The organism is Cellulophaga sp. L1A9 (genome assembly GCF_009797025.1).
Taxonomy (GTDB): Bacteria; Bacteroidota; Bacteroidia; order Flavobacteriales; family Flavobacteriaceae; genus Cellulophaga.
This window is the reverse complement of record NZ_CP047027.1, coordinates 2,133,844-2,595,216: the sequence shown is the minus strand read 5'-3', so window position 1 is coordinate 2,595,216 and position 461,373 is coordinate 2,133,844. Positions and strand designations below refer to the sequence as shown.

Here is a 461,373-nt window from a genome sequence, read left to right as displayed (position 1 = left end):
CCATGGTACTCGGTTTTAATTCGCAGGCTTTTTGCATGGCTAATGCTCGTTGTGAAACTAGCTTGAGTCCGTCTTCAAAATTTAAGGTACCGTTTGCCACTAAAGCAGAAAACTCACCTAATGAATGGCCCGCTACCATATCTGGTTTAAATGTATCTCCCATTACTTTACTCAATATCACAGAGTGAAGAAAAATAGCTGGCTGAGTTACTTTAGTTTCCTTTAAAGCTTCAGGCGTACCTTCAAACATAATATCTGTAATACTAAAGCCTAATATTTCATTTGCTTGTTCAAAAAGTTGCTGAGCAATAGGATATTTTTCATAAAGGTCTAACCCCATTCCTACAAATTGTGCTCCCTGTCCTGGAAAAATATATGCATTCATCGTTTCAATTCTTTTAATTATGCGGTAAAAATAGTGATAATATTTATTTTGAATCTAAAGTCGCTATTCCTTAAACCAACCAGAGTACATCACATAACTTTCCGCAATCCTATCTATTTCCCCTGAACTTAATTCAGGACTAATATCTTTTATTTTTTTAGCAGGCATTCCAGCGAATATTGTACCACTAGGCACATGAGTTCCTTTTGTTAGTACTGCTCCTGCTGCAATTATACTATTACTTTCTACAATACAATCATCCATAACAATACTCCCCATTCCAATAAGAACATTATCATGTATGGTACATCCATGAACAATAGCATTATGACCTATAGATACATTATTACCAATTGTAGTTGGCGACTTCTTATAAGTTGCATGTATCACCGCACCATCTTGAATATTAACCTTATTCCCCATTTTAATATAATGCACATCGCCTCTAAGGACAGCGCTATACCAAACACTGCATTGATTGCCCATGGATACTTCTCCCACAATCACCGCATTTTCAGCGATAAAGCAATCCTCACCTATCACTGGTGTATTTCCGTTTATTGTTTTTATAATCATACTATTATTTTTATTCATTTAAAATACCAATGCCTATTCAAAATAAGCTAATAAATCTTTCTTTTTAGATGCAGAAACCAAAAGTTCTTTTCCGTTAGAAAGCAGCACGCTACCGCCTTTTCCTTTTACGTATTTTACAACTTCATTTACATTAACCACGTAAGATTTGTGAATTCTAGCAAAAGAAAATTCAGATAAGGCCTCTTCAAAATACTTTAGAGTTTTGCTCACCACTATCCTCTTGTCTTTTACATATATTTCGGTATAATTATCATCTGCCTTACAATACATGATATCTGCAACATTTAAAATTTGAAAACCATCTTGTTGCGGTATCGTTATTTTGCCTTCTACCGTGTTTAACTTAGGCTTTAAAATTTTATCTTCTAAGGCATTTTCTTTTAGACGAATTTCCTTAACATAATCAACTGCTTTAATCAATTCATCTATACTTATAGGTTTCATTAAATAATATGCCGCATGATTATTTAATGCCTCAATAGCATAATTATTATACGCCGTTACAAATACAGTTTCAAAAGTTCTATCTGGTATTTGCTCTAGTAAATCAAAAGCATTACCAAAAGGCATCTCTACATCTAGAAAAACAAGATCTAATTCGTTTTTATGAATTAAATCCAAGCCTTCTTTTATAGTAGATGCTTCGCCAACAAGAGTTACTTCAGGACAATATTTAGCTAAATAATTACGCAGAATCTCTCTACTATTGGCTTCATCTTCTACTAGAATTGCTTTCAATTTCATTTTAATTATTTTTTTATAGATTGATTTTCCCTATTGATCTTTCTTTAGTAAAAAAATCACTTTTGTTCCTGTCCCATCTTCGTTATAATCAGAAATAAAAACGTCGACCTTATCCTTATACATGTCATTAAGGATATCTATTCTCTTTTTAATATTGCCCATACCTTTGGACTTTTGTTTTTTCTGATTGTTTGTTTTTAGTTCCGTAGATTTTTTACGCCCAATTCCATTATCTGAAATAGTTATTTCGATGCTACTTTTGGTTTTATTTTTAACATCAATCATTAAAAAGCCTTTTTCATCCTTATACCGAAGTCCATGCCAAATGGCATTTTCAATGTAAGGTTGCAACAGCATAGGAGGAATTTGATACGAAGCTACATCTATATCCTTATCAATTTTTATTTCATAATCAAATTTATCCGCAAACCGAGAATGCTCCAATTTTGTGTAAAGCTCTAGTAATTCAATTTCTTTAGTTAACGGAATAAAATCTTCTTCTGAGTTTTCTAAAACGGCACGCATTAAAGTAGAAAAATCACTCAAATACCTATTGGCACTTCTTTCATCGCTTTTAGCGATATAATTATTTACAGAATTCAGCGCATTAAAAATAAAATGCGGATTCATTTGTGATCGCAAAGATTTTAACGCTAATAAATTGTTCGCTAATTTTTGCTGTTTGTTACTGCGATAGAAAAAATAGGTTGTTAAGCCCAATAAAAGCATTCCAAAAACTAGTGAATAGATTAACCATTTTTGGCGTTCTACTAATTGTTCACTGGTTAATACCAAATCATACTTACTCTGGTACAACTCTCTTTCTTTCTCTAATCCTGAAATTCTATTTTGTTTCGTTGCTATCTCTCTATTCAAACGTGTTGCTCTAGAAATCTCTTGTTCCTTCCGCACATACAACGTATCTACAATACTTACATATTCTTGGTAGGTTTCTAATGCTTTATTAAAATCTCCTTGATACTTATATACTTCAGAAAGCTTTCGTGTGGCATCTTTTTGTACTACTAAATCATCATCTACACTAGCTTCATCTATACTTTCTTGCAAATAGGGTATTGCTTGATCGTACTTGCGCTGCGACAATAAAGCATTTCCAATTTTATATTTGATACGTTGTGATGAAATAGAATCAGACCCTGTGTTTACACCAGAGGTCTTCGCTACTTTTTGCTGAGGTGAATTCAAGCCTTTTAAATCTTCTAAACTCTTTTTACGAAGACTAACTTCTTTATCATATTCATTTCTTTTATTGTAAAAATCGGCCACTTTTTCTTTCTCCTGAACAGCCCTTTGTGGTGCTTCATTCTCAGAAAGTTCTAGCGAATTATCATAATAAACCTCAGCTTCCTCTAGTTGATTATCATCCGCATAGGCATCGGCAATTTTAGAATTTAAATCCGTTATCTTAGGGGTTATAGATTTATTTTTAGCCAAGTTCAGACCTAATGAATAGTTCTCAATAGCTTTATCCGTAGCGCCCAATCCTTTATTAGCATCGCCTAGTCCTTCATACACTTGTGCTTTTTGAAAGCTTGAAAGTGACGTTTTTTTTCCTAGCGTTAAAAATAATGATTGTGCATTTCTATACTCCTTATTCGCTAAATAACTCTGAGCCAATAGCAGCTCTGTCTTAATCGCATCCGCTGCCAAAAGTGCTTCTTTAAAGCTATTTACCGCTAAATCATACTGTTTATGATACTGGTAGATTTCGCCTAGCGTAGTGTATGATTTTGAAAGTAAATTTTTATTTCCATCCTTCCCGATTTGAACAATTGCTTTTGTAACGAAATCAATACTTTTTTCAATATCTGTTTTTTTATAATAGTTTGCTGAATCTAATAATTGCTGAATAGACGTAGAGCTTCTGCTTTTTGATGACATCGAAGAAGTTTTACTCTCCGGAACATAATCTCTTACCCGAACATCTACATCTTCGGAGGTTTTTACGGTATGAATGACGGTTTCAAAGGAAGAACTTTCAAACATTAATTGATCTCCTATGATTGCTTTAATTTTAAATTCTCCCAAACCGTTAGTCACCGTGTAACCCCCACTACTTGTAGTAACCGAGACACCAGAAATGGGTTCTCTATTTTCTTCACCCTGTACAGAACCCTTTATTTCAAAACTAGACCTTTGACTTTGCGCTTGTGATAAAGCCACAAAACAAAATAAGAAAAACGTAAAAAATAGGTGCTTACTTTTATTCATTATCCATTAAATAGAGGATAAACTTAGTTGTTTTTCATGGTATTAAAAAATGCTATAATTGTTGATTCCTATAAACTTAGCACTGATAAGTAGGCTTTACAAATTTAGAAAACAACTTCACTCACTGAAATGAGTACTTCCCTCATTCCTTATTTTATCTAAATAAGTTTGCTTTTAGTTTTACAATCGGAATAAAACAATTTAAACTTAGAAAAAAATGAAAAACATGAAAAGAATTATCGGCATAGGTTTTTTAGCGTTTAGCGTTACAACAATGAATGCTTGTGAAATGATTAAAAAGAAAGACGTTATAGCCCCAATCATGGCGCAAGCACATACGAACGAACATAAACACATAAACAATACGGTTAAAATTGCCTTACTACTAGATACTAGCAATAGTATGGACGGACTCATTGACCAAGCTAAAGCACAATTATGGGACATCGTAAACAAATTTGCTTATGTAAAGGCTCGCTGTGGCAACGACGATAATCATGATTACATAAGACCAAACTTAGAGATTGCTTTATACCAATACGGAAATGATCATTTATCGTCTCATGAAGGTTACATACAACAAGTACTAGGCTTTAGTGGAGATTTAGATGAAATTTCTGAAAAACTATTTTCACTGCGCACTAACGGTGGCGAAGAATATTGTGGCCAAGTGATACAAACCTCCTTAAATCAATTAGATTGGGGTAAAAATGCAGATAACTTAAAAATGATATTTATCGCAGGAAACGAACCTTTTACACAAGGAAAACTAAACTATAAAGACGCTGTAACAAATGCAAAAGAAAAAGATGTGGTGATCAACACTATTTTTTGTGGCGGATACCAACAAGGTGTTTCTAGCCAATGGAAAAACGGCGCACTTTTAACTGGCGGAGATTATATGGCAATTGATCACAACAAACATATAGTGCATATAGACACACCATACGATGCAGGTATTGTAAAACTAAATGCAAAACTAAACACAACCTATATTGCTTACGGTAGTTTAGGACAAGCTAATCTGCAAAAACAATATACACAAGATTCAAATGCCATGGAAGTAGAAGAAGCCGTGGCTGTAAAAAGAGCGGTTAGTAAGAGTTCTAGATTATATAACAATGCTACTTGGGATTTGGTTGATGCCGCAGATGAGGAAACCTTTGATACCTCAACATTAGAGAAAGAACAATTACCTGTGGAATTAAAAAATAAGTCTGACAAAGAAATTAAAAATTACATCAGTAATAAAAAAGAAGAACGTACTGCCATCCAATCTGAAATTAGAGAATTAAATAAAAAACGTGAGCAGTTCATAGCAGAAAACCAAACAGATCAAAATCAAGGCGAACTTGAAAATGCGATGTTATCTGCTATAAAGAAGCAAGCAGAAATGAAGAATTACAAGTGGGATGAATAAATTAATGATATAATGAAAAGCAAAAAACCTGTAGCATGAGCTACAGGTTTTTCTATATATTTTCTTAGGTATTCTATTAGTAATTAGCTGCTGGGCATTTACAGTCGTATCTTTTTTCTGTTTGCAAGAAATCATACCCTAAGGTAATTTGATGAAAACCTCCATTATCAAAACGAATATCTCCCATCTGATAAGAATAATTATAGGACACCATAAAATTCTTGTAATTAACACCTACTATTGGCGTAATTAACTGTAAACGTTGTTCGCCAAAATCATCTGTGGTAGCATACTGTGCCCCATCAAAACTTCTTCGGTATGAAATACCACCCCATACTTTACCAAAATCTACATCTTTATATACCTTAGCATTAAAGTCCATCGATTTTTCTTGGGTAAAATCTGTCATCTGAAACATTACAGAAGGCTCTATTTGCCAGTCACTACGACCAAAAACATATCCTACAGACAATAAATACCTTCGTAAATTATCTACTTCTGGCACTTGAGGATTATCCGTTCTATCTTTATAATATAAATTACGCTTGCTGCTCATCAAATTTAAGATGGATGCGTGCGCATAAAATTCTAAATAATTGTAAGACATTCCTAAGTCTGCATTAAAATAAGTAGCACTTATTTTAGAACCTACAATTGCAGGATCTGGTGTTACTGACCTAAACTCCGACTCATCTAAGCTACTTTGCAACATAGTACCACTTAATCCGAAAGACAATTGGTTTAAACTACGAGCATCACCACCGAACCTTAAATGATGTGCATAGGTAAATTTTACACCTGTTTGCGAGTGATACCCATTGGCGTCATTAAAAATTATAGCGCCAACACCACTCTTTTCACTTACTCTAACATGTGCATTTAACGTTTGTAAATTAGGAGCATCATCTACGCTAAACCATTGTTTTCTCGCAGTAAGCCTTACTTTACCACCTTCTCCTATACCTGCCATAGAAGGATGCACTAAATAATAATTATCTGATAAGTAATCAAAATAAACAGGGATCCCTTCTTGAGCTCTAGAAGGAGCAACAAAAACTAACAGGAGGAGTACTATAAAATAAATCCTTTTCATTTTTATGTTTAAAAGTGTGGTGTGTTCTAATTTTTCTAAATATAAAGTATAACGATAGAAATACAACATTATTATATATAGCTATAGTGGCAATTACTTTGTATTTTTGCTCGTAAAATTAAATCAAGATGAAAGAGTTCACGATAACTATTGTAGAAACTAATAATCCCGCCATACTTAAGTTCGATACGAACCACTTTATTACCAAAAGTAACAACTACGAATATAAAGATATTGACGAAGCTAAAAACTCACCTTTAGCACAACAATTATTTTATTTACCCTTTGTAAAAACTGTTTATATTTCTGCAAACTTTATTGCCTTAGAGCGTTTTAGTATTGTAGAATGGGACGATGTAAAAGACGAAGTTGCTCAGCAATTAGTTGAATATTTGAATAGTGGAGAACCTATTATTCATGAAGATAAGGATCCTAAAAAAGTACCCGCTACAGTCTATGCGGAAAGTACTCCAAATCCTGCGGTAATGAAATTTGTTTCTAACAAAACAATTGTACCTACAGCATTTGAATTTAAAAACATTGATGAAGCTAAAGATTCAGAATTAGCGAAGCAATTATTTCATTTACCATTTGTAAAAGAGGTTTTCTTTGATGAAAACTATGCATCTGTTACAAAATACGAAGTAGCTGATTGGAATGAAGTCACTTTTGACATAAGAGAATTAATTAGAAACTTCATAGGAGATGGCTTAGAGGTTGTTTCTGCCGAAAGTGTGGTAAAGAAAAAAGCGGAAGCTCCAAAAACACAACTTCAAGATGAAAACTTAGACGATACTTCAAAAAAAATAATTGATATTTTAGAGGAGTATGTAAAACCTGCTGTGGCTAGTGACGGTGGTAATATTATGTTTAAATCATACGATAAAGACACTAAAACAGTAAACGTAATTTTGCAAGGCGCTTGTAGCGGATGTCCTTCATCTACATTTACTTTAAAGAATGGGATTGAAAACATGCTTAAAGATATGATGGCAGATCATGTAGAGAATGTTGTAGCTATCAATGGCTAAGAATTGCAATCACTGCATTTTTTTCCTACATATATTCGCTAATTACTTTGAAATTTCTTACTTTTAAGGAAACACAAAATTAAAATCATTATGGCAATTTTAAAAGTAATTGAAGTATTAGCAAATTCAGAAAAAAGCTGGGAAGATGCAACTAAAAAAGCAGTAGCTCAAGCATCAAAAAGTGTGAAAAATATTCGTTCTGTATACGTTAACGAGCAAAGTGCTTCTGTAGAAGACGGCGAAGTAAAAGATTTTAGAGTGAATGTAAAAATCACCTTTGAAATAAAATAGTACCTATTTTAAATAATAGTATTAAAAGCGCATTTTATGCGCTTTTTTTATGCTTTGAAATTACATGAACCGTATAAATGACGCTAATAAGACAACTTTTGCCGTAATACAACGATATGATAGGATTTTAAACTTCTATTAAGTTACTTTGCCAAGACAAATAAATTACAATATATTAAAACAGTACTATGGAAAAACTTACAGATTATCAAGAACATATAGATAATGCCATTAATTGGATCTGGGCTGCACTCCCTAATTTAATTCTTGCTATAGTGATCTTTATAATTGGTTTATGGCTGATTAAAGTAGTCAATAAAATGGTCCGTAAATTTTTCATAAAACAAGATTATGATCCCTCTTTAGAAAGCTTCTTACAAAGCCTTATAAGCATTGGATTAAAAATAACCTTATTTGTTCTTGTTATTACGCAATTAGGCGTGCAATCTTCTTCTTTAGTGGCTATAATTGGTGCTGCGGGACTTGCTATTGGTTTAGCACTGCAAGGTTCTCTAGCAAATTTTGCCGGCGGAGTATTAATTCTAATATTTAAGCCTTTTAAAGTTGGCGATTTTATTGCTGCTCAAGGCGTAGATGGTACCGTAAAAGAAATATCGATATTCACTACCAAATTAAGCACCTTCGGAAATCAAATTGTAATTGTTCCTAATGGGCAATTATCCAACAACAACATTACTAATTATAATGCTCAAGAAACCCGTAGAGATAAAATTTCTATTGGTATAGGATATGGTTCAGATTTGAAAAAAGCAAAAGAAATTCTTTTAAAAATTTGTGCGGATTACGAAACTATTTTTGAGGATCCTGCTCCTGCAGTTTATGTGGATGAACTGGCAGAAAGCTCTGTAAATCTTACCTTGCGTTTCTGGGCTAAGAATTCAGATTTCTGGGAAGCACACTTCTACGTAATGGAAGAAACAAAACTTAGGTTTGATGCAGAAGGTATTGAAATTCCATTCCCACAAGTGGTTCAGTATAACAAATAAATTTAAGCTTTCTTCTTTAGTAGAATAAAGTCTTTTAAATAATAAGGTTCAAAGTAAGCAACATTCTCAACGTTGTTTTCTTTGAACTTTTTATAGGAGAGCATTGCCATTTCTTTTGCTGAAGGCACTACTGTAGTATCAAAACTAAAATTAGGGTGAATTAAAGTCTCTTTACACTTCTGAGCTCCATTCCCTAAAATTAGCACCTTACCTTTTACTGCATAATCCTGAAATGAATTTTCATCAATAATTTCAGCTTTGGTTTCTCTAATCTCCTCTAAATTTTGATTAAAAACACTAGAGTACACTTCCATACGGCGCGCATCTAAAACAGGAATCACAAAACTTACCTCATTGGTATTGGCTTGACAAGCCATGCTTTCTAACGTAGGAATCGCGATCAAAGGAAGATCTAGTGCAAAACACAAGCCTTTTGCCGCAGAAACACCTATACGCAAGCCAGTATACGACCCAGGTCCTTTACTTACCGCTATACCTTCTAAATCCTTTAAATTCAATGACGCCATTTCTAAAGCCTCTTCTATGAATACATGCAATTGTTCTGCATGAGAATAATCTGCGCTGTCAAACTCCTTGATTGCTAAAAGCGTTCCATTATCCGCAATGCTTACGGAACAATTTGTAGTTGCTGTTTCTAAATTTAAAAGTATTGCCATAATACTTGCAAAGATACATGCAACTACGAAATTTAAAACAAAAAAAGATCCATAATGAATTATGAATCTTCTACTCTATTGTTTTGTCTCTCTTTTAATCTAACGTAATAGGTATTCCAAAATAAAATTCTAAAATTTTAAGCCTTAAAATATAATCATACTTGGTACGTACTAACTGGGCCTCTGCATCATCTACTCTAGATTGTGCTTGGCTATAATCAAAAGCATTCATCAACCCTACATCAAAACGCTCTTTAGAATACTCAAACGCTAAGCGATTAGCCTCCACTGTTTTTTCCGCTGCTTCATAGGCCTTAGAAAAACTCGTTACATCAACATAAGCCTGATTAACGGTAGTCTCCAACGCTAATTTATCTTGTTCTAATTGATTTTTTGCGCGGTCTACACCTATTTTTGATCGTTTAATATTGTTTTTTACAGTAAAGCCATTAAATATAGGAATGCTTAATTGCGCTCCATAAGCCAAACCGTCAAAAATCCAAAGTTGATCCTTAAAAGATGGGTTATAAAGATTATTGGTTCCATCTAAAAGTTGTGTAGCATCAGAATATCTAGAGCCATAATTAAAAAAACCGCTTAGTGTGGGAAGTAATGCTCCTTTACTAATTTTAAGATCTTTTTCGGCTAATTCAATATCCATTTCTGAAAATTTAATATCATTCCTAAACGTTAACGCTTTCTCGTAAATTACTCTAGGTGTGTTTGTTAAAACTTCTGACGGTGGAATCTCAAAAGTTTCATCCGCAATATCAAAGTTTTCGTAATCGGTAATTTGTAATAATTGTGCTAAATTAATTCTGGAAATTAAAATTAGATTTTCAGCGTTTACGATTTGTTGTTCTTGCGTAGCTGCAGTTGCTTCAATTTGCAGTAAATCTCCACGTGCCACCACACCAGCATCTACTAATTCTTTTGTACGCAATAAGTCTTGTTGCGTAACTGAATATTGCGCTTTAAAGACAATTAAAGACTCTTTGTTAGACAATACCTGCAGATAAGCATTTACTACACTTAAACGAATATCGTCCTTTAAATCATCTAAACGATATTGAAAGGAAATAGCATTTAATTTTGCACGATTATAACGATGTACATTCCTTAAACCATTAAACAATGTTATGTTAGACGACAAACTTCCGCTAACATTAAACGTAGTGGTATTCGTTGGTAAATTATTCGTTGGATTAATAGAGAAACCTGTATTACTAGACAAGGTACTCGATGCATTTAAATCTGGCAAGAAATCACCTAAGGCATCAGACTTTTCTAGTTGCACATTTTCTAAATCTAATTCAAACTGCTCTATGGTCAAGTTATTCTCTACGGCATATTCTACACATTCTTGAAGTGTCCACTTCTTAGATTGTCCTGTCGCGATTCCTACTGTGCACAAGAACACTATTAATATACTATTAAATTTCATGCGATTTATTTTTTGATTGTTACGTGATTGATGATGGCTTATTCTTTTGTCTCCTCTTCTTCAACATTCTTTTTTATAGGCTCCGTTTTATTCCAAATTTTAACTTGATCCTCTTCCGTAATTCCAGAAAGTATTTCTACATTAACACCATCTGATATTCCTATTTCAATATCTTTTCTTTCAAACTTTTGATCTCCAACTGAAACCTCTACGTAAGGTTTATCTGTATCCTTATCAAACTGCAATAATGCTTCAGGAATAACCAACACATCCTTCTTACTTTCCAAAACTAAGGATGCATTTGCACTATACCCCGCTCTAATTAAGATATCATCTTCAACAGCTACATCTCCTTCTATTTTAAACTGAACAGCCCCAGATTCCTCCACTCCCTTTGGTGCAATAAAGCGAAGTTTTGCATTAAACGTTTTACCCTCTAAAGCTCCCAAGCTTATTTCTAATGGAGAACCCACTTTTAATTTTGCTACTTCCCCTTCATCAACCTTACCTTCAAAAATCATTTTACTCAAATCTGCAATAGTTGCAATGGTAGTACCATCATTAAAATTGTTACTTTGTATGACTTGATCTCCCTCTTTTACTGGTATTTCTAAAATTGTACCTGAAACCGTAGCCCTGATATTTGTATTTGCCGTAGAAGAGCCACCCGCAGAGCCTTTTCTAATAATTTGATAATCTGCCTGCGCATTACCCAACTCCTGCTGTGCTTGATTGTATTGTAATTGCAACGTGTTAAAATCTTGACTAGAAATAACGCCTTTATCAAAAAGCACTTTATTACGATCAAACTCAATTTTAGTATTATTTAAGGCTAATTGTGCATTTTTAACTCTTCCCCCTGCTTGATTCATGGATTGCTCATTAGGAACAACTTTTATTTTTGCAATAAGATCACCAGCTTTTACTTTAGCTCCTTCTTTTAAATAAACCTCTTCTATAATTCCAGAAATCTGAGGCTTTATTTCAATTTCATCTTCAGGAATTACTTTACCAGTAGCCACCGTTTTTTTCTCTACATTAGAAATAAATGGTTTTTGGGTATCATAGGTAATCGATGATTTTTTATTGGTTCGAATAAAAAACATTGCAGCCCACAAAGCAGCTAACACTAATAGACCTATTACTACGTATTTTATTACTTTTTTCATTTGATGATATATTTACTTTTTATGTTGGTTTTACTTTATTCTTCTCTTAATGCATCAATTGGTTTAATACTCACTGCTCTTTGCGCTGGTATTAACCCTATTAAAGTTCCTAAAATTATCATTATTGCCAAGGCCCCTAAAACATAAGGTATGGGCAGTGTAGGGTTGGTATACGGTAAATCTGTTCCCTTTGTAAAAATATCGACTATCTTTAAAACACCCGCTCCCAATATTATTCCTAAAACACCTGCTACAACTGTTAAAAAAACAGACTCTAATATTATCTGATTTCTTACTTCAGCTGGTGTAGCTCCTAGAGCTCGTCTCACTCCTAACTCTTTGGTTCGCTCTTTAACAGAGATCAGTAATATGTTACCAATACTAATAACACCTGCTAAGATTGTCGCTATTCCCACAATCAGAGACAAGAAAGTCAAACCCTTTGCAAAACCTGTAATTCTATTAAATATCTCACCTAAGTTAAATGCTCCAAAAGCTCTATCATCCTTAGGGTTTACTTTATGAATACTTTTCAAGACACTTTTTACATCTTCCTCTGCCTTAACCACATCTGCGTCATCATACGCAGCAATAGTTAACCAGCTAACATCTTCGCCTGTATTGTATAATTTCCTAAATGTAGTATAAGGAATATAAATATCTGTATCACTCTCAAATCCGCCGCCAGGAACAAACTTATGTACCCCAATTATTTGAAAATAAATATTATCTACTCGTATATAAGAACCTATCGGATTTTCTTCTTCTTCAAACAATTCTTGTTGGGTTCTTTCACCGATTACTGCTACTTTTCGAGCTTGATCTATATCTCTATCATTTATAAATCTACCACCATCATAAATCTTTTTAGTAGCAATTTTAGTATAAACAGGATAATCGCCATACACTGGAGAAGAGCTAGATTTCATTCCACGAACTACAATTGCTGGTTCGCCATCAAAAACGCCTTTAGCATTACGGGGTGCTATATATTCTATTTCCGGAAGCCTATTTTTTAAGGTTGCAACATCAGACAGCTTTAACTGCAACTGTCGATCTGTTTTGTACCCTTCATAAGGCATACTTGTACTTTGTGCCCAAACAAACATACTGTTCATCGCAACACTCTCAAAGGCTCTTTCAAAACCATTATCTAATCCTTTTGCCGCACCAGCCAAAGCGATGTATATAAATATCCCCCAAAGCACACCAACTATGGTAATGGCTGTTCTAGTTTTATTTTTCCCAATAGAACCAAAAATCTCTTGCCAAGTATTACTATCAAAAATAAATTTCATATTACTCGTCTCTTAATGCTACAATTGGTTTAATTCTTGCTGCTTTTCTTGCGGGCACATATCCTGCTATGGCACCACATACAATTAATATAATCGTCGCAAAAATGGCAACGCCCATATCTATGTAAGGATCCGTTATAAAATATGCATCTAATGATTTCCCTAAGGAAGTGAGCACTCCTATTCCTATCATCATTCCGATAAAACCAGAGATCGTTGTAATAAATACTGATTCTAAAAGAATGGTTCCTATGACAGATTTTGGTGTGGCCCCCAGTGCTTTACGGATACCTAGCTCTTTAGTTCTTTCCTTTACCACAAAAACCATAATATTACTTATCCCTATTATACCTGCAATTATAGTCCCAAAAGCAACCAAGGAAACAATCCATTGTAAGACCACTGCTAGCTGTTGATTTTGCTTTAGTTGATCTGCCACATTACGAACAAATATTCCATTTTGGTCTTTAGGACTTATAAACTTTTTACTTCTTAAATATTTTTCCAAACTTACTTGAAAAGCCATAGCTCCAGCATACCCTATCTGTGGTTTAAACCCAATAACAATCTGATCTATTTTATCTGTATTCTTTTCAATAAGTTGCCTTGTTGTATAAGGTATATATATTTTTCTTTCTTCATTATCGCCGCCATCATCCTGAAATACACCAACAACTTTAAAAGAACTACCTGTAATATCAATAAACTCTCCTATCGGATTTTTACTTTTAAATAAATCTTTAGCTACAAGACGCCCTATAATAGCAATTTTTGCTTTTTTCTCAATATCATTTTCGTTGATATAACGACCAAACATTATAATTGTTTTTTCGTTTAATTGATGTGATGGCCCTACCGCTTGAGTTGTGTAATTATTAGATTCATTATTGTATTTAACCAAACCTCCTCGCGATATTCTTGGGGTTATATACTCCAAAAACATTGGAAAATCTTTTTTGATATCTTTTAAGTCGCTATTATCAAATTCTATACTTCTATTTGCTTTGTATCCTTGATATGGAACCGTAGTTCTCCCAGGAAATACAAAAAAAACATTGGTAGCATCATCACCGAAAAATTTGTTAAAGGTATTTGTAAGTCCATTCCCAAACCCGAACAGAACTACAAAAATAAATATACCGATAGCCACAGTAAACCCAGACAAAAAAGTTCGGAGTTTATTTTTCTGAATGGTTTCAAATATTTCTTGCCAGTTATCTCTATTAAACATATTGCGATGCTCTTACTTGCTCTATCTTTTTATCTTCTACTATAACCCCATCTTTTAAATGTACGATACGCTTACACATATCTGCAATATCTGGCTCATGAGTAACAATTAAAATAGTATTCCCAGCATCGTTTATTTTTTGAATCAAATCCATCACCTCATACGAGGTTTTACTATCTAGCGCTCCCGTAGGCTCATCTGCTAATAATACTTTTGGTTCTGCTGCCATGGCTCTAGCAATTGCGACACGCTGTTTTTGACCACCAGAAAGTTCACTTGGTAAATGTGTTGCCCATTCTTTAAGACCTACACGCTCTAAATACTTTAAAGCTTTTTCGTGACGCTCTTTTCTACCTACTTTTTGATAGTATAAAGGTAACGCAACATTCTCTGCTGCTGTTTTGTAATTGATAAGGTTAAAAGATTGAAAGATAAATCCTAAAAACTTATTGCGGTATTGCGCCGCTTTTGTTTCATTTAGATTTTTGATAGGAACACCATCTAAGGTATACGAACCTTCATCTAACTCATCCAACATACCTAAAATATTTAATAAGGTAGATTTACCAGAACCTGAAGAACCCATAATAGCAACTAGCTCTCCTTCTTCTACAGAAAAATTTATTCCCTTTAATACATGCAAGGAATTGCTTCCCATTTTATATGATTTGTGAAGATTTTTAATTTCAATCATAGTTGTTTTGTTAGTTGTTTGGGTTTTTACTCCGCTAGTTAGACTTGGTACACTAAATATTGTTACACTTGGAACTCTAAAAATTATGTTAAAATAATTTTTAGGCTTTTTAAATGCTTAGTTCGTTACTAAACATTTAAAATTAGTTGTCTTCTTCCTCTATTTCTATCTGATTCCACACCTTTATTTCATCAGATAAACTAAGACCAGATTTAACCTCTACATTGATCCCATCACTTATACCTAGTTCAATATCTTTACGACTAAACACCTGATCCCCAGAACTAATTTCTACAAAAGGTTTTTTTGTCTTATCATCATACTGCACTAAAGCTTCTTTAATAGAAATTACGCTATCTACTTTTGCTAAAATAATAGACGCATTTGCACTTAATCCTGCTCGTATAAAAACAGAATCTTGTTTTTTTAAAGTTCCTTTAATTTCAAATTGTATAGCTCCATTTTCTGCTTTTCCTTTTGGCGCTATGTAATCTAATACTGCAGGGAAAATTTTATTCTCAATAGCACCTACTGTTATTTCTAAAGGTAAATTCTCTTTTACTTTACCGACTTCTGATTCATCTATTTTTCCTTCAAAAATCATTTTATCTACATCTGCAATGGCTGCAATGGTAGTTCCTTCATTAAAATTATTACTTTCAATCACTTGGTTACCTACTTCCACAGGAACCTCTAATACCATACCGCTTACTGTGGCCCTAATCAGCGTATTGGCAGAATTACCAAAACCTTTGGTAGTACCCGTTTTAGCAATATCGTATCTTTTATTAGCAGCGCCATAAGATTGCCTCGCTTGATCAAAAGATACCTGGGCCCGTTCTAAATCTACTTTAGAAATCACCCCTTTTTCAAATAATGTTTTTTGGCGTTCTAAATTTCTTTTTTGATCATCTAATCCTATTCTAGCCCCGTCTATAGAATTTCTTGCATCGTTTAATGCATTTAAATTAGGAACTATTTTAATTTTAGCTAACAAGTCTCCAGATTTTACATAATCTCCTCCTTCTACATAGATCTCTTCAATAACACCAGAAATATTAGGTTTTATCAGCACTTCTTCTAAAGGCAGAATACTCCCTGTAGCCACCGTTTTTTTAATGATAGTTTGTGTCGTTGGAGTTTCCGTTTCATAAGTCACAGGATTTTCGGCATTTTTTTGATACAAATAATACATTGCGCCCCCGAAGCAAACAACTATTAAAACTAAAATAATAATGGTTACTCGTTTTTTCATGTGTTCGTTTTTTGATTGATGATTTATTATTTTATTCCGCTCTAAGAGCATCTATAGGTTTTACTTTTATTGCACTTTGCGCAGGAATAAAACCTGCTAATAAGCCAGATATAATTAATATCAGTAATGCGATAAGCACAACACCGATACTAACACTAGGGTTTACAAACATATCTACAGGCCCAACCGCATCTAGTAATAGATTTATTCCAAAAATAAACAAGGCTCCAAAAATGATACCTGCCATTCCGGATATAATGGTTAAAAAGATTGATTCCATAAGAATCTGTATTTTTATAGACCTAGGATCCTCACCAAGTGCACGACGAATCCCTATTTCTTTGGTACGCTCTTTTACTACAATTAACATGATGTTACTTACGCCAATGATTCCAGAAATTAACACCAAAATCCCTACAAAATAGGCTATCAAGCGCATTGCAATAAATAAGCTTTCTACTCGATTGTATTGCTCATACAAATCAAAATTACCAATGGCTCTATTGTCCTCTGGATGAATCTTCCTATTTTTTTTCATTAAAGTAATGATACTTTCCTTTAAGCTTGTAATTGAAGCGCCATCTTTAGCTGTGATTGCCATCCAACCTACATCATTACCTTTATTGAATGCTTGTGAGAATGACGAGAAGGGTACATAAATTTCCTTTTGTCCTTCTTCTCCATCTCCATCATTACTTTTTTTCTTATACGTGCCTACCACCATAAAATTGACCCCTTGAATTTTTATAAAGGAACCTAATACTGCTTCTTCTTTTTCAAATAAAGTAGATTTCACACCTTGCCCTATAATCGCAATTTTACGTTTTTCAACAATATCAGAATGATTTATAAAACGACCAGAAGTAATGGTCATAGGATCTTGTTTGATAATTTCCGGATAATCACCATATACATTAAATGCACCCAGTTTTATTCCTCGAATAACATTATTCCCGCCTTGGAAGCCATCTAATCTATTTCGAGGTGAAACAAAACGAAGCTCTTTAATGTTTTCTTTCAAGGAAGAGACATCTTCAATTTTAAATTCAAAGCGTCTTCCTTTTGGCAAACCTTCATATTCTTTTGAAGTGGCTTGAGACCACATGAACATGGTATTGGTAGCGATGTCCCCAAAGTCACTCTTAATTCCATTTTCTAAGCCTTTCCCTGCTGCCAAAAGAATAATTAGGATAAGTATACCCCAAAACACTCCAAATGCAGTAAGAATGGTTCTGAACATATTACTTGTCAGCACCTCTATAATTTCTCTCCAACGATCTCTATTAAACATTTAGTTTTTATTTATTCGTCTCTTAGTGCATCAATAGTATGTATACTTGCTGCGCGCCATGCCGGAAAAAAACCTGCTATAGCACCAGCTACAACAAGTAGCAAAACAGTAGCCATAGCCACATTAAAATCTACCGAAGGATTTACGATATAGTCTACTTCTATATTGGGGCCAATGAGTTCCAGAAGTCCCATACTAAAAATAAGACCTGTAAAACCAGATATTGCCGTTACAAAAACAGACTCATGTAAAATCATTCCAATAATAGACCAAGGTTTAGCCCCCAAAGCTTTACGAATTCCTATTTCCTTGGTACGCTCCTTAACCACGATAAGCATAATATTACTTACCCCTACCACCCCAGCAATTATGGTACAAAGGCCAACAAACCAAAAGAAAAGTTTAATGTTACCCGTTAAGGAATAATATCTTTTTGCATTCTCCATTTGGTTATTAATACCAATACCTCCTTCATCATCAGGAGCAATAGAATGCGCTTGCCTTAGATAAGTGTCAATTTTAGTTTTTAATGTGATTGATTGCTGTACCGCTTCCTCAAAGTTAGCTGCTGGTGGTGACGAGAAAACAAGGTTATCTAATTTATCTGCACCATTAAATACTTTTTGTGATGTTGTGATAGGAATAAAAATACGATTCTCCTCACGCTCCCCTGCTTTATCCTTATATACTCCTATAATCTTGAAGGGGATATTCGAAATTTTTATATATTCTCCTACTGGGTTGTCAATAGTAGTAAAAGATTCTCTCTTAATTTTAGCGCTTATCACAGCAACTTTGGTAACTTGAGAAATGTCTTGCCAGTTTAGAAAACGGCCTTGTAACATATTCTGATTCTCTAAGAATTGAGCATCACTTGTAGTACCCATCACCCGATAAATTAATGCATCATTCTTATAGGTAGTCGTAATATCTCTTGGCATATAGAACATGGATTTGTTTTCTAAATTCAGATCCATTTTATCTACTAGTGTCGCGTAATCTTCATTTCTAAATTGAATTTCTCGACCAGGGTTAAGTCCCTTATATGCATTTTGTGTTGATTCTGTCCAAATCCAAATACTCGATGCCGCATCACTTTCAAACTCTTTAGCGATACCATTTTGCATGCCTTGTCCAAAACCCAATAAAATAACAAGAATAAAAATACCGGAGGCAACAGAGAGACCCGTAAGAAATGTTCGTAATTTGTTTTTACGAATGGTGTCAAAAATCTCCTGCCATCTTTCTAAATCAAACATTTAGTAGCTTTTGGTTGGTTTGAGCTTTGATAAAAAATACAAGCTCAATACAATAGACTACTACAGACTGACTTTTGTTACACGAAAAATCTTAAAGTAATGTTAAATTTATGATTTGGGACTCTTCATCTTTCTGTAAACAAAATAAAACACCCCAGCGACTAAAACATAAGGAATAGCCATAAGGTATACAATACCATCATTAATTCCTTTCGCTGTAGACTTTCCTTCCTCACTTTCTAATACCGCACGACACATTGCACATTGGGCATCTGCCAAATTAGGAAGTAGTAAAATGAAAACTAATAGTAATAGAAGTTTTTTATAATCCATAATTGTTCGTAGTTAGTATGCGTAATACGGTGCGATCATTAAGTACACTACAACCCCTGTAATTGCAACATACAACCATATTGGAAATGTTATTTTAGCAATCTTCCTATGAGCTTCAAACTTTTGCAAATAAGCTCTGGAATAGGTGATTAGCACTAAAGGTATTATGGCAACGGATAATATAATATGGGTAATGAGTATAAAGAAATACACATATTTTATAGCACCTTCTCCTCCAAATGTGGTAGAATCGGAAGTCATATGATACGCTACATACATTACTAAAAAAGCTAATGACAAGCCTATACAAGTTACCATGATCTTCTGGTGCAGCTTTTTATTGCCGTTTTTAATAGCGATCACTGCCACAATTAATAAAATAGCTGTTACACCATTCACTGAAGCATAAATTGGAGGCAAGAAGCTCAAAGGCTCTACGTTGGGCAGCTTTACACGAAACAACACAATGACCACTAAAGGAATCACTATTGAGATAACTGTAATAAATATATTAAACTTACGCTCTTTTTGATCCACCTCACCCATTATTTCTCTGCTAGTAATTTCTTAATATCTTCTTTGAGTACTCCAATTTGTTCCTTTTCACCATGATCATTGACACCTTCTTCCTCAGAAATTGCACCTCGGTAATAGATAATTGGATTTCCATAATCATCAACTCTTGATCTCATAAAACCCTTTTTATCTACCAAAGCAAACATACCTGCATGTTCAAAACCACCAGGTGCATTAGGAACCTCACTTGCAAAAATATTAAAGCCTGAATTTGCTAGGTCAAAAATACCTTGCGCATCTCCAGTCATCAAGTTCCAGTTTAAATTACGCACGCCATACTTTTCTGCATATTCCTTCAATACCGTAGGGGTATCGTAGGTAGGGTTAATGGTAAAAGAAGCCACACCAAAATCTTCAAAATCTGTAAACTCATTTTGAATTTGAACCAAATTTTGATTCATAATTGGACAAATGGAAGGGCAAGTAGTAAAGAAAAACTCTACTAAATACACTTTACCTTTATAATCATTATTTGTAATTAACAGACTGTCTTGGTTTATAAACGCAAATTCTGGAACTTTCCTTTTTTCCCCGTTTACAACAATATACGCCAGATCACCATTATTTGTTTTAACACTCATACGATCACTTTCCACAACAGTACCATTGCTTATTCTATCTATTATTCTAGGAATAAATATTATGCCAAAAATTAATATAATAAGTGAAACCCAAACGTACGTATATTTATTTTTCTCCATTAGATTTCTCTGTTTGCACTATTCTTTTTTAAAGCCATTCTATATTCTGCCAATAGAATGCGAACATCATCTATCATTTTATTGGTTAATTCTGCCACCGATGTCGCATCAAAGCCGTAAATAGTTTCATGTTCCTCATCCTGATTACGACCACGAAGGGAAGCATCTTTATCTATAATAAAAACATAGGGTGTACTATAATTAGCGTCTAATTGCAGATCGGTTTTTAAGCTACTAAATAATGTTTTGATTTGATTTGGATCTGCAAAGACAAATTTCCATTTATCTACATCAACTAATTCCGATAATTCTTTTTTAAGTATTTCCACATTTGCCTCAGTACCCTTTGGCATAATCATTACAAATTGAAAATCATTGAACTTATGAAAGTCCTTATAAATTTTCTGATTCAGATTTAAAGCGTTCCCCTTTTTAAAATCTACATCACTCCCTAAAAAACCTAGAATTGAAATTTTATTTTTAAAAGTAATATTCGGATCAACAAGGCTTACATCGGAAACCTTTTCTGTTAACACAGGAAGCTTTCCAAAGTTGTGTACACCTGATGCAAAAAATAAATAGGCAACTATAGGTAATACAAATAGAACGATAAGAACAAATGCTTTTTTCATAGCTAAGAAGTATTGTGCAAAAATAAAAAAGACGGTTGTAAAACCGTCTTTTTTGTTTGTTAAATATTATTTAGAATTAGAAATTCCACTTTACGAATCCCTCTTTATATACTTCATGAATATAACTACCCTCAAACAATAAAATGAACATTAAATAACTCACCAAAAATATTGGTGTCCAAACTATTGTTCTTCTCAATGCTGGTTTCTCATCACGAAGGTGCATAAAATCCCAAGCAATATAATATGCTTTAACTAATGTTAGAATGATAAAAATCCAGTTCAATAAGTGCATCCCTAAAACCGAGGTTTCCACTAAAGCAGATGGCCTAATTATCCCTAAAACAACTTCAATGGATGTAATTAAAGATAAAAATATAAGTACTCCCCAGATTTTACTAATATTAGATTTGAACTTAACTAACCCTCTGAATATTTCTAATTTATGTTCCTGTGCCATTTTGTATTTTTTTATTCTTTTTAATCCTTTAGGTGATGAAAAATTAATTTAAAATTAAACCAAGTAGAAAAATGTGAATACGAATACCCAAACTAAATCTACAAAGTGCCAGTATAAACCAACTTTTTCTACCATCTCATAGCTACGTCTTTTTTCGTACGTACCCAATACCACGTTAAAGAAGATAATAATATTTATTACTATTCCTGAGAAAACGTGAAAACCGTGAAATCCAGTAATAAAGAAGAAGAAATCTGCAAACAATCTGCTTCCGTATTCGTTATGAATTAAGTTAGCTCCCTCAACAACTTGAGAAGCACTTAATAATTTCTTTAGAGAATCTTCTCTAGACAATACTGTTTTATGCCCGTCCTCATTTTTCAATTCTGTACGAACTAATAAATTAGGATGTTCTTTAAAACCTTCTACAACTTCATTTACGCTATATGTTGGCAAAGTACCTTCGCTCATAAACCATATACCGCTTCTATTTTCATGTTTCGTACGTTCGCCTGCTATTTCTTTAGAGAAATCTGCAATACCAACACGTTCACCAGACTTAGCATCTACAAATTGTAAAATTCTACCTCCTTTTGTTTCAATTGCTCCATGATCTCCTTTAATAAAGGTAGCCCATTCCCAACCTTGTGACCCTACGAAGATAATACCTCCGATAATGGTTAAAAACATATACCAAGTAACTTTGGTTTTTTGCATTTTATGACCTGCATCAACAGCTAATACCATCGTCACTGATGACATAATCAAAATAAAAGTCATGAACGCAACATAAATCATTGGAAAGTTGCCATGAAAAAACGGAACGTGTGTAAAAACTTCATCGGCAATTGGCCAAGTTTCTATAAATTTAAATCTTGAGAAGCCATATGCTATAAGAAAGGCTGAAAAGGTCAAAGCATCTGACATGATAAAAAACCACATCATCATTTTCCCATAACTCGCACCTAGTGGTTTATTACCACCACCCCATACATTTTGTTCCTCACCCGTTGTTACCGTAGTATCCATAAATATATTATCGCGTTAATAAAATTTTCACAAATTTACATTTTTTTTAACCAAACAAAATTTTTGGTTTTAAAAAAATCAAAAAATCGACATTTCTTTTCAATCTTTTGGCTAATTGCCAAATATTAAACCTTTTATACGTGTATTTATTACTTATAAAAGTAAAAAAACAGCATTAAATACACCCAAAGTAAATCTATAAAGTGCCAAAACGTTGCACCTAACTCTATCCCTAAGAGATTTTCAGGTGAATATTTCCCCCTAAGTTGATTTACAATCACCACTATTAATGTAATTAACCCTGCAACAACATGAAAAATATGCACCATAGCGATCAGGTAAATATACGAAGTTGTTACACTACTAGATTCTCCTGTAAAATAAAATCCTTGCGCTACAATTTCTGAAAAACCTCTAAACTGCAAGACAATAAAAGTAATTCCTAATACAAAAGTTGCCATTAAGAAACCTGTACACAAAGAAGATTTATTTCCTCGCATTGCTTTCTTCGCTAGAATGAAAGTTAAACTACTTAGCACTAATACACAGGTGCTAAAAATAAAAATAGTTGGCAGTTGAAAATCTGTTAGCCAATCTTCTCTAGTGCTGCTTACAATATAAGCACTTGTCCAACCTGCAAAGGTCATTAGTAAACTAACAATACCAAACCAGAGCATCATTTTTTTTGCTCGTCCAGTCTTCTCTGCTATTGTTCCTTCTGTTAAATCCATTTAATTGTTATAAAAATTTATCTACTACATATACCACCTGCATCAATGTAATATAACTGACACTGGCCAACATTAATTTTTTTGCAGAAGGATTATCAAGCTTTTTATATAATCCAAAAGCATATACTAACATTACCAATCCTAAAATAAAAATTATAATTGCTGCCGGAATTGAAAGCTTTAACGCTCCTGTTATTCCAAAAACTGGAATCACAGAAACCACAATCATCCAAATAGTATACATAATTATTTGTAAAACGGTACTTCTATCTTTTTTTCCGGTAGGTAACATTTTAAACCCTCCACGTTTGTAATCTTCATCAAGCATCCACCCTAAGGCCCAAAAATGCGGAAATTGCCAAAAGAACTGAATCATAAACAAAGTTCCTGGTTCTACGCCAAATTCATCGGTTGCTGCAACCCAACCTAACATGAAAGGAATTGCCCCTGGAATTGCACCCACAAAAACAGCTAATGGTGTTTTTGTCTTCAATGGAGTATAGGCACTAGTGTATAAGAAAATTGAAATAGCCCCGAACATTGCTGTTTTAGGATTTAAAACATATAATGTTGCAATACCTATAACGGTTAGTACAATAGCGATCACCAAAGCGGTACGAACAGAGAGTCTTCCTGCGGCAATAGGCCTATCTTTAGTCCTATTCATCAGCGCATCAAGATCTTTCTCAATAATCTGATTAAATGTGTTTGAAGCTCCAACCATACAGTACCCACCAAAAGCAAGTAATAAAATTGGATACAATTGAATTTCTGGAGCACCTAAAAAATAACCCGCAATAGCAGAAAAAACAACGCTTATAGAAAGCCTTGCTTTAGTAATTTCTTTAAAATCAGCAAAAATATGGGTCTGAGACCCTTCTTTTACCGAGCTTACTGCCGTTTTCATTCGGAATTTTTATTGGAGTGCAAAGATAAGTCCAGAATGCTATTTGTGCAACGAAAATGATATGTTTATGTAATATTTATAAATGATAGACGACTAATTCACAAATATTTAAATTAAAAATAACTACACATGCAAAGTCTTAAATTTTTCGCACTCCAAATACTTTTATTTTCTTCGATTTTAACTGTTAAAGCTCAAGAAGCAAAAGTTCAAATAATACCCGAAAAATTAACCGAAAACATATACATGCTCACAGGACAAGGTGGCAATATTGGGATCTTTATTGGTCCTGACAACATAATTATGATCGACGATCAATTTAACCACTTGAGCAGCCAAATAAAAGAGACTATAGCAACATTAAGCAAGAAGCCAATTGCCACCTTGTTTAATACGCATATGCATGGCGATCATACCGGTGGGAATGCAAATTTTAATACACAAGAAATTACACTCATTGCTCAGGACAAGGCTAGAGAAAGAGTGAGCGAGAACAATCTGAAAAAATTAAAAGCACAAGAAATAGACAGCATTTATTACAATAAGATGTTACCCGAAATTACCTTTTCTGAAGACCTAACACTTTACAAAGGAAATGAAACCATAATGGCTTTTCATGTACACCATGCCCATACCGATGGAGATGCAATGGTTTATTTTGTAAACAACAATGTACTTCACATGGGAGATACTTATTTTTCAACAGGCTATCCGTTTATAGATTTAAAAAGCGGCGGTAGTGTTAGTGGTTATATAGATGCTCAAAAAAGAGCTTTACTTTTAATTGATGACCAAACTAAAATAATCCCAGGACACGGAAAATCATCGAACAAAAACGAGCTCGAAACCTACGTGATAATGCTGGAGGACATCAAAGAAAACGTCCTTAAAGCCATTGCAAATGGCGCTACACTTGAAGAAGTTGAAACAAATACTGAAATATCTAAGAAATATGACGCTAGCTATGGTGGCGGATTTATAAACCCAGAACGATTAAGAGCTACATTCTACAGTAGTTTAAAATAAAAAAAATGTTTGCGGTGTTGATATGCACCGCAAACATCTTTTACAAGTCATTTAATACCGACTATTGCAACTTAAAGTTGATAGGAATACTAAATGAAACTTTCACTGGCTCCAGACGTTGCATTCCAGGTTTCATTTGCGGCAGCTTACTAATAATACGAGCCGCTTCTTCCTCTAAAATCTTAGCAGGGCCTTTCAATTTTAAATCTTCAATGTTACCATCTTTACCAATTGTGAACATTACATACACCTTTCCTTGAGTATGTGTCTCTACAGCGGCCTCAGGATACCTGAAATTTTTTAAAATATGCTGCTGCATGCTTTTCTCAAAACAAGTTTGTCTTTCAGATTTAGCAACCGATTCACATCCTGGAAATACAGGAACATCCTCTAAAGCTACAAATGCAAAAACCTCATCAATAATAGGTTTTACAACTATAATATCACTTGGCTTAAGATTAGAGGTATTTTCCCTTACAGGCTCACTTTTAAACTCCTTGGTATCTGGAACCTTAAAATCATCAGGAACGACCTGCAAATCCTGAGGCTCTACTACCATAACTACTGGTTCTGACTGTGCTTCTGATTTTTCTACCTCAAAATTTTTCAACTCCGGATACATTTCAAACGTCTCCACAATACCAGAGGATTGCACCAATTCCTTCTGTTGAAACTTATCAAATGCCATTTCTAATCCAAAATAAACGAGAAACATTGCAGCTATTAATCCAACTTGGAAATAGATAAAACTGTTTTTTCGTAGATTTGCATCTTGTTTACTCCCTTTGGAGTTTGCAGATTTGTACGCTTTACTGCTGTTCTCATTCCCGTGAGAACCTGCAGTCCTTGTGTTACTTTTTTTCATAATAGTAAATATTTATGTTGTTACTATTTTGTTAAAACACAAGAAACGTACCAAAAAAAAATCCAGAACCTAGGTTCTGGATTTTTAATTATAAATAATATTTTTTTATTGTAATTTGAATGTAATTGGAATACTAAAAGGTACCCTTACAGCTCTACCTCTTTGCTTACCTGGAGTCATTTTTGGTAACTTTCCGATAATTCTTGCTGCTTCAGCCTCTAAGTTTTTATCTGGACCACGCATTCTAACACTACCAATACTACCATCTTTTTGAATAACGAACATTACATTCACTTTTCCTTGAACTCCCATTTCTTGAGAAATTTCTGGATATCTAAAGTTTTTATTGATATGCTTAAACATCATCTTTTGAAAACACTCTCTTAAAGCATTTGCTCCTTTACTTTTTTCACTTTCACATCCTGGGAAAATTGGAACATCTTCAATAACAGAGAAAGGAATATCTAAATCTTCTTCTACTTCCGCAACTTCAATTTCCGCAACCTCTGCAACTTCAGTATCTTCATTTGCTTCAGTAGCCTTAATCACCGTTTCTGGAACATCAGCTTCATCTTCTACCACTTCAATAATTTCTGGTGCAGCTGGTGGTGGTGGTGGTGGTGGAGTTTTTATTTGCTCAATCATAGGAACCTCCTCATCTAACATATCATCAATATTCTGAGAAAGGTCATAATCTGTAACGTCATCGTATTTCTTGTACTCCAAAGCTTGCCATGTAATAAGCATAACTAAAGCAAGTCCTGCTACGAAATACAGACCACTATTTCTACCAACATCCGCCTTTGGATTCTTTTTTAATTCCATAATTCAAAAATTTATCGTGAGCTAATTTAATTATTTATTTATAAAAACGGTAATATTTCTTTCATTTTTGAGCAACTCTTTTAGAATAATAGGTTTTAACAGCTATAAACCCACAAATTGCGCCAAAAGAATTGGCTAAAAAATCTAAAAAATCTGCATTTCGAGTTGTTGTGACAACATATTGAAGTATCTCAATAATCATACCATACCCAATAGCAAGAAAACAAAAACGTAATGCTACTTTTTTAAAATCAATTTTTACGTCTTTATATTCTAAATAAGATAAGCTCCCGAATATTGTAAAAACAAAATAAAAGGTAAAATGGACGAGCTTATCTAGATGTGGAATATCTAGCCCCTCCGTTGATACTTCTTTAAATGAAAATAAGCTGAGAAATGTTACACACATTACCCAGCCTATAAAAATTATTGTAAACTTATATTCTTTAAGCACCTATTAATTCCTTATAGTCCGCATCACTTAATAATGCTGCTACCTCAGAGGCGTCACTTATTTTAATTTTAATCATCCAACCTTTTCCATAAGGATCACTATTTACATCTTCTGGAGCATCTTCTAGCGCTTCATTGAACTCAATAATCTCACCAGTTAATGGCAAAAATAAATCAGACACCGTCTTAACAGCTTCTACTGTACCAAAAACTTCATCTTTATCAAGGGTCTCATCTAAAGTCTCTACCTCAACATACACAATATCACCCAACTCTCCTTGAGCAAAATCGGTAATACCAACTGTTGCAACATCACCTTCTATTTTAACCCACTCGTGATCTTTTGTGTACTTTAATTCTGACGGTATATTCATAACATTTATTTATAAAATTCTATAAAACAAATGTAAAATATTAATATAAGGTATTCAAGAAAAAGATGCTGTGTTTAATTCCCAAAATTATATCGAATAGTAAATCCTGTATTAATTGTCGTTTGTGGAAAAGCAGTAGACACTGCAAATTTTGTAAAGGAATGATCATAGAAAAATAAAGCATTCAAATTTTTACTCAAAGCATAGTCTATACCCAATTTGATTGAAAATAAATTTTGCCCAGATGTAATTTGATTATTATCCAAATCTAGATTTCGTATATAGGTAATATTATCCCGCATGGTTGCGTCTAGCTTAATATTTAAATCGCCTTTCAATCTTGTCTTTTGCCCACCAATATTGGTCACCATTTGCACATCTTTAAAACGATACCCTAAACCTACGGTATAATCTTTACCATTAATTTCGGTAAGCAAGCTATTATCAAAACTTAGGGATAGTACGCGGCTTGTTCTAATTTCCGCAAGTACGCTCATAGAGTTCTTCATCTCAAAATCTACCTTAACTAGCGGATTAAACTCATCCGTTAAAACAACATTACTAATAATGTTATCTGGTAAAATATCTAAGGTTTCCGAATTAATTGCCGGTAAGCCTTCATTTTGTAATTGCACCTTCTCTAAATTGGTTTGGAAGGAGTTGATACTATACGATGCTCTATACCCATGACTTACAGAAAAACGCTTAAATTTTTTCTTAAACCATTTACTGTTCATCAACCCAGTATATTTCAAGTTCCAATTTGGAATTGGAATATCCCTAAAAGCATCTAAATTTACCCTATCTACTCCCTGACCTGTATACGCAGCAAAGAATGCAGGAAGTAACACTTCTTGATTAGATTTTCCATATTGCTCAGGAAAATCATCTTCATCTAAAGGACCTGGTGTTTGCCCTCTATCCTCAATAAGTCTATTTGCAATAGTAATTCTGTTTTGCTTGAAAGTTTCAAAAGCATCGGAAGTAAACTCATCACTTTTACCAAAAACAGTTCCAATCATTACAGTAGAAACACTAAAGTTACCATAATCATTACCTAATAAGTTCTGATAAGCGTATTGACCATCTCCAAGATCACTTACGGTAAAGTTTTCTTCATACCTATTCTGATATTGTCTGTCTGCAGAAAGATCAATCGTTAAATCTTTCATTGGTTGCGCTGTTGCCGTAATATTTAATCTCTTATTTACATTCTGAACATATTGATCATTAAAATCATCAAACGTCGTCAACCACCCATTTCTAGCAGCTTCATAACGAATATCTGCCTGTTGGCTACCAAACACATATCCCAAAGAAGGTCTCGTTGTTCCAATAAAGCCAATTGATTGTGTATATCCTGGTAAAACAGTCCCGCTATTCTGAGTATAGTTAACATTTAAACGCTTCACCATAGTTACGATATCTACAAACGTATTAAACAACGGACTCGTTTTATTAGAATCTTCTTCTTTACCTGTTTTTACATTTCTACCGCTAGCAGCTTTAGCTCTAGCACTACCTGTAACCTTTTTAAGTCCTATTAAATCATACAGCTTTTGCATGTTCATATTCGCAGATAATGCATGCGTTCCTGAGTTTTGTACCGTATTGATATTCTCTCCCGCAACCTCATTTAAGGCATCGCCTCCTCGCTGCCAATCAAAATTACTAGTATAGGTATACTGAGATGAAATAAAATCTAATGCAGGAATTAATTTGAATGGCAATTCATAGTTCAAGGTCATCTGCTGTGCATGCCTATTAGGCTCACCAATGTCCCAAAAACCATCCCACAGTTCTAAATCTTGATTTATTTGTGATGCAGAATTCTCATCTTGATTAAAGTAATTCCGAACAATATTATTGTTTGATGCCTGTAAGTTTACCCGCAACGACTTAGTCAGGGAATAATTTAAAGCATATTGCCAATTGAATAAATAATTACGTTGTTGCAATAATGGCAATTCCAAAGCTTCTACTCCTGGTTCTAAAACATCTCTAAAACGTTGCTGATTGAATGCTCTATTAATGTTAGAATTTATAGAAACTGAGGTTGGCAATAAATTTAAGTTTAATTCTTTCAACCATTTCCAATATGCACCTGTAAAAATAGAATCTTTATTAGCAAGAGGCGCAACAGTTAATGGCTTAAAATTGTGATTGTATACAAAACCAGTGTTTACCGTTTGCTCCCTTAGGCTTGCGATTTCAAAATCTCTATGATCTGTTTCATTGTACGAGTAATTAAAGGTGAAATTTTCAATATCATAAAAATTCTCTTCTGACTCATCGCTTCTATTTTTACGAACACCTATAAAGTTGATACTTGTTCTCTTAGTATATTCTTCTGCCTGTTCTAAAATAGCATCTTTCTCTTCTGTTGACGTCGCTGCACTAATACGATCATCTAATTTCAAATCATCATACACAGGGTCATATTCTGGAGTAATAATCTCTTCAGAAATTCCGTAATTGAAAGGCAATTGCACCCCCCATTTAGTAGGAAGCAATTGTCCTAAATTAACATTCGTAACTATGTCATACGAAGTAATATCTTCCAAAGATCTTTCTGTCGTAGTTTGATCAACTGATCCAAAACCAGAAGTACTCTTACTTCCCGTTGCAGAAACATTTGCGAAATCTGCCATATTTAAATCTACCGCACCTACTGCAGCCCAACCACCTTCACTGTTTATCCCAGCCAAACGCAATTCATTAAACCAAACCTCCCCACGTGCTGGTTGGCTGTCTTGATTCTTCACCCCAACCATCATACTTCTAAGGCTTCCTAAAGAAGGATTTCCTTTAATACCAATACGCGTCACTCCTGGTGTTCTTGCTGCAAATTCCTCAACACGAAAAACAGTACCATCAATAACTTCGTAATAATTGACATCCGCTAAGGTCTGATTCGCTATTCCGAATGATTTTACTTTCCCTAAATCACTTAATGTTATACTTAGTTCATTGTTTTCTGGCCAAATATCATCTGCCGAAGTAGCATTATGTGGTGTAAACTCTAATGGGATTTCTATCTGATAAAAATTCTGCGTAAAATCTGTTCCAAATCTTAAGAAACCTACTAAAGGAGTTTCCCCGTCTAAATAATCAGCTTCAAATAATTCTTCGGCATGCATGAACATTTTTAATTTCTCATACTGACGGATATCTATGTTGATATTTTTATACACCCCTCTGGAATCCTCGGCCTCCAAATTTTCTATATAAAAAGAAAGCGATTGTTCATTCTGATTGATAATAGTATTGTTATTATTCAATTGCTCACGAATTACGCCTGGAGGTAATACATAAGGAATAGGTGCTCTATTTTCGTTTTCTTGAATGTTTACCGTATTAACATCTACAATTGTATTATCATCAGTTGGTTCATCATCTACATCTGGCTGTAAAGATTTTGTATATGAACGCCAATCTCCACGTACCAAATCTAAAGTTGCAAAACGCAATGATACATCACTAGAGAACCCCGTTAAATACATTCTCATAAAACTCATTGATCTAAAATCAGATATCCCACCAATAGCATCTGTAAAATCTGCCAATGGAATTTTGTACTGAATCCAACGGCTATTGACCACGGTACCATCCGGTATTTCAGTACCCGAAAGTTCGTTCACACGAATATCAGTCACATATTGATCATTTACTGTTGTGTTTGGTTTTATTTGAATACGATATTCATAGTAGCTATTAATCGTGTTCATTGTTAAATCACGATCTATATCTTCTACATCCGGTAAGGTTGTAGATCCACGGTTTGTATCTGTTACTTGTACTGGCGAATTCCCTTCTGGGTTGTTATAATCAAAATAACGTTCTAATACATTACCATCTCTATTTAGGTAATATTGATAGTTATCTAAAGCAGGATCATTTCCTGAATTATTACTAAATATTGACGCTTCTGCTGTATCTGATAATCCATCAAAACCCACATCCTGTAGCCCCCTATTGGTCTCACTTACATCAAAAGCATATACTAAGGATTGTGTTGATGGCACTTGTCCCCAAGAAGTTTCTGATACAAGGTCATTACTATCTACTCCTGGCAAACCATTTTCATACTGTTTTTTACCATCCTTTAGTACATCTTCTGAGATATTACCAAGGTTAATCACCAACTCACCTGAGCTAGTCGCATCACCATCTACATAGGGATCTAATACCCAAAATTGTACATATTCTACATTTGACTGCTCAAAATTAGTACTACTTAACGCTCGCATAATACCACCCCACTTTTCTGTAGGCTGCTCCGTTGTAAAATTAGGATTGTTGTTATAGGGTCCTTTTGCATTTGGGTAGTAGGCTAAATCTAATGTTGTTTGCACACTCGTTTGCCCAATTGCCTGATCCGTTTCCGGAAAAACTTCATCTATAAAAACCCTACGTGTTGAATTCTTAGACACATCACTATCTGAAACCCCTGAAGGCCTTTGGCTAGTGTAAAATATTGGATCAATAGAATACCAAGCCACTTTTGCCCTACCGTACCCATTCTCTAAATTTAAAGGATCACTAGGCGAACTTCCTGACAATTGACCACCATCTGCAAACTCTAAAGGAGCACTTGCAAGTGACCAACCCAAAGAAGATCTAATATCTATGGAAGATTGTGCACCTTCAAAATCATCAATATACGTTGTAGACTCGCCATCAAAATCATCATTCTTAGGCGTACTAGGATTTAACATGGCCACCTCTGCACGTACGGATAAATTAGATGGAACATCGGTATCAATATTTGGCAATTTATTCACCAAACGTGTTAGAAATGGAACTTCTGTTGAGAAATTAGTATTTAAACCAAAAATGGTATTATTCACCGATTCTGATCCGTAATTTGCCTTCTGCGTTTGCGGACGCTCATTAAGATTTATTAATGTACCACCAATTAAGAAATTCTTATTTACTTGATGTTCTATATTTAAACCCGTATACCTTCTTGATTGTTGCCCGAATACCGCCGTGTTTTCTACAGATATATTTATAGGTGTATTAGAAGCTTGTAAAGACGGATCAATAATTTGTACCGTCCCCGCTTGGTAATTAACTGTGTAATCTACGCCTTCCTGAAGTTGACGCCCACCTGCAGTTACCGTAACAGACCCTTGAGGCACATTAAAGGCACCAATAGAAATACCATTACTACTTGTAGATTTATATTCTCCTTTTAATAAAAATTTATTTTTATCAGAATCTTCTAAGGCCGCTGCTTTTGTAGATGCATACATATTTCTGTATACATATTTTTTTTGGTTATCGTTATACCCTTGATCATTGTCTACATCATATGCACCACCCCCAAGTGTTTCAAATAAATACTCCCCAAAAGGTTCTACTTTAGTAAATATAATACTACCGTTTCTAGAGTTTATCGTTATTCCTTCATAGAAATCGAAAAAACCATCTCCTCCAGACTGTACATCATTATAGACATTTAATCGGTCAAAATTAAATACATCTAATAAAATACGCTCTTCCAGATTAGTAGGCCAACCAATATCATTTACTTTAGTAATATAATTTCGTGAGGTTGGATCTGTATAAAGGATATTCATTTTAAAATCATCCTGACTTAAACTATATGCTCCTGTAGCATATATATTCTTCATCATTAAATCCCAAATAGGATCACTAACTGTAGTTATATTACTTTTTAAAAGTTTCAGCACTAAAGTATTGTTATTAACCTCAGTAGTAGTCCCTGTCGTTGTTGTCGTTGTTGCATCACTACTCGTAGCAAATTCCCCTACTTGATAAACTTGACCTTTATAGGTATACTGAAAAGCGACAGCTAAAACCTCATCATTACTCAGTTGTTGGTTTAAAGAAATATATCCTAATTGCTGATCAAATTGATAATCTGTGCTTTCGGTTAATTTTCTTGCATTTTCCAATATAGCATAATCAAACCCTTGATTAATTTGATAGGCTCCAGAAATATTAAAACCAGCTTCTACAGTTGCAATATCTCTAACAGAAGCTGTTAAAGCACCGCCATCTCCAATAAGTGCTGGGTCAAAATCATTGGCCCCGTTTCTAGGTAAACTACCTGCACTTGAAGTATTGAAAAAGCCCGACGGAGCCCCGTTCATACTGCCTATTCTTGTTTTTTCAGATTCTGCCTCCCCTAAATCCTGAATAGCAACTACGTTTCTAACATTAAGAGTTTGCTGGCTTCTATTAGTCACCCAAACTTCTAATCTTGTAATTTGTACAGATGTATTTTTGTAAGGATAATTCTCTAAAGACGTATCATAAGTATCTCTAAAATATTGTGAGAGGAAAAAATGCTTGTCCTCTTCATAATCTAATGCGGTAATTGAAAAATCATTAATAGCCCCACCACCTTGAGCAACAACAGTATTATTTTGAGATTGTTGGTCGGAGAAGACCGCAGTTACTGTTGTTTTCCCAAATTGTAATTGTGTTTTAACCCCGAACAAACTTTGAGCACCTTGAATCAAAGAGCTATTAAGCGGCATACTCACATTACCTATTTCTATTTTCTGAATAATATCGTCCTCCGTTGGCGTATAGTCTAATTTTACAATGTTCTGAAAATCAAACGTAGCTTCGGTGTCGTAATTGGCATTTACGGTTAGTCTTTCTCCAATTTTACCTAGCATACTTAAACTGATACGCTGATCAAAATCAAAAGACAAATTTGTTCTGTTTCTAGGAGAAAGAGATGGGTTGTCATTTTTTTGCCAAATAACACCTAAATCCATGGCTACAGAACCTTGAGGTATTACCTCAATAGTATTCCCACCAAAAACCGACTGAAAAAAACTATTGTTGACATAAAAGTTAGGTAAAAGATTTTTCCTAGCTTCTTCACTACCTTCTTTTTTACCTACATAGGCATCCATCTTATCTTTGAAATAAGATTTCATGGTCTCTTTTCTAACCAGTTCTTGAAATTGCTCTGGTGTTAGGATGATTGGATAACTAATATCAAAATCGCCAACAGTTTCAGAATAAATGTAGCGATCTAAATCAGGATCATACGAATATTTTGAAATAATACTTTTGGGGTTCTCCATTTTAATACGCCCAAGTGAATACCCTGTTTTTACAGAATCTACTTCTTGTTCGTTAGTATCTTGCGCATTGGTTTGCTGCGATACTCCGAAGAAAATAATGAATACGATTAGTAGCTTAAATCTCAAAGATTTAAGAGTTGGTTTTGCCCTATTTTTCAAACTCTTTACAAATTTTTAAGCGAAAGCTTTATAATGTCTTCCACGCTTAGTGAAGCATCTTGAGCTAAAACTTTGTCTACAATCTTTTCTGACTGTTTACGTATAAAGCCAAGAACTTCTAAAGCAGATAACGCTTCATCTTTATTTGTATTGTTTGAAACTGACGAAACTTCATCAATATCGTAGATTTTTAATATTTTATCCTTTAAATCAAGAATAACTCGTTGTGCCGTTTTAGCTCCAATACCTTTTATCGATTGAATAGCGGAAACATTACCCGTCGCAATTGCATCTCTAGTTTGCATAGGAGACATAGAAGACAACATGGTACGTGCTATGCTTGCTCCAATTCCTGAAACCGACACTAATAAACGGAAAATTTCACGTTCAGATTTTTCTGAAAATCCGAATAAGGTATGACTGTCTTCTTTTACCTGAAGATGGGTAAATAACTGAATGTTTTCAGCGTCCGTAATTTTTGAAAAGGTATGCAGTGAAATATTTACAAAATAGCCTACACCAGCACATTCTATCACCACATGAGTAGGATTTTTTTCAACTAATTTTCCTTTCAAATGATGTATCATAATGGCTTTATTTAATGGTAATAGGTTTGTGTTATTCAGATATTAAAAAACTAAAGTCAAAGTATTACGCTTTGACTTTAGTTTGATTTTTATGGTATACTATTTAGATTTTTTACGTTTCTCACGTTGTTGCGCATCTATAACTGCAATAGCCGCCATATTTACAATTTCATCAACACTAGCACCCAATTGAAGAATATGAACAGATTTTTTAAGTCCCAACATGATTGGTCCTATACTGTCTGCTTTATTTAATTCTTTCAATAACTTATAGGTGATGTTTGCCGATTCTAGATTTGGAAAGATAAGGGTATTCACCTTTTTCCCTGCTAATTTAGAAAACGGGAATTTCCCTTGATTTAATTCCTTATTTAAGGCAAAATCCATTTGAATCTCACCATCAACAATTAATTCTGGATTAGATTCATGTAATATTCTTGCAGCCTCTCTAACCTTGGTTGCATGTGGGTGATTTGAAGAACCAAAATTAGCATAAGACAATAATGCCATTACGGGTTCAAAACCAAAAGTAGTTGCTACATTGGCCGTCATTTTTGCAATTTCAGCAATCTCCGCTGCAGAAGGGTCTATATTTATAGACGTATCTGCTAAGAACAACGGACCACGGTCTGTAATCATAATGTTGACCGTTGCTACTTTTTTCACATTAGCCGCACGGCCAATTACTTCAAAGATTGGTTTTACTACTGTTGGATATGCTCTTGAATAACCAGAAATCATTCCATCTGCATCACCTTCTAAAACCATCATTGCGCCAAAATAATTACGCTCCCGCATTTTAGATTTAGCGCCATAAAGAGTTACCCCACTTCTTCTTCTCGTCTCAAAGTAACGTTCTGCATAGTGTTCTCTTTTTTCATTAGATTCTTTATCCTTAGGATCTAAAATAAGAACATCTGCATCAAACTCTATTTCTTTTTTAAGCTCTAGGATAACCTCTTTATTTCCCAATAAAATTGGTGTTGCAATCCCTTCCTCTAAAGCAATTTGGGCTGCTTTTAATACATCTAAATGCTCCGCCTCTGCAAACACAATTTTCTTACTGTTGATTTTTGCTCTATTGTGCAATAATCGAACAACTTTATTATCGTTTCCTAAACGCTGTAATAACTCTTCTTTATATTTATCCCAATCTTCAATAGGGTTTTTAGCTACACCACTATCCATTGCCGCTTTAGCAACTGCAGGAGGAATCTCTCCAATTAAACGTGGATCTACAGGTTTCGGAATAATATACTCTCTACCAAAAGTAAGTTTCGTTTCCCCGTAAGCAATATTTACTTGCTCTGGTACAGGTTCTTTAGCTAGATCTGCTATTGCTTTAACCGCTGCCATTTTCATAGCTTCGTTAATTTTAGTAGCTCTAACGTCTAATGCACCTCTAAAGATAAATGGAAAACCTAACACATTATTCACCTGATTAGGATGGTCTGAACGGCCCGTAGCCATGATGATATCTTTTCTTGTTTTGATCGCTAAATTATACTCAATTTCTGGATCAGGATTTGCCATTGCAAATACAATAGGATCACTAGCCATAGATAGTAACATTTCAGGAGTTACCACATTAGCAATAGACAAACCAACAAAAACATTGGCATCTTTCATTGCATCAACTAGCGTATCTATTTTTCTATCGGTAGCAAATTCCAATTTTTCAATAGATAAGTTTTCACGATCTTTTCGGATCACCCCTTTACTATCTATCATGACGATATTCTCATCTTTAGCACCAAAGGCTTTATAAAGTCTTGTACATGAAACTGCTGCTGCACCTGCTCCACTTATCACTATACGAACTTCATCAATCTTTTTTCCTGTGATCTCTAATGCATTTAATAATGCAGCTGCAGAAATAATTGCTGTTCCATGCTGATCATCATGCATTACAGGAATATCTAATTCCTCTTTTAACCTACGTTCTATTTCAAAAGCTTCAGGCGCTTTAATATCTTCTAAATTAATCCCTCCAAAAGTTGGAGCTATCATTTTTACTGTTTGAATAAATTTTTCAACATCTTCAGTATCTACCTCGATATCCATTCCATCTATATCTGCAAAGATTTTAAAAAGTAATCCTTTGCCTTCCATTACAGGTTTAGAAGCTTCTGGCCCAATATTACCTAAACCTAATACCGCTGTACCATTAGAAATTATCGCTACTAGATTACCTTTTGAGGTGTACTTATAAACGTTTTCTTTATCTTTTGCAATCTCTAAACATGGTTCTGCAACTCCGGGAGAATATGCTAAAGCCAAGTCGCGCTGGGTAGCATAAGGTTTTGTCGGGACAATTTTTATTTTTCCGGGTTGAGGTTTCGCATGATATACTAATGCTTCTCTACGTTTAGATTCTGTGCTCATATTCTAATTAATTGAAAAACAAATTTACACGTATTCTTTTTAAGTGCCCACGTATTTAGAATAAAAAAAAGGCATTAACATCTATTAATACCTTTATAAAATATCCTATGTTTCTTATTCACGATTAAGAATCTATTTCAGTTTTTGGAACTTTCAATCGCAATGCAAAAATTGCAGCTAAAATAAAGAACACACCACCAAAAAGTATTGCATTTACTGCACTACTGCCTAAAAAGTTCTTAAATATTGGTCCAAAAGTTACAGTTTGAATTCCCATCGGAATAACAATCATCATATTTAAAATACCCATATATACCCCTCTGCGATCTTGTGGTACAATTTTAGAAACCATTGTATACGGTATGCCCATCATTGCTGCCCAACCAATACCAAATAAAACCATCGGTAATAAAACTAAAAGAGGATCAGATATATAAGGGATTGCAAATAAAGCCAAGCCAGTACCAAATAAACTCAAAGCATAAATTTTCTTCCCTCCAAATTTTAAGGTTAAAGGCACTAAAACTAATGCTACCACAGCAGTTACGATATTATAAGTCAGACTCATTTTCGCGGACTGTGATGTTGCTGTAGAGATGTCAAAACCCATTGTTGTTTTAAACAAAGGGGTTATAAATTGCCAGTATATAAATAAGGCATACCACTGAAATAGGTAAACAACAGAAAGCATCCACATAAAACGTGGCATTTCTTTAATTGCTTTACTTATTTCTATAAATGGCATTTTTACACGCGCTACAAAAGACAATCCTCTATGCGCATTTATTTCTTTCATTTCATCTTCAGATGGTGGAATTTCTGGAGTTTTCAATACAGACCATAAAATGGTTGTTATCGACAAAAATGCCCCAATAAAGAAGGAATAATACAACCACTTTGGTATAGTTCCTTCCACTTCAATAGCTCCACCAAACCATTGTTGAAATAGCACAATAGATAAGGTCGCTAATAAAATACCTCCACCCACAAACAAACTTTGCATTTGGTACCCTAAGCTCAATTGCTTTTCAGGTAATTTATCGCCAACGAAAGCGCGGTAAGGTTCCATAGCCATATTATTACCTACATCTAAGAGCCATAATAACCCAACAGCAAACCACAATGTTGGACTAAAAGGAAAGGCAAATAAACAAAGACTTCCTAAAATTGCCCCAATTAAAAAGAAAGGTTTCCGTCTCCCCCATTTTGGAGACCACGTTTTATCTGAAATTGCCCCAATTATAGGCTGTACAATTAATCCTGTTACAGGACCCGCGATATTTAAGATAGGAAGCAAATCTTCTGGAGCTCCTAAATATAAAAATATAGGATTTATAGCCGTCTGTTGTAACCCGAAACTGTATTGAATTCCTAGGAAACCAACATTCATATTAAAGATTTGCCAAAAAGTTAAGTTTGGTTTTTTTATTTTCATAACGTGTAGTTAGGCCACTATTGAAATTATGTTATTCTGAAAATACTTCTAGAATTTTACATATTTCCTATTATTCGCCATTGAAGATAACACTTTATTAAAATACCGGAAGTTTTAATGCTGAAAAATACAAGAATAAAAAAACGAAATCGTTATAGTTTTTCCAAAATTATTTTAGGAAATCAATATTTCGGGTTAATCCAGCGTATTTCGTTCTTTTCACGGCTGATTTTTGAAAGACTTTTTTAAAAACATCATCTGTAATTTCCTCCCAATCTTTTTTAGTTAAGGACAGTAAATCAGGATGCGGATTAAACAAAGGTTCACTATGTGGTTTTGAAAACCGATTCCAGGGACACACATCTTGACAGACATCACAACCAAACGCCCAATCATCAAACTTACCTTGAAACTCTTGCGGAATCTCATTTTTCAATTCAATGGTAAAATAAGAAATACATTTGCTTCCATCAACGACATAAGGCTGAACTATTGCTTGTGTTGGGCATGCATCTATACACGCTGTACACGTACCACAATGATCTGTCACGGGATGATCGTAAGTCAAATCTAAATCTACAATTAATTCTGCAATAAAATAAAAAGAACCTGTCTTTTGGGTCAGTAAATTACTATGCTTTCCAATCCAACCTAAACCACTTTTTGCCGCCCAAGCCTTATCAAGAACCGGAGCAGAGTCTACAAAAGCCCTACCACCTACTTCTCCTATCTCTTCAGAAATAAATTCTTGTAGCTGTTTAAGTTTTCCTTTAATCACATGGTGATAATCATGACCATACGCGTATTTAGAAATTTTATACGTATCATCAATTTGCTGTTCTTCTGGATAATAGTTTAAAGTTAATGAAATAACAGATTTAGCATCTTCAACTAACAAACGCGGGTCTAGTCGTTTGTCAAAATGATTCTCCATATACTGCATTTCTCCATTCCTATTATTTTTTAACCATTTTTCTAATCGAGGTGCTTCCTCTTCTAAAAAATCAGCTTTAGAAATACCACAAGATAGAAACCCAAGTCGTATGGCTTCGGCTTTTATCAAATCACTATGCTTTTCCCTTGTATTCATTTAATATCTAATAGTATATGCCTTTCTAATTCAGCTCTGAAAAAAAACCCTTAAGTTTGATTTTGCGATTTATTTCTAAAAAATAGAGATTTACTGTAACAAATAAACTTTTTACACACTAACTAAGCGTACCAAATTAAACAACTAAGATGATACATATTGAAAATCTAACCAAATCTTTTGTCGTTACTACGAAAAAAGGATTTAAAAAAGAGTCCACCACAGTGAATGCTGTGAATTCTATTTCTTTTGATTGTAAGCCAGGAAGAATATTCTCACTGCTTGGCGCAAATGGCGCAGGAAAGACAACCACACTTCGTATGATTGCTGGAATTATCAATCCTACGTCAGGAACTGCCATTGTAGATGGTATTGATATTTCAAAAGGAAATGATGAAGTAAAAAAAAGAATAGGGTTTTTAACAGGCTCTACAGGTTTATACGAACGTTTAAATCCTGATGAGACTATTGAATTCTTCGGGAAACTATATAAAATTCCAAATGCACAACTTTCAGAACGCAAAGAATACCTATTTGAAAAACTCGGAATTAACGAATTTAGAAAAAAAAGAATAGGACAAATGAGTACAGGTATGAAACAAAAAGTTTCTATTGCACGTACGCTAATTCATGATCCCGAAGTTTTAATCTTTGATGAACCTACTTCTGGTCTTGATGTTATTACTGCAGAAAGTATTATTGATTTAATTCGCGAATCCAAAGAAAATAACAAAACGGTTATATTTTCCTCACATATTATGAGCGAAGTAGACTTACTCTGTGACGATCTGGCTATTATTAATAAAGGATCTATCATCTACAATGATACTTTTGAGAATTTCAAAGGTGAAATGAAAGCTGCCAATTTAACTCAAGAATTTATTAATCGCGTAAAAGAAGCTTAAGATGAACGACTTATTTATAATTATAAAAAAAGAACTAACAGAGCTTCTTAGAGATAAGAAAACAATTATTAATTCTATTGTTTTACCCACACTATTAGTTCCTATTTTAATTTTCGGCGCGATGAAAGTGACGGAAATGATTGAGAAACAACAACAAGAAAAAACAGTTGAAATAGGTCTCGTTAATGCCCCGGCTGAATTTTCTGCTCTTATTGCCGCAGATACTTTAAACAAAGTAACCACTTATAATAAGGTTGAAGATTTTAAAGCGTTAATAGCCGATGAAAGTATACAAACCGCTATTGTTTTTCCTGCGGATTGGAGTACACAAATGGATCAATTAAACACAGGCGAAGTGCAAATCTTCAGAAATGGATCTAAAGAGAATGTAAACAATAGGATCACCAAATTAATTGAAACTTTCAATGCTAAATTAAAAGAAGAACGGATTGCTATTCTACACATTCCAACACAGAAAATGACCCCTTTTACAGAAAATTATATTGAGGTCGGCGAACAAAAAGAAGTTATTGGAAAAAGAATAGGTGGCTTTATCCCTTACCTTTTTATCCTAACTATGTGGGGTGGTTGTTTGCTTGCGGCTGTAGATTTAGTAACGGGAGAAAAAGAACGAAAAACTATTGAAACAACCTTATCCTTACCTATTTCAAAATTTAAGGTATTACTAGGAAAAGCTATTGTAGCCTCTCTACTTGGCTTTATCCCTGCGCTATTAAACTTAATAGGACTTATCGTTGGACTGAAACTTTTTGATGGAATTCCGGATTCGTTTAAATCGGTAATTAGTGAAATGCTTAATTTTCAATCGATAACCTTAATCTTATTATTATTGATCCCGTTTTCTTTATTCTTATCTGGTTTCATCATTGCTTTGGTTGCTGGTGCTACCTCATTTAAGGAGGCACAAAGTAAAGCGTCGCCAATCATCATACTTATCATTATTCCTTTGGTAATGGCCATGATGCCTGGCATAGAATTAAACTGGACCACTGTATTGATTCCTGTTTTAAATATTGGCTTAGGGGTTAAAGAAATTATGGCAGGAACCATTGATATGATGCAATATTTCGTAATATTAATATCACTTATTGCTTTTGCAATCGGAGCTGTTTACTTCAGCTATAAAAAATTCTCTGATGAGAATGCAATTCTAAAATAACTTAGAATTTAGATGAGATTAAAAGCCACAGGAATCTGTGGCTTTTTTAGTTTCTAGCTGTAAAACTAATTAAGACGTTTTCTGGCTTTAAAGAAATTAACGGATTAATAGTAACCGCTGTTAAAGCAGTAGTCATTTTATATTTTTGCAGCAGTTCTGTAACCGCAATGATCATTTCATACATTGCAAAATTATTCCCTACGCACATTCTAGGACCTGCCCCGAAAGGATAATAATACTCTTGATATTCTTTCTTCTTTGAGGCTTCAAAACGGTCTGGGTTAAATTCGTTCGGTGCTTCCCAAAAATCCTCATTTCTATGTATCTCGTAGATACTCATTAAAATCAAAGAATCTTTAGGAATACTCAACCCCTCAAATTCATCATCGGCTATTGCTACACGATCTATAATATACGCTGGCGGATACAAACGCATTGCCTCTTCTATACATTGCTGAATATATTTCAGTTCTAAAACCTGCGTTAATACATCATCGCTTTCTAAAGAAATATTCTTAATCTCTTGGTAGGCTTTTTCTTGAATTTCTGGATGTTTTGCAAGTGAAAATATTAAAAAACTCAATGCATTTGCTGTTGTTTCATGACCTGCCGTAAATAAAATAAGCACTTCATCTATCAATTGCGCTTTAGCCATTGCCGTACCATCCTCGTATCTGGCCTGCAATAACATGTCTAATAAATCGTCTTTTTCTACTGCCGAGTTTCTACGCTCTTCAATCAGTTCATGCAAAATAGCTTGCCCGTCTTTGGCTAAATTTAAGTGCTTTTTTATTTTCCCACTTAAATGAAACCACCAATTTAAATACGGCTGTCGCATCTCCTTGATCAGCATTCTCTGATTGGTTTCCGTGATGTATTGCAGCTGAGACATTTCTTCTTGAATATCATCACTACTAAACAGTGATTTAGCAACTACTTGAAAGGCCAAATTACTCATGATAGGGTATACATCTATAGGCTCAGCTATTGGTAAATCTTTTATTTCCAATAAGATGGCTTCACGGATAGTTCCCATTAAATTGCGCAACTTCTTTTTATGAAATGCAGGTTGCACCATTCTCCTATGTGTACGCCAATGCTCTCCGTTTGAAGTTAAGATTCCATGCCCAATATACTTGGCTAAATCTTTAGTTTGTAATGATGACTTATGGTATTTACGATGTTGCTTTTGAAGAATATGCTTTATTAATTTTGGGTTACGTGTAAATGCAAGCTCACCACTAAATCCAACTGGCACACGAAATGTATTTCCAAGCTTTTCAAAATTTTTACGATGGAATGGCAAAGGATTCTCTAGAATTTTTTTACTATTCCTGAGTACTTCAAACCATGAGATTATTGGTGTATTTTGCATTAAAATAATCCTCCTTGAACACTTCCTTTTATACGTCCTAAATGTTTATACGCTAATTCTGTTACTTCCCGACCTCTTGGGGTACGCATAATAAAACCTTCTTGAATTAAAAAAGGTTCATAAACTTCCTCTATAGTTTCTGCACTTTCAGAAACTGCGGTTGCCAAAGTAGAAATTCCTACGGGGCCACCTTTGAATTTATCAATCAAGGTTAAGAGAATCTTATTATCCATTTCATCTAAACCATGAGCATCTACATTCAAGGCTTTTAAAGCAAAACGAGAGATTTCTATATCAATTTTACCATTTCCTTTAATCTGAGCAAAATCCCGAACTCTTCGCAACAAAGCATTACAAATACGAGGTGTTCCTCTACTTCGCCCAGCAATTTCTGCTGCAGCCTCACTAGTAATAGGCATCTTTAAAATTTCGGAACTTCTGGTCACAATGGTAGCTAGGAGTTCTGAAGAATAATACTGTAATCTACTCTGAATTCCGAAACGCGCACGCATTGGAGCCGTTAGCAAACCAGAACGTGTTGTTGCACCAATTAAGGTAAACGGGTTTAAATTTATCTGTACAGAACGCGCATTCGGTCCTGTTTCAATCATAATATCAATCTTATAATCTTCCATTGCAGAATACAAATATTCTTCTACAATAGGGCTTAAACGGTGTATTTCATCAATAAAAAGCACATCACGTTCATCTAGGTTCGTCAATAACCCGGCTAAATCACCTGGTTTATCTAAAACAGGACCAGAGGTAATTTTTATTCCTACACCAAGTTCATTAGCAAGTATATGTGCTAAAGTAGTTTTCCCTAGTCCTGGAGGGCCATGAAAAAGCGTATGATCCAAAGCTTCACCACGTAAGTTAGCTGCTTCTACAAAAATCTTTAGGTTCTCCAAAATTTGATCTTGACCCGTAAAGTCAGAAAAACTTATGGGCCTCAGCGCTTTGTCTATATCTACTTCTTCAGGAGTAAAGTTTTCATTTGTAGGGTCTAAATGCTCATTCATAGACCACAAAGATAGCGCAAAATTAAGACACTTCTAAAGCTACTATTTCTTATTATTTATGAATAGAAAATCGTATTTTCATCGTATGAAAAAGAACAATTATACCTTAGGTGTTTTACAATATATTCCCTTCTTCTATGTAATCTGGTCTGATAATCTACTTTCTGCATCAGAAATTAATATCGTTAAAGCAGCATTTGAGAAGGATGAAGCTTTAACATCTGCTGATAAAAAAACCTTAGCAGGTTGGTTAAATAAAAATAATAAACCCTCAACCGAGCAGATTAAATCGTGGAAACATACGATTGACAGTGCCGATATAAAATTGATTGAGCAAGATGCATTCCCTCTGGCTAGCTTATCTAAAAGACTGGCTGATTATTATTTTTCAGAGACTCCAGAGAACAAACAGTTGCAACATATTGAATTAAACTTAGGCATTCAACCAAATCATTACCATCATTTATTTAACATTGAAGTCCTGCATGAAGCAACATCTACTTATTACCAAGCCAAAGAACTTGATGCGATACTTAAAGGTGAATTTGCAACTAGTATTACTAAATTTCATGAGGCCTTAAAAAACCCTATTTTTAATTGGGAGGTTCTCCGAAAGAAAGAAGATTTCAGAACGAAAGTCTTAAACCAAGTAAAGCACCTAGCTGCAGAAAACTATGGCGCAATGGCTTACCCTGCAGCATATGGAGGAATTGAAGATATGCCCGGCTATGCTTTTATCTTTGAAAATATCATGTATGTTGATGGGAGTTTAGCGATCAAGTTTGGCGTACAATTTGGACTCTTTGGAGGTAGTATTCAGAAATTAGGCACTAAATACCATCATGACCTCTATTTAGAAAAAACAGGAAAAGCAGAATTACTCGGGTGTTTTGCAATGACTGAAACTGGTCACGGATCCAATGTACGTGGTATAAAAACCACAGCAACATATGAAAAAGAAACAGATAGCATCATACTTCATACTCCTGGAGAAAATGACAATAAAGAATATATAGGCAACGCGCTTGATTCTACTATGGCTTCCGTTTTTGCACAACTTATTGTGAATGGTAAAAATGAAGGCGTGCATGCTATTTTAGTTCCCATCCGAAACGAAAATCATGAATTGCTTCCTGGGGTAAAAATTGAAGATAACGGATATAAGCTTGGGTTAAATGGTGTTGACAATGGTAAAATATGGTTCAACCAAGTACTTGTTCCTAGAAAAAATTTATTAAATAAATATGGTGACATTAAAGAGGATGGTACCTATCATTCAGAAATAGAAAACCCTAACAAACGCTTTTTTACCATGCTTGGCACTTTGGTGGGAGGAAGAATTTGTGTTGCAAGAGCAGGCTTGGGTGGTGCCAAAAAAGCATTAACCATTGCCGTTAAACATGCTTTAAAGCGAAGACAGTTTAATGACAATAAAAAAATACAAGAAGATTTATTGATGGACTACCCAAGTCATCAATTGCGATTAACACCACCCATTGCAAAAGCCTATGTATATGATGTAACGCTACAACATATTATGAAACTGTATAGTGACGATACTAAAACTGATAAACGTGAAATTGAAACACAAGTTGCTGGTCTAAAATCTATCATCACTTGGTTTGCAAATGACACCATTCAAGAATGTAGAGAAGCTTGTGGCGGCAAAGGATACCTCATTGAAAATCGCATTGCCGATTTAAAGGGTGATGTAGATATTTTTACCACATTTGAGGGTGATAACAATGTATTACTGCAATTAGCCGCTAAAGGCGTCCTGTCAGATTTTAAGGCTGAATTTAATAGTGCTGGTTTTGCATCAGTATTAAAGCTATTAACATCCCAATTAAACGACAAATTAACAACGATTAATCCTATCTATAGCGGGAAGACCGATCCTGAACATTTGTACAATCCAAAATTTCACAAACATGCGTTTGAATACCGTACAAGAAGATTAACCTACACACTCGCCATGCGTATTCGTGAATATATTAAAAACGGAATCCCTTCCTACCAAGCATTTTTAAAAGTACAAACACATTTATTGGCTTTAGGTAAGGCATATAGTTGCCAACTATCCTATGAGATATATTCTAATTTCACAGAAACAATAGAGGATGAGAAAAACAAGATACTTTTTCAAAAACTAGGAACATTGCATGCCTTACATGAAATTAGAACAGACGCCAGCTGGTATTTAGAACAAGGGTATATTGGAGGCAGCAAATCAAAAGCCATAAGACAACGTGTAGAACGCATCTGTACGGAGTTGCGGCCTCATGTAAACGTTCTCGTAGACGGATTTGGAATTCCAGACCATCTAATTACTGCACCTATCGCAAAATAAGCTATCGTTTATTGAGTTGAGAGGTGTTTAAAAAATCAGTTATAGTGATTGCTGCAGGCCCGTAAAGATAAGTTTTACCAGAATCCTTAGAACTTAAGGTAAAGTTGTTAAACACGTTGATATAAGCACTAGAAGATGCTTCTAGTGCCAAACTAACGTCACCCGCATCTAACTCATTAGCTTTTAAACTAGCATTCTCAAAAAGATGAATGCTCATACTTTCAGTATTCCCATTAATTTTCAACTGAGCATTTTTATACATATCTAGATTTTGAGCTTTTGTTGTCGCAAATATTTCAGCATCAACTCTGTCTTTAAAAGACATATTTAAAGTGTCTGCCACAACATTTAATTCGGCAAAACTATTATCTAACATCAATACATCCACAATTTGGGCATCTACATTTAATTGAAGCTTAGAAGATCCATAGGTATTTATAGACAAGGCATCTGTAGTAATAAGATCTTTCATCTCTATCTTTCCATCCACCATTGTAAGCGCATTTAGTGTGTTATAAAACACCGTAATCTCCATCTTCTTTTTAGCAGCTATATTATAGAAAGAACTTATTTTTAAGGTTTCATCTTCAACCCTGAATTTTAATATATCTACCAAATTATCATCTATAATTAAGTTATAGCCACAATCTGATGCTTTTCTTAGAACAATATCTAGGTCATCATTTAATTCTATAGCAGTAAAAGGCTCTAATTCTTGGGTAGTTTCTATCACTACTCTACTCCCTCGTATTTTTGGTTTACGCTGACCGAAAGAAAAGTTAATAAAAAACAGGCAAATGGTAAGTGTTACTAATCTAAATTTCATCTTTGGTTTATGTTTAATAATGCGTTTAAATCAACTATAAAGAAATTCAAAGTGCTTGAACCACTTCGTTACGTCTAATATATAGCAAAAATGAAACCATTTTATAGTTGAGTTAAAATTATAAAAAAAGCCCTTTGTAATTGAACAAAGGGCTTTAAATATTTTATAATGTTTTCTAATGACTCATTTCCTCTTCATCATCCTGTAAAGGAACTGTTTGAGGCACAAAATCTTGACCTGGAATTACATATTCCCCATCTTCTCTTGTTTTGCTATAATCATAAGGCCAACGGTGTACTTCAGGAATTTCACCTGGCCAGTTACCATGTATGTGTTCAATTGGTGTTGTCCATTCTAATGTGTTTGATTTCCAAGGATTTTGAGGTCCTTTTTTACCATAGAATATACTGCTGATGAAATTATAAACAAATACTAATTGTGTAAATGCCGCAACAATAGCAAACATGGTTATTAATATTTGAACATCTGTTAAATCATCAAACATTGGAAATGCTGTATTTTGATAATATCTCCTAGGAACCCCAGCCATACCCACAAAGTGCATTGGGAAGAAAACGCCATACGCACAAACTGCAGTAATCCAGAAGTGAATATATCCTAAATTTTTATTCATCATTCTACCATGGAACATTTTCGGGAACCAATGATAAACACCTGCAAAGAAACCGTACAATGCAGAAATACCCATTACCAAGTGAAAGTGAGCAATAACGAAATACGTATCATGTACGTTAATATCTAAAGTACTATCTCCTAAAATTATCCCAGTTAAACCACCACTAATAAATGTAGAGACCAAACCTATTGAAAACAACATGGCGGGGTTCAATTGCAAATTACCTTTCCACAAGGTCGTAATGTAATTAAATGACTTTACTGCAGATGGAATAGCAATTAATAAGGTTGTAAATGTAAATACCGACCCTAAGAATGGATTCATCCCAGAAATAAACATATGGTGACCCCATACAATTGTCGATAAAAATGCGATTGCAATAATAGAAGCAATCATCGCTCGGTAACCAAAAATTGGTTTACGTGCATTGGTAGACATAACTTCTGAAGTAATCCCTAATGCAGGCAATAATACAATATAAACCTCTGGGTGTCCTAAGAACCAGAATAAGTGCTCATATAATACTGGTGATCCTCCTTGATAATGTAAAACTTCTCCTTGAATAAATATATCTGATAAGAAAAATGAAGTGCCAAAACTTCTATCCATTATTAATAATAATGCAGCAGATAATAGTACTGGAAAAGAGATTACTCCAATCACAGCTGTTACAAAGAAAGCCCAAATTGATAATGGAAGTCTAGTCATAGACATTCCTTTAGTTCTTAAGTTAATTACCGTTACGATATAATTTAATGAACCCATTAAACTTGATGCAATGAAAATAGCCATTGAAACCAACCATAACGTCATACCCATTCCTGAACCTGGTTGCGCCATAGGCAATGCACTTAATGGAGGATAAACCGTCCAACCAGCTGCAGCAGGTCCTGCTTCAAGAAATAAAGATCCGATCATTATTATAGCTGATAAAAAGAACAGCCAATAGGAAACCATATTTAAGAAACCAGAAGCCATATCACGTGCTCCAATTTGCAAAGGAATAAGTAAGTTACTAAACGTACCACTAAGACCAGCCGTAAGTACAAAGAATACCATGATGGTACCATGTATAGTTACCAATGCTAAGTAAATATCAGCATCCATAATTCCGTCTGGAGCCCATTTGCCCAAAACTGCTTCAAAAACAGGAAAAGATTCTCCTGGCCAAGCCAATTGCATTCTAAATAAAATAGACATTGCAATACCAATTGCACCCATGATCAAACCAGTAATCAAATACTGTTTTGCAATCATTTTATGGTCTTGACTAAAGATATATTTTGTTACAAATGTCTCTTTATGATGATGATGTCCATGATCGTCATGTGCGTGATCATCCTCGTGTGCATGTACTGTTGCTGACATAATCGAATTCTTATTTTTTTTATATTAATTTTCTTAACTAGCCTAATTTATTTAGCCGAAGCCACCATAGTTTTACCAAACGTCTGTTGTTCAGCTAACCATTTATTGTAATCCTCTTCAGATTCCACTATAATTTTCATTTGCATGTTATAGTGAGATTTTCCACAAATCTTATTACATAACAAAATATAGTCAAACTCCCAAGGATCAGAGTTGTCTTCACCTTTCGCAGCTCTTTCTGCTCTGATAGCATTTGTTCTTTTCACCTTATCAATAATGTCTGGCTTAGAACGCATTTCTTCAGTAGTAAATATTGGAGTATAAGAAAACTCAGTAATCATACCAGGAACACAATTCATTTGAGCTCTAAAGTGAGGCATATAAGCAGAGTGTAACACATCCTGTGAACGCATCTTAAAGTTTACTTTTCTACCAATTGGAAGGTGTAATTCTTTAACAATGATATCATCAGTAGCATTAGGGTCTGCTTCATCCAATCCTAATACATTAGCACGATCAATATCAATCATACGAACATTAGCTTCACCCAAAACATTATCACTACCTGCATATCTAGCCGTCCAGTTAAATTGTTGTGCATATAATTCTACAACAACTGGATCATCATCATCATTTACATCCATGATGGTTGTCCAAGTATATAATCCCCATAGAATTAAACCCGCCAATACAATTACAGGAATAATGGTCCAAATAAATTCCAAACGATCATTATCTGCATAAAATAAAGCTTTGTTCTCTTTTTTACCTCGGTATTTAAAACCGAAGTAATGCAATAAAGCTTGCGTTAGCGTTTGTACAATGAAAATGATAACCATTGACCAAAGCATTAAGCTATCATATTCTACACCATGTTCTGAAGCCGCTTCCGGCAATAAAACTTTTGTATACTTCCAGAAACTGAAAATAGTAATTCCGTAAATAAATATAAGGAAACCGAATAATAGATATCCATTATACTCATTGTCTTTATCGTTAGCAATTTGTGAAGTTTCTGCCTTAATTTGAGAAAGTTCAAAAATTTTGGTCATTTGCCATATCGCAATTGCCACGAATACTAAAACAGCTATAATTAAAAATGCAGTCATTGTATGATTTAATGTTATTTTTTATACTAGTAATGAAAATGCTTACTCTCTTCAATAAATGGATTACGTGTGGGTTGTAAAGGCACTTTTGACAGTGCTCTGAATACCCAAAAGGTAAATAATCCAGCAAAAAACAATACTGCTCCAATTTCTGGAATACCAATATACCATTGATCACCCACTGTAGAAGGCATTATTGCATTGAATATATCTAAATAATGACCGGCTAAAATTACGATACCCGCCATCACTACAAACCAATTTACTCGTTTAAAATCACTATTCATTAATATCAACAGTGGAAACAAGAAATTCATAGCTACCATACCAAAGAAAGGCAATTTAAAGTCTGCAATCCTAGTAATATAATAAGTAACTTCCTCTGGAATATTTGAATACCAGATTAACATAAATTGTGAGAACCATAGGTACGTCCAGAAAATACTAATCCCAAACATGAATTTTGCTAAATCATGAATATGACTATTGTTCACTTCTTGTAAATATCCTTTTGATTTTAGGTAAATAGTAACCAATGCGATTACTGTAATACCAGATACAAACATACTTGCAAAGATATACCATCCAAACAAAGTAGAGAACCAGTGTGGATCTACACTCATAATCCAATCCCAAGACATCATAGACTCAGTAACAAGATAAAATACTAAGAACGCTGCAGATAATCTAAAGTTCTTTACAAAATTCGTATTATCAGTAGCTTCATCCTGGGCTAAGGAAAGTTTACGTGAATATTCACGATAGAAAATCCAACCTCCTAAAAATATTGCTGCTCTAATTAGGAAAAAAGGACCATTTAAGAATCCAGCTTTACCTTGTAATAATTCATCATGAGCAACAACTTCAGCATCCATCCATACGAATAAATGATTCATATGAGCTACAGACAACGCCAAGATTACAAATACAATAATACCTCCCGGTACCAAGTACGAAGTAATCCCTTCCATTACTCTAAAAAGTATTGGAGACCAACCTGCTTGTGCCGCTCTTTGTATGGCATAAAAGGCTAAAACACCTAGTGAAATCATAAAGAAAAAGAAAGCAGCTACATAAAGTGCAGCCCAAGGTCTATTTTGTAATTGATGTAACAAATGCTCATCATGTGAAGCATCATGAGTTTCACCGTGCGCTTCAGTAGTAGCACCATGCTCATTTACATCTTCATGATGTTCCGCTGCCACTTCATGTCCACCACCGTGACCATCATCATGACTCGCTACCATAGCCTTAGCTTCTTCAACTGTTCCTGGACTTGAAACAAAACCAATTCCTATGCCTATAGCACCAAGAACCATTAATACAATTGAAGCAATTTTTAATCTATTTGAAATAGTGTACATATCTAAAATCTATGTATTATTTTGTTAAATCTTCTTTTAATTTCATCACGTATTCAGCTACCAACCAACGCTCATTTTCGTTGAGTTGATTTGCGTATGAACCCATTGAGTTTAATCCGTAATAAATAGTATGGTACGTACTACCCACCGTAATATTTCTACCAACATCTGAATAACTAGGTACCCCTAATATCTTTTCACGATCTACTAAAGTACCTTTACCATCTCCTTTAGAGCCATGGCAAATAGCACAATAAATACCAAACAACTCAGAACCAGCTGCAATATTATCATCACGCTTTAAAGAATCTAGAGGGCTTGCTTGAAGTCTCGCTAATTCTTTTCCATCAAGACCGTTTGCATACATATAAGGCATCTTTCCACGTGGAATAGTATGGTCAACAGGTTGTCCTGCCTCAGAACTATTTGGTAAGAACTCTACTTTTTGGTAGGTTTCATACCCAATAGACTTGTACATGTTAGGCATGTATTGATAATTTCTACTGTCCTTGTTGGAACAAGAAGCAAAAGAAACCAAAACCAAACCGATTGCTATAATTTTTATAAAACTCTTCATAACTCTTAGACTACTTTTCTAAAATATTAATTTCAACTGCTCCTGATTCAGCTAACAATTGTCTTAATTCGTCTTCATTATCATGGATTTCTATTTCCATTAAAAAATGATCGTCTGTTGTTCTTTTATCAGGGTTCTCAGCTTCTTTAAATGGCCACAACCTACTTCTCATATAAAAAGTAATCACCATTAAATGGGCTGCAAAAAATACTGTAAGCTCAAACATAATCGGAACAAAAGCCGGCATGTTTTCTAAATAACTAAAACTTGGCTTACCACCAATATCCTGTGGCCAGTCTTCAATCATGATATAATTCATCATCACAGTTGCTACTGCAAGACCAATACAACCATAAATAAAAGCTGTAATAGCTATTCTAGTTGGTGCAAGACCCATTGCTTTGTCTAGTCCATGAACAGGAAAAGGACAATAAATCTCTTCAATATGATGCTTAGCTTCTTTTACTTTCTTTACAGCGTGCATTAGCACGTCATCATCTGTATAAAGCGCATGTATAACTTTAGATGCCATATCTACTTATTGTTATTTAAAATCTTAGCTTGACCTGCCCAATCATCTCTTTGCGCTCTTCCAGGGAAAGAACCTGTGATTGAATCTAACAAGTCATATTCTTTTTCGGTCATTCTACTCACTTGAGAAAACTTAAATATACCAATCTGGTTTAATGTTTTCTCCATTTGAGGACCAATGCCTTTTACTTCTTTCAAATCATCCGGAGTTTCCTTTGTAGCATCAAAGACACCTAAAGAACTCAACAATGAGGAAACCTGTTCTTTTTCAGCGTCAATTGGTAAAGACTTATCTTCAACAATCGACTTCTTTATTTGAATGGTCTGCTTAATTTCATAAAGCGGTTTACCTGCATCTCGAAGTAATTTATACTTCTCACCTGAAGCCTTCATAATAGACTTAACTTCTGCTTGCGCGATTACTGGGAATGTTCTTGCATATAATAAGAATAATACAAAGAAGAAACCAATGGTACCAATAAAGATACCTATATCTACAAACGTAGGAGAGAACATGGTCCAAGAAGATGGTAAGTAATCACGGTGTAACGATGTTACAATAATAACAAAACGTTCAAACCACATTCCTATGTTTACCACTATCGAGATAAAGAAAGAGAACAAAATACTAGTACGTAATTTTTTAGACCACATAAATTGTGGTGAAAACACATTACATGTCATCATTGACCAATACGCCCAAGCGTAAGGACCAGTTGCTCTATTCAAGAAAGCATATTGCTCATATTCTACCCCAGAATACCAAGCCATAAATAACTCCGTAATATATGCACACCCAACAATAGAACCCGTTAACATAATAACAATGTTCATTAATTCAATATGTTGTAATGTAATATAATCTTCCATATTACACACTTTTCTCATAATAATAAGAAGTGTATTCACCATTGCGAATCCTGAGAAAATTGCCCCAGCTACGAAATAAGGTGGGAAAATTGTCGTATGCCATCCTGGAATCACAGAAGTAGCAAAATCAAAAGATACAATCGTGTGTACAGAAAGTACCAATGGTGTTGCTAAACCAGCTAATACCAATGAAACTTCTTCAAAACGTTGCCAATCTTTAGCACGACCCGTCCAACCAAAACTTAATAAGCTATAAATCTTAATTTGAAAAGGCTTAACAGCTCTATCTCTAATCATTGCAAAATCTGGCAATAAACCTGTCCACCAAAACACTAAGGAAACAGATAGATATGTTGAAATAGCAAATACATCCCAAAGCAAAGGTGAGTTAAAGTTTACCCACAAGGATCCGAATTGATTAGGTATTGGTAACACCCAATACGCCAACCATGGACGACCCATGTGAATAATTGGAAACAATCCTGCTTGAACTACCGAAAAGATAGTCATTGCTTCAGCAGATCGGTTAATTGCCATCCTCCATTTTTGACGGAATAGTAAAAGTACTGCAGAAATTAATGTTCCTGCATGACCGATACCAACCCACCAAACGAAGTTGGTAATATCCCAAGCCCATCCGACTGTTTTGTTTAATCCCCATGTACCGATACCAGTAGATACGGTGTAAAGAATACAACCAATACCCCAAAGGAAGGCTACTAATGCAATAGAAAATACAATCCACCACTGTTTGTTGGCTCTACCTTCGACAGGAGCTGAAATGTCCACTGAAATGTCATGGTAGCTTTTATCTCCAAGTACAAGTGGTTTTCTAATAGGTGCTTCGTAATGCGACGCCATATTTTATATTATAGTTACGTTGTTGATCTTAAATTAACTTTTTATACTTCTTCAGTATTCCTAACCTTAACGTGATAGAAAACATTAGGCTTAGTTCCAACATGCTCTAACAAGTGATACATACGATTGCTTTCTTTCAACTCAGCAATCTTACTTTCCTTATCATTAACATCTCCAAAAACCATTGCACCACTGCTACATGCAGAAGAACAAGCTGTTTGAAACTCTCCATCCTTAACCACTCTACCATCTCTTTTGGCATCAAGAATAGTTTTCTGTGTTTTTTGCATACACATAGAACATTTCTCCATAACACCTCTAGAACGTACAGTAACATCAGGATTAATAACCATTTTACCTAAATCGTTATTCATATGATAATCAAACTCGTCGTTATTATTATATAAGAACCAGTTAAATCTACGTACTTTATAAGGACAGTTGTTAGCACAATATCTTGTACCTACACAACGGTTGTAAGCCATATGATTCTGACCTTGACGGCCATGTGATGTTGCGGCAACAGGACAAACAGTCTCACAAGGAGCATGATTACAGTGTTGACACATTACAGGCTGGAAAGCAACTTGAGGATTAGAAGAAGGATCTTCTAACTCTCCAAAGCCTCCTAAAGAACCTTTTTCACCCGTTAAACCATCAAATTCATCTTTCTTAACATTATCACCTTCAAAAGTATCTTCCGAAGAGTAATACCTATCAATACGCAACCAGTGCATATCTCTAGACAAACGAACTTCATTTTTACCTACTACAGGCACGTTATTTTCAGCATGACATGCAATTACACATGAACCACAACCTGTACAAGCATTTAAATCAATAGATAAGTTAAAGTGATGCCCGATTGAACGATCAAAACTGTCCCATAAATCTACAGATGTAGCAGCAACTTCTTGGTGATCTAAAGAAACAACTGGTTGAATATTCCAATCAGCAGCATCTTTAGTATTAAATATCTCTAAAGTAGTTTCTTTAATAATATCTCCTCTACCCATCAGCGTTTTATGCAACTGCACACAAGCAAACTCGTGATTTCCAGCTGATTTTTCAATACTAACAGATTGGGTATTGGTAAAATTCTGATACAACGCATAGGCATTAACACCCGTTTGCATCTCTTCTTTTAAACCTTCTTTCTTCCCGTATCCAAAAGACAAACCAATAGAACCAAGTGCTTGACCCGGTTGAATGATTACTGGCACATTATCAACAGAAACACCATCAACAGTAATCTTAGCATAACTACCATCTAAACCACCGTTTGCAACATTTTCATTTACAAACCCTAGTTTTTCAGCATCAGCTTTAGAAACGGTTACATAGTTATCCCAAGACACACGTGTAATTGGATCCGGAAATTCTTGCAACCATGGATTGTTCGCCATCTGACCATCACCCATACCCGTTTTAGAATACAAAGTCATCTCCATACCAGAACCATCCGCAGAAGCTAAACTTCTTAACGCAGATGCCAAAGGAACAGCCTCTACTTGAGGAGCTTCATCAACAGGCGCTTCAGTCTCAATAACTGGAGCAATAACACCTTCCACAAATTCTTCAATAGGAGAAGAATTAGCTACATAAAATCCATCATGCAATGCTTGATTCCAATCACCAGAACCTAAAAGCGAAGAAGTCCATGTATTTTTAATATAGTCATAATACGTTTCATCACTTCCCATCCACGTCAACAACGAAGACTGAAATTGACGCGTATCAAATAATTCTTTTATTGCAGGCTGTACTAAACCATAATGTCCTTTTTTCATTTGAACATCACCCCAAGACTCTAAATAATGAGGCGCTGCAGCAACATAATTTACATTTGCTGTAGTTTCATTATTTGTAATAGCGAAACTCAATGACAAATCTACATTCTTAAGTCCTTCTGAAAAGTCAGCTGAATTTGGCAATGAATACACAGGATTCACACCATCCATGATAAGAGCACCTACTCTACCTGCTTTCATTTCCGAAATCAAAGCATTTACAGCCGTAACGTTACCTTGACGAATGTACCTAGGAGCAGTTGCATCAAACGCAACACTACCTAACAGTTCATTTATAGCCAAAACTACTGCCTGAGCATTCTCATCATCTAAACCAGTTACAACAACTGCTTTAGATCTTGATTTATTTATTTGAGCTACCGCTAAATCCAAAGCTTTTTCAACACTAGCACTAACTTCTCCACCAACTGATGAATTATTAAGCTTAGCATATAATTTAGCCAAAGCAATTTTTTGCTGACTAGGCTTTAACGCTATTCTATTATCTGCATTTGCACCCGCAAGAGACATATTTGACTCAAACTGAATGTGCTTAGACATTTTTCCTTTTTGAGGAACTCTTCCTTTTGAATAGCCACTATCGTAGCCACCACCCTGCCAATCTCCTAAGATATCCGCACCGAAAGAAACAATTACCTCTGCTTTAGAAAAATCATAATCAGCTAAGGCTCTTTCACCATACTTTGCATGAAAAGCATTTAAAGCTGCCTCTTGAGAAATTGCATCATAAGTAACATGATTTACATTTCCATAAGCCTCTTTAAATTCCCCAACTAGTTTTGAAGTAGATGGACTCGCATATGTTTGAGTCAATAAAGCAATTTGCTTTCCTGAATTCTTTAAAGCATTAAGTTTACTTTTCACAGCAGCATCCAAATCTCCCCAACTAATAGCTTCACCATTAGCAACAGGACCTTGCAAGCGCGTGCTGTCATACAAATTTAACACAGAAGCATTAACTCGTGCGTTAGCACTTCCGTTAACCGCCGCATCTGCATTATTATGTATTGAAATAGGACGACCCTCTCTAGTTCTTACTAAAACACTAGCAAAATCAAAACCATTGGCAATAGTCGTCGCATAATGATTAGCTACACCAGGAATAATACTTTCCGGTTGCACTATATAAGGAATAGACTTAACAACTGGTCCTTCACAAGCTGCTAAAGTAGCAGCAGCGGTACTAAAACCAACATATTTCAAGAAATCCCTTCTATTTGTTGACGAAGAAGCTAAATTATCTTTATCTCCCAAAAACTCATCAACAGGAATATCCTGAACAAACTCATTATGTCTTAGCGTCTCAACAATGGAATCGTTAGGATTTAACTCCGCTTCGCTTTTCCAATATTTTTTGTTTGATGCCATACGTATATCTCTGAAATTATCTCTTGTTTGTTAACCCTATTAATAGTGACATTTACCACATTCCAAACCACCCATTTGAGCAGCCGTAAGTGACTCTACACCATATTTTTTCGAAAGTTCAGCATGAATTTTATCATAATACTCATTCCCTTCTACTTTCACATTCGTTTCTCTGTGACAATTAATACACCAACCCATTGTTAATGGAGCATACTGTTGCATAATTTCCATTTCTTCTACCGGCCCGTGACATGTTTGACACTCAATACCCGCAACAGAAACATGCTGAGAGTGATTAAAGTAAGCAAAATCAGGCAGATTATGAATTCTTACCCACTCTACTGGTTTACTCTCACCTGTATAGCTTTGATTTTCTTCATCCCAACCTACAGCTTTATATAATTTTTTAATTTCACCCGTATAGAACTCATTGGTATACCCATTAGCAAGATCTTCTTGAGAAGGCCCTTCAGCATTTCCTGTATACTCTGAAATTGATTTATGACAATTCATACATACATTCAAGGAAGGTATCCCAGAATGCTTAGAAACTCTAGCAGATGAATGACAATATTTACATTCTATTTTATTATCACCAGCATGTACCTTATGAGAATAATGGATAGGCTGAACCGGAGCATATCCTTGATCAACACCTACCTGCATCAAATAACCATACACAAAGTAAGCACCACCAAGTAACAACACCAACACAGAAACAAGTACTAAAAATTGATTTTTAGCAAAAGCCTTCCAAATAGGTGTTCCTTTTTTCGCATTATCCTTTTCAAGAATCACCCCATTAGCTTCCGCTATTCTTCTCAATGTCTTATTCACCAAGAACAACATCATCACCAACAAGCCAAAAACTAGAACAAGCGCACCAAGTACAATCTCATTAGATAACCCACCAGACTGAGAAGCACCACCAGAAGTAGCTGTAGCAGCTGGTTGAACAACAGGTGCAGGAGGCGGAGCAGCAGTATACGCTAAAATATTATCGATATCAGCATTAGACAATGTAGGGAAAGCTGTCATAGCAGCCTTGTTATACTCATTGTAAAGCTTATTCGCATAAGCATCGCCAGAAGCAATAACACCAGAGCTATTTTTTATCCAAGCATAAATCCAATCTTTACCCAAACCTTCTTCAGACAAACGCTCTTCAACATTTGCCAACGCTGGTCCTGTCATCTTCTTATTCAAGGCATGACATGCAGCACAGTTTTGATTAAATAAAGATTTACCCTTTGCAGCATCACCAGCAGACACAGTTTCTTCCTGCGAAAAAAGACTTGTAGAAAACAAAAGTCCAATTAACAAACTGACACCTAAAACTTTAGAAAATTGATTGCGGTACGTAACCTTTTTCATATTAAAATTATTTCTTTCAAGATTTTGGCATGATTATTACAACAACCATTTACTGTAACAAATATACACCTCAAAACCGATTGCAAAAATACGACATAGACTTTATTTGCGAAATGTTAAGTTATTTATAATTTACAATTTATACTTATTCTAAATAAAAACACAATGCACAGCTTCGTAATTAAAAAATTACTTTTGCAAGACAACAATAAATATTCAAACAAACAAGAATGAAAAACATATATTACAGCGCACTATTCCTCTTATGCGCATCCTACACACAAGCACAAGACGGAAGCATTACCATACAGCAAGATGGAAACATTGAAAAACTATTAGACATCTATAAGACCACCGAAGAAGATTCTGATGATTTCCAAATTCAAATCTACAATGGTTCATTATCGGGAGCCAACAGCAAGAAGTCTAACTTAGATTCTGATTTTCCTAGTTGGAAAACAAAAATTGATCACGTAGATACCGATTATAGAGTTCGCATAAAAAATATTAAAACTGCTTTAGAAGCAGAACGAAAATATCTTGAAGTAAGAAAAAAATATCCTGCTGCAATTATCATTACTCCAAAATAAGCAAAACACTCCAAAGTATATCAAACAAAAAAAAGACCCAATTGGGTCTTTTTTTTGTTTAATGTTTATGTACTATTATTTCAACTTTTTCTTCACTGCTACTTCTTGGAAACCTTCTACAATATCCAACTCTCTAATATCATTGTAGTTCTTAATTTGAATACCACAATCATACCCTTTAGCAACTTCCTTAACATCATCCTTAAATCGTTTCAGAGAAGTCAACTCACCTGTGAAGACAACTACACCATCACGAATTAAACGTATTCCTGAACTTCTAAGAATCTTACCACTAGTTACCATACAACCTGCAATAGTACCTACTTTAGAAATTTTGAATGTTTCTCTAATTTCTGCAGTACCGGTAATCTCTTCCTTCATTACTGGAGAAAGCATACCTTCCATTGCATCTTTCAAGTCATTAATAGCATCGTAAATAATAGAGTACATTCTGATATCTATTTCTTCATTGTCAGCTATTGTTCTTGCATTACCCATCGGCCTAACATTAAATCCGATAATAACCGCATCAGAAGCCGAAGCCAATAACACATCAGACTCTGTAATAGGACCTACAGCTTTATGTATAATATTTACTTGAATTTCTGCCGTAGATAATTTCTGGAACGAATCTGTTAATGCCTCTACAGAACCATCAACATCACCTTTAAGAATTATATTCAATTCCTTAAAGTCTCCTAAAGCAATACGTCTACCAATTTCATCCAATGTAATATGACGTTGCGTTCTAACAGATTGCTCACGTAATAATTGACCACGCTTGGCAGCAATTTGCTTCGCTTCACGCTCATCTTCTAATACATTAAACTTATCACCCGCTTGAGGCGCACCATCTAAACCTAATATGGAGATTGGTGTTGATGGAGCAGCGATTTTAATACTATTCCCACGTTCATCATGCATGGCTTTAATCTTACCACTACATGTACCCGCAAGAACATAATCACCGATTTTTAAAGATCCAGCCTGAACCAAGACAGTAGAAACATATCCTCTACCTTTATCCAAGAATGCTTCAACCACTGTTCCAGTAGCTAATTTATTCGGATTTGCTTTAAGCTCTAACAATTCAGCCTCCAACAATACTTTTTCTAATAATTCTTTAACACCTTGACCCGTTTTAGCCGAGATATCATGAGACTGAATTTTACCACCCCAATCCTCTACCAAGAGATTCATTTGAGCAAGACCGTCTTTTATTTTCTCAACATTAGCCGTAGGCTTATCCACTTTATTTATCGCAAATACAATTGGAACTCCCGCTGCTTGAGCATGGCTAATTGCTTCTTTTGTCTGAGGCATAATATCATCATCTGCCGCCACAACAATAATAGCAATATCTGTAACCTGAGCACCACGCGCACGCATCGCCGTAAAGGCTTCGTGACCTGGTGTATCTAAGAAAGCCATCTTTTGACCACTTTCTAAAGTTACTCCATAAGCCCCTATATGCTGAGTAATACCACCACTTTCACCTGCAATAACATTTTCCTTACGGATATAATCCAGTAAAGATGTTTTACCATGATCTACGTGACCCATTACCGTAACTATAGGTGCTCTTTCCTGTAAATCTTCAGGAGCATCTATTTTCTCTTCTATAGCTTCTTCAATTTCAGCTGAAACAAACTCAACTTCATATCCAAACTCATCAGCAACAATAGACAAAGTCTCAGCATCTAAACGCTGATTCATGGTAACCATTATCCCCAATGACATACATGCAGAAATAATTTGAGTAGTAGAAACATCCATCATCGTTGCAACTTCATTCGCCGTAACAAACTCAGTAACCTTTAAGATTTTACTTTCTGCTTCTTTCTTCTCAAGATCTTTCTCTGTCTGCTGACGGTGTTGATCTCTTTTATCTCTTCTATATTTTGCTCCTTTTCCTTTTTTAGATTTCCCTTGAAGTTTTTCTAAGGTTTCTCTAACTTGCTTTTGAACATCCTCTTCAGTAGGCTCAACTTTAACTACAGGTGCAAAACGCTGTACAGGACCTCTTCTATTCCCTGGACCACTACCTGGAGGTCTACTAGGGCGACTTCCTGTATTACCTGATCCAGTTCCTGAACCAGTAGTATTATTACTTACAATTCTTCTACGACGCTTCTTTTTATCAGCAGCATCGTTTCCTTTTGGAGCTTCTTTTTTCTTCTTAGGTTTTTCAAACTTAGAAAGATCAATTTTAGCACCTGTTATCTTAGGACCAGTAAGTTTTTTGTATTGTGTAGTAAGTGTCTCAGATTCCGCAGGCTTTTCTACCTCTTTCTCTTTAGGAGCAGCTACAACCTCTTTAGGTTTAACTTCCTCTTTCTTAACTTCAGTTTTAGCAACTGGAGTAGGTGTTGGCTTTGGAGCCGGAGGAACAACCTTAACAGGTGGTTTCACTTGCTGCTTAGGTTTATGTTTCGGCGCTAGATCAATTTTATCTACCACTTTAAACTTAGGCCTATCAGACGCAGAAGCTTTAACCACTTCCGGTTCTTTCTTAACCTCAACTTCAGGAGCTTTCTCTACCGGTTTTTCAACAGGCTTCTCAACCTCTTTCGGTTTTTCTTCTTCCTTCTTTTTGTTTTCTAAATCTATTTTCCCAACAGTTTTAGGACCAGACAATTCAGCCTTACCCCTGATTACCTGTTCAGAAGCGGCTCTTTTCTCTCTTTCAACTCTTCTTTCCTCTTGCTCTTGTTCAAGCTGATGACGAATTGCTTCTTTTTCTTTCCGCTTTTCTTCCCCAACTTCCTTAGATGCAACTTTTTTGCTCATGTCCGTCTGGAACTCATCCAAAAGAACTTGATACACCTCATTAGAAATTTTAGTGGTAGGCCTTGCGTCCACATCGTGACCTTTGGAACCCAAAAAATCTACCGCCCTGTCGAGTGAAATGTTTAGTTCCCTTAGGACTTTATTAAGTCTTATTGTTGCATTATCTGCCATAAATACTTGTTACTATACTTATAAATTTCTTGCTAATATATAGCTTAATCTGCTAATTCCTCTTTTAAGATACGCACAACTTCTACAATTGTCTCTTCTTCTAAATCGGTACGCTTCACCAAGTCATCAACATCTTGCTCTAAAACGCTACGAGCAGTGTCCATTCCTATCTTCTTAAATTCTTCTATAATCCATCCCTCAATTTCGTCAGAGAATTCTGTTAACTCAACATCTTCCTCAACTCCTTCACGGAATACATCAATCTCATAACCAGTCAATTGACCCGCTAATCTAATATTATGACCTCCACGCCCAATTGCCTTAGAAACCTCTTCAGGTCTTAAATAAACTTGAGCTGTCATTTTCTCGTCATCTAACTTTACAGAAGAAACACGAGCAGGACTTAACGCTCTTGTAACTAAAAGTTGTGGATTGCTAGTCCAGTTGATAACATCAATATTTTCATTTCCTAATTCTCTAACGATACCATGTATACGAGAACCTTTCATACCCACACAAGCACCTACTGGATCAATACGATCGTCATAAGAATCTACAGCAACTTTTGCTTTTTCACCCGGGATACGCACTACTTTTTTAACCGTAATTAAACCATCAAAAACTTCTGGAATTTCCTGAAAGAATAATGCTTCCAAGAAAGCAGGTGCTGTTCTTGACATTACAATTACAGGTTTATTCCCTTTTAACTCAACACTCTCTATGATACCACGAACATTATCGCCTTTTCTAAAGAAATCTGAAGGTATTTGTTTATCCTTTGGAAGAATAATCTCATTTCCTTCATCATCTAACAAAATAACAACCTTGTGTCTAATATGATGCACTTCAGCCGTATATAGATCTCCTTCTAATTCCTTGAAATGCTTATATATCGTTGTATTATCGTGTTCGTGTATTTTAGAAATTAAATTCTGACGAAGCGCCAAAATAGCTCTTCTCCCTAATTGAATTAATTTAACTTCTTCTGAAACATCTTCACCAACTTCAAAATCTGGTTCAATCTTACGAGCTTCTGTTAAAGATATCTCTTCATTAGGCTCTTCCACTTCACCATCTTCAACAACGATTCGATTTCTCCAAATCTCCAAATCCCCTTTATCAGGATTGATAATGATATCAAAGTTATCATCAGAACCAAACTTCTTTTTCAGAGCGTTTCTAAAAACATCCTCCAAAATCGCCATTAGCGTTACTCTATCAATGAATTTATCGTCTTTAAATTCTGAAAAAGATTCGATCAGCGCTATATTTTCCATGTTGACCTACAATTAAAATTTTATAATAACTTTTGCTTCTTGAATATCAGAAAAAAGAAATTCTTGTTTTTTCTGAACTGTAACTTTACCTTTCCCTATCGGTTTTGGCTCTCTAGCTTTCCATTCTAAAGTAATTCCTTGATCGTCTGCTGCCGTTAAAATTCCTTCAAATTTACCATCTAAAGTTTTTACTTCCAACTCTCTACCGATATTCTTTTTATATTGCCTAGGCATAATCATCGGTGTAGTTGCTCCTACAGATGCAACTTCCAAAGAAAAATCTTCTTCTTCTCTATCTAAATTCTGCTCTATCACTCTACTTATCGCAATACAATCCGTTAAATTAACTCCGGTATCACCATCTAGAGTAATATTTATTTTGTTTGCAGGTCCAATCGTAAAATCTATCAAAAAAATTGATTTATTTTCCTCTAAAGCACCTTCTAACAATCCTAAAACTTTCTCTTTAAACATAAACTTAAGCAATAAAAGAGGGGACAAATTGTCCCCTCGTATATACTATTGATTCTTACAGCGTTGCAAATATATAACTTTTTTAAACATTAAGCACATATACTTACGATATAAGATTTAACAATTAGACCTTTTTTAAACAAAAATTCCCTGCTCTTTTAAAAAGCAGGGAATTTGTTAAATTTCTGTTGGTCCACAAGGACTCGAACCTTGAATGTCGGTACCAAAAACCGGAGTGTTGCCAATTACACCATGGACCATTACCTTTAAAAGCGGTGCAAAATTACAACAAAGTTTTACATTCGCAAACATTTTTTAAAAAATATTTAAAAATAATTTTCCTGAAGGTGTTAAACCTTTATAAAAAAATGAATTACATATCTATATTAATTACTAAATTCGCCATAATTGGTAAAATAATATATACATGTTTTCTAAAAATTTTGAGAAATGGGACTCCATTTTAGGATGGGCTGTTTTTTCTATTGCATTAATAACCTACTGGATCACTGTAGAACCTACAGGGAGCTTCTGGGATGCAGGAGAATACATCACCACATCAGCAAAACTACAAGTTGGCCACCCTCCGGGAGCACCGCTACTACAAATGATAGGAGCGTTTTTCTCAATATTTGCCTTTAATGATGTTGAAAAAATAGCATTGATGGTAAATTATGTCTCTGGAGTTTCTAGTGCATTTACCATCCTTTTCATGTTTTGGACCATCACCAACCTCACAAGAAAAATTATTTCTAAAGATGAAATAATCACAAATAGTAAAGCAATTGCAATTTTAGGAAGTGGACTTGTAGGTTCTTTAGCATTTACTTTTTCGGATAGTTTTTGGTTTAACGCAGTAGAAACTGAAGTTTATGCCATGGCTAGTTTTATCATGGCCCTATTGTTATGGTTAGGATTGAAGTGGGTAGATAATTTAGACCACCCAAGAGGTGATAAATGGCTGGTTGTAATCGCATATGTTGTAGGGTTAACTTTTGGAATACAGTTTATGGGATTTTTAGCTATCCCATCAATAGGCTTACTTTATTATTTTAAAACGTACAAAACAACCACTATAAAAAACTTTTTATTAGCAAATATTATTGTCATTGCCATACTAATGCTTGTTTATAAATTCTCTCTTACCTATATTTTAGTTGCTTTCGGGTGGAGCGAAGTATTTTTTATTAATACCATCGGACTCCCTTTTAATTCTGGTTCGATCATCATGGGAATCGTTTTTATTTCCGTTTTCTATTTTGCATTAAACTATACACGCAAAAACAATTTCAAAACAGCAAACACTATTGTTTTATGTTTGATGTTTTTATTTTTAGGATTTTCCTCATGGATTATGCTCCCAATACGTGCAAATGCTAAAGTAGTTATTAACGAAAATGATCCTTCTGATGCACGTTCACTTTTAGCCTATTACAACAGAGAGCAATATCCTGGAGTGGATAGTCCTTTTTACGGAGCCTATTACTCCAATGCCTTTGCTGGCGCTGGCGAAGACAAAGATGACAAACCAAAATACGAAAAAGACGAAAAAATAGGCAAATATATTATTGTAAATAAATATAAAAATGCTACTCAAGGACCTAATAAAAAACACGTCGGATTACTACCAAGAATGTGGAGCGAACAGCATGTTGATAATTACATGCGCTATTTTGGCCCTTTAGAATTTACCACAAAAACAAACAGCCCAGAACTAGCTCAAGCCGTAAAACAATTGCGCGAAGGCTATTCTAAAGGTGAAATAGACGAAACACAATACGCTCAGTTTTTAAATAGATTTAGCGAATACATAGACGTACAACCCCCTTCTATTTGGAAAAACATAGAATACATGGTTGAGTTCCAATTTGGCTATATGTACTGGCGTTATTTTATGTGGAATTTTACCGGAAAACAAAATGATAAACAAGGTAGATATGACGATAATGGAAATTGGATTAGCGGAATAAACTTTTTAGACTCTTTACGCCCATCTATTGGAACTCAAGACAACTTACCTAGCGATGTGTTAAACAACAAAGGAAGAAATGTCTATTTTTTCCTACCCCTCATCTTAGGTATTATTGGGATATTATTTCAAATAGGGAAAAATCCAAAACAATTTTGGGTACTGCTTGTTTTCTTCCTCTTTACAGGATTAGCCATACAGTTTTACACCAATCCATATATTTTCCAACCCCGTGAAAGAGATTATTCCCTCGTGGGTTCTTTCTACATATTTGCACTCTGGATAGGGATTGGCGTATACGGAATATTTGACGCCTTTAAAAAACTGATTACTCCAAAAATCTTAGCACCGGCAGTAACTGTGATTTGCTTATTAGCAGCACCCTTCTTAATGGCCTACCAAAACTGGGATGACCATGATAGATCAAACAGGTTTACTGCTAAAACAACGGCAAAAGCATATTTACAATCTACACAAGAAGATGTTGGAGCCATCCTATTTTCCATTGGAGACAATGACACGTTCCCGCTTTGGTATGCACAAGAAATTGAAGGCTACCGTACCGATGTACGCGTAATAAACACAAGTTTATTTGCTACAGATTGGTATATTGATCAAATGAAACGCAAAGCTTACGAGAGCGAAGCTATACCATCACAATTAACCCACAAACAATACCGTGTTGGTTCAAGAGATGCTGTTTACTACCAAAATGTAGATCAGTTATACAATAAGAAGATCTCGGAATCTAGATGGGACATCAAAGCCTTTATGGAGTGGATTGCTAGTGACGAACCTAGAACAAAACTTAGAAGCGTCATAGAAGCAAATCCTGAACAGGATATAAGTATTTACCCGGAAAACACACTTGATCTTGTATTCTACCCTACTAACCACATTAGAATTCCAGTAAACAAAAAGAACGTTTTAGAAAGCGGCCTAGTAAAAGAAAAAGATTCTGCTTTGATTGTTGATTATATTGACATAGAACTTCCTCAGAGCGCACTGCCTAAGAATCGCTTATTAATGCTAGACATCATTGCAAATAATGATTGGAAAAGACCAATTTATTTCTCCGGTGGTAGTTTTGATGATGGCGAATATATTTGGATGAAAGACTATTTACAGTTAGATGGTTTGGCCTACAAGCTTGTTCCTATAAAAACGGATTACGACAAAAGATCGTATGAAATGGGCAGAATAGATAGCGACCTTATGTATGATATTGTTAAAAAATGGGAATGGGGTAATTCTGGCAGTCCCGATATCTACCATGATACACAAACCCGTATTCAAGGATTATCATTCCGAGGAAATATTGCACGTTTGGTGGAAACTTTATTAAACGAAGATAAAATAGAAAGAGCTAAAGAAATGATTGACATCGCTGTAAAAAACATGCCTGTTGATTCTTATGAATACTATGCTTTTGTAGAACCTTTTGTAGACGGATATTACAAAGTAGGTGAAACTCAAAAAGCAAGAAAATTGTATACGCAACTGAAAACAAAATATCAAGAACACTTAAATTATTATGCTGCACTACCATTAAATGAGCAATACGAAAAGTTAAACGATATTCTCACCAACATGGAGGCCTATAACCGTAATGTAGATATTTTAATACGAAACGGGGACCGCGAACTGGCAGAAAAAGAAACCATTGTATTCAATGAATATGTTGATAAATTCAGCCGATTTGTAAATGGTAGTGAAGATCCAATTCTTAGGGAAGAAGCGCCATCTACAAACAATCCTGATCTAATAGATAGTAGCCAAATAGATACTACCTATAGGCCCGAAGCTGAAGATATACCGAGTACTAAGGAATAGACATAAAAAAAACCGAGATTTACATCTCGGTTTTTTTATGCGTTATTTTTACTTTTAAATGTATTCGTTTAAAATACCAATCAATGTATTTGCATCCTGTTCGCCACTTTGGCGCCAGACCATTTCGGCATTTTTATAAATCATCAATGTAGGCAAACCTTTTACCCTTAAAGCCTGAGAAAGTTCTTTATTCTTATCTACATCAATTTTAATAACCTTTCCTTTATCACCTAAAGCTGCCGCTACATCTCGCAGCACAGGATGCATTGAAGTAGATTGTTCATTCCACTCCGCATAAAAATCTAACAACACAGGAGTGTTAGAATCTATTAATTCACCAAATTTAGACATGCTTAAATATTAGGATTCGTAAATCAAATGTAAGAAAAAATGTTAAAAAATGGATTTCTTATCATTTTTTGTGTTTTCCTTAGGAGTATTATATTTAAACCTAAGATTTCTTTTTAAGTGTAATCACCGTAATTTCGGGCCATATACCTACCCTACCCGGATACCCTAAAACTCCAAACCCACGGTTAACATTTATAAACTGACCTAGCTCTTTATAAATTCCTGCCCAATATTTATAGCGCCATTTTACTGGACTCCATTTTATCCACCCAGGAATCTCTATCCCAAATTGCATTCCATGCGTATGCCCACTTAAGGTCAAATGGTAATGATAATCATCGTGAATCACAACATCCTCCCAATGACTAGGATCATGACTCAACAATATTTTAAAATCGTTTTCATTAATTTTTTCTGATGCCTTTTTAAGATCACCCGCTTTTTTAAATCCTCCTCTACCCCAATTCTCGACACCAACTAAAGCTATTTTATCCCCATTTCGTTGCAAATACCTGCTTTCATTTAAAAGAAGATCAAACCCGATTTCTTTTTGAAGTTTTTTTAAATCTTCTAAGTTCTCCTCTTTCTCTTCTTCCGTATCCCAATCTACATAATCGCCATAATCATGATTACCCAAAATAGAAAACTTACCATCTGCTGCCTCTAATCTGGAAAACAACACCTTCCAAGGCCCCATTTCCTCCGCTTTATTATTAACCAAATCCCCTGTAAAAAATAAGACGTCACTTTTCTGCTTATTCACAAGATCAATTGCATAAGAAATCTTCTCTTCATTATCAAAACTACCACTGTGCACATCAGAAATTTGCGTTATCGTATACCCATCAAAACCGCTTGGAAGGTCATCAAACTCTAAAGTATACTTCAGAACTTTAAAATTATACTTCCCCCTATACATTCCATACAATAATGACCCAAAAGGGAGCGCAGCGATACCTAAAGCTATTAAACTTAAAAAACGTCTGCGTTCTGGAAAAGAAAACTCACGATCAACACCAAATAATTTTTGGTATGATCCTGATAAAAATCGAAATATATCTTCAGAAAAAAGAAAAAGCACGGTAATTAATTGAAATGACATCAAAGCCAGCAAAAAACCAAAAGCATAACTTTTGGGTCTACTTAATACCCTACCATCTGACGCCCCAAAGGTAAATTGATAAATAAAATTACCAACAATAAGCAACATAAGGGCGATAAAAGTATAATAGAGCCAAGGGTGTCTTGATGCAGTCTTTATGGATTGTAAAGAATAAAAACCTAAAACGATGTAAATGACAACAAAAACAATCCAACGTAACATAATGTATTTTTTACAAAGGTATTTTTATTTCTATGATGCAGTAACCCATTTAAACATTATTTAACCTTGTTCACTATTTCTGAAATTATAGCCGCACTAGAAGTAACATGTTTACGCTCATCTAAATACGGAAGATAACTCATGGGTACATTTTCTTTAACTAAATCAACATCTTGCATTATTGCTGCTGACAAATGAACACTATCAAAACCCGCGGACTTAAAAGTCAATACGTTCTCTAGATTTATCCCACCCCCCGGCATTATCTCACAATTACGCGACATCGATTTTAAAGTAGCAAGCAACTCGATACCTTGTAATGCTGATTTTTGCTGACCAGAACTAAGTATATGCTGTACCCCCAAATCTTCCAATTGCCTGAAAGCCAATAAAGGATCGGCCACCCAATCAAATGCGCGATGAAAAGTAAAGCTTAAACCTGAAGTAGCCTTCACAAGCAATTTTAAGCGCTTTAAATCTAAAGTAAAATCTGGGTGCAAAATACCTGAAACAACCCCATCAAAACCCAGAGTCTTACAAAGCTCAATATCTCGTAACATCACTTGAAAATCTGAATTAGAAAAACAAAAATCACCGCTTCGAGGCCTAACAAGCACGTGGATAGGAATGGAGATATGCTCTAGCACTGTCTTTAGCATTCCATAAGATGGCGTCAACCCTCCTACCCCAAGCTCCGAACAAAACTCAATCCTATCTGCCCCTGATTTTTCCGCATTTACAGCTGATTCTACAGAATTAGCACAAATTTCTATTAGCATATACTTATATTTAAAACTCTAAAGTAATCAACATACCAGTATCATGCAAAGAAGAAAATTTATCAAAAATGCTACAATTACTGCTACAGCAATTATTTCTACACCCTTAGCAGCCTCTTACTCCAATGAAGAAGCCATAACCACTTCAAAAGGAATTAAACCCATTGTTATAGCCACATGGAACGTAGAAAAAGCAACCGCCAAGGCATGGGAGGTTCTTAAAAATGGAGGCAATTCTTTAGATGCCGTTGAACAAGGAGTAATGATAGAGGAAGCAGACGAAAACAACCAATCTGTAGGCAAAGGAGGAAGACCAGATCGTGATGGCAAGGTTACGCTAGATGCCTGCATTATGGATCACCAAGGAAATTGCGGAGCAGTACTCTGCATTCAAAATATTGTACACCCTGTTTCCATCGCACGAAAAGTGATGGAAGAAACACCACATGTCATGCTAGCCGGAAAAGGTGCCGAGCAATTTGCTTATGAAAAGGGGTTTAAAAAGGAAAATTTACTTACTGAGAAATCGAAACAAGAATGGATGGAATGGAAAAAAACCTCACAGTATAAACCCATCGTAAATATAGAAAACCACGATACTATTGGCATGCTTGCCATTGATAGCATCGGAAATATTTCAGGAGCCTGCACAACTAGCGGCATGGCATACAAAATTTCTGGTCGCGTGGGCGATTCCCCCATCATTGGCGCAGGATTATTTATAGACAATGAAATAGGTGGAGCAACTGCAACTGGCGTTGGCGAAGAAGTAGTGAAAACTGTAGGTAGTTTTTTAATTGTTGAATTAATGCGGCAAGGCAAATCTCCCCAAGAAGCCTGTGAAGAAGGTGTAAATAGAATCATTGCCAAAAACAAAGGCAATTTAAATTTTCAAATTGGGTTTATCGCCATAAATAAAAAAGGAGAAACTGGAGCTTATTGCATACAACCAGGATTCACCTATCGTACCTACTCAAATAAAGGCCATCTTAACAACATTCCAGATTCATATATTAAAGCATAATTACAAAGATAGAATTAGATAATCTTCGTAGTTTTGAAATTCTTGAATTCAAAAATAAAATGGCAGAACAAAAAAGACTCTTTCTACTCGATGCATATGCATTAATATTTCGTGGTTATTACGCTTTAATAAAAAACCCAAGAATAAATTCCAAAGGCATGGATACCTCTGCTATTATGGGGTTTATGAATTCATTGCTTGATGTTATCAGACGTGAAAAACCCGATCATTTAGCAGTATGCTTTGATAAAGGCGGAAGCGCAGAACGCACCGAGTTATTCCCTGAATACAAAGCCAATCGCGATGTTACACCTGACGCTATTCGTATTGCCATACCTTATATACAAGATATTTTAAAAGCGATGCACATCCCTGTGGTTGTTTTAGAAGGTTGGGAAGCAGATGATATTATTGGGACCCTAGCAAAACAAGCAGAAAAAGAAGATTATAAGGTATTTATGGTAACGCCCGATAAGGATTTTGGTCAATTGGTATCTGAGAACATTTTTATGTATCGCCCAGCTAGAATGGGAAATGGCATAGAAATTTGGGGCATTCCGGAAATACAAAAACGCTTTGGCGTAGAACGCCCTGAGCAAGTTATAGATTACTTAGGGATGATGGGTGATGCCAGTGACAATATTCCTGGTCTACCAGGCGTCGGTGATAAAACAGCAAAGAAATTTATCGAACAATTTGGTTCCATGGAAAATCTTTTAGCAAATACCGATCAGCTAAAAGGGAAAATGAAAGAAAAAGTAAGCGAAAATGCAGCACTAGGTCTTTTATCTAAAAAATTAGCTACGATATGCATTGATTGCGATGTAACTTTTAATGCAAACGACTACGAACTAAGTATGCCTGATGCAGAAAAAGTGCAGGTATTATTTGAAGAATTAGAATTTAGAAGGTTAAAAGATCAATTTTTAAAGTTATTTACCACCGCAGAAGAAACCCCAGCTACTGAGTCAAACGCCGACCCCAAAACCAAAACTCCAGCAAAAGAAGCAGGTGTTGGTCAGTTCTCATTATTTGGAGGTGACCCAAGTACCGCGTCCGAAACTGTAGCTGATTATTCTAGCCGAAAAACAATAAAAGACATTCCACACAGCTACCAGAGTGTTGCTCCTGGAATGGCAATGAAACTTTTTCTTCAAAATGTATTAAAACAAACTTCTGTTTGCTTTGACACCGAAACCACTGGATTAAATTCGCTTACCGCTGAACTTGTGGGTATTGCTTTTTCCTGGGAAGCCTCCAAAGGGTTTTATATTCCTTTTCCTGCCGATAGAGACGAAGCACAGGAAATTATTGAACAATTACGTCCATTTTTTGAAGATGAGGCTATTGAAAAAATAGGTCAGAATTTAAAATATGACATCAAAGTACTAGATAAATACAAGGTTAAAGTTAAAGGGAAATGTTTTGACACCATGTTAGCACATTACTTAATTAACCCTGATATGCGCCATAATATGGATGTATTAGCAGAGACCTATTTAAATTATACCCCGGTATCAATTACAGAATTGATTGGAAAAAAAGGAAAGAATCAATTAAATATGCGCGATGTTCCCTTAAAGGACCAAACGGAATATGCTGCAGAAGACGCTGATATTACCTACCAATTGGCTCAAAAATTTAAACCTGAATTAGAGGAAGCAAAAACACAAGGATTATTCAATGATATTGAGATTCCGCTTTTACACGTCCTAGCTGATATGGAACTAGAAGGTATTAATCTAGATACCAAATTTCTAAATTCTCTTGCTGAAGACCTAAATAATGACATCCAAAGTTTAGAAAAAGAGATTTACAAAGAAGCTGGCGAAGAATTTAATATTGCATCTCCTAAACAGCTAGGAGACATCCTTTTTGACAAATTAAACCTGGTTAAAAAGCCTAAAAAGACAAAAACAGGTCAATATTCTACAGCAGAAGATGTACTGTCTTATTTAGCCAAAGACCACAAAATAATTGAAAATGTATTATCTTATAGAGGTTTAGCAAAACTAAAAAGCACCTATGTAGATGCGCTACCCTCACAAGTAGATGAAAGCACAGGTAGAGTTCATACGGATTATATGCAAACTGTAGCCGCAACAGGTCGCTTAAGCAGTAATAACCCTAACCTTCAAAACATCCCTATTAGAACAGAAAGAGGAAGACAGGTACGTAAAGCTTTTGTTCCTAGAAATGAAGAATATATTTTGGTCGCAGCGGATTATTCTCAGATAGAACTCAGAATTATTGCCGCATTGAGCGAGGAAACCACGATGATTGAAGCTTTTAAAAACGGAGAAGATATTCACGCATCAACCGCATCCAAAGTATTTAATGTACCTTTAGAAGAAGTTACTAGAGAACAACGTAGCAATGCAAAAACGGTGAATTTTGGAATTATTTATGGTGTTTCGGCATTTGGATTGAGCAATCAAACCGATTTATCTCGAGCAGAAGCCAAAGAACTAATAGACACCTATTACAAAACCTACCCAAAACTTAAAAGTTATATGGGAGGACTAGTAGATTTTGCAAGAGATAATGGGTATGTACAAACCGTATTAGGCAGACGTAGATACTTAAAAGACATTAATGGAAGTAATGCTATCGTAAGAGGGGCTGCAGAACGTAATGCTGTTAATGCACCTATACAAGGTAGTGCAGCAGATATCATTAAAATTGCCATGATTAACATCCATAATAAGTTAGAAGAAGGCAAATACAAAACTAAAATGTTACTTCAAGTACACGATGAATTAGTTTTTGACGTTTATAAACCAGAACTTGAAGAAATGAAAACACTTATTAAATCAGAAATGGAAAACGCTTACAAACTAGAAGTCCCTTTAGATGTAGAAGTAGGAGTGGGAGAAAACTGGTTAGAAGCACATTAATAATAGAAGAGAATATCTATCTAATTTAAACAGAAAACATTACAAAAATAAGAGTGAAAAACAAGGCGGTTGAAAAAATAAATAAAATATTTAGAAACAACCATTTGTTATTCAAGTTAATAATTGTACATTTGCACCCCATTAAACGGGATTTAAGTGTTTAATAAATAAAAAATTACTGTGGACACATTAAGTTACAAAACAATTTCCGCGAACAAAGCAACTGTTGATAAGCAATGGGTGTTAGTTGATGCAGAAGGAGAAACATTAGGTCGTTTTGCTTCAAAAGTTGCAAAATTACTAAGAGGAAAATACAAGCCAAGCTTTACACCACACGTAGATTGTGGAGACAACGTTGTTGTTATAAATGCTGAAAAGATTAATTTGACAGGTAACAAGTGGGAGAGTAAAACCTACGTACGCCATACTGGTTACCCAGGTGGTCAAAGATTTCAGACAGCAAAAGAGGCAATGGCTAAAAACCCAGTGAGCATTGTAGAGCGTTCTGTAAAAGGAATGTTGCCTAAAAATAAATTAGGTGCTGCAATCTTCCGTAACCTTAAGGTTTACGAAGGTGCTCAACACGGTCAAGAAGCTCAGAAACCAACCGTAATTAATTTAAACGACCTTACATAATGGACGTAATTCACAAAATAGGAAGAAGAAAGACTGCAGTTGCACGTATTTATCTTTCAGAGGGTAGCGGTAAAATTACTGTTAACAAAAAAGATTTAGAAGTATATTTCCCAACAGCTACTTTACAATACAAAGTAAAACAAGCTTTCTCATTAACAAATGTAGAAGATGTTTACGATGTAACTGTAAATGTATTTGGAGGTGGTATCACTGGTCAAGCTGAAGCAATTCGTTTAGCATTATCAAGAGCAATGTGCGAAATTGATCCTGAAAACAGATTGATTCTTAAACCAGAAGGTTTATTGACTAGAGATCCTAGAATGGTTGAACGTAAGAAATTCGGTCAGAAGAAAGCTCGTAAAAAATTCCAATTCTCGAAACGTTAATCGTAAAGAGAAATATCTTAAACTGTTTATTCAGTTTATACAAAAGTTCATTGAAAACCCTGAAAAATATTTTTTCAGGGTTAAATTTTAAAATCAAGTTGTTGTTGTCCAAGAGTATAACAGCTTTTGGAAACTAGTTTAGCATCTAAATATTGGAGGCCACAAAATAGCGTGCCACTTCATTATTGCTAATTCAACAGAACGTAAACTAAGTACAAAAAAATGGCAAAAAAAATCGTAGTAAAAGACTTACTAGAAGCAGGTGTACACTTTGGTCACCTGACAAGAAAATGGAACCCAAACATGGCTCCATACATTTACATGGAGCGTAATGGCATCCACGTAATTAATCTTTACAAAACTGCTGCAAAATTAGAAGAAGCTAATGAAGCTCTTAAAAAAATAGCAGCATCAGGTAGAAAAATACTTTTCGTAGCTACCAAAAAACAAGCAAAAGACATCGTTTCTGAAAAAGTTTCTAATGTAAATATGCCTTACATCACTGAAAGATGGCCAGGTGGTATGTTAACTAACTTTGTTACTATTCGTAAAGCTGTTAAAAAAATGGCTTCTATTGATAGAATGAAAAAAGATGGTACTTTCTTAACTTTATCTAAGAAAGAACGTTTACAAGTTGATCGTTTACGTGCAAAATTAGAAAAGAATTTAGGTTCTATCTCTGAAATGACTCGTTTACCAGGTGCATTATTTATTGTAGATACAATGCGTGAGCACATTGCTGTAAAAGAGGCTATCAAATTAAACATTCCAATTTTCGCTATGGCAGATACAAATTCTGACCCAAGATTATTGGATTACATTATCCCTTCTAATGATGATGCTTCTAAATCTATTGAAGCAATTTTAACTCACGTTACTGAAGCAATTGCTGAAGGTTTATCTGAACGTAAGTCAGAAAAACAATCAGGAAAAGAAGGTGATGATTCTGCTAAACCTGCTCCAAAAGCAAAGAAAGCTGTTGAAACAAAGACCGAAGAAAAAGTTGAAGAGAAAACTGAGGCTAAAGTTGAAGATAAAACAGAAAGCGTTGATGATTTAACTAAAGTTGAAGGTATCGGCCCAAAAATATCTGAAATCTTTCAAGCATCAGGAATCAATACATTCAGTGACTTAGCTGGAAAAACTGAAGAAGAATTAAATGTAGTTTTAACTGCTGCTGGTTCTAAATTCGCTTCTAAAAATCCTGCTTCATGGCCTAAGCAAGCTAAAATGGCTGCCGATGGTAAATGGGATGAGCTAAAAGAATGGCAAGATAATGTAAAAGGTGGTATTGAGTAATCAACCCTCTTAACATTAACTTAGTATAAATAAAATTTTTAATTAACACTATCGGCTAGAACTAATCTTTTTAAAGTTTTAGTTTTAGCCTAGTTTTTAAAATCACATATAAGATGGCTAAAATTACCGCCGCGGAAGTAAATAAGTTAAGAAAAGCTACTGGAGCTGGAATGATGGACTGCAAAAACGCTTTAGTTGAAGCCGAAGGAGACTTCGACAAAGCTATTGACGTACTTCGTAAGAAAGGTCAAAAAGTTGCAGCAAAAAGAGCTGACAGAGAAAATACAGAAGGTGCTGCAATCGCAAAACTTAATGCTGATAGTACTGTTGGTGTTGCCATAGTTTTGGGCTGTGAAACTGATTTCGTTGGAAAAAACGAAAACTTTATAGCACTAGCTAATGAACTTGCAGACAAAGCTATAAATTTTGATACTAAAGAGGAATTTTTAGCATCTGATTTTGGTGGAATGACTGTAGCTGAGAAGCTAGTTGAACAAACTGGTGTCATTGGTGAAAAATTAGATATTACTGCTTTTGAAAAATTAGAAGCTCCTTACATTGGTAGCTATGTTCATATTAACAAAATTGCTGCCTTAGTAGGTTTAACTTCTAAAAACGAAGAAGTAGGTAAAGATGTTGCTATGCAAATTGCATCTATGGGTGCAACTACGTTATCTTATAAAGATTTTGATCCTTCTTTTGTTGCTGCTGAAACAGAAGCTAGAATTGCAGTTATAGAAAAAGACAACGAAGAATTAGGAAGATTAGGTAAAACGCTTAAAAACGTACCTCAATTCATTTCTATGAGCCAATTATCTCCTGAAGTTTTAGCAAATGCTGAAGAAGCTGCTAAAGCAGAATTAAAAGCAGAAGGTAAACCAGAAAAAATCTGGGACAAAATACTTCCAGGTAAAATGGAACGTTTTATCTCTGACAACACAACGCTTGATCAAGAGCAGTGTCTTTTAGATCAAAACTTCATTAAAGATGAGAAAACAAATGTTGGTACATATGTATCATCTGCACAAGATGGCTTAGCTGTAACTTCATTTAAGCGTGTTACTTTAGGGTAATTACAAAACACATATAGTAAAAAAGGGTCACAAAGCAATTTGTGACCCTTTTTTTTATGTCATACTCAAGACAAGACTCAACCTTTTTATCAAAGGTACTCTTGCTTAAACCAATGATTAGCAATACGATTGCCATAGGCGAGTAAAAGGAAATTTAAAAAAATATACAAACAAAAAAGGAACGCAATTGCGTTCCTTTTTTATTTAAGATAAGATGCTACTTTACTAGCCCTTCATCCACAATTGTCTCAATTTCAATTCAGCATCAGAAACATTCTCTTTTGATACAATTTTTTCTACCTTAACTACAGGAATTCCAGCAGTACCCGATAAAGTAATTTCTTCACCAGCACGATCTACAACGATAGTAACCAATTTATCTGCTGGCCAACCAAAACTCTGTCCTATAATTGGTCTTAAACTTTCTAAAGTAATTTCCGTACCGTCAATAGATTTGAAAACATCACCACCTTGTAAGCCTATCGCTTCAAAAAAGCTATTTAAAGTAATACCTTCTCTAACAAACACCGCATTATTATTTTCTGGATCTACATCAATAAAAGGAACATCACCTTTTAAGAAATAACCGCTTGGCTCCTCAACACTTCCTTTTTCTAAACCAACTTTAGCTAAATAAACACTATAATCAATTGGTGTTGCACCAACCACATGAGCAGCGAAAAACTCCGAAATTTCAGGATAGGTCATGGCCACAATCTCATCAATTAAAGCATCATCTTTAAACGGAATTGCATCTCCATACTTTTTAGATAATTCTTTCAACAACCAAAGAACACTCTTTTCCCCATCACTTAAATCACGCAAAGTAATATCAAGAGCCATATTAATTAAAGTACCCTTTTCATAAACATTACCATAGTTCTCCTTGTAAGGTTCGTCTAAGATATTTTCACTCATCACCGTAAATGACATTTCATCATCATAGCTCTTAGCATTATTTATCTTATCTACAATACGCTCATAAAACTCATCATCGGTAATTAAGCCTTGTTGAATTTGAAATAAATTAGCAAAATATTCCGTGGTTCCTTCATACATCCAAAGGTGTTTAGACATTTTAGGATTGTTAAAATCAAAATATTGAATTTCCTCAGAGTGCACACTCAAAGGAGTTACAATATGGAAAAATTCATGGGAAACCACATCTACCATTGCTTGCTCTAATCTAGCTTGATCCATTTGTTCTGGCAAAACAACAACTGTAGACGTATGATGTTCTAAAGCGCCAAAACCATTTGCATCATTTTCCAACTCCGACAAATACAATAAGATATTATATTCTTTAGTACTATTCACAGCTCCTAAGAATGTTTTTTGGGCAGACATCATTTTAAACATTCTTTCTTTAAGATCCGAGGCACTATACAATCCATTAGGAGAATACACACTTAAATTAACGGTAATACCATTTACTTCAAATGTTGCAACATCGGACTTCGCATAAAGAATTGGGTTATCTGTAACTTCAAAATAACGACTAGCATAAAAAACATCTAAACCATCAACTTTTTGCGCATTGTTCTCTTTCAGTGATGTTGTTGCTAATAAATTAGCAGGATGCGTAATAGCCAACTCATAAGGAATCTCCTTTAAATCATTAAAATACCCAACAAAACCATGAAGATTAAGCATAAAGTTTTGATCTTTCAGAATGTTTGTTCCTGAAGGAGAAAAAACCGCATCATCAACCTCTGCCTCAGTATCATACGTATCATTCACGTAGTAAGAAACTCTATCCAAACTAACTCCATTAGCAATCACCCAAGTATTATCGTCTCTTTTAGAAAACGATAATTCGTTTCCTTTATAATCAAAAGCTTTAAAACCTTCAATATATTTCCCATAGTCATCAGTACTATACGTTCCTGGAACGGTTTTAGGAATAAAAAATAAAACTTCATCAGCAGTAAATGCTCCGGGATCGATAGCCACTAAAACTTTATCCTCAACCACATTCACTAAATCTATCTTCACCTTTACAACACTATTATCTGCAGCTACTAAACTTTTAGAAGAGCCACAAGCCTGTATTAATAAGGTCAACGCTATTAAAAATCCTACTTTTTTCATTTTATTTATATTCATTTTCACCATAACCTTCAGGTTATTATTTGTTATTTTAACAAGATTATTAAAATAAAATAACAGTACAGAATGTTTTTGGAAATAATTAGGATGGTAATTAATTATTATTGGACTATTCTCGTAAAATATTTTGATTATTTTTGCACTAGTTTAACAAAATCCGAACCATGCAGTATAAAAGAATTCTTTTAAAATTAAGCGGCGAAGCCTTAATGGGTGAACGACAATACGGAATTGATCCAAAAAGATTAGCAGAATATGCTGAAGAAATAAAGGAAGTAATTGACAAAGGTATTGAAGTCGCTATCGTTATTGGTGGTGGAAATATATTTAGAGGTTTAGCTGGCGCAAGTAATGGCATGGATCGCGTACAAGGAGACCATATGGGAATGCTTGCTACAGTAATAAACGGCTTAGCCTTACAGAGCGCTTTAGAAGAGTGCGGGGTTCAAACTAGATTACAATCGGCCATTCAAATAAATGAAGTAGCAGAACCTTTTATCAGAAGAAGAGCTATGCGTCATTTAGAGAAAGGAAGAGTTGTAATATTTGGAGGAGGTACAGGAAACCCTTATTTCACTACAGATTCTGCAGCTGTATTAAGAGCTATAGAGATTGAAGCAGATGTAATTCTGAAAGGAACAAGAGTAGATGGCATTTACACCTCTGATCCAGAAAAAGACAAGAACGCTACCAAGTTTGATACTATTACCTTTAAGGATGTATTGACAAAAGGTTTAAAAGTAATGGATACAACAGCATTTACATTAAGCCAAGAAAATGAATTACCGATAGTTGTTTTTGATATGAATAAAAAAGGTAATTTACTGAAACTTGTTTCAGGAGAAAATATTGGAACTGTTGTTGATAATTAAAAAATCGGCATATTTAGATACAGCAGCTATTAAAAATTAAATAAAATGAACGAAGAAATTACTTTTATACTTGACAGCACTAAAGAAAGCATGAATGGTTCTATTGACCATTTAGTAAAAGCATTTGCTAAAATTAGAGCAGGAAAAGCCAGTCCAATTATGCTCTCTAGCGTAATGGTAGATTATTATGGGTCTCAAACCCCACTAGCTCAAGTTGCAAACGTTACCACTCCAGATGCACGTACAATTACAGTACAGCCATGGGAAAAAAATATGCTTCAGCCCATTGAAAAAGCTATTATGATTGCCAATCTTGGATTTAATCCCATGAATAATGGAGATTTTATCATCATTAGCGTACCGCCATTAACAGAGGAACGTAGAAGAGATTTAGCGAAACAAGCAAAAGGAGAAGCAGAAGATGCTAAAGTAGGTATCCGTAATGCAAGACAAGAAGCGAATAAGGATATTAGAGCCTTAGATGATGCCTCTGAAGATTTGAAGAAAAATGCCGAAGGAGATATTCAAGAGCTTACCAACAAGTTTTCAAGAAAAATAGAAGAAGTTTTAGCCGTCAAAGAAGCTGAAATTATGAAAGTTTAATTTTAATTTTTTTTAAAATTGATAGGAGGGCAACAAAATAGTTGCCCTTTTTTTTATAGTAATTCATAAATTTTCTAAAAATCGCAATAAAAGTAACTATTACCTTAATAGATTACTGTGATTACCCGTAATCATTTTCTACCTTTGTGCCAATTTTTAAAAAATAACATGGTTGCGAAATTAACTACAGGTTTCTGGGCAAAAACCGCTAATATTATTCTTAGAAATAGAATATTTATTTTAATTCTAATTACTGCTCTTACTGTGTTTCTGGCACTACAGTGGGATAAAATGCGATTTTCTAGCTCGCAAGCAAATTTACTACCAGACCATCATCCAGTAAATGTACAGTACCAATCCTTTTTAAAAACCTTTGGTGAAGAAGGAAACGTTATGGTTTTGGCCGTAAAAGACTCCACTCTTTTTACACCCGCAAAATTTAATAGATGGAACAAGTTTAGCAAACAATTAGCCGCATTCCCTGAGGTAGATTTTGTTTTATCAACAGACAACCTTCAAGAACTCGTAAAAGACACTACAAAACAGCAATTTGTATTACAACCTTTTATTAAAAAAACACCTACAACAAAGGCTGAAATAGACACGCTAACCTCACATTTATTTAATAACCTCCCCTTCTATCAAGATTTAATTTACAATAAGGAAACTAAAACAATAAGAACCATAGTTTATTTAGATAAAGACATTGTAAATACCTCTGCTCGAAAAGATTTTATCTTAGAAGATCTAAATCAATTGGTGAAAAATTTTGAAGATGATACTAATTTAGATGTACACGTCTCCGGAATGCCCTATATACGCACCATGAATTCCCAGAGTATTATAAATGAAATTGGGAAATTTATTCTTGCGGCCTTAGGTGTAACCTCCCTAATTTTCTTTTTCTTTTTTAGGAGTTTTAGAGCAACACTGATATCAATGTGCGTGGTAATTATTGGCGTAATGTGGTCTTTTGGCGTCTTGGGTTTACTACAGTATGAAATTACCGTTCTTACCGCATTAATACCTCCATTAATTATAGTCATCGGAATTCCTAACTGTATTTTCTTAATTAATAAATACCAACAAGAAGTCAAAAAACATGGCAATCAAGCCCTTTCGCTACAACGTGTAATTTCTAAAATAGGAAATGCCACCTTGATGACAAACATTACAACGGCCTCTGGATTTGCCACTTTCATTGTTACCGATAGTCAACTCCTAAAAGAATTTGGTATTGTTGCCTCCATTAATATTATAGGTATTTTCATACTCTCTCTTTTGATTATTCCAATTGTATACAGTTTTATGTCTTTGCCCAATACAAAGCATTTAAAGCATTTGAACAAACGTTGGATAGATACGTTTGTTAGTTGGATGGAAAACATTGTTCGCGAGAAAAGAATTTCTGTTTATATTGTATCTATTTGTCTTTTGGTTATCAGTATCATTGGTATTTATCAAATTGATATTTCAGGAAGTCCAATAGAAGACATGCCTAAAAAAGCCGAATTTTTTAAAGATATTCGCTTTTTTGAAGAAGAATTTGATGGCATTATGCCTGTTGAAATTGTTGTAGATACAAAACGAAAAAAGGGGGTTCTAAAACCATCTACCCTAAAAAAAATGGATCAATTGAGTGATGTTATTCATGAGATTCCAGAATTATCTAGACCAGTTTCCGCAGTTGATTTAGTGAAATATTCAAAACAAGCTTTTTATAGCGGTATACCAAAATACTATCAACTCCCCACTTCACAGGAGAATACTTTTATAATGGATATTGCCCGAAAATCCTCGACGGACGGGAATCTATTAAAAAGTTTTGTGGACAGTACAGGGCAAATTGCACGTATTACCACCTACATGAAGGATGTGAAAACCATAAGGATGGAGGCTATTGAAGGTAAACTAAAGGAAAATATTGATAGAATATTCCCTTCAGATCGTTACACGGTTTATATGACAGGTAGCGCTTTAATATTCTTAAAAGGAACAAAATACCTTGTAAATAATCTTGTCATGTCATTAGCTCTGGCGATTGGATTAATAGCATTATTCATGGCGTATTTGTTTAGGTCATTTAAGATGATCATCATATCGTTGATACCAAACCTACTCCCGTTGGTTATTACAGCCGGATTAATGGGCTTTGTAGGCGTACCCATTAAACCGTCTACAATATTAGTTTTCAGTATTGCCTTTGGTATTTCTGTGGATGACACCATACACTTTCTCGCGAAGTACCGGCAAGAGTTAACTGCCAACAATTGGCGTATCAAAAAATCGGTTTACGCTGCCCTGAAAGAAACAGGTGTGAGTATGTTTTATACTTCAATAGTCTTATTTTTTGGGTTTTCTGTATTTACCATTTCAAGTTTTGGGGGTACTGTTGCTTTAGGAGCGTTGGTTTCTGCCACACTATTATTTGCAATGTTAGCCAACTTAATATTATTACCCTCATTATTATTATCATTGGAACGTAATATTGCGAATAAAACCGTATTGAAAAAACCACAGATAGACATCTTACCAAAAGACGAAGACACTTTTAAAGATTAAGAATAAAATAAGAGTTTTATCGTTTTAACTTATAAAACCTTTTTTAGCAAAAAGGCTATATTTGTTATTTAAAATAAAATATTAAACCTGGTAGCCTTAGGATACAGCCAAATAAACAGCTTAGCCCCTACCATAGCAGATACAAATAGCAACAAAATTATCAAATGAAATCATACAGCATTAAAGAATTACTTTCTTCAAACCTTTCACTACAAGAAGTTACTGTCAAAGGATGGGTAAAAACGTTTAGAAGCAACCGATTTATTGCCTTAAACGATGGCTCTACTATTAACAATATTCAATGTGTTGTTGATTTTGAAAATTTTGATGAAGCGCTATTAAAAAAAGTATCGACTGGAGCTGCACTAGAAATTTCTGGTACTCTTGTGGAAAGTCAAGGAAGAGGGCAAACTGTAGAAATTCAGGTTAAAAAATTAGAGGTTTTAGGAGTTTCTGACCCAGATACCTACCCTATTCAACCAAAAAAACACTCTCTAGAATTTCTAAGAGAAAAGGCACACTTACGAGTGCGCACCAATACATTCGCTGCCGTAATGCGCGTACGTTCTTCATTATCATTTGCAGTACATAACTATTTTCAGAAAAATGGTTTCTATAACGTACATACTCCAATTATTACAGGATCTGATGCCGAAGGTGCCGGAGAAATGTTTAGAGTATCTACCCTAGATCAGAAAAAACCACCTTTAAATGAGGCTGGAGAAATAGATTTTAAGCAAGATTTTTTTGGCAAAGAAACCAACTTAACTGTTTCTGGCCAATTAGAAGCTGAAACCTATGCTATGGCCCTTGGAAAAGTATATACTTTTGGTCCTACTTTTAGAGCCGAAAATTCAAATACTTCCAGACATTTGGCTGAATTTTGGATGATTGAACCAGAAGTTGCCTTTAATGATTTAGATGCAAATATGGATCTTGCAGAAGATTTTATTAAGGACGTCATCAACTATATTCTGGAACATTGTTCAGAAGATTTGAAGTTTTTAGAACAGCGTTTAATAGACGAAGAAAAAACAAAACCTCAAGCGGAACGTAGTGATATGCCACTTATTGAGAAGTTAAAATTTGTAGCTGAAAACAACTTTAAACGAGTAAGTTATACGGAGGCTATAGATATATTAAAAAGCAGCACCCCAAATAAGAAAAAGAAATTTAAATATATTATTGAAGAATGGGGAGCAGATTTACAAAGTGAACACGAACGCTTTCTAGTAGAGAAACATTTCAAGTGTCCTGTAATTTTGTTTGACTACCCAGCTAAAATAAAAGCATTTTACATGCGTTTAAATGATGACGGCAAAACAGTAAGAGCTATGGATATATTATTTCCTGGTATTGGAGAGATTGTCGGAGGTTCTCAACGTGAAGAACGTTTAGATGTCTTATTAGAAAAAATAAAAGAATTAGGCATTGACGAAGAAGAGTTATGGTGGTATTTAGACCTTAGAAAGTTTGGTACAGCTGTACATAGTGGTTTTGGATTAGGTTTTGAAAGACTAGTTCTTTTTGCAACTGGAATGGGGAATATTAGAGATGTAATCCCTTTCCCAAGAACACCACAAAATGCAGAGTTTTAACGAAATAAATATATTATTAAAAGCTATATAGCACATCATTTTACATGCTGAAACAACATTTATCTTTTAAATTATCGCAGAAGCTTTCTCCTCAGCAAATTCAGTTGATGAAACTGATTCAATTGCCTACGCAGGCATTTGAACAACGTTTGAAACAAGAATTAGAGGAAAATCCGGCCTTAGAAACCGGAAAGGAAGAATTGGACGATTTTGAAGACGAATACGATGATGAGTTTAATGACGAAACAGACAGTGAAAGCATCAATGCTGAAGATATAAATATTGATGAATATTTAAGCGATGATGAAGTTCCTGAATACAGAACGCAGGCCAACAATTACAGTGCTGATGATGAAGAACGCACGATACCTTATGCAGCGGGAACATCGTTTAATCAATATTTAATAAATCAATTAAACACCATATATCTTAGTGATGATGAATGGGCAATTGCAGAATTCTTAGTAGGAAGCGTTGATGAAAGTGGCTATATACGTAGACCTATAAACGATATTTTAGACGACTTAGCTTTTACACAAAATGTGTATACTGAAGCTGCAACCATTAAAAAGGTGCTAAAAACTGTTCAAGAATTAGATCCACCTGGTGTTGGCGCCACTTCTTTAGAGGAGTGTTTAATCATACAATTAAAACGAAAAGAATTAACACCGAGTATTGAACTTGCCATTGCAATTTTAGAGAAATCTTTTGATCAGTTTACAAAAAAACATTATCAAAAGTTAATTCAAAAACACAATATAACCGAAGAAGAGCTTAGGCAAGCTATTTCCGAAATAGAAAAATTAAACCCCAAACCAGGAGGTTCTTATTCCGGAAACACCCGAATGATTGAACATATTGTTCCTGATTTTTCTATAAAAATTGTAGACGGAGAGTTAGAACTAACATTAAATGGCAGAAACGCTCCAGAGCTCCATGTATCTAGAGGCTATAACAACATGCTTGAGGGGTATAAAAATGCCAAAGAGAAGTCTAAATCCCAAAAAGACACCGTTCTATTCATAAAACAAAAATTAGATGCTGCTAAGTGGTTTATTGATGCTATCAAGCAGCGGCAACAAACTTTATTCATAACCATGAATACAATTATGCATTATCAAGAAGAATATTTTCTGACTGGTGATGAACGCAACTTACGTCCTATGATTCTTAAAGATATAGCAGACACCATTCAGATGGATGTTTCTACTGTGTCAAGGGTTGCTAATAGTAAATACGTAGATACGCCTTATGGCACAAGACTGATAAAAGAATACTTCTCTGAATCTATGAAAAATGATCAAGGAGAAGATGTTTCTACGAAAGAAATAAAAAAAATACTCGAAAATGTTATCGGGGAAGAGGAAAAAAGAAAACCACTTACAGATGACAAGTTAGCTGATATTCTAAAGGAGAAAGGCTATCCAATTGCAAGAAGAACCGTAGCAAAATACAGAGAACAATTAAGCATCCCAGTAGCGCGAATGCGAAAAGAAATTTAATTCTAAAGTAAAGTTTTCCGCCACAATCAATGCGCTAAAAGGTTTTTCAATTTCTCATAACTTAACCCAACAAATGAAAGCTTTTTTAAAGATCTTTTCTTACTTATTTCACCCTGTATTTATTCCTCTTTACGGAAGTCTAATTTACTTTCAGGTTACAAGAAAATACACCTCTTTAGAAATGCAGGTAGGAAATCTTCTTCCTATTTTCATATTAACGGTAGTTATACCTATTATAAGTTTTCTAATTTTACGCAATATTGGCATAATCAAGTCAATAGCAATGTCTACCATAAAGGAACGTAAGTACTCCCTCTATATTAGTATTATTTTACTTTTTATGATTATCTATAAAGTAATCCCAAACAATTACACTATAGAGCTCTATTATTACTTTATAGGGCTTATTATAGCGCTATTTACCACTTTAGCACTTCTGATAGCTAAATTTAGTAATAGCATCCATATGGTAGGCATAGGAAGTTTGCTAATGTATCTGATAAATTTAAGTGTTCATTTCGAAATAAACTTAACACTATCTATAAGCATCCTTGTACTCCTAGGCGGAATATTGGCATCCTCAAGATTATATTTTAGAGCACATTCCAGATTAGAAGTTTTTGGAGGTCTACTACTCGGAATAACTACCCAATTTATAACCTTAAGCTATTGGCTATAATATATAAAATATAAGCCCTACTCTAAACGGTGTTATTGCAATTTCTTCTCCTGTATCTAAATAAGTATCTTCCTTTAGAAGGTCAGATAAAGAATAATATAAGTGTAAATTAAATGTATTGTAGCCTAAATTTAAGGTTAAGCCATATTGTAAGCGTTCTAAATCTGAATTTGAAAATCCATTTCTATCGGTGTCGGTAACTAATTTTGAACGAGCACTAAAGTTGTAAGCAAATTTCACTCCTGAATACACACGGAAAAACTTATATTTTGTTGCGCTAGAATTACGCCAACGAAACTCAAAAGGCACTTCTAGACTATGCATTTCAAACTTACTACGTTTATACAATGATGCATCACTTTCTGCATAATAGGTGATGAGATCATTTTCATTCGTCACAATTAAATTTGAATAATAAGAGTTCACGGCATACCCAAAACCAAGCCCCAAAGCTATTGTACGGCTTTCGTTTAACGGCAAATCTTTTATAAAGCCAATTTGTAAGCCATAGGAGAAATTACGCTTAAAAACGTCCTCAGGCTTCTTTAGCATAAAATTATAATTCACTCCTAAATAAAATTGATCTTCAAGATAGTTGGTATCTACAGAAGTAACAAGAGGCGCTTCTTGAGCGGAAGCTAGTAGTGGCACTAAAAATAAGCCTAATAAAAATTCTTTTACCATAAACTAAAGGTAGAAAAAGCATAAGTATAAAAAAAGCGCTTCAAATAAATTTGAAGCGCTTATATACTAATTTTGAAAGAAACTAATCTTACTATCTTAGGTTATCAAATGCAATACCCTCGTAGGTAGTGTAGTTAACCTTTAAAGCATTTACTTTACGTAATTCTTCTTTAATATCAGAAACAATACCCATGTTTGCTTTTCTATCAACTTTTAATGATGTAGTTAATACATTTTGCAAATCTTCAGATTTCTTTGCTCTTTCCTGAAGTATGTAAGGACCTACTTCAGACGGATTAGAAAACTTATCATTTAGTTGAATTTTCGCCTCAGTACCAAAAACTTTTTGGTATTCTTGAGTTGGTGATCCAACATAAATAGTAATTACACGGTCTTTCTTCTCTAACTTCTTGATTTCACTCGCTTTAGGAAGTTCATTCTGAACATTCACTGAAGTGTCTTTCATTACCGTAACGGTCATAAAGAAAAATAGAAGCATAAAAACAATATCTGGTAATGATGCAGTTGAAACTGCAGGGATATCACCGTCTTTTTTCTTGCTAAATTTTGACATATCTTTTTAACTTTTACGATTAATTACCACTTGAAGTTTGAGCTTCAGAGAATTTTTGAGGAAATAAATCCTGTATTTTTCTCACTCTCTCCTTTAAAACCTCTTTGGCTTCAGGAGTAGTTTCTGGATTTAAATACTCAGCTTCCATATCGGTGAATTTACGCTTATAAAGCCTTTGAGCTTCTCTATTACGCAATTCATTATATGCAGCTACAATTTCATTCTGAACCGTTATATAAACGCCATATTGTGTTTCTCTATCATTTTTTAATGAAATAATAGCTTTTGTAGGGTTATCAGAAGATGTTTCATCTCTCTTTCCTTTACAATAGTTACAATATTCTTCAGAACCATTTTTCAATCCTCCATTATCAAGAAAAGCAATTGCTTGTTCTTTTAACTTTTTAATATCAGATAACTCATCTTCAACTAAAAGCTGTCCATTTTTATTGATGTTAACAGTAAAAATATTCTTTTGCTTAATAATGACATCTTCCTGTTCGGTATCATCCAGGGGTGGCAACATACGATCTAAACCTGCATCTGTTTCAATAGTAGTAGTTACTAAGAAAAAAATTAACAGTAAGAAGGCGATATCTGCCATAGAACCGGCGTTAACCTCTGGTGGTGCTCCTCTTCTTGCCATAGTTTTTAATTTATTTATTAAACATTTTTTTCACACCTGGCAAAATCATTGAACCAACAGCAATTATCGTTAATATGAAAAACATATTTAAGAATGTACCAATAGTTTTAATAGTACTTACATCTGTAAGAATACCAGTCTTCTGCTCCATATCCTCTATATTAACATCTGTTCCGCTTGCGAAAACATATGACAATATTGCCACAACGATAAGGCCACCTACACCAATTGCAGTTCTTTTAAGGCCTTCTGGTGAAGAAAAAACATTTTTAAACCCGAAGAACAAACTTGCTAATACTGCTATTGCAAGTAAGATAAATGTAATAATGAACATAAAATTCATTGATCCATTACCTACTGTAACTTCAGATTCCTTTACAAGCATTACCCATAAGACAAGTCCTATGACGCTGAGTGCGATTAATATAATTTTAATTATCTTATTCATTTTACTTAAGTATTAAGTGCGACTTATTTTTTGTGATCTACCAACATATCAATCAAAGAGATTGATGAATCTTCCATATCATTTACAATACTATCGATCTTAGCGATAATGTAATTATAAAAAATTTGAAGAATAATAGCCACAATAAGACCAAATACCGTTGTTAATAACGCTACTTGAATATCACCTGCAATAAGAGAAGCACTTAAGTTACCTACCGCTGCAATTTTCTCGAAGGCAGCAATCATACCAATTACGGTACCCATGAAACCAAGCATAGGAGCAATCGCGATAAATAAAGATAACCAAGAAACATTCTTCTCAAGTTGTCCCATTTGAACACCACCGTAAGCTACAACTGCTTTTTCAGCAGATTCGATGCTTTCGCCAGCTCTAGATAAACCTTGGTAATAGATAGACGCAACAGGTCCTTTTGTATTTCGACAAACTTCTTTAGCAGCCTCAATACCACCAGAAGCTAGTGCATCTTCAACTCTTTGTTTTAATTTTGTAGTGTTTGTTGTTGCCAAGTTTAAGTAAATAATTCTTTCAATAGCAACTGCTAAACCAAGTATCAAACATAATAGTACGATACCCATGAAGTCAGCTCCACCTTCAATAAATTTTTCTTTTAATACTTGAACAAAACCTCTTTCTTTTGCTACTGCTTCTGTTGCATCTTGAATCATTGTTGCTGCAGTCGCGATAGTTGCGGAAAGGTTTGAAGTAATTGCATTTGCATTTACTTGTGCGTTAACAGTATTTGTGTTACAAACAAATAACCCAGCTACTGCCAGGATAGAGAATAATCTTTTCATTTCTTTCAAACTTAAATTAGATTAGTTAATGGGTTAAAGATAAAAAATTTTTACAATTAAAAAATTAAAAATTAAATGCAGAGAGGAAGGGATTCGAACCCTCGATACCCTTTTGAGGTATACACACTTTCCAGGCGTGCGCCTTCGACCACTCGGCCACCTCTCTATTATTCAATTTTTCAAGACGTCGAATTAACAAAAAAAAAAGTATTAAATAAAATTTCCAACGTTAATTTTAAACCATCTCTCCACGCAAAGAGGTCTCAAAAACGGTTTTAAAGAGCTTATTAGAGATTCCGTTTCCCAACAAATACATTAGCTTAGTAACGGCAGCTTCCGTTGTAATATCCTTACCATTAATAACTTGCAACTTCTGCAAATGCTCACTTGTTTCATATTGCCCCATAATTACACTACCCCCAGAACACTGTGTAACATTAATTATATGAATGCCTTTTTTTATTGCTTTTTTTAAATTTTCCACCAACCAAGAATCTGTAGGAGCATTTCCAGAACCGTAAGTCTCAATAATCACAGCTTTTAAATTTGGTGTTTCTAATACAGCCCGCAATAAATGTTCATTAAATCCTGGAAATAATTTTAAAATAGCCACATTATTATCTAATTTTTTATGGACAATTAACTTTTTTTTCTTCTTTGGCCTCAATAAATATTCATTATACACCTTTAAATGTACGCCAGATTCTGCTAACGGAGGGTAATTTAAGGATCCAAATGCCTGAAAATGTTCCGCACTAAACTTAGTTGTTCTATTTCCTCGGTATAATTTATACTCAAAATACAACCCTACTTCTTGAATTACAGGAACCCCTTTTGCTTGCAAAGCTGCAATTTGAACGGAAGTAATTAAATTTTCCTTGGCATCTGTTCTTAAATCTCCTATTGGTAGTTGAGAGCCTGTAAAAATTACCGGTTTTGTTAAATTCTCTAACATATAACTTAGGGCAGAAGCAGAATAACTCATCGTATCGCTCCCATGAAGCACCACAAACCCATCATATAAATCATAATTATTTTCAATAGTTTCTGACATATACACCCAATGACTAGGATGGATATTTGAGGAATCTATCGGCGTTTCAAAAGAATGGCTAGTAATCTCACAATCTAATTGTGCTAATTCCGGTATGTTCTTTTGTAATTTACCAAAGTCAAAAGCCCTTAATGCTCCTGTCTTATAATCTTTAATCATTCCTATAGTTCCTCCTGTATAAATCAAAAGAATTTTAGTTTTTTTCGTCATAAATAGATTGTCTTAAACTCCAAAAACTTCTTTAGAATTATTTGTTGTAATTTCTGCAATATCAGCAATGGATCGATCATAGATACGCGCCAATTTATCCGCTACATTAATAAGGTAAGCACTTTCATTTCTTTTCCCTCTATATGGTGTTGGCGCCAAATAAGGCGCATCGGTCTCTAAAACAATATGCTTAAGGTCTATTTCATTTAGAAATTGATCAATCTTACCATTTTTAAAAGTAGCCACTCCTCCAATACCCAATTTCATATTATAACTAATTGCTTTCAATGCTTGCTCTTTTGAACCCGTAAAACAATGAAAAATTCCAAATAAGCTATCTCCCTTCTCTTTTTCCAAGATTTCAAATACTTCATCAAATGCATCCCTACAATGAATCACTATAGGTAGTTTTTCTCTTTTTGCGATCTGTATTTGCATTCTAAATGCCTCCTGTTGTTGTTTAACATATGATTTATCCCAATATAAATCCATACCTATTTCTCCAATAGCATAATACTTGTGCTTTGTAAGCATTTCTTCGATATGCGCTATCTCTTCTAAGTAATTTTCTTTCACATGTGTAGGATGCAACCCTGTCATTAAAAACATATGCTCTGGAAAGTCCTTTTCTAAATTTATCATTGATTCGGTATATGTAGAATCAATTGCAGGTATAAAAAATCTTTGAACACCAGCATGAATAGCATTTTCTACTACTTGCTTTCTATCATCATCAAAGGCCTCGCTATATAAATGCGTATGTGTATCTGTAAATATCATGGTACAAAAATAGCCTTATCTTTATCAAAAAAATACGTGAAGAGCCTCAAAACATTTTTAAAAGAAAAAAAATACCTTAAAATACCCCTTTACCTAACTTCTACCAATCACTTTGAAATCAAAGCAAAAATCAACAATGCAGAAGGACGTTTCATACTTGATACAGGCGCCTCCAATACTTGCGTAGGTTTTGATAAAATTGAAGTATTCAATTTAACATCAAAAGAATCAACCATAAAGGCAGCAGGAGCTGGCGCAACCAACATGAAAACCTTACTTTCTACAAAAAATACAATTGAATTAGGCTCATGGAAATTCAAAAAACTCAAAATTGTACTCTTTGATTTAGTTCATGTAAATGAAGCATTAACCAATCATAATGCGCAACCTGTTGATGGAATCATTGGTGCCGATATATTAAAAAAAGGAAAAGCTATTATAGATTATGACAAAAAAGTACTTTACCTAAAGCAAAAATGAAGAATACCTAAATATTAAGCAGATTACCTAAAAACAACTTTATTAATAAAAAATCTTATCTACTTTTACCTCAAATATTTAACCCTACCATTACTATGCCTACATTATTCCCTGTAAAGAAAATAGGTTTTCTTTTAGCATTTAGCCTGCTCGCAAGTTGTGCATCCGAAAATGATTACACTGAAATTATCATAGGAACAGAAGACCAAGAATTAAAAACAACACTAGTTAGTCTTTCTGGAGATCTATCCTATTACATACTACCCAATAGTACTGATTACGCTAAAATTCCTGCCGACCCGAAAAACCCAATCACTGAAGAGAAAGTTTTGTTAGGTCAATTATTATTTCACGAAACAGGTATTGGCCTGGAAGGCAACTCAGAAACAAATAAGGAAACCTATTCTTGCGCAAGCTGTCATCATAGCGCTGCAGGTTTCCAAAGTGGATTACAACAAGGTATAGGAGATGGAGGAATGGGCTACGGTATTGCCGGTGAAGCTAGAATCATAGATCCTTTATATACTGAAGCTATGATTGACGTTCAACCCATAAAATCTCCTACCGTATTAAACTCGGCCTACCAAAAATTAATGTTATGGAATGGTCAGTTTGGCGCTACTAGTCGAAATATTGGCACTGAAGTCAATTGGACCGAAGGAACACCTAAAGCCGTAAACCACCTTGGATTTGAAGGTGTAGAAACACAAGCTATTGCCGGGTTATCTGTACACCGTATGGCTTTAGATAAAACTTTTTGCGACACTAATGACTACAGTAATCTTTTTGACCAGGCTTTCCCAAATGTAGCTAATACCGAAAGATACTCCCTTATATACGCAGGTTTAGCCATCGCTGCCTACGAAAGAACACTATTATCAACCGATACAAATTTTCAAAATTGGTTAAAAGGAGATTTTGACGCCATGACTTCCGATGAGAAAAAAGGAGCTTTACTATTTTTCGGAAAGGCAAAATGCTACCAATGCCACAACGGCCCCGCATTAAATTCTGAAGAATTTTACGCCTTGGGCATGAATGATTTAGAAGGACCAAATGTTCATGGCATTATAGATGACGTCACTAAAAAAGGTCGTGGAGGATTTACAAATAAACCTTCTGATAATTATAAATTTAAAGTACCACAACTTTACAACTTAACCGATGTTCAATTTTATGGACACGGAGGAAGCTTTACATCTGTTAAAGAAATCATTGCATATAAAAATATTGCTACTAAAGAAAACAATGAAGTTTCATCATCTGATTTATCAGGGAAATTTGCTCCTTTACATTTATCCGATGAAGAAGTAGACCTTATTGCTACTTTTATAGAAACAAGCTTATCTGACAAGAATCTGAACAGATACGTACCTACTTCATTACCTACAGGACTATGCTTCCCTAATGCTGATCCTACTTCTAGAGAAGATATGAACTGTGATTAAGAAATTAAAAGCAACAAAAAAGCCTGAAGATTATTACAATCTTCAGGCTTTTTTAGTAAACTTAAATAGTATTGAATTACAATTCTAACGCTTTGTTTAGATTGCCATCCATTAATAATTCTACTGGATTTTCTAAAGCTTCTTTAATAGCTACTAAGAAACCTACAGATTCTTTACCATCAATTATTCTGTGATCGTATGATAATGCAACATACATTATCGGTGCAGCTACTATTTCTCCATTACGAACGATAGGACGCTCAACAATGTTATGCATTCCTAAAATAGCACTTTGAGGAGGATTAATAATTGGTGTAGATAACATAGAACCAAATACACCACCATTTGTAATGGTAAAGGTACCACCCGTCATCTCATCCACAGTAATTTCACCTTCTCTAGCACGTATAGCTAATCTCTTCACTTCAGATTCTACCCCTCTAAAAGTTAAGTTTTCTGCATTTCTAATTACAGGAACCATTAATCCTTTTGGACCAGAAACCGCAATACTAATATCGAAGAAATCATAAGTAATCATCTCTTTTCCATCAATCATAGAATTCACAGATGGATAAAGTTCCAAAGCTCTAACTACGGCTAAAGTGAAAAATGACATAAAGCCCAAGCCAACACCATGCTTGTTTTTAAAATTATCTTTATGTTGTTTTCTTAATTCAAATATAGGAGACATGTCAATTTCATTGAAGGTAGTCAACATTGCCGTTTCGTTCTTCACAGCAACTAAACGCTCTGCCACTTTTCTACGTAACATGGACAATTTAGATCTACTTTCTCCTCTTTTACCACCAGTAGGAGTTCCCATTGAAGGCACTCCTTGAACTGCATCTTCTTTAGTAATTCTACCATCTTTACCAGTACCTTTTATAGCACTAGCCTCCATACCTTTTTCTGCTAATATTTTCTTAGCGGCAGGAGATGCTACTCCTGATGCATAAGTTTGTTTTGCTTGTACAGGTTGTGGTGCTTTTTTCTCTTCTTTTGGAGTTTCTTTTACATCCTCCTTCGGAGCAGCTGCTTTTGATTCGCCTGCAGGTTTCTCTGCACTTGTATCAATTAAACAAACGACTTCTCCAACTGCAACAGCATCACCCTCTTCTGCTTTTAAGGTGATAATACCACTTTCTTCAGCAGGCAATTCTAAGGTTGCTTTATCTGAGTCTACTTCTGCAATAGCTTGATCTTTCACTACATAATCTCCGTCTTGAACTAACCAAGCAGCAATTTCAACTTCCGTTATAGATTCCCCTGGTGAAGGAACTTTCATTTCTAAAATCATTATTGTATAATTTTAATTTTTAACCTGTATCTTTTTTATTGTTCTTAACAAGATTACTTACGAATCATGTTATCTTTTGTTTTATCAAAAACATAATCAATAACTTCTTGATGACGACGTTTAGAACGTACTGCACTACCCGCTGCTGGGGATGCATAAAAACGTCTTGAAGCTACTCTTAACTTATTTGCTTCACTAAAATGCATCATAATATAACTCCAAGCACCCATGTTTCTAGGCTCTTCTTGTGCCCAAACAACATCATCTGCTTTAGCATATTTCCGCATTATTGCTTTCATTTTACTCGTTGGCAATGGAAATAATTGCTCTACACGAACTAAAGCTACATCTTCTCTAGCATTTTCTTCACGAGCTGCTAACAAATCATAATAAAATTTACCCGTACAAAATACTAGTGTTTTTATTTTTTTAACATCAGCAGTACCATCATCAATTACTTCTTGAAAACTACCTGTAGCAAACTCTTCTACTGAAGAAACTGCTTTTGGATGACGCAACAAACTTTTTGGTGTAAACACCACTAAAGGTTTTCTAAAATTCGCCTTCATTTGTCTACGCAACAAATGAAACATATTTGCTGGCGTTGTTACATCTGCCATAAACATATTATCACTTGCACAAAGCTGCAAGAAGCGCTCCATACGGGCAGAAGAATGCTCTGCACCTTGACCCTCATAACCATGAGGCAATAACATTACCAATCCATTTTGCAATTTCCATTTATCTTCTGCTGCAGAAATGTATTGATCGATCATGATTTGAGCACCATTACTAAAATCGCCAAATTGCGCTTCCCAAATAGTAAGCGTATTAGGACTTGCCATGGCATACCCATAATCAAAACCTACTACTCCATACTCAGAAAGGTGTGAATTAAAAATATGAAAATCGCCCTTTTTCCCTTCAACTAAATTTAAAGGAACAACTTCTTCTTCACTATCTTCAACTTTAACAACAGCATGACGGTGAGAAAAAGTACCTCTTTCTACATCTTGACCAGACATTCTAACTCCGAATCCTTCTTGTAATAAAGATCCGTAAGCTAAAAGCTCTCCCATAGCCCAATCTAGCTTATCATTTTCAAAGAACATTTTTCTTCGATCTTCAATAAGCTTATCTACTTTACGTAAAAACTTTTTACCTTTTGGAAGGCTAGTAAGTGAATTAGCTATTATAGTAAGTTTTTCTTTTGGATAAGAAGTATCAATTGGCTTCGCCATTTCATCTTCTTGAACGCGAACGAAACCTTTCCATTCATCTGCCATAAATGGGGTGATGATTGTTTTAGCTTCCTTACGAGAATCTTCTAATTCCGTTTCTAAAGAATCTTTATATTCTTGTTCTAATTTACCAATATAATTCTCATCAATAATACCTTCTGCAATAAGTTTTGCTGCATATATGTCTCTAGGACCTTCATGCTTCGCAATCGCCTTATATAATTTAGGTTGCGTAAAACGAGGCTCATCACCTTCGTTATGCCCATATTTACGATAGCCTAATAAATCAAGAAATACATCTCGTTTATAACGCATTCTATACTCTAATGCGAACAAAGAGGCATGAACCACAGCCTCAGCATCATCAGCATTGACATGCAAAACTGGGCTTAAAGTTACCTTACCAACATCAGTACAATAGGTAGAACTACGAGCATCTAAGTAATTTGTTGTAAACCCTATTTGGTTATTCACTACCATATGGATTGTACCACCGGTTTTATAGCCATCTAAATTAGCCATTTGAATAACTTCATAGACAATACCCTGGCCTGCAATAGCAGCATCACCATGCACAACAATTGGCAACACTTTAGAGAAGTCATCTTTGTAGTGTGCATCCTGTTTTGCTCTTGTAATCCCTTCAACAACTGCTCCAACAGTTTCTAAGTGAGAAGGATTAGGAGCAATGTTCATTTTTATTTTGTTACCATTATCAGACATCCTTTCAGAAGTCCAACCCAAGTGATATTTAACATCACCATCAAAAATTACTTGTTCGTAATCTTTACCATCAAATTCGCTAAAGATATCTTTCGCCGCTTTACCAAAAATATTGGTAAGTACATTAAGTCTACCTCTATGAGCCATACCCATAACAAATTGCTCTACACCCATTTCGGCTGCTTGCTCTACTATAGCGTCTAGTGCTGGTATCAAAGATTCATTACCTTCTAATGAAAAACGTTTTTGACCTACATATTTTGTATGCAAAAAGCTTTCAAAAGAAACGGCTTGATTTAATTTTTTAAGAATTTTTTTCTTTCGTTCCTCATCGAAATTAGGATGATTATCATTGACATTTAGCCAATCCTGAATCCATTTAATTCGCTCAGGACTTCGGATATACATGTACTCAACACCAATAGCGTCGCAATAGATGTTTGTCAGATGAGAAATAATTTCAGTTAAGGTGTTTGGGCCTATTCCTAAAATCTCTCCTGCAGTAAAAACAGTGTTTAGGTCTCCTGATGATAATCCAAAATTTTCGATAGCTAGAGTAGGCTCGTATTTTCTTCGCTCACGAACAGGATTTGTTTTTGTAAACAAATGTCCGCGGGACCTATACCCATCTATTAATCGAATAACCTGGAATTCTTTTTGCAACGATTGTGGCATTTCAGAACTACCAGATGGAGCAGCAACATTGTTTTGTGCTGGTAAGTCAAGTTCATCTAAAAGACTCTCTTGGCCAAAATCAAAACCCTGAAAAAATGCACGCCAACTAGGCTCAACACTATCAGGATTAATTAAATACTTGTCATATAACTCTGCAAAAAACGAAGTATGCGCAGCGTTTAAAAAGGAATATTTATCCATAAATAATTTTCTCTTCCCTGTGAATAAAATTTAGTCAAAAATACAACATTTCAAAAATCTAGTCCTATATTAGGTGGTAATATTAAAGAAAAATAACAATTATGAATTTTTTGACTGATTTGTGCTTAAAAAAATGGCAATTAATTTTATTTTTTGCGTTTTCATCAACGCTAACGTTTTCGCAACAGACAAATTCTGGAGAATTTTGGGATAATGTTCGGTTTGGAGGCGGAATTGGATTAGGGTTTGGTAATAATTATTTTAACGGTTCTATTGCTCCAAGTGCAATTTACCAAGTCTCTGAACAATTTGCCGCTGGTGTACAGTTAAATTTTAGTTATGCAAAATTTGATGATGATACTCTTACTGCGTATGGCGGAAGTTTAATTTCATTATACACTATAATTCCTGCCATTCAATTATCAGGCGAATTAGAACAGTTGAGAATAAATAGAACCACTTCTTTTATAGATGGAGATTTTAAAGATAATTATTGGAGCCCTGCGTTATATTTAGGAGCTGGGTATGTAAATCGGAATTTTACAGTAGGATTAAAATACAATGTACTTCATGATGATAAAAGTATTTATTCTGATGCGTTAATTCCTTTCGTAAGAATATATTTTTAAGCATATTTCTGCCTAAACCATACTTTTTGAAATTCTCTTTGCAGTATTAAAAAAGCAACTTGGTTTGATATGTCTACCACATCTGTTTCCTGAATACTTTTTACTTTCTTCTCCGGAACGTCTATAATGTATAATAAATTAAGATATTCTGCAAAGCGTTCCATCATTAATCTATAGATTTTTTGATGTAAAATGGTTTTTAAATTCTTAGGATTCACATTAAAAGGCAAGTCAATATCAATATTTGCCAAACCAAAATCTTTACCCAATTGGGCAACAAGATTTTGATAAAGACCACTATCGACTGATTCAGTTAAAAGCGCGTTGCTATCTGTAAAATTAAGCATCATACCTTATCTACGAAACAGAAGTGGTTTTTGGTTCTAGCAGACTAGGGTTTTAACTCATTTTTATAAACTTGACCATCTTTCATAACAAAGGTCATTTTTTCTAATTGTGATACATCCTGAAGTGGATCACCTAAAACCGCAACAATATCTGCAAAATAACCCGCTTTAATCAATCCTACCTCATCTTCTACCCCTAATAACTTTGCATTCGTAACCGTTGCAGATTGCATTGCTTCAATGGCCGGCATCCCTGCCTCAACCATGTACCCAAACTCTTTAGCATTTAAACCGTGAGGAAAAACACCTGCATCTGTTCCGAAAGCAATTTTAACACCTTTTTTATACGCTTTCGCAAAAGTCCCTTGTATTAACGGTCCAATTTCTCTTGCTTTTACCGCGACTACTTCTGGGAAATAGCCTTCTATCTCAGCTTTCTCTGCCACTTGTTTCCCTGCCGTAATTGTAGGCACCAAATACGCATCATATTGCTTCATTAATTCCATTGTTGCATCACTCATATAACTGCCATGCTCTATCGTCTTAATGCCGCCTTTTATCGCTCTTTGCATACCTTCATCACCATGTGCATGTGCCGCAGTTAGCATTCCGTAATCATCGGCAGTTTCCGTAATTGCTTTTATTTCATCAATTGTAAATTGTGGATTTTTACCATTTTTAGCCACGCTTAAAACACCACCTGTTGCTGTAATTTTAATAACATCAGCCCCATCTTTATAGCGTTGTCTAACCGCTTTTCTACCTTCATCAGGAGAATTTACCACCCCTTCTTTTGGACCTGGATCTCCTGTAAATTCATGACTTCTTCCATTTGTAGGATCTGCATGCCCTCCCGTAGTTGCAATAGATTTACCAGCCGTAAATACTCTTGGACCATCTACAACACCTTTATTTATTGCATTCCTAATTGCTATATTTACTCCAGAACCCCCTAGATCCCGGACTGTAGTAAAACCAGCCATTAATGTTTTCCTAGCAAAAACAGTAGATTTAAAAGCGATATCTGCTTCATTATCTGTAAAGCGTTCTACATAGGTCTTAGGATTAGACTCATTTTCAATATGAACATGCAAATCTATAAAACCCGGCATCACAGTACTTGTTCTTAAATCGATCACCACATCTGCACCATCCCCTGAGACAAATCCCTTTTTTATCTCCTTTATTTTAGCTCCGGAAACAACTATTGTTTTTTCTGACCATACTTTGCCAGACTCCATGTCTATAATTTTACCACATTGCAGATAAGTATCTTGTGCATTTAAAAATGACGTCAAAGCTAAAAAGAGAATAAGTGTAGTGATTTTTTTCATTGCAGGAGTTTTTATAAACAAATAGAGCAGAAATATACATATATTTCTGCTCTATTGTTAAAATTTATAATTTATTATCAGCCTAAGCCCTAACCTTTTGCTCCCAATCCCAAGCAGATTTCATAGCCTCATCTAATGTAGATTCTGCTTTCCAACCTAATTCATTGTTTGCTTTTTCAGTATTGGCATACGCTTCTGTAATATCACCAACTCTACGTGGCACAATTTTATAATTTAATTTCTTCCCTGAAACCTTCTCAAAACTTTTAATCACCTCAAGAACAGTACTCCCTGTTCCAGTTCCTAAATTAAAGACTTCATAGTTTTCTTTGTTTTTAGCTTCAAAAAGCCGTTGTAAAGCTACCACATGCGCTTTTGCCAAATCTACTACATGAATATAATCACGTACACAAGTACCATCTGAAGTAGGATAATCATCACCAAAAACAGATAACTGCTCACGCAATCCTATTCCTGTTTGTGTAATAAAAGGAACCAAATTCTGAGGCACTCCTATTGGCAATTCTCCAATTTCTGTACTCGGGTGTGCACCCATTGGATTAAAATAGCGCAACGCAATTGCGTTTAACGAAGGAACCACTTTACAGGTATCTGAGATAATCTCTTCCCCCATTTGCTTTGTATTCCCATAAGGAGATTCTGCCGTTTTCACAGGAGCATCTTCTGTAATAGGCATCTTATCTGCTTGCCCATAAACCGTACAAGAAGAACTAAAGATAAAGCTAGCTTTATCCTTTTTTGCTAATTCTTTTAGAAGATAAACCAATGTTCCTATATTGTTCTCATAGTACAACAAAGGCTTTTCTACACTTTCTCCTACAGCTTTAGAGGCTGCAAAATGAATTACCCCTTGAACATCTGCATGCCTTTTGAAAAAATCTTCAACTTTTGATTTTTCCTTCAAATCAATTTTTTCAAATAAGGGCTTTTTGCCAGTTATAGCAACAATACCATCCAGTACTTTTTCTGTTGAATTAGATAAATCATCAATGATGACCACTTCAAATCCTTTGTTTTGTAATTCTACAACGGTATGAGAGCCAATAAAACCCAATCCTCCGGTAACAAGTACTTTCATTTATATCTTATTTAATGATTATAATTTTATGAAATCAAATTTACTACCAATCTTTATTTATGCATTAACAAAATCGATAACGGTCTTTGTTATAAAGTTAATCTGTTCCTCATCAAGCTCTGTATGCATCGGTAATGAGATAACTTCTTTCACCAATTGATTGGTTACAGGAAAATCAGCATCATTATAACGATCATCTACATATGCTTTTTGCTTGTGTAATGGAATTGGATAATAAACACCACAAGGAATTCCTTTTTCTGCTAAGTGTTTTACCAAATCATCCCGTTTGCCATTGGTGATTTTTAAAGTGTATTGGTGAAAAACATGACAGTCACAAGTATCACAAATCCCATCACAACCATTTACGGTAACTGGGGTAACGATCGCCGATTCATTTTTAAATGCAGCAGAATACTTACGTGCAGTATCTCTTCTTTTAGCATTATATTGATCCAGCAATGGAAGTTTAGCACGCAACACTGCCGCTTGCAAACTATCTAATCTAGAATTTACTCCAACCACATCATGATGGTATCGCTCATACATGCCGTGATTTACAATACCTCTTAAGGTATGTGCTAACGCATCGTCATTTGTAAAAATAGCCCCACCATCTCCGTAAGCTCCTAAATTCTTAGAAGGGAAAAAAGATGTTGCCGCGACATGACCAATACCGCCTGCTTTTTGTTTTGTTCCATTTTTTGAAGTGTATGTTGCACCTATAGCTTGAGCATTATCTTCGATTACATAAAGGTTGTGCTTTTCTGCAATTTCTAAAATTACATCCATATTTGCACACTGCCCAAAAAGATGAACTGGCACAATAGCTTTAGTTTTTGGTGTTATAGCACGTTCTATTGCCGCAGGATCTATATTAAAAGTATCTGGTAAGACATCTACTAAAACAGGCGTTAATTGCAATAAAGCAATTACCTCAACGGTAGCTGCAAAAGTAAAATCGGCCGTAATCACCTCATCTCCTGGCTGCAACCCAAGACCCATCATCGCTATTTGCAAAGCATCTGTTCCGTTTGCACAAGGAATAACATGTTTAACCCCTAAATAATCTTCTAATTCTTTCTGAAAACTATGAACTTCAGGTCCGTTTATAAAAGCTGAAGTTTCTAAAATTGTTGTAAATGAAGCATTTACTTGTTCTTTGATGGCTTCGTATTGACCATTTAGATCAACCATTTGAATTTTTCGCATCTTATATCATTAGAACTGTAAAATTACAAAAAGTCACTAAAGCACCCAATGTATTTATATAAAGAAGCGTAATTTAGCCAAAAACAATTCTAAAGTGCATTTTATTTATAATTGCTCCGTTTATATTGCCGGCTTTTTTCTTAAGATTTTAGCTTTGTTTAGTCCAAAATTAAAGCTATTTGTAACTGGAAGAAAACATGTTTTTAACACGCTAAATGCTGGCGTATCTAAAGAAGCTCCCGTAATTTGGATTCACACAGCATCTCTAGGTGAATTTGAACAAGGACTCCCTGTAATTGAAGCATTAAAAGAACAGTATATCAACTACCAAATACTAGTAACTTTTTTTTCTCCCTCTGGCTATGAAGTAAAAAAAAATGCTACCGCAGCTGATTTAATAACCTACCTACCTATAGATACAAAGCATAATGCAGCGGAATTCATAAAAATAGTACATCCGGCGCTTGTCATATTTGTGAAGTATGAGATTTGGCCCAACTACCTAAAGGAATTAGAAAAAGGAAAAATTCCAACGCTATTAATCTCTGCTATCTTCAGTAAACGACAAATTTTCTTTAAGGGTTATGGTAGTTTTATGCGAAAAAGTTTATCTGCTTTCTCCCATTTTTTTGTTCAAGACCAAAATTCAAAAGACTTATTAAGGTCTCTTGACCTAGAAAACTCAACTATTAGTGGTGATACCCGATTTGATCGTGTATTAAAAATTCTAGAACAAGATAATACACTAGACTTCATGGAAAAATTTAAGCAAGACCAACACTGTTTTGTTGCTGGTAGCTCTTGGCCAGAAGACGAAGCTATTATTGTTGACTACATTAATACCACAAACGCTAGTTTAAAATTTGTTTTCGCTCCACACACCATCAAAAAAGAAGCGATTCAAAAACTAGCATCCTCAATACAAAAGAGAACTATTTTATATTCTGAATTGGCTCACAAAAACCCTTCTGATTATGAAGTTTTGATTATTGATACCATAGGGATACTTACCAAAGTATATCGTTATGCTGATGTTGCTTATGTGGGTGGTGGTTTTGCAACGGGCTTACACAATACTTTAGAGCCTGCTGTTTTCGGAATTCCAGTATTGATTGGCCCAAAATATGCTGGATTTAAGGAAGCTGAAGATTTAGTTACCCTAAAAGGTGTCATTTCTATTTCTGACCAAAAAAGCTTCACCCTTGCGCTTGATCAATTGATTTCTTCTCCAAAGTATTATGAAGAGACGGGAAAAATTAATACCCGATACATTACAGAAAGGAAGGGTGCAACAGGTCTAATTATGGATTATATCAAAACGTTGCTCTAACTAATCTTTTGAAAAGAGACTGCATACCGTTCATCGATTATCACCAGTAAATAATTGAAAATTAGATATTTATTTGCTACATTTAAACAAAACAAGATCATTATGGAAGATGTTACGATTAGTACGAGAGTACTCAACGGATTCCTAACTCTTATGGTTGGTGTTTTAGTATTAATTCTTATAGGTGTGGTTGTTTGTTTAATTTTAACAGCACTGGGAATCCTATAAAAAGTACTACTACAAATATGAATTATATACCTACTTAAAACTATTTAAAAATTAATCAAAAGCTCTTTTTCGGGGCTTTTTTTTATTTTGAAAAAAATGTGTTTATCTTTAGATTACATAATCAAACAATAACACCTCAATAAAACTAACTTCATGCTGAAAAAAATATTAATTGGCCTTGGGCTAATCTTTGTAGTACTTCAATTTTTTCGTCCAGAAAAAAACACTTCTAATGATATGACTCATGATATTTCTACAGCCTATGAAATTCCAGAAGATGTAAATCATCTATTAAAAGTATCTTGTAATGATTGCCACTCTAACAATACAGAATACCCATGGTATGCAAATGTTCAGCCGGTAGCATGGTGGTTAAATGATCATGTAGCAGATGGAAAAAGACACTTAAACTTCTCAACATTTACAACACTGCCAATAGCGGTTCAAAACCATAAATTAGAGGAAACCATAGAGATGGTAGAAGAAAAAGAAATGCCACTAGCCTCTTATACTAATTTCGGCTTACATTCTGAAGCCGATTTAAGTGATGCGCAACGTGAAAAAATAATTCATTGGGCAAAAGCACAAATGGATGTTTTAAAAAATAATTATCCTGCAGATAGTTTAATTATGAAGCGTAGAAAGAAATAAGAGAAGTCAAAAAATAAAAGAAGCCAACTTGATTAAGTTGGCTTTTTTATACATTATCTTTTGTCTTTCTTTGAACTGCAAAAAAATAGCTTGGCCACCCAAGATTAATCTTGTTTCCCCCAAGGTTTTAAAATCGATATTTATAAAAGAACAGAACAAAAACAAAAAAAGCCTCTCGATTTCTCGAAAGGCTTTTTACGTTGTACAGGCGGAGAGACTCGAACTCTCACACCTCGCGGCACTAGATCCTAAGTCTAGCGTGTCTACCAATTCCACCACGCCTGCATTTTTTATTCCAGTAGGTTTATATCTCGATATTTTGAGACGACGCTACCTTCAAAAAACTTCCTTTTTGCTCTAAAAATATTTCCATTTCTTTCGCTAAAGGAGTGCAAATATAAAGTAAAAATTCAATTTAGAAATACTTACTTGAAAAAACTTCTTTTTTGTAGCTTTATACTCGAATAAAAATAACAAATGGAAGCAATAAAAAATTACATTTCTGAACACAAAGAGCGTTTTATTTCTGAACTTATAGACCTATTGAAAATCCCGTCAGTAAGCGCAGACACTGCGTTTACACAAGATGTGCTAGATACTGCTGATGCCGTAAAGAAAGCTTTAACAGCTGCTGGATGTGATGCTGTAGAAATTTGTGAAACAGATGGCTATCCGATCGTTTATGCTGAAAAAATTATAAATCCAGCCCTTCCAACCGTACTTGTTTACGGTCATTATGACGTTCAACCGGCAGATCCAATCAATTTATGGACCTCTCCACCCTTTGAACCTGTCATCAAAAAAACAGACAAACATCCTGAAGGAGCAATTTTTGCTCGTGGCGCTTGTGATGATAAAGGGCAAATGTATATGCATGTAAAAGCAATGGAATATATGGTGAAAACAAACCAACTTCCTTGTAATGTAAAATTCATGATTGAAGGAGAAGAAGAAGTTGGTAGTAGCAACTTGGCCATTTTTGTAGCTAACAATAAAGAAAAACTTGCTAATGATATTATTCTAATATCAGATACTGGAATGATTGCTAATGATGTACCTTCTATTACTACGGGTTTACGTGGCCTAAGCTATGTTGAAGTGGAGGTTACCGGCCCCAATCGCGATTTACATTCTGGTTTATACGGTGGTGCTGTTGCAAACCCTATCAATATTTTAACTAAAATGATTGCTAGTTTACATGATGAAAACAATCATATTACTATACCGGGCTTTTATGATAAGGTAGAAGAGCTTTCTAAAGAAGAGCGCGCCGAAATGGCGAAAGCTCCTTTTAGTCTTGAGAATTATAAAAAAGCATTGGATATTGATGCTGTTTATGGTGAAAGTGGCTATACGACCAATGAACGTAATTCTATTAGACCTACTTTAGATGTAAACGGAATTTGGGGTGGTTATACTGGCGAAGGTGCAAAAACGGTTATTGCAAGTAAGGCTTTTGCAAAAATATCTATGCGTTTGGTACCCAACCAAGATTGGAAAGAAATTACAGACTTGTTTAAAACCCATTTTGAAAACATCGCACCTAAAGGTGTAAAAGTTGTTGTAAAACCACATCACGGTGGTCAGGGATATGTAACACCTATTAACACTGTTGGCTATCAAGCAGCTTCTAAAGCGTATGAAACTACCTTTGGTAAAAAACCAATCCCCCAACGCAGTGGTGGTAGTATTCCTATTGTAGCGCTTTTTGAAAAAGAACTAAACAGTAAAACTATTCTTATGGGCTTTGGCTTAGATAGTGATGCCATTCATTCTCCTAACGAGCATTTCGGAGTTTGGAATTATCTAAAAGGTATAGAAACTATTCCTTATTTTTATAAGTATTATACCGAATTATTTAAAAAATAGAACACAGAACAAGTAAGTAATACCGTAAAACACGATACAATGGATTCAAATATAAATTTAGCAGTGCTAATTGATGGCGATAACATTCCTTCTGCTCAAGTAAAAGAAATGATGGAAGAAATTGCAAAGTATGGCAATCCAACCATTAAAAGAATTTATGGCGATTGGACCAAACCCAATTTAACAAAATGGAAGAATCTATTGTTAGAAAATGCCATTACTCCTATTCAGCAATATGGGTATACTACAGGTAAAAATGCAACAGATTCCGCCATGATTATTGATGCTATGGATATTTTATATTCAGAGAAGGTAAATGGTTTTTGCCTTGTTTCTAGTGATAGTGATTTTACCAGACTTGCGACACGTTTACGGGAGGCTGGAATGAAAGTCATCGGGATTGGAGAAAAGAAAACACCAAATCCGTTTATTGTCGCTTGCGATAAATTCATATATATTGAAATTCTAAAATCGAAAATCGAAAGTCCAGAAAGCGATACCGAGAAAGACGATGCCAAAGACACGGTAGATAAAATCACTCGAAAAGACATACAACTTATAAAAACAACCATCTCTGATGTTTCAGATGATGATGGTTGGGCTTTTCTAGGCGATGTCGGGAGTTTGCTTCAAAAGAAACAACCTAATTTCGATTCCAGGAATTATGGCTTTGACAAGCTTACCCCATTAATTAAGTCTATTGATATTTTTGAATTAGAACAACGTGAAAATTCAAAAAGTCGAAATAAATTAATTTTCGTACGGATCAAGCAAAAGCACAATCCTAAGAAAAAATAGTTGAAAATAAAAAGTCCGTTCTCTTATGAAAACGGACTTTTTTTTATGGCGTTACCTAAAGGTCGGGCTATATGTTTCAAGTCCTCGCCGAAAAAACGGCTGTGGGCTTTTCACTGCTATCCCTAACGCAAATTCAGCAATCTAAAACTTTCCTAATTCAAGTGATAACCCGATAAATAATTTCGTTTTTTTAAATGAAAATAAATATATCTTTATACAACGCTACACTCTAATCTAGTAGCACTTAACGTATGAAAAATAATTTTTATTCCTTATTTTAAAAATGAAGAAAACCTTATTCATTATCTTAGGCATGCTACTAAGTACGCAACTAGGATATTCTCAAGAAACTGCTAAAGTTTACTTTATGAGAACTACCGGATTTCAAGGTTCCGCACAAGGCTTTACAGCTTTTATTGATGGCGAATTAACCTGTAAGCTTAACAACAAACGTTATTCCGTTCATGAAGTCGCGCCAGGAACGCATCTTTTTTCAGTACAATTCGCAGGGAAAAAATCAAAAGAAAAAGCAGCAAAAGAACAAATAACTATTTCCGTAGAAGCAGGAAAAACGTATTATATTCAAATGCTCTTCCAGACAGGAATACTTGCAAATAACTTGTATTGTCAAGAAGTAACAGAAAACTCAGCAAATACAATTTTACCAAATTTACAAGAAGACACAAAATGCTTATAGTCTAAGAATTATTTACTGAAACAAAAAAAAAGAGATTACACCATTCAAATAGATGTAATCTCTTTCTTTTATCTTAAAACAGGACCTTATAGTTTTTTCACATACTTAGTAACAATTACAGTCATCGTAGGACCTACTTTGCCTTCTATAAATTCTGCATTCTCACGATCTAAAGAAATTCTACGAACTGCTGTTCCTTGTTTTGCCACCTGACTAGAACCTTTAATTTTCAAATCCTTAATCAAAACAACACTATCCCCATTTTCTAAAATCACCCCATTCACATCTCTATGGATAATTTTATCCGCTTCCGCCAATCCTTCGCCGGTAGCTTTGGCAAACTTTAGTGTTTCATCTTCTAAATAAATCATTTCAAGTAAATCTTTAGGCCAGCCCTCTCCTTTTAAACGAGATAGCATTCTCCATGCTACTACCTTAACTGTGTCATACTCACTCCACATGCTATCGTTTAAGCATCTCCAATGATTAGGATCTGTATTCTCTGGATTTTCTATCTGATCTACACAAACACCACAGGCTAAAAGACTACTATCTACACCGCTTATAGAAACTGGTGGAACTTCATATACCTGCAAATCATCTGTTGATGTACATAATTCACATTTGTTTCCGCTTCTTTCTATCAATTCTTCTAGTATGCTCATGTTTTTAATTTTTATCCCTGCAAACTTAAAAAAATTGATGAGAGTAGGCATACTTTATAACAGTCTAATACTACAAATACCCTTTTATTTTACTCACATGAAATAGATTACAGCATATTTTCGATGAAATACCCATTATTTTATACTATAAATCAAAATTTTACGATTACATAGGTATAGATCTATAACAATTTTATAAATAACAAACCAATGAAATTAACCACATTACTTACTGTCGGACTTCTATTTTTAGGAATAAATGCAGCTATTGCTAGAGCAAGAATTCCTATTCCTTATGGAGAAGCCCAAAAAATTATAAAAATTACCGACTTACCTGATACCGAAGAATTTCAGTTAGAAGACGGTAGATATTTTGATATCGGAAAAATGTATACTATTAGCCACATTGTTTGGTTACCCTACAGTAATACAGATGCCGTTATTACAGGGTATGTAGATGATGAAACTTATGTGGAGTTATCTCCTGAAGAAATAAAAGAAATTGCAGCATTTGCAAAAATTGAAATTCCAGAAACTGTGTCGGCATCATTTTTTGACCGTCTAGGAGGGAAAATAATTTTAGGCTTAGTTGGTCTTGTTATCCTTTATGGGATATATGCTTCCTACTTTGGAAAAGATAAAGATGAAGAAGAAGCTACTGAAGAAAAATTAGAGGAATAATAACTAGTATCACTTTTTTAAAATCCATTCTTAAACGAATGGATTTTTTTTTACTTATTATTTAAACCTCTACACTTGTAGAATTAAAATATTTATTCTATGTTTGTAGAACACAGTTAAAGAATCAAGGATGCAACTTTCAAAATCAGAAGAAGAATTAATGAATATACTATGGAAGCAGAAAACAGCTCTCATGAAAGATTTGTTAGCATCTTATGACGATCCCAAACCTGCTACCACCACTATAGCAACACTGCTAAAAAGAATGACAGATAAAGGGTTTATAGCCTATAAAACATTAGGTAGGTCAAGAGAGTACTATCCGCTGGTAAAAAAGAAAGATTATTTTTCTAAGCATGTAAACGGACTCATAAAGAACTTTTTTAACGACAGTGCTAGTCAGTTTGCCTCTTTTTTTACACAAGAAACAGCACTTACCAAAGAGGAATTGGAAGACCTAAAAGCTTTAATTGATAGTGAACTGAAAAAGAAATAAGTATGGGACTATATCTTGTAAAAGTAACAGCATGCCTAGCCATCTTTATTGTTTTCTACAAACTCGTATTAGAAAATGAAAGCATGCACACTTTCAAACGGTTTTATTTAATCAGTTCGCTGATTGCTGCTTCAATAATACCTGCTATATTATTTACGGAATACATATATATAACTCCAGAACCTATACTGAATACATATGTATCAGAAATCAATTCAGACGAAATACCTGTGTTTTCTCAAAAAATAGATTATTTAACACCTACTCTTTGGACAATTTACGGACTTGGCGTCTTAATTTTTGGTTGTAAATTTTGTAGCAACCTATTTAAAATAGGTACCCGCATAAGAAGAAACCCTAAAATTAAATACCAACAAAGTATTCATGTATTGTTAGAAGAAAGACTATCGCCACACACGTTCTTTAATTTTATTTTTTTGAACAAACAAAAATTTGAAGCACAGGAAATCCCAGCAGAAGTGTTGTTGCATGAACAAATACATGCCGCTCAAAAACACAGTATAGATGTGCTTTTTATAGAAATAACACAAGTAGTATTATGGTTTAATCCTTTGATCTATTTGTTTAAAAGAGCTATCAAATTGAATCACGAATTTTTAGCAGACCAAGCAGTACTACAAAAAGGTGCTGAATTATCAAATTACCAAAAAATATTATTGGCATTCTCATCAAATGCTACCGAAACCCAATTGGCAAATGCCATCAATTATTCATCAATCAAAAAACGATTTACCATCATGAAAAAAACAACATCAAAAAAAGCCATTTGGCTCCGCAGTTTATTAGTATTACCTCTTTTAACCCTTGTTCTCTATGGTTTTAGTGAAACTCAAATTAAACAAATCAATATAACTAAGGATTCAGTAGAAATTAAAAGTCAAGAAAAAAATGAATCACACAAAAGACATCTAATCGTTCCAACAGCACCTACCGAAAAGAATCTAAATGATTGGAAAAATGGAAATAAGTTTTCTATTTGGATTAATGGAGCATCTGTAAACAACTCTCAATTAGAAAAATATAAAGCTTCTGATTTTTACCATTATATTTCACGTTTCATATATGATAATGCACGAAGCAAACATTACCCTCAACCCTATCATGTCCATGTGTATACTAAAAGCGCTTTTAATGAACAGTTTACTACAAATGACAGAGAAATAAATATTCTAATTAATAAAGACGGTCAATTTTTGATTCAAAATGAACTAGTTTCTGCACCTGATTTAAAACGACACCTATACATGTTAAATACAGACCTTTCAAAAGAAGAGAAATCTAACCAAGTTAGCGCATTAATACATATTAGCCCCAATGCACCAAGACAAGCGGTTAATAACGTAGCTACAATTTTAGAAGAATACGGTTGTGCTACAATTGATATTGTTGAAAAAAAAGAACAGCAAGACGGTGCAACGAAAACGCAACTAACAGCATACAATAAATTAGCCAGGAAGTACAATGGTATGGATGCATCTACCATGCGAATAAAAAAAGGAGAAGTAGACCGTATGGAATATCTCTATAGCATCATGACCGACAAACAAAAAAAGAGCGCAGAGGCTTTTCCTGAATTACCACCGATGCCCGAACCACCGATGCCCGAACCACCAATGTCCGAGCCACAGATGCCCGAACCACCAATGTCCGAGCCACAGATGCCAGAACCACCAATGTCCGAGCCACAGATGCCGCCATCAACACTAAAGGTTGGTAAAGGCGAAGTCAGTACTATTCCGCTACCGCCAGCACCACCTAAAACACCAAATGATGTAGTATCAGAACATGAAAGGTTAAAGAAGGAAGAAAAAAAGTTAAACCAAAAAGAAAAGATTTTGGCTGAACAAGAGAAAATCCTGGTACAGCAAGAGAAAGCATTACAAAAACAGGAAGAAAAACTCCTAAAAAGCGAACTAGCTGTGGTAAACGAACCTGCTCCGCCAGCACCACCAAAGAGTCCGTTAGACCACGTTATTGAAATGGCTAAAAAAGATGCCAACTTCTACTATGAAGGAAAAGCAATAACTTCAGACGAAGCTATTGATTTAATCAAAAACAATAATAATTTAAACATAGATACTAGAAATACGGGAAGTAAATACCCTAGCGTGAAAATTTCAAAAGAGCCCATTGTCATTAAAAACTAAAAATATTGATTCCAAAAAAGCCTCCTAAATGGAGGTTTTTTTATACTTAAAATATTCCTGATGAAACGCCTGCAGTACGATAGCGCTAGTTTAACATAATTTTTCAAATAGAATTTGTACTTTAGTTACTCATCAATCAAAAATAAAATCAATTATGTTACAACGTTTTTTTATTCTGTGCTCAGGAGCAGATTCTGAAATACTCGCTGAATGTTCTCAAGGGGAACGCAATAAATATGCAGGAATAGGTGCTACGGTATTCTTTACTGCTGTAATGGCATTTATTGCTAGTAGTTATGCTTTATATACTGTATTTGACAATGTCTATACTGCTGCTTTCTTCGGACTCGTGTGGGGATTACTAATCTTTAACTTAGATCGCTTTATAGTTTCTACTATTAAAAAAAGGGATACGTTTAGTAGTGAGCTCTTGCAAGCAACACCAAGAATTATTTTGGCCGTCATTATTGCCGTTGTAATCTCTAAGCCGCTAGAAATGAAAATTTTTGAAAAGGAAATTAATCAGGTTTTATTAGCTCAAAAGAATGAACTTACCTTAGCCAACAAAGATCAAATAGCACTACAATATAACCCTGCAATTGAGGGGTTAAATAAAGATATTGACGCTTTAAAAACCGAAATTATTGATCAGGAAGCAGAAACCAATGCGCTATACGACACTTACATATCTGAAGCAGAAGGCACTGCAGGAACAAAGCTTTTAGGGAAAGGACCCGTATATAAAGAAAAAAGAGACAAACATGATGCAGCACTAAAAGAGCTCTCCGATTTAAAAGAAACAAATGCCAATAAAATAACCGCAATAGCATCAAAGATTACAGCACTTGAAACAGCATACACTACTACGGTAAAAGATTCTCAACCTATTATTGATGGTTTTGATGGGCTTATGGCTAGAATCACCGCATTAAATAAATTGCCATGGTTGCCCTCATTCTTTATTTTCTTACTTTTTCTTGCCATAGAAACTTCGCCTATCATTGCGAAACTTCTATCGCCAAAAGGTACTTATGATTATAAACTTGAAGAGGAAGAAAGTGTTGTTAAATCTTGGGTGACTCAAAAAGTGAAGCAGCGCGATTTACTTGTGGCTACAGATGAAGCATTAAATAATAAAATTTATGCGGACCTTGCTGAGGAGCAAGCCATCTACGATTATAAAAAACAAAAAGTAGAAGAATTGCTAAAGCTACAGGCAGATTCATTTCATAAACTGCAAATGAAAAATCTTTAGAAGCGAGACGCTTTGTGTAATAAACACATCAGTATTAGTTTCCTAAGATTCGGTTCCAAAGTTCTCGCATTAACTTCTTAGCATCCCCCACATCTTTGGGGGTTTCTTTTATTTCCAAATCCCCGTCTTTATTCGTGAGTTGATATTTGAACGCAAAATTCTGCTCTTTAGGATCCATACTCATCAAACCAAACCTAAGGTCATTGAAAAATAATTGTCCGTTATCTTTTGTTATGATATACCACCCTTCTGCGATACGCTCTAAACGATTTACTTTATCATTATTCTTTAAATCTCCTAAAAGCTCATGGTGTTTTGGGTAGGACTCAAAAGAAATAGGTTTCGTATCAAAAAACGAATAATTGGCAATTAAATAAGCATCTTTAATATCAACATTTGCGGTCCAAAGAATGGTATTAAACGGACTCGGTCGTGTATCTATCTCTGTATATGAAATACCTTGCGCTGTTAAAGCGGTTGTGAATTTCTGATAGGTCACTGCTTTTAATACCAGCGATAACAACAAATAGGCAGAACTAATGATTAATCCCCAGTTGTTGTATTTTCTGCGTTTTACAGAAGTTCTTTTTTGAAACATAGCCAATACCAAGAACACTAAAAAAGGTAGTGTATACAAAGGATCAATAACAAAAATATTTTGAAACGCTAAACGGGTTTTAAACGGCCAAAAGAGTTGTGTGCCCCATGTTGTAAAAGAATCTAGTATTGGATGCGTAAAAAGTCCCCAGAACATTAACCAAGACCATTCTTTCCAGCTTGCTTCTTTCTTGGGTAGTAGTTTAAAAACTATCCAACCAAAAATAGGTGCAAATAGGATTGAAAAAAAGATAGAATGGCTAAAGCCACGATGCCATTCTATAGCAGAAATCGTATCTGTAAAAAAACGTGTAAAAACATCTAGGTCTGGAATTGTACCTGCAATAGCTCCAAAAAGCATAGCTTTATTGCCTACTTTCTTTCCTAAAACAGCCTCTCCTACAGCAGCACCTAATACTATTTGCGTTAATGAATCCATATAAACTTACGATGACTAATTTAATCTACAATCTGCATTTTCTTCAATAGGAAAGAGGCGTTCATATTCTGGCAAATTCCATCTTTAAATTTATAATCAAAGTGCAATTCATCAGCTATGATTTCCGCATCAAAATAATGATTCTTCACTTGTGGTAAATCATTAGCAGCCTCACATAAACTTAAATCATGCGTAGCAATAATACCCGTAGCTTTCCCTCCAATAAGTTTTTCTACAAATTTTCGAGACCCTATAGCCTTATCGGTACTATTGGTTCCTTTTAAAATTTCATCTAGTACAATAAAATAGCGATCTGTTTTTATCTCATCTACGATAAACCTAAGCCTCTTTAATTCTGAAAAGAAATACGATTCATCATCTGTTAAAGAATCTGTAGTACGCATGCTCGTAATTAACTTAATAGGAGAATAGGTAACCGATTTTGCGCATAAAGGCAAACCAACGTTGGCCATGACAATTTGCAACGATACTGTTCGTAGAAAAGTACTCTTACCCGCCATGTTGGCTCCTGTAATAATAAAAAACTGTTCGCTGTCTATCTGAATATCATTTAAAACACTTTTTTCTGGATTTAAAAGTGGATGTCCAGCCCCTTCAGATTTTAATACTTCACGAGAAACAACTAGTTTTGGAAAGACATATTCAGGATGGTTGTATGCAAAATTGGCTAGACTATTATAGGCATCAAAAAAGGCAATGGTATCAAACCAACCTTCTATCTTTTCACCATGTTTAGAAATCCAATCCTCAATTTTATAAGATTGATACACATCCCAAAGCATAAAACCATTGGCAAAAATACCGAATAACATATTATTGCGTTGATCTAAAGCATCCAAAATTTTAGAAAACTCTTTCAGTATATCTGATGTTTTTTCAGATTCGTTTAAAATGGCAGCACGTTTTTCTTTTAAAAGTTTCGTCTTAAACTCTACCTTCTCTATTTCTAGAATTAATTTTTGATATTGATGAAATGTGGTTTGAATTTTACCAGTATCATTTGATAGTTTATTGACATGCTTTATATAAAAACTAGTAATGATAAGGCCCACTACAAAAACAACCAATAAAGCAAGAATCGACAAAGGAATTATAAAATAACCAAGAATTGTTAAAATAGAAATTCCCCAAAAAATTGGAGGTAAGATTTTTATAGACTTAGGCAGAAAACGTTTGTATTCTTTAATCCAATCAATAATTGCTTGGTAAGGGGTTTCTGTTTTTACCAATGATGCTACTGCCGTGAACTCCTGGCGCCAATCTGGTAATTGAGAAAGCTCTTTGATTGCTTCCTGCTTTTCCTCGATCCCCGTAATTTCATTTGCTACAAATAAAGAAGCTAAGCGCTCACTACCTTGAGGTAATGCTGTTCTATTTAAATATTGGTAAAAAGAACCTTTACCAAACAAATCAATATCCTGACTAAAATAATGCAACGGATCTTTAAACTCACTCCCATCTGGCTGTTCATGAAAATCCCGATCTAGTATTTTGATTTCTGTCTCGTTGATATGTAAAAGTGCTAAAATTTTATCACGTTTATATTGTAAATTAGTATGCCTAGAAACGAGTATAAGAAATAACACTATTGAAACCAAAACAACCCCTATTACTACTTGTGGATTGTCATAAAAAAGAACTATACCCACAATCATTAGAAGAAACACCACTAACCTCACCATACTTGATCGCAATAATTGTGCTTTGATACCCGACAGTTGTTTGTTTAACCCTGTAATCTTATCAGAATAAAATGACTTTAAAACCTGCATTGAAAAATTATAAAATGAAGCACAAAGATAGGCTATATTAAAAAATAAAAAAGACCAGCTTTCGCTGGTCTAATCACCTATAGTGCTCGGGGGGAACTAGCTACAAGTAAGATTTGGAATTTCTTATATATTTTTAGTGTTTTGCTTCATTACTGGTGTAAAGGTATTGAAGCACTACCTCTAAAATTTTAGAAAACCGACCATTATCTTATGAAGTGTAGACGAACAGCTAATATCTGTAGACAAACGCTTTCTCAGAAAGTATTTTATTAAAGAGAATTTAACGTTTCTTTCGTTTTTTTGGTAAGTTTAGAAACAACTAAATCATAAGAATGATCTATAAGTTCTTTCAATAATTCTGGTGGAATATGTTCTAAATACAATGTATTCCAATGTACTTTACTCATATGATATCCAGGAATGATCACCCCATCATGCTCCTCTCGAAGTGTAAGGGATCTATCTGGGTTACATTTTAAATTTACTTGGGTGGGTTGACGTTTTAATGATGTCAAGGCAAACATCTTACCCATGACTTTGAAAACTAAAGTATCTTCATCAAAAGGAAATTCTTCTGTAACCCCTTTTTTAGCAATACAATATTCCCTAAATACCTCAATATTCATTTGTATAGCGCTTTGATTATGATTAATTATGTCGTCAAATAAAATACAACTGTTTATCAGCTAGTTGGAAATTTCTATTCCACAACTATCAAATAACCATCAAATAAGAATTATGCCCAAAAAGGTATGTATTTTTTATACTTCCTTGAGTTACTTTCGGGATCATCTTCTTTTATAACGTTTGCTTTTAAGGCTTCTTTAATTATTCTTGATGCAATTGCTGCGTTCTTGCTTTCTATCATAAACCTATCTCTTAAAGACTGATTAGTCATTTTATCATTAGATACATATTTTAAACAACAGTGTTGATAACAAGCTCTTATTTTGTCTTTTTTATCCATTTGATTTAAAGTCTTGTATGAGTACATTATAACTTTAGTATGTTTTTCTTGAATTAAAATATCCGGTGCTGGTAATTGATACATTTCATTATAAAAAATTACTTTATCAATTCCGCTTCCTTTTTCTTCACAAATACCTAACCTCCTCATTAAATCTGCAAGCACGTCATTTCTAGACTGATATTCGTCAATAAAGCGTTCAGGTGTGATAAGAGGTATTCCTGGATTAGTAATTTCAATTCTATCAGAAAATATTTCAACCATTGGAAAGCCTTTTTCTTCGAAATCTTGATGAATTATAGCATTTGCCAATAATTCACGGACTGCAATTTCTGGGTACATTCTTTTATCATCTCTAAATGCTTTTCCTATTTCTTCATTAGCTGGTAATTGACTATTTACCCAGTCTATTAATCCTTGGTATCCCGAAACATAGCCTTTCCCTCCTATTTGCTCTCTAATAGTTTGAATTTTATTATTATGTTTATAAACAATAACTCTAATTGCTTTTCTTTTTAAATCGGGAAAATCTTCTAGATTTTTAGCAAATAGTATTGCACCTAAATTTGTAATGGAAAAATTAGGCGTTTTTTGAATAATTAAATTTTCTGAAATAAACTTATCAATAACACCTTGTCTATTTGAAGGATAAGGTAGTTTTAATAAATCAAAATAAGCTTGAGTATCTAAAAGAGAAACAACAGAATCAGCATCAATATTAACTTTAGCTAATTGAAGTTCAAATTTGATATTATCTTTTCGATTCCAAATTTTGGCTTCTTTTTCAGGAAACTCTTTGAGTAATCTTGTGTAACTACCTATTCTAATATATGCTTGATTTATAAATTTGACAGGCCTATTTGCTGCTGCAGGAATTACATACATGCTGATATTTATACCTTTTGAATATTCAAATTCATAAGTTTTAAAATCAATTTTAGGGTCTAGTCTTTGAATTAACCAGTTCTCTAATTCTTCTTTTCCTTTAGTAGCAGATTTAACTTTAAAAGAAGTCCCTTTAATATTATGTGTCCTGTCCTCGACTCCAAAAATAAGAAATCCACATTGCTTTTTACTTAGGCAAGCTCCATTCGCTAAAGCTGATATTCTTTCGCCTATTTCTTCGGTGGAATGAAAGTTCAGTTTAAATTCAAGCCATTCAGTTTCTTGAGAATAACTTACTAGTTCTTTAACAAGCGATTTTAGTTCAATTTCTGTCATTTATCAAATAAGAATCAAATAAAAACAATCTGATTATCAGTTATTTACAATCCCAACTAATAAATATACAATGAATCTATCAAATAAGATTATAAGGTTTAATTTAAATTACTGGCAACATTTATAATATATCCCTAAAAGCCTAGTCTCACTAGATACCTATTTCTATAAACTTGCATCTTTAGAATCATAGACAATCACTTTATCCCACAATTTACTAGACTCTTCTATAAATAATAAATGAGGTGCTTCTTTTTGATATGCCGCTTGTGCTTCTGCCGATTCAAATGTCACCACTAAAGAATACGTAAAAGAACCATCGACAACCTCTCTACTTGCTCTTGGTGGCTTCCCTATGAATTTTGTTTTAGCATATGCTGAATGGTCTAGAAACTTACGTAATGACGTTTCAAAAGCCTTACAGTCTTCTTTACTATCTGGATGATGTAACCAGAAGAAAACGGTATGTGCATAGTTGGGATCGAATGTATTCATTGATTTTTCTGTTTGTCCGTATGTATTAAATGAAAATACTAAAAATAAGCTAATCGCAAAGAGGTTTCTTAATTTCATGATTCTAAAAATCTAGTTAATTTACTTTTTCGTTCGGATAATTGTTCCTTGGCATCAATCTTTAAAGAAGTATAATCTAATTTCCACCCAATAGTTTCCACAATGGTTTCAATTAACAAAATGGCCTCTAAAGCTTCACTTCGTGCCGTATCCATTAATCCGCTTTCAGGAATTTTATCGCGAATGTGTTGCTTTGCCTCTTGGTTTAAAACGGTTAAATCATCTGGAGTAAACGCGTTGAACATACCGTTTTTAATATCGTAAAAATCTAATTCTGGTTCTATAGAAAGTATTTCAGGTTCTGGAAAACTCTTAAGCAGTATTATTTTACGTTCATTATCCGCATTCAAAATCAACTTCTTTAAATCATACCCAATTTGGGCTTTCGCGTTAATTACAATTAATGCTTTTTTCTTACTAGAAACTAAGCTTAAAAAACGTTCTTTTGTATTCTCATACCTGTAAATTTCCGCAAAATCTCCTTCTACCGTAACCAGCTTGCAAACACTTTTAATTTTTTCTAATAACACGTGTGACTGAACTTCGGTAAGCTCTTTACTTTTCTTTTTTCGGAATAAACTAAACAACCAATAGGTTACAATAGCACCCAAAATAAGCCCTAATATAGTATCAAAAATATTATCCATCTGTTTTTCCTATTTCACCCAAATGAGTGTATTTAAATCCTTTTTCATATTTTAAACCATAACCAAAAACACGATCCATAGCTGCGTGAGAAAACAATATCACACCCACTAATTGCCACAAAGATATGGCAAGATAGATACCTAATAAATATATTGCAATGGCTATTCCTTTATGATGAGAAATATTATAAGATAGTGCTCCTATTTTAGCACCAAACAAATAGCCTAGCATACCAATATCCGGAATTAAAATTAATATTAAAAACCACCACCATTCATAATTAAGCAAGCCAAAGAGATAAATGCCCAAAACGAACATTGCTAATTCTTCAACTTTTATGGTGTTCTTCATTACTGAATTATTTTAAACAACACTGGTCTACTTGGGCTCGCATCATTCTCAAAAGGCGCTACTTGTAAATTCAGAAAATACAATCCATCTTTTATGGTATTAGCAACAAAAACAAATTCTGTTATCGTTGCATGCTTGCGCACAAGACCACTCGTATTCCAAAAAGCATTGTGCCCTAATAGCGCTCCGCCGTCTTTTTCTTTATCAATAGATGGCAAATCTACTAACAAATGATCAATCCCTAATTCTACAAGATAATTAACTGCTTCTTCTAGCAAATAAGGTGGATTAGAATTAGAATATTGGCGACTCATTTTTTCTTTCAAATTAGGCAATGTTCTAATGACTAAAGCATCTCCCACAAAGTTCTTTAAGGCATATTGCAATTGCTTTTTAGAGATTACAAAATCTCCATCTTTTTTTTCTGGTGCTATGGTTATGACTGAGGCTAAAAAAAAATACTCCTTTAAATTTTTATTTACGGAATGAAACTCCGCTGTAATATGCCCAACACATTCTGTATGTGTTCCATGGGCATGCGGATTAAACCAAATATCATTAAAATTGGTCGATGCACCTTCTGTTACTTTCCCCACAAACTCGCCCTCCGTATGTGGTGTTATTTTTGGTGGCTGAGTATACCATGCATTTACATTGGTAATTTCTCCCCGAAGTGGAATTGAGATATCTAAAGGTTTAGAAAAATCTATGGAATAAGATTCTTTTTTATGTGTAATTATAGCTTTCAAAAATGGTCGTGTTTACTCTGACAAGTTAATCATAAAAAGGTCAGAGGCAATTCCATCCGCTAAAAATTTTCCCTTTTTTGTTGTTAGTATCGTATCATTTTCAAGAACCAATAGGTCTTGTTTTATGTGCTTTTCTGCTTGTTGCAAAAGATATTTGTGAAAATTCGCACCAAAATCTGAATGTATTTTAGTTAATGAAACGCCCCAGATCGTACGCAAACCTGTCATAATATATTCATTATAACGGTCAGATTTAGAAAGCACCTCAACCTCCATAGGAAGTTCATCGATTGCCAACGACTTTATATATTTTACATTATTATTGATATTCCATCCTCTACGGATTCCGTCATAAGAATGTGCCGATGGACCAACACCGATATATTTTTTACCCAACCAATAGGCCGAATTATTCTCTGAATAAAAACCAGGTTTTCCAAAATTTGATGTTTCATAGGCATCAAGGCCATTGGCTTCCATTTCTCGCAAAAGAATATTAAAATGGGCTGAAGCAACTTCATCATCAACAGGTTTAATCACTCCCTTTTTTATAAAATTAGCTAATGCTGTTTTTGGTTCTACGGTAAGTGCGTAACTAGATATATGCGGCACACCAAATGCCAAGGCTAGTGCTATATTCTTTTCCCATCGTTGGTTGCTCATACCAGGTAATCCATAAATTAAATCTATAGAAATATTAGAGAAATACTGCGTCGCAATTTCTAATGATTTTTTTGCTTCTTCAGCATTATGTGCACGGTTCATCATTTTTAAATCTTCTTCAAAAAACGATTGAATTCCTATACTTAAACGATTAATCGGACTTTTAGAAAGTGCTATAATTTTATCTTCTGTAAGATCATCTGGGTTAGCCTCTAAAGTTACCTCAGGATGGTCTACTACATCATAATGCGTATAAACTGTCGCAATAATTCCCTGAATTTCTTCTGTGGTTAATACAGATGGCGTTCCTCCGCCAAAATAAATAGTAGCTACTACGTCATTTTTAAACTCGCCTTTTCGGAGTACTAGTTCTCGCTTTATCGCAGTTAACATAGCATCCTTTTTTCCCATACTGGTCGAAAAATGAAAATCGCAGTAATGGCAGGCTTGTTTGCAAAAGGGAATGTGAATATAGATTCCGGACATTTGTTAGTCTTCAGTAATTAGTAGTAGTTAACGTTTAATTCTTTTGGGCTTCAAAATTGAGAACAAGCTTCTTTAAAAAGAAGATTATGACTATTTACTTTTTTACTCTTTTTTCATTTTGCTTTACAAAAGCATCCCAACCCGTGTAACTTTTACCCACTTCTATTCTGCCTTCATTATAGAAATGGCAAACTGCAGCAGCCAAACCATCAGTACTATCTAAGTTTTTAGGAAGTGTTTTAAGCCCTAATACACTCTGTAACATTTTGGCAACTTGCTCTTTACTGGCATTACCGTTACCTGTGATTGCCATTTTAATTTTCTTAGGAAGGTATTCTGTAATAGGGACCTCACGAGATAATCCTGCTGCCATAGCCACACCTTGAGCACGACCTAGCTTTAACATAGACTGTACATTTTTACCAAAGAAAGGGGCTTCTATAGCTATTTCATCTGGATGGTAGGTATCAATCAGCTCAATGGTACGCTCAAAAATAAGCTTAAGTTTTACGTAGGGATCAGTGTATTTTTGCAATAACAACTCGTTCATTTGCAAAAATTCCATCTTTTTATTCACCACTTTTATGAGTCCAAAACCCATTATAGTAGTACCGGGATCTATCCCTAAAATAATTTTTTCGTTAGCCAAGAGTTAATTTATTTGGTATTAAGTACAATCGGGATTCTAAATTTTGCACGTATTGGAATTCCTCTTTTTAAAGCAGGTGACGCTTGTGGCAAGGTAAGTAAGCACCGTGTGATGACTGCATCAAACTCTGGTATTTGCTCTTCAACGATGGCATTATGTTCAATATCTAAAACAGAAACAGTCCCCATTTTATCCATTAAAAAATCGACATACAGCGTATCTAAAACTTCTTCTTTGAGTACAAACTCAAAACCTTCTAAAGAAGTAGAAAAATGCCTTAGTAATGTTTCTTTAAAACATTCTATATTTTCTTCTTTAGAATCCGTCTCATCGCAATTTTCAAAAAGTGGAAATTGATCCACTTCATTGAAGTTAATTTCTTGCAACTCGCGTGTCACCAATTGCTGTGTTTTCTCTTCTTTTGATGTGAAGAGATCACAAGAAACAACTAGAAAAAATATACATAAAATTAATACTATACGCATGTGCGCTATAAAGTTTGTGGAAAATTACGATATTTTGAGTTATTTAATTGACTGTAAAGCGGATTTCCTTTTTTGGAGCTCATCATTGTTTGTTTTTTTGAGCAACAAAAAAGCCAAAGAAAATACTTTGGCCTTGATGTTGTCTTCTAACTTAAGTGCTAATTTTACTGCAACTTAAAGGAAATAGGAATAGAAAATGGTACACGAACTACTTTCCCGCCTTGCTTACCAGGTGTCATTTTTGGCAATAAAGAAATGATACGTTCGGCCTCGTCTTCTAAGATTTTATCTGGACCACGCATTCTTAAACCCGCAATATTTCCAGTTTCATCAATTATAAACATAAGGTTTACTTTACCTTGAATATCTTGTTCCTGAGCTTCTTCTGGGTATCTAAAATTCTTATTTATATGTTGAAACATTTTTTCTTTAAAACAAGCTCTTTGGTTTTCAGCATCTTCACAACCAGGAAAAATTGGGACCTCATCTACAACCATAAATGGCACATCTGTAGCGTTATCATAATCAATCTCTTCTTTAGAAATCGCAGAATCTCCTTTGATAACATTTACAGACTCAATACCTTCCGTATTTGTCTTTATCATAATTTCTTTCCCTTTTGTATCTTTTACAATAAAAGTTGCTACCTGTTTGCTGTTTTCTGCTTTATTTAAAAACTCAGTTCGTTCTTTTTCTTCCTCTTCAGATAAATTATCCAAGTCCCCTACTTCCAAGAGAAACTCATCAACAGAAGACATCTTTAAAGAAGAGCTTTCTACCTCATCTGTCTTTACCTCACTTTCGCAGGAGGTATAAAAAAGCATTCCTAAAATTAAAGGGACTAGTACTACATACTTTAACTGAAATACGCGCTTTGATTTTGATTTTTGTAACATAACGATTCGTTTTTTGATTAATGATGATTTAAAAAATGGATTGATAAATGAAATATTTTCTGTTTGAAAAACTTGAGACAACAACAGTTGGTATTGTTCTTTTTTGTGGGTTTTAGAGACCTGAGCATCCGCTATAAACTCATGTAATTCTGATATTCTATTTTGGTATACATATACTAAAGGGTTAAACCAATTGATAATGCGAAGCAGTTCAAAAAAGACCAAGTCATAAGAATGCCCTTGACGAATATGAACCAATTCATGCGCTACAATGCTCTCATAGTCCTTATCCAATACTTTATCTCCTAGAAAAACAGATTTAAAAAAAGAAAATGCAATTTCACTGTTTCTGATGACGATTTGTGTAAAATCATTTAAATATTGAATGGTGCCCTTATCCTTTAATTGTTTTAACTGATATAATTTAAATACAAAGATGAATGCTGCGAGGACCATCCCCGCGATTAATACTATTGTAAACCAACTTACTAAATCATTAGTTCCCGAAACCCCAGAGACCTCAAGATCATTTCTATTCCATAAAAACTCTGGATAGCTAAAAGTAGTTTCTGATACTTTCGTCTTTAAGGCTTCAATTTTTACCCAAGGCAAAACTAGCGACAAAACATATGTGCCAATAAGGTACACTCTGTTCCATTGAAAAAAGGTTTCCTTTTTTAGAAAAAGATCATAAACGATTAAAAACAAAAGCTGAAAAGCGATGCTTTCTAAAATATATTGTATCATTTTTCCTCCTTTTTAATTTCTTTTAATATCGATTCTAGTTCGGATAAATTCATATCATTCTTTTTCATGAAAAACGACACCATACTCTTAAAAGACCCTTGAAAATAACCATCTACTAGCTTGTTGATAGATTGATTGCTGTAGTCTGCTTTCTTTAATAATGGAAAATATAAATAGCCTTTCCCCTCTTGTTCATGATTTACAAAACCTTTACTCTCTAAGATGCGTACAATAGTAGATACTGTATTGTAAGCAGGTTTTGGTTCTGGCAACTCTTCAATAATAGCCGCAACATTGCACTTTTCTAATTGCCACAATACCTGCATTACCTCTTCTTCTGCCTTTGTCAATTGTTTCATGTATCTTGAACTTGTTTCAGTATCTATTAACACTGGTTAAACACTTAAATTAGTATCCTACTATCGAACTAAAAATAGCTTTCAACTAACTTATTAGTTCAAATATAACTAAATAATTAGTTCAAACTAATAAATTAGTTGAAAAACTTAAAAAAAATTATGTTGATGTAACAAAGCATCGTAATTTTCGTCTCACTAAACAAACACCCTTAAATGGATATTGCGTTACTACTCTTTGGTTTCATTTTTATGCTTGCAGGTATCATCGGAAGCTTTTTACCCGTGCTACCTGGCCCACCTATAAGTTGGTTAGGGCTTCTACTCCTATTTTTAACAAGCGCTATTCCGCAAGACTGGTGGTTTTTAGGCATCACTCTGGCTATTGCACTATTTGTTTTTGCTTTAGATTATATTATCCCGGCTATGGGAACAAAGAAATTTGGCGGTAGTAAAGCGGGGATGATTGGTACCACTTTAGGACTTCTTGTCGCATTACTATTTCCTGTATTGGGTGTATTCGGAATTATAATTTGGCCTTTTGTGGGTGCTTTTATAGGAGAGCTATTAAATAAAGCCGACAAAAAAACCGCTCTTAAAGCGGCTTTTGGATCTTTTTTAGGATTTATTACAGGAACCTTTTTAAAATTTATGGTGTCTATTGTATTTATAGGACTCTTTATAGCTAAGGCTTGGGAATACAAAGAAGCACTTTTTCCTTACTTTAAATAGTACTACAACCAAACAGTTTTATCTTCGATAGGACCCCTAGCAGAATCTGGTATTTCTTGATCATAATTCCCCATATAGAAAAAGCCTAAACATGCTTCTTCATGGTTCATTTCAAAAAAATCTCCCATATGCTTTACTAAGGCTGGAGAACTCCAATAGGCTCCAATACCCAATTCCGTACATGCCAACCACATGTTTTGAACAGCCATAGCTACCGCAGCTACCTCTTCCCATTCCGGAACACTTTTCATAGGGTCGCGTTGCATACAAATGACTATTATAGCAGAAGCTTTTTTAGGGTTTTCTATAATTTTCTTTGCTTTAAATTCTTTCGGACTCGGATCTGTCTCCAAATATTTTAAAGAAAGGAACAAGCCTAATTTCTCTAGTGTCTCCCCCTGCATCACCTTAAATCGCCATGGTTCTGTTTTTCGATGACTAGGTGCCCAATTAGCCGCTTCTAATACTTTTAAAATATCCTCCTTAGCAATAGGTGTGTCATTATATTGAACCGGAAAAACCGATCTTCTCTTTCGTATCACATCAAATATCATAGCTTTTTTTTTCTTTATCAAAGTTAGCCCTAAAGGGATGTATTCTTGCTTTGCTTAACAGAATTTTAAAATAAACTCCTATGCTAAGACTCGAATTCTGCTTTAAATTGGGAGGGACTTTTTAAGGTATGACGTTTAAAGAAGCGTGAAAAACTACTTAAAGATTCAAATCCGAAATAAAATGCCATTTCTTTTAAGGTGATCGCGTTTTGCTTTATCATCCTTTTTATTTCTGTTACTTGACGCTGTTGAATCACTTGTTTCGCGGTCAATTCTAATTTATCTTTCAATATTTGATTCAGCCTTTTCTCACTAATTCCCATTTGCTGCGCATAATACCCCCCTGACGTTTCTTGCAAATAGTGACGTTCCATTAACTGTAAAAAAAGAAGTACCCGTTTTTGATGCACATCTTGCTTTAAGTAGCCATTATGTAGTTGCCTGATTAACTTTAATAGCAAAACTTTCAATAGTGATTTAAGAATTAGATACGCATTCTCCTGTGTATTATATTCCTCCTCTATTAACCCTAATACCGTTCTAATTCCTGGAAATTCTTTTGCAGCAATCTGGAAAACACCTTCTGATGAACGTTTAAATAAACTTAAAATATCTAAAGCATATTCTTCGTCATCCTCTTCAATAAATTCCCTCTCAAAATATAGTAAAGTACCCTTACTATTTTCGTGTAGTGAAGATGAAAAAGATTCATTTAATGGTTTAAAATAGACACATCTATCTTTATCCATTTCAAAAAAAAGACCAAAGGCATTATCAGAAACAAAGAGGGGTTTACTTTTAAAAGTAGTATTCATATGGATTTTATCTTTCCAATTTTTCATCGTTGAAAAGATATAAAACAATTTACAAAACATCACATGAGCCTTACTTTTTTAAAAGCGAAAAAGAAAAATAATGCTATTACTAAGGCTAAACCAGAGGCTACTCCAAAAATAAGTCGGGTATCATCAGAAACAAATTCGATAAACGTAGACAAAAACTGGCCAGCAAAAATACCCATAGAGGAAAGTCCTAAATTCTTTCCTTGTGTTTTAGTTGTGCTTGCCTCTACAATCATGTGATTAAGCAAAGGGATGGTAAAACCAAAACCAACACCTATACACAAAATACCTGCAATTAAAAGAAACATTGAAGACGCCAAAGCAAAACACACATAACCCAACACAAAAAATGCAAATCCACTGATAACAGTATTGTATGAATTTAGTTTATCGGTAACTCTTGGCATTTGGCTCGCAGACAAAACCGCTATTAAAGAAATTGAGGCCATAAAATAACCCACTTGACTATCAGAAAAATCAAACACTGTGGGTAAATACTGAGGTAAACGAACAAAACTAACAAAGAATAATGCCATAGCTAACAACGATCCCCAAACAATTAGTTTAACTTCTTTCTTCTGTTTAGGTGTTTCGGTTATATTTAAATCTGCCTTCTGATTATTATCTATTTTACTTTTATCATCCTTCGGTAAAAATATAAACACCAAGACCAAGCATACAAAGGCAACCAAATAAATAGCAAAAGGATAACGCCAATTCCAATCCCCTAAAACACCACCGAGAGATAAGAAAACAACACCACCTAATTCTATAGACATCCCTTGCCATGCAATTAATTTCATTCGCTCTTTACCTTTAAAATAATCTGCGATATATGTAATTAAAGCAACTTGTATAGCAACCGCTGCAGGACCTAATAAAAATCGATCTAAAATTAATAAGTAAGTATTGGTAATATACCCGCCTAAAAAACCGAAAATAGCATAGGGAACTAAGCCCAAACACAGTAGTTTGAAGGCGCCTATCCTGTCTATTAATTTACCTACTGAGGATGCAAAAACTACCACTCCCAGGGAAGGCAATGTAATTAACCATCCAGGGCTATATGAAAAATTTAAATTTTTAGCAATTTCAGTTAATGATGGAGCAATGGCAGTACCCACCATAATGGTGAGTGTACTCGTGAAAAGGATCACTACAATTCCAAAATTATTAATCTTATTCATTCATGTATCGTTAAGAACGCAAAATTCTATAAGATTGTTGAATATGATGTTTCCGTTTTTATAAATTGTTATACCATTATGGAAATTTTATCCTTAAGATTTTTTATGCAACACTACATTTAAACAATGTTTAAGAGTAGGATTTCGGTTGTCTTTTTTCCAAATAACAGACAGCTCAGCACGTTGCTTTATTTTTTTTAATTCGATAAATTTCACCCCCATATCAAAACCATATTGAAGTGATGTAGGTACAATAGCAATACCCAAGTTATTCTCCACCAATTTAAAAATGGTTTGTGCATGTACCGATTTGTGAGAAACGCTAGGCGTAAAACCAGCATCTTCACAAATACTCATGACGGTATCAAAATACAAGGCGCTATAATCCTGTGAAAACAGTATAAACTCTTCATCAGCAAACTGATTCATCTTTTTAAAATTATCCGAATTAATAGGATGCTCTTTAGGAAGCACGAGAGAAAAAGTGTCTTGCATAACTGTTTCAATACCTAAACCGTCTGGCACTCTCGCCAATCTTACAAAACCAATATCTAAAGTATCCTTTAAAATGGCATTTACTTGAGCCGTATTTGAAAGTTCTTCTAGCGTGGTCTTTATCTGCGGGAAACTGTCGCGTAACTTAATCAACAAATCTGGAACTACGGTTTGCATGGCCGACCCTAGAAATCCAATCCGAATCTCTCCAAAATCGCCATCCGATATCAATTTTAATTGCTTTTTAGTAACTTCTAGATGGTTTACAATAAACTCTACTTCTGCTTTTAAATAGTCTCCTGCGGGAGTCAGGCTTACTTTTTTCTTGTTCCTAATAAACAAGGGAGTCTCTAAAATTTCTTCCATCTGTTTAATTTGCCTGCTTAATCCAGGTTGAGAAATACACAGCTTTTCTGCAGCTTTTCTATAATGTAATTCATCGGCCACTGCCAAGAAATAGTGAAAATGACGCAACTCTAGTTGATAACCCATAGTTATTGAATAGTGATATATATGATATTGGTAATTATCAAACTTAATCAATAGTTTTATAAGAATGAAATTCTGATTTAAAACTATGATACCTAAAGAGATTTTTAAACTTGGCGAAGACTGGCTTACTGCAAGCATCACACTTTCTATTGCAAAAGGAGAAACCCCTATTGAACTCTCTACAAATGCAAGAGAAAAAATAAATGCAAGTGCTCAAATCGTAGCCAATATTGTAGCAAAGGGCAAAGCAGTATATGGCATAAATACAGGATTTGGGCCTCTTTGTACCACCAAAATCTCTAAAGAAGAAACGAAAATATTACAATCCAACATTCTTAAAAGTCATGGTGTAGGTGTTGGTGAGCCTATTGCTACTGAAATTGCAAAGTTGATGTTGATTTTAAAAGCACAGTCTTTAGCTAAAGGGTATTCTGGTATTTCAGAAACTACCTTAGACCGAATCCTTTGGCATATAGAACATAACGCCATTCCTGTTGTGCCATCACAAGGATCTGTTGGCGCCTCGGGAGATTTAGCACCCTTATCTCATTTGTTCCTGCCATTGATTGGTTTAGGAAAAGTAAACTATAAGGGTACGGTTATGGAAACTTCTGTTCTTTTTAAGCAAACGGGTCTGTCTTCCGTAACATTAGGACCAAAAGAAGGTTTAGCGCTTATTAATGGAACACAGTTTATTGCTGCACATGCGGTTAAGGTGGTTGAGAAGTTACACAGTTGTCTATCTCAAGCAGATATTATTGGCGCTATGATGATTGAAGGTTTGCAAGGTTCTGTGAAACCTTTTTTTAATGAATTACATGCCTTACGCCCCTATAAAGGAAACATTCACGTGGCAAAACGTATTAAACGATTATTAAAGGGCTCAGAGATTATGGAGGATCATATTGATTGTGATCGGGTTCAAGATCCTTATTCTTTACGTTGTATGCCTCAGGTACATGGCGCTTCAAGAAATGCTTGGTTGCATTTAAAAGAATTAGTAGAAGTTGAATTAAATTCTGTGACGGATAACCCTATAATTATAGATGAAGAATTGACCATTAGCGGAGGTAATTTTCACGGACAACCTTTGGCTATGGCCTTAGATTACGCATGTTTAGCAGCTTCTGAGCTAGGGAATATTTCTGATCGAAGAATTTATTTGGCCTTAGAAGGCAATAGTCCTGGTGTGCCTAAACTGTTAATGAAAGAAACAGGCATCAATTCTGGTTATATGATTTTACAGTATACCACTGCAGCTTTAGCCAGTGAGAATAAAGGTTTATGTTTTCCTTCTAGTGCAGATAGTATCCCTACGTCATTAGGACAAGAAGATCATGTAAGCATGGGATCTATTGGCGGTAGAAAAGCATTGCAAGTTCTTGAAAATGTAGAAAAAATATTGGCGATAGAATTATTAACTGCCGCACAAGCTTTTGAATTTAGAAAACCGATGAAATCAGGGGTCTTTTTAGAGGCAATACATACAGCTATTCGTGAAAAAGTAGCTTTTGCAGATAAGGATCGTGTTTTTTCTGATGATATAGAAAAGGGAATTGAAATGATTAAAGACCAAACCATCATTCATGTGATTGAAAAAATTAGCAAGAAAGAAGGGATCTCTCTAAAAACAAAATTCACGCATGAATTTGAAGTATATTAAAATAGCTTTTTATTGCCCTGAAATTTAATAAAATACTGTCCATGAAAAAATTGAAACTTATAGGTCCCTTTAAGCAGTTGGTAACCATGACTGGCTTACCGCTAAAAGGCGCTTTGTCTGATGCGCAACTTACCATCGTTGATGATGCAGGAATGCTTATAGAAGATGGGAAAATACTGGCCATAGGATTGTTTAAAAATATGGTAGTAGACGCTGATAATGCAACCACAGAAATTACAACCCTGCAAGGAGATCATGTGTGCTTACCTGGTTTTATAGATGCCCATACACATATTTGTTTTGGTGGTTCTAGAGCTAAAGATTATGCCATGCGTAATGCAGGTAAGACCTATTTAGAAATTGCTAAAGCCGGCGGTGGCATATGGGACACTGTAACACAAACCCGTAAGGCATCTACCGAGGAATTGATTAAAAAAACCATCAAAAGAACCAAACAACATTTAAAAAATGGGGTTACAACGCTAGAAGTAAAAAGTGGCTATGGCTTATCTGTTTCCGAAGAATTAAACATGCTCCGTGCTATTAAAACTTCGAATGCACAAACTCCACTAGATCTTATACCTACTTGCTTGGCGGCACATATGAAACCTAAAGATTTCTTGGGGACAAATACAGCATATCTAGAAGAAATAAGCAGCACCCTTTTCCCCATTTTAAAAGAAGAAAATTTAAGCCATAGAATAGATGCTTTTATAGAAGAAAGTGCTTTTTCTAAAGAAGAGATTAGGCCCTACTTTAAAAAAGCTAAAGAGATGGACTTTGATATTACCGTACACGCAGATCAATTTTCTACGGATGGTAGTGCTGTTGCGGTAGAGTTTGGGGCAATTAGTGCCGATCATTTGGAAGCTTCTACTGATAAAGAAATAGAACTACTTTCAAAAAGCAATGTAATTGCCACTGCCCTACCCGGAGCTTCTATAGGTTTAGGCTGTGCTTTTACACCTGCTCGAAAATTATTGGACGCAGGTTGTTCCGTTGCCATTGCTAGTGATCACAATCCTGGTTCCGCTCCTATGGGCGATTTGCTAACCCAAGCTGCAATTCTTCAAACGTTTGAAAAATTGAGTAATGCCGAAGTATTAGCAGGAATCACTTATCGTGCAGCAGCTGCCTTAAACCTAACAGACCGAGGGCAAATAAAAGAAGGCCTTATGGCCGATTTTGTATTGTTTCATACTAATGATTACAATGAAATTTTATACAACCAAGGTTCTTTTAAACCTTGTATGGTTTTTAAAAATGGTGCCTTAATATTCGATAAACACAAAACACATTAAGATGACATTTAAAGAACAAATTCTTCAAGGCCTTCCGAATGAATTACCTGCTAAGAAAGAATATAATTCAGCCCTTAGTCACGCTCCAAAAAGAAAAGATATTCTTTCTTCTGAAGAGAAGCAATTAGCCATAAAAAATGCTTTACGTTATTTTCCAAAAGCTTGGCATGGAGAATTGGCCCAAGAGTTTGCCTTTGAATTGTCTACATACGGAAGAATCTACATGCATAGATTCAAACCCGAATATACCATGTATGCTCGACCCATTAATGAATATCCCTATACCTCAACACAAGCTGCAGGAATCATGTTAATGATTCAAAACAATTTAGATCCTTCAGTAGCGCAACATCCCGAAGAACTAATTACCTACGGTGGCAATGGCGCGGTTTTTCAAAACTGGGCACAATACATGTTAACCATGCAGTATTTGGCTACCATGAATAATGAACAAACCCTTCATATGTATTCTGGTCACCCGATGGGGCTCTTCCCATCTTCCACAGAGGCACCCAGAGTTGTAGCCACCAATGGCATGATGGTTCCTAATTATTCCAAACCCGATGATTGGGAAAAATACAATGCCTTAGGCGTTACACAATATGGTCAAATGACTGCAGGCTCTTATATGTATATTGGACCACAAGGAATTGTTCACGGAACCACCATTACTGTGATGAATGCTTTTAGAAAAGTATTGAAGGCTGATGAAAATCCGGCTGGGAAAATATTTTTAACGGCAGGATTAGGCGGCATGAGTGGCGCACAACCAAAAGCAGGAACCATTGCTGGTTGCATTACCATCTGCGCCGAAGTAAATGCTACTGCCGCAAAAAAGAGACATGAACAAGGCTGGGTAGATGTTCTCGTAACTAATTTGGATGATTTGGTGGCCAGGACTAAAAAAGCAAAAGAAGAAAAAGAAGTGGTTTCCATTGCATTTATAGGAAATATTGTTGCTGTTTGGGAACGATTTTATGACGAAAATATATTTATCCATCTAGGATCTGATCAAACTTCATTGCATAATCCTTGGGCAGGCGGGTATTATCCAGTTGATATTTCTTTTGAAGAGGTTAATGAACTTATGGTTGTTAATCCTAAGCTTTTTAAAGAAAAGGTTCAAGAATCATTGCGAAGACAAATTGATGCTATTAATAAACACACCGCAAAAGGAACCTATTTTTTTGATTACGGCAATGCTTTTCTACTGGAAGCTTCTAGAGCTGGAGCAGCTGTTATGGCCAAAAACGGAATCGATTTTAGGTATCCGTCTTATGTGCAAGATATTTTAGGACCCATGTGTTTTGATTATGGTTTTGGGCCTTTTAGATGGGTCTGTACCTCTGGTAATCCAATCGATTTACAAAAAACAGATGCCATAGCTCAGCGGGTTTTAGAAGGAATCAAGAACACAGCTCCCGCGGAAATTCAACAACAATTACAAGACAATATTACATGGATCAAAGAGGCTAACAGCAATAATCTTGTGGTAGGTTCACAAGCTAGAATTTTATATGCAGATGCGGAGGGGAGATCAAAAATTGCGGATGCTTTTAATACCGCTATTTCATCTGGAGAAATTTCCGCCCCTATTGTTTTAGGAAGAGACCATCATGATGTGAGTGGTACAGATTCTCCTTTTAGAGAAACCAGTAATATTTATGACGGCAGCAAATTCACAGCAGATATGGCCATACAGAATGTTATTGGTGATAGTTTTAGAGGTGCTACTTGGGTTTCTATTCATAACGGCGGTGGTGTCGGTTGGGGCGAAGTTATCAATGGAGGATTCGGAATGGTTATAGACGGCTCTAAGGAAGCTGCCAAGCGCTTAAAAAGCATGCTTTTCTATGATGTTACTAACGGCATTGCCAGAAGAGGTTGGGCTAGAAACACTGAAGCCTTGTTTGCCATTCAACGAGAAATGGATAGAAATCCTGAATTAAGAGTCACATTGCCTAACTTAGTAGATGATAACCTACTTAAGAATTTATTTTAATAAACATGTTGGCATACAAAAAAACACCCCCCGAATTATGGTCTGGCAGAACCTCTGAACAAAAACTCTACTTACACGAAAAAGTACACTGCAGTGCTATTGATGACATAACACGAGCAAAAAATCAAAAAACAATTGCCTTATTAGGCTATGCTTGTGATGAAGGTGTAAAAAGAAATCAAGGTAGAATTGGCGCTGCAAAAGGCCCAGACGCTATTCGTCAGTCTTTAGGTAAATTTCCAAATCATTTAGCAGATGACATGGAATTATTAGATTGTGGTACGATTCTTTGCCGAGAGGGTAAAATGGAGCAAGCGCAAGAAGATTTATCTCAAACCATAGCGCAATTACTATCCTTAAATACATTCCCTATTGTATTGGGTGGCGGACATGATATTGCTTTCGGGCATTACCAAGGCATAAAAAAACACTTAGGAAACAAAAAAATTGGGATTATAAATTTTGACGCACATTTTGATTTAAGACGGAATACTACCGGGAATACTTCTGGCACTCCGTTTTATCAGATTGCGCAAGAATGCCAAAAAGAAGGTGCCGTTTTCAATTATATGTGCTTAGGCATTCGCAGAGATGCAAATGATAAAACATTATTTGAAACAGCCGATTCATTAAACGTAAAATATCTAGAAACGGCACATTTTAATATGCACTATTTAGAGCATGTGCAACTCATCTTAATGCAATTTATCGAAGACGTAGATTATGTCTATACTACCCTAGATTTAGACGGATTTTCATCTGCCTATGCTCCAGGAGTAAGCGCACCATCTCCTATGGGATTTGCCCCCAATATTGTTTTAGAAAGCCTCAGAGTAATTATGGATAGTAAAAAACTAATTAGCCTAGATATTGCAGAAATGAACCCTACCTATGATAGCGATGGGCAAACGGCTAAATTAGCCGCCTCACTAGTGCACTTTGTGATGCATGGTTTTTGAAAAATCACATCAATGAATGATTTAAAATTGTGTTTCTTTACGTTATACATCAACATCTCTCACTTTGAACTCTGTAATCCAATCTGTTACGAATTTAATAAAGTCACCTATTGGCATTTCCTCAATTTCCTCCTCAGTATATGTCCCAGATAGATTAGATCCTAAATCGTCTATAAACTGATTATAAGCAATCCAAATAACACTTTGAACGACAAGAGTCTCTTCTGGAAAGTTAGCCGAAAACCAATTCCTAACCTTCGTAATTAGAGTTTTTGGATCATCATCATGATTTTCAATATCTTGTCCTGCTATATCCGAAATTACTTTTTGGTAATGATATTTTTCGGTTTCTAAAATTAAAATTTTTTTAGTCTTTAAATTTTTGCTACCGAATTCTAATGCTCCTATATCTAACCCTAATTCGTAAGGCATATTAAATCTAGGTAATTCACCAATAATCATAGCTTTACTCCTTGATAAATCGTGTATACCGAATTTACAAGTTCTTATTAAATTTTTAATTTCGTTTACTCTAATTGAAGAAGAGGAAAGAGTCTGAGATAATTTGGGTGAAAATCCTAAATAAATTAATTCAAAAACTAAAGCTTTAAGAAGAGGTCTAAAATCATTGTCAAAAGGACAATTTATAAAAACATTTTTATCAAATGCCATGTGGAAGTTTGATTATTTTGCTACAGAAAATCGTTTTTCGATTTCTCCAGTATTTTTATGAATTACAACCTCACCTTCAATTTTACAAGCAGTTTTCGTTGCAAATTCAATCGCTTTAAATTTTGTAGTAAATACTTTAGTTGGAAGAGTACTGCCATCTGCCACTACAGCCCATTTTCTACCAACACTATTAATCACGTGAAATTTCCGTAAAACATCTGGTTTCGCTGACACAGCTACTTTATTGCCAAGTTTCTTTGTATATATTATTTTTTTTGACATAAAATAAATATACGAATTTGTTTTGACTTTCTATTCTTTACTAAAACTATTTGCTAATAAATATACTTGCAAGAGAAAAATAATTTCTACATGAAAAGCAAAAAAACTCAGGCTTTAACACATCATTACTAACGAACTATTCCATCCAAGATTTATAATACTTACCATCATCAATATCTAGAGCCGCTTGCGTTAATTTCAGTGGCTTAAAGGTATCAATCATTACCGCTAATTCTTCGGTTTTAGATTTCCCGATACTAGCTTCGTAGGTTCCCGGGTGCGGACCGTGAGGTATGCCTGCAGGATGCAATGAAATATAGCCTTGATCTACACTCTTTCTGCTCATAAAATCACCATCTACATAATAGAGTACCTCATCAGAATCTATATTAGAATGATTATAGGGCGCTGGTATTGATTGCGGATGATAATCATACAATCTTGGCACAAAAGAACATACCACAAAAGCGCTGGTTTCAAAAGTTTGATGTACTGGTGGCGGTTGATGCACTCTCCCTGTTATGGGCTCAAAATTATGGATAGAAAATCCGTAAGGAAAATTATAACCATCCCAACCAACCACATCAAAAGGATGTGTTGCATAGGTTAAATGATGCAATTGTCCTTGCTTTTTCACTTTCATTAAAAATTCACCCTTTTCGTCATACGATTGTAGGTTTTCCGGCAGTTTAAAATCACGCTCACAAAATGGAGAATGTTCTAAATGCTGTCCGAAATAGTTACGGTATCTTTTAGGCGTATAAATAGGGTGATAACTTTCTGTCACCAAAAGTCGATTCTCCTCAGTATCAAAATGTATTTGATAAATCATCCCACGAGGTATGACCAAATAATCACCATATTCAAACGGAATTTCACCAAGCATAGTCTTTAGTGTGCCCGTACCTTTATGAATAAATAATAATTCATCTGCATCTGTATTCTTGTAAAAATACGCCGTCATCGATTTTTTTGGTGCTGCCAACCCTACATGTACATCGTTATTAAATAGCACCGTAACTCTACTCTCTAAATAATCATCTACAGGTTGTACTTGAAAGCCTTTTAATAAGCGCGACTTAATATTATGTTCTACTGCTGCTTTCGGAGAAATATCAATAGAATCACCCACCTCTTTTATCTGAGTAGGTCTGTGTAAATGATACATTAAAGAAGACATTCCGTCAAAACCAATGGTGCCAAACAATTGTTCGTAATGCAAAGTCCCATCAGGTTTTTTAAAAATAGTATGTCTCTTTTGAGGTATTTTTCCTTGTTTATGATACAGCGGCATCTTAGAATAGCTTTAATTTAATCTTTATAAAATTACGACATTTTTAAAACAAAAGAAGGGTGTCTACCTTCATTTCCTAACAACTCAGAAGCACTAATGGCTTGCGAAGCAATAATTAAACGAACTGCGTCAATTATTATGAGGAAGAAAATAGAACTTGCTAAGACAAATTAAAAACAATAAACATGGAAAAGAGTAGAAATAAAGACGTCGTAGCAACAGAAAAATATAATTCAAATGTAACTGAAGATGATTTACAAGCTTTAGGAAAAAAAGGCTTGAGCATGGATACTGGAGATGATTCGCTATTACAAGACAGAAAAAACCGTATTGATTTTTCTGGGGAGGACTTAGATGTTCCAGGAAGATATGAAGTAAACCTTACACCAAACCTTGGTTTAAAAGACGAGGAAAACACACTTTATAGTCAGGGTGGAGATAGTAAAGACAATCTTGAAGAGCCTGAGCGTGCTAACCTAGATAAATCTGGGAAATAGCAGCAATAACTATTTAATTGAGCTAGTTAACATACGCTAAAGCATTCATCTTTATGGCATGCCTTAGCGTATGAATACCCGTTTACTTTTACAAAAAAAATCTTTCTAGTTTTAGCTACACCCCACAAATTTCCCAACTTAGCGAAACAAACAAAGTATAAAAGCTATATTGAGCTCAAAACATGAAGTAATGTGGGTACGCGTGTGACACTCGCAGGAAATCAGAAAACCATCACTTAGAAGTTAAATTAGTAATAACATCATAAAGTGCATTCCAAACAAAAATTATTCCCGGAGCAGTAAAAACTATTCCAAACAAACCAAATAAAAGTGTTAAGCCCCACATATCTAAGAAAAAGCTAGCAATCCGAGCTTCGTTGCTTCTTCCTGTAATATAGCGTACTTCAACTTCGTCTCCTATTCTATCTGTAGTAAAAGAACTTGAACTGGAAGAGCGAATATAAACATTTGCCCCTCTATTATCAACGAACAACACTTGAGTGTACCTAGTATCAGAAGAACTATCACTAGTATTTGTATTATAGGCTACCTCAAACCCGCTAATGTATCCTGTTGTCAGTTCAGAGTTTTGAATAAAATTTACCGTTTCAATAGTACGACTTATAGAAAAATAAAGAAATGTACCCCCAGCAAGTAGAATTAAGCAGAATACACTAGTAGCTACTACGTCTCCTTTCATTTAAAGTTGAATTTATTATTCTTCATGGATATTTTTTTATTGTAAATTATAGCTTCAGGCAAGGGCATGAAACAGGAGTAAAAATAGTTTATTGTATTTTATTATCCTTTTGTCCTTGCTTTATATAGGCTAAGTATTGTTTTTACTATGGTTTACGACTCATTCACAAATATTAGCATGAGACTTTTTTACAACTTTTTTAGACTGAAATATGTTGAAATAAAAAATAGAACAGGCACGAGCGTGACACTCGCGCTAGCAGGCGAAGTGATTTTCAACTTTAATCCATTGTAATAGCCCCCAAACACTCTAAACCTATTGTAGGTAATCCTAAAAAGCTTAAATCAATAATAAAATAGCCTTCTTTATCTTTATTCTCTTTGAAGGAGTTTTGAATAACACCTTCAGCCGACATCTGTGGAATGTTACCACCTAGATATTGCTTTTCACTTAAATAAATTTTTGTAGTCTTTTTATTATAAAACCTCATCCGTAATGTAATTTCATCTAAAGGGATTTTCAATCTAAATTCATAGTCCTTTCCATTATAGGACAATGGAATATTAACTACTGAAAAAAAGTTTTTAACAGACTCCTGTCTAAACTTCCTTCCCATGGTAAAAATATTTTCCGATTGCAAATGCTCTTGGTACTTTTCAGGAGTATAAACGGTACCATACTCATCCACAAATTGCTCCTCTTTTCTATTAAAACCATCTACCACTAAATTATCTAACTGAATTGTTGAAAGCTCTTCTAATCGTATAGATTTTAATTGACCTCCACTTCTTATAATATTGGTTTTGTGTTTTCTAAAAAAGTAAACACAAATAAATAATACTACACTAAAAATAATTCCGATACCAGTCATAAAAATAAATCAGTTTTTACAATTAGAAAAGAGCCCTTTTTAGGGAGCAAAATTTTTGAATTGTATGAGTAAATATTGTCGCGCTCCATAAATTCTCCCGACTTAGCACAACGAACAAAGTCAAAAAAGCTACACTGAGCGCAAAACAGGAAAGTAATGCAGGATCGGAAGTGACACTCTCGCTAGCAAGTCTTTTTCTCCAAAATCTCTCTCCCTAAATATATAAATTTCTGCCCGCCAATATTTAAAAATCTAACATCTAAAAAAAAGAAATATTGTTTTAATGTATTAACATCCGGAATATCACTTTTTTTATTAGGGTCAAATTTTAATACGTAAACTACTAAATTTTCTCGTTTAGATAATAAATAACTAATCTTTGTCTCGTTAATGGGAAGACGTGGATAAAATTTATAAGCTATATTTTTATGGGTAAAGGATAATGTTAACTGAGTGCTAAAAAATGTAACGTTCCGCATCACTGAGTCATGGTCATTAGTATCTTCTTCAAAAAAGCGTTCTATAAAACTTTTCCCTTTTAGCCTACTACTTTCTTTTACTCTGCGTTGCTCTAAAATTTCAGAATTAGAAGTCCGATATGTATCAACATATTCAACGTTTCTAAAGCCATCAATACTTATGGTTTTAGTAGGTATTGCAAATGAAAAAGACTCCTTCAATAACCCAAACAACCTTCTATCGTTTCTTAAATTTTCTTTTCCCCTTTTATTCTTAACTATTTTATACCAAATAGATAAAAAAATGGAAATAAGAATTGTCATAAATAAAGTGTCCAAAACTCAAATTTTAAATTTAGTTATATAATAGTAAACAATCTTACACAACATTACTCAACAGCTATAGTTTCTCTTAAACCTAATTCATTTTCATAATTGTAAAAACTAAAGGAGAGATACCCTCTTATGTCATCAGTAATCTTCTGTTCAAAAAAACGAGCTGCTATTTCACTTTTACTAAGATCATACACTTTACGCTCTCTATTTTCTTCTAAAAAAACAGAATTTTTAAGAAGATCATTCTTCTCTAAATTTGTGATAAACATCTTATAACCAATATAAATATCGAAAGTCTTAATTTCGAAATCTGAAAACTTAACACCTCTAGGATAAGGAGCCAATTTTTCTTTGTCTGTAAAAATTAAGTATTTACCCAGATCAGACGCTCCATCATTATCAGGACCTATTGAAATCTCACTTAATTTTATGTCGTTAGAATAATTACTTTTTACCTTAACTCTATAAGGTTTTAATAAAGTAACATAAATACTATCATTCATAATAAAAGACTCCATTATCTTAAGGGGTGCATCGGTTTTCTCAAAACTTAATTCTACGTTTTCTGTTTGTGCTTTACAGCAGAGTAGTGTTAATACACTTAATATTAGGAATATATTTTTCATAAAAAAGTTTATTCTGAAAACATGATTAAAAAAAACTCGTATCATAAGCTTACCGAATCAAATTACAAGGTATTAGAACTCTTACTCCACAAGAATTTCAACAGTACCAATTCCGGTAGTCATAAAAACTTTTTCAAAAGCATTTTCGTTCTGCTTAAAAAATGTCCTTACTTTTTTGGGCAAACTATTATCTGCGAAAACATTGAATGTAACGAGTGTAATTGTGTTTTCTTTTGAGTCTAAAGAAAAAACTATTCCTCTTTTAAAATAGCCATGATACTTATCATAATTTCTATCAGTTTCTTCTAATTTATTTATTTTAGAGAAAACTTCAAATGATTCTAAATCCTTTCTATAAAAAATCTTAAAGAACGAATATTTACCACTACTTGCAGAAGAGACACACTTAATGTTTTCTCCATTAAATAAAGAGTAAACATCATTTTTTCTCGAAGCATAATAAAATTGCGATCCCGAGATATCCAAGATATCTATTTTTCTATCCTTTTTTAGCTTATCAAATAATTTAAAATCTTTCCTTTTAGAAATACATGTAGTAATTGTATCGTTTAAAATAATTTCTTCCTTAATTTCTAAATTTTCTATTTCTAACTCTTCAGTATTTGCGTGTTGCTTTATATTCTCTTTACAACTTAGTAAAGTATTTATAATTAGTAAAAATATTATTAAATTTTTCATTTTATATCTTTTAAATTAGCTGCGCTCCATAAATTCTCCCGACTTAGCAAAACGAACAAAATCGAAAAAACTATTCTGAGCTCAAAAAATGAAAGTAATGCAGGCACGAGCGTGACGCTCGCGCTATCGGTGACATCTCATTATTTATCTGATCACACATTACAACTTACTTAATTTAAAAAATTATTCAGAACAGTTGATAATATTGGAGTCCAAAATAATTAAAGCCTTTTCTATAAGTTTTCTATTTAAAAAAACTGGTGTAGTTATAAATATGCAATGATTTTTGTAGTAAGAAATAACTTTAGGTGGCTTTTCAAAAAAGGAAGATTCTAGAGCAGAATCTTTAACTAAAGTACAAGCCTCTTCAGCCTGTTCTTCATCCTCAAAAGACCAAATTTGAATTTCAAAATCCAGATATTTAGACTCTTTAGATACTTTCATTTTTTTTGAATATATCGTTGTGATACCATGTAAATCAATCTCTTTCTGTTTGAGTTTTTTAAAAAAAATGAGACTACTTTTATCTAGTTTAGCAAAAGACTCTGTCTCTGAACAATACCCTGCTGATTTCATTATATCAGAAATACAACGCTCTAGTCCAGTTTCTAAACCTTTTCCCGAAGCGGGCATAGTTACTAAAAATGATAACCCCATTAATACCCCTATATATTTTTTAAATTTCATCCTTATTTTTATTTGAGTGATTGTCGTTGTAGTTTTTCCTCGTTCTCCTGATGCATAGGAGATCTATAAGGAGCATATTCTAAGAGCCACTGATTTGTTTCAAAATGAGAATACCATCTATCCGTATTTTTAAGAACTGAACCATGATGAACAAATATATTATATTTTTATCACTGTATTATTTATCATAACACTATGAAAAACATCATAATATCATTAAAGCTATGAAAAGCATTCGCATTTTTGATAGATTTGGTTTTGATTAACCTAAAGAAAACACAAATTAAATGAGTTCTACCCAAATATTACAAGATGGAGAAAAATGGGAATTTAACAATAGTCTTTCTGATTGGGTAAATACAACAACTTACATTACTCTTAAAAGCTACCTGTCTTATTTTTACACCAAATGCGTATGATATTACCTTAATAGAACAATTTTACTTTTTCTATTTATTGCGATAATCGTAAGTATCCCAATTTTCAATTCTTAACCAATCCTGTTTTGTTTTATTGGTTAAGTCTACTTTTTTGTAATCAAGAGTATCTCCAAAAAATAACAAATAATCAGATGAACTGTACTCCTCTTTTTCATTTCCAAAACCAATAACATTATTAGTTCCTGTTACATTGATTTGATTTTTAATTATATACGATACATAGTATGGTCCAAAATAAGGCACATAGTTTATCTTTTTAATTGGCTTATAATTTTCGTCCACATAGAAAAATTGAGCATATTCTCTATATTTTTCAACTTTAAATGGTATACCATCTTCTTCAAATGAAAGGCGACCAATATTCTCTTTAAATTGAGTTTTTAAAACACCTGAAATAGGTATTTCATAAAGTCTTTTTCCTTCTTTCCATTTTTTAGGTTTACCATCTTTACAATTAAATAATATTGATATGTTTCCTTTTATTCCAATAGGAATATAGAATAACTCTTTATCAATATGGCTTCCTGACAAACAAGAATTAAAGATTACACTTAAAACAATTAATAATATTACTCTCGTAAATCTAGATCGTCTGCTGCTGGGCGTGATAAATGCATTGTATTCCATTCATTTATTGTTAAATTTCTAAATGTTTTATTTTGATAAGTTGGCTTTAGCTTATTCAATCCTTTGTGAAGATCTTCGTTGACTTTATCTCTGTATTCTCTTCCTCCTTCTGTCAAATGTATACCTATATTTTGGCCAAAACTGCCAGATAAAAGTATATTTCCTAATAAACTTCTTGATGATTCTTTATCTTTTTTAACTTCATTTTTCTCAATAGGTCTTCTAAAAGTATCAAGAGCTGAAAACTATATTTTTAAAAACAAGCTCACCATCTTTATTTTCTACTTGAATTTTAATTTCTATATCTTGATTGTAATAATTTATTGGCTATTCCTTTATTAATTGCTAATAAATCCCAATGTAGATTTTCATTATGATTCCATTTATTAACTGCTATTCTTATAGCTTCTAAACCTTCTAATTTGGCGGCATTTATTTCTAACTGTGCTTCTTCTTCCAATCAAAAATCCATCTCTGCTTTTTGTTCTTGTACTAATAATCCCGCTAATTCATTTAGTGAAGGTAATGGAGCCACTCCACGGATTCCTCTTTTTTAGCGGCATCATCATACACTTTAAACTATTTACCATCTGGATCTTTTATTGCTAAATGCTCCATGACTTCTTGCCACTCCCGTCCGTGGTTAATTGTATTTATAATGATAATTGCCGATTTTTTTTTCACAATTTTTATACAAATCTCCGCCCCAAATATCAGCTCCATCCCAATATTTATGTTCTACTATTTGGTCTATTCATTTGTGAACGCACGTTTTATCATTTCTCCGTCTTTGTACATTTCCGTATACAATAGAGCGCTTTTGGTGGCTGTTGCTAAATCTGCTTGCCCTTCCGAATTTCTTTTATACTTGAGTACAAAATAACTCCATTCACCTACAGGCTTCCCGTCCTCAAAATGAGCTTCTAAATAAGTAAAATCATTCACATAAGTATTCATTTTTTTCTCCACCCATGGTCCTTCTCTAGTATTATTTTTAACCAGTCCTTCTTCTATTTCATTTTTATAATCTCCATTTTTATCATAATACCGAATAAATTTACCATCAGAGGCTATTTTGTGCCTTTCTTCTTTTTTACAAAAATATTCACCTTCAATTGCAGAAAAATTCTTAGAAGAAACTATCATTTGATTATCCATAAATGAGAAAGTAGAATATGAGGAAACATAGTCAAATTCTTGCTTGTAAAGTATTAAATCATCAATTATTACACCATCTACTGATACAGTTACTATATTAATAAAATTATAGGATTTTAAAGCATTATCACTCGTGTGTTTACCTAACAACAAAATGAAATCCTTATCTCTAATCTTCCCTATAAATTCATAATTTTCTCTTACAATTTGCTTCCCAAAGTTTGAGTACATAGAATATTTTAAAGAATCTTCTATTGTAAGTGTATAGTTAAAGCCATCCGTATTCAATATCTTTTTCCAAGTATTGGTAATAGATTGTATTTTTTTTGTAAAATAATCGAGCTTCAAATTTAAATATGCTCCATCTTCATCAGTTTCCAAAGGAAGTCCAAACTTACTAGGGAAAATAGTTTTTAATAAATCAATATTCCCTAACGGTAATTCAAAATCTGGTATTTCAGAGATAAATTCTAGAGGTATGCGTTCTTCTTTTACCTGAACCAATGAATCATTATCTTGGATAGTTTGAGGTGCATTCAAATTCTTATTTCCACCTTTACAAGCAATAAATAAAAGAAATAGGATTAAAAAATTCTTTTTCATATTATATCCTGAATAAAATCATGAGTATTTTGACGGTTAAAATTTGAGCTCTATAAATGAGAATTATGAATTCCTCCTAAATTAACTGCATTAGGTTCTATGGGATTACAATCTCTCGTTCCATGCATATAATTTCGATTACAAGCAATGTAATGTAGGTTGAACCCATAATGCATTCCCACTCCACAAATTCTCCCTACTTAGCAAAACAAACAAAATCGAATCTTAAACTCAGCTCAAAAGCATTAAATAAGGACAACTTTAAAATAACCCAGGCACGAGCGTGACGCTCGCGGTAGCGGGGAACATTTACGCAGAAGGAAATAAAATTTTTAAAACAACGCATCTAAGTAAGAATAAAGATACTACTTATTGTAATTATTACTCTTTAATATAAATTAGCCTCAATTTTATCTATTTTTTTTATATTTAATTTACTAACATCTAATTCAAGTTCCAGATAGTTGCCGTTCATTTTAAGAACATTTTCTAAAATACATCCTTTATCTTCTTTTTTAAAGTCACTAAAAGAAGCATTGACACTATATTTAAAATTTAATTCTATGCCATTGACAACAACATTATAAGCAGTTAATGCATCTATGTTTGTAGTCTTAACAGTGAGTAAAATTTTATCAATAATATTATTTTTAGTCGATATGATATTATAAATAACATTTTTTTTTAAGAACGCTTTGTGATCTAAATATGTGTTTTGTTTGTCCACTAGAAACAGTGAATTATTATAAGAATATAAATTTGAAACTAACGTCTTTTCTCTTTCATTGCCTATAGTGCTTACTGCTATAAAATTAATAGTGTCTACTGCAACGCCTTCTAATGGAAATGTAACCATTACATTCCCATTAATTCCACTCTTTTGAAACTCTTTTGTATTGAACTGTTTCATAAAATAAGTTGAGTCTTTATGAATGTATCCAATATCTGCTACAATAAAATCTAAATTAAAATCTTCTTCATTACCAAAAGAACGATCATCTAATTTAAACTCCAAACGTAACGAATCTAACTTGCAGTTTTTATTATAGTAAAAATTTGTCTTTATTTCGTTTTCATCTGATATTTCTTGTAAAACATTAAAACTATTTTTAATACAATCATTACTTGTTTGCTTATCCTTACCAGATAGACATGAATTAAAACTTAAAAGTGTAACCAATAATATTTCAAAAAGCAATTTCATAAAATAATTATTTTAATTTTTGTTTATCGAATAAATTTTAAATATCCACCGTTTTTCCAATTTTAAACGCATTAGTTTATAAGTGTTTTTTTAATTGTACACCCATCGGAAAACTCCAACAAAAAAATCTTGCCCTAGTTCTCTAGAACTCTTATTATAATTTGTGTTTTACCATTATTATAAAGTCATAACACATGATTCTACTTCGAAGGAGTCACTCGTTATTTCAATTTTATTGGGAAACTGTGTTGTAATCACTCTATTAAGATTCTCTTTCGCTAATCTTAGTATTATACGTAACATTTGATATTATCTTTATACTTTTTTGGCTAGTTTTGCTGTTCAGACAAAAACTATTATAAAAAATAAACCCCTTTAGTTTATTCATTTTTAAACTCTCGATTTATCATTTCTCCGTCTTTGTACATTTCCGTATACAATAGAGCGCTTTTGGTCGCTGTTGCTAAATCTGCTTGCCCTTCCGAATTTCTTTTATACTTGAGTGCAAAATAACTCCATTCACCTACAGGCTTCCCGTCCTCAAAATGAGCTTCTAAATAAGTAAAATCATTCACATAAGTATTCCTTTTTTTCTCCACCCATGGTCCTTCTCTAGTATTATTTTTAACCAGTCCTTCTTCTATTTCATTTTTATAATCTCCATTTTTATCATAATACCGAATAAACTTTCCTTTTTCAGAAATTTCGTATTTGTAGATATTACTTATTGAAGCTATATTTTCTTCTTGTTTAAAATCTTGAATGTAGAGGACATTATTTTCATTTATATAAAAAAATCTAGAATTTCTAAGCCCAAATTCTCCTAAAAAATAAGAATAAATTCTCTTACTTGATATAACCTCATTACCTTTTAGTGTGACCAAAAAAATATTTTCTTGATTTCTATTTGGGTTGTTTGATTGTTTTTTTGTGAAAATAAAAGAATAGGATATATCACCTTGTTTTAGCAAAATATTATCTTTAAAATATAATTTGTGTAATTTATTTTTTAAAGGAAAATAGAATAAATCATCATCATAATACTCTTGAGTATAATAACTTTTTAACGTACCCATATACTCCTTAAAACTAAGTCCAGATATAAATTTTTTAAAATAATCTAATGCCTGTATATCATTATTGATATTTCCCTTTTCTAAGTCACTAAATCCAAAAGGTTTTTCGATAACCTTATCACCAAATACCGAGTCCGCTTCTAAATTATTAGAAACAAAATTTGGTTTATCACTGGATAACTCTAACTTTTCAGATATTAATATTTTTTTTTCTTTTTTACAGGATAATAATGAAAAAACTAAAAATAAATAAATAAGTGCTTTAATTACTTCCATCTTAAATTATATTTTCTATGCTTGTATTATTACAATTACCCGAATGCAAATGATTGTTATGTATTTGTCCACAATTTACGCAATTGTTATCAAGAGAAGAACATGGATTACAATCTCTAGTCCCATGCGTATAATTTCGATTACAAGCAATGTAAGGTAGGTTGAATACATAATGTATTCCCACTCCACAAATTCTCCCGAATTAGCAAAACGAAAAATCGAATCTTAAACTCAGCTCAAAAGCATTAAATAAGGACAACTTTAAAATAACGCAGGCACGAGCGTGACGCTCGCGCTATCGGGGAACATTTACGCAAAAGGAAATAAAATTTTTAAACTATCGCATTTAAGTTTACGAAAAACAGGTCTTTAGTCTCAATAAACATAATCCATTGCTATTTATAAAACGTTTTTCGAACTGCGTCCAAGGTTTTCTTAGGCAATGGTAAATTATTAAAACGTTCCAGATTCATAGGCTCAGCAAAAAAATAAATTTGCTTATTATCATGTACAATGGTAAACGGTTTGCCTTCTTTATCTGCTACTATTTTAGTAGTGAAAGAGTTGGCGTCAGCATTTTCAATTTCAAGACCTTTCCAATAAACTTTATTTAAATCTTTAATGTAGTCGGCATCAAGAATACGGGCATACTTTTTATTAATTTCTATTTGATAAAAAGGAGGGTAACAAACAGGGTAGTCTCGATAAACATACATGTAATTTTTATCATAAAAATATACATCACTATGCTCCAACTTACTAAAAGAACCTATATCAACCACATCTTTCAAAAAAGCAATAGAATCATTTAAGGTCCCCACAGATTTGTTAAAAGAAAATGGAAATTTTTGACACTTTGATAACTCTCCGCCAAATGGGCTTTTTATTATTTCACGTTGGCGCTTTAGAAAAATATCCGAATTATTATCTTTATATAATAAACCTGCAACCACTTCAGTATATACCGCTGGATCATTTTTACATTTAACTGTATCTTGCTTATTACCTATAGAAGTATGTTGATTTAATAATTCAACACTATCCTTAGTCTTATTTCGATTTATTATTAAGTAATCATTATGACCTGTTGAAAAAGTCTCTGGTTTATAAAAATTACTACCATATAATAAATGAAAAATAAAAGCGGAAAGTAATATTGAAAATAATATTATTTTCTTTGAATTCTCCATAATAATATATTTTAGCGTGCTTGCATTATTACAATTACCCGAATGCAAATGATTGTTATGTATTTGTCCACAATTTACGCAATTGTTATCAAGAGAAGAACATGGATTACAATCTCTAGTCCCATGCGTATAATTTAGATTACAAGCAATATAATGTAGGTTGAACCCATAATGCATTCCCACTCCACAAATTCTCCCGACCTAGCAAAACAAACAGAATCGCATCCTAAACTCAGCTCAAAATCATTAAATAAGGACAACTTTAAAATAACGCAGGCACGAGCGTGACGCTCGCGCTATCGGGGAACATTTACGCAGAAGGAAATAAAATTTTCAAACCAACGCATCTAAGTAAGAATAAAGACATTACTTATTGTAAGTATTACTCTTTAATATAAATTAGCCTCAACTTTATCAATTTTTTTAATATTTAATTTACTTACATCTAATTTCAATTCTAGATAGTTGCCATTCATTTTAAGAACATTTTCTAAAACACATCCTTTATCTTCTATTTTAAAGTTATTAAATGAAGCATTGACACTATATTTAAAATTTAATTCTATGCCATTGACAACAACATTATAAGCAGTTAACGCATCTATGTTTGTAGTCTTTACAGTGAGTGAAATTTTATTAATAATATTATTTTTAGTCGAAATTATATTATAAACAACATTAGTTTTTAAGAATGCTTTGTGATCTAAATATGTGTTTTGTTTACCTACTAAAAACAGTGAATTATTATAAGAATATAAATTTGAAATAGACATTCTTCCTTCTTCTACACCAACTGTTTCAACAACTAAATAATTAATGGAGTCCAATCTTGTATCTGTTAAAGGAAACTTTGCAATTACATTTAAATTTTTTTTGGAAAAAATAAATTTATCTAAAACAATTTGCTCTGAAAAATGGCTTGTATCCTCGCCAATATAACCCAGTTTTATTAATAAATTTTCTAATTTAAAGTTTTTAGAATTAGTGAAAGAGCGGTCATCTAACTTAAATTCCAAACGTAGTGAATCTACCTTACAGTTTTCATCATAATAAAAAACAGATCCGATTTCATTGTATTCAGAAGCTTGGTGAAGTTCCTGCAAATTACTTCTAGAACAACTGGACTCTTGATCCTTTTTTTGAGAATAACAGGAGTTGACTAAAATAGTAATTGAAAATAATGTTATATTTATCAGCTTCATCATTTTAATAATTGCTTGTCTATTAATTTAATAATATCTATATTTTTTCCTATTTCGACGGGGAAACTATTCTTTGAAAAAGAATAAAACTTTCCATTTTCTTGATCTCCCATCTTAGGGCCATAAATCATTTCTGGGGTAGTCGAATTACCTCTTGTCTAATTAACAACTGCAGCCCCGTCATTTACCATTCCTATGACCTTTGCACCCGATATATTTGCTAATTCTTGGGCAAAAGAATTTGTAAGTCCAGTACCAGAATTACAAGCACCTGAAAAGATAACACTTTCATTATTATAATGAATAAAGTCACTATTTAACATACTTTTAATTTCACTTTTTGAAATTCTGTCATCACTATCTCCAAAAATATTATTAAAATATCCTTGTGAGAAAATTGCAAAAAATTTAATTAACTCTCCATGAAAATCATTTGTGTCATCTTTTGAAACCTTTTCACTCTACTTAGCTAAATAGTTTCCTAGTTCAACATTACCAAAAGCAGCATTCTTGACTTTTAAAATATTCCTGCATAATTTAAAGTTGCTACTCCTAATATTTTAGTTTAGCTCCCGAATTAGCAAAACAAACAAAACCGAATCCTAAACTCAGCTCAAAAGCATTAAATAAGGAAAAGTTATTAGATAACTTTAAAATAACGCAGGCACGAGCGTGACGTTCGCACTAGCGGGAAAATAATGTTTTCATATTTTTTAACCTTAATACCAGATTTTACCACTCCACTGGCACAGAGATACGTTCACCAAATTTATTACCGTCTAAAAATTGCACAGAAATACTATCGTTTTTAGTAAGTCTTTCAAATAGTTCTTTATGGTTTTTTTTGAAATCTGAAACTGTACCTATATGTAAAGTATCTTTGTTTTCTTCTAACATTTCTTGCACATAAGGCTTAAACTGCTGTTGAATTGCTTCTGTTGAATCTACAAAATGCCTAGTGTAATAAACATATTCAAGACTTTTGTTACCAGGAATAGTTTTTCTACTATTATTAGTCGTTTTTATTAATATATTACCTTCTTGACTAAATAAGCCAATATGAAGATCTCTACCAATTGGAACATTATTATACTTATAATCTAATGTTATAAAATTTTCGCTTGAAAAAGAATTATTACTTATGGTAATTTTATTAGGAAATTGTATCCTTATAATTAAATTTTCTGTATCCTTTGTTTTCATTAAAATGACATTATAATTTGTAGTACCCTGTTTAAATTCAATGTCATTTCTTACACTTCCACAATTAATAAATAGTATACTTATTAATACAAATATTACTAGTTTAAAAAATTTATTCATTTAAAAAAATTGTTTCTATTATATAAACCCAGTTATTATTCCTATTTGTGTGTTTAATACTTCTCTAAAGCACTTCAATTTTAGAATTAAAAAAACAATTTGACTTCTAATATATTCTTTCATGTATTGTTTCTCTCTAAAAAAATAATATCATTTGATAGTATCTGTTGTATTGTTTTTATTTCCCAACTAGCACCATAATCTTTTATTTTGCCTCTATATTGTGGATTAATTATATCCATATCATTTAATAAAAAATACCAATTAAATTCCTCCCAAGTTTTTTCGTATTTACTTATCGAATAACTATCTAAAGTAACTTCATGTTCATAGGCAGTTGAAACTCCATTTTTACCCATCGTAAACGTACCTGCTTCTACAAAAACAAAATCAGCTTTTGCATCTTCTAAAATTTGCTCCTGTTCTCGGGTTGCTTTTCCTCTTCAAACTTATCACGTAATTCAATTTTGTAAAGCTTTAAAAGCTTTTCTGCGCGCTGGATAGATAACTCTTTTAATTCTGCATGTTGTTTTAAAACTAAACTACAGTCTATTATTTCAGTCTTCAAAGCTTTACTGTAGTCTTCTCGTATAACACTATTTAAATAATTTATTTTTTTATCAAAAACCTCTAACTCTTTAATACTCTTCGTGGCAGTTATACCAATATCCACATTCAACTCAAGGCTATATTTTTCATTATACTCTTTATTTAAACTCGAGGAATCTTCTTTTAATTCATCTGAAATATCTTCTAAATAATTCTCCATACCAATTACTTTTTCACAATCAGTCTCAAAAGGGTCAATATATTTATATCCTATCAATAAAATGGAAAAAATAAAAATACCAACTAAGAACGTTACTACTGGTTTTTTAAATTTTTGAGTGTATTTCAAATTATTTATAGCACTAAAACTTAGAAAACACATCACAATTAAATAGTTTAATAAAAACACAACTGTTATATCGTCATAATTCACCTCTATATCATCTAATGATGGGTTGGTAATAACATAACTGACAATTATGTTTAAAATAAATGAAACGATAAAAAAATGCAGGTAGCTAATTTCATTTTTTATATTCCAATATTTGACTATAAATAATAATCCCGAAAAACAAGCGATACAAAAAGCATAAATAGCTATAAATGGTTCATCATCGTATATATAAGGAAAATTACTTGCCAAATAAACTAAAAATTCACTAAAGAAAGCTGCTACTATTGCTACTAGAAACCAAATAAATAAAAATCCAAAAACACCTAATAGAATATGCTTTAAACTTGGTTTATTTACTAGTGAAAAAAAGATTGTTGTGATTAGCAAAATACTCAAACCCGTAACAGGAACTAGTTTGGACCAACCAAATGGTGTATCAAATATAGAATGGATTGTATCTTCTAAAAAAGGAATATTTGCCACATATAGTATTAGAATACATGAACTTAATAATAATCTATTTACTTTTAGCTGATTTGTATTCTCTAATTTAGTGTTTTGTAATTTCTTGTCTTTTAGAACAAGAATTATCACTAAAAAAATAAAAATAAAACCTCCAATTAATATTTGAATATTTGGCTTTACGTATTCAGTTTCCTCACCCTTGTGATACTTATCAGTGGATGACAGTGTGCCATCCTCATTATAATAGTTCCAAATACCGTCATTTAAACCTTTATAATAGTTTGCGGAAATGTGTAGATTTCCATTTCTATAATATGATTTCCATTTACCTATTTTTTTACCGTTTTGATAATTTCCTTCTTCCAGCACTCTATTTGCATAAAGTTCTTTATAAAGTCCATGTTTTACTATTCCATAATTATCATCACTATAGTCTGGCTTAATGTATTCTCTTTTTCCTTCCTCGTTTACTTTTTTAAAGTTTACAATTTTTTGTAGCTCGTTTGAATTGTTATTAACATAGAATTTTTTTTCAACACAGGTAGCTGAATCTTTAGTATATGTACATATAGCTTGATATTCAAACAAATGATCATTTGAACGCATTCTCTCTTCCCACTCTCCAAACTTTATGCCATGTACATATTTTCCTTTTTCTATGCATTTACCATCTTTTGTATATGCATAGAAATCACCATCTAATTTCCCATCTACATCATAACTCCCTTGTTCATTTAATTTCTTGTTGTCATAAAATACTTTATATGGACCAAACATTTTTCCATCTAAAAAATTTTGTTCATTAGAAAGCTCTCCATTTGGGTGATAGCGATATTGTATTCCTTCTTTTTTTCCTTTTACATAGTTTTCTACTATATATAGTTCATTATTAGAACCATATTCAAATTGTTTTCCTTCTTTTCTACCATCAATTAAATTTGCTGTACTTTTAAGTAAACCTTCACTATCATAAGTTGTATTTTTTTCTACTTTTAAACCCTCTTTATTTGTATAATTTTCAATTTTACGATAATAGTCATGATAAATCGTAGTTTTTCCATTTTTCGGATGTTTGTATTCTTCTGTCCATGAACCAAGGCTACCATCATCAAAATAATTAATAATATAGCTCCCTTTACCAAATTCTTTATTTTGGTATTCACCCTTTCCTACAAAAATATATTCTTCTAAATCTTTGTCATATATTTTTTTTAGCGAAATTTTCCCCAATACAGGATGTTGAACTGTGCCATTTCTAATGCTTTGCGCATTAATATAATAGGTACAAAATAAAACACAAAATACACTAATAATTATTTTTTTCATTTATAAATTATCATTTAAGGCTTAATCTAAATTGCTCAATTTCTTTCCAATCAGATTCTTTTTTATATAAAGTATTTTTTAATTTATTTATTGCCCATCTTCTAAACAATGTGGTATCTGTAATTATAGTATCTTTTCTAATAGGCTGCTCATCAAGAGCATTATCTACATTTAAACCAAACTCAAAAATCAATTCATTAAATTCTTCTAAATTATTAGTGCCAATTTTAATTAGAACTTTTGACCTATTAGTTAACACAGAATCAGGATAAACACTAAAATTCACTTCACTAAATGAAGCAAGTGTTGCTAAATATTCCGCTTTTACTTTAGGAGGAACATATCTTACCATTTCAGGATTTTCAGTTAAATTATCTACATGTCTATTTATTTTATCGGTCAAGTTTGGAAAGTTTAACCTCATAAACTCATTATCATCTTTCTTTTCTTCTTTACATCCTATAAGTAGTAGCACGAATAGAAGACAAACAAAGATTATTTTTTGATAAGAAATTTTTTTTTTCATAAAACCATTTACTTACTTTGACACTCAAAAACCATTACTCTATTTCTGTTTTTTGATTGCATACACAACGAAAACCTCCGCCAAAGCCATCTTGTTCAGGCTCTCTAGAGCTACGTATATACACAGAATTATTTAAGGAGTGAAACCCACGAATTACTTTTACAGTACCAGAAACTATGCTATCAAACCTAGGGTTTACAACAGGTTCTTTTGAATATAACGCTAACCAATCATTGGTCCACTCAGCTCTACCTCCAGACATATCGTAAATCCCTAAAGGGTTAGGCTGATAGGTGCCAACTGGTGTATCTGTCCCGTAATTATCATCCTCACCTACTTCAATAATCCCACTATCTGTAGCATGCTCAATATTTAATCCACGGCTACGTGCTGCATATTCCCATTGGGCTTCTGTTGGTAAATCTATAGGTAAATTAAGTTGTTCCCCTAACCATTGACAATAAGATTTAGCTAAGAACCATGTGTTTTTTTTAGCTGCATAATTAGGTCCATAATCTTTTATTTTACCTCGATGATGTGGGTTAATTATTTCTAAATCATTCATAATATGATACAAATCAAATTCCTCCCAAGTTGTTTCGTACTTACTTATCGAGTAACTGTCTAATGTAACCTCATGTTCATACGCAATTGAAACACCTTTTTTACCCATTGTAAACGTACCTCCTTCTACAAAAACAAAATTAGCTTTTGCTTCTTCTAAAATTTGCTCCTGTTCTGGTGTTGCCTTTTTTTGCGAGTTACAACTTTGAAAAAGTATGCAAAATAAGAGCAAAAACAATTTTACACGCATTACTTTATAGGTGTTTTTTGATTGCATACACAACGAAAGCCTCCACCAAAGCCATCTTGCTCAGGTTCTCTTGAGCTACGTATATACACAGAATTATATAAGGAGTGAAACCCACGTATAATTTTATCTTTTCTAACATCTATAGTATCATATCTAGGATTTTCGATAGGTTTATCTGGATAAATAACCGCCCAATCGTTAGTCCATTCAGGTCTACCACCAGACATATCGTAAATCCCTAAAGGGTTAGGCTGATAGGTGCCAACTGGTGTATCTGTCCCGTAATTATCATCCTCACCTACTTCAATAATCCCACTATCTGTAGCATGCTCAACATTTAATCCACGACTACGTGCTGCATATTCCCATTGGGCTTCTGTTGGTAAATCTATAGGCAAATCAAGTTGTTCCCCTAACCATTGACAATAAGATTTAGCTAAGAACCATGTGTTTTTTTTAGCTGCATAATTAGGTCCATAATCTTTTATTTTACCTCGATGATGTGGGTTAATTATTTCTAAATCATTCATAATATGATACAAATCAAATTCCTCCCAAGTTGTTTCGTACTTACTTATCGAATAACTGTCTAATGTAACATCATGTTCGTAAGCAATTGAAACTCCATTTTTACCCATCGTAAATGTGCCCCCTTCTACAAATACAAAATTAGCTTTTGCCGCTTCTAAAATTTGCTCTTGTTCTGGGGTTGCTTTTTTTTGTGAATTACAACTTTGAAAAAGTATGCAAAATAAGATTAAAGAGAATTTTACGCGCATTACTTTATAGGTGTTTTTTGGTTGCAAGCACAACGGAAACCTCCGCCAAAACCATCTTGTTCAGGTTCTCTTGAGCTACGTATATACACAGAATTATATAAGGAGTGAAACCCACGTATAATTTTATCTTTTCTAACATCTATAGTATCGTACCTTGGATTGGTAATAGGTTCTTTCGGGTACAAAACAAGCCAATCATTGGTCCATTCAGGTCTACCACCAGACATATCATAAATACCTAATGGGTTAGGTTTATAAGTACCAACAGGTGTATCTGTCCCGTAGTTATCATCCTCACCTACTTCAATAATCCCACTATCTGTAGCATGCTCAACGTCTAAACCACGGCTACGCGCTGCATATTCCCATTGAGCTTCTGTTGGTAAGTCTATAGGTAAATCTAGTTGTTCCCCTAACCATTGACAATACGCTTTAGCTAAAAACCATGTGTTTTTTTTTGCTGCATATTTAGGTCCGTAATCCTCTATATTTTTTCTATATTGTGGATTGATTATTTCTTTTTCATTTAATAAAAAATACAAATCAAATTCTTCCCAAGTTGTTTCGTACTTACTTATCGAATAACTGTCTAATGTAACATCATGTTCGTAAGCAATTGAAACTCCATTTTTACCCATCGTAAATGTGCCCCCTTCTACAAATACAAAATTAGCTTTTGCCGCTTCTAAAATTTGCTCTTGTTCTGGGGTTGCTTTTTTTTGTGAATTACAACTTTGAAAAAGTATGCAAAATAAGATTAAAGAGAATTTTACGCGCATTACTTTATAGGTGTTTTTTGGTTGCAAGCACAACGGAAACCTCCGCCAAAACCATCTTGTTCAGGTTCTCTTGAGCTACGTATATACACAGAATTATATAAGGAGTGAAACCCACGTATAATTTTATCTTTTCTAACATCTATAGTATCATATCTAGGATTTTCGATAGGTTTATCTGGATAAATAACCGCCCAATCGTTAGTCCATTCAGGTCTACCACCAGACATATCATAAACTCCTAAAGGATTGGGAGGATAGGCCCCTACTATAGTATCATAAGCAGGGTAGTTTCTTTTCTCTGTGAAACTCCCTTCTATCTTACCACTATCAGTAGCATGTTCAACATTTAAACCGCGGCTACGTGCCGCAAATTCCCATTGAGCTTCGGTTGGTAAATCTATAGGTAAACCAAGTTGCTTGCCTAACCATTGACAGTATGATTGCGCTTGGTACCAATTCATGCCAACAGCTCCAAAATTTGGTCCCATATCTTCTTGATTTCTATAATTAGGATAAATAAGCTCTAAGTTATTCAATGCTGTGTACAAGTCAAACTCTTTCCATGTTGTTTCATATTTACTTATAGAATAACTATCTAAAGTTACTTGATGCTCCCTAGCAATTGAAACACCATTTTTACCCATTGTAAAAGTACCTCCTTCTACAAATACAAAATTAGCTTTTGCATCTTCTAAAATTTGTTTTTGCTCTTTTGTAGGTTGTTGTTGTGAATTACAACTTTGAAAAAGTATGCAAAATAAGATTAAAGAGAATTTTACACGCATTACTCTATAGGAGTTTTTTGATTGCAAGCACAACGGAAACCAACACCTGAACCATCATTGTCTGGTTCTCTACTACCCCCTCTGCTATATACCGAATACCTTAAGTTATGCCACCCTCTGACCATTTTCTCCTCATAATTATGTATGGTATCATATCTTGGATTTACCAAGGTATCTTTACTATAACCTACTAGCCAATCATTAGTCCATTCGGGTCTACCTCCAGACATATCATATAAACCTAAAGGGTTTGGGGGGTAGGCCCCAACAATAGTATCATAAACAGGGTAGTTTCTTTTCTCTGTAAAACTTCCTTCTATTTTACCACTATCAGTGGCATGTTCAACGTCTAAGCCACGGCTACGTGCAGCATATTCCCATTGGGCTTCTGTTGGTAAATCTATAGGTAAATTAAGTTGTTCCCCTAACCATTGACAATAAGATTGCGCTTCGTACCAGTTCATCCATTTTGCACCATAATTACCGCTAAACTCTTTAACATCCCGATATTCAAATGCTAATTTTTCTTTATTGTTTAGTTTTGAATACACATCAAACTCTTTAAAAGTTGTTTCATATTTACTTATAGAATAACTATCTAAAGTAACTTGATGCTCCAGCGTAGTATAATGGTAATTATTATTCCCCATAATAAACGTGCCCCCTTCTACAAAAACAAAATTAGTTTTTGCAGTTTCTAAAATTTGTTTTTGCTCTTTTGTAGGTTGTTGTTGTGAATTACAGCTTAATGCAAAACTTATAAATAACACACTGCTTATTTTTCTAATAGGGTCTATAAGGGACATAAGGTTTTTCATTTTTTGGTTTTAATTTCCATGCTTCTCCTAAATGTGGTAATTTGTTTACGTGGCCGCAAACAGTATTCCAATCTTCAATATCGTTTAATAATTTTCTTAAAAACTGTGACCCGTCTTGTGGACGTAAAAAATTCCCTGGATCGTCTTTTTTAGCAGTTTCGTCATATACTCTATACTCCTTGCCGTCAGGATCTTTTATTGCTAAATGTTCTATAATTTCTTGCCACTCTCGTCCGTGATTAACTGTTTTTATAATAATAATTGCTGCTTGTTCACAGTTTTTATATAAATCACCATCCAAGATATCAGCTCCATCCCAAAATTTGTGTTCTATTATTTGGTATAGCATACGACCCTTTACACGTGGTGGTGCAAACCTAAGTGTTTTATGCTTTTCATCAGCAAATACATTATTTACTAAATTTTTAGTCGCTTTTTGATCTCTTTTGTACTCTTTAAATTTTCTAAGAAGATCATCAATATCTTCTAATAATGAAAAGGCTATAACTGCACCAGCTCCTATAAGTGCGGCAGCACCAGCTTTACCATATTCTTTGTCATTCCATAACTGGTGCATCCATGCTTCGTATACTTTAAATACATTAACGTTAGATTCCGTATCCGTAACATTATCTAATTTATATTTATTTTCGAAAATATCTACGAAATTAAAGTCATTTTCTTCTAATTTACTATACACTAATAGAATAAAATCATAAAGCTCTTCTAATCGTATATATTTTAATTGACCACCACTTCTTATAGTATTGGTTTTGCTTTTTCTAAAAAAGTAAACACAAATAAATAATAGTACACTAAAAATAATTCCGATACCATTCATAAAAATAAATCAGTTTTTACAATTAGAAATAAGCCCTTTTTAGGGGACAAAATTTTTGAATTGTATGAGTAAATATTGTAGCGCTAAGCAAAGTCTCCCTACGTAAAAGAAGAAACAGAATCAAGAAAAACCTCTGTAAATCCCCAATTCACAAAAAATTCTGCAAACTCTTCTTCGGAAGCACTATCATAATTATTAAGAAGGTCTGTAAGTAATAATCCTCTAACATTTGCCGTTCCTAGATAACGCGTATCAATACTATCACCGTTAAGATGCGGTATACTTGGATAGCTTGTGGTCTCGCCGAAACAGACACCGGTTGATTAAACGTTTCTGAAGCCATCAATACTTATGGTTTTTGTAGGTGTTGCAAATAAAAAAGACTCCTTCAGTAATCAAAACAACCTTCTATCGTTTCTTAAATTTTCTTTTCCCCTTTTATTCTTAACTATTTTATACCAAATAGATAAAAAAATGGAAATAAGAATTGTCATAAATGAAGTGTCCAAAACTCAAATTTTAAATTTAGTTATATAATAGTATAAACTATTGTACACCATTAATCTATGGCGATAGTTTCTCTTAAACGTAATTCATTTTCATAATTATAAAAACTAAAGGAGAGATACCCTCTTATGTCATCAGTAATCTTCTGTTCAAAAAAACGAGCTGCTATTTCACTTTTACTAAGATCATAGACTTTTCTCCCACCATTTTCCTCCAAATACACGGCATTTTCAAAAAGGCTATTTTTTTCTTTACTTTTAATAAACATCCTATATCCAATGTAAATATCGAAAACCTTAGTATCGTGACCCGAAAACTTAACGCCTGTTGGAGGAGGAGCTAATTTATGCTTATCTGTATAAATTAAATACTTACTGGGATTATGATATCCAGAACCACCTCCGGAATTCATACTAAGCCTGGTTGTTTCTATAGTGCTTGAATAATTACTTTTCACCTTAATTCTATAAGGTTTTAATAAAGTTACATATACACTATCAGCCATGACAATAGACTCCATTATCTTAAGGGGTGCATCGGTTTTCTCAAAACTTAATTCTACGTTTTCTGTTTGTGCTTTACAGCAGAGTAGTGTTAATACACTTAATACTAGGAATATATTTTTCATAAAAAATTATTGTATAAACATACGTGCATAAAACTCGTATCGTAAGCTTACTGAATCAAATAACATCGTACAACTCTTAATCTACAAGAATTTCAACAGTACCAATTCCGGTAGTCATAAAAACTTTTTCAAAAGCATTTTCGTTCTGCTTAAAAAATGTCCTTATTTTTTTGGGCAAACTATTATCACCGAAAACATTGAATGTAACGAGTGTAAGTGTGTTTTCTTTTGAATCTAAAGAAAAAACTATTCCTCTTTTAAAATAGCCATGATACTTATCATAATTTCTATCAGTTTCTTCTAATTTATTTATTTTAGAGAATACTTCAAAAGATTCTAAATCCTTGCTATAAAAAATCCTAAAGAACGAATATTTACCACTATTTGCAGCAGCAACACACTTAATGTTTTCTCCATTAAATAAAGAGTAAACATCATTTTTTCTCGAAGCATAATAAAATTGCGATCCCGAGATATCCAAGATATCTATTTTTCTATCCTTTTTTAGCTTATCAAATAATTTAAAATCTTTCTTATCAGAAATACATGTACTAATTGTATCGTTTAAAATAATTTCTTCTTTAATTTCTAACTTTTCTATTTCCAACTCTTCATTATTTGCTTGTTGCTTTATATTCTCTTTACAACTTAGCAAAGTATTTATAATTAGTAAAAATATTATTAAATTTTTCATTTTATATCTTTTAAATTAGCTGGGCTAATCAAAGTCCCTCTATATAGCAGAACAAACAGAATCAAGAAAAAGCTACACTGAGCGCAAAAGATGAAAATAATGCGGGCACGCGCCTGACGTCTGTACTAGTGGTTGATTTTTAATCTTTTCAACAATAAGGAACTGCTATTTCCTGATATTTATTTCGTCTTTTAAAATTATTTAACAATTAAAGTATAATAAAATGTTTGTAAAAATGGAGTAACACATTAATACTTATACCAAAAAGTAATATCACATTTTTATGTTATCTATTTCCATAAGAGCTTTACCATTATCTATAGTAATTAGAAAGAGTTGATTATTTCTGTAGATTAGATGTATTTTTATTCTTTCGCCTACCTCTACATCATTAGAGATTAAAGCCTTTTCAACTTTATCCTCTAATAAACTAATTTTAGTTACAGCAGCATTATCATTATTCGTACTTAAGAGAAAAATAACATCATCACTTTCTGTTGCACTAATTAATTCAGTATTTAAATGATAATTTATTTCTTCTTTTTCACCGTTTAAGCCCCAATAAATAACCGAAGTTTCTTTTGTATCTTTTACAAGAAATATCTTTTTTTTAGATTTTAGATAACCTAAATGCATAATAGAATTTGCATCAACATATTCGGACCATTTTTTGTTTAAATTTAGATCAAACATTTCTACTTTAAATGGAAATTTATCGGCTTCGAAGTAGGACATATTTGAAACGACAACCAAATATTTACTTTCAATCACCATACATTTTATAGGGTTGTAAGCAAAATCGTTATTCGCATTTTCAAACTTTTTTTGATTTAATATATTAAACGATTTATCAATTTCAGAAATGACTAATTTACTTTCACTTTCTGAGTTAGAATTAACACCCGAAAACCAATCAGATATGTAAAATAACCTCTCATCACTCTCTAAAAGGAAACACATTGCGTTAGGATATTTTGAAATACCCATGTCTTTCTTTAAAACAATCTTAAAATTTTTATCATATTTAGTTAATACATCTGTAGATTTAGTGTTTCCACCTAAAGTTCTCGGGATGGTATTAAGAACAACAAAACCAGTGTCTAATAGAAGAAAATCTTTAGAAAAAGTAGGTAATTTTATCTTCTTCTTATCAAAAAGTATATTATTATTTTGAAAGCTGAGAAAATCTACGGTACTAATAGAATCCCAATTCGTAGCTCTATCCAACAAAACATTTTTATTATCGTAAAATTCAAAGTAATGATTATCATTCAAGTATCTAGAATAATGATAAAAATCATTAGTTAAAGGGGTTATATCTTTTTTTTTCTTACAAGCAAAAAAAAGAAAAAAAAGAAAAAAAAGATATAACTTAAAGTTCATATTAATATTTTTTTGATTTTCTAATTTGTGAAATTTCCATTCTACCATCAGCACTTTTAATTCCAAAAACATCACACTTGCAATAAAATTTTTGCGAAGTATAATAATTATCTGTTACATTAAAAAACAATCTACCATCTTTGTCCCTTCCAGAACCTGTGATTACACCAAAATGATCTGTAGTTAAATCATCATTAGCGTACCCTTCTTTATAATTCAAGCCAACCATAACAGGTGTTTTTAACTGCATCGCTTGTTTTAAATAAGTAAGAGATTTTTTAAACATTTCCTTTTGAGGTCCTTTCTTCATACCTGCGACATCAGAATCTAGTTTTAATTGAAAAATGTCATCATTAAGTTCTTTCGTACCATCCCATTTTTTATTCCAGCGTTCCGATATAAGTGTATATCCTAAAACACGTAATTGATGTAATGCATAATGATAACATTCACGTTCAGTTCCATCAGGAAGCCATGGTATAATTGTTTTTGAACTATATCTCACTTTGTCTATTTCTAAAACCATATTATATAAAACTGGCCAATCAGCATCATCGCAGATACACGTAGCTTCTTTAATAATTTTTATCCTACCACAATGTATATTTTTTAATTTTCCAGTTTTATCATTAACGGTATAGCCTCCTATTTCCCAATCATCATCGTCATCATCTTTAGCATAAAAATCCACATAAAACATATTTCCCTCTTTACATTTTAATTCTAACTCTAAAGTATAATCAGTATCATATTTAACCTTAAACTCTTCCTTACTCTTTATTGTAACTCCTTCTATTTCTTCTGATAAGCGAACCGTAACTACACCATCATCATCATCGCTTTCTTTATTACCTTTAGTAATATATAAAGGAAATGTAACCTTTTCTTTTTTTGTAATACGTTCATATATTTTGTACCCGCTTGCTTGAGGATAAGAATTTATGTGTTTTGAAAGTTCACTATCTTCTTCTTTATTATAAGCAATAGTTTCGTTTTCATATTCAAAAATTAGTGCATAAGCATCCAAAACTTTCAAACCATCGTATATAAATGAAACTAGAGGCACAAATTCATCACTATCTAATCCTGAAGAAGTCAGTGAAATACTATTATTATCTGTATGTGTTGCAGTGGGCATAAATTAATTCTGTTTTTTTGTAATTAATTCCAATTTCATAGTGTTAGCTGTCACTTTCTGATTTAGCAATTGATCTCCTTCAAGTAATTCTCCTTTATATTCAAAATTAAAAGTGCTATCACTTAAATCTAAATCTATTGATTTACCAACCATATTAGTCGTCTTAATTATAAGGAATACCGATTTATTTTTCCGTAATCTAGTAATTCTCTTACCATCAGCATTTTCATAGTATAAATCGGAAATAGAAGCTTCCTCCTCCCCTTCCTGAAGTACCGGAGCCTCCGCAAACGGATTACTAGGGTTCCAAACTTTCTCAAAAATTACATCGCGCACACGTTGTATCCCTGGAGTAATCGTGAGTTCCATTTTAAGCGGATCGTGACCTGTAGCGCTAAATTGCTCTCGTAATCCTACACAATAGCAATTGGCGAATTCAAAATCAAACAATTTACTCAACCCATCTCTTTTAAAGAAACGGATATACCCATCATACATTTGGTAATCATCTAACATCCATAAATGAAATAAGGCATCATCTCCTGTAGACTCCACCACAAAATTTAATTGTCCGCCTTCTACCTTTGCTTTAGGCTTTCCCCTAGCATCAAGAAGTTGATGGTATACATAATTGCCATTGAGAACATTACGTTGTTCTCCGTTGATAAAGAGTTTTGCTAGAAAAGCCATAATCTATTTCTTAGAATTTTGCTGTGTACTCACAAATAGAACTATTTGTTGGGCACAAAATTATGCAGCAAGCTAAAAATAAAATAATTTAACATACCTTCTGTATTTTATTTGCTTTTTACGTTGAAATACATGTAAATTTTCTACACAACTCAACATTAAGTAGCAAAAGGAAAGAAAAATTTTGATAAACTTAAGGGGTAGAAACAAAAAAAGCCTCCCAAATTAGGAAAGCCTTTCATCGGTTTTCATATTCTTTTTGCAAAGAATAATTAACCACAACTTGTGCTTTTCACAAAGCACAACACAACAATGCAAATATAGAAAAGGTTTTCTAAATATTGTAACTTGTTTCCCTTTTTTAGTCCTTAGCAGAATACGGGCGTACGATTAAACGAGCCGCTTTATCGTAGTTTATATAATTGTAGGCCCAATTAAAAAAGACAATCACTCGGTTTCTAAAACCTACTAATGCCATAAGATGCACAAACATCCAAATGAACCAAGCTAAAAAGCCTCCAAATTTCAGCTTTTTTAAATCTACGACTGCCTTATTTCTACCTACCGTAGCCATAGTGCCTTTATCACTATACTTAAAAGCCTTTAAGGGTTTGTTTGCTAAAAGATTCTTTAAGTTTTTAGCTAAATTTTCTCCTTGCTGAATAGCGGGTTGCGCTACTTGCGGATGTCCTTTAGGAAAATCTTCTGTCTCCATATACGCAATATCTCCAATAGCAAATATGTTTTCAAAGCCTGCTACTTGGTTAAAAGTATTTACTTTGTACCTATTTAAACGTGCCACCAAACTATCCTCAGTCAACCCTTTTATAGACGCTCCTGTTACGCCTGCACTCCAAATAAAATTTTTAGTTTCTAAAGTCTTCCCATCTTTCAAGGTTACTGTTTTACCATCAAAATCTGACACTATAGTATTCAAATGAATTTGAACCCCTAATTTATCTAAAAATTCAGTTGCTTTTTTAGATGCAGTTTCACTCATTGGCGGTAGTACTCTTGGGCCACCTTCAAACAAATGAATCTGCATTTCTTGAATATCTAAATGCTTATAATCTTTGGGGAATACATTTTGCTTTAATTCTGCTAAAGCCCCTGCCAATTCTACTCCTGTTGGCCCAGCTCCTACAATACAAAAATTAAGTAAAGCTTTACGCTCCGACACCTCTAAGGTATCATCTGCTTTTTCAAAATTCTGCAAGATTAAACTCCGAATATTCAAAGCTTGAGGTACCGTTTTCATCGGCATCGCATTTTTAGCTATATTTTCATTATTAAAATAATTGGTTTTCGTCCCTGTAGCAATTACAAGATAATCAAAAGGTAAAACCCCTATAGCTGTGATAATCTCTTTCTTGACAGGATCAATATGCTGAACCTCCGCCAAACGGAAATAAAAATTATTTAATTCTTTTAAAATTTTTCGAATGGGATACGCTATGGAATCGGGTTCTAATCCACTCGTAGAAACTTGATATAATAAAGGCTGAAATGTATGATAATTATGACGGTCTATCATTACGATTTGAGCGTCTAAATCTTTGAGCTTTTTTACCAAAGAAATTCCTGCAAAGCCACCACCAATAACCACAATTCTTTTCTGATTGGTATTCGGAAGATTCATAATCTTAATTTTTACCAAAATTAGGGATTCTTATTTGTTTGATGCGCTAATTGAGTTCCTGTAACATAATTTTATGATGACACCAAAAAACCCTTTTTTTTAAGTAGGACCGTTCGTTATAGAATAAATTTAATTCTATCTAGCTAACTTAAAAAGCCTAGCACATAATAGTACTGTTAAAAGCACTAAAAATGATATTCCTAAGCACTATTTATCAATAACACCTACTTAATCTAAGCCTTACCTACAAACACGTGGATCATTATTTATAAAACAAAAACGTCCCTCAAGAGGAACGTTTCTGGTTTGAAAAATCTAAAAACTATTTAAGTTAAGGAAAGATCTTTATTTGATTGTTCATGTTTGTGTTTAGACGGATTACTCATTCCTAATTCAGGAATAACTAAAAGAGGAATCTGCGCATGAAACGCTAACTGTTTTACTACCGATTCTCTTGTGAGTTTCTCCATATAACTATGTTGATAATTTAGCATAGCCAAAAGGTGAATATCAAGTTCATTAGCAAATACTTCTAAAGTTTTTGATACCGAATTTAATTCTGACACCGTATGCACATAATGCGCTACTTCCTTAAAATATTTACGCAGCATATTCAAATTAAATTGCTGTAACTCTGTAAGCGCTTTGATCTCCTGTTGTACGTGTACAATTCTTAATACAGAATTAAATGTTTTTGCAAGACTTATAATGGGTTCTAATTCTGACTGTGAATAGAATCTATTAAAATCTGTAGCAAAAGCAATCTCTGTTGGAGTTTCAAATTTAAAATATTCTGGAATAGCCAATACTGGACAATTCCTCACCGCTTTAATTACTTTCACAGCGTTACTTCCCATAAATACTTCTGCTACTCCAGAGGCTCCTTTAGTTCCGAGAATTACGACATCAATATCAAATTCATCTACCATTTCTTTCACCTGATCACTTAACAAGCTAAATGAAGAGACTGTTTTAAAAGTGTGCAATGGATTTGTGTACTTTTTCTGAATTTTAGATAAAACAACAGTTAAACCTTCTTTAGAATAATCTTCTACCATTAAAGCCTCATCTAATAACGTACTCGCCATAAACCTACTATTTGAAATAGCTGGCGTATACGTATTTAGCAAATGAAAGGTACAGGCTTCGTCTTTATACAACTCAATAGCATACGTTATTGCATTCCAGGCATTGCTGGAAAAATCTGTAGGAAGAAGAATATTTTTCATTGGTTTATTTTTAATCTCGATGTAAAACTATAAGAAGATGAACATTTAAAATATGATAATTGTCAGTTTACTTATTTTCAACCATTTCACAAATACCAATCAACCTTTGCTACTTACACATTAAATCTAGTAAGGCTGGTTCATCAATAATGGCTATTTTTTTACCTGCGGTTTTAATAAGTTTTTCCTTTTTAAATTCTGATATAATCCTAATACAAGATTCGGTGGCTGTTCCCACGATATTCGCTATTTCCTCTCGGGAAAGTGATACATTCATAAACCCTTCGCCATCCACTCCAAAACTATTTTTCATGTATAAAAAGGCTTCTGCCACGCGTTGTTTTACCGATTTTTGAGACATATTGATAATGACATCATCTGCTTCCTTTAAATCGTGTGCCATATGCCGAAGCACCTCCACAGCAAAATTAGGATTCGTATTTAAGGTATCCATAATTCCTTCTTTTGGAATAAAACATACCTGAGTAGCACTTACCGCTGTGGCACTTAGATTGGCAGATTCTTCTGATATTACAGAACGCTGCCCCAATAAATGACCCTTGGTTGCTAATTTTACAATTTGATCTTTTCCGTTAGAACTAAGCTTCGATAATTTAGCAACACCATCACGAATACAAAAAACGCCATTAAGCTTTTCGCCTTCTTTAAAAATAGTTTCTCCCTTTTTAATGATCTTAGTGCTTTTAGAATCAGAAACTTTTTTCAATTCTTCCTTACTCATCGCTCGTAAAGCATTAAATTGCCTTATTGCACATTGTTCACATCTTAATTCTACATCCTCAACCATAACTCAATAATTACCTGATGGTACAAAATTAGCGCTAAACAAGAATTTTAAACATGACAAAAGTCATATATTTAACAACCCTTATTTTTCATCTTTGCATTGGGTATAAAGCAAATGATTATGAGTACAAATGATTGTTATCACTGTGGTGATGACTGCACTGCAACGCCAATACTTTTTGATGAAAAAACATTTTGCTGCAATGGTTGCAAAACCGTTTATGAAATTTTCTCTAGTAACGATCTATCCTATTATTATGATTTACAGTCTGCTGCTGGTAGTACTCCAAAAGCAATTGAAGGAAAATATGATTTTCTCGATACTGAAACTATTGTTGAAAGACTAACCGAATTTACAGATAACCAACTTCAAATAGTCAACTTATATATTCCAAATATTCATTGCAGTTCTTGTATCTGGGTGCTTGAGAATTTAAACAAGCTTAACCCTGGCATTAGTAATTCTCAAGTAGATTTCCCTAAAAAAATGCTTCGGATTACCTATTCCACAGAAAAGTCATCCTTAAAAGCTGTTGTTTTACTCTTAGCACATATTGGATATGAACCTTACATCTCTTTAGATGATTATGACAATAAAAAGAAATCTATAGATCGTAGTCTGCTTTACAAACTAGGCATTGCAGGTTTTGCCTTTGGAAATGTCATGTTTTTATCCTTTCCAGAATACTTTGATTTATCGAGCAATAAAACCAATGGTGGCGATTTTTGGTTGAACCAATACGAAGACCTTTTTAGATGGCTCATGTTTAGCTTTTCTTTACCTGTAGTTTTTTATGCCGGTAAAGATTATTTTATATCTGCCTATAAAGGCTTACGTTCTAAATTATTAAATATTGACGTTCCTATAGCTTTAGGTATTTTAGTATTGTTTGTACGGAGTACCCTAGAAATTATTTTTGATTGGGGGCCTGGCTTTTTTGATAGCTTAACAGGACTTGTTTTCTTTCTACTTCTTGGGAAATTTTTTCAACAGAAAACCTATTCTTTTCTTTCTTTTGAGCGTGATTACAAATCTTACTTCCCCATTGCAGTCACTAAAATTTTGCCTGACGGAAAGGAAGAAACTACCCAGATTCACACCATTAAAAAAGGAGATCGTTTATTGCTTAGAAATGAAGAACTAATTCCGGTAGATGGCATTCTAATCACTGGAAATGGCAAAATTGACTATAGTTTTGTTACCGGAGAGTCTGAACCGGTGTACAAGAATTCTGGAGATAAAATTTTTGCAGGAGGAAAACAATTACACGGTGCTATTGAAATGGAAGCATTAAAAACCGTTTCACAAAGTTACCTCACACAATTATGGAGTAATGCTGTTTTTCAGGAAGATAAAGCAAGTAAATTTCAAACCATTACAGATAGCATAGGGAAGCGTTTTACCATTTTTGTGCTAAGCATTGCATTTGCAGCTACTGCTTTTTGGTTATTTTATGATAGCAGCAAAGCGCTAAACGTATTTACGGCTGTGCTTATTATTGCCTGCCCATGTGCTATTGCGCTAGCATCTCCTTTTACCTTAGGAAACATGTTACGTATTTTTGGCCGGAACAAGTTTTACTTAAAAGACACGCAAACTATTGAGCAGTTGGCGCAAATAGATACGGCTATTTTTGACAAAACAGGAACCATTACAAGCGCTAAAAAAAGTACGGCAACCTACGAAGGCTTAGAACTCACAGAAGAAGAGGAGTCGTTATTAAAAAACACTTTGAGAGCATCAAATCATCCTTTAAGTCGCAGTTTATATGACCTGCTTTCTGCACATAACATTGTTACTCTTGACGAATTTGAAGAACATATAGGCAAAGGAATTTTTGGGGCAAGAAATAATAGCGAGATAAAAGTAGGCTCTGCTAGTTTTGTGGGTAAAGAGACTCAAAATGAAATAGAAAGTACCGCAGTGCACATCAGCAGCAATTCGGCATATAAAGGTTGCTATATTTTTAAAAATCAATATAGAGCAGGTATTTCAGCACTTTTTCAAGCCATGAGTGAAACCATACAATTGGCCATACTTTCTGGTGATAACGAAGGTGAAAAAAAACGCCTAGAAGAATTATTACCAAAATTGACCCCACTCTACTTTAATCAAAAACCAGCAGACAAACTTCAGTTTATAAAATCACTGCAAGAACAAGGTAAAAAAGTGATGATGGTGGGTGATGGCCTCAATGATGCTGGAGCTTTAGCACAAAGTAATGTTGGTATCGCCATATCTGAAAATGTAACCATATTTTCTCCCGCTTGCGATGGTATTTTAGATGCCACGAAATTTGAAGAATTATATTCCTATATTCTAGCCTCTAAAAAAGCAATGAAGATAATTAAATGGAGTTTTGTACTATCTTTAGCCTATAATGCAATAGGGTTGTATTTTGCAATCACAGGCCAGTTAGAACCTGTAATCGCGGCTATACTAATGCCTTTAAGCTCTATTAGCATTGTGGCCTTTACAACAATTGCCACCAATATTTTAGGTAAAAAATTAAAATAAAGTTAAAAACCTGACAAAAGTCATATTTTAGGCTTTGTCATCCACGTAGTTTTGCATAAGAATTCAAGTAGGTATGAGTGTTATTTATATTTTATTAGCCATTAGTATCAGTATTGCTATTGTCTTTTTTATCGCTTTTATCGTTTCGGTAAAAAGCGGTCAATATGACGATTCCTATACGCCATCAGTACGCATGCTTTTTGAAGATGAGTTAGTTAAAAAGACTCCTAAAGAAACCGAAAAATCAATCCAACTAAATAAAAGTTTAAACAATTAATTATGGAATTACAGCAGTTTTATTACGACAACAAAGTCGTTAAAAAATTCCTCTACGCAACCATGTTTTGGGGAATTGTAGGTATGTCAGTAGGGCTACTCTTAGCGCTCATGTTTCTATTTCCAAATTTAACTGATGGTATTCCATGGTTAAGTTTTGGTCGTTTAAGACCATTACACACCAATGCCGTAATTTTTGCTTTCGTAGGAAATGCAATATTCGCAGGGGTCTACTACTCTACACAGCGATTGCTTAAGGCGCGTATGTATAATGACTTTTTGAGTAATTTTAATTTCTGGGGTTGGCAACTAATCATTGTCGCTGCAGCAATAACATTACCATTAGGCTATAGCACTTCGAAAGAATATGCAGAATTAGAATGGCCAATAGATATTGCTATTGCCATAGTTTGGGTTGCTTTTGGTGTTAACCTAATAGGAACCATGATTAAAAGAAGACAACGTCACTTGTATGTTGCCATTTGGTTCTATTTAGCAACATTCGTAACAGTAGCGGTACTTCATATTTTTAATAGTTTGGCCTTACCAGTAAGTGCCTTTAAAAGTTATTCTGTTTACGCAGGGGTACAAGATGCTTTGGTACAATGGTGGTACGGACATAATGCAGTAGCATTTTTCTTGACAACACCGTTTTTAGGATTGATGTATTATTTTGTTCCTAAAGCTGCGAACAGACCAATATATTCTTATAAACTTTCTATAGTTCACTTTTGGTCTCTGATATTTATTTATATCTGGGCAGGACCACACCACTTGTTATATACCGCTTTACCAGAATGGGCACAAAATTTAGGTGTTGCTTTCTCTATAATGTTATTAGCACCATCTTGGGGTGGTATGATCAACGGTCTTTTAACTTTAAGAGGTGCATGGGATAAAGTTAGAACAGATCCTACCCTTAAATTTATGGTCGTTGCAATTACCGGTTATGGTATGGCTACTTTTGAAGGGCCAATGCTTTCTCTTAAAAATGTGAATGCGATTGCGCATTTTAGTGATTGGATTATTGCACACGTTCACGTGGGTGCATTAGCTTGGAATGGCTTCTTAACTTTTGGTATGATCTACTGGTTAGTTCCTAAAATGTTTAAGACTAGATTGGCCTCTATTGGTTTGGCTAATTTTCACTTCTGGATTGGCACATTAGGTATTATTCTTTACACCCTTCCTATGTACGTGGCAGGTTTTACACAAGCCTTAATGTGGAAAGAATTTAATCCAGACGGAACATTAGTATACGGTAACTTCCTAGAAACAGTAACAGAGATAATGCCAATGTATTGGATGCGTGCTATTGGTGGTACCATGTACATTATTGGTGCTTGTGTTATGATTTACAACGTAGTACTTACCATAAAAGCTGGTACTGATGTTGAAGATGAATTAGCAGAAGCTGCTGCATTAACGAAAGTTTCTAAGAAAAGAACATCTGGAGAAGGTTTCCACACTTGGTTAGAGCGTAAACCTATACAATTAACAATATTAGCAACAGTAGCTATATTAATTGGAGGAGCTGTACAAATAATTCCAACCATTTTAGTAAAATCTAACATCCCAACAATAACGAGTGTAAAACCATATACACCTTTAGAGCTAGAAGGCCGAGATTTATATATCAGAGAAGGCTGTGTTGGATGTCACACACAAATGATTAGACCCTTTAGAAGTGAGGTGGAACGTTATGGAGAATATGCTAAAGCAGGAGAATTTGTATATGATCACCCATTCTTATGGGGAAGTAAACGTACGGGTCCAGATTTATTACGTGTAGGAGGTAAGTATTCAGACAACTGGCACTTAAACCATATGTATGATCCACAAAGTACCTCTTCAGGATCTATTATGCCATCTTATTCATGGTTGATTAGAGACAAACATGACCGAAGTAATATCCAAAGTAAAATGGAAACTATGGTCACCCTAGGAGTCCCTTATACTGAAGATGAAATCGCAAATGCCGTAAAGAATATGGACGAGCAGGCCAGTAAAATAGAGAAGAATTTATATGCTGATCCTGACTTTGCGAAAACATATGAAGCAGACAAGAAATATGCAAAAGAAAACGGAGAGGATTTCACTGAAATGAAAGACCGTGAAATTGTTTCTCTTATTGCCTATTTACAACGCTTAGGTACAGATATAAAAATAAAAGAAACAGGAGAATTGATCCCTGACTCAAAATAATAAAATTGACAATTTAGAGGTAAGTAATCCGCATTAATTACCTCTAAATTTTCTCCTAAACTAAAAGAAATCATGTTCAAATTCGTAAAAGGTTACATGGAAACTATTGATGGTGTAGCGATCTACCCTATCATATCATTATTAATCTTCTTTATCTTTTTTGTAGTGCTTTTTGGGTGGGTATTTACCGCCTCAAAAGATTACATAAGTGAAGTAAGTGAATTACCATTAGAAAAAGACAACCAATAAAACTAAGTATTATGAAAAATAAATCACTTTGGTGGATAAGAGTCCCGGCACTATTCTTCCTCATCTTCGGATTGATGGAATATTTTGTTGACTCTGGAAAACAACCCGCAATAATAGCCTACCCAATCACTCAGTTCTTTATGGTATTGGTGCTTATTATTCTTATTGCCATAGAGCTTATTTTAAGCTCCATTGAAAATGTGATGTTCCAGACGCTTTCAGAAGAAGCAAAAGAGCGTTACCTAGTTTCTAAAACCACGAAATGGGAATGGAAATGGGGTAAAAACATTTACAAGAAAATGTTAGGTTCTAAACCAATGGAAGTAGAAAGCGAAATTGTTTTAGACCATAATTATGACGGAATTAGAGAACTAGATAATAAATTACCGCCATGGTGGGTATATATGTTTTATGCGAGTATCGTTTTCGCGATTGTGTATCTGTTACGTTTTCACGTTTTTAATGATTACAACCAAATTACAGAATACGAACAAGAAGTTGCTGATGCTAATTTAGCAATAGAAGAATATAAGAAAACAGCAAAAGATCTTGTGGACGAAAGTACTGTAGTATTATTAGCAGATGCCGGAGACCTTAGTGCTGGAAAAAAAATATTTGAATCTAACTGTGTTGCTTGTCATATGGCAGATGGTGGAGGTGGAATTGGCCCTAACCTAACCGATCAATATTGGATTTTAGGGGGTGGAATTAAAAATGTTTTTCACACTATATCTGAAGGTGGTAGAGACGGTAAAGGAATGATTGCTTGGAAGCAAACGCTTAAACCCGCCGAAATTGCCCAAGTTGCAAGTTACGTTTTACAAGAAATAAATGGGAAAACTCCCGCTAATCCAAAAGCTCCCGATGGAGATATTTGGGTAGACCCGAATACACCTGCTCCAGCCACTGAAATACAAGAGCAAGTTACTGATTCAACCAGCGTAGTAATGAATTAATTAATTGGTTAAAACAGTTTAAATACTAAGAGATGGCTCAAGACACTGAAAATTTTAGAGATTCAATAGGTACTATTAACGAAGACGGTAAAAGAGCTTGGATTTTTCCTAAAAAACCAAGCGGTAAATTTTATCAGTACCGTAAATATGTAAGTTATTTCCTTTTGGCATTTCTAGTTGCAGCTCCATTTGTGAAAATAAATGGAAATCAGTTTTTAATGTTTAATGTTCTGGAAAGACGCTTTAATATTTTCGGATTTCCATTTTGGCCACAAGATTTTCACCTTTTCGTGATATCTATGATTATTGGCGTCATCTTTATTGCCTTATTCACTGTTGCTTTTGGTCGTATTTTTTGTGGATGGATGTGTCCGCAAACCATTTTCTTAGAAATGGTTTTCCGTAGAATTGAATTTTGGATTGATGGAGATCGTGGCGCACAAATAAAATTAGAACGCCAAGAATGGAACGCCGAGAAAATAAAAAAACGGGTGTTAAAATGGATCATATTTTTTATTATATCCTTCTTAATTGCCAATGTGTTTTTAGCTTATTTAATTGGTAGTGACCGGTTAATACAATATGTAACGGATGGTCCTGGACAACACATAAGTACCATGATATCTTTATTGATATTCACGGCTGTATTTTATTTTATTTTTGCTTGGTTTAGAGAGCAAGTATGTATTATTGCTTGTCCTTATGGTAGAATGCAAGGCGTTTTATTAGACAATAAATCTATTGTTGTAGCCTATGATCACAAACGCGGTGAAAGTGAAAATGGACGTAAAAAATGGCGTAAAAATGAAGATCGTGAAGCATTAGGGAATGGCGATTGTATTGATTGTTTTCAATGTGTAAATGTTTGTCCAACAGGAATTGATATTCGGAATGGTACGCAATTAGAATGTGTAAACTGTACCGCTTGTATTGACGAATGTGACACAATAATGGAAAAAGTCAATCTTCCTAAAGGATTAATACGTTATGCTAGTGAAGATGAGATTGTTAAAAAAGAAAAGTTCAAGTTTACCCCTAGGTTAAAAGGATATACTGCAATATTAGTAATCCTTACCGGAGTTTTAATAGGGATGCTATTTTTAAGAAACGACATAGAAGCAAATATCCTTAGGTTACCAGGGCAGCTATATGAACACAAAGAGGGAAATATCATTAGTAACGTGTATACCTATAAGTTACTAAACAAAACCAATGAAGATATTGATGATGTTCATTTTAAGCTTATTTCTCACAAGGGTACTATTAAGTTAGTGCGTCATGAAGACTTTATAGTTCCTGCACAAAATTTAGCAGAAGGAACACTGTTTATAGAAATTAATAATAGCGCCATTAAAAGCGATAAAGAAAGAATAAAAATTGCCGTATATAGTGGTGATAATCTAATTGAAACTACGACAACTGCATTTTTAGCCCCTAGGAGTTATAAGTAAAATGGTTGGTAATCAATTTTCAGCTCAAATTAATAAAAGAAATTATGAAAATAAATTGGGGAACAAGTATCGTAATAGCTTTTGTTTGCTTTATAAGTTTTATTCTATTTTTTGTCATTCGCATGAATATAGATCATAAAGCAAATCATGATTTGGTTACTGAAGAGTATTATAAAGAAGAACTTGGTTTTCAAAAAGAAATTGATGCCGAAAATAATGCTAATGATGATAATAAAAATATCGAAGTAGAAAAAACAACCGAAGGCTTAGTGATAACATTTCCTAAAAACATAGATAATACTGTTGTTAAAGGCACAGTGTCCCTATACAGACCTTCTAATAAACATCTGGATTTTGACTTTCCAATACGTCTATCCGACTCACATTTGCTCGTACCTGACAAACGTTTATTAGAAGGCCGCTGGGACATTAAAATTTCTTGGGAATATAAAGACGAAGAATATCTTCACAAAGAAAAAATAACCTATTAAATGTTAGTATCAGCAATCATATTAGGCCTTATGGGTAGTTTTCACTGCGTAGGCATGTGTGGCCCAATTGCTTTTATGCTTCCTGTTGATAGAACAAACAACTTTAAAAAATTCTCGCAAATCTTCATCTATCACATAGGAAGATTATTAGCTTACGGAACTTTAGGCTTGGTTTTTGGCCTACTAGGCAAAGGCTTATTTGTCTTTGGAATGCAGCAAAAATTATCTATTGCCATTGGTATTCTAATGATCATTGTAGTAGTACTGCCTCACAAATTCATTAGTACTTACAACTTTTCTAAACCTATGTATCGCATCATAGGAAAAGTCAAGAATCGTTTAGGTAAAGAACTGAAGAAAAAAACAGCAGATACATTTATTACCATTGGTTTTTTAAACGGTTTTCTTCCATGTGGATTGGTCTATATGGGTCTTTTTGGAGCCATTGCCATGGGCAATCCTTTAGAAGGTGCGTTATATATGGTTTTATTTGGCGCTGGTACTATTCCTCTCATGACAACAGCCATCTATTTTAGTAGTCTTTTAAAAGGAGCTGCAAAACAGAAAATACAAAAGTTAATTCCTGTTTTTGTGGTCCTCATTGGTGCTTTATTTATTCTAAGAGGATTAGGCCTCGGTATTCCTTACGTATCACCAAAACCAGTGGCAGAAGTAGTATCTTCTAACCTAGAATGCCAGAACTAAACCTCACCTTGCCTAAAGAATAAAAAAATGCCACAAAAAGAAATAGAAAACAGAACTGATGTTAGTGTATTGGTGCGCAGTTTTTACGCAAAAGTGAGATTAGATAACGTTCTTGGACCAATATTCACTGGCATTATTACAGATTGGGAAAGCCATTTAGAGTTGCTAACAGATTTCTGGGAAACACAGCTGTTTCTAAAGCGTAAGTACCACGGAAATCCAATTAAGGCACACAATGAAATTGATGATAAGATGAACCATTCTATCACACCGGAGCACTTTGGTTTATGGCTTAATCTATGGTTTGAAACCATTGATGAGTTATTTACAGGAGATACAGCTTTCATTGCTAAAAACAGAGCGCGACAAATGAGTAGCATGCTCTACATGAAAATGTTTGAAAACAGATCTAAATAAAAAAGGAGCACTAATTAAAGCACCCCTTTTCAAGATTCACAAACAAATCAACATTATTAAATTTTAAACGTAACTACTGGTATTGTTGAATGATTAGCTACATCTTCTCCTATACTTCCCATAAAGAAGTGAGATATTCCTTTTCTACCATGAGTAGGTATTCCGATTAAATCAATCCCTTGAGTTTCTGCATAATTAATAACACCCGTCTCAACAGTATAGTCGTTGTAGATTTTTACATTGATAAATTCTTGCCCTACAACAGCTGAAAATTTTTCTATTTTTATATTGATGTCTTCTGAACTCAAGAAATTATCTCCTGGAGTATTTATATACACTATATGTAGCGCTACAGAAAATTGTTCTGCAATGTATTTAGCGCGCTGATAGGCATTCACATTTTCTTCTTTCAAATCGCAGGCAAAAACCATAGTTTTAGGTGTAAATTCATCTAATCTATGTTTAATTACTAAAACAGGAACCTCTGAATTACGGACTACTTTTTCTGTATTAGAACCTACAAAAATTTCCATAACACCATCAGTACCATGCGATCCCATAACAATCATGTCTGCATTGTTAGCCTCCGCAACTTCATTAACCTCACTAAAGACTTTAAAATGTTTAATTATTGGTTTTATCTCAACACCTTTTAAAAATGGTTTATTTAAAAATTCTGCAAAACGTTTTTCGGCCATTTTTAATAAAAAAACAGTCTGTTCTGGATGTGCGCCTTCAGTAGACGTAATATATGCTTGATTCAATTCTAGCATATGTAACGCAAAAATTTTAGAATTGTGTTTTTTAGCTAATGATACTGCAACTTTTAAAGCATTCTCCGATTGAATCGAAAAATCTATTGGTACAATGATATTCTTCATAGTTTATAATTAAGAGGTTAAATTTATATTGTCATGGAAAACAGCCTTGTTTCAGGCGCTTTTCGTTGTAAATGCATATCAAAAGCCATACAAATATTTCTAATAAATGGCCTTCCTTTTTCTAATACTGTAATTTTATAAGAATCAATCTGAAGTAAATCATCAGCTTGCATTTCCTGTAACTTATCAAAAGAAGCCTCCAAATCTAATAGCTGAATTTCTTCTGCTGTAAATACGGTTTCAAATCTGCACATTAAATTTAGAATATGTTTTCTTATTATCGTGTCTTCATCCGTTAAAATATGACCTCTATAAATAGGAATGATAGCATTTTCGACAAGATGCTCATATTCTTCCAGACCTTTTACATTTTGAGCAAAACTATACCAACTATCACTAATACTTGAAGCACCCAAACCAATCATCAATTGTGTTTTTGAAGCCGTATAACCCATAAAATTTCGGTGTAATGCACCATTTTCCATCGCTTTAAACAAACTATCAGTTTTTAATGCAAAATGATCCATACCTATCTCTTCATAACCCACTTGGGCTAATAATTTTTTTCCAGTTTCATACTGCAAACGTTTCTCTTCAGCTGTAGGCAAATCATCATCATTATAACCACGCTGACCATTTCCTTTTAACCACGGCACATGCGCATAGCTGTAAAATGCCAAACGGTCTGGCATTAATTCTTTTGTCTTTAAAATTGTTTGTTCTACATCTGCAATAGTTTGGTGCGGAAGACCAAATATGATGTCATGACCTATAGAAGTATACCCAATTTCGCGAGCAGCCTCTGTCACTTTTTTTACATTTTCAAAAGGTTGCACTCTATGAATAGCCTTCTGCACTTTTTCATTATAATCTTGAACGCCAAAACTTACCCGCCTAAACCCTACATTATATAAGGCTTGTAAATGCTCCCTTGTGGTATTATTAGGATGACCCTCAAAACTAAACTCATAATGAGCTGCCTTATCTGCTATTTTAAAAATTCCTTTAATTAAATATTCTAAATTTTCTGGCGAGAAAAAGGTTGGCGTACCTCCACCTAAGTGAAGCTCTTTTACCCTAGGTTTTTCAGAAAACAAATTGCAATACAATTGCCATTCTTTAAGTATGGTTTGTAAATAAGGCACTTCTACTTCATGACGTTTAGTAATGCGTTTATGACACCCACAAAAGGTACACATGCTTTCGCAAAAAGGCAAATGGATATATAAGCTGATACCTTCAGAACTATTACTTTCCTCAAAACTTTGAATTAAAGTGGATTGCCATTTTTTTCCAGAAAAATTATAAATATCCCAATAAGGAACGGTAGGGTAACTTGTATATCTTGGACCTGGAACGTTATATTTTTGAACTAATGTGCACATTGGAATTGTATTTAGTACAAACCTACTGTTGTATTAAAAGAAAAAATATGATAATTATCAGGTTAGCGCTGTATCCAATTTCAGCTGTAGACTTGTTGCTATTGTTTTAAGCTACACCAAAACTAGTATGCCAATTGGCATTTTCTTTCATACATTTAAAAGGCGCCATTGCACTGATGTTACTAATTGTTAATATAATATTTTGATACACTGCCTGGTAACGCTCAGCAACTTTAGCATAAATTTTTACAAAAAAATCATAAGTACCCGTTTTAAAATTTATTTATACTATCTCCAAAATTCGTATAAGTTGTAATAAAGTGCCTTTCATTTCAAAAAAAACTTAGAAATAAGGTTTAATACTCGTCTATTTTATATAATCAATATTTAATGTAGCTCCCTTATCCTTCATCTGGTTCATGAGTATGGGTAAAATCATAGTAGATTCAAAAAAGGGAATGGCATCAAAAAATTAAAACCATTGAATTAAAATCCAATTTTTAAATAAAACCTTGAAAATAATTCAATTATTATAAAAATAATATAATTATTACTTAACATTCACCCCAATACATTATTAAATTATTAATAGGACTGTAATTTATTTTTCAAATTCATAAAAGTACAATTGACGCTTATTTTATCAATCTATCATATTTTAGCTACCTAAATATTGGAAAACACAATAATTGATGGAATTTCTAAAAAGTATATAATATATGTTGATTTTTACCAAAATCATTACATTATAATCACTGATTTAAGTTATTTATTGATTTTTATTTATTAATAACTATTATTAATATTGGTAGTATAAAATTTAACATTTTTATACCATAGTGAAGTTTCCGGAACTTTCCTTTTTAGAATTTAAATAATGCCTTTTGCGTCTTCCGTAATTCATCGAGAAAAATTACAGAAATGGTATGGGTAGTATAATAATAACCAAAAAACCCTCTGAAAATGAAGAAATTCTTGCTAACATTATTTCTATTGAATGCCCTATTGGTAGTTAACGCCCAAGATATCGAAATCAAAGGTAAAATTATTGATGATATGGGCGAACCGCTATCCGGAGCGAACATTATTGTAAAAGGCACCGCTATAGGTGCTATCTCAGATTTTGATGGCCTATTTAACATCACAGCTCCAGCCAAAGGAACTCTTTTATTCTCCTCATTGGGCTTTGCTTCAAAAGAAGCCAAAATAAACAATCAAACATTTATCACCATACAACTTATTGCATCTGCACAACAATTAGAAGAGATGGTAGTAATTGGTTCTAGAGGACAAGCTAGAACAAAATTAGAAACTGCATCTCCTGTAGATGTTATTAGTATAGCAACCCAAAGCATAAACATGCCTCAATTAGGGTTAGCTGAAATGCTTGTTGCATCAGCACCATCTTTCAGTGCCTTTAAATCACAAGGAGGTGATTTATCATCATCTGTAGATCCACCCACACTAAGAGGCTTAGCACCTAACCAAATGTTAGTTTTGATTAATGGTAAACGAAGACATACATCGGCGTTGTTAGCAGCTTCACAAACAGGTAGCCCAGCAAATGCCGTAGATATGAGTTTTATTTCTCCTGAATCTATTGACAGGGTAGAAATATTAAGAGATGGTGCTTCAGCACAGTACGGTTCTGATGCCATTGCGGGGGTTATGAATGTGGTATTGAAAAAAGGAACAAACAAGTTCTCTGGTAGCTTAACTATGGGTGGCTATCCAAACAAAGCGCCAGACTTAAGCGGTTCTGATGTAAGTGAGACTGCACAAGAATTACTTCAAGATACTGAAGCGGATGGTATGAACTATCAATTATCTACCAATTATGGAGTAGGTTTTGAAAATGGAGGTTATTTAAACCTAACAGGTACTTACAGACAGGCTGAAAAAACAATTAGACCTAATGTAAGTGAAGCTACTCCTTATGGCGATGCTTATTTAAACAATCAAAGAACAGATACTCAAGGTAACGTTATCATAACGAACCCAGAATTAATTGCAGCTCAAGCCGCTGGAGATACTGAACTTGCAGCATCCTTAACAACCGATGAAGGCTTAATGGCCGCTAGAGGACTTACATATAAAGATTTTTCAACTTATGCAGGATCTGCTGGTTCAAAATTAGGTGTAATTTCCTATAACATGGCTTTACCTATCAACGAGAATACCGAATTTTATTCTTTCGGTGATTTTGGTTACAAATACACTGATGCCTATAGCTGTTTTTTTAGAAGGCCAGCCCAAGCTGATAGAGCAAATTATGATTTATATCCAAATGGATTTAGACCACAAATTGAAACTACTCAAACCAACATTGCTTTTACAGGCGGAATAGAAGGCAAACTAGGTGATTTTGATTTCGACTTTAGCAACACTTTCGGTCGCAACAAAATGACATTTGATATGTTCAATACTTTTAACTCAAGTTTACAATCTGCTTCTCCTACAGATATGAATTTAGGTACACACAGTTTTTACCAAAACACCATGAACTTTGATATTTCAAGATATTACGATGATATTCTTTCTGGTTTTAATATCGCCGTTGGTACTGAACTTCGCGTTGAAAATTATAAAATTATGGCAGGGCAAGAAGAGAGCTATGAAGCTGGTGATGCAGGTTTATATACGGCTTCAACAGACAATGAGGTCCTTGTAGGCCCAGATGGAGCACCTTTAGAAGACCTTGAATCAGCACCTATCGTTGATGCCAATGGTGATCCTGTTGTACTTGAATATGCAGGTGTAAGCCAATCGTTCAATAAAGTTTATAGCCCCAACTGTCAATGCTTCAGAGGCTTTGCTCCCGGCAATGAAAGTGATGCCTACCGTTCTGTAACTGCAGCCTATTTAGATATGGAGTTAGATGTTACTAAAAAATGGTTTGTTAGCACTGCATTTAGAGCTGAAAATTATTCTGATTTTGGTGGCGTATTCACAGGTAAATTTGCAACTAGATATTCCATTTTAGATAACTTTGCCTTCAGAGGTTCATTCAGTTCTGGTTTTAGAGCTCCTTCACTACAGGAATTGAATTACTCGCACACTTACACCTTCTTTATTGGTCTAACACCTTATGATGGTACATTATATCCAAATACAAGTACTGCAGCAAAAGCATTGGGAATTCCGCAACTTACAGAAGAAAAATCAACAAACTTTAGTATTGGTTTTACCACTAAGTTATTTAATAAGTTAGAACTTACTGTTGACGCTTACTCAATAGAAATTAAGGATAGAATTTTTGAAACCAGTGAATTTGATGCTAGTGATGCTCCTGTTTTAGAGCCAATTATCGGAGAAGGACTTGCTTCTTTCAGAATCAATGGTGGTGATGTTAGTACAAAAGGTATAGAAATTGTAGCCAACTACAATGAACGTGTGGGCGACGGAATGTTAGGCTTAATGGCTTCGGGAGTTCTAAGAAAAAATACCTTTAAAAATTCTACTATTCCTGATTTGAATACCGTATTAACTGATGCAGAAGTTGAAGAAAAATATGTAAACAGATCTAGTATCGGACAATTTGAAACTGGGACGCCAAACACAACTTTCATTGGTTCAGCGACATATTCTATAGGAAAATGGTCTGGTATGTTAAGAGAAACTTTCTACGGAGAAGTTACTACACTTGACAATACATTAGATGCTAATGGCTTATATGATGATCAAACCTTTTCTAGCGAATTTGTTACTGATATAGGTATTACTTATAAGGCAACTGAACACATTAGCTTAACTGTTGGTGGAAATAATATTTTTAATAATTATCCAGATATTCTTATCGCTGCAAATAGAGGTTTCTATCTGTATTCTAATTACCAACAAGGTTCAAATGGATCTTACTATTTCGGTAGACTAAGCTTTTCTTTCTAATTAATTAAAAAAATTGATATCATGATAAAGACCTATATAAAACAAATAAGCGCAGTATTTTTATTTCTAATAGCTACCTCATGCGAGTCTGATAAATTAGAAGCTGAATTAGACACTGCAGATGGAGGCGGAACACTAACTTCATATATTGCTTACACCATAGAAAGCACTGATCCGACAGGAACTAATGTTAGCGGAAGAATAGTTTTTTGGAAAACAAGTATCGATCAAACGCTCGTACAAATTTCATTAGATAGCCCAAACTATGAAACTATGTGGGAAGCTAGCACAACTCAGCTAGACCTCGCTTACCCATCTTCAATTATGACAGGGGCAATAGGAGATGAAACCTTGTTGACAGATTTGTATGACGTAGAAGTATTCCAGTTAGTTACTCAAACTGATAGTGATGCTGTAGACACTGATGATTACGACCGAGATGGCAATACTACTGAAGATTTACCAACACAACTCATTTTTTACGCTGAATTTGCTGTTAGTAAATTCTTTGTAATTAGTGATACCAATTTCTACGATAGCATTCTTGATTTAGATGGACACATTAACATTTATGACACTGATGGAACAACAATAATTGCAGCAGGAAATATTGGGACTAATGAAGACCCCGTAGAACAGAATTAATTTTTTTTAACTTAATAAGCACATAATATGAAAACAACAGTAAACAGAAGAGATTGGCTTAAAAGAGGCGTTCTCACAGCAGCAGGAGTTGTAGCAGCTCCTTATTTATCGTACGGAGCATTTTCATCGGAACCTCTAAAATTAGACACACAAGGCAATTTACCCTACACTCCATTTTTTAAAGAGTATTTACCTTATAACGTCACTAAACCCATAGAACTTGCAGCAAAATTAAATGCGAACGAAAATCCTTATGGACCTTCATCTAAAGCAATAGCAGCTGTAGGTGCAAATGCCTTTAGAGGAAATAGATACGCCTGGACAGAATTATTTGATTTAATGGAAAAAATTGCACTTGAAGAAGGTGTACAACAGGAAAACATCATGATGGGCCCTGGATCATCAGATATACTAGAAAAAACAGCGATGGTTTTCTTTCAGAATGGGGGGAATATAGTTTCTGCAGATCCATCATACATGTCACTTATAAAGGTAGCAGAAGCAACTGGTGCAACTTGGAAAGCAATTCCATTGAAATCAGATTGGTCACACGATTTAGCAGCAATGGAAGCCGCAATTGACAGCGAAACTAAACTAGTATATATCTGTAATCCAAACAATCCTACAGGAAGTATGACCGATCATACGGAATTACTAGATTTCTGTAAAAGAGTAGCTGATAAAGTTCCCATTTTTGTCGATGAGGCTTATTTAGGTTTTCTTGAAGATGGTGCTAAAAAAAGTATGGTGTCCTTAATCAAGGAAGGAAAAAATGTAATTATTGCCAGAACATTCTCTAAAATTCATGGTATGGCAGGCTTACGTGTAGGTTACGCAGTAGCCTTACCAGAAACTTTAGGTATTATTCAAAGAATTACGAGAGGCGGAATGGGTATTTCCTTTCCATCTATTTATGCCGCAACAGCAAGTATGGATGATATTGCATTCCAAACAAAATCGAGAAAACTCAATAAAGAGTGTAGGGAATATGTCTACAAAAATTTAGACAGAATGGGCTTTAAATATGTACCCTCTTCCACAAGTTTTATCATTTTCCCTATTGAAATGGATGGGAAAGAGTTTTTAGAAAAAATGACCGCTGAAAAAGTGGGTGTCCGTGCTTTTGAGTTTTATGACAAAAATTGGTGTCGCGTTAGTATGGGTACCATGGACGAAATGAAGTTGTTTACTGCAGCCTTAGAAAAAGTGCTTATCTAAGTTTTGAATTGGTCCGAGAGTTGGTTGTTAGCTGTGTTGCCTTGATACAATTACTTCCAACTCTTCTGGTCCAGTTCATTTTTAGATATTAAACAAACTATAAAAATTTTTAAAACCCTTGTATATGAATATTGCATTTCAGAAGACCTTAGAGCTGCTACTTATAATAGGAGTTGGATTTCTTCTACAGAAAAAAGTTGCAAAAAGTGATTTGAAAGGAATAAAGGTTTTAATCTTAAGTGTAGCATTACCTGCAGTTATCTTTGTTGCTTTATTAAAAATTAAATTAGAAAGCTCTCTTTTAATATTTCCTGTTTTAGCACTTGTCTTTAATTTATTGATGTTATTTGCATCAAAATATTATCTAAGCAAAACATTACCTAGTGGCGATAATGCTCGAAAAAGAACTATAATGATGTTATTACCATCATTAGCCCCTGGTTTATCTTGCTTCCCTTTTATTGCGGTATATTTAGGTGATGATTACCTTGCATTAGCAGCATTAGCAGATGTAGGGAATAAAATTTTTGTTCTTATATTATTATATATGCTTGCCATGCATTGGTATAACCTAAGGTCTATAAAAGATGCCAAAGCATCTATGAAAAACAAACTAAAAGGACTCGTTATCTCATTAATTAACGAACCAATAAATTTAGTAATGATTGCTGCTTTAATTCTATTAGCATTGGGATTAAACCTCTCAAGTCTTCCTTCCTTTTTAGGGAATACAATAACAAGTTTAAGTACTATAATGGCTCCATTGGTCCTATTATTTATAGGTATGGCAGTTAGGATAAATGCAAGTGAGTTTTCACTAATACTTAAACTCCTCGCGCGTAGGGCAGGAATTACTTTTTTACTATCTGCTCTATTTGTTTTTCTTTTCCCCGCCCTTGGCGCAAGCATGATTTTATTTTTAATCGTTTTCCCTCAAAGTTCTTGTAGTTTTTGGCCCTTTGCCCATATGAGTGCAATAGCCGGTTTAGAAGAAAAAGATAAACAAACAAAACCTACATTCGATATAGATTTTGCAGTTAATGTATTAGCCTGCTCACTGCCTTTTTCTACACTTTTAATTATTGGAGTATTTTCATTCAGTGAGTTTTTTATTCATCCTATGATTATTTTAATTTCTGGGATAACATTACTAGTACTATCTTACATTCCGAATGGACTCAGCATTTTAAAAAAAGCAAAATCAAAATCTGATGAACACATAGATGCCATGTCATTAAATTTAGAAACACAAACTAACGACAACAAAGAGTAACCTAGATTAAACCTTCCATTAGCCCCTATAGAAACAGTTGAAAATAGTATCTTTGAATTAGCTATTTTAGCATTTAACAAATAGCTAATTCTCTGATATTAAATTCACCATAATGGAACGCAACAACCTATACCCTGTTTTTTTAAAAGTATCTAATTTAAATATACTTATTGTTGGTGGAGGAAATGTGGCATTAGAAAAACTCACTTTTTTATTAAAATCTAGTCCAGACGCAAATGTAGAAATGGTTTCTCCCATGTTTAGAGAAGAAACTATAGCTTTAGCTGATAAGTTTGCTATTAAAATGAATGTTACCCCCTACTCTAAAAGCTACCTAAACAATAAACATATGGTTGTTGCTACTACAGATAATATCCCTGTTAATGAACAAGTATACCATGATTGTAGAGCACAAAACATTCTAGTGAATGTTGCTGACAACCCTCCTTTTTGTGATTTTTATATGGGTGGTATCGTTACTAAAGGCAATGTAAAAGTGGCTATTTCTACCAATGGCAAATCTCCAACAACAGCAAAAAGATTGCGTCAGTTTTTTGAAGATGTAATTCCAGAAAACATTGATGATTTAGTTAAGAATTTGAATGAGTTTAGAAAAACAATCAAGGGCGATTTTGAAGAGAAAGTAGAAACTTTAAATGAATTCACAAAAGGTTTGGTCAACAAGAAAGATGCAAAGTAAAGGCAAAACTCCCTTTAATCTAAAGGAATTATTTGTTGTGCCAATGCTTTTATTTTAACAGCTTTTTCAAAGTGATCTAATTTATGTTCCATAATCCACCAGTGCGCCACTTCTAACAGCAATTTTGGATTGTCATTTTTATTTGCAAAGAAAGCATAAAAAGAAAGCCCAACATTGGGGCCTTTTTTTTCAATCTTATCCGTACAAACCGTTATAATTTTTTTCTTTATGGTCTCTGTCATTCTATTATAGCTATCAAATTTTTTTTAAAGAATTAAAAGAAAGAAGCTAAGTCCGCATTTGCTTTAATATCTTCTACACACGCTATAGTAAGTGGTTTTTCTACAAATTTGAATACTTGTGCATGTTGATCTGCTTTTTCACGATCAGAGTAATCAATAGACGAGGTTAATATCACAACTTTAAATGCTGCTTTGCTAGGCGTTTTATTCAATGCTTCTAATAATTCCCACCCGTTCATTACAGGCATGTTAATGTCTAAAAAAATCAAAAATAAAATCTCTTGATCTTTTTTTTCCATAATATACTTTAATGCTAAAGCACCGTTTTCGAACATTTTTTGCCCAGATACATCACATTTATTAAGCATGCTATTATGCAAGTATTGTCCTATCGGATCATCATCTACTAGTAGTATCTCCAAAATCATACGTCGTATTGTTAATTTCTATCTTAGAAGCTTTTTCAGAAATACCCCTGATAATTTCATCTAGTTCGTCTGCAGACTTCAGCAGTTCTGTATAGACGAAATGTTTATCCTTTACAGGCACATCTTCATCACAGTCTAAAATCTTAATTAGTCCCATTAACCGAGCTAAAGGAGCCCTAACTACGTGAGACTGTATCCACGCAATTTCTCTCAATTTCTCGTTCTGATCAACAATAGCTTTAATATAGTTAAGTCGCTCTGTAACATCATTCGCTAAACTAATGCGTACCGTTTTACCAATTCTGGATATGAGATTACTCGTAATTTCCACTTCTATTACGGTCCCATCCTTTTTCTGGTGTTTAAAAAAGCCCTTAAACTTACCTTCTTTATCTACTGGATTTTCCTTTAAAATTTTCATGAAATCAACAACTTCCTCTTTCGGCCTAATATCCCGAATATTCATTGTTAAAAACTCCTCATAGGAATACCCATAATGAGCCGTTGCAGCATCATTCACATCTAAAAACATTAAGGTATCTAAGTCATAGATCCACATAGGTTGCGGACTTAAATGAAATAAATCAATATACCTTTTTTCAGATTGTTCTAACTGCAGTAAGTATTTACCCCGCTCAATATTATAACGCACACTTTTATAAAGTGTTAGTGCCGTAAGTTCATCTTTTATTAAATAATCTGAAACCCCTAAATGCAATGAGTCAATACTAAATTGAATATCTGCATACCCTGTAAGGACAACAATAGGCCTCTTTTTCCCTATTTTAACTATTTCATGAATGAGCGCTATCCCTTTTTTATCTGGCAATGATAAATCCAAAAATATAATATCTAATTTTTGAGTACCATCAAGTAAAACCTCGGCTGCCTCTTTAAAATTGGTTGCAGAAATAATGTTCGGATTTAATATTTGATCCCTCAAATATTCTTGGAAAATATAAAGATCTCCTGGGTTATCCTCAATAATTAGTATGGAGTACGTAGATTTATCTTTAATCATAAAAATTATTAAGGCAATTTTACAATGTTAATCCAAAAATTTTCTATCTGCGAAACTGCAGAAATAAACTCTGAAGGTTCAACTGGTTTAGTGATGTAGCAATTTACATAGTGCGAATACGCCTTTTTAATATCTAGTGCAGAAGAAGACGTCGTTAGCATTATAATAGGAATATGTTTATAGCTACTATCTGATTTTAATATTTGAAGCACCTCATGACCATTTTTCTTAGGAAGATTTACATCTAATAGAATTAGGTCTGGCGTTTTTTCATTTACAAAATTTTCTTTTTTGTAAACAAAATTTAGAGCTTCTTCCCCATCATTAACTACTTTTAAAGTATTGGTTATTTTACAACTTTCTAATGCCTCTGTAGTTAATAGTACATCACCTTCATTATCTTCCACTAATAATATAGTAATACTTTTCATATGGAGGTTTGATTAATTTTCTTCTTTTTTGATTGTAAAATAAAATGTTGTGCCAGCGTCTTTTTCACTCGTCACCCAAATTTTGCCTTTTAAATTTTCAATAATTTTTTTTACTAATGCCAAACCAATACCAGTACCGTTGTATTGGTTCCTACCATGTAAACGCTGAAATATAACGAATATTTTATCAAAATACTCAGAATCTATTCCTATTCCATTATCAGATACAGTAAATTTATGATGGGTGTCTAATTCTTCATAAGACACCTCAATAATAGGCTTGGCACCTTCTTTTTGATATTTTAAAGCATTGCCTATTAGATTCTGAAAAAGTTGCTGTACTAGCAAGCTATAACTATGAATTGTAGGAAGTGTAGGAATAATTAAAGTAGCCTCTTTTTCTAAGATTTCTTGTTGGAAGATTAAACGTACTTCTTCCAATATTTCATTAAAATCTACTGCTATTAATTCCTCTTCCGTTTTTCCGACTCTAGAGAAATCTAATAGGTCTAAAATTATTTGACGCATTCTTTTAGCGCCGTCAACGGCAAAATGAATGTATTTTTTTCCTTCATCCTCAATAACATGATTGTATTTCTTTTCTAACAAGGTTAAAAAGCTTGAGATCATACGCAAAGGCTCTTGAAGATCATGAGAAACCACATAGGCAAACTGTTCGAGCTCTTCATTATAACGCAAAAGCTCTTCTGCCTGCTTTTCTAAATCGTTATTTAATTTTTTTAAGGAAGCTTCAAATGTTCTTCTTTCCGTAATATCCTGCATGGCACCAACCATTCTTACCACGTTTCCCTTTTCATTTCTTATGACGCTACCATTATCAATGACATTTGCATACGTACCATCACTTTTTAAATAGCGATATTCTGACTTGAAATACGTACCCGTTTTTTCATTTAAAAGAACTTCTGTACTTGCTAATGCTTGCGCTAAATCATCTGGGTGCACATTATTTCTCCAAAATTCAAAAGTGAGGTCAATTTCTTCTGGGTTATGACCAAATAATGTTTGATATCCCTTGCCTTGATACAAGGTATTATTTACCAAATCCCAATCCCAAATTGCATCATGTGTAGCTTCTGCAATTTTTTCAAAACGCTCATTGGCATTTCTTATCTCTTCTGTATACTTTACTCTATCTGTGATATCTTGTGCAGCACCAACAATACGAATAACTTCGCCTAGTTCATTTTTCATGACGCTACCTCTATCACTTACATTAGCATACTCGCCATCACTTTTTAAGTAACGATATTCACAGTTAAAATATTCTTGTGTTTTAAATTCTATTAGATTATTTACTAGCTCTAATACTTTAGGTTTGTCCTCTGGATGAATTCTACTTATCCAGACAGCGGGATCTGCTTTTCCTTCATTTTTGGGATAACCAAACAATTCTTCATAACCAGAACCATAAAATACAACGTCATTAATTAAATCCCAATCCCAAATGCCATCATTAGTTGCTTCAGATACTTTTTCAAAACGTTCATTAGATCTTTTAATATCTTCAATAGCTTGAAGTTTTTCAGTAACATCTTGCATGGCGCCTACCATTCTTAAAGCCTCACCATAGTCGTTACGTACAATAAACGCTTTATCTATAACATTAGAATACTCCTTATTTACATTGATAAACCGGTACTCTTCTTCCCAGAAATATTCCCCTTTTTCAATTGAAGAATTAAAGGAATTAACCACTCTATCATGATCATCAGGATGTATATGCCGTTCCCAAAGACTAGTATCCAAACTGGACATATTCTCCTTAGAATAGCCAAAAAGTTTAATATAATTTTCTCCTCTAAAAATTTCTCCAGTTTTGAAATCTAAATCCCAAATTGCATCAGAAGTTGCCTTTGTAACTAAATTATAACGTTGTATTGTATCTTCTAAGCTTAGAGAAACTAATTTACTTTCTGTAATATCTTGGATAGTACCCTCATAAAATATTGCTTCATTATTTTCATTTTTGATAAAATTTCCAATTTGACGAATCCATTTTACAGAACCGTCTGATTGTTTTATTCTATTCTCTAAAAAAAACTCTTGATTGTTTTCAATTGCATTTTGTCTTTTTTCGATAACTGCAGGAATATCTTCCTCAAAAATTAAACTTGTTATAGTTTCTTCTGGCGTTAATGGAATACCTTTATCTAAACCAAAAATATCATAAACATTCTCTGACCAGTATTCGGTTCCTTTTTCTAAATCAAATTCCCAATATCCAAGACTTGCAATTTCTTGTGCCTGATTTAATTTTTTATTTAGAAGACGTAATTCTTCTTTTTTACTAACATGATCAGTAATATCTATAATTACCGTATCAATACTAACACTACCATTTTTATTTTTAATAGGATTACCTTGACCTTTATGCCAACGTGTACTGCCATCAGGATGTTGAATTCTCCATTCAGTTTCCCATTTCTCGAGAGTTGCTACAGAATTTTCTAGAATCCCTTTTAAGCGTGGTTTCTCTTCTTCAAGTAATAAGTTCCAAACTGGATCAAAGCTAGTATAAACTTCTTGATTTGTAAGTCCCCATAATTTCTCAGTTCCTTTGGTAAGATGAACAATTTCCTGACTCCCGTCTAGGAAAAAAATATGCCTAAAAGCTACACAATCTATATTATCAATAATAGAATTAAGTTGGAATTCAATTGTTTTAAAATCATGAATATCTAACATAGTTCCAGCCACAATCTCAGGATCACCATTAGCGCTCCATTTGGTAACCTGGCCGGTAATTGTCATCCAACTCCAATACCCTTTTTTATGGCGTACTCTAATGACATGCTCATAAGCTTCAATTTCTCTATTCTTAATTTGACTTAAATAAGAAAGCGATTCCTGAACATAATCTTTGTAAATAATTTTTAGAAAAGTCTTAAAACTAAAATCTTTGAAATCTTTCTTATGGTATCCCAAGGTATTGATGGATACCTCATTTAGTTTAAACTCTGAAGTATTTACATTTAATTCCCATAGACCAACTTTACTGCTCTTTAAACTATTTTCATAGAAAGTAGCATCATCGAGTATTAAAGATTGAAATTGATGCTCTGGAATTAGCTTATTTTCAATTTGCCGTGCTAAAGCTTTGAGGGCATTTAATTGCGATTCTTTAATTTCTACCTCCGTCTCATGCCACAAACTCAAAACTCCAAAAGAATTTTGATCTTTTGTTTTTAAAGGAATCCCTAAATAGAAATCAAAAACATTTGTTTTATCTGCTGCTCTTAAATTTGATTTTAAGAGTATTTCATCAGTGGTACTTAATAAGATATTTTGGTAAAAAGATGTAGCGAAGCCTGTAGCACCATGGTTAGACTTTACTTGAATTGTTTTACCATCAGAAAGTGTGATTAACGCTGCAGCACAATTTGAAAGTGAAGTTGCAATTATTGCAAAATCAAGTAATTCTGAATCAAGATTCTGAAAATTAAAGCTCACGGTTACTGATTTTAATTTAAAAAATAGAAAGTAGCACGTATCTTTAAGCGTATAAAACTATAAAAACTTAATACTTATTTCTTATTCAAGCAAACAAGAGTGCGTGACACTCACGCTTAAGAATACTCTTACAAAGTAAATTTAGGTGTTACAAATTAAAATACCAATTATTAGCTTTAAAATGTAGGAATTTAGCAGTTAATACGCGCTATCAAAGGCTAAAAACTAGTATCAAAGAACTTAATTAGGTTTAAAATATAGCACAGAATCTACTAATAAGGTCTTTTTAATTGAAGTGTATATAAAATACCAATAGTTACGGTATTCCAAGAGGTCTCTTCTAATTGAATTCCAGTATAAGAAAAGTTCAATTCTGTACTTGGTCCCATAAGAAATCCAAATTGGGGTCTGTAATAAAAACCACCATCATTACCATCATTTAGTCCTATTGCCATACCTATATCTCCTCCAAAAGAAAATGAATTAGACCCCCAAATACGCAAGGAGGCTGCTGCGGGTAAAAATTGAATACTTGGCAGTGTGATTAAAACATCTTCCGTACCATACTTTTCTGGGAAACCATGAATATAACCTGTCATTACACCAAGGTCAATGGTTTCATTTAGCGCCCACATATGGCCAAAATCGGCCCCTATGACAACACCTACTTGATCATTAAAATTCTCTAGTGGTAATCCTCCTTGAATTCCGAATTTTAGGCCTTCTTGACTATACATTGATCCAAGGCACATAAATGCTGCTAGTAAAAATAAATTTTTCATCTTAATTTAGTATGGTTGATTATTCACACAAAACTAATCCTGATATTGTATTATCTATTATTTATGTTGTAAAACCCTACAATTTGGTTGTAGAAGAATTAAATAACCGGTATACTGGATAAAAAAGTACTTCTCGACCCTTCGCTTCGCCATTTTAGCACTCATTTTTTTAGTCTAAAATTAGAAAACTTTACAACCTTGCGGAAAACCGCAAGGTTGTAAAGTTTTACACTAGTACCTTTGTATTTTTAAAGATAATAGTGCATAAATGTAGTATTCATTTTGCATAAGAGCATTTTATTGGCAAGAACGATTACAATAGTATAACTTATTTTGGCCTGCTTAATTATAAAAGAATCCGGGGGGAACTTTCTACATTTTTAAGTATGGCCATTATTTGTTCACTTTAGTATCAAGTGACCAATGATTATATTTAATGCCTAACAATAAACCAATAAATATAAGCGCATGTAGTAATTGAGAATCTATAATTCCCCAATTCTCAATCATAGTACTTCCAAAAACTAAGGCAATCATTATCATTGTACCTAATACTAAAGCCTCTTTTGTAAATAGCCCAATAATAAGTAATACTCCCACTACAAATTCTAGGATGGGTAATGTGTAGGCAAAAGGCGTGACCAAAATCTCTGGAATCATAGATTCCGCAAAACTTCCTACTATATGATTTTTGAATCCCTCTAATTTAGGTAATCGCACCAAACCATGGCCAAACATACTAACTCCTATAGCAATTCTTGCCAATACATACCCTAACCTATACTCCTTCATTTCTCTTGCTGTTAATTTGTTAAACACTATGATATATACATACAACTCCCTTCAAGAACTAACTTACATTAGCCGAAAACGAAAAGAATTAAAAACTCATAATTTATGAATCTAAACCTACATCAACGAATAGTATAATTGACGGTGTATATGGTTTGAACTTACAAAAAGTAACTCTCGAAAGCATCTTTATTCCATATTAAAAATAATAAGATTGCTTAACGCTTATAAGTAGTTAAAAATCAGGCGTCAAAAAATCTAACATGCCAATAACATCGACAAAAGTAGCTAAAATAGCGTTTGTTTATCGATAGTATTTGTACATTCAACGTACTACAATTGTCATTAAACTACAATCCCCTGATAATCTAAATACCTAGGCTACCTTTGTCCTTTAATGTGAGCCCAACTCGCCTAAGACCTACTTTAATGCTAAGAATAAGACCTATAAAAATACGGGACAGTTTTGTTTTATTATGTTTCGTCATGTTTTTTAATCTATACACTATATATGGTCAAAAAACGATAAAAGACAGCCTATATCAAAACATAGAGACCTTTAAATTAAAACCTAATTACCAGAAAGATACACTTTATATCAATTTGCTTTATACCTACGGGAAAGCTTATGGTTTTTATAATTTAGATAGCCTAAACATCATAGCTAAAGAATCTATTGCTCTGAGTAAAGCAATTGACTATACTAAAGGAGAAGCAAAAGGCTATATTATTTTAGGAAATTATTATTCTGAAACTGGCGAAAAAGAACTTGCCATAGAAAACTTTATTAAAGCGCGTTCTAGTGCAGAAGTAAATAACTATGTTGATGTTATCTTACTCTCAAAAAGTAGTTTGGCTACAGCGTATTTACATAAAGAAGAATACACCAAAGCACTCAACGAATATCTGAGCGGTATTGAAATAGCCAAACAAAATAAAGATGAAGAAACGCTAGCCATTTTATATATCAACATCACAGTTATTTATAGCTTACAGAATGAGTATAAACAATGTATTTATTTCCTAAACAAAGCTATGGAATTAAATAGAAGAACAGGTAATGAAAGAATAACTGCGGTAACGCTAATTAATTTAGCCGCAACATATATAGACAACAATGAGTTAAGAAAGGCTTCAGAAAAAATAGATGAAGGCTTACCACTTTTAGAAAAACTTGAATTACAAGAATGGTTAACCTATGCATATGAATTGAAAGGAAACATTTTTCTTAAACAAGAAAAGGCTTCTGAAGCCTTAAAATGGTTTCAAAAAAGTGAAAAAATACACAAAGATATTGCACAAACGAGGTACAAAATATCCTTATACAACGGAATGTCTAAAACGTATCTGAAACTCAAAGACTATAAAAAAACTGAGACCTATGGTTTAAAAGCACTAGAATTGAGTAAAAACTTAAACGTACTAGATGAGCGTGATGAAATTTTAAAAACACTTTATCAATTAAAAAAAGAAACACACCAAACCGAAGCAGCACTTTATTACTTAGAAGAATTTAAAGCTATTTCTGATACCATAAATAAAAAGAACAATCAAAAAGAATTAAAAATACTAAAATCCAATCTTGAGTTTGATCAAGAAAAAGAACGCTACATTTTGGAAAATGAGAAAGTAGCTGCAAAACAACGATTGTATTTTTATGGTGCTATTTTAATCATCATTGCATTCTCTATTATTATTTATATCCTAAAAAAGAATAACAAAACACAAGGTCTTTTAAACAGAAAGTTAACTACAAAAACAAAAGAACTACAAGTCAAGGAAAAACATTTATTACATTCTAATACTACTAAAACTAAGTTATTTACTATTATTGCTCATGACTTAAGAGGCCCCATTAATTCATTTAAGTCCATGTTTGATTTGTTTACTAGCAAGCAAATTAACGCTACAGAATTTATTGAACTTGCCCCTACAATGGGGGAAGGCATTGACTGTATTGCTTTTACCTTGAATAATTTACTTTCTTGGGGACAAACCGAAATGAATGATATTATTACCGAACCAGAAAACACCAATATAGGTACTTTAATTACTCAAAATAATGCGTTATTATCGAAAATGGCAGATAAAAAATCGATCACTTTTGAAAATAATATAAATGAAGAAGTGTTGACCTGGTCTGGTAAAAACCAAATTAGCATTGCAATCCGAAACCTTACTAGTAATGCTTTAAAATTTACTCCTGAGAATGGAAAAATCACATTTGGAGCTACAGAAAAACAAAACCATTGGGAAATTTATATAAAAGATACTGGGGTAGGAATAACAGAAGAAGCTTTAAACAAAATATTTAATACCCAAGAAACTTTTACTACATATGGAACAAACAATGAAAAAGGCACAGGACTAGGCCTTGTGTTGTGTAAAGAAATGATTGAAAAAAATAACGGAAGTATTTGGGCAGAAAGCACATTAAATATAGGAACCTGTTTTTATTTTACCCTTCCCAAAGCGAAATAATAAACTTTCCTATTTAAGTAAATCACTTTAGACAAGCCTAATTTGAAAGAAAGATTTTTAGTATTGGCACTTAGAAAAAGTTTCATAGCTTAATGAAAACGAATCAATCTCCAAATTACTGCTGAAATTAAATAAGATCTTTGCTTTAAAACAGGGCCACTTAAAGTTTCTCTTGCCAGAATTATTAATAATTCTCTTTGCCATAGCATAAAACGGAAGATGGAACACTTCAATTCTCTTATAAAAGAAAGAAATCCTGAGGAAGAAACACATCACAATTTAATAATACATGGATTTTGCAAAGAGATAATCGTTTGAGACTTTCCATTACGCGGAAAGTCCATTTATCTTTATAGTAGGTGTGGACCTTGGCTGGATAAGCACACTAAAGAAACAGCACGAGGCATTCACATGACCAAGGAGTTTACAGCTTAAAGTACCTGAGCCATACTAAAACTACAGAATGTTATATCATAGCTCCTTTTTTCAGGTATTACCAGAAGAAAACAAAGGAGCACATACTGAGGTTATTTAGACGAGTTTATAAACCAAAAAACACCTCACACCAAACAAATATAGATCTTCAACCAATATATAAGAAAACAGCTTTCCCTAGATGAAATGGCGCCTTCTAAAGAGGAAACAGTACATATTTATAAGCTAATAAATAACCAAGGGTAAAAAGGAGGTATTGAAGCCATAATATAAGAAACTAAGGTAGTACCTAATTTTGAACAATTTCCTGAAATACTAGATACCAAACACAATAAATGCAATAAAACATCCCTTGACAGGGCAGCCCTGTAAAGATTAATTCAAAAAAAGGAAGTCTTGAGCGGTGTTAAAGTATTAATAGAGTGCATTAAAGACGAATTATACACTAAAGGATTGTTCCAAGTCCTAAGAACATACTTCGATGGTGATTTAATATTAGGTAGAGCGCTATACTCCCGATTGCCTTGGGGAGGATGCAATACTACACAAACCTTTATAAACAAAAAAAAGTCCTCAATATTTCTATTGAGGACTTGATTAAAAAAAGGCGACGACCTACTCTCCCACTTGGTATAGCAGTACCATCGGCGCTGATAGGCTTAACTTCCCTGTTCGGAATGGTAAGGGGTGGACCCTATCGCCATGGTCACCTTAAATCTTTGTACTACACCTATGGTATAGCAACTAATATTGTTAACATATTAAAGGGACAAAATGGGTGGTATAACCACTCACATAAAACACTTGTATATAATTAAAGTAAGCTACGATTTACGGCTTATGTAATGTAAAAAGGAAGTCCGCCCCCTAATAAAGGGGGCAAGTTGTGCAAGCCTATGGGCTATTAGTACTACTTGGCTACAGACATTACTGCCCTTCTACCTATAGCCTATCAACGTGGTCATCTCCCACGGCCCTTTAAAGAAATCTCATCTTGTGGCTGGTTTCGCGCTTATATGCTTTCAGCGCTTATCCAATCCCGACATAGCTACCCAGCAATGCTCCTGGCGGAACAACTGGTGCACCAGAGGTCAGTCCAACTCGGTCCTCTCGTACTAGAGTCAGATCCACGCAAATTTCTAACGCCCGCAGTAGATAGAGACCGAACTGTCTCACGACGTTCTGAACCCAGCTCGCGTGCCACTTTAATGGGCGAACAGCCCAACCCTTGGGACCTTCTCCAGCCCCAGGATGTGACGAGCCGACATCGAGGTGCCAAACCCCCCCGTCGATATGAGCTCTTGGGGGAGATCAGCCTGTTATCCCCGGCGTACCTTTTATCCTTTGAGCGATGGCCCTTCCATGCGGAACCACCGGATCACTATGCTCTTGTTTCCAACCTGTTCGGCCTGTATGCCTCTCAGTCAAGCACCCTTGTGCCATTGCACTCTACGTACGATTACCAACCGTACTGAGGGTACCTTTAGAAGCCTCCGTTACTCTTTTGGAGGCGACCACCCCAGTCAAACTACCCACCACGCACTGTTCCCTAGTGTTAGGGTTAGGCCCTAGATAAGCAAAGGCTGGTATTTCAACAATGACTCCACAACGCCTGGCGACGCCGCTTCAAAGTCTCCCAGCTATCCTACACATTACTTACCCAGAACCAATACGAAGCTATAGTAAAGGTGCACGGGGTCTTTTCGTCCCACTGCGGGTAACCGGCATCTTCACCGATACTACAATTTCACCGAGCTCATGGCCGAGACAGTGTCCAGATCGTTGCACCATTCGTGCAGGTCGGAACTTACCCGACAAGGAATTTCGCTACCTTAGGACCGTTATAGTTACGGCCGCCGTTTACTGGGGCTTCAATTCAATGCTTCGCCGAAACTAACATCTCCTCTTAACCTTCCAGCACCGGGCAGGTGTCAGGCCCTATACTTCATCTTTCGATTTTGCAGAGCCCTGTGTTTTTGATAAACAGTCGCCTGGACCTCTTCACTGCGGCCCTCCTAAAAGGAGGGCGACCCTTCTCCCGAAGTTACGGGTCTATTTTGCCTAGTTCCTTAGCCATGAATCTCTCGAGCGCCTTAGAATACTCATCCCAACCACCTGTGTCGGTTTACGGTACGGGCTGCTTCACTTGTTTTTCTCGGAGGATGTTACGCTGGATTATCGACGCAGCCGAAGCTTTATCGTACTATCGGGGTGTCACCACTCCCTTCAACGCGCTATTCCGTCAGCGCGCACCAACACCACATCCCCGTCACTTTTAGCGTGAGCAGGTAGCAGAATATTAACTGCTTGTCCATCCACTACCCCTTTCGGGTTCGCGTTAGGTCCCGACTGACCCCCAGCTGATTAGCATAGCTGGGGAAACCTTGGTCTTTCGGCGTGCGGGTTTCTCGCCCGCATTATCGTTACTTATGCCTACATTTTCGTTTCTATGCGTTCCAGCAACCCTTACAGATCACCTTCAACACCCATAGAATGCTCCCCTACCCCTCTGTACCGAGTACAGAAGCCATAGCTTCGGTGGTATACTTATGCCCGATTATTATCCATGCGGAATCGCTCGACCAGTGAGCTGTTACGCACTCTTTAAATGAATGGCTGCTTCCAAGCCAACATCCTGGCTGTCAATGCAATTCCACCGCGTTATATCAACTTAGTATACACTTGGGGACCTTAGCTGATGGTCCGGGTTCTTTCCCTCTCGGACATGGACCTTAGCACCCATGCCCTCACTGCTGTGAAACATTTTATAGCATTCGGAGTTTGTCAGGAATTGGTAGGCGGTGAAGCCCCCGCATCCAATCAGTAGCTCTACCTCTATAAAACTATCACAACGCTGCACCTAAATGCATTTCGGGGAGTACGAGCTATTTCCGAGTTTGATTGGCCTTTCACCCCTACCCACAGGTCATCCCAAGACTTTTCAACGTCAACGGGTTCGGTCCTCCACTTTGGGTTAACAAAGCTTCAACCTGCCCATGGGTAGATCACACGGTTTCGCGTCTACTACTACTAACTATGGCGCCCTATTCAGACTCGCTTTCGCTACGGCTCCGATCCTTAAAATCTTAACCTTGCTAGTAAAAGTAACTCGTAGGCTCATTATGCAAAAGGCACGCCGTCACCCCTAAAGGCTCCGACCGCTTGTAAGCGTATGGTTTCAGGATCTTTTTCACTCCGTTATTCACGGTTCTTTTCACCTTTCCCTCACGGTACTGGTTCACTATCGGTCTCTCAGGAGTATTTAGCCTTACCGGATGGTCCCGGCAAATTCATACAAGGTTTCACGTGCCCCGCACTACTCAGGATACCACTATCAATAACGTCCTTTACTTATACCGGGCTATCACCGTCTTCGGCCTATCTTTCCAAATAGTTCTAATTCATCGCGCATCAAATATCGTGGTCCTACAACCCCAGCATTGCCGAAACAATACTGGTTTGGGCTAATCCGCGTTCGCTCGCCACTACTAACGGAATCACTTTTGTTTTCTCCTCCTCCGGCTACTTAGATGTTTCAGTTCACCGGGTTTGCTTGATCTTACGATCACGACTGGCCTTCAACCAGACAGGTTGCCCCATTCGGATATCCGCGGATCACAAGTTGTGTGCACCTCCCCGCAGCTTTTCGCAGCTTATCACGTCCTTCATCGCCTCTGAGAGCCTAGGCATCCCCCATACGCCCTTTTCTAGCTTGTCACTAGTCCTTTTTATTCTATTATATAAATTACTACTGTATAAATACAGCAGTACCTCTATCGTACTTTACTCTATTTTTAAATTTGTGTTTTCTTGTGATTACAATATCCCTGAAGATAATTGTAATTCACTTTGTCCCAATATGTCAATGAACTTCGGTGAGTCACCACTGACAATAAAATTATCAATGATTCCTCCTCAATACCTGAAGATATAAATATCTCCAGGCATTGCCTGGTGGAGAATATCGGAGTCGAACCGATGACCTCCTGCGTGCAAGGCAGGCGCTCTAGCCAGCTGAGCTAATCCCCCGTCTTTTAGTGATCAGTTAACAGTTATTAGTTAACAGTACTTATAACGGCTATACTCAACCTCTAAAATTTCCTTTCAAGTGATACTAATTTAAATTAGTATCCTCAATTTTAATGAACGTATCTTGATTAAATAAATAACCAAACTTTAAGCTTGTAGTCTCAGGCAGACTCGAACTGCCGACCTCTACATTATCAGTGTAGCGCTCTAACCAGCTGAGCTATGAGACTCTCACTTAGCGAATCCTTTAACAGACTCTATCAATATTATAATAACATAATTATAAGACAGCAATTTGAACAATTAATAACTTAAAAATACAAGGACTAGAACTCTTTCGTATTTTATCATTGAGATGTTTTTCTCTAGAAAGGAGGTGTTCCAGCCGCACCTTCCGGTACGGCTACCTTGTTACGACTTAGCCCTAGTTACCGATCTTGCCCTAGGCCGCTCCTTACGGTGACGGACTTCAGGCACTCCCGGCTTCCATGGCTTGACGGGCGGTGTGTACAAGGCCCGGGAACGTATTCACCGGATCATGGCTGATATCCGATTACTAGCGATTCCAGCTTCACGGGGTCGAGTTGCAGACCCCGATCCGAACTGTGACCGGTTTTATAGATTCGCTCTCTGTTGCCAGATGGCTGCTCTCTGTACCGGCCATTGTAGCACGTGTGTGGCCCAGGACGTAAGGGCCGTGATGATTTGACGTCATCCCCACCTTCCTCACGGTTTGCACCGGCAGTCTCGTTAGAGTCCCCATCATTACATGCTGGCAACTAACGACAGGGGTTGCGCTCGTTATAGGACTTAACCTGACACCTCACGGCACGAGCTGACGACAACCATGCAGCACCTTGTAAATTGTCCGAAGAAAAGTCTATCTCTAAACCTGTCAATCTACATTTAAGCCCTGGTAAGGTTCCTCGCGTATCATCGAATTAAACCACATGCTCCACCGCTTGTGCGGGCCCCCGTCAATTCCTTTGAGTTTCATTCTTGCGAACGTACTCCCCAGGTGGGATACTTATCACTTTCGCTTGGCCGCTCAGTCCGAAAACCGAACAGCTAGTATCCATCGTTTACGGCGTGGACTACCAGGGTATCTAATCCTGTTCGCTACCCACGCTTTCGTCCATCAGCGTCAGTGTATAGTTAGTGACCTGCCTTCGCAATCGGTATTCTAAGTAATATCTATGCATTTCACCGCTACACTACTTATTCTAGCCACTTCACTATAACTCAAGACCGCCAGTATCAAAGGCAGTGCATACGGTTGAGCCGCAGCATTTCACCTCTGACTTAACAGCCCGCCTACGGACCCTTTAAACCCAATAATTCCGGATAACGCTCGGACCCTCCGTATTACCGCGGCTGCTGGCACGGAGTTAGCCGGTCCTTATTCTTACAGTACCGTCATCAATCTACACGTAGATCTTATTCTTCCTGTATAAAAGTAGTTTACAACCCATAGGGCAGTCTTCCTACACGCGGCATGGCTGGATCAGACTTCCGTCCATTGTCCAATATTCCTCACTGCTGCCTCCCGTAGGAGTCTGGTCCGTGTCTCAGTACCAGTGTGGGGGATCTCCCTCTCAGGACCCCTACCCATCGAAGTCTTGGTGTGCCGTTACCACACCAACTAACTAATGGGACGCATGCTCATCTCTTACCGTAACCTTTAATATATAAGTGATGCCACTCATATACCACATAAGATATTAATCCAAATTTCTCTGGGCTATCCCTTAGTAAGAGGTAGATTGCATACGCGTTGCGCACCCGTGCGCCGGTCGTCAGCGGAGCAAGCTCCCTGTTACCCCTCGACTTGCATGTGTTAGGCCTGCCGCTAGCGTTCATCCTGAGCCAGGATCAAACTCTTCATCGTTGTTTTGTAAATATTATATAACATCCTAAACCAACAACAAAATCATCCGAATCCTAGCCCTTAGTATTCTTTAAGCTAATTCTTTAATTCAATTTATTTAATTACCGTTTCCAGTAATTAAACGCTGTCTTACAATATGTCAATGAACTTTTATTTCGTATTCTTAACCGCTTATCTCAGTATCGTTGTTTCCCTAAGCGGCTGCAAATATACACCCTCTTTTGAAACCTACAAGCGTTTTTGAAAAAAAAATTCAATCTTTTTTTTGACGTTTTTATAACACCCTAGAAACAAAGACTTAACACTCAAAAAAAGATTAAGAATAATCATTGTTCTATCAAAAAAAGCAATCAACAGACCTTATTACCCATAAACAGACCCCGCCCACATCTATACTATATTATGCAAATTGCTCCACAAGATACTCGTCATCCACCATTAATCTAATTCATCGGACCTTCAACACCTACAAAAACACTTTTGACTCACCAACCTAATCCCTTTGACTGAACACGCACTCTTTCCCGTTTCCGGTCTAGCTATTTCCAAGACCAATATCAACTCCTGATTTAAGCACTCAAAGGAACGTTCACCTCAATTACCTCAACAGAGGTAGGAAAAGAAAATTACAATAACGAAACCTGCAACCAATTACTATTTTTACTACAACGCATCTATCTATTATAATAATTTCAGAAAAATGCATCCCCATTCACCCCTCACAAAACAACTCCTACTATAAACCACAGTTTTAAAGTAACCACCAATACCTATATCAAACTCACCCTTATTCCTTTATCAATATATAGATGACACCTTTATATAGCAACCCACTTAATAAGTGACACTTATTTTGATTCTGTATTCCAATTATTCTAAAAATTATTTTCAACATAGGATCAGAAGGACACTTAAACCTTTCTCTTAAACTCATCCTCCTTTAAAAAGAACACCCCGAAACACTTCAAGCCATGCCGACAAAATATTGACAGAAAGCTAATGATCGAGAAAACGAACAGAATAAAAAGCTAAAGGAAAGAACAAGACACTTGTGTTAGAAGAATTAAAAATGAAAAAATAAGAAAACAACTTTTAAAAGAAGTAGACTCCTCTATACAAAGCCAATTACAACTAGACAGCTGCCGGCAGGGAAGACCAAAGCAAATCCTTGTTCCTTATACATCCTGACACCAAGATTCCTTACTAATAGTTTCAAGAAATGAGAAACCTATCCAATGCAGCGACTTCTCCACAACAAGCAAAAACAAAATCATCACATTGATATAAAATGTAAAAAACACCAGATTTAGAACATTCAACTCCATAGCCTGTACAAAAACAATAAACCATAAATTATTCCTGAATTATAATATGGACAGAAGTACGAATGCTTCCACAACATCCATTAACACAAAACAAAAGATTTTAGAGGTCAATTCAGAAGTTAGGAAAATGAAGAATTCTTCCTTTATAGATTGACTATCGTTTTTACTTAAACACTAGATTTAGTCATGACAGATCACAACCCAAACACAGACCAATCACTTAACTATTAAACAAAAAAAATCCTCAACTTGCGTTGAGGATTTGTTGGCGGTCCGGACGGGACTCGAACCCGCGACCCCCTGCGTGACAGGCAGGTATTCTAACCAACTGAACTACCGAACCGTTGCTTTTAGCGGTTGCAAATATACGCCGCTTATTTAATTACGCAAATTTTTTTGACTAAAAAATTCACTTTTTTTCAAAATAAATTACAAAAAAATCCATTGAACTTAGTTATCAGACACTTACAAAAAAATAAAAATTAAACTTTTCCGTCGTCTAAAAACAAAACGTGTGCCTTTTGACTAAATGTTTTAAAATCGTTAGCACTTAATTGATCCGGATACGGCACAAAAAAATGATTTTCAGAATCGTTTCGCCATAATAACACCCAAGCAATACCCATTTCTGCCACTGTATCATCTAAAATGGTACTCCACCATCGTGATTCTGAAACCTTATCTAATCCAATTTCAGTTAAAGCATATGGCTTTTTTAATGTTTCTGCTACCCTTTTTAAAACCTCCACATTAGTTTTTAGCGTTTTTTTAAATGCTTTACCAGTTCCATGTTGGTACAGATCTAAACCTAACATATCTACAACATGATCTCCAGGATAATTTAAAAGGTATTCTGCTTCCGTGAACACCAAATTAGGAGCATACACATACAGTAAATTATGAACTTCAAATTCTACCGACAGCAGTTGCAAGGTTTGCAACCACAAAGCTTTATACCCCTCAGGACTGCAATTTGGATTGCCCCACCAAAACCAAGCACCATTCATTTCATGAAACGGACGAAAAGCAACCGGAATCAACATTCCGTTTTCATCTTTTAAACGCAATAGGAAGTCAGCAACTTTTTTAAGCCACTCTTTATAGACTTGAAAATGGCTGCCACCCTCCAAAATATGTTTTACAGCAATCGTAGTTTCCCAGCTATCGCCTTTAGAAACAGGATTATCTGCATGCCAACTAATGGTGATGATCCCGCCTTCCTTATGTGCTTTCCGCATGAGAGTGCACATAGCATCAAAAGGCACATCATCTAAGTTTTTGTCTTTCCCATGTTCAATCTGGCCAATATCAAAACCATAAACTAAGGGAAAGTCACCTATTACTTTATATACATCACTTGTATACGCATCTTGGTCATGGCGCCACCCTACCCCGTAAGACGTCGTATCTTGATGACCAAAGGCATATCCTTTATCTGAAAGTTTTTCTATTTTTTGCTTTAAAGCAAAAACCTGAGGCAGTGCTTCGGTATCTGCTAAACGGAGTGTAGTCATTATCTTGAGGTTATAGAAATTTTTGCCTTTCAGTCATATAGGTATTTAGAATTTTAGAAAAATCGCCTCCTACATCCACAGGAACATATTTAATCTTATACTGTGCGCAATTCAACTTTAAGTTCTCTTTATATACATTGACACTTTTCTTATAGCCTTCCTTAACGGTATCTGCATAAATATCTATTTTTTCTCTTGTCTCCACATCAATAAATCGCTTAGGCGTATTGTCAAAATTAAAATCGACCTCATGTTCCGCATCTAGTACATGAAACAAAACCACTTCGTGTTTGTTGTATTTTAAATGACGTAAAGCATCAAACAATTTTTCATCTTCTGTTTCCGCTTGAAGCATATCTGTAAATAGAAAAATTAAACTCCTACGTTTCATTTTTTCCGCTATCAGGTGCAAATAAGTATACGTTTCTGTTCTATTTTCCGGATTTGAAGTTGCACTAACTTCATTAAGTTTCGCCAATAACATCTGATGGTGCCGCTCACTACCCTTTTCAGATGCGTAATATTCGTATTGATCGGAATATACACTTAAACCAACAGCGTCTCTTTGTTTCTTTAAAATAGCCATAAGCGCAGCAATAGCCAAAACACTAAAACCTATTTTATTAAGGTTATCTATTGCTAAATTCTTTACTTCTGGATAAAACATAGAAGCTGAGTTATCTAATATCATATGGCAACGAAGATTGGTTTCTTCCTCATAGCGCTTGGTGTACAATTTATCGGTTTTTGCGAATAGCTTCCAATCGATATGTTTTGTACTTTCTCCGTTGTTATAAATTTTATGTTCTGCAAATTCAGCAGAGAAACCATGAAACGGACTCTTATGAATTCCACTAATAAATCCTTCCACTACTTGATTCGCTAAAAGCCCAAGATTCTGAAATAAAAAAGATTTATGTAATTCTGATTGTACATTCATACCACTAAAGATAATTAAAACAGTGCTCTAAACTTAAATATACTCCCTTATAGACACAAAAAAATCCCGCTATAAGCAGGATTTTTTTATTCTTTATGCCCAGATGGACATTATATTATTTACTATAATGCCGCATCAATTGCATCTGTGTACACTTTCTTAGGAGAAACTCCTACTTGTCTACTTACAATTTCACCATCTTTAAAAACCAATACTGTAGGAATGTTACGCACTCCGTATTTAGCAGCAAATTCTTGATTCGCATCAACATCTACTTTACCAACTACCGCTTTACCATCATACTCAGTACTAACTTCATCAATGATTGGACCTACCATTCTACATGGTCCACACCATGCTGCCCAAAAATCAACTACTACTGGTTTATCACTTTTTAAGACTACTTCATCAAAAGTTGCGTCTGTTATCTCTAATGCCATTTTGTTTCTTTTTATTGTTATGCAAATTTAGTCAAATATTATTCTCTTTCCTTACTAACGTTACATTCGTTTTAGCTATTGCCCTATCGATAAACTTTATTAATTTAATTTAAATAAAATATCTTGCTTTTCAAGAAGCTGCAGCAATTCACTTGAAATTTGCACCTTTTGCTTTCTACTTACCAGACTAACCTTAATCTCTTCTTGCATTTCATACACCATAAAATTAAGAGAATGTTCTCCTCTATGGGCATCTATAGTTTGCTTAAGCTCGTAGATTTTTTCTTCTTTTAATAAATCTATATTCAAATTGATGGTCAGTTTTTTCGCATACGTTTCCATTACTTCCTGCAATAACATAAAACTATTGAATTGCATTCGCGGATCTCCTTTTTTACCAGTATCCCGATTTACCCAACCTTCACGCACAAATAATTTTACGTAGGCAAAGGAATTGATCATTAAAAAATGGCGGAACTTTAAATACTCTTCTCCGAATATCCTAAACTCAAAAGTGTCTGTATAATCTTCCATGGTGAACATTGCCCAACCTTTTCCATTTTTAGAAACCCTATGCTGTACATCTGCAATTACCCCGGCAAAAGAAACCTCTCTATTTACAATACTCTCCAAATCATTTAAATTAGAAAGACTTGCATTACAGAACGATTTTACTTCTGATTTAAAATCATCTAGAGGGTGCCCTGAAATATAAATTCCCACGACTTCTTTCTCCCGGCGTAATTTTTCCATGGTCCCCCATTCCTCACAAGGCGGAACCGTTGGTTCTGCAATCTGCACTTCACTAGCATCACCAAATAAACTTACCTGACTAGAGTTTTCATTTTCTTGAAATTTAGAGCCATATTTTACTGCTTTTTCCAAAAAAGTAATTCCGTCTCCTTCGTCTGCAAAGTACTGTGCTCTATGCGTATCCCCAAAAGAATCAAAACCACCAGCAACCGCTAAGTTTTCAAATGCTTTTTTATTCGCTGCACGCAGATCAATACGTTTTGACAAATCGAAAACCGACTTAAATGGACCTTTTTCTTTTCTATTTTCAACTATAGTTTCTACTGCACCACGGCCAACACCTTTTACAGCTCCCATTCCAAAACGAACCGCACCATAATCATTTACCGCAAATTTGTAATACGATTCATTTACATCCGGTCCTAAAACATCTAAGCCCATACGCTTACATTCTTCCATAAAAAATGTAACCTGCTTGATATCATTCATATTATTTGAAAGCACCGCAGCCATATATTCCGCAGGATAATGCGCTTTACAATAGGCGGTTTGATACGCAATCCAAGCATAACAGGTGGAGTGAGATTTATTAAAAGCATAAGCTGCAAAGGCCTCCCAATCCTTCCAAATTTTCTCTAATTTATCAACATTATGCCCTTTTGCTGAAGCCTGCTCAATAAATTTAGGCTTCATTTTATCCAGTACATACTTCTGTTTCTTACCCATGGCTTTACGCAAAACATCGGCTTCACCTTTAGTAAAATCCGCTAGCTTTTGCGACAAAAGCATCACCTGCTCTTGGTATACTGTAATTCCGTAGGTTTCTGCTAAATATTCTTCGTTAGCATCAAGGTCATAAATAATTTCTTCGGTACCATGTTTACGCGCAATAAAACTTGGAATATACTCCATTGGACCAGGACGATACAATGCGTTCATTGCAATTAAATCTGCAAAAACTGTAGGTTTCAATGCCCTCATGTGTTTCTGCATCCCAGGAGATTCATATTGGAAAACACCTACTGTTTCACCACGCTGGAAAAGCTCATATGTTTTTACATCATCTAGAGGAAAATTCTCCGGATCTAACTCAACTCCATGTTTCGCTTTAACAATCTTAACGGTATCCTTAATTAAGGTTAATGTCTTTAACCCCAAGAAATCCATTTTTAGTAGACCTGCATCTTCTACCACCGAGTTGTCAAACTGGGTACAGTACATTTCGGAATCTTTCGCTAAGGCTACAGGAACGAATTTTGTAATATCATCTGGTGTAATAATCACCCCACAGGCGTGAATACCGGTATTCCGAACAGAGCCTTCTAAAATATAGGCTTGGTTAAGGGTTTCTGCCTCAAGGCCGTCTCCTTCTGAAATGGCCAAAAGCTCATTTACCTTAATAAGCTCTTCACTATTAAATTTAGCTTTTAGAATTTTTTCATCGACCCCAATTATCTTTTTTAATTTAGACATATTAGGAATCAACTTCGCCATACGATCCGAATCACTCAAAGGTAAATCTAGTGCACGAGCCGTATCTCGAATAGACGATTTAGCAGCCATGGTACCATATGTAATAATCTGAGCCACTTGGTTTGCCCCATATTTATTAATTACATAATCCATAACACGACCCCGACCTTCATCATCAAAGTCAATATCAATATCGGGCATACTTACACGATCCGGATTTAAGAAACGCTCAAAAAGTAAATCGTACTTAATAGGATCTAAGTTGGTAATCCACAAACAATATGCAACAGCAGACCCTGCCGCCGATCCACGACCCGGCCCTACCGATACATCCATTGCCCGGGCAGCTCTAATAAAATCTTCAACAATCAAGAAATACCCAGGATATCCTGTCTTCTCAATTACTTGAAGTTCAAAATCTAATCGTTCGTCAATTGCAGGTGTAATTTCTCCATACCTTTTCTTAGCACCTTCATAGGTAATGTGCCGTAAAAATTTATTTTCACCACGCTTACCTTTATCTAATTTATCTTCTGCGAACTGAAATTCTTCGGGAATATCAAAAGCAGGCAATAACACATCACGAGCTAAAGTAAAGGTTTCCACTTTATCAATTACTTCTTGGATATTGATAATAGCCTCAGGAATATCTTTAAAAAGCTCCTTCATTTCATCAGAAGACTTAAAGTAATATTCTTGATTAGGTAAACCATACCGATACCCACGACCACGACCTATTGGAGTCGCTTGTTTTTCGCCATCTTTTACACATAATAAAATATCGTGTGCATGCGCATTTTCTTTATCTACATAATAGGTGTTATTCGTCGCAACTAATTTTACATCATGCTTCTTCGCAAATTGAAGCAACACTTGATTTGCACGGTCTTCATCTTCTTGACCATGACGCATGATCTCTATATATAGGTCATCACCAAAAGTTTCTTTCCACCACAGTAAGGCTTCTTCCGCTTGGTTCTCCCCTACATTAAGCACCTTACTTGGCACCTCTCCATATAAGTTCCCTGTTAAAACAATAATATCTTCCTTGTATTGCTCAACTACTTTCCTATCAATTCTAGGCACATAATACTTACCACTAACAAAGGCGATAGATGACATTTTTGCCAAATTTAAATACCCTTTTTTAGTTTTTGCCAGCATGACTATTTGATAGCCATTATCTTTTTGGGACTTATTGGTATGATCTTCACAAACCTGAAATTCGCACCCTATGATTGGTGTAATTTCTACTTCTGGTTCTGGCAATTCTTCTAAAGCTTCTTCCCCTTCTGCTAAAGTGCCATTTTTAGTAGCTTCAAAACGCTTTAAATTTTCTTCATTACGAGAAACCACCCCTTTATTATGATTGATAACCCCACTTACAAAATGGAACGCCCCCATCATATTGGCATGATCTGTCATTGCTACAGCAGGCATTTTTGCTTTGGCTGTAGCCGAAATCAAGGCAGGAATACTTATCGTAGATTGTAGTATTGAAAACTGTGTATGATTATGTAAGTGAGAAAAATTAGCACTCTCTAATGTTGCTAAATTTTCTTTTATCTCTTCTTGAGAAACACCACCGGTATCTTTATCCCAAAGTGCATCTGCTATTTTTTTAGATGCTTTTTTAAGGTTGATGTGTTTTAAACCGATTAATTGAATCACTTGCGGATTAGCCTCCGAGAAGTTCTTAAAATAATCTGGCTGAACATCTAATTTCTCAATCGTATACTGCTGTTTACGAACAAGCTCTAGGAAACAACGCGTAGTTGCCTCAACATCGGCAGTTGCATTATGCGCCTCTCCGAAAGGTTCACCGAATAAATATTGATGTAGTTCTGTTAACGTAGGCAATTTAAATTTACCTCCACGCCCACCAGGAATCTGGCAAAGAGCTGCGGTATGTTCCGTACACGTATCTAAAACAGGAAGTTCTTGTAAAGGGTTTTCTACGCCCATTCTATGAAACTCCGCCCCCATAATATTTAAATCAAACCCAACATTCTGCCCAACAACAAACTTTGTCTTTGCCATGGCTTCGTTGAACTTTTCTAATACAAAGGCAAGAGGCACCCCTTTTTGTTCCGCTAATGCAGTAGAAATACCATGAATTTGCTCCGCATCATAGGGTATATTAAACCCTTCTGGTTGCACCAAATAATCCTGATGCTCTATAAGGTTCCCCATGTCATCATGCAATTGCCAAGCAATCTGTACACATCGAGGCCAATTATCGGTGTCCGTAAAAGGAACATCCCAACGTTTCGGCAATCCAGTAGTTTCAGTATCAAAAATCAGGTACATAAATAGGGGTTTTTCTTTCTAAAAAAGCAGTTTGTAAAAATACAAAAAAGTGGTGTTTGATAGAAACATTGTTCCAAAGAGTTATTAACGGAACCAAACATATTTCATAATCAAAAAAAACTGTTGCACATTTACCAAAAAAAGGTATATTTGCACCCGCTTAAGTATAAGCAAATTATAAAGAATTAATAATCAAGGGTCGGGCACCCTACAAATTAATGTGATATGCCAGTAAAAATTAGATTACAAAGACACGGTAAAAAAGGTAAACCATTCTATTGGGTAGTTGCAGCAGATGCAAGAGCTAAAAGAGATGGTAAATTCTTAGAAAAATTAGGAATCTACAATCCTAACACCAACCCTGCAACAATTGATATTAACATTGATAACGCAGTAACTTGGTTACAGAATGGTGCACAACCTACTGAAACTGCAAAGCGTTTATTATCTTATAAAGGTATTTTAATGAAGCACCATTTATTAGGTGGTGTTCGTAAAGGTGCTTTAACTGAAGAGCAAGCTGAAGAAAAATTCAATACTTGGTTAGAAGAAAAAGGAAAAATCGTTGGAACTAAATTAGATGGTTTAGACAAAGCGAAAGCAGAAGCTAGAGCAAAAGCTTTAGAAGCTGAAAAAGTAGTTAACGAAAAGCGTGCTGCTGAAGCTGCTGCTGCTGCATTACCTGAAGAGGTTGTTGCTGAAGCTGAAGCTGCAACAGAAGAAGCTGCTCCAGTTGCGGAAGAAGCTCCTGCTGCTGATACAGAAACAAAAGAGTAATTATTTACAAACGATATGCAAAAGTCAGATTGTTTCTACTTAGGTAAAATCGTTTCAAAATATAGCTTTAAGGGTGAGGTACTTATTAAATTAGATACCGACGAACCCGAAGAATACGAAAACTTGGAATCAGTGTTTATTTCTTTAGGAAATAACCTGGTTCCATTTTTTATTAAAAAATCTAGACTTCATAAATCGACACTTCTACGTGTTCGCTTTGAAGAAATAGCTGACGAATCTGATGCAGACCGCGTCATGGGCTCAGAAATTTACCTTCCTTTGACAATGTTACCAAAACTTACGGGTGACAAATTTTATTTCCACGAAGTCATTGGTTTCACCCTTTTAGATAGTGTTCATGGTGATATCGGGATTATTGAAAGTATCAACGACAGTACTTCTCAAGCCCTTTTCGAAGCTTTAAAAGACGGTAAACAATTGTTGATCCCTATCAATGATGAAATTATTACCAAAGTAGATCGTGAAAATAAAACTATTCACGTAACCACACCTATAGGTTTGGTTGACTTGTATTTAGAATAAGTCATTATTCTAAATAAGCATTCCCTTAGTTTAGATCAATAGATTCATTTTCTAAGAAATTATCCAATCGCAATTGAAAAATTGTGCCACTGATTAAATCTTTTATTTTTTCCAATTCTGGGTACGTCATCGCAAAACTTAATTGCCCTAAAGGCGTTTGCAATAAATAGGACCTGCAGGTTTCTTTATTTTGACAATCATAGCAAACACACAAATCATTTAAAGTATCATTTACCTTCTTTGAAAAATGAATCAGTTCATTTGGAGTCAAATACATTCCAGTATCCTTAAATACTAACTGTACTTTTTTAAAATCCTTTCCCAGGTTTTTCTTCCATTGAAAAGCTATTCCAAAATCATTATAATAAATAGTGTCAATATCATTCATGGGGTTGTTTTTTATTTATATACATTCTAAATAACTAAATTATATAGAATCATTCTAAATAAAAAATGAATTCACTATTAATTTAAAAATAATAGGATTAATAACAATCTGATTTGATTAAGTGTTTAAATGATTCAACATCTGTATTATGAACTTTACACAATTGCTTTAAAACATTTAGCACCCCTTGATACATCGCTAAAGAACCACAGATCATTACATAACCCCCGGTAGTAAGTGTCTCAAAAACAAAATCAGCATCACGCCATAAAAGATCTTGAACATATGTTTTATTTCCCTCTTGTGAGAATGCTAGATTAAGTTTTCCTAAGCGCTTATCTGCTAAACTACTCTCAAGTTCTTGTTTATAGAGTGCATACGACTGCTCCGTTCTTAAACCCCCATACAGATAAGTATCAACACCTTTAATATTGTTATCTAGCATCCCTAAATAAGGCAGTATCCCTGTTCCATTTCCAATCATAATAACGCGACTAGCATTTTTAGGAAAATGAAAATTTTTGTTTGTTATAATTTTAGCCTTAAAACTGTCATTTACATCTAACGCATTCAAAAATCCAGACCCCAAACCATGCTCATGGAACTTAACACTCAAGTAAATATTTCCATTAAGTCTCCCGATGGAATACAATCGCTCTTTATGGTCGTTTTTAGGATAGATTGCCAGTAAGTCTCCTGAGGTAAATAGAAGTTTTCCTTTGGGCTTTAAAATAAGTTTAAACGTGTGCTCTGCGTTTTCATCTTTATTAGTGACAGCAACAACTTTCATAGTTTTTAACTGTGTAGGTTTCAGGTCTAAACTACTTGAAGGCACCGAAATTTGCAAACTGACCGCTTTAGACCACAGCCCAACCCATTGCTCAAAACTACCAAACGATTTATCGTTAATTGTAAAGGGAGCTACTGCCTGAATGGCATTCTCATGCTGCAAGGCTGCATCAACATCAAAAGCAAATTTGCAATATTCAGGATAAGAAAGCGAGCCAAAGCCCACAACCGCATAACTAAATTGATTGTCTTGTTTGACAGTTTTTAATACGTTCAAAAAATTATTCGCATTTACCGGAGCCTCTCCTTCGCCATAAGTGGAAGTCATTATTACAATATGTTCTACATTTTTATAATTGGTATAGGCGTTGAGCTCCGCTAAAAACACACTATTTCCTGATGCTACGATTTGGTCCTTTAGCGCATTTGCAAAAACTAAGGTGCTCCCGTTTTCCGAACCTACCAGAATAACATACTTGCATGCATTTTTTGAATACTTATTTTTAATTTTAGTCGATCTTCTCTTGAACATTATAGCAAACCCTGAATATATAAAAAACAGAATATTAATAGTTGCTACCGCTAAAATTAAGGACCACACTATACTGCCTTTACCAGTATGAAGTTTTATACTTAAGTCTGACAATAAAACCGTTACCGGACTTTTGATTTCGCTTAATATACCTCCCGTAAATTGATTGACTAAAAGCTCTTTATCTTCTAACTTTAGGGTATAATAATCCTCTACATCATTAGAAAAAGGAAATTCTACAGACTGAACTTCAGAAAGCTTAAGTCCTTTAAACGCCGGAAAATTATTTACTGTTAAAATTGGCGTAGCAGCAATGGCACTATAATCTACTTCGTGAGAAGTTCTAACATCAGGGAAGACATCAAATTTTTCTAAAGACAAGTAAACTCCTGTTACCGTAATGATTATAATGGGAATTAAAGACCACCTCCCTAAAACAACATGCCAGTATTGAGAAAAATTTTCGTTGACTATTTTAGCAAAAAACTTCTTTAAGCTCCGCTGCCGTTTTAAAACAAAGACTGCTCCAGAGATCGAAATTAAAAACAAAAGAAAAGAGCAAAATCCCACTAAAAAGCGGCCTGTGCTTTTTAAAAATAAAGAACGGTGTAAATTAGTTATAAACTGAAAAAACCTTGAAGGCTCTGGTTCCTCTCCTAAGAAAACCGCTGTTTGAGGATTAAAATAACCCGACAAAGATTCTCCTTCCTCTGTAATAACGTTTGCCAATACAAACTCATTAGCATCTACCTCCAGTTCTATTACTTCCGGATAGGTATCCTTAAATACTGTGATGGTTTCTGCCAGAGAAACTTGATTAAGATCAGTTGTTTTGTAAGGCTGTATTTGCTCCAAAATGGGCTCAAACGCCAATATAATTCCCGTAACCGATGCTAATAAGATAAAAACAAAAGAAGATATAGCCAGGGTAAGGTGGCTATATCTCCAGAAAGAAATTGTCATAAATTCTGTTTAATTAGGCAGTAAGCGCACATAACGTAAAAAACCTGCCCCTTCTACTTTACTCTTTACTGATGCCGTTGTAAGTTCAAACTGCACATCTTTAGTATAATATTCCTGATCTTCTACCGCAGTTTCAAAACGAATACTGTAACCGCTATTTATTTTTGAATCTTCAATTTCAATAACACTTACAATACGTTCTCCCCCAGCAATAGTCGCTCCCGTAATGGCATCAATGTTTGAACGTTTTTTTCCGTAAAATTGCCACCACTCTGCTAAATCATGGTACCATTCACTATCATCTCCTTGCACATAAAGCGTCTTCTCATAATCTCCTTTTGGGTTGATTAACGACACTACCACATAAGCGCCTTCACCCGTATAATTAACCATCTGCATCATACACTTATATTTTGTTGCAGCAGCTACGGAACTAAAAGAATATACAGATAAGACTACAAATCCAACCAATGTTATTCCTGCTATTTTAAAAACGTTTTTCATATTATTTTAAAAATTCAATTGATATATTATTTTCTTGCAACAATTCGTTCTCCGAGGCCAAATCATAAGCAGATTCCTCAAAACCTGTTACTGCAGTTTTCTTTGCTCCTATACTTAATAAGTATTTTAAAACCTCATCATCGTTAGCTTTCATAGCAGCTAAATGCAAAGGAGCTATACCTTCTTTATTTTTAGCGTTCACATCAACACCATACTCATTTACACGTTTTAATAAAGCAAGATCATCATACTCCAACGCTATGTGAAACAGAGTATTCCCGTTTTCTTGTGTTTTAGTGACATCAAAACCTTCTGCTTTTAATACGTTTAATTTTTCTTCAAAATCCGGTTTTTCATAAGATTTTAAGAGGTAATACGCTAAGGTATTTCCGTCATTATCAACACTAGAAATAGCTGCTTTATTTTTAAGCAAATAGGAAACAACCTCAGGTGAATTGTAAGCAACCGCCATAGCCAATGCAGATTCTCCTTTTTTATTCACGTGATTGACATCATTCAACATAGGTAGCAAATAAGCGATAACATCTAATTTATTTCTCCCAACAGCATTTAAAAAAGCGGTGTTTCCATTTTCATCGGCAGTATTCACATCAACTCCTTTAGCTATGAAATAATTGAATACCTCTTTATTCTCTTCATAAGTTGCTAAATTAAGCAAAGGCGTTTTACCTTCTGAATCTATAACATTAGGGTTTAAATCTAAAGATTCTAAAAATTTGTAAAAGCTCAACGGCTTAGCTTTAGCTCTACGCCCAGCCTGAGTAGCGAAAACAAATGCATTATCTGTTCCTTTTATACCTTTCTGATGTAACTTTTTTAAGTGGTCTACATCACCTGTTTTAGCTACATAGTTAAAAGCATCATTCCCATGTGCATCAATACTGTTGATTGCCAAGCCTTTTGAAGAAAAATAATCGAGGAGTTTAAATTCTGGATCGTTTTGAGATGACAACAACAAAGCATTTGCTCCATTAGGCGTAAGATCTTTTGTCAAATCCGCTCCATTGGCTAAGCAAATATCATACACTTTAGTATTTTGTTGCCCTGAAGCCGCTGCAAAATTTAATATAGTACTTCCTTTATCATCTGTAATTTTCGTATTTGCACCTTTAGAGATTAGATAGTTCATAATCTCTGTATTGCCTTTATAAGCTGCCCAGAACATATACGTTCTCCCATCATGGGTTAGCTTATTTATATCATTCCCTTCTATAGATTGAACGTATTTGATAATAGCATTATCATTTTCTTGCAAAATAGCATATACAACAGCATCAAAGTTGTTCGATGTTTTTGCGGTAATATCATTCCCTTCTTTAATTTTTAAATCGATACTTTTAATAGTAGGTTTACTATTCCAAAAATCACGCTCTAAAAAAATATTCTCTTGCGCACTTAATTGAAGTCCAAATAAAAGTACTAAACCTAGTAGTAATTGTTTTTTCATCTTTATTTTATTTTACAAATGATTCTATAACTGGATTTATTTGTTCTGCTGTGTTGTAATTCTCGTCATCAAACAAATATTTAAATAACACTTTATTGTCCACTTTTTCTTCTAATAACAAATCTTTATTCCTGGCAAAAACCTCATCCCATTTTAAACGCACTATTTGCCATTTAGCTTCATGACTCGCCCAGTACTCTTGTGCCGCTTTACATTTACTATCCGCTACCTTTACATAATTATTGTGTCCTTTTTCCTGCGCAAGTAAAACATCTTCCTTACCATCTTCCCGAATTACTTTGTTATTATCCTGGTCATGAACCCAACCATTGGCAACAATTTCCTGTCTGTTTGTTCTGGTCGTTACATTATAGTCACTACGCGTTGTGTATTCTCTTCTTGGTAATGGTGCATCAGTCGTATTTTCCCAATAGCTTTTACCATCTACATGAACCCAAGTAGCTGTGCCCTCATATCGCGGACTATCATCTACCTGAAATACTTTCTGTGACCATTGCCCTTCTACTTCCTTTTTTGGCAAACTAACAAATTTCCATTTATTATCATGGTCAAACTCGTACAAATTAGTATTCTGATATTCCCAATCTTGCCTCCAATGTTTTATGATATAAGGCTGATCTGACGGACCAACAATAAGCAAATGTTGTAACATAATCTTATCATTAGTATCCGCTACTAACTGCACCCATTCTAAACCTTTATCATGTTTTGTCTTAGAAGGCACGTAGGTAGAATCATTTGAATACTCAAAGGTTTCTGCAAAATTAAAGGCCACTTCATAACACCCGCACATACTTTTTATAGCCTTCTGGTCTTGCTTCTTTTTAGGTTGAGCCTGTAGCACCCCAACAAATACGAAGCTTAACAAGACAAAAGAGATAGATTTTTTCATTTCATTTAAATTTAAATTGATTTCTTAAAAAAATACTAATCTTATTTAGACTCAATTAAAATAAGATTCTATATTTGTCACAAATCTAATCAAGAATGAGTCTAAATAAAAATTATTGCTGCCTTTTTTTTACCCTAGTATTGACCGGATTTCTTTTTTCTCAAACTACAACGAGTGATTCTACGCAAATACAAACCTTAAACGAGGTTGTCATTACAGGACAATATAATCCCACGACGATAAATAAGTCTATAAATAATGTAATTGTCATTACCAAAACACAAATAGAAAACCAAGCAGCGAATAACCTTGCAGACGTCCTAAACTTTAATTTAAACCTTACGATCTTACCAAGTTCGCAGACCGGAAAATCTACCATTTCTTTCTTTGGCCTAGATGGTCAATATTTTAATATTCTAATTGATAACATTCCATTAGTAAGTGATAGCGGAATGGGAAATAACATAGACCTAACGCAGATAAACTTAGATGATATTGAACGAATAGAAATTGTAGAAGGTGCCATGGGGGTAGAATATGGAGCAAATGCTGTTTCTGGAGTTATCAATATTATTACTAAAAAATCTTCTGAGGAACCTTGGAAGATTCAATTCCTAGCACAAGAAGAAACGGTGAGCAATGAATATGCTTGGTTTGACAAAGGAAGACATATTCAGGGTTTAAATATATCTCATAACTTAAGTGATAAGCTATATGCACGAATAGGCTTTAACAGAAATGACTTTGCTGGTTTTTTTGATAACAAACAAGGACAAAGTTATTATCAAAATGATGGTTTAAGAGGCTATGAATGGCTACCTAAAATACAATACAATACCAATGCGTTTCTTACTTACAAAAGGGATAATTTCACGCTATTTTATAAGTTCGAATACTTCAATGAAACTTTAAGCTATTACGATGAAACGGTACGGTCCAATATTAATGTAGAAAACCAAACAAGCAACCCTTCATCAACAGACAAAATCTTCAGAACCAATAGGTATGTAAATAATTTAAGTGTCAACGGTACTTTTAATTCTGGAGCTAGGTATGACGCTTCTCTTTCTTATCAAGAGCAGAAAAGAGACTTAAATCAGTTTAACTATTACATCGTCACACAACAAAAAAGTGATGAAACCGATGAAACCTATCAATCTAGCAAAGTATTGTTCTCAAAAGGAACTATAAATAATCTGGTTAAGAATGATCATTACAATTTTCAATTAGGGTATGAAGCAAGATATAATATAGGATTTGACACACAAGCGTCTGGCGCAGTCACCCAAGAAGACAAAGAATACACGCAAAGCAACGTAGCGTTGTTTACTTCTTCTGAATGGAAAATAACAAATGCTTTATCTGCTAGACCTGGATTTAGGTACGAGTACAATTCAAAGTTTAACAGCAAACTTTTGGCATCCCTAAGTCTTAGACAGCAATTAAAAAACAGGCTTGAATTACGAGGAAATATAGGCACCTCATACCGCACACCAAATTTTCAAGAACTCTATTATTATTTTGTAGATTCTAACCATGACGTACGAGGGAATGAAAATTTAAATCCTGAAAAAGGATACACCGCATTTATCAACCTAAAAAAAACAACTGCAATCCCTAATGGGGTAGTGACAAACACGCTAAAAACAAGTTATATAGATATTAATGACAAAATAGATCTTGCCATTATCAACAGCACCCCTTTACAGTATGAGTATATCAATATTAATGCTTATAAACTTTGGGGAGTAACCACTGAAAACAGTATTAAAAAAGAACAATGGAATTTTAATTTTGGAGCCACCATACAAGGCATCTCTAGAATAACTGAAAACGAAGCAAATGCTTCTAATGATTTCTTATACTCCTTTCAAATAAATACAAGCGGCACCTATAGCTCCAAAAAATGGGACACTGCATTTAGTCTCTTATTTAAACATAATGGTGCACAATATGACTACACCGCTTCTGATGTAGATGAAGAAGGCAATTCTATTTTCTCAAAATCTAAAACCAATGCCTATAGCTGGATGGATGCTTCCATTAGAAAATCTTTTTTGGACAAAAAAATCCAAGCAACTATAGGCGCTAGAAATATACTAGATGTAACCAGTGTAGCCATCAGCAATACCACTTCTGGAGGCGTGCATTCTACGACTAACAACGGGCTTTTACTTGGTTACGGTAGGTCTTTTTATCTGAAACTATTATACAATCTAAACTTTTAAAAATTACACCTATGAAACACAATGCATTTACTTTTATTGCCGCACTAGCAGTCCTATTATTTTCTAGTTGCTCTGATGACGATACCTCAACAGCTCCTATTGAAATAGTGATTGAAGGCGCCGCTATTTCTCCAGAAGTTGGAGGGCCTAACGAACCTAACCAAGTCTATATAGACTTAAGTACCGAAACTAGTACCGTTGTAAAAAGAGACTCTTGGGATTTAGGTTTTTATAGCGGTTCAGAATTTCAAGTTACGATTAACGGCGCTATATACATGGCCGTCGCTGCTCTAACTACCACGGATATTGATGCCGTAAATAGCACCACCGAGGAGGTGCTAAATTTACAGCCACAAGTTGCCATTGGCACTTTTCAAGCAACAAATGCGGCCTATATAGACAATCCAAATGGAGCAATTACAGGTACCGCAATAGCCACAATAGAAGACACAGATGAAAATAACCCAGTATATCTACTTAACTTAGGTAAAGAGATAGGCACTACGCCTGCCACTACGGGTAGTGCAAATGTATCTGGAGACGATAGGGGTTGGAAAAAAATACGGATCTTAAAAGAAGGCCCTGATTATATTTTACAATATGCCAACTTAGAGGATACCACACACCAAGAAGTGACCATTACCAAAAATTCTGCTTATAATTTCTCTTACTTTAGCTTTACCACAGAAACAATAGTATCCGTTGAACCAGAAGCAACAAAGTGGGATTTAAATTTTACTGTATTTACCGACATTATAGAAGGTTTTGGCTCGTATGGTTATGCAGATTATGTGGTGAACAATACAAAAGCAGCTGTTAGTGTATATATGGTAGATACGGCAGAAGCTACTTTTACCTATGACAATTTTGCGCTGACCGACATAAACCCCGCTAATTTTTTAAATGACCAACGTGGTATAGGTAGCACTTGGAGAAATGGTGGCGGACCAAGCACATTACCTTCTTTAAAAGAAGATGTATTTTATGTTCTTAGAGATACGGATGACAATTACTATAAAATAAAATTTTTAGCCCTAACCAATGAAGCAGGCGAAAGAGGTAATCCAGAATTTATTTATAGCCTACTTCAATAGTAGTCAAGATGCCATAAAATTAATGTAATTAAATTTTAGATCCCTTAACGTAATTGTTAAGGGATTTTTTTATGCCCAACAAATAAGCCTTAATTTTGAAATTAAATTTCTTTTATGAAACCTTTTCGCTTCAAACAGTTTACCGTTAACCAAGATAAATGCGCTATGAAAATAGGCACAGACGGAGTGCTTTTAGGTGCTTGGGCAAGCGTTAACAACTCTATGCATACTATCTTAGATATTGGAACAGGAACAGGCGTTATTGCCTTAATGCTAGCACAACGTTCTATTGCAGATACTATTGAAGCTATAGAACTTGACGGAGATGCTTTTGAACAATGTACTGATAATTTTGAAGCTTCAGATTGGGGAGATCGCCTATTTTGTTTTCATGCTGGTTTTGATGAGTTTGTAGATGAATATACCGAAGAGGAACCTGAGGAAGCGGAGTTGTATGATTTGATTGTTTCTAACCCACCTTTCTACAGTGAAGAAGTTTCTAGTGGTAATGATGCTCGTGATCAAGCCCGTCAAAACTCCTCGCTGCCTTTTGACGAATTAGTTTCTGGAGTTTCCAAACTACTTTCTCCTACAGGTGTATTTGCTACTATCATACCTTATAAAGAAGAAGAAAATTTTATCGCTTTAGCTTCGGAAAACAATTTATACCCTAACAGAATTACACATGTTAAAGGAACAGAAAATACCGAAATTAAGAGAAGTCTACTTGAGTTTTCACATACAGAAAGTAAGTGCACTCCCAATGAACTTATCATAGAATTAGAACGAAATGTATACACCCAAGAATACATTGAGCTTACCAAAGACTTTTATTTAAAAATGTAACTTTTGATCATTGTCATGTTATAATTCTTTATTTATCTTTGGTAAAAACCCATAGCTATGCGACCAGATTTATTTGAAGCTCCTGATTACTATAACATTGATGATCTTTTATCAGAAGAACACAAATTGGTTCGTGATGCCGCCCGCCAATGGGTAAAACGTGCTGTTTCTCCAATCATAGAAGAATATGCTCAGAAAGCAGAATTCCCTAAAGAGATTATTGGTGGCCTAGCAGAAATTGGTGCTTTTGGTCCTTACATTCCGCAAGAATACGGTGGCGCTGGTTTAGACCAAATTAGCTACGGCCTTATTATGCAAGAGATAGAACGCGGCGATAGTGGTGTACGCTCTACAGCTTCCGTACAATCTTCTTTAGTAATGTATCCTATTTTCACCTATGGGAATGAAGCGCAGCGTAAAAAATATTTACCAAAACTTGCTTCTGGTGAATTTATGGGGTGTTTTGGACTAACAGAACCCAATCATGGCTCTAACCCAAGTGGTATGGAAACCAAGTACAAAGATATGGGCGACCACTATTTATTGAACGGCGCTAAACTCTGGATATCAAATTCCCCTTTTGCAGATATTGCTGTCGTATGGGCAAAAAATGAAGAAGGCCGCATTCACGGACTTATTGTAGAACGTGGTATGGAAGGTTTTTCTACGCCAGAAACACACCACAAATGGTCATTACGTGCAAGTGCTACTGGAGAGCTAATCTTTGATAATGTAAAAGTACCAAAAGAGAACATCCTTTTGGGCAAAACCGGATTAGGCGCGCCGCTTGGATGCTTAGATTCTGCTCGATACGGAATAGCATGGGGAGCTATTGGTGCCGCCATGGATTGTTATGATACTGCTTTGCGTTATGCCAAAGAGCGCATTCAGTTTGGGAAGCCTATTGCGGCAACACAACTACAACAAAAGAAATTGGCTGAAATGATTACAGAAATCACGAAAGCACAATTAATGGCACTCCGTTTAGGGCAACTTAAAAATGAAGGCAAAGCAACTACCGCTCAAATTTCTATGGCAAAACGCAACAATGTAGAAATGGCTATAAACATTGCTAGAGAAGCCAGACAAGTTTTAGGCGCTATGGGAATTTCAGGAGAATATAGTATCATGCGCCATATGATGAATTTAGAGAGTGTAATTACCTATGAGGGTACACATGATATTCATTTATTAATCACTGGAGCAGATATCACCGGTTTTCCCGCTTTTCAATAGCCCCACTATACCTTTAACAAAAACTTAGTACACTTGAAAAAGCAAGTAAACTAACTTTGTGCGTATATAGTTTAACTAAAAACTTAGAAAATGAAAACTTTAAAATACAGTATTCTTTTTTCACTTCTTTTTGTATTTGCTGGACAAGCACAAACAGTAAAAGATCAAAGAATAATTGATGATGGTATAGAAGCTAAAGGGCTTTTAATTAATGCCGATGATGGTTTAGCTGATTTCTTTCAAGACTCTGCAGGTTATGTTATTTTCCCTAATGTTGGAAAAGGCGGATTCATAATTGGTGCTGCCTCTGGAAATGGCGCTGTTTACGAAAGTGGCAACTTAATAGGAATGGCAGATCTTAAAAAATTAAACATTGGATTTCAAGCAGGTGGTCAATCAATTATCGAGGTTATCTTTTTTGAAACCAAAGAAGCACTGAATGATTTTAAAGAAGGGAAATTCTCTTTTGCTGCTGAAGCTTCCGCTGTAGCAGTCCGTTCAGGAATTGCATTTAATGCGAAGTACAAAGATGGCGTTGCTGTTTTTGCTTTACCAAAAGCAGGATTAATGGCCGATGCCTCTGTAGGTGGACAAAAATTTAAATTCACTTCTTTTGAATAAGTATTCAAAAAATAAATAATAAAAAAGGGAGCCAAATGGCTCCCTTTTTATTTACTTCACTTTTTCTACCGTGACCACTACAGATTTACTAATAGGTGTAAAACTCCTATCTGCAAAATGATTGTAAGGCACTAATACATTTGTTTCTGGATAATAGGCTGCAATGTCTCCTTTAGGGATGGCATAAGGCAGAACTTTAAAATTGAAAGCTACCCTTGGTGTGTCATCATAATTACTCCGTAGGTTCACCACATCAAGTTTATTTAAGCCTTTTTCCTTCATATCTTCAGCATTCATAAAAACCACACGCCGCTCATTATATACCCCTCTATAACGATCATCTAAACCGTATATAGTTGTATTAAATTGATCATGAGAACGGATGGTCATCAGCATAAATTCATCTGACTTTAAATGATGTTCTGGTAATTTATTTAAGGTAATCTGCGCTTTTCCATTAGGAAGCATGCTAAAATCTAAGTTCCGCACATTATTAGGCAAATAGTACCCTACACCTTTAGATTGCTCATTTGTATTTTCAAAACCTTTCACTACTTTATCCATAGTTTCACGCATCAAATCATAATCGGTTCCTAGTTTTAACCAATCTACAGCATGATTCCCTTTAAAGTAAGCATCAGCGATACCTGCAACAATATCCGGTTCACTTTGTAAATTCCCTGAAGCTGGTTTTAATACTCCTTTTGTCTGACGCACCCTACCCATACTATTCTCTACAGTAAAGAAACGTTGTTTCCCGTCTTTGATATCCTTTTCAGAACGACCGTAAGTCGGTAAAATTAATGCTGTTTTCCCCGTTACCAAATGACTTCTATTTAGCTTAGTACTGACTTGGACTGTTAAATTACAGTTTTGTATGGCTTCGGAGGTATATGTCGTGTCTGAAGCTGCCATTAAAAAATTACCACCTAAACACATAAATATTTTTGCTTTGCCTTCATGCATGGCTTTCATGGCATTGACAACATCATAGCCTTGCTTATCTGGAGCCGTAAAACCCAAATGTTTGTCTATACGCTCATTGAACTCTTTATCAATAAAGTGCATTATACCAACACTTCTATCTCCTTGAACATTACTATGCCCGCGAACAGGACAAGTACCTGCATTAGGTTTTCCTATGGCACCTTTTAGCAATAATAAATTAATAAATTCCCGTATCGTTTCTACGCCATTTTTATGTTGCGTAAGCCCCATAGCCCAGCAAACTACAATCTTTGATTTCTTCGCAAGAAAACTAACGGCTACATCAATTAATTTTTCACTTACTCCCGTTTGCTTAATTAAAGAATCAAGATCAAATTTATCAATATCAGCAAGTAAAGCTTCGTACCCATCTGTATATTGATTGATGAATTCATGATCAAAAACAGTAGCATCTAACTTATCTAAAACTGCTAATTTTTTAATAATTGCCTTCATTAAAGGAATATCTTGATTAATCCGTACTGGCAAATGTAAATCTGCAATATCAATAGCACTTCCTAACCAACCTCTAATTTCTTGGGGGTTTTTAAAATTTACAAGTCCAGATTCTTCCAAGGGGTTTATACTAATAATTTTACCCCCATTACCTTTACACTTTTCTAAAGCAGACAACATTCTTGGGTGGTTGGTACCAGGATTTTGTCCCGCAACGATAATCACCTCTGCTTCATATAAATCTTCTAATTTTATAGAACCTTTTCCTATTCCTAAAGTTTCGCCCAAAGCAACACCACTAGATTCGTGACACATATTAGAACAATCCGGCAAATTATTAGTGCCTAGAGCTCTTGCAAAAATGCCATATAAAAAAGCAGCCTCATTACTTGATCTTCCCGAAGTATAAAAGATAGCTTCGTTTGGGTCTTTTAAATCATGAAGTTCTTGCGCTATCAATTGATATGCTTTCTCCCAAGATATCGCCTTGTAATGTACGTTTCCTGGCAACAAAACTAAAGGTTCCGTTAAGCGACCAAATTTATTTAACTCAAAATCTGTAAGCTGGGATAATTCTTCGATAGAATTTTTAGCAAAAAAAGAAGCATCTATTTTGCTTGTGGTAGCTTCATCTGCTAATGCTTTTGCACCATTCTCGCAATATTCAGCAAATTTTGATGACTTTTCTGGATCAGGCCATGCACAACTTGGGCATTCAAAGCCACCTACCTGATTCATTTTCAGTAAAGTGCCCATAGCGCGCACTACACCCATTTCTTTAAACGTATGCTTCAACGCTTCTTTTACCCCTAATGCCCCTGCTGCGATAGTCACTGGAGCATCAACCTTAATATCACTAAATTCTAAACTACCTGTTAAAGACACCTTTCGTTGCCGCTTTACTTCTTCCATTACTTCATTTTTTTCACCTTCATACCAACCGATATACTCCAGTCATTTAATTCTAGTCTAAATTTAAGAATTTCTGCACCATGGAAAGAGGATATCATGACTTAAAAATTGACCCCATGAAAAAATATAGTAATTTTATCCTATTGACTCAATGCATCATTTATGAAATATTATATCTTACTGATTGCCCTACTCGTTTTAAGTTGTAAAAATGAAGTAAAAAAACGCTCTGAAAGCCCAATCGTTGAAGCTCCTATACCAGAATTTCAACTTATAAAAGCTCCTGATGAATTGTTAGGAGATTTATTCGTAAAAGTACAATTAAGTCAGGTTTTTGAAGATGGAAAAACATTTGTAGACTGCACCGCAAAATACCCTTATGAAGAAATTAAAAGCAATTACGATAAACAAAAAAACAAGCCTAATTTTGATTTAAAAAGTTTTGTTTTAGACCATTTTGAAGTCCCTCCCTCTATTTCCTCTGATTTTAAAGCTGACTCCACCAAAACAGCGGTTGAACACGTCACATCACTTTGGCCAATTTTAAAAAGAGCATCTGATAAAAAAAATGATCTTAGTACTCTAATCCCGTTACCTAAGCCATATATTGTTCCTGGAGGAAGATTCAGAGAAGTTTATTATTGGGACAGTTATTTTACGATGTTAGGTTTAGTAGAAAGTGGTGAATTTGAGCTTATAGAAAACATGTTGGATAACTTCGCTCACCTTATAAATACTGTGGGTCACATTCCGAATGGAAATAGAACCTACTACATTACCCGCTCGCAGCCTCCCTTCTTTTCTCAAATGGTAAAGTTATTAGCAGACCACAATGGGGATACTGTTTATCAGAAATACAAAGAAGCTTTAAAAAAAGAATATGAATTTTGGATGGACGGAGCTGCAACTACTTCTTATGCCGTAAACCATGCTGTATTAACACCTGTAGGTATTCTAAATAGGTATTATGATAAAGGCGACACCCCAAGACAAGAATCCTATCGCGAAGACTACACTCAAGTTGAAAAAACAAATGGAGGAACAAAAATGTATCGTGATTTACGTTCTGGAGCGGAATCTGGATGGGATTATTCTTCCAGGTGGTTTGCGGATGGAAAAACAATAGAGACTATTGAGACCACCGATATTCTTCCTGTAGATTTAAATGCACTTATGTACGGATTAGAAGAAGTTCTTTTAAATGCTTACGAAGGCGATTCCATATTTACAACACATGTAAAAAAGAGTATGGAAACTCGTAAAGAGTTTTTAAATAGATATAGTTACAATGAAGCAGCTGGTGTATTTGAAGATTACAATTGGGTAAAAAGCGAACAAACTGGCGTAATATCATTAGCAACAACATACCCGTTATTTTTTAAAATGGTTAGTCAAGAACAAGCAGATAAAGTAGCAAAATACATTGCCGAATATTTATTAAAACCAGGAGGGGTAGTAACATCATCTAATAATACAGGGCAACAATGGGATGCTCCAAATGGCTGGGCGCCCTTGCAATGGATGACTATTGTAGGTCTAGAAAACTACGGACATCATGAGTTAGCAAAAATCATCGCTACGCGGTGGATTACCTTAAATGAAAAAGTATATGAAAACACTGGAAAGTTTGTAGAGAAATATAATGTAGAAGATATGACCTTAGATGCTGGTGGCGGAGAGTACCCAGTTCAAGATGGATTTGGCTGGAGTAATGGTGTTTATCTAGCCTTAAAAAACCACTACAAAAAAGATTAAAACAAATTTTAAGCAGTTCACCACAAGTTTTACTGCTTACACATCAATTGTTTTAAAAAAACACCTAACAATTATACCTTTGACACGAGTTAGTTAGTTAATTATTTAGTAATAATAATTTTTCATTTTCATATAGTGTTCTCGTAAAAGAGCCCAATCTTTATAGATTTGGGCTCTTTTCTATTTAAGAAAAATTAGAATATTCATTATTTAATTTTCAACTTATAAAAAATAAACTACAGTTGTGCTTCGCACACCCAATAATACCGTTATTTTTACCGTTATTATTTTAATTTACCGATGCAAACATTTATCGATTTGATTTGAGTTAGTCACATTTACAAACACATCATGCTTCCGTTAAAAAACAGAATACATCATCCAATATTTGTAGTTCCATTGTCGTTATTTTTATCCGTGTCAGGATATGTGATCAGTGATTTCTTTGCGCATTGGCAAAAATTCTGGCTCGGTATGTCCTTAGCTGCACTACTACCTATAGTAATATCTTTGCCGCTAGCTTTAATAGTGGACCGCTATTTCAAAAAATTTGAGTCTCAAAAAAAATAGTTAGAGCATTTAGATACGATTAACAAAAAGCTTTTCCTCTTAATTTCACATGATGTTAGATCTCCGCTTGCAAGTTTAATTGGCACTATTGATTTAGTGACCGACAATGATTTAGATCCAGAAGAAGCCAAACACTATTTTAGCGAGCTTTCTAGTAAAATTAAAAATGTTAATTCATTTTTAGATGGCTTACTTAATTGGGCAAGGAGACAAACACAAAATAAACCTTTAGAATTTTCATTATTTGATAATAGTGACGTCATAAAACTTACTCATGATTTACTAGAACCTGTCGCCAAACTTAAAAAAATCAGAATCACAACCAAACTTGGCCATCATAAAATATATGCTGATAAAGAGAGCTATTCTTTTGTACTAAGAAATATTTTACATAATGCCATTAAATTCACACCTATAGATGGAGAAATTACCATTGAAACTTTTGTCAAAAACAAACAGATCTTCACCACTATCCAGGACTCTGGTATTGGAATCACTAACAATGAGATCAAAAAAATATTAGATGGTGAAAATTGGCATACGACCAAAGGTACCTTAAATGAAAATGGATCAGGTTTTGGGCTAAGAACCTGCCTATATTACTTAAAGCAAAATAACGGCGTATTATTAATTGATAGCGAAATAACTATTGGAACGAAAATAACTATTGGGCTACCCGCTCAAAAGTGAGCTATTTAAAACATATTTAGGTTTCACCACAAGTTTTGCTAGTTACACATCAATTGTTTTAAAAAAGCCAATACCCGCTATATATTTGAAACGAGTTAGTTAGTTAATAGTAAAATTTTCATTTTCATATAGTGTTCTCGTAAAAGAGCCTAATCTTAGTTGATTTAGGCTCTTTTTTTTGTTTACCCTTTAATGCCAAATTAAAACTTACAGAACTAAAACTTAGCTAGTTTGCTATTAATCTACACAAAAAGTATATTCAACGAGTGTTCAAAGCAATTCATCAAATTTGTAGGTTTTTTCTTTCTTCGTTAGTTTAATTTTGTACTTCATTAAAGAATAAAAATCATCTTAACCTACATTCAATAAATCCTTTTAAAAACCCAGATCATGTTCCCCCTAAAAAATAAGTTACACCATCCCGTAATAATCGTATTGATGTGCGTTAGTTTATCAACCCTTGGATTCCTTATAACAGATTTTTTTGCCCATTGGGGTAAATTTTGGGAAGGTTTATATTTAAGTATATTCCTCCCTATATTTATATCTACCCCTATAGCAATAATTATAGATAGCTATTTTAAAAAAATAAAATCTCAAAATATTGAATTAGAACAACTAGACACTATCAATAAAAAATTATTCTTATTAATCTCACATGATGTTAGATCTCCTCTTGCCAGTTTAAAAGGGATTATTAATTTGATAACTAATAATGATTTAGAAGAGCAAGAAAGTAAAATGTATCTTAAGCAGCTGTCTGATAAATTAGACAACTTGGATGTTTTTTTAAATGGGCTCTTAGAATGGTCACAAAAGCAAACACAAAACAAACCCTTAGATTTTATAAATTTTGATGCTTTAGAAGTCATTAAGCCTACAATAAACTTGTTAGAACATGCCATTGAAAATAAGAATATTATTACTACTTTAAAAAGTAATGGAACAACGCTCTATGCCGATAAAGAAAGTTTCTCTTTCGTTTTTAGAAATGTATTGCACAATGCCATTAAGTTCACAGGTATACAAGGAAGAATCCATGTAGAAACAAGTTCTCTTAATGGAGAAATACATATCATCATAAAAGATAATGGGGTTGGTATCTCCGAAGAAGAAATTCATAAAATCTTAAATGGAAGCAATTGGTATACCACCAAAGGAACTTCGGAAGAGAATGGCTCTGGTTTTGGACTACGCAGTTGTTTTTATTATTTAGAAAAAAATAATGGCCGTCTTAAAATTGAAAGTGAACTAGGAAGTGGCAGTACTTTTACGATCGTTTTACCAGAAGCTTCGTAAACCAAAGTGTGTAAGTACTATCTTTAAAGAGCGCATATAACAAAAATTAACAGCTACACCACATGTTCTGTTAGTTACACATCAATAGTTTTATAAAAGTGAATACTCGTTCTATATTTGAGAAGAGTTAGTTAGTTAAATAGTAAATTTTTCATTTTCATATAGTGTTCTCGTAAAAGAGCCCGGTCTTGATTGACTCTGGGCTCTTTTTTTTACGATTTAGCATCAGTCTTTTTTTGGACTACTAGGTAAAAATTTGTAGACATTTTTAAAAGCTACAATGCCTTTAAATTATCTTTAGAATTACATCATATTTTTAAAAATCAATCAATTCAAATACAAAAATACGAGCGTCTCATACTCACTTAGCTTTTATTTGCAAGACAATAGTTAGTATGAAATTCCTTTAACTGGTATTTTCTTTATATTTTGGATGTTCAACGGACTAAGCAGGACTACTATAAAGAGTGTTAACAATTCTGAATTCATTAGTTGTGCTATAAAGACCCTAATTGAAATTAAAAGAAATACAATAGCGATTAAACACTATAACCCCCGCTTTTTATGAAAAGAAAAATTCTTACCATTCTTGTAATTTTTATGTTGGGAAAAGTAGTTGCACAATTAGACAGTACTAGAGTAAACCCAAAGCGTACCCTGTTAAAGAAGAGTATTATACCCCTATCACTTATAGGCACAGGTATCATATTATCTGATAGTAGCCTTGAGAATTCATTCAATACGACCACTAGAAATTGGGTTGGAAACGACTTTGAAACAACCTCAGATGATTATATTAGATATGCGCCTGTAGCGACCTTATACCTTGCTGATATAGCAGGCATACAAGCCAAAAATCATTGGTTTGATCAGACTAAGAATCTTGTTATTTCTATGATTCTGACCGATGTTTTTACAAGAGCACTAAAAAAAAGTGTTTTCAAGCTTAGACCTGATGGCTCTAACGAAAATGCTTTTCCTTCTGGGCATACCTCTATTACCTTTGCCTCCGGTGCCGTCGTTTACGAAGAATTCAAAAACTCCAGTTCACTCTTGGCTTATTCTGGATATGGCTTTGCAACTCTTACTGGTGGATTACGATTGGCAAATAATAAACATTGGGTTTCTGATGTCTTGGCTGGCGCCGGCCTGGGTATTCTTGTCACCAAATTGGTCTATCACTTTGACTACCTATTTAAATGGAATCCATTTATGAAGTCACAGGACATGTCTCTAGTTCCAAGATATTCTGACGGAAACGTTGGCCTCTATTTGTCTAAAAAGTTTTAACCTAGCAAAATTCTTTATCCAAAAGAGCAAAAAACGCTTTTTAAAGGTGAAAAGATTGGCGGAAAAAAGTTAGCTCTAACAGAGGTTTTCATGTAGGATTGGATCATTTGCAGGTATATTTAGTAAGATTATGTAACACTTAAGCTTTCTTATTGCCATAGCATTACCGATAACAGGTACTTTAATATAGATTAATACGATAAAAAAAATAGCCACTAAATAATTATTTCGTTCTCCAGAACACCAAAGACACTAAAAATTAACCCCAATCAAATAAAAAAAACTCAAGATAAAGGTTCCAAACATGAACCTTTAAGCTTTTCTAAAAACATTTTAAACACAAAAAACCCCTGTAAATACAGGGGTTTTTTACTTTCGTACTCGAGGCGGGAGTGTCGCTATTTTTGTTCATCAGCCTATTTATAAGCCTTTCGAAAGATTGAATTTGGAGTGCAACCGAATTTGCAACCTTTAACATAACTTTATATTTTTCAACCAGCAAATCGCAGTAAAATGCCGTAAATAATATCTGTAATTGTAAAATCATAGCTATGAACTAAAGTGGGTCTTCAAAATTTCTTTCTACCCTACTCTGAAGATTTTTTAGATAGCCAGAAATTGGCGTGGTCAATTCTTGTTTACTTTCAATACCCTTATCGACAAACTTTTTAGCCTGCGCTTTCCAGTTTTTGATGTTTAGACCTCCTCGCAGTTTCCAATTTTTTGATTCATAGTAGGCATAGAATTTTCTACCTTCCGTTTCCTGCCAATTATTATCTCTAAAAAAAATTAAAACAGCCCGGCCATTTTTTGGTCTTGCCAGTTTATTTAAGTTTTCTTTTGTTTTATGTTTATAAGAAGGTACCAGATTTTGGCCAGGTTCCGGTACGCTGCTGGCCAAATTTTGACGTGAAAGTGTCCCAGAGGTTGTACCACTACTTATCCCGAAAATGGGAAGCCTTACTCTTGAGCCCCTTGCCGGATGAAAGGAGGGAAAGTAAACTAGATATCCCCAGTCGTTCAAATCCTTCAGATAATTGTGGTAGGTCGTTTTTGATTTGAATTTTGCCCTTTCCATTATGGCTGTCCTATTTATGGTCAAGGTCTTTTTAAAGTACTCCCTGTTCCATTTCTGGAAGAACGCCAGGTACAAGGTAATGTGCCCTTGTTTGACCCTATCGTCCTCGTTGAATTTTTCAAAGACCGCATTTAGGTGAATGATGTAATTTACTTTCTCCATCAGTTCTCGGGCATTTCGTTATAACTATTTCTTTCCCGATAACGCACTTGCGTTTTTTCCGTGCTATACTTTTTCTCTATAAGCAATGGCTTCTTTGTTGGTTCTGCTTGTTCGAAAAGCGAATACAACATTGCAGCTGTAGGCTTGGTCTGAGATTTTTCGATATCCTTTAGTATGGCGATCATTCCGTTCATCCGTTTTTTGATGAGCGTTGCCATTCTTGTTTCTAAGGTTTCCATTCGCGATCCCATAGATTCTGCAGGAGAAATTCCATTCTCCTCAAAAAAGTCCAACATGAGCATCAAAGTCATGGATTGTGATTTTGACATTTTCTTGCAGAATTTTCGAAACCGTAGCGCTACCGAAGTCTTTATTCCTAGCTTCTCAAATCGCTCTTTTTTTAATTCTTCATCCATTTTTTCTGAAATTTTATGCTTTTTTATTGGGCTGTAAGCGTTTTTTCTGAAAATCGGGCTCAAATGCTAAAATCCCCATAAGAGATAATACTCCCGAAACCCCTATTCTCATTGCTAATGGAGAAAAATAACAAAACGAAACATCGCGCCAGCGTGTTACCCTCTTGCTACTCCATCCCTTCATTTCATTTTGGGATTTCGAACTTTTTACCTGAAACTAAAAAGCGAATTAAAAAATATAATCCGACCGCTTTTTTTAGCATGACATATACCTGTTTTTTAATGAATCCTTAGTGTTCAAAAGAAAACGATGATATTTATTTAACCCCGTTCTTATTGAACTACCACAAAATCGAAGCCATATTTAATAGTTCTCTTTGGTGTCAATTAGTTGCCAAAATGGCATTTATCCAACTACTTATTATATCCAGAGCGTTTTCCTTTTCTTTCTTTTGATGGTAGATTGTATTTATCTGGCAGAAAGATCTTTATTACTAGCTAATATATAGGTTGGTTTTGAGCTATTCCAATTACTTCCCATAGAGCCTTCGCTGTTACCTTTTCTGTAACTGTATCTAAAATTTCGATTGCGTAAGGGCTTATAAAAATGAGCATGCGAATGGTTATGCAGTCCGTCTCAAGCTAAATTTTAAACCTTTGAGCAAGAAAGTAGAAAGCTTGCACAGTGGTTAACGAACGTAAAACTGAATTTTTACTTGGGAGTGTAGTGTTTCTTTCCAGCGCAGCGGAAAGAAGAAACGAAATGAAAAGTCAAAATTGAGGATTGTGTTCAAGACTTATTGTAGTGAAGCTCTTTTCCTATAATTGAGCTTTTTCTGCGAAATGGAAGGGAATGTGCTGAGGGTAAACTCTTATTTTCAATCCGTTAAAAGGGTGCGTCAAGTTTACCAAAGTCTAGATAATAGTAAAGTTAAGTTTGGTAAATATAGGTCTGCTTAAAAGATATCAGGACAAATGTAGTCCCGAAAAAAGTTCATATAACTGGACCATTAGCTTTTCTACCGATAAAATTTATTATTTAGATGTTACCAGTATGATAGCAGAATACCCTAGCTTATTAATTGGGAATAATTATAAAGTATTTACTTGGTCAAGGTATAGAAAAAAGTGTATTGCAGCATTTTTATATTAGGTATTAGCTTAATATTTTCTGTAAATTTGCACCCTTAACGCGGAAACCATTTTGAATAGAAAAAGTAAGAAACAAATCATTGTAGAAGAAGCTGCTGTTCTTTTTAATGAGATGGGCTATAGTGCCACTTCCATGAACGACATAGCCAGAAGATTGGGTGTTAAAGCACCAAGTCTGTACAATCATATTAAATCGAAACAAGAAATACTTAGCATCTTATTGCTATCTATTGCGAACAAGTTTTATAAGGGTATTCAAGAGGTTACAAGTACAGAAGATTCTTATCGTTTTAAACTCAAGGAAATTATTAAAATGCATATTAGAGTCGCTACAGAAAATCAGCATATTACGGCGCTAATTACACATGACTGGAAGCATTTAGAGGAACCATCGCTGTCTAAATTTGTAAAGATTCGATTGGATTATCGGAAAAAACTAAAAGAGGTAATTTTAGGAGGTATGAAAGCAGGTGAGCTCAAAACCGCTAATATAGAAATTACCCTGAACGCTATTCTTTCTTCTCTTCGTTGGATTTATAACTCGGAAATTTATGCGGACACTAGTAATGTTAGTCTTGACGAACTAGAAAAAACCCTATTGGATATTGTATTTAGTGGAGTGGATGAAAATTATTAGTTTTCTCTATTGATTGTTTTTTGGACCGTTATTAGGTTGCAGCCAGATAACAGTCCAATATGAAAACAAAATTACAAGCTTTATATTTTTAAATATTTCTATTTATTTACCCATAGCGAATTAAAGTAACTTTCGAATATCGGCTATCAATCTGTCAACCGATTCTTTATCCTTTCCATCATACATACCTCGCACGAAACCTTCACGGTCTACCAGTAATAATGCGCCACTATGCATTATGTTGTTCTTAAGCTTATTGTCGTCATTATAAACAACCGCGCCATAGCTAAAATTCGCTAGGTTATAAATTGCATCTCGGTTTCCGGTTAGCAAGTGCCAGTTTGAGACACTTTCAATTTCTAATGTATTCTCATAGTAATCCTTTAGTTTTAAAATTGTGTCATGTTCGGGGTCTATGGTATGCGAAAGAATCATAAAATTCGATTCAATCTCATAGGTTTTGAAAACACGTTTTAATTGTTTGGAAACTACCGGACAAATAGATGGGCAGCTCGAAAAAAAGAATTCAGCGACGTATACTTTACCTTTCACATCTTCTTGTGAAATAGTATCAGCATACTGATTGGTAAATTGAAAGGAGTCAATAGGCAAATACACCCCTGCCACCTTTGGCGACAAAATAGGTAGTTCTGGTTCATCCAATAAGGCAATACTCTTGTCTGAACGAGTTGAAAAAAAAGAGCAACTCGTACAAACAAAAGCCAAACTAACAAAGATTATATACTTAAACTTACTTTCCAATTTCTATGGCGGGATTACGGTCAAAACTCTTAGCGGGCCTTAGCGTTACCGAGTGCCAAAAAGTAGGCAAGACCGGCCAATCTTCAGGCAAGGTAATATGATGAAAGCCCATGGTGTACCAACAAACAATATCGGTATTATCAATAGACCTATCTTGCGCTATCCACTTTAAAATACCATCAGAACCATCACTTTGATTAGGGTATTTACCGGACGGATATAGTTCAGATTTATCATAGGGAGTTACCCATAATTGCTGTTTAGACCAAGCTGCCCTTTTCTGCGGATAGTCTTCATCGTCTAGAACCGAAAGATAGCTATGCCCTAAAATCTGATAGCTTTTATGTTGACCCAGACTGTTTTTCGAATTTTTATTTACCACTTTCCAGAAACCATCATGACCTTCTTTGTTTTCTGTAATGGCTCCTTCTTTTAATTCTGGATGCTCTACAACTTCCCAACCACTTTTTCGAGTGTTATTAGGGTATTTTACAGGAACAATTTCATCGGTAGCAAAAGAATTTTGAATGCCATCAACATCCAAATCAATTCTGAAGGATAAAAAATGGTCATGGTACACTCCGATTAGATTCGGTGCTACAAGATTACCCACTCTTGTTTCGGACATCGCAGTCGGGTCACTCATTGTTTTCGCTTTGGCTGCCTTAACAGCATCCATACCGGTTGCACCAACCTCAATGTTTAATATTCCCTTTGAGCTAAAAACATAGTCCACCACATAATCATAGTTTCCTACAACAGGAATGGTACGCACAACTAATTCTATTTCCGCCCTACTTTCATGAGTCTCATTTAAAAATTCAGCATGCCTCCATAATGGTCTACCCGTGTTCCGTTCAAAAATGCCTATAATCTTTTCATACAGCAAGGGTGTACCATCATCCATAGGGATAACAGCATTCAGTAATGTGGCATTATCTGGCACATCCGTTCCTTCCTGTAATGCGGAAGACAACAAGCCAAAGCCATATTCACCTATATCCATGTAAGAGCGATATTTCCAATCTTCCGAAGCATCTTGATAAGGGACGAACATCTCGTTGGCGGATATTTGATAGGCTACAGATTGCCCATCAAATTCTGCAAGAGAAACTACCGCCCCAAATCGTTTATCCATTCTCAAATGAAATTTCCATTTATCCCAAGTAATTTTTCCATCATCCGTAAATGAAAAATTATCACCTTCTGGTGAATTTAAGGTTACGGGTTTTAATTTATACGCATTGACCGAGGCTTCATCATAGTCATAAGTTGTATCATTTCGACCAACATTATCATCGATAAGTACATCAATGACTTCACCTTTGTTGATATCAACTACGGGAGTGATGCCGTTAATTGGTTTTGCGAATAAATTCCTTTTAATGTCCTTTATATCTAACAACCAAACTTTTAACAGTCTTTGATCTCTAGTTTCTGTGCCAAAAAAACCTGTAGTTAAAGGTGCTCCAGCAACATCTTCAATCTTATAACCACGCTCTTTTAAAGCGTCTGTTACACGTTTGTCAGTCTTCCATATTTCTCCGGCTTGCATCCATTCTTCGAGCATTAAAGAAGGTTGAACATCTTTAATTTCTTCCCATTGCAGAACCTCTTCTTTAGAAATATCAACAATAGCTTCATATGTTTTTTTATCATCTCTTATAATCAATGCAGCTTTTCTGGTTATATCATTACCACGACCCCAAGCATAAACTGATTCTTTAGAAGGCTCTAACAGAGTTATTTCAGGAAATCGAGTGGTTTCTGAAATTTTCTTTGAAGTCATTAAAATCTCCTTGACTTCTAAGATTTCAGCTTCGGTGAGTGCATCAAGGGGGTGTTGCACTATCTTTGCAGTAGTAGTCGTATCTGTAGAAGTTTTTATCGCTTCATTATTTTCTTGTTCGCACCCTATTAAAGTGAACAAAAATAGAAATGGTAAGATTGTTTTTTTCATGCTATGTATTATTTAGAAAATCACATCCATCAAAATTGACGGATGTGATTGACACTTAAACTTAATGGTTAGTAATAATTAACTATCAAAATTTAACCCTAAAAGAGGTGCCAATTGTGATTGGTCTACTCTGTGCATAACGAACTCGACCAGGTACTTCAGCACCTAAGGAAATAACATCGCCAAAGTTAGCATTTTCATTGGTTAAGTTATTGACAAACAGTGATATATCTGCTTTGTTTAATTGCAAACCTAGTCTGGAATTGACGATTGTGTATGCACCCAAGGTACGTTCAGGCGTTCTATCAAAACTACTAAAACGCTCGCCTGAATGTTGAATATCAGCTCTTATAAACATATTGCCTCCAAATGCATCCCAAGAGTATTCAGCATTACCAGCTGCTGTTACAGAGGGTACTAGTAAAATTTCGGCTCCTTCTTCAGCTTGACTAAAAATTTCATTTTCACCCAAATCTGTTATTTTAGAATCTATATAACCAAAACTGGCACCCAATGAAAGTCCTTTTGTCGGATATACAGTTGCATCGAACTCAAAGCCTGCACTTCTAGCAGCACCTACATTGGTAAGGAAACTGTATCCTGATGCTGGTAATAGACTTCTAAGCTGCAAGTCGTTCCAGTTGTTATAGAATACTGCGGTATTCAATACGAACTTTCTGTTCTTTGAGGCTAATTTACCCCCTAGTTCATAACTCCATAAGTTATCTGACTTATAGGTTTGCGGAACTTCGGTTGTACCAAAAAGTTCAATAGCCTCATCAACACTAAATGAGGGCAAATTAGCATTCACACCGCCAATTCTAAACCCTTTTGATACTGTGGTATAAATTAAGTTATTATCATCGATTTTATAGCTCAACCCAAATTTTGGATTAAAACCATCGTTATTTATGTCTGGCAATTCACCATCTAAAAGCTCATAATTTGATACCAAGGAAGGAAATGCGGTTCGCTCTCTCTCACTTTTTGCATCAAAATAACGCACGCCTAACGTACCTATTAATTTATCTGTTAAGTCTATGTACAATTCAGAGAATATGGCAATTTCGGTTATAGTAGATTTATTTTCAGTACGATAAATATCATCTAACGATGTATCACCCTCCTCGGCGGCTTCAATAAACTGACCTAAGCCAGGAGATTCGCTTATACTTATCTCATCAAGGGTCTCATTCGCGTAAAACACACCAGCAGCAAAATTAACTTTAGACTCCGTATCAGAAATATAACGTAATTCCTGAATAAACTTATTGTAGTCACCATCTCTTTTTATGGCTACAGGATAAGACAGGTCATCTCCATCAATCTCGAAAGCAAAGTTGAAAAATTCTGTAATATCTTCGGTCTCACTAAAAAATCTATCAAAATAAGATGTTGCTGAAACAAACTCACCTTTTCCTGTGTCGTGCTTAATGGTAAGCGATGTAGAGGTAAAGGAATCCTCAAAATCCTCATCGATATCGGCAGACCTAATAGCAGTAAAATTCCCTGGCTGAATATCGGCAAGGTTATAACCGTCAGCTTCTGTTTTCTGATAGATTAATTTTGGAAGAATAGTCCATTTTTCATTCGGAGTAAACTTTAAACTCGCATGAAAACCATAACTTCTTTCCTCATCAACATCTTCCTTTACGTCAGTTAGTACTGGATGATTACCATTCAAAGGAGTATAGTTATTAGGTGTCTTATCGAATATACCGCTCTTTAAATTGTAAAACCCTACCAATCTTAAAGCTGCTTTATTTTCTTTTAGAGGTACATTAAATACAACGTCTCCACCATAATTCACTCCACCTTCTTTTACTGTGCTCAGTTCGGTACCTACATTAGCATAAAAACCCTTAGTATTCGGTTCGTTTGTTAGTACCTTCAATGCACCTCCCATGGCACTTGAGCCATATAAAGTTCCTTGAGGACCACGTAAAACTTCAACTTGTTTGATGTCTACTAATTTAGGGTCAATAGTTTCTGGTAACGGAATCTCATCTAAATAAAAAGCTGTTGTTGCATTACCCGTGATACCCCTAATGGTAATGGAGTTTGATGTTCTGCCATCAGCAAGATCACCACCACCCCCACCTTTACCAAAAGAGAGGTTGGGTACTTTAGACGCGTAGTCTGTGAATTCAAAAGAACCGCTTTTTTGCAGCTCAACACCACCTATAGCAGTAATACTAATAGGAATGTCTTTAGCGTACTCGGCCTTTTTCCTTGAGGTTAATACAATTTCATTAAGCGCCTGTGCATTTTCTGCTAAAGATATATTGTAGGTGTTATTAGCGCCTACTGTAATAGACTTACTTGTATATCCTATATAAGAAAATTTAAGAACATTGCCCTCAGTTACTTCAATGGCATAATTTCCATCAAAGTCTGTAGTAGTACCTGTTGTTGTGTTCTTTATCAACACACTAACTCCCGGTAGCGGTTCTCCTAAATTGTCTTTTACGGTGCCATCAACCGTTTTTTGCGCTGATACCATTCCCATACTGAAAACGAAAATCAGGGCCGTTACTAAAAAGTTCTTCATAATTATTGATTTAGTTGTTAGTGATTATTTAGTTCTTAAATCTAAAATTCTTTTGAGCTTTCCTCCTTCACTTCTTGGAACACCACCTGGTGCTACCAAGGTGACTTTCATTGAAATTCCTATATTATCTTTGATTTTTTTGATAAAACCTTTTGATAAATCAACGTTATTAATGTCATTGGAATTTGAAGTTTCCACTTTAACTTCAACGCAATCCATTGCATTCTGCTTGGTTACGATAAGTTGATAATTTGGTGTGAGTTGCGGTATATTTTCTATGATACTCTCTACTTGAGTGTGGAATAGGTTAACACCTCTAATAATCAACATATCGTCTGACCTTCCTTTTAAAGCCCCCATTTTTATGTGGGTTCTTTTGTGGCTATGGTCATACGTGAGACTGCAAATATCGTTGGTCCAATAACGCAAAACAGGGAAAGCTTCCTTAGTAAGGGTTGTGAATACTAAAACACCTTCCTCACCATAAGGCAGTGGTTTGCCCGTGTCTTTATCTACAATTTCTGGAAAAAAATGATCTTCCCAGATATAACTTCCTGTACCCTGTTCTTCAAAATCTTCTTGAGAAACTCCGGGCCCTATAATTTCACTTAAACCATAGATGTTAGTTGCTTTTAAGTGTAGCTTTTGCTCTATTTCCTGACGGATAGCTTCTGTCCAAGGTTCTGCACCAAGAATAGCATATTTAAGGTTAAACCTTGAGGCAACATCAATACCTCTTTTTACACATTCATTGGCAATTGTTTGTGCATATGACGGTGTACAGCAAATGACCTCAGATTTGAAATCTTCTAGAAGGTCTAATTGCCTGTCTGTCATTCCTCCTGAAATAGGAATAACAGACATACCAAATTTGGTTGCACCAGAGTGCATACCCAAACCTCCAGTAAAAAGACCGTACCCATACGCATTGTGCAATTTCATTCCTGGTTTAGCACCAGCACAAGCCAAAGATCGCGCCACCACTTCATCAAAAACATCCAAGTCGTTTTTAGTATATCCCACTACAATAGGTTTTCCTGTTGTACCACTAGAGCAATGTATTCTTCTTAATTGGTCTTCTTTACAGGTAAAAAGACCGAAAGGATAGTGATCACGTAAATCACTCTTTTTGGTAAAAGGTAGTTTATGTAAATCTTCAACTCCTTTTATGTCTTCTGGTTTCAACCCTATAGCATCGAACTTATTCTTATAAAAAGGGACTTTATCGTAAATTCTCTTGAGCATCACAGCCAGCCGCTGATTCTGTAATTTTCGTAATTCTTCTAGAGGTAAGGTCTCTAATTTTGGATTATACATTTAAAAGATATTTCTGTTAGATTGATTGTATTATTTTTTAATGCTGATAACCCTTGGTTGTGTTACCGATTTTAAACCCTCAATACCAAACTCAACTCCGTAACCAGAATCTTTAACTCCTCCAAATGGAACCATTGGGTGTATTGCACCATGTTGGTTGATCCATACCGTACCAGATTCTATTTGTTGGGCTACTTTGGTGGCTTCGTCTATATTATCGCTCCATACAGAGGCACCCAAACCAGTTCGAGTATCGTTAGCTTTTTGTATAGCTTCCTCAACAGTTTTATATTTAATAATTGGTAACACTGGTCCAAATTGTTCTTCATCAACAATACGAGAACCATTATCTACATCAGCTATTAGTGTAATAGGATAAAAATAGCCTGCGCCACCTGTGGCTTTTCCGCCACGAATAACACGTGCTCCATTTGCCTTGGCATCTTCCACCAAATCAACTACTTTGTCAAATTGCATTTTATTCTGAATAGGTCCTAACAACACACCTTCATCCATACCATTACCCATAGCCATTTGCCCACTGACATCATTAAGTATATTGATTACGTTTTCATAGTCATTTTCATGTACGTAAAGTCTTTTAGCGCATGCACAAGTTTGTCCCTGATTTATGAAAGCTCCCCAGAATAAATCTCCAGCTTTAGAAGTCATATCTGTTCCTGGCAAAATAATAGCTGGGTCGTTACCTCCACATTCCAGAGTCAATCTGGCCATGTTATTTCCTGATGCCTCAATGATTTTTCGTGCTGTACTGGTAGAGCCTGTAAACATTATTTTATCTACGTCTTTACTTTCAACTAACATGGCCCCTACTTTACCGCCACCAGATATAGAATTTAATACCCCTGCTGGAAGGACCGTATTTAGCAAACGAACCATTTCTAAAGTACCAATAGTGGTATACTCCGAAGGTTTGATTACCACGGTATTCCCTGCACGAAGTGATGGCATAATTTGCCAAATGGCAATCATTAAAGGCCAGTTCCAAGGTGCAATGGCACCTACAACGCCTACTGGTTTTCTATGTAGCTCATCCCTTCTAGCTTCGTCTTCAAAGACTACTTCAACCGGTAAATCCAATGATGCTGGTACTTGTGTCCAACCCACACAGGCTTGCATTTCAAACATAGAACCTGGACCGGCCATGGCCTTACCTTGTTCTTTGGTTATCCATTGTGCTAAGTATTCGGTGTTATCTTCTAAAACCTTGGCAGCTTCCATAAGCTTGCCTTTTCTATATTCATCCGATTGCGCAGCCCAGTCTTTTTGTGCAGCTTTGGCAGCAGCGATTGCTTCTTTTACTTCTCCTTCATTCGAAATCGGTGCATAACCAATCACTTCATCTGTTGCTGGATTCTTTACTTCAAAGGTGTTCGTGCTTGCTTTTAGCTCTCCATTAATACTAACTTTATACGTTTTCATAAATATGTCTTTTTAGAATAGTTCTCAATATTAATGAACAATCATTAGTCAATAATGAACTATAAAACACAATTATTAATTAATAGTTCAAATAGTGTTAAATTATTTTATATATTCGAAAAAATATAATTATAATTCATTTTAATAGAATAATAATTCAATGACATGAAAGGTTCTGAGACTAGATTTATCGAAAGGGGAACGCATTATGAATTCGTTTCTGGTAATAAACTCTCGGTGTATGAAACCAATACGCCATGTAAGAATGTAAAGTTTTACTTCAACCGTTATGTAATAACATTGATGATGGTTGGACATAAAACAGTGAAATCTGAAAATGTACACATCGAATTCTATCCAGGTATGATTTTTATTCCCGAAAAAGGAGTTGAGCAGGAAGTAACTATTGCCAATGCGAGCTTATCCAATCCGACCAAATGTTTGGTTCTTGATATGGCCCCCGAATTCTTGGAATCTTTTTACGAAGAGTTATTGCTCGAACCTAACGGTTTTTTTCGAACTAAAAATAGTTCAATATCAAATACTTACAACCACATTTGCCTTAATGACGGGGCTAATATCGAGTGCTTTCAGCGATTATTTAAATCGGTTCAGTCAAGTACTTCAGATCAAAATAATATAATACATACCCTTATGCTCAAAGAGTTGCTATCAAGACTTTTTCAAACCGAGGCGGGTAAGCTCTTAAAGGAAAATTTCAAGAACAGAATTAAAGACAAAAAAGTAGCTTCTACAGTACACTACATCAAGACCAATCTGAACAATAAAATAACTATCGATGATTTGGTCGCTATTTCAGGGGTAGGAAAAACGAATCTTTTTACTAGGTTCAAAACTAGTATTGGTATTACGCCTGTGAGCTATATAATGAAAGAACGAATCGAATTATCGAAAAAGCTTATCGACAAATCAGAAGATTTGCGAAGTGTCGCTTTTCAGAGTGGTTTTAATACGTATGAGCATTTTTGTAATTCGTTTAAAAAAATAGAGGGAATGTCACCGTCTTCATACAAAAAAAGCAATGTAATCTGGTCGCTTTAATCGGATGGTAGCTGCTAGAATTCAAAAGATGAATTATGACCTAATCTTAGAACGCGAAGCGCTGTGGTCCACCACGATGAATTTCTTCACTTGCGTACGCTTCGAACTTTTTAAAATTCTCTCGAAAAGCATTCGCTAGTTTGAAAGCTGCTTCGTAATAGGCCTTATCATCGTTCCAGGTGGTTCTCGGACTTAAAACGTCTGTTGGGACACCTGGGCATTCACGTGGCTGCGCAACTCCGAAAACTGAATGAATATGATAATTATCGTAATTGTAAGCTCCTAGCTCACCATTGAGAACTGCATCTATCATAGCGCGGGTATACTTTAATTTCATTCGAGTACCTATTCCGTAAGGACCGCCTGTCCAACCCGTATTCACCAACCACACATTTACACCCGCCTTTTTCATTTTTTTACTTAACATTTCGGCATATTTAGCTGGATGCAATGGCATGAACGGTGCGCCGAAACATGCAGAAAAAGAAGGCATAGGCTCAACAACTCCCGCTTCGGTACCAGCGACCTTGGCGGTATAACCTGAGATAAAGTGATAAGCAGCTTGGTTTGGTGTTAACTTCGAAATTGGAGGTAACACCCCAAAAGCATCAGCAGTCAAAAAGAAAATATTCTTTGGATTTCCCCCTATTGAAGGCGATTGAATATTATCGATATGATGAATAGGATAACTTACTCTTGTATTCTGGGTAATGGATGTGTCTGTGTAGTTTACAATACCCTTATCATCCAATACTACGTTCTCTAAAATAGCGCCCTTTTTAATGGCACCGTAAATTTCAGGCTCACTTTCTTTAGATAGATTAATCACTTTTGCATAGCAACCGCCTTCGAAATTAAAAATCTCATTATCCATACTCCACCCATGCTCATCGTCACCAATAAGTTTTCGTTTGGCATCTGTTGACAAGGTTGTTTTTCCTGTGCCGGATAATCCAAAGAAAATTGCGGTATCTCCTTTTTCACCTATGTTAGCAGAACAATGCATTGGCAAGGTATTTTTCTCCGTCGGAAGTATGAAGTTTAACGCAGAAAAAATACCTTTTTTAATTTCACCTGTATAGCCAGTTCCACCAATCAAAGCTATTTTTTTTGTAAAATTTAAAATAGCAAAATTATGTTGGCGTGTTCCATCTGTTTTTGGATCTGCCATAAAACCTGGTGCATTTATCACCGTCCATTCTGGCTCAAAGGTTTTTAATTCTTCCTCCGTTGGTCGTATAAACATATTGTAAGCGAACATATTGGACCAAGGATATTCGTTTACAACCCGAATACTCATTTGGTAATTGCTATGCGCACATGCATAACAACTACGAACATAAAGTTCCTCTTGATTCAAATATGAAATTACCTTATCATATAGAGCATCAAATTTTTCTGGTTTAAAAGGGATGTTAATAGCCCCCCACCAAATTTTGTCTCTAGTAATATCATCTTTTACAATAAAACGGTCATTTGGAGAACGCCCGGTAAACTCACCTGTATTGATACATAATACACCATCCGAATTTTCCTGGCCCATATTTTTCTTAATGCTAATTGATTGTAGCACTTCTGGAGAAGTTTGAGTATTGATATTACTATGGGTAATTCCGACGTCTTTCAAAGAATTGGTCATTTGTATTTTATTGGGATGATTTATTTTTGATGTTGGTAAAGAGCTAAACTCCACAGGGCATTTTTTTGAGTTGGTAGTGACTCTATTGTCTTCAAATCACTTCTTTTTAAAACTTTCTCGAAGTGTTCGATATGCATCATCTTGTTTAGGAAGGTCTTTTGGAACTTCACGTAATGGAGCAACCTCCTTTAGACTTTCATGACATTCTTTGGGCAGTTCTTGATACAGTTTGGTGCCTTTTGTTTTCCAAGCTATCATCTCATCACTAACTTGCTTCACCACTTTTGCGGGATTTCCAACAACCAAACTTCTAACAGGAATACTTGTTTCAGCAGGCACAAATGCCATTGCCCCAATTATGGATTCGTCTCCAATTACCACATCGTCCATAATAACGGAATTCATACCGATAAGACAATTCTTTCCCAGATTCGCCCCGTGGATAATCGCCCCATGGCCGACATGTGCACTTTCTTTTAAAACTATAGATTTACCCGGAAACATATGCACCGTGCAATTCTCTTGAACGTTCACACCGTCTTCCAAAATAATTTGTCCCCAATCACCGCGAATAGCTGCACCTGGCCCTATATAACAGTTTTTACCAATGATTACATTACCGGTAACGGCTGCTAGAGGGTGAACGAAACTAGATTGGTGTACGACAGGAATATATCCTTGGAAACTGTAAATCATTTCAATTTCTCTTTTGTAAAATCAGAAAGCACTAATTCCCCGCTTATTTCTGCACGTACTGCTAAAAGTTTATCCCAATCTTCTGTTCCTTTCCAAAAAGTGGTTTTTAAGAGTTGCATGGCCTTAGGGTTATATTTTGCAAGTTTCAAGCTTAACTCAACAACAGCATTGTCCAATTCTTCAGTTGTATCAAAAATCTCGGTGTATAGCCCTTTTTCTCTTACCCATTCAGCAGTTTGAAAGGTATCTGCGTTAATAGCTAATTGCGACATTGCTGAGACACCGATTTTTCTTTCTACAGCAGGGCCTACAACGAAGGGACCGATACCTATGTTTAGTTCACTTAATTTTACAGAAGCATACTTAGTAGCTAGGCAATAATCAACCGCTGCTGCCAATCCAACGCCTCCTCCGACTGCCTTGCCTTGAATACGACCTATTATAAGTTTTGGGCATTTTCTGCAAGAATTGATGACTTTAGCAAAACCAGAAAAGAACTGTCGCCCCTCTTCAATACTATTAATTGCCAGTAACTCTTTAAAATTTGCTCCGGCACAAAACACTCTGTCACCAGCACTTTTTAAAACAATGACTTTTATGGCATCGTTTTTCCCCGCTTCGGTAATGGTTTGCGCAAGCTTTGCCAAAATATCTCCCGGAAGCGAATTATGTGAAGGATGATAAAAAGTTATCATACCCATACTATTGGCTACCTCTATGTTTACGTAGGGTTTATTTTCCATTGCTATTATTCTAAATCAATCCGAATTGTTCAAAGTGATGGTTCAAGTGCTTTCGTTCCAGTAAATACCATTCATATTTGTTCAGTTCCCCAAAAATCAAATTTTTCAACTTTGTTTCTGGGTTCTCCTTGAAATAAGATAAATAGCCATTTCGATTCTTAATAAGACTTTCAATAGCTGTCTGCAAATCGGGATATTGTAAAGGAGCAAGCGTGTCTTTTTCCAATAGCGGAAACTGACTATTTTTTGGAAATGGCTCATAATCATAGAGACTATTGTGTACTTTTTCTAATATCTTTTCTGGAGTTGCAATATCAAAATCCTGTACTTCTCCAGCAGCTATTTTGTAGGTGAAATCTAGATGCTCAATCATATGTTGCGGCGTCATGATGCCCCATTTTGGTTTTGAAGCTTCTGTCAACTTCGCTAAAGATTCTGTAATCTTATCTTCAGTCATTTCGACTAAAGTTTCCTGCTTCTTTTGCACCATGGTCAAAATAGTAGCAATAGCCACCAATTCATCTTCGGCATCAAAAACTTCAACAAACCATTTTACGATACCACTAGGATGCTCTGCACTCGCTACATCTCTATCTACTTTTTGCTTACATGTCAAGCGAACATAAACGGTATCATTGTGGTATAATGGACGAAGGAACCTGCACTCTTCTAATCCGTAATTGGCAGAAACTGGGCCCTTATTCGGGTAAACAAATAATCCCGCGGCAGCGGAAATAATGAAATAGCCGTGCGCCGTTCTTTTCTCAAAAATGCTGCCCTCTAAAGACGTAATGTCGGTATGGGCATAAAAATGGTCCCAAGTAACATTGGCAAAATTGATGATATCTGTATCTGTAAAAGTCCGCTTATGGGTCTTTAAAGACATGCCCGGTTGAATATCTTCCCAATGGTATTTAAATGGATGTTGAGCCGCCTCTTTGTATTTAGCATTTGGTTGGTAAATACCTGTTACTTCGGTTAGGGTAGTGGGAGAGCCTTGAATTGCCGTACGTTGCAAATAATGCTTTATGCCACGTAAACCGCCCATTTCTTCACCGCCACCGGCACGACCAGGACCACCATGTACTAAGGTTGGTAATGGCGAGCCATGGCCTGTACTTTCTTTAGCACTATCTCTATTTAAGATGAGAATTCTACCATGATATGCCGCAGCGTTAATGGTATATTCCTTAGCTATTTTATCATCATTAGTTACTATTGAAGAAACCAAAGAACCTTTACCCATTTGCGCTAGGGTAATTGCCTCTTCTAAATTTTTGTAAGGCATAATTGTACTAACAGGACCAAAAGCTTCAGTATCGTGTACCCTTAAATTTTCAAAAGGATTATCTTCTCTTAAGACTATCGGACTTAAAAATGCGCCGTCTTTGTAGTTGCCACCAATGATTTCATTTTTTTCAAAATCGCCATATATGATTTCAGCAGTTTTCGCTAGTTCAGCAACACGCTCTTTTACCTCGATTACTTGATCTTTACTTACCAAAGCTCCCATTCTTACTTCTTTAAGTCGTGGGTCACCAATGGTGATTTTAGCTAGTTCTTTACCTAAGGCTATTTGTACATCTTCTACCAATTTTTCAGGAACAATTACCCTCCGTATTGCAGTACATTTTTGTCCGCACTTCACGGTCATCTCTTTTCTCACTTCTTTTATAAACAAAGAAAATTCTGGTGTGCCAGGAATCGCATCTTCTCCTAAAATACAGGAGTTTAAAGAATCTGCTTCCATAGTAAAAGGAACCGATTCATTTATAATTCTAGGATTGGACTTTAACAATCTACCTGTACTTGCAGAGCCTGTAAATGTGACTACATCTTGAGAATCTACAGTTTCTAATATAGTTCTAGCAGAACCCGTAATTAATTGCAAGGCTCCTTTGGGTAAGATACCCGAAGCTATAATTTCTTTAACTACGGCTTCGGTTAAATATGAGGTGTTGGTTGCTGGTTTTACTACTGCAGGCACTCCTGCCATCCAATTACAAGCGCATTTTTCTAACATGCCCCAAATAGGAAAGTTAAAGGCATTAATATGAATGGCTACCCCTCTTTTAGGCACCATAATATGATGTCCCATAAAACGGCCTCCTTTAGATAAGTCTATAGGTTCACCTTCTACATGATACGATTGATTGGGAAACAATTTACGAAGGGATGCATTGGCAAATAGGTTACCAAAACCACCTTCAATGTCTATCCAACTATCAATTCTAGTCGCTCCTGTTCTATAACTTAGTTCGTAAAAGGCTTCTTTCTTCTTAGTGAGATGTAGTGCTAAGGATTTAAGCATATTACCCCGTTCTTGAAAGGTCATCTTGCGTAATACTTCACCACCAACCGTTCTACCGTGATGCAAAATTTCTTCAAAGTTCAACCCTTCTGTATCGGAAAGGGAAACTACTTCGCCTGTTACCGCATCGAACATGGGTATTCCTTCACCTTTACCTTCAACCCAATTATCTAATACAAAATTTTGTGACTTTTTCATACCTCTTTTCCTTTACTTAGACTCTTTCAATAATTGCGGCATACCCCTGCCCCACACCAATACACATGGTAATCAAAGCGTACCTCTTGTTTTGTTCGTGCAGTTCTAAAGCTGCGGAATAGGCAATTCTTGTACCTGTCACCCCAAGTGGATGTCCGATGGCAATAGAACCTCCATTTGGGTTTATTCTGGCATCATCATCAGCTAACCCCCAAGCTCTTATACAGGCAAGTGCCTGCGATGCAAAAGCCTCGTTCAATTCGATAACATCCATATCTGCCATGGTCAAGCCCGCTTTTTTCAAAGCTTTATTTGATGCTTCTACGGGTCCAATACCCATTATTCTAGGTTCTACACCAACCACCGCAGAACTTACAATTCTAGCGATTGGCTTAAGATTATATTTTCTAACCGCATCTTCAGAAGCGATTATAGTTGCCGCAGCACCATCATTTAATCCAGAGGAATTTCCAGCGGTTACACTACCGCCTTCTTTTTTAAATGCTGGTCTTAGTTTTGCCAAAATCTCAGGAGTTGTTGTTGGCTTTACAAACTCGTCTTTTGAAAATTGAATAGGGTCTTTTTTACGTTGTGGAATTTCAACGGTAATAATCTCTTTTGCCAAACGACCATTTTCCTGTGCTTTGGTTGCCTTCATCTGGCTACCATAGGCAAAGGTGTCTTGGTCTTCCCTTGAAATATTGTATTTATCCACTAGGTTTTCAGCTGTATTTCCCATGCCGTCCGTACCGTACATTCTTTGCATTTGCGGATTGATAAATCGCCATCCGAATGTAGAATCATACATTCTAGAATCACCACCAAAACCTGTTGAGGGTTTTGAAATGACATATGGCCCACGTGTCATATTCTCCACACCACCAGCAATAAATACATCACCGTCCCCTGCTTTGATAGCTCTATTTGCATGAATGATTGCGGATAGGCCAGAACTACATAAACGATTTACCGTTTCACCAGGAACACTAAAAGGCAATCCTGCTAATAAGGAAGACATTCGCGCTACATTACGGTTATCTTCTCCTGCTTGGTTTGCGCAACCCATGATAACATCGTCATAGGCTTCTTTTGGGATAGCTGGATTTCTTGATACGATTTCCTTAATCACCAAAGCCCCTAAATCATCTGTTCTTACAGACGATAATGTACCTTGATAACTTCCGATGGGTGTTCTAACGCCATCTATAATATATGCTTCTTTCATTTTATTCCCAATCTTTTTGTGTTCTGTATACGACACCTTTGAATAGTGCTACCAAATCATCACCTTTTTTTACTGCGATGATATTAAACCCTACTTTATTCTTTACTTTTTCTAAACTACATTCCGCAGTAATAAAATCGCCTTCCTCTAATGCTTCAATATGATTGATAGATGTTTCAATAGAGACCGCATATTTACCGTGGGTATTGCTGGTAAACCCAAAAGCAGTATCCGCCAAAGAGAATGTTATGCCACCGTGAGCTTTTCCCATGCTGTTCAACATTTCTCTGCGGATGGTCATACCTACCCTGCAATAACCTACCCTAGATTCCAGTATCGCTATACCCAACCAATTACTGAATGGATCCGCATCTAGCATTCTAAAGGGAATATCTTTTCCTTCCATTAAAAAAATGTTTTATTTTCCTTGCTCATACTTCGCAATAATGGGCTACATCGATATCTATCTTCATGATATTCATCATATAACTTATCCATCATTGTTACACACCAATCCGTTCCTTTTTCATCGGCCCATGCTAACAATCCTTTAGGGTAGTTTACGCCTTTGGTCATTGCATTATCAATATCCTCTGCAGTAGCAATTCCCATAAATAAGGTATCTGCCGCTTCATTGATAAGCATTGCCAGAACACGCTCCAATATTTGTTGCTTCAAAAATACATCGCTGCTTTTATATTTATCCTGATGCTTTTCTAAATCAGAGATGCTCGTATAATCGTAATATCCTCTACCCGATTTTCTACCTAGGTATCCTGCTTCTGAAAGTCTTTTTTGTGTAAAGGAAGGTTTGTATCGATCATCATAATAAAAAGAGGCAAAAACGGATTCGGTTACCGCATAATTGACATCGTTTCCTATAAAATCCATTAGCTCAAATGGTCCCATACGGAAGCCTCCCAAAGTTTTTAAACTATAATCTATGGTTTCGAAAGATGCAATACCTTCATCATATATTCTAAGAGATTCACTGTAAAATGGTCGTGCCACTTTGTTTACTATAAAACCTGGAGTGTCTTTGGCTACGGCTACCACTTTTTTCCAATCGGAAATAATCGCTACGGATTTTTGCACTACCTCTTTTGAAGTTTGAATAGCAGGAATCACCTCTACCAATTTCATTAATGGCGCAGGATTGAAAAAGTGAATTCCAATACAACGGTCTGGCTTTTTCAATGAAGCTGCTATAGAAGCAATAGAAAGGCTCGATGTATTGGAAGCGATAATACAATCATCGGAAACGTAACCCTCTAATTCTATAAATACTTTTTTCTTGATATCAAGATTTTCAATAATCGCCTCTATAGTAAGGTCTGAATCTGCTAAATCTTTTAACTGATTCACATAGGAGATTTTGTTTTGAATTCTATTTTTCTCCGCGGTATCTATTCGCCCTTTCTCAATTAAACGTAGTAGTATTTTTTCGAGAACTGCTTTAGCTTTATCCAATGCCGCTTGATTGGTGTCATACAAATTTACGGTGCAACCTGAAGTTGCCGCTACTTGTGCAATACCGCTGCCCATTGTTCCTGAACCTATAACGCCTACATTCATACTAGTTACCTTTGAATTCTGGTTTTCTTTTTTGAAGAAATGCCGTCACGCCCTCCTCGTAATCATTACTTTCTGATGCCTTCAATTGCAGCTCTGTTTCTAGTTTCAATTGGTCTTCGAGCGAATTTGTCATCGAACTGTTTAATGCTTGCTTAATTAGCCCTAGTGCCATCGTTGGCATTTGTGCCATTTTCTCAGCTATTTTTTGTACTTCTTCATCAAAAGCTTCAACAGTAAAAACTTTATAAATCATTCCCATACGTTCCGCTTCTTTTGCCTTGATTTTGTCACCCAACATGGCCAAGGCCGATGCTTTTTGAAAACCAATAAGTCTTGGCAAAAAGAAGGTGCCGCCACTATCAGGCACTAAGCCAATGCCGCTGAACGCTTGTATAAAGCTTGTTCTTTCACTAGCAACTACAACATCACAGGCTAATGCTATATTCGCGCCTGCCCCTGCAGCTACTCCATCTACGGCAGCAATCACGGGTTTTTTAAGGTTCCTGATTTTTTCTATTATCGGAGCGTAGTGCTCTTCTAGAATCGTACGAAACCCTGGGTTTAATTCTTTATCGGTCACCTCTTTCAGGTCTTGACCAGCACAAAACGCTTTTCCGTTTCCAGAAATAACCACCGCTCTGACCAAATCACTACTTGCACAGAAGTCCAGCTCTTTTTGCAATTGAAGCGCCATTTCCCTATTAAAACTATTATAGACATCAGGTCGATTCAGTCTTAAAAAAGCAATGTTGTTCTCTATATCTTTTTGAATAGTCGCCATAATCATTTTAGACATTTGAAATAATCAAAAGGTTCTTGACAGTTTTCGCATTTAAACAATGCCTTACAAGCCGTAGAACCGAATTGACTTACCAATTGGGTTTCCGTAGAACCGCAATTGGTGCATTTTACAATTCTTTTATTCTCTAATAATGCTTCTTTATCGGCATGTGCATCTAATGGTGCTGCAATGCCATAGTCTTCAAGCGCTTTACGTCCTCTTGGGGTAATCCAATCTGTTGTCCATGCAGGTGACAACACTAATTCTATTGTAGCAGTATACCCTGCAATTTTAAGTGCGGCTGTAATATCATCTCCAATCACATCCATAGCAGGACAACCACTATAGGTTGGTGTAATTACAACATGTACTGTGTCAGTATCAGAAATGACCGCAGAACGAACAACTCCCATATCCATAATAGAAAGTACCGGAATCTCTGGGTCGGATACCTTTTCTAAAATTGGAATTAATTGTTTGTCTATATGTTGCATTTCTATTACCATTCCATATTAGGGTATGTGCGCTGCATATACTGTAAATCACTCAATATGTATCCCATGTGTTCTGTATGGATGCCCTCTTTACCACCTTTTTGAAACCACTTTGATTCTGGAACGAAGAGCGTTGCCGCATCTAGTATTTCAGTAACCTTTTGATAGTAGCTATCTTTTAATTGAGTGACATCAACACCAACGCCTTCTTCAAGCATAGCCTTGTCAGCTTCCGTTTGATGAAAAAACTCGTCGGTATAGGTCCATAAAAAATCTATTGCGTTTTGCGTTTTTTCTTTGCTTTCTGTAGTACCGTCACCTAGTCTTTTTACCCAATCGGAAGAAAAACGTTCGTGGTAGCTTACTTCTTTAATCGATTTTTTTGCAATAGCCGATAAGGTCATATCGGTGCTGTTCTGCAATTGGTCTAAAAATAGAAGGTGGTACACATCAAATAGAAATTGCCTGCATATGGTATGTGCGAAATCTGTATTGGGCTGCTCTACCAATAGAACATTTACGTACTCACGTTCTTTTCGTAGCATGGCAATATCATCTTCCTTTCTGCCATCACCAGCGATTTTAGCGGCATATTGATAGTAGCTGCGAACTTGCCCCAACAAATCAAGAGAAATATTGGTACAAGCTATATCAGTTTCTAAACTGGGACCATGGCCACAGAGTTCGCCCAAACGTTGCCCTAGAATAAGACAGTTATCGGCAATGGCTAAAATATACTTATATAAGTTTTCTTTCATTACATGTGTTTTACTTCGTCTGGCAGCTCATAAAAAGTAGGGTGACGGTAAATCTTGTCTTTTGCAGGTTCAAAAAGCTCCCCACTATGCTCAGGGTTAGAAGCAGTAATATGCTTAGACTCTGTTACCCAAATACTAATACCTTCATTACGCCTAGTATAGACATCACGTGCATTATCTAAAGCCATTTCAGAATCTGAGGCATGTAGACTTCCCACATGACGATGCTCTAATCCGTTTTTACTTCTAATGAAGACTTCCCAAAGGGGCCAATTCTTATCCATATTAAACAGCTTTATCCAGTTTTCTATTTTCTTTTTTTTCCGCATGCGCCATAGCGGCATCCCGAACCCATCCACCATTTTCCCAAGCACTTACACGAGCATTCATGCGTTCCTTATTACATGGTCCGTGTCCTTTGACCACTTGCCAAAACTCGTCCCAGTTTATTTCTCCAAAGTCATAACTCTTACGCTCCTCGTTCCATTTTAAATCCGCATCAGGAATAGTCAAGCCTATTAAATCTGCCTGTGGCACCGTTTGGTCTATAAATTGTTGACGTAATTCATCATTGGTCTTTCGCTTTAATTTCCATTTCATGGATTGCGCTGTATGAACTGATTCCCCATCCGTAGGTCCCAACATCATTAGCGATGGCCACCACCAGCGATTTAAAGCATCTTGCGCCAATTCTTTTTGTTCCTGACTGCCATTCGCCAATTTTATCATGATTTCATAGCCTTGGCGTTGATGAAAACTCTCTTCTTTACAAACACGGACCATAGCTCTGGCATAAGGACCATAAGAAGTGTTACACAATGGCACCTGGTTGATAATTGCAGCACCATCTACCAACCAGCCAATAGCACCCATGTCTGCCCATGTAAGGGTAGGGTAATTGAAAATACTGGAGTATTTAGCCTTACCAGAATGCAATTGCTCATATAATTCGTTTCTAGAAATACCTAAGGTCTCGCAAGCGCTATAGAGGTATAAACCATGCCCCGCTTCATCTTGCACTTTTGCCAATAAAGCTACTTTTCTTCTTAAACTTGGCGCCCTGCTTATCCAGTTTCCTTCCGGCAGCATTCCTACAATTTCAGAATGTGCATGTTGAGACATTTGCCGAATATGCGTTTTGCGATATTTTTCTGGCATCCAGTCTTTTGCTTCTATTTTTTCATCGCGGGCAATTCGTGCATCAAATTGCTCTTCTAAATTTTTGATTTTTTCTTTACTCATAGCTATACGATTTATGTTTAAACGTCAAAATCAACCACTACCTTTTCTGAAGTGGGTACTGATTGACAGCTCAAGACCAGATTTTGAGCTACTTCACTCTCGTCTAAAGCATAGTTTATTTTCATTTCTACAGAACCTTCCAACACGCGACATTTACAAGTACTACAAACACCGCCCTTACATGCGAAAGGCAAATCTGCTCCTGCCGCCAATGCGCCGTCTAGTATATTATCGTGGTCTTCGGTCATTACAAAATGAAATTCTTTACTACCATCGATAATGGTCACTTCGGTACCTTCTACCTTTTGTTCTAAAATTTCAGAAATACGCTGTTGATTCTCTTCCGAACTTCCTGAAAAGAAAAGTTCATAGTGTATTTTATCTTTTGATAATCCAGCCGCTTGTAGTTCATCACGAATCAAGAAAATCATGTCTTGAGGTCCGCAAATAAAACAATCATCGGTGTTTTCTATTTGAATAAAAGAATTCGTTAATATTTGCAGCTTCTCCTTGTCGAAACGACCGTTTAAAAATGGAATATCCCGCTGCTCTTTGGTAAGGAAGTAGAACACCTGAAACCTATTGAAAAACAGGTTTTTCAATTCTTCTATTTCCTCTTTTAGTATAATGGATTTTGCTGTTCGGTTGACATAGAACAATTTAAAGGTACTATTGGGTTCTGCCTTTAAATGCGTTTTTATAATGGATAGAATTGGAGTAATACCGCTACCTGCAGCAAAAGCAATATAATTTTTAGTAGCTGTTGGGTCAATGCGTACATAAAAATCCCCCTTGGGAGGCATCACCTTTAAAGTATCTCCAGATTTCAATTTCGTATTGACGAAGGTGGAAAAAACGCCATTGTGAATTTGCTTAACGGCAACTTTCCATTCATCATCAAAAGGACTAGAACAAAGGGAATAGGAACGTCTTACATTTTCATTTTCAATGAGCGATTCTAAGGTGAGGTACTGCCCTTGCTTGAACTTAAAATGTTCCTTTTTCTCATTGGGAACCTGAAAAGAAAGTACCGAACAATCTTTGGTAGTTCTTTCAATATGGGAAATTATCAATTCTTGAAAGTCAGCCATTTGAATCAATCTTTGATACAAAACTAACTAACATTTGTTAGTTTCGCAAATGTATTTATTGAAAAAAATTAAAATTCAATAAAATAATTAGATATTATTACGTTCGGATACCGTCTAACAAGACACTTATCATATCTGCTTTTAGTTTGTCTTTATCCATCTCTTTTTGCCGAGAATACCATATATACAAAGACCTAAGTGTGGTAAGTATTGAAAAAAGCATTGTTTCAGAATCTATCTTTCTAATTTCACCAGAAGCTATTCCACTTTTTATAATCTGCCTGAAATTTTCTTCATATTGCTTTCGCATTTTTTTGAAGTAAATAAGGTCATCTCCCTCGAGGTACATCCAATCATTCTGCAAGGAAGCGGTGCCATCCGGATTGTTCAATGTAATTTCTATATGATGAATAATTATGCTTTTGATTTTTTCAACAGGGGTAGAATCATCGGCCATAACAGTATCCATACTATTGGTAAATTGTTCTGCCAATGAAATTATAATCGCAGAGAGTATTTCTTGTTTTGACGAGATATGATTATATAAACTGGCCGCTTTTATTCCTATTTCCTCAGCAAGTACCCGCATGGTTACATTTTTGTACCCCATAGTGTTAAAAAGTGAGGAGGCTGTTTTTACGATTTCTAGTTTTCGGCCTTTAAATTCTTTCATTTTGTTTTTCAACTAATAGCTGCAAGTTAATAATACGATATCAAAACCTCTTAGTGGTACTTTTAAGTAAGTTCCAATAATACAATAGTCTTCTTTTTTTCTAAGACCCGTTTATATTTGATAGTATATTTTCATTTTCAAACCTAATTCTAAGATTTTTCATATCCTCAGAAAGTTTAGTGTCCAAAATTTTCGCGTAATGCTGCGTAGTTTTCAAAGATTTATGACCTAACATTTTACTTACCGACTCAATGGGAACGCCATTGGATAAAGTTACTGTAGTTGCAAAAGTATGTCTAGCCATATGGAAAGTTAACTTCTTATTTATTCCACTAAGATCTGCTATCTCTTTTAAGTACCCGTTAGTTCTTTGATTACTATATACTGGTAGTAATTTATTATCAATCTTTGGTAGGCTGGCGTACTTATTTATAATTTGCTCGGCAATGGGTAAAATTGGAATACTGCTTAATGTTTTTGTCTTAGTCCTGTTCACTTTTATCCAAAGTCTACCATCCATACCAAGTACAATGTCATCTTCCTTAAGTTTTGCAACATCAACATAAGCTAGACCTGTATAGCAGCTAAAAATGAAAACATCCCTTACATGTTCTAATCTTGGGATAGAAAAATCACTCTGTATTAGTTTATCAAGCTCATTATTGCTTAAAAATTCTTTATCGATAGTTTGTGGTCGAAGTTTAAAATTGTAAAATGGATCTTTGTCTAACCATCCATTTGCATAAGCAACCCGAACGATTTTTTTAAAATAAGCAACATACTTCAGTGCTGAATTATGCGAAAGATTTTGTTCTGATTTTAAAAAATAGATGAACCCGTTGACGTATTTGACATCTATCTTCTTCACAGGATAATCATTAGAATCATAGTTAGTCCTCATAAACCTACCAAGATGCTTCTTAGTAGTCTTATATCGCTGTAACGTCCTAAAAGAAAAATCTTTCCCCACCAACCTTTCCATTCTTAGATTATGTTCTTCGAACAGTTCTAAAATTAGTTTCTGATTTTTATTTATACCTACATATTCGTCTCTTATACTGGCTGCGGATACAATGTCCATATCTTCATGTAATAGATTTTGATAAATCTCATAGATCCTATTTTTAATAACGTCTAGATGACGATTGGTTTGCCTAGCTTCTATGGAGTATCCTTTCACCTTATTAGCCTTTGCATTCCATCTAGATATAGCTACCTTCCTCATAGTACTCACTTCTGCTCTTTTCCCATTGACCGTAATTCTAAGGTAAATAGTGCCCATAGTAGGGTCACTGGTACCTTTTTTTCGAATATAAAACAATACGGATACCAAATCTTGCATTATTTTTAAATTTTTGATACTTAAATATAGGAAATAAATATCAAAACACAACAACGTAACATACTGAAAACAAGATTATTAACATCAATTCGGTTGCACTAAATTATATCTCGTTAGTGCAACCGAATTAGACACCTTTTAGATGTGTTTAGATGGTGTCAAATGATATGTCAGAAAATGAAAAACCCTATAAATACTGCGATTTATAGGGTTTTGATTCAATTTGATAGTTAATTAGTACTCGAGGCGGGAATCGAACCCGCACTCCAGAGGAACTGGATTTTGAATCCAGCGCGTCTACCAATTCCGCCACTCGAGCTCTTAAGGAGTGCAAAACTATAAAATAAATTTCTTTTTTTGACAAAAAACTTGAGAATAATCCTCTTAGACGACAAATAAATTTCTAAATTTGCACTCTCAAAAGAATTTAGAGGCCAATAAACTTAAAAACAGGAGATTAACAATGTCTTATCAAGTACCAGAACCTAAAATTTTTGCCTGTACTCAAAGTACAGCTTTAGCGGAACGAATTGCGAAGTCTTATGGTACGGAGTTAGGAAAAGTGCTGTTCTCTAGGTATAGTGATGGAGAATTTCAACCTTCTTTTGAAGAATCCGTACGAGGCACACGTGTTTTTATAATCGGTTCTACGAATCCAAGTTCTGAAAATTTAATGGAAATGTTGCTTATGCTTGATGCTGCAAAACGCGCTTCTGCTAGACACATTACTGCTGTTATGCCTTACTTTGGTTGGGCAAGACAAGATAGAAAAGACAAACCTAGAGTACCCATTGCCGCAAAATTAGTAGCAAAAATGCTCGAAGCTGCTGGTGCAACTAGAATAATAACAATGGATTTGCATGCAGATCAAATACAAGGTTTTTTTGAAAAGCCTGTTGATCATCTTTTTGCATCTACCTTGTTCTTACCTTATTTAAAAAGTTTAAATCTAGACAACCTTACGATAGCTTCTCCGGATATGGGTGGTTCTAAAAGAGCTTATGCCTATTCAAAAGCTTTAAAGTCTGATGTTGTTATTTGTTATAAGCAAAGAGAAAAAGCCAATATCATTTCACATATGGAATTAATCGGCGATGTAAAAGGCAAAAATGTTGTTTTAGTTGATGATATGGTAGATACTGCTGGAACATTAACAAAAGCCGCTGATTTAATGATAGAGCGAGGCGCTTTAAGTGTACGTGCAATTACCACTCATGGTCTTTTATCTGGTGATGCCTATGAAAAAATAGAAAATTCACAGTTATCTGAACTCATCATTACTGATTCTATTCCTTCAAGAAAAGATAGTAATAAAGTTCGTGTATTGAGTTGTGCAGATTTATTTGCTGACGTTATGGAAAGAGTACATAACAATACCTCAATTAGTTCAAAATTTTTAATGTAGCTTTGCAGCCGCAAAAAGCTAGAACTCAAATTAATAAACAAGATTGACTGAAGAAAGCTGAAGTCACAAATTTCAAGTAGAATAATTAATAGTTAAATATATATAATGAAGTCAATTACAATCTCAGGATCTAAAAGAGAAAGCGTAGGCAAGAAAGCAACAAAAGCCTTACGTAATGCTGGACAGGTTCCTTGCGTACTGTACGGAGGGGAAACACCATTACACTTTTCAGCGGATGAACCAGCATTCAAACACTTAGTGTACACCCCAAACGCTCACACCGCAGTGATTGAAATCGAAGGTGGCAAAAAATTTGACGCTGTTTTACAAGACATTCAATTTCACCCAGTTACAGATGCTATTTTACATATCGATTTCTATCAGTTATTTGCTGATAAAGAAGTTACTATGGATATTCCTGTACAATTGAAAGGTAATTCTCCAGGGGTAATGAACGGTGGTCGTTTATTATTTAGAAAACGTAAATTAACAATCAAAGCATTACCATCTAAATTACCAGATTTCTTTGATATCGATATTTCTAAATTGAAAATCGGTGGTAATATTATTGTTGAATCGTTATTAAAAGACGAATTCACAATCTTACACCCAGAAAATACTGTTGTCGTACAAGTTAAATCTGCTCGTAATGCAGTTCTTACTGACGAAGAAGAAGGTGAAGAAGGTGCTGAAGGTGAAGAAGGAGCAACAGAGGCTGCTGCTGAATAAACTTTTGACCAATAATCTTAAAAAGCATCTCAGCGTAATTGTTGAGATGCTTTTATATTTTTACCCAGTAACAATCTATACTATCTTAGATGTTTAATTTTATAAAGTTCTTTTTTGAAAAACCCAAAAGCTATCTAGAAGAGCAAAATACTATGAAAAAATATTTAATCATTGGTTTAGGAAATATAGGCCCAGAATACGCACAAACAAGGCACAATATTGGTTTTAAAGTTCTTGACAAACTTGCCGCGCTAGAAAATTTAACCTTTGAGACTGCTAAATTAGGCGCAGTAACTACTTTAAAATTAAAAGGAAGAAGTGTTTTGCTTTTAAAACCATCTACCTATATGAATCTAAGTGGTAAGGCACTTCACTACTGGATGGAGAAGGAAAATATTCCGCTAGAGAACGTTCTTGTTATTACAGACGATATTAACTTAGATTACGGTGTCATAAGAGTAAAAACCAAAGGCAGCAATGGTGGCCATAATGGATTAAAAGATATTCAAAACATACTAAACTCCTCAAACTATAACAGATTTAGGTTTGGAGTTGGAGCCGATTTTGGCAAAGGAAGGCAAGTAGACTACGTTCTTGGAAAATGGAATGATGATGAGAAAGCTGCAATGCCTGAACGCCTAGAACGATCTGCTGAACTTATAAAATCTTTTGTTCTTGCAGGTATCACCATTACAATGAACCAATACAATAACACCTAATCTATTCTAAAACTTTAAAGCTGTATACGCCCGTATTAGAACTATTACCCTCAGCATCTATTGTTTTTATACGCCAGTAATACACGGTATCTTCTTCTACAGAAACCTTGAGCTCATTTATCTCATTAGTTCCCATAGTTGTCCATTGAGTTGGCGGATTGCTTTCAGAAAAAAACACTTCGTAGGTCTCTATATCTGAATCTAAATCTAATCCAGACCAGGTTAGCGCTACTTCATTATTTATATCTCTTAATACTGTTTCTCCCGAGAGTGGCGACATAAGGTTCGCAGGAAACGGAATATGTGTACGTATGGTTCCTGCATTAAAAAAATTCCAAGTCTCACTTGTAGCAGAAGTAGTTACTTTTGTATTTTCAGAAACAACATGCCACGCATACGGAGTTCCTTTGGTGACTTCTACCTGCGCAGATGTTTGATTTGTACTGACTACTTGTGGACTGTTGGTTAGTAAGTTTTCCACGGTCAACTTATACGTTTGTGTATTATCTGATGCCTCCCACTGAAAAGTAATCAATCTAGCAGTTTCATTAATATCCACCCCCGTCGTACACTCTGAATTTTGTAACGGAAATACGAGTATTGCACTCGAAGGCCCCTTAACTTCATCTTTTGAGCATCCAAATACGAATAGAAAAACACCAAATACAATTATTTTTCTCATTGCTTAATTAATTTAAATGTCTCCTTTAGTACATCACTTTGAAGCTTTAAAACATAGACTCCTGGTGGCAAGTTAGCCACCGAAATTATCAATTCGGTTGTAGCACTTGCTATGCTTGACGTTTTTACTAACCTCCCATTCAAAGCAAAGATCTGAACTATATTATTGTTCGTTTCTACTCCCGTAAAAATACGTACCTCTTCACTTGCAGGATTAGGATAAATAAATGGTTTATCAAGCAGAATGTATTCCTCCTCAAAAGATCCCTGGCATGGTAAATTGGTTTCAACCTTTAAAGTATTAATGCCATTCTCTAAAGATATTTTATAGGAAGAATCGGTCACGATTACAGCTACACCATTAAGACTAACACTATATTCATCTGCCCCATTTAAATCTAAACTAACACTATTTCCGTCATTAGAAACCACTGCAAAAACCTCTAATTCGTCAGGTTGAGTAATAACCGCATCAAAGCAATATTGCTCGTAAGTAATACTACCATCTGTTCCAGTAATGCATACTTGATAGCTCCCTGACTCTAAATTACCTAAACTATAGGTTGTTGTAAAATTGGCGTCTTCATTAATACCATTTCCAGAAACGTTGACCGCATATGCTAAAGATGTAGTTGCGGAAACCGAAATTACGCCATCGTTATTTTCTCTACAAGACTCACTACTTAAAGCAACTTCAAAATTAGAAGCATCAAAGTAATAAAGCGGACATCCTTGCACATCTACTTCTTGCCCTTCTGGCGTTCCTAAACACATATCATCGCCATCATCAAAAACTCCATCATTATCTGCATCTGGTCTAAATTCACCCTCAACACATAATTCTAATGAAAAACCATTTAAGGAACCTCCATCTCCTCCTGCATTATCACTAATTTCTAAAACCCAATCTCCTTTTGAAGATTCTCCATTAAAAGAATTTAAAGAACCTAGAGGTTTTACTAGTCCGTTTATTGCAGGGTTCGTACCACAAACAAAACTATTTGCACTTTGGTCAAATGTGGCATTAACATTTCTATTTTCTCCACAAGAATTTGCCATTAAAACAACAGTAGTACCTTCTGGAGAAGTTAACTTAACCGTAAGGTCTGCTAGATAAGAATGCGTAAGGTCTAAAACAACATTAACATCTGAAAGTGGTAAATCTTCAATAAAAGAAATGGTAGAAAATATCGTAGGAGTACCAGATGAAGATATGGTTATTGGAAGGCTTTTGGCGGAAACAACCTTACAATCAATAGTTGTCGTGGTAAAACTAAAGGCATCACTAAAAGCACCTTCTCCACAATTATTTTTTGGTTTTATACGCCAGTAATAAACGGTATTAGGGGTTAAACCTAAAGAGGTATATGTAGTAGCTAACACACTCGCGGATTCCACAACACTTGCGAATGCCGCATCGCTGGCAATTTCAATATCATAAGAACTACTAGCGGGTTCGGCTACCCAATCAAAAACTTGATGAATACTCGTACCTATTTCAGCATCCGTTGGTGAAGTTAATAGCACGGGTGTAAAACTCGTATTCTCAACAGAAATAGTTAATGCAACTTGTTTTGTAACACTCGCGGTAGTTGCTAAAACCTCTATTTGATATTCGCCAGGAGAAACAGCACCGCTATTGGTAAAAGTTAGATCTACCAAAGTACCATCTGTTGTGGCGGTAACCGGCGAAAAGCTTGCTGCTAAGCCAGTAGGCAACCCGGACACACTAAAAGTAGCTGTTTCTGCAAACCCTGAATTTGCTTCGTAAACAAAAGGAATAACTAAATCTAGAGGCTGACAGATAAAATAGTCTAAGGCAGCAAAATTTAAAACGATAGTACTGCTGGTAATTGAAAAATTAGCATCGTTTACTGCAAAGAATACATTAGCACTTGCTTTCACCATTATTCTGGCTTGCGTAGTAACCACATTGGGCAACAAAACAGCATAAGAACCATCATTGACCACATCTTCAGCTAAGGTTGTTGCAAAAGTAAGTCCGCCGTCTGTAGACAATAATATGTCTACAAATTGAGCATTTACACTAGAATTTGTAGTATTAGATACATCCCATAAAATTTCTTGAGAGCTCCCGGCTTCATAGCTTGTTGCTACATTTTGCGAAAGCACTTGAAAAGGCCCCGCACTTTCAACAACATTTACTTGTATTAGGTCAGAGACTACTTGTCCGCCTCCAGAGGCGTTATCACGAACAGTTAAGGCAAAATTAAGATCTCTTTCTATGGTGGATAAAGTTTCCCATGCAGAATTAACGGTTGGATTAGATTGCGTAAGATCCCCACTAATTACACTAGATAATTTTGGAAAATATCGACTTGAATCTACCGATGGCCTTTGCGACCTAAACATGGCTCCAGAAGGATTTGTAGGGCCAAAAGTAGCACTAGTAACTACCCCGTCATCTATTTGTTCCCAGGCATACGTTAAAACATCTGCAGCATCAGCATCTGAAGCATTACCAGCAAGGACAAATGGCGTACCTATTGGAATAGTATAATCAGATACACCAACAATTACAGGAGGAACATCAAGAATTGGAATTTCGGTTGCGCAACTGGTTGTTGCTAAATTTTCTGAGATTTGTTTAATACTATAATAGTGAAAATAGTCTTGTCCGTTAGCAGCAACATTGTTTACCCCAGAAATACCCGCATACCCCATAATTGTAGAACCACTACCTGGTTCTGCTTGTACTTGCGTGCCTTCAGACTCAAAAGACCACGTATGATTAGCACCTAACTGATGCCCCATTTCATGCGCAACAAAATCTAAATCAAACAAATCTCCTTCGGGCGTAGTACCTGAAGAATAGGCACTTCCTTTTTGAGCATCCTTGCAGACAGAGCCAATAAAACCGGCATCTCCCCCATTAGAATCTTCATTAAACAAATGGCCAATATCGTAGTTAGCAGCACCAATAACACTAGTGAAAGTGTTTTGCGCTTGTGTATTCAAATTTCCAGTATAAGGATCAGTAGTTGCCGAAGTATAAATTACCGAATCTGTATTTGCTACTAATTCAAGCGTAACCCCTAAATCTGTTTCAAACACCATATTTATACGGGTTAACGTAGCATTGATAGCTGCCAGAGCATCTGCCTTTGTCCCTCCATGATATGCTGTATACTCTCCTGTTGCAGAAACAGCAACTTTATACTTCCTCAGTACTTGGTCCTCTACCAATCGTGCTGTAGAAGCACCTTTACTACTTAAACTAAGTTCTTTGGTTTCGCAAATAAAATTTGCATCTACAACATCATCAGACTTTCTCGTATACAAAATATAATCATCTCCATCCAATTTTTGCATGAACGTAGCTTCCGAAGATTTTTTATCTACCATCATACTCTGCACTCCTTTAGGAGATACACTGAAACGAATATTTTTAGACCTGTCAGAACTACCTACTCCTCTATACGATTTTATATTGGGGTACTTCTTAGCTAGCTCAGGCGCCATAACGGAAGATTCCTGAACATCAAAAGCTATTAATTCTCCATTCTCACCAGGAAAATAAAGAACATAATTTCCCTTAGCACTTACTTTTTTTTCTAGATTTGCTTTAAAATCTAAATCGTTTAACGTAAACGTTTTAGCTTTAAGAATAGACAATTTTTGTAATTTACCAGAAACATTAGAAGCATTCGCACTTGTTTCCTGCCAAAAAACATCTTGACTAAACCCAGAAAACGAGAGAAAAAATATGGGAATTGCAAAAAGTAGGCGTAAGTTTGTTTTCATTAAAACGAATTAACAGAGTATAAAAGTAAGGCTTTTTATTATTTAATTTTTGTGATAACTATTCAAAACATAAGTAAATTCGACGACCAACAACCTACGGCTGTAACTATTGGTACTTTTGACGGTGTTCATATAGGTCATCGAAAGTTATTAGATAGACTCATAAATGATGCCAAGCTTTTAAATTTAAAAGCTACCGTTCTTACTTTTTTCCCCCACCCTAGAATGGTTTTACAGCAAGATGCCAACATTAAGCTTTTAAACACCATTGATGAAAAAATAAAAATTCTAGAAAACATAGGATTAGATTATCTTATGATCTACCCTTTTTCAAAAGAATTTTCAAGGCTTTCTGCAACCGATTTTGTCGAATCAATTTTAGTAAAAGGGCTGAATAGTAAAAAAATAATTATTGGTTACGACCATCGATTTGGAAGAAATAGAAATGCCGATATTAAAGATTTAATTTCATTTGGTAAAACCCATAACTTTGAAGTAGAAGAAATTCCGGCACAAGAAATAGATGAAGTTTCTGTAAGTTCTACCAAAATAAGAAAAGCATTAGAAGAGGGTGATATTACTACCGCCAATTCATATTTAGGCTATAACTACATGTTAACAGGTACCGTTATTCACGGTAAAGGCCTAGGAAAACAGTTAAGCTTTCCTACTGCAAACATTCACATTGAAGAAGACTACAAACTAATTCCGTTGAATGGTGTTTACGTGGTTAAGAGTAAAATTGATAATACTACCGTTTACGGGATGATGAATATAGGCTTTAACCCAACAGTATCCGGAAAAGAGAAAAGCATAGAAGTACACTTTTTTGATTTTGACCAAGACTTATATGGTAAAAAAATTCAGATTGATATTTTAGAGCGTCTTCGTGATGAACATAAATTTAGTTCTGTTGAAGAGTTAAAAAAGCAGCTAGAGCAAGATAAAAAAACATCTCTAAGCCTAATTGCGCAACCATGAATTCTTTTTTTCTTAAAAAGATAGACAACATAAATTTAATTCTTTTCAGAATATTTTTTGGTATTTTAATAAGCTTAGAATGTTATGGTGCTATCCTGACGGGCTGGGTTAAAAGTAATCTTGTAACACCAAAATTTAACTTCTCTTTCATAGGCTTTGAATGGCTTACAACATTAACAGGTCCATGGATGTACGCCTACTTTATACTTATGGGCACCTTAGGTATTTTAATTTCTATTGGCTACAAATACACCTATAGCATGCTTGCTTTTGCACTTATGTGGTCTGGTGTATATCTTATGCAAAAAACATCTTACAACAACCATTATTATTTGTTGATGTTAATTTCTAGTATAATGGTCTTCTTCCCAGCCAATAAAGATTATTCAATTGATGCTAAATTAAATCCAGAAATCCGTAGCAACAAAATGCATGCGTATTTTAAATATATAATTATCCTTCAACTATTTATTGTTTATACGTACGCTGCCGTTGCAAAAGTATATGCTGATTGGTTAAATTTTGAATTTATACAGGTACTCATGCGTGGCAAAGCAAACTATTTTTTAATAGGCGACCTATTGCAAATTCCATGGATTCACCAATTCATTGCCATTTTCGGGATTTTATTCGATTTACTAATTGTACCCGCCTTACTTTGGAAACCGAGTAGAAAATTTGCTTTTATTTTTGCTGTTTTCTTTCATATATTTAATTCTATTATCTTTCAAATAGGAATTTTTCCTTATTTAGCATTGGCATTTACGGTGTTCTTTTTTGATCCAAAAAAAATTAGAAGCATCTTTTTTAAAAATACATTAGACTATAAACCTGCCAATATGGCAACCCCTAAATTCAAAACCCTAATACTGGGAGTTTGGATTGTATATTTTATCTTTCAAATTGGCTTACCATTACGTCATCATTTTTTTGAAGATGATGTTCTTTGGACAGAAGAAGGCCATAGATTAAGTTGGAGAATGATGTTGCGAAGACGAAGTGGCATTGTTCATTTCAATAGTATTGATAAACAGACCAACACCACAACAAACGTAAATCTAAATGATTATTTAACCAAAAAGCAAATTAGAAAAATTGGCGCTTATCCTGATTTTATTTGGCAATTTGCTCAACATCTGAAAAAAGAAGCTAAAAAGAATAATAAAGAAATTGCCGTTTATGCCAACGCTAGAGTTAGCATCAACGGAAAGCCCAAAAAGCAATTAATAGATCCTAAGGTAGATTTAGCACAGGAAAAATGGCAACATTTTAAGCACAACACCTTTATTTTGCCAAGTTCTAAATAGATGGATTGCTTAAACGCATCAACTTTTACACTTTCTCTTTTGCGCTATCCTTAATTACCATTAAATTTGAAATCAAAATTTAAGTAGATGTTACAGCTAAATGTTATCAGAGAAAATAAGGATGCTATTATTGAGGCTTTAAAAAAGCGGAATTCAGATGCAGCCTCCCTTATTGATGCTGTATTAGATCTTGATGAAAAAAGAAGAGCTACACAAACGCAATTAGATAACACTTTAGCAGACTCAAACAAACTTTCTAAAGAAATTGGTATCCTTTACAAAAGTGGAAAAGCTCAAGAAGCTAATGCACTAAAAGAGGAAACTGCCAACTTAAAAGAGGCATCAAAAGAATTATCAGAAGATCTAAATACGATTGCTGCTGAGCTTCAGAATGCATTGTACCAGATTCCGAATGTCCCTCATGATTCTGTTCCAACAGGAAAGTCAGAAGAAGATAACGAAGAAATTTTTAAAGAAGGTGCTATTCCTGTACTTGTTGAAGGTGCATTACCGCATTGGGAATTGGCCAAAAAATACGATATCATCGATTTTGAATTGGGTGTTAAAATTGCTGGAGCAGGTTTTCCTGTGTATAAAGGTAAAGGAGCGCGCTTACAACGTGCACTTATCAATTACTTTTTAGATAAAAATACAGCAGCTGGGTATAATGAAATTCAGGTTCCCCATGTGGTAAACGAAGCTTCTGGGTACGGAACCGGGCAATTGCCAGATAAAGAAGGGCAAATGTATTACATGCCTGCGGATGACTTATACTTGATCCCGACTGCAGAAATACCCGTTACAAACATTTTTAGAGATGTTATTTTAAATGAAAAAGATTTTCCAATTACACATACCGCCTATACGCCATGCTTTAGAAGGGAAGCAGGTAGTTATGGAGCGCATGTTCGCGGCCTAAATAGATTACATCAGTTTGACAAAGTAGAAATTGTTCGTGTAGAACACCCGAGTAAATCATACGAGGCATTAGACGGCATGGTGGAGCACGTAAAAGGCATTTTACGTGAATTAAAATTACCGTATAGAATATTGCGACTTTGTGCTGGGGATTTAGGCTTCACTTCTGCCCTAACCTTTGATTTTGAGGTTTTCTCAACCGCACAAGACCGTTGGTTAGAAATTAGTTCTGTTTCTAATTTTGAGACCTTTCAAGCAAATAGATTAAAACTTCGGTACAAGGATGAAGACGGTAAGAGTCAATTAGCACATACTTTAAACGGTAGTTCTTTGGCTTTACCTCGTGTTTTAGCCGGTATTTTAGAAAATTACCAAACAGCAGATGGGATAACCATTCCCGAAGTATTGGTGCCTTATTGTGGCTTTGACAAGATAGATTAAGAATCATATTTAAGCGCTATAGTTTTTCTATAGCGCTTTTTTTATGCGTTCTCCTAAAATTTTATTCACATTAAAAACAAATAAGTTTCTGCGTATCTTTGAGTAAAAAGCAGTCTTGAAAATTTTTCTATCCCTATTTATTTTTCTTTGCATACAAATGTCGTACTCACAAGAGTATATTTTGGCGAAGCAATATTTGAATGATGGCGAATTTGAAAAAGCTGTAGTGTATTTTGAAAAACTAGTAAAGCAAAATCCTTATCGCAACGATTATTCTGAGGATTTAATTACCTGTTATCAGCAACTAGAACGCTATGACGACGCAGAGAAAGTACTTATCCAAAAATTAGAAAGCAAAAAATCGCACCCCGTTTTAATTGTAGATCTGGGGTATAATTACACCTTGCAAAAGGAAGACAGTAAGGCTGCAGAAATGTATGAACAAGCACTAGCAGTGATCCCTAAAAATCCCAATTTTGCCTTTAGTATTGGTTCAAGGTTTCAGAAATATACGTTACTAGACTATTCGGAGAAGGCTTTTTTAAGCGGAATGGAAGCGAGTCCGGAGTTAGATTTCAATTTCCCATTGGCTAAAATTTACGGAGAACAAGGGAAAATTGAAGAGATGTATTTGGCCTTTATCAACCTTCTAAAAAACGGTAGTACTTCTATGTCTAGCGTTTTAAGAAATATAGATGACTTTGTTACAGAAGACGCGCAAGCCGAAAATAACATCCTATTTAAAAAGCTCTTATTAAAAAACGCACAAAAAGATCCCGATACGCTTTGGAATCAATTATTGAGTTGGCTATTTGTGCGTCAGTTACAATACAGAAGTGCCTTTACACAGGAAAAGGCAATCTACAAAAGATCTGAAGACAGTTCTTTATCACGGATACAAGATTTAGGAAAACTTGCTTTAGCACATAAAGATTATGAAACTGCAGCTGCTATATTTGACTTTATTATATCCAATACTAGCAATAGCGAGTATAAATTAGATGCCGAATTACATAAAATAGACATTGAACTTCTAGAGGCCGATGACAAAAAACTGAATGAACTAGAAGCTTTGTTTGAAAAAATGATAGAAGAATATGGGTTTAAAAGTAACACGCTACAATTACAAATTGCCTATGCTAACTTTCTAACCTTTCAGAAAAACAATCCAGAAAGAGCTATTGCTATCCTTAAAAAAAGCTTAGAACTCCCTTTAAATACGTATGGCAAAGCCTATTTAAAGATGGCCTTAGGAGATATCTTAGTGTACGACCAGAAATTTAATCAAGCCCTGATCTATTTTTCTCAGATTCAACAAGAATTAAAGAATGATGTATTAGCTCAAAATGCTCGTTTTAAGGTTGCCCAAACTAGTTTTTATAAGGGAGATTTTGAATGGGCACTGACGCAATTAAAAGTACTTCGCAGTTCTACATCGCAACTTATTGCCAATGATGCCATGCAATTGAGTTTATTAATTTCTGATAACTCTTTAGAAGATTCTACCCAAACTGCTTTGAAAATTTATGCAAAGGCCGACTTACTAGCCTATCAGAATAAAAATAAAGAAGCCATTGCTACACTAGAAACAATTCTAAAAGATCATAAAGGCGAAAAGATTGAAGATGAAGCTTTGCTAAAACAGGCCCAGCTCTTAGAGAAAATGAATGATTTTGATACTGCAAAATTCAACTATCAAAAAATAATTGAATTTTATGGAAACGATATTTTAGCTGATGACTCCTATTTTGCTATTGCACAATTGTATGAAAATCAATTTAACGACATTGAGAAAGCCAAAGAAAGCTACGAAAAAATTATATACAACTACCAAGACAGTTATTACTTTCCGCAAGCCAGAAAAAACTATAGGCGCTTACGTGGTGATGCCCTTGAATGATGGTTTAGGGATGAAAAAAATGCAATCAAAATCATTTTATAGTCCTCTAAATAGCCCAAAAACATTCTAAATCACTTAAAAACAAGTTTAAAATAAAAATGCTCCCATACATGTATTTGTGGGTGTACTATTTAACTTCTACCTTTGTTGCCAATACTTTACACTTAATAACAAAATCCTAATGTACATATACAACGTTACTTCAAACATAGACGAATCAATACATGAACAATGGCTTGGTTGGATGAAAGAAAATCATATTCCTGATATGATGGCAACGGGAAAATTTAGCGCTGCAAAATTATGTCGCGTTTTAATAAAAGAAGAAATGGGAGGCGTTACGTATTCCGTACAATACACCACAAGCTCAAAAGATGAGCTTGAAAAATATTACAAAGAAGACGCCCCTCGATTAAGGCAAGAAGCCATGAAACTTTTCGCAGATAAAATTTTAGCTTTTAGAACGGAACTAGAAATTATTAGTGAACACTAAAGCCTATCTTTCTCTTACGATATAGCCGTTTATCATGAGCTTGCGGAAGAAATCTAAAAGGCCGTAGAGATACTTTAAATAGGCAATGTTTTCTAAAGAAAATAGAACCAAAAGGTATCCGTCATTAAAAAATACGTTAGTTGAAGGTGTTGTTTCCTAAATTACAACTGAAGAATTATCGCAATAAGACGATTGTAAAGGTTAGGAATACCAAAAAACTTGGGTAACATTCACTGCTAGCAAAAATGCTTGGTGTGCTATAAATCCCAAATAAAAGTCTAAAAAAATGGCTCAGAAAGAATATAAAAAAAATAAAGCAATGTTTAATGCCCAAAAAGGGTCTAAACAAAATAGTCCGGTAAAAGCCAAAAAACATTTAGGACAACACTTTTTAAAAGACGAAGATATTGCAAAACAAATAGCAGAAACACTAACATTTAAAGGGTATAAAAACGCTATTGAAATAGGGCCTGGAACTGGTGTACTTACAAAATATATCTTAGAACAAGACGTTAATTTGGTCGCCATGGATTTAGATTCAGAATCTATTGTCTACTTAAATGATAGTTTCCTTTTAGAACACCCTAAATTTATTAGCCGAAAACAAGAGTTTAAAGTCATTGAGGCCGATTTTTTAAAATATGATGTTACCACTTTATTCGGCGATGAGCAGTTTGCGATTACGGGTAATTTCCCTTACAATATCTCTACACAAATTGTATTTAAACTATTAGAAATACGAGATTTAGTTCCGGAATTCTCAGGAATGTTTCAGAAAGAAGTTGCGCAACGCATTTGCGAAAAAGAAGGCAGCAAAACCTACGGAATTATGTCCGTTTTGGTACAAGCGTTTTTTGAAGCTGAATATTTATTTACAGTTCCTCCTACCGTTTTTAATCCTCCTCCAAAAGTAGAATCTGGTGTCTTACGATTAACGCGTAAAGAAAATCAAACCCTGGATTGTAATGAAAAATCGCTTTATAGAGTCGTAAAAGCCGCTTTTGGCCAGCGTAGAAAAACACTTCGTAACAGTTTAAAAACTTTTAACCTTTCTGATAGTCTAAGAGAAGACGTTATCTTTGACAAGAGACCAGAGCAACTATCGGTTACTGATTTTATTTCACTTACAAACAAAATTGACAATGATACCGTTTAAACTCACCGAAGAGCTAATCACCGACATTGAGAACTTTATCGAAACTAAAGACAATAGTGCACTACTATCGCTTTTAGAAGACATTCACTATGCCGATATTGCTGAGATCATCAATGAGTTAAATGAGGATGAAGCAACCTTCATTATTAAGCTTTTAGATAGTGATAAAACATCTGACATTCTTACGGAATTAGATGATGATGTTCGTGAAAATATTTTAGGGAATTTATCTGCCAAAGAAATTGCAGAAGAATTAGACGAACTAGATACCGATGATGCCGCAGATATTGTTGGCGAACTCCCAAAGGAGATGGTTCAGCAAGTAATCTCTGAGATTGAAGACAGAGAGCATGCTAAAGATATTGTGGATCTTCTTCGTTTTGATGAAAATTCTGCCGGAGGTTTAATGGCAAAAGAGTTAGTAAAAGTAAATGAAAACTGGAATGTACTTACTTGCGTTAAAGAAATGCGTGTGCAAGCAGAAAATGTTACCCGTGTACATTCTATTTATGTAGTGGATGATGAAGGTAAATTAAAAGGCCGCTTGTCTTTAAAAGATTTACTTACCACGTCTACAAAAACACACATTAAAGACGTCTACATCGCAAAAGTAGATTATGTAAATGTGAATGAAAAACCGGAAGAAGTAGCCAGAATCATGTCTAAATATGATTTAGAAGCTATTCCTGTTATTGATGAAATAGGCCGCTTAGTGGGCCGTATTACTATTGATGATATTGTAGATGTCATCAGAGAAGAAGCAGAAAAAGATTACCAAATGGCCGCGGGTATTTCTCAAGATGTAGAAGCCGATGATAGTATTTGGGAATTAACTAAAGCGCGTTGGCCTTGGTTATTAATAGGTATGATGGGCGGTATTGGTGCCGCAAGTATTATTAGTGGCTTTCAAGAAGCATTGACCAAATTTCCTGTTTTATTAATTTTTATTCCTTTAATGCAAGCTACCGCGGGTAATGTAGGTGTACAATCCTCTGCTATTGTAGTACAAGGTTTGGCTAACGATACTATTAAAGGAGCTATTTGGGGTAGACTTGGTAAAGAATTACTTTTAGGTTTAGTGAATGGTCTTGCTCTTGCTTTTGTTTTTCTCTTAATCAGCCATTTCGGATTTAAAACTTCGTATTTAGAGTCCATTGCTATTGGTATTGCCCTTGTCACCGTAGTAGTAAACGCAGCGGTAATTGGGACATTTATCCCTATTTTTCTAAATAAACGAGGAATTGATCCAGCCATTGCTACAGGTCCTTTTATAACGACCAGCAATGATGTTTTAGGAATACTTATCTATTTTTCCATAGCAAAGGCTATTCTCGGATTTTAAAGCCTAACAACTGGTTAAGTATCAGGTAATCAACTAATATTGCAAGAAATTTATACAAATAGCATTATTTATTAAATCTTTAATAAATACTATTGAAAAAAGTTGTAATCTTTGCGCAATAATTGCTTGCCTTATGATAAGAAATATAGAAAATATTGAATTAGAGTTCTTAACCATTGACGATTATCAAGCGCTGAAATCTGCAATGATTGAAACGTATCCCAATATGGAAAATGCCTATTGGAAAGAAAGTCTAATTCAGAAATTGATAAACGATTTCCCACAAGGTCAAGTCGTTATAAAAGTTAATGGAAATTTAGCAGGTTGCGCACTATCACTACGTGTAGATTATGCAGAATTTGATAGACCACATACCTACCGGGAAGTTACCGGTAACTACACCTTTAATACCTTAAAAAAAGATGGAGACGTACTTTACGGTATAGAAGTCTTTATTAAGTCTGAATTTAGAGGTTTACGTTTAGGAAGACGTTTGTATGATTATCGCAAGGAGCTATGCGAAAGAGAAAACCTAAGAGGGATCATTTTCGGCGGAAGAATTCCTAATTACCACAAATACTCAGATGATCTTTCTCCTAAACAATATATAGAAAGTGTGAGACGTAAAGAAATCCATGATCCTGTTTTAAACTTTCAGATTTCTAATGATTTCCACCCTTCTAAAATCATGAAAGGCTACCTTGAAGGAGATGCACAGTCTAATGAATATGCTGTTCTTTTAGAATGGGATAATATCTATTATCAAAAAACAAATACAAAGGCTGCAACGAATAAAAAGGTAATCCGCTTAGGACTGATTCAATGGCAGATGCGGAGCTATAAAAATCTAGAAGATTTAATGCAGCAGGCAGAATTTTTTATTGATTCTGTTTCTGGATATCGCTCAGATTTCGCCTTATTTCCAGAGTTTTTTAATGCCCCTTTGATGGCCGAAAATAACCACCTAAAAGAATCTGATGCCATCAGAGAACTAGCAAAACACACTGCCGAAATTGTTAAAAAATTCTCGGAATTGGCTATAACTTATAACATCAACATTATTACAGGTAGCATGCCTGAATTTAAAGATGACCGTCTCTACAATGCAGGGTATTTATGCAAAAGAGATGGAACAACAGAGCGTTATGAAAAATTGCACGTAACACCAGACGAAGCTAAAGTATGGGGCATGCAAGGAGGTTCTGAAATACGTACTTTCGATACCGATTGTGGTAAAATTGGCATCCTTATTTGTTATGATGTTGAGTTCCCTGAACTAAGCAGACTTCTTGCCGATGATGGTATGGATATATTATTCGTTCCTTTTTTAACAGATACTCAAAATGGATATTCACGAGTTCGCCATTGTGCACAAGCAAGAGCTATTGAGAATGAGTGCTATGTGGCAATAGCCGGTAGCGTAGGAAATTTACCTAAAGTAAATAACATGGACATCCAATATGCACAATCAATGGTATTTACCCCTTGTGATTTTTCTTTCCCTGCCAACGGTATCAAAGCGGAAGCCACACCAAATACAGAGATGATATTAATTTGTGACGTAGATATTGATTTACTTAGAGAACTCAACCAATTTGGTAGTGTGAAAAATTTAAAGGATCGTAGAAAAGATTTGTTTGAATTGAAGAAAAAATAGAGTGCATTAATTACATTACCATAAGTGTGTTGTAAAAAATAAGCAGTGCAAATAGCCGAATTATATCTGAACATTCAGATTTAATTCGGCTATTATTGTTACCCATAAGTCGAAAAATTCCCTTTTAACAAAGCCAAAACTATTGTATATTGTAATTCGAACCAATTTTGCCCACTAACAATTCCAGATTATTAATGATACAATTAGAGGATAATAAAAAAAATGCTGTCGACTTCTACAAAATGGCGTACGAAGGCAATCCTAAGACTGCTATTGAAAAGTATGTAGATAAAGAATACATTCAACACAATCACAAGGTAGCTAATGGAACAGAAGGCTTTATAAGTTACTTTGAAAGAATGCAAAATGAATACCCCGAAAAATCTATAGAATTAATTAAAGTTATTGCTCAGGACCATTTAGTTGCATTACATTCACACCAAATTTGGCCTGATAATGATGAATACGTTATGATGGATTTTTTCAGGTTTGACGAAAAAAATAAAATTTGCAAACATTGAGATACTATTCAACAAATTCCTAAAACTTCAGAGAATCCAAATAAAATGTACTAATTTATCGTTACATAATGAAGTACTAGGTTTTAGAATACACTCATTTAAAATCAAAAAAAAACCTAATTCTTACGGCAGTTGCTGAATACTGCTAGACACATTTTTACAAAACTGATTACTAAAAATATAACCAAAAATTAAGAATGCGCGTATTACATTTAGATAAGAATCACCCCCTAATCATTGAGCAATTTAATGAATTAGGATTTGTAAATGACGAAGATTATACGTCTACCAAAGAGCAAATAGCAGCAAAAATACACCTGTATGATGGCATTATCATCCGTAGCAGATTTAGCCTTGATCATACTTTTTTAGAAAAGGCTACCCACCTAAAATTTATAGGACGTCTGGGTGCGGGACTAGAAAATATTGATACTGATTATACTAAGGATAAAAAAATATTCTTAGCTGCTGCCCCTGAAGGCAATAGAAATGCCGTAGGAGAACATACTTTAGGAATGCTATTATCTCTTTTCAATAACTTAAATAAAGCAGACCAAGAGGTAAGACATGGAAAATGGGATAGAGAAGGAAATCGTGGGATAGAATTAGACGGTAAAACTGTTGGAATTATTGGCTACGGAAATATGGGAAAAGCATTTGCTAAAAAACTTAGAGGTTTTGATGTAGAAGTGCTTTGCTACGATATTAGAGGTGGTATCGATGATGAAAATGCACGCCAAGTAGGCATTATGGAACTTAAGCAAAAAAGTGATGTTATTAGTCTTCATGTTCCACAAACGGCAAGTACGATAAACATGATTAACAAAGAATTTATCGATGGTTTCAGTAAAAATATTTGGATTTTGAATACCGCTAGAGGTAAGTGTATTGTAACGCAAGATTTAGTGGAGGCCTTAAAAAGTAAAAAAGTTCTAGGTGCAGGATTGGATGTTTTAGAATACGAAAAAGCATCTTTTGAAAACATGTTTACAGAGAACGAATTACCGGAAGCTTTTAGCTATTTAATCAAAGCTCAAAATGTATTATTAACACCACATATTGGTGGTTGGACTGTAGAGTCTAAAATAAAACTAGCACAAACGGTTGTAGATAAAATTAAGGCAAAATTTAGCGTTTAGATTGTTTTAGAAACAAAATTTCTAGACCTATATGTACTATTAGCAAGAGAACATACTAGAGTGAAGCTCTAAAAAACACATAAGAATGAAAAATAGAGTTACAGGTTTAGGTGGATTTTTTTTCAAAACAAAAAACCCAGATGCCATTAAAAAATGGTACAACAACCATTTGGGATTAAACACAGATCAATACGGCTGCACTTTTTGGTGGAAAGATAAAGAAGGCAAAGATTGCAGTACGCAATGGAGCCCAATGAATCAAGACACGGACTATTACGAACCTAGTACATCATCATTTATGATGAATTTCAGGGTAGAAAATTTAGTAGAATTGCTTGCAGTTTTGAAAGAAGAGGGCGTAACCATTGTAGGTGAAATTCAAGAATTTGAATATGGAAAATTTGGATGGATTCTTGATCCAGACGGAAATAAAATAGAACTCTGGGAACCAAAAGACGCCGCATTTCTTTGATTTAGAAATTATTGCTACATTTAGACTAGTTTAATAACAAATAACAATTCAACCAATGTCAGAAGAACAAAAAGATTTAGGGGACAAAGCAGAAGATGCTTTCGACAATACAAAAGAGACCACAAACGATTTTGCAGATGATGCAAAAAAAACTGTAAATGAATTTTCTGAAGGTGCAAAAGAAGCATTTAGCGGTGCTAGTGGTGACAACAAGAAAGTTCTTGCCGGATTGCTTGCAATATTTCTTGGTTCATTCGGTATTCATAAATTTATATTAGGATACCAAAAGGAAGGAATTATTTTATTAGGAGCAGCTGTAATAGGAATGGCTACTTCGTGTATCGGGATTGGGTTTTTTATATTATCTGCCCTTTGGATAGTGGGTATTATCGAAGGAATTATCTATCTAACAAAATCTGATGAAGAATTCTACAATACCTACCAAGTAGGAAGAAAGCCTTGGTTCTAAACAGCCATGAATCATAAAAATAAAAAAAGCCAAATCTTACGATTTGGCTTTTTTAGTAGTATTAAAAAATCTTAACTCTCTGGCTCATTAGTTGTTAAATCTTGCCCTGCAGCCATTTTACGTTCTAACTCTGCCTGAAACTCTTCCATTACAGGTCTAACAGTATCCTCTGGTAAATCGGCTATCTTTATATACATCAATCCGTCTACTGAATTATTAAACAATGGATCAACATTAAAAGCGACAACCTTAGCGTTCTGCTTTATGTATTTTTTTATCAAAACAGGTAGTCGCAAACTCCCTGGTTCTACTTCATCAATTAACTTATCAAACTTATTTAAATCGGCCTGAGTTTCGTCAAAAACAAACTCTTTATCAGCATCCTTTAGTTTTACCTTAAATTCTTTTTTCGGTCTAATGTATTGTGCTACATAAGGATCCCAGTAATTAGATTTCATAAATTCAATCATAAGAGATTTTGAAAAGTTTGAAAACTGATTGCTAATACTTACACCTCCTATTAAATACTTATACTCAGGAAAACGCAGTGTGGTATGGACAATCCCTTTCCAAAGTAAAAACAATGGCATAGGTTTTTGCTGGTATTCTTTTACAATATAAGCTCTACCCATTTCTATAGACTCGCTCATCATTGCATAAAGCTCTGGCTCTACCCTGAACAAATCCTGCAGATAAAATCCATCTATCCCATACGTTTTAAAAATTTCACGTCCTAAGCCCATTCTATATGCTCCAACAATGGCCTTTTCTTGTTCATCCCATAAAAATAAATGGTGATAATACGTATCAAACGGATCAAGATCAATAGCTTTATTAGTTCCTTCCCCAATTGCTCTAAAGGTAACCTCTCGTTGTCTCCCAATCTCTTGTAAAATATTAGGCATGTCATTTTCTACCGCCAAGAAAACTTCATAATTTCTACTTTGTAATAATCTACAGCCCTTTTCTCTAAGTTTTAAGATTTCTTCTTCTATTATTTCTGGACTAATAGCCGAAGCAATTTTTCGAGGCGCTTTTGGTAGTTTTAATGACGTTGGTATTTGTTCCCGAATTCGCTCTGTCAAACCTTCCTTTTCGTAGGCATTAGAAAGCATATATGTTTTTCTGCGCAGTAAGTCTGTATACTCCTCTAAGCTCCCTTGTTCTTTCTGTGCTTTAACAGATATAGGTTGCCCTATTCTAATTTTTATTGGTCGGTTTCTTTGACTAAAAACTTCTGAAGGTATTTTCGCTGTTCTAAAGACACCATTTAATTTAGCCAAACGATAAAATAGTCGGCTATTTCTAGCATGAAAATAGATTGGAACAACAGGAACCTCCGCTCTTCTAATTAGTTTTAAAGCCGCCGGTTCCCAAGGTTTATCAACAAGCAGTTTACCGTCTCTTAAAGTGGAAACTTCCCCCGCTGGAAAAACACATAATGGATGTCCGTCTTTCAAATGTTGCAATGCCGTTTTAAATCCGGCCAAACTACTTCTAACATCTTTTCGAGATTCAAAAGGGTTCACAGGAATTATAAACGGAACAATTGGCTCCATACGCTGTAATAGAAAATTTGTCATGATTTTAAAATCAGGACGATATTCTGCCATCAACTTTATTAAAATAATCCCATCGATTGCGCCAAGTGGATGATTGGACACCGTTACAAAAGCTCCCTCTTTAGGTAATCTTTTAAAATCCTCTTCAGGAATGTTAAAATCTATTTCAAAATAATCTATTATAGCCTCTGCATAAGCCTTGCCTTCTAAATGCTTAATGGTATCATAAAAACGATTGATACCTGATATTCTAGTTACTTTCATAAGAACCCATCCTACAAAAGTTCCCAAAAAGCCATATTTATCAATCTTTATTGCTTGCGCAACTTCCTTCGCGGTTACTAAACCCATAGTGTCTTACCCATTTTCCTGTATGCTAATATAGGAAAATCGTTACTTGACTTTTACCTTTTAATTTCTTTTTTAAAAAAAGTTCCCTTTTATAGAAGTTTAGTATTGACAATCAAAAGATTACTTAACGACTAACTGTACCGTTTCTTTACCGCGTTGTTCCAATAGAATTTCTTTACCATTTTGTAAAGATGTAATGGATTCTGTATCAAAATGACGAATAGTATATAAGGAAACATCTTCTTGATGATTTACTTTAAACTTTCTTTTTAATATTTCTAACAACTCATTCAACCTGCCATATTTATTTTCTACACAAACTGAAAAACTAATTGCAGAATTCTGGATAAGATCAACCTTCATTTTATGATCATGCAACAACTTAAAGAGTTCACTAATGCTATCTTCTACAATAAATGAAAAATCTAAAGATGATAACTTCATTAAAACTTGATTCTTTTTCACAATAAAACAAGGCACTTTTGGCTCAATACCCACACCTTTACCTACTGTAGTCCCAGCATTTTTAGGCTCTAAAAAAGATTTTACAAGTAAAGGAATTTCTTTTCTTTGTAAAGGCTGTAATGTTTTAGGATGAATTACAGAAGCACCATAAAAAGCCAACTCAATAGCTTCTCTATATGATATTTGATTTAACAATTGTGCATTATCAAAATATCTTGGATCGGCATTTAATACCCCTGGAACATCTTTCCATATTGTTACAGCAGTAGCGTTCAAACAGTATGCTAATATCGCCGCAGAATAATCGGACCCCTCTCTACCCAATGTAGTTGTAAAGTTATTATCATCACTACCAATAAACCCTTGTGTGATATACAATTTGCTTTTATCGATCCCTTTTGTAATATTTTCTTGAGTCTTGTCCCAGTTAATGGCTGCATCTCTGTAATTATCATTCGTTTTAATATAATCACGAACATCTAACCAAGTATTGTTTATACCTACCTCATTTAAATAAGCACTTAAAATTGTGGTAGAAACTAATTCGCCGTATCCTATTACTTGATCATAAACAAAACTATGTTTTGGCGATTTATTCCAAGCTAAAAAACCCTGAACTTCATCGAACAAATCTTTAATTTGCTTAAAAATTGGGTGTTTGTCATTTTCAAACAGATCCATTAGAATATCATTATGATACTTAAGAACCTCTTGTATAGCAGAAGCAACTTCTGTTTTATCTCTGAAATAACTCGTGACAACCGTTTCCATTGCATTGGTTGTTTTACCCATTGCAGAAACCACAACTAAAGTATGTTCATACCCTACCTGCTCTAAAACACTCACTAGATTTTTTACACCATTTGCATCTTTTACAGACGCTCCTCCAAATTTAAAAATTCTCATATATTAGCAATATAATTTTTAATACCATTTTCATCTAATTGAACCACGTCCCAATCGCGCATCACATTTGCACCTTTACTTTCATAAAATTTAATCGCAGGTTCGTTCCAATCTATAACTTCCCAATTTATTCGTTTAACACCCAAACCATGACCGTACTTTACCACTTCATTTAATAATGCAGTTCCCATTCCTGTTCCCCGCATAGACGCTGTAACTATTAAATCTTCTAAATGAATAATAGGTCCCTTCCATGTAGAATATCTATTATACACTAATGCCATTCCTTTAATTTCACTACCAACTTCTGCAACGAAACAATGAAATAATATTTTAGACCCAAAACCGTCGCGAATTAAATCTTCAAGGGTCACTTCTACAGCATTTTCTTCCTTTTCAAAGATGGCAAGTTCGTTTATCAAGGATAAAACTTGATTCATGTCTTCTTTTTTTGCTTCTCTTATTGAAAATTTCATTCCCTTTTTTTTTAGATTTTAATAATCATAAGCTAGATTTATTTCTCCATTCTCAATATGAAGCCTAACTCGCTTTTTATTGTTACAAATATAACATGAAGTTACAAATTTAAAAAGTATAAATTAAACGAAAACGTTGTAGTTTCACAAAAAAGACGATATTTGTAGGGAAATAAACACTACAATCATGACCAAACAATACAAAACTCTAGGAGAGTTTATTATTGAAAATCAAGACTCTTTTAAGTATTCTTCTGGGGAATTATCTAGACTATTAAACGGATTAAGATTAGCAGCTAAAGTTGTAAATCATGAAGTTAACAAAGCTGGATTAGTTGACATTCTTGGAGAAGCGGGAGATCAAAACATTCAAGGGGAAAATCAGCAAAAACTAGACGTTCTTGCTAATGAAAAGTTTATCCAAACCCTAAAAAAAAGGGAAATTGTTTGTGGCATCGCTTCTGAGGAAGAAGATGATTTTATAAGCATCAACAGTTTTGATAATCAGCATCAGAATAAATATATCGTATTGATAGATCCGCTAGATGGTTCTTCCAATATTGATGTAAATGTCTCTGTTGGAACTATTTTTTCTATTTACAGACGTATTACGCCTGTAGGAACTCCTGTTACAATCGAAGATTTCCTTCAACCAGGTGTTAATCAAATTGCGGCTGGTTATATTATTTACGGAACATCAACCATGCTAGTATATACTACTGGAGATGGTGTAAACGGATTTACTTTAAACCCAGCTTTAGGAACATTTTATCTATCGCATCCAAACATGAGATATCCTGATACAGGAAAAATATATTCTGTAAACGAAGGAAACTATGTTCATTTTCCACAAGGCGTAAAAGATTATATCAAATATTGCCAAAAAGAAGAAGAAGATAGGCCTTATACCTCTCGTTACATTGGATCATTAGTTTCCGATTTTCATAGAAACATGATCAAAGGTGGAATTTATATGTACCCGAAAAGCAGTGTTGCTACGGATGGCAAATTACGCTTATTGTATGAATGCAACCCTATGGCTTTTATTGCAGAACAAGCGAATGGTTTAGCGAGTGATGGAAAAAATAGAATTATGGAAATTGATCCTGTAGAACTTCATCAACGTGTGCCTTTCTTTTGTGGTAGCCGAAAAATGGTTGAAAAAGCAGAGGAGTTTATAAAAATTGCGAATGCATAATTCAATAATTAACATATAAAAAAAGGGGCTAAAAGCCCCTTTTTTTTGTTCCTAAATTTCTTATTTCTTAACTAAGTAAACATAATCATCAAAATCTAATCGTCCACCAAAGATCTGTATAGAACGCTTAATTAATTTAGAAGCCGCCTCAGAAGAATATCCTAAACCAATAGCATACTTATTAATCAGAATCATTTCTTCTTCTTCAATTTCGTGATCTGCGTAAACAATTCTAAATAAATCAAACAAACGCTCTAAACGTTCCTCTGATGTATTTGGAGGATTAATAGGATACTTATTATTAGAACTCAAAACCTCAGCATATTCTACATCAGTAATATCTAATTTCCGAGCAAAGCGGTCTAATAAATCTTTTTCTTTAGGATTAACTTCACCGTCAATTGCCGCCAAAGACGCAATTGAGGAAAAATGAGCTAAATTTCTTCTATGCTCGCCACTGCTGTATAAATCTACAAAAGACATAATCTATTTTTTATTTGAGCACAAATATAATTTTTTAGGAGTCATTTTTTACAATAAAACCGATTATTTTGGCTCTTGATTAGCTACAAGGTTATTTCTATGAAAAATAACGATATACTGGCCTTTCAGAAGTTTCCTAAAAAAATCAACTCTTAAATAATTTTGTAATTTCACAAGGCTATGAAAAACCCACTACTACAATTTACCAATAAAGGTATATATTGCAGTGCCGCAAAAGTATATCTAGACCCCTGGAAGCCAGTTGATAAAGCTATTATTACACATGGCCACGCAGACCATAGCCGCTATGGACACAAGAGCTACATTACCCATCATAGAAATGTTCCTATTATTAGCCACAGGCTTGGTGAAATTAATGTATCTGGAGTAGCATGGGGAGAAACCTTTAGCATTAATAATGTAAAATTTAGCCTGCACCCTGCAGGTCATATTATTGGTTCTTCACAAATACGCGTTGAACATAAAGGAGAAGTTTGGGTGTTTACGGGTGATTATAAAACTGAGAACGACGGAATTTCTACACCCTATGAAGTGGTAAAGTGCGATTCCTTTATTACAGAATGTACTTTTGGATTACCAGCCTTTAAATGGACCCCACAACAGGAAGTGATGGAATCTATTAACAACTGGTGGCTTGAAAACCAAGCGGAAGGAAAAACATCGATACTTTTTGGATATAGCCTAGGTAAAGCGCAACGTTTATTAAAATATTTAAATCCTGAAATAGGCAAAATATATACGCACGGCGCCATAGAAAACATGACCGAAGTATTACGCCCACTCGTAGATTTCCCCGAAACAACACTAATCACCAAAGAAACTAAAAAACAAGATTTATTGGGCAACATAGTACTAGCTCCTCCTAGCGCACACGGCAGTACTTGGATAAAAAAAATGGTGCCTTATGTTACAGCATCTGCTAGTGGCTGGATGACTTTTAGAGGGGCAAGACGCAGAAGAGCAATAGATAAAGGCTTTGTACTCAGTGATCATTGCGATTGGACGGGTCTGCTAGAAAGTATAAAAGCTACTGGTGCGGAAAAGGTAATTTGTACACACGGCTATGCTGATATTTTTTCAAGATACCTACGCGAACAAGGGTATGATGCCAGAACTGAAGAAACACAATACGGAGACGAAGAAAATACAGAAATTGAAGAAAAAATAATTAGTAGTTAAAAGATAGATTGAATTTGAACCCATGAAAAACTTTGCTTCACTTATTAAAACACTAGACAGCACAACTAAAACAAACACAAAGGTTGCTGCCCTAGCAGCGTATTTTGAAAAAGCAAGTGATTCAGATAAGGTGTGGACTATCGCTATTCTTTCTCACAGAAGACCGCCAAGACCCGTAAACACAACATTACTACGACAATGGGCTTCAGAATTGTCCAATATTCCCTTATGGCTCTTTGAAGAGAGTTATCATATTGTAGGAGATTTAGCGGAGACGATAGCCTTGGTCATCCCATCTACTCCCCAACAAACCGATAAAACGCTTACAGAATTTTTAGAAGAAATGATTCTTTTAAAAAAGAAGCCCGAAGAAGAGAAAAAAGAATACCTCTACAGCAACTGGAAAGCATTAGATTATTATGAACGCTTTGTTTTCACTAAGTTAATTACAGGAGGTTTCCGGATTGGAGTAAGTCAAAAATTAATGACAAAAGCCTTATCTAAAGCTACCGAAATAAACGAAGATATATTAGCTTATAAATTGATGGGCAATTGGGACCCAAAAGCAATTACGTTCCAAGAACTGATTTTAGAGGAGAATGAAAACGATTACCTCTCAAAACCATATCCTTTTTATTTAGCCTACGCTATTGAGAATGAAGTACATGATCTGGGTGATGTGCAAGGATGGTCTGCAGAACATAAATGGGACGGCATACGATCGCAAACCATATTTAGAAATGATGAATTATTTGTATGGAGTCGTGGGGAAGAATTAGTAACCGATAAGTACCCGGAATTAGAAAAACTTGTTGGTGTTATTCCAAACGGGACCGTCATTGATGCCGAAATTTTGCCCTACGCAAATAACGTGATAGGTACTTTCAATGATTTACAAACCAGGATCGGAAGAAAAACGGTTTCTAAAGCACTACTGAAAAAAACACCGATAATCCTTAAAGCCTATGATATTTTAGAATGGGAAGGGAATGATATTCGGCAACTTCCTTTTATAGAACGAAGGCAGCTGTTAGAAGAACTATTTGACACTATTTCATCTCCGGAGGATATTCCTTTCCAAATTTCAGAAACAATTCACTTTAATTCTTGGGAAGAGGTTACTAAAGAAAGAGAACGCGCGCGCGAAATGCATAGCGAAGGTTTAATGCTCAAAAGAAAAGACTCTCCCTATTTAGTAGGTAGAAAAAAGGGCGATTGGTGGAAGTGGAAAGTAGATCCATTAACTATTGATGCGGTATTAACGTATGCTATGCGCGGCCACGGAAGAAGAAGTAATTTATTTACGGATTACACTTTTGCACTCTGGACTTCAAATGAAGAGGGCCAAAAAGAACTGGTCACTTTTGCAAAAGCGTATTCCGGACTTACAGACGCCGAGTTCCGTAAAGTAGATGCTTGGATTAAAAAGAATACCCTTGAACGTTTTGGTACTGTAAGGAGTGTTACCCCGCATCACGTTTTTGAAATTGCTTTTGAAGGAATTGCTTTGTCAAAAAGACATAAAAGCGGAATTGCCACGCGTTTTCCTAGAATTATACGCTGGCGACATGATAAAAAAATTGAAGAGGCCAATACCCTTGAGGACTTGAAAAGTTTAATCCCAAGTACGATTGTGGCAGCTAAAGAATAAGACAAATTACAGTACCCTAACCGTACAATGAATAGAGACGAATTATATACTATTGCCGAGACTTGGTTTCAAGAAAACAATTGGAAACCTTTTAAATTCCAAAAAGATACTTGGAAGGCTTTTTTGCAGGGTAAAAACGGATTATTAAACGCTCCTACAGGCAGTGGAAAAACCTATGCCCTTTGGTTTCCTATTATTCTAAATTATATAAAATCTAATCCCGCGTATAAAACCAAACATAAAAAAGGATTAAAAGCTATTTGGATCACTCCCCTACGAGCTTTATCTGATGAGATTAGACAATCTGCTGAACGGGTTGCGGCTGATTTGGGCACACAGATGACCGTAGGAATCAGAACAGGAGACACCAGTACCAAAGAACGGACCGCTCAGAAAAAACAAATGCCCGATTTATTGATAACTACCCCAGAAAGCCTACAGTTACTCTTAGCTACAAAAGGGTATGACAAACTATTTAAAGATTGTACGGCCATTGTGGTAGATGAATGGCATGAACTGTTAGGCACCAAAAGAGGGGTGCAAATGGAACTAGCCCTTTCGCGCTTAAAAACAGTTTCTAAAAATCTCAGAATCTGGGGCATATCAGCAACTATAGGGAATCTAGATCAAGCTCGAGAAGTGTTATTGGGTACCGATTCAAAAGCACTCGAAAATTCAGTTCTAATAAAAGCAAAACTTAATAAGAAAATTACCGTAAAAAGTATCATCCCAAAAAAAATGGAAACCTTTCCATGGCGCGGACATTTAGGCTTGCATTTATTAGAAGCTATTATTCCCATCATCAACAATAGTAAAACTACCTTACTATTTACCAATACCAGAAGTCAGTGCGAAATCTGGTTTCAAAAAATATTAGAAAAACATCCGGAGTATGCTGGCGAAATTGCCATGCATCATGGAAGCATTAATAAAGAAACTCGCCTTTGGGTAGAACAAGCCATCCGTAATGCAAACTTAAAGGCAGTTGTCTGTACGTCTAGCTTAGATTTAGGGGTAGATTTTGCCCCCGTAGAAACAGTAATTCAAATTGGAGGCCCAAAAGGAGTCGCTCGTTTTTTACAGCGCGCTGGACGAAGTGGCCACCGACCTGGTAAAGAAAGCGTCATTTATTTTTTACCTACTCACGCTATAGAACTTATTGAAGCTTCAGCTTTACAAGAAGCCGTGAAACATACGGTAGTAGAAGACCGGATTCCGTATCTAAATAGTTATGATGTGCTGCTTCAATACCTCACCACACTCGCTATTTCTGATGGCTTTTATCCGGATGAAATTTATCAGGAGGTAACTAAAACCTTTTGCTACCAAGCACTCTCCAAAGAACAATGGCAATGGTTACTAAATTTTTTAGTCCTAGGAAGCCAAAGCTTGCAAACTTATGATGAATATAAAAAAGTTGAGATTGAAGAGGATGGCAAGTTTAAAGTCCATAATAAAGGTATTGCCATGCGGCATCGCTTTCAGATAGGAACTATTGTTAGCGATGCCAATTTAAAGGTACGCTATCAAAAAGGAGGTTTTATTGGATCTATAGAAGAGTTCTTCGTTTCAAAATTATCTCCTGGAGATATTTTCACATTTGCTGGAAGAAATCTAGAATTTATTAGAATAAAAGACATGCAAGTACATGTGCGAAATTCTACTAAAAAGACAAATAAAATACCAAGTTGGATGGGTGGGCGACTCACTTTTTCTGCTCAAATGTCCGAATTGCTGCGTGAAGAATTATACAAAGCATCGGCAAATCATTTAACTAAAAAAGAAATAGGCCCAGAGCTAATCGCACTAGAGCCCGTATTTACCCAACAGCGCAAAGAAAGTATTGTTCCAAAACCCAATGAATTTTTAATTGAGACCTTTAAAACACGCGATGGATACCATCATATTTTTTACCCCTTTGAAGGTAGGTTTGTGCACGAAGCAATGGGAAGCCTTTTGGGCTACCGCATAAGTTTGCTTTCACCAATAACTTTTTCGCTAGCTTTTAATGATTACGGATTTGAATTACTCTCGGATCAAGAGATAGACCTACAGCAGGTTTTAGACAATGATTTATTCTCCACAGACTTTATGCTGAGTGACTTACAGAAAAGTTTAAATGCTACAGAAATGGCGCGTAGAAAATTCCGTGACATTGCGGTAATTAGTGGCATGGTATTCACAGGATACCCGAATAAAGGTATAAAAATGAAGCATTTACAAAGCAGCTCACAACTGCTTTTTGATGTCTTTAGAGATTATGAGGCTGATAATTTACTATTTCAACAGGCCTTTACGGAGACGTTTGAACACCAATTGGAAGAAGGTCGTTTACGATTGGCGCTAGAGCGCATTGCACAACAAGAGATTGTTTGGAAAGCGTGCCAAAAACCAACACCATTTTCATTCCCTATAATTACAGACAGATTGCGAGAAAAACTGTCTAGTGAAAAATTAGCAGATCGCATCAAACGTATGACCGCAATTCTAACTAAAAAGTAGAAAGCACTTCGCTTTTTCTTATTTTTGTTATGAATGACAGAAACTATACAATTAAACAATCAGACGTTTATCCTGCATTGTTCGGGTGCACTTTTTTGGGAAGAAAGAAGTACACTCGTTGTTAGTGATATTCATTTTGGAAAAGTCTCGCACTTTAGAAAACATGGTGCTGCCGTTCCACAAAAAGCCATTCAGAAAAATTTCACCCTCTTAGAGGCTATCGTAAATCAATTTGAACCTAAAAGTATTTGCTTTTTAGGCGATTTATTTCATTCTTCGCTGAATGCAGAATGGAATTTATTTGAAGATTGGGTAGCAAAAACAGCAGCAAAACTATTCCTAGTTGCCGGAAATCACGATATCATTTCACCATTAAAATATGAAGCTTTAGGTATTGAGGTGATCAATGAAATTGTAACTCAAGGTTTTTTGTTTACACATCACCCTGAAGAACGCGAAGGACATTTTAATTTCGCGGGACATATTCATCCAGCTATAAAACTAAAAGGCATCGGAAAACAGTTTTTAAAACTGGCTTGCTTTTTTAAATCGAAGAATCAAATGATATTGCCCGCCTTTGGAGAATTTACAGGTACATTTGTACTGCAGCCAACTAAAGAAAATGAAGTGTATGCAATTTCGAAAGACGAAATATTTAAAATAGACACAGCTTCTCCTATTATCTAAGTCCATTTTATATTGGATTCCATTAACAACTAAATTTTAAGGCACTTAATTTTATCTTATGGAAAAGAAATTAGCACTTTTAAACTCGGCCTCTGTACTCTTCGTGATTATCATTAATTATGTATCACAAGCCTTAAAATTTAACAATACCACTATTGGTGAAATAAGCAAACAATATGAAAACCTGTTTACACCTGCAGGTTATGCGTTTGCTATTTGGGGAATTATCTTTATTTCCCTTGTAGGATATGCTATTTTTCAAATACGAAGAGCTTTTTTTAGTACGAAATCAACCGATTTTATTCTTCAAACTGGGTACTGGTTTGCTATCGCTAATCTTTTAAATGGACTTTGGGTACTCGCTTTTGTTTACGGCTATACTGCATTATCCGTGTTTATTATGTTCGGAATCTTAGGTTCTCTGATAAAAATCATTTTAGATACAAATATGGAACGTTGGGATGCTCCCATAGAAGTTATTGCATTTGTTTGGTGGCCGATTTGTTTATATAGCGGCTGGATTACTGTAGCGACGATTGCAAATGTCACCGCATATCTAGCAAAAATTGGCTGGAAAGGCGGATTCTTATCTGAAACTACGTGGACCATTATCATGATTGGCATAGCAACCATCATCAACCTATTAATTACTTACAAACGAAACATGCGCGAGTTTGCATTGGTAGCTGTTTGGGCTTTTATTGCTATCTATGTTCGGCAGATAGCTTCTCATCCAATAATTGCTTACACAGCCGCAGTCGCTAGTGTTATATTATGTACATCTACTTTTTATCACGCATTTAAAAACAGAGCCACTGGCCCTGCTATTAAATTAAAAGAGCGATTAGCAAAATAATGTCGCGTCTGCTAGTTATAACATTCTATTTACATCATAGCCCCAAGAAGGATAGGTGAATACAATAGCCTTCATGTCCTCAATCGTCATCTCTTTTCGGATAGCCAATGAAAATAAGTTGATAGTTTCTCCTGCGTGCGGACCTATAATATGGGCACCAACAATTGCTTTTGTACGTTCATTAATTAGAACCTTATAAGCATATATAGGCGCATTTATTCGCTTAGCATTAAACCAATCAGTTGCAGACTCATAATTGACCAGCACATTTTTATATCTTTTCTTAGCTTCTTCTTCACTTAAACCAACACTGGTAAGATTAGGTAAGGTATATACCACAGAAGGAATTACGGGTGTATTTACCTTCGTTTTGTTACCCGCAATAATATTAGCTGAGACAGTATTAGCTTCTGGCCCTGTCATTGATGTTAAAGGCAATCCATGGTCTGTAACATCCCCACAAGCATATACATTTTTGTTTTTAGTGTTCTGAAGGTATTCATTTACTTCAATTCCTTTTTCACTAAAAGAAACTTTTGCATTTTCTAGGTCCAGCGTATCTATTGCAGGTACACGACCTGCGGTATTAAATACCATACTTGCTTTTATATGTTTTGTTTTTTCATTCTGCTCATAATACACTTTGAACTTCTTTTTCCCTTTTTTAACTTTATTTACTTTCGCATTAAACAGAAATTTAATTCCTATTTTTTTCGAATACTCAACCAGCATATCTACTAAATCAGGATCAAAACTATTTAAAGGCCTTTCATGAGAATGAATAACAGTCACCTTTGCTCCTGCTCTTGCTGCCATATGCGCAAACTCCATTCCTACATAACCCCCACCCACAAATACAATATGTTCTGGCAGTTTTTTTAGGTCTAGAAAATCGTCACTCTCTTCTAAATACTCAGCGCCTTCAATAGGCAGTGCTAGAGGTTTAAGACCAGTGGCAATGACAAACTTATTGGCTTGAATAACTTCATCGCCAACAGTGATGGTGTTTTCTGATAAAAAAGAAGCCGCTCCAGAAAAGGTAATCACTCCTAATTCTTTTAAACTATCTTCTGCCGCTTTCGGAACTGGCTTTGTAAACTTCTTTTTAAATTTTTGCATATCGCTCCAGAGTAATCTGGGCAATTTTACAATTCCGTTGCCATTCATATTTTTAGCGAATTCTAAAACTTCTGTAGCTGCCAAAAGTGCTTTTTTAGGATCACAGCCTCTTAATGGGCAAGTACCTCCATAATCTCTACGTTCCGTTATTGCAACTTTTAAACCTGCTTCAGCACAAGTCTTTGCTGTTGCTTGCCCTGCACTACCACCACCTATTACAAATACGTCAAATTTCTTGTTTGCCATCTTCTCTTTTTTTATTGAAATACTAAGTTCTTTACTTTTTAAGACAAAAAGTGATTCATATTGATTAAAAATGAACGCAATGCATTTAAGTGGTATGATTATATTTGCACAAAAGTTTTAAGTTGAGCCAAAAAATCATTCAACAACTCTACGAACAGTCTCCGCAATTGCAGAAACTGCGTACCGCTATTTCCAATTTAGAAAAAGAGAAAGGTATTATCAATATAAAAGGGCTTATAGGATCTTCCTTATCGTTTGTATTGACGGATGCTTTTAAGACAGCCAACGAGCCTTTCCTACTAATTTTTAACGATAAAGAAGAAGCAGCTTATCATTTGAACGATCTAGAACAAATGATTGGGGAGAAAGATGTGCTTTTTTACCCTGGAAGTTACCGTAGACCTTACCAAATAGAAGAAACAGACAATGCAAATGTTTTACTACGTGCCGAGGTTTTAAACCGAATTAACTCGCGGAAGAAACCTGCCGTCATTGTCACGTATCCCGATGCCCTCTTTGAAAAAGTAGTTACCCGAAGAGAGCTCGACAAAAACACTTTAAAAATAAAGATCGAAGATTCTTTATCGCTTGATTTTTTAAACGAGGTGCTTTTTGAATATAAATTTAAACGGGTAGATTTTGTTACGGAACCTGGAGAATTTTCTGTTCGCGGTGGTATCGTAGATGTATTCTCTTTCTCAAATGATGAACCATATCGTTTGGAATTTTTTGGCGATGAAGTAGAAAGTATTAGAACTTTTGATGTAGAAACCCAATTATCGCTTGAGAAATTAAATAAAATTACGATTATCCCTAATGTAGAAAACAAATTTTTAGATGAATCTAGAGAGAGTTTTCTTCAATATATTGCATCAAACACGCTAATTTTCAACAGTGATTTAGAGGTGCTTTTAGACCGTTTAGATTCTTTTTTCGAAAAGGCGAAAGAAGCTTTTAGCAAACTATCGAGTGATATAAAACATGCGGAACCTAAAGCACTATTTGTAGATTCTGTATTATTTAAAAAAGAACTTGATGCCTTTAGTTTGATTGTAGGTGGAAATCCTGGCATAAAGGAAATAGCACACGAAATTAATTTCAACACAAGACCACAACCTTCTTTCAATAAAAAGTTCGATTTACTAATTGATAGCTTAAACGAACAAGATAAAGCCGGCTTTACCAATTACATCTTTTGTTCTTCTGAGCAACAGGCACAGCGTTTTCATGATATTTTTGATGAAGTTGGAAAAAAAGTACATTACAAAACAGTGGTGTATTCACTTTTTCAAGGTTTTATAGATATCGATTTAAAAATAACGTGTTTTACAGACCACCAAATCTTTGAACGGTACCATAAATTCCATTTAAAAAACGGCTATTCCAAAAAACAAGCCATCACCTTAAAAGAATTAACTCGCTTAGATATTGGCGACTATGTGACCCATATGGACCACGGTGTTGGAAAATTTGGAGGTTTACAAAAAATTGATGTAGAAGGCAGAAAACAAGAAGCCATTAAGTTAGTGTATGGGGAGCGCGATATTCTTTATGTGAGCATCCATTCCCTTCATAAAATATCTAAATTCACCGGCAAAGATGGCACACCACCAAAAATATATAAGCTTGGTTCTGGTGCTTGGAAAAAAGTAAAAGAAAAAGCGAAATCAAGAGTTAAGAAAATTGCCTTTGATTTAATCCAAATCTATGCAAAAAGAAGAACACTAAAAGGATTTCAATATGCTCCTGATGGGTACCTACAACACGAATTAGAGGCTTCTTTTATCTACGAAGACACGCCAGACCAAAGTAAAGCGACTGAAGATATCAAACGAGATATGGAAAGTGAGCGACCAATGGATCGTCTAATTTGTGGAGATGTAGGTTTTGGGAAAACTGAAGTTGCTATCCGTGCGGCATTTAAAGCAGTTGCCAATGGAAAACAAGTAGCTGTTTTAGTACCTACTACCATTCTGGCTTTTCAGCATAACAGAACATTTAAAGAACGGCTAAAAGATATGCCGGTCACAGTAGATTATTTAAATAGGTTTAGAACTGCCAAAGAGAAAAAAGACACCTTAGAACGTTTAGCAGCAGGTAACGTTGATATAATTATTGGTACACACCAGCTCGTCAACAAAAATGTAAAATTTAAAGATTTAGGGTTATTAATTGTCGATGAAGAACAGAAATTTGGGGTTGCAGTAAAAGACAAATTAAAGTCTATTAAAGAGAATGTAGATGTCCTGACATTAACGGCAACCCCAATTCCGAGAACATTACAATTTAGTTTGATGGCTGCTCGTGATTTATCGGTTATCAATACAGCTCCTCCAAACAGGTATCCTATCCAAAGTGATGTTATTCGCTTTTCGGAAGAAACGATACGCGATGCCGTGAGTTATGAAATTCAACGAGGCGGACAAGTATTCTTTATTCATAACCGCGTAGAAAACATTAAAGAAGTAGCCGGACTTATTCAGCGTTTAGTACCAGATGCTAAAATAGGAATCGGACACGGACAAATGGAAGGTAAAAAATTAGAAACTTTAATGCTTGCTTTCATCAATGGAGAGTTTGATGTATTGGTGTCTACGACTATTATTGAAAGCGGACTTGATGTTTCAAATGCCAATACCATTTTTATAAATAATGCCAATAATTTTGGGTTGAGTGATTTGCACCAAATGCGAGGTCGTGTAGGGCGGAGCAACAAAAAAGCCTTTTGTTATTTTATAACACCACCATATGAAGTAATGACTTCTGATGCTCGCAAACGTATTGAAGCTTTAGAACAATTTACAGAATTAGGTAGTGGCTTTAATATTGCCATGAAAGATTTAGAAATTCGTGGTGCTGGAGATATTCTAGGAGGCGAACAAAGCGGGTTTATAAATGATATAGGTTTTGATGCGTACCAAAAAATATTAGCAGAAGCCGTTGATGAACTTAAAGAAAACGAGTTTAAAGATCTTTACGAAGAAATTGAAGGCCACACGCACGAAAAAGTATTTGTAAAAGAAACTCAGATTGATGCCGATTTTGAACTGCTTTTCCCTGATGATTACATCAATAATATTACGGAACGATTAAATCTGTACACGGAGCTTAATACAATTTCTGATGAAGAAGGCTTAAAGAAATTTGAATTAGACCTAATAGATCGTTTTGGCGAATTACCTATAGAAGCAGAAGATTTACTGAATTCTGTTCGCATAAAATGGATTGCGAATGCCATTGGTTTGGAAAAAATAGTAATGAAACAAGGTAAAATGATAGGGTATTTCATCGCTGACCAACAATCTGCTTTTTACCAAAGCGCTAACTTTACTAAGGTATTGCAGTTTGTACAAGCACACCCCAAACTGTGTAAGATTAAAGAAAAGCAAACGAGAAACGGATTGCGATTACTCTTAGTTTTTGAAAATATTAACTCCTTAGATAAAGCTTACTTAGCAATACAACACTTTGAAAAAGAAAAAACATTAGCTACAAATTAATTTTTGGAGTGGTTTTTGTAAATTTAGAAATATGAAAAAAATTATCTTGTCATTACTTGCGTTATTCGCATTAACTGTTAACGCGCAACACACCATATCAGGAACCTTTACCCCTGCCAAAGATTACACCTACCTAATAGCTTACCGATTAAAACCCGGCACTCAGGCTTACGCTGCAGACACCGCAATAAAATTTGGCAAGTTTACGCTAAATATGCCCGAAAATGCAGAACCAGGAATGTATCGATTGGTGTATGCTGTACCACAAGAAGAGTATAATTTTGATGTCATCTACAACGGTAAAGAAGATATTGTTTTGGACTTCCAAACTGATGAAGGTGTCACCTACAAAACATCAGAAGAAAACAGTGTTTTAAATTCTTATTTGAAAGAAATCAATGCTGCAGAAAAAGAAATAATAAGCTTTTATACAGCACAGAAAACAAATCAAAAAGAGTTTAAATCATTAACAAAGCACTTAGCAGGGATACAAAAAACTTACGAAGCGAAATCAGAAGGCCTGCTAGCCCATCATTTTATTTTGGGAAATGCGCCTTATATTCCAGAAAGCTATAAGACTGTAACAGATTATGTTACCTGTAAAAAAGAAAATTACTTTAAAGCTATTGATTTTAAAGATTCTATTTTACAAAGTTCTGTTTTTCTGACGGATAAAGTAGCGAATTACGTTTTCACAGCATTGCCACTTACGCTTTCTGACCCTAAAGAATTAGAAAAAGAAGTTATAAAAAATGTAGATGGAGTTTCCTCCCAAATTAGTGATTTAGGTGCTGATTTTAATTTTCACGTGTACAATGAGTTGTGGAATACCGCGGTAGCTTACAATTACAATACCGTATCTGATTACATATACAATAGCTACCTTAAAAACTTAGCGGTTGCCACAGAAAATACAGCAATCAAAAAAACAATTGAGGCACATAACAGGTTGCGATTAGGCGAAGTAGCACCAGAAATTACGTGGAAATCAGAGAAAGAAGTAAAAAAGCTTAGTGCTTTAGCACCAGCAAAAAATTATGTGGTAATTTTCTGGAGTAGTACCTGCGGTCATTGCTTAAAAGAATTACCTGCTTTACACAAAGAGCTTAGAGATAAGTCTAACCTTACTGTTTTAGCGGTTGGACTAGAAGACGAAGTAGAAAATTGGGAAAAAGAATCTGCAAAATTGCCTAATTTTCAACATGCAATTTCTCTAGGAAAGTGGGATAGTGAATATGCAGATTTATATGATATTCATGCCACACCAACCTATTACATTCTAGATAGCGAAAAAAGAATTATTGCTAAACCAGAAAATGATAAAGCAGCTGTAGAATTTCTTAATAAAATCTACTAACTGCCTTATTTTAAAAGTATACTGTTAAAGTGTTTTTAAATCCTTAATAGTTTTAAAAGCGATATCTACGTGTTCATCATCTACTAAGATGGTGAACTCATTGGTAGTAGAAATTACTTCATAAAGTACAATTCCTTCCCAAGCTAAACGTTGGAAAATGAAATAATAAATTCCTGGTACTGTTACGTTTTCCGAAGGTAACTTAACGGTAATAGAAGATAAATTTTCTGCTTTTTGAGTGCAACGCTCTCCTTCAAATAATGCTTCTACAGTTTTATCTAGACTGTTGCTTACTACAATGTTTAATTCATTTACACCTCTAGAAGAAGTATAAAAAACATCTTTGTCTTTATTCACTTCTTTCAACAACAGACGTTGGTTCTCTAAAAGACTATCAGAAAGTAAAAAAGTAAAATCAGTTAAGGAAGAACGTACTGTAATCTCTCCAATATTTTTAAGTACTTTAATAATTTTGTGAGTTGCCCTAAACTCTAAATCATCAGATAACCTTTTTAACGCCATTACAATTGCACCATTCCGAATATCTTTCCCTAATTCGGCTTCAATCTCTGGTTTAACAATCCTAGATAATGAGGTAAGGTTAATAATTCCTTGTGCTAATGCACTTTGTAAAAAGGGTTTTTTCTTAATGTAATGTTCTACGACAGAAGATATTGTTTTCATGATTCCGGTTGTGAAATGCAAATATAACAAATTGTTATAAATAAAACAAATATTTAGAAATGATAAAATGCATCTTCTATATGATTGATTGCCAGACCTCCTTTTTGCTTGATAATCGTAATAATATCAAACCTTACCTCTACATCTAAATCATTAACGGTTACATATTGATGTGCCGCAGCAATAAGGAGATTTATTTTTTTCTGATGTATTACATCAGATAATTCTGCAACAAAGCCAGTGCTTCTAGATTTCACCTCAACGATTACCAAAATATCCTTACTTCTCGCAATAATATCAACTTCTGCTTTTAAGTAGCGATAATTTTTTTCAAGTATAGTATATCCCTTTTTTTCCAAGTGTTTTATAGCTTGTTCTTCTCCTAATTTTCCAAAATCGTTATGATTTGCCATAAATTTTATCAATTTTTCTTATTAAATATGCACTTCATCGAAAATATGGGTACTTGGGCGTCCAAAACCACTACTCCTACGTAATTTTATTGCTATTGTTGAGTTATATGTAATATACATAACATTTTACATATATGAATTCCCCCAAAATAACCAATTTTAGAACTTCAGTATGGAATACTTTATAAATTGTAATACCGCTCCGCTTAGTCCTTACACAACGCCATTGGACAAGCAAAGAGCAGAACATTTTTACCGAAGAATAGGACTTAGTGCCTCAGTAGCAACTATTGAAAGTGCCGTAGGTCAAACTGCAGAGTCTTTGGTTAATGCTATTATTAATGAAGCTACTTCTATGCCAGAAAGTGCTGCTCCCGTTTGGGCAGATTGGACACGAGCAGATTATCCAGAAGATAATGAAACTCGGAGCCCTATTGTTAATGCACAATATGAGGAATGGCGACAAACATATACTAGAGCAATTTTATCTAATAATTTAAGAGATCGTTTAAGCTTTTTTTGGAGCAATCATTTTGTTACCGAATTAAGAAAATACGATGCTCCTACTTATTTATACCATTATACAAACTGTTTGCAACGTAATGCTATTGGTAACTTTAGAACGTTTACCAGTGAAATTGGCTTAGATAATGCTATGTTGTACTATTTAGATGGTGTGTATAATAATGGAAACAACCCTAATGAAAATTATGGTCGCGAGCTCTACGAACTATTTACTTTAGGAGAAGGAAACAACTATACGGAAGACGATATTATTGAAACCGCACGTGCGCTTACGGGTTACGTAGACAGACCAGATATAGGATGGTCTCCTGTAAATTTTGATCCAACTAAATTTGATGACACTCCAAAAACAATATTTGGACAGACGGCCAGCTTTGATTACGATGGCGTTATAGACAACCTGTTTACACAACGACCAAATGAAATAAGTTACTTTATCTGTAAAAAATTGTACGAGTTTTTTGTGCATCCAGATTCTACAGACCAAGCAGGAAATGCGCAAGTTATTATAGATGGGTTAGCTGCTACCTTTAGAGCTAATGATTTTGAAATTGCTCCCGTATTATCGCAGTTATTTAAAAGTCAACACTTTTTTGATGATGAGGCCATTGGCGTAATCATCAAAAGTCCTTTTGATATATTCTTAAGCTTAATTAACGAAACTGGTTTTGCTTATACAGATAGTATTATCGCAAATATGTATAGCACCAGTGAACTATTAGGGCAAGAGGTTTTTAACCAACCCGGAGTAGAAGGTTGGTACAGAAATAGACAGTGGATTAATAATAATTTTATGATTGGCCGTTGGTTATCTTGTGAAATGTTTTTAGAGTTGTTTTATACTGCTGATACAGAGCAGTTTTTTGATTTAGCCGTTTCGCTAGTTCCAAATGCTGTGTCTGTAAATAATCCAGATGACATCGCCAATGCCCTTTTAGAAAAATTATTTCCAAAAGGTATTGCAGAAGATCAGTTACAAAATGCATTAGATGTATTTAGAGATGCATCACTAGAACAGTATTATGCTCCTGATGGAGATGGAAGCTGGTCTGTTTACAATTATGCCGACTCTGCAAAACAACAACTTTACTTTTTACTACTCCACATCATTAGACAACCAGAATTTCAATTAAAATAAAAACCTACCACTATGTGTGATACTCATAATAAAACTCCCCATAAAGGAATAGAACATGAAGGTCATGATCTAGAGCATAAAGCTTGGAGCAGACGTTCTTTTTTACAAGCTATGGGATTAGCTGGTTCTGGTTCTATTTTACTGGGCAGTAATTTTGTAAGTGCCTCAGCTCCATCGCCATTAGCAAATGCTATAGCAGACACGGAGACTGATAAAATTGTAATTTTAATACGATTGGCTGGTGGTAATGATGGTTTAAGTACTGTTATTCCTATTGAACAATATGACTTGTATGCCAATGCAAGACCTAACATATACATTCCCGAAAGCAAAATATTACGCCTAACAGATGATTTTGGAGTTCCTACCTATATGAAATCTCTAGAATCAATGTGGGGAGAAGGCCAATTTAAGGCAGTACATGGTGTGGGATATGGAAACCAAAGTTTATCTCATTTTACAGGAGATGATATTTTTTCGAATACTGATTTAACCACTTCTGGATTTTCAGGAGAGCGTACCGGTTGGATGGGGAGACACTTTGAAGATATTTATGAAGATTATTTAATAAATCCGCCAGAATCTCCTGCCGCTATTCAAATTGGACAATATGGTAGTTTGGTTTTTCAAGGTAATGAGACCAACTATGCTTTTGTAACAAGTAATATAGATCAGTTAGAAAAAATCGCAGAAACAGGAGAACAATATGCCATCGCAGATCCTACAAATACCATCTTTGGTGATTGTATGTACGGAGATCAATTGCGTTTTTTAAGAGGCGTGGCCAATACCACTTATGAATATTCAGGTAGCATCCATGCAGCATTTGAACGTGGAGAAGCCTTAAGATGTGTAGAATATCAAGACAATAGTTTTGCAAAACAATTAAAGATTTTAGCTAGTTTAATCAAAGGAAATTTAGGTACAAAAGTATATATGATCTCAATGGGTGGCTTTGACACGCATGGAAATCAACCTTTAATTCACGAACAATTAATGTCTAATTTATCTATTGCCATTAATGATTTTTACGAAGATTTAAAGTGTACCAATCAAGATGACAAGGTTTTAAGTATGACCTACTCAGAATTTGGTAGACGTATTTTTGAAAATGGCTCTAATGGTACCGATCATGGTAAGGCAGCACCAACGTTATTCTTTGGTTCTGGATTAAATGGCAGTGCTTTTGTCGGGGAACATCCTTCATTAGAAGATCCTAATGAAAGAGGTAACTTAGAATACACCATGGATTTTAGAGATTTATATGGTACTGTTCTTGCAGAATGGTTATGTGTAGATAGAGCATTGGTAGAACAACATTTATTAGGACACCCTTACAAAGCCATTAATTTAGGCTTTAACTGTAGTGGTGAAGTTTTTGATGATATTGTATATAATGATGGTGAACCTATTCCACCAACTCCACTTGATCCGAGACCTGAAGATCCAGTTGCAGAAGCTCCTACTCCAGAATTGTTGGATGCTATTATACATAAACCCTATTATCCAACAGATAAAACACCACACATCTATTTAGAGATGCCATTTACTGCCCATGTAGATATTCAATTGTATAATATTATGGGACAAAATGTAGGTACTGTTTACAATGAAATAATGACCGAAGGGTCTTTAGAAATTAATATACGTGAGCGCATGAGTAACTTCATTGCCTCTGGAAAATACATTTACAGAATTAGAGTGCAAAATAAAAAAATGAGCAAATCCGTAATGGTTGCTTAATGCCATATTACACACCCCATTAACACCTACTTACTATGGCATCCATTTCATCCGTTTATAACAGATGAAATGGTTTTTTATTTTTATTAAGCAAGTTTAGGCTTATCAGCATCTGTTTTAAAAGCCAAGGCTTTTTTAGTTTCATAGTTTTGGTCTTTATAAACCCGTGTAACTTCTTCAGTTGCTGTTGATTTTTCAACATTAGAAGTGTCTAAGGTCATTTTTTTTAAAGGTTTTTGATTACTCATAGCATTATCTTTAGTTAATTAACGTAAGAAAAATCCTATAATTGTGATAACGAGGCAATTTGTGACTATAATCTCTTGTTACTTTAATTGAAACAAAGCATACCTCTCCATTTAAAATCTTTATTTTTGTGAGCTAATTACAGAAATAATGTCCGAGAATCAGAAAAATCCTTCTAGATATACAATTACCGCAGCGCTACCTTATACCAATGGCCCAATACATATTGGACATTTGGCAGGAGTGTATGTTCCTGCAGATATTTATAGTAGATATTTACGCCTTATAGGTAAAGATGTTGCTTTTATATCTGGAAGTGATGAACATGGTGTTGCAATTTCCATGAAGGCAAAGAAAGAAGGTATTACCCCCAAAGAAGTGATTGATAAATATCATGCAATTATTAAAAAATCTTTCGCTGACTTCGGAATTACTTTTGACAACTATTCTAGAACATCGGCAGAAATACATCATGAAACCGCATCTGAGTTTTTTAAAACGATGTACGATCAAGGCGATTTCATTGAAGAAACAACCGAACAATTATACGATCCAGAAGCAAAACAATTTTTAGCAGACCGCTTTGTGGTAGGCACATGTCCTAAATGTGGGTATGAGGAAGCCTATGGTGACCAATGTGAAAACTGCGGTTCTACGCTAAATGCTACGGATTTAATTAATCCTAAATCAACTATTTCCGGTGCTGCACCCACCGTAAAAGAAACCAAACACTGGTTTTTACCTTTAGATCGTCACGAAGCATTTTTAAAAGAATGGATCTTAGAGGGACATAAAAATGATTGGAAACCAAATGTATACGGACAATGTAAATCTTGGATTGATGACGGACTTAAACCAAGAGCGGTAACACGCGATTTGGATTGGGGAATTCCTGTTCCCGTACCAGGCGGTGAAGGCAAAGTATTATACGTTTGGTTTGATGCACCTATTGGATACATTTCTTCTACCAAAGAATGGGCAGCGAGAGAAGGAAAAGATTGGGAACCGTATTGGAAAGATGAAAACACCAAACTGGTACATTTTATAGGAAAAGATAATATTGTATTTCATTGTATTATTTTCCCTAGTATCTTAAAAGCGCACGGCGGATATATATTACCGGATAATGTGCCTGCTAACGAATTTTTAAATCTAGAAGGCAACAAATTATCTACGTCTAAAAACTGGGCAGTTTGGTTGCATGAATATTTAGAAGATTTTCCAGGTATGCAAGATGTGCTGCGTTATACCTTAACAGCTAATGCCCCAGAAACAAAAGATAATGATTTTACCTGGAAAGATTTCCAAGCCAGAAACAACAATGAGTTGGTGGCCATTTTCGGTAATTTTATAAACCGTGTTGTAGTATTAAGCAACAAATATTACCAAGGAATTATTCCTGCGCCTGCAGCATTTTCAGAAATTGATTTAGAAACGCTAGCGGAAATAAAAAAATATCCTGGAATTATTTCCAGTTCTATTGAACGGTATCGATTTAGAGAAGCGGGTCAAGAACTAATGAGTTTAGCGCGTTTAGGGAACAAATATTTGGCAGACGAAGAACCATGGAAAGTTATCAAGCAAGATGAAGAGCGTGTAAAAACGATCATGTTTGTAGCGCTACAAATCGCTTCTGCATTAGCAGTATTAAGTGAACCTTTCTTGCCTTTTACATCCACGAAATTAAAAAACATATTAAATACGAGTTCTGGCGATACTGTAAATGGTCCCACTTGGAATGATGTTACCACAAAAGAGGTTTTAATTCCTGCAGGCCATCAAATTGGGCAAGCAGAATTACTATTTTCAAAAGTAGAAGACGAGGCCATACAAGCACAATTAGATAAATTAGAAGCTACTAAAAAAGCGAATGAAAACGCAAATAAAGAAGTTATGCCACAAAAAGAAACCATCACTTTTGAAGATTTTTCAAAATTAGATATTCGCGTCGGTACCATCATCGAAGCAGAGAAAATGCCAAAAGCAAAAAAACTATTAGTTTTAAAAGTAGACACAGGTATTGATGTGCGTACTATAGTTTCCGGTATTGCAGAAAGCTTCACCGCAGAAGAAATTGTTGGTAAAAAAGTTACTGTTTTGGTAAATCTTGCTCCAAGAGCTTTACGTGGTGTAGATAGTGAAGGAATGATTTTAATGACCGAAAATGCAGATGGTAAATTAGTTTTTGTTAATCCTGATACTGAAGGTGTTGGTAATGGAGAAACCATAAATTAATTAGTAACTTTAAAAAAAAAGAAAAACATGTTATCAAAAACGATAGAAAACGCATTAAATCATCAAATAAAAATAGAGGCAGAATCTTCTCAGATCTATTTAGCCATGGCTTGTTGGGCTGAGGTCAAAGGTCTTGAAGGCGTTGCTGGTTTTATGTATGATCAATCTCAAGAAGAGCGTGACCATATGCTAAAACTAGTAAAGTTTGTGAACGAACGTGGTGGTCATGCACAAATATCAGAATTGAGTGCCCCGAATGTAACCTTCAATTCTTTTAAAGAAATGTTCGAAAAATTATTTGAACATGAAGTTTTCGTTTCTGGTAGTATTAATGAATTAGTACACATTAGCCTTCAAGAAAAAGATTATGCTTCTCATAACTTTTTACAATGGTATGTAGCAGAACAGATAGAAGAAGAAGCGATGGCACGCACTATTTTAGATAAAATAAATCTAATTGGCGATGATAAAGGCGGACTTTATCTATTTGATAGAGATATACAACAACTTACAATTACCTCTGCCTCAATAGATACCCCACAATAATTTAACATTTAATCTTATTTAGATTAAGTAAAAATAACTTAAGTTTGTCTCGCAGTATCTTATAGCATTTGTTGTGGGCAAAAAGAAGGAAAAAAAGAAAGAAGAAAAAGCATTGAAGAAATTATCGAAAATGACTAAGGTCAAGACCGATAAAGTAAAAAGTAAGTGCTGTTCTAAATATAAAAAATCAGAAAGCAAGCGTTGTAAAAAATGCCCTTGTTTTGATCTGATGAAAAAAGTTGCTTAATCTACTTATAAAAATTACTTAAAACCTATGCAGTTTTCTATCTTGCATAGGTTTTTAATTTATAGACTCCATGCAACTTATCCCCTACTTATTAAAGCATACCCAACTCTTAGAGAAAAATATAGCCAATACGGTAGAACTTTTAGATCAGGACTGCACCGTGCCTTTTATTTCTAGATATCGAAAAGAAAAAACTGGCGACCTAGATGAGGTTCAAATTGGCGAAATTGTTAAATACAAAGAACTGTATGAAACTTTAGAAAAGCGAAAATTGGCAATCATCAAATCTGTTGATGAACAAGAGTCCCTTACCCCAGAGCTTAAAAAGAAATTTGAAGATGCTCCAGATTTAACTTCACTAGAAGATTTGTATTTGCCTTTTAAGAAAAAAAGAAATACCAAATCTGAGGTAGCCATTAAAAATGGCTTAGAACCTTTGGCTAAGATCATCATGGCACAAAATAATGATGATATTGATTACATCGCATCACAATATCTGAATGATACCGTAGTCAATGAAGATGTAGCTATTGAAGGCGCCCAGCATATTATTACGGAGTGGATTAATGAGCGTACAGATGTTAGAAATCTAATCCGCCATCAATTAGAAAAATTTGCACAGATTACCACCAAGGTTGTTGGCACTAAAAAAGACGATGAAAAAGCTCAAAAATTTCGCGATTATTTTGATTGGAGTGAAGCCTTAAACCGTTGTCCTTCTCATCGTTTGCTTGCCATATTGCGTGCGGAAAATGAAAAGTTTATCCGCGTAAAAATGGTTATTGATGATGAACGAACCATAGAAAAAATTGAAGACCGAATTATAAAAAACAGAAGTTCTAGCGCTAAATATATAAAAGCAGCCATAGAGGATGCGTACAAACGTCTTTTATATCCTTCTTTATCTAATGAAACCCTAAAACTTGCAAAAGAAAAAGCAGACGCAGATGCTATAGATGTATTTTCTAAAAACTTAAAACAACTGTTATTAGGTGCACCCTTAGGAGAAAAACGCATTTTAGCTATAGATCCCGGTTTTAGAAGCGGCTGTAAGGTAGTTTGCCTAAGCGCTCAAGGAGATTTAGTTCATAATGAGAATATCTACCCACATGCTCCACAAAATGATAGCACAGGCGCTATAAAGAAAATTAGCAGTTTGGTAGATGCGTATAAAATTGAAGCCATTGCTATTGGTAATGGTACCGCATCTAGAGAGACCGAACAATTGGTGAAACGCATTATTTTTAAAAACCCAATAGAAGTTTATGTGGTGAGTGAGGCAGGAGCATCCATCTACTCGGCTTCTAAAATAGCACGTGATGAATTTCCAAAATATGATGTTACCGTCCGTGGGTCTGTTTCTATCGGAAGAAGACTAGCAGACCCGTTAGCAGAATTGGTGAAAATAGATCCAAAATCTATCGGGGTGGGCCAATACCAGCATGATGTAGATCAATCTAAACTAAAAACATCTTTGGACACCGTAGTAGAAAGTTGTGTAAATGCCGTGGGCGTAAATATTAATACGGCAAGTGTACCTTTGCTAAGTTACGTTTCTGGAATTGGACCAAAACTTGCAGAAAACATTGTTGCTTATAGAAATGAAAATGGTGCTTTTACCAGCAGAACAGGAATTAAAAAAGTACCACGTCTAGGCGGAAAAGCTTTTGAACAAGGTGCCGCATTTTTAAGAATTAAAGATGCCAAAAACCCGTTAGATGATTCTGCCGTGCACCCAGAACGTTATGATTTGATTAAAAGCATAGCGAAAGACAAGGGTATTTCTATCAAAGAAATTATAGGAAATAAAAGTGTCTTAGAAAGTATCAACCTCAATACCTACTGCAGTGAAGATATTGGATTACCTACTTTAAAAGATATTGTAAAAGAACTTGAAAAACCTGGTTTAGATACCCGTGAAAAAGCCAAGGTTTTCAGCTTTGATCAAAATATAAAATCGATTACAGATTTACATGAAGGACAAGTACTCCCTGGCATTGTAAATAACATCACCAATTTTGGGTGTTTTGTAGATATCGGAATAAAAGAAAGTGGCCTGATTCATATTTCAAACCTATCGGATACTTTTGTAAAAGATGTGAATGAACATGTAAGCTTACAACAACAAATAACTGTAAAAGTTATGGAGGTTGATGTGACTCGTAAACGTATTCAATTAGCGCTCCAGAAATAAAATTAAATGCTTAAAATTGCTTGTCACCCTATTTACAAACATCATTTGCCAGACGGACACCGTTTCCCCATGGCAAAGTATGATTTACTACCACAGCAATTAATGTATGAAGGCACCTGTACTAAAGAAAATTTCTTTGAACCAGAACTACCCAATGATAAATATATTCTAGCAGTACACGATGCGGAATATTATTATGATTTGTTGAATATTAAAATTGACCCTAAAGCGGCACGTAAAATAGGTTTTCCACTTTCTGAAGATTTGGTGGAGCGCGAACGGATTATTGCAGATGGCACTATGAAAGCTTGTGAATATGCATTAGTACATGGTGTTGCTATGAATCTAGCGGGGGGCACACACCATGCGTATTCTGATCATGGTGAAGCTTTTTGCATGCTAAATGATCAAGCCATTGGCGCAAGATATTTACAGGCGAAAAAATTAGCTGCTCAAATATTAATTGTCGATTTAGATGTGCATCAAGGGAATGGTACAGCAGAAATTTTTCAAAACGATAGTTCTGTATTTACTTTTTCCATGCACGGCAAAAGTAATTACCCATTTAAAAAAGAAGTGTCTGATGTAGACATTGCATTAGAAAGTGGCACTGAAGATGAAGAATACTTATCGCTATTAAAAAAGACATTACCAACATTAGTCGCAACAGTAAAACCAGATTTCATCTTTTACCTTTCTGGAGTTGATGTTTTGGCGAGTGACAAATTGGGTACTTTAGCCCTGACTTTAGACGGTTGTAAAAAGCGTGATGAATTTGTGCTCCAAACCTGTTTTGATCATAAAATACCGGTTCAATGTAGTATGGGTGGAGGCTATTCTCGGGATATAAAAATCATTATAGAGGCACACGCCAATACCTTTAGAATGGCACAACGCATATTTTTTTAACATTCTATTTAGATTTTAAACAAGGCTATACCTTACCAAAATAAGTATCTTAGTTTCCGAACTAATTAACGGGAACATTATGAAAACAAACAAACTATTTGCAGTACTGCTGTTACTCTTTTCTTTTACAGTAAGTAGTGCACAAACTACGGACGAAATTGTCGAAAAGATGGTGAATGAAGCCAATGACAATTCTCAACTAGAAGTATTAGCACATGAACTTATGGATGTGGTAGGTCCGCGACTGGTAGGAACTCCACAAATGAAAAAAGCAAGTGATTGGGCTATTTCCACCTACAAGAAATGGGGTATTGATGCTCGTATGGAAGAGTACGGCAAATGGCGCGGCTGGGAACGCGGTATTACCCATGTAGATTTAATTGCTCCACGCGTTGTAAGCTTAAGCGGAATGCAATTGGCTTGGAGCCCTAGTACAGGAAAGAAAGGAATTACGGCAGATTTAATTACGATACCGGAAGTATCAGATTCAATAGCTTTTCAAAAATGGTTGCCCAACGTAAAAGGTAAAATTGTATTGGTTTCTATGAACCAACCTACAGGAAGACCGGATTACAATTGGGAAGAATTTGCTACTCCCGAGTCTTTTGAAAAAATGAAAAAAGACCGTGATGCATTAGAAGATTCTTGGCGTGAGCGTATGCGCAAAACAGGATTCACCTCAAGAAACATCAATCAAGAATTAGAAAAAGCAGGTGCTGTAGGCATCATTCAATCAAGATGGTCTAATGGATTTGGTGCGAACAAAATTTTCAGTGCTAATACCAAAAAAATTCCAGTTGTAGATTTATCTCTAGAAGACTATGGACTAATTTATAGAATGACTGAAAATGGCGACCAACCTAAATTAAATGTGGTTGCCGAATCTAAAGAATTAGGAACGGTCCCTACTTTTAATACGCTTGCAGAAATAAAAGGAACAGAATTTCCTGATGAATATGTGATTCTTTCCGCTCATTTTGATTCTTGGGATGGTGCTACTGGAGCAACCGATAATGGTACAGGAACGATCACCATGATGGAAGCGGCTCGTTTACTGAAAAAGTTTTATCCAAATCCAAAAAGAACTATTTTAATCGGACTTTGGGGAAGTGAAGAGCAAGGCCTAAATGGATCTCGTGCTTTTGTTGAAGATCATCCTGAAATTATAGCAAATGTACAAGCTGTTTTCAATCAAGATAATGGAACAGGCCGAGTAGTTAAAATATCGGGTCAAGGCTATTTGCATGCCTATGACTATATTGGAAAGTGGCTAGAAGCTGCCCCTAAAGATATCACAAAACAAATTGAGACTACTTTTCCTGGCGTTCCTAGCAATGGTGGCTCAGATTATGCTTCTTTTGTAGCCGCAGGAGTACCAGCTTTTTCACTAAGCTCTTTAAGCTGGAGTTATTGGAACTATACATGGCATACCAACCTAGACACTTATGATAAAATTGTTTTTGATGATGTGAGAAACAATGCCATATTAACTGCTGTAATGGCATATATGGCGAGTGAAGATCCTGAAAAAACTTCTCGCGAAAAATCGGTTTTACCTATAAACCCAAGATCGGGAGAGCAACGCACTTGGCCAGAACCACGTTCTCCAGAACGCGATGGTGGCAAAATTGAATAAATTAGGGTATAAAAAAAGCGGTCTAAATAGACCGCTTTTTCATTCCTGAAATTAATTATAAAATTCCAACTCCTACACGTACAGATGGCACTCGCACGTTAGTTCTTACGGTTGTCCTATTCGAAGGACGGTAATAATTTCGATTGTAGCCATAATAGTAATACGTAGCATGACTGTAATAATGTGTGCTATGATGGCAATGATCATCACAATGGTTGTAATGTTCTGCATACGCATCACGTTTGCCTTTCATATAGGCCCGATAGGCTTTTCTATCGCGCTTTTTTAAATCTCTCTCATAAGCTTTCTGATCATCCCAAAAGGCTACTTCAGCAGTTTCATCTTCTGTCGCAAACTCCTGTTCGTATTTAGCATCTTCTAATGCTCGTTGCTCATAATAAGTTTTAGTAGCTATTTTTTCTTCTGTTTGTGCTTGTAACCCTAAAGTTGCGAATACCGCTAAAAAAGGTAGTAGGTGTATTTTTTTCATGCTTAAGTTATTTAAATTAAGAAATGGCTTAAGTTTCCTGTTCTGCTTTTAAAACAATTGAAGCCTAAAAAACCCTACTTTTTATCTCTCACTGATACAGATATGCAATAAAATAATAAAGGATTTGTTCTATGTTTATAGATTTATAAACTAGCGTATGGGATTGCCATAAATATAATATCACCTTCATCAATAATTTTCACAACTATGAGATTAATTCGTTTTTTAGCTATTATTTTATTATTTGTTTCTTGTAATAAAGAAAACTCAACTGACACCGTGCAAAATGATCCTATCATTGGAACTTGGACAGAATTGGGACGTGGAGATGTATTTGATGACGGTAAAGATGAATTTTCTGAATATGACTACTTTTGTGTAACACTTGGCCGCTTTGCTTTTGATGCAGATGGCACTTTTAGAATAGAGACTTTCGACGGACCAGATGATGGATGCTTTAGCACAGGAATATTAACTGGAACATGGGAAAATAATGTAACATTTTATTCATTCAAAATAGTGACAGACACATCTAGAGATCCGGAGCCCGATCAGGAATCTAGCCTTAAAATTGATTTTCCATCTTCAAACGAAATGCGTTGGATTTCACTAGAAAATAGTAATACTGAAAATATTGACTATTCCTACGAAATATATACAAGAGTAGAATAATATTTATATAAACTCATATGGACTTACTAACTTACTGCACTGCTTGTAAAAGAGACATCAAAATAAAATCTAATGCTGAAACTCGTCCAGATTTACAAATGGAGAAAGGAGATACATTTCAGGTAAATTGTAACAATTGTGGTACGTCCGAAAAGAAACATGTGAATGATGTCAGAGCTGAAAAAAGTAATCTAATTATTCTAATTGGAGCCGGAATAGGACTATTGGTTACCATTTTACTTTCTGTATATTTGGGGTTAATTGGAACGATAGGTTTGGTCATTCCATTTCTTTTCTGGAAGCAGCAAACAGGAACCACTAAATCTTTTAATGGGTATATGGTAAGGCGCAAATAGATAGTTACAATAACCTTAATAGATAATAACACATGGGACTACTAAATAAAATATTAGGAAACGCAAGTGAAGTTTCCGCTGAAAAATTAGAAGAAAAATACGGTCGCCTTCTAATAGATAATGAAGCTATAGAATTAGGCTTTAAACTCTTCCGAGACACTTTTATGTTTACCAACAAACGTCTAATCATCATAGATGTTCAAGGCTTAACAGGAAGTAAAGTGCAATACCAATCATACCCCTATAAAAGCATTTCTAGATTCTCTTTAGAAACAGCGGGTACGTTTGATTTAGATGCTGAATTAAAAATTTGGATTTCGAGTGAGGATATTCCTTCCGTAAGCAAAAAGTTTAATAAAAGCATTGATGTGTACGAAGTGCAGAAATATTTGGCTTCTAAAGTAATGTAACACCAAGTATTCGTATTTTGTTGAAAATATACTTTAAGACAAGTTTTTAAGCATCACTAAATAAACATACATGGCAGAATTATTCCAAGTTCAAAGTCGAAGAACAAATTCCATTTTTATTGATGCTAATGAAATGATTTTAACATTCAAGCCTATTTATGATATTGATAAGTTTATCAACATGTATAAATATCCGGAGATGTATGATACCTCCGAAATTTTTAAGTTCGATGAAATCCAAAGGATTCAGTTTCAAAATGGATTCATGAAATTTAAAGGGGCACAAAAAGCTAATGAAACCACGGTTAATATTGATGACATCCAATTTAAACTAGCGGAAGACCTGCCTAAGTTTATGTTAGCACTAGATAAAATTAGAAACCTAAAAGTTGCACACAAAAAGGAAACTAAATTAAAAAGCATTTACCGCAGTAGCGGCTTTTTTATTTCTGTATTTGGGTTATTATTTATCGCTCTAGCGTGGAGAGATAATATAGCTACTGGAAGTATAGAACGAAGATTAGCCGTTACATCTTTAAAAACTATTTTTGAAAGATTGGGTACTCCTCTATCTCTAACTCTTGGCATTATCATTATATTTATTGGGTGTTATTTAATGTGGAAAAAGACAACATCACGTGATACCGTAGTTAGTTATGAAAACATTCAAGGGTAGCACTAAAAAATGATCTTTATGATAGAATTACGAGCGTATACTTTAGACGTTGTAGAAGCTTATGCTACTTATAGAAATAACAGAACTATTTTTGATAATGGCTATGATAAAGTTCCTAATCCGTTTACGTTAAAAGATGCTGAAGATTTTATAACGCTTCAAACTAAAAAAAATATACCTGAACGGAAAATAATCTATTGGAAAGATCAATTTGTAGGCGAAATTGGGATAACGATCAATACGGATGTATTTAAATTAGGTGCTGAAATGGGGTATTTTATTGGAGCGCCTTTTTGGGGTAATGGTATCGCTTCAGAAGCTATAAAACTGATGGTAGAATACAGCTTTAAAAACTTTGATATCATTAGAATTGAAGCTGGAGTATTTTCATTTAACAAAGCATCAATGCGAGTATTAGAAAAAAATGACTTTTACCTCGAATCCATTAAAAAAGACGCTGTTATCAAAAACAATGTAATTCTCGATGATTATATCTGGGTGAAATTGAAAAACCCAAGAACATAAGGTATTTGGAGTCAAAAACGTGATGCTAATTAAAAAATGATGTAAGCTACATGCTCATGAAGCTAAAAAATTCTAACTAACATTTTACCTAACTTTAGCACTAATTTAGTAATACCCATCTAAACTGCATCGGAGTTTCTATCTTTAATAAAACAACAAGACATTAGTCTTATGTACCTCATGATAAAACGAATTTTAAAAAAGATAATGATTATCGTTTTAGCCGTCATCGGTCTATCAATCGCATTCTATTTTTTATTCACGAACTTTTATCCAAGTTTTGGAGGTGATGTTTCTAAGGCGCGAAAACTGATCTATCAAAAATCAGCACAATTCAAACAAGGAAAATTTAATAACACTAAGCCAGTACCGAAAGATTTAAATTTTTCTGAAACACTGAAGCTTAGCTATACGTTTTTAACCACAAAAGTGACTAACGGCCGACCTAAGAAAGATTTAAAAGTTCACAAACTAGATTCTGCAGCAGTTGCTAATTATACGAAAGAGGCCCGTTTAGTGTGGTACGGACATTCATCATTTTTATTGCAACTAAAAGGGAAAACTATTCTTTTAGATCCTATGCTAGGGAAAGTGGCAGCTCCTCACCCTTTGTTAGGAGCTAATCGGTTTAATACAGATTTTCCGTTAGCAGTAGAAAAATTAGGAACTATTGATGCGGTTATTTTTTCACATGACCACTATGATCATTTAGATTATGAAACTATTCTAAAAATTAAAGACAAAACCAAACAGTTTTATGTTCCCCTTGGTTTGGGAGTGCATTTAGAGGCCTGGGGAGTCTCAAAAAATAAAATAACAGAATTAGATTGGTGGCAAGAAACTCAATTTGAAGAACTAACTTTAGTCTGCACCCCCGCCCAACATTTTTCTGGTCGTAAATTTAATACTACTCAAAGTACGCTTTGGAGTTCTTGGGTGATACAATCTGCAGACGAAAACATTTATTTTAGTGGTGATAGTGGTTACGCATCACATTTTAAAGAAATAGGCAAAAAATATGGCCCTTTTGATATTGCTTTGATGGAATGCGGGCAATACGACGAAATGTGGCCAGATATACACATGATGCCAGAAGAAACAGCACAAGCAGGAATAGATATAAATGCAAACAAACTAATGCCCATACATTGGGCTGGCTTTAAACTAGCGTTACATGGTTGGACAGCTCCTGTAACGCGCTTAAAAATTGCAGCCCACAAATTAAACTTACCTATAATTACTCCAGAACTAGGGGCAGATATCAAGGTAAAGGACAGTATTAACACTACCTTTAACTGGTGGCAAGGTCTATAAAAAAAATGCCTTTTAAAAAACCCTAGGTCCTATAATTGAACAAAAATAAAGATAACTTTCTGGGCTTATGTGACTTTAGTCACTTTGTAAAACATTTCTATTCGTGATCTTTGATGTTAGATTAATCCACTAAATTTTATATCATGAAAAAGAATATGGGAACTACAGATAAAACAATCAGAATACTTCTTGCTGCTTTAATTGCTGTACTCTACTTTACAAATGTAGTTACAGGAACATTGGGTATTATCCTTTTAGTTCTTGCTGGCGTTTTTGTAGTTACAAGTCTGGTAAGTTTTTGTCCTTTGTATCCATTATTAGGCTTTTCTAGCTGCCCACTGAAATCAAAAAAATAACACTCCTATTAGTTTCAAATTTCGTATGAATTAACAGCTAATAATTTTATTCTACTTAAACTATAGGATTACTATTTTTATATACATTTACAGCTATATTTTAAATCGATGAAAATAGGAATACAGGGAATATTAGTAGCCATATTCGGCTGTTTTAATATCTTTTACGGACTAGCACAAAAGAACATCATTCGTCAGGATGTACTATGGACGAGCTATGCCTTAAAACTTAAGATAAATGACAACTATCAAATTAGGCAAGAACTAGACCAGCGAAACTATAGCAATCCTTGGCGACAACACCAGATGCTTTCTAGAACAAATCTTGAATACCAATTAGGAAACGGTTGGACTACGGCAGTTGGTGTAACAGGTATAGTACAATCACTACCAAACGACCCTGAGGTAAAAGAGTATTACACTCAAAAAGAAATTAGACCACAGATAGAACTTGCCTATAAACAAACAGTATCTGAGAAATTTACAGTGAATCATCGGTTTTGGTCAGAATTTAGGTTTTTTGAATTAGAACATGACGCCTATGCGTATGCAAACGTAAGACTACGGTACAAAATAGAAATAAAATATACGCCCCTCAAAAAAGTAAGCATAAAAGCTTTTGATGAACTATTTATAAATGCAGGAAATACCATTGTAAACAATGTATTTGATCAAAATAGAATAGGCAGTAGCATTCAGTATATGCCAATTAACCATCTTGGTTTTGAAATTGGCTATTTTAATATGTTTCAACAACAAAAATCTGGCATAGATTTCTATAGCCGTGACATTATAAAATTTACCATTCACCACACTATACTCGTAAAGAAAAACAAAGTCTAATCTGTGGTTGCAAACTATTTTTTGTAGTATTGTTTAAACAATAGTACCCTCATAAAATAATCATGACAGACTTAGTTATTGACACCACTTTTAAAGGAAAAAACTATACCATTACTAGATTGCCAAAAGCAGAATATGAGAATTGCACCTTTGAAAACTGCAACTTCTCTAAAGCAAACTTAAGCAATTGTACATTTTCTGAATGTGAATTTATAGACTGTGATATTAGCAATGCTAACTTTGCAGAAGCAACGTTAAAAGAGACGCTATTTAAAGACTGCAAATTATTAGGAGTTAATTTCCAGTATTGTAATACTTTTATACTATCCTTTAACTTTGAAAATTGCAACCTAGATTTCGCATCTTTTTACAAGCTGAAAATTAGAAAAACACGTTTTAATCATTGTAAGATGAAGCAGGTAGAGTTTACAAACACCGATGCTAGTGAGGCTATTTTTAATCAATGTGATTTAAGTGCTGCTATCTTCAGCAATACCATTTTACAAAAAGCCGATTTTTCTTCTGCTATCAATTTCTCCATAGATCCCGAAGCAAATGCTATAAAAAATGCAAAGTTTTCTCAAGACAATCTTGCTGGCTTACTTACAAAATATAGTATTTCAATTCATTGATATTCAACAAGTCAAATAAATTGTATATTAGATCCTAATATATAACACACCCTATGAAATCATTCTACCTTCTTTTATTAGTGACAAGTTTATGCACTGCACAGAATACACTTTCTCCTACGACGGATGAAACAGCCCCAAAAGCTACGCTTGCAGACGCTAGTTTTATGACTGGCCATTGGATTGGTGAAGCTTTTGGTGGAATTAGTGAGGAAATATGGACCAAAGCAGAAGGAGATTCTATGATGTTTTCTTTTAGATTAGTTATCGAAGGTAAAGTAGATTTCTATGAAATAGGACATATTATTGAAGAAGGTGAAACCATACATTTACAGCTAAAGCATTTTTCTGGGGAATTGGATGGTTGGGAAGCTAAAGATGAATTTCAAGACTTTCCTTTGGTGAAAAAAGAAGATAATGCCCTTTATTTTGATGGCCTTACCTATAAAAAAATAAGTGACACTGAAATGATTGCCTATATTCTTGCCGAAGAAGAAGATGGCAGTACGCAAGAATTTAAATTCATTTTTAAAAAGCAATAATCTTGGAGAAGCTTTGCCCTGAATGTGGAGAAAAAATCATTGGTCGGGTTGATAAAAAATTCTGCTCTGACTATTGCAGAAACTCGTTCAATAACAAGCTTAACAAAGATTCTAAAAATCTAATACGCAATATCAATAATCGGTTGCGAAAAAATCATCGCATTTTAGAAAGCTTTCCCCTAAAAGAGGGTAAAACAAAAACTACACGCTACAAACTTCTCGATAAAGGATTCGATTTTGAAATTTTCACGAGCATCTATACCACGAAAAAAGGAACCATCTATTATTTTGTCTATGATCTAGGCTATTTGCCTTTAGATAATGATTATTATATGATTGTAAAAAGAGAATAAAAAAACCTCACCAAAAAGAGTGAGGTTAATGTTAATGGTTAGATCATACTTTTACTTTACCAATTTTGCCCGCTTAATTTTAAGGCAGCAATTACAATATCTTTTCTACTAATTTGCCCCACTAATAATCCATTTTTTAAAACCGGGAGTCTACGCCTGTTATTTTTATGAAAAATTCCTGCAGCGTCAAAAATACTGATATCATTACCTATGGTTTCAACATTTTTAGTCATGTAATTATCTACCCTTTTATCTAATATAGGTTGGTTGAAATAGCGACTTTCTGAAATGGTCTTCATACAATCTGCTTCAGAAATAATCCCGACAAGAAATCCATTTGTATCTAAAACAGGCCCACCTGAAATATTATGCTTGGTAAATAATTCCATTACCTCTAAAATAGATTGTTCTGGGGAAAAAGAAACTAGTTTTCTGGTCATATAATCTTCGACCAAAATGGGTGCATCAAATTCTTTTTTAACGACTTTACGAATGCCCTGAAAGCTTTTGATTCCCATATGTAGTATTTTTAGGTTGATCTTAAATATAGTACTTATTCTTAACAAAACAACAACTAATTGATATATAATCGTTTAAATAATCATTTTTTTAAGAAATAGACTAGTAAATCCCTATTTATACTGCCTAAAATCACCGTAATAAACATCCCACTATATTTTTATACATTTACAATAATCTCAAGATAGCAATACAATTTACAACCAAATGAAAACAAGCACCGCTACCCTAACCCTTATTTTAATCCTCCTAATTATCTATTTTGGATTCAAATCATCCATGCCAAGTGATGGTATTGATAAAGAATTAACTAGCACTCAATTCGCTACGGAAAGAGCTTTAGTCCATGTAAAAAAGATTTCCACCCAACCACATTCCGTAGGTTTTCCTGCTCATAAAGAAGTTCGAAAATATATTCGTAGAGAACTAGAAAAATTAGGTTTAAAAACAAGCTTACAAGAAGGGTATACCACAGGAGATTGGGCTAATTTGAGTAAGGCCGTTAATATCATTGCCAAAATTGAGGGTACAGAGAAAGGAAAAGCATTAGTCCTTTTATCGCATTATGACAGCAACCCGCATTCTTCCTTGGGGGCTAGTGACGCAGGCAGTGGGGTTGCTACAATCCTAGAAGGTGTTCGTGCTTATCTAGCTGAAAATAAAAAACCTAAAAATGATATTATCATTCTATTTACTGATGCAGAGGAATTGGGTTTAAATGGTGCCGATTTATTTGTAAATAACCATCCGTGGAGTAAAGATGTAGGATTGGTTTTAAATTTTGAAGCACGTGGTAGTGGTGGACCATCCTACATGCTGATAGAAACAAATAGAGGAAATAGCAAGCTGATCAAAGAATTTACAAAAGCAAATCCAGAATACCCTGTTGCAAATTCATTGGTATATAGTATCTATAAAATGTTACCCAATGATACGGATTTAACTATTTTTAGAGAAGATGGGGATATAGAAGGCTTAAATTTTGCCTTTATAGATGACCACTATGATTACCACACAAAAAGAGATAATTACGAGCGATTAGATAGAAACACGCTAGCACATCAAGGCAGTTATTTGATGCCATTATTACATCATTTTAGCACAGCCGATTTATCAAATTTAAAAAGCTTAAGCGATTATAATTATTTTAATGTCCCGTTTTTTAAATTAGTATCCTACCCTTTTGACTGGGTTTGGCCTTTATTTGGGATAGCGTTAATATTCTTTATTGCATTAATGGCCTATGGTTTTAAGAAAAAATCTTTAAACTTAAAGAATAGTGCTCTGAGTTTTATTCCACTTTTTATAACCCTGTTTATAAACGGTATTGTCGGGTATTTTAGTTGGACGATTCTAAAAAGCATCTACCCTCAATACTTGGATATTTTACATGGATTCACTTATAATGGCTATACCTATATTGCGGCATTTGTACTTTTTTCATTGGCTGTTTGCTTTTTTGTATACCACAAGTTTAGAAAAATTAGCACTGCAGATCTATTAGTAGGGCCCTTAGTACTTTGGCTTATACTATGTGGTGGTATAAGTGCCTATTTACCTGGAGCAAGCTTTTTTATAATCCCTGTGTTTGCACTTTTAGCTGCTTTTTTAGTTGTTATCAATCAAGAAAAACCCAATGCATTCTTACTTGTGTTCTTAATCATTCCGGCCTTATGGATATTCACCCCCTTTATAAAAATGTTTCCAGTTGGTCTTGGGTTAAAAATGATGGTGGCGGCTACCGTATTAACCACTTTAGTTTTTGTATTGGCATTGCCTGTATTTTCATTTTATAAGCATAAAAACAGATTAGGGTTTATTATGATGTTGCTCTTTTTTGCTGCTATGATTTCTGCGCATTTAAATTCTGGTTTTACAGCAGATAATGCAAAACCAACAAGTTTAGTTTATATCCTTAATGCCGATACTAAAAATGCACAATGGGCAACCTATGATCATGTATTATCAGATTGGACAGCACAATTTGTGGGTGATGATAAAAAGGTTCCAGAAAAACTAAGTAAAAATACCATCAGCAGTAAATACAAGACAGCGTTTACCTATGTTTCTAAAGCACCTTTAAAAAATATAATTGCTCCTAAAGTTGAAAAAACGAGAGATACTATTATTGGAACGGAGCGCCTTGTAAAAATATGTATTACCCCTCAGCGAAATGTAAACAGACTAGACATTTTTACTGCGCAAACTAATATTTTTAAAGCAAGCGTAAATTCCGTTCCCTTATCTGATTACTTTCTTAGAAATAGACCTCCAGGAAAACTAGTTACTCATTATATTAGCAATAATGAATATACCGAATTAAGTTTAACCCTCCCAATAGATGAAAAGTTTGAACTGAAACTCTATGAAGCATCAAACGACTTACTGCGTAATTCGCAATTTACCGTTCCTGCGCGACCCAAAAATGCAATTCCAAAGCCTTTTGTACTTAACGATGCTATCCTTGTAACTAAAACTATCACTATTGAATAATACTGTCGGAATTTTAGGATGCGGTTGGCTTGGTCTTCCATTAGCCAAAACTTTTATTAAAAACGGGTATTCTGTAAAAGGAACTACTACATCAGAAGTAAAATTAAAAACCCTGAATGAAGCGGGGATTCAAGAATATAAAATAGTTCTCTCCGAGAACGGCATTTCAGGTCCTATTGAAGCGTTTTTGTCACATACAAAAACACTTGTGATAAATGTGCCTCCTAAATTACGCGGAACTAACAAGGAAAATTACGTGGCAAAAATGGATTATTTAGCTAAAGAAGTTGAAAAATCGGCTATTGAACATGTTATTTTTGTGAGCAGTACTGCGGTATATGGTGAAGTGGATGGTGTTATTACGGAAAAAACAATACCTGAACCAGCTACAGCATCGGGCATTCAGCTTTTAGCTTCAGAAAATATATTTAAAAACAAAAAGACATTTAAAACTACAATTATTCGTTTTGGAGGTTTACTTAGTGACGACCGCCACCCTGTTACTATGTTGGTTAAAAGACAGGCCTTAAAAAATGGGGAAATGCCAGTTAATTTAATTCATAGAGACGATTGCATCCGCATAATCGAAAAAGTTCTTGGAGAAAATTGGTGGAATGAAATTATTAACGGAGTGTATCCTGAGCACCCCACTAAAAAAGAATACTATACCGAAGTAGCTATACAAAGAGGATTAAAACCTCCTGATTATGAAGGCAATAAAGCTAAAAATGGCAAGATCATTAGTTCTGCCTACTTGTTAAATGTTAAAAATTTCCAATTTCTTACCCCGATAAAGAAATAACTTACAACACTTTTAAGTGTTTTGACAACAAAAAATAAGGTATACTGTTAATAAACTGTCAAATTCACGAATATAACAATACATTTACGATATAATCTTAAATCGATTAGTATGGTAAATTCAAGTTTAAAAAGGAGGATAATTTCCGAATTAGAAAACCTCATTTCTCAAAGTTGTCCAAATCGAAAAATTGAAAAAAAACATAATGACCTACATATTGCTTTATTAAAAAAGTATTATAACGCTTCTGAAGTTGCTATTGATTATTACCGTAGGAGAATTACATTAAATGTGGTAATTGATGACACTGTTTACGATCCTAAAAAAATAAATACTTATTTGCCTACGTTTCGCGCAGACATCCACTTTATCAGCTTAAAGTATTTTTTAAAAGAATGTGTAGAGAAAGATACTAGAAGCATCGCTTTTTATGCAAGCTTGCTACGAGGGTTCTCTAAGAAAGGTAACGAACAAATGGTTAATTGAAAAAAAATTATACTTAAAACAGAAAAAGATGCTTTGAAAGCATCTTTTTCTGTTTTAAACCTTTCCTTAACAGCACCCTATGATTAATTTTTATAGCTTAGCGTTCCTAAAATTCAAGAGAAAGAGAAATGAAAAAAATAGTATTTGCTTTACTTATCGGTTTAAGCTTTATTGGAACTGCACAAACCAAATCTGAATTACAAAACCATTACGAAGCATACTACAAACAAATGCGTTTGCAAGGAGATGTAAATGGTATTATTAATGCGTTAACGCATTTAAACATATTGAACCCTTCTGAACAAAGGAAAGATACACTCGCTTATATTTATGCTAATGACAATAAGCATATGCAGGCACTGAACACTATTGGTATAGAAAAAAAAGATTCCGATTCTGATCTTGCCGTTCAAGTCAAAGCAATATCTTTAAAAGCATTGAACCAACCGAAACGTGCCATAGAACAGTTTGAGGTTTTATATTTAAGAAACCCTAATCCATTTTTAGCTTATGAATTAGCTGATTTAAAAATACAAATTGGCGACCCTAATGCTGCCATGGGAAATATTGATTATGGTATTGCTAATGCCAAAGAAGACATGAAATATGCTTTCTATGAGCGTCAGCAACCGTATGAAGTGCCTTTAAAGGCCGCCTTTTTACACCTAAAGGGTTTAGTAACCTTTAATCTAGACAGGGATAATATTGACGGCGCATTGACGTATATGAACGAAGCTTTATTATTAGATCCAAACTTTAATTTAGCAAGCTTAAGTAAGCAAGCCTTGGAGAACAAAAAAAATCCTCCAGTAGCTGCCCCAGAACCTGAAGTTCCTGCAAAAAAAGGCAAGAAGAAAAAGAATTAAACTTTGCCGATATAAAACAAGAAAAGCGAGCCTAGGCTCGCTTTTCTTGTTTTATAATTATCGCTCTTACTGTTTTAATTGTACGGTGAGAATACTATCAGACTCTTTTTTCAAAGCGACCAATGCAGCTACCTTGTCATTAGGAACTGCTATAGATAATACGTAATGTGCTATTTTCCATTCGCCATTCGTCTTTTTAAGTACACCTGAACCGCGACAAATTTTCATCTGCGTATCAAGCAACTCATCAAACCAAGCAAAATTTTCGGCTTCATTTACATAAACATTACGCTCTAAAGCAGAAAAACTCCAAGCTTTACCCCGGTCAAAAAAGGGTTTGGAGAAAGTTTTAAAGGCAGCATTTTGCCAATTTTCAGTCGCATCGGTTCCAATAAAAACTCCGTCAGTAGTCATTAAATTAAAATAAGTGTCAAAATCGGCATCCGCAGCTGCTTTATGCCATGCGTCTACTACTTCATTGATATTTTGTTTCGCAGTATCATTTTGACCAAATGCTACAGTAACTACAAACAGGAAAAAAAAGGCTAGTTTATTCATCAAATAAAATTTCAGGTTTTAAAGTACTTTTAATGACTACTGAAAACTGGTTATTAAAAGCATTATAAGCTTTAACCATTTCAATAACAGTTTTTCTTGGGTTCTTATCATATTCCAAATCAAATTTTACTTGCAGTACTTTTGTTTTAAAGACTTTCTGTCTACTTTTTATATCGGCTCTATCAAATACTTCAGGATATGTAGAAGCCTCTAATAATTTTTGTTTCTCTACTAAATCCTCTAAAGCGACAATCAAGTCTTCCTTAGTATCTATATTGTAAATAGCGTTTACTGCGGCATTTAACGCATTATACTCCGTCCAATCTTTTAAAACTTCGACAGCCTCAAAACTTGGGTTTTCTTTTTTGGGAAGCTTTTTAAGATCTACCAGATCTGCGGTGGATTCTTTGATCACTTCTTCCGTTTTTTTTTCTCCACAAGAAATACACCCTATTAAAAAAAGGGCAATTAAAAATGATTTGTTCATAAAGCTAAGGTACAAATTTTAGGTATTGACAAACAGGTGTTTGGTCCATATAAAGTCTAACAAAATACTATAGCTATCTTAAAAAACACTAAACAACTGAAATACAATAAATTAAATAGGAATTACTAACCCCAAAAATGTATTTGCGTAATTTTTACACAATAAACTTGGTGGTTATTATTTTTCCGATTACATTTGCGTAACAAATACGCATATAAAAAAGTTACAAACGTAAATTTTAAACTATAGGAAGAAGGCAAGTCATTAAATAACAGCAGGTTCATTTAAAGAAATCAAATTCAATAGTTTGAAGCAAGTACTGGAAAGAAATACAACGGCAAACTGATACGCTTACCACATTAAACAGAGTGATACTCTGCCCAGAAAAAACAAAAAAATTAGTTAAGTTTTTATACGAAGAACTTGAAAATGAAAGCTATAGAAACGAGTATTTAATTGAATTGGATAATGCATTAATTTAAAGAACATCATCTACAAAGGATAAAATTATGAGCGAAGACCTAAAACCAAGATTTATAGAATCTTTAAAAAGAAATAATGATCAGATAAGAGAAGATAGAGCAAAAACTATTGGAGAAGATTCTGAATTAATTTACAAGCGCAGAATTGAAGACATTGAATTAAGAATTAAAAGACTTGAAAGAGAGCAGGAAGGTTTAATAGACATAAGCCCTTTAGACAAGAACAGTCTAACCTTTGCCGATTTTGAACCAGAAGCTTTTGTTCAAAAAGATATGGAACTAACAGTAACAATACGAAATCTAAAAATTCAACTAGAGGTTTCTATTAAGAGATATGAATATTTATTTGGAAAAACTTTTTAGTTATGGGAGGAACAAGATATAATTTAAGCGATAGATCATCAAGAGCAAAAGCTGCAGGATATAGCAGCAAAGCGATAAACGATATTTTCATTCAAAACAAAGAAAGAAGAGCCCACGATGCTATGAACCCAAATGGCGTTGCATTCAGAGAAGCTAGAGATTCTGAAGTACACCCAAATTCATTACCTATAATTTTAGGTTTAGATGTTACTGGTAGTATGGGGCACATCCCGCACGAATTGGTTAAAGAAGGTTTACCTAAATTAATGGGAGGAATTATTGAAGACGGGATGCCAGATGCTGCACTGCTTTTTATGGGTATTGGCGATCATGAATGTGACAAATATCCGCTTCAAGTGGGCCAATTTGAATCGGGAGACAAGGAATTAGACATGTGGCTGACGCGAACCTATATTGAGTCTGGTGGAGGAGGAAATGGAGGCGAAAGCTATTTATTAGCTTGGTATTTTGCAGCATTTCATACAAAAACAGATGCCTTTGAAAAGAGAAACCAAAAGGGCTTACTCTTTACGATTGGAGATGAACCAAACTTAAAAACATTACCGGCATCTGCTATCAAAGAAATCATGGGTAGTGGCCAACAGAGTTATACTGCCTTAGAGTTATTGGCAGAAGCTCAAAAAAAATATGAAGTGTACCACATTAGTGTCCTACATTCTCAAAGAGCAGAAAGTGCAGAAATTGGATGGAAAGAAGTCCTAGGTCAGAATTGTATTTCAGTATCTGACTACAAAACAATCCCAGATGTTATAAAATTTATAGTTTCAAAGCACACTAAATCTAGTTCTACAGTTAGGGATTCTACTATTGGAGGGTTTGACGATATACAGATGTTATAAGAAATGAAAAAAGCAAAAATTGTTATTGGTTTGGGTTTTGGCGATGAAGGAAAAGGAATTACAACTGATTTCTTGTGCAGTCAAAACCCAGAAGCCATCGTGATTCGTTTTTCTGGGGGGCAGCAAGCAGCACATACCGTACTCTTGGAGGGTAAAAAACATGTTCACTCTAGTTTTGCCAGTGGGGCGCTAAGAGGCTTACCCTCCTACTTTTCGGAACATTGTACGGTACACCCAACCCTGCTATTTAACGAGTTTCAAGAACTTAACTTTTTAGGTGGCAATACTACCTTATATATACACCCTTTAGCAAAAATTACCACTCCTTTTGATGTATTTCAAAACAGGAATAACACAAAGAACTTAACACACGGTACTTGCGGCAAAGGAGTTGGTGCCACAATGAAAAGAAACGAAGGTCCTTTTAAGCTTTACGCCATAGACCTCATAGGACCACGGAATTTATTGCTAGAGAAATTAAAACAAATTGGAAATTATTATGGTTTTCAATATGATGAAAATTTCAAGAATGATGTTGCTTATTATTTAGATTGTATTGATCATATAGATTGGAAAATTGAAGACTATACGTTTTTAAATAATTACTCTACATTAATTTTTGAAGGAAGTCAAGGTATATTGCTTGATATGAATCATGGTACTTTCCCACATGTTACCTATGCCAATACAAGCTCAAAAAATGCCATAGAAATATGTGACGCATTAGAGATTAAAGATATTGAAATGTATTATGTAACTAGGTGTTATAGCACTAGACATGGCAATGGTTACATGCCCAATGAACAAAAAATTGTATTGAAAAATAACGAAGAAGAAACCTGCACCTATAATGAGTTTCAAAAGGAACTAAGAACAGGACTATTAGATACGGACCTTCTTTTACACAGTTTAAAAATTGACCAAATTTATTCTAAAGCAACCCGAGCCAATTTAATTATAACATGCTTAGACCAATACCAGCACAAAATAGATTTTAAGAAATTAGCCCTAAATTTTACTAATATGTACGGTTCTTATTCTCCTTATGCTAAAGATTTCCAGAAAATTAACCCTCAACACTTACTAGATAAAGAGGCCTAAAATACACATCATTACCGCTACTAAATTTATAGTGACAATATGTTTATTTACTAATTGAGAACTTACAATATATTAGGGATTATATAAAATAAACCTCAATTTTTAAGGTCATTTTATCGTTTATGTAAAATAATTAGACTTCGATTAAAAATAACTCAATAGGAGTGCCTAAATATTAAAATTTCTTGCGATTTTTGCAGACCTAATTTCTATATAAAATTAGGCAAACTATAACTATAAGATGTATCAAATGCAGAAGTCTATTTTAATTATTGGCGCTTGTGGGCAAATTGGAACTGAGCTAACCTTTGCACTGCGCGAAAAACATGGAAATGAAAATGTCATTGCAAGTGATATTCGTGAAGGTAATGCCGATTTAATGGCTTCTGGCCCTTTTGAAATCCTAGATGCTACCAACTACGAAGCAATAGAAAATGTGGTAATGCATTATGAAATTGAAGAAGTATACCTCATGGCAGCAATGCTCAGTGCTACAGCAGAGAAATTTCCTATGCGTGCATGGAATTTAAATATGAATTCTCTTTTCAATGTCTTAAACTTGGCGAAGGAAAAAAAAATAAGTAAGCTATTTTGGCCTTCATCTATTGCTGTTTTTGGACCAAATACCCCAAAAGAGCACACAGAACAAAATACCATTATGGAACCTAGTACCGTTTACGGAATTAGCAAACAATCTGGAGAGCGCTGGTGTGAGTATTATTGTAATAAATTTGGTGTAGACGTACGAAGCGTTAGATATCCTGGTTTAATTAGCTGGAAAACTTTGCCCGGCGGAGGAACAACAGATTATGCTGTAGAAATATACCATAAGGCATTAGCCGAAAAAAAATATTCTTGTTTCTTAAAAGAAGATACCTTACTCCCAATGATGTTTATGGATGATGCCATCCGAGCTACCATAAATATTATGGAAACCCCTGCTGAAAAAATTAAGATACGCTCTAGTTATAATTTAGCGGCAATGACTTTTAATCCGTCAGAAATATATGAGAGTATTAAAACCCATGTTCCTGATTTTGAAATTAGCTATGCGCCAGATTTCAGACAGCAAATTGCGGACTCTTGGCCTTCTAGCATCAATGATGATAAAGCGCAAGAAGATTGGGGTTGGAAACCTGAATTTGACTTAGAAAAAACAACCCTTGAAATGCTGAAAAACTTAAAATAGTCATAGCGATTATACGAAAAATAAAACGCCTTAACAAAAATGTTAAGGCGTTTTGTTTTTTATAAATTTTTGCGCTTACTTGATGGTTACTTTTAGTTTGGATTCAATTGCCATTATCATGCTATTCGCGATATCTTTTCCTGTAGCATTTTCAATCCCTTCTAACCCTGGAGAAGAGTTCACTTCTAATAACAAAGGTCCTTTGTTAGAACGAATAATATCTACTCCTGCAACCGCCAAATTCATCACTTTAGCAGCTTTAATCGCTAATTTTTTCTCCTCTTGCGTAATTTTTATAATAGATGCTTTACCCCCTTGGTGGATATTGGCTCTAAATTCTCCTTTTTCTGCTTGGCGTTGCATAGAAGCAATCACTTTCCCATTCACAACAAAACAACGAATATCTTGCCCGTTTGCTTCTTTTATGAACTCTTGCACCAAAATGTTAGTTTGAACACTCTTAAAGGCGTTAATAACACTCTCAGCCGCTTTATTTGTTTCAGCCAGAACAACTCCTTTACCTTGTGTGCTTTCCAATAGTTTTATAATTAATGGTGCACCATTTACCATTTTAATAAGATCTTTTGTATCCATAGGCGATTTTGCAAATCCGGTAATCGGGATATGAATATCGTTCTTAGAAAACAATTGAGAAGCAAATAGCTTATCACGCGATTGTGTAATAGCTTCTGCAGAGTTTAAACAATACACCCCTAAATTATCAAACTGACGAATAAGTGCACAGGCATAAAAAGTAACTGCTGGTTTTATTCTAGGAATAATGGCATCAAATTCATTTAAAATATTACCACCACGGTATCTTATTTGAGGAGAATGTGCATCTAATTTCATATAGGCATGCTCTACATTAAGAAATACCATTTCATGACCGCGCGCTTCTCCTGCTTCAATTAATCTTTTATTACTATATAGCTCTGGATTACTCGCTAAAATAGCAATTTTAAGTCCTGTTTTTTCTTTAAAGTAGTTGGAGTATTTACCAGTAACATCTGTCGTAGTAAATTCTTGAACCAAGAAATTACTAGCTGGGTTTACAACATATCTATTGCTTAGGGCTTCTCTTCCTAAAAGCATTCTAAACTCCATAGTATCTCTACTCGCTAAAGTCAACTCAATATCAAAAGTATCCTCACCAAGTGTCATTGCGGTTTTTATCACATAACGCTCTTCTGATATTCCTGAAGAACTTTTTACCGTTCTTCTATCTACTAATTTTGCCTCACACTCTATCGTGATGCTTCTATTGTCTTGAATTGGATTAACCTCAAATTTAACCCACTCATGTGCCCCTCTGATAAAAACCTTAATATTAGTAGCTTGAATAGATGAGGTTTTGGCCCCTGAATCTACTCTTGCCTTAATGGCCGGTATTCCCAAACCTTCAAAAACACACCACTCTTCACTTCCTACTATTTTTAAATCTTCCAAATTACTTTTTTTTGCCTATTAAACTTACATTCAATACAAAAAACCAATCTTTAGAAGATTGGTTCTATAAAATGTTAATCAAAAGAATTATTATTTAATCCTCATCATCCATTTCACCCTCTTCAGGAAGAAGATCTGGATCTACAACTGCATCTGGATCATCCCCTTCAAAATCCTCATAATCGTCCTCGTCATAATTAGCCATTGTAGATTCTAATTTGGCACTAATTTTTACCAAATACTTAGTATCTTCCGTAGTTACCTCAACTGCTTCAATACGTTCTCCTTGTGCATTTTTAAACGAAATAATGTTTAAATCATCATAACCATCAGGATACTTCTCTACCAAAAGTTTTAATACTTCTGGCGTAAGCTTTTTAAAATCAACGATAACTCTTTTTAAATTGTCCATATAATTACTGGTCTAATAAGTATGCGAAAATTAATGGTGCCACAATAGTAGCATCACTTTCAATAATAAATTTTGGGGTATTTATGTCTAATTTCCCCCAAGTTATTTTTTCGTTTGGCACTGCACCTGAATACGAACCATAACTTGTGGTAGAGTCACTAATCTGACAGAAATAACTCCAGAAAGGAGTTCCTGTACGTTCCATATCTTGATATAACATTGGCACTACACAAATTGGAAAATCTCCTGCGATACCTCCACCTATTTGAAAGAAACCAATCCCATTCTCAGAATTATCAGTATACCAATCTGCTAAGAACGTCATGTACTCAATCCCAGATTTCATCGTACTTGCTTTTAATTCTCCTTTTAAAACATAAGAAGCAAAGATGTTCCCCATGGTACTATCTTCCCATCCCGGACAGATGATCGGCAGATTTTTCTCTGCTGCTGCATACATCCAAGAATCTTTCAAATCTATCTCATAATACTCTTCAAGAACACCTGAAAGGAGCATTTTGTACATATATTCATGCGGCAAATAACGTTCACCTGCATCTTCTGAATCTTTCCAGATTTTAAAGATATGTTCTTGCAATCTTCTAAATGCTTCCTCCTCTGGAATGCAGGTATCGGTAACACGGTTTAATCCTTTTTCTAATAAATCCCACTCATCTTGAGGCGTCAAATCACGGTAATTAGGAACGCGTTTATAATGTGAATGCGCTACCAAATTCATGATATCCTCTTCTAAGTTTGCCCCAGTACAAGAAATAATCTGAACTTTATCTTGACGAATAACCTCAGCAAATATTTTTCCAATTTCAGCAGTACTCATAGCACCCGCTAGTGACACTAACATTTTAGCACCATTGTTTAATTGGTCTTCATACCCTTTAGCGGCATCTACTAATGCTGCTGAATTAAAGTGCAAGTAATACTTTTCAATAAAATTAGAAATTGGTCCTTTAGTCTTCGTCATCTTCGAATTTTGAATTATTAGTAGTGCCTGCTTTCAAATCTACATCATACGTGTTATCGTAGGCTTCATCTGCAGCTTCACCCATAAATTTATAGCTTAACATTTTATAATACAACTTAGCCGCTAAGAAATCAGAGGTTTTATCAACCTCATTAGGACAAAGTTCAACAATATCAAAACCAACAACATTTTTTTCTTTAAAAACTCTCTTTAAAAATTCTAAAGTTTCATACCAAAATAATCCTCCTGGTTCAGGAGTCCCTGTTGATGATAATATACTAGGATCTAATGCATCTAAATCAAATGTAATCAATACGTTTTCAGTCATTAACTCAATAACGGTATCCATCCAATATTCATCATTAATTATATCATGTGCAAAGAATGTTTTTTCTTCGTCCATAAAACTTTTTTCAATAGCATCCATGCTTCGGATACCTACTTGAATAAGGTTTGTAGTTTGGCTAGCTTCATGAACAGCACACGCATGGTTACATTTACTACCATCGTACGACTCACGCAAATCTGCATGGGCATCTATATGCAATACGGTTAAATTATTAAAGCATTCATTGAAGGCTCTAATAGTACCAATTGAAATAGAATGCTCTCCCCCAAAAAGAGTTACAAATTTATTTCTTTTGATAAAGTCTTTAGTTACCGCATGTACTGCATCAACCATAGCTTCTGGTGAACTGTTTTCAGTTACAGCATCTGCCAAGTAAATACCTTGTTGGTATACTTCAGTATCTGTTTCGATGTCATAAATTTCCATGTTTTCTGAGGCTTTTAAAAAGGCTTCTGGCCCTTTGTCTGCTCCTTTTCTCCATGTACTTGTTCCGTCATATGGCACTGGTATTAAAACCACCTTTGCCGTTTCCAATTGCGCATACTTATCAGGTATTCCCGCGTAATTGTTAGTTGTCGTCATAGCCTAAAATTTTTAGCAGGTCTTCTGCTTTTTGTTGTTCGTTAAATAATTTGGTTGTTAATTTTCCATTTTCATCTCTGTCTATAAGAATATGTTTTGGTTGCGGTATTAAACAATGCTGCAACCCTCCATAACCTCCTATAGATTCTTGATATGCTCCCGTATTGAAAAAGCCGATAAACAAAGGTTTATCTCTTCTATATTTTGGTAAATAAATAGCGTTCATATTCTGTTCGCTATTGTAATAATCATCACTATCGCATGTTAGGCCTCCTAAGAGTACACGCTCATATTCATCTTGCCAACGATTAATTGGCAACATCACAAAACGTTTATTAATTGCCCAAGTATCTGGCAAGGTGGTAATGAAAGAAGAATCTATCATGTTCCATTTCTCACGATCGTTTTGTTGCTTTTGATATAATATTTCATAAATAGCGCCCCCACTTTCTCCTACAGTAAAGCTACCAAATTCTGTAAATATATGAGGTACTGGAACTTCCGCTTCTTGACAAGCAATATTAATTTGATTGATAATTTCATCAATCATATATTGATAATCATAATCAAAAGCTAATGAATTCTTTATAGGAAAACCACCACCAATATTTAAACTGTCTAATGAAGGGCACATTTTTTTAAGGCGAATGTAAACTTTTAAACATTTCACCAATTCATTCCAATAATAGGCATTGTCACGAATTCCTGTGTTTATAAAGAAGTGAAGCATTTTAAGCTCTACTTTATCATTATCTTTTATCTGATTTTCATAAAAAGGAACAATGTTTTTATACCCTATTCCTAACCTTGATGTATAGAACTCAAATTTAGGCTCTTCTTCGGAAGCGATACGAATACCAACTTTGAAAGTATCTTCAATGACATCTGACAATAGATCTATCTCTTCGTAGTTATCTATAATAGGAATACAATTATGATGACCCTCGTTAATTAACCTACCAATGTTATCTATATACTCGTCTCTTTTAAAGCCGTTACATATTACATAGGTATCGTCCTTAATTTTGCCTTTCTTCTTAAGCTTTTCCACGATGTTTATATCATAGGCCGAAGAAGTTTCAATATGCACATCATTATTCAGCACTTCATTTAAAACAGGTTGAAAATGTGAACTTTTTGTACAATAACAATAGTGGTACTTACCCTTATAATCATTCTTTTCCATCGCAATTTTAAACCATGCTTTTGCTCTGTTTATATTTTCAGAGATTTTAGGCAGGTACGTAAATTTCATGGGGCTACCATATTTCTCTACCAAATCCATTAAAGGAATGCCGTGAAAATTAAGGTTTTCGCCCTCTAAAGTAAATTCTTCTTGAGGAAAATAATACGTTTGATCTATTAAATTGATATATTTTGTATTCATTAAAATGGATTGTATTTGTTAAAACTAATAAACTGATTTTAAAAACACTGCTGTTTTTACCAAATAAATTAATACAATCCCTAGATAATGATTTGACGTTGGGTAGTAGGTATAAAAAAATAATCGTGTTGACTGCTCACGATTCTAGATTCTATAGAAGAAAATACTTTTATTCGGTTGCCTCTTTTCAAGACCGGCATTGGATTTGCCTTCCTATTTTCCAATCCCCCGAACATAAAATTAATACTCATTATATGTAGCTAAAAGCTTAGTTGCCAAACCGCTTATTTTATATTGGTTTGAGATGACAAATGAAAACAAAAAAAATGGAAAAACAAGAAATTATTTTAAAATTGAACGTTAAAAAATCATTATCAAAAAATTAAATTTATCTAACTGACAATCAACCTCTTAAATACAAGTAATGATTCTAAATTTCTTAGACAAGAAACAGCTCATCTACATTTTAAATGAAGTATAATTAAAGAAAAGAAGTTTTCAATACGACAAGAACCCTTAAAAAGCGATGATATTTATTTAAAAAAGCGATTTTTCCTACTCTTAAAAATTGGCTAATCTATTTAAATATGACTTTCATCGACAGTAAATGTCTATTCGTCTAACCACAACAATATAATTTAAGTAGGCGTAATACCTTTACAGTCAGAACCTTGAACCATTAATTATGAAAGACAGTATTAACCATCAAAAACACAGATCAATTGATTACAAGAGAATTGGGATAAGCTTACTTGTTACTATCCTATTTTTCATTATCGTTCTAATCTTTAGTTATTTTGCGGGACTTATTTTTTATCCTTAAGCTTAACAAAAGATAAGATTTAATTAAAAAAGCTAAAAATTACAACCTCTAAACTTAACAAAGCTTAGGGGTTTATTTTTTTCTAAATATGACATCTTGTTCTTGCATAGCGTTTACAACAAGTTGTACATATTCATCTATAGACTGGTCTATATTTTTTGGGTCTGTTAAATCTATACTTCCACGCCAAACCATAGATTGTTCTTTGCCCTCACAAATACAATACAATGTGGTTTCTGTATGGTACACTTTAAACTGGTCATAATATCCAGTACTATTATATATATCTTGATGCTGTAAATAATCATCTCTAAACTTACCTGTATAATTCCCCCAATCAGATATTTTCTTTCTTACGGTCTGCTTACTTTCTGAGCCAAGCACCTTTGCAAACAAAACCGCATCAAAATCTTTATCTAACAACTGTCTCTCTACCGCTCTTAATTCTTCTTCGGTCTTTGCCGATGCTGTAAAATTGACATCAAAAAGATCAATGCTACGCATAGATTCAATTTTTCTTTTATCAAACTCTTCTTTGAGTCGGCTTTCAAAGGCTACTCTAGTTTCCTCGTTAGGGGTCATGCCCACCAATAAAACTTTATAAGCTGTGAAAACTACATTTTCAGGATTCTTATAACTATCTACAAGCTTGGTACTCTTACAGCTAGCTATGGTAATTAAGATGATAAAAAGGAAAATTTTTTTCATGGTGGTTTGTTATTTAAAAAATCACCCTTAGAAAAGATGATACTACAAAAATACGCTTCACAAAACAGATCAGCAATGACTGATATCACCTTTTTAAAATGAATCTCACTTATTAAAGAAATATATTTATTGATACAGTTAAATTAATTAAAACTTCATAATTACTTTTACCTATAAATACAAAGTTTTAAAGCTAATGCTAGATAACAGCGAGAAAAAATTTAAACTTAAAGATTTACCTTCTTTAATTGTGGACACTTATAAAGCTTGGGACAAAGCTAACCCTTGGCGCCTAAGTGCCGTAGTGGCTTATTATGCGGTTTTATCACTACCCGCACTGCTTATTATTATCATAAATATTGTAGGTAGTATTTGGGGAACAGAAATTGTTCAAGGAAGATTAACCTCTGAAATCTCTACTGCTCTGGGCAGTAATGCGGCAGAAGCTATTGAAACCATCATTGCAGAAACACAAAACAAGGAAGAAAATTTAATTTCTACCATAATCGGGATTGGAACATTACTTTTTGGTGCTACAGGGGTATTTTATCAATTAAAATTATCCCTAAATGAAATGTGGCACATTAAGCCTAACCCCAACGCAAATTTCTGGAAATTGGTAACAGATAGAGCTAGAAGTTTTGCTTTTATCTTGGTCATTGGCTTTCTTTTGTTAGTTAGTTTTATTGTCACTGCAGGAATCTCTGCTTTAAACGAATACATAAGGAAGGTTTTTCCTGATATTCTAATTTACATTGCTTATTTATTAGACTTCACCGTCTCCATAGGCATCATAACGGTACTATTTGCACTAATGTTCCGGTATATGCCAGATGCAAAAATTCGATGGAAAACAGTTTGGATTGGAGCTTTAATTACCGCAGTCTTATTCGTCATAGGAAAATCGCTTTTAGGCTTTTATTTTGGTGAGGCAAATCCTGGTTCTACTTACGGTGCGGCAGGTACAATTGTTTTAATACTTCTCTGGGTTTCTTATTCTTGCCTGATTCTATTTTTCGGTGCAGAGTTCACCTATATTTACGCCAAAAGATACGGCCACAAAATTACACCAAGCTATGTTGCTTTGGAAGACAACAACACAAATTCTGAACAACCATCTAAATCTATAAAATCATGAAAGCAATAAATCCTAAAGTGATTAGGCAGTTATTTATAATACTTCTTATTCTATTAATGGCATCATTAATTTTCACAGAGATGCTCCCTTACTTATCAGGAGTTCTAGGAGCCATAACCTTCTATGTATTGTTACGCAAACCCATGGGAAAGTTAGTAAAAAGAGGTTGGAATTCTGATTTGGCTGTAAGCGTACTCTTAATTGGATCGGTCATAGGCATTCTAATTCCTGTTGGAGGAATAATATTGATGCTAGCAAATAAAATAGAAAATACTGTTGCACACTCAGAAGATGTAATCAAAGCAAGTAAACAACAATTAGGAACATGGGAAGATAAATTAGGATATGACCTAACTTCTAAAATAGATGCTTCGGCGGTTTCCAGTTGGATATCAGATAGCTTACAGTCTTTTGCTGGTGGCACTTTCAATATTCTTATTGCTTTGGGTTTAATGTATTTTATGCTGTATTATATGCTTACCAATCGCAGACAACTAAGGGAGTCTCTTTATGAATATATTCCTATTGGTAATGATAATTTGAAAATTATAGGTAAAGATGTGCAAGCAATGGTACGCTCCAATGCTTTAGGGATTCCGTTGGTAGCTTTTGCCCAAGGTATTGTAGCACTTATTGGTTTCTTAATATTTAATATCGAACAACCTTTCTTTTGGGCCGTTATCGTATTTGTTGGTTCTATGATTCCTTTTATTGGCACATTTATAGGAACATTACCCGTTTTTATCTTAACCTTAGCTTCTGGAAAAGATTTTCAGGCCTGGGGAATACTTATCTACGGATTGGTTGTTATTGGATCTACAGATAACCTACTCCGCCTAGTCATTCTAAAAAGGATTGATAATGTACACCCATTAATAACCCTAATAGGCGTTATTGTTGGTGTCCCTCTATTTGGATTTATAGGCTTAATTTTTGGCCCACTACTTATTAGTTTATTTTTAATTGTTTTACGTATTTATAAAGATGAATACGGACAAGAAGTCCATAGAAAAGAACAACTATAGTCCTAATTTTTAACACCTTGATTTTTAAAAGCATCAATCTAATATGGCTTAGCGTCAATAGCAAAACCAATGTAGGTGTACTTTTGTAGGTGAAAAAGAAAAGATTATGACATCACCGGAACAAATACAGTTAGAAAATATTGCTGAAAGTGATTATGAAATATTTGCACTTTTAAAGCAACGCTATAGTCCTAGAACATTTAAGGATGTCAGGATAAAAAAACAACATTTAAATCAGCTTTTTGAAGCCGCTAGATGGTCGCCTAGTAGTAATAACATACAGCCGTGGCGGTTTATTTATGCAGAGAAAAATTCAGAAGCTTATGAAAAAATAATTTCCTGCTTAAGTGATTTTAATAAAGAATGGGCTGTAAACGCACCTCTGCTGATGCTTACGGCATATCATGAAAAAACAAATGACCATCAAGATAATTTTCATGCACTACACGATTTAGGTTTTGCTGTAGGGAATATGACCACTCAAGCACAGTATATGGGAATCGCTTTACATCAAATGGCAGGCTTAGATTGGAAAAAAATAGAGAAGATTTTTAATATCCCAGAAGATTATCACATCAGCACAGCCATAGCATTAGGTTATTATGGTGGAGAATTAAACAAGTTATCTCCAGAACTGCAGAAAGCAGAATTGCAAGAACGACAAAGAATAGATCAGAGTCAGTTTGCATTTATGGATGAATGGAAAGCCATAAAACACGATGAAGATTAATAAATTAAAAAGGGTCACAAATTGTGACCCTTTTTAATTTATTGCACATGTTCTCAATGCTTAGAAAAAAGCACCGGACAGTACAACGCCAAGGATTAAAACCACTAAAAAAGCTATTATAATTCCTACTCCTAATTTTGTCTTTTTATTCTTCTGAAGTACATAGTGCTCAGTATCATCATCTGATTCTTTTATGAACTTTGTTTTTGTATCATTTTCTTTAATATCCATTTTATACTTTTTTAGTTGTTACGGACACAATTTACCCCTTAAACCTGGCAATGCTTATTGCAATCCAATCCATTCTTAACGCTTTCAAATAGCGAGCATTACAGTTAATCAATTTTTTAATTAAGACAACTTTTATGTTACTATTTGAGTAACTTTGGTGTAGATAATTGAGATACAGTTATCATAACAAATTTTAAAACATATAAAATGAATAATAACAGTAATACATTATTAGGAATATTAGCAGGTACTGCAATAGGAGCAGCTTTAGGAATCTTATTTGCTCCAGATAGAGGGTCTAATACTAGGCAAAAAATCGCAGATCAAGCAGCAACAACTAGAGATACTCTTGCAGAAACAGCTATGGATTTAAGAGATAGAGCAGCACATTCTGTAGCTTCTAAGAAAGAATCTTTAGATACACAAATAGAACATATTGTTTCTGATGTAAGCCACAAAACAGAAGATGTGATTACTACCTTAGAAAGTAAATTATCTGAATTAAAAGCTAAGAATAAGAAATTACAGAAATCATAACATGAGCATTTTAAAGTCTTTAGACGATACTACAAATAGTGCAGCCGAAGCAGGTGAAGCTTATGTGAAATCTACTAAAAAATACTATGAATTAAAAGTATTTCAACAGTTGACCACATTGTCTTCTTACGTGTTAAAGATTGTCCTACTAGGTAGTTTGTGCGTCTTAGGTCTAATTTTTATTGCAATCGCAGGAGCAACAGCCCTTGGGAACTATTTTAACAATATGGCTTTAGGGTATTTAATTGTTGGTGGAATTTTCTTTCTATTGGTGCTAATTATCTATTTAGTTAGAAAAAGTATCGATCGCATCATTATTCAAAAATTATCTAAAACGTATTTTGACTCATGAGAAATAAAAATTATACCTCATTCGAAGAAATTGAGCTTGACTTGAAGCTTTTGAGCTTAGAACGGAAAATTGCTATTGAGGAGTTGAAAGGTCTAAAGCACAAAGTTCAGGAAGATTTATCACCATTAAATTGGTTGCAAACTGGCTACAACATAGCTAAAAAATTTAGCACCCTTTTACTGGTTAAAAAAATACTTAAGTAAGAGAATACTATTTGTATTTAAAAGCCGTAACAGTTATATGTTACGGCTTTTTTTATTTGCACATTATTAAAACAATTGCAATAGCCTATCCTTATCTACTTCATTTGAAATATACTTTTCTATATCTTCCTTAAGAATAGAAAGTTCCAATAAAATATTCTCTTTATTACCTACAGAAATATTAGGATTGGTCAAACAATAACTTAATGCTTTTATTAATTGATACAACACTGTACAATCTTCTTTAGCATAAAAACGTATGGGTTGCACAATGATCCGCAATAACTCTTCTATAGCGACATTATGGGATACAACAATCCACTTCGTATGCGCTACAGCCTCCGAAGTAGCATTTGCAAAAGCTACCGCTTGATATAGCAATTTTCCTAATTTTGTAACTGCTTGAATAGCTGTACCGGGGTCATTAATTCCTGGAGACATTGCTTTTACGGCTATTTCCATTAGTTTTATCATACCACCAATTCCTTCATCTCCAGAACTCCTGTTTTTAGATAAACTAAATCCAAACAATAAATCGTCCATTTTTTCATCAGACAAACTCTTAGAGACTGTAGCAATAACATCTCCTTCCCACAAATGCTCATTTAAATAAGGCAATACATTTATCTGCAACTCGTCATTCTTATAAACGTCTGACAGTAAAGAAACATCAAAACCTAAATAGTACCCCGTTTCCTTAACGCGTAGCGGTTTAAAATTATCGGTTTCTAAAACACTTAAGGTGATTTTTTGATGTTGTGCATCATATGCCTTTTGTAAAGATTTTGAACTAGAGCTATAAATACGATCTATAATATTATTTATTTGAATCGCAGTAGATATACTATGGATAAAGTCCACAAAAAACACGATACATACGATACTAAAGAGCGCCGCAAGCATTGTTGAAAGACCAATAGCATTAGAATCTACTCCTTTAGCTCCTAAGGTAATGAGTGAATAAATACAGTAAAGTAGGGTGCCAATATAGAATCCCAAAATTAACTGATGCTTCTTATTTGATATTAAACTAGGCAAAACTCGAGGAGAAAAATTAGAAGAAGCTTGACTTAAAACCACCATTACCATTGAAAAACTAAACACAGTCAATGATAATATCCCTCCAACTAAGGTATTTAATATTGCCCTTGAAGTGTCATAATCAGAGATGAATAAATAGGGTATTTTTTCCTTTAGTTTAATAATAACATCCAAACTTTCGGCCCTATTGGTTGTTATAGCAATAATTAAAAAGAGAAGACTAAGTAAGACAGGATAAAATGCAATACTGTATAACACTTTGTAATACCACGTTTTTAAATATTTTCTTATAGATTTTATCATCGTTCCGTTTTTTCAAATCCTACAAAGTTCCCCTTTCACAAACACTTATACTATACACATCACTATTATTATTAACACTATCGTAAAGATTTAAAAAAGTTAATCAAACATTGGATATAGCACATTAACAAGGTTGTAGCTTTTTATCTTTGGGTACATTTTATAATGTTGGTTGGTAAAGCATGGTTTCAATATTAATAAAACATTGAGGCCATGTTTTTTTTCTTCATTTACATAACACCAACATACCAAAAGATAAAGTAAAACAAACCAAAGTGCAACACCAATGTATTGCATTTAAAAAGAATCTCATGAAAATACAATTAACTGATGCTTGGAATAAAATGGCCGATAGATTAGAATCGTGGTTGAATAATATAATAATCAACCTCCCAAATATTGCAATTGCCATAGTTGTATTTATCATTGTCATCTTTTTATCTAAATATATCAGCAGATTAACCTTAAAATTACTAAGTAAGAGTAGCCTTCAGAAATCAATGAAAAATGTGATTGCTAAACTCATTTCAGTTCTAGTAATACTTGCTGGTTTATTTCTGGTGTTAGGTATTTTAGACTTAAGTAAAACACTAAACACCATTCTCGCGGGTGCAGGAGTAGCAGGTTTAGCTGTTGGACTAGCACTTCAAGGTGCTCTTGCCAACACTTTTTCTGGGATTGTACTGTCCTATATTAAGCAAATAAAATTTGGCGATTGGATAGAGAGTAATGATTTTGAGGGTGAAGTTATAGATATAGATTTACGTGCTGTGACCATAAGGCAACCTGATAACAACTTAGTTTACTTACCTAATAAATTGGTGTTAGAAAACCCAATTAAAAACTTTTCATCCACCGCACAATCCAGAGTAATATTAACTTGTGGTGTTGGTTATTCTTCAGATTTAGAATTTGTACGTGACTTAGTCATAAAAACAATTGTTTCTAATTTTGAGCCTGTCGAAAAAGAAGAAGATGTCATCTTTTTATATTTAGAATTCGGAGACAGCTCTATAAATTTTGAAACTAGATTTTGGATTGATTCAACTTCCGCATTGGAAGTTGCTAAGGCTAAAACAGAAGCTATGATTTATATTAAAAAAGCTTTTGATAAAAATGATATTACTATTCCGTTCCCAATAAGAACTCTAGACTTCCCTGAAAATTTTAAGTTCGGCAAGGAACAAAAAGAAGCCTAACATTTTTTTAACGAAACAATTTTTTTTGCGGCAATCTAAACTTCTAATGGATTAATCGCAACGAAGCTAAGATTGTAACTTTGGAATATGCTAAAGAGGTAGCATTAAATTACCTCATCACATTAATACAATAATTATGAGTACATATACAGATAAAGTAGGAGATAAATTAAACGCATTATTAGAAAAAACTTATGATGCAGAAAAAGGATATAAGAAAGCTGCAGAGAACACAGATAATGCAGTTTTAAAAACATTCTTTACTAGGAAAAGCAAGCAACGCTATGATTTTGGTCACGAATTAAAAACTGAAATAAACAGTTTTGGTCAAAATATAGAGAAGAGTGGTAGTTTAGCTGCAGCTGCACATAGAACATGGATGGATGTTAAAGCATTTGTAACCTCCAACAGTGCAGAATCAATGCTAGAAGAAGCCATTCGCGGAGAGAAAGCTGCAATTGATGAATACAAAGATGTTTTATCAGAGACAAATTTGCCTGCTAGTACAATCACGCTTTTAACACAACAGATGAATCAAATTGAACTAGATTTATCAAAAGAAAAAGTGATGGAAAACATCAGTTAGATCTTAAAAGTCAACATTTTACCCAAAAAGGAATACTTTAAAGTATTCCTTTTTTTATTCCCTATAAATTAAAGAATATCAATTGTTTATGGAGCAACAAATTTATCGATTACGTTAATCCGAACTCTAAAACAGTTGCATCTTTGTAACAGACAGTTAGCAAAATGCTAGCTTCAATTTAACCCTTAAAAACAAACATTATGTTACGTTGGACAGTCACATTTATCATATTAGCAATTATAGCCGCAGTATTTGGCTTTGGAGGAATAGCAGCAGGTGCTGCAAGCATCGCAAAAGTATTATTCTTTATATTTTTAATACTCTTTGTTATTTCACTTTTGACCGGAAGAAAAAAGGTCTAGACACATAAATAATACACGTATAAACTTAAAATTAAAACGATGAAAAAACCCATAATAAATACCTTCTTAATCTTATTTTTAGGAGCCTCTTTAATGACATTTACAAGTTGTAGAGAAGACAAAACTACAGAAGATAAAATTGAAGAAGTAGGAGACGAAATTGACGAAGGCGTTGAGGAAGTAGGAGACGAAATTGACGACCATACAGATGACAATTAATACCTTCATCTGAATTGATATTATTATAAAAGGACAGAATTCAATGAATTGATTTTGTCCTTTTTTTAAATATAAAAAAATAGAACTTATGGAACATGCAAAAAGTGAAAAAGAATATATAGAAGAATATCAGGCGAAAGGATTCACTACTAATTTTAGAGCCAAGGGAGGCCTCTTAGTAGATTTAGACACAAAAAAGGAGTACAAACCTGAAGAAATTTACATCAAAAAAGAATTCCGGTTTGAAGGCATGAGCAACCCATCAGATATGTCTATCTTATACGTTATTGAAACTAATGACCATATAAAAGGCACGGTACTCGCAAACTATAGTCCTTCTAGTGATACTGTAATGGCAGAGTTTTTTAAAGAAATACCCAAAGATCATTTCAAGCATAACTAGTCAAATAGTTCTATAGTAGTGGTTAAATAAAACTTAAACAAAGAAAGGGTACAGGCAAAAAAATACGATATTTGTAAAGCTCACCAGAGGTTTCAATAAAGTTATTTTATGACAATAAATGTAAAGTTTGATTATAACCTTTTATGTAGAAAAGTGCTTTGTGAGCAACTAGATGCCATGGGTCTAGAATATTCTTTACTTGGTGTTGGAGAAATTGTATTAAACAAAACTCCAGATAGTGCTCAAATGCTAGTTATAACAGAAAATTTATCAGCATACGGAATAGAAATCATCAGTAACCAACAAACAGCTTTAATACAACGCATAAAGGATGCTGTTACGCTCGTTGTAAACGGTGATGAAGAAGCTCAAAAATATAATGTTTCTACCTATTTATCTGAAAAATTAGATTATTCCTATGCCTACCTTTCCAATTTATTTTCTGAGATAACACACACCTCAATAGAGAATTTTGTTATCTTAAAAAAGATTGATGTAGCTAAAACACTAATTATCGAGAATGATCTAACCTTAACCGAAATTGCGTATAAGTTAAATTACAGTAGCGTTGCACATTTATCAACACAGTTTAAGAAAACAACCGGACTTACTCCTTCTTCCTTTCAAAAAATAATAAAAAAAAGAAAAGAAAAAATAGGAAATAGAGACTAATAAATTACACATGGCATTCCAAACATTGAACATTGCATTAGCAGATGATGACGAAGATGATAGACTTCTGTTTAAAGATGCTATCGAAGAAATTAAAATAAAGACAAAATTATCGTTATTCACAAATGGTAAAGAACTTATGGATTATTTGGTATTGCCCAATGTAATACTTCCAGAGGTTATTTTTTTGGATTTAAATATGCCTATTAAAAACGGCATGCAGTGCTTAAAAGAGATTCGCGATCATGCCAAACTTAGAGATTTGTCTGTTGCCATATACTCTACCTCCTCTTCTGAAAGAGATATTGAAGAAACATTTGTGAATGGTGCTAATGTATACATTAACAAACCCAACAGTTTTGGAGAATTGAGAACGGTTATCGAAAAAGTGTTGCAGCTTAATTGGCAGTATGAAACGTCTGCCTTGAATAGAGAGAATTTTTTACTAAGAATTTAAGAAAAAAATCGTGGCTAAAAAGCTAATATTATCCCCAAAACTCTATATAGTTTTACTCATTATTGCAGCAGCTATGCTCACCTTTATTGGCAGCATAAGCTATAAACAAATATCGGAGTTTAAAGAAGCTGCCAATGCTGTAACTCATACATTAGAAGTTGAAACAGAAATAAATAATCTCTTTTCCATTTACTCACAAATGGAATCCGCACAACTCACCAATTTGTTGCGAAAAGATACTTTAGTTACTTCAATATCATTTCAAAAATATATTGATAATTCTAATGTCACCTTCAACAAATTATCAAATTTGGTGATAGACAACCCCATTCAGCAAACCCACCTAACACGTGTGGGAGAATTGCAAATTAATCTTTTAGCAGCCCTAAAAGCTATAGCTGTTTCACCTAAAGTGCGCCTTAAATATTCTACAAAAGAGCGCAATAAATTAGATGAGGTTGCCCGAATCATGGCAGAACTTAATCAGCGTAAGAATTTCATGTTAATTAAGGAACAAAAGATACTAACAGAAAGCAAAAAGGAGTTTAACTCCTATGCCTTTTTATCGCCATTTATGGTATTGGTATTAGGCGTTTTCGCCATGTTTGTCTTCGTCCTATCCTTTATTAAAATAAATAACGAACGAAAAAATAGAACCAAAGCAGAAGCTTTCTTATCCAGTGTAATGGCTAAGACCGAAAATATTGTAAACTTCTATGAGCCCATATATAATGAAGATAATGACGTAATAGATTTTAAACTAACGTATGCCAATGAGCGTAATAAAACAGATTTTGGTCTAGACCCCGAAACTATTGTGGGTAAACCCATTTCAAAAATATTCCCATTTACCGTTTTAAATGGCGAGTATGAGGTACTAGCGAAATCTTTTATAGAAAAGAAAGAAAGTCAGTTAAGCAGACAAGTACTTTTAAATGGTAAAAAAATATGGCTAGAGTCTGTAATGAGACCTTTAAATAATGGCTTATTGATTATTGCAAAAAACACCACTCATGAAAAAGAATCTGTCGCTAAACTAAATGCTTTAAATTTAGAATTACAGGAACAGTATGAAGAAATAAAAGAAACGGACGAGTTTTTGCAGAACGTTATTAAAAGTACCAATAACGTTATAAGTTATTTTGAGCCTATAATAGATAAGGAAGGAATTATCACAGATTTCACGATCTTATATACCAATGAAGAAATTACAAATACTACAGGTCAAAAACCAAATGAGGTCGTCCAGAAAAAAATATCAGAAGCTTATCCTTTTCTGATGACCAATGGGGTTTTTGAATTATTTTGTAAGGCGGTAGATACAGGAAAACCAGTAGAATTTGAACGAGATTATATTTTTAATAATGTTCATATGTGTTTTGATACCTATGCTATTAAAACAGGTGATGGAGTCTGTGTTACTTCTATGAATATTTCAAAACAGAAACAAGACGAACGAAAAATTTTAGAAATAAACGAACAACTCAAAAGACAGAACGCTATTTTAAAAGATGCTAAAACATTAGCCAAAATAGGTAGTTACCGCTGGAGCTTCTTAGATGAAAAAGAAGAAAGTTCAGATATCTCCGATAACCTATATATTCTATTAGATTGCAAACCTCAAGAATTTCCTCCTACACATGAAAATTATAAGAAGTTTATTCATCCCGAGGATTTGCCTGGCTACAAGGAAAGCATAAAAGAAGCTATTGATAAAAAGAAATCTGTAGATTTCTCATACCGTATCATAAACAACTCTAGAAAAATAAAACACTTTAGAACTACAGGACATTTTCAAGATGATGCTTTAATTGGTGTGATCCAAGATATTACCAATCAAGTAAAAGGCGCCCTTAAATTAAAAGAGAAGAATCAGGAGCTAAAAAGATCAAACGAAGAGTTAGAATCATTTAATAGAGTTGCCAGTCATGATTTACAAGAGCCTATCAGAAAAATTCAGATGTTTATTTCCAGGATAGAAGATACAGATTATGATAATCTATCAGAGAGAGGAAAAGAGTTTTTTGCTAAAATTACCTCCTCTTCTGAGCGCATGCGAATGCTTATTAAATATTTATTATCCTATTCGCGTATTAATAAAACAAAGAGCGAATTTACAACAGTAAGTCTTGAAGAGATTATAGAGAAAGTTCAAGAAGATTTAGAAGCACGTATAAAAGAATCTGGTGTCGATATTGTAATAGACAATCTTCCCACCATAAACGCTGTTCCTTTTCAAATGGAACAACTATTTAATAATCTTATCTCCAATGCTATAAAATATAGAGGAGAGGAAGCCCCAAGAATCATCATTAATTGCAAAAAAATTAAACGGAATGGTATTCCTGATAATTTTGTAAAAAAATACAAATCGTACTATCGCATATCTATCATTGATAATGGTATTGGTTTTGAACAAGAACATGCTGATAAGATATTTGAACTTTTTCAACGCTTACATCAGAAAACAGAATATTCCGGAACGGGTATCGGTTTGGCCATCTGTAAAAAAATCACTCAAAATCATGGTGGTCATATTTCTGCGGAAAGCATTCTAGGTAAGGGATCTACTTTTTGTATTTATTTACCAGCCTAAACGTAACAATAAGATGAGTACCTTATAATGATGTAAAACATAAATTATATTAAAAAGCCCTGTTTATAGCTATAAACAGGGCTTTTTTGATTTAAAAAATAGCGCTTTCCAATAATTATATAACACTATCAAAAAATTGTGTAACAAATGAAGTCTCCTCTTTACCGAAATTTGTCATGTACAAAACAACCATGTACAACAATTGTTAACGCAATCACTAAAACAACTACTATGAATCAGAATAACTATAAATATCAGACAAATTCCAGAGTTGGAAATATAAGAAGTGCAATAGGTACTACAATAGAGTCTTTAAATGATTACATATCAAACAACATTGGCAACAGTGTTTTGGATCAAAACATAGAACAAACAGATTAACATGCTTAAATACCTTAAAATTCTAGCAGCAATAGTATTAGCGCTGTGGGCCATAGGGTTTTTCTTTTTTGATTTCGGCCTAATAATTCACTTAGTATTAGTAATGGCAGCATTGCTTCTTATAATTAGTGTTTTGAAAGAGAACAATTATTAACGTAAAAACAGCATTATGAAAACGATACACCTTAAAACAAATACAATATCTCAAATGTTTAATGACCTACAGAATGAATTAGGTGGTAAATTAAATAAATCAAGTCAGGAATTTAAATTAGAACTAAATAGCGAATCAGCTGTTGGTTCTATCTCAGGGATCACTTTTAAGAACGATATTACTTTTATGAAGTATGATGTTACCTTTAAACAAGATACTATCATAAAAAGCACCGCGAGTACTACTAACCCTATTAATTTCATGTATTGTTCTAACGGGCAATTATCATATGGGTTTAGTGAAACGTCTATAAAAAAATCCTTGAACCAGTTTCAAACAGGAATTTTCTCAAGTGACCCTAATAGAGATTCTATTTTGTTCTTCAGAAAAGACCAAGCAGTGAAATTCACTAATATTAAAGTAGATGCTTTACAAGTATCTGATGACGAAAGTATTGATTTATTAAAAAATCAATTAGTAAAAAACTTTATGCCTAAAAACGGTGAGGAGATGTATACCTATGTTGGATCTTACAATCTAAAAATTGCTGAGAAAATACAGCAAATGGATGCTATCAGCCAGAAAGGAATTGTACGTAACTTATTAATAAATGGTACTGTACACGTAATTTTAGCACTAGAAATTCAACAACACAAAGAAGATCAAAAGAATATTAAAAACAACTTTGGCTCTTTAACTAGAGATGAAATGGAAGATATTAAAGAAATCTCTAGTTTCATTAAAAACTATCCAGAGATTCAATACAGCTTAAAATATTTAAGCAAAAAATCTGGTTTATCTCCATCTAAATTACAAGAAGGATTTAAATTGTTGCATGATAGAACGGTTACAGATTTCATTAGAAACGTACGTGTGGAAACTGCAGAGAATCTAATTAAAACAACAGACTTAAACATTTCAGAGATTGTTTATACTGTTGGTTTAACTAGCAGAAGTTACTTCTCTAAAATTTTCAAAGAAAAGTATGACTGTAGTCCAAAATACTACCAAGATAATCAAAACAGATTAGGCGTTACAGCGTAATCTAAAACATAGATTAAATTAAAATGCCAGCCTTACTACGCTGGCATTTTTTTGTGCTTTTTATTTAACTGCACAACCTACAGTAAAAAATGCCCACATGACTCTCATTCAAGTAGGGTTTCTTTGCTTTACAACATACTCCTAACAACTTCTCCATTGGTTGATGATTACAGCATGGAATTTTCACTTCTATAAATGAGGTCATAGAAATATACCAACGAAACGTTCACTTTATAAAAATTAATGGGAATATCTTATTTTACTTACCAAACACATGAGCATAAAAAAAGCGTTAAGACTACCGTCTTAACGCTTTTTTTATTTTTTTTAGTTCCTAGAACTTCTTAACTGATGCTCTCAACATCCAAGCCATTTCTTCATGTTGCTGTAAAATACCTGTGATAAAATCTGCGGTACCTTCATCCTTATGCTCTTCTGCATTTTCGCTAATACTTTTTCTGATAAAAGCGATTACTGTTTGATGATCTTCTAGCAATACTTCCATAAAACTGATGCTATCATTCTGTTTTGGACCATTTTCCTCTAGGTGAGATAATTCTATAAAACGTTTCATCGTACCTGGAGAATAGAACCCTAACATTCTAATACGTTCTGCTACAGCATCTAAAATAGTTTCTAACTTGCCATATTCTTCTTCAAAAAACACATGCTTTGTATGAAAGTCATGACCTTCTACATTCCAATGTGAATTTCTATATTTTGTATACATCAAAAATTCATCTGCTAATAGTTGCTCTAACATTTCAACTACTGCTTTTCTGTTTGATTTTTTAATTCCGATTTCTGCTGTTTCTGATTTCATTTTATATATGTTTTATGATTATTGTCTACCACTAAATTACGAGTTAGCCTCCATATTTATTAATGGTAACCATTCTATAATTGATTCAAATAGTCTAAGCAACTCCTCACTGCGCAGAATTGATTCAAAAGCTAAAATAATTGGCTTTATAAAAACATAAACCTTTGAAACATAGGATTTAATTGTACTTTAATGTACAAAAAGTAAAACATGCAAAAACCGAATAACAGACTCGAAAATCAAACCTGCATCGTTACTGGATCTAGTTCTGGTATTGGAGCTGCAATTGCAAAATCTATCGCAATAGAAGGCGCAAATATGGTAGTAAATTATCATAGCAGTAAAGAAGAAGCTGAAGAAGTTGCTCATTGGATTAACCAAAACGCTAGTTGTGCAGGTGTAATTGTTGTTCAATGTGATGTAGGTAAAGAAGGCGATGTGAAAAATTTATTCAAACAAGCCGTTTCTAAATTTGGCACTATAGACATTTTGGTAGGCAATTCTGGAATACAGCAAGATTATGCCTTACATGAAATGCCTTTGAGTGCTTGGCAACAAGTTATAGACACCAATCTAACCGGACAATTTTTATGCGCTAAAGAAGCCTTAAACGAATTTATGAGACGCGGCATGCGCCCTGAGGTTTCTAATTCTTTAGGTAAAATCATACATATAAGTTCGGTTCATGAAATTATTCCTTGGGCCGGTCATGCAAACTATGCTACGACTAAGGGGGGATTAAAAATGTTAATGGAAAGTATTTGCCAGGAATATGCCCCTAAAAAAGTACGCTGTAATTCCATTGCCCCAGGAGCTATAAAAACTGACATAAATAAAGACGCTTGGGACACGAAAGAAGGTCTAGAAAAAATCTTAAAACTCATCCCTTATGACCGCATGGGTCTACCAGAAGATATTGGTAGCGTTGCTAGTTGGTTGGCATCTGACGAATCTGAATATGTAAATGGCACCACTATTTTTGTAGACGGCGGAATGACGTGTTATCCAGGATTTTCTTCTAATGGATAATAAAAAAAGGGAGAATTACCTAAGTAATTTCTCCCTTTTTAACACCTAACAACTATACTTTAATTCTTTTCTTTTTTTAATTTTTTATCCACCTCTTGCTCCGCATCCTCAAAAGTAATGTCGTCATCTACGGTACCTTTAAAGGCTTTGATCCACCCATTTTTTATAATGTTTGTAAATGTTGGCCACACTTTAGACTTAACACTATTCAAATCGCCCTCCATAGGTATTTTAGTAGCTAAAGTATTATTCCCTTTATTCTTTAAAACAAATTTAAAAAAGCCCACAAAACCCTCCCACAGGGTATCAAAAAATTTATCTTGCTTCTTACTAATTAGTTTAGAATCTTTCAGCAGTGGTTTTACATATCCTTTCAAATAACCATCTGCAATAGCCATTTCACTAAAAATATTAAAATTACCTTCTGCAAAATCTATTCCTGCATAATGATTTGTAAAATCATTTAATGCTGTGATTGAAGCATCTTCCAATGAGAATGAAATATCCATATCAGGAATCTCCTTTACCAGGTTCATTTTTCCGTTAAGTGTAAAATTCCCATTTCCTATGGATACTGCTGTAGCATGTAAATCTGAAGGAAGCGTTCTGTCCTCCTGAACAATATTCCTTAGGTTGGTGGCTTGAAGATTTACATTATTCATATGCAAATCTATGGTTGGCTCTGCAGTAACCTCAACAAAGGCTACTTTTCCTTCTACAATCTCTAAATTATTAATAGCAATGGGCACCAAATCTGTTAAGGCTTTAGTCCAATCTTCAATATCCGGGTCCGCTACTTCACCGTCTTGTTGGTCTTCAAAAACATAAATAACCTCGGGCCTGGTCATTGATATTTCACTCACTATTTTCCCTTTTAAAAGCGACTTCCATTCTATAGAAATATCTGTTTTTTCAAAATTTAAAAAGGGTACTTCTGATCCTGCGTCGATCTTATTCAAATACAAATCATTAATTACATACGCGCCCCTAATCAACGAAATATCAATTCCCTCTACATGCCCGTAATATCCGGGAATATCTGCAAGAACATTATTTACATACTTTTTCACGAAAATTGGCAGAAGTAGTCTAGCAATAATCAAAACAGCGATTATAACTATAGGTACTACATACCTTTTCTTCTTATATACTTTCCTGTGTTTCGTTTGATTCAAAATGTTGTGTTTATTTTTTTTCTATTCCTGCGCTATTGGCTTCAAGATACTTTTTAAAATCGGCACCAGAGGTAAGCTGATAATAATTTTCGCCAAATATTAAAACAGGAAGTTGTACTAATTTGGGGTTTTTATCTAAAATTTTCATCCAATCGTGAGCTTCCATGTCTATATCTTTAGCCCCATATAGCTTTACAAAATCTGGATGTTCTGTATCTATGAGTTGCTTCACAGGTATTTCTAATTTCTCTGCGAGTTCTGCCCACTGCGTTCCCGTGATATTGGTTTTAGAAATATCTATTCCTAAAACTTCTTTATCAGAAGCTTGTACATAGCCATAACATTGTTTTCCGATACTGCTTTCTGAATTGTAGAACAGCGTAATTTTGTTTTTATCCGTTGAAATGACTCCCATATCTTCCATGTCTTAAGTTTTGATTAAAATTAGCCCAGAAGCCCCAATGACAGTGGCTTGTTCCATTTTATTATTAATCCGATTACTTTTCTTCTTTTTTACCGTTACCCGTAAACGTGTGTAAAATTCCGTCTTTTACATTTATCCATAGATAATTAAAAAAGGATTTTGTAGGATCTCTCTCTACTTTAATTTGGCCAAATCTAAATCCATATTCATCGGTTTTAGAACCATCATTCGTGAAGATATTTACGAGTGCCGTCAAAAGCTTGTTTACTCCCAATCGATCTTTTTTCAATACCACAAAACTAAAATCGGAATAACTCATCTTTAGATCTCCCGAGGAAACAAATTCATCTCCGCTAATGGTAAAGTATAAGGCATCAATTGTACCTTTTGCTTCTGCTCTTAAATTAGGTCTTAAAAAAGCATCTAATTCTTTGGTATTAAAATTAGAAATCACCCCAGAAGCTTTAAACAAATGCTTGCCGTTCTCTTCGTAAAAAGACCAATCTAATTCAATTGGGGCTGCACCCATAATTTTTGCTTTGTTCTTAATCGTCAATGGTTTTGATCCTACGCTAGAAATGTTTTTCATTACGGAAGTTACCTCCGTAAAAATTAGTTCTCCTGGTTTTGTCCCAGGCGCTACCAACTCTGAGTAAGAAACGCTTCCATTTTCTACCATCAAACAAGGAATGGTTAAACCAAAAGGCAAGTTTCTTATCGTTTTTCCAAACATATCTTTCAAGCTATAATCATCCGGCATGAGCTTGTTTCTATACATTTCTAAAGCCAAGTCTTTCAATACAACGGAAGGGATTTTTACATCAAATGAATCTTGTTCAATCGTAAAATCAAACTTAGAAAGTGTTACTTCGGGTATTTTTAAATAAATCCAATCGCGCTCTTTGCTAATATGCTTTTGCAGTGCTACTTTCGTATACTTTGTTTTTAACTCCACCCCGTTGATTACGACAGCACCGTCTAACTTAAACTTATCGATATACAGGTCTTCGTAAGGTCCCAAAGCTGTTTTAATAGCATTAGCCGCCAGTGTATAAGAAGAATAGGTAAAAGGAATTTTGTTCTGTACGGTATTAGAAGATACTTTAACATCTTGCAGACTCATAGTTATCGCTTCAGCAGAAAATTGTAAACTATCCGTTTTTCTATCTATAAGCCTTACGTTCGCATTGGTTAATTGAAAATTGTGAACCTTTATTTTTTCTTTGAAAGCTGATGTTTTTGATTTTTTTGTCTCCGTGGAATCCTTTGTATAAAATGCTGCTTTTACATCGTCTATTTTTATATGTTCTACGGAAATAGTGCCATGCCTCAGATATTCTAAATACCCAAAACCGTTTAGACTTAGACTACCTATTTTTGTAGTATTTAACACCGATTGATGCGCTAGCGTGATGTTCTCCAGACTGAGGTGATTAAAAAGTAAACTCAAACTCAACGCTTCATACTCCACTTGCAAAGTAGATGTGAGTTCTTCTTTTAACCCATGCGCTATTTTGTTTTTCACATAAAAATGTGCCGCACTATACAGGAGCACAATCAGAACAATTGTTCCGAGTGTCCATAAAATATGTTTCTTTTGTACTAATGGTTTCAAAAGTTAGGTTGTTTTTTCTTTAGACTGTAAACTTCCTAAATTAGCACCTTAAACAGCGCTCCAATCCAATTTATAATTAACTGAAATAGCGATGATACTATCAAATGTCATAAGAAATGGAGTACTTTGATTCAGAATTTAAATCAGCAACCGTTATATTATGAGAACAGTACTTTTAATTGCTTACCTATTATTGACCCTTTGGTCATTTGGGAGTATTGTTTTACATGGATCAAGACCTACAAAATCATTGAGTTGGTTATTAACTATTCTAGCCATCCCCTTTGGTGGTCCTATACTCTATTATCTTTTTGGGGTGAACAGGAGAAAATTTCGTTTTTTCAGGCTTAGACAAACAGAAAGAAGACGCTTGTATGATGAAACCTATAAAAGCCTATCAACAACAGAAGATGACATTCATGTTCATGACAATAAATACGAAAAACTATCTAACTTAAATAAGAAAAACACATTCTTTCCTTCATATAAAGGCAACAAGGTTAACGTCCTTAATGATGGCGAAGAAACTTTTGATGCCATTTTTGAAGCTATAAAAAACGCAAAGTCCTTTATACATTTACAGTATTATATTTTTGAAGAAGGCGAGCTATTAGAGCAGTTTTACGCCTTATTTAAAGAAAAAATAAAAGAAGGGGTAGAAGTGCGCTTAATCTACGATTCTGTAGGAAGCTTTTCTTTTAGAGGAAAAACGATAAAACGCTTTAAAGATATTGGTGTACAAGCTTATCCAATGATGCCATTACGTTTTGGCAGTTTGCTATTTACTTTAAACTATAGAAATCACAGAAAAATTCTAATCATAGATGGTTGCTTGGGATTTACGGGAGGTGTAAATGTTTCTGATAAATATGTAAAAAAAGAATCCCCCCTTGGTATTTGGAAAGATTTACATGTGCAATTAGAAGGTCCTGTGGTCAATAGCTTGCACCGTATTTTCATTAAAGATTATCATTTTGCGAGCAGCAAAGAAATGCTCATCAACGAGAAATACCTACCTAATCTTAAACCTATTGGAGAAAGTACAGTACAAATAGTGGCTAGCGGACCAGATTCTAGACAACCCGCAGTAATGCAGCAGTATATTTCTATGATCAATAGCGCTACGTCATCAATCTATATTGCCAATCCCTATTTTATTCCAGGCACAACGGTATTACAAGCCATCAAAATTGCGGCCTTGAGTGGCATTCAAGTAAGTCTTTTGATTCCGAATAAATCAGATTCGCTCATGGCAAAATACTCTATGTTCTCTAGGTTTGAAGAGCTTCTTGCCATTGGCGTAAACATCTATTTACGAGACGACTTCTCCCATAGTAAAGTTATATTGATTGATAATGAAATTGCCTCCATAGGATCTGGGAATTTTGACTACCGCAGCTTTGAACATAACTTTGAAGCAAATGCAGTTATTTATGATAAGGAGATTACCGAAGCTATTTGTAAAGAATTTACAGAATATTGTGAAATTAATAAAAGCTTAGATTACGAAACCTTTAAAAACCGCCCAGTTTACGAGCGTTTTATAGAAGGAATTGCCAAATTTTTCAGTCCGTTGCTATAATCCAATGATTTTCATAAGAGTTAATAAATTCGTTGAACTGAACAATAGCATATACAAGTTTACTATATATTTGTCCCGAATAATTTTTTAAAAAAACAACAATGAAAAAAATATTAGGTGTATTTGCAATCATTCTACTCGCTAGCATTTCAGCACAGGCACAAAGTATTTCTAAAAATGCTTTAGGTCTTAGATTAGGAGACAATGACGGATTTGGTGGAGAAATATCATACCAACGCTATTTGAAAGAAAACAACCGTTTAGAGTTTGATTTAGGTTGGAGAGATTCTAACAACGTAGACGCATTTAAGCTTGTAGGTTTATACCAATGGGTAATGCCTATTGAAGGAAACTTCAATTGGTTCGTAGGTGCAGGTGCAGGAATTGGATCTTTTGATGCAGGAGAAAACGATGGTACTTTTGTCTTAATTGCAGGTGATATAGGAATTGAATATAATTTTGATTTCCCTTTGATACTTTCATTGGATATGCGTCCTGAATTAGGCTTTAATGACAATTATTCTGACGATTTAGATTTAGATATCGCCTTAGGGATCAGATATCAATTTTAGATATATGAAAAAGAGAATTAAAAATAAAAAGTGGCAATTAGCCACTTTTTTGCTTTTAGCACTAGCCACACTTATACTTTACGAAAATATGATAGAAAACAATCCAGAACATATTATCCCTGATACTATACGTAAGGAAGCAGAATTTGCCTTATCTCATTATCCTGAATTAAAAAATACCCGAATTGAGTTCAAGTTTAAGAAGGATATTAAAAAATCTATCATGCAAGCGCAGCCTTCTTTCTTAAGCTTATTACGGCCCAAAAAGAAACGAAGTTATTATATTTTTATCAGTGAAAATTTTGAAATAGAAGGCCAAAAATTCGCTACCAAAGATATTCCCGAAAACGTCATGATAGGTTGGTTAGGACACGAGCTAGGTCATGTAATGGATTATAGAAACCGAAGTAGCTTAAACCTAATCTGGTTTGGAATAAAATATTACTTTTTAGACGCATCAATCAAAGAAGCTGAGCGAGCAGCAGATTCTCATGCAGTAGCGAAAAACTTAGATGGGTACATTCTAGACACCAAAAACTTTATATTAAACAACACTAATTTATCAGAAATTTATAAAGCACGAATTAGAAAGTACTATTTATCTCCTGATGAAATTATGATTCTTGTCGAAGAACGTGATAAAGCAAAACAATAGTTACTTACAACTATTGTTTTGCTACAAATTCTTCCCATGTTTTAAACTTTTCTTCATTCATCACACGTTCCATTTTTACTTGACCACCTTTCTTTTTATTAGTACCACTCCATTCATGAAAAACGGAAGGAGAAATAACGGCTACTTTTACACCTTTTAATGCTTTAGAACGGGCAACTCTATAATTTTTATTGGCTTCTTTTAAATGTTCATCTAAAGCAGCAACCACCTCTTCAATAACTAAATTGCTCTCACAACCTAAATACCAGCTGTGGTAAAAATCGTCCTCAAAACGTTTAGCACACAACGTATATTCAGGTATTTTTACATTAAATACTTCTTCTATATAATTAACAGCATCGTCCAATTTATTTACTGATAACTGAGAACCGACTGTATTTAAAAAGAATTTGGTTCTTCCTGTAATTTTAATTTCTGCTCGTTCTATATCTGTAAACTCAATAGTATCTCCAATAAGGTAACGCCACGTTCCTGAAACCGTACTAAGGATTAAGGCATAGTCTTGATCTTTTTCTACTTCAGAAAGTCTCAAGGTAGGGGCATTATTAGTCAATGATCCATCTTGATTGATGTATTCTGGTTTGAAAGGCACAAACTCAAAATAGATTCCGTTGTTCGTAGCTAATTTCATAGCAGCTGTTTCTGGCCTAGATTGGAAAGCTACAAACCCTTCTGATGCTAAATAGGTATCTATAACTGTTATAGGTTTCCCCATTAAAGCCATAAAGCTCTTTTCATAAGGACCGAAGGCTACACCTCCAGAAGTGTACACTTGAAGGTTGGGCCATATTTCATGTATGTTATTTAAATTATGGTCTGCTATTACTTTTCCTAGCATTAATTCTATCCAAGAAGGAATACCGCTTAAGGCTCCAATATCCCAATTTTTGGCATTATCAGATATTTTTTGAACACGTTCGTCCCAATCCTCAATTTGTGCAATTTCTTCTCCTGGTTTATAATAATCTCTAAACCAAAACGGAATATTACTCGCGCTTATCCCACTTATTTCTCCCTCCAGATGCGTGTCCTTATCTGTTAGATCTGTAGAACTCCCCAACATTAAAATACCTTTTTCAAAGAATTCTGCAGGTAAATCAAAATTTGCTAACGCAGCTACTTGATCTATACCTGTACTTTTTATAGCAGCAATCATGTCATATGTTACTGGAATTTTCTTGCTTGTTTTTCCCGTAGTACCTGAACTCAACGCGTAATAGTCTGGCTTTCCTGGCCACGTAATATTTTCGCCACCTTCATGCAGTTTATGCCACCATTCCGCATTCATTTTATTATAATCAAAAAAGGGAATAGTTTCTGAAAACTGCTTAGACGTATTTTCTGATGCTAAAAGTTGATCAAATTTATAATGAATGCCAAACTCAGTATCCTTTGCTTTATCAAGCAAATCTTTTAATACTTGTTCTTGTTCTTGAACAGGGTTGGATTCTGGGGTAAGTATATCTTTTAGATCTATGATGCCCTTTATTACTGCTCCTAAAATAGCCATGGAATTTAATGTATTATGTTGGTTAGAAAAAAATCGGCCTAGGAACTTTCCTGACCGATTGTATATTAGTTAAAGTGTGCTTATTTCCATTAAGAAGTTAAGCGTTAGCAACCTGCCTGTCATGTTTTCCCTCGCCAATTTCTTCAATTACTTTACTTATAAATGCGGGCAAATCGTCAGGATTTCTACTCGTAACAAGGCCGTTATCTACAACAACTTCTTTATCTAACCAAGTTGCTCCAGCGTTCAACACATCATCTTTAATACTTTTAAACGATGTTACTTCTCTATTTTCAATAACCCCAGCGCTAATTAGCAACCAAGGCGCATGACAAATAGCAGCCACCGGTTTATGACTCTTAAAGAAGCTTTGTATAAACTGTATGGAATCTTCGTCCGTTCTTAAGGTATCTGGATTAGCTACACCTCCTGGTAAAACCAACGCATCATAATCAAATTCTTTCGCATCTTTTACTAGTTTGGTAACTTCAATAGCTTCTCCCCAATTTTTATCTTCCCAACTTTTTATTTCACCTTCTTTAATTGAAATTATGTCTACAGATGCTCCTTCATTTTTTAAAGCAGTAAGGGGCTCAAATAATTCAGATTTTTCAAATCCGTCTGTAGCTAGAATGGCTACTTTTTTGTTTTGTAGTTTCATAGATATATTTTTTATTCATTAGTCTTTTACATACTACTCTTGCGAGTATACCACGTAAAATTACAACTGATTCGAATAAAAAATGTGCTCTAATACATGTATAATGAACGCATAAGCAAAGCGTTAGTACTCAAAATTTTTTTGTCACATGTGTAGTAATGGGTATTACTCCATAGGTGTCCCTCTTAAACCTTTAAACTGTTTATGAGCCTTATCTATTTGCTCTTGCGGAGCTTTCTCAAATTCTTTGTCTGTGACCTTATAGACTTTTTGAACACTATCTAATTTTTTGTGCATCATAGCACGCACATATCTGTAATTAATATCATCAATTACGTTATGAAGTTCTTTAGGGTCATTCTCAAGATCATAGAGTTCCCATGCATCTATATCGTCAAAAAAATGAATAAGTTTGTAGTTCTGAGTTCTAATTCCGTAATGTTTTTTCACCATATGAAAAGCCGGATAATCGTAATAGTGATAGTAAATCACCTTTCTAAAATCATCTTCATCCACATTCCCGGTTAGCAAACCTTTGAATGATTCTCCTTGCATTTCTGATGCATATTCTGGTATTCCTGCAAAATCTAAAAATGTGGGAGCAAAATCTAAATTCTGTACCATAGCATTAATAGTCGTATTGCCTTTTATCGTTCCTGAATATTGCATCAACAGTGGAGTTCCAAAAGATACTTCGTACATAAACCGCTTGTCAAACCATCCTTTTTCACCCAAATAAAACCCTTGATCAGAAGTATACACAATTATAGTATTCTCTTCTAGCTTATGTTCTTTTAGGTAATCTAATAACTGCCCTACGCCTTCATCTACAGCTGCAATCGTCGCCATATAATCTTGGAGGTACCGCTGTCCTTTCCACCTTGCTAAAGCTTCTCCGTGTAAATCTGCGGTATGGAGCGCATTATTTTTAGCAAGATAAGCTTCATCCCAGGCTTTCCTTTGCGCTAAAGTCATCCGGTCAAAATCTATAGGCCATGGATTGTGAGCTAATGTAGCACTGCCATATTCTTGCGTCATTTTTAAATCATGACCCTCATACATATCCTTATAAATGGTTTGCAATTGTGCTGCACTTGCCAATTGATTCTCAAAAGTTGGAAAGTATGTATCTGGAAGCGGAAATAAAACACTATCATATTTGTTTGCATGACGGAGCGCAGGCATCCAATTTCTATGCGGAGCCTTATGCTGTACCATTAGAAAAAAGGGTGTAGTATCTTGCTTCCTGTCTTTTAACCAATCTAAAGCATCATTAGTAATAATATCCGTAGCATATCCTTCTATACGGGTAGTATCGCCATTTTCAATAAAATCTGGATTGTAGTAATTCCCTTGATCCACAATTATTTTCCAATGATCAAAGCCTTCTGGATATCCATTCAAGTGCCACTTGCCAAATAAAGCCGTTTGATATCCCACTTTCTGCATCAGCTTTGGCAATGTAAGTTGGGCACCATCAAAATGGTCTCCGTTTTTTCTAAACCCGTTGATATGACTGTGCTTTCCTGTTAATATAACCGCCCTACTAGGACCGCAAATAGAATTGGTCACATAACTATGCTTAAAAAGCGCGCCATTGTCCGCAATCCTATCAATATTAGGAGTAGGTGCTATTTTACTTATAGGATGACCATAAGCGCTAATGGCTTGCATTGCATGATCATCAGACATGATAAAAATAATATTTGGCCTTTTCTTCTCTTTACTTTTTTCCTTATTAGCACAAGACACAAACCATAAAACTAAAAAAGAAAAGACCAAATATCTCATTAAAATACTTTTAGTTCAAGCTAAACGTAGCAGTTAAAGTAGCATCAGAATTAGTGCCCACATAGATCTCAAAATCTCCAGGCTCCGCTACAAATTCTAAATAAGAATTATAAAATTTTAAATCTTCTGGAGTTAATGTGAGGGTTACCTGTTTGGTTTCTCCTTTTTTAAGCATTACTTTTTTGAACCCTTTCAACTGTTTTACCGGTTGCGTAATGCTTCTTACCACATCTCTAAGGTATAGCTGCACCACTTCTTCCCCATCAAAATCGCCGGTGTTTTTAACACTTACCGTAACTGTTAAGGGTTCATTTTGGCGTATTTGAGAAGTATTTACCTTTAAATTACTATACTCAAATTCGGTATAACTTAATCCGTAACCAAAAGGTAATAAAGGAGTATTTGGAGCATCTAAGTAATTAGATTTAAACTTTTCAAATTCGGCCGTTGGTTGCGGTCTACCTGTGTTCTTTATACTGTGATAGATAGGAATCTGACCCACATTTCTAGGCCATGTAGCAGTTAATTTACCAGACGGATTGTAATCTCCGAACACCACATCTGCAATGGCGTTCCCTGCTTCTACTCCAGGAAACCACACTTGAAGAATACTAGCTGGTAAAGCAAGCTCTTCTTCTAAAACCAAAGGCCTACCACTCATTAAAACAAGCACCAAAGGTTTGCCTGTTGCTGCTAAAGCTCGTATTAATTTTTTCTGACTTTGAGGTATAGAGATGTCTGTTCTACTAGAAGATTCTCCTGTAAACTCAGTAGCCTCCCCTACTACAGCTACCACCACATCTGCTTCTTTTGCTAAAGCTACCGCTTCAGCAAGCATAACCTCCGCACTGCGTTTATCTATAGTTACGCGTTCTCCAAATACATTAATTTTCGTGGCAAGTGCAGCGTCATCCGTAATATTGGCTCCCTTGGCATAAGAAATTATTGCATTAGGAGCTACATTTTTAAAGCCTTGAAGAATAGAAACAGAGAGTTGCGGATCTCCAGTAGGGGCCCATGTACCTAACATATTGTCTTTACTATTTGCCAAATCGCCTATTAAAGCAATTTTGGCATTTTTTTGAAGGGGTAAATTTTTAGATTCGTTTTTAAATAATACGAATGATTTTTTTGCAGCCTCTCTTGCTAAAGCTCTATTTTCATCTTTCAGAATATCTTTAGCAGGTCGTTTTTTATCTATGTATTTATAAGGATCATCAAATAGTCCTAAATTAAATTTTGCCTCTAATATTCTACGGCAAGCAGTGGTAATTTCCTCCTCTGTAACTTTTCCTTCTTCCAGCGATTTTTTTAAGGTGGTTAAAAAACCTTCGCCCACCATATCCATATCTAAACCAGCTTTTAATGATAAAGCAGATACGGCTTGTAAATCTCCTAAACCATGAGCTATCATTTCATTGACAGAAGTATAATCTGAAACCACAAAACCGTTAAACTTCCAATCATCTCTCAGTAAATCTGTTAACAACCATTTATTTCCAGAGGCAGGAATACCGTCAATATCATTAAAAGAACTCATAACACTACCCACACCAGCATCTATAGCTGCTTTGTATGGCGGTAGGTACTCATTATACATTTTAAGTCGGCTCATATCTACAGAATTGTAATCTCTACCTGCTTCTGCAGCTCCATAAAGGGCAAAATGTTTTACAGTTGCCAACATGGTATTCTTGGCCATAAGGTCTTCACCTTGATACCCCGTCACCATTGCTTTGGCAATCTGAGAACCCAAATAAGGATCTTCCCCAGCGCCTTCAGAAATTCTTCCCCAACGAGGATCACGAGAAATATCAACCATTGGAGAAAAATTCCAATTAATTCCGTCGGCAGTAGCTTCTAATGCCGCGATCTGTGCTGTTCTTTTCATTAATTCCATATCCCAAGAAGACGATAATCCTAAAGGAATCGGAAAGGTGGTTTTATAGCCGTGAATAATATCAGATCCAAAAAAAAGAGGGATTCCTAAACGTGTTTTTTTTACGGCAAAATCTTGCGCTGTCTTAATTTTCTCCGGTCCGGAAATTCCGAATAAGCCTCCAACCTGACCGGCTTTAATTTTTTCCTCTACATTAGAACTTACCACAGAACCTGTAGCAATACCGCCACCTGGAGTAACTAAATTTAACTGCCCAATTTTCTCCTCAATAGTCATCTTTTTTAATAATGCTTCTACTTCGGGAATTGTACGCTGTGCCTGTATTGAAGGAGCTGCAAAAAATGCGGCTAGTGTTAAAATATGTAAGACTTTTAATTTCATTTTTACTATGCTATTTAAAATTGTAACTGACTTATTTTTTTTGTGCAAATAACCAAGGGAGTAATTCTGGCTCTGCGAATGCTGAATCCCAACTGTTATGATTAGCATCACTATAAATGGTAACATTTGGATGCCCACCATAGGCTATGATTTTCGAAGCCATTTCTAGGGATAATTTTGGATCTACGACATCATCCTTAGCGCCATGGAAAATCCATAAGGGTACTTTCTTTGCAAATTCTTCAGAACCTTTCTCATCACCACCACCGCAAATGGCAATTGCTGCTGCAAACGTTTCTGGCTTTCTATGCAAAATTTCATAGGTGCCCATTCCGCCCATAGATAAGCCCATGACATAGATTTGATCTTCTTTTACAAAAGGTTTTCCTACCAACTCATCTACTAATTGCATTACCATATGCATTGCCTGTGTTGGTTTTCTATGGTATTTAAACTTTAAAGAAACAGGTTTTGATTTTCTATTCACCTTAGCATTTGACCAATAATCTTCTTTTGGGCATTGTGGAAAGACAACAATCGCAGGGAAGTTTTCTAAACTTTCTTCACTAGCAAACAAAGCGCTACCATGGGTTAATTGCGTTTCATTATCTGCACCACGCTCTCCTGCTCCATGTAAAAAAAATACGATGGGGTATTGATTGGTATCTATGAAATCTTTGGGATACATAATGCGATACTTTAGCGTATCTGAATCTTGAATAAAACTTTCTTTTTGATAGTTTTCCTCTTGTGCTTGTGCATAAAATGCAACAAAAAGAAAGAGTACCGCGTAAGCTAATTTTTTAATTTCCATAGGTGAATTCTAATTTTGTTAAGCCAGCTTTTACCTCATCATTTTGCATGAACAATTGCCATAACAATCCTGATCTATAATTTTCTATCATGATAATTTGTGGTCCTTGATCTATAGCTAAATAAGCCTCTGCTACCCAATTGTATTGCGGACTAAAAGCGTCATAAAAACCAGCAGTTCCTAAGAGCTCCTCTTTTTTTCCGTAGAAGTAATGTAATGCTTGTAAAGACTCCTCAGGGGTATACACTATTGAACTAATTGCAGCCGTAGGAGAAATAACGCCTAAATCATTATTAGGTGCATGAGCTGCATATCCTAAGCTACCATCTGTATTTCTAGAATAGCTTGCCGTTAAACCCCAACAATCCTCGCCGTAGTCTTTGTAATTCTTAGGATTAGCAATGGCATAATTATAATTAATCTTACTATGATTTATACTTACCTCGCCATAGTTGACATAAGCATCTGCAAGGCCATTTGGGTTTAATCCTAAAAAGGAATAGTGTGAGAAAAAAAGCGGACCTCCTAACTGTTCTGCCCCAGCGTGGTTCACCAATAATGGGAATCCGTAAGCACTGTTGGAAGATGTAAACGTACCGTTGGTAGCCCATCCGCCATCATATACAGATTTTGATATGCTGTAATCAGGAGAGGCTGCGGCTAATACATAAGTAATTAACGTTTCGTTATACCCTTTTAAAGCGAGGTTAATAGCAAATCCGTTCGCGGGACTCCAATGCCAAAACAAGGCCTCTTCTGCTTGTGTGTACCAGTTCCATTCTACACCTTTCCAAAGTTCGTCTGCTTTATTCGCTAATGCTTGTTCTGCTTCAGAGCCGTCTTTAAAGTATTCTTTTACACAGATAAGTCCTTGTACTAAGAAAGCCGTTTCTACTAAATCTCCACCGTCATCTAGCGCACTAAAAGGCTTTACTTTTCCTGTATCCCCATCTACCCAATGCGGCCAAGCACCGTGAAAACGATCTGCTGTATCTAAAAAAGTAACAATTTTAGTTAAGCGATTTACAGCATCTGCTCTTGATACATAGTTTCGTTCAATACCCACTAAAATTGCCATTAAACCGAAACCTGTACCGCCAATAGTTACCGTATTTGCATCATTATCCGGATCATTAGGATGGTATCTTTCTTTTGCCCCTCCAGAACTTGGATGTGCATAATCCCAAAAATATTTAAACGTAGTCTCCTGTGTAACATCTAATAACTCTTCATCTGTAATTGAAATAACAGGTTCTTCTGGAGTTACTGGAGTTTCCGGTAATTCTGATACCCCCGTAGGGCCTTGAGAATCACTTTTGGAACAAGAGAAAACAACTAATAAAAGAGAAGATAAGAGGGTATATTTTATGTAATTCATCTGGATAAAATAAAAGTCTTAAAAACAATTCGTAGTTAGAAATGGAATACATTATAAATTTAACACTTATTCTTTGGGCATCACATAGGTAAACTCCAAAGCATTTAAGCCTTTATGTACATCTTCATTTTTCATGAAATAATACCATAACATGCCACTTCTATAATTTTCTATCATCACTGGAATTGGCCCTTGATCTATGGCCAAATACCTAGGCAAGCTCCAATTATCTGTTAAGCTATACGCATCATAAGGGCCATATTTACCTATAAGACTATCTTGTTCCGTATATAAATATCTTAAGAAGGCTAAACTCTCTTTTGGAGTATATGGCATTGAGGATAAAGCTGCTGTTGGCGAGATAACCCCTAAATCATTATCTGGACGGTGACCCGCATATCCATTCATAGAATAACTAGAGGTAAATCCCCATGCCTTTTCACCGTATCCTTTAAATTTATTTGGATTAGCAACGGCATGCTTATAATGAATCAAAGCATGATTTTGATTCAGTTTCCAATAATTTGCATACTTATCTGATAAGCCTTTTGGATTAAGACCTAAATATGAATAGTGGGCCCAAAATAAAGGCCCTACTGGCGACTTATCATGCTCATAATGATTTAATTCTGTTTCTAATCCATAATAGGTTGTATCCTTGGCTATATTCCCGTTTGATGCCCAACCTTGATCATACACTTCTTTTTTTATAGGATGTGTTGGTGATGCTGCCCCTAAAATATACATGATTAAAGCTTCATTATACCCACCTACTGGAAAGTTCATATCCCAACCATGGTTTGGAGACCAGTGCCAGTACAATACATTTTCACCTTTAGTATACCAATCAAACTCTACTTCTTCCCAAAGTTTTTGAATACGTTCTCTAATGGCTAATTCCTTGTCATTAGATAAATTGAAATATTCTTTAGCAGTAAGTAATCCTTGAATCAAGAAAGCCGTTTCTACCAAATCTCCTCCATCATCTTTGCTACTAAAAGGCGCTGTTTTTCCTGAAGGTTGCAACCAATGAGGCCAAGCCCCATGAAAGCGATCTGCCTTCTCTAAAAAGCTTAGCATTTTTTCATATCGCGCTACAGCTTGTTCTCTGGTGATAAAACCTCTTTCTACTCCTACAAGGATAGCCATTAAACCAAAACCAGATCCTCCAATAGTAATAATATTTCTATCATGAGAAGGATAAATACTATCTAAATGAATACGTTCTCTTGCCAAACCAGAGGTTGGTTCTGCACCTTCCCAGAAATAGTCAAAAGTTTGTCGCTGTATTTTGTCTAATAATTCATTGTCAGAAATTGTAGCTTCTTCTTTTTCTGAAGTCTTTATTTCTTTTTCATTCTTAGCCTTGCGGCCATTGCATCCCTCAACTACAGATACAACAGCCACTAAAACTAAACTCACTATCACCTTTACTAAAATCTTCATATGCACTATCAACGTATATTATTATCGCTTTTACAAAAGCGCTCTAAACCTACTTTTATAGGGTAATTATTCTAATTCGCATTCATCACTGCGGTTACTTGCTCTGGTGTCAAGGCTTTATTGAAAAACCGCAATTCATCAAAATAGCTGAGATCTGCACCATGACCCCATTCTGTAAATCTTGGCGCACCAGAACCTATAGAAACCAAATCGCAATTTGCCCAACTAATTCCTGTTTCTACAGTAGCAACGGCCACACCGTTAATATATACCACAGTGGTAGTTTCTGAGATTGTAAATGCTAAATGCACCCATTCTCCCGCCGCTGGATCAATATCTGCTGCTGTAACTCCGTCTGCCCATTCTTCTCCATCACCATTTCCAACATTAAGTTTAATACGTTGTAGGCCGTCTGCATTCTCCCTTAACAATCTAAACCCACTTGTACGCAAGTTTTGAATTTCTGGATAACCGGCATTTTCTGTATCTGGAGGGCCTACGGTAAGAATACCCGCTCTATCTGGAGTATCATTTACTTTATACCACATTGCAGCACTAAATTCTGGAGTAGTTAGTCCTGTTGTTGGCACTGTCAAATATGAATCTGCTGCTCCTGCATAAGCGTTGGTACCAACTTTAGCTTCGCCTGCAAAACCTGCGTTACCAACAATTGTAGCTTCATTGGTACTAAATAAATCTATATGATCACCATCAAATGGCATGTAAAACATTTCCCCATCAAAGGTACCGGTGTATGTATTTGGACCTACGCCAGAATCATCTTGAATAATAGTTTCAATTTCTGCTTGAGAAAGCGATTTATTAAAGATTCTAAGTTCATCCATAAAACCTAAATCTGATTTATGGTCCCAACCACTAAAATTAGGAGCGCCAGACATAATAGATAGTACCGCTACATCCGTCCAATCTATACCATTGAAAGGTACTTGCTTCACCAATTGCCCATCAATATAAACACTAGCCTCGGTGCCTGACACGGTAAATGCCATATTCACCCATTTACCAGCAGAAGGATCTACATCTGCAGCCTCACCACCATCTACCCAAGTATTATCTACTCCTGTACCAGCGTTTAATTTAAAACGCTGTAAACCATTGGCATTCTCTCTAAAAAAACGATATCCTGAAGTTAATACGTTCCCTCCAGAAGCATCTAATGGCGGACTCATAGCCAACAAACCTGCTCTGTCCGGAACTGCATTTACTTTCGTCCAAAAGACAGCACTAAATTCTTGTGTTTTTAAATCTTCTGCAGGAAAAGTCAAATACGAATCTATTGCTCCTGCATAGGCACTGGTTCCATTTAGCGCATCGTCAGTGAAACTTGGCGTACCTACTATAGTTGCAGATTGAAAACTAATTAAATCTACATAATCACCATCAAAAGGCATGTAAAGTACTTCTCCATCATACTTTTTAACGTAAGCAGGTACTTTTTCGAAGCTCACAGAACTTGTCGTATTTTTTCCTTCTATATCTGTTGCAGAAATTGTCAATACGTGAGTCCCATCTTCTAATCCACTATACACCAAATCATCAATTAAAACCCGACGATAATCTTTAAAAGAAGTAAACGTTCCAATTTCTACATCGTCTAAAAAAACCGTAATATCTTTGACTTCAATATCATCTGTAACTTCAAAATCAATAGTAATATCTGCCAACGCTGCTAATACGTTAACCTCAATGCCCTCTTTTGGGTAATTTATTTTTATTGCTGGAGCTGTTGCATCTACTCCAGGATCTACTTGCGTTATCCCGTCTATACCTTCATCACAGGAATACATAAAAAATACTGCAACCAAAGCCAATACACTATATTTTAATTTTTTCATGGTTTTTGTTTTTAGTTGGATTAGTTGCTTAAAATTGAGAATTGGTCTACTTGTGCTTGCGGATAAGGCAAGAATTTCAAGTTTTCTGAAAAGGTTCTACCGTCATAATTAAGCTCATCATAACGCTCTAATCTAATAAGATCAAAATAGCGCTTGCCCCATTCCATTCCTAGTTCAGCAAATTTTTCATCAATAACTTGATCTAGTGTAACCCCAGATAATGTAGGCATATTAGATCTTGCTCTTACAAGATTAACCGCTTCATCAGCCGTGATTGAACTTGCTGTAGCCCCTTGGGTAACTGCTTCTGCATACATTAAAAGTATTTCTGCATAACGAATAACATTATAGTTTTTATTACTGCCATAGTCTGTTCTGCCCTCTATTAATTGGTTAGAAGGTAAATAGTGCTTACCACTTGCAAATAAGGCACGAGAATAATCATTAATTACATCGTTATCTCTAGTTGTTTTATTAACAAAACTTGGTAAATTGGCATAATCAGGATCAGCTTGCAAGGCTTCAATTCCGCGATCTGTAAACAGAACACTTGTTTCCAAACGTACTGTTTCTCCTCTATCTAGCATAAATTTTATAAATTTTAGACTAGGCTCATAAAAACCCCATCCACTAGAAGAGCCTTCTACATCTGGCGTCCAGCCTTGTGGCCCATATGGTGCTAATAAATGGTTTGAACTATCACCTTCACCTTGTCCAAAATCTGAGAATTGCATCTCTAATAATGCTTCATCACTTAGCTTTCCTGGAGTCTTGAACAATTCATAGAAATCAGAAAACAAACTAAAAGAACCCGAGTTAATTATCTCACCTGTGGCATCCGCTACCGCTTGATAATTCTTTAATTCTTGATTTGCCATTGCCTTGATAGCCAAAGCAGTATTTTTAGTAACTCCCCCAGGGATATCTGTTCTTTCGTTAGGTCTACCAGCAGGTAAAACAGGAATAGCCTCATCCATTTGGTCTGAGATATGCTGCATCACCTCATCTTTTGTTGGTAATACCGTAACTTCTAATAAATCTCCCGTATTTGATGAGGTAGGAATAAATACATCTCCCCAAACTTGAGAAACTTGAAGCAACATCATTCCTCTAAGCACTTTTGCTTCAGCGATATATTGATTTCCTAAGGCCACACCATCTGGATCGGCAAATTCTTGGTAGCGTTCTATCTGCTCCATTGCGGTATGCGCTGTAATAATATCTACATACATGTTTTCCCAAAGAGAATTGTACATCCAATAATCTTTGTTATAGGTAAACAAATCTGTAGCAGCAAAATCTTGTTGATCGCCTAAACCACCAGAATTAACATCATCTCCTCTAACCGATAATAATAAAGGCTGCTCCCATCCTCTAGATTGAAAAGCGGCATACACTCCAATCGCAGAAAGCACCATGTCCTCTGTTTTTGTAAAATCTGTAGCTCCAGCAAAAGTATTATTGAGCTCAGGCTCATTTAAATTATCTGCACACCCACTTATTGCCAATCCAAAAAAGGCTAACAAGAGTGATGTCGTATATGTTTTAAACAATTTCATATGTCTTATTTTTTAGATTTTAATATTAACTCCAAAGGTGTAAATTGCAGGAATAGGATACGTTTCATTATCAACCCCATTAGAGACTTCCGGATTAAACCCATTATAATTAAATACCGTTAATGGTTTTTCTGCAGTAAGGTATATTCTAGTTTTTGGTAGTCCTTTGATACTATTATTTTTATTAATGGTATAGCCTAATGTGATGTTTTGGAGTCTAAAGAATCCCCCATCTTCCACGAAAAAGTCATTTAATTTTTGGTTCCACCCCTTACGGATTCCTGCAGCAGATGGATAGCTATTGGTAGTACCTTCACCGTGCCAACGGTTTACAGCAAAATCTCTATCGATATTCGTATCACTCGTAAAAATCACTTCTCCTCTTTTACGATTTAATATTTTATTCCCACCTTGACCTAAACCACTTGCAGAAAAATCAAAGCCTTTATACTCAAAACCAAGATTAAAGCCATAAGAATATGACGGTAAGAAGGAACCCAACACCACGCGGTCATCATCATTTATTCCTTCTACACCATCGGTATCTTTATATTTAAAATCTCCTGGAACTAATCCATTAGCAACAGCTACAGGGTCTGCTTGAATTTCTGCATCGTTTTGATATACACCTTCTATTTCTAAACCATAAAAAGCATATATTGATTCTCCTACTATGGAACGTTGGCGGAATTCTGCAGAGCCAGCATCTAGAAAATCTGGTCCGTCTAGGTCTAATACTTCATTGCTTAGTGTTGCAAAATTAGCGCCTATAGAATAACTGAAATCTTTAGAAACTTGCTTACTCCAATTAAGAGCCACTTCTAAACCTTGATTTCTTATTTCTCCAACGTTTTGTCTTGTAGTTCCTGGTATTAAAGGTCTCTCTACAGGAATTACGGCATCTTTAGTATCTCTGATGTAATAGTCTGCTTCAAGACTTAAATTATTATTAAAAAGCCTTGACGTAATTCCAAAGTTCAATTCTTCTACTACTTCCCATTTTAAAGCTGTAAAATCACTACCCGTGGTTAAGCCACTATATTGCTCATCACCTAAAGCTGTTGTTACTACGGTTGAAGTAATAGATCCTGAACTAGAGTCCACACTATCATTTCCTAATTTACCCCAACTTGCACGTAATTTGAAAAAGTCTAACAAGGTTACGTCTTCCATAAAAGACTCTTCTGAAACGACCCAACCAACACCAACTGTTGGAAAATAACCCCATTTTTCTTGGTACTTATTTGTTCCGTCTGCACGGTACGTACCATACAATAGGTATTTATTATCAAAATTATAAGAAACCCGACCAAAATATGAAAGGCCATATTCTCTTTCTCCGTCATCTATTACACTATTCTCAGGTGTAGTTAAGGATTGTGACAAATAGTAAGAAGCATCACCTGTAACTGGAAAATTTAATCCCGTAGCTCCTAAAAGCTCATACGACTCATCTCTGAAAGAAGTCCCTCCAAGAACAGTTAAATCATGCTTTCCAAATTTTTCTGTATAGGTTAACGTATTGTCCCATATTTGATTAGAAACTGTTGTATTTTTTTTAATAATCTCTGAATTTTCTCGTTGAAAATTATTTCCAATAAAATATGGCAGTCTTACTTGTCTACCTTCTATAGTTTCAAAATTATGGTTGTATGCTGTTTTAAACTTTAATTTATTAGGAACAACATCAATTTCCGCATAAAAATTAGCTAAAACGTTTCTAATTTTTAATCTGTTTTCATTTAAATCCATAATTGCGAATGGATTCTGACTTCCTCTATATCCTAAATCTTGTGCATTCGCATAATTATTAGGATATACATTAGAGTTGTTTAATAATTCCGGATCGTATACAGGTAATATTGGCACTGCAAAATAGGCCAATCTCCATGCTGAATCTTCCGCATCATAACGGGTAGCATTACTCAAAACCATATTACCACCAACCTTCAACCAATCATTAACTTGAAAATCTATTTTACTTCTAATATTAAAACGCTGGTATTCATTTTTCATCTTAAGAATACCTTGCTGCTCAAAATAGTTAACACCTATACTGTATGTGGCATCTTCACTTCCGCCAGTTACTCCAAAACTATGGTTCTGAATTGCTGCAGGACGCAAAATTTCATTGTACCAATCTGTATTTACATCTGGAACGTTTGGATTTACTCTACTTCTGCCATAGCGTTGCATTGCATTTAAAATAAACTGTGCGTCTGGAGCAGAACCAGATTCTAAAGCAATGGTTGTGAATTGTTCAGAATTTGCTAGAGGCAAAATATTCTGTGCCTTTTGGTATCCCGTATACCCATCATAGGTAATTTGCGCTTTCTGGTTTAATTTACCCGATTTAGTTTCAATCAAAACAACGCCATTTGCTGCACGTACCCCATAAATTGCAGCAGCAGATGCATCTTTCAACACAGAAACAGAAGCAATATCAGCGGTATTTAAAAAATCTATGTCATCAAAAAACATCCCGTCTACAACATATAAAGGAGATGAAGAACCGCCATAACTACCAATACCACGAACACGAACCGTTGGTGACTGCCCTGGAGCCCCATTGTTAATAATCTGCAAACCAGCTACTTTTCCTTGCAAGGCCTGCATAGCTTGGCCAGTTGGTGTAGCTGAGAGTTCTTCAGATTTTATTGTAGTAATTGCCGATGTTAAATCTTTAGTTTTCATCTCACCATACCCGACAACAACAATTTCATCTAATGCTTGCGCATCTTCTTGCAATGAAATAGTCAGCGTAGTTTGGTTGTTTACTGCAACCTCTTTTGACGTGTATCCGATAAAGCTAATGACCAAAACACCATCAGCAGAAACATTATCTAAAGTAAAATTACCATCAAAATCTGTTTGAGTTCCGGTAGCGGTACCTTTTAATACTACCGATGCTCCCGGCAAGGGTATATTATCACTATCTGTTACTGTTCCTGATACAGCAGAAGCCTGACTGTATAAGAGCGATTGAAACAGCAAAAACGAAATCGTCAATATTACATTGCTTATTTTCATAGTTCTTTATTAAATTGAGTTAGAATGATGCTAAAGTATAAAACAAGCCTTGTTGTAGTGTTTGTTTCTAGATACATAATAACTACATCAAACTACTTTACAGCGCTAGATGCAGTATTTACTGGGTAGGTGCAGTAGTACAATGAGCTATTGAAGTTAAAATTTTAACATAGTGATGTAGTAATGATGTAACTCAAAAAATGTAAATAAGGCATATTTAAAGCTTTATTATGCTATTTATAAATTTTTATGCGCTAAAAATTGAGGTATTGCTAATTTTTAGCACTAGCATTTACCAATTATCTGCCAATTCTTAAAAAGTGATTAAAAAGCTAGAAAGGTATTCTGATGTATCTATTTGTAGTTTTTTTCGCAATCGATACCTATGAATTTCTACTCCACGAAGTGATATCCCCATTAAAGGCGCAATCTCTTTAGAAGACAAATTCATTTTAAGATACGCACAAAGCTTTAGATCTTTGGGAGTAAGTTTAGGGAACTCTTTAAGCAATCTTTCAAAGAAATCTTCATGTAGTTCTTTAAAGTTAACTTCAAAACGTTTCCAATCCTCAGAATCGTTCACCGATTTGTCTAACTTTTTTATAAACGACCCGTAGCGTGATGAACTAGGGAACTTATCCTTATTCATGACTACCATGTTTTTCAACTCTAAAATAACCTCATTCTTTTTGGCAATATTTAAAGTTGTACTCGTTAACTCTTGCTGTTTTAGTTTTATTTCTTTCGCAAGTTTTTCTTTTTCTAGATTGGCTAAATGCTCTTCTTGCTTGCGGTCCATTTTTTCTTCAAAGCTCTTCTGTTTTCGCTCTAATTTCTTTCGATTATAACGTCTAACAAGAACGATAATCATCAGAAAAATTAATGCATAAACTACTTTACTCACTACAGATAAATACCATGGTGGAGCAATGGTAAACGAGATTATCTTTGGTTCAGAAATTTTACCATCAATACTTACTGTGGAAATATTAACCTCATAAAACCCATGTGGCAAATTCTGAAAATGAAGGGTACCGCTATCTATATAACTAGCTTGTTCCTTAGCACCTGACAATTCATAAAAATATCTAGGCTTTGTTAGATTGGGAGAAGCTACTTGAAAGCTTATATTTTGAGAATTTTTGTAATCAATCTGAAAATTTTCTTTCACTAAAGAAAAACGATGTTCTTCATCCTTAAAATAAGAAAGTTGTGGTTTAGGAACATTAAAATTATCGAGGTAGCTGTTTAATTTAGTTAAGTTTATTTTAGCAAACCCATCATTAAGCGTAAGCATAAAAATAGAGTCGTTTAACTTTACAACATTCTCCGCATCGGGCACCAAACGTTTCTTTAGTACATTCTCTGCAATAGAAAGATTTTTCTCTCTTAGGTTGGTATAAAAAATTTCTTTACTATTCTCATTATCTATGAACCAAAAGTAATCGCCATCATTATAAATAAGTTCATTCCCTTTATATTTTTCAAAATCTTCAAATACTTCAATTTTATTTAGAATTGCATTATACGCATACCAGATGCCATCTGCATATAGCACAATCTGATTTTTTACATTATATACCTTAACATTATAGTTATTGGGGATGGCATCATGAGTAAACTCTTGAACCTCCTCTACACTGTCTAAGGCTTCATTGAGTCTCAATCTAAAAAACCCTTTATAAGGGTGCGCTGCCCAAACAACATTTTTAGATTCAAAACACAATTGTTTTACAGGAAATTGTACGCCTTTAATAGGCTGAACCTCCCAGGCACCCTCTGTATTTTTTGAGAATTTAGAAATCCCTATATACGTGCCTTGAAGGTAACTGCTCTCTTCTTCCGGAACCTTTACAATCTGGTAGCCACCCGAAACCGAAGAAACTAATTCTAATGTATTTTTAGACACTTTAAAAGTCCCTGTATTATGGCCTGCAAATAATTCGTCATCAATTAGCTTTAAATCCCATACATGGCCTTGAGAATTTTCTACAAACTGCAACGCATCATCCTCAAAGAAATAAATTCCAGTATTGCTCCCTAAATACAAAACATCATCTACGTAAGCAATATCATAGGTAGTTCCTACAGCGCCTGAAAAATCTGTATAATAGGTAATTGGTGCATTTGTTCTTATCCGATCTATACCATTATCCAAGCCCAACCATAATTGATTATCATAGTGAAAAATAGACAATACCGTATTGTTTTGCAATCCCGTTTCTCTATCTAGATTGATGTAAGAATCTTGCATTTTATCATAAAGGAACACCCCTTTCTTAATCGTCCCAAAAGCAATCTTATCATTTGGATAAGGAACAATATCATTAAGCTGATGCTTTTTCAACTCTTCATTTATGACATGATCCCATTCCTGTAGCATACCATTTTCAAGTACATAGCATCCGTTAAGTTTTGTGCCAATAAAAAGCTTATTGTCAATACTCGCCATGGCTATAATGGTCTTACCCAAAAGTGCCTCCAAATTAGGAAGAGGGATGAGTTGAGTGTCTTGATATTTATAAATCCCCGTTCCACCACCCGCAATGTAGAGTTCGTTAGTATATACTGCTATATCTGTGACAACACCCTCCACATCAATAACCTCAATTTTATCATCTTTATACTTGTAAACCGTAGAAAAAGACCTGAAAAATATAGCATCATTAAAAGGAATTATTTGCCAAAACTCCTCATTGGTAAAGGTGTAATTTTTAATTAAGTGCGTTAAAGACGTATAATCCAAGAGACCAAACTCATTCTTCTGCCAATACCCAAACTCTTCGTAAGAACCTGTGAAAATTTTATCATCTAAAACACTAACAGCCCTTATAATGGTATTATTTGGCAGTTTATTAAGTACCCATTCTTCACCATTAAAATAGAGCAAGCCTTTATTGTTTGCGGCATACAGCGCCCCAGAGTCATCTACTGCCACATCCCAATTCTGACTAGCTGCTTGATAGTCAAATATTTTATAATTGTAAATTGGGGGCAATACCTTTTGTCCAAAAAGTGCATTGGAAAATGATAAAAGGAATATAATAATGCCGTAATAACACTTCATTTTGCAATTAAATTATTTAATGGTACTTCTAAAAATGGAGATAGGTACTGGTAACACCTTAGATTACAAAAATACTAAATCTACAAACGAAAAAAGACGCTTAAATTAATTAGCGTCTTTACATCTAAATGCTTCTTATTCGTTATTTAAATCCGAAGTTCTTAATCCCTTCATGACTAGTTTTAATTACCTCTAAAGGCTTCATTCCATCAAAGGTCATATCTTGTTCTACCATATAATATTCCATCCCTGAAAGGTCTTTCTTTGCTAAAATTTTAGCAAAATCTATTGTTCCTGTTCCAACAGGTGCAAACCTGCCTTGCTCATCCATATCTTTTACATGCCAGATTTTGAAACGTCCTGGATATTTTTCAAAATAAGCTAATGGATCTGCCCCGGCTTTTGTAACCCAGAAAAGGTCCATTTGAAAATTTACAAATTTAGGATCTGTATGTTCCAACATATATTCAATAGGCACAATCCCATCCGAATCTTTCTTAAATTCAAAATCATGATTATGGTATAATAACTTAAGCCCCGCAGCATGCGCTTTTTCACCTAAGGTATTTACAATTTTCGTTAAGTTTTCTGCTCCACCCGTCATACTCATAGTACTTGTGGCATCATCATAATGAAATAATCCCATTGGAGGAATTGGCACTACAAAATATTCAAAACCTGCGGCTTTTACATCAGCCATCATTGCTTCTGCATTTTCTAATGTCACATCACTATGGTGTGTGCTTATGGGAACAAGTTCTAAGCTATCTAATAATGCTTTAAAAGCTACTGGAGACATGTTGTAAAACTTACCTTCGCTGTATCCGGCTGCTTCAATATTTTTATACCCTGCATCTGAAACTGCTTTCAAGGTAGCTTTAGCATCTACTCCCATGTCATCTCTAACCGTATAAAGTGCTAAGCCTCCAAAATTGCTTTCGGCTACAACTTCCGGAGTACCTTCTGGAGTTTCTACTTTTTTTTCTTCCTTACAAGAGTTAAAAAATACGGTCAACGATAATAAAACCGTATAGATTGCTATTTTTTTCATGATTTAAATTTTGAGTTTATTTCTAAGTTGATAAACTAAGATAATTTATTATCAAGAGAACATGACGGTATTCAAAGAATAATCCCAGAATAAATCTACTACAACGATTGATTAAGGGTATGTGAATTTTGGAAAGGGAATGATATTTTATTTAAACCATCAAGAAATTTAGTTCAATAGTTTAGGAGTCCAAAAATGTAATAAAGAAGGCCCATACTATAAAACCAAAAAAGCCTCTACATTTCTGTAAAGGCTTTCTGTCGCTCTGCTCCCCCTCTTGGGCTCGAACCAAGGACCCTCTGATTAACAGTCAGATGCTCTAACCAGCTGAGCTAAGGAGGAGTGTACTCTATCGCGTTAGCGGCTGCAAATATAAATGTTTTTTCAAACTAGCCAAGCAAAAAAAATAGAATTTTTAATTTTTTTTTTAATTGACGTCAAATATTATAAAAATCGCTTGATAATATTCCAAATATCGTTACCAAAAACAACAGCCATTAAGCCCATAATAATCACAAAACCAATTATTTGACCACGTTCCAAAGTTTTTTCACTCGGAGCTCGTCCAGAAATCATCTCATAAAGTAAAAACATTACGTGTCCGCCATCTAAAGCTGGTATTGGTATTAAATTAACAAAAGCCAACCAAACCGAGAACATTGCTGTAAAACTCCAAAAGAACATCCAGTTCCATTGTGGAGGCATCATTTCTACAATACCTATAGGTCCTTTAAGCGATTTATAAGCCTCTGTCTTTGGTTTAAAAAGAATTTTAAACTGCTTGATCTGCTTTGTTAGCACATTAATAGTTTCATTAAATCCTGCAGGTATAGCCGCAAAAAAGCCATACTCATCGGTCACTATCAAATCATCTGCATTTAAATAAACACCTATAATACCTTCTTCTGGTACTATTAAGTTTAAGTTCTCTACACGATCAGCTCTACTTACAGCTAAAGCAATAGATTTTCCTTTTGAGCTTCTAATTGCTGTGGTAAAATCGTTCCAGTATTCACTAGGCGTATTATTTATAGATATAATTTGATCTCCTGAAACAATACCTGCTTTAGCTGCTATTGAATTAGGAACAACACTATCTATAAGTGATTTTTGTCTATACCTTAAAAAGTTTTTACCTTGGGTAGATATCACTTGCTTAATTCCTTCATCTGGAACAGGAAAGGTAACTTTCTGCCCTTCTCTTTCAACCGTGATCTCATCACCCAATAAAATATCTAAGGTTGCATCTGTGAATTTTTTAGACTTCACACCATCAATAGACAAAATCTTATCTCCAGTTTTTAATCCAATACCTTCTCCAATGGAATCTACCAAAATTCCGTATTTCAAATTATCGGCCGGAATATAACTATCACCATACGTTACTAGAAGCATTGTATAAATAATCCACGCAAGAAAAAAGTTTACGGTTACACCGCCCAACATAATAATTAAACGCTGCCAAGCTGGTTTAGAACGAAACTCCCACGGTTGTGGTTCTTTCTCCATTTGTTCTATATCCATACTTTCGTCTATCATCCCAGCCATTTTCACGTAACCTCCTAATGGCAACCATCCAATACCGTATTCCGTATCCCCTATTTTCTTTTTAAATAAAGAAAACTTGACATCGAAAAATAAATAGAATTTTTCTACTTTAACTTTAAAATATTTTGCTGTAAGAAAATGCCCCAATTCATGTAAAATAACAAGAATTGATATTATTAAAATAAAGGTAAGTATCTGTGTAACTACGCCCATCTAGTGCTAAATTTAACTTTTTGAGCGCCAAAAGTAAGCTTTTAGAAGGTGTAAAAAAAGTAAACTATATTTCGACAAAAATTTTTAAGAAATATTTAGCAGCAAACTCATAATATGGGTTGAATGGTTTCTAAAGCCTTAGTACCTTTGCATAAAAAATATGCGTTCCTTTTTTTCAAAATATAAATTATTCGGAATTGTTTTTCTCTGCTTGTCTGCCGTAATCATGTATTTGTTTTATAACGCCCTGCAACCACAAAAAATACTCCCCATTTACCAACCTGCAGATTTTAATCCAGAACTGGTAGACCCTTCATTACTCCACGTAAAAAAATACCATACGATTGGCGATTTCTCATTGACAAACCAAAATGGAGAAATCATTACCAATGAAACCTACAAGGATAAAATTTATATTGCTGATTTCTTCTTTACCACCTGCCCTACTATATGCCCAATTATGACAGATAACATGGGGACGATACAAAAAGAAATTTTAGAAGATGACGAAGTGATGTTACTCTCTCATTCCGTTACTCCCGAAATTGATTCTGTGGCACAATTAAAAGCCTATGCAATAAAAAAAGGAGTTGTAGATAGAAAATGGAATTTAGTTACGGGTGATAAAAAGCAAATTTACGATTTAGCCAGAAAATCTTACATGGCAGTAAAGACCGTTGGAGATGGCGGACCTTTTGATATGATACATACAGAAAATTTTATGTTGATTGATAAAAAGCGAAGAATTAGAGGCACTTATGATGGCACAAATCCTGAGGAAATTAAAAAGCTTCTGGAGGATTTAAAAATTCTGAAAGATTCTTATAAGGATAAATAAGCTGTAATTTGAAAAAAATGCTTTTTTTATGATTTTAAAGACATATTTTTTATTGATTTTCCCTTACTTTTGCTCTTAATTAAAATCAATCTAAATAAAAATTGATCAAAACAGTTGCACAATTAAAACACGGAGAACGAGGCATCATCAAAGAATTTGCAGATGATATCTTGCCTATCAAGTTACTTGAACTTGGTTGTTTGCCCGGAAATGAAATTGAATTAGTGCAAGTCGCTCCTTTTAAAGACCCCATTTACATCAATGTAAATGGATCACATATAGCCATCCGCAGAGCAATGGCAGAACTCATCGATTTAGAAATAATAGATAATACTACCTTTTTATAATGAGCAAACAGATTAAGGTAGCGCTAATAGGAAACCCTAATACTGGAAAAACATCAGTATTTAATCAGTTAACAGGATTAAACCAAAAAGTAGGTAATTACCCTGGAATTACTGTAGAAAAAAAAGAAGGAGTTTGTAAATTACCCAGAGGCGTAAAAGCACACATTATAGATTTACCAGGAACCTACAGCCTTAATACTACTTCATTAGATGAAAGTGTTGCTGTAGAATTACTATTGAATAAGAATGATAAAGATTTTCCTGATGTTGCCGTTGTTGTAGCAGATGTTGAAAATTTAAAGAGAAACCTTCTTCTCTTTACACAGATAAAAGATTTAAAAATTCCGACCATATTAGTTATTAATATGGCTGATAGAATGTCTAGAAAAGGAATTACGCTAGATATTCCCCTGCTCGAAGAGAAGTTAAATACTAAAATAGCTTTAGTTAGTACACGAAAAAATATCGGAATTGAAAAACTTCGTGAGCTTATCTTAGACTACAAGTCGCTTTCTATTGTACCTAATATAGATGCAACAGTAATTTCTCCAGATTATTTTGACCGATTACGCAGTGCGTTTCCAAAAGAAGATATTTATAAATTATGGCTTGTAATCACGCAAGACGTAAACTTTATGCCTATTGAAAAAACGCTATATCAGAATGCCGCATCGTTTGCAACAAAATCTAAACCTGAACTAAAACGATTACAACAAAAAGAAACTATTTTAAGGTATCAATTTATTAATGGCATCTTAAAACAAGCTCATAAAATAGATTTAAATGCCGCTAAAGGACTTAGAGCTGGCTTAGATAAAATACTTACACATAAGGTGTTTGGGTATGTAATTTTCTTTTTGATATTACTTACTATTTTTCAAGCAATCTATGTTTGGAGTGCCTACCCAATGGAATTTATAGAAAATTCTTTTGCGAGTGCAACGGAATGGGTAGAACATTCCCTCCCACCCGGTGTCTTCACTGATTTAATTGCAGAAGGAATTCTCTCTGGTATTGGTGGTATTGTTATTTTCATTCCTCAAATTGCTTTTCTTTTCTTATTTATTTCATTGCTAGAAGAAACCGGATACATGAGCAGGGTGGTTTTTTTAATGGACAGACTTATGCGCCCTTTTGGTTTAAGTGGTAAAAGTATTGTTCCCCTTATTTCGGGTACGGCCTGTGCTATTCCTGCAATTATGGCAACCAGAACCATTGAGAATTGGAAAGAACGACTCATCACTATTCTAGTGACTCCTTTCACAACATGCTCCGCAAGATTGCCTGTGTATTTAATAATAATTACCCTTGTCATCCCTGATGGACGCTTTTTTGGACTTAGTTATCAAGCGCTAACCCTAATGTTGCTTTATTTATTAGGATTCTTCACTGCCATTTTTTCTGCAATGATTTTGAATAAAATATTGAAAATTAAAAGCAAGTCGTTTTTTGTTATTGAAATGCCTAATTATAAGCTTCCACTTTTGAAGAATGTGGCATATACTGTTTTAGAAAAAACGAAAAGCTTTGTTTTTGGAGCCGGAAAAATCATCTTAGCAATCTCTATAATACTATGGTTTTTAGGATCTAATGGTTCTTCGGATGCATTTACAAATGCCGAAGAAATTATTGGAAATAAAATTAATACTTCCGGATTATCAGACTATAATCAACATGCTATTGCCACAGAATTAGCAAGCTACGAAAAAGCGTTAAACGATAGTATTATTAAAAAATCATACCGCATTAATCAAACTGCTTTAGCAGATTCTATTGCCATTAAATCTGTAAATTTATTTGAGCACGCCAAGAAGCAAGAAATATCTAGCTTTAAATTAGAAAACTCATATATGGGGTATATGGGTAAAGCCATTACACCTATTGTAGAACCTTTAGGTTATGACTGGAAGATTGGTATTGCTATTCTAACATCTTTTGCCGCTCGTGAAGTTTTTGTTGGAACTTTAGCCACCATTTATAGCGTGGGGAGTGATGAGGAAGAAACGATCACAAATCGTATGGCTGCAGAAATAAACCCAGTGACACAAAAGCCTTTATTTAATCTTGCTTCTGGAATATCACTATTACTCTTCTACGCTTTCGCTATGCAATGTGCAAGTACTCTAGCTGTAGTAAAAAAAGAAACAAATACCTGGAAATGGCCTATGGCACAATTAGTTTTCATGAGTGTATTTGCTTATATTGTATCTCTAATCGCATATCAAATATTAAAATAATATGGACGTACTGCAAAACATACTCATGTATACAACCCTAGCTCTAGCTGCGGGATACGTTATCAAGAAATATTTCTTGCCGAAAAGACTTTTTTCGTCAAAAAAACAATCCTCGAAAAGTTGTGGTAGTAGCGACTGTGGTTGTCATTAATCAAAAGAATTAAAAATAATTGCCTCTTGAGGCAACTATTCCTAACATAGTTGCGTCTATTGTTTTAGAGAAGATGACCAAAATAATAAAAGTCATCAAGCCTTCAAAACAGTTAAATAAGTATTAAATAGCTCATAAGAAAATCAAAAAGTTGCTTATTTAATGCCTTTCTATTCCTTGTTTTGTTTTGGCTCACTTAAAACAACACTATGATCAAAACTACTACACTTGGATTCTTTTTTATTTTAATATTTTCTGTGAACTATAACTTTGCACAAACTATTAGCGCAAAAGTTATAGATTCTATTACCCAAGAACCTGTACCATTTGCAACCATACAATTTGCAGATGACATGGGCGTAATTACCAATGGAGAAGGTGGTTTTAATATTCTCCTAGATGCCAAAAACAAAGAGACAGATTCCTTATTTGTTTCTAGTATGGGTTACAAAACGTTTAAAACTACCTTAGGAGAATTTAAAGACTCTATACTAGTGCTAAGTCCACAAAATATTGAATTAAAAAACGTAATTGTTTCTAACAAAAACTATTCTGCAGATGAGATTGTAGATTTTATAAAAGATAACGTAGATAAGAACTATACCAAATCATTTACCAAAAAAAGACTCTTTTTTAGAGAGCACTACCACCAATATTTAAACAGAACTAATTATTCAAATTTTGAATCTACCATTGATGCTTTCAATAAGAATTTTGTTGATGAAATCATAAGCTCTGTGCCCCGAAGTGATGATTATTACGTAGAAGTACTCTGTGATCTGTATGGAAATTACAACAACGAAAAACAAAAAATTGATGTCATCAAGGCCTCTAAAATGTATGACAAAAACAGTGAAATAAACCTTGATCAATTAGAAGAGCGCATGGAGAAAATTCTAAAAGAGAATGTAAAACCAGACTCTTATTTAAAAATTAAATCGGGCTTATTTGGAACTAAAATTGATAATGACGAACTTTTTAAAACACAAATAGATTCTAGTGACGTAGCCGCATTAAATAAGAAATTAGAGGAAGATAAAAAACGCAAAGAAGAACAGAAGTTACATTTTGCGGCAGGTAGAGCGAATAAAATATCGACCCTTTATGAAGATCTGTTTTTTATGGATGATTCCAAGCTTAATTTCTTGTCAAAATCTCGAAAGTATGATTTCTCCATTCGTGAACTCACATATCTAGGTCAAGATATTGTATATATCTTAGATTTTGTTCCTAACGGCAATGCCGATTATAAAGGAACTCTTTATGTAAATGCAGATGATTTTGCCATAGTACGAGTAGATTATGAAAACGTAAAATCTTTAAAATCATTTAAACTACTAGGGGTATTTATGAATGACTATTTAGATAAAGGCAAAATGATTTTTTATAAAGGAACCGATAACAAATACAACCTTAGATATATTGAAAAAGAACACGGCGGAATGGGTGGCGCAAAACGTCCTTTAAAAATAATTGAATACAATAAAGTAGTTAAAGGAAAGAATAGACAAAACGAATTATCATTAGATTTTGATTTTGCTGCGACAAACATTAATAGCTATGAAATTGTAATTTACAATACCGAAGAAATTAGCAGCAGTACTTTTGAAGGTAAAAATTTTGACAATAAAATTACGCCCACGTACTTAACCCGTTATGATCCTGAGTTTTGGAAGGGATACAACATCATAGAACCCAATCAAGCAATAAAAACATATACAGCAAAAGAAGAATCATCAAAATAAACTCCACATCATAAACGTTAAAAATATCTTAAAATACATACGCTCCTGTAACGATTAAAAATAGCATAAGTCTTTCATGCATAATCATCAATCATGAGAGCCACCATCACAAGTATTTTTCTAATCATTAGCGTGCAGCTGTATGTACATGCGCAAGATTCTACCACTGTTATTCCTAAACGGATATATACCACCAAGGCCTTAGTCACAGAGAACAGTCTTTTTATAGATGGTATTATTGATGAGGAAGCATGGAATACAGTGGAATGGGATAGTGCGTTTATTGAACAGCAACCCGATGAGAATACCGCTCCAGATCATCAAACTAAATTTAAAATTGTCTATGACAAAAATTACATATACGTTGCTATCCGGTGCTTAGACATTTCTCCTGAAAAAATTGTAAAGAGACTCTCCCGTAGAGATGGCTTTGAAGGTGACTGGGTAGGTATATTCTTTGATAGTTATAACGATAAACGAACATCGTTTAACTTTATAGTCACCGCCGCAGGAGTAAAAGGAGACGAATTTTCAACAAATAATGGGAATGATTCTGACGAAAGCTGGAATCCTATTTGGTATACAAAAACCAGTATTGATACTGAAGGCTGGTCTGCTGAAATGAAAATTCCGCTGAGTCAATTAAAATTTGGTAAATCTGAAGAACAAGAATGGGGCCTACAATTAATGCGAAAACTTTTTAGAGAAGAAGAGCGCTCAATATGGCAAAGGGTACCTCAAGACACTCCAGGTTGGACCAGTGAGTTTGGCACCTTAAAAGGATTACTAAATATTGAACCTCAAAAACAGTTAGAAATACAACCGTATACAATTGCAAAATTTGAGACTTATGAAGCGGAACCAGGAAACCCGTTTAAACAAGGAAATGACACAAAGTTTACAGGAGGCTTAGATGCCAAAATTGGAATCACCAATGATCTTACTTTAGATCTAACTATTAATCCTGACTTTGGCCAAGTAGAAGCAGATCCTTCTGCGATTGCTTTAGATGGTTTTCAAATTTTCTTTGAAGAACAGCGGCCTTTCTTTGTAGAGAACAAGAATATTTTTGACTACACAGTATCTCGCTCAGAAGCCGGGAATACGTTTGGCTCCGACAATGTATTTTATTCAAGACGAATTGGAAGAAGTCCGCAAGGATACCCGAATACAGCAGATGGCGAATTTGTAAATCACCCAGAAAACACAGAAATTATTGGTGCCGCTAAGTTTAGCGGTAAAACTAAAAGCGGATGGTCTATTGGCGTTTTAGAAAGTGTTACTGCAAAAAAATATGCAGTTATTGACAACAATGGAGCGCGTAGAAAAGAGCTGGTGGAACCACTAACAAATTATTTTATAGGGAGGCTACAAAAAGATTTTAATGATCGAAACACCTTCATTGGCGGTATGTTTACCGCTACAAACAGAAACAACTTACCGGATAATTTAAATTTCCTACACGAAGCGGCATACACCGGTGGTTTTGATTTTAAACACCAATGGAATGATAGAGATTGGTATGTAGGTGGCAATTTACTTTTTAGCCACGTTACGGGCAGTAAAGAAGCCATAACAAGAACACAGGAATCTATAACCCACTTGTTTCAGAGAGCATCTACTAGTTATTTAAATGTAGATGAGAATGCAACTTCCCTAACTGGTACAGGCGGTAATATGCAATTAGGAAAAGTTGGTAATGGTCATTGGAAATTTGAAACTGGCGCTACTTGGCGTTCTCCAGAATTGGAACTTAATGATGTTGGATTTCAAAGGCAAGCAGATGATTTAAGGCATTATACTTGGGTTGGGTACCAAACACTAAAACCAGACAATACTTTTAGAAAAGTAGGCATAAACTATAACCATTGGAGCGTTTGGGATTTGGGGGGTAACCATAATAACTTACGATTTAACACCAATAGCTGGCAGAATTGGAAAAACAATTGGTTCTCAAACGTAAGCTTCAACTATGCGCCTACGCAATATGATAATTTCGCATTAAGAGGCGGACCAAGGTTACGAAAGTCCTCTGAAATCAGCTATGCCAATGGGATAGAATCTGATGGCAGAAAAAAATTACAATTAAGCATTTTTCAATCAGGTACAAAAGGCGTAGACAACTCGTATAAAAATTATGAGATTGAGTTTGGGATAAGATACCAACCCATAAATGCCTTGAGTATATCTGCCTACCCTAGTTACGGAACCAATAAAGACCAATTACAGTTTGTAGATAACATAGCGTATGATGGCGGCACTAAATATATTAATGGAACCGTAGATCAAGAAACCATAAGTATGTCTTTGCGCATAAACTACACCATAAATCCTAATTTATCCATACAGTATTGGGGTCAGCCTTTTGTCTCTAATGGCGTCTATTCAAATTTCAAAGAAATTGCGAATCCTTTAGCCAAAAATTTTGAGGATAGAATAGCATCTTACACGCCTAATCAGGTTTCTTTTGACAATGGTAGCTATAGTATTGATGAGGATATTGATGGCACAACTGATTATAGCTTTGAAAATCCAGACTTTTCATTCACCCAATTTAGATCTAACTTAGTGGTACGTTGGGAATATAAGCCTGGTTCAGAAATATTTTTGGTATGGTCACAAGACTTATCTAGCGGCGGTAACCCTAATGATGGCTTATTTGCGACTTTGGATAAAAATCTTTTTGGAGACTTACAACCTAAGAATATATTTCTATTAAAAGCCACGTATCGCTTTGTCTTTTAAATTGAATGTTTTAATCCAGGAAGGAGAAACACATTTAAAATCAAATGACAAGTTAGGTGGTCTTAAGAAAATTTTAGAATTGTAGATGCGATAAAAATTTAATACTTTCAACACTCAAATTGAAAGAGATAGAAATATTGCATTTTCAATTCCTAAAAAGAATTAAAGTAGGATTATAGACTACCTCTTTTTGTTTCATTTAAAATGATACTAAACTAACTCTTTATGAAATCCTTTTATTCGATTAGCTTTTTACTAGCCACTTTATTTGTAAATGCACAAGGAACTCAATTACTAAGACAACCTACAATTTCTGATACAGAAATTGTATTTGTGTATGCTGAAGATTTGTGGAAAACAACTATAAACGGTGGTCAAGCTATACGATTAACTAGTAATGAAGGTTATGAATCTAACCCACATTTTTCTAAAGACGGTAAAACAATTGCTTTTACAGCAGAGTATGATGGAAATGTTGATGTATATATTATACCATCCACAGGAGGAGAACCTAAAAGATTAACTTATCATCCGTCTGCTGATTTTGCAGAAGGCTGGACTCCTGAAGGCGAAGTTCTATTTAGATCTGGAAGAGAAAGTAAACCTACAGTCACCAATAAATTATATAAAGTAACAACTACAGGTAGTTTTCCTGTGGCTATTGACATCCCAAGAGCTGCATATGGAGAATTTTCTGAAAATGGTAACTTTATAGCCTACACCCCTATTACTTCTTGGGATCCAGAATGGAGAAATTATAGAGGAGGGCAAGCAATGCCTATTTGGATTGTAAATATGGAAACCAAAGAGTTAATTACAACACCCCAGCCCACAAAAGAACGTCACTTATATCCTGTATGGTTTAATAATAACGTTTTTTACTTGTCTGAACGTGATTACGCCAGCAATATTTGGTCTTTTGACCCTGTGACAAAAAAAGAAAAACAAATCACTTTTCATAAAAAATTTGATGTTAAAAGTTTAGATGCAAGTACTACTTCTATCGTTTATGAACAAGGCGGTTATTTACACCTTGTAAATCCAGAAACGGGAATAACAAAACAACTTTCTATTATTATAAATGGTGATATGAATTTTGCAAGACCCCGTTGGGAAAGTGTTACTGCTAAGCAATTAACAAACCCAAATATTTCTCCTACAGGTAAAAGAGCAGTATTTGAACATCGTGGAGATATTTTTACAATCCCTAAAGAAAACGGAACTTGGAAAAATATTACAAATAGCTCAGGAGTAGCAGATCGTTCGCCTGTTTGGTCTCCAAAAGGAGATAAGATTGCTTGGTTTTCTGATGCCACAGGAGAATACGAACTAGTGGTAGCAAATCAAGATGGTGAACATAAAAAAAGCTACAAACTACCTAATACTACGTTTTATTTTAAGCCAGATTGGTCTCCTGATGGTAAACATATTGCATATTCTGATACTGACTACAACATCTGGATTATTAATTTGATGACAGGAAAATCGGAAAAGGTAGCTACCGATTCTTATGCGCATCCTACAAGAACCATGAATCCTATCTGGTCTCCAGATAGTCAATGGATTGCTTTCCCAAAACAATTAGTCAATAATTACAAAGCAATTTTCGCTTATAACAACACTACGAAAGAAACAATTCAATTAACAGATGGACTTGCAGATGCTATTAGTCCAATTTGGGATGAATCTGGCTCCTATTTATACTTTTTAGCAAGCACAAATTATGGCTTGCAGTCTGGGTGGCTAGACATGAGTTCTTATGATACTAATGTGACAAGAAGCCTATATGCTATTGTCCTATCAAAAGATACAAAGGCTCCTAATCTACCCAAAACTGATGAAGAAAATGAAGAGAAAAACACAATACCAACTAAAGCCATTTCTAAAAGTAAGAAGAAAGATGATCTAGAAACTCCAAAAATTATAGTAAAAATTGATGCTGACGGAATTTATCGCAGAATCGTAGCTTTAAAATTAGCCGATAAAAATTACACTAGCTTAGCAAAGGGTCCAAAAAACGTTTTATTCATTACGGAACAAGTTCAAAATGAAGACGGTCTAACACTTCATAAATATGATATTGAAAAAATGACGACCGAAGAATATGCCATAAAAGTGAATGAAATAATCGTTTCTAATGATCGCAAGCATATTTTAATTAATACTGATACTTCTTGGCTACTTTCCGAAACAACATCTAAACCAGATGTTAGTAAAGATAATTTACCGATAAACATCAAAATTAAAATTGATCCAACGGCAGAGTATGAGCAAATATTTAAAGAAGGTTGGCGCTATATGAGAGATTTTCTTTACGTTAATAATACACATGGAGCACCTTGGGACACTATTTACGAATGGTATGCTCCATGGATAAAACATGTACGTCATAGAGCAGACTTAAACTATGTAGTAGATATCATGAGCGGAGAAATATCTATAGGACACTCCTATGTTTCAGGAGGAGATATGCCTGATGTAGATTTTGTTCCAATAGGGTTATTAGGTTGTGATTTTACCATTGAAAATGGCTATTATAAAATCTCAAAAATTTACAATGGAGAAAATTGGAATCCTGATTTATATGCACCATTGGCACAACCGGGTCTTGAAGTAAAAGTAGGAGACTATATTACTGCAATTAATGGTAAACCTCTCAAAGCAACTGTAAATCCATTTGTATTATTAGAACAAACTGCCGGAAGAGAGACAAGACTAACAATTAACAATTCTGCTAGTTCTGGTGGAAAAGAAATTTTAGTAAAACCTATCAGCAGTGAACGAGGTTTAAGAACCTACGATTGGATTGAAGGTAACAGACGCAAAGTTGATGAACTTTCTGGAGGTAAACTCGCTTATGTTTATGTTCCTAATACCGGAAATGGAGGCTATGAAGCTTTTAACCGATATTATTTTTCTCAACAAGATAAAAAAGGAGTCATTATTGATGAACGCAATAACGGTGGTGGTTCTGCTGCCGATTATATGATTGATATTATGGCGAGAGAACCTTATGGTTATTTTAATAGTAAAACAGAAGGTAATAGACCATGGACATCGCCAGCCGCTGGCATCTGGGGACCAAAAGTAATGCTGATCAATGAGCGTTCTGGTTCTGGAGGTGATTTATTGCCCTATATGTTTCATATGAAAAAAGTAGGGCCTTTAGTAGGGACTAGAACTTGGGGTGGTTTAGTAGGTACATGGGATACACCACCATTTATAGATGGAGGTAGAATGGTTGCGCCAAGAGGTGGCTTTTATGATATTGATGGAGAATGGGCCGTAGAAGGAGATGGAATTGCTCCAGATATTGAAGTTATTCAAGAACCAAAACTTGTACTACAAGGAAAAGATCCGCAGCTAGAAAAAGGTATTGAAGAAGCCCTTAGATTATTAGAAACGCAAGAGTTTAAAATGAAGCCTGAACCAAAAGCTCCTATTCGCTGGAAACGACCAAAAGGGTACCAAGAAGAATAATATTTTCTATTAGAAGTAAGGTATCGCTTTGTCTTTTAAATTGAATGTTTTAATCCAGGAAGGAGAAAAGAAGTAGCCCCCAGCCTATTACCAAAAATAAGCCCCCAAGAGGCGTAATAGGCCCTAGTATTTTTATTTTTTTATTCTTAGCAGCACTTAGACAAAGGCCATAGATACTAAAAGAAAATAGCAACGTACCAATACTAAAACAATACACAACATACCGTTCTATACCAATAGAAAAATCAAAATTAAATCCTACAACAAGCAAAACAATGGCGTGGTACATTTGGTATTTAACGCCCGTTTCAAAACTCTTTAATTGTTCTTCAGAAAATATTTTTTTAAGGGCATGCGCACCAAAAGCACCAAATAGCACTGCAAGCATCCCATAAAGAGCACCAATCACTTGTGTAAATACAATCATCATATTAAATTTTAAACGAAGATAATGATTGTTATATTTTCTTCACACCTATTACTAGTTTAAGAGTTTCTAAAATAATTAGCTTATATTCTATGAAATAAAACAAAAAACTTTGAGTTTAGAATATAGTTACTATATTGAAGGAATTACCTTAAAATAACCTAAAACCATTTTATGAAATTTAAATTAGTACCCTTATCATTGTTCCTTTACGCAGGATTAGCATTCGGGCAGCGAGAACCAAGCAAGACAATAACTTTTGACAACAGAGTTGATGATTTAATTATTGTTCCATTTAATGGAATAGCCGTAGTGTCTGAAGGAGAAAAACTACATGGCTACAGCCCAGTTGATGATAAAATTCTTTGGTCTATTGATGCTCCAAAAAGATCTGCTTTAAACATTAGCTCAGAATTCTTAACTACAGGAGGTATAAATAGTATTCCAATAGATTTTGTAACCATTGAGGATACGCCATTTGTACAAAAATTTTTTGATGATCAATTGTATATTTATAATAGTATCACAGGAGATCTTCTTTTCGAATCTCAGGATAAAGAACGATATTTTCAAGCAGAATATTTGTTTGATGAAAATGCACTTTTATTAAGAGGATTAGATGACAAAAACTTAATTATTGCTAAATATTCTTTATCAAAAAAAGAAATGCTTTGGAAGACAACAGTATCCACTACTTACGGAGCTTTCATGCAATCTTTAGCAAAACTTACAGGCAACGATGCCCAAGGTTTTAGAGATGTAATGGAATATTCTGAAGATAAAATATTTGTCTTAGTAAAATCTAAATTTTATGTTTTAAACAAACAAAATGGATTATTACTTTGGAAAGATGAAGAGAATAAGATTTCTGACTTTAGAACTTCTTTAGATGGTGAAAAATTAATCTCAGTAATTACTAAAGGATTGTTTGGAACTAAAAGTGAAATTGATTTGTACAACGCAGAAACTGGAGACAAAATCTGGAAAGATCCAATTACCACTAAATACTTAGTTTTATTTGAAGACTGGCAAGACAAAATGCTTTTAGCGCATTACAAAGGTTTCAATTTTTATGATTACACGACAGGTGAGAAGAAGTGGGAAAAAGATCCTAAAGGAAAAGGGATTAAATCTGTAATTCCGATAGATAAGGATTTCCTATATGTCTATGATGACGAAATGATGTTAATTGATAAAAATGGGGAAAAGAAATGGAAGAAGGATGTTAAAATTTGTGATGACGAAGAAGATCCAATTTTCTTTTTAGAAAAAACAAACAACAATAGAGTACTTTATGTAACAGCTACGTATGCTAATATGGTTGATTATACAACAGGTAAAAAAATCTGGAAAGGCAATCTTAAGCTAAATGAAAAAAGGCCTACAATTGCAAAATATGATGAAAAATCAGGTGATTTTATTGTGTTCAATGATGAAGAACTATATCGTTTCAATCAAACGAGTGAAGAAAAACCGAAGCCTTATGCTAAACTGAAATTAAAGAATGAAAAAATGATTTCTAGTATGGAGCTATTCCCTAACAATGTTTCAATTTCTGGCGAAAGCGAAGTTGTGGGTGTTGATAATACTGGTGCTGTAATTTTTCACAACAAGTATACACAACCAGGCGAATTTGGCAGAAGACTTTTAAAAACTACCGCTATAGTAGGTCAAATTGCAGGGAGTGTTGCTGCGGCAGAAATAACTGTGGGATCACAATATAAAGACAGCGACGGTAATCCAGCAACTGCTGAAGGTTCTTATTCAGTATTTGGAGATAAGACCAGAGCAATAGGAGAAGCTGGTTTCTTAGCTGGATCTATTGGCCAAACTTTTGTACAAGATCGCTATTTAGCAATGCAAGAAACAGATAATTATAGTTTAATATTTGCTAAAGGAGAAACTGGTGAAAAATTATTGATTAAAGTAAATAAAGAAACCGGAGAAGAAATAGATAAAATTATTTTAGAAAACAATAAGCCAATATATGATGTAGATTATGTTTCTGATGATATTTATTACAGTAAAGGTAAAGAAGTAAGAATCTTTAAAGGAGAATAATTTCTTCAAATTTATATAAAAAAGGGGTGCTACTAAGCATCCCTTTTTTTATTACAAGAGCCACTACTATTTTATAGCCACTATTATTTCTTTATCTCCTTGCAACACAAAAGAACATTCCTTAAAACTAGGCGGACCAAAGGTTTTCATTTTAGAATTAGAAAAACCAACATGTTCTTTAGGAATTCCTAAAAAGTTAGTGTCTAATTTCTCGTTAGAATTCTCGTCATGAAAAACAGCCAAGGCATAAGTGCCTTCTAAAATATCATCAATTACAATTACAGTAGTGCCGTGCACTGCAACGCCAGTTTTTGAAGTATACACTTGATCAAAAGCTAAAAAACCATCAGACGAATTATACATCGCTATTCTAATATGCCCGTTAGAATTTGTTACATTTTCAACATGCACCTTCAAGGTATGTTGTGACCACATCATCACTGGTAAGAATAGAAGTGCATATAAGATTTTATTCATAAGGCTAATTTCTAATTAAATATGATACCAACAAACAATAGTCTTGCCAAATTTGAAATTAAGGAAATTATCTAGATAACTCTTATTCTTTTACAATCAATACCGGAATAGCAACCTTATGCCGCACAGCATCTACCGTGGTGCCTAACAAAATATCTTTCCATAATTTATGACCATGAGCACCCATGATTAAAAGATCAAAATTTTCTTGGTTTACTATTTTAGATATTCCCTTTTTAGGATTACCAAAAGCTAATGAGATTAGAACAGTATACCCCATTCCTGTTAATTTCTCTTGGTACTTCTCTAAGTAACTACGGTCGCTTAAAGTTTCATAATCATAGGCATTACTGCCATGTACCAGTGATCCTGCTGTTTCTACCACATGAATTAAGGTATAAGTTGCTTCTGTACCGCCTAAATTTAAAGCTGTTCGGATTGATTTTTCGTCCATACTTGAAAAATCAATAGCAATAGCAATCTTATCATAGTTGATTTTCTTAAGATTTTCATTTAAAAAAATTTCTTCGATATGAGGAACATGCTGTACGTGTCTAGAAGTCCTATTTAAAATTGGTTTTATAATAATATAAATTAACAAGACCACCGCACCCAATGCTATTGGAACCACAAATACCCATATATAAATAGGATTTGAACTACTAACTAACCATCCCGCTATTTGATCATAAACTAATTTTGCATTTAGGATAACAATCACCAAAGCTACTACCCAAGAAGCAATTTTGGTTAGGGTGCCAATAGCAAAATCCCCCATTTTCTCCTTATCGCTTACAAAGTGAATTAATGGAATTATAGCAAACCCTAATTGCAAGCTTAATACTACCTGACTTAAAATTAAAAGTTCTCCTGTAGCCCTTTCGCCATAATAAATAACTGTAAACAAAGCAGGGACTATCGCTATAATCCGAGTTACTATCCGGCGCACCCATGGTTGAATTCTTAAGTTTAAATAGCCTTCCATTACAATTTGCCCAGCCAAAGTACCTGTTATCGTACTACTCTGCCCTGCAGCAATTAAAGCCAAAGCAAATAGTATGCCTGCCCATTTTGATCCTAATAATGGTTCTAAGAGCTTGTGTGCGTCCTGTATTTCGGCAACCTCAAACATTCCATTTTTATAGAATGTGGCTGCAGCTAAAATTAAAATCCCTGCGTTTACGAAAAAGGCAAGATTTAAGGCAATTGTAGCATCTATAAAATTATATTTTATGGCCTGTTTAATCCCTTTTTTGCTTTTATCAAACTTTCTAGTTTGAACCAAAGAAGAATGTAAATATAAATTATGAGGCATTACCGTTGCTCCAATAATTCCTATAGCAATATATAAAGCGGCACTATTTGGTATGGTTGGCACGAGGCCAATAATCATTTCGCCTACATCTGGTTTTGCAAAAAGCATTTCAACAAAGAAAGAAATACCTATAATTGCAATCAAAGAAATAATAAAAGCTTCCATTTTCCGGATGCCTTTATTGATCAGAAATAAGAGTAGAAAAGTATCTAATACCGTTATACAAACACCCCAAGTTAGGGGAATATCAAAAAGTAACTGTAAACCAATAGCCATTCCTATAACCTCGGCTAAATCGCAAGCTGCAATAGCGATTTCTGCCAAAACATAAAGGACAAAATTAATAGGCTTAGAATACGTTTCTCTTGAGGCCTGCGCTAAATCTTTTCCCTGAACAATACCTAACCTAGCACTTAAACTTTGTAGTAATAATGCCATAATGTTCGACATTAATAAAACCCATAGTAGCTGATATCCAAATTGACTACCACCTGCCAAATCGGTTGCCCAATTTCCGGGATCCATATAACCAACACTGATAAGATAAGCTGGTCCGAAAAAAGCAGCAATTTTTTTCCAAACAGAAGTATTTTGAGCTACTGAAACAGACTCATTTACTTCTTCAAGTGACCGTTTATTATGCTTAACTTCTTCTTCCATTATATAAAATTGACATAAAATCGTCTGGAGTTATTCGCATTTTACATATAAATTTGAAGCTATTTGATGAGATATTAAAATAGACTTATCATTTATACTAATTTGTAAAGAGCCGTCAAAATCTTCTTTATCAAGTACTGTAATTTGATCGCCCAGAGCAATACCGTGCTTGTCTAAGAATTTTAAAAATGGTGCTGAAGAATCTTTTACCCCTACACAAATTCCGGTTTTTTTTAATTCAACCTCATTCAACAATCTCTTAGTCGTTTTAGTAAGTTCCCCATTTTTAGAAGGTATTGGATCGCCATGTGGGTCAAATTTTGGGAAATTCAGATGCTCATCTAAACTATCAATTAGCTTTTCACTCTTAATATGTTCTAATTGCTCTGCAATATCATGAACCTCATCCCAAGCAAAATCTAATTTATCAACCAAAAAAACCTCCCACAAACGGTGCTTCCTAATTATTGATAATGCTTTTTCTGTACCATCCGCAGTTAAACTTACACCCTGGTATTTCTTATACGAGACGTATTTTTTTTCTGAAAGTTTGCGAATCATATCAGTCACCGATGAGGGTTTTGTATCCATCTGCTCCGCTATGGCATTGGTAGATACTGTTTCGTCCTCAATACCCCCCAAATGATAAATCGCTTTTAAATAATTCTCCTCAGAATGTGTCATCAAATAAGTTTATACAAAAGTACATTTTTATTTAAGACACTAAAATAAAATTTTGTAATCATAAATATATTTTTAGCTTTGTCTAAATTTTAAATTAGTCTGCAATAAATATAAGTTATGACACTATTAAAAAATATCTTAATTGTTCTTTGTTTTGTAACCTCCTCCGCTGCAATAAGTCAGGAGTCAAAAATATCAGGAATTGTCCTTGATAAAAATACAAGCGTTCCATTTGCGAATGTTTTAATAGCTGGTTCTACTCAAGGAACCTCCTCTGACGAAAATGGAAATTTTACTTTTAACCTAAAGCCTGGCACCTACACCCTAAAGATTTCAGCTATTGGATATCAACCAAAAAATAAAACAATCACCGTAACAGAAAATAATAGCACAAGTGTGAAAATTGAACTTAGTGCACAATCAGAACAATTAGAAGAAATGGTAGTTACGGGAACCTTAAAAGCAGTGCGCAGATCTGATAGCCCTGTTCCCGTAGAAGTATACAGCCCTACTTTTTTAAAACAAAACCCTACCGCCAGCATTTTTGAAGCGTTACAAAACGTAAACGGAGTTCGGCCACAAATAAATTGTAATGTATGTAACACCGGTGATATCCATATTAACGGCCTCGAAGGTCCTTATACTTTAGTTTTAATTGACGGAATGCCTATTGTTAGTGGTTTAAGTACGGTTTATGGTTTATCTGGTATACCAAATTCACTTATTGAACAGATAGAAATTGTTAAAGGTCCTGCTTCTAGTTTATACGGAAGTGAAGCCGTTGGTGGTCTTATAAACATCATTACTAAAAATACTTTACAGGCACCAAAATTATCCATCGATGGTTTTGCTACAGGCTGGGGAGAATATAATTTAGATGCAGGTGGTAAAATTAACATCGGCGAAAAAACAAACGTTTTACTGGGCATTAACTACTTTAATTTTAACTCCAAGATTGATAATAATGGAGATAATTTTACAGATCTGACATTACAAGATAGAATTTCCATATTCCAAAAGTGGAATTTTCAACGGGATGAAAATCGGGTCTTATCACTTGCAGGAAGATTTTTCTATGAAGACAGATGGGGAGGAGAGTTACAATGGACTCCTGAATTTCGTGGCGGGGATGAAATATACGGCGAAAGCATTTATACCCGTAGGTTTGAGCTATTAGGAAAATACCAATTACCCATAAAGGAAAAGATGATGCTTTCATTTTCATATACAGATCATGATCAAAATTCTGTTTATGGTGATGTTGCTTATTTAGCCAAACAACGTATTGGTTTTTCTCAATTAACTTGGGACTTTACTAAAAACAAACACGATATTCTCCTAGGTACTTCGGTACGCTATAATTATTATGATGATAATACTACTGCCACTTCCGAACTAGATAAAAACAATCCTGATGAAGTAGTAATACCAAGTGTATTTGCCCAGAATGAAATTGCATTTTCGAAAAAACAATCACTTTTATTAGGGTTACGCTATGATTATGATGAGCGACATGGTTCTATTTTAACTCCTAGAGCAGCGTATCGTTGGAAAATAACAAATAATGACATCTTGCGCTTAAACGCCGGCACAGGGTTCCGTGTAGTAAATATATTTACAGAAGAACATGCCGCACTTACAGGGTCTAGAGATGTTGTCATTGCAGAAGAACTAGACCCTGAAAAATCTTTTAATGTAAACCTTAATTATTTAAAAAAAATATATAGCAGTAGTGGTTTATTTGTCGGTTTAGACTTATCTGTATTTTATACCAACTTTAGCAATGCCATCATCCCTGATTATGATACCAACCCTAATCAAATTATCTATGACAATCTAGACGGAAAATCTGTTGCTCAAGGTATTAGCGGAAATGTAGATATGGTTTTCCCAAATGGGATAAAGGTATTATTGGGCGCAACATTACAAGAGGTGACCGCTACTGAAAACGGAATTAAAACACCACAGATACTTACTGAAAAATTCTCTGGTACTTGGAATATATCCTACGAGATAGCCAAAATTGATTTAAGTATTGATTACACTGGAAATATTTATGGGCCTATGCGTTTACCACTTTTAGGCAATTTAGATCCTAGAAGTGAATACTCCCCAACATGGAGCATACAAAACATACAACTTACATATAAAGGAATTGATAAATTTGAATTCTATGGTGGAGTGAAAAATTTATTAAATTGGACACCTAACAAAGGAAATCCTTTTATTATAGCGCGAGCAGATGATCCTTTTGATAAAAATGTAACTTTTGACCCTAGCGGAAATGCCGTAGCAACAACAGACAACCCATATGCATTGACTTTTGACCCAAGCTATGTGTATGGACCCAATCAAGGTATTAGAGGATTTTTTGGACTACGTTATAGAATAGATTAAAATGCATAGCGCATTGTTAATATATCACAGATAGTTTAAATTGGTATCTTTGAAAAAAATAGCTGATAATGAAACCTACATTTTACCTAATTATCTTTTTGATCGTTTTTACAACCCAAGCACAAACGTCTAACAGTGAAATTTTAAGTATTGCATCCAATGAAGAAAAGGAGGTTCTAATTCCTGCTTATGAAAATGACGTTATTTCAATAACGATAACTCCAAAAAGTAAAAAAGCAAAAAAGAACAATTTTCTTCTGTATCAATACCCAAATAAACTACTTGTAAAAGTAGAAGAGCAGAAAATATTTTCTAAAGTTATTACCATTTCTAATGATGGCATCTACAAACTAGTCATAAAGAATACGAATTCTAAACCTAGCGATTACCAGTTAAATTATGAAACGACTTCCACTAGAAAAAAGAAACCTCAAATAGGGTATAAAGTTAAAAAAGATACCACGTACGGATTTCCTACGGAGCAATTAGTAGATAAAAAAATATTGGAATCCAGATCTATTCAGAATGAAAAATTTTATTTAAACAGTACATCTAATGCCTTGCTAAAAGGAGGTAAAAACAGAATTATTGTTCCAGTAAGTTTACCTAAAAATACGGTAGAATGGTATTATGTATTTACAGCCTCTAGAGAGGAAAATGATATTAAAAATACCTTATCATCTTTTAATTTTGCATCTCAGCTCACGAAATTCATAAAAGAGGACGATGAAATACAGGGCGCAGTGAGCAATTTGAATCCGCCTCCAGGAGCAAATATTTGCGATATTTACGTGCTAAATTCTGATCAAGATGCAGAATTATTCAAAGAAAAAGAAGATTTTAAATCAAATTTAGAAGGTACTCGTGAGAATTTCAAATCTGGTATCGTAAAAATTAGCTCAAAAGACAAAAGTTATTTAGGAATTAGAAATCCTGACAATATATATGGTATTCATATTGCCATTGAAATTATCGCCTTAGTTGAAAAGACTGAAAAAATAAAAAAAACCGTTAACATTCCGATAATTAAAAGTTATCAAATTCCATATCTGATAGAGTAATGAAGTCCTTTGACTATATAATTATTGGCGCTGGTGCTGCCGGTTTATTATTAGCCGATGCCATGGGTAAAGATTCTTTTTTTTCTAAAAAATCTATCTTACTTCTCGATAAAAATGCGAAGCAAAATAACGATAGAACCTGGTGTTTTTGGGAAAAAGGGCAAGGTGCTTTTGATGACATACTCCACAAAAAATGGAATACCATACGTTTTGCAGGCAAAGAGATCAATGAAAAATATGCCATAGCTCCTTATCAGTATAAAATGATCAAAGGAATAGATTTTTATGCTTCTATTTTAAAAAAACTAGAAGGATATTCCAACATTACTTTTATAACCGAGGAAGTTATTTCTGTTAGCAATTCTCCAGAAGAAAACTTGGTAAAAACAACCAATAAAACCTTTATAGGAAAGACCATTTTTAATAGTATTTTTGATCCTCAATATCCCTTACAACAAAAGAAATACCCTGTTTTACAACAGCATTTTATAGGTTGGTTTATCAAGACAAAACAACCTCTTTTTGATGCTAAAACAGCCACATTCATGGATTTTTCTATTCCTCAAAAAGGGAATACACGATTTATGTATGTATTGCCTACTACAGAGAATGAAGCTTTGATAGAATATACCTTGTTTTCAGAACATCTTCTTAAAGAACAAGAATATGAAGAAGCTATTCAAGCGTATATCACCCAAAAGCTAGGTATTGACAATTATGAAATTATAGAAAAAGAAAGAGGTAGCATCCCTATGACATGCTATAGTTTTACGCAAAAAAACACAGCTAATTTACTTTATATAGGTACTGCAGGAGGCTGGACAAAAGCAAGTACAGGCTACACCTTCAAAAGCACACAGAAAAAAGTGGTACAATTAATCCAACATCTAAAAGATCAAAAGCCACTTCAAAATTTTGGAAAAAGAGATAAATTTTGGTTTTATGACCTTTTGCTTCTAGATATTCTATACCGCAGAAATGATCTAGGCCAATCTATATTTGAAGCCCTTTTTAAAAATAGAAATCCGCAACTAATCTTCAAGTTTCTAGATGAGGACACAACCCTCTTCGAAGATATAAAATTTATCAGTGCATTGTCGCCTATGCCATTTATTAAGGCCCTCTTTAGGCGTTTATTTTAATTATACTTTTCGTTGCATTAAACTTTCTCCAAATTTCTTAAGAAGTAATTTTTTCTCTTCAGAGATTTCTAATTTCGTTAATACCACAAAAGCCTTTTCGGTATAAATTGCTATTTCTTGTTGAGTGCGTTCTGCAGCTCCACTTTCCAAAAATATACTTTTTACAGTTTCAATTTTACCTGTAGCATCTGCCGGTTGAATAGAAAACAAATGCTCTAACTCACTAACCTGCTCAGGAGCAGATTGTTCTAAAGCTTTTAAATATAAGAACGTTTTTTTATTCTCGATGATGTCTCCGCCTACTTGTTTCCCAAAAGTTTTAGGATCTCCAAAAGCATCTAAATAATCATCTTGTAATTGAAAAGCAATTCCTAAATTTCTACCAAATTCATAGATATTTTCTTGCCCTTCCATAGAAGCATTTGCAATAATTGCACCCATTTTCATAGCCGCTCCTACCAAGACTGCTGTTTTGTATTCAATCATTTTTAAATACTCAGGGATAGTTACATCATCTCTAGTTTCAAAATCTACATCATACTGTTGCCCCTCACAAACTTCAATAGCAGTTTTACTAAATAACTTTGCTAAGTTTCTAAAGACCTCTCCTTCATAATTTTCAAAAAGCTGATAGGCATTAATCAACATAGCATCTCCTGAAAGAATCCCTGTATTAATATCCCATTTTTCATGAACCGTTGCTTTCCCTCTGCGTAGTGGAGCATCATCCATAATATCATCATGAACTAATGAAAAGTTATGAAAAACCTCAACCGCCAATGCAGCGTCTAAAGCTTTCTTATAGTCAGATCCAAAGATATCTGCTGTCATTAAGGTTAAAATAGGGCGCAAACGCTTACCTCCTAATGATAAAATATAAGTAATAGGCTCGTATAAATTAATAGGCTCTTTGAGCGCTAAATTTAGTTCTAAATAAGCTATAAATTCTTTACGGTAATCTTCAATGCGTTGCATGTGGCAATTTTTTTTCAAAAATACATTAAACCTTGTTAATAGCACAAAAGTGTTTCTTAAATGAAGCGTGTAAGAAATCAAATGTTAAATAATCGTAAATACTTTGGAAACTTTTTTGGTGTTTAAAGTTTCCGAACTACATTTGCACCCAATATGAAAGAAAAAGTTTTAGAAAAAGCAACTGAAATGTTTTTAACTTTAGGGTTTAAAAGTGTTACTATGGATGATTTAGCCCAGGAAATGGGTATTTCTAAAAAAACCATTTATGCTAATTATGAAAATAAGACAAAATTAGTAGAAGAATGTATGCTTCAACTTTTTTGCTCTATTTCTACCGGTATTGATTCTATTTGTGCTTTACAAAAAAATCCTATTGAGGAACTTTTAGAAATCAAGAAATTTGTAATGCTACACTTAAAAGATGAAAAATCGTCTCCTCAATACCAATTGCAAAAATATTACCCAAAAATATATTCCTCATTAAGATCCAAACAATATGATGCGATGCGTCTATGCGTCATTAACAATATAAAAAAGGGTATTGATATGGGGATTTATAGACCAAATTTAAATATTGAATTTGTTTCTAGAATCTATTTTACCGGAGTGACTAGTATAAAAGATTTTAGTTTATTTCCACCAGATTTATTCCCTGTTAACAAATTACAAGATGAGTATTTAGAATATCACCTTAGAGGAATTATCACACCAGATGGAAGAAAAATTTTGAATCAGCTTATAAATTCAAATCACGAGTAAAAAAATATTAAAAAACTAAATATAACACGCAACAGATGAAAAATTATTTTTTAACCTTCCTTGCCCTACTATGTGTTTCTATAGGTATAGCTCAGGAGACCCAAAATAGCTATACCCTAGAGGAAGCTATTAATTATGCGCTAGAGCATAATTATAGTGCCATAAATGCTGGCCGAGATATAGATGATGCTAAAAAACAAAAATGGGAAACAATAGCAGATGGTTTGCCACAAATAAGTGGAGCAGTTGGCTATCAAAACCAGTTAAAACAACCAGTGTCTCTAATCCCTGCTGAATTTTTTGGAGGAGAAGAAGGTACTTTTGCTCCCGTAATTTTTAGCGAACCTCAAAGTTTAACTGCAACGGCTACGCTTAGTCAACAAATTTTTGATGGCTCTTACATTGTGGGTGTTCAAGCCACAAAAACTTTTATTGCCTACAGTAAAAACAATCAAGAGAAAACCAAATTAGAAGTCAAAAAAGCAGTAGTACAAGCCTATGGCAATGTTCTTTTAGCAGATGAGAGTGTAAAAATCTTAGAAAACAATATTGCAACATTGGAGAAGAACCTTTATGAAACTCAAAAAATTTTTGAAAATGGTTTGGGTGAAGAAGAAAGTGTTGAGCAATTGCAAATAACATTATCTACTGTTGAAAATCAGCTTAAAAATGCAACTCGTTTAAAAGTGATAACACTTCAAATGTTGAATTTAACCATGGGTATTACCACTGATAACCCAACCTTATTATCTGATAATCTTGATGATTTAGCAAAACAAGAAACAGATTTAGCTTTTGCAGACACCTCATTTAATCTCAATAACAATGTAGATTATAAAATAGCATTGAACTTAAACGAGCAACGTGCTTTAGAGTTAAAGTTACAGCGCAGTAAAGCTTTACCAACATTAAATGCATACATCAACTACGGTAGCTCTGCATATAGTGACAAGTTCAATTTTTTGGGTAATGAGTCAGATTGGTATGATTTTTCAATTATTGGAGTAGATCTTAGCATTCCTATTTTTAGCTCACTAAAAAGAAGTGCCAGTACGCAACGTGCAAAAATTGCATTAGAGAAAGCAAAAACGCAATTAACAGAGGCCGAACAACAAATAAAACTTCAGCTTAAAAAAGCACAAAGTGATTACATTTTAGCTGTAGAACAATATGCTACATATAAAGAGAACTTAGCGCTAGCGGAACGTATCGAAAACAAAAATCAGATTAAATATTCTGAAGGAATAGCCAGTAGTTTTGAACTAAGACAAGCACAGCTACAATTATACGACGCGCAGAATACCTACTTACAATCTATGGTAGATGTTATCAACACCAAAACAGAATTAGAGGTAGTTCTTAATAACTAAGCCAATTACAATTAAACAATCAACTAGAAAAAATATACAATGAAAAAATTATTAATAGCAAGCGCAGCCGCCATCATACTTGTAGCATGTGGTGGAGATAAAAAGAAGTCAGTAGAAGACGTTATAGCAACTACTAATCCTGAAGATATTAGATCTAAACGTGCTGAATTGGTTGGAGAGCAACAAACAATTCATGATAAAATTAAACAGCTAGATGAAGCTTTAGCGCAATACGATACGGTTAAAAAGGTTCCTTTAATTACCACAATCACTGCTAAAAACGAAGTATTTAATCACTATTTAGAACTACAAGGAAACGTAACTACTAAAGACCTTTTGGTAATTACTCCTGAATACAATGGTATTCTAACAAACATTTACGTTAAGGAAGGCCAAAATGTTCGTAAGGGTCAAATCTTAGGAAAGATTGATGATGGCGGTTTAAGTCAGCAAGTTGCTCAATTAGAAATTCAAACAGAATTGGCTAAAACTACATTTGAGCGTCAAAAACGTTTATGGGATCAGCAAATAGGTAGTGAAATTCAATTTCTACAAGCAAAATCTACCTACGAAGCACAATCTAGAGCAGTAGCACAATTACAACAACAGATAGCTAAAACAGTTATTAGAGCACCTTTCTCCGGTACTATTGATGATGTTATTACAGAACAAGGTAGTGTTGTAGCTGCAGGGCAATCTCAAATTATGCGTATTGTTAATTTAGACAATATGTATATTGAAACAGATGTTCCTGAAAATTACATCACCAATGTTTCAAAAGGTAAAAGCGTAGAAGTGGAGTTTCCTATTCTTGGAAAAACAATTAGCACTAAAATTCGCCAAGCAGGAGATTTCATCAATCCATCAAATAGAACGTTTAAAGTAGAGGTTGGCATTCCATCAAAAGAATCTGGCGTAAAACCAAATTTAACAGCTCGTTTAAAGATCAATGATTATACGAATGAAAATGCTGTTCTAATCCCGCAGAGTATTATTTCTGAAAATGCAGATGGGGAACAATACGTTTATTTGGTTAGTGATAAAAATACGAACGAGGAAGGTGTTGCCAAGAAAGTAATTATAAAAACCGGTAAGACCCAAGATGATGTTATTGAGGTCTTAGAAGGTTTAGAAAATGGTGCGGAAATAATTAGTGAAGGTGCACGTACCGTAGAAGATGGACAAACAGTTAAAGTAATCAATCTTTAAATTAAAACAAACAACTAATGACTGATAAAAAAAATAAAAAGCAAGTCGATAAGGAGTTTGCTTGGTCCTCTTGGGCCATAACCAATAAGACGACCATGTATGTGCTTATTGCTGTAATTTTCTACTTAGGTATTGCTGCATTCTTTAGTATGCCCCGAGAAAATTTTCCTGAGGTAAATGAAACTAAAATATATGTAAGCACGGTGTTTCCTGGGAATACCGCTGAAGATATAGAAAAACTGATAATTGATCCCCTAGAAGATCAACTTAAAACGGTTAGTAACGTCGTAGAAATAACGTCAACCTCGCAAGAAGATTACGGAATGCTCGTTGTGGAGTTTGATGAAAATATCACGGTAGATCAAGCGAAGCAAAAAGTTAAGGATGAAATTGACACAGAAACAGCTGGAGAAGACTGGCCTAGTTTTAATGGTGCTAAAGTAAAACCTGATGTTTTTGAACTCAGTCTGTCTGAAGAAATGCCTATTTTAAATATTAATATTTCTGGAGATTATCCAATTGATAAATTAAAAGAATATGGCGAATACCTTCAGGATAAAATAGAGAATTTACTTGAAATTAAGAAAGTAGATATTCGAGGAGCCCAAGAAAAAGAAGTTGAGGTTGCCGTAGATATTTACAAAATGATGGCCGCTCAAATCACTTTTAGTGATATCATTGGTGCTATAAATAATGGTAACGTTACGATGTCTGCCGGTAACTTAATTGCAAGCGGTCAAAGACGTACAATTCGTATTATTGGTGAAATTGACAAACCATCTGAACTAGAAAATTTTGTAGTAAAATCTGAAAATGGTGAAGCTATATATTTAAAAGATGTCGCTGCCGTAAAATTTAAAGAAGAAGATAAAACAACCTTTGCTCGTGAATATGGCGAACCTGTTGTAATGCTAGACGTTAAAAAAAGAGCTGGTAAAAACATGGTTATTGCTGTTGAACAAATTAGAGTAATTGTTGATGATGCTATTGAAAACGAATTTCCTAAAGATTTAAAAATAAGTATTGCTAATGATCAATCATCTGTAACTATTGGTCAAGTAGATGACTTAGTAAACAACATCATTTTTGGAGTTATTTTAGTGGTAACCGTATTAATGTTCTTCTTAGGATTTAAGAATGCCATCTTTGTTGGGTTTGCTATTCCAATGTCTATGTTTATGTCTCTAATGATCCTGGAACTTTTGGGGCAGAGTTTAAATACCATGGTATTATTTGGACTTATTATGGGGCTAGGTATGTTAGTAGATAACGGTATTGTCGTTGTAGAAAACGTATACAGGCTTATGGATGAAGAAGGTATGAGTAGGCTCGAAGCTGCTAAAAAAGGAATTGGAGAAATTGCTTTCCCTATTATCATATCTACAGCTACAACAGTTGCTGCCTTTATACCTTTAGGATTATGGCCTGGTATTATGGGAGAATTCATGGTAATACTACCCATAACGCTCTCCGTTGTATTAGGGTCTTCTTTATTTGTTGCTATTTTCTTTAACTCAGTATTGGTATCTCAATTTATGAGTATTGATGATAAAGACATGCCTATAAAACAAATTATAAAAACAACAGCTATTATGGCTGGTATTGGTGTTCTTATTTTAGTATTTGGTGGTACTTATAGAGGTTTAGGTACCCTAATGATATTTACAGCTATTATGCTTTGGGTATACCGTATGTTTTTACGTAAGTGGGCTAATAGCTTCCAAACTAAAGCATTAGTAAAGTTAGAAAATTGGTATGAAGGTCGATTGAGAAATGCACTTTCTGGAAAAAAACCAATTTTATTAACCATTGGAACTTTTGCTTTATTGATACTTTCTTTTATTGCCTTTGGAGCATCATTAAGTACGCAACGTACTAAGGTTGAATTTTTCCCAGACAATAAACCGAATCAGATTATTGTATATATAGAATACCCACAAGGTACAGATATAAAGAAAACAAATACAATTACCAAAGAAATTGAACAACGTGTTTATGATGTTGTAAATGCTAAGGATTATAGAGATGGAGATTACAACTTTTTAGTTGAAAGCGCCGTATCACAAGTAGGTGAAGGGGCTGGAAACCCTAATACAGATGGTGGCTCTTCTGCTGAAATGCCACATAAAGCAAAAATTACAGCTTCAATGCGCGAGTATAAATTCCGTCGTGGAGAAGACAGTGAGTTACTGCGTCAAAAAGTGCAAAAGGCTTTAGTGGGTATCTATCCCGGAGTATTAATCTCTGTTGAGAAAGATGTTGCTGGTCCACCTGCAGGTTCCCCGATTAACATTGAAATTCAGGGAGATGATTATCTTGAATTGATTACCACTGCTGAAAAAATGCGGGAGTTTATCAACACCAAAAATATTGCGGGCATTGATGAACTAAAAATCGATGTAAATAAAGATAAGCCTACCATGCGTGTGGTTATTGATCGAGAAAAAGCTGGAGAATTAGGGATTAGTGCCGCTCAAGTTGGTACACAATTGCGGAACTCTATTTTTGGTTCTAAAGCAGGCATCTATAAAGAAGATGGAGAGGATTATGACATTTATGTGCGCTTTAATAAAGAAGACCGCTACAACACTAGTGCATTATTCAATCAAAACATTACGTTTAGAAATACAAAAGGACAACTAATAAGTGTTCCTTTATCTGCTGTAGCAAAGAAAAGCAACAACTCTGGTTACAGTGCTATTAAGCACAAAGACACCAAGCGTGTTGTAACAGTATATTCTGCTATGTCTCCTGGACATACCGATGCTGGAGCAATTGTTTCTAAGATTCAAAATGAAATGAAAAGTTTTGAAGACACCCCAAAGGGCGTTGAGATTGATTATACGGGTCAAATCGAAGAACAAAATAAGCAAATGGCCTTTTTAGTGGGGGCATTTTTTACGGGTCTTGGATTAATATTCTTTATTCTAATTTTTCAGTTTAACTCTATTTCTAAACCAGCAATAATCATGATTGCTATATTTTTAAGCTTCATCGGAGTATTTGGTGGTATTGTTATTTCTGGTAGTGCCTTTGTTATTATGATGACCATGGTAGGTATTATATCACTTGCCGGAATTGTAGTAAATAATGGAGTCGTATTACTTGATTATGCACAATTGCTTATCGATAGAAAGAAAAATGATCTTGATTTAGAAGAAAGTGATTATTTATCTGAAGATGACTTATTTGAAAGTATTGTAAAAGCTGGTAAAGCACGTTTACGCCCTGTATTATTAACTGCAATCACTACAATTTTAGGACTTATACCTTTAGCCATTGGTCTAAATATTAATTTCTTTACGCTTTTTGCAGATTTTGATCCTAATATTTATATGGGTGGAGATAATGTAATTTTCTGGGGACCTTTAGCTTGGACTGTAATATACGGACTGTTAATAGCCACCTTCTTAACTTTAATCCTTGTCCCTGTTTTATTTTTCTTAATCATGAAGTTTAAAATGTGGTTACGAGTTAAGTTCGCAAGCAATTCAGATCGTACTGTAGCAGAAAGTAATAGCTAAGAGAAAAACTAATCCTCATTTTATAAAATAACCCCTCAAAAGCAGCGCTTTTGAGGGGTTACTAGTTTTAATACCTGGTAATGCCTTTGCCTATCCTAGCGCATTATACGCCCTTACAAAAAGAGATTCCATAGGAAATTAACACAACCGTAAGCTTATATTTTATCCGTGGGATTTTAACACCAAAAGGAAATATTTAAAACTAAAAAAGCCCTGATAAAATTTATCAGGGCTTAACGTTATATTTTAGGTATTGTTATTTATTACTAACCACAGCTCCTTTAGCATCTAGAGTTGTAACACCTACAATTCTACTATCTTCAAAATCTACTTGCTGTAATTCTTCACCTTTCCAGAAAAACCAAGATCCAGTTTTTCTTCCATTTAAATATTCTCCACTAGCTACTTTTTCACCAGCTTGATCAAACATAGTCCATTCCCCATGTAATTTACCTTTTAAGAATTCTCCAGTTTGGGCAACTGCTCCATTATCATGGAAATACGTCGCGATAACTTTATTACCCTCTTTAGTAAATGTTGGGGTCGTTTCTTGGGCAGCTATTGCAATAGTTAAAAAAAGTGCTAAAAATAATGTGATAGTTTTCATGATATATATTTTAATATTATTATTCCTTTGAGTATGCTAACATATCAAATATACAAATATTTTACCTTAAATACGCATTTAATTAACATTAACTTTACATTGAGTGCGTAAATACTTGTTTTTCAAGGAAGAAACAAGTATCACATTCCTCATTTCAGATAAAATACTTATAAATGAGTACTAATTAATTAGCATTAAATAGAAGATACTTACTAAATTTGCCACCAAAATAATTAGGCATGTACAGGAGTCATAATTGTGGTGAATTAAGAGCTGCAAACAATAATCAAGAAGTTGTTTTATCTGGTTGGGTACAAAAAGTACGAGATAAAGGATTTGTAATCTGGGCAGATTTGCGCGATCGCTACGGCATTACGCAATTAATTTTTGATGAAGAACGTACTTCTGAAGTATTATTAGAACAAGCAAGATCACTTGGAAGAGAATTTGTTATTCAGATCAAAGGAACGGTAATTGAACGTGCTTCAAAAAATCCGAATATCCTTACAGGAGATATAGAAGTTTTAGTCAAAGAATTAACGGTTTTAAACAAAGCCTTAGTTCCTCCTTTTACAATAGAAGATAAAACCGATGGTGGTGAAGATATTCGAATGAAATATCGCTACTTAGACATCCGAAGAAATCCAGTAAAGAACAACTTAATTTTCAGACATAAAGTTGCTATGGAAGTGCGTAAGTTTTTATCCGATGAAGGTTTCATTGAGGTAGAGACCCCGTATTTAATAAAATCTACCCCAGAAGGAGCTCGTGATTTTGTGGTTCCTAGTAGAATGAATGAAGGGCAATTTTATGCTTTACCACAATCTCCACAAACTTTTAAGCAATTGCTTATGGTTGGTGGAATGGATAAATATTTCCAGATTGTAAAATGCTTTAGAGACGAAGATTTAAGAGCAGATAGACAGCCAGAGTTTACACAAATAGATTGTGAAATGGCCTTTGTAGAGCAAGAAGACATTCTAAATGTTTTTGAAAATCTCACGAAATACCTTTTAAAAGAAGTGAAAGGATTTGAAATAGAAAGCTTTCCTAGAATGAAGTATGATGATGCGATGCGCACCTATGGTAATGACAAACCTGATATTCGTTTTGGAATGAAATTCGGGGAGTTAAATAAAGTAGCACAACACAAAGAATTTGGTGTTTTTAATGATGCGGAATTAGTTGTAGGTATTGCGGTACCTGGTGCTGCCACCTACACAAGAAAAGAAATTGATGCTTTAATTGATTGGGTAAGAAGACCACAAGTTGGAGCAAAAGGAATGGTTTATGCCAAATACAATGAAGATGGTAGTTTTAAATCTTCCGTAGATAAATTTTATGATCAAGAAGATTTAGCAAAATGGGCCGAAGTTACTGGAGCTCTACCCGGGGATTTAATTTGTGTACTCTCTGGTGATGCCAATAAGACTAGAGCACAGTTAAGTGCTTTACGTATGGAGCTCGCAGAACGTTTAGGTTTGAGGAATCCTGAAGAATTTGCACCATTATGGGTAGTTGATTTTCCTTTATTAGAACTGGATGAAGAAACAGGGCATTATCATGCCATGCACCATCCTTTTACTTCTCCAAAACCAGGGCAATTAGAATTGTTAGATTCTGATCCAGGTGCTGTAAAAGCAAATGCATATGATTTAGTTTTAAACGGAAATGAGATTGGTGGCGGATCTATTCGTATTCACGATAAAGAGATGCAAGCAACCATGTTTAAACATTTAGGCTTTACACCAGAAGAGGCAAAAGCACAATTTGGTTTCTTAATGGATGCGTTCCAATATGGCGCACCACCACATGGAGGTTTAGCATTTGGATTAGATAGATTAGTAGCTATTCTTGGGGGTCAAGAAACAATTAGAGATTTTATTGCATTCCCTAAAAACAATAGTGGACGCGACGTCATGATCGATGCGCCTGCAAAAATAGATAACGTTCAATTAAAAGAATTGCATCTAAAATTAGATTTAAAAGCGTAAAATATAATCCTGAACTATTTCGGGATTCTTTATATAATGGAAAAACTTAAAAAAACTTGGTTTACCAAATTTTTGATATGGAGAGTTAAGCATATCTCGGAACGCCAGTTTATTTATATTCTAAGTATTTTAGTTGGCTTTACCTCAGGTGTTGGGGCGGTCATACTTAAAAACATAACGCACTTTTATCAACATTTGTTAGAGGGAAAGCTCGTTAATGACTACCATCAAGCTTTTTTATTTATATTTCCATTGATAGGACTCATACTGGTATTTTTAATGATCAAATTCGTCATTAGACATAAAGTTAATCACGGTATACCCTCTACCCTTCATGCCATATCACAACACAAAGGAATCATACGCAAATATCAAATGTTTGGTTCTCTACTAACAGCACCACTTACTGTAGGTTTTGGAGGATCCGTTGGTCTTGAGGGGCCAACAGTAGCAACAGGAGCAGCCATAAGCTCCAATATTGCGAGGATGTTTCACATGAACCAAACCAATCGGAATCTTTTAATTGGTTGTGCGGCCGCGGGAGCGTTATCTTCCATATTTAAAGCTCCTATTGCTGCGATAATTTTTGCCATTGAAGTGTTTAGCTTAGACCTAACTATAGCCTCAATGCTACCTTTACTCCTAGCATCAATTTCAGCGATAATTACCTCGTATTTTTTCTTTGGAGATGATGTTTTACTTCCCTTTGAAATTGAAGACAACTTTAAATTAGGTGATGTCCCTTTTTTTATACTTCTAGGCATTATAGCTGGATTAACTTCCATTTACTTTACCGAAGTATATGATAGAATACAAAAGTATTTTGACAAAATAGGATCCCCTATAAAACGATTATTTATTGGAGGTATCGGTATTGGTATACTCGTTTATTTTATTCCCCCATTATATGGAGAAGGTTTTGATGTCATCAACAGCTTGGTACAAGGAAACCCTGAGAAAGTATTGAGAAATAATATTTTTGAATTGGATTTAACCAATGTTTGGATGGTCGTAATTCTTTTGATCGGATTAATCCTCTTTAAAATCATTGCCAGTGCCCTAACTTTTGGAGCCGGTGGTGTAGGTGGTATATTTGCCCCTGTTCTCTTTATGGGCAGTATTATGGGAAACTGCCTTGCAAAAATAATTAACAATATCGGAATTTTTGGGACAAAGGTTTCTGAGAGTAATTTTACTTTAGTAGGTATGGCTGGTCTTATGGCGGGTGTATTACATGCACCATTAACAGCAATATTCTTAATCGCCGAAGTTACCGGTGGCTACGACCTTTTTATTCCCTTGATGATTACTGCAGCAATATCATATTCCATCACCAAATATGTACAACCCCATTCGGTGTATAATATGGAATTAGGAAGAAGAGGAGATTTAATAACCCACGACAAAGATCATGCAGTATTAACCTTAATGGATATTGACAAAGTCATTGAAGACAATTTTGCCATTATTCACCCAGAAATGTCTTTAGGAGATATGGTTCACGGTGCTGTAGTAAAGTCTAATCGAAATATATTTCCTGTCGTAGATGAAAAAGACAACAGTCTATTAGGAATTATATTACTAGACGATATTAGAGGAATAATGTTTAACCAAAAACTATACAATGAAGTTTTTGCCAGTGATGTAATGCATACACCGCCAGAAATCATTGAACTAGATAAGGATAAAATGACAGAAATAATGCGTAAATTTCAAGATAGTGGCGCCTGGAATTTACCCGTGATAAAAAATGGCTCTTACGTTGGGTTTATTTCTAAATCTAAACTACTCACCGCATACAGGCGAAAACTAATAAATTTCACAAAATAACAGATCGCTATGAAATTAAAATATTTTATATCCCTTGTTTTATTAACTTCTTTAGCTTCAATTATTTATGGTTTCTATGTAAAAGAAGTCCAAACAGCATTTGCACACAAATGTATTGGCTCTGGTACCGTAGGAATTTTTCTAGTAGCAATGCCCTTATTCCTTATTAAAGAAAGTAAAGGAAAAAAAGTAAAAGACTATATGCTCACTGAAGAAAATATTCTTAAAATGCAGGGTAAAAAACCCAAAAAGACTGATAGCCAGTAAACTATAACTCTAATTTTTTGTTTCAAATCCTAAGAAATTCGTAAAAAAGTATACATTTGTAAATAATATTATTTTAATTTTTATTCAAATGACTGGAACAGTAAAATTTTATAATGTATCTAAAGGCTACGGATTCATTACTAACGACAACACAGGAAAAGACATTTTTGTTCATGCAACTTCACTGAATGGTGCTGAACTTAACGAAGGAGATCAAGTAGAATATGAAGAAGAGGATGGTAAAAAGGGCATTGTAGCAGGACAGGTACAAGTACTTGGCTAAGCCTCAATATCATTAAAAAATCAATAAGCTCTAAGTACCTAACTTAGGGCTTATTTTATTTAATTAAGGTTCCGCTTTTGATTAAAAAAACGCTTTAACATAGCGGATGCTTCCTCTTCTAATACCCCGCCCACTATTTTCGTTTTAGGATGCAAAGTAGTCCCCATTGCTCCACAACCGCGATCTAAATCTTTGGCTGCGTATACAATTTTTGATATTTGACTCCAATATAAAGCTCCTGCACACATTTGACAAGGCTCAAGGGTTACATAAAGGGTACACTCTTTTAGGTATTTGCCGCCTAAATAATTTGCGGCAGCCGTAATTGCTTGCATCTCTGCATGTGCTGTAACATCATTTAACTGTTCCGTTAAATTATGAGCTCTGGCAATTATCCTATCTTGGATTACAATAATAGCCCCAACCGGAACCTCTCCTTTATCAAAAGCAAACGCTGCTTCCTGCAAAGCTTTTTTCATGTAATAAGTATCATCAAAAGGTAGTATCATGGTCCAAAAGTATTAAAAGTTAATTGTTCATGACGAATTAGAAATTAAAACCTGAAAAAAATAGAAAAAACATCAATTTTGAACATATCGTGCATAATTGAATGAAAATCTAACCCTAAGAATATCTCAAAATAGGTATTTTTGCTTGATTTTAGATTTCATATGAATAGCTCCATTTTGCAACATATTAATTCTCCGAAAGAATTAAGAAAACTGTCTCTTGAACAGCTGCCTACACTTGCTCAAGAATTAAGAGCATTTATCATTGCCATTGTTGCCGCTAAAGAAGGTCATTTAGGAGCCAGTCTAGGTGTCGTAGAATTAACTATCGCCCTACATTACGTATACAATACTCCTGTAGACAATTTAATATGGGATGTAGGCCATCAAGCATACGGCCACAAAATACTCACAGGCAGAAAAGAAATTTTTGAAACCAACAGGCAATTAAACGGTATCAGTGGCTTCCCCAAACGAAGTGAAAGTGAATACGATACTTTTGGAACAGGCCACAGCTCTACTTCCATATCCGCAATTCTTGGAATGGCACTGGCTGCAAAATTAAATGGCGATTCAGAAAAAAATCACATAGCAGTTATTGGCGATGCCTCTATTGCTAGCGGAATGGCTTTTGAAGCCTTAAACCATGCAGGAGCAACAGCTGCTAATGTGCTCATCATTTTAAATGATAATGCCATTGGAATTGATCCTAGTGTTGGCGCCTTAAAAAAATACCTAACCAATGTAAAAAAAGGTACTGCAAAAGATGAGAATATTTTTGAATGCTTAAATTTTGAGTATACAGGCCCTATAGATGGGCATGATATTGAGTTGGTGATTAAAACATTGGAAAAATTAAAAAATAAGAAAGGCCCTAAGTTATTGCACCTAATTACCACAAAAGGCAAAGGCCTGAAACAAGCCGAAGAAAATCAAGTGACGTACCACGCTCCTGGGAAATTTAATAAAGAAACAGGAGATTTGCTTCCTAAATCTGAAGAATTTCAACCTGCTAAATATCAGGATGTATTTGGACATACGATTGTAGAACTCGCAAAACAAAACGAAAAAATTATTGGCATCACACCAGCAATGCCCACAGGAAGTTCTTTAAAATTTATGATGGAAGAATTCCCTGAAAGAGCTTTTGATGTGGGTATTGCAGAACAACACGCTGTTACATTAGCCGCTGGAATGACTACCGAAGGTTTTATTCCGTTTTGCACGATATACTCTACGTTTATACAACGAGCATACGACCAAGTTATTCATGACGTTGCCATACAAAACCTACCCGTAATCTTCTGTTTAGACAGGGCCGGACTTGTTGGTCAAGATGGCGCCACCCATCATGGGCTATATGACATTGCTTTCTTAAGGTGTATTCCAAATCTGATAATTGCAGCTCCAATGAACGAAGTAGAGCTGAGAAATATGATGTATACAGCCCAGTTAGGTTTAGATCATCCTATAGTGATTAGATATCCTAGAGGACGTGGCGTTTTAAAAGAATGGAAACTACCTTTCGAAAAAATTGAAATAGGAAAAGCCCAAAAGCTTAAAAATGGAACGAAAATTGTGGTGCTTTCTATCGGTCATATAGGGAATATGGTTACTGATGTTCTCAAGGAATTTGAGGAAAAAGAAAAAATTGGCCATTATAATATGCGATTTATAAAACCTTTAGACCTTACGGAATTAAAGCGAATATTTGACGCTTACGAACATATCATCACCATTGAAGATGCCAGTAAAATAGGTGGTTTTGGAAGTTCTATTGTAGCATTTGCTAATGAATTCTCTTACCATAAACCCATAACGGTTTTGGGTGTAGACGACAAAATTATAGAACACGGAACAACCGAAGAGCTTCATCACATCGCTGAAATTGATGCTGCATCATTGAAATTGAAAATCAACACCATATTACATGCAACCAAATAGATTAAAATTATTCACTTTCTTATTCCTGTTTCTCTGCTTATCCAAAGTCACTGCACAGGATAGCATCCCTGAGCCCAGAGAAATAGATTCTATAGCCATAGATACTATTGTCATCCGTTCATTTCAAGACCATATTAAAAATATCCCTAGAGGAGCAAATTTAACGAACCCCGTAATATCCTTTAAAAAAACAAAACCTTTAAAAAATAAATATCAAAGATTTAAAATTCCTTCGTTCTGGGATATTGAGAATAAAGTAGGTTTTAATTTTAGCGAGGTTGCTTTTGTAAATTGGAATGCTGGGGGAAATAATTCTATTTCTGGAGCTGCAAATGCAAAATTTGTTAGAAACTACAAGTTTAGATACATCCAGTGGAATAGCGATTTAGAGGTACGTTATGGTCTAAATGCACAGGAAGACCGCGAGTTAAGAAAAACCGAAGATGTTATTCGTTTAAGCTCAACCTTTGGTTATAGAAAAGATACCATCACCAATTGGTATTATTCTGTAAAAATGAACTTTAATACACAATTTTCTAACGGATATAAATATCCCGATACGGAAAGTCCTATTTCAACATTTATGGCCCCTGGGTACCTATTTCTGGGTGCTGGTACTTCATACATTCCAGAAGGGGAAAAATTTAACCTTTATATTTCTCCAGTTACCCAAAAGGCTACTTTTGTTTTAGACCAAGATCTTGCCAATAATGGTTCATTTGGGGTAAAAAAAGCAGTTAAAGATGCAGATGGAACGATTCTAGATAAAGGTAAAAATGTGTATATGGAACTTGGTTTTTTAATTACCAATACGTGGGAAACAGAGATTATGACCAATGTTCTAATGAATCACCGTGTAAGTTTGTATACTGACTACTTAAATAGCTTTGGAAATATTGATGTGGATTGGGAACTTAACTTTAATCTCAAGGTCAACAAATACATTACAAGTACCATAGGAACACAAGTAATATTTGATGACGATATTTTATTTGATGAAGTTACAGATGACAATGGTATTGTTACTCAAAAGGGAGTACCCAAAATTCAATTTAAGCAAATTTTGGGCGTAGGGTTATCCTATGACTTTTAAGGTTTTTACAATTGTTTGCCCATAATTTTATTATGAATATGTACCGCTGCACTGTCTGACAAACTAGCCACATAACAACAGGTATTCAATAAAATATCATAAGCAGAACCATCTGTAATTTTATAGTTACCTGGAAGGGTTTTTATCAAGAGCTTGTCATAATTAGAAGCGCTATCTTCTTTTTTATTCATTAGAGCTGTGGTGTAGACATTCAGTATATCTGAAATAATCTTATACCCTGCAATTTCTTTTTCTATCACCTCTTGAGATTGATAAATTTTGTCAATGCTAATCTTAATAATATCATCAATTTGCGCTTTATAGTCGCTTTTATCTAGTAATGCTACATGAAACTCACCTGCTAAAATAGCAGTTTCATTTTCAACAAAAATCCGCACAGCATCTGTAATAAGTGTATTAATTGCCAAGGCTCTTAAATAGCTTAAACGGTCTTCCATATGTGCCATGGAAGTATACTTTTTAGTATTAATACTATTTTTAACCAGCTTTATTAAATATTCTAAAGCAAACTCTTCAGAGATTAAACCTAAATTAATTCCGTCTTCAAAATCTATTATTGTGTAACAAATATCATCTGCAGCTTCTACTAAAAAAGTCAAAGGATGTCTTGAATAGCTAATGGATGCTCCTGTACTTGTCTGCACCAAGCCTAATTCTTGGGCTACATGGACAAATTCATTCTTATCTGATTGAAAAAATCCGAATTTCTTATCCGCAATATGATTTGTTGGTTTTTTAGGTAGTGATTCTTTAGGGTATTTCATAAAAGCCCCTAAGGTCCCATAGCTTAATCGGAGTCCACCTTCTACCCCTTGCCTAGAAGCGGTTAACAATCTAAAACCGTTGGCATTTCCTTCAAAATCAATAATATCTTGGTACTCTTTATCAGAAAGTTTTCCTTTATACTTTTGCCCCCCTCCTGTCTTAAAAAATTCTCCAATAGCTTTTTCTCCACTATGGCCAAAAGGTGGATTCCCAATATCATGAGACAGGGCAGCAGCAGCAACTATAGCACCAAAATCATTCATTTGATAACCATGAACTTCACTTAAATAAGGATGTTTTTCAATAATTTTTTTACCTGCTATTCTTCCTAAGCTTCTGCCCACAACAGAAACCTCCAAACTATGGGTAAGCCTGGTATGTACAAAATCAGTTTTAGAAAGAGGTATTACTTGAGTTTTATCTTGTAGCGATCTAAAAGCTGAAGAAAATATAATTCTATCATAATCTACTTCAAATCCTAATCGTGTTTCATCTTGTTCCTTTCGTAATCTTTTATGATTATCTCCTTGTCTTTTCAATGATAGTAACTGCTCCCAGTTCATATGCCTAATAATTTCGTGCAAGATACATTTTTTTCAAAGGTAGTAAGCTTTCAAATTAAGCGCTTTGCAACCAAAAAGATAACCTGTTGGAAATATATCTTTAACCTGATGATAACTTTAAGTTTACATTGTGTCTTTTAATTTGCATTGCAATTTAAAAGCATTCAATCAGCTATGAATAAAGCATTTAGTATCATACTTTTCTTTTTTACAATAGTTACCTTTTCACAAAATAAGGGAACAATTATGGGCAATGTTTCTGATATAGAATTAGAAAATGAAGCGTTACTATTCGCTTCTGTTCAAATTAAAGACACCCAAAATGTTGCGCAAACTAATTTCCACGGAAATTATGAGTTTAAAAATATTACCTCTGGAGACTATATTTTGGTATTTAGTTTTCTAGGGTATGAATCAAAAGAAATTGCTGTTTCTGTGAAAAATGATGAAATCTCTAAAATAAATGGAGCGTTAAAATCTAAAACGATAGCGATTGATTTACTTTCTGATGAAGAAATTGTAGCTACCGAAAAATCAGAAAGCACCATTTCTAAAAGAAATCCTTCTTTAAAATAAGCCCCTAAACGATTAGTTTTTGAATTTTGAACGACATTTAGGGCATTACAATTCGATTTTGCATATTTTAGCTCTAGATTAGGGCATGTCTTATATCATAACCTTATATTAACTTTAATACCAGATTTTAATGGCACTTTTGCCGTTTAGATACACGAATTAATGGGTGAAAATATTTATTTGTTCATGATTGTTGCCCTTGCGGTATTAGCAATCACGGATTTAGTGGTTGGCGTTAGTAACGATGCAGTGAATTTTCTGAATTCAGCAATTGGTTCTAAGGCCGTTTCTTTTAGAACTATCATGATTGTTGCTAGTGTTGGTATTGCTCTTGGAGCGGTTTCTTCAAGCGGAATGATGGACATTGCAAAAACAGGTATTTTTAATCCAAATAATTTTGTGTTCTCAGAGGTCATGATCATTTTCATGGCAGTGATGATCACTGATATTCTTCTCTTAGATTTTTTCAACACACTAGGGATGCCTACTTCAACTACAGTTTCTATTGTATTTGAACTCTTAGGAGCCGCTGTTGCAATTTCTATTCTAAAAATCCTTGATGCAGACGGAAGTTTATCTACCCTAGGAGAATATATTAATACAGATAAAGCCACAGAAATAATCATAGGAATTTTACTTTCAGTAGTTATTGCATTCACTGTTGGAGCTATTGTACAGTTTTTCTCTCGTTTGCTTATTACTTTTAAGTTTGAAAAGCAAGCAAAATGGGTTGGTGCTGTTTTTGGTGGGTTTGCTATTACTGCAATTATCTATTTCATAATCGTAAAAGGATTGAAAAGTGCTTCTATACTAGATGGTCCTATTTCTGAATTTATTGCAACTCAGACCAATGCATTCATCCTTTTAAATTTTGTGTTTTGGAGTTTATTTTCACTTTTACTTACAAGCGTTTTTAAGACAAATATTTATAAATTAATTATTCTACTTGGAACCTTCGCTTTAGCTATGGCCTTTGCAGGTAATGATTTAGTAAACTTTATTGGAGTTCCTATTGCTGCCTTACAATCGTATCAGGATTGGACTGCTTCTGGTATTTTACCAACGGAATACGGTATGTCTGGCCTAACTAACGCTGTACAAACACCAATACTACTGCTTTTACTTTCAGGAGCTATTATGGTCTTAACCATTTGGTTTTCTTCTAAGGCAAAAAATGTGGTTAAAACTAGTGTAGACCTTTCTAGACAAGATGAGGGAGAAGAACGTTTTGAGCCTAACTTTTTATCGCGCCAAATTGTACGTTTATCCGTAAAAGCCTCCGAATCTTTTTCTTCTATAATCCCGAATAGCGCACAGGGTCATATAAATACTCGCTTTGAGAAACTAGCACCTTCTGTACTGAAAGTAAAAGAACAAGACAAACCCGCCTTTGACCTAGTAAGAGCAGCAGTAAACCTTATGGTTGCTAGTATTTTAATCTCATTAGCTACCTCAATGAAACTGCCATTATCTACAACTTATGTAACTTTCATGGTCGCTATGGGTTCTTCTTTAGCGGATAAAGCTTGGGGCGCAGAAAGTGCTGTATACAGAGTTGCAGGTGTTTTAAATGTTATCGGTGGATGGTTTTTTACTGCAATAATAGCTTTTGTAGCTTCTGCAATCATTGCTATATGTATTAATTACGGTGGCACTATCGCAATAGGTATTTTCTTAACCTTGGCTTTTCTAATGATTTTTAGAAATTACTTCAAACAAAGTAAAAAAGCGCAAGAAATTAAAGCTGAAGATAGCCTTAGAAAATCTGAAAGCAGCTCTATACAAGGCGTGATAGAAGAAAGTGCTAATAATATTTCTACAGTAGTTAGACGCAGTAACAAAATCTACACTATAGCCATTGACGGATTGGCTCGTCAAGATTTAGACGCGCTAAAAAAGAACAAAAAGCAGGTTAATAAGCTCTCCACAGAAATTGACGAATTACGAGACAATATCTTCTATTTTATAAAGAATTTAGATGAAGCCAGTATTGGTGCCAGTAATTTCTACATCAGTATTTTAGGATACTTACAAGATATGGCACAATCGCTAGAATACATCAGTAAAGTAAGCCATAAGCACATTCACAATAATCATAAGAAACTTAAATACAACCAAATTAAAGAATTAAAAGAGATTGATTCGAAGCTAGAAAGTGTTTTTAATGAAACTAAGATTGCTTTTGAAACGAGGTCTTTTGAAAAGATTGGAAATATTATTAAAAATAAGAATGAAGCCTTTGATTTAGTATCTCAGAAAATAAAGAAACAAGTAGAAAGAACGAGAACAGAAGAATCTAGCCCTAAAAATACTACCTTATACTTTTCTCTACTACAAGAAACTAAAGACCTCCTAATGGCTTTAATGAATCTTTTAGAATTGTATTACAATGAGCATGATAGTTCTGTAGAACCTGCTAAGGTTGATTTATCTAATCAAATCACTAAATAAGAAACCTCATAGCGGTTTGAATAGTAATAAAAACTGAAGGAGAAATTAGCTATAATTTCTCCTTCAGTTTTTTATTTTCCAGAAGTTGTATCAAGGAAATCATTAATACGTGCAACGGCATCGTCATAATGATACTTTGTCACTGTATTTACTCCTGAGTTTCTAGCACTTTTAAGTCGAGAGCGCAATGTAGTTAACTCACCTCGAACCAATGCTCGCACATCTGATGTGGCAACATCATAATTAATTGCTCCTTCAAATCCTGATCTACGAGAGCGTCTTGCCGTATTTTCTTCGATAAGTAAATAGCCCATTCTATCTATATAAGAACGCTGCAAGTTTCTTCTATAAATTGACACATTCTTAGCACTATTTGCTTCACTCCACATACCAGAACGCAAATCTCGTAACATTTCTAAAGCACTGTAATAATTGATATCTGTTGTCTCTGCATCAATTAATCTACCTAATCGATCAAAACTCAATAATGAATTTAAATGACGCTCTTGCAACTTTCGCACCTTTTCAAAATAACCTGCATGATCAATATTTTGAAGAATCGCTTTATTAATTAGCCATTCTGGAGTATCAAATATATTTTTTTGCAACCATTGCATCGATGCTTTTTGAGATTTCTCATCAAGATGTGTGTAGATGAACCCGCCTTGTTCGGGAGTTTTTAAATCTTCAAAAACACCGCCAATATTGGTTACCACATGACCTACATAACGACTATAAACACCTAATAATTCTCCATACAACTCTTCTAAATCATCATAATTATTAGTTTTATCAGAGGTCCATGCTGGCAAATTAGCCGCTACATATTTTAAATTTTTTAAACCATAAGTACTTGCTGCAACAGGATCATCACCTACCCCTTCAGTTTGTGATTGTGGATCAAAAGTGCTAGACTGCCTTCCGAATTTATATTTGGGATCATTCGCTTTTTCTAGAATCCATTTATTTAATACTGGTACCTCTTCCGCAGCGGAACTAGCATTTGCAATATACCGATAACCCCAATTGGTAGCATAATGATCATAAGGTCCCATTTGACGAATAAAACGAACATTCTTATCACCGGGCTGGGCAACATAGTTATACCGTGTATAATCCATTAAACTTGCTGCTAAGCCAAACTCTTGCGTAAACGCACCATCTCTTAAAGATGCTACAGGGTATGCGTAACTTGCTGCCATATTATGAGGGAAACCTAAAGCATGCCCTACTTCATGAGCAATAACCATACGCATCATTTCTCCTATTTCAGCTTCAGGAGTATCCAAAGTTCGTGCCGATGGATTTGCTGCTCCCGTTTCTAATAAATATCGGTTTCTATAACTTCTTAAATGGTTATGATACCAAATAATATCACTTTCAATAATTTCTCCACTTCTTGGATCTGAAACACTAGGGCCTACAGCATTCCTTGTTGTACTTGCTACGTAACGCACTACAGAATACCGAATATCTTCAGGGCTAAATTCAGGATCTTCCTCTGGTGTTGGTGCATCTTTTGCTATAATGGCATTTTTAAACCCTGCTGTTTCAAAAGGCTTTTGCCAGTCCTCTATACCTTGCTTCATATAGGCTTTTAAATTCTCTGGAGTACCAGGATCTAAATAATAAACAATTGGCTTTACAGGCTCTACCAATTCCCCTCGTGCATATGCCTCAGGGTCTTTTGGCTCCAACCTCCAACGCCTGATATACTTTTTCTCGTCTGACTTTAATGCCGTACTGCCATAATCATTCTGGCTCACCGTAAAAAATCCTACTCTTGGATCATACAACCTTGGCTGCATTGGTTCCTCAGGCAACAAGATCATTGATTGATTCATTTGAAGACTAATAGCTTCCAACTTAGATTGTGTTGGTGGCTCTGAAGCAGAGTAGGTAAAGTCTTGCTTCACCTCAATATTTTCAGGAAAACTCTTAATACTATTAACGAAACTTCTAGAAGCATCTAATTTTTTTACTTTATATTCTTTACGCAATCTGCTTGATAGCCCACTTATGGCAGGCACATCTTCAGAAAAAAACTTCGTTACATTAATAACCACAGCAGTAGAGTCCGTATTAAATGCTTTAATATCAAAAGCATATAATGTAGGTTCATAATTATTCACCAGAACAGATTTCGAGATTGCTTTTGCACTCGAAGCAATATTAGAAAATGATTTGATTTTTAATAAGACCTTATCTTGAAAACGTACCCAATGCACCACTTGTTCATTAGTCTTAGAACCCGCATTCATATAGCCACCACCTAAACCACTAGGTATTTGAGCAATTCTACTTACCCAAAGCATGTCTCTATTTAATACATTAAAAGGTATTTCATAGAAGTACTCTTTTTTTACTTGATGCGTTTTAAATAAACCATCGTCAGTAATTGCTTCTTTTGTAATTACAGCTGCATACTCTTTAATTGCACTTTTGTCTTTTGGTTTTGTCGTGGTTTTTTCAACTGATTTAGATTTTTTGTTTTTCTTTTTCTGTGCTTGGATACCTTCAAAAGAAGTCATAGAAAGGCAAATAAGCAGTACTAGTAGTTTTTTCATAGAATAGGATGGATTTTATAACTTCCTAAATTAGAAAAACAAGGTGCAACAGATCGTCTTTTTAAATAATCTTAACATTTTTTTAGTAGCTCCATGTTGAGTTAGCGTAAAATTCATGGCATTTTCTACATAGTATACAACATTTTGACTCATATATACATTTTAACTGATTCTATATAGACCTTTTTATTACCTTAAAATGAGTTTTAAAAAGCAATTATGACGTCTCAATTAAATAGAACACTAGTAAAGAAGTACCAGCTTTCTGTTGGGGTGTTCTATTTTTATGAAAATTACATCATCTCTGAAGTTAAGGAGGGCATTGCATTATCTTTTGAGAATTCACAAGAAGCAATACAATTAGTAAAAGAACATTATGGCAAGCATACACCTTTTGTTTTTATATCAAACAGAATAAATTCTTATTCTTTTAACCCAACGACTCATTTTAAAACAGTACCCTTATTCCCTAATTTAAAAGGGTTTGCAGTTGTCGTATATGATAGTATTAATAAGGAAATTGCCGAAATGGAACAATCTTTTGTCCATAAGCCCGTAAGTATTTTTGATGATTTAAACGACGCCATAACTTGGGCTGAAAAACTCATCGTTTCAGATTGAATTATTTTTTATAAAAATTCATTTCATCTATATATTTCCAAACTTCTAAAGGTAGCATGGGCTTAACATTTTTACCTTCCTTGTGTTTCTGACGAATAAATGTGGAAGAAATCTCCATAATAGGAGCATCATCAACTCTAAATATTTTAGGGTGACCCAAAAATTGATGTTCTATTTTTCCATCTGAAAGACGAGGGTATACATGAATAGAATAATTTTCAAGTATAACCTCGTAATTCTTCCATTTATGAAAGCTCTTAAGATTATCTTCTCCCATAATCAAAGAGAAATCATATCCACTCGGGTATTTCTCAGAAAGATAAGCTAATGTAGTTACTGTATAATTTGGTTGCGGAAGATTAAACTCAATCGTACTAGGTTTTAGCTTATCATAGGCCTCTGTGGCTTCTAAAACCATTTGATACCTATGTTGGTTGTCTAATAGCGATTTTTTTGTCTTAAATGGGCTTTGTGGTGTTATAACAAACCAAACCTCATCAAGATCCGAAAACTCTACCATATGATTAGCAATAATCAAATGACCAATATGAATTGGATTGAATGTACCGAAATATAAACCGACTTTTTTCAAAACTACTCCTCCTTTTTAGATGCCAAAAATTCTTGAACCAATTTGTATGATTCCTCCAAAGCAGTATCCAAGTCGTAATTTTTAATGATTCTATCAAACTGTGGTGCTGTCGCTAATTCTACAGATGCTTTAGCAATACGCATGTTTATTTTATCATCACTTTCTGTGCTGCGTTTTTTTAATCTTATTTTAAGTTCATCTACACTCGGCGGTTTTACAAATACCGCTAAAGTTTGCTCAGGGAACTTCTTTTTTATTCTTAAACCTCCAACAACATCAATATCAAAAATTACATTTTTACCTTCTGCCCATAAACGCTCTACTTCCGTCTTTAGTGTTCCGTAAAAATTATCTCTGTATACTTCTTCCCATTCTAAAAAGTCATCATTTTTAATATGTCTTTTAAATTCTGAGAGTGACATAAAATAATAATGCTCTCCATTTTTTTCTTTTCCTCTTCTCGGCCTAGACGTTGCTGAAATTGAAAAAGCGAGATTTAAATCGTTTTTCTCTAACAAGTGCCTGACGATAGTCGTTTTTCCACTTCCTGAAGGTGCAGAAAATATAATAAGCTTTCCTCCCTTCATTACAATACGTTTAACATTTGTTCTTTAATCTTTTCTAATTCATCTTTCATTTGCACGACCACTTGTTGCAAGGGTGCAAAATTAGCTTTAGAACCAATAGTATTTACTTCTCTACCAATTTCTTGGCAAATAAACCCTAATTTTCTTCCGTTAGAATCTACTGATTTTAATGTCGTCAAGAAATAATCTAAATGATTATTTAAACGTACTTTTTCTTCCGTTATGTCGTATTTTTCTAGATAGTAGATTAGTTCTTGTTCAAATCTATTCGCATCCAAGTTTACGGAAAGATCAGCAACTGCTTTTTCTAAACGCTCGCGAATAGTTCCCAAACGATCGATATCTAATTTTTCTACTTCGGTAAGTAAACTTTTAATCGTAGTGATTCTGTTTACAAAATCATCATCTAAAACCTGACCTTCTTCCGATCTAAATGTATTGATTTCTTGCAATGCAACCACTAAAGCTTCTTCTATAGCCACAAATTCTTTAGCATCTATATCTTCACGCTCCGTCTTCATCGCATCAGGCATTCTAATCGCCATTTCTAACAAATGAGCATCTTCAACAGTAGCAATCGCCCTAAGTTGCTTCATATATTGCCGTACAACAACTTCATTAATTACTGACGAAGTTTCATCTCCCGTATTTTCTAAATACAAGCTAAAATCAATTTTACCTCTAACTAAAGCTGTAGCTATTGTTTTTCTTAATTGTAGTTCTTTTTCTTTATAAGAAGATGGTATTCTCGCATTTAAATCTAAACTCTTACTGTTTAAAGATTTAATTTCGATGGTTATTTTTTTACTAGGAAGTTGTATCACATGCTTCCCAAAACCCGTCATAGACTGAATCATAAATAGCTATTAATTTAAGCAAAGGTAATTAAAAAATCACCTTTACTTATTTCCCATCATTGCAAACTTATAATCCGTTTAAAAAAATAGACTACTTTAACTCTCTTACCCATATATTTCTAAAGCTGACACCGCTATCATCTCCATGATCCTGAAGAACAATAGGCGCTTTACCATGTGCTTCATTTTTTGGCCAACCAATATAAGGAGTAGTCCCTTTTATCTCAACATGATCCTGCACTAAGATACCGTTATGTAAAACCGTAATAGTTGCGGCAGTAGTCTTCTGCCCTTTTTTATTAAACTCTGGCGCATGATAAATAATATCATATGTATTCCATTCTCCACTAGGCACAGATGCTTTAGCTAAGGGAACGTGTTGCTTGTAAATTGAAGCTACTTGACCATTAACATAGGTGTCATTATCATTATTATCTAAGATTTGAACTTCATAGCGCCCTTGAAGAAAAACACCACTATTAGCTCTACTTTGGTTCCCTCCTTTAATAGCTGCAGGAGATTTCCATTCTAAATGCAACTGTATATCTCCAAACTCTTGAACCGTCCTAATATCTCCAGCCTTATTTTTTACTGTAAAACTGCGATCTGCATTAATAATCCAATCTGCCGGTTTATTCTCGTTTTTAACACTAACCCATTCATTAAGGCTATTATTATTAAACAATACAATAGCATCACTTGGCACACCATCATTTTGTGCTGGTTTTACTACCGGAGGAACGGGAGCATAAAACTCTGTCTGTTCAGGTTTAGTTGGTTCCTCCCCAGTATATTCATTATAGGTAATCACAGCACTATCTTCTGTTTTTTTAACTTCTCTAGTTTGTGCTTTACATGAAAAAGAAGCAAATAACATAATTATATAAAAATATTTCATTGGTACTGATGTTACGTTGAGTATTCTTTAAAGTTCTTTAATCTTAATATTTCGATAAGACACGCCATCACCATGATCTTGCAAGCCAATTTTACCCGTAGGATACTTCCCGAAATGTTCCCAATCTGCAAATTTCGATTTTGCAACCATTTCACTCCACTCCGGATCATTCACAGGAAATTCTACAACTGTAATGCCATTAAGCATCACAATGCCGGTATTGGTCCTATGATTAATAGTGACTTCACAGGTATTCCATTCTCCTACTGGCTTTGTAACATCTTTAGAAGGTGCAATCATATCGTACAACGCACCCGCCTGATGTGTAGTTCCTGCTTTAGCATCGGGATGTTTGGTGTTATCTAAAACTTGTATTTCAGGGCCAGTTTGGTAGGCTTCCGTAAGAGTTGAGTCTTCTTTTACACCCCAGAAAATACCGCTATTACCTGCTTCAGTTATTTTCCATTCTAAGGATAAAACAAAATCTGTAAACTCATCTTTTGTTACTAAATTATAGGCCTCACCAGCCTCCCTTTCCTCAGGAGGATAAAATACCATGGCACCATCTTCAATTTTCCAATGATTAGAAACCCCCTCCTTCGCGTATTCTTTCCATTGCTGAAAATCAGTACCATCAAAAAGAACAATCCATTCATCGGCAAGCTCCCTTTCTTTTGAAATTGGATTTTCTGTTGTCTCCTCTTCAGAATCAGGCGTTTTTTTCGCCTCTTCTTTGCAACTAATAAAAAAAGTTAAAATGGCAACTATTACAATTTTATTCATCACTTAAAAATTAAATTCCTAAAATTTTCTTTAAAACCTCTTTATCAATCTTTGCTCCCGCAAAGTCATCAAATGTTTTTTCGGTCGCTTCAATAATATGATCTTGAATAAATTTAACCCCTTCTCTTGCGCCTTGTTCCGGACTTTTTATACAACATTCCCATTCCATAACTGCCCAAACATCACAGCCGTATTGTGTTAGTTTAGAAAAGATAGTCTTAAAATCAATTTGTCCATCACCTAAAGATCTATAACGCCCTGCTCTATCTCCCCAATCATTATACCCTCCGAAAGCACCTTTTTTTCCGGTTGGATTAAACTCAGAATCTTTTACGTGGAATGATTTAATAAATTCATGGTAATGATCTATGTAAGCGATATAATCTAACTGTTGTAAAACAAAATGACTCGGATCATAAAGGATATTTACACGCTTATGATTATTTGTTGCTTTTAAAAAACGTTCAAAAGTATCGCCATCATGTAAATCTTCACCTGGATGAATTTCATAACACACATCAACGCCTTGCTCATCAAAATGATTTAAAATTGGCGTCCAACGTTTTGCTAACTCTTCAAAACCCATCTCAACCAAACCAGCAGGTCGCTGTGGCCATGGGTGCATCGTATGCCAAAGTAGCGCTCCAGAAAAAGTTGCATGCGTATTTAAACCTAATCGTCTACTAGCTGATGCTGCTTTTTTTACCGTTTCTATAGCCCATTCCGTACGTGCTTTCGGATTATTTTTTACTTTGTCTGGCGCAAAATTATCAAACATTAAATCATAAGCCGGATTCACAGCAACCAATTGCCCTTGTAAATGGGTTGAAAGTTCTGTAATCTCTAATCCGTACGAATTAACTTTCCCTTTAAGTTCATCACAGTAAGTTTGGCTTTCAGCAGCCTTATCTAGATCTATTAAAAAATCTACCCAAGTCGGAATTTGAATTCCTTTATATCCTAAATCAGCCGCCCATTTACACATTCCGTCTAAAGAATTAAATGGCGCTTTACTATCTACAAATTGTGCTAAAAAAACTGCAGGTCCTTTTATTGTTTTCATGATTATTTTATTAAATATTTAAAAAATTACAGTTGGAATGATTTGATTACTAAAAAATTAAGAATTAATCTCTTATATTTAATGTTTGTATTCAATTTCCATTTTAAAATTGGCAATGACTAAATATACTAATTACAATAGAATAATAACACATATACAGCAATGAATCAGCACGAAGAATATGACGCAATCGTTGTAGGAACAGGAATTACAGGAGGATGGGCGGCAAAAGAACTCTGTGAAAACGGATTAAAAACATTAGTTCTTGAAAGAGGTCCAATGGTAAAGCATATTAAGGATTATAAAACCATGAATGATGATAATTGGGATTATGATTTGAAAGGTGAACTCTCTAGAGAGGACAAGAAAAAATACCATGTACAAAAGAGGGTCGGCTGGGCACCCACAGAAGATTCCAAACATTTTTTTGTAAATGATTTAGAGCACCCTTATGTTGAAACAAAACGTTTTGATTGGATAAGAGGATATCAAGTAGGCGGAAGGTCACTTACTTGGGGAAGACAAACGTACCGTTGGAGCGATTTAGATTTTGAAGCAAATAAAACAGATGGTCACGGTGTTGATTGGCCCGTACGCTACACTGATATTGCCCCATGGTATGATAAGATAGAAGAATATATTGGCGTAAGCGGACAAAATTTAGGACTAAAACATTTACCTGATGGTAAATTTCAACCCCCAATGGAATTGAATTGCGTGGAAGAAGATCTGCAAAAATCAATGTCTGAAAAATTTGATGACGGTCGCCTTTTAACGATAGGTCGCGTTGCACATATTACCAATAAAGACGCAAGTATTGAAGGCAGACAACCTTGTCAATACAGAAATAGATGCTGGAGAGGCTGCCCTTTTGGAGGATATTTTAGCAGCAACTCTTCTACATTACCTGCCGCTGAACGCACAGGAAACATGACATTAAGGCCAAACTCAATTGCTTATGAAGTGATTTATGATGACACTACCAAACAAGCTACTGGAGTTAAAATTATAGATGCAGAAACAAATGAAAAATTAATTTTTAATGCGAAAGTGATTTTCTTATGCGCTTCTTCAATGGCTTCTGTCGGCATTTTATTGCAATCAAAATCTGAACGTTTTCCAAATGGATTAGGGAATGATTCTGATGCGTTAGGCAGAGGGATTATGGACCATCATTATCAACTTGGTGCAACGGCAAAAGTAGAAGGCTATTTAGATAAGTACTATAAAGGAAGAAGGCCCAACGGTTTTTACATTCCTCGTTTTGTAAACTTAGATACATCTTCTGAAAAGAAAGATTTTATAAGAGGCTATGGTTACCAAGGTGGCGCAAGTCGTGGTAGTTGGACCGACTCTGTTGCCGAAATGGGATACGGAGCAGACCTAAAAGAAAATATTTTAAAACCAGGAGCTTGGCAAATTGGTGTCACCGGTTTCGGAGAGTTTTTACCTTATGACGACAATAGAGTTACCTTAAGCCCTACTGAAAAGGATAAATGGGGCTTACCACAATTAGCTTTTGATGTAGCGTTCAAGGAAAACGAATACAAAATGCGAGAAGATATTAAAACGCAGATTGCAACGATATTGACTAAAGCTAATTTTGAAGAGGTAACCGTTTACGATAAAAAAACTGGTCCAGGACTTGGAATACATGAAATGGGTGGTGCTAGAATGGGTCACGATGCAAAAACATCTATCGTAAACAAACACAATCAAGTTCATAATGTGCCTAATGTTTATGTTACGGATGGTGCTTTTATGTCTTCCTCTAGTTGCGTAAACCCATCCTTAACCTATATGGCTTTTACAGCAAGAGCGGCAAACCATGCGGCAGAACAGTTCAAATTAGGTAAATTTGCATAAGTAATAGACAAGAAATTATGGACAATGCTTCAGCCCGAAATATGTGGGGCGATTATTTAGACAAACATTTAGAAGACGCTTTCGTTACAGCGCCGAAAAGTATTCATTTTTGTGACAATGAAAAAGATGCCAATGAAGGTGCTGAATTAGTTTTAAAAGAGATAAAAAAAGCGACCTCCCCTTCACTCTTAGGGCTACAATTACGCAAGGAGCCTTTACCTAAAATTGGCGACTTTCTTGTGATTACCGATTGGGAAGGAACTGCAAAATGCATTGTAAAGACTACAAGAGTAAAACTAAAACCATTCTTTAGTATTAATGAAGAATACGCTAGGCAAGAAGGTGAAGGTGATAAAAGTCTAAGCCACTGGAAAAAAACCCATTGGGAGTATTATACACGAGAACTAGCTCCTTTTAAAAGAGAGGCGCGAGAAAGTATGATTATTGTTTGCCAAGAATTTGAAAAAGTATTTGGATAAAAAAAAAGCCGCATGATGCGGCTTTTTTTTTATGATTATATCTTAATCTAAAACTACCCATGTATTCCCATTTTTATGGGAAGCCACAGTGCTTTCTATAAAGTTTAATCCTCTTACTCCGTCCAACATGGTTGGAAACTCACCATCGTTATATTCTTGCCCTCTAATTGCTTTTGCAACGCCTAAATAAATATTAGCCATAGAATCAAAAATGCCTTCTGGATGTCCTGGAGGTAATTTTGTTCCATCTAAAGAAAGTTTAGAATTATAAGCATGACCCGGTTTGTATACTTGTAGCGGCTTATCATCACTCATCACATATAAGTAGTTGGGATTTTCTTGTTCCCATCTAAATCCGCCTTTATCACCATAAATGGCAATTGCCAATCCGTTTTCTTCACCGGTTGCAATTTGACTTGAACGTAGCACTCCTTTTGCATTTCCATCAAAACGAACCAATACCGTACCATCAATATCCATTTGATTGTCGTCATACAAGTAATTTAAATCTGCTAGAATAGACTTTACCTGAAGCCCAGTAGTAAATTCAATCATATTAAATGCATGCACTCCTATATCTCCCATGCAGCAGCTAATTCCTGCTTTCTCAGGATCTAATCGCCATGTAGAAGACCTCTTTTCTTTATCATGAATTACTGGATTCAACCACCCTTGGTAATAACGAACATCTACCTTCTGAATCTTACCCAGAGCACCTTGCTTAATCATTTCACGCATTTGACGTACCATAGGATATCCGGTATACGTATGTGTTACTGCGAAAATTGTTCCTGCTTTTTCTAAGGTAGCTTGCAAAATTTTAGCTTCCTCATAGGTGGTCGTCATAGGCTTTTCGCAAATAACGCTAAATCCGTTTTCTAATAATTTCTTTGCCATTGGAAAATGCAAAAAATTTGGTGTTAGCACAGAACACACTTGAATACGGATAGCTTCTGGAAGTTTCATCTCTTCTTCTACCAAAGTATCAAAATCCTTATAAATTCGATTTGTTGGAATATCTATTTCTTCAGCGAATGAAATACTATCCTCGAATTTGGGATTGAAAACTGCACCAACTATTTCGTAATTATCATTTATCTGCGAAGCAACTCTGTGTAATATTCCAATAAGAGAGTCCCCTCCTCCTCCTAAAATTCCTAATCTAATTTTCTTTGCCATTTTTATATTTTAATCTTTATATTCAATTTTTTCATTTTTAAAAAACACCATAAAAAGAACTAAGACACCCAAAGCAAAAATTGCTGGATAGGTCCAAATAGTTTTCCAATCATGTAAATTTTCTGCAACTAAATAAGTATCCGTAATTTTACCAGCAACCCAAAAACCAATTAACATACCAATGCCATAAGTTGCTAGGGTTATTAGACCTTGAGCAGCACTTTTATATTTTTCTCCCGCCTTAGAATCGGTATATATTTGACCAGAAACAAAAAAGAAATCATAGCAAATACCATGAAGGCCAATACCTAAGATTAGCATAAATGCAAATTCTCCTGCATTACCATAAGCGAAAAGCATATAGCGCAATGTCCAAGCTACCATTCCTGCTAAAATTGTCTTCTTAAATCCAAATTTTTTAAAGAAATAAGGCAATAATAGCATGAAGAACACCTCAGAAGCCTGTCCTATTGTCATCTTCCCTGTTGGATTATTAACTCCTATTTCAGACAAAAATGGATTCGCATTTTGGTAATAAAATGCTAAAGGAATACAAATAAATATTGAAGAGATAAAGAAAATTAAAAAATTCTTGTCTTTTAACAATCTTAATGCATCAAGCCCTAATATGTCTGCTATTTTAACTTTCTCTCCTTTTGCTACTCCTGGAGGAGTTTTAGGAAGCGTAAAGCTAAACAAACCTAATACTACAGAGGCAATAGCTACCATCAAAAAGGTGTTTTTAAGCATTCCAACCTCACGCGATTCTGGTGAATCCCAGAAAAATACAAAACTAATAATTAAGCCTGCAAGTATCCAACCTATAGTCCCAAAAACGCGAACCAAAGAAAATTCTTTTGCAGGATCTTTCATTTGTTTAAAAGATATAGAATTAACCAATGCCAATGTTGGCATATATAAAATCATATACCCTAATATATAGGGATAGAAGCTAGAGAAATCTGTGGCACCATACATTTGGTACATTAAAAAAGCACCCGCTAAATGTAATACTCCTAATATTCGCTCTGCATTAAAATACCTATCGGCAATAAGCCCTATAATAAACGGTGCGATAATAGCGCCCCATGACTGCGTAGAAAAAGCCATCCCTATTTCAGCGCCACTTGCATTAAGGTTATTGCCTAAAAAAGTACCTAAGGTAACAAACCACCCTCCCCAAATGAAAAACTCTAAAAACATCATAAAGGACAACTGAATCTTCACTTTTAATTTCATTCTATATTTTATATAATTATAATTAATGTGCCGATTGCGCAATTCTTTGTGCTTCTATTTTTTTACGGATAACAAATAGAATCCCAAATAATACCACTAACGCAAGTGGAAAGTAGACCATAAAACCTAATACTGCTTTCCCTGCTGCAACTTCAGCAACTTCTCCTATTAATCCTACAGCAATTGCACTTTCTTTTTCAGTATCTAATCTTGAGCCAATAATTGGATTCCATATAGAGGTTGCAAACATTCCTGCGCCACCCAATAATGACATTCCAAGCGCCCCAGTTTTAGAAGTATATTCAGATACAAACCCAATCATAGTAGGCCAGAAATAACACACTCCTAATGCAAATAATGCTGCGGCTACATAAATCATAGCACCATCTGCAACACTCATAAAATAAATTGCTGTAGCGGTAATTATTGCAGACATAAGCAACACCCCTATTGGGTTTAACTTATGGATTATTGGCCCTGCAAAAAAGCGACCTAAAGCCATTATACCTGTAACTAAAGCTAGAACAAGCATAGGGCTTGCTCCTGAACTACCTAAGATAGATTCTATCCATTGTTGCGGTATAAATTCTGAAGTTGCTGTTAGTGTCATACATACCATCATGAATAAGAATAATGGATTTGCTAGTGCTTTAATGTTAGCTGATGTATTGGATTCAATATTTTCACTTTGAGGAAATTTCTGAGTAAATATCAAAAAGCCATAAATAGCTGTTGGAATTAACATCGTAGCAATTTGTAACTGCCAATTTAAACCCCCGTCTGTCATAAATTTAGACACTAAAGCCCCAATTACAAGACCTCCAGGAAACCAAACATGAAATTTATTCAACATAGCAGTTCTATTATTGGTGTACATATCTGCAATCATTGGATTACATGCCGCTTCTACAGAACCATTTGCAAAACCAATAAAGAAGGTTGATATAATCAAAGTCCAAAAACCACCAGCAAATATGGTAAGTACCAATCCTAGTATGTGGCAAACAAAAGCAACAATTAGTAGCTTTTTAGCCCCTAAGGAATTAAACAAAAGTCCCCCAAGCAGCATTGCCAATGGAAACCCAAGGAATGCCATACTATTGATCCAACCCAACTCTTGATTGGTAATTCCAAAATCTTCTCCTAACTGCGTTAAAATACCTGCTCTAATGGCAAAAGTCATAGAGGTTACAATTAATGCCATACAGGCAGCTAAGAAAACTTTACGCTTATTCATTTGTTCCATGTTGATAATATCTAAATTGGTTGTTTGTTCCGTTGTTCTCCTTTTTAAGGTTATCCTTATAATTTTTGTATCAAAATTCTCTGCCTAAGTAATACTATCGAAGGTAGTTCTTTGATTTTTGATAATGAATCTCTTCCAACCCATCTAATTCATCTATCTAAATACATAGACAATTAGCTTTTATAACTCCTTAGCCACCTTAAGCAATAAATCTCTAGTCGCAATAATCCCTTCTTCCTCCGTCAAGACATCTCCTTCATACTCTACCCCTACAAAACCTTCATAACCCGCATCTTTTACGATGTTCATCATTTTTGAAAAATCAATTTTAGTTTCATTCCCATCAGCATCAAAATTATATGATTTTGCACTTACTCCTTTTGCATAGGGCATTAATTCACTTACACCTTTATACATGTCATATTCCTCTGCACATTCTCCATTATATATAGAACCATCTTTTCGCTTCATACAAAAATTTCCAAAATCTGGAAGCGTACCACAGTTTGGCATATTTACTTTACTCATTACCAGTGCCAAATCTGCCGCATTTGAAGAGAAACCACCATGATTCTCAACAATTACATTAACATTTTTATCTTTAGCATATGTTGCCAATTGTGTTAAACCGTCTACAGAACTAGTAATCCATTCTTCTGTACTTGTACCTCCTGATAGATTTACACGGATGGAATGGCAGCCCATTGCCGCTGCGGCATCTACCCATTTATAATGATTTTCAACAGCCTTTTTACGTTCTTCTGAAGTCTCTGCAGCAAGATTACCCTGCCCGTCAATCATGATTAATAGATTAGTCATTTCATGTTTCTTACTCTCTGCATTACATTTCTCTACAAATGCAGCCATCGCCTCTTTAGAAAAATTTTCTTTCTCTAATTCCTCATAATACATTCCACTTACATATTCCAATCCAGAAAATCCCCAGCTTTTAGCTTTTTCGGCAAAGGTGTACGGGCTAACTTTATCATCAAAAACCATCTTGTGCATTGACCATTGTGCCAATGATAATTTAAAAAAAGGAGCTACAACAATTGTATCCTCAACCTTTAATATGTTATCTTCTTTTTTCTTTTCATCCTTACATGAAAAAAAGAATAAAAAAATCGCAAAAAAAGCAAATAGTAATCCCCGTTTGTTGAAAATAGAATCTTTCATAATCTCTTAAATAGTCAATTGTTAAATTATCACCATACTACAACGTTATAGTAAGATATCGTTTTATTCTAAGCGTTTAAATGTAAAAAATTAATTTTATATTTAATAAATTTACGAAATAAACAATTTTACTGCATGAGCAAATTTTTTTACAACGAAGAACAAGAGTCGTATGATGCGATTGTTGTAGGTACAGGAATAAGTGGTGGATGGGCTGCTAAAGAACTATGCGAAAACGGTCTTAAAACTTTAATTTTAGAACGTGGAAGAATGGTAACACATATTAAGGATTACCCCACAGCTAATATGGACGATTGGGATTTTCCAAATAATGGTGAATTAACAAAAGAAGATAAAGACAAACAACTTAAGCAAGCAAGAACAGGCTACACCGTCAAAGCACCACAAAACTTCTGGTTTGTAAATGATTTAGAGCACCCTTATAACGAAACAAAAAGATTTGACTGGATGCGTGGTTATCACGTTGGTGGTAGATCTATTATGTGGGGTCGTCATAGCTATCGTTGGAGTGATATTGATTTTGAAGCTAATAAAAAAGATGGCATCGCAGTAGATTGGCCCGTTCGTTACAAGGATATTGCCCCTTGGTATGACAAAATAGAATCTTTCATAGGTGTTAGTGGTGAAAATTTAGGCTTGGAACAATTGCCTGATGGCCAATTTGGACCCATGATGGATTTGAACTGCGTAGAACAAACCCTTAGAGATAAAGTTTCTGAGAATTTCGATGGTAGAGTAATAACTGCTGGTCGTGTAGCACACATCACAGGAGACAAAAAATTTGACGGAAGAACTAAATGTCAATTTAGAAACCGTTGTATAAGAGGGTGTCCTTTTGGAGCTTACTTTAGCTCTAATTCTTCTACCTTACCTGCAGCAGAAAGTACAGGAAACTTAACACTACGACCAGATTCTATTGTATCTGAAGTTATCTATGACGATGCTACTAAAAAAGCTATTGGAGTTAAAGTAATAGATCGTCTAACAAAAGAAGAATTTGTATTTAAAGCAAAAGTAATTTTCTTATGTGCTTCATCCATGGCTTCTACTCAAATTTTAATGCAATCTAAATCTGATCGTTTCCCGAACGGATTAGGTAATGACTCTGACCAATTAGGCAGAAACATTATGGACCACCAATTAGGCGTAGGTGCAAATGGAAAGTTTGATGGTTTTGAAGATAAATATTATAAAGGCCGCAAACCAAACGGGGTATATATTCCACGTTTTAGAAATATAGGTGGCGACACAGACCGTAAAGATTATATTCGAGGTTTTGGATACCAAGGAGGTGCAAGCAGAGGAAATTGGGAAGAATCAATTGCTGAATTATCTTTTGGTAAAGAATTAAAAAACAGTATCTTGAAACCGGGTGGTTGGACAATAGGCATCATGGGCTTTGGAGAAGTTTTACCTTACGAGGAAAATAGAATGACTTTAGACTATGATAAATTGGATGGCTGGGGATTACCAACGATTACTTTTGACGCTGAGTTTAAAGAAAACGAATGGAAAATGCGTGAAGACATTAAGCAACAAGCCGTTGAAATGCTTGAAAAATCAGGATTCCGTGATGTTAAATCATTTGATAACCCTGGAGCTTTAGGTTTAGGAATTCATGAAATGGGAACTGCACGTATGGGTAGAGATCCAAAAACATCGGTATTAAACGGAAACAATCAAGTACATGCAGTACCAAACGTTTATGTTACTGATGGAGCTTTCATGACTTCAGCTAGTTGTGTAAACCCTTCATTAACCTATATGGCATTTACTGCAAGAGCTGCAAACCATGCCGCAGAACAAATTAAAAAAGGAAACTTATAATGGATAGAAGAATCGCCCTCAAGAATTTAGGATTATCACTTGGTTATGTGATAGCTACCCCGACATTGATTAGCTTAGTACAAAGCTGTAAAGATCAAAACGTTATTGAATGGACTCCAGATTTTTTATCTAAAGAAGAAGGTTCTGCGCTGCAAAAATTAGTCGATATTATTCTACCTAAGACAGACACACCTTCTGCATCTGAAGTAAACGTTCATGTTTTTATAGATAAGTTTGCCAACGAAATTATGGAAGTTGAAGAACAGAATTTCCTTAAAATGTCCATGACTAAATTTTTAAATAAAGCGGTAGCCGATTCTGGAAAGGAAACTGTTGCAGATTTAAGTGCCGAAGATTTAGAACCTGTTTTAGCTAGCGCTTTTAAGGTGACTAAAGATGATGAAGCTAAAAATTTTAAAATGATTAACAGCTATAATGAAGCTATCAAAAATGGTGAAACTGAAGAATTAGACGATACGGTATCTAGATTTGCTTTCGCAAATAACCTAAGAGGTTTAGTTATTTGGGGCTATAAAACATCTGAATATGTGGGTGAAGAAGTTTTAGCTTACTTACCAGTACCTGGTGAATACATCGGCTGTGGAGATTTACAAGAGTTAACTGGCGGTAAAGCCTGGTCTATCTCTTAAAGGCAGCATGTAAAATAAATATAAGCCCCATAGTTTTTAGATTTCTAAAAATTATGGGGCTTTTTGCAACGTGTTCATTTTTAATAATTTATTGAAATCCAAATTAGAATACCGGCTCGTATATCTATTAGAACATCATTAATAAGCTACGACTATAGATAATCATTATATACTTTTAGCGATCTATAGTATTGCATTGATATCTATGGCCGTATTAAAGCCTTATTTTAAAAAGTAAACACACACAATCACTAGTTATAAAAAAAGCCCTTAGAATTACTTCCAAGGGCTTTTTTAGTATGCCTAGGTAGGCAATTAAGAGCCACACATTAGACAATCGTCATCTGCCTGGCCTTCTTTAGCTCTTGCAATCATCTCTTTCATCTCTTGAGGCGTCATTGGCTGTATATCTACTTCTTGTTGCGCAACGGCCTTAACATCTGCTTTAACCTCGGTTTTAACCTCTGCCACAACAGTAGCAGCAACTATTTCTGCATCCGCAGCTACAGACACAGGAACCTCTTTTTTCTTTGTATTATCTAGTGTAAACTTAATAGCATCTACTGCAGATTTAGTTCTTAGATAATACATTCCTGTTTTTAAACCACTCTTCCATGCATAAAAATGCATAGACGTTAATTTAGAAAAGTTTGCACCTTCCATAAATAAGTTAAGTGACTGACTTTGATCAATAAAGTATCCTCTTTGTCTAGACATATCTATAATGTCTTTCATACTTAATTCCCAAACTGTTTTATATAATTCTTTAATATCTTGAGGAATAATATCTATATGTTGAATAGAGCCATTTGCTCTCATTAACTCTTGTTTTAAACTCTCATTCCACAAACCTAGATTCACTAAATCTTCTAACAAATGCTTATTCACAACAATGAACTCACCAGACAGTACTCTTCTCGTATAAATGTTAGAGGTATAAGGCTCAAAACATTCATTATTTCCTAAAATTTGCGAGGTAGAAGCCGTTGGCATTGGCGCTACTAATAAAGAATTACGCACGCCATTTTTCTTCACCTCTTTTCGAAGTTTATCCCAATCCCAACGACCAGATAATTCTTCATCTTTTATACCCCATAAGTTATATTGGAATTCTCCTTGAGAAATTGGAGATCCTTCATAGCTAGAATAAGCACCTTCTTCTTTCGCCATTTCCATTGAAGCGGTTACTGCTGCAAAATATAATGTTTCAAAAATTTCTTGGTTTAGTGCTTTTGCTTTATCACTCGTAAATGGCAAACGCAACATAATGAAAGCATCGGCTAAACCTTGCACCCCTAAACCTATTGGTCTATGACGCATATTAGAATTTTCCGCTTCTTTAACAGGGTAATAATTTCTATCGATCACCTTGTTTAAATTTCTTGTGACACGCTTGGTAACTCTAAACAATTCTTTATGATCAAACTCGCCATTCTTAATAAACATTGGCAAGGCAATAGACGCCAAATTACATACCGCAACCTCATCAGGAGAAGTATACTCCATAATCTCAGTACATAAGTTAGAAGAACGAATAGTCCCTAAATTCTTTTGATTACTCTTACGGTTCGCTGCATCTTTATACAACATGTAAGGTGTACCAGTTTCAATTTGTGATTCTAGTATTTTTTCCCACAGGTCTCTTGCTTTTACGGTTTTACGTCCTTTATCTTCAGCTTCATATTTTAAATACATGGTTTCAAAAACCTCACTATGATGCTTAAATAAATCTGGACATTCATTAGGACACATTAGCGTCCACTCTTCATTAGCCTCTACCCTTCTCATGAATAAATCTGGAATCCACATGGCGTAGAATAAATCTCTAGCACGCATTTCTTCTTTACCATGATTCTTTTTAAGATCTAAAAACTCATAAATATCTGCATGCCAAGGCTCTACATAAATTGCAAAACTACCTTTACGTTTTCCTCCACCTTGATCTACGTAACGTGCAGTATCATTAAAAACTTGCAACATCGGAACAATACCATTAGAAGTACCATTTGTTCCTGCAATATAAGATCCTGTAGCACGTACATTATGAATAGATAAACCAATACCACCCGCAGATTGAGAAATCTTAGCGGTTTGTTTTAGTGTATCATAAATACCATCAATACTATCGTCTTTCATCGCTAAAAGAAAACAAGAAGACATTTGTGGCTTAGGCGTTCCGGAATTAAACAATGTTGGTGTAGCGTGGGTAAAAAACTTTTTAGACATTAACTCATAAGTCTCGACAACGGCATCTAAATCATTTAAGTGGATCCCTACAGATACACGCATGAGCATATGCTGAGGACGTTCTGCTATCTGACCATTAATTTTTAACAAATAAGAACGTTCTAATGTTTTAAAACCAAAATAGTCGTAGCCAAAATCTCGGTTATAAATAATAGTAGAATCTAAGAACGCAGCATTTTCTGTAATTACTTTAAAAACCTCATCAGACAATAGAGGAGACTCCTTACCATTTCTAGGATTTACATATTCATAAAGGTCTTTCATGGTATCTGCGAAAGATTTCTTCGTGTTCTTATGTAGGTTAGAGACCGATATTCTTGCTGCTAATTTTGCAAAATCAGGATGCGTTGTTGTCATTGTTGCCGAAATTTCAGCCGCTAAATTATCTAACTCAGAAGTTGTTACCCCATCATACAACCCTTCAATCACTCTCATAGAAACTTTTATAGGATCTACGAGCTCATTTAGTCCGTAACAAAGTTTACGAACTCTCGCCGTAATCTTATCGAACATCATTGGTTCTTTTCTTCCGTCTCGCTTTAGTACATACATGGGCTACAATTATTTTTAGTGATACAATGGCCTGATCATGCCTTTTTCAAAGCACAACAAGTTGTGTTTATAGTTTATTATTTCTATAAGAAAACCTTCCCGAAATAATAATGATTTATAGTTTAATTTTAGAAATCTGCGTCGAAGCTGATTTGAGAATCTCCTTCTTTATCTGAATTCAAGACACCCGCTTTTTGATATTCTGAAACTCTTTTTTCAAAGAAATTTGTCTTTCCTTCCATTCCAATCATATCCATAAAATCGAATGGATTTGTTGAATTGTATACTTTATCACATTCCAATTCAACCAACAATCTATCTGTTACGAACTCAAGATACTGAGTCATTAATTTAGAATTCATCCCAATTAAACTCGCAGGTAATGATTCTGTGATAAATTCTCTTTCTATATTTAAAGCGTCTACAAGGATCTCTGTAATACGCTCTTTAGGAACTTTATTTACGATATGTTTATTATGAAGATGTACCGCAAAATCACAATGCATTCCTTCATCACGGGAGATCAGTTCATTAGAAAATGTCAACCCAGGCATTAAACCTCTTTTCTTCAACCAGAAAATAGAACAAAAAGAACCAGAAAAGAAAATACCTTCTACTGCTGCAAATGCGATTAGACGTTCCGCAAAACTTGGCGAATCTATCCATTTTAAAGCCCAATCTGCTTTTTTCTTAATTGCAGGAAAGTTTTCTATTGCCTGAAAAAGAACTGTTTTTTCTTTATCATCTTTAACATACGTATCAATTAATAAAGAATATGTTTCCGAATGAATATTTTCCATCATGATCTGAAAACCGTAGAAAAATTTAGCTTCTGAGTACTGTACCTCATTCACAAAGTTCTCTGCTAGATTTTCATTAACGATTCCGTCTGATGCTGCAAAGAATGCCAAAATGTGTTTAATAAAATAACGCTCATCATCATTCAGCTTATTATTCCAGTCATTCGCATCCTCACTTAAGTCAATTTCTTCTGCTGTCCAAATACAAGCTTCTTGTTTTTTATACCATTCCCATAAATCATTATGTTGAATTGGAAAAATAACGAATCTATCTTTATTCTCTTGCAAAATTGGCTCTATTGCTGACATATATCTCTTTCTATATTTTATTAAAAATTCGCAAGTGGAATGACTCCCCAGACCGGTTAACAAAGATTGCAAATAATCAGTTGTAAAGAAAGCATGTTTCGTGTTTTCTGATACAAAGTTTTTAACACAAATTGTTGAAATGTACCCTCAGAAGTGATGTTTGCTGCGCTTAGACAGGCTTTAGATTTCCTTAGAAAAACACTAAGAATTACACAAGTCTATACCCCATAAAAAAAGACCGAAAAGTATTAAAAAACATACTCTTTGGTCTATTTCTAAAATCCTAAGATTTTAAATAAATCCTGTCTAACCCAGCTACCCCTAAGGTATTATTTTACAACAAATAACTACTTGTTTGATTTAGGAAGTTCCCCCCGAAACCTAAAAATCCAACTAAAACGGAATTAAAACTCTGCTTTCTTTAATTAATTGTCGTCATAAACAACACCTATGCGCCGAAAAAACGGCAACACATATCCTAACTACTGATATGCATTAATAGGGTAGCGTCATGGTTTGACAGTTTGTTATTCCTCTTTTCTTACATCGGCATTAAAACTGCCGGAAATCAAAATTCTTTTATTTCGAAAATTTTCTAAGGTTAAATGTACAAAACCTTTGATATTATTCTCATTTATTTTAGAAATAATTATTTTTCCCTCAGTTGCATAGTACGGAAGATCATTTGAATCTACAATATTAAAAAAACCCAAAGCCCCTTCTTGCCGGTACACAGACTCCTCATTATTATACGTAATTTTATACACTCCTTTATCAATGGTATCACTTTCTAATTTTTGAGAAATTAAAAAAGAAAACATACTTTTTTCAACATCTTTAACTTCTGCCGTAAGTGTAACAAAGTTTTCACCTAGACTATTTTTTTTAGAAGAGGTTTTAAATATCATTTCACCGGAAACATCACCCGTATAATGACCACTGGCTTTTAATACATACTCTGAATCTATTTTCATTGTATTTGCCCCCAAGCTATCTAAGGGCAAGTATGACGTAAGTAGTAACATCGCAAATAGTGCACCTATCACATACTTATAATTAACAATTATATGTCCTGAAATTTTCATTGTCGACATCTTTTAGTTTCCCTTTAATTGCACATTTGATAATGACACAAAATCTTCATTTTGATCGTAATTAACTTCACGTTCTATTAGTACGGCAATAGTGATAACAATAATTAAAACAACAAATAGAATAAATGATTTTTGCATGATTTCTGTTTTTAATTTAACGCTTATAAATCTTATACTTCAATTTAATGAACCGAATAAGGATACTTTTCAAATCCTTAAGGGGGTCTTCGTTTTATTAAACAACAGGACTAAATTAGGACAATTAGACACTGGTCTAATCTGTAATGTACCAATGGTGAAGAAAACTGTATAAATGGTATATTTAGCTTTTCATCTCTTTTTAACATAAAATAGAACAACCACAAAGCCTTAATGCTGAGTATTAAAAAACAGGTCATATTATATATTTCAGCCCAAATGCACTTAAAAACGAACCATTGATACATAAGCACTTTAAAAAAAAAATATTTACTTGTATTTTTGTTTACATTTAATATCCTATGCTCGAAGCCGTAATTGTAGATGATGAAATTAAAGCCCTCCAAAGTTTAACTTGGGAATTGACGAATTTTAGTGATGAAATTAAAATAGTAGCGTCTTTCACGAACCCTATTGAAGCATTAGCATACCTAGAAAAGAAAGAGAATACTCCAGATTGTCTTTTTTTAGACATTGAAATGCCCACCATGGATGGCTTTCAATTTATTCAAAAATTAAAAAACAAAGAATTTCCCGTAGTTATCACAACGGCATATAACCAATATGCTATTAAAGCAATGAAGCACGAAGCTATAGACTATCTTTTAAAGCCCATAGATTCTGATGATTTAGGTGAGACCATCGAGAAAATTAAAAAATTCAATGCCAGAACAATTACTACAGAAAAATTAGAAAAAATATTATTGAATTTCAACGCTTCTTCTATTCAAAAAAAAATTACAATTAATACCGACGGAAAATTGGTTTTCCTACAAAGTGATCAAATTTTATATGTTGAATCTGATGGAAACTACAGCACTATTTTTCTAACAGATGGCCACAAAATTGTTCTTACTAAAAAACTAAAAGAAGTTAATGAAATCTTACCAAGTGATTGTTTTTACAGAATTCACAACTCGTATATCATTAATTTAAATAAAATAAAAGAATTTATCAAAACAGATGGATATATTATATTAGAATCTAATCACAAAATACCAGTATCACGACAAAAGAAATCCGACTTTTTAGATTTAATATAACATGATTTTATGCAGGGGACAAAAACAAGTGCACCTACTTCCTTAAGATATTTTTACTGGTTTACATTTAAAGTAGTAGTCCTTCTTTTAACCTGCCTACCTATTTCATCATACAGCCAGGATATTTCTGAAAAGTTTAAAAAGACTACAGATAGCTTAATTTTTAAAGCACCTTCCGCCTATTCTGAAATAGACCATGTACTAAGACCAAACAGAAGGGACACAGTATTAATGCGCTACTTTGCAAATAGTGCAGTGCAAAAAAATTATCTACACGGACAAGCCTACGCCCTAAACCAAATTGGAACAAAATACCGAAACATATCTAAGTTTAACATTGCGATTAAAAATCACAAAGAAGCATTAGAAGCGGCTAAAAAAGCAGACAATTTAGAACTTAAGGTCTATAGCCTTAATATGCTTAGTGTTGCTTATAGACGTATGGATGCCGTAAAAACAGCATTAGATTACGCGCAAGAAGCTATAGCGCTTGCAGAGTCTGCCCCAGAACTTACAGAAGGGCTAAAACGAAGTAAAAATGTGTCCTTAAACGGCATAGGAAATATCTATCAAAATTTAAAACAATACAATGTTGCTATAGAAATTTTTAAAAAATCTTTAGCACTAGAAGAAGAATTACACAATAAGTTAGGACAAGCGATCAATAATCAAAACATAGGGGAGTGTTATGAAGAACTTGGCGACTTAAAAAATGCTCTTAATTACTACAGAAAATCACTTGCATTTAATGAGGAAATGGATAATGACATGGGGCGTGTTATCTGTAACAATAGCATTGCACAAGTATTTATAAAACAGAAAAAAACGCTAAAAGCGCAACAAATACTTAAAACCACCTTATCTAAATCTATAGCACTAGGAGATCATTTTATAAGTTCTTCCGTATTTATTAATTTAGGCTGGGCGCTCATGGATTTGGGAGAATATGAAAGTTCTGAAGAAAATTTAGTTGAAGGTATTCGCTTATCTGTAAAGTATGATTTACCACGTTCTCAGGCCGTTGGCTACAACCATCTTTCTAATCTTTACATTAAAAAAAATGACTATAAAAAATCCTTAGAATACTATAAAAAATCTAAAGAAATTGAAGATGAAATTACCAATGAAACAAATGTGAGGTATGTGAATGACGTTTTATCTCGGTATGATATCGAAAAGAAAAACAACCAAATTGAAGCACTGGCAAGAGACAACGAGCTTGTGCGCCTTAAACTAAGAAAAAACGAGAATACACTGCTTATCAGCACTCTTTTACTCGCCCTTTCCTCGTTAATTCTTTACATTCTATACCGCCAATTTCAACTTAAAAACGAAAAAAAGTTATTGACCTTAGAACAAAGCATGTTGCGAAGTCAAATGAACCCGCATTTCTTATTTAATTCTTTAAACTCTATTAAACTTTACATCATTAATAATGAAAAGAAAAATGCGGTATACTACCTCAATAAATTTTCAAAATTAGTTCGCAAAATTTTAGAAGCATCTTCCTTAAAAGAAATTTCACTTGCCGAAGAATTAGAAACCATTGAACTTTATATGAACATTGAAAACATTAGATTTTCAAATGAAATAGATTTTCAGATAAAAATAGAAGACGGAATTGATACCCACGACATAAAAATACCATCTCTAATATTGCAGCCTTTTTTAGAGAATGCCATTTGGCACGGCCTATCTACCAGAGAAGAAGACAAAAGCATTATCATTGATATTAAGCAAGAAAACGACTATTTTACCACCATATCCATTACAGACAACGGCATAGGACGTGCTGCTGCCGAAGTTATTAAAGAGAATAAAGTACTAAAAAGGAAATCTATAGGTATCGACATTACAAAAGAACGATTAGCCAATTTTTCTAAAGATTTCCAAAATACTTTTGAGGTTCAAATTATAGACCTTTATGATGCCAACAAGAAAGCCACTGGAACCAAGGTAATTGTTTCTATCCCTACTATTTAAGGTACTCCGCCGCTGCTATTTCTAGTTCATCATACCATTTCGCTCCAAATTTTCTTATCAAAGCTTCTTTTAAAAACTTGTAAACCGGTACTTTTAATTCTTCTCCCAAAGAACATGCAGGATCACAAATGTGCCACTTATGATAATTTACTGCCGTGAACTCAGAATATTCGCGAATACGTACGGGATACATGTGACATGATACTGGTTTTTTCCACTTTGTAACGCCAGCATTATAAGCTTCTTCTAAACCACATTTTGCCGTTCCATTATTTTCAAAAACTACATATGCACACTCGCTACCATTCACTAAGGGGGTTTCCCATTCGCCATCATCACCTTTAACAAAAGCACCCTCTTCTTCAATTACCGCAATACCCTCTGGTCTTAAAAACGGCTTTACTTTTTGATAAATATCAACCAGTATTTCCGTTTCCTTTTCTTCCAAAGGGGCTCCCGCATCACCATCAACACAACAAGCACCTTTACAAGCGGTTAGATTACAAACGAAATCGTTATCAATTATTTCTTCAGAGACTAAAGTTTTTCCTATTTGAAACATATCTATATTTAAAAATTCAAAGATACCCTTATCTACATTTATTTTTCATTAAAACAGCTAATACTTGATTTAAACCGTAAATTTGCAAATATTTTCAAGTTATGGAATTTCATTTCGATTTTAAAGAAATTGCTACAGCAACAATGGTTTTATTTGCTGTAATAGATATTTTAGGAAGCATCCCTATTATTGTTGGCTTACGGAACAAAGTAGGTCATATTCAATCTGAAAAAGCATCTATTGTTGCCGCTGTTATTATGGTGGCTTTCCTTTTTATTGGTGATGAAATTTTGAGCTTAATTGGCATTGATGTCAATTCATTTGCCGTTGCAGGTTCTTTTATTATCTTTTTCCTTGCTATAGAAATGATTTTAGGCATTACCTTGTATCGTGATGACGCTCCCGAAAGCGCTTCAATAGTCCCAATTGCATTTCCACTAATTGCTGGAGCGGGTACCATGACTTCAATCTTATCTTTACGAGCAGAATATTACGTAGAAAACATCATCGTCGCCATTATAATCAACATCATCTTTGTATACCTTGTTTTAAAATCTTCTAAAAAAATAGAAAGGTTGTTAGGTCAAACAGGATTGAGTGTCATTAGAAAAGTTTTTGGTGTTATCTTACTGGCTATTGCTGTAAAATTATTCGCAGCGAATATTAATCAACTTTTTTAAATAATTTTCAAAATACTGAAATATGACTAAAATCGTGAATATTGTATTAATCGTTATTGCTGTTGCCTTAATTATTTATAATGCAACTGTTATAGATTTTAACAATCCAATGCAAGGAGATAGCGTTATTGCCTTAATTGGTATAGTTGCTGCGCTCTGTGCTATTGTTTTGATTGTTATCTTTATGATGTCTAAAAAAATTCAGAAAAAGGTAGAAGGCAATTAATCTAGGTTGTCTAACTCCTCTTGGCTTAGCACTTTATTAGGGTTATCCAATTCTAAGACTTTAAGGAGCATACTATCATCTTGACCTTTTATGATGGCATAGGCATTAGGATTAAATATTTGCTCTGCAATAGAGGCCTTAATGTATAGTTTTATCTTATTTTCAAAATCTGAATAATTAAAGGTGCTATATCCTTGTGCTCCAAACTGAAGCATGTAATCAATAAATTTCTGAAAAAGAATATCGTCTACTCTAAAGTTTTTGATAAATTGATCTTCAGTATAATCTTTATAGCGCGTTCTATCTTCTTCTAAATGGTTAAATGCAAATCTTGATAGAATACCTACACTCTCTAAAGAAGAGATTGTTTCTTCATCATAATCACCTATAGGAACAAAAACATCTGGGATAATACCTCCACCACCATACACTACTTTACCCTTAGGCGTGGTAAACTTTAAAGAATCTGCCACTTTTATGCTATCTACAGACACTAATTCCCCACTAGAATAGCGATCTGTAAATTTCTGATAGTAATCTTTATGACCCTTCGTATAATCTTTCTGAATAGAACGACCCGTTGGCGTATAATATCTAGAAATAGTTAAGCGTATAGCAGAACCGTCACCCAATTCCATTTCACGTTGCACCAAACCTTTCCCAAAAGAACGTCTGCCTACAATAGTCCCCACATCATTGTCTTGCAACGCTCCTGCGATAATTTCACTTGCCGATGCAGAGCGTTCATTGATAAGAACGTAAATTGGTTTATTTTCAAAGGTTCCTTTATCCGTAGCAAAAGCCTTATCTATTTCACCTTTTTTATTTTTAGTAAATAAAATTAACTTACCATCCACTAAAAACTCATCTGCCATTTGTTCGGCAATACCCAAGTACCCACCAGGATTATCACGCAAATCAAGAACTAATTTTTTAGCCCCTTGCTTCTGTAAATTCGCCAATGCACTTTTAAATTCTTTAAAAGTAGATTCCGCAAACCTATTCACTTTTATATACCCAATATCATTCGTAAGCAAATAAGCCGCCTCTACACTTTTTAAAGGAATATTGTCTCGTTTAATCGTAATTGAAAACGTTCTATCGTCTTGTTTGCGATAAATTTTAAGCTGCACTGCTGTACCTCTTTTCCCTTTTAGTTTTTCGATAATTACATCATTCGGAATATCTTTACCAAACAAGGTATCATTGTCTGCCATTAAGATACGATCTCCTGGCTTTATTCCCTTATTGAAGCTTGGACCATCTTCAATAGTTCTAACCACTGAGATTGTATCTTTTTCCATAAAAAAACTAATCCCAATTCCCACAAAATCACCCTTCATATTCTCAGATACTTTTGCCATATCTTCTTTTGGAATATATACGGAATGAGGATCTAGTTTATCAAGAATATTATTTACGGCAACATCAACAATACTATCCGTATTAATATCATCTACGTATTCATAATCGATATAATCGATCAATCTGTTTAATTTATCTTTTTTTGAATTGGTTGAAAATAGCTTTTCAGGAGAATCGTTAAAATGAAGTTTCCCTCCAACAAAAACACCTATTGCAAGTGATCCGGCTACTATAATAGGCCATAAATACTGTTGTTTCTTCTTCATTTAACAAATTGTTACTACGATATATTCTCTTTAATTTCAGGCAAATGAACTAATTCTACTCCTGCTTTTTGTAAAAATTGAAGTCCAGAATCGTCTTTATATCCATTTTGATATACAACACGTTTTATGCCAGATTGATGTATTAATTTACTACACTCTTTACAAGGTGATAATGTAATGTATAAAGTAGCTCCATTACAAGACTGTGTTGATGCTGCTACTTTTGATATTGCATTAGCTTCTGCATGCAAAACATACCATTTTGTATAGCCTTCTTCATCTTCACAATGGTTTTCAAAACCTGTTGGTGTACCGTTATAACCATCGGAAATAATCATCCTATCTTTTACAATTATAGCACCAACTTGTTTTCTTTTACAGAAAGATAATTTGCCCCACTCACTGGCCATTCTCAGGTAGGCCTTATCGTATTTTTTTTGTTTACTATCTTTCATAAAAGCGACAAAGCCTATTTAAATAAAGTACTAAGATACCTGCTTTCAGCTATCTCTACAACCACTTAGGGTTAATTTTAAGAGAAAATCAAAAAGGAAAAGTATTCATCAACATTGGAATTGTGATTAAAAGCACAACTATAGATGCGATTATAATATATAATGATTGTTTAAGCTTGAACATATTTTGTAGCACCCAAGCCAAAATTAAAACAGTCATTACAATCACCAATTGAGAAAGTTCTATCCCTAAAGCAAAGCCCAATAAGGGCGTTACCTTATCATCTTCTTCCGCCATCAGCATTTTAAAATAATTTGAAAAGCCAAATCCATGGATTAGACCAAAGCAAGCCGTTGCTACGGCGTGCAATAGAATGCTTTTATGGTGTAGGTCTGATTTTACATAGATTAAATTAAAAATTGCCGTAAGAAATATAGTTACTGGAATTAAGAATTCAATAAAACCCACATCAACCACAACCACATCAAACGTAGATAAAGCCAAAGACAAACAATGGGTAAACGTAAAAATAGAGGCCAAAATTAATACTTTCTTCCAGCTTTTAAAGGTAAACGGGATTGCTAGAGCTGCTAAAAATAGAATGTGATCATAAGCAGAAAGATCTAGTACATGATCTAATCCCATTTTTATATAAAACCAAAAATCTTCCATAAAAAATTCTTTTACAAGCCCTTAAAATAATACCATTTTTGTAAAATTTTAAAGCATTAATACTCCTTTTTAAAAAGTTTAACCTTAATTAATCCCACGTTCTTTCTGTATGGTTTCATAAGCAATCTGGACTTCTTTAAACTTCTCTTCCGCGCCTTTCTTAATCGCTTCATTATCTGTAATAACACGGTCTGGATGATACTTTTTAGCCATAGTTCTATAGGCTTTTTTAACTTCATTATCTGTAGCAGATTTTTCTATCTCTAAAATTTTGTACGCATTATCAGCAGACTTAATAAACATCGCTTTTATGCTTTCAAATTCATTGCGACCAATTCTTAAATAGCCTGCAATTTCCTGTATTTTATTTATTTCAGCAGTACTAACAGACCCATCTGCTTGTGCTATTGCAAATAAGAAATGAATTAGTTGTAAACGCACCTCTACTCTTGTACGTTGATTCATGTAATCGCAAATACGTTGCGCAGATATTTCTCTCTTTTTTATAACCTCATTAAACGTTCTGAATATTGCGTTGGCTTTATCCTTACCATAGGTGGCCACAAAATAACGCTGCACATATTCCATTTCACTCTGGCTCACTTTCCCATCTGCTTTAATAACAATGGAACAAAGCGAAAGTAAATTCAGTTCAAAATCTTCTGGGCTTACCGATTTAGCGTTTTGTGAAAAATTTGGTTTTTTTGTTTTACTAAATACTTTTTGGAGTATATAAAATATAACGAGAAGTAAAATCCATTTCATGCTTTAAAAAATTTAGGCCAAAGATATAATTTTCAATTACAAAAAATGCTCTAATGAAAAGTTAAGGAGTAGAGATGAACTAAGACAAATTGGTTATCTTTGATAACTTATATAAATTGATTAAAAAAAAAGACTATGTATCCTGCAGAATTAGTAAAACCGATGAGAGAAGACCTAGCATCTGCTGGGTTTGAAGAATTACATACCGCTGAAGCAGTGGAAAAAGCTGTTAATGCAGAAGGAACAACATTAGTTGTTGTAAATTCTGTTTGTGGTTGTGCCGCAGCAAATGCAAGACCAGCAGCAAAATTTAGTTTAACCAATAGCAAAAAACCGGACCATATTGTTACTGTTTTTGCTGGTGTAGATTTTGACGCTGTTGATAAAGCTAGAAGTTTAATGATTCCTTTTCCTCCATCATCGCCAAGTATGGCTTTGTTTAAAAACGGAGAATTGGTTCATATGATTGAGCGTCACCACATTGAAGGTAGACCAGCAGAAGTTATTGCAGATAATTTAATGGCTGCTTACGACGAATTCTGTTAATTTTAAAACCTAGTACATTTGTACGTTTTAAATGAAACAATAAAATTTTTATTTTAAAAACCGTTCTATATAGAGCGGTTTTTTATTTTTGTACTATGCAAAAGATTCTCGCATATCCGCTCAGTGCAGTATACCTTGTTTGTTTTGGGTTAACGCTTTTAATTTTTCACCCCATTCAGTGGTTGGCTAATACGATATTTGGCTACCCTGGATTAAAAAGGGTGGTGAGCGTGCTTAACTTATCTTTAATGCGATGTTCGCTTATTATTGGAACAAGATATAGTTTTAATAACCCTTACAAAATTCCTACAGATAGACCTTTAATTATTGTTGCAAACCATCAGAGTATGCTTGACATTCCACCATTAATTTGGTACATGCGTAAAAACCATCCGAAATTTGTCAGCAAAATAGAGCTTGGAAAAGGCATCCCTAGTGTTTCATACAATCTTGTTCACGGAGGTTCTGTTTTAATTGATAGAAAAGATAGCAAACAGGCACTAAGTCAGATTATAAAATTAGGGCAGTATATTGAAAAACATCATAGAAGCGCTGTAATTTTCCCTGAAGGAACAAGAAGCCGAACAGGGCACCCTAAGCCTTTTCAAACTACAGGCTTAAAACTATTGATAAAGAATGCACCATCCGCGTTAATCGTCCCCATTAGTATTAACAACTCTTGGAAAACGCTTCGCTACGGAAAATTCCCTAACGGTTTAGGAAGTCATATTACCTTAGATGTACATCAACCCATAGAAAACACTGGTGATCTTGATGCATTAACGGCACAAATAGAAAAAGTAATAACCACTGGAGTACATATTTAAATGACAAATACTGCTATTGTAGAAGAAACAATTGCCTTTGTAAAAGAAACTTTGCAAGGCGCAGAAGGCGGTCATGACTGGTTTCATATTCAACGCGTATTTAGAAACTCATTATTAATTGCTAAAGACGAAAAAGATATAGACCTTCTCGTAGTAAGCCTTGGTGCTTTACTTCATGATATAGCCGATGCAAAGTTTCATGATGGAGACGAAACCATTGGCCCTAAACTGGCGCAGGAGTTTTTGAATTCTTTAAATGTTGACAAAAATATTATTGAACATGTTGTCTTAATCATTGATAATATCTCTTTTAAAAAGACTTTAGAAAAAGAAGTCGCAAAATTCACATCCAAAGAATTAGACATTATTCAAGACGCAGATCGTTTAGATGCTCTTGGAGCTATTGGTATTGCGCGGGCATTTAATTATGGCGGTTTTAAAAATAGGGAACTCTACAATCCCGCTATAATACCCAATCTAAAAATGACCAAAGAAGCCTATAAGAAATCTAGCGCACCTACCATAAATCATTTTTACGAAAAGTTATTGCTCTTAAAAGATAAAATGAATACCAAAAATGGGAAGATTCTTGCAGAACAACGACACCAGTTTATGCTTGATTATCTAGAGCAATTTTACAAAGAATGGAATCCGCAGTCCTTATAACGCTGCATAAGCTGTCGCTACTAAATTTCAATTCTAACCCAGAACTCCCTTACATACTTACCTCATATGGTGCATAATTAGCAAAATATCGTGTATTTTTAATACACATACTCAAACTAACTTATTATGCAAAGAAGAAAATTTATTAAAAATTCAGCTGCAGCCACAGCTGTATTCTCCATTGTACCCAACTTTGTTCTTGGTAAAAATCATATTCCACCTAGTGACACCCTCTATATGGCTGGCTTCGGTATAGGAGGCCGAGGCGGAGGAGTAATTAATGACCTTACCAATACCAAGAAAGTAAAATTTATTGCCTATGCCGATGTAGATTACCGTCAAGTTAAAGACAGTAAAAAACTACATCCTAAAGCAAAACTATATAAAGATTTTAGAACAGTTTACGACAAGCATCTTAAAGATATTGATGCCATCATGGTCGCAACACCAGATCATACCCATGCCACAATAGCCTTACCTTTTATGCGAGCAAAAAAGCATGCTTATGTAGAAAAGCCATTAACACACAATATTCATGAAGCACGTTTGATGACGAAAGTTGCTAAAGAAAATGGCATTGTTACTCAAATGGGAAACCAAGGTGCCTCTAGTGACGGCAGTAGACAAGCAAAAGAATGGATAGATTCTGGTTTTATTGGTAAAATACAAAAGGTAGACTGCTGGACCAATAGACCCGTTTGGCCCCAAGGAATTCCCCTACCAAAAGGAGGAGATCCTATTCCAAAAGAATTGGATTGGAATTTATGGCTAGGTCCTGCAGCAGACAGACCGTTCTACTCAGGGTATTTGCCTTTTAAATGGCGTGGCTGGTGGGATTTTGGCACAGGAGCTTTAGGCGATATGGGGTGTCATATCATGGAAACCCCTTTTAGTACCTTAGGACTAGGCTACCCCACTGAAGCAGAAGCCAGTTGTACCACAAATTGGGTGGGCGATTTTGTAGAGGCAGATTACCACCAATCTTGCCCAGCATCATCTATTGTACGTCTAAAATTTAATACGGAAGCACATGGAGATATCGCTTTGAATTGGTATGACGGGGGGCTAAAACCAGACCTACCTGACGAATTAAAAACTGGTGAAACCATTGGGGATAATGGTGGCGGAAGTATATTTTATGGCACTAAAGGAATTCTTGTAACGGATACCTATTCTAGAAATGCACGTTTACTGCCTTCTGAAACCATGAGCATGTTTAATCCGCCAAAACCAAGCTTAACAAGGATTGAAGGAGATACTGCTGGACATGCTATGAATTTTGTAAACGGATGCCTCAAAGGCACGACAACCTCATCAGATTTTTCTAAATCAGGACCCTTAACAGAAGCTGTTCTCATGGGCAACTTGGCCATTAAAGCATATCAATACAAAGAATTAATTCCTGGTAAAAAAATTGGCGATTGGGAACCTTTTGCATATCCCGGTAGACGTAAAATTCTATGGGATGGAGAAAACATGCGCGTAACCAATTATGAAAAAGCCAATGAATGGGTAAAAGGGACGTATCGTAAAGGTTGGGAATTAAAATAATAGGATGAGTCGTCCTAAAATAGGTTGACAGTTTTTAAATAATTAATATTAAACCAGAGAAGCTAGCTTCTCTGGTTTTTTGTTGTGTATAAAGTTAGGTGTTTTATATTTTAGACTCAAGTGTGGTCTTTTGTTATTATACGTTCTTATTGATTCTGCTACGAGCTTTTTCAACTCTTTACCACTGTTACATTTATAGATTAAGAATTCCCCTTTCAATATGCCGTTCATTCGTTCTGCCAATGCATTTTGGTAGCAATCATACCCATCTGTCATTGATGGGGTCATATTACTTAGCTGTAGTTCTTTTTGGTATATGGCCGAGCAATACTGCAATCCTCTATCGGAATGATGAATTATATCTTTGTTCGTTAATCTATTGTTGTTCGCCATTTTTACTGCCTTTACCACATTCTCGGCACTCATATCGTCACTAAGATGATACCCCATTATTTTTCTACTATAGGCATCGGTCACCAAGGATAGATAATGTGTACGCTCCCTACTTTTAATGTATGTAATATCACTGACGAAGTATTCCTCTGGTCTAGAAACTTTGATTTCTTTCATCAGATTAGGATGTTTTCTAAGCCAATGGTTAGAGTTTGTTGTCTTGGTGTAATTCTTCCTTGGCTTTATAAGCATTGATTCTGAGCGTAAATATCCAAACAGGGCATCTCTTCCTATTTTTAATTTGTGCTTTGCGAATTCATCCTTTAACAAATAATACAACTTTCGTGTACCGAGCCTGGGCATATCCTTACGAAGGCCTTCGACCAAGTTCTTTACTTTTACTAACTCTTGATCTCTTTTTATGATACGTTTTTCTGCTTGGTAGACAGCTTGTCTACTTATCCCAAACAATCGACAACAACGAGATAAACTTAATCGTTGTTCTTGTCGGATGCGCTGGATTGAATGGGCAAATGCTTTTTTCTAATAGCAGTACCATACTGTTTATCAGAGATGTCGATCATAGTGTTGAGAATTTTATTCCTCAATTTTTCATCGGAAAGCTCTCTCTCCAAGCGTTTGATTTTCTGTGCAGGTGTTTCTTTTGATTTTGGCATTTGACGACGTATAGGTTTGCTCCAATCTAATGTACCATGTTTTCTCAGCCAAACCAAAACAGTACTTCTACCTTGAATACCATAAGCCTTCTGCGCCTGCTTATAAGTCATCTCGCCTTTTTCAACCTGATGGACAACACTTAATTTAAAGCCCAGATTATAATCGCGCTGGGTACGCTTGTTTACTGTAATAATTGTACGTTTCATGAATAAGTCGATTTTATGTCAACTTATTTCAGGACGAGACAGGACAAAAAAAAAAGGCTTGGAATAAACTCCAAGCCTTTTTCATTGAAACATAAAAAACACTTAACTACAATTTCCCTCTACATCACAAGAACCACCAGTTTCACCAACAGGTAAAACAGTAAGTTTCTCTTCTGTGTGCTTTTTCCATGCATTATCTAATGCTTCAGCAAAAACTTCGGTAGGCTGTGCTCCCGATATTCCGTATTTATTATCTAAAACAAAAAACGGAACACCATTAATTCCAAGATTTCTAGCTTCTAGTTCATCTTGTCTCACTTCATACGTAAAATCGTCAGAATTGAGCATCTCCTTTACCGCATCACCATCCATTCCGATAGTTTTTGCCAAAACAATAAGATTTTCTTTATCATCTATATTCTCTGCATCTATCAACTGTGCTTTTAATAAAGCCTCTTTTGTAGCATCTGCATATCCTTCCTTTTTTGCATAATGCAATAATCTATGTGCGTTTAAGGAATTGGCAATTACGCCATCTTTAATATTAAAATTTAAACCCACCTCATTCGCCATAGTCGTAACATTAGCAAACATGGCTAATGCACTATCACGATCTACATTCTTATGCTCTATAAAATATTCTGTATAATCTACTTCTGGTTTTGTTTCTAAAGAAGGGTCTAACTCAAAGCTTTTCCACTGAACCGTTATCTGGTCTTTATGTGGGAAACTTTCTAAAGCTGCTTCAAACTTTCTTTTGCCGATATAACAGAAGGGACATCTGATATCTGACCATATATTTATTTCCATAGTATCTAATTTTAGTGCTACAACATTAGACGCAAGGAACTGTAAAAACTTTCTAGAGGTCAATGCTAAATTTGTCTTAAAACAATGTCAACTGTCCGTTTTTATACTCCTCATGGAGTTCTGTATTTAAAGGTTGGCTCACTTTATTCTTAAAGTAGGTTCTTTTTGCTACACGCATTAAATCATGAATTTGAGTAGCTATAACACCTTCCCCTTTACTACGTATCCCAAAACGACTATCGTTTAAAGTCCCCCCATGACATTCCTCAATTTGATGCAGCACTTTTGCCGCGCTATCTGGCATTGTTTTCTCTATCCAATCCGTAAATATTTGTCCAATGGCGCCATTCAATCGTACGACCGTAAAACCAAAAGAAATTGCTCCGTTTTCTGAAACCGCTTTAGCAAGCTTCATAATTTCATGACTATTTATTCCTGGAATAATTGGAGCAAGCATAGCATTCACCGGAATTCCGTGTTCA

General features: G+C 34.6%; 399 protein-coding genes, 8 tRNA genes and 3 rRNA genes (2 of these 410 cut by a window edge). 173 read left to right on the top strand and 237 right to left on the bottom strand.

All coding sequences use genetic code 11. The annotated features are described in order from the left end of the window. The 4 genes from fabD to GQR94_RS11225 form a co-directional block, all read right to left on the bottom strand. A protein-coding gene (gene fabD, locus GQR94_RS11240) for an ACP S-malonyltransferase (RefSeq protein WP_158975593.1) crosses the window boundary here: on the bottom strand, positions 1-385 show its beginning. Its footprint begins 500 nt before the window's first position; the window shows 385 of its 885 coding nt (coding positions 1-385); the start codon lies at positions 383-385; its stop codon lies beyond the left edge, outside the window. A gap of 63 nt (positions 386-448) precedes the next feature. Further along, positions 449-961, bottom strand: a complete 513-nt coding sequence (locus tag GQR94_RS11235) for a gamma carbonic anhydrase family protein (RefSeq protein WP_158975592.1) — start codon at positions 959-961, stop codon at positions 449-451. A gap of 33 nt (positions 962-994) precedes the next feature. Beyond that, positions 995-1,726, bottom strand: coding sequence for a LytTR family DNA-binding domain-containing protein (locus tag GQR94_RS11230; protein ID WP_158975591.1), 732 nt, complete (start codon positions 1,724-1,726; stop codon positions 995-997). 30 nt (positions 1,727-1,756) lie between these two features. Next, positions 1,757-3,958: a histidine kinase gene (locus GQR94_RS11225; protein WP_158975590.1), complete on the bottom strand. Its 2,202-nt coding sequence runs from the start codon at positions 3,956-3,958 to the stop codon at positions 1,757-1,759. 217 nt (positions 3,959-4,175) lie between these two features. Between GQR94_RS11225 and GQR94_RS11220 the strand changes: the two genes are divergently transcribed. Continuing rightward, on the top strand, positions 4,176-5,378 hold the full coding sequence (locus GQR94_RS11220) for a vWA domain-containing protein (protein WP_158975589.1): 1,203 nt from the start codon (positions 4,176-4,178) through the stop codon (positions 5,376-5,378). A gap of 76 nt (positions 5,379-5,454) precedes the next feature. Here GQR94_RS11220 and GQR94_RS11215 read toward each other — a convergent pair whose 3' ends face one another. Then, positions 5,455-6,471, bottom strand: coding sequence for a type IX secretion system membrane protein PorP/SprF (locus GQR94_RS11215; protein WP_158975588.1), 1,017 nt, complete (start codon positions 6,469-6,471; stop codon positions 5,455-5,457). Between the two features lie 128 nt (positions 6,472-6,599). Between GQR94_RS11215 and GQR94_RS11210 the strand changes: the two genes are divergently transcribed. From GQR94_RS11210 to GQR94_RS11200, 3 genes are all read left to right on the top strand, one after another. Next, on the top strand, positions 6,600-7,502 hold the full coding sequence (locus GQR94_RS11210) for a NifU family protein (RefSeq protein ID WP_158975587.1): 903 nt from the start codon (positions 6,600-6,602) through the stop codon (positions 7,500-7,502). Positions 7,503-7,592: 90 nt separating this feature from the next. Further along, the gene (locus GQR94_RS11205) at positions 7,593-7,793 is read left to right on the top strand and encodes a dodecin family protein (protein ID WP_024481830.1); all 201 of its coding nucleotides are present in this window, start codon (positions 7,593-7,595) and stop codon (positions 7,791-7,793) included. Positions 7,794-7,981: 188 nt separating this feature from the next. After that, positions 7,982-8,800 carry a mechanosensitive ion channel family protein gene (locus GQR94_RS11200; protein ID WP_158975586.1) on the top strand — a complete coding sequence of 273 codons (819 nt, stop codon included), beginning with the start codon at positions 7,982-7,984 and terminating at the stop codon, positions 8,798-8,800. Between the two features lie 2 nt (positions 8,801-8,802). Here the strand turns inward: GQR94_RS11200 and tsaB are convergent, their stop codons facing one another. The 17 genes from tsaB to cyoE all read right to left on the bottom strand — a co-directional run bounded on the left by tsaB (position 8,803) and on the right by cyoE (position 24,487). Then, a complete protein-coding gene (tsaB, locus tag GQR94_RS11195; RefSeq protein ID WP_158975585.1) occupies positions 8,803-9,477 on the bottom strand; it encodes a tRNA (adenosine(37)-N6)-threonylcarbamoyltransferase complex dimerization subunit type 1 TsaB in 675 nt (224 codons plus the stop codon). Positions 9,478-9,571: 94 nt separating this feature from the next. Further along, positions 9,572-10,921, bottom strand: a complete 1,350-nt coding sequence (locus GQR94_RS11190) for a TolC family protein (protein ID WP_158975584.1) — start codon at positions 10,919-10,921, stop codon at positions 9,572-9,574. Positions 10,922-10,959: 38 nt separating this feature from the next. Further along, complete coding sequence (locus GQR94_RS11185; RefSeq protein WP_158975583.1) at positions 10,960-12,090, bottom strand: efflux RND transporter periplasmic adaptor subunit; 1,131 nt, start codon at positions 12,088-12,090, stop codon at positions 10,960-10,962. Positions 12,091-12,125: 35 nt separating this feature from the next. Further along, positions 12,126-13,388, bottom strand: coding sequence for an ABC transporter permease (locus GQR94_RS11180; RefSeq protein WP_158975582.1), 1,263 nt, complete (start codon positions 13,386-13,388; stop codon positions 12,126-12,128). A gap of 1 nt (position 13,389) precedes the next feature. Further along, the gene (locus GQR94_RS11175) at positions 13,390-14,619 is read right to left on the bottom strand and encodes an ABC transporter permease (RefSeq protein WP_158975581.1); all 1,230 of its coding nucleotides are present in this window, start codon (positions 14,617-14,619) and stop codon (positions 13,390-13,392) included. Then, positions 14,612-15,313, bottom strand: a complete 702-nt coding sequence (locus tag GQR94_RS11170; protein ID WP_013550863.1) for an ABC transporter ATP-binding protein — start codon at positions 15,311-15,313, stop codon at positions 14,612-14,614. Before GQR94_RS11170 ends, GQR94_RS11175 begins: the two co-directional genes overlap by 8 nt. Before the next feature lie 142 nt (positions 15,314-15,455). Then, positions 15,456-16,568 (bottom strand): efflux RND transporter periplasmic adaptor subunit, encoded by a 1,113-nt coding sequence (locus GQR94_RS11165; protein ID WP_158975580.1) that lies wholly within the window; start codon positions 16,566-16,568, stop codon positions 15,456-15,458. A 31-nt stretch (positions 16,569-16,599) separates the two neighbouring features. Then, the gene (locus tag GQR94_RS11160) at positions 16,600-17,859 is read right to left on the bottom strand and encodes an ABC transporter permease (RefSeq protein ID WP_158975579.1); all 1,260 of its coding nucleotides are present in this window, start codon (positions 17,857-17,859) and stop codon (positions 16,600-16,602) included. An 11-nt stretch (positions 17,860-17,870) separates the two neighbouring features. Further along, positions 17,871-19,118 carry an ABC transporter permease gene (locus GQR94_RS11155; RefSeq protein WP_158975578.1) on the bottom strand — a complete coding sequence of 416 codons (1,248 nt, stop codon included), beginning with the start codon at positions 19,116-19,118 and terminating at the stop codon, positions 17,871-17,873. 108 nt (positions 19,119-19,226) lie between these two features. Further along, a complete protein-coding gene (locus tag GQR94_RS11150) occupies positions 19,227-19,451 on the bottom strand; it encodes a hypothetical protein (protein ID WP_158975577.1) in 225 nt (74 codons plus the stop codon). A 12-nt stretch (positions 19,452-19,463) separates the two neighbouring features. Next, the gene (locus GQR94_RS11145; protein WP_158975576.1) at positions 19,464-19,997 is read right to left on the bottom strand and encodes a DUF420 domain-containing protein; all 534 of its coding nucleotides are present in this window, start codon (positions 19,995-19,997) and stop codon (positions 19,464-19,466) included. Continuing rightward, entirely contained in the window at positions 19,997-20,728 is a 732-nt protein-coding gene (locus GQR94_RS11140; protein WP_158975575.1) for an SCO family protein, read from the bottom strand. The genes GQR94_RS11145 and GQR94_RS11140 overlap by 1 nt, the downstream gene beginning before the upstream one ends. Then, positions 20,728-21,360 (bottom strand): hypothetical protein, encoded by a 633-nt coding sequence (locus GQR94_RS11135; protein ID WP_158975574.1) that lies wholly within the window; start codon positions 21,358-21,360, stop codon positions 20,728-20,730. Before GQR94_RS11135 ends, GQR94_RS11140 begins: the two co-directional genes overlap by 1 nt. Positions 21,361-21,436: 76 nt before the next feature. Then, on the bottom strand, positions 21,437-21,820 hold the full coding sequence (locus tag GQR94_RS11130) for a cytochrome C oxidase subunit IV family protein (protein ID WP_158975573.1): 384 nt from the start codon (positions 21,818-21,820) through the stop codon (positions 21,437-21,439). Between the two features lie 54 nt (positions 21,821-21,874). Next, positions 21,875-22,849, bottom strand: coding sequence for a cytochrome c oxidase subunit 3 (locus GQR94_RS11125; RefSeq protein ID WP_158975572.1), 975 nt, complete (start codon positions 22,847-22,849; stop codon positions 21,875-21,877). Between the two features lie 149 nt (positions 22,850-22,998). After that, positions 22,999-23,580, bottom strand: coding sequence for a cytochrome c oxidase subunit 3 (locus GQR94_RS11120; protein ID WP_158975571.1), 582 nt, complete (start codon positions 23,578-23,580; stop codon positions 22,999-23,001). Between the two features lie 7 nt (positions 23,581-23,587). Continuing rightward, on the bottom strand, positions 23,588-24,487 hold the full coding sequence (gene cyoE / locus GQR94_RS11115) for a heme o synthase (RefSeq protein WP_158975570.1): 900 nt from the start codon (positions 24,485-24,487) through the stop codon (positions 23,588-23,590). Between the two features lie 129 nt (positions 24,488-24,616). Here cyoE and GQR94_RS11110 point away from each other — a divergent pair, with 129 nt between their 5' ends. Further along, a complete protein-coding gene (locus GQR94_RS11110) occupies positions 24,617-25,513 on the top strand; it encodes an MBL fold metallo-hydrolase (protein WP_158975569.1) in 897 nt (298 codons plus the stop codon). Between the two features lie 61 nt (positions 25,514-25,574). Here GQR94_RS11110 and GQR94_RS11105 read toward each other — a convergent pair whose 3' ends face one another. The 9 genes from GQR94_RS11105 to queG form a co-directional block, all read right to left on the bottom strand. Beyond that, positions 25,575-26,378, bottom strand: coding sequence for an energy transducer TonB (locus GQR94_RS11105; RefSeq protein WP_158975568.1), 804 nt, complete (start codon positions 26,376-26,378; stop codon positions 25,575-25,577). Positions 26,379-26,483: 105 nt separating this feature from the next. After that, complete coding sequence (locus GQR94_RS11100; protein ID WP_158975567.1) at positions 26,484-27,203, bottom strand: energy transducer TonB; 720 nt, start codon at positions 27,201-27,203, stop codon at positions 26,484-26,486. 61 nt (positions 27,204-27,264) lie between these two features. Further along, positions 27,265-27,612 carry a VanZ family protein gene (locus GQR94_RS11095; protein ID WP_158975566.1) on the bottom strand — a complete coding sequence of 116 codons (348 nt, stop codon included), beginning with the start codon at positions 27,610-27,612 and terminating at the stop codon, positions 27,265-27,267. A 37-nt stretch (positions 27,613-27,649) separates the two neighbouring features. Next, positions 27,650-28,030: a glycine cleavage system protein GcvH gene (gene gcvH, locus GQR94_RS11090; protein WP_158975565.1), complete on the bottom strand. Its 381-nt coding sequence runs from the start codon at positions 28,028-28,030 to the stop codon at positions 27,650-27,652. Positions 28,031-28,104: 74 nt separating this feature from the next. Further along, complete coding sequence (gene sprA / locus GQR94_RS11085; protein WP_158975564.1) at positions 28,105-35,262, bottom strand: cell surface protein SprA; 7,158 nt, start codon at positions 35,260-35,262, stop codon at positions 28,105-28,107. A gap of 5 nt (positions 35,263-35,267) precedes the next feature. Then, on the bottom strand, positions 35,268-35,849 hold the full coding sequence (gene ruvA, locus GQR94_RS11080) for a Holliday junction branch migration protein RuvA (RefSeq protein WP_158975563.1): 582 nt from the start codon (positions 35,847-35,849) through the stop codon (positions 35,268-35,270). A 99-nt stretch (positions 35,850-35,948) separates the two neighbouring features. After that, positions 35,949-38,234 carry an NADP-dependent malic enzyme gene (locus GQR94_RS11075; RefSeq protein ID WP_158975562.1) on the bottom strand — a complete coding sequence of 762 codons (2,286 nt, stop codon included), beginning with the start codon at positions 38,232-38,234 and terminating at the stop codon, positions 35,949-35,951. Between the two features lie 124 nt (positions 38,235-38,358). Continuing rightward, the gene (locus GQR94_RS11070) at positions 38,359-39,669 is read right to left on the bottom strand and encodes an MFS transporter (RefSeq protein ID WP_158975561.1); all 1,311 of its coding nucleotides are present in this window, start codon (positions 39,667-39,669) and stop codon (positions 38,359-38,361) included. A 169-nt stretch (positions 39,670-39,838) separates the two neighbouring features. Continuing rightward, positions 39,839-40,759: a tRNA epoxyqueuosine(34) reductase QueG gene (gene queG / locus GQR94_RS11065; RefSeq protein ID WP_158975560.1), complete on the bottom strand. Its 921-nt coding sequence runs from the start codon at positions 40,757-40,759 to the stop codon at positions 39,839-39,841. 149 nt (positions 40,760-40,908) lie between these two features. On the opposite strand from queG, the gene GQR94_RS11060 reads away from it, so the two are divergent. Continuing rightward, positions 40,909-41,664 carry an ABC transporter ATP-binding protein gene (locus tag GQR94_RS11060; protein WP_158975559.1) on the top strand — a complete coding sequence of 252 codons (756 nt, stop codon included), beginning with the start codon at positions 40,909-40,911 and terminating at the stop codon, positions 41,662-41,664. Position 41,665: 1 nt separating this feature from the next. Next, on the top strand, positions 41,666-42,844 hold the full coding sequence (locus GQR94_RS11055) for an ABC transporter permease (protein WP_158975558.1): 1,179 nt from the start codon (positions 41,666-41,668) through the stop codon (positions 42,842-42,844). Between the two features lie 46 nt (positions 42,845-42,890). Here the strand turns inward: GQR94_RS11055 and GQR94_RS11050 are convergent, their stop codons facing one another. Together GQR94_RS11050 and ruvB are read right to left on the bottom strand one after the other, a co-directional pair. Further along, positions 42,891-44,219: a cytochrome P450 gene (locus GQR94_RS11050; RefSeq protein ID WP_158975557.1), complete on the bottom strand. Its 1,329-nt coding sequence runs from the start codon at positions 44,217-44,219 to the stop codon at positions 42,891-42,893. After that, a complete protein-coding gene (gene ruvB, locus GQR94_RS11045; protein WP_158975556.1) occupies positions 44,219-45,241 on the bottom strand; it encodes a Holliday junction branch migration DNA helicase RuvB in 1,023 nt (340 codons plus the stop codon). Before ruvB ends, GQR94_RS11050 begins: the two co-directional genes overlap by 1 nt. Positions 45,242-45,326: 85 nt before the next feature. Between ruvB and GQR94_RS11040 the strand changes: the two genes are divergently transcribed. Continuing rightward, a complete protein-coding gene (locus tag GQR94_RS11040) occupies positions 45,327-47,591 on the top strand; it encodes an acyl-CoA dehydrogenase (RefSeq protein WP_199271476.1) in 2,265 nt (754 codons plus the stop codon). Position 47,592: 1 nt separating this feature from the next. On the opposite strand, the gene GQR94_RS11035 is transcribed toward GQR94_RS11040, so the two are convergent. From GQR94_RS11035 to GQR94_RS10995, 9 genes are all read right to left on the bottom strand, one after another. Next, a complete protein-coding gene (locus GQR94_RS11035) occupies positions 47,593-48,417 on the bottom strand; it encodes a GIN domain-containing protein (RefSeq protein ID WP_158975554.1) in 825 nt (274 codons plus the stop codon). Between the two features lie 175 nt (positions 48,418-48,592). Beyond that, positions 48,593-50,422: a cbb3-type cytochrome c oxidase subunit I gene (locus GQR94_RS11030; RefSeq protein WP_158975553.1), complete on the bottom strand. Its 1,830-nt coding sequence runs from the start codon at positions 50,420-50,422 to the stop codon at positions 48,593-48,595. A gap of 47 nt (positions 50,423-50,469) precedes the next feature. Further along, complete coding sequence (locus tag GQR94_RS11025) at positions 50,470-51,531, bottom strand: cytochrome c oxidase subunit II (RefSeq protein WP_158975552.1); 1,062 nt, start codon at positions 51,529-51,531, stop codon at positions 50,470-50,472. Between the two features lie 26 nt (positions 51,532-51,557). Continuing rightward, positions 51,558-52,895 (bottom strand): quinol:cytochrome C oxidoreductase, encoded by a 1,338-nt coding sequence (locus GQR94_RS11020; protein WP_158975551.1) that lies wholly within the window; start codon positions 52,893-52,895, stop codon positions 51,558-51,560. Between the two features lie 16 nt (positions 52,896-52,911). Continuing rightward, a complete protein-coding gene (locus GQR94_RS11015; RefSeq protein ID WP_158975550.1) occupies positions 52,912-53,472 on the bottom strand; it encodes a cytochrome c in 561 nt (186 codons plus the stop codon). A gap of 10 nt (positions 53,473-53,482) precedes the next feature. Next, positions 53,483-54,004, bottom strand: a complete 522-nt coding sequence (locus GQR94_RS11010; protein WP_158975549.1) for a DUF3341 domain-containing protein — start codon at positions 54,002-54,004, stop codon at positions 53,483-53,485. A 2-nt stretch (positions 54,005-54,006) separates the two neighbouring features. Further along, positions 54,007-55,734 (bottom strand): NrfD/PsrC family molybdoenzyme membrane anchor subunit, encoded by a 1,728-nt coding sequence (gene nrfD, locus GQR94_RS11005; protein WP_158975548.1) that lies wholly within the window; start codon positions 55,732-55,734, stop codon positions 54,007-54,009. A gap of 41 nt (positions 55,735-55,775) precedes the next feature. Further along, positions 55,776-58,913, bottom strand: a complete 3,138-nt coding sequence (locus tag GQR94_RS11000; RefSeq protein ID WP_158975547.1) for a TAT-variant-translocated molybdopterin oxidoreductase — start codon at positions 58,911-58,913, stop codon at positions 55,776-55,778. Positions 58,914-58,952: 39 nt separating this feature from the next. Then, the gene (locus GQR94_RS10995) at positions 58,953-60,287 is read right to left on the bottom strand and encodes a c-type cytochrome (protein ID WP_158975546.1); all 1,335 of its coding nucleotides are present in this window, start codon (positions 60,285-60,287) and stop codon (positions 58,953-58,955) included. Positions 60,288-60,517: 230 nt separating this feature from the next. Between GQR94_RS10995 and GQR94_RS10990 the strand changes: the two genes are divergently transcribed. Next, entirely contained in the window at positions 60,518-60,877 is a 360-nt protein-coding gene (locus tag GQR94_RS10990; protein WP_158975545.1) for an SPOR domain-containing protein, read from the top strand. A gap of 75 nt (positions 60,878-60,952) precedes the next feature. Here the strand turns inward: GQR94_RS10990 and infB are convergent, their stop codons facing one another. From infB to GQR94_RS10970, 4 genes are all read right to left on the bottom strand, one after another. Then, positions 60,953-63,838, bottom strand: coding sequence for a translation initiation factor IF-2 (gene infB, locus GQR94_RS10985; RefSeq protein WP_158975544.1), 2,886 nt, complete (start codon positions 63,836-63,838; stop codon positions 60,953-60,955). A gap of 44 nt (positions 63,839-63,882) precedes the next feature. Continuing rightward, the gene (nusA, locus tag GQR94_RS10980) at positions 63,883-65,115 is read right to left on the bottom strand and encodes a transcription termination factor NusA (RefSeq protein ID WP_158975543.1); all 1,233 of its coding nucleotides are present in this window, start codon (positions 65,113-65,115) and stop codon (positions 63,883-63,885) included. A 12-nt stretch (positions 65,116-65,127) separates the two neighbouring features. After that, the gene (gene rimP, locus GQR94_RS10975; RefSeq protein WP_158975542.1) at positions 65,128-65,589 is read right to left on the bottom strand and encodes a ribosome assembly cofactor RimP; all 462 of its coding nucleotides are present in this window, start codon (positions 65,587-65,589) and stop codon (positions 65,128-65,130) included. Positions 65,590-65,777: 188 nt separating this feature from the next. Then, positions 65,778-65,849: transfer RNA gene (locus GQR94_RS10970), tRNA-Gln, on the bottom strand. A gap of 167 nt (positions 65,850-66,016) precedes the next feature. Here GQR94_RS10970 and GQR94_RS10965 point away from each other — a divergent pair. After that, complete coding sequence (locus tag GQR94_RS10965) at positions 66,017-69,391, top strand: protein O-mannosyl-transferase family (protein ID WP_158975541.1); 3,375 nt, start codon at positions 66,017-66,019, stop codon at positions 69,389-69,391. 54 nt (positions 69,392-69,445) lie between these two features. On the opposite strand, the gene GQR94_RS10960 is transcribed toward GQR94_RS10965, so the two are convergent. The 3 genes from GQR94_RS10960 to GQR94_RS10950 all read right to left on the bottom strand — a co-directional run bounded on the left by GQR94_RS10960 (position 69,446) and on the right by GQR94_RS10950 (position 71,845). Then, positions 69,446-69,742, bottom strand: a complete 297-nt coding sequence (locus GQR94_RS10960; protein WP_158975540.1) for a co-chaperone YbbN — start codon at positions 69,740-69,742, stop codon at positions 69,446-69,448. A 100-nt stretch (positions 69,743-69,842) separates the two neighbouring features. Beyond that, positions 69,843-71,066 carry a metallophosphoesterase gene (locus tag GQR94_RS10955; protein ID WP_158975539.1) on the bottom strand — a complete coding sequence of 408 codons (1,224 nt, stop codon included), beginning with the start codon at positions 71,064-71,066 and terminating at the stop codon, positions 69,843-69,845. 56 nt (positions 71,067-71,122) lie between these two features. Then, positions 71,123-71,845 (bottom strand): copper homeostasis protein CutC, encoded by a 723-nt coding sequence (locus GQR94_RS10950; RefSeq protein WP_158975538.1) that lies wholly within the window; start codon positions 71,843-71,845, stop codon positions 71,123-71,125. A 43-nt stretch (positions 71,846-71,888) separates the two neighbouring features. Between GQR94_RS10950 and GQR94_RS10945 the strand changes: the two genes are divergently transcribed. From GQR94_RS10945 to tsf, 6 genes are all read left to right on the top strand, one after another. After that, on the top strand, positions 71,889-72,869 hold the full coding sequence (locus GQR94_RS10945; protein WP_158975537.1) for an isoaspartyl peptidase/L-asparaginase family protein: 981 nt from the start codon (positions 71,889-71,891) through the stop codon (positions 72,867-72,869). A gap of 59 nt (positions 72,870-72,928) precedes the next feature. Continuing rightward, positions 72,929-75,766 (top strand): DNA polymerase I, encoded by a 2,838-nt coding sequence (gene polA, locus GQR94_RS10940; protein WP_158975536.1) that lies wholly within the window; start codon positions 72,929-72,931, stop codon positions 75,764-75,766. A gap of 180 nt (positions 75,767-75,946) precedes the next feature. Next, positions 75,947-76,402, top strand: coding sequence for a 50S ribosomal protein L13 (rplM, locus tag GQR94_RS10935; RefSeq protein WP_158975535.1), 456 nt, complete (start codon positions 75,947-75,949; stop codon positions 76,400-76,402). Continuing rightward, on the top strand, positions 76,402-76,788 hold the full coding sequence (gene rpsI / locus GQR94_RS10930; RefSeq protein WP_158975534.1) for a 30S ribosomal protein S9: 387 nt from the start codon (positions 76,402-76,404) through the stop codon (positions 76,786-76,788). The genes rplM and rpsI overlap by 1 nt, the downstream gene beginning before the upstream one ends. A 222-nt stretch (positions 76,789-77,010) precedes the next feature. Continuing rightward, positions 77,011-78,087, top strand: coding sequence for a 30S ribosomal protein S2 (rpsB, locus tag GQR94_RS10925; protein ID WP_158975533.1), 1,077 nt, complete (start codon positions 77,011-77,013; stop codon positions 78,085-78,087). 113 nt (positions 78,088-78,200) lie between these two features. Then, positions 78,201-79,160, top strand: coding sequence for a translation elongation factor Ts (gene tsf, locus GQR94_RS10920; RefSeq protein ID WP_158975532.1), 960 nt, complete (start codon positions 78,201-78,203; stop codon positions 79,158-79,160). Positions 79,161-79,385: 225 nt separating this feature from the next. Here tsf and GQR94_RS10915 read toward each other — a convergent pair whose 3' ends face one another. Then, complete coding sequence (locus GQR94_RS10915) at positions 79,386-81,251, bottom strand: peptidase M61 (RefSeq protein WP_233268675.1); 1,866 nt, start codon at positions 81,249-81,251, stop codon at positions 79,386-79,388. A 182-nt stretch (positions 81,252-81,433) separates the two neighbouring features. Between GQR94_RS10915 and pyrH the strand changes: the two genes are divergently transcribed. The 6 genes from pyrH (at position 81,434) to GQR94_RS10885 (ending at position 89,085) form a co-directional block, all read left to right on the top strand. Next, positions 81,434-82,141: a UMP kinase gene (pyrH, locus tag GQR94_RS10910; protein WP_158975530.1), complete on the top strand. Its 708-nt coding sequence runs from the start codon at positions 81,434-81,436 to the stop codon at positions 82,139-82,141. A 45-nt stretch (positions 82,142-82,186) separates the two neighbouring features. Beyond that, positions 82,187-82,744 carry a ribosome recycling factor gene (gene frr / locus GQR94_RS10905; RefSeq protein WP_158975529.1) on the top strand — a complete coding sequence of 186 codons (558 nt, stop codon included), beginning with the start codon at positions 82,187-82,189 and terminating at the stop codon, positions 82,742-82,744. Positions 82,745-82,912: 168 nt separating this feature from the next. After that, a complete protein-coding gene (locus GQR94_RS10900; protein WP_158975528.1) occupies positions 82,913-85,306 on the top strand; it encodes an RND family transporter in 2,394 nt (797 codons plus the stop codon). Positions 85,307-85,470: 164 nt separating this feature from the next. Further along, on the top strand, positions 85,471-86,904 hold the full coding sequence (gene asnS / locus GQR94_RS10895) for an asparagine--tRNA ligase (RefSeq protein ID WP_158975527.1): 1,434 nt from the start codon (positions 85,471-85,473) through the stop codon (positions 86,902-86,904). Positions 86,905-86,948: 44 nt separating this feature from the next. Then, the gene (gene rpoN, locus GQR94_RS10890; protein ID WP_158975526.1) at positions 86,949-88,406 is read left to right on the top strand and encodes an RNA polymerase factor sigma-54; all 1,458 of its coding nucleotides are present in this window, start codon (positions 86,949-86,951) and stop codon (positions 88,404-88,406) included. 73 nt (positions 88,407-88,479) lie between these two features. Beyond that, positions 88,480-89,085 (top strand): hypothetical protein, encoded by a 606-nt coding sequence (locus tag GQR94_RS10885; RefSeq protein WP_158975525.1) that lies wholly within the window; start codon positions 88,480-88,482, stop codon positions 89,083-89,085. On the opposite strand, the gene GQR94_RS10880 is transcribed toward GQR94_RS10885, so the two are convergent. The 8 genes from GQR94_RS10880 to GQR94_RS10845 form a co-directional block, all read right to left on the bottom strand. Beyond that, positions 89,080-89,769 carry a porin family protein gene (locus tag GQR94_RS10880; protein WP_158975524.1) on the bottom strand — a complete coding sequence of 230 codons (690 nt, stop codon included), beginning with the start codon at positions 89,767-89,769 and terminating at the stop codon, positions 89,080-89,082. The genes GQR94_RS10885 and GQR94_RS10880 overlap by 6 nt on opposite strands. 91 nt (positions 89,770-89,860) lie before the next feature. Next, entirely contained in the window at positions 89,861-90,343 is a 483-nt protein-coding gene (locus GQR94_RS10875; RefSeq protein WP_158975523.1) for a biopolymer transporter ExbD, read from the bottom strand. A gap of 19 nt (positions 90,344-90,362) precedes the next feature. After that, entirely contained in the window at positions 90,363-90,989 is a 627-nt protein-coding gene (locus tag GQR94_RS10870; RefSeq protein ID WP_158975522.1) for a biopolymer transporter ExbD, read from the bottom strand. A gap of 10 nt (positions 90,990-90,999) precedes the next feature. After that, positions 91,000-91,437 (bottom strand): hypothetical protein, encoded by a 438-nt coding sequence (locus GQR94_RS10865; protein ID WP_158975521.1) that lies wholly within the window; start codon positions 91,435-91,437, stop codon positions 91,000-91,002. A 23-nt stretch (positions 91,438-91,460) separates the two neighbouring features. Beyond that, a complete protein-coding gene (locus tag GQR94_RS10860) occupies positions 91,461-92,255 on the bottom strand; it encodes a MotA/TolQ/ExbB proton channel family protein (protein ID WP_158975520.1) in 795 nt (264 codons plus the stop codon). A gap of 78 nt (positions 92,256-92,333) precedes the next feature. Continuing rightward, a tRNA-Ser gene (locus GQR94_RS10855) sits at positions 92,334-92,421 on the bottom strand. Between the two features lie 69 nt (positions 92,422-92,490). Continuing rightward, positions 92,491-93,519, bottom strand: a complete 1,029-nt coding sequence (locus GQR94_RS10850; RefSeq protein ID WP_158975519.1) for an asparaginase — start codon at positions 93,517-93,519, stop codon at positions 92,491-92,493. A 12-nt stretch (positions 93,520-93,531) separates the two neighbouring features. Then, positions 93,532-94,299 carry a TatD family hydrolase gene (locus GQR94_RS10845; RefSeq protein ID WP_158975518.1) on the bottom strand — a complete coding sequence of 256 codons (768 nt, stop codon included), beginning with the start codon at positions 94,297-94,299 and terminating at the stop codon, positions 93,532-93,534. 36 nt (positions 94,300-94,335) lie between these two features. On the opposite strand from GQR94_RS10845, the gene GQR94_RS10840 reads away from it, so the two are divergent. Both GQR94_RS10840 and GQR94_RS10835 read left to right on the top strand, forming a co-directional pair. Beyond that, positions 94,336-94,779, top strand: a complete 444-nt coding sequence (locus GQR94_RS10840; protein ID WP_158975517.1) for a TIGR02281 family clan AA aspartic protease — start codon at positions 94,336-94,338, stop codon at positions 94,777-94,779. Between the two features lie 95 nt (positions 94,780-94,874). Further along, positions 94,875-96,227 carry a cytochrome-c peroxidase gene (locus GQR94_RS10835; protein ID WP_158975516.1) on the top strand — a complete coding sequence of 451 codons (1,353 nt, stop codon included), beginning with the start codon at positions 94,875-94,877 and terminating at the stop codon, positions 96,225-96,227. A gap of 76 nt (positions 96,228-96,303) precedes the next feature. On the opposite strand, the gene odhB is transcribed toward GQR94_RS10835, so the two are convergent. Together odhB and GQR94_RS10825 are read right to left on the bottom strand one after the other, a co-directional pair. Further along, positions 96,304-97,524 carry a 2-oxoglutarate dehydrogenase complex dihydrolipoyllysine-residue succinyltransferase gene (gene odhB / locus GQR94_RS10830; RefSeq protein WP_158975515.1) on the bottom strand — a complete coding sequence of 407 codons (1,221 nt, stop codon included), beginning with the start codon at positions 97,522-97,524 and terminating at the stop codon, positions 96,304-96,306. Between the two features lie 53 nt (positions 97,525-97,577). Next, complete coding sequence (locus GQR94_RS10825; RefSeq protein WP_158975514.1) at positions 97,578-100,364, bottom strand: 2-oxoglutarate dehydrogenase E1 component; 2,787 nt, start codon at positions 100,362-100,364, stop codon at positions 97,578-97,580. Between the two features lie 101 nt (positions 100,365-100,465). Here GQR94_RS10825 and GQR94_RS10820 point away from each other — a divergent pair, with 101 nt between their 5' ends. Beyond that, positions 100,466-100,993, top strand: a complete 528-nt coding sequence (locus tag GQR94_RS10820) for an alpha-ketoglutarate decarboxylase (protein ID WP_158975513.1) — start codon at positions 100,466-100,468, stop codon at positions 100,991-100,993. Here GQR94_RS10820 and GQR94_RS10815 read toward each other — a convergent pair. The 4 genes from GQR94_RS10815 to GQR94_RS10800 all read right to left on the bottom strand — a co-directional run bounded on the left by GQR94_RS10815 (position 100,990) and on the right by GQR94_RS10800 (position 104,985). Continuing rightward, on the bottom strand, positions 100,990-101,343 hold the full coding sequence (locus GQR94_RS10815) for a hypothetical protein (RefSeq protein ID WP_370458290.1): 354 nt from the start codon (positions 101,341-101,343) through the stop codon (positions 100,990-100,992). The genes GQR94_RS10820 and GQR94_RS10815 overlap by 4 nt on opposite strands. 41 nt (positions 101,344-101,384) lie before the next feature. After that, on the bottom strand, positions 101,385-102,674 hold the full coding sequence (locus tag GQR94_RS10810) for an amidohydrolase family protein (RefSeq protein WP_158975512.1): 1,290 nt from the start codon (positions 102,672-102,674) through the stop codon (positions 101,385-101,387). 82 nt (positions 102,675-102,756) lie between these two features. After that, positions 102,757-103,773: a UDP-glucose 4-epimerase GalE gene (gene galE, locus GQR94_RS10805; RefSeq protein WP_158975511.1), complete on the bottom strand. Its 1,017-nt coding sequence runs from the start codon at positions 103,771-103,773 to the stop codon at positions 102,757-102,759. A gap of 57 nt (positions 103,774-103,830) precedes the next feature. Next, positions 103,831-104,985: a DegT/DnrJ/EryC1/StrS aminotransferase family protein gene (locus GQR94_RS10800; protein WP_158975510.1), complete on the bottom strand. Its 1,155-nt coding sequence runs from the start codon at positions 104,983-104,985 to the stop codon at positions 103,831-103,833. Positions 104,986-105,079: 94 nt separating this feature from the next. On the opposite strand from GQR94_RS10800, the gene GQR94_RS10795 reads away from it, so the two are divergent. Both GQR94_RS10795 and GQR94_RS10790 read left to right on the top strand, forming a co-directional pair. Beyond that, a complete protein-coding gene (locus GQR94_RS10795) occupies positions 105,080-106,315 on the top strand; it encodes a 3-deoxy-D-manno-octulosonic acid transferase (RefSeq protein ID WP_158975509.1) in 1,236 nt (411 codons plus the stop codon). A gap of 381 nt (positions 106,316-106,696) precedes the next feature. Beyond that, entirely contained in the window at positions 106,697-107,194 is a 498-nt protein-coding gene (locus GQR94_RS10790) for a heme-binding domain-containing protein (protein WP_158975508.1), read from the top strand. A 203-nt stretch (positions 107,195-107,397) separates the two neighbouring features. Here the strand turns inward: GQR94_RS10790 and GQR94_RS10785 are convergent. Continuing rightward, a tRNA-Leu gene (locus GQR94_RS10785) sits at positions 107,398-107,479 on the bottom strand. 192 nt (positions 107,480-107,671) lie between these two features. On the opposite strand from GQR94_RS10785, the gene GQR94_RS10780 reads away from it, so the two are divergent. The 3 genes from GQR94_RS10780 (at position 107,672) to GQR94_RS10770 (ending at position 110,558) form a co-directional block, all read left to right on the top strand. After that, entirely contained in the window at positions 107,672-109,063 is a 1,392-nt protein-coding gene (locus tag GQR94_RS10780; RefSeq protein WP_158975507.1) for a dipeptidase, read from the top strand. Between the two features lie 39 nt (positions 109,064-109,102). Beyond that, a complete protein-coding gene (locus GQR94_RS10775; protein WP_158975506.1) occupies positions 109,103-109,861 on the top strand; it encodes an NYN domain-containing protein in 759 nt (252 codons plus the stop codon). A gap of 283 nt (positions 109,862-110,144) precedes the next feature. Continuing rightward, a complete protein-coding gene (locus GQR94_RS10770; protein ID WP_158975505.1) occupies positions 110,145-110,558 on the top strand; it encodes a DUF2846 domain-containing protein in 414 nt (137 codons plus the stop codon). Between the two features lie 86 nt (positions 110,559-110,644). Here the strand turns inward: GQR94_RS10770 and GQR94_RS10765 are convergent, their stop codons facing one another. Continuing rightward, entirely contained in the window at positions 110,645-111,223 is a 579-nt protein-coding gene (locus tag GQR94_RS10765; RefSeq protein ID WP_158975504.1) for an alkylphosphonate utilization protein, read from the bottom strand. Between the two features lie 210 nt (positions 111,224-111,433). Between GQR94_RS10765 and GQR94_RS10760 the strand changes: the two genes are divergently transcribed. From GQR94_RS10760 to GQR94_RS10745, 4 genes are all read left to right on the top strand, one after another. Next, complete coding sequence (locus GQR94_RS10760; protein ID WP_158975503.1) at positions 111,434-111,904, top strand: hypothetical protein; 471 nt, start codon at positions 111,434-111,436, stop codon at positions 111,902-111,904. 130 nt (positions 111,905-112,034) lie between these two features. Beyond that, positions 112,035-112,400: a BlaI/MecI/CopY family transcriptional regulator gene (locus tag GQR94_RS10755; RefSeq protein ID WP_158975502.1), complete on the top strand. Its 366-nt coding sequence runs from the start codon at positions 112,035-112,037 to the stop codon at positions 112,398-112,400. Positions 112,401-112,402: 2 nt separating this feature from the next. Further along, on the top strand, positions 112,403-114,568 hold the full coding sequence (locus tag GQR94_RS10750) for a M56 family metallopeptidase (RefSeq protein ID WP_158975501.1): 2,166 nt from the start codon (positions 112,403-112,405) through the stop codon (positions 114,566-114,568). 154 nt (positions 114,569-114,722) lie between these two features. Then, a complete protein-coding gene (locus tag GQR94_RS10745) occupies positions 114,723-115,823 on the top strand; it encodes a DUF4407 domain-containing protein (RefSeq protein WP_158975500.1) in 1,101 nt (366 codons plus the stop codon). Between the two features lie 34 nt (positions 115,824-115,857). Here the strand turns inward: GQR94_RS10745 and GQR94_RS10740 are convergent, their stop codons facing one another. The 13 genes from GQR94_RS10740 to GQR94_RS10680 form a co-directional block, all read right to left on the bottom strand. Further along, positions 115,858-116,859: a metal-dependent hydrolase gene (locus tag GQR94_RS10740; protein ID WP_158975499.1), complete on the bottom strand. Its 1,002-nt coding sequence runs from the start codon at positions 116,857-116,859 to the stop codon at positions 115,858-115,860. A gap of 20 nt (positions 116,860-116,879) precedes the next feature. Continuing rightward, a complete protein-coding gene (locus GQR94_RS10735; protein WP_158975498.1) occupies positions 116,880-118,652 on the bottom strand; it encodes a DNA mismatch repair protein MutS in 1,773 nt (590 codons plus the stop codon). A 269-nt stretch (positions 118,653-118,921) separates the two neighbouring features. Beyond that, on the bottom strand, positions 118,922-119,278 hold the full coding sequence (locus GQR94_RS10730; RefSeq protein WP_158975497.1) for an MmcQ/YjbR family DNA-binding protein: 357 nt from the start codon (positions 119,276-119,278) through the stop codon (positions 118,922-118,924). A gap of 110 nt (positions 119,279-119,388) precedes the next feature. After that, entirely contained in the window at positions 119,389-120,840 is a 1,452-nt protein-coding gene (locus GQR94_RS10725) for an ATP-binding protein (protein ID WP_158975496.1), read from the bottom strand. 165 nt (positions 120,841-121,005) lie between these two features. Next, positions 121,006-121,413 (bottom strand): Dabb family protein, encoded by a 408-nt coding sequence (locus tag GQR94_RS10720; RefSeq protein WP_158975495.1) that lies wholly within the window; start codon positions 121,411-121,413, stop codon positions 121,006-121,008. After that, the gene (locus GQR94_RS10715) at positions 121,410-122,060 is read right to left on the bottom strand and encodes a DUF4230 domain-containing protein (protein WP_158975494.1); all 651 of its coding nucleotides are present in this window, start codon (positions 122,058-122,060) and stop codon (positions 121,410-121,412) included. The genes GQR94_RS10720 and GQR94_RS10715 overlap by 4 nt, the downstream gene beginning before the upstream one ends. After that, positions 122,053-122,412, bottom strand: a complete 360-nt coding sequence (locus tag GQR94_RS10710) for a DUF4260 domain-containing protein (RefSeq protein ID WP_158975493.1) — start codon at positions 122,410-122,412, stop codon at positions 122,053-122,055. The genes GQR94_RS10715 and GQR94_RS10710 overlap by 8 nt, the downstream gene beginning before the upstream one ends. After that, a complete protein-coding gene (locus tag GQR94_RS10705) occupies positions 122,412-123,161 on the bottom strand; it encodes a cyclase family protein (protein WP_158975492.1) in 750 nt (249 codons plus the stop codon). The genes GQR94_RS10710 and GQR94_RS10705 overlap by 1 nt, the downstream gene beginning before the upstream one ends. 12 nt (positions 123,162-123,173) lie before the next feature. Then, a complete protein-coding gene (hemW, locus tag GQR94_RS10700; protein WP_158975491.1) occupies positions 123,174-124,310 on the bottom strand; it encodes a radical SAM family heme chaperone HemW in 1,137 nt (378 codons plus the stop codon). A gap of 94 nt (positions 124,311-124,404) precedes the next feature. Further along, positions 124,405-124,959, bottom strand: coding sequence for a crossover junction endodeoxyribonuclease RuvC (gene ruvC, locus GQR94_RS10695; protein WP_158975490.1), 555 nt, complete (start codon positions 124,957-124,959; stop codon positions 124,405-124,407). 8 nt (positions 124,960-124,967) lie between these two features. Further along, a complete protein-coding gene (locus GQR94_RS10690; protein ID WP_158975489.1) occupies positions 124,968-125,444 on the bottom strand; it encodes a hypothetical protein in 477 nt (158 codons plus the stop codon). Between the two features lie 164 nt (positions 125,445-125,608). Then, positions 125,609-127,087 (bottom strand): M56 family metallopeptidase, encoded by a 1,479-nt coding sequence (locus GQR94_RS10685; RefSeq protein ID WP_158975488.1) that lies wholly within the window; start codon positions 127,085-127,087, stop codon positions 125,609-125,611. Beyond that, positions 127,084-127,446: a BlaI/MecI/CopY family transcriptional regulator gene (locus GQR94_RS10680; RefSeq protein ID WP_024481940.1), complete on the bottom strand. Its 363-nt coding sequence runs from the start codon at positions 127,444-127,446 to the stop codon at positions 127,084-127,086. The genes GQR94_RS10685 and GQR94_RS10680 overlap by 4 nt, the downstream gene beginning before the upstream one ends. A 213-nt stretch (positions 127,447-127,659) precedes the next feature. Here GQR94_RS10680 and GQR94_RS10675 point away from each other — a divergent pair, with 213 nt between their 5' ends. After that, the gene (locus GQR94_RS10675) at positions 127,660-128,175 is read left to right on the top strand and encodes a DUF456 domain-containing protein (RefSeq protein WP_158975487.1); all 516 of its coding nucleotides are present in this window, start codon (positions 127,660-127,662) and stop codon (positions 128,173-128,175) included. Between the two features lie 2 nt (positions 128,176-128,177). Here GQR94_RS10675 and GQR94_RS10670 read toward each other — a convergent pair whose 3' ends face one another. From GQR94_RS10670 to GQR94_RS10655, 4 genes are all read right to left on the bottom strand, one after another. Continuing rightward, positions 128,178-128,729, bottom strand: coding sequence for a nitroreductase (locus tag GQR94_RS10670; RefSeq protein ID WP_158975486.1), 552 nt, complete (start codon positions 128,727-128,729; stop codon positions 128,178-128,180). Positions 128,730-128,812: 83 nt separating this feature from the next. After that, complete coding sequence (locus tag GQR94_RS10665; protein WP_158975485.1) at positions 128,813-129,571, bottom strand: AraC family transcriptional regulator; 759 nt, start codon at positions 129,569-129,571, stop codon at positions 128,813-128,815. A gap of 32 nt (positions 129,572-129,603) precedes the next feature. Then, complete coding sequence (locus GQR94_RS10660; protein ID WP_158975484.1) at positions 129,604-130,758, bottom strand: MFS transporter; 1,155 nt, start codon at positions 130,756-130,758, stop codon at positions 129,604-129,606. 93 nt (positions 130,759-130,851) lie between these two features. Next, on the bottom strand, positions 130,852-131,745 hold the full coding sequence (locus GQR94_RS10655; protein ID WP_158975483.1) for a LysR family transcriptional regulator: 894 nt from the start codon (positions 131,743-131,745) through the stop codon (positions 130,852-130,854). A gap of 85 nt (positions 131,746-131,830) precedes the next feature. Between GQR94_RS10655 and hutH the strand changes: the two genes are divergently transcribed. The 4 genes from hutH to hutG are packed head-to-tail and all read left to right on the top strand — an operon-like array spanning position 131,831 to position 137,670. Further along, positions 131,831-133,408, top strand: coding sequence for a histidine ammonia-lyase (hutH, locus tag GQR94_RS10650; protein WP_158975482.1), 1,578 nt, complete (start codon positions 131,831-131,833; stop codon positions 133,406-133,408). Positions 133,409-133,449: 41 nt separating this feature from the next. Further along, positions 133,450-134,709: an imidazolonepropionase gene (hutI, locus tag GQR94_RS10645; RefSeq protein WP_158975481.1), complete on the top strand. Its 1,260-nt coding sequence runs from the start codon at positions 133,450-133,452 to the stop codon at positions 134,707-134,709. A gap of 1 nt (position 134,710) precedes the next feature. Next, a complete protein-coding gene (locus tag GQR94_RS10640) occupies positions 134,711-136,711 on the top strand; it encodes a urocanate hydratase (protein ID WP_158975480.1) in 2,001 nt (666 codons plus the stop codon). Between the two features lie 5 nt (positions 136,712-136,716). Beyond that, positions 136,717-137,670 carry a formimidoylglutamase gene (gene hutG, locus GQR94_RS10635; protein ID WP_158975479.1) on the top strand — a complete coding sequence of 318 codons (954 nt, stop codon included), beginning with the start codon at positions 136,717-136,719 and terminating at the stop codon, positions 137,668-137,670. Between the two features lie 42 nt (positions 137,671-137,712). On the opposite strand, the gene GQR94_RS10630 is transcribed toward hutG, so the two are convergent. From GQR94_RS10630 to GQR94_RS10620, 3 genes are all read right to left on the bottom strand, one after another. Next, on the bottom strand, positions 137,713-138,342 hold the full coding sequence (locus GQR94_RS10630; protein ID WP_158975478.1) for a hypothetical protein: 630 nt from the start codon (positions 138,340-138,342) through the stop codon (positions 137,713-137,715). A gap of 12 nt (positions 138,343-138,354) precedes the next feature. Next, positions 138,355-138,624: a DUF2188 domain-containing protein gene (locus GQR94_RS10625; RefSeq protein WP_158975477.1), complete on the bottom strand. Its 270-nt coding sequence runs from the start codon at positions 138,622-138,624 to the stop codon at positions 138,355-138,357. Positions 138,625-138,760: 136 nt separating this feature from the next. Next, complete coding sequence (locus tag GQR94_RS10620) at positions 138,761-139,918, bottom strand: homogentisate 1,2-dioxygenase (protein ID WP_158975476.1); 1,158 nt, start codon at positions 139,916-139,918, stop codon at positions 138,761-138,763. A 185-nt stretch (positions 139,919-140,103) separates the two neighbouring features. On the opposite strand from GQR94_RS10620, the gene GQR94_RS10615 reads away from it, so the two are divergent. Next, entirely contained in the window at positions 140,104-140,415 is a 312-nt protein-coding gene (locus tag GQR94_RS10615; protein WP_158975475.1) for a hypothetical protein, read from the top strand. A 232-nt stretch (positions 140,416-140,647) separates the two neighbouring features. Here GQR94_RS10615 and GQR94_RS10610 read toward each other — a convergent pair whose 3' ends face one another. The 32 genes from GQR94_RS10610 to GQR94_RS10455 all read right to left on the bottom strand — a co-directional run bounded on the left by GQR94_RS10610 (position 140,648) and on the right by GQR94_RS10455 (position 170,617). After that, the gene (locus GQR94_RS10610) at positions 140,648-141,115 is read right to left on the bottom strand and encodes a DUF3592 domain-containing protein (protein ID WP_158975474.1); all 468 of its coding nucleotides are present in this window, start codon (positions 141,113-141,115) and stop codon (positions 140,648-140,650) included. A 280-nt stretch (positions 141,116-141,395) separates the two neighbouring features. Then, positions 141,396-141,986, bottom strand: a complete 591-nt coding sequence (locus tag GQR94_RS10605) for a hypothetical protein (RefSeq protein ID WP_158975473.1) — start codon at positions 141,984-141,986, stop codon at positions 141,396-141,398. A 182-nt stretch (positions 141,987-142,168) separates the two neighbouring features. Further along, positions 142,169-142,783 carry a hypothetical protein gene (locus GQR94_RS10600; protein WP_158975472.1) on the bottom strand — a complete coding sequence of 205 codons (615 nt, stop codon included), beginning with the start codon at positions 142,781-142,783 and terminating at the stop codon, positions 142,169-142,171. A gap of 50 nt (positions 142,784-142,833) precedes the next feature. After that, positions 142,834-143,406 carry a hypothetical protein gene (locus GQR94_RS10595; protein ID WP_158975471.1) on the bottom strand — a complete coding sequence of 191 codons (573 nt, stop codon included), beginning with the start codon at positions 143,404-143,406 and terminating at the stop codon, positions 142,834-142,836. An 81-nt stretch (positions 143,407-143,487) separates the two neighbouring features. Next, positions 143,488-144,105, bottom strand: coding sequence for a hypothetical protein (locus GQR94_RS10590; RefSeq protein ID WP_158975470.1), 618 nt, complete (start codon positions 144,103-144,105; stop codon positions 143,488-143,490). 183 nt (positions 144,106-144,288) lie between these two features. Beyond that, the gene (locus tag GQR94_RS10585; RefSeq protein ID WP_158975469.1) at positions 144,289-144,792 is read right to left on the bottom strand and encodes a hypothetical protein; all 504 of its coding nucleotides are present in this window, start codon (positions 144,790-144,792) and stop codon (positions 144,289-144,291) included. Positions 144,793-145,241: 449 nt separating this feature from the next. After that, a complete protein-coding gene (locus GQR94_RS10580) occupies positions 145,242-145,859 on the bottom strand; it encodes a hypothetical protein (protein WP_158975468.1) in 618 nt (205 codons plus the stop codon). Between the two features lie 292 nt (positions 145,860-146,151). After that, positions 146,152-146,319, bottom strand: a complete 168-nt coding sequence (locus tag GQR94_RS10575) for a hypothetical protein (protein ID WP_158975467.1) — start codon at positions 146,317-146,319, stop codon at positions 146,152-146,154. 290 nt (positions 146,320-146,609) lie between these two features. Then, positions 146,610-147,620: a hypothetical protein gene (locus tag GQR94_RS10570; RefSeq protein WP_158975466.1), complete on the bottom strand. Its 1,011-nt coding sequence runs from the start codon at positions 147,618-147,620 to the stop codon at positions 146,610-146,612. Between the two features lie 388 nt (positions 147,621-148,008). After that, the gene (locus GQR94_RS10565) at positions 148,009-148,824 is read right to left on the bottom strand and encodes a hypothetical protein (protein WP_233268674.1); all 816 of its coding nucleotides are present in this window, start codon (positions 148,822-148,824) and stop codon (positions 148,009-148,011) included. A gap of 380 nt (positions 148,825-149,204) precedes the next feature. Continuing rightward, positions 149,205-150,176 (bottom strand): hypothetical protein, encoded by a 972-nt coding sequence (locus GQR94_RS10560; RefSeq protein ID WP_158975465.1) that lies wholly within the window; start codon positions 150,174-150,176, stop codon positions 149,205-149,207. A 395-nt stretch (positions 150,177-150,571) separates the two neighbouring features. Beyond that, positions 150,572-151,366 carry a DKNYY domain-containing protein gene (locus GQR94_RS10555; RefSeq protein WP_158975464.1) on the bottom strand — a complete coding sequence of 265 codons (795 nt, stop codon included), beginning with the start codon at positions 151,364-151,366 and terminating at the stop codon, positions 150,572-150,574. Positions 151,367-151,755: 389 nt separating this feature from the next. Beyond that, positions 151,756-152,571: a hypothetical protein gene (locus GQR94_RS10550; protein WP_199271558.1), complete on the bottom strand. Its 816-nt coding sequence runs from the start codon at positions 152,569-152,571 to the stop codon at positions 151,756-151,758. A gap of 155 nt (positions 152,572-152,726) precedes the next feature. After that, positions 152,727-152,891 (bottom strand): hypothetical protein, encoded by a 165-nt coding sequence (locus tag GQR94_RS10545; protein ID WP_158975463.1) that lies wholly within the window; start codon positions 152,889-152,891, stop codon positions 152,727-152,729. Positions 152,892-153,300: 409 nt separating this feature from the next. Beyond that, positions 153,301-153,771 (bottom strand): hypothetical protein, encoded by a 471-nt coding sequence (locus GQR94_RS10540; RefSeq protein WP_233268673.1) that lies wholly within the window; start codon positions 153,769-153,771, stop codon positions 153,301-153,303. A 239-nt stretch (positions 153,772-154,010) separates the two neighbouring features. Next, positions 154,011-154,250: a hypothetical protein gene (locus GQR94_RS10535; protein ID WP_233268672.1), complete on the bottom strand. Its 240-nt coding sequence runs from the start codon at positions 154,248-154,250 to the stop codon at positions 154,011-154,013. A gap of 47 nt (positions 154,251-154,297) precedes the next feature. Next, on the bottom strand, positions 154,298-156,625 hold the full coding sequence (locus GQR94_RS10530) for a toxin-antitoxin system YwqK family antitoxin (RefSeq protein WP_158975461.1): 2,328 nt from the start codon (positions 156,623-156,625) through the stop codon (positions 154,298-154,300). A 10-nt stretch (positions 156,626-156,635) separates the two neighbouring features. Continuing rightward, positions 156,636-157,151 carry a hypothetical protein gene (locus GQR94_RS10525; RefSeq protein WP_158975460.1) on the bottom strand — a complete coding sequence of 172 codons (516 nt, stop codon included), beginning with the start codon at positions 157,149-157,151 and terminating at the stop codon, positions 156,636-156,638. A gap of 34 nt (positions 157,152-157,185) precedes the next feature. Further along, the gene (locus GQR94_RS10520) at positions 157,186-157,965 is read right to left on the bottom strand and encodes an SUMF1/EgtB/PvdO family nonheme iron enzyme (RefSeq protein WP_158979568.1); all 780 of its coding nucleotides are present in this window, start codon (positions 157,963-157,965) and stop codon (positions 157,186-157,188) included. Next, a complete protein-coding gene (locus GQR94_RS10515) occupies positions 157,965-158,744 on the bottom strand; it encodes an SUMF1/EgtB/PvdO family nonheme iron enzyme (RefSeq protein ID WP_158975459.1) in 780 nt (259 codons plus the stop codon). The genes GQR94_RS10520 and GQR94_RS10515 overlap by 1 nt, the downstream gene beginning before the upstream one ends. Then, entirely contained in the window at positions 158,744-159,523 is a 780-nt protein-coding gene (locus GQR94_RS10510; protein WP_158975458.1) for an SUMF1/EgtB/PvdO family nonheme iron enzyme, read from the bottom strand. Before GQR94_RS10510 ends, GQR94_RS10515 begins: the two co-directional genes overlap by 1 nt. Continuing rightward, entirely contained in the window at positions 159,523-160,308 is a 786-nt protein-coding gene (locus tag GQR94_RS10505) for an SUMF1/EgtB/PvdO family nonheme iron enzyme (protein WP_158975457.1), read from the bottom strand. The genes GQR94_RS10510 and GQR94_RS10505 overlap by 1 nt, the downstream gene beginning before the upstream one ends. Next, entirely contained in the window at positions 160,308-161,126 is an 819-nt protein-coding gene (locus GQR94_RS10500; protein WP_370458289.1) for a formylglycine-generating enzyme family protein, read from the bottom strand. Before GQR94_RS10500 ends, GQR94_RS10505 begins: the two co-directional genes overlap by 1 nt. Next, the gene (locus tag GQR94_RS10495; protein WP_158975456.1) at positions 161,092-161,967 is read right to left on the bottom strand and encodes a hypothetical protein; all 876 of its coding nucleotides are present in this window, start codon (positions 161,965-161,967) and stop codon (positions 161,092-161,094) included. The genes GQR94_RS10500 and GQR94_RS10495 overlap by 35 nt, the downstream gene beginning before the upstream one ends. A 559-nt stretch (positions 161,968-162,526) precedes the next feature. After that, entirely contained in the window at positions 162,527-163,102 is a 576-nt protein-coding gene (locus tag GQR94_RS10490) for a hypothetical protein (RefSeq protein ID WP_158975455.1), read from the bottom strand. Between the two features lie 76 nt (positions 163,103-163,178). Continuing rightward, entirely contained in the window at positions 163,179-163,796 is a 618-nt protein-coding gene (locus GQR94_RS10485) for a hypothetical protein (protein WP_158975454.1), read from the bottom strand. A gap of 273 nt (positions 163,797-164,069) precedes the next feature. Next, on the bottom strand, positions 164,070-165,023 hold the full coding sequence (locus GQR94_RS10480; RefSeq protein ID WP_158975453.1) for a hypothetical protein: 954 nt from the start codon (positions 165,021-165,023) through the stop codon (positions 164,070-164,072). 157 nt (positions 165,024-165,180) lie between these two features. Continuing rightward, a complete protein-coding gene (locus GQR94_RS10475; RefSeq protein WP_158975452.1) occupies positions 165,181-166,317 on the bottom strand; it encodes a hypothetical protein in 1,137 nt (378 codons plus the stop codon). A gap of 3 nt (positions 166,318-166,320) precedes the next feature. Next, positions 166,321-167,007, bottom strand: coding sequence for a type VI secretion system tube protein TssD (gene tssD / locus GQR94_RS10470; protein ID WP_158975451.1), 687 nt, complete (start codon positions 167,005-167,007; stop codon positions 166,321-166,323). Positions 167,008-167,368: 361 nt separating this feature from the next. Further along, complete coding sequence (locus GQR94_RS10465; protein ID WP_158975450.1) at positions 167,369-168,646, bottom strand: NAD(P)/FAD-dependent oxidoreductase; 1,278 nt, start codon at positions 168,644-168,646, stop codon at positions 167,369-167,371. Positions 168,647-168,972: 326 nt separating this feature from the next. Then, a complete protein-coding gene (locus GQR94_RS10460) occupies positions 168,973-169,875 on the bottom strand; it encodes a universal stress protein (protein ID WP_158975449.1) in 903 nt (300 codons plus the stop codon). A gap of 109 nt (positions 169,876-169,984) precedes the next feature. After that, complete coding sequence (locus GQR94_RS10455; protein ID WP_158975448.1) at positions 169,985-170,617, bottom strand: Crp/Fnr family transcriptional regulator; 633 nt, start codon at positions 170,615-170,617, stop codon at positions 169,985-169,987. A gap of 186 nt (positions 170,618-170,803) precedes the next feature. On the opposite strand from GQR94_RS10455, the gene GQR94_RS10450 reads away from it, so the two are divergent. From GQR94_RS10450 to GQR94_RS10410, 9 genes are all read left to right on the top strand, one after another. Beyond that, positions 170,804-173,200 carry a heavy metal translocating P-type ATPase metal-binding domain-containing protein gene (locus tag GQR94_RS10450; RefSeq protein WP_158975447.1) on the top strand — a complete coding sequence of 799 codons (2,397 nt, stop codon included), beginning with the start codon at positions 170,804-170,806 and terminating at the stop codon, positions 173,198-173,200. 73 nt (positions 173,201-173,273) lie between these two features. Continuing rightward, positions 173,274-173,477, top strand: coding sequence for a cbb3-type cytochrome oxidase assembly protein CcoS (gene ccoS / locus GQR94_RS10445; RefSeq protein ID WP_158975446.1), 204 nt, complete (start codon positions 173,274-173,276; stop codon positions 173,475-173,477). 2 nt (positions 173,478-173,479) lie between these two features. Next, positions 173,480-175,681 carry a cytochrome-c oxidase, cbb3-type subunit I gene (ccoN, locus tag GQR94_RS10440; RefSeq protein ID WP_158975445.1) on the top strand — a complete coding sequence of 734 codons (2,202 nt, stop codon included), beginning with the start codon at positions 173,480-173,482 and terminating at the stop codon, positions 175,679-175,681. Between the two features lie 72 nt (positions 175,682-175,753). Further along, entirely contained in the window at positions 175,754-175,930 is a 177-nt protein-coding gene (locus GQR94_RS10435) for a CcoQ/FixQ family Cbb3-type cytochrome c oxidase assembly chaperone (protein WP_158975444.1), read from the top strand. A gap of 11 nt (positions 175,931-175,941) precedes the next feature. Further along, positions 175,942-176,886 carry a cbb3-type cytochrome c oxidase N-terminal domain-containing protein gene (locus GQR94_RS10430; protein WP_158975443.1) on the top strand — a complete coding sequence of 315 codons (945 nt, stop codon included), beginning with the start codon at positions 175,942-175,944 and terminating at the stop codon, positions 176,884-176,886. 32 nt (positions 176,887-176,918) lie between these two features. Continuing rightward, on the top strand, positions 176,919-178,337 hold the full coding sequence (gene ccoG / locus GQR94_RS10425; protein ID WP_158975442.1) for a cytochrome c oxidase accessory protein CcoG: 1,419 nt from the start codon (positions 176,919-176,921) through the stop codon (positions 178,335-178,337). 44 nt (positions 178,338-178,381) lie between these two features. Beyond that, positions 178,382-178,828 (top strand): FixH family protein, encoded by a 447-nt coding sequence (locus GQR94_RS10420; protein ID WP_158975441.1) that lies wholly within the window; start codon positions 178,382-178,384, stop codon positions 178,826-178,828. Further along, the gene (locus GQR94_RS10415) at positions 178,829-179,533 is read left to right on the top strand and encodes a sulfite exporter TauE/SafE family protein (RefSeq protein WP_158975440.1); all 705 of its coding nucleotides are present in this window, start codon (positions 178,829-178,831) and stop codon (positions 179,531-179,533) included. Positions 179,534-179,560: 27 nt separating this feature from the next. Then, a complete protein-coding gene (locus GQR94_RS10410; RefSeq protein WP_158975439.1) occupies positions 179,561-179,950 on the top strand; it encodes a group III truncated hemoglobin in 390 nt (129 codons plus the stop codon). A 56-nt stretch (positions 179,951-180,006) separates the two neighbouring features. On the opposite strand, the gene GQR94_RS10405 is transcribed toward GQR94_RS10410, so the two are convergent. Then, positions 180,007-180,831, bottom strand: a complete 825-nt coding sequence (locus tag GQR94_RS10405) for a universal stress protein (protein ID WP_158975438.1) — start codon at positions 180,829-180,831, stop codon at positions 180,007-180,009. Positions 180,832-180,854: 23 nt separating this feature from the next. After that, on the bottom strand, positions 180,855-182,216 hold the full coding sequence (gene hemN, locus GQR94_RS10400; RefSeq protein ID WP_158975437.1) for an oxygen-independent coproporphyrinogen III oxidase: 1,362 nt from the start codon (positions 182,214-182,216) through the stop codon (positions 180,855-180,857). Positions 182,217-183,179: 963 nt separating this feature from the next. Here hemN and GQR94_RS10395 point away from each other — a divergent pair. The 5 genes from GQR94_RS10395 (at position 183,180) to GQR94_RS10375 (ending at position 189,940) form a co-directional block, all read left to right on the top strand. After that, positions 183,180-186,104: a TonB-dependent receptor gene (locus GQR94_RS10395; protein WP_158975436.1), complete on the top strand. Its 2,925-nt coding sequence runs from the start codon at positions 183,180-183,182 to the stop codon at positions 186,102-186,104. A gap of 21 nt (positions 186,105-186,125) precedes the next feature. Continuing rightward, positions 186,126-186,749, top strand: a complete 624-nt coding sequence (locus GQR94_RS10390) for a hypothetical protein (protein ID WP_158975435.1) — start codon at positions 186,126-186,128, stop codon at positions 186,747-186,749. Between the two features lie 27 nt (positions 186,750-186,776). Then, entirely contained in the window at positions 186,777-187,967 is a 1,191-nt protein-coding gene (locus tag GQR94_RS10385; RefSeq protein WP_158975434.1) for a histidinol-phosphate transaminase, read from the top strand. 124 nt (positions 187,968-188,091) lie between these two features. Next, positions 188,092-189,240, top strand: coding sequence for a permease (locus tag GQR94_RS10380; protein ID WP_158975433.1), 1,149 nt, complete (start codon positions 188,092-188,094; stop codon positions 189,238-189,240). Positions 189,241-189,352: 112 nt separating this feature from the next. Then, positions 189,353-189,940 carry a bifunctional precorrin-2 dehydrogenase/sirohydrochlorin ferrochelatase gene (locus GQR94_RS10375; protein WP_158975432.1) on the top strand — a complete coding sequence of 196 codons (588 nt, stop codon included), beginning with the start codon at positions 189,353-189,355 and terminating at the stop codon, positions 189,938-189,940. 14 nt (positions 189,941-189,954) lie between these two features. Here the strand turns inward: GQR94_RS10375 and GQR94_RS10370 are convergent, their stop codons facing one another. The 7 genes from GQR94_RS10370 to GQR94_RS10340 all read right to left on the bottom strand — a co-directional run bounded on the left by GQR94_RS10370 (position 189,955) and on the right by GQR94_RS10340 (position 197,110). After that, positions 189,955-190,182: a DUF6500 family protein gene (locus GQR94_RS10370; RefSeq protein ID WP_158975431.1), complete on the bottom strand. Its 228-nt coding sequence runs from the start codon at positions 190,180-190,182 to the stop codon at positions 189,955-189,957. 32 nt (positions 190,183-190,214) lie between these two features. Continuing rightward, positions 190,215-190,610, bottom strand: coding sequence for a response regulator (locus GQR94_RS10365; protein ID WP_158975430.1), 396 nt, complete (start codon positions 190,608-190,610; stop codon positions 190,215-190,217). Further along, positions 190,582-191,631 (bottom strand): response regulator, encoded by a 1,050-nt coding sequence (locus GQR94_RS10360; protein ID WP_158975429.1) that lies wholly within the window; start codon positions 191,629-191,631, stop codon positions 190,582-190,584. Before GQR94_RS10360 ends, GQR94_RS10365 begins: the two co-directional genes overlap by 29 nt. 8 nt (positions 191,632-191,639) lie before the next feature. Continuing rightward, positions 191,640-192,062, bottom strand: a complete 423-nt coding sequence (locus tag GQR94_RS10355) for a response regulator (RefSeq protein ID WP_158975428.1) — start codon at positions 192,060-192,062, stop codon at positions 191,640-191,642. A gap of 12 nt (positions 192,063-192,074) precedes the next feature. Beyond that, positions 192,075-195,536 (bottom strand): PAS domain-containing protein, encoded by a 3,462-nt coding sequence (locus tag GQR94_RS10350; RefSeq protein ID WP_158975427.1) that lies wholly within the window; start codon positions 195,534-195,536, stop codon positions 192,075-192,077. A gap of 272 nt (positions 195,537-195,808) precedes the next feature. Beyond that, positions 195,809-196,318 (bottom strand): hypothetical protein, encoded by a 510-nt coding sequence (locus GQR94_RS10345; RefSeq protein ID WP_158975426.1) that lies wholly within the window; start codon positions 196,316-196,318, stop codon positions 195,809-195,811. A gap of 393 nt (positions 196,319-196,711) precedes the next feature. Beyond that, a complete protein-coding gene (locus GQR94_RS10340; protein ID WP_158975425.1) occupies positions 196,712-197,110 on the bottom strand; it encodes a DoxX family protein in 399 nt (132 codons plus the stop codon). Between the two features lie 486 nt (positions 197,111-197,596). Here GQR94_RS10340 and GQR94_RS10335 point away from each other — a divergent pair, with 486 nt between their 5' ends. Next, positions 197,597-199,591, top strand: coding sequence for an ATP-binding protein (locus GQR94_RS10335; RefSeq protein WP_158975424.1), 1,995 nt, complete (start codon positions 197,597-197,599; stop codon positions 199,589-199,591). A gap of 1,037 nt (positions 199,592-200,628) precedes the next feature. Here the strand turns inward: GQR94_RS10335 and rrf are convergent. The 10 genes from rrf to dnaE form a co-directional block, all read right to left on the bottom strand. After that, positions 200,629-200,740, bottom strand: a 5S ribosomal RNA gene (rrf, locus tag GQR94_RS10330). Between the two features lie 170 nt (positions 200,741-200,910). Then, a 23S ribosomal RNA gene (locus GQR94_RS10325) occupies positions 200,911-203,745 on the bottom strand. 233 nt (positions 203,746-203,978) lie between these two features. Continuing rightward, positions 203,979-204,055: transfer RNA gene (locus tag GQR94_RS10320), tRNA-Ala, on the bottom strand. 156 nt (positions 204,056-204,211) lie between these two features. Continuing rightward, positions 204,212-204,285, bottom strand: a tRNA-Ile gene (locus GQR94_RS10315). A gap of 139 nt (positions 204,286-204,424) precedes the next feature. Beyond that, a 16S ribosomal RNA gene (locus tag GQR94_RS10310) occupies positions 204,425-205,943 on the bottom strand. Together the 16S, 23S and 5S rRNA genes with 2 tRNA genes alongside form the textbook arrangement of a ribosomal RNA operon. 1,591 nt (positions 205,944-207,534) lie before the next feature. After that, positions 207,535-207,611, bottom strand: a tRNA-Asp gene (locus GQR94_RS10305). A gap of 139 nt (positions 207,612-207,750) precedes the next feature. Next, positions 207,751-208,782: a glycoside hydrolase family 26 protein gene (locus GQR94_RS10300; protein WP_158975423.1), complete on the bottom strand. Its 1,032-nt coding sequence runs from the start codon at positions 208,780-208,782 to the stop codon at positions 207,751-207,753. 10 nt (positions 208,783-208,792) lie between these two features. After that, positions 208,793-209,722 carry a DUF58 domain-containing protein gene (locus GQR94_RS10295; protein WP_158975422.1) on the bottom strand — a complete coding sequence of 310 codons (930 nt, stop codon included), beginning with the start codon at positions 209,720-209,722 and terminating at the stop codon, positions 208,793-208,795. A 122-nt stretch (positions 209,723-209,844) separates the two neighbouring features. Next, complete coding sequence (trxA, locus tag GQR94_RS10290; RefSeq protein ID WP_027065108.1) at positions 209,845-210,162, bottom strand: thioredoxin; 318 nt, start codon at positions 210,160-210,162, stop codon at positions 209,845-209,847. A 99-nt stretch (positions 210,163-210,261) separates the two neighbouring features. After that, on the bottom strand, positions 210,262-214,698 hold the full coding sequence (dnaE, locus tag GQR94_RS10285; protein WP_158975421.1) for a DNA polymerase III subunit alpha: 4,437 nt from the start codon (positions 214,696-214,698) through the stop codon (positions 210,262-210,264). 225 nt (positions 214,699-214,923) lie between these two features. Here dnaE and GQR94_RS10280 point away from each other — a divergent pair, with 225 nt between their 5' ends. Continuing rightward, positions 214,924-215,475: a 30S ribosomal protein S16 gene (locus tag GQR94_RS10280; RefSeq protein ID WP_158975420.1), complete on the top strand. Its 552-nt coding sequence runs from the start codon at positions 214,924-214,926 to the stop codon at positions 215,473-215,475. A gap of 15 nt (positions 215,476-215,490) precedes the next feature. Continuing rightward, on the top strand, positions 215,491-216,018 hold the full coding sequence (rimM, locus tag GQR94_RS10275; RefSeq protein WP_013550698.1) for a ribosome maturation factor RimM: 528 nt from the start codon (positions 215,491-215,493) through the stop codon (positions 216,016-216,018). 25 nt (positions 216,019-216,043) lie between these two features. On the opposite strand, the gene GQR94_RS10270 is transcribed toward rimM, so the two are convergent. The 5 genes from GQR94_RS10270 to GQR94_RS10250 all read right to left on the bottom strand — a co-directional run bounded on the left by GQR94_RS10270 (position 216,044) and on the right by GQR94_RS10250 (position 221,575). Further along, a complete protein-coding gene (locus GQR94_RS10270; protein ID WP_158975419.1) occupies positions 216,044-216,406 on the bottom strand; it encodes a hypothetical protein in 363 nt (120 codons plus the stop codon). 97 nt (positions 216,407-216,503) lie between these two features. After that, complete coding sequence (locus GQR94_RS10265; RefSeq protein WP_158975418.1) at positions 216,504-218,690, bottom strand: PepSY domain-containing protein; 2,187 nt, start codon at positions 218,688-218,690, stop codon at positions 216,504-216,506. Between the two features lie 9 nt (positions 218,691-218,699). Then, on the bottom strand, positions 218,700-219,194 hold the full coding sequence (locus GQR94_RS10260; RefSeq protein ID WP_158975417.1) for a DUF2271 domain-containing protein: 495 nt from the start codon (positions 219,192-219,194) through the stop codon (positions 218,700-218,702). Position 219,195: 1 nt separating this feature from the next. Beyond that, positions 219,196-220,662, bottom strand: coding sequence for an ankyrin repeat domain-containing protein (locus GQR94_RS10255; protein WP_158975416.1), 1,467 nt, complete (start codon positions 220,660-220,662; stop codon positions 219,196-219,198). 7 nt (positions 220,663-220,669) lie between these two features. Next, positions 220,670-221,575, bottom strand: a complete 906-nt coding sequence (locus GQR94_RS10250) for a DUF6607 family protein (protein WP_158975415.1) — start codon at positions 221,573-221,575, stop codon at positions 220,670-220,672. A gap of 95 nt (positions 221,576-221,670) precedes the next feature. Between GQR94_RS10250 and GQR94_RS10245 the strand changes: the two genes are divergently transcribed. The 5 genes from GQR94_RS10245 (at position 221,671) to GQR94_RS10225 (ending at position 227,600) form a co-directional block, all read left to right on the top strand. Then, complete coding sequence (locus GQR94_RS10245) at positions 221,671-223,803, top strand: TonB-dependent siderophore receptor (protein ID WP_158975414.1); 2,133 nt, start codon at positions 221,671-221,673, stop codon at positions 223,801-223,803. 11 nt (positions 223,804-223,814) lie between these two features. Further along, a complete protein-coding gene (locus GQR94_RS10240; protein ID WP_158975413.1) occupies positions 223,815-224,897 on the top strand; it encodes an HmuY family protein in 1,083 nt (360 codons plus the stop codon). Between the two features lie 114 nt (positions 224,898-225,011). After that, a complete protein-coding gene (locus tag GQR94_RS10235; protein WP_158975412.1) occupies positions 225,012-225,743 on the top strand; it encodes a tRNA1(Val) (adenine(37)-N6)-methyltransferase in 732 nt (243 codons plus the stop codon). 57 nt (positions 225,744-225,800) lie between these two features. Continuing rightward, positions 225,801-226,979, top strand: coding sequence for an acyl-CoA dehydrogenase family protein (locus GQR94_RS10230; RefSeq protein ID WP_158975411.1), 1,179 nt, complete (start codon positions 225,801-225,803; stop codon positions 226,977-226,979). Positions 226,980-227,069: 90 nt separating this feature from the next. Next, on the top strand, positions 227,070-227,600 hold the full coding sequence (locus GQR94_RS10225) for a YSC84-related protein (protein ID WP_158975410.1): 531 nt from the start codon (positions 227,070-227,072) through the stop codon (positions 227,598-227,600). 51 nt (positions 227,601-227,651) lie between these two features. Here GQR94_RS10225 and GQR94_RS10220 read toward each other — a convergent pair whose 3' ends face one another. Beyond that, the gene (locus GQR94_RS10220; RefSeq protein ID WP_158975409.1) at positions 227,652-229,955 is read right to left on the bottom strand and encodes an FdhF/YdeP family oxidoreductase; all 2,304 of its coding nucleotides are present in this window, start codon (positions 229,953-229,955) and stop codon (positions 227,652-227,654) included. A 162-nt stretch (positions 229,956-230,117) separates the two neighbouring features. On the opposite strand from GQR94_RS10220, the gene treF reads away from it, so the two are divergent. The 4 genes from treF to GQR94_RS10200 all read left to right on the top strand — a co-directional run bounded on the left by treF (position 230,118) and on the right by GQR94_RS10200 (position 235,559). Further along, positions 230,118-231,710, top strand: a complete 1,593-nt coding sequence (treF, locus tag GQR94_RS10215; protein WP_158975408.1) for an alpha,alpha-trehalase TreF — start codon at positions 230,118-230,120, stop codon at positions 231,708-231,710. Positions 231,711-232,298: 588 nt separating this feature from the next. Further along, positions 232,299-232,970 (top strand): sensor histidine kinase, encoded by a 672-nt coding sequence (locus tag GQR94_RS10210; protein WP_370458296.1) that lies wholly within the window; start codon positions 232,299-232,301, stop codon positions 232,968-232,970. A gap of 390 nt (positions 232,971-233,360) precedes the next feature. Further along, on the top strand, positions 233,361-234,269 hold the full coding sequence (locus GQR94_RS10205; protein WP_158975407.1) for a sensor histidine kinase KdpD: 909 nt from the start codon (positions 233,361-233,363) through the stop codon (positions 234,267-234,269). Between the two features lie 564 nt (positions 234,270-234,833). Beyond that, positions 234,834-235,559: a phosphatase PAP2 family protein gene (locus GQR94_RS10200; RefSeq protein WP_158975406.1), complete on the top strand. Its 726-nt coding sequence runs from the start codon at positions 234,834-234,836 to the stop codon at positions 235,557-235,559. 556 nt (positions 235,560-236,115) lie between these two features. Here GQR94_RS10200 and GQR94_RS10195 read toward each other — a convergent pair. Together GQR94_RS10195 and GQR94_RS10190 are read right to left on the bottom strand one after the other, a co-directional pair. Beyond that, complete coding sequence (locus tag GQR94_RS10195; protein WP_158975405.1) at positions 236,116-236,799, bottom strand: hypothetical protein; 684 nt, start codon at positions 236,797-236,799, stop codon at positions 236,116-236,118. Then, entirely contained in the window at positions 236,799-237,215 is a 417-nt protein-coding gene (locus GQR94_RS10190; protein ID WP_199271577.1) for a BfmA/BtgA family mobilization protein, read from the bottom strand. The genes GQR94_RS10195 and GQR94_RS10190 overlap by 1 nt, the downstream gene beginning before the upstream one ends. A 1,204-nt stretch (positions 237,216-238,419) precedes the next feature. Between GQR94_RS10190 and GQR94_RS10185 the strand changes: the two genes are divergently transcribed. Continuing rightward, positions 238,420-239,004 carry a TetR/AcrR family transcriptional regulator gene (locus GQR94_RS10185; protein ID WP_158975403.1) on the top strand — a complete coding sequence of 195 codons (585 nt, stop codon included), beginning with the start codon at positions 238,420-238,422 and terminating at the stop codon, positions 239,002-239,004. A gap of 120 nt (positions 239,005-239,124) precedes the next feature. Here the strand turns inward: GQR94_RS10185 and GQR94_RS10180 are convergent, their stop codons facing one another. The 5 genes from GQR94_RS10180 to GQR94_RS10160 form a co-directional block, all read right to left on the bottom strand. Next, the gene (locus GQR94_RS10180) at positions 239,125-239,730 is read right to left on the bottom strand and encodes an SCO family protein (protein ID WP_158975402.1); all 606 of its coding nucleotides are present in this window, start codon (positions 239,728-239,730) and stop codon (positions 239,125-239,127) included. A 25-nt stretch (positions 239,731-239,755) separates the two neighbouring features. After that, complete coding sequence (locus tag GQR94_RS10175) at positions 239,756-241,726, bottom strand: tyramine oxidase (RefSeq protein ID WP_158975401.1); 1,971 nt, start codon at positions 241,724-241,726, stop codon at positions 239,756-239,758. Between the two features lie 85 nt (positions 241,727-241,811). Then, the gene (locus tag GQR94_RS10170; RefSeq protein ID WP_158975400.1) at positions 241,812-244,277 is read right to left on the bottom strand and encodes a TonB-dependent receptor; all 2,466 of its coding nucleotides are present in this window, start codon (positions 244,275-244,277) and stop codon (positions 241,812-241,814) included. A 24-nt stretch (positions 244,278-244,301) separates the two neighbouring features. Next, complete coding sequence (locus GQR94_RS10165; RefSeq protein WP_158975399.1) at positions 244,302-245,594, bottom strand: phenylacetate--CoA ligase family protein; 1,293 nt, start codon at positions 245,592-245,594, stop codon at positions 244,302-244,304. Positions 245,595-245,624: 30 nt separating this feature from the next. Beyond that, on the bottom strand, positions 245,625-247,037 hold the full coding sequence (locus tag GQR94_RS10160; RefSeq protein WP_158975398.1) for an aldehyde dehydrogenase family protein: 1,413 nt from the start codon (positions 247,035-247,037) through the stop codon (positions 245,625-245,627). A 165-nt stretch (positions 247,038-247,202) separates the two neighbouring features. Here GQR94_RS10160 and GQR94_RS10155 point away from each other — a divergent pair, with 165 nt between their 5' ends. Beyond that, complete coding sequence (locus GQR94_RS10155; protein WP_158975397.1) at positions 247,203-248,099, top strand: helix-turn-helix domain-containing protein; 897 nt, start codon at positions 247,203-247,205, stop codon at positions 248,097-248,099. A 46-nt stretch (positions 248,100-248,145) separates the two neighbouring features. On the opposite strand, the gene pckA is transcribed toward GQR94_RS10155, so the two are convergent. The 16 genes from pckA to GQR94_RS10075 all read right to left on the bottom strand — a co-directional run bounded on the left by pckA (position 248,146) and on the right by GQR94_RS10075 (position 263,186). Continuing rightward, positions 248,146-249,738 (bottom strand): phosphoenolpyruvate carboxykinase (ATP), encoded by a 1,593-nt coding sequence (gene pckA / locus GQR94_RS10150; protein WP_158979564.1) that lies wholly within the window; start codon positions 249,736-249,738, stop codon positions 248,146-248,148. A 96-nt stretch (positions 249,739-249,834) separates the two neighbouring features. Beyond that, a complete protein-coding gene (locus GQR94_RS10145) occupies positions 249,835-250,434 on the bottom strand; it encodes a transferase hexapeptide repeat family protein (protein ID WP_158975396.1) in 600 nt (199 codons plus the stop codon). Further along, positions 250,431-251,177: an enoyl-CoA hydratase/isomerase family protein gene (locus tag GQR94_RS10140; protein WP_158975395.1), complete on the bottom strand. Its 747-nt coding sequence runs from the start codon at positions 251,175-251,177 to the stop codon at positions 250,431-250,433. Before GQR94_RS10140 ends, GQR94_RS10145 begins: the two co-directional genes overlap by 4 nt. Before the next feature lie 10 nt (positions 251,178-251,187). After that, positions 251,188-253,686, bottom strand: a complete 2,499-nt coding sequence (paaZ, locus tag GQR94_RS10135; protein ID WP_158975394.1) for a phenylacetic acid degradation bifunctional protein PaaZ — start codon at positions 253,684-253,686, stop codon at positions 251,188-251,190. Positions 253,687-253,702: 16 nt separating this feature from the next. Next, on the bottom strand, positions 253,703-254,911 hold the full coding sequence (pcaF, locus tag GQR94_RS10130; RefSeq protein WP_158975393.1) for a 3-oxoadipyl-CoA thiolase: 1,209 nt from the start codon (positions 254,909-254,911) through the stop codon (positions 253,703-253,705). A gap of 1 nt (position 254,912) precedes the next feature. After that, positions 254,913-255,317, bottom strand: coding sequence for a PaaI family thioesterase (locus GQR94_RS10125; RefSeq protein WP_158975392.1), 405 nt, complete (start codon positions 255,315-255,317; stop codon positions 254,913-254,915). After that, positions 255,317-256,486 (bottom strand): 3-hydroxyacyl-CoA dehydrogenase NAD-binding domain-containing protein, encoded by a 1,170-nt coding sequence (locus tag GQR94_RS10120; RefSeq protein ID WP_158975391.1) that lies wholly within the window; start codon positions 256,484-256,486, stop codon positions 255,317-255,319. Before GQR94_RS10120 ends, GQR94_RS10125 begins: the two co-directional genes overlap by 1 nt. 1 nt (position 256,487) lies before the next feature. Continuing rightward, positions 256,488-257,282: an enoyl-CoA hydratase-related protein gene (locus GQR94_RS10115; protein ID WP_233268670.1), complete on the bottom strand. Its 795-nt coding sequence runs from the start codon at positions 257,280-257,282 to the stop codon at positions 256,488-256,490. Next, the gene (paaD, locus tag GQR94_RS10110) at positions 257,270-257,773 is read right to left on the bottom strand and encodes a 1,2-phenylacetyl-CoA epoxidase subunit PaaD (protein WP_158975390.1); all 504 of its coding nucleotides are present in this window, start codon (positions 257,771-257,773) and stop codon (positions 257,270-257,272) included. Before paaD ends, GQR94_RS10115 begins: the two co-directional genes overlap by 13 nt. After that, positions 257,767-258,519 carry a 1,2-phenylacetyl-CoA epoxidase subunit PaaC gene (gene paaC, locus GQR94_RS10105; RefSeq protein WP_158975389.1) on the bottom strand — a complete coding sequence of 251 codons (753 nt, stop codon included), beginning with the start codon at positions 258,517-258,519 and terminating at the stop codon, positions 257,767-257,769. The genes paaD and paaC overlap by 7 nt, the downstream gene beginning before the upstream one ends. Then, entirely contained in the window at positions 258,519-258,803 is a 285-nt protein-coding gene (paaB, locus tag GQR94_RS10100; protein ID WP_158975388.1) for a 1,2-phenylacetyl-CoA epoxidase subunit PaaB, read from the bottom strand. The genes paaC and paaB overlap by 1 nt, the downstream gene beginning before the upstream one ends. Before the next feature lies 1 nt (position 258,804). Continuing rightward, entirely contained in the window at positions 258,805-259,761 is a 957-nt protein-coding gene (paaA, locus tag GQR94_RS10095; RefSeq protein WP_158975387.1) for a 1,2-phenylacetyl-CoA epoxidase subunit PaaA, read from the bottom strand. A 17-nt stretch (positions 259,762-259,778) separates the two neighbouring features. Continuing rightward, positions 259,779-260,852 (bottom strand): 2Fe-2S iron-sulfur cluster-binding protein, encoded by a 1,074-nt coding sequence (locus GQR94_RS10090; RefSeq protein WP_158975386.1) that lies wholly within the window; start codon positions 260,850-260,852, stop codon positions 259,779-259,781. Positions 260,853-260,949: 97 nt separating this feature from the next. Continuing rightward, positions 260,950-261,525, bottom strand: a complete 576-nt coding sequence (locus GQR94_RS10085; RefSeq protein WP_158975385.1) for a TetR/AcrR family transcriptional regulator — start codon at positions 261,523-261,525, stop codon at positions 260,950-260,952. Positions 261,526-261,625: 100 nt separating this feature from the next. Next, the gene (locus GQR94_RS10080) at positions 261,626-262,867 is read right to left on the bottom strand and encodes a site-specific integrase (protein ID WP_158975384.1); all 1,242 of its coding nucleotides are present in this window, start codon (positions 262,865-262,867) and stop codon (positions 261,626-261,628) included. Positions 262,868-263,105: 238 nt separating this feature from the next. Beyond that, positions 263,106-263,186, bottom strand: a tRNA-Leu gene (locus GQR94_RS10075). Positions 263,187-263,330: 144 nt separating this feature from the next. Here GQR94_RS10075 and GQR94_RS10070 point away from each other — a divergent pair. From GQR94_RS10070 to pth, 3 genes are all read left to right on the top strand, one after another. Then, positions 263,331-264,272, top strand: a complete 942-nt coding sequence (locus GQR94_RS10070; RefSeq protein WP_158975383.1) for a ribose-phosphate pyrophosphokinase — start codon at positions 263,331-263,333, stop codon at positions 264,270-264,272. A 105-nt stretch (positions 264,273-264,377) separates the two neighbouring features. Beyond that, positions 264,378-265,001 carry a 50S ribosomal protein L25/general stress protein Ctc gene (locus tag GQR94_RS10065; RefSeq protein WP_158975382.1) on the top strand — a complete coding sequence of 208 codons (624 nt, stop codon included), beginning with the start codon at positions 264,378-264,380 and terminating at the stop codon, positions 264,999-265,001. Between the two features lie 89 nt (positions 265,002-265,090). After that, the gene (gene pth / locus GQR94_RS10060; protein WP_158975381.1) at positions 265,091-265,720 is read left to right on the top strand and encodes an aminoacyl-tRNA hydrolase; all 630 of its coding nucleotides are present in this window, start codon (positions 265,091-265,093) and stop codon (positions 265,718-265,720) included. Between the two features lies 1 nt (position 265,721). Here the strand turns inward: pth and GQR94_RS10055 are convergent, their stop codons facing one another. Together GQR94_RS10055 and GQR94_RS10050 are read right to left on the bottom strand one after the other, a co-directional pair. Beyond that, the gene (locus GQR94_RS10055; RefSeq protein WP_158975380.1) at positions 265,722-266,402 is read right to left on the bottom strand and encodes a hypothetical protein; all 681 of its coding nucleotides are present in this window, start codon (positions 266,400-266,402) and stop codon (positions 265,722-265,724) included. Continuing rightward, on the bottom strand, positions 266,399-270,166 hold the full coding sequence (locus GQR94_RS10050) for a reprolysin-like metallopeptidase (protein WP_158975379.1): 3,768 nt from the start codon (positions 270,164-270,166) through the stop codon (positions 266,399-266,401). Before GQR94_RS10050 ends, GQR94_RS10055 begins: the two co-directional genes overlap by 4 nt. Positions 270,167-270,217: 51 nt before the next feature. On the opposite strand from GQR94_RS10050, the gene GQR94_RS10045 reads away from it, so the two are divergent. The 12 genes from GQR94_RS10045 (at position 270,218) to GQR94_RS09990 (ending at position 282,962) form a co-directional block, all read left to right on the top strand. Continuing rightward, complete coding sequence (locus GQR94_RS10045; protein ID WP_158975378.1) at positions 270,218-271,147, top strand: bifunctional riboflavin kinase/FAD synthetase; 930 nt, start codon at positions 270,218-270,220, stop codon at positions 271,145-271,147. Next, complete coding sequence (locus tag GQR94_RS10040) at positions 271,144-272,454, top strand: HTTM domain-containing protein (RefSeq protein WP_158975377.1); 1,311 nt, start codon at positions 271,144-271,146, stop codon at positions 272,452-272,454. Before GQR94_RS10045 ends, GQR94_RS10040 begins: the two co-directional genes overlap by 4 nt. A gap of 87 nt (positions 272,455-272,541) precedes the next feature. Then, the gene (serS, locus tag GQR94_RS10035) at positions 272,542-273,813 is read left to right on the top strand and encodes a serine--tRNA ligase (RefSeq protein WP_158975376.1); all 1,272 of its coding nucleotides are present in this window, start codon (positions 272,542-272,544) and stop codon (positions 273,811-273,813) included. A 157-nt stretch (positions 273,814-273,970) separates the two neighbouring features. Continuing rightward, positions 273,971-275,713 carry a tetratricopeptide repeat protein gene (locus tag GQR94_RS10030; RefSeq protein ID WP_199271557.1) on the top strand — a complete coding sequence of 581 codons (1,743 nt, stop codon included), beginning with the start codon at positions 273,971-273,973 and terminating at the stop codon, positions 275,711-275,713. A 181-nt stretch (positions 275,714-275,894) separates the two neighbouring features. Further along, positions 275,895-276,206, top strand: a complete 312-nt coding sequence (locus tag GQR94_RS10025) for a DUF4286 family protein (protein WP_158975374.1) — start codon at positions 275,895-275,897, stop codon at positions 276,204-276,206. A gap of 286 nt (positions 276,207-276,492) precedes the next feature. After that, positions 276,493-277,362 (top strand): 16S rRNA (adenine(1518)-N(6)/adenine(1519)-N(6))-dimethyltransferase RsmA, encoded by an 870-nt coding sequence (gene rsmA / locus GQR94_RS10020; protein ID WP_158975373.1) that lies wholly within the window; start codon positions 276,493-276,495, stop codon positions 277,360-277,362. Further along, positions 277,349-278,704 (top strand): magnesium transporter, encoded by a 1,356-nt coding sequence (gene mgtE, locus GQR94_RS10015; protein WP_158975372.1) that lies wholly within the window; start codon positions 277,349-277,351, stop codon positions 278,702-278,704. Before rsmA ends, mgtE begins: the two co-directional genes overlap by 14 nt. Before the next feature lie 133 nt (positions 278,705-278,837). Then, a complete protein-coding gene (locus GQR94_RS10010) occupies positions 278,838-280,361 on the top strand; it encodes a carbon-nitrogen hydrolase family protein (protein ID WP_158975371.1) in 1,524 nt (507 codons plus the stop codon). Positions 280,362-280,555: 194 nt separating this feature from the next. Then, positions 280,556-280,882, top strand: coding sequence for a nuclear transport factor 2 family protein (locus tag GQR94_RS10005; RefSeq protein WP_158975370.1), 327 nt, complete (start codon positions 280,556-280,558; stop codon positions 280,880-280,882). A gap of 197 nt (positions 280,883-281,079) precedes the next feature. Continuing rightward, positions 281,080-282,021 carry a 2-hydroxyacid dehydrogenase gene (locus GQR94_RS10000; protein ID WP_158975369.1) on the top strand — a complete coding sequence of 314 codons (942 nt, stop codon included), beginning with the start codon at positions 281,080-281,082 and terminating at the stop codon, positions 282,019-282,021. 85 nt (positions 282,022-282,106) lie between these two features. Then, positions 282,107-282,493, top strand: coding sequence for a VOC family protein (locus GQR94_RS09995; RefSeq protein ID WP_158975368.1), 387 nt, complete (start codon positions 282,107-282,109; stop codon positions 282,491-282,493). A 55-nt stretch (positions 282,494-282,548) separates the two neighbouring features. After that, complete coding sequence (locus GQR94_RS09990; protein WP_158975367.1) at positions 282,549-282,962, top strand: TM2 domain-containing protein; 414 nt, start codon at positions 282,549-282,551, stop codon at positions 282,960-282,962. A gap of 71 nt (positions 282,963-283,033) precedes the next feature. Here GQR94_RS09990 and GQR94_RS09985 read toward each other — a convergent pair whose 3' ends face one another. From GQR94_RS09985 to GQR94_RS09975, 3 genes are all read right to left on the bottom strand, one after another. After that, a complete protein-coding gene (locus tag GQR94_RS09985; protein WP_158975366.1) occupies positions 283,034-284,875 on the bottom strand; it encodes a lysophospholipid acyltransferase family protein in 1,842 nt (613 codons plus the stop codon). Between the two features lie 120 nt (positions 284,876-284,995). Beyond that, positions 284,996-286,246, bottom strand: a complete 1,251-nt coding sequence (locus GQR94_RS09980) for an aspartate kinase (protein WP_158975365.1) — start codon at positions 286,244-286,246, stop codon at positions 284,996-284,998. Beyond that, a complete protein-coding gene (locus tag GQR94_RS09975; protein ID WP_158975364.1) occupies positions 286,243-286,722 on the bottom strand; it encodes a GNAT family N-acetyltransferase in 480 nt (159 codons plus the stop codon). Before GQR94_RS09975 ends, GQR94_RS09980 begins: the two co-directional genes overlap by 4 nt. A gap of 187 nt (positions 286,723-286,909) precedes the next feature. On the opposite strand from GQR94_RS09975, the gene fbp reads away from it, so the two are divergent. Then, positions 286,910-287,920 carry a class 1 fructose-bisphosphatase gene (gene fbp, locus GQR94_RS09970; protein WP_158975363.1) on the top strand — a complete coding sequence of 337 codons (1,011 nt, stop codon included), beginning with the start codon at positions 286,910-286,912 and terminating at the stop codon, positions 287,918-287,920. A 60-nt stretch (positions 287,921-287,980) separates the two neighbouring features. On the opposite strand, the gene GQR94_RS09965 is transcribed toward fbp, so the two are convergent. Then, positions 287,981-288,403 (bottom strand): TerB family tellurite resistance protein, encoded by a 423-nt coding sequence (locus tag GQR94_RS09965; RefSeq protein WP_158975362.1) that lies wholly within the window; start codon positions 288,401-288,403, stop codon positions 287,981-287,983. A 180-nt stretch (positions 288,404-288,583) separates the two neighbouring features. Between GQR94_RS09965 and GQR94_RS09960 the strand changes: the two genes are divergently transcribed. Genes GQR94_RS09960 through GQR94_RS09940 form a run of 5 tightly spaced genes read left to right on the top strand, consistent with a single transcriptional unit; the run spans position 288,584 to position 295,299 of the window. Beyond that, complete coding sequence (locus tag GQR94_RS09960) at positions 288,584-289,603, top strand: ligase-associated DNA damage response exonuclease (RefSeq protein ID WP_158975361.1); 1,020 nt, start codon at positions 288,584-288,586, stop codon at positions 289,601-289,603. A 22-nt stretch (positions 289,604-289,625) separates the two neighbouring features. After that, positions 289,626-291,254 (top strand): ATP-dependent DNA ligase, encoded by a 1,629-nt coding sequence (locus GQR94_RS09955; RefSeq protein WP_158975360.1) that lies wholly within the window; start codon positions 289,626-289,628, stop codon positions 291,252-291,254. Positions 291,255-291,281: 27 nt separating this feature from the next. Next, the gene (locus tag GQR94_RS09950) at positions 291,282-293,756 is read left to right on the top strand and encodes a ligase-associated DNA damage response DEXH box helicase (protein ID WP_158975359.1); all 2,475 of its coding nucleotides are present in this window, start codon (positions 291,282-291,284) and stop codon (positions 293,754-293,756) included. A gap of 33 nt (positions 293,757-293,789) precedes the next feature. Continuing rightward, positions 293,790-294,443, top strand: a complete 654-nt coding sequence (gene pdeM, locus GQR94_RS09945) for a ligase-associated DNA damage response endonuclease PdeM (protein ID WP_158975358.1) — start codon at positions 293,790-293,792, stop codon at positions 294,441-294,443. 58 nt (positions 294,444-294,501) lie between these two features. Continuing rightward, positions 294,502-295,299, top strand: a complete 798-nt coding sequence (locus GQR94_RS09940; protein WP_158975357.1) for a tryptophan-rich sensory protein — start codon at positions 294,502-294,504, stop codon at positions 295,297-295,299. 15 nt (positions 295,300-295,314) lie between these two features. On the opposite strand, the gene GQR94_RS09935 is transcribed toward GQR94_RS09940, so the two are convergent. Continuing rightward, on the bottom strand, positions 295,315-296,664 hold the full coding sequence (locus GQR94_RS09935; RefSeq protein WP_158975356.1) for an NAD(P)/FAD-dependent oxidoreductase: 1,350 nt from the start codon (positions 296,662-296,664) through the stop codon (positions 295,315-295,317). Positions 296,665-296,786: 122 nt separating this feature from the next. Between GQR94_RS09935 and mfd the strand changes: the two genes are divergently transcribed. After that, entirely contained in the window at positions 296,787-300,164 is a 3,378-nt protein-coding gene (gene mfd, locus GQR94_RS09930) for a transcription-repair coupling factor (protein WP_158975355.1), read from the top strand. Between the two features lie 31 nt (positions 300,165-300,195). Further along, positions 300,196-301,521: a TlpA disulfide reductase family protein gene (locus GQR94_RS09925; RefSeq protein WP_158975354.1), complete on the top strand. Its 1,326-nt coding sequence runs from the start codon at positions 300,196-300,198 to the stop codon at positions 301,519-301,521. A gap of 24 nt (positions 301,522-301,545) precedes the next feature. Here GQR94_RS09925 and GQR94_RS09920 read toward each other — a convergent pair whose 3' ends face one another. Together GQR94_RS09920 and GQR94_RS09915 are read right to left on the bottom strand one after the other, a co-directional pair. Continuing rightward, positions 301,546-302,205, bottom strand: a complete 660-nt coding sequence (locus tag GQR94_RS09920; RefSeq protein WP_024482039.1) for an aspartate kinase — start codon at positions 302,203-302,205, stop codon at positions 301,546-301,548. A 53-nt stretch (positions 302,206-302,258) separates the two neighbouring features. After that, positions 302,259-302,618 carry a YraN family protein gene (locus tag GQR94_RS09915; RefSeq protein ID WP_158975353.1) on the bottom strand — a complete coding sequence of 120 codons (360 nt, stop codon included), beginning with the start codon at positions 302,616-302,618 and terminating at the stop codon, positions 302,259-302,261. Between the two features lie 172 nt (positions 302,619-302,790). On the opposite strand from GQR94_RS09915, the gene GQR94_RS09910 reads away from it, so the two are divergent. Both GQR94_RS09910 and GQR94_RS09905 read left to right on the top strand, forming a co-directional pair. Next, complete coding sequence (locus tag GQR94_RS09910) at positions 302,791-304,281, top strand: DUF1800 family protein (protein ID WP_158975352.1); 1,491 nt, start codon at positions 302,791-302,793, stop codon at positions 304,279-304,281. A 12-nt stretch (positions 304,282-304,293) separates the two neighbouring features. After that, positions 304,294-306,024, top strand: a complete 1,731-nt coding sequence (locus tag GQR94_RS09905) for a DUF1501 domain-containing protein (protein ID WP_158975351.1) — start codon at positions 304,294-304,296, stop codon at positions 306,022-306,024. Positions 306,025-306,110: 86 nt separating this feature from the next. Here the strand turns inward: GQR94_RS09905 and GQR94_RS09900 are convergent, their stop codons facing one another. Then, the gene (locus GQR94_RS09900; protein WP_158975350.1) at positions 306,111-306,272 is read right to left on the bottom strand and encodes a hypothetical protein; all 162 of its coding nucleotides are present in this window, start codon (positions 306,270-306,272) and stop codon (positions 306,111-306,113) included. A 148-nt stretch (positions 306,273-306,420) separates the two neighbouring features. Here GQR94_RS09900 and metG point away from each other — a divergent pair, with 148 nt between their 5' ends. The 5 genes from metG (at position 306,421) to GQR94_RS09875 (ending at position 314,037) form a co-directional block, all read left to right on the top strand. After that, positions 306,421-308,505, top strand: a complete 2,085-nt coding sequence (gene metG, locus GQR94_RS09895; protein WP_158975349.1) for a methionine--tRNA ligase — start codon at positions 306,421-306,423, stop codon at positions 308,503-308,505. Between the two features lie 27 nt (positions 308,506-308,532). Continuing rightward, positions 308,533-309,051, top strand: a complete 519-nt coding sequence (locus GQR94_RS09890; RefSeq protein WP_158975348.1) for a ferritin — start codon at positions 308,533-308,535, stop codon at positions 309,049-309,051. A 317-nt stretch (positions 309,052-309,368) separates the two neighbouring features. Next, on the top strand, positions 309,369-311,492 hold the full coding sequence (locus GQR94_RS09885; RefSeq protein WP_158975347.1) for a Tex family protein: 2,124 nt from the start codon (positions 309,369-309,371) through the stop codon (positions 311,490-311,492). A 6-nt stretch (positions 311,493-311,498) separates the two neighbouring features. Next, positions 311,499-312,401 carry a histone deacetylase gene (locus GQR94_RS09880; RefSeq protein ID WP_158975346.1) on the top strand — a complete coding sequence of 301 codons (903 nt, stop codon included), beginning with the start codon at positions 311,499-311,501 and terminating at the stop codon, positions 312,399-312,401. A 79-nt stretch (positions 312,402-312,480) separates the two neighbouring features. Beyond that, positions 312,481-314,037 carry a M20/M25/M40 family metallo-hydrolase gene (locus GQR94_RS09875; protein ID WP_158975345.1) on the top strand — a complete coding sequence of 519 codons (1,557 nt, stop codon included), beginning with the start codon at positions 312,481-312,483 and terminating at the stop codon, positions 314,035-314,037. A 55-nt stretch (positions 314,038-314,092) separates the two neighbouring features. Here the strand turns inward: GQR94_RS09875 and GQR94_RS09870 are convergent, their stop codons facing one another. After that, positions 314,093-314,527, bottom strand: a complete 435-nt coding sequence (locus GQR94_RS09870) for a hypothetical protein (protein ID WP_158975344.1) — start codon at positions 314,525-314,527, stop codon at positions 314,093-314,095. Positions 314,528-314,734: 207 nt separating this feature from the next. Between GQR94_RS09870 and GQR94_RS09865 the strand changes: the two genes are divergently transcribed. The 11 genes from GQR94_RS09865 (at position 314,735) to GQR94_RS09815 (ending at position 321,206) form a co-directional block, all read left to right on the top strand. Continuing rightward, the gene (locus GQR94_RS09865) at positions 314,735-315,199 is read left to right on the top strand and encodes a hypothetical protein (protein ID WP_158975343.1); all 465 of its coding nucleotides are present in this window, start codon (positions 314,735-314,737) and stop codon (positions 315,197-315,199) included. Positions 315,200-315,216: 17 nt separating this feature from the next. After that, positions 315,217-315,555: a hypothetical protein gene (locus GQR94_RS09860; RefSeq protein WP_158975342.1), complete on the top strand. Its 339-nt coding sequence runs from the start codon at positions 315,217-315,219 to the stop codon at positions 315,553-315,555. A gap of 32 nt (positions 315,556-315,587) precedes the next feature. Further along, on the top strand, positions 315,588-315,965 hold the full coding sequence (locus tag GQR94_RS09855; RefSeq protein ID WP_158975341.1) for a PH domain-containing protein: 378 nt from the start codon (positions 315,588-315,590) through the stop codon (positions 315,963-315,965). A gap of 70 nt (positions 315,966-316,035) precedes the next feature. Continuing rightward, complete coding sequence (locus tag GQR94_RS09850) at positions 316,036-316,641, top strand: hypothetical protein (RefSeq protein ID WP_158975340.1); 606 nt, start codon at positions 316,036-316,038, stop codon at positions 316,639-316,641. An 18-nt stretch (positions 316,642-316,659) separates the two neighbouring features. Further along, positions 316,660-317,166, top strand: a complete 507-nt coding sequence (locus tag GQR94_RS09845; protein ID WP_158975339.1) for a GNAT family N-acetyltransferase — start codon at positions 316,660-316,662, stop codon at positions 317,164-317,166. A gap of 207 nt (positions 317,167-317,373) precedes the next feature. After that, on the top strand, positions 317,374-318,480 hold the full coding sequence (locus GQR94_RS09840; RefSeq protein ID WP_233268669.1) for an MBL fold metallo-hydrolase: 1,107 nt from the start codon (positions 317,374-317,376) through the stop codon (positions 318,478-318,480). Between the two features lie 143 nt (positions 318,481-318,623). Beyond that, the gene (locus GQR94_RS09835) at positions 318,624-318,836 is read left to right on the top strand and encodes a DUF2892 domain-containing protein (RefSeq protein WP_158975337.1); all 213 of its coding nucleotides are present in this window, start codon (positions 318,624-318,626) and stop codon (positions 318,834-318,836) included. A 108-nt stretch (positions 318,837-318,944) separates the two neighbouring features. Further along, positions 318,945-319,679, top strand: a complete 735-nt coding sequence (locus GQR94_RS09830; RefSeq protein ID WP_158975336.1) for a DUF2490 domain-containing protein — start codon at positions 318,945-318,947, stop codon at positions 319,677-319,679. Positions 319,680-319,741: 62 nt separating this feature from the next. Beyond that, entirely contained in the window at positions 319,742-320,311 is a 570-nt protein-coding gene (locus GQR94_RS09825; protein ID WP_158975335.1) for a pentapeptide repeat-containing protein, read from the top strand. A 53-nt stretch (positions 320,312-320,364) separates the two neighbouring features. Then, positions 320,365-320,853, top strand: a complete 489-nt coding sequence (locus tag GQR94_RS09820; RefSeq protein WP_158975334.1) for a DUF6265 family protein — start codon at positions 320,365-320,367, stop codon at positions 320,851-320,853. Positions 320,854-320,855: 2 nt separating this feature from the next. Further along, positions 320,856-321,206, top strand: a complete 351-nt coding sequence (locus tag GQR94_RS09815; RefSeq protein WP_158975333.1) for a hypothetical protein — start codon at positions 320,856-320,858, stop codon at positions 321,204-321,206. 56 nt (positions 321,207-321,262) lie between these two features. On the opposite strand, the gene GQR94_RS09810 is transcribed toward GQR94_RS09815, so the two are convergent. After that, a complete protein-coding gene (locus tag GQR94_RS09810; RefSeq protein ID WP_158975332.1) occupies positions 321,263-321,724 on the bottom strand; it encodes a CBS domain-containing protein in 462 nt (153 codons plus the stop codon). Between the two features lie 208 nt (positions 321,725-321,932). On the opposite strand from GQR94_RS09810, the gene GQR94_RS09805 reads away from it, so the two are divergent. The 4 genes from GQR94_RS09805 (at position 321,933) to GQR94_RS09790 (ending at position 326,372) form a co-directional block, all read left to right on the top strand. Then, a complete protein-coding gene (locus GQR94_RS09805; protein ID WP_158975331.1) occupies positions 321,933-324,218 on the top strand; it encodes a M20/M25/M40 family metallo-hydrolase in 2,286 nt (761 codons plus the stop codon). Beyond that, the gene (locus GQR94_RS09800; RefSeq protein WP_158975330.1) at positions 324,211-325,020 is read left to right on the top strand and encodes an SDR family NAD(P)-dependent oxidoreductase; all 810 of its coding nucleotides are present in this window, start codon (positions 324,211-324,213) and stop codon (positions 325,018-325,020) included. The genes GQR94_RS09805 and GQR94_RS09800 overlap by 8 nt, the downstream gene beginning before the upstream one ends. Before the next feature lie 111 nt (positions 325,021-325,131). After that, on the top strand, positions 325,132-325,506 hold the full coding sequence (locus tag GQR94_RS09795) for a hypothetical protein (protein WP_158975329.1): 375 nt from the start codon (positions 325,132-325,134) through the stop codon (positions 325,504-325,506). A 128-nt stretch (positions 325,507-325,634) separates the two neighbouring features. Next, a complete protein-coding gene (locus tag GQR94_RS09790) occupies positions 325,635-326,372 on the top strand; it encodes a hypothetical protein (protein ID WP_158975328.1) in 738 nt (245 codons plus the stop codon). 66 nt (positions 326,373-326,438) lie between these two features. Here the strand turns inward: GQR94_RS09790 and GQR94_RS09785 are convergent, their stop codons facing one another. Then, positions 326,439-326,930, bottom strand: a complete 492-nt coding sequence (locus GQR94_RS09785) for a nuclear transport factor 2 family protein (RefSeq protein WP_158975327.1) — start codon at positions 326,928-326,930, stop codon at positions 326,439-326,441. Next, positions 326,923-327,417: a hypothetical protein gene (locus tag GQR94_RS09780; RefSeq protein WP_158975326.1), complete on the bottom strand. Its 495-nt coding sequence runs from the start codon at positions 327,415-327,417 to the stop codon at positions 326,923-326,925. Before GQR94_RS09780 ends, GQR94_RS09785 begins: the two co-directional genes overlap by 8 nt. A 509-nt stretch (positions 327,418-327,926) precedes the next feature. On the opposite strand from GQR94_RS09780, the gene GQR94_RS09775 reads away from it, so the two are divergent. From GQR94_RS09775 to GQR94_RS09760, 4 genes are all read left to right on the top strand, one after another. Then, positions 327,927-328,262: a hypothetical protein gene (locus tag GQR94_RS09775; protein ID WP_158975325.1), complete on the top strand. Its 336-nt coding sequence runs from the start codon at positions 327,927-327,929 to the stop codon at positions 328,260-328,262. Positions 328,263-328,264: 2 nt separating this feature from the next. After that, positions 328,265-329,122: a hypothetical protein gene (locus tag GQR94_RS09770; RefSeq protein ID WP_158975324.1), complete on the top strand. Its 858-nt coding sequence runs from the start codon at positions 328,265-328,267 to the stop codon at positions 329,120-329,122. A gap of 3 nt (positions 329,123-329,125) precedes the next feature. After that, a complete protein-coding gene (locus GQR94_RS09765; RefSeq protein WP_158975323.1) occupies positions 329,126-330,223 on the top strand; it encodes an adenylosuccinate synthetase in 1,098 nt (365 codons plus the stop codon). A 250-nt stretch (positions 330,224-330,473) separates the two neighbouring features. Next, positions 330,474-331,412, top strand: a complete 939-nt coding sequence (locus GQR94_RS09760) for an NAD-dependent epimerase/dehydratase family protein (RefSeq protein ID WP_158975322.1) — start codon at positions 330,474-330,476, stop codon at positions 331,410-331,412. A gap of 75 nt (positions 331,413-331,487) precedes the next feature. Here the strand turns inward: GQR94_RS09760 and rimK are convergent, their stop codons facing one another. The 6 genes from rimK to GQR94_RS09730 all read right to left on the bottom strand — a co-directional run bounded on the left by rimK (position 331,488) and on the right by GQR94_RS09730 (position 338,104). Then, positions 331,488-332,861, bottom strand: a complete 1,374-nt coding sequence (gene rimK / locus GQR94_RS09755) for a 30S ribosomal protein S6--L-glutamate ligase (RefSeq protein WP_158975321.1) — start codon at positions 332,859-332,861, stop codon at positions 331,488-331,490. A 94-nt stretch (positions 332,862-332,955) separates the two neighbouring features. After that, positions 332,956-333,273, bottom strand: a complete 318-nt coding sequence (locus tag GQR94_RS09750) for a hypothetical protein (RefSeq protein WP_158975320.1) — start codon at positions 333,271-333,273, stop codon at positions 332,956-332,958. Between the two features lie 4 nt (positions 333,274-333,277). Then, positions 333,278-334,255 (bottom strand): deoxyhypusine synthase family protein, encoded by a 978-nt coding sequence (locus GQR94_RS09745; protein WP_158975319.1) that lies wholly within the window; start codon positions 334,253-334,255, stop codon positions 333,278-333,280. After that, on the bottom strand, positions 334,242-335,186 hold the full coding sequence (gene speB, locus GQR94_RS09740; RefSeq protein ID WP_158975318.1) for an agmatinase: 945 nt from the start codon (positions 335,184-335,186) through the stop codon (positions 334,242-334,244). The genes GQR94_RS09745 and speB overlap by 14 nt, the downstream gene beginning before the upstream one ends. Then, complete coding sequence (locus GQR94_RS09735; protein ID WP_158975317.1) at positions 335,173-336,573, bottom strand: arginine decarboxylase; 1,401 nt, start codon at positions 336,571-336,573, stop codon at positions 335,173-335,175. The genes speB and GQR94_RS09735 overlap by 14 nt, the downstream gene beginning before the upstream one ends. Positions 336,574-337,468: 895 nt before the next feature. Further along, the gene (locus tag GQR94_RS09730) at positions 337,469-338,104 is read right to left on the bottom strand and encodes a hypothetical protein (protein ID WP_158975316.1); all 636 of its coding nucleotides are present in this window, start codon (positions 338,102-338,104) and stop codon (positions 337,469-337,471) included. A gap of 196 nt (positions 338,105-338,300) precedes the next feature. Between GQR94_RS09730 and GQR94_RS09725 the strand changes: the two genes are divergently transcribed. The 3 genes from GQR94_RS09725 (at position 338,301) to GQR94_RS09715 (ending at position 340,997) form a co-directional block, all read left to right on the top strand. Beyond that, positions 338,301-339,242: a YihY/virulence factor BrkB family protein gene (locus GQR94_RS09725; protein ID WP_158975315.1), complete on the top strand. Its 942-nt coding sequence runs from the start codon at positions 338,301-338,303 to the stop codon at positions 339,240-339,242. Next, a complete protein-coding gene (locus tag GQR94_RS09720; protein ID WP_158975314.1) occupies positions 339,239-340,267 on the top strand; it encodes an AI-2E family transporter in 1,029 nt (342 codons plus the stop codon). The genes GQR94_RS09725 and GQR94_RS09720 overlap by 4 nt, the downstream gene beginning before the upstream one ends. Before the next feature lie 106 nt (positions 340,268-340,373). Further along, entirely contained in the window at positions 340,374-340,997 is a 624-nt protein-coding gene (locus GQR94_RS09715; RefSeq protein ID WP_158975313.1) for a nitroreductase family protein, read from the top strand. A gap of 60 nt (positions 340,998-341,057) precedes the next feature. Here the strand turns inward: GQR94_RS09715 and GQR94_RS22470 are convergent, their stop codons facing one another. Beyond that, entirely contained in the window at positions 341,058-341,228 is a 171-nt protein-coding gene (locus GQR94_RS22470; protein ID WP_199271556.1) for a hypothetical protein, read from the bottom strand. A 207-nt stretch (positions 341,229-341,435) separates the two neighbouring features. On the opposite strand from GQR94_RS22470, the gene GQR94_RS09710 reads away from it, so the two are divergent. The 3 genes from GQR94_RS09710 to GQR94_RS09700 are packed head-to-tail and all read left to right on the top strand — an operon-like array spanning position 341,436 to position 342,320. Next, a complete protein-coding gene (locus tag GQR94_RS09710) occupies positions 341,436-341,765 on the top strand; it encodes a YtxH domain-containing protein (protein ID WP_158975312.1) in 330 nt (109 codons plus the stop codon). 1 nt (position 341,766) lies between these two features. Continuing rightward, positions 341,767-342,117 carry a hypothetical protein gene (locus GQR94_RS09705; protein WP_158975311.1) on the top strand — a complete coding sequence of 117 codons (351 nt, stop codon included), beginning with the start codon at positions 341,767-341,769 and terminating at the stop codon, positions 342,115-342,117. Beyond that, positions 342,114-342,320 (top strand): DUF6327 family protein, encoded by a 207-nt coding sequence (locus GQR94_RS09700; RefSeq protein ID WP_158975310.1) that lies wholly within the window; start codon positions 342,114-342,116, stop codon positions 342,318-342,320. The genes GQR94_RS09705 and GQR94_RS09700 overlap by 4 nt, the downstream gene beginning before the upstream one ends. Before the next feature lie 66 nt (positions 342,321-342,386). Here GQR94_RS09700 and GQR94_RS09695 read toward each other — a convergent pair whose 3' ends face one another. Continuing rightward, positions 342,387-343,664: a DUF2254 domain-containing protein gene (locus GQR94_RS09695; protein WP_158975309.1), complete on the bottom strand. Its 1,278-nt coding sequence runs from the start codon at positions 343,662-343,664 to the stop codon at positions 342,387-342,389. Between the two features lie 311 nt (positions 343,665-343,975). On the opposite strand from GQR94_RS09695, the gene GQR94_RS09690 reads away from it, so the two are divergent. From GQR94_RS09690 to GQR94_RS09640, 11 genes are all read left to right on the top strand, one after another. Next, a complete protein-coding gene (locus tag GQR94_RS09690; protein ID WP_158975308.1) occupies positions 343,976-344,863 on the top strand; it encodes a mechanosensitive ion channel family protein in 888 nt (295 codons plus the stop codon). Positions 344,864-344,999: 136 nt separating this feature from the next. Continuing rightward, on the top strand, positions 345,000-345,449 hold the full coding sequence (locus GQR94_RS09685) for a PA2169 family four-helix-bundle protein (protein WP_158975307.1): 450 nt from the start codon (positions 345,000-345,002) through the stop codon (positions 345,447-345,449). Positions 345,450-345,649: 200 nt separating this feature from the next. Further along, on the top strand, positions 345,650-345,811 hold the full coding sequence (locus GQR94_RS09680) for a DUF1328 domain-containing protein (RefSeq protein WP_013550599.1): 162 nt from the start codon (positions 345,650-345,652) through the stop codon (positions 345,809-345,811). A 39-nt stretch (positions 345,812-345,850) separates the two neighbouring features. Beyond that, positions 345,851-346,030: a hypothetical protein gene (locus GQR94_RS09675; protein WP_013550598.1), complete on the top strand. Its 180-nt coding sequence runs from the start codon at positions 345,851-345,853 to the stop codon at positions 346,028-346,030. An 88-nt stretch (positions 346,031-346,118) separates the two neighbouring features. Next, on the top strand, positions 346,119-346,433 hold the full coding sequence (locus GQR94_RS09670; RefSeq protein WP_158975306.1) for a hypothetical protein: 315 nt from the start codon (positions 346,119-346,121) through the stop codon (positions 346,431-346,433). 108 nt (positions 346,434-346,541) lie between these two features. Then, complete coding sequence (locus tag GQR94_RS09665) at positions 346,542-347,105, top strand: AraC family transcriptional regulator (RefSeq protein WP_158975305.1); 564 nt, start codon at positions 346,542-346,544, stop codon at positions 347,103-347,105. Positions 347,106-347,115: 10 nt separating this feature from the next. Then, the gene (locus GQR94_RS09660; protein WP_158975304.1) at positions 347,116-347,562 is read left to right on the top strand and encodes a response regulator; all 447 of its coding nucleotides are present in this window, start codon (positions 347,116-347,118) and stop codon (positions 347,560-347,562) included. Positions 347,563-347,572: 10 nt separating this feature from the next. Beyond that, on the top strand, positions 347,573-350,158 hold the full coding sequence (locus GQR94_RS09655) for an ATP-binding protein (protein ID WP_158975303.1): 2,586 nt from the start codon (positions 347,573-347,575) through the stop codon (positions 350,156-350,158). A 147-nt stretch (positions 350,159-350,305) separates the two neighbouring features. Further along, on the top strand, positions 350,306-350,539 hold the full coding sequence (locus GQR94_RS09650) for a hypothetical protein (RefSeq protein WP_158975302.1): 234 nt from the start codon (positions 350,306-350,308) through the stop codon (positions 350,537-350,539). Between the two features lies 1 nt (position 350,540). Beyond that, positions 350,541-350,693 (top strand): lmo0937 family membrane protein, encoded by a 153-nt coding sequence (locus GQR94_RS22945; protein ID WP_158975301.1) that lies wholly within the window; start codon positions 350,541-350,543, stop codon positions 350,691-350,693. A gap of 15 nt (positions 350,694-350,708) precedes the next feature. Further along, entirely contained in the window at positions 350,709-351,737 is a 1,029-nt protein-coding gene (locus GQR94_RS09640; protein WP_158975300.1) for an AraC family transcriptional regulator, read from the top strand. Positions 351,738-352,071: 334 nt separating this feature from the next. Here GQR94_RS09640 and GQR94_RS09635 read toward each other — a convergent pair whose 3' ends face one another. Continuing rightward, positions 352,072-352,560, bottom strand: a complete 489-nt coding sequence (locus GQR94_RS09635) for a Dps family protein (RefSeq protein WP_158975299.1) — start codon at positions 352,558-352,560, stop codon at positions 352,072-352,074. A gap of 210 nt (positions 352,561-352,770) precedes the next feature. Here GQR94_RS09635 and GQR94_RS09630 point away from each other — a divergent pair, with 210 nt between their 5' ends. Beyond that, positions 352,771-353,589 carry an SDR family oxidoreductase gene (locus GQR94_RS09630; protein WP_158975298.1) on the top strand — a complete coding sequence of 273 codons (819 nt, stop codon included), beginning with the start codon at positions 352,771-352,773 and terminating at the stop codon, positions 353,587-353,589. A 59-nt stretch (positions 353,590-353,648) separates the two neighbouring features. Here the strand turns inward: GQR94_RS09630 and GQR94_RS09625 are convergent, their stop codons facing one another. The 3 genes from GQR94_RS09625 to GQR94_RS09615 all read right to left on the bottom strand — a co-directional run bounded on the left by GQR94_RS09625 (position 353,649) and on the right by GQR94_RS09615 (position 356,803). Further along, the gene (locus tag GQR94_RS09625; protein WP_158975297.1) at positions 353,649-354,764 is read right to left on the bottom strand and encodes a DUF748 domain-containing protein; all 1,116 of its coding nucleotides are present in this window, start codon (positions 354,762-354,764) and stop codon (positions 353,649-353,651) included. 10 nt (positions 354,765-354,774) lie between these two features. Beyond that, entirely contained in the window at positions 354,775-355,188 is a 414-nt protein-coding gene (locus tag GQR94_RS09620; protein ID WP_233268668.1) for an arsenate reductase family protein, read from the bottom strand. Positions 355,189-355,261: 73 nt separating this feature from the next. Further along, positions 355,262-356,803, bottom strand: coding sequence for a hypothetical protein (locus GQR94_RS09615; RefSeq protein ID WP_158975296.1), 1,542 nt, complete (start codon positions 356,801-356,803; stop codon positions 355,262-355,264). A gap of 160 nt (positions 356,804-356,963) precedes the next feature. Between GQR94_RS09615 and cls the strand changes: the two genes are divergently transcribed. The 3 genes from cls (at position 356,964) to GQR94_RS09600 (ending at position 359,612) form a co-directional block, all read left to right on the top strand. After that, positions 356,964-358,385 carry a cardiolipin synthase gene (gene cls, locus GQR94_RS09610; RefSeq protein ID WP_158975295.1) on the top strand — a complete coding sequence of 474 codons (1,422 nt, stop codon included), beginning with the start codon at positions 356,964-356,966 and terminating at the stop codon, positions 358,383-358,385. Positions 358,386-358,486: 101 nt separating this feature from the next. Beyond that, the gene (locus tag GQR94_RS09605; RefSeq protein ID WP_158975294.1) at positions 358,487-358,957 is read left to right on the top strand and encodes a hypothetical protein; all 471 of its coding nucleotides are present in this window, start codon (positions 358,487-358,489) and stop codon (positions 358,955-358,957) included. A 4-nt stretch (positions 358,958-358,961) separates the two neighbouring features. Next, a complete protein-coding gene (locus GQR94_RS09600; RefSeq protein ID WP_158975293.1) occupies positions 358,962-359,612 on the top strand; it encodes a hypothetical protein in 651 nt (216 codons plus the stop codon). 10 nt (positions 359,613-359,622) lie between these two features. On the opposite strand, the gene GQR94_RS09595 is transcribed toward GQR94_RS09600, so the two are convergent. The 14 genes from GQR94_RS09595 to rseP form a co-directional block, all read right to left on the bottom strand. Next, the gene (locus GQR94_RS09595; RefSeq protein WP_158975292.1) at positions 359,623-361,143 is read right to left on the bottom strand and encodes a GH3 auxin-responsive promoter family protein; all 1,521 of its coding nucleotides are present in this window, start codon (positions 361,141-361,143) and stop codon (positions 359,623-359,625) included. Between the two features lie 97 nt (positions 361,144-361,240). Further along, positions 361,241-361,804 (bottom strand): type 1 glutamine amidotransferase domain-containing protein, encoded by a 564-nt coding sequence (locus GQR94_RS09590; protein ID WP_158975291.1) that lies wholly within the window; start codon positions 361,802-361,804, stop codon positions 361,241-361,243. A gap of 165 nt (positions 361,805-361,969) precedes the next feature. Next, complete coding sequence (locus GQR94_RS09585; protein ID WP_158975290.1) at positions 361,970-363,595, bottom strand: sulfatase; 1,626 nt, start codon at positions 363,593-363,595, stop codon at positions 361,970-361,972. Positions 363,596-363,605: 10 nt separating this feature from the next. After that, the gene (bglX, locus tag GQR94_RS09580; RefSeq protein ID WP_158975289.1) at positions 363,606-365,876 is read right to left on the bottom strand and encodes a beta-glucosidase BglX; all 2,271 of its coding nucleotides are present in this window, start codon (positions 365,874-365,876) and stop codon (positions 363,606-363,608) included. A 31-nt stretch (positions 365,877-365,907) separates the two neighbouring features. Next, on the bottom strand, positions 365,908-366,690 hold the full coding sequence (locus GQR94_RS09575; RefSeq protein WP_158975288.1) for a prolyl oligopeptidase family serine peptidase: 783 nt from the start codon (positions 366,688-366,690) through the stop codon (positions 365,908-365,910). Then, on the bottom strand, positions 366,680-368,068 hold the full coding sequence (locus GQR94_RS09570; protein ID WP_158975287.1) for a glucoamylase family protein: 1,389 nt from the start codon (positions 368,066-368,068) through the stop codon (positions 366,680-366,682). Before GQR94_RS09570 ends, GQR94_RS09575 begins: the two co-directional genes overlap by 11 nt. Positions 368,069-368,134: 66 nt before the next feature. Further along, positions 368,135-369,514, bottom strand: a complete 1,380-nt coding sequence (locus tag GQR94_RS09565; RefSeq protein ID WP_158975286.1) for a glucoamylase family protein — start codon at positions 369,512-369,514, stop codon at positions 368,135-368,137. 71 nt (positions 369,515-369,585) lie between these two features. Next, positions 369,586-371,370, bottom strand: a complete 1,785-nt coding sequence (locus GQR94_RS09560) for a LamG-like jellyroll fold domain-containing protein (RefSeq protein WP_158975285.1) — start codon at positions 371,368-371,370, stop codon at positions 369,586-369,588. Positions 371,371-371,390: 20 nt separating this feature from the next. Beyond that, entirely contained in the window at positions 371,391-372,929 is a 1,539-nt protein-coding gene (locus GQR94_RS09555) for a RagB/SusD family nutrient uptake outer membrane protein (protein WP_158975284.1), read from the bottom strand. 12 nt (positions 372,930-372,941) lie between these two features. Further along, positions 372,942-375,959: a TonB-dependent receptor gene (locus GQR94_RS09550; protein ID WP_158975283.1), complete on the bottom strand. Its 3,018-nt coding sequence runs from the start codon at positions 375,957-375,959 to the stop codon at positions 372,942-372,944. Positions 375,960-376,272: 313 nt separating this feature from the next. Beyond that, entirely contained in the window at positions 376,273-379,026 is a 2,754-nt protein-coding gene (locus GQR94_RS09545) for a Two component regulator three Y domain-containing protein (RefSeq protein ID WP_158975282.1), read from the bottom strand. Between the two features lie 142 nt (positions 379,027-379,168). After that, positions 379,169-380,077 carry a sugar phosphate isomerase/epimerase gene (locus GQR94_RS09540; RefSeq protein WP_158975281.1) on the bottom strand — a complete coding sequence of 303 codons (909 nt, stop codon included), beginning with the start codon at positions 380,075-380,077 and terminating at the stop codon, positions 379,169-379,171. Between the two features lie 268 nt (positions 380,078-380,345). Then, positions 380,346-380,419 (bottom strand) — tRNA-Asn (locus GQR94_RS09535). Between the two features lie 102 nt (positions 380,420-380,521). Next, complete coding sequence (gene rseP, locus GQR94_RS09530) at positions 380,522-381,838, bottom strand: RIP metalloprotease RseP (protein WP_158975280.1); 1,317 nt, start codon at positions 381,836-381,838, stop codon at positions 380,522-380,524. 160 nt (positions 381,839-381,998) lie between these two features. Between rseP and GQR94_RS09525 the strand changes: the two genes are divergently transcribed. The 6 genes from GQR94_RS09525 to GQR94_RS09500 all read left to right on the top strand — a co-directional run bounded on the left by GQR94_RS09525 (position 381,999) and on the right by GQR94_RS09500 (position 393,381). Continuing rightward, positions 381,999-382,676: an SCO family protein gene (locus GQR94_RS09525; RefSeq protein WP_158975279.1), complete on the top strand. Its 678-nt coding sequence runs from the start codon at positions 381,999-382,001 to the stop codon at positions 382,674-382,676. Between the two features lie 101 nt (positions 382,677-382,777). Next, positions 382,778-383,023 carry a FeoA family protein gene (locus GQR94_RS09520; protein WP_158975278.1) on the top strand — a complete coding sequence of 82 codons (246 nt, stop codon included), beginning with the start codon at positions 382,778-382,780 and terminating at the stop codon, positions 383,021-383,023. Continuing rightward, positions 383,023-385,260, top strand: coding sequence for a ferrous iron transport protein B (gene feoB / locus GQR94_RS09515; protein ID WP_158975277.1), 2,238 nt, complete (start codon positions 383,023-383,025; stop codon positions 385,258-385,260). The genes GQR94_RS09520 and feoB overlap by 1 nt, the downstream gene beginning before the upstream one ends. A gap of 360 nt (positions 385,261-385,620) precedes the next feature. Continuing rightward, positions 385,621-387,156 carry a carboxypeptidase-like regulatory domain-containing protein gene (locus GQR94_RS09510; RefSeq protein WP_158975276.1) on the top strand — a complete coding sequence of 512 codons (1,536 nt, stop codon included), beginning with the start codon at positions 385,621-385,623 and terminating at the stop codon, positions 387,154-387,156. Positions 387,157-387,249: 93 nt separating this feature from the next. Further along, positions 387,250-389,901, top strand: a complete 2,652-nt coding sequence (locus GQR94_RS09505; protein WP_158975275.1) for a DUF5916 domain-containing protein — start codon at positions 387,250-387,252, stop codon at positions 389,899-389,901. Between the two features lie 225 nt (positions 389,902-390,126). Then, positions 390,127-393,381 (top strand): S41 family peptidase, encoded by a 3,255-nt coding sequence (locus tag GQR94_RS09500; RefSeq protein ID WP_158975274.1) that lies wholly within the window; start codon positions 390,127-390,129, stop codon positions 393,379-393,381. 49 nt (positions 393,382-393,430) lie between these two features. Here the strand turns inward: GQR94_RS09500 and GQR94_RS09495 are convergent, their stop codons facing one another. After that, complete coding sequence (locus GQR94_RS09495; RefSeq protein ID WP_199271574.1) at positions 393,431-393,808, bottom strand: DUF423 domain-containing protein; 378 nt, start codon at positions 393,806-393,808, stop codon at positions 393,431-393,433. Positions 393,809-393,982: 174 nt separating this feature from the next. On the opposite strand from GQR94_RS09495, the gene GQR94_RS09490 reads away from it, so the two are divergent. Beyond that, complete coding sequence (locus tag GQR94_RS09490) at positions 393,983-395,869, top strand: PQQ-binding-like beta-propeller repeat protein (protein WP_158975272.1); 1,887 nt, start codon at positions 393,983-393,985, stop codon at positions 395,867-395,869. Positions 395,870-395,935: 66 nt separating this feature from the next. Here the strand turns inward: GQR94_RS09490 and GQR94_RS09485 are convergent, their stop codons facing one another. The 3 genes from GQR94_RS09485 to GQR94_RS09475 form a co-directional block, all read right to left on the bottom strand. Further along, entirely contained in the window at positions 395,936-396,346 is a 411-nt protein-coding gene (locus GQR94_RS09485; RefSeq protein ID WP_013550555.1) for a DUF2141 domain-containing protein, read from the bottom strand. 82 nt (positions 396,347-396,428) lie between these two features. Next, a complete protein-coding gene (locus tag GQR94_RS09480; RefSeq protein WP_158975271.1) occupies positions 396,429-398,321 on the bottom strand; it encodes an Nramp family divalent metal transporter in 1,893 nt (630 codons plus the stop codon). A 30-nt stretch (positions 398,322-398,351) separates the two neighbouring features. Then, positions 398,352-399,005: a metal-dependent transcriptional regulator gene (locus GQR94_RS09475; protein WP_158975270.1), complete on the bottom strand. Its 654-nt coding sequence runs from the start codon at positions 399,003-399,005 to the stop codon at positions 398,352-398,354. Between the two features lie 117 nt (positions 399,006-399,122). Between GQR94_RS09475 and GQR94_RS09470 the strand changes: the two genes are divergently transcribed. The 3 genes from GQR94_RS09470 (at position 399,123) to GQR94_RS09460 (ending at position 403,605) form a co-directional block, all read left to right on the top strand. Continuing rightward, positions 399,123-401,402: a TonB-dependent receptor gene (locus GQR94_RS09470; protein ID WP_158975269.1), complete on the top strand. Its 2,280-nt coding sequence runs from the start codon at positions 399,123-399,125 to the stop codon at positions 401,400-401,402. A 68-nt stretch (positions 401,403-401,470) separates the two neighbouring features. Beyond that, entirely contained in the window at positions 401,471-402,463 is a 993-nt protein-coding gene (locus tag GQR94_RS09465) for a hypothetical protein (RefSeq protein WP_158975268.1), read from the top strand. Then, positions 402,463-403,605: a lycopene cyclase family protein gene (locus GQR94_RS09460; RefSeq protein WP_158975267.1), complete on the top strand. Its 1,143-nt coding sequence runs from the start codon at positions 402,463-402,465 to the stop codon at positions 403,603-403,605. Before GQR94_RS09465 ends, GQR94_RS09460 begins: the two co-directional genes overlap by 1 nt. Here the strand turns inward: GQR94_RS09460 and GQR94_RS09455 are convergent, their stop codons facing one another. Continuing rightward, positions 403,606-404,580: a polyprenyl synthetase family protein gene (locus GQR94_RS09455; RefSeq protein ID WP_158975266.1), complete on the bottom strand. Its 975-nt coding sequence runs from the start codon at positions 404,578-404,580 to the stop codon at positions 403,606-403,608. A 153-nt stretch (positions 404,581-404,733) separates the two neighbouring features. Between GQR94_RS09455 and GQR94_RS09450 the strand changes: the two genes are divergently transcribed. From GQR94_RS09450 to GQR94_RS09435, 4 genes are read left to right on the top strand one after another with little or no spacing between them, the layout of a single operon-like run. Next, complete coding sequence (locus tag GQR94_RS09450; protein WP_158975265.1) at positions 404,734-405,339, top strand: TetR/AcrR family transcriptional regulator; 606 nt, start codon at positions 404,734-404,736, stop codon at positions 405,337-405,339. A 35-nt stretch (positions 405,340-405,374) separates the two neighbouring features. Beyond that, positions 405,375-406,709: a TolC family protein gene (locus GQR94_RS09445; protein WP_158975264.1), complete on the top strand. Its 1,335-nt coding sequence runs from the start codon at positions 405,375-405,377 to the stop codon at positions 406,707-406,709. Positions 406,710-406,748: 39 nt separating this feature from the next. Continuing rightward, complete coding sequence (locus tag GQR94_RS09440; protein ID WP_158975263.1) at positions 406,749-407,918, top strand: efflux RND transporter periplasmic adaptor subunit; 1,170 nt, start codon at positions 406,749-406,751, stop codon at positions 407,916-407,918. A gap of 17 nt (positions 407,919-407,935) precedes the next feature. Beyond that, entirely contained in the window at positions 407,936-411,442 is a 3,507-nt protein-coding gene (locus GQR94_RS09435) for an efflux RND transporter permease subunit (protein WP_158975262.1), read from the top strand. A gap of 256 nt (positions 411,443-411,698) precedes the next feature. On the opposite strand, the gene GQR94_RS09430 is transcribed toward GQR94_RS09435, so the two are convergent. Then, positions 411,699-412,049: a toxin-antitoxin system YwqK family antitoxin gene (locus tag GQR94_RS09430; protein WP_158975261.1), complete on the bottom strand. Its 351-nt coding sequence runs from the start codon at positions 412,047-412,049 to the stop codon at positions 411,699-411,701. Positions 412,050-412,288: 239 nt separating this feature from the next. Between GQR94_RS09430 and aspS the strand changes: the two genes are divergently transcribed. The 4 genes from aspS to GQR94_RS09410 all read left to right on the top strand — a co-directional run bounded on the left by aspS (position 412,289) and on the right by GQR94_RS09410 (position 416,423). After that, on the top strand, positions 412,289-414,043 hold the full coding sequence (gene aspS / locus GQR94_RS09425; protein ID WP_158975260.1) for an aspartate--tRNA ligase: 1,755 nt from the start codon (positions 412,289-412,291) through the stop codon (positions 414,041-414,043). Between the two features lie 36 nt (positions 414,044-414,079). Next, positions 414,080-415,873, top strand: coding sequence for a chloride channel protein (locus GQR94_RS09420; protein ID WP_158975259.1), 1,794 nt, complete (start codon positions 414,080-414,082; stop codon positions 415,871-415,873). Between the two features lie 9 nt (positions 415,874-415,882). Beyond that, a complete protein-coding gene (locus GQR94_RS09415; protein WP_158975258.1) occupies positions 415,883-416,140 on the top strand; it encodes a hypothetical protein in 258 nt (85 codons plus the stop codon). 88 nt (positions 416,141-416,228) lie between these two features. Further along, positions 416,229-416,423: a cold-shock protein gene (locus GQR94_RS09410; protein WP_158975257.1), complete on the top strand. Its 195-nt coding sequence runs from the start codon at positions 416,229-416,231 to the stop codon at positions 416,421-416,423. Positions 416,424-416,482: 59 nt separating this feature from the next. On the opposite strand, the gene GQR94_RS09405 is transcribed toward GQR94_RS09410, so the two are convergent. After that, the gene (locus GQR94_RS09405) at positions 416,483-416,932 is read right to left on the bottom strand and encodes a nucleoside deaminase (protein ID WP_158975256.1); all 450 of its coding nucleotides are present in this window, start codon (positions 416,930-416,932) and stop codon (positions 416,483-416,485) included. Positions 416,933-417,094: 162 nt separating this feature from the next. On the opposite strand from GQR94_RS09405, the gene GQR94_RS09400 reads away from it, so the two are divergent. Then, positions 417,095-418,876: a 1-deoxy-D-xylulose-5-phosphate synthase gene (locus GQR94_RS09400; RefSeq protein ID WP_158979558.1), complete on the top strand. Its 1,782-nt coding sequence runs from the start codon at positions 417,095-417,097 to the stop codon at positions 418,874-418,876. After that, the gene (locus tag GQR94_RS09395; RefSeq protein WP_158975255.1) at positions 418,863-419,969 is read left to right on the top strand and encodes a DUF3078 domain-containing protein; all 1,107 of its coding nucleotides are present in this window, start codon (positions 418,863-418,865) and stop codon (positions 419,967-419,969) included. Before GQR94_RS09400 ends, GQR94_RS09395 begins: the two co-directional genes overlap by 14 nt. A 5-nt stretch (positions 419,970-419,974) precedes the next feature. Here the strand turns inward: GQR94_RS09395 and dgt are convergent, their stop codons facing one another. After that, positions 419,975-421,318: a dGTP triphosphohydrolase gene (dgt, locus tag GQR94_RS09390; protein ID WP_158975254.1), complete on the bottom strand. Its 1,344-nt coding sequence runs from the start codon at positions 421,316-421,318 to the stop codon at positions 419,975-419,977. A 174-nt stretch (positions 421,319-421,492) separates the two neighbouring features. Here dgt and GQR94_RS09385 point away from each other — a divergent pair, with 174 nt between their 5' ends. Together GQR94_RS09385 and GQR94_RS09380 are read left to right on the top strand one after the other, a co-directional pair. Continuing rightward, on the top strand, positions 421,493-421,894 hold the full coding sequence (locus tag GQR94_RS09385; RefSeq protein WP_158975253.1) for a carboxypeptidase-like regulatory domain-containing protein: 402 nt from the start codon (positions 421,493-421,495) through the stop codon (positions 421,892-421,894). Positions 421,895-422,056: 162 nt separating this feature from the next. Then, the gene (locus tag GQR94_RS09380) at positions 422,057-424,345 is read left to right on the top strand and encodes an inorganic phosphate transporter (RefSeq protein ID WP_158975252.1); all 2,289 of its coding nucleotides are present in this window, start codon (positions 422,057-422,059) and stop codon (positions 424,343-424,345) included. A 71-nt stretch (positions 424,346-424,416) separates the two neighbouring features. Here the strand turns inward: GQR94_RS09380 and GQR94_RS09375 are convergent, their stop codons facing one another. After that, positions 424,417-426,912, bottom strand: a complete 2,496-nt coding sequence (locus tag GQR94_RS09375) for a zinc-dependent metalloprotease (protein WP_158975251.1) — start codon at positions 426,910-426,912, stop codon at positions 424,417-424,419. Between the two features lie 219 nt (positions 426,913-427,131). On the opposite strand from GQR94_RS09375, the gene GQR94_RS09370 reads away from it, so the two are divergent. Then, positions 427,132-427,533, top strand: coding sequence for a hypothetical protein (locus tag GQR94_RS09370; protein ID WP_158975250.1), 402 nt, complete (start codon positions 427,132-427,134; stop codon positions 427,531-427,533). Position 427,534: 1 nt separating this feature from the next. Here GQR94_RS09370 and nadD read toward each other — a convergent pair whose 3' ends face one another. The 6 genes from nadD to GQR94_RS09340 all read right to left on the bottom strand — a co-directional run bounded on the left by nadD (position 427,535) and on the right by GQR94_RS09340 (position 432,313). Continuing rightward, positions 427,535-428,125: a nicotinate (nicotinamide) nucleotide adenylyltransferase gene (gene nadD, locus GQR94_RS09365; protein ID WP_158975249.1), complete on the bottom strand. Its 591-nt coding sequence runs from the start codon at positions 428,123-428,125 to the stop codon at positions 427,535-427,537. A gap of 2 nt (positions 428,126-428,127) precedes the next feature. Then, positions 428,128-428,712 carry a guanylate kinase gene (gmk, locus tag GQR94_RS09360; protein WP_158975248.1) on the bottom strand — a complete coding sequence of 195 codons (585 nt, stop codon included), beginning with the start codon at positions 428,710-428,712 and terminating at the stop codon, positions 428,128-428,130. Continuing rightward, positions 428,712-429,569: a YicC/YloC family endoribonuclease gene (locus tag GQR94_RS09355; protein WP_158975247.1), complete on the bottom strand. Its 858-nt coding sequence runs from the start codon at positions 429,567-429,569 to the stop codon at positions 428,712-428,714. Before GQR94_RS09355 ends, gmk begins: the two co-directional genes overlap by 1 nt. Before the next feature lie 91 nt (positions 429,570-429,660). Beyond that, the gene (locus tag GQR94_RS09350; protein ID WP_158975246.1) at positions 429,661-430,467 is read right to left on the bottom strand and encodes a DUF1080 domain-containing protein; all 807 of its coding nucleotides are present in this window, start codon (positions 430,465-430,467) and stop codon (positions 429,661-429,663) included. 27 nt (positions 430,468-430,494) lie between these two features. Continuing rightward, the gene (locus GQR94_RS09345) at positions 430,495-431,250 is read right to left on the bottom strand and encodes a DUF1080 domain-containing protein (RefSeq protein ID WP_158975245.1); all 756 of its coding nucleotides are present in this window, start codon (positions 431,248-431,250) and stop codon (positions 430,495-430,497) included. A 10-nt stretch (positions 431,251-431,260) separates the two neighbouring features. Further along, complete coding sequence (locus tag GQR94_RS09340) at positions 431,261-432,313, bottom strand: sugar phosphate isomerase/epimerase (protein WP_158975244.1); 1,053 nt, start codon at positions 432,311-432,313, stop codon at positions 431,261-431,263. Between the two features lie 162 nt (positions 432,314-432,475). Between GQR94_RS09340 and GQR94_RS09335 the strand changes: the two genes are divergently transcribed. Beyond that, entirely contained in the window at positions 432,476-434,179 is a 1,704-nt protein-coding gene (locus tag GQR94_RS09335) for a GMC oxidoreductase (RefSeq protein ID WP_158975243.1), read from the top strand. 17 nt (positions 434,180-434,196) lie between these two features. Beyond that, on the top strand, positions 434,197-434,658 hold the full coding sequence (locus GQR94_RS09330) for an ASCH domain-containing protein (RefSeq protein ID WP_158975242.1): 462 nt from the start codon (positions 434,197-434,199) through the stop codon (positions 434,656-434,658). 42 nt (positions 434,659-434,700) lie between these two features. On the opposite strand, the gene GQR94_RS09325 is transcribed toward GQR94_RS09330, so the two are convergent. From GQR94_RS09325 to GQR94_RS09310, 4 genes are all read right to left on the bottom strand, one after another. Continuing rightward, the gene (locus tag GQR94_RS09325) at positions 434,701-435,837 is read right to left on the bottom strand and encodes a Gfo/Idh/MocA family protein (protein WP_158975241.1); all 1,137 of its coding nucleotides are present in this window, start codon (positions 435,835-435,837) and stop codon (positions 434,701-434,703) included. 9 nt (positions 435,838-435,846) lie between these two features. After that, positions 435,847-437,076: a nucleoside permease gene (locus GQR94_RS09320; protein ID WP_158975240.1), complete on the bottom strand. Its 1,230-nt coding sequence runs from the start codon at positions 437,074-437,076 to the stop codon at positions 435,847-435,849. Between the two features lie 22 nt (positions 437,077-437,098). Beyond that, entirely contained in the window at positions 437,099-438,322 is a 1,224-nt protein-coding gene (locus GQR94_RS09315) for a sugar MFS transporter (RefSeq protein WP_158975239.1), read from the bottom strand. Between the two features lie 180 nt (positions 438,323-438,502). After that, positions 438,503-439,498: a sugar phosphate isomerase/epimerase gene (locus tag GQR94_RS09310; RefSeq protein WP_158975238.1), complete on the bottom strand. Its 996-nt coding sequence runs from the start codon at positions 439,496-439,498 to the stop codon at positions 438,503-438,505. Positions 439,499-439,633: 135 nt separating this feature from the next. Here GQR94_RS09310 and GQR94_RS09305 point away from each other — a divergent pair, with 135 nt between their 5' ends. Both GQR94_RS09305 and GQR94_RS09300 read left to right on the top strand, forming a co-directional pair. Further along, complete coding sequence (locus GQR94_RS09305) at positions 439,634-441,346, top strand: GMC oxidoreductase (protein WP_158975237.1); 1,713 nt, start codon at positions 439,634-439,636, stop codon at positions 441,344-441,346. Then, a complete protein-coding gene (locus GQR94_RS09300) occupies positions 441,346-441,996 on the top strand; it encodes a gluconate 2-dehydrogenase subunit 3 family protein (protein WP_158975236.1) in 651 nt (216 codons plus the stop codon). The genes GQR94_RS09305 and GQR94_RS09300 overlap by 1 nt, the downstream gene beginning before the upstream one ends. Positions 441,997-442,311: 315 nt before the next feature. Here GQR94_RS09300 and GQR94_RS09295 read toward each other — a convergent pair whose 3' ends face one another. The 4 genes from GQR94_RS09295 to GQR94_RS22825 all read right to left on the bottom strand — a co-directional run bounded on the left by GQR94_RS09295 (position 442,312) and on the right by GQR94_RS22825 (position 447,136). Then, complete coding sequence (locus GQR94_RS09295) at positions 442,312-444,795, bottom strand: ribonucleoside-diphosphate reductase subunit alpha (protein ID WP_158975235.1); 2,484 nt, start codon at positions 444,793-444,795, stop codon at positions 442,312-442,314. A 128-nt stretch (positions 444,796-444,923) separates the two neighbouring features. Next, positions 444,924-445,904, bottom strand: a complete 981-nt coding sequence (locus tag GQR94_RS09290) for a ribonucleotide-diphosphate reductase subunit beta (protein WP_158975234.1) — start codon at positions 445,902-445,904, stop codon at positions 444,924-444,926. Positions 445,905-446,431: 527 nt separating this feature from the next. Beyond that, positions 446,432-446,989: a hypothetical protein gene (locus tag GQR94_RS09285; RefSeq protein WP_158975233.1), complete on the bottom strand. Its 558-nt coding sequence runs from the start codon at positions 446,987-446,989 to the stop codon at positions 446,432-446,434. 12 nt (positions 446,990-447,001) lie between these two features. Continuing rightward, positions 447,002-447,136 (bottom strand): hypothetical protein, encoded by a 135-nt coding sequence (locus tag GQR94_RS22825; RefSeq protein ID WP_255451558.1) that lies wholly within the window; start codon positions 447,134-447,136, stop codon positions 447,002-447,004. A gap of 362 nt (positions 447,137-447,498) precedes the next feature. On the opposite strand from GQR94_RS22825, the gene GQR94_RS09280 reads away from it, so the two are divergent. After that, the gene (locus tag GQR94_RS09280; RefSeq protein ID WP_158975232.1) at positions 447,499-448,239 is read left to right on the top strand and encodes a LytTR family DNA-binding domain-containing protein; all 741 of its coding nucleotides are present in this window, start codon (positions 447,499-447,501) and stop codon (positions 448,237-448,239) included. 9 nt (positions 448,240-448,248) lie between these two features. After that, the gene (locus GQR94_RS09275; RefSeq protein WP_158975231.1) at positions 448,249-450,222 is read left to right on the top strand and encodes a tetratricopeptide repeat protein; all 1,974 of its coding nucleotides are present in this window, start codon (positions 448,249-448,251) and stop codon (positions 450,220-450,222) included. Here GQR94_RS09275 and GQR94_RS09270 read toward each other — a convergent pair. Further along, the gene (locus tag GQR94_RS09270; RefSeq protein ID WP_158975230.1) at positions 450,215-450,784 is read right to left on the bottom strand and encodes a DUF3109 family protein; all 570 of its coding nucleotides are present in this window, start codon (positions 450,782-450,784) and stop codon (positions 450,215-450,217) included. The genes GQR94_RS09275 and GQR94_RS09270 overlap by 8 nt on opposite strands. 101 nt (positions 450,785-450,885) lie before the next feature. Between GQR94_RS09270 and GQR94_RS09265 the strand changes: the two genes are divergently transcribed. Together GQR94_RS09265 and GQR94_RS09260 are read left to right on the top strand one after the other, a co-directional pair. Then, positions 450,886-451,464 carry a MarC family protein gene (locus tag GQR94_RS09265; protein ID WP_158975229.1) on the top strand — a complete coding sequence of 193 codons (579 nt, stop codon included), beginning with the start codon at positions 450,886-450,888 and terminating at the stop codon, positions 451,462-451,464. A 22-nt stretch (positions 451,465-451,486) separates the two neighbouring features. Next, positions 451,487-451,690, top strand: coding sequence for a hypothetical protein (locus GQR94_RS09260; RefSeq protein ID WP_158975228.1), 204 nt, complete (start codon positions 451,487-451,489; stop codon positions 451,688-451,690). On the opposite strand, the gene GQR94_RS09255 is transcribed toward GQR94_RS09260, so the two are convergent. The 4 genes from GQR94_RS09255 to GQR94_RS09240 form a co-directional block, all read right to left on the bottom strand. After that, entirely contained in the window at positions 451,687-453,321 is a 1,635-nt protein-coding gene (locus GQR94_RS09255; RefSeq protein ID WP_158975227.1) for a S41 family peptidase, read from the bottom strand. The genes GQR94_RS09260 and GQR94_RS09255 overlap by 4 nt on opposite strands. 14 nt (positions 453,322-453,335) lie before the next feature. After that, positions 453,336-453,776, bottom strand: coding sequence for a dCMP deaminase family protein (locus GQR94_RS09250; protein WP_158975226.1), 441 nt, complete (start codon positions 453,774-453,776; stop codon positions 453,336-453,338). Positions 453,777-453,864: 88 nt separating this feature from the next. Beyond that, a complete protein-coding gene (locus tag GQR94_RS09245) occupies positions 453,865-454,449 on the bottom strand; it encodes a HupE/UreJ family protein (RefSeq protein WP_158975225.1) in 585 nt (194 codons plus the stop codon). An 84-nt stretch (positions 454,450-454,533) separates the two neighbouring features. Beyond that, positions 454,534-455,214, bottom strand: a complete 681-nt coding sequence (locus GQR94_RS09240) for a TerB family tellurite resistance protein (protein WP_158975224.1) — start codon at positions 455,212-455,214, stop codon at positions 454,534-454,536. A 135-nt stretch (positions 455,215-455,349) separates the two neighbouring features. On the opposite strand from GQR94_RS09240, the gene GQR94_RS09235 reads away from it, so the two are divergent. From GQR94_RS09235 to GQR94_RS09220, 4 genes are all read left to right on the top strand, one after another. Next, entirely contained in the window at positions 455,350-455,760 is a 411-nt protein-coding gene (locus GQR94_RS09235) for a BrxA/BrxB family bacilliredoxin (RefSeq protein WP_158975223.1), read from the top strand. A 95-nt stretch (positions 455,761-455,855) separates the two neighbouring features. Further along, positions 455,856-456,587, top strand: coding sequence for a 1-acyl-sn-glycerol-3-phosphate acyltransferase (locus GQR94_RS09230; protein ID WP_158975222.1), 732 nt, complete (start codon positions 455,856-455,858; stop codon positions 456,585-456,587). Then, positions 456,588-457,253 (top strand): HD domain-containing protein, encoded by a 666-nt coding sequence (locus GQR94_RS09225; RefSeq protein WP_158975221.1) that lies wholly within the window; start codon positions 456,588-456,590, stop codon positions 457,251-457,253. 126 nt (positions 457,254-457,379) lie between these two features. Then, positions 457,380-458,804 carry a Gfo/Idh/MocA family protein gene (locus tag GQR94_RS09220; RefSeq protein ID WP_158975220.1) on the top strand — a complete coding sequence of 475 codons (1,425 nt, stop codon included), beginning with the start codon at positions 457,380-457,382 and terminating at the stop codon, positions 458,802-458,804. A gap of 48 nt (positions 458,805-458,852) precedes the next feature. On the opposite strand, the gene GQR94_RS09215 is transcribed toward GQR94_RS09220, so the two are convergent. The 3 genes from GQR94_RS09215 to GQR94_RS09205 all read right to left on the bottom strand — a co-directional run. Continuing rightward, a protein-coding gene (locus tag GQR94_RS09215) for an IS3 family transposase (protein ID WP_370458288.1) occupies positions 458,853-460,081 on the bottom strand; the annotation gives its coding sequence in 2 pieces (ribosomal slippage) (positions 458,853-459,727 and positions 459,727-460,081; 1,230 coding nt in all). 102 nt (positions 460,082-460,183) lie between these two features. Next, complete coding sequence (locus tag GQR94_RS09210) at positions 460,184-460,891, bottom strand: DsbA family protein (RefSeq protein WP_158975218.1); 708 nt, start codon at positions 460,889-460,891, stop codon at positions 460,184-460,186. A 76-nt stretch (positions 460,892-460,967) separates the two neighbouring features. Continuing rightward, positions 460,968-461,373: the 3' end of a PA0069 family radical SAM protein gene (locus GQR94_RS09205; protein WP_158975217.1), read on the bottom strand. 668 nt of this gene lie beyond the right edge of the window; 406 of the gene's 1,074 nt are visible here — the last part of the coding sequence; its start codon lies beyond the right edge, outside the window — the gene reads right to left on this strand; it ends in the stop codon at positions 460,968-460,970.

Bases quoted from the DNA above. Each gene is read 5' to 3' on its own strand.
- GQR94_RS11235 (WP_158975592.1), bottom strand. From the start codon at position 961: ATGATTATAAAAACAATAAACGGAAATACACCAGTGATAGGTGAGGAT.
- GQR94_RS11230 (WP_158975591.1), bottom strand. From the start codon at position 1,726: ATGAAATTGAAAGCAATTCTAGTAGAAGATGAAGCCAATAGTAGAGAG.
- GQR94_RS11225 (WP_158975590.1), bottom strand. From the start codon at position 3,958: ATGAATAAAAGTAAGCACCTATTTTTTACGTTTTTCTTATTTTGTTTT.
- GQR94_RS11220 (WP_158975589.1), top strand. From the start codon at position 4,176: ATGAAAAACATGAAAAGAATTATCGGCATAGGTTTTTTAGCGTTTAGC.
- GQR94_RS11215 (WP_158975588.1), bottom strand. From the start codon at position 6,471: ATGAAAAGGATTTATTTTATAGTACTCCTCCTGTTAGTTTTTGTTGCT.
- GQR94_RS11210 (WP_158975587.1), top strand. From the start codon at position 6,600: ATGAAAGAGTTCACGATAACTATTGTAGAAACTAATAATCCCGCCATA.
- GQR94_RS11205 (WP_024481830.1), top strand. From the start codon at position 7,593: ATGGCAATTTTAAAAGTAATTGAAGTATTAGCAAATTCAGAAAAAAGC.
- GQR94_RS11200 (WP_158975586.1), top strand. From the start codon at position 7,982: ATGGAAAAACTTACAGATTATCAAGAACATATAGATAATGCCATTAAT.
- tsaB (WP_158975585.1), bottom strand. From the start codon at position 9,477: ATGGCAATACTTTTAAATTTAGAAACAGCAACTACAAATTGTTCCGTA.
- GQR94_RS11190 (WP_158975584.1), bottom strand. From the start codon at position 10,921: ATGAAATTTAATAGTATATTAATAGTGTTCTTGTGCACAGTAGGAATC.
- GQR94_RS11185 (WP_158975583.1), bottom strand. From the start codon at position 12,090: ATGAAAAAAGTAATAAAATACGTAGTAATAGGTCTATTAGTGTTAGCT.
- GQR94_RS11180 (WP_158975582.1), bottom strand. From the start codon at position 13,388: ATGAAATTTATTTTTGATAGTAATACTTGGCAAGAGATTTTTGGTTCT.
- GQR94_RS11175 (WP_158975581.1), bottom strand. From the start codon at position 14,619: ATGTTTAATAGAGATAACTGGCAAGAAATATTTGAAACCATTCAGAAA.
- GQR94_RS11170 (WP_013550863.1), bottom strand. From the start codon at position 15,313: ATGATTGAAATTAAAAATCTTCACAAATCATATAAAATGGGAAGCAAT.
- GQR94_RS11165 (WP_158975580.1), bottom strand. From the start codon at position 16,568: ATGAAAAAACGAGTAACCATTATTATTTTAGTTTTAATAGTTGTTTGC.
- GQR94_RS11160 (WP_158975579.1), bottom strand. From the start codon at position 17,859: ATGTTTAATAGAGATCGTTGGAGAGAAATTATAGAGGTGCTGACAAGT.
- GQR94_RS11155 (WP_158975578.1), bottom strand. From the start codon at position 19,118: ATGTTTGATTTAGAAAGATGGCAGGAGATTTTTGACACCATTCGTAAA.
- GQR94_RS11150 (WP_158975577.1), bottom strand. From the start codon at position 19,451: ATGGATTATAAAAAACTTCTATTACTATTAGTTTTCATTTTACTACTT.
- GQR94_RS11145 (WP_158975576.1), bottom strand. From the start codon at position 19,997: ATGGGTGAGGTGGATCAAAAAGAGCGTAAGTTTAATATATTTATTACA.
- GQR94_RS11140 (WP_158975575.1), bottom strand. From the start codon at position 20,728: ATGGAGAAAAATAAATATACGTACGTTTGGGTTTCACTTATTATATTA.
- GQR94_RS11135 (WP_158975574.1), bottom strand. From the start codon at position 21,360: ATGAAAAAAGCATTTGTTCTTATCGTTCTATTTGTATTACCTATAGTT.
- GQR94_RS11130 (WP_158975573.1), bottom strand. From the start codon at position 21,820: ATGGCACAGGAACATAAATTAGAAATATTCAGAGGGTTAGTTAAGTTC.
- GQR94_RS11125 (WP_158975572.1), bottom strand. From the start codon at position 22,849: ATGGATACTACGGTAACAACGGGTGAGGAACAAAATGTATGGGGTGGT.
- GQR94_RS11120 (WP_158975571.1), bottom strand. From the start codon at position 23,580: ATGGATTTAACAGAAGGAACAATAGCAGAGAAGACTGGACGAGCAAAA.
- cyoE (WP_158975570.1), bottom strand. From the start codon at position 24,487: ATGAAAACGGCAGTAAGCTCGGTAAAAGAAGGGTCTCAGACCCATATT.
- GQR94_RS11110 (WP_158975569.1), top strand. From the start codon at position 24,617: ATGCAAAGTCTTAAATTTTTCGCACTCCAAATACTTTTATTTTCTTCG.
- GQR94_RS11105 (WP_158975568.1), bottom strand. From the start codon at position 26,378: ATGAAAAAAAGTAACACAAGGACTGCAGGTTCTCACGGGAATGAGAAC.
- GQR94_RS11100 (WP_158975567.1), bottom strand. From the start codon at position 27,203: ATGGAATTAAAAAAGAATCCAAAGGCGGATGTTGGTAGAAATAGTGGT.
- GQR94_RS11095 (WP_158975566.1), bottom strand. From the start codon at position 27,612: ATGTGTGTAACATTTCTCAGCTTATTTTCATTTAAAGAAGTATCAACG.
- gcvH (WP_158975565.1), bottom strand. From the start codon at position 28,030: ATGAATATACCGTCAGAATTAAAGTACACAAAAGATCACGAGTGGGTT.
- ruvA (WP_158975563.1), bottom strand. From the start codon at position 35,849: ATGATACATCATTTGAAAGGAAAATTAGTTGAAAAAAATCCTACTCAT.
- GQR94_RS11075 (WP_158975562.1), bottom strand. From the start codon at position 38,234: ATGAGCACAGAATCTAAACGTAGAGAAGCATTAGTATATCATGCGAAA.
- GQR94_RS11070 (WP_158975561.1), bottom strand. From the start codon at position 39,669: ATGAAAATAAAAAAACCAAACTTAACTTTTTGGCAAATCTTTAATATG.
- queG (WP_158975560.1), bottom strand. From the start codon at position 40,759: ATGAATACAAGGGAAAAGCATAGTGATTTGATAAAAGCCGAAGCCATA.
- GQR94_RS11060 (WP_158975559.1), top strand. From the start codon at position 40,909: ATGATACATATTGAAAATCTAACCAAATCTTTTGTCGTTACTACGAAA.
- GQR94_RS11055 (WP_158975558.1), top strand. From the start codon at position 41,666: ATGAACGACTTATTTATAATTATAAAAAAAGAACTAACAGAGCTTCTT.
- GQR94_RS11050 (WP_158975557.1), bottom strand. From the start codon at position 44,219: ATGCAAAATACACCAATAATCTCATGGTTTGAAGTACTCAGGAATAGT.
- ruvB (WP_158975556.1), bottom strand. From the start codon at position 45,241: ATGAATGAGCATTTAGACCCTACAAATGAAAACTTTACTCCTGAAGAA.
- GQR94_RS11040 (WP_199271476.1), top strand. From the start codon at position 45,327: ATGAAAAAGAACAATTATACCTTAGGTGTTTTACAATATATTCCCTTC.
- GQR94_RS11035 (WP_158975554.1), bottom strand. From the start codon at position 48,417: ATGAAATTTAGATTAGTAACACTTACCATTTGCCTGTTTTTTATTAAC.
- GQR94_RS11030 (WP_158975553.1), bottom strand. From the start codon at position 50,422: ATGTCAGCAACAGTACATGCACACGAGGATGATCACGCACATGACGAT.
- GQR94_RS11025 (WP_158975552.1), bottom strand. From the start codon at position 51,531: ATGACTGCATTTTTAATTATAGCTGTTTTAGTATTCGTGGCAATTGCG.
- GQR94_RS11020 (WP_158975551.1), bottom strand. From the start codon at position 52,895: ATGTACACTATTTCAAATAGATTAAAAATTGCTTCAATTGTATTAATG.
- GQR94_RS11015 (WP_158975550.1), bottom strand. From the start codon at position 53,472: ATGAAGAGTTTTATAAAAATTATAGCAATCGGTTTGGTTTTGGTTTCT.
- GQR94_RS11010 (WP_158975549.1), bottom strand. From the start codon at position 54,004: ATGGCATCTAAAGTTATACATGCGCTTTATACAGATGATGACGTGCTA.
- nrfD (WP_158975548.1), bottom strand. From the start codon at position 55,734: ATGGCGTCGCATTACGAAGCACCTATTAGAAAACCACTTGTACTTGGA.
- GQR94_RS11000 (WP_158975547.1), bottom strand. From the start codon at position 58,913: ATGGCATCAAACAAAAAATATTGGAAAAGCGAAGCGGAGTTAAATCCT.
- GQR94_RS10995 (WP_158975546.1), bottom strand. From the start codon at position 60,287: ATGAAAAAGGTTACGTACCGCAATCAATTTTCTAAAGTTTTAGGTGTC.
- GQR94_RS10990 (WP_158975545.1), top strand. From the start codon at position 60,518: ATGAAAAACATATATTACAGCGCACTATTCCTCTTATGCGCATCCTAC.
- infB (WP_158975544.1), bottom strand. From the start codon at position 63,838: ATGGCAGATAATGCAACAATAAGACTTAATAAAGTCCTAAGGGAACTA.
- nusA (WP_158975543.1), bottom strand. From the start codon at position 65,115: ATGGAAAATATAGCGCTGATCGAATCTTTTTCAGAATTTAAAGACGAT.
- rimP (WP_158975542.1), bottom strand. From the start codon at position 65,589: ATGTTTAAAGAGAAAGTTTTAGGATTGTTAGAAGGTGCTTTAGAGGAA.
- GQR94_RS10965 (WP_158975541.1), top strand. From the start codon at position 66,017: ATGTTTTCTAAAAATTTTGAGAAATGGGACTCCATTTTAGGATGGGCT.
- GQR94_RS10960 (WP_158975540.1), bottom strand. From the start codon at position 69,742: ATGTCTAAATTTGGTGAATTAATAGATTCTAACACTCCTGTGTTGTTA.
- GQR94_RS10955 (WP_158975539.1), bottom strand. From the start codon at position 71,066: ATGTTACGTTGGATTGTTTTTGTTGTCATTTACATCGTTTTAGGTTTT.
- GQR94_RS10950 (WP_158975538.1), bottom strand. From the start codon at position 71,845: ATGCTAATAGAAATTTGTGCTAATTCTGTAGAATCAGCTGTAAATGCG.
- GQR94_RS10945 (WP_158975537.1), top strand. From the start codon at position 71,889: ATGCAAAGAAGAAAATTTATCAAAAATGCTACAATTACTGCTACAGCA.
- polA (WP_158975536.1), top strand. From the start codon at position 72,929: ATGGCAGAACAAAAAAGACTCTTTCTACTCGATGCATATGCATTAATA.
- rpsI (WP_158975534.1), top strand. From the start codon at position 76,402: ATGGACGTAATTCACAAAATAGGAAGAAGAAAGACTGCAGTTGCACGT.
- rpsB (WP_158975533.1), top strand. From the start codon at position 77,011: ATGGCAAAAAAAATCGTAGTAAAAGACTTACTAGAAGCAGGTGTACAC.
- tsf (WP_158975532.1), top strand. From the start codon at position 78,201: ATGGCTAAAATTACCGCCGCGGAAGTAAATAAGTTAAGAAAAGCTACT.
- GQR94_RS10915 (WP_233268675.1), bottom strand. From the start codon at position 81,251: ATGAAAAAAGTAGGATTTTTAATAGCGTTGACCTTATTAATACAGGCT.
- pyrH (WP_158975530.1), top strand. From the start codon at position 81,434: ATGCAGTATAAAAGAATTCTTTTAAAATTAAGCGGCGAAGCCTTAATG.
- frr (WP_158975529.1), top strand. From the start codon at position 82,187: ATGAACGAAGAAATTACTTTTATACTTGACAGCACTAAAGAAAGCATG.
- GQR94_RS10900 (WP_158975528.1), top strand. From the start codon at position 82,913: ATGGTTGCGAAATTAACTACAGGTTTCTGGGCAAAAACCGCTAATATT.
- asnS (WP_158975527.1), top strand. From the start codon at position 85,471: ATGAAATCATACAGCATTAAAGAATTACTTTCTTCAAACCTTTCACTA.
- rpoN (WP_158975526.1), top strand. From the start codon at position 86,949: ATGCTGAAACAACATTTATCTTTTAAATTATCGCAGAAGCTTTCTCCT.
- GQR94_RS10885 (WP_158975525.1), top strand. From the start codon at position 88,480: ATGAAAGCTTTTTTAAAGATCTTTTCTTACTTATTTCACCCTGTATTT.
- GQR94_RS10880 (WP_158975524.1), bottom strand. From the start codon at position 89,769: ATGGTAAAAGAATTTTTATTAGGCTTATTTTTAGTGCCACTACTAGCT.
- GQR94_RS10875 (WP_158975523.1), bottom strand. From the start codon at position 90,343: ATGTCAAAATTTAGCAAGAAAAAAGACGGTGATATCCCTGCAGTTTCA.
- GQR94_RS10870 (WP_158975522.1), bottom strand. From the start codon at position 90,989: ATGGCAAGAAGAGGAGCACCACCAGAGGTTAACGCCGGTTCTATGGCA.
- GQR94_RS10865 (WP_158975521.1), bottom strand. From the start codon at position 91,437: ATGAATAAGATAATTAAAATTATATTAATCGCACTCAGCGTCATAGGA.
- GQR94_RS10860 (WP_158975520.1), bottom strand. From the start codon at position 92,255: ATGAAAAGATTATTCTCTATCCTGGCAGTAGCTGGGTTATTTGTTTGT.
- GQR94_RS10850 (WP_158975519.1), bottom strand. From the start codon at position 93,519: ATGACGAAAAAAACTAAAATTCTTTTGATTTATACAGGAGGAACTATA.
- GQR94_RS10845 (WP_158975518.1), bottom strand. From the start codon at position 94,299: ATGATATTTACAGATACACATACGCATTTATATAGCGAGGCCTTTGAT.
- GQR94_RS10835 (WP_158975516.1), top strand. From the start codon at position 94,875: ATGCCTACATTATTCCCTGTAAAGAAAATAGGTTTTCTTTTAGCATTT.
- odhB (WP_158975515.1), bottom strand. From the start codon at position 97,524: ATGATTTTAGAAATGAAAGTTCCTTCACCAGGGGAATCTATAACGGAA.
- GQR94_RS10825 (WP_158975514.1), bottom strand. From the start codon at position 100,364: ATGGATAAATATTCCTTTTTAAACGCTGCGCATACTTCGTTTTTTGCA.
- GQR94_RS10820 (WP_158975513.1), top strand. From the start codon at position 100,466: ATGAATTTTTTGACTGATTTGTGCTTAAAAAAATGGCAATTAATTTTA.
- GQR94_RS10815 (WP_370458290.1), bottom strand. From the start codon at position 101,343: ATGATGCTTAATTTTACAGATAGCAACGCGCTTTTAACTGAATCAGTC.
- GQR94_RS10810 (WP_158975512.1), bottom strand. From the start codon at position 102,674: ATGAAAAAAATCACTACACTTATTCTCTTTTTAGCTTTGACGTCATTT.
- galE (WP_158975511.1), bottom strand. From the start codon at position 103,773: ATGAAAGTACTTGTTACCGGAGGATTGGGTTTTATTGGCTCTCATACC.
- GQR94_RS10800 (WP_158975510.1), bottom strand. From the start codon at position 104,985: ATGCGAAAAATTCAAATGGTTGATCTAAATGGTCAATACGAAGCCATC.
- GQR94_RS10790 (WP_158975508.1), top strand. From the start codon at position 106,697: ATGCTGAAAAAAATATTAATTGGCCTTGGGCTAATCTTTGTAGTACTT.
- GQR94_RS10780 (WP_158975507.1), top strand. From the start codon at position 107,672: ATGGAAGCAATAAAAAATTACATTTCTGAACACAAAGAGCGTTTTATT.
- GQR94_RS10775 (WP_158975506.1), top strand. From the start codon at position 109,103: ATGGATTCAAATATAAATTTAGCAGTGCTAATTGATGGCGATAACATT.
- GQR94_RS10770 (WP_158975505.1), top strand. From the start codon at position 110,145: ATGAAGAAAACCTTATTCATTATCTTAGGCATGCTACTAAGTACGCAA.
- GQR94_RS10765 (WP_158975504.1), bottom strand. From the start codon at position 111,223: ATGAGCATACTAGAAGAATTGATAGAAAGAAGCGGAAACAAATGTGAA.
- GQR94_RS10760 (WP_158975503.1), top strand. From the start codon at position 111,434: ATGAAATTAACCACATTACTTACTGTCGGACTTCTATTTTTAGGAATA.
- GQR94_RS10755 (WP_158975502.1), top strand. From the start codon at position 112,035: ATGCAACTTTCAAAATCAGAAGAAGAATTAATGAATATACTATGGAAG.
- GQR94_RS10750 (WP_158975501.1), top strand. From the start codon at position 112,403: ATGGGACTATATCTTGTAAAAGTAACAGCATGCCTAGCCATCTTTATT.
- GQR94_RS10745 (WP_158975500.1), top strand. From the start codon at position 114,723: ATGTTACAACGTTTTTTTATTCTGTGCTCAGGAGCAGATTCTGAAATA.
- GQR94_RS10740 (WP_158975499.1), bottom strand. From the start codon at position 116,859: ATGGATTCATTAACGCAAATAGTATTAGGTGCTGCTGTAGGAGAGGCT.
- GQR94_RS10735 (WP_158975498.1), bottom strand. From the start codon at position 118,652: ATGCAGGTTTTAAAGTCATTTTATTCTGATAAGATTACAGGGTTAAAC.
- GQR94_RS10730 (WP_158975497.1), bottom strand. From the start codon at position 119,278: ATGAATATTGAGGTATTTAGGGAATATTGTATTGCTAAAAAAGGGGTT.
- GQR94_RS10725 (WP_158975496.1), bottom strand. From the start codon at position 120,840: ATGACAGAAATTGAACTAAAATCGCTTGTTAAAGAACTAGTAAGTTAT.
- GQR94_RS10720 (WP_158975495.1), bottom strand. From the start codon at position 121,413: ATGAAATTAAGAAACCTCTTTGCGATTAGCTTATTTTTAGTATTTTCA.
- GQR94_RS10715 (WP_158975494.1), bottom strand. From the start codon at position 122,060: ATGGATAATATTTTTGATACTATATTAGGGCTTATTTTGGGTGCTATT.
- GQR94_RS10710 (WP_158975493.1), bottom strand. From the start codon at position 122,412: ATGAAGAACACCATAAAAGTTGAAGAATTAGCAATGTTCGTTTTGGGC.
- hemW (WP_158975491.1), bottom strand. From the start codon at position 124,310: ATGTCCGGAATCTATATTCACATTCCCTTTTGCAAACAAGCCTGCCAT.
- GQR94_RS10690 (WP_158975489.1), bottom strand. From the start codon at position 125,444: ATGCGTATAGTATTAATTTTATGTATATTTTTTCTAGTTGTTTCTTGT.
- GQR94_RS10685 (WP_158975488.1), bottom strand. From the start codon at position 127,087: ATGATACAATATATTTTAGAAAGCATCGCTTTTCAGCTTTTGTTTTTA.
- GQR94_RS10680 (WP_024481940.1), bottom strand. From the start codon at position 127,446: ATGAAACAATTGACAAAGGCAGAAGAAGAGGTAATGCAGGTATTGTGG.
- GQR94_RS10675 (WP_158975487.1), top strand. From the start codon at position 127,660: ATGGATATTGCGTTACTACTCTTTGGTTTCATTTTTATGCTTGCAGGT.
- GQR94_RS10670 (WP_158975486.1), bottom strand. From the start codon at position 128,729: ATGATATTTGATGTGATACGAAAGAGAAGATCGGTTTTTCCGGTTCAA.
- GQR94_RS10665 (WP_158975485.1), bottom strand. From the start codon at position 129,571: ATGAAAAATTGGAAAGATAAAATCCATATGAATACTACTTTTAAAAGT.
- GQR94_RS10660 (WP_158975484.1), bottom strand. From the start codon at position 130,758: ATGAATAAGATTAATAATTTTGGAATTGTAGTGATCCTTTTCACGAGT.
- GQR94_RS10655 (WP_158975483.1), bottom strand. From the start codon at position 131,745: ATGGGTTATCAACTAGAGTTGCGTCATTTTCACTATTTCTTGGCAGTG.
- hutH (WP_158975482.1), top strand. From the start codon at position 131,831: ATGATACCTAAAGAGATTTTTAAACTTGGCGAAGACTGGCTTACTGCA.
- hutI (WP_158975481.1), top strand. From the start codon at position 133,450: ATGAAAAAATTGAAACTTATAGGTCCCTTTAAGCAGTTGGTAACCATG.
- GQR94_RS10640 (WP_158975480.1), top strand. From the start codon at position 134,711: ATGACATTTAAAGAACAAATTCTTCAAGGCCTTCCGAATGAATTACCT.
- hutG (WP_158975479.1), top strand. From the start codon at position 136,717: ATGTTGGCATACAAAAAAACACCCCCCGAATTATGGTCTGGCAGAACC.
- GQR94_RS10630 (WP_158975478.1), bottom strand. From the start codon at position 138,342: ATGGCATTTGATAAAAATGTTTTTATAAATTGTCCTTTTGACAATGAT.
- GQR94_RS10625 (WP_158975477.1), bottom strand. From the start codon at position 138,624: ATGTCAAAAAAAATAATATATACAAAGAAACTTGGCAATAAAGTAGCT.
- GQR94_RS10620 (WP_158975476.1), bottom strand. From the start codon at position 139,918: ATGCCGCTGTATCATAAACAAGGAAAAATACCTCAAAAGAGACATACT.
- GQR94_RS10615 (WP_158975475.1), top strand. From the start codon at position 140,104: ATGGAAAAGAGTAGAAATAAAGACGTCGTAGCAACAGAAAAATATAAT.
- GQR94_RS10610 (WP_158975474.1), bottom strand. From the start codon at position 141,115: ATGAAAGGAGACGTAGTAGCTACTAGTGTATTCTGCTTAATTCTACTT.
- GQR94_RS10605 (WP_158975473.1), bottom strand. From the start codon at position 141,986: ATGACTGGTATCGGAATTATTTTTAGTGTAGTATTATTTATTTGTGTT.
- GQR94_RS10595 (WP_158975471.1), bottom strand. From the start codon at position 143,406: ATGAAAAATATATTCCTAATATTAAGTGTATTAACACTACTCTGCTGT.
- GQR94_RS10590 (WP_158975470.1), bottom strand. From the start codon at position 144,105: ATGAAAAATTTAATAATATTTTTACTAATTATAAATACTTTACTAAGT.
- GQR94_RS10585 (WP_158975469.1), bottom strand. From the start codon at position 144,792: ATGAAATTTAAAAAATATATAGGGGTATTAATGGGGTTATCATTTTTA.
- GQR94_RS10580 (WP_158975468.1), bottom strand. From the start codon at position 145,859: ATGGAATACAATGCATTTATCACGCCCAGCAGCAGACGATCTAGATTT.
- GQR94_RS10570 (WP_158975466.1), bottom strand. From the start codon at position 147,620: ATGAAAAAGAATTTTTTAATCCTATTTCTTTTATTTATTGCTTGTAAA.
- GQR94_RS10565 (WP_233268674.1), bottom strand. From the start codon at position 148,824: ATGAAATTGCTTTTTGAAATATTATTGGTTACACTTTTAAGTTTTAAT.
- GQR94_RS10560 (WP_158975465.1), bottom strand. From the start codon at position 150,176: ATGGAAGTAATTAAAGCACTTATTTATTTATTTTTAGTTTTTTCATTA.
- GQR94_RS10555 (WP_158975464.1), bottom strand. From the start codon at position 151,366: ATGGAGAATTCAAAGAAAATAATATTATTTTCAATATTACTTTCCGCT.
- GQR94_RS10550 (WP_199271558.1), bottom strand. From the start codon at position 152,571: ATGATGAAGCTGATAAATATAACATTATTTTCAATTACTATTTTAGTC.
- GQR94_RS10545 (WP_158975463.1), bottom strand. From the start codon at position 152,891: ATGTTAAATAGTGACTTTATTCATTATAATAATGAAAGTGTTATCTTT.
- GQR94_RS10540 (WP_233268673.1), bottom strand. From the start codon at position 153,771: ATGAAAACAAAGGATACAGAAAATTTAATTATAAGGATACAATTTCCT.
- GQR94_RS10535 (WP_233268672.1), bottom strand. From the start codon at position 154,250: ATGGGTAAAAATGGAGTTTCAACTGCCTATGAACATGAAGTTACTTTA.
- GQR94_RS10530 (WP_158975461.1), bottom strand. From the start codon at position 156,625: ATGAAAAAAATAATTATTAGTGTATTTTGTGTTTTATTTTGTACCTAT.
- GQR94_RS10525 (WP_158975460.1), bottom strand. From the start codon at position 157,151: ATGAAAAAAAAAATTTCTTATCAAAAAATAATCTTTGTTTGTCTTCTA.
- GQR94_RS10520 (WP_158979568.1), bottom strand. From the start codon at position 157,965: ATGCGTGTAAAATTGTTTTTGCTCTTATTTTGCATACTTTTTCAAAGT.
- GQR94_RS10515 (WP_158975459.1), bottom strand. From the start codon at position 158,744: ATGCGCGTAAAATTCTCTTTAATCTTATTTTGCATACTTTTTCAAAGT.
- GQR94_RS10510 (WP_158975458.1), bottom strand. From the start codon at position 159,523: ATGCGCGTAAAATTCTCTTTAATCTTATTTTGCATACTTTTTCAAAGT.
- GQR94_RS10505 (WP_158975457.1), bottom strand. From the start codon at position 160,308: ATGCGTGTAAAATTCTCTTTAATCTTATTTTGCATACTTTTTCAAAGT.
- GQR94_RS10500 (WP_370458289.1), bottom strand. From the start codon at position 161,126: ATGAAAAACCTTATGTCCCTTATAGACCCTATTAGAAAAATAAGCAGT.
- GQR94_RS10495 (WP_158975456.1), bottom strand. From the start codon at position 161,967: ATGAATGGTATCGGAATTATTTTTAGTGTACTATTATTTATTTGTGTT.
- GQR94_RS10490 (WP_158975455.1), bottom strand. From the start codon at position 163,102: ATGAAAAATATATTCCTAGTATTAAGTGTATTAACACTACTCTGCTGT.
- GQR94_RS10485 (WP_158975454.1), bottom strand. From the start codon at position 163,796: ATGAAAAATTTAATAATATTTTTACTAATTATAAATACTTTGCTAAGT.
- GQR94_RS10475 (WP_158975452.1), bottom strand. From the start codon at position 166,317: ATGCCCACTGCAACACATACAGATAATAATAGTATTTCACTGACTTCT.
- tssD (WP_158975451.1), bottom strand. From the start codon at position 167,007: ATGGCTTTTCTAGCAAAACTCTTTATCAACGGAGAACAACGTAATGTT.
- GQR94_RS10465 (WP_158975450.1), bottom strand. From the start codon at position 168,646: ATGAATCTTCCGAATACCAATCAGAAAAGAATTGTGGTTATTGGTGGT.
- GQR94_RS10460 (WP_158975449.1), bottom strand. From the start codon at position 169,875: ATGAAAAATATTCTTCTTCCTACAGATTTTTCCAGCAATGCCTGGAAT.
- GQR94_RS10455 (WP_158975448.1), bottom strand. From the start codon at position 170,617: ATGAGTAAGGAAGAATTGAAAAAAGTTTCTGATTCTAAAAGCACTAAG.
- GQR94_RS10450 (WP_158975447.1), top strand. From the start codon at position 170,804: ATGAGTACAAATGATTGTTATCACTGTGGTGATGACTGCACTGCAACG.
- ccoS (WP_158975446.1), top strand. From the start codon at position 173,274: ATGAGTGTTATTTATATTTTATTAGCCATTAGTATCAGTATTGCTATT.
- ccoN (WP_158975445.1), top strand. From the start codon at position 173,480: ATGGAATTACAGCAGTTTTATTACGACAACAAAGTCGTTAAAAAATTC.
- GQR94_RS10435 (WP_158975444.1), top strand. From the start codon at position 175,754: ATGTTCAAATTCGTAAAAGGTTACATGGAAACTATTGATGGTGTAGCG.
- GQR94_RS10430 (WP_158975443.1), top strand. From the start codon at position 175,942: ATGAAAAATAAATCACTTTGGTGGATAAGAGTCCCGGCACTATTCTTC.
- ccoG (WP_158975442.1), top strand. From the start codon at position 176,919: ATGGCTCAAGACACTGAAAATTTTAGAGATTCAATAGGTACTATTAAC.
- GQR94_RS10420 (WP_158975441.1), top strand. From the start codon at position 178,382: ATGAAAATAAATTGGGGAACAAGTATCGTAATAGCTTTTGTTTGCTTT.
- GQR94_RS10415 (WP_158975440.1), top strand. From the start codon at position 178,829: ATGTTAGTATCAGCAATCATATTAGGCCTTATGGGTAGTTTTCACTGC.
- GQR94_RS10410 (WP_158975439.1), top strand. From the start codon at position 179,561: ATGCCACAAAAAGAAATAGAAAACAGAACTGATGTTAGTGTATTGGTG.
- GQR94_RS10405 (WP_158975438.1), bottom strand. From the start codon at position 180,831: ATGAAGAATATCATTGTACCAATAGATTTTTCGATTCAATCGGAGAAT.
- hemN (WP_158975437.1), bottom strand. From the start codon at position 182,216: ATGTGCACATTAGTTCAAAAATATAACGTTCCAGGTCCAAGATATACA.
- GQR94_RS10395 (WP_158975436.1), top strand. From the start codon at position 183,180: ATGAAGAAATTCTTGCTAACATTATTTCTATTGAATGCCCTATTGGTA.
- GQR94_RS10390 (WP_158975435.1), top strand. From the start codon at position 186,126: ATGATAAAGACCTATATAAAACAAATAAGCGCAGTATTTTTATTTCTA.
- GQR94_RS10385 (WP_158975434.1), top strand. From the start codon at position 186,777: ATGAAAACAACAGTAAACAGAAGAGATTGGCTTAAAAGAGGCGTTCTC.
- GQR94_RS10380 (WP_158975433.1), top strand. From the start codon at position 188,092: ATGAATATTGCATTTCAGAAGACCTTAGAGCTGCTACTTATAATAGGA.
- GQR94_RS10375 (WP_158975432.1), top strand. From the start codon at position 189,353: ATGGAACGCAACAACCTATACCCTGTTTTTTTAAAAGTATCTAATTTA.
- GQR94_RS10370 (WP_158975431.1), bottom strand. From the start codon at position 190,182: ATGACAGAGACCATAAAGAAAAAAATTATAACGGTTTGTACGGATAAG.
- GQR94_RS10365 (WP_158975430.1), bottom strand. From the start codon at position 190,610: ATGATTTTGGAGATACTACTAGTAGATGATGATCCGATAGGACAATAC.
- GQR94_RS10360 (WP_158975429.1), bottom strand. From the start codon at position 191,631: ATGATTAAAGATAAATCTACGTACTCCATACTAATTATTGAGGATAAC.
- GQR94_RS10355 (WP_158975428.1), bottom strand. From the start codon at position 192,062: ATGAAAAGTATTACTATATTATTAGTGGAAGATAATGAAGGTGATGTA.
- GQR94_RS10345 (WP_158975426.1), bottom strand. From the start codon at position 196,318: ATGAAAAATTTATTTTTACTAGCAGCATTTATGTGCCTTGGATCAATG.
- GQR94_RS10340 (WP_158975425.1), bottom strand. From the start codon at position 197,110: ATGAAGGAGTATAGGTTAGGGTATGTATTGGCAAGAATTGCTATAGGA.
- GQR94_RS10335 (WP_158975424.1), top strand. From the start codon at position 197,597: ATGTTTTTTAATCTATACACTATATATGGTCAAAAAACGATAAAAGAC.
- GQR94_RS10300 (WP_158975423.1), bottom strand. From the start codon at position 208,782: ATGACTACACTCCGTTTAGCAGATACCGAAGCACTGCCTCAGGTTTTT.
- GQR94_RS10295 (WP_158975422.1), bottom strand. From the start codon at position 209,722: ATGAATGTACAATCAGAATTACATAAATCTTTTTTATTTCAGAATCTT.
- trxA (WP_027065108.1), bottom strand. From the start codon at position 210,162: ATGGCATTAGAGATAACAGACGCAACTTTTGATGAAGTAGTCTTAAAA.
- dnaE (WP_158975421.1), bottom strand. From the start codon at position 214,698: ATGTACCTGATTTTTGATACTGAAACTACTGGATTGCCGAAACGTTGG.
- GQR94_RS10280 (WP_158975420.1), top strand. From the start codon at position 214,924: ATGCCAGTAAAAATTAGATTACAAAGACACGGTAAAAAAGGTAAACCA.
- rimM (WP_013550698.1), top strand. From the start codon at position 215,491: ATGCAAAAGTCAGATTGTTTCTACTTAGGTAAAATCGTTTCAAAATAT.
- GQR94_RS10270 (WP_158975419.1), bottom strand. From the start codon at position 216,406: ATGAATGATATTGACACTATTTATTATAATGATTTTGGAATAGCTTTT.
- GQR94_RS10265 (WP_158975418.1), bottom strand. From the start codon at position 218,690: ATGACAATTTCTTTCTGGAGATATAGCCACCTTACCCTGGCTATATCT.
- GQR94_RS10260 (WP_158975417.1), bottom strand. From the start codon at position 219,194: ATGAAAAACGTTTTTAAAATAGCAGGAATAACATTGGTTGGATTTGTA.
- GQR94_RS10255 (WP_158975416.1), bottom strand. From the start codon at position 220,662: ATGAAAAAACAATTACTACTAGGTTTAGTACTTTTATTTGGACTTCAA.
- GQR94_RS10250 (WP_158975415.1), bottom strand. From the start codon at position 221,575: ATGAAAAAATCTATCTCTTTTGTCTTGTTAAGCTTCGTATTTGTTGGG.
- GQR94_RS10245 (WP_158975414.1), top strand. From the start codon at position 221,671: ATGAGTCTAAATAAAAATTATTGCTGCCTTTTTTTTACCCTAGTATTG.
- GQR94_RS10240 (WP_158975413.1), top strand. From the start codon at position 223,815: ATGAAACACAATGCATTTACTTTTATTGCCGCACTAGCAGTCCTATTA.
- GQR94_RS10235 (WP_158975412.1), top strand. From the start codon at position 225,012: ATGAAACCTTTTCGCTTCAAACAGTTTACCGTTAACCAAGATAAATGC.
- GQR94_RS10230 (WP_158975411.1), top strand. From the start codon at position 225,801: ATGCGACCAGATTTATTTGAAGCTCCTGATTACTATAACATTGATGAT.
- GQR94_RS10225 (WP_158975410.1), top strand. From the start codon at position 227,070: ATGAAAACTTTAAAATACAGTATTCTTTTTTCACTTCTTTTTGTATTT.
- GQR94_RS10220 (WP_158975409.1), bottom strand. From the start codon at position 229,955: ATGGAAGAAGTAAAGCGGCAACGAAAGGTGTCTTTAACAGGTAGTTTA.
- treF (WP_158975408.1), top strand. From the start codon at position 230,118: ATGAAATATTATATCTTACTGATTGCCCTACTCGTTTTAAGTTGTAAA.
- GQR94_RS10205 (WP_158975407.1), top strand. From the start codon at position 233,361: ATGTTCCCCCTAAAAAATAAGTTACACCATCCCGTAATAATCGTATTG.
- GQR94_RS10200 (WP_158975406.1), top strand. From the start codon at position 234,834: ATGAAAAGAAAAATTCTTACCATTCTTGTAATTTTTATGTTGGGAAAA.
- GQR94_RS10195 (WP_158975405.1), bottom strand. From the start codon at position 236,799: ATGGAGAAAGTAAATTACATCATTCACCTAAATGCGGTCTTTGAAAAA.
- GQR94_RS10190 (WP_199271577.1), bottom strand. From the start codon at position 237,215: ATGGATGAAGAATTAAAAAAAGAGCGATTTGAGAAGCTAGGAATAAAG.
- GQR94_RS10175 (WP_158975401.1), bottom strand. From the start codon at position 241,726: ATGAAAAAAACAATCTTACCATTTCTATTTTTGTTCACTTTAATAGGG.
- GQR94_RS10170 (WP_158975400.1), bottom strand. From the start codon at position 244,277: ATGAAGAACTTTTTAGTAACGGCCCTGATTTTCGTTTTCAGTATGGGA.
- GQR94_RS10165 (WP_158975399.1), bottom strand. From the start codon at position 245,594: ATGTATAATCCAAAATTAGAGACCTTACCTCTAGAAGAATTACGAAAA.
- GQR94_RS10160 (WP_158975398.1), bottom strand. From the start codon at position 247,037: ATGAAAACGTATAAAGTTAGTATTAATGGAGAGCTAAAAGCAAGCACG.
- GQR94_RS10155 (WP_158975397.1), top strand. From the start codon at position 247,203: ATGAAAGGTTCTGAGACTAGATTTATCGAAAGGGGAACGCATTATGAA.
- pckA (WP_158979564.1), bottom strand. From the start codon at position 249,738: ATGACCAATTCTTTGAAAGACGTCGGAATTACCCATAGTAATATCAAT.
- GQR94_RS10145 (WP_158975396.1), bottom strand. From the start codon at position 250,434: ATGATTTACAGTTTCCAAGGATATATTCCTGTCGTACACCAATCTAGT.
- GQR94_RS10140 (WP_158975395.1), bottom strand. From the start codon at position 251,177: ATGGAAAATAAACCCTACGTAAACATAGAGGTAGCCAATAGTATGGGT.
- paaZ (WP_158975394.1), bottom strand. From the start codon at position 253,686: ATGAAAAAGTCACAAAATTTTGTATTAGATAATTGGGTTGAAGGTAAA.
- pcaF (WP_158975393.1), bottom strand. From the start codon at position 254,911: ATGAAAGAAGCATATATTATAGATGGCGTTAGAACACCCATCGGAAGT.
- GQR94_RS10125 (WP_158975392.1), bottom strand. From the start codon at position 255,317: ATGGAAGGAAAAGATATTCCCTTTAGAATGCTAGATGCGGATCCATTC.
- GQR94_RS10120 (WP_158975391.1), bottom strand. From the start codon at position 256,486: ATGAATGTAGGCGTTATAGGTTCAGGAACAATGGGCAGCGGTATTGCA.
- GQR94_RS10115 (WP_233268670.1), bottom strand. From the start codon at position 257,282: ATGTCTAAAATGATTATGGCGACTATTCAAAAAGATATAGAGAACAAC.
- paaD (WP_158975390.1), bottom strand. From the start codon at position 257,773: ATGGTAATAGAAATGCAACATATAGACAAACAATTAATTCCAATTTTA.
- paaC (WP_158975389.1), bottom strand. From the start codon at position 258,519: ATGAAAGAAAACTTATATAAGTATATTTTAGCCATTGCCGATAACTGT.
- paaB (WP_158975388.1), bottom strand. From the start codon at position 258,803: ATGGATAAGAATTGGCCCCTTTGGGAAGTCTTCATTAGAAGTAAAAAC.
- paaA (WP_158975387.1), bottom strand. From the start codon at position 259,761: ATGAGTAAAGAAAAAATCAAAAATTTAGAAGAGCAATTTGATGCACGA.
- GQR94_RS10090 (WP_158975386.1), bottom strand. From the start codon at position 260,852: ATGGCTGACTTTCAAGAATTGATAATTTCCCATATTGAAAGAACTACC.
- GQR94_RS10085 (WP_158975385.1), bottom strand. From the start codon at position 261,525: ATGAAAGAATTTAAAGGCCGAAAACTAGAAATCGTAAAAACAGCCTCC.
- GQR94_RS10080 (WP_158975384.1), bottom strand. From the start codon at position 262,867: ATGCAAGATTTGGTATCCGTATTGTTTTATATTCGAAAAAAAGGTACC.
- GQR94_RS10070 (WP_158975383.1), top strand. From the start codon at position 263,331: ATGTCTTATCAAGTACCAGAACCTAAAATTTTTGCCTGTACTCAAAGT.
- GQR94_RS10065 (WP_158975382.1), top strand. From the start codon at position 264,378: ATGAAGTCAATTACAATCTCAGGATCTAAAAGAGAAAGCGTAGGCAAG.
- pth (WP_158975381.1), top strand. From the start codon at position 265,091: ATGTTTAATTTTATAAAGTTCTTTTTTGAAAAACCCAAAAGCTATCTA.
- GQR94_RS10055 (WP_158975380.1), bottom strand. From the start codon at position 266,402: ATGAGAAAAATAATTGTATTTGGTGTTTTTCTATTCGTATTTGGATGC.
- GQR94_RS10050 (WP_158975379.1), bottom strand. From the start codon at position 270,166: ATGAAAACAAACTTACGCCTACTTTTTGCAATTCCCATATTTTTTCTC.
- GQR94_RS10040 (WP_158975377.1), top strand. From the start codon at position 271,144: ATGAATTCTTTTTTTCTTAAAAAGATAGACAACATAAATTTAATTCTT.
- serS (WP_158975376.1), top strand. From the start codon at position 272,542: ATGTTACAGCTAAATGTTATCAGAGAAAATAAGGATGCTATTATTGAG.
- GQR94_RS10030 (WP_199271557.1), top strand. From the start codon at position 273,971: ATGTCGTACTCACAAGAGTATATTTTGGCGAAGCAATATTTGAATGAT.
- GQR94_RS10025 (WP_158975374.1), top strand. From the start codon at position 275,895: ATGTACATATACAACGTTACTTCAAACATAGACGAATCAATACATGAA.
- rsmA (WP_158975373.1), top strand. From the start codon at position 276,493: ATGGCTCAGAAAGAATATAAAAAAAATAAAGCAATGTTTAATGCCCAA.
- mgtE (WP_158975372.1), top strand. From the start codon at position 277,349: ATGATACCGTTTAAACTCACCGAAGAGCTAATCACCGACATTGAGAAC.
- GQR94_RS10010 (WP_158975371.1), top strand. From the start codon at position 278,838: ATGATAAGAAATATAGAAAATATTGAATTAGAGTTCTTAACCATTGAC.
- GQR94_RS10005 (WP_158975370.1), top strand. From the start codon at position 280,556: ATGATACAATTAGAGGATAATAAAAAAAATGCTGTCGACTTCTACAAA.
- GQR94_RS10000 (WP_158975369.1), top strand. From the start codon at position 281,080: ATGCGCGTATTACATTTAGATAAGAATCACCCCCTAATCATTGAGCAA.
- GQR94_RS09995 (WP_158975368.1), top strand. From the start codon at position 282,107: ATGAAAAATAGAGTTACAGGTTTAGGTGGATTTTTTTTCAAAACAAAA.
- GQR94_RS09990 (WP_158975367.1), top strand. From the start codon at position 282,549: ATGTCAGAAGAACAAAAAGATTTAGGGGACAAAGCAGAAGATGCTTTC.
- GQR94_RS09985 (WP_158975366.1), bottom strand. From the start codon at position 284,875: ATGGGTTTAGTAACCGCGAAGGAAGTTGCGCAAGCAATAAAGATTGAT.
- GQR94_RS09980 (WP_158975365.1), bottom strand. From the start codon at position 286,246: ATGAGAATTTTTAAATTTGGAGGAGCGTCTGTAAAAGATGCAAATGGT.
- GQR94_RS09975 (WP_158975364.1), bottom strand. From the start codon at position 286,722: ATGAAATTTTCAATAAGAGAAGCAAAAAAAGAAGACATGAATCAAGTT.
- fbp (WP_158975363.1), top strand. From the start codon at position 286,910: ATGACCAAACAATACAAAACTCTAGGAGAGTTTATTATTGAAAATCAA.
- GQR94_RS09965 (WP_158975362.1), bottom strand. From the start codon at position 288,403: ATGTCTTTTGTAGATTTATACAGCAGTGGCGAGCATAGAAGAAATTTA.
- GQR94_RS09960 (WP_158975361.1), top strand. From the start codon at position 288,584: ATGAAAAACCCACTACTACAATTTACCAATAAAGGTATATATTGCAGT.
- GQR94_RS09955 (WP_158975360.1), top strand. From the start codon at position 289,626: ATGAAAAACTTTGCTTCACTTATTAAAACACTAGACAGCACAACTAAA.
- GQR94_RS09950 (WP_158975359.1), top strand. From the start codon at position 291,282: ATGAATAGAGACGAATTATATACTATTGCCGAGACTTGGTTTCAAGAA.
- pdeM (WP_158975358.1), top strand. From the start codon at position 293,790: ATGACAGAAACTATACAATTAAACAATCAGACGTTTATCCTGCATTGT.
- GQR94_RS09940 (WP_158975357.1), top strand. From the start codon at position 294,502: ATGGAAAAGAAATTAGCACTTTTAAACTCGGCCTCTGTACTCTTCGTG.
- GQR94_RS09935 (WP_158975356.1), bottom strand. From the start codon at position 296,664: ATGGCAAACAAGAAATTTGACGTATTTGTAATAGGTGGTGGTAGTGCA.
- GQR94_RS09925 (WP_158975354.1), top strand. From the start codon at position 300,196: ATGAAAAAAATTATCTTGTCATTACTTGCGTTATTCGCATTAACTGTT.
- GQR94_RS09920 (WP_024482039.1), bottom strand. From the start codon at position 302,205: ATGAAAACAATATCTTCTGTCGTAGAACATTACATTAAGAAAAAACCC.
- GQR94_RS09915 (WP_158975353.1), bottom strand. From the start codon at position 302,618: ATGGCAAATCATAACGATTTTGGAAAATTAGGAGAAGAACAAGCTATA.
- GQR94_RS09910 (WP_158975352.1), top strand. From the start codon at position 302,791: ATGGAATACTTTATAAATTGTAATACCGCTCCGCTTAGTCCTTACACA.
- GQR94_RS09905 (WP_158975351.1), top strand. From the start codon at position 304,294: ATGTGTGATACTCATAATAAAACTCCCCATAAAGGAATAGAACATGAA.
- GQR94_RS09900 (WP_158975350.1), bottom strand. From the start codon at position 306,272: ATGAGTAATCAAAAACCTTTAAAAAAAATGACCTTAGACACTTCTAAT.
- metG (WP_158975349.1), top strand. From the start codon at position 306,421: ATGTCCGAGAATCAGAAAAATCCTTCTAGATATACAATTACCGCAGCG.
- GQR94_RS09890 (WP_158975348.1), top strand. From the start codon at position 308,533: ATGTTATCAAAAACGATAGAAAACGCATTAAATCATCAAATAAAAATA.
- GQR94_RS09885 (WP_158975347.1), top strand. From the start codon at position 309,369: ATGCAACTTATCCCCTACTTATTAAAGCATACCCAACTCTTAGAGAAA.
- GQR94_RS09880 (WP_158975346.1), top strand. From the start codon at position 311,499: ATGCTTAAAATTGCTTGTCACCCTATTTACAAACATCATTTGCCAGAC.
- GQR94_RS09875 (WP_158975345.1), top strand. From the start codon at position 312,481: ATGAAAACAAACAAACTATTTGCAGTACTGCTGTTACTCTTTTCTTTT.
- GQR94_RS09870 (WP_158975344.1), bottom strand. From the start codon at position 314,527: ATGAAAAAAATACACCTACTACCTTTTTTAGCGGTATTCGCAACTTTA.
- GQR94_RS09865 (WP_158975343.1), top strand. From the start codon at position 314,735: ATGAGATTAATTCGTTTTTTAGCTATTATTTTATTATTTGTTTCTTGT.
- GQR94_RS09860 (WP_158975342.1), top strand. From the start codon at position 315,217: ATGGACTTACTAACTTACTGCACTGCTTGTAAAAGAGACATCAAAATA.
- GQR94_RS09855 (WP_158975341.1), top strand. From the start codon at position 315,588: ATGGGACTACTAAATAAAATATTAGGAAACGCAAGTGAAGTTTCCGCT.
- GQR94_RS09850 (WP_158975340.1), top strand. From the start codon at position 316,036: ATGGCAGAATTATTCCAAGTTCAAAGTCGAAGAACAAATTCCATTTTT.
- GQR94_RS09845 (WP_158975339.1), top strand. From the start codon at position 316,660: ATGATAGAATTACGAGCGTATACTTTAGACGTTGTAGAAGCTTATGCT.
- GQR94_RS09840 (WP_233268669.1), top strand. From the start codon at position 317,374: ATGATTATCGTTTTAGCCGTCATCGGTCTATCAATCGCATTCTATTTT.
- GQR94_RS09835 (WP_158975337.1), top strand. From the start codon at position 318,624: ATGAAAAAGAATATGGGAACTACAGATAAAACAATCAGAATACTTCTT.
- GQR94_RS09830 (WP_158975336.1), top strand. From the start codon at position 318,945: ATGAAAATAGGAATACAGGGAATATTAGTAGCCATATTCGGCTGTTTT.
- GQR94_RS09825 (WP_158975335.1), top strand. From the start codon at position 319,742: ATGACAGACTTAGTTATTGACACCACTTTTAAAGGAAAAAACTATACC.
- GQR94_RS09820 (WP_158975334.1), top strand. From the start codon at position 320,365: ATGAAATCATTCTACCTTCTTTTATTAGTGACAAGTTTATGCACTGCA.
- GQR94_RS09810 (WP_158975332.1), bottom strand. From the start codon at position 321,724: ATGGGAATCAAAAGCTTTCAGGGCATTCGTAAAGTCGTTAAAAAAGAA.
- GQR94_RS09805 (WP_158975331.1), top strand. From the start codon at position 321,933: ATGAAAACAAGCACCGCTACCCTAACCCTTATTTTAATCCTCCTAATT.
- GQR94_RS09795 (WP_158975329.1), top strand. From the start codon at position 325,132: ATGGTAAATTCAAGTTTAAAAAGGAGGATAATTTCCGAATTAGAAAAC.
- GQR94_RS09790 (WP_158975328.1), top strand. From the start codon at position 325,635: ATGAAAAAAATAGTATTTGCTTTACTTATCGGTTTAAGCTTTATTGGA.
- GQR94_RS09785 (WP_158975327.1), bottom strand. From the start codon at position 326,930: ATGAATAAACTAGCCTTTTTTTTCCTGTTTGTAGTTACTGTAGCATTT.
- GQR94_RS09780 (WP_158975326.1), bottom strand. From the start codon at position 327,417: ATGAACAAATCATTTTTAATTGCCCTTTTTTTAATAGGGTGTATTTCT.
- GQR94_RS09775 (WP_158975325.1), top strand. From the start codon at position 327,927: ATGAGCGAAGACCTAAAACCAAGATTTATAGAATCTTTAAAAAGAAAT.
- GQR94_RS09770 (WP_158975324.1), top strand. From the start codon at position 328,265: ATGGGAGGAACAAGATATAATTTAAGCGATAGATCATCAAGAGCAAAA.
- GQR94_RS09765 (WP_158975323.1), top strand. From the start codon at position 329,126: ATGAAAAAAGCAAAAATTGTTATTGGTTTGGGTTTTGGCGATGAAGGA.
- GQR94_RS09760 (WP_158975322.1), top strand. From the start codon at position 330,474: ATGCAGAAGTCTATTTTAATTATTGGCGCTTGTGGGCAAATTGGAACT.
- GQR94_RS09750 (WP_158975320.1), bottom strand. From the start codon at position 333,273: ATGGACAATTTAAAAAGAGTTATCGTTGATTTTAAAAAGCTTACGCCA.
- GQR94_RS09745 (WP_158975319.1), bottom strand. From the start codon at position 334,255: ATGACGAAGACTAAAGGACCAATTTCTAATTTTATTGAAAAGTATTAC.
- speB (WP_158975318.1), bottom strand. From the start codon at position 335,186: ATGACGACAACTAACAATTACGCGGGAATACCTGATAAGTATGCGCAA.
- GQR94_RS09735 (WP_158975317.1), bottom strand. From the start codon at position 336,573: ATGAATACAAAATATATCAATTTAATAGATCAAACGTATTATTTTCCT.
- GQR94_RS09730 (WP_158975316.1), bottom strand. From the start codon at position 338,104: ATGAAAAAAATTTTCCTTTTTATCATCTTAATTACCATAGCTAGCTGT.
- GQR94_RS09725 (WP_158975315.1), top strand. From the start codon at position 338,301: ATGCTAGATAACAGCGAGAAAAAATTTAAACTTAAAGATTTACCTTCT.
- GQR94_RS09720 (WP_158975314.1), top strand. From the start codon at position 339,239: ATGAAAGCAATAAATCCTAAAGTGATTAGGCAGTTATTTATAATACTT.
- GQR94_RS09715 (WP_158975313.1), top strand. From the start codon at position 340,374: ATGACATCACCGGAACAAATACAGTTAGAAAATATTGCTGAAAGTGAT.
- GQR94_RS22470 (WP_199271556.1), bottom strand. From the start codon at position 341,228: ATGGATATTAAAGAAAATGATACAAAAACAAAGTTCATAAAAGAATCA.
- GQR94_RS09710 (WP_158975312.1), top strand. From the start codon at position 341,436: ATGAATAATAACAGTAATACATTATTAGGAATATTAGCAGGTACTGCA.
- GQR94_RS09705 (WP_158975311.1), top strand. From the start codon at position 341,767: ATGAGCATTTTAAAGTCTTTAGACGATACTACAAATAGTGCAGCCGAA.
- GQR94_RS09700 (WP_158975310.1), top strand. From the start codon at position 342,114: ATGAGAAATAAAAATTATACCTCATTCGAAGAAATTGAGCTTGACTTG.
- GQR94_RS09695 (WP_158975309.1), bottom strand. From the start codon at position 343,664: ATGATAAAATCTATAAGAAAATATTTAAAAACGTGGTATTACAAAGTG.
- GQR94_RS09690 (WP_158975308.1), top strand. From the start codon at position 343,976: ATGAAAATACAATTAACTGATGCTTGGAATAAAATGGCCGATAGATTA.
- GQR94_RS09685 (WP_158975307.1), top strand. From the start codon at position 345,000: ATGAGTACATATACAGATAAAGTAGGAGATAAATTAAACGCATTATTA.
- GQR94_RS09680 (WP_013550599.1), top strand. From the start codon at position 345,650: ATGTTACGTTGGACAGTCACATTTATCATATTAGCAATTATAGCCGCA.
- GQR94_RS09675 (WP_013550598.1), top strand. From the start codon at position 345,851: ATGAAAAAACCCATAATAAATACCTTCTTAATCTTATTTTTAGGAGCC.
- GQR94_RS09670 (WP_158975306.1), top strand. From the start codon at position 346,119: ATGGAACATGCAAAAAGTGAAAAAGAATATATAGAAGAATATCAGGCG.
- GQR94_RS09665 (WP_158975305.1), top strand. From the start codon at position 346,542: ATGACAATAAATGTAAAGTTTGATTATAACCTTTTATGTAGAAAAGTG.
- GQR94_RS09660 (WP_158975304.1), top strand. From the start codon at position 347,116: ATGGCATTCCAAACATTGAACATTGCATTAGCAGATGATGACGAAGAT.
- GQR94_RS09650 (WP_158975302.1), top strand. From the start codon at position 350,306: ATGAAGTCTCCTCTTTACCGAAATTTGTCATGTACAAAACAACCATGT.
- GQR94_RS22945 (WP_158975301.1), top strand. From the start codon at position 350,541: ATGCTTAAATACCTTAAAATTCTAGCAGCAATAGTATTAGCGCTGTGG.
- GQR94_RS09640 (WP_158975300.1), top strand. From the start codon at position 350,709: ATGAAAACGATACACCTTAAAACAAATACAATATCTCAAATGTTTAAT.
- GQR94_RS09635 (WP_158975299.1), bottom strand. From the start codon at position 352,560: ATGAAATCAGAAACAGCAGAAATCGGAATTAAAAAATCAAACAGAAAA.
- GQR94_RS09630 (WP_158975298.1), top strand. From the start codon at position 352,771: ATGCAAAAACCGAATAACAGACTCGAAAATCAAACCTGCATCGTTACT.
- GQR94_RS09620 (WP_233268668.1), bottom strand. From the start codon at position 355,188: ATGGAAGATATGGGAGTCATTTCAACGGATAAAAACAAAATTACGCTG.
- cls (WP_158975295.1), top strand. From the start codon at position 356,964: ATGAGAACAGTACTTTTAATTGCTTACCTATTATTGACCCTTTGGTCA.
- GQR94_RS09605 (WP_158975294.1), top strand. From the start codon at position 358,487: ATGAAAAAAATATTAGGTGTATTTGCAATCATTCTACTCGCTAGCATT.
- GQR94_RS09600 (WP_158975293.1), top strand. From the start codon at position 358,962: ATGAAAAAGAGAATTAAAAATAAAAAGTGGCAATTAGCCACTTTTTTG.
- GQR94_RS09595 (WP_158975292.1), bottom strand. From the start codon at position 361,143: ATGGCTATTTTAGGAGCAGTAATAAAGGGCATCATAGATCTAAAAGAT.
- GQR94_RS09590 (WP_158975291.1), bottom strand. From the start codon at position 361,804: ATGAAACTACAAAACAAAAAAGTAGCCATTCTAGCTACAGACGGATTT.
- GQR94_RS09585 (WP_158975290.1), bottom strand. From the start codon at position 363,595: ATGAGATATTTGGTCTTTTCTTTTTTAGTTTTATGGTTTGTGTCTTGT.
- bglX (WP_158975289.1), bottom strand. From the start codon at position 365,876: ATGAAATTAAAAGTCTTACATATTTTAACACTAGCCGCATTTTTTGCA.
- GQR94_RS09575 (WP_158975288.1), bottom strand. From the start codon at position 366,690: ATGGAAATTAAAAAATTAGCTTACGCGGTACTCTTTCTTTTTGTTGCA.
- GQR94_RS09570 (WP_158975287.1), bottom strand. From the start codon at position 368,068: ATGAATTACATAAAATATACCCTCTTATCTTCTCTTTTATTAGTTGTT.
- GQR94_RS09565 (WP_158975286.1), bottom strand. From the start codon at position 369,514: ATGAAGATTTTAGTAAAGGTGATAGTGAGTTTAGTTTTAGTGGCTGTT.
- GQR94_RS09560 (WP_158975285.1), bottom strand. From the start codon at position 371,370: ATGAAAAAATTAAAATATAGTGTATTGGCTTTGGTTGCAGTATTTTTT.
- GQR94_RS09555 (WP_158975284.1), bottom strand. From the start codon at position 372,929: ATGAAATTGTTTAAAACATATACGACATCACTCTTGTTAGCCTTTTTT.
- GQR94_RS09550 (WP_158975283.1), bottom strand. From the start codon at position 375,959: ATGAAAATAAGCAATGTAATATTGACGATTTCGTTTTTGCTGTTTCAA.
- GQR94_RS09545 (WP_158975282.1), bottom strand. From the start codon at position 379,026: ATGAAGTGTTATTACGGCATTATTATATTCCTTTTATCATTTTCCAAT.
- GQR94_RS09540 (WP_158975281.1), bottom strand. From the start codon at position 380,077: ATGAAAAAAATAGCAATCTATACGGTTTTATTATCGTTGACCGTATTT.
- rseP (WP_158975280.1), bottom strand. From the start codon at position 381,838: ATGGGCGTAGTTACACAGATACTTACCTTTATTTTAATAATATCAATT.
- GQR94_RS09525 (WP_158975279.1), top strand. From the start codon at position 381,999: ATGCGTTCCTTTTTTTCAAAATATAAATTATTCGGAATTGTTTTTCTC.
- feoB (WP_158975277.1), top strand. From the start codon at position 383,023: ATGAGCAAACAGATTAAGGTAGCGCTAATAGGAAACCCTAATACTGGA.
- GQR94_RS09510 (WP_158975276.1), top strand. From the start codon at position 385,621: ATGATCAAAACTACTACACTTGGATTCTTTTTTATTTTAATATTTTCT.
- GQR94_RS09505 (WP_158975275.1), top strand. From the start codon at position 387,250: ATGAGAGCCACCATCACAAGTATTTTTCTAATCATTAGCGTGCAGCTG.
- GQR94_RS09500 (WP_158975274.1), top strand. From the start codon at position 390,127: ATGAAATCCTTTTATTCGATTAGCTTTTTACTAGCCACTTTATTTGTA.
- GQR94_RS09495 (WP_199271574.1), bottom strand. From the start codon at position 393,808: ATGATTGTATTTACACAAGTGATTGGTGCTCTTTATGGGATGCTTGCA.
- GQR94_RS09490 (WP_158975272.1), top strand. From the start codon at position 393,983: ATGAAATTTAAATTAGTACCCTTATCATTGTTCCTTTACGCAGGATTA.
- GQR94_RS09485 (WP_013550555.1), bottom strand. From the start codon at position 396,346: ATGAATAAAATCTTATATGCACTTCTATTCTTACCAGTGATGATGTGG.
- GQR94_RS09480 (WP_158975271.1), bottom strand. From the start codon at position 398,321: ATGGAAGAAGAAGTTAAGCATAATAAACGGTCACTTGAAGAAGTAAAT.
- GQR94_RS09475 (WP_158975270.1), bottom strand. From the start codon at position 399,005: ATGACACATTCTGAGGAGAATTATTTAAAAGCGATTTATCATTTGGGG.
- GQR94_RS09470 (WP_158975269.1), top strand. From the start codon at position 399,123: ATGACACTATTAAAAAATATCTTAATTGTTCTTTGTTTTGTAACCTCC.
- GQR94_RS09465 (WP_158975268.1), top strand. From the start codon at position 401,471: ATGAAACCTACATTTTACCTAATTATCTTTTTGATCGTTTTTACAACC.
- GQR94_RS09460 (WP_158975267.1), top strand. From the start codon at position 402,463: ATGAAGTCCTTTGACTATATAATTATTGGCGCTGGTGCTGCCGGTTTA.
- GQR94_RS09455 (WP_158975266.1), bottom strand. From the start codon at position 404,580: ATGCAACGCATTGAAGATTACCGTAAAGAATTTATAGCTTATTTAGAA.
- GQR94_RS09450 (WP_158975265.1), top strand. From the start codon at position 404,734: ATGAAAGAAAAAGTTTTAGAAAAAGCAACTGAAATGTTTTTAACTTTA.
- GQR94_RS09445 (WP_158975264.1), top strand. From the start codon at position 405,375: ATGAAAAATTATTTTTTAACCTTCCTTGCCCTACTATGTGTTTCTATA.
- GQR94_RS09440 (WP_158975263.1), top strand. From the start codon at position 406,749: ATGAAAAAATTATTAATAGCAAGCGCAGCCGCCATCATACTTGTAGCA.
- GQR94_RS09435 (WP_158975262.1), top strand. From the start codon at position 407,936: ATGACTGATAAAAAAAATAAAAAGCAAGTCGATAAGGAGTTTGCTTGG.
- GQR94_RS09430 (WP_158975261.1), bottom strand. From the start codon at position 412,049: ATGAAAACTATCACATTATTTTTAGCACTTTTTTTAACTATTGCAATA.
- aspS (WP_158975260.1), top strand. From the start codon at position 412,289: ATGTACAGGAGTCATAATTGTGGTGAATTAAGAGCTGCAAACAATAAT.
- GQR94_RS09420 (WP_158975259.1), top strand. From the start codon at position 414,080: ATGGAAAAACTTAAAAAAACTTGGTTTACCAAATTTTTGATATGGAGA.
- GQR94_RS09415 (WP_158975258.1), top strand. From the start codon at position 415,883: ATGAAATTAAAATATTTTATATCCCTTGTTTTATTAACTTCTTTAGCT.
- GQR94_RS09410 (WP_158975257.1), top strand. From the start codon at position 416,229: ATGACTGGAACAGTAAAATTTTATAATGTATCTAAAGGCTACGGATTC.
- GQR94_RS09405 (WP_158975256.1), bottom strand. From the start codon at position 416,932: ATGATACTACCTTTTGATGATACTTATTACATGAAAAAAGCTTTGCAG.
- GQR94_RS09400 (WP_158979558.1), top strand. From the start codon at position 417,095: ATGAATAGCTCCATTTTGCAACATATTAATTCTCCGAAAGAATTAAGA.
- GQR94_RS09395 (WP_158975255.1), top strand. From the start codon at position 418,863: ATGCAACCAAATAGATTAAAATTATTCACTTTCTTATTCCTGTTTCTC.
- dgt (WP_158975254.1), bottom strand. From the start codon at position 421,318: ATGAACTGGGAGCAGTTACTATCATTGAAAAGACAAGGAGATAATCAT.
- GQR94_RS09385 (WP_158975253.1), top strand. From the start codon at position 421,493: ATGAATAAAGCATTTAGTATCATACTTTTCTTTTTTACAATAGTTACC.
- GQR94_RS09380 (WP_158975252.1), top strand. From the start codon at position 422,057: ATGGGTGAAAATATTTATTTGTTCATGATTGTTGCCCTTGCGGTATTA.
- GQR94_RS09375 (WP_158975251.1), bottom strand. From the start codon at position 426,912: ATGAAAAAACTACTAGTACTGCTTATTTGCCTTTCTATGACTTCTTTT.
- GQR94_RS09370 (WP_158975250.1), top strand. From the start codon at position 427,132: ATGACGTCTCAATTAAATAGAACACTAGTAAAGAAGTACCAGCTTTCT.
- gmk (WP_158975248.1), bottom strand. From the start codon at position 428,712: ATGAAGGGAGGAAAGCTTATTATATTTTCTGCACCTTCAGGAAGTGGA.
- GQR94_RS09355 (WP_158975247.1), bottom strand. From the start codon at position 429,569: ATGATTCAGTCTATGACGGGTTTTGGGAAGCATGTGATACAACTTCCT.
- GQR94_RS09350 (WP_158975246.1), bottom strand. From the start codon at position 430,467: ATGAAATATTTTTATATAATTATGTTATTTGCTTCTTTTTCATGTAAA.
- GQR94_RS09345 (WP_158975245.1), bottom strand. From the start codon at position 431,250: ATGAATAAAATTGTAATAGTTGCCATTTTAACTTTTTTTATTAGTTGC.
- GQR94_RS09340 (WP_158975244.1), bottom strand. From the start codon at position 432,313: ATGAAAACAATAAAAGGACCTGCAGTTTTTTTAGCACAATTTGTAGAT.
- GQR94_RS09335 (WP_158975243.1), top strand. From the start codon at position 432,476: ATGAATCAGCACGAAGAATATGACGCAATCGTTGTAGGAACAGGAATT.
- GQR94_RS09330 (WP_158975242.1), top strand. From the start codon at position 434,197: ATGGACAATGCTTCAGCCCGAAATATGTGGGGCGATTATTTAGACAAA.
- GQR94_RS09325 (WP_158975241.1), bottom strand. From the start codon at position 435,837: ATGGCAAAGAAAATTAGATTAGGAATTTTAGGAGGAGGAGGGGACTCT.
- GQR94_RS09320 (WP_158975240.1), bottom strand. From the start codon at position 437,076: ATGAAATTAAAAGTGAAGATTCAGTTGTCCTTTATGATGTTTTTAGAG.
- GQR94_RS09315 (WP_158975239.1), bottom strand. From the start codon at position 438,322: ATGGAACAAATGAATAAGCGTAAAGTTTTCTTAGCTGCCTGTATGGCA.
- GQR94_RS09310 (WP_158975238.1), bottom strand. From the start codon at position 439,498: ATGAAAGATTCTATTTTCAACAAACGGGGATTACTATTTGCTTTTTTT.
- GQR94_RS09305 (WP_158975237.1), top strand. From the start codon at position 439,634: ATGAGCAAATTTTTTTACAACGAAGAACAAGAGTCGTATGATGCGATT.
- GQR94_RS09300 (WP_158975236.1), top strand. From the start codon at position 441,346: ATGGATAGAAGAATCGCCCTCAAGAATTTAGGATTATCACTTGGTTAT.
- GQR94_RS09295 (WP_158975235.1), bottom strand. From the start codon at position 444,795: ATGTATGTACTAAAGCGAGACGGAAGAAAAGAACCAATGATGTTCGAT.
- GQR94_RS09290 (WP_158975234.1), bottom strand. From the start codon at position 445,904: ATGTCAGCAATAGAGCCAATTTTGCAAGAGAATAAAGATAGATTCGTT.
- GQR94_RS09285 (WP_158975233.1), bottom strand. From the start codon at position 446,989: ATGAAAATTTCAGGACATATAATTGTTAATTATAAGTATGTGATAGGT.
- GQR94_RS22825 (WP_255451558.1), bottom strand. From the start codon at position 447,136: ATGCAAAAATCATTTATTCTATTTGTTGTTTTAATTATTGTTATCACT.
- GQR94_RS09280 (WP_158975232.1), top strand. From the start codon at position 447,499: ATGCTCGAAGCCGTAATTGTAGATGATGAAATTAAAGCCCTCCAAAGT.
- GQR94_RS09275 (WP_158975231.1), top strand. From the start codon at position 448,249: ATGCAGGGGACAAAAACAAGTGCACCTACTTCCTTAAGATATTTTTAC.
- GQR94_RS09270 (WP_158975230.1), bottom strand. From the start codon at position 450,784: ATGTTTCAAATAGGAAAAACTTTAGTCTCTGAAGAAATAATTGATAAC.
- GQR94_RS09265 (WP_158975229.1), top strand. From the start codon at position 450,886: ATGGAATTTCATTTCGATTTTAAAGAAATTGCTACAGCAACAATGGTT.
- GQR94_RS09260 (WP_158975228.1), top strand. From the start codon at position 451,487: ATGACTAAAATCGTGAATATTGTATTAATCGTTATTGCTGTTGCCTTA.
- GQR94_RS09255 (WP_158975227.1), bottom strand. From the start codon at position 453,321: ATGAAGAAGAAACAACAGTATTTATGGCCTATTATAGTAGCCGGATCA.
- GQR94_RS09250 (WP_158975226.1), bottom strand. From the start codon at position 453,776: ATGAAAGATAGTAAACAAAAAAAATACGATAAGGCCTACCTGAGAATG.
- GQR94_RS09245 (WP_158975225.1), bottom strand. From the start codon at position 454,449: ATGGAAGATTTTTGGTTTTATATAAAAATGGGATTAGATCATGTACTA.
- GQR94_RS09240 (WP_158975224.1), bottom strand. From the start codon at position 455,214: ATGAAATGGATTTTACTTCTCGTTATATTTTATATACTCCAAAAAGTA.
- GQR94_RS09235 (WP_158975223.1), top strand. From the start codon at position 455,350: ATGTATCCTGCAGAATTAGTAAAACCGATGAGAGAAGACCTAGCATCT.
- GQR94_RS09230 (WP_158975222.1), top strand. From the start codon at position 455,856: ATGCAAAAGATTCTCGCATATCCGCTCAGTGCAGTATACCTTGTTTGT.
- GQR94_RS09225 (WP_158975221.1), top strand. From the start codon at position 456,588: ATGACAAATACTGCTATTGTAGAAGAAACAATTGCCTTTGTAAAAGAA.
- GQR94_RS09220 (WP_158975220.1), top strand. From the start codon at position 457,380: ATGCAAAGAAGAAAATTTATTAAAAATTCAGCTGCAGCCACAGCTGTA.
- GQR94_RS09210 (WP_158975218.1), bottom strand. From the start codon at position 460,891: ATGGAAATAAATATATGGTCAGATATCAGATGTCCCTTCTGTTATATC.